The sequence below is a fragment of the Bacillus paranthracis genome (assembly GCF_024296885.1).
GTDB lineage: Bacteria > Bacillota > Bacilli > Bacillales > Bacillaceae_G > Bacillus_A > Bacillus_A paranthracis.
On record NZ_CP101135.1, the window covers coordinates 1873864 to 2335236 of the forward strand.

Sequence of the window (461373 nt, forward strand, 5' to 3'; positions counted from 1 at the left end):
ATACACTATTTTCATCATTTAAAATCGCTTTAGTAACACGTAGAAGTGACATACCAATACCATAATAAGTTGCACCTTTTCGCTCAATAATATGGTAAGCTGCATCACGAACGTTTATGAAAATTTTGTCTAAATCTTCTTGATTATACGTGTTGTCTTTTTCAAGCAGTGTTTGTAGTTTTTGAATACCTACTGATACGTGGCTCCAAACTGGAAGTTCAGTATCGCCATGTTCGCCGATAATATAAGCGTGAATGTTGTGTGGACCAATATTGAAGTACTCACCTAACATATAGCGGAAACGAGCAGAATCAAGTGTTGTACCAGAACCAATTACGCGCTCTTTCGGTAAACCAGATTCTTTCCAAGTTACGTAAGTTAAAATATCGACAGGGTTAGTTGCGATTAAGAAGATACCATCGAAGCCGCTATCCATAATACTACGAACAATTTGTTTAAAGATTTTTGCGTTTTTCTCAACTAAATCTAAACGTGTTTCGCCTGGCTTTTGTGGTAATCCAGCCGTAATGACTACAAGATCAGCATCTTTACAATCTTCATAGCTACCTTTCCATACTCTAGTTGGAGCTGGCGCGAATGGAACAGCATGACTTAAATCCATTGCTTCCCCTTCAGCTTTTGCTTCGTTTACATCAACTAAAACAAATTCTTCAGCCACAGCTTGATTAATCATACAGTAAGCATAACTACATCCAACCGCTCCTGTTCCTACTAGTACAACACGGTTAATCCCTTTTTTCATTTCAAAATTCCTCGCAATTTCATTAATTTTATTATGTAAGATAATACGTCTTACTTCTATAGAGTCATATCTAGTTTATTACATTTTATAAAAGATATTCAAGTATTTGAAAATGTATCCGTGCAAATCCGCGAACAAAACATAGGAATTCAGTGAACCGAATATAATTCAGTAAAATCCTTTGTAAAAGGGGAAATGGCATGGGGAATCCATTAGCAATGGAAGAAATGATTCATATTATTCATGCAGGGCTTGTTAAAAAGAATAACCCAAAACGGATTACGATTGCAGGTGCAGGGATTTCTGGATTAGTTGCAGGTTCTTTATTAAAAGAGGCTGGGCACGAAGTAACGATTATAGAAGCAAATAACAGAATAGGTGGCAGAGTGTATACGATTCGGGAACCATTTAGTGTGGGTTTATATTTTAATGCGGGCCCGATGAGAATCCCTGACACCCATAAGTTAACCTTAGCGTATATTCATAAATTTAAACTACCTTTAAACCTTTTTATAAATAAAACTTTTGCAGATATCATTTATACGAATAACATTCAAACGAGATTGAATGTGTTTGAAAATGATCCAAGTGTACTTGAATATCCGGTTTTGGATAAAGAAAGAGGAAAAACGGCAGAAGAGCTAATGATTGAAGTGTTAGAACCAATACTAAATTACATTAAGAAGGATCCTGATAAAAACTGGCTTATCGTTGAAAAAAAGTATAAAACGTATTCGCTTGGTTCATTTTTAATGGAGTATTATTCAGATGGTGCGATAGATATGATTGGGGTACTTCTTGATATGGAAGCTTATATGGGAATGTCCTTAATTGAAGTATTACGTGAAATGATTTTCTTTACTTCAACAACGAAATATTATGAAATAACTGGTGGAATGGATAAGTTATCGAATGCATTCTTACCACAATTAAGGGAACATATTTTAATGCCGTATAAGGTTGATAAAATTATACAAGAAGATAATAAAGTAATGTTACAAGGAAATCATGAACAAACGTTAGAGCAATTTACAATAACAAGTGATTTTGCTATTATTACAATTCCATTTTCAGCGTTAAGATTTGTAGAAGTTCAGCCATACTATTTATTCTCTTATTTTAAAAAAAGAGCAATTCGTGAATTAAATTATATTGCTGCAACTAAAATTGCAATAGAGTTTAAAAGTAGATTTTGGGAGAAAGCGGGACAGTGTGGCGGTAAATCTATTACTGATTTACCGATACGGTTTACATACTATCCGAGTTATGGCATTCATACTCCAGGACCAGCTATCGTTATAGCAAGTTATACGTGGGCAGATGAGGCGTTAACATGGGATAGTCTCCCGCAAAGAGATCGTATTCGTTACGCATTAAAAAATTTAGCGGAAATATACGGTGACATCGTCTATAGTGAGTTTGTCACTGGAACATCTTTTAGCTGGAGTAAAAATCCGTATTCTTGCGGTGCATTTACAGCTTTCGAACCAGGCCAAGAGCTCGAGTTATTTCCGTATATTACACCACCATCTGGAAAAGTACATTTTGCAGGAGAGCATACGACATTAACACATGGATGGATGCAAGGGGCAATTGAGTCTGGAGTTAGAGTTGCATATGAAGTAAATGAACAGTGAATCTCTTATATTTACAAATGGTCATTCTTTTAATAAAATGATAAATATAAATCGTAATTATTACGCTTTGAATACATTTGAAGTAAAGAAATGGATGGTCGGTTGAATGAATAAAGTGGAGATTCATATATTAGGTGGTTTTTTAGGTAGTGGAAAATCAACATTATTACAAAATTTATTGTTAGCAGAGAAAAAGAAGAATAGAAAAGTTGCAGTATTAATGAATGAAATTGGTGAATACTCAGTAGATACAGATATTATTGGAAAAGAGAATGTTTTAAGAGAACTTCTTAAAGGATGTATTTGTTGTACGTTAAAAGAAGAGCTTGAAATACAATTACATTCGTTATACCAGCAAGAAAGACCAGATGTCATTTATATAGAAACGACAGGTGTTGCGCATCCAATTGAAGTACTAGATGCATGTGTATCACCAATTTTAGCACCGTTCTTAGAAGTGAAATCAATAGTAGTCGTTTTAGATGCAGTAAGGTGGTTAAATCGAAGTATATTAAGTGCAAATGTGCAACAGCTACTGCATGAGCAAATGAAATTTGGTAGCCATATTTTAATTAATAAATCAGATTTACTAACAGATGCGGATAAGAAGAAAGTAATTGAAGACGTGAAAGCAATAAATAATCATGCAAAATTGTTTGAAACAAAATATTGTAATATATCTTTAGAAGATATAGAAGAAGCTGAATTTATGAATGATGGGGAACATGAGACACTACATGTCAAACAGCATTTACATATACAAACGATGACATATCAATTTACGAAATCGATTGATCAAGACAATTTATATGAATGGCTTTCAAATTTACCAGATAGTATTTATCGTGTAAAAGGTTTTGTGAAATTTCATGGGGACAAATATCCTCACTTATTCCAATACTCGTTCGGAGTACCGACTTTACTGGAACAAGACTTCGGTTTCCCAACGAACTTAGTAGTAATAGGGGAAGGGCTAGATAAGAAGCGATTGGCTGAAGGGTTAGAGGAAGTGGAAAATAATTAAGTGTTTTTTACATAGGCTGCAATAATTGACTTAAGAACTTAAGTTAATTATTGTAGCTTTTTTCATGATTAATACTGCAACGAAACAGTATTTTCAATTGGAAAGTAGAATATATATTGATTGTATGTCCGTTTCCATTAAATAGGAAGGTGATTATAGATTTGTGCCGAATGTAGAGGATACTACAAGAGTTTTCCATTACCTATCTTATAGTTAGTCATGATTACGGACAGGGAATTTTGGCGTGTTTGATTCTATCAGAAAGAAAAGTATGGGGAGGATCACAATGTCGATGAAAAAACGTAAATGGCTAAAAATGATGGCTACTGGTTGTGTTTTAGGATCGTTATTCATAACGGCAGCTTGTTCAGGAAAGAAGGCAAGTACAGAAGATGAAAAGACGATTAAAGTAGGGGTTCTTGCTTCATTAACAGGTCCATTAGAATCATATGGAAAACAAACAGTGAACGGATTTGAATTAGGATTAGACTATGCAACCGGTGGAACTGGGAAAGTGGAAGGGAAGAAGATTAAGTTTGTTGTAGAAGATACGGAAACAAAAGCAGAGGTAGCCGTTAAAAAAGCTACGAAGTTATTAGAAGAAGAGAAAGTCGATTTTTTAGTCGGATCGTCTAGCTCAAGTGATACATTAGCAGTTTTACCATTAGCTGAAGAATATGAAAAAATAATGGTCGTAGAACCGGCAGTTGCTGATAGTATTACCGGAAAGAATTGGAATAAGTATGTTTTTAGAACAGGAAGAAGCTCTTCGCAAGATGCAATTGCAGGAGCAGCTGCAATTGCAAAAAAAGATGTAAAGATTGCGACATTTGCCCCGGATAATGCATTTGGCCGTGAAGGGATTGCTGCATTTAAAGCTGGAGCGAAGAAATTAGGTGCAAATATTGTGAACGAGCAATATGCTGATACAAATTCGACTGACTTCACTGCAAATATTCAAAATATCATTAGTTCAAAACCAGATTATTTATTTATCGTTTGGGCAGGGGCGAATTCACCTTGGAAACAGTTGAAAGATATGAATGTAGAAGCGCAAGGTATTAAAATTTCTACTGGTGCACCAGATATTCCGGCATTAAAAACGATGGATGCATTAGTAGGAATGCAAGGGTTTTCGGTATATTATCATACACTCCCGAAAAATAAGGTGAATGATTGGTTAGTAGAAGAACATAAAAAACGATTTAATGGTGCGGTGCCAGATTTATTTACAGCAGGTGGAATGTCAGCGGCAATTTCTATTGTAGAAGCGTTAAAGAAAACAAAAGGTGATACAGATGTAGATACATTAATTAAGAAAATGGAAGGAATGGAATTTGATACACCGAAAGGAAAGATGAAGTTTAGAGAAAAGGATCACCAAGCGATGCAGACGCTTTATTCTATCACGTTGAAAAAGCAAGATGGTGTTGACTATCCAGTGCCAGTATTAGAGCGAGAATTAACGATGAAAGAGACAGAGCCACCAGTTCAAAATAAATAGACTGAATTTTCTGTTGTTTTTGTATAAAGAGGGGATCCCCTCTTTGTACGTATTTTTTTCATACTTAAAGCTTTAAAGGGGGGATTTCATGACACATTTGCTAGAAACGAAAAATCTTAGTGTATCTTTTGGCGAGCATCATGTTATTAAAGATGTAAATTTAACTGTACAAAAAGGAAAACTCATTTCTATTATCGGGCCAAATGGTGCGGGTAAGACAACATTATTTAATTTACTAAGTGGACAGATTTCACCCACAACAGGTGAAGTGTATTTTAAAGGGCAAGATATTACAAAACTATCGATTTCAGATCGAACACGCTTAGGAATCGGTCGCTCTTTTCAGCTTACAAACATATTCCCAGAATTAACGGTACTTGAAAATGTCCGTTTAAGTGTTCAATCATTCGTACAAGATTACTATAGTTTTTTCCCGAGTCCAGCAAAATTAAAGCAACAAGTTGGAGAGGCGAGACGTTTCTTAAAAACAGTATTACTTCAGGAGAAAGAGAATGTATTAGCAAAAGATTTGGCACATGGAGAGAAAAGAAAGCTAGAACTTGCGATGTTATTAGCTTTAAAAACGGATGTGTTATTACTTGATGAGCCGACGGCAGGTATTTCGGTTGAGGAAGTCCCAGCTATATTACAAGTGATTGAAAATATTAAGAAACATCCAGAGAGTACAATTGTACTTATTGAACACAAAATGGATATGGTATTAGGTTTGTCAGATCATCTAATCGTTTTATTTCATGGAGAGTTATTGGCTGAAGGTTTACCCGAAGAAATTATGAAAGATGAGCGTGTACAAAGTGCTTATTTAGGGGGATTATATAGTGGCACTATTACAAGTGAATAATATAGAGACGTATTTAGATCAGTTTCATATTTTACAAGGGGTATCTCTTACTGTTGAGAAAGGAACGATTACTGTACTGTTTGGAAGAAATGGGGCAGGGAAGACTACGACGTTACGTTCGGTTATGGGGTTTCACCATATCGCACATGGTGAAATTTATTATGATCGTACACAAGTAAATGGATTATCTACACATTTAATTTCAAGGAAAGGGATAGGGTATGTACCAGAAAATCAAGGTATTTTTCACGATCTGACAGTAGAAGAAACATTCGCTCTTGCTAGAGGTAAGGGCGAAGAAGCGGAAGAAAAGATAGAATGGATGCTTGAACTATTTCCAGATTTAAAGCAATTTTGGCACAAAAAAAGTGGACTCTTAAGCGGGGGACAAAAGCAAATGTTAGCAATTTCAAGAGCATTTATTAATAGTGATGGTTTACTACTTATTGATGAGCCGAGTAAAGGCTTGTCTCCTATTATGATAGAAAAATTAATGATAGCTATTTTGAAAATGAAGGAGAAAACAACAGTTTTACTCGTTGAACAAAATTTTATGATGGCTAGTCAAATTGGTGATTATTTTTATATTATGGATAACGGAAAAATTGTTCATAACGGTTTTATGCATGAATTAAAAGAGGATAAGGAAATGTGTCACAAATATTTAGGAATCTCTTAACATGAATCCGGGGTGAGAAGGATGGATGTGTTAATCAATTTATTTGTAAATGGGATTTCAACAGGGATGCTCATTTTTTTATTAGCATCAGGTCTTTCGCTTATTTTCGGTTTAATGAGTGTTCTAAACTTCGCACATGGTGGTTTATTTGCATGGGGAGCATTTACAGGTGTTTGGCTATTTAATATGACAGGGAGTTATGTGTTAGCTTTAATTGGAGCAATAGCTATGGGAATGTTCCTTGGATTTATTTTAGAAAGATTCCTTATTAGACCGGTATACGGAAATCATGTTCGACAGCTTCTTGTTACACTTGGAGGAATGCTTGTACTTAGTGAATGTATTAAAGTATTTTGGGGACCAAATCCAATTGGGGCAAAGTTACCGTTATGGCTACAAGGAAGTTTTACGTTCGGAGGCGTTATATTAATTAAATATCGTCTATTCGTTATCATAATTGGGGTTATCATATACATTGCCTTATTATTATTGCTCAAAAAAACAAAGATAGGTCTTATGATACGCGCAGGTGTAATGGATAAAGAGATGGTTCAAGCGCTCGGTATTAACGTAAAAGCTATATTTTCTTTCGTCTTTTTATTAGGAGCAGGGATGGCTGCCTTAGGTGGCTTCTTATTAGCACCATACTCAGGCGTTATTTTCGCTGAGATGGGTATGCAGTATGCGATTTTAGCTTTCATAGTAGTAATCATTGGAGGGCTAGGAAGCGTACAAGGTTCAGCCATCGCTTCTTTAATTGTCGGATTAGCTGGTGCTTTTACAGCGTATTTTATACCGGATTTATCACTTGCAATCAATATGTTAATGTTACTATTTTTCTTAATAGTGAAGCCAAATGGACTTGTTGGTGAAAAGGGGTGAAATGGTGAACAGCACATCAAATCGAATTAAAGTATACTTCGGAGTATGTATGCTCATTTGTTTAAGTGTATTTCCATTCGTAAATGATTCACGGAGCTTGTTAATTTTGTTCACTCAAATCTTCATCTTTGCTATTTTTGCAATGAGTTTTGATGTATTGCTTGGATATACAGGAATTGTATCATTCGGCCATTGTATGTTCTTTGGAATAGGAGCATATGGCGTAGCGCTTTTATTTGATCGGCAAGGAGTATCTATAACAAACTTTTTAATAGGACTAGTAGCTGCAATCTTCATTTCAGCAATTGTTAGTTATATAATTGGCTTGCTTTCTTTACGGCTGAAAAGTCATTTTTATGCAATGTTAACACTTGCTATTTCACAATTGTTTTTCGTACTTGCTGAAAAATGGCGCGGGCTTACTCATGGAGGGGATGGTTTTACATTTGGGGTACCAGACGTATTCCGTGATCGTTTTACCTTTTATTATGTAACACTTATATGTTTACTTATCATTTTTGTTCTGTTACGTCTTTTCACAAAATCTTCTATTGGAAAAGTATTAAAGGCAATTTCACAAAATGAGCAACGTGTTGAAGCACTAGGATATAAAGTTCTTCATTATAAAATTATTGCTAGTGTTGTTGCAGGAGTAGTAGCTGCGATAAGCGGTGGTTTATTTGTTATTACACTGCGCTTTGTTAATACAACTGTATTTTCAATTGAAATGACATTAAATGCATTATTGATGACTATGATTGGAGGCGTTGGAACGTTAATAGGAGCCATTGCAGGAGCTGGAATTATTGAATCCCTAAAATATTATTTATCAGAACTAGCTACAGAGTATCCGATCTTTGAACGATGGACGATTATTCTTGGTGTATTGTACATTATCGTATTGCTAGTTTTCCCGAAAGGATTAGTTGGCACGGTTAAGGGACTGAAGAATATGAAACGGAATAAGAAGGAGAAAAGTGCAGAAGTGGAGCAAAATGTGTGAAAAATCAATTGTATAGAATATGAAAATCCCTCTTTTAGATTCGGAAAGGAGGGATTTTTATTGCTGTATGTAAATTTAGTTCTTTTATAAATATTATATTAATTAAATAGTTCATCAGGGATTTGTTTGAAAGAATTTTGATTCGTAAAGAAATGAACATCTAATTTCTCAATTGGAACATCTTCAATTGGTACTAATTTATCATTTTTAATTGGTAAAAAGGCTATTCCTTTTCCGTCCTGAATAAACTCTTCTATAAGCGAATAAGAATCTAATTGTTGAAGTTGGCGCTGAGATAAATTATTTTCTTTTAGAAATTGTATCGTCTTATTCCTAAAAGGGCACTTTTTGTCATTACTAACGAAGAAGAGTTCCTTTGAAAATTCAATGGTACACTTTTCTTTCGGTTTTAATAAGCCGATAGAAATTGAAGTGGAAAATACTTTTTTAAACGATATGTCTGGGTAATCCTCATAAGTAATGACCATATCAACTTTTTGTTGCTGCAGTAATTTTTGCAAATGACTACTATTTTCTACATATATTTGATAACTCCTAAAATTTTCTTTAATGCGCTTGCTTACATAATTAGTCAAAATAGATTGTGACGTTGCGATTATATAAGAAGACCCACTCGTTTTAATTTTATCTTTTGCTTCTTCTACTAGCGTTAATATTTGATTTGTGTAGTCTAATAAAATGTCACCAGAAGGTAATAAAGAAACGCCTTTGTTATCTCTATGTAGTAAAGGTGTTTCTAACTCTTGTTCTAATTTTTTAATTCGCTCAGTTACGTTCGGTTGAACATACCCTAACTCTTTCGCAGCTTTACTAATAGAGCCTTCGCTAGCCACAGTTTTGAATATAATAAGATCATTTATTTCCATTTCTCACAGCCCCTTATACGATATCATTATAAATGATACCAAACATAATTTATACCTATTTTACGTTAGTCAATCATCGGTTTATCATTGTGTATATAAGATGGAAAGTGAGTGATAAACATGATTGGAATGCAATATAAGGTCATTTTGCCGAAAGATTATGATATGGAGATTATTAAGAAAAGGGTAAAGGATAATGGGTATAAAACGGATGGTTTTCAAGACCTGAATTTTAAAGCTTATTTAATTACTGAGGCAGATAAGGACGGAAATTTCTATAACTGTTATGCACCTTTATATATTTGGAATGGTCATGAAGGAATGAACAAATTTATCTTTGAAGGGTATTACGATAATATTTTACAATCTTTTGGATGGCAACAAATAAATATAGGTGTTCCATTAGTTGTTAATGTAAAAAATGACTTTAAGAAATGCAGATATGTTGTTGAATATGAAGGAAGTATTTCTCCAAGTGAATCATTGAGTGGGATTCAATCTATCATTGTGGATCAAAAGGTAGAAAATTGTTTAGGAAATGTAATAGTATATAATCCAGATAAATGGGGATATAGCCAGTTTAATTTTTATGAAGAGAAGCCTGATATTACAGCGAATAAAAGTGTTACAGTATATGAGATTTTGCACATTTCACGATGAAAACTTGTTGAAGTTAAATTAAGAAAAAGGAATGACAATGTATGCCCTTTGTGAACGTTTATTATCATGAAAATAAATTAAATAAAGAAGAAATTAAAAAGATAGGTGAATGTATTCATCTTTCATTAATTGAACATTTTAACATCCCTGAAAATGATTTCTTTCAAATGTTTTTACCCTATCAACAAAATCACTTTTTATATAATCCATATTATTTATTAGAAAGAGGAGAAAAGAGAACAGAGAATATGATGTATGTTTCTATCACATGTGGACCGGGAAGAACGATAAAACAGAAAAGTGATCTATATCAGTCGATATCCTCGAAGGTTTTTGAATGTTCTAGTATAAAAAGTGCAAATATTTTTATTACAGTAAATGAGACATCTGCAGAAAATTGGTCATTTGGTCAAGGAATGGCACAATTGGTAAAAGTGAAGGGGGAGTGAAATGATGAATGAATCCATTGAATATTGTATTCAAGAGAAAATGAGAGAAATGGCACCTGTATTTGCTCATTATAGTGAAAAAATATTGTTTGAGGAAGTGTGGCGGGATGACACTTTAACATTAAGAGAAAGGAGTTTATGTACAGTGTCGGTATTAATCAGTCTTGGTAATACAGAACAATTACCATTTCATTTGCGACTGGCCAAACAAAATGGAATTAAAGAAAATGAAATGATTGCATTAATAACACATATGGCTTTTTATGTTGGTTGGCCCAAAGCAGTAGGCGCTTTACATATAGCAATGAATGATATGGAAAGTTAAGAATAACGATAAGAAAGAATTCATTTAAACATGAATTCTTTCTTATCGTTATTTATGTAATACTTTAATGAGATATTTTTCACGTTTTCTCTTGCTTTTTTATCACTTGCGTAGTAAAGTGATAGTAAGATTCACGATAGGAAGTGATCAAACATGCGTGATAATACGATAGGATCATTAATATGGTTACGTTTAATACGATTTACGAACCAAAGTAATCAGATGTCAAATGAGTTTTTAAAACGTTTTGATTTAACGACTGCTCAATTTGATGTGCTTTTGCAAATACGTACGTATCAACCACTAACACAAATGGAGTTAGCTGAAAAGGTAACTGTTACACAAGGTGGCATCTCTCGAATGTTAACGCGTCTTGAAAAAGAAGGATATATTGTACGAAAACAAGATTGGAAAACGAAAACGATTAGTCTTACAGAGCAAGGAGAAGCAGCCTTAGAGAAAGCATTGCCAGAGCAACTTGCATTTCAATCATCATTTTTTGATGACGTATTAAATGAAGAGGAACAGAAAATGTTATATGAGCTAATGACGAAGGTTCATAAGCATAGTGAAAAAAAAGAATTACCGCAAGAGTAATTTTTTTTACATTATCAATTGACTAATCAAGTGATGTTGTAAACAATAGAGAAAAACATTGGACTTACAAACGTTTTTAAAAGAGAAACTAATAACACTTTATTAAAGGAGAGAGTAATGATGGAAAAATACCGCATGGATACAAGTAAAGGAATGGAGTTTGGATTATATTCGATTGGGGATCACGTTTTAAATCCGCATAATGGAGAGAAAATTAGTGCTGAACAAAGAATTCATGAATTAATTGAAACAGCTAAGTTAGCAGATGAAGCTGGACTTGATGTATTTGCTGTCGGTGAAAGTCATCAAACGCACTTTACAACGCAAGCTCATACAGTGATTTTAGGGGCTATTGCACAAGCTACGAAAAATATAAAAATTGCAAGTTCAGCATCGATAATAAGTACATCTGATCCGGTACGAGTATACGAGGACTTTGCTACACTTGATTTGATTTCTAGTGGACGTGCAGAAATTGTGGCTGGCCGTGGATCGCGTATTGGGGGATATAGCTTACTTGGTTATGATGTAAATGATTATGAAGAGTTATTTGAAGAGAAGATGGAACTTTTATTAAAAATTAATAAAGAGGAACATGTAACATGGAATGGACAGTTCAGAGCACCGCTTGCGCATGCAGCGGTTATTCCAAGAGCTAAAAATAATAACTTACCAATTTGGCGTGCAGTTGGTGGCCCACCAGCTAGTGCGATTAAAGCAGGACGTGCAGGTGTACCAATGATGATAACAACACTAGGTGGTCCAGCTATTAACTTTAAAGGGTCAGTAGATGCTTACCGTGAGGCGGCTGAGCAAAGTGGATTCAATCCAGCAAGTTTGCCAGTTGCAACAACGAGTTTATTTTATACAGCGAAAAATTCACAAGATGCACTTAGTGAATACTACCCTCACATTAATGCTGGTATGCTTACGCTACGCGGTGGCGGGTATCCGAAACAACAATTTACAAATGCAATAGATTACCGTGACGCGTTAATGGTTGGTAGCCCGCAACAAATTATCGAAAAAATGCTTTACCAATATGAATTGTTTGGGCAACAACGTTTTATGGCAGAAATTGATTTTGGTGGTGTACCGTTTGATAAAATTGAGAAAAACATCGAATTAATTGCTACTGAAATTTTACCGGCTATTAGAAAACATACAGCAAAATAATTTAAAAAATACCGAGAGTCTAATCGATTCTCGGTATTTTTTTATGTATGAATTTAGTTTGAAAAAATGACAATAAAATGAATTTTTAGTCTAGAAAGAGGGAGTACATTTTCTATTTTTGAATAACATTATTTCGTGTTTGAATTTTAGAAATACATTTTTCTCTTGACAAAAAAATAACGAAATTATCCATTGGTTAATAGGACATTTTTCCGTAGAAAAGTCAAGTGTATAAAGAGAGAAACGATTATTTTATTGATGCAAAGATAAGTCTCATATTAAAAAAACACATTTTATCGATGAGAAAAATCTAATTCAAAAAAATACCAAAAGACATATTTCAGACAAAATGATGTCAATAATACGTCAAAAATAACCTGAATTTACTATGCAGGTATATTATACAATTCGATTAACGAATAAAACACTACTGAAATAGTGAAAAGGTAAATTTTATGAGAAAGTTCTTTTGTAATTATCTTGAAAACTGAAAATTTATATTTTCTAAAAGTACATAAACAAATTTATCTTTCTACATTTCTAAGATTTGAGTTGTTTTATTCATACAACTCAATTGAAATTACGATATAAAAAATTATGAAGGAAGTGATTGTAGTATGGAAACGCTCGAATTGGCACGAATACAATTCGCATCAACAACGATTTTCCATTACTTTTTTGTTCCGCTGTCTATTGGTTTAGCTTTTATCATTGCGTTAATGCAAACGTTATATGTGGTAAAGGGACAAGAAATTTATAAGAAGATGACGAAGTTTTGGACACAAATATTCCTTGTTAACTTTGCGGTAGGTGTAGTAACTGGTATTCTACAAGAATTCCAGTTTGGTATGAACTGGTCAACCTATTCACGCTTCGTAGGTGATGTGTTTGGTCCATCACTTGCGATTGAAGGTTTATTAGCATTTTTCATTGAGTCTACATTTTTAGGTTTATGGGTATTCGGTGAGGATAAATTACCGAAGCGCATTCACCTTTTATGTATTTGGCTCCTTTCAATTGGAACAATGTTATCAGCATTTTGGATTTTAACTGCAAGTGCATTTATGCAATCACCGGTAGGATATGAAATGGCAGCCGATGGACGTGCACAAATGAATGATTTCTTAGCGATCATTCAAAATCCACAATTATGGGTGCAATTCCCGCATACAATTACAGCGGCAATTGCAACGGGTGCATTCTTTATTGCAGGTGTGAGTGCATGGAAAATAACGAAAGCTCAAGAAACGGAAGTGTTTAAAAAATCATTCCGCATTTCTATCATTGTTGGAACACTTACAACTGCGCTTGTATTATTCTTCGGTCATGCGCAAGCACAACAATTAATTAAGACACACCCAATGAAAATGGCAGCAGCTGAAGCGTTATGGAATACGAGTGAAGATCCAGCGCCATTTACAGTATTTGCGAAAATTGATGCAGAGAAGAAAGAAAATTCGTTTGAAATTCAAATCCCGTATATGCTAAGTCTATTATCATATGATAAATTTAGCGGTCAAGTAGAAGGGATGAATCAAATTCAAAAGCAATATGAAGAAAAATATGGGCCTGGAGATTATATTCCACCAGTACACACGATGTTCTGGAGCTTTAGAGCGATGGTAATGAGTGGAACATTTATGCTTCTTCTAGGAGCGTACGGATGGTTCTTATCAAGAAAAGATCGTTTAGCTGAAAAAACTTGGTATTTAAAATTAATGGTGTATGCAATTTCACTACCGTTTATCGGTAATACAGTAGGATGGATTATGACTGAAATGGGACGTCAACCTTGGGTAGTTTTCGGTGTTATGAAAACGGAAGATGCTGTATCTCCAAATGTTACGTTCGGAGAAGTGCTATTCTCTTTAGTTTCGTTCACATCATTATATTTAATTATAGGTGGAATTACAGTTTACTTATTCGTTCGTATTATTAAAGGACATGAGAATAAGAAAACGAAACAAGATTCTCAAAGCCATGATCCATTTGATAAGGAGGATGAGTATGTTATCTCTTAATGAGTTGTGGTTTATCATTATTGCAATTTTATTCGTAGGCTTCTTTGTACTTGAAGGTTTCGATTTCGGTGTAGGTATAGTTTCAAGGTTTTTAGGAGAAAACGATTTAGAGAAAAGGATTTACTTAAATACAATTGGTCCATTTTGGCACGCGAATGAAGTATGGCTTGTTTGTGCTGGTGGCGCTATGTTTGCGGCATTCCCGCACTGGTATGCAACTTTATTTAGTGGGTTTTACATTCCGTTTGTATTTATGCTTCTTGCTTTAATTATTAGAGGTGTTTCCTTTAAATTCCGTGCGAAAATAGATAATCATAAATGGAAAGGCTTTTGGGATTGGGGTATGTTTTTAGGAAGTTTACTACCGCCTATCCTTTGGGGAGTTGCCATTGCTAACTTTATGGTAGGTATTCCAATTGATGAGACGAAAAATGCTGTAGGTGGATTCTTACAATTACTTCATCCCTTTGCATTACTTGGAGGAGTTATGTTCCTTCTGCTATGTATTGTTCACGGCTTGCAATTCCTTACAATACGTACAACTGGTAAGTTAAGAGAACGTGCACGTATTGCTGCACTGAAAATTGCACCACTTGCAATTATAGCGCTTCTTATTTTTGCTGGTGTAGGGTTATGGAAAACAGATATTTTCACTGGTCATGGTACAGAATGGATTATGGTTCCGATTGGAGCTTTTGTAGCATTATGTGTGTCAACATTATTAAATAAAAGAAGAAGAGATGGTTGGGCTTTCTTTATGACAAGTTTAACAATCATTTTACTAAGTGCGAGTGTGTTTGCCGGCATGTTCCCACGTGTCTTAATTAGTTCGTTAGGGTCAATATACGATTTAACAATTTATAATGCAGCATCAGGAGATTATGCACTAAAACTGATGACGTATTTTTCAATTGCTATATTGCCATTTGTATTGGGAAGTCAAATATGGAGTTTCTATGTGTTTAGACAACCTGTTAAGTCAGATAAAGATTTGGAGTACTAATGAAAAGAAAAAGAGGACTTCCGTCGTATCCTGGTAGCCGAGTTTTATATGTAGTGTTAACAATCATTAGCATTTTAGAAGCTTTTAGTATTATTGCACAAACAGTGTTTTTAGCGCGAGCTATTACGTTTTTATTTCAGGGAGAAGCGGTGCAATCTGTGTTAAATGAAACGGTTTATTTCGGAATCACGTTTGCAGTACGTCATTTGCTAGTTCGAATGTCACAAATATTAGTAGAACGTTTCGCTGAAAAAACAGGATCGCTATTGAGAAAACAATTAATAGAGGCGTATTTCACATTAGGTCCACGGTATGTTCAAACCGCTGGAACAGGTCATCTGGTTACCTTATCGATAGAGGGTATTGAGAAATTTAAAACATATATTGAACTAACAATTCCTAAAATGATTAGAAGTAGTATCGTACCGGGACTAATTGTACTATATGTTTTTACACTAGATATTGAGTCGGGAATCATTTTAGTTGTAACGATTCCTATCGTAATTATTTTTATGATCCTACTAGGATTAGCAGCGCAGAAAATGGCGGATAGCCAATATGAAACATATCGTGTTCTTTCTAATCATTTTGTAGATACGTTAAAAGGATTAGAAACATTAAAGTATTTAGGTCAAAGTAAACAACACGAAGGAAAGATTGAAAAAGTAAGTAAAAGATATAGAAAAGCAACGATGCGTACTTTGCGAGTTGCTTTTCTTTCTTCTTTTGCATTAGATTTCTTTACGAGTTTATCAATTGCATTTGTGGCGGTCGGATTAGGGATACGTTTAATAGATGGGACAATTGTACTATTACCAGCCCTTACGATTTTAATTTTAGCTCCGGAATATTTCTTGCCGATTAAACAAGTTGGAGCAAATTATCATGCTACGTTAGATGGACAACTTGCAATGGAGCAAATAGAAGAGATTTTACAGCAACAAAAAGAAATAGGGAAGAAAGAATCTAATGTAGACTTAATATGGAATTCAACTAGTAACTTGAAATTACAAGATGTAAAAGTAAAGAATGATGAATCTGAAAAAGCTATATTAGAGGAAATTGATTTTACTTGGAAAGGAACTGGCGCTATAGGTGTAATTGGTGAAAGTGGAGCAGGGAAATCAACGTTAATCGACGTATTAGCAGGGTTTTTAACTCCTTCAGCTGGAAATATGATTGTAAATGGTGTGGAAATTGACGGGGCTACTCGTGAAGAGTGGCAAAAGAATATTGCTTATATTCCGCAGCAACCTTATATTTTCCCGCTTTCATTAAAAGATAACATTTGTTTCTATGAAACAAATACAACGGATGAAGAAGTGGAAAGAGTTATGAATGAAGTCGGTCTTCGTTCACTCGTTACATCGCTTCCAAATGGAATGTATGAAAGAATTGGAGAAGGTGGGCGTATGCTTAGTGGCGGACAAGAACAACGTGTCGCAATGGCGCGAGCCCTTTTAAGCAAAAAGCCAATTATTTTATTAGACGAGCCTACAGCACATCTTGATATTGAAACTGAATTTGAAATAAAGCAAGCGATGTTACGTCTGTTTGAAGGTAAGTTAGTATTTCTTGCAACACATCGTCTTCACTGGATGAAACAGATGGATCATATTCTTATTTTAAATAAAGGGAAAATGATAGAAAGCGGAACGTATGAAGAACTTGTAAAGAATGAAGCATTACATTTTCGCAGGAAAGAGAGGGGATAGAGATGAGTAACTGGATTAAACCGTATATACAGCAAAATAAAGGTAGAATGACTGTAACTATTTTCCTTGGTCTTCTTGGAGTTAGTTCAGGTGCGATGCTACTTTTCATTTCAGGTTATTTAATCTCTAAATCTGCTCTTAGACCAGAAAATGTAATGGCTGTATATGTTCCTATCGTTGCAACACGTGCGTTTAGTATAGGACAAGCGGTATTTCATTATGTAGAGCGTTTAGTTGGACACGATGTTGTATTACGCATATTAGAAAAGATGAGAACGAAACTATATGGGATAGTAGAACCACAGGCGTTATTTTTCCGTTCACGATTTCAAACGGGCGATATGTTAGGCGTATTATCCGAAGATATAGAGCATTTACAAAACCTATATTTACGTACAATATTTCCTAGCATATTAGCATTAGTTGTATATAGCATATTCGTACTTGTTATCGGTACATTTGACGTAGTGTTTGCACTTATTGCAGCATGTATGTTGGCTATTATCGTTTTTCTTCTTCCATTTATATCATTACTTTTAATGAAGAAACATCATGTTACTTTAAAGCAAGGAAGAAACCGTTTGTACCAACAACTAACAGATGCTGTTTTTGGATTATCTGATTGGCAAGCAAGTGGTAGAAAAGATGAATTCATTGATAAGTATGTAGATCAAAATGCTCAGTTGTTAAAAACGGAAAAAAGAATGAAGCGCTGGAATCATATTCGGGACAGTATTATTCAATTAGTAGTGGGTATTGTAGTTATTTCAATGATTATATGGACTGGAAATGAGGCGGCGAGTGAACAGATTGCTCCTACCGTTATTGCGGCTTTCGTCTTAATGACGTTATCTGTCACAAACGCGTTAATTCCTCTGTCAGATGCTATCGATCGAATTCCATCATATGTAGAATCCGCTCATCGTCTCAATCAAGTAGAAGGTAATGGTGTTTTACAGGATGAAAAGGAATTACCTAGAGATAAAGATTATGTTGCACCAAAACATATAGACATTGAATTAAATCATGTATCGTATAGTTACCCAGATAGCAATGAATTTGTATTGAAAGACGTATCATTACAAATAAAAGCAGGAAAAAAAATCGCCATTTTAGGAAGAAGCGGAACTGGAAAATCTACTTTGTTAAAATTGTTAACAGGTGCACTAAGCCCATTACAGGGTGAAGTTTTATTGAATAGTGAACATGCTCACACGAATCTTTTATCAAAATATATTTCTGTATTGAATCAAAAGCCGCATTTATTCGATACGACAATTGGGAATAATGTGCGAATCGGCAAACCAGAGGCAACAGATGAAGAGATATGGAATGCTTTAGAGAAAGCACAATTAGCTTCGCATGTTGCTTCTCTTCCAGATAGATTACAAACAAAAATGCATGAGATGGGGAAAAGGTTTTCTGGCGGGGAAAGACAACGGGTTGCTTTTGCTAGAACGCTAATGCAAGAAGCACCAATCATTGTACTAGATGAACCTACAATCGGCTTAGATCCAAAGACAGAATTATCTTTAATAGAAACAATGTTTTCTGCAACGGAAGAAAAGACAGTAATTTGGATTACGCACCATCTTGTAGGAATGGAGCATGTTGATGAAGTAATATTCCTTGATCGTGGTCAAATTGTGATGCAAGGTAGTCATGAACAACTTCTGAAAGAAAATGAAAAGTATCGTATGCTTTATGAGTTAGACAAAGGAATATAATTTTATCCGACTTTAATGGGTAGTAAGACCCCCACCTTAAAATGCAGTGAAAGCAAAGACGTTAGGTGGGGGTCGGGCTGCCCATTAAAGTCCGATTGGTTCAACTAATAATCAGTGGGCGATGAAGAAACCCCCCCACTGATTAAAGCTTCACTTTATTAAGTATGTAATGGAAAAATAGCTACGCCTAATGGTGGAGCTATTTTTTTGTTTTGAAATGAATATTCTATTCTTTTTTATGATGGCTGGCAAATGTATATGATCGTTACGAATGAAAAATGAATTTCATATTATACATATAATGGAGGGGATATATATGAAGGAGCAGTATAAAATTATTGTTTTAAGTGATGAATTATCAAGGGGGAAGATTCAAAATGCATTAGACAAAAATAAATGTAAAACAATCGTTCATGTTGTAGACGTTTCAGCCATTGTTCAAATAGAAAATTCTTTTCAATATATAATCATTTGGAGAGTGGACGCAGAAAAACTTACAATTGAATTGATAAACAGGGGCGTGCAAAGTACAAAAATTATTAATTTAACAAAATACATGTATGAATGGAAGAATAAATTAATTTCTATCTATCAAATAAATCCGGATCTTATGTCTTTATACATTTCTATGAAAAAAGCAAAGAGTGATCCGACGTATGAATTGTTTGCAACGGGCTTGTCTTATCCGCATTGTGGTATAAGTACGGAGTTCCTCTCAAAAAAGTCAATAAAATTAACACTTCCATCGCAAGATCTATACTATGATTATTTAATAGCATCACAACTACTATCAAACGATCATTCCTTTCAATATTGTTTGATAGGAATAGCTTATTTCTCGTTTTACTTTGACATGTCGTTATCATCTGAATCATATAGAATTCACAAAGTATATTATCCATTGTTTCAAGACGGCCATCATACTGTAGTTCATTCTCCTCTATCCACTGATGGATTCTCACATCTAGATACCCCGAAACCACTTTTTTCTATTTTTAATTTTCATTTTGAATATATTTTATTAGACGAACTAACAGATGAATCATTGATATTGCCTTGGATAAATGCTGAATGGAATATCACTCCTCTTCACATTCCTTTTGAAGAACACGGAAAAATAAGAGCAGCTTCACATGCTAAATTGTCATATCCTCATACTTTAGTTGAAAATAAAACAATTTTTAAAACATATTTAGAATTACTTTTAAAACATGATATAAAACCACTAATTGTTGTATTCCCTGTTACTTCACATTATTTCAATTGTAGTAGTAAGAAATTAAAAGAAGATTTTTATAAAGTTATAAACGACTTTCATGCTCAATATTCTTTTGAAATTATAGATTTATTTGATTCACCATTATTTTGTGATGAAGATTTTTATGATAGTGATCATTTGAATAAAAAAGGTGCAAATAAAATGTCCATGTTATTAAATATGTTTATTCAGGAACGAAAAGTATGATATTTCGTTTCATATCTGCATAAAAGTATATAGGCTCTATTCGGTTAAAGTGATGTGATTTTTGTGTCGCGTATATAAATAATATGCGAAGAGGTGAGAGAGTAAAATGAAAACTCGTATTGAAAGAACTGAAGAGGTGGTAGATCAACTTCCGTTGGTAAGTGTATTAATTCCTACATATAATCGTCCTCGCTTTTTTGAAGAGGCGTTATGTAGTGTGCTGGAACAAACGTACCCTAATATAGAAATTATAGTTGGAGATGATAGTACGAATGACGAAACAGAAAAGGTGTTACAAAAATACTTATGTGATCATTCAAATATTATTTATATAAAAAACAGTTCAACTCTCGGACAATTTGAAAATGCACTCATGTTATTTCATGAAGCGAACGGTGAGTATATAAATTTTTTAATGGATGATGATATCTTTCATGTGGATAAAATTGAAAAAATGATAAAGTGTTTTTTCAATGATTTAGATAATGAAATTAAGCTTGTAACATCTCATCGTCAAGTAATTGATGAAAAAGGGAAAGAACTACGACATATTTATTCAACTGTCCGTTTATTTGAAGAGGATACGATTATAGAGGGGACAGAATTAGCAAATAGGGTAATTGTGGATCAAAAAAATTATATTGGAGAACCGACAACAGTTTTATTTCGTAAAAATGATTTACAAGAACCGTATGGGATTTTTGATAAGAGGAGGTATCTTTGTAACGTAGATATAGCTTCATGGTTATCTTTATTAAGTAAAGGAAAAGCAGTATATATAGCAGAGACACTGAGTTACTTTCGATTACATCCAGATCAACAGTTAAATGAATCTAATAAAATGATGGATGGATTAGAAGATTTTTCACATAGTATTATAGCTGGAGAAAAATATGGTTTCTTATCTAACGAAAAAGAGTTAGATGAAGCGATAACTAATTTTCTAGAATATGCAAGAAGGATAGTTCCGTCATCAATATTATATACATTAGACTATTATCAAAAAATTAAAGAAAAGAAAATAAACATAGAAAAGAAAAAACAATATATAAATAATAATTCTCCTTTACCGAAAGTAAGTATACTTATTCCTGCGTACAATAGACCGTATTACTTGGAATTGGCGCTTAATAGTGCTCTGAATCAAACATATGAAAATATTGAAATTATTATTTCTGACGACAGTACAAATAATGAAGTCAATGCGATGATTCAACCGTATTTACGTGAATATGAGTGTATTACATATGTTAAAAATGAAACGCCGTTAGTTGCTGAAAACTTTAATAAGTGTATAGAACTTGCGAACGGGGATTATATAAACTTTTTATTAGATGATGACTTATTTCATCATGAAAAGATTGAGAGAATGATGAAATACTTTTTGACGTTAGAAAATATTTCATTTGTGACGTCTTATCGTGAACTAATTGATGAGAATGGAGAGATATTACCACCTTCAACATTAAATATGAAAATCGCGAAAGAAACTACGCTTTTTGAAGGAAAAGAATTAGGGAATTATATGTTAAAAAATTTGAAAAATGTAGTTGGTGAGCCGACAACTGTTTTGTTTAATCGGGAATTGTTTGAAGGGAAGTTTGGGTATTTTAAAGGGAAGGCTTATTCTGCTATTAATGACATTGCAACTTGGCTAGACATGATGAGGAAAGGAAAAGTAGTTTATATACAAGAACCTCTTAGTTATTTTAGACAACATAGTGGACAAAATCAAAAACAAATGCATTTTATTTTAATGACAATTGAAGAATGGATTGAATTAATTATTGATGCATATAATAGTGGGTTTTTAAGTTCTGAAAGAGATTATAAAGAGAGCTTATCCTATTGTTTAGAGAATGCGGGATTTATAGTTAAGGATGCAGTAAGAAATGGAGAACTAGATCAAATTTATAATGAAAAGATTAAAAAGGGGTTAAACAAACTAGTTGCCCATATGTTTGAGAAAGAATGTTGTTATTGTCAATATTGCAATCAACAATTTGAAAAATTTTCACCTTGGCCGGCAGATTATGATTTTCCAAAATATAAATTTGAGATGTGGAATAAAGATACAGGGATATGTCCAGTTTGTAGTTCGATGGATCGTGAAAGGTTGTATCGTGTGTACATTGAAACGGAAACGGACTTGTTAAGTAGAAAATATACTATGCTTCATATTGCACCTGAAGCGAATGTAAGAGATTGGTTTAACGAGTATAAAAATATTACGTATGTATGTGGGGATTTAGAGCCAAAGGATCCATTAATGAAGGAAATTGATGTTACAAGCATTACATATGATAGTAATACTTTTGATGTAATTTTATGCAGCCACGTATTAGAACATGTTCTTGATGATGGCAAAGCAATGCGAGAGTTATATAGGGTTTTAAAACCAAATGGATGGGGAATTATTCAAGTACCCATCGTAATGAATGTGGATTCTATTATAGAGAATGAATTAATTGTAACTCCACAATTGAGGAAATTAGCTTTTGGTCAAGAAGATCATGTGAGAATTTATAATCAATCAGGGTTCATTCAACGATTAATGAATGCGGGATTTAAGGTGGAATTATATAACATAGCTGAAAAACAAGGGATGAAAAGTGCTAGGAAATTTGGCTTATCTGAAACAGATATGCTCTATATTGTCCGAAAATGATAGGAAGGAATAGATAGATATGGAGAATATTCCTTTTTTACGTGCTTCAACTGTACCTGTAATTGAGTATTTGGATGAATTGAAGGAAATTGATACATCTCACATATATACGAATTACGGACCTATAAATCAACGTTTTGAACAAACAATTATGTCGGGATTTTTTCAGAACAGGGGAGCTGTTACAACAGTAGCAAACGCAACGTTAGGGTTAATGGCGGCCATTCAACTTAAGAAAAGAAAAAAAGGAAAGTATGCCCTCATGCCTAGTTTTACATTCCCTGCGACTCCATTAGCAGCTATTTGGTGTGGATTGGAACCTTATTTTATTGATATTTCAATAGATGATTGGTATATGGATAAAACAGTACTTTTGGATAAGATTGAAGAATTAAAAGAAGAGGTTGCGATTGTTGTCCCGTACGCAACGTTTGGATCATGGATGAACTTAGAAGAATATGAAGAATTAGAAAAGAGGGGTGTTCCGGTTGTCGTAGATGCGGCACCGGGATTCGGATTAATGAATGGAATTGTGCATTATGGACAGGGGTTTAGTGGAATGATCGTATATAGTTTTCATGCAACAAAGCCTTTTGGGATTGGTGAAGGAGGGCTTATATATAGTAAAAACGAAGAAGATATACAATGTATTAAAAGGATGGGTAATTTCGGATTTGATAAAAATCGTGAATGTACGATGATGGGGTTTAATTGTAAAATGTCTGAATATGCAGCCGCTATTGGGATTGCAACTATGAAAAAATGGGATGACAAATTAAAAGAACGCACCCGTATTTCTGAATGGTATAAACAATTGTTACAAAGTAATGGATTCATAAAAAAAGGGTGGCAACTCCAAAAGACAGAAGCAGTTATTCAGCAATTTATGCCTATTCTTTGTCCAGAAGAAGTTCGCAACAAACAAGTAATAGAAGACCTGAAAAAACAGAAAATAGAAGCTAGATTATACTTTTCGCCCTCTTGCCATCAACAAGTTCTTTTTAAAAATTATAAGTCTACAGATTTAACAACAACGAATAAAATAGCAAAACGAATAGTAAGTTTACCTTTATGGGAAGGAATGACGAAAGAAATAGTAGAACAAATTGTAAGATGTTTAGGTCAGAGGGCGGTGTTGGCAGATGAATAGTTTTTATAGTCAAGAAGAGCTAAAGAAAATTGGATTTTTATCAATTGGGAAGAATGTATTGATTAGTAAAAAAGCAAGTATATATAATCCAGGTGTTATATCAGTAGGTAATCATGTAAGGATTGATGATTTTTGCATTTTAAGTGGCAAAATTACAATTGGAAGTTATTCGCATATATCAGCGTATACAGCGTTATATGGAGGGGAAGTTGGGATTGAAATGCATGACTTTGCAAATATCTCAGCTAAAACCTTAGTATATGCGGTACTTGATGATTTCAGTGGAAATACTTTAATGGGGCCAACTGTCCCGAATCAATATAGGAATGTGGAAACAGAAAAAGTTATTTTTAAAAAACATGCGATTATTGGTGCTGATTCTATTATTTTTCCAAATGTAACTATAGGAGAAGGTACGGCAGTCGGTGCGATGAGTATGGTGAAAGAGAGTTTAGAAGATTGGTATATTTATGCTGGAGTTCCCGTAAGAAAAATAAAACCTCGTCAAAGAAAGATGCTAGAGTTAGAAATTGATTTTTTAAAAAACATTCATTCTTAACAAAAAGAATGAATGTTTTTTATTTTTATGGTGCAGCAGAGTGTGTATCTTAACTTATTATGTTTTAAATTTTGCTGACCAAGGCAATACTGAGCCATAGTGAATGTAAAGTTGGAGGGCGAGCGTATATGTTTGATGAGGATGGGATTGTTTTAATTATGGAACCGGCTGATGAAAGAAATTTGAGGAGATTTATTTTTTCAGTACCAAAGTCAGTGTATGAAAAGAAGGGGCTTACATTACACTATGGAACAGCTATAGGACAAGGATATACGGATATAATTGAAGATATTATTAGCATACATATAGAAGTAGATGTTGTAACAGTAATCGGGCATGTAAGAGGGTAAATAGCTATTTGAAAAAAGGTTATAAGTAATGTAGCTAGAAGTTAGGATAGAGAAACTTACAGACAATTATAAAGACGAAGGGAGCCTAAAATGAAAATAAAATCAACTTTAGTAGTATTTATAGTTACAATTGGTTTAATGGGATGTTCACTAGTAGAACAAGGAAAGAACTCCATAGATTATGCTCAAAAAGCGACAGACTATATAAATGAAATAAGTGCGTTTGCAAATGATGCACCAGCATTAGCTGAAAAGGCTGTTAATGATAGTGAAGCTCGAAAAGAATTAGAAGCGAAGCTTAGTGAAATTAAACAAGATATACCCGCTTTCAATGAATTAACACCGCCTGATGTAGCAAAGGATCTTCATCAGCAAATCGTCGGATATAACGAAAAGTTAAATACGTTAATTGATACGGCGATGACAAAGATAGAAGAAGGGAAAGTGAATGTAGAAGAGTTTAAAAACTCGGAGCTTATGCAGACGGTAGATCAAGTTCGAGATTTGAAAGAGAAGGTGCAAAATTTAGGTCAATAGTAAAAGGCTCCGTTTGTGATAAACGGAGCCTTTTACTATTGGATACAATAAACGATTACACCAACGATAATAATCATGTTGCCGATGAGTTTACGTTTCGTTATTTTTTCTCCTAGGAAATACCAACCGAAAATTAATATGATGATATAACTTAAGGATTCTAATGCTGATGCTTGTTTTAATGCCATGCCCTTCATGGCGATAACATTTAATCCAGCGTTAATTACAAATAAAGAGTAGCCGATAATAACATAAGGATTCACATATTCTTTTATTCTAGAATCGTATTGTTGCAAAGTAGCTTTTTTTAATAATATTTGTGAGTAATTAGCTAAAATTATCCCGAAAATAAATAATAACATATAACTATTCATCTTTTGTCACCACCACAATTCCGACGATAATAATAGCTGCACCAAGTAAATGATTCCACTGAATCGTATCTCCAAATAGAAATACTGACCAAAGCATTGACCATAGTATAATAATCCCGCGATGTGAATATGCTTTTGATATTTCGAAATGTTTAATTACTTGTTGCCATAAAATTGCATATCCAAATAAAAGTATAACTAGTCCGAAATAAGCAATAAAAAATGAGATGGAAGCAATGGGAAATTTAGCTGCCCATTTCATGTAAACCATAATGATAGAATATATCAAAAAAGCTACATGTAAAAATAAGTAATTTTTAATAGTTGGTTTCATTTATTCACTCTCTTTTGCATATAAATATAATATTTATACCTAATTTTTCTAATGATAGATATTGGAACGTATTTAGTTTAATCTTTCACATTCCAAATTATATAGTATCATGGCTTTTATTGTAAAACAATAAAAGCCATGTATTCATTTTTTCCAAGGTTCTATAATATGTATCGTTTTATTTGTTGCATCTGAATACCCAATCATTATTTTAGGGTTATTTAGAAAAGCATCATAATCAATATAAGGCAATAAGGAATTTGAATTCATGCCACCAATTGTTGACATGATACAAGAAACATTAGGGTTTCTTATTAAAGTATTTAGTTCCTCAGCACGCTCTTGTATACTACCCGAACGATAATAATCATATCGACCTGTTAGTGAACCTTCTAATATATGAAATCCTTTCTGTTGTAAGTAAGATTTCGCTCGTTCAAATCTTTTAGGAGAAGTGTAGGTTACTGGAGAAGAAGGTGAGTAAATCCCAATTGTGTCTCCGTATTTTAATGATTTTGGAAGTGGCATTTGTATGAATCCCTTCTATTAATAGTTTTATTCATAAGGTTTATCGTTTAATATTCTTATATTTCGGTATTGTTATTGTAACATACATGCATTGAAATAATAATTGCTGTAGATGAATAAATATGCTTTTTACCTTGACGATATAAAGGGAAAGTTGTTATGGTTAAATGTGAGTGTATAAAAGGTTTGTTAAAGGAGTTTTGAAATGAAGCGGTTAAAATGGGGAAGGCTGACAGTCCTATTAGTCATTGTTTTAGGGATATGTTGGTTCTTATTCCAAGGAACTCAAAAGAGTGCAACAAGTATAGATGGACAACCTTTACAAGTGGCAGAACTACCTAAAACAGGATTAGTTGAAAAAGTAGTCCCACCAAAGTACATACCACCGGAAATTGATGCAAAAGCAGCTATGATTATTGATGCGAGTAATGGAGATATTATTTATCAACATAATGAAAATGAGGCTTTTGCGCCAGCAAGTATGTCTAAGATGATGACAGCATATCTTCTATTAGAAAATGTACATAATGGGAAAGTTCGCTGGGAAGATCCGGTGAAAATGAGTGCGAAAGCGGCACAAACAGAGGGAGCGAGAATCCCAGTACAAGTTAATGACACATTAACTGTTAAAGATTTATATCATGCATTAATGATTGAGTCAGCTAATAATTCAGCTGTGGCTTTAGCAGAACATATGGCAAAATCGGAGAAAGATTTCGTTCAGCTTATGAATGCAAAAGCGAAACAGTTAAAAATGTCGGAACATGCTAAATTTGCAAATGCTTCTGGATTACAAGAGCCCGATGGAAGTGAAACAAAAATGACGGCTGGTGATGTAGCAAACTTGGCGTATCATCTTATAAAAGATTACCCAGAAATATTAGAAGTGACTCACTTACGTCAAAGTCAGTTAGCATTTAATAATATTAATGTTATAAGTACAAATGATATGTTAAACAAAAATAATAAAGCTTTATATATAGAAGGAATAGACGGATTAAAAACAGGATTTACAGATAGCGCAGGGTATTGTTTTACGGGTACAGCAAAACAAGGTGATACTCGTATTATTACAGTTGTTATGGGGACAAAAGGTAAAACAAAGCGTTTTACAGAGACGAATAAGCTAATGTCTTATGCATTTGGCTTAGTTAATTAAGTGAAATACTGAGTTGGATCATCATATAAGAAAGGCAATTTGTTGTTACGTACTATCGGTAACAACAAATTGCCTTTTATTTTTTAGCACTAATAAAGTAAAAAGGTAAAAAATGTGAGTGTTATTATTTGAGTTTATTATTGTTTGTTTATATTATAAAGTTAGAAACTTATTAATGATAAGTTTTGAGGGGCATATGATGTGTACATAGGAAAAAGCCTCAAATGAAAATTGGAGGGAATTATGATGGCAAAAGATTTTTACTCAGCAATTGAAGACAGAAGATCTATTTACGCAATTAGTAAAGAACAAGTAGTTTCTGATGAAAAAATTCAAGAAGTGATTTATCATGCTGTAAAACATACACCTTCAGCTTTTAACTCTCAGAGTGCTCGCGTTGTCGTCTTGCTTGGAGAACAACACGATAAGTTATGGGATATTACGAAAGAAACGTTACGAAAAATTGTACCTGAAAATAACTTCGCTTCTACGGAAGAAAAAATGAATGCATTTAAAAGTGGTTATGGAACAGTTCTATACTTCGAAGATAGTGAAGTGGTGGAAGAACTGCAAGAAAAATTTGCATTATACAAAGAGAACTTTCCAATTTGGTCTCAGCAATCCTCTGGAATGTTACAATTTGCAATTTGGACAGCTTTGGAAATTGAAGGGTTTGGTGCTACATTGCAACATTACAATCCATTAATTGATGAAGAAGTGAGAAAAGAATGGGGAGTTCCAGAAAATTGGAAGCTTATTGCGCAAATGCCGTTTGGTAAACCGGTTGTACCTGCAGGTGAAAAAGAATACCAGCCTTTAGAAAACCGTGTAAAAATTTATAAATAATGTAGGAACGAGTGGGGGAATTGTTTATCCCCCACTAATTATTATTTGAACCAATCGGGGTTTTGCTACTTATAAAAAGGTGAACAGGGATACAACCTGTTCACCTTTTTATAAGTAGTAAGGATTTTTTTGATAGGAATTTTTCATCTGATTTTTTAATTCGTTTTTACGTGTTTCAATAGTTGATATTTTTTGTAAGGTAATAATTGAAACGAATTGAAAAAAAGCATAGTACAGTTCTATATTTTTATTTATAGGATCATCTATTATGTTATTCATAAATATACCTCCCTTTTGATTCCACTATTTGCAAGCAATAAAACGCTCATCTTAAAATTCAATTGCTTTCCGTGTAGGGTAAATAAAATGTGTATAGATTAAGACGCTACTATATATATGATAATATAAATACCCTATAAATTCCATAGACAGTTAAAAATGGGTAGCGGAATGTGTACTTTCGTCAAATTAGAACAGAATTTTTGAAGTTAAATCTTACAAATCGTCAAATCTTTTAAAAGTGATAGATAGTATCAAAAATAGTTTTCTAAAAATATTATACTATTGATAAAAAAAGTGTTTTTTGTCATGATAAGAGTATACTTCATAGGAGGAGCTATACTAGGAAATACATTCTTTGCATTGTGTTAGATGAATAGAATTTTTTTAAGTGGATAGAAAATATATACTAAGATAATGAATGGTATGTCGAATTTTCAATAAAATACATAAGAAATATAAAAAAAGCATTGCAAAAAGAGTAAGTTTAATGGTAAAGTTCACATGAAGTTCACACGGATTTCACTTCGCTTGTTTAAAATGAACTCTGTGTGAAAAATAAAACTCTTGTTAAAAAATGGAACTTAATGAATATTTTACTTTGATAATATTGTAAAGTATTAAGTTTATAAGTTTTTTTTAAGAGGATAGTAGGGAAAGGAAGTAAAGACAACTTATGAAAAAAGTAATTGCAGGTTTAGCAGTAGCTTCAGTAGCAGGTGTTGCAGTTCCAGGTATGGATTCTGCTCATGCACAAGTTTCAAACGAAGCGCTAAAAGAAATTAATGGACAAACTCAAACACAAACGACTGTAACTGAAACAAAAACTGTAGAAACAAAATCCGACTTAAAATACACAGTAACTGCTGATGTATTAAATGTTCGTTCAGGTGCTGGTACAGGACATAGCGTTATTTCTAAAGTAAAACAAGGTCAAGTACTACAAGTAATTGGACAAGAAAACGGTTGGTTCAAAGTAACTGTAAACGGTCAAACTGGTTATGTAAGTGGTGACTTCGTAACGACTGGTGGTAAAACAGGAACTACTGTTCAACAAGGAACTGGTACTTACACAGTAAACGTTTCTTCACTTAACGTACGTACAGGCCCAAGTACATCTCATACAGTATTAGGCTCTGTAAATAAAGGTAAAACAGTACAAGTTGTTGGTGAAGTACAAGATTGGTTTAAAATCAACTTCAATGGTGGAACTGGATACGTAAGCAAAGACTTCGTAACAAAAGGTGGTTCTGCTGTATCTAACCAAACACAACAACCAACTACAAACAACAATACTACTACAGTTCAAACTGGTGGTTCTTATGTTGTTAACACTGGTGCTTTAAAAGTACGTACAGGCCCAGCTACATACAACGCTGTAATCGGTGGTGTAACAAACGGTACAGTATTAAACGTTACTGGCGCTGAAAATGGTTGGTACAAAATTAACCATAACGGCCGCACAGGTTACGTAAGTGCAGACTTCGTTAAGTTTGTAAAAGGCGGAGTAAACAACGTTACAAATAACAATAACGTTACAAATAACGTTCAACAACCAGGTAAAGACGTACAAAAACCAACAACTGGTGGAGATACATCTTCAATCGCTGGATTCGCTAGATCATTAAATGGTTCACCATACAGAACAGCTGGTACAACACCTGCTGGTTTTGATTGCAGTGGATTCATTCACTACGTATTAAATCAAACTGGTCATAAAGGCGCTCGTCAAACAGTTGCTGGATACTGGAGTTCTAAAACAAAAACTAGCAATCCACAACCAGGTGATTTAGTATACTTCCAAAACACTTATAAATCAGGTCCTTCTCACATGGGTGTTTACTTAGGAAACGGTCAGTTCATTAGTGCAGAAACTGATGCAACTGGTGTACGTATTAGTTCTGTAAGTAACTCTTACTGGAGCAAGCACCTATTAGGTTACACAAAAGCATACTAAGAAAAAGTAAATTATATACTTTTCGTATAGAGAAAAGGCTTTCCAGGGAAACTTGGGAAGCCTTTTTATAGTTTAATAAATTGGGATGTAATAGTTTTTACTGTAACTTCCCGTTTAAAAATCGAGCGTATAGATCATGAAAGTAGTTGGGGCGGAATAAGTTTGCTGCATGTCCTGCTAACGGTATTTCTTTATATAAAACGTTAGGAAGAATGGACTTTAAATCAAAAAGACAAGATTTATAGAGATGATCATGTTCGCCCATTACCCATAGAATAGGGTGGGGAAGTGATTTTAATTTAGATTTTAAATCGAATTCTAACCGATGACGTAATGATTGAGCAATAATTGATGAATGTAATTGCAATCCGAACCGATAATAAATATTTCTTGAAATGACTGCGAACGGACTTGCCTTTAGTATGCCACTTGGAAAAATGGTATTTGCGTATTGAGAGAGCCATTTAGAGTAATCGTCTCCTCGCTTCTCCCAAAACTTTTGAAATACGTTATATAAAAGGGAAGGGTTATTATAATGTCCACCAATATGACAAATGCTCAAAACTTTTTCTGGATGCATTTGTGCAAAAATGGTAGAGATATAGCAGCCGTAGCTTAAAGCGCAAATATGAGCTTTTTGAATGCCTTCTTTTTCGTATAAATTCAATAATTGATCAACGAGACGCTGTAATGAAAATTCGATAGCTTCTCCTTTATCATCGCCGTGACCTAATAAGTCATAAGTGATAATGTTGTAAGAGGCGGAAAATCGTTTATGTTCTTTTTTGAAAGCACGACGATTGCCGACTAAACCATGAATAAAAATAATTGTTTCCTTTTTAGAATGTATATTTGTTTGCAAAAAGGATACTCCTTTCAATAACTGGAGATTTATATAGTATTGTAAATTAGTTATTTATCATTCACATAGAATAATATTAAGTACCAGGTAATAATATCAGATGTTTATATCTGTTGTAAAGATGAGTTTTTATGTATATTTTGTAAAAACAGAAAAAGTGTGTTTACATTCAGTTTACATTCGTATTGTATTCTATTTTTAGAAAGAACAGTTTTGTTTAACACGAGGAGATGACAGAAATGGAAGTTAGAAATGAAATAAAGAAAAAAGGGAGTTGGAGGCAGTTTTTACGCCTTATTCAAGATACAAATCCTCCGAAAGGGATTCTTGTTTTTGCGTTATTCATGAGTTTGCTTTCTACGGGAGCGAGTTTATTTATTCCGATGTTAACAAAAGGATTAGTAGATAATTTTTCACTTTCGTCAATTAGTACAGGACAAATTGTTGGGCTAGTCGCATTCTTTATTATGCAAACTATAGCTGCAGGATTATCTATATATTTACTAAATTATATCGGGCAGAAGATTGTAGCCGGACTGAGAGAACGTTTGTGGAAAAAGGTACTTATATTGCCAGTATCTTATTATGATCAAAATAGAACAGGCGATACAATTAGCCGAATGACAAATGATACAGGTGTTGTGAAGACATTAATTTCTGAGCATTTGTCAAATTTATTAACAGGCGGTATTTCAATTGTCGGATCATTAATCGTATTATTTGTTTTAGATTGGAAAATGACACTTTTACTTTTAACGGTTATTCCATTATCAGTACTGATCTTAGTTCCACTAGGACGAAAAATGTATAAGATTTCAAAAGCACTTCAAGATGAAACAGCTTCTTTTACAAGTGTGCTAACGCAAGTATTATCAGAAATTCGTTTAGTGAAATCTTCGAACACAGAAAAAAGAGAATATGAAACTGGAAATAAAGGTATCGAGAAGTTATTGCAATTTGGTTTGAAAGAGGGAAAAGTGCAAGCGTTAATTTCACCAGTTATGTCGTTTGTTTTAATGGCATTGCTTGTTATTATCGTAGGATATGGTGGGATGCGAGTTTCTAGCGGTGCATTAACAACTGGGGAACTAGTAGCGTTTATTTTATATTTAGTTCAAATTATAATGCCGATGAGTCAATTATCTATGTTCTTTACACAATTCCAAAAGGCAATTGGTGCAACGGAAAGAATTAATACAATTTTAGAATATGAAGTAGAAGACCATGAAACTGGTGTGAAAGTCACAAATGCTAAGCAACCAATTGTTCTTGAAAATGTACATTTCGAGTATAACGAAGAAGAGCAAGTGTTAAAGAATATTGATTTCACAATTGAATCAGGAAAAGTAACAGCGATCGTAGGGCCAAGTGGTAGCGGGAAAACGACATTATTTTCACTATTAGAACGTTTTTATGAGCCAACTAGCGGTGCTATTAAATTAGGGAAAGATACAATTACGAACTATTCATTACAGTCATGGCGACGTCAAATTGGTTACGTTTCACAAGATAGTCCGTTAATTGATGGAACGATTCGGGATAACATTTGTTACGGCGTTGAGGGAGAAGTGACAGATGAAGAAATTGAAAAAGTAGCGGCGATGGCATATGTGGATGCATTTATTCATGATTTGCCAAATGGATATGCAACAGAAGTTGGAGAACGTGGTGTGAAACTTTCTGGAGGACAAAGACAGCGAATTGCCATTGCCCGAGCGTTACTTCGAAATCCACAAATTCTTATGTTAGATGAAGCAACTTCTAGTTTAGATAGTAAATCAGAGTCTGTCGTTCAAAAGGCATTAAATAACTTAATGAAAGGCAGAACAACGTTAGTTATTGCACATAGACTTTCTACTGTAGTAGATGCAGATAAAATTATCTTTATAGAAAAAGGGAATCTTACAGGTAGTGGTACACATGATGAATTGTTACGCACACATGACATGTATCGTGAATTTGCAACGCAACAATTGAAAATTAAAGAGGGCGTATTATAAAATGAATCATCAGTGGGGCTTATACTCCGCTGGTGATTCATTTTTAAAAGTTATATAAAAGATGCTACGTAGAAAGGAGAGGTTTTCTTTGCTACCAAAAATTTTAATAGTAGATGACGATCCACATATTAGAGAACTTGTTTCTGTATTTTTAGAGCGGGAAGGATTTCAAACATATGAAGCAATTGATGGTCTAGATGCACTTCAAAAAATAGATGAAGTGAAAGTTGATATGGTTATTCTTGATATCATGATGCCGAATATGGATGGATTTGATGTATGTTTTGAATTAAGGAAATACTATGATATTCCGATTTTGATGTTAACTGCTAAAGGAGAAACGTCTCAAAAAGTAAAAGGATTTCATCTTGGAACGGATGATTATCTTGTAAAACCATTTGATCCGATAGAACTAGTAGTGAGAGTTAAGGCGTTATTGAAACGTTACCAAATTACAGTATCGCAATCAATTCAAGTTGGAAATGTACTGTTAAATCGTAAAACATTTGAAGTTACAATTGGAGAACAAACAGTTACGTTACCACTAAAAGAATTCGAATTGCTCTTTACTTTAGGCTCTAAAACGGGGAGAACTTGTTCGAGAGAGCAATTAATTGAAGATGTATGGGGATATGATTTTGAAGGGAATGAGCGTACACTAGACGTTCATATAAATCGGTTACGTGAGAAGTTCCAAGAAGAGAAGTCGAAATTTAGTATTAAAACGATAAGAGGCTTAGGATATCGCTTAGAGGTAAGTAAATGAGAAGAAGAGAGCGAATGAATAAGGTGAAGATACTGAAAGTGATTGGAGCGGTACTAGCTCTCTTTTCTTTTCTCACAATAATTTGGTCTATAGCCTTTTATGTATCATCAAGTGTAATAAATGCTCTTGAAATACGAGTATCACCTTTTGTTACTTTTTTAATTAGTGATATGGTCGGCTTTGTATTTATTGTTCTTATTTGGGTGTTGATTGGAGTATTAATGAGACCGAAGCGAGAGGCGATGATTTGGACTATTATTGAACCGATAAAAAAAATTGCAAAAGGGGACTTCTCCGTAAAAATACGAAATGAAGAGAAATATAATGGAGAAATTGGTGTGCTCGTAAAAAGTATAAATGATATGACAGATGAACTAAATGCGATGGAGAAAATGCGCCAGGAATTTGTATCGAATGTTTCTCATGAAATACAGTCACCATTAACTTCTATAAAAGGATTTGCTAGAGCGCTACAAGATAACAATCTTTCCGAGGAAAAGAGAGAGCATTACCTGACCATTATTGAAACGGAAACGACGAGATTATCTAAACTAAGTCAAAATTTACTGAAGCTTACCCTTTTAGAGTCGGAAGAATATACACCAGAAAGAGTAACTTATCGATTAGATCAACAGTTAAAACAAATTGTATTAAATAGTGAACCGCTTTGGGCTGAGAAAGAAATTGAATTAGACCTTGATTTAGAAAAAGTGCATATAACTGCTGACCAAGAAAGTATGAGTCAAGTTTGGATTAATTTAATTCATAATAGTATTAAATTTACTCCAAGTAGCGGTACGATTTCAATCAAGCTAAAAGAATATGAGACATTAGTAGAAGTACGTATACGTGATACGGGAATTGGTATATCCGAAGAACAGAAGCAACATATTTTTGAGCGTTTTTATAAAGCAGACTCTTCACGAAATCGTGCTTATGGAGGGAGTGGCTTAGGTTTGGCTATCGTAAAAAAAGTACTCGACCTTCATCAAGGAGAAATAAAAGTCGAGAGTGAGGAAGGCAGTGGTACGGAATTTATTGTACGTATTCCGAATCATGAAGAGAAATAGTGTTAGAAGGGGGAACCTTCTAACACTATTTTTCTTTAAAAATACATTTCCCATTACTGCAACTATATTGATAAGCTTTTCCTTCATTATTCATACCGTATGAATAATCTGATTTTTTATCTTTCTTAAAGTCAACGCATGCTTCTGCACCGTTTTTATCATCATCTATATCAATGAAATGAACGTGTCGTATAGAATAATCCTTTTTTCACTTAAACCTCTTTCTTGTAAGTTCGTATGAATCCCTTGTATTAGTTGATCGAACAGTGACCAATTTAAATTAAGATGCTCAAATGATTCAGTATGTCTTCCTAAAATGCCATTGTCTCGTATTATTTTTTTATTATTATCGTATGTATAAGGGTATGTAAAATAAGGTTCGTCTTTATATACTACCTCTGCATAATAGTCGATATTATAAAGGTAAGTATATTTTCCGGTTATGCTTTGTATTTCTTTTTGCTTATATCCTTTTATAGTATGGAGATATTCGTTAGTTTCTTTTTCTATTACTTTATAATATAGTGGATTACCAAATATAAAGTACATAGCCAAAAATATGATACATAGTCCGACTGCAGTTAGTAGCAAGTATCATTTTTTTCTTTTCATACATAAACACTCTCCTGTGTGGAATTTATTTCTATTTTACATTAATTACGGAAAAAGTATGAGGATTATAAATAAAAACTTTTATAGTTACCTAGAAGTAACCTACGCACATGAAAGTGCATCATTGCCTTTTTACATAAACATAGATACAATTTTAATATAATACATAACAGAGATGATTAAGGAGTGTTATACTTGGCAGAATTATTACAAGGCAAAAATGCTTTAATTACAGGAGCAGGTAGAGGGATTGGTCGCGCTGTAGCGATCGCATTAGCGAAAGAGGGCGTAAATGTAGGTCTTTTAGCTCGCTCAGAAGAAAACTTAAAAGCTGTAGCGAAAGAAGTAGAAGCAGAAGGCGTAAAAGCAGTTATTGCGACTGCTGATGTTTCTTCATATGAAGAAGTGACTACTGCAATTGAGACGTTAAAAAACGGTTTAGGATCTATCGATATTTTAATTAATAACGCTGGTATTTCTAAGTTCGGTAAGTTTTTAGAACTAGACGTTGCTGATTGGGAAAAAATCATTCAAGTAAACTTAATGGGTGTATACTATGCAACTCGTGCAGCTTTACCAAGCATGATTGAACAACAATCTGGTGATATCATTAACATTTCATCTACAGCGGGACAAAAAGGTGCACCTGTAACAAGTGCATATAGTGCTTCTAAATTTGGTGTTCTTGGCTTAACAGAATCGTTAGCGATGGAAGTTCGTAAACATAATATTCGCGTAACAGCTTTAACACCAAGTACAGTAGCAACAGATATGGCTGTAGATTTAGGATTAACTGACGGAAATCCTGATAAAGTAATGCAAGCAGAAGATATTGCAGAGTTTATCGTAGCGCAGCTGAAATTAAATAAACGTACATTTATTAAATCAGCTGGACTTTGGTCTACTAATCCATAGGAATTAAATTTATATTTAAAAGAAGGGATATCTATTCTGTAAGGAGTAGATATCCCTTCTTTATATTTGTGTATAAAACAGAATTTTCGGTATAATCAAAAGTGAATGGTAGAAAAGCATTGAGAAATTGAAGGGGATGGTATTTCCATGAGTATGATTGAGAAGTGGACGGCTGTTGATCAATATATGAGTGATGTATTAATACCGAAAGATTCTACATTAGAAGAAGTTCTTCAAGAAAATGCTACAGCTAATTTACCGGCACATGACGTATCACCGACGCAAGATAAGTTTTTACAATTATTAGTACAAATTCAAGGAGCTCGAAATATTTTAGAGATTGGTACTCTAGGTGGATATAGCACCATATGGCTTGCAAGGGCATTGCCATATGGTGGTCGGATTGTTACATTGGAAGCGAGTGAAAAACATGCTGAAATTGCACGTAGCAATATTGAACGTGCCAATTTGACTGATAAAATTGAAATACGAGTAGGATTAGCTTTAGATTCTTTACAGCAAATAGAAAATGAGAAGTATGAACCATTTGACTTTATCTTTATAGACGCTGATAAACAAAATAATCCTGCTTATTTTGAATGGGCGCTGAAACTATCACGTCCAGGGACTGTAATTATTGGGGATAACGTAGTACGTGAAGGAGAAGTTATTGACAATACGAGTAATGACCCTCGCGTACAAGGAATACGTCGTTTCTATGAGCTAATAGCTGCTGAGCCGCGTGTAAGTGCTACAGCGCTTCAAACAGTCGGAAGTAAAGGGTACGATGGATTTGTAATGGCAGTCGTAAAAGAATAACGAAAGGAGATAAATAGAATGAAAAAGATGTTTGAAAAATTATAACATGTATCGTATACAACACAGTTAGCCCGTGGACCTCCAACATACTTAAAAATATAAGTTTATATAAAAATTGGAGGTTAGGAATAGATGAGAACTGAAAAAGAAATGTTAGACTTAATTATAAATACAGCAAAAGAGGATGAAAGAATTCGAGCTGTCATTATGAATGGATCGCGTGTAAATCCACATGTGAAAAGAGATTGTTTTCAAGACTTTGATATTATGTATGTTGTAAAAGATATACAATCCTTTACGTCTAATCATAATTGGATTCATAGGTTTGGAGAAATAATGATTGTACAAATGCCAGAAGAAATGTCATTAGTTCCACCAGATGGAGACGGGAAGTTTCCGTATTTAATGCAGTTCATGGATGGAAATCGGATTGATTTAACATTAGTTCCGGTTGATTTAATAAAAAAGTTCGTTGGACAAGATAGTTTAAGTAAATTACTTCTCGATAAAGAGAATTGTATGGAAGAATTCCCGCCAGCAAGCGATAAAGATTACTTAATAAAAAAGCCTACAGAAAAAGAGTTTTTAGGTTGCTGTAATGAATTTTGGTGGTGTAGTACGAATGTGGCAAAAGGGTTATGGCGAGAGGAACTTTCTTATGTGAAATGGATGCTTGATGGCCCAGTGCGAGATATGTTCATCATAATGCTAGAATGGCATATTGGTATGAAAACAGACTTTACAGTTAATGCAGGTAAATTTGGAAAGCATTTTGAGCAATATTTTGAAGGGGAAATGTGGGAGCAATTTAAACAGACATTTTCTAATGCAGAATATGAAAACATATGGGAATCATTCTTTGTCATGGGTGATTTATTTAGGGAAGTGGCGAATGAAATTGCTAACACATATGGGTATCGATATCCGCAAGATGATGATGATAAAGTGACGAACTATTTAAAACACGTGAAAGCTTTGCCGAAAGGTAGTACATCAATTTATTAATAATAGTAAGCAGTAAGACTGTCCAAATTACGGACAGTCTTATTTTTGTTTATGAATAACAATTTCTCTAACAAAGTGTAGAGGAATCACATATGAAATTTTAGGGAGGTTTTTATCATGTATTATTTTTATTCGCCACAAATGTTTGCTCCATATCAATGGGGACTAGAACGAGATGTTTCGTATGCTTATATGCCATATAACTCATTTTACTATGGAGACTATATAAACTCATTGCCATACGCATATATCCCTCAAAATTATGAAGTACAAATGAAAGCAGATGATCGTGGATCGTGGACGCCATTTTCTTGGGTTGAAAAATATGCGTACGCATTTTCAGGACCGTACAATAAAGCGGAAGTTGCTCTTACATTTGATGATGGACCGGATTTAGAATTCACGCCAAAAATATTAGATAAGTTAAAACAACATAATGTAAAAGCGACTTTTTTCCTGCTTGGTGAAAATGCTGAAAAGTTTCCAAATGTAGTAAAGCGTATTGCGAATGAAGGGCATGTAATTGGTAATCATACGTATAGCCATCCTAATTTAGCGAAAGTAAATGAGGGTGAGTACCGTAATCAAATTATAAAAACGGAAGAAATATTAAAACGTATAGCCGGCTATGCTCCTAAATTTATACGCCCGCCGTATGGTGAAATACTTGAAAATCAATTGAAGTGGGCAACTGAGCAAAATTTTATGATTGTACAGTGGAGTGTTGATACGGTTGATTGGAAAGGGGTAAGTGCTGATACGATTACAAATAATGTGTTAGGGAACTCATTCCCTGGTAGTATCATACTTCAACATTCAACTCCAGGTGGACATTTGCAAGGATCTGTAGAGGCGCTAGACAAAATGATTCCGCAGTTAAAAACGAAAGGAGCACGTTTTGTAACACTTCCAAGCATGTTTCAGACATCGAAAGAGCGAAAGTGAATGCGTTGTAGAATTGGAAAAAACAGGATTGCATCGTATAATGAAGCTGTTAGGAGGGGATATAATTGATGTATACACTAATAAACATAGGAATGAGTATTTTAATAGGTATTATATTTATACTAGCGGCAATTGTCCTTCAAAAAAATCCACCGACAGATATTAATGCGGCATATGGTTATCGTACGAAACGATCTATGAAAAATAAAGAATTATGGGATGCAGGTAATAGGTATAGCGCAGAAGTGATGAAACAAAATGGATTCATTATGATGTTGATAGGAAGTTTTATTAGTATACTGTTTAAATATCCCCATACAACGTTAGCGATAATGATCTTTATGCTAGTACTAATCATTCGCTTATTCATACGAGTAGAGAAAACGTTGAAGACACTTGAGCAATAATGAAAAATAGGACTCCCGACCGATATTAGTAGGGAGTCCCATTCTATTTACAAATCATTATTTTTTAGTAATTCTTTTCCTTGCTCTATAACAAATTCATAGTATGCAATATCATATGGATAAATATCTTCAAATGTTATCGTTATCGGCTTATTGTTTAAAACAGAAATAGCTGTAAAAGATGAAATCTCTCTTTTTAATAGCTGTAGAAAAGAAGTTGCATGTATTTTCATCACATCGTCTACTTCTTCACCCGGTGCGAATGGAAGTGGATCGATGACATTGTGAAAATACATATGGCAAAACTCGCGATCCGTAAGATTTGAAATTTCATAATCTATTTTAAAGATTCCTTTGTATGCTAAATCAGTAGTTTGAAAGGAAAGCCCCAATTCTTCTTCGATTTCACGAAGGCCACCAATTTGTACATCTTCATCATGCATAATATGTCCAGCGGAAGTAATATCCCATATAAGTGGAGCTTCTTTTTTATTTTTAGAGCGTAATTGGAAATATAAAAACATATCTGTATCATCTTTTTCTACAAACCAACAATGAAATGTTTCGTGCCAATCACCGTCACGGTGCACTTCATCACGTAATTTCTTCCCAAGTGTATTTCTTTCAGAATCAAATATCGTTAACCATTCTGTCATTTTAATTCCCCTTTCTGCAAATTTTATTATACAATAATCGTATTGAATTTTGGGAAAATAAAGAAAAAGGGGTCGTTATTAGTGGGAATAGAGAGTAAGGAAATAAAATCGATTATTTCAACTGAGGTAGAATTACGGGGAATATTAGGGAAACCCAGTGAGCGAGCTTTGAAAAAGGTTATTTCATCATTAGACCACCATTGCGTAGATTTTCTGTCTAAATCTCCTTTTCTAGTATTATCTACTGCAAATAAATTAGGAGAGTGTGACGCATCGCCGAGAGGAGATGCACCTGGATTTGTATACGTATTAAATCATAATAAAATTATCATTCCAGAAAGACCAGGCAATCGTCGTATAGACTCCATTTTGAATATTATTTCCAATCCACGTGTAGGACTAATCTTTTTCATCCCAGGCCTTGGGGAGACACTCAGAATAAATGGCCGAGCGTATATAACAAACGACGAAGAAATTTTGCAAAAAATGCAGGCAAATGGACGTAATCCGTTACTTGGAATTGTGGTTGAGGTAGAGGAATGCTATATCCATTGTGCAAAAGCTTTTATTCGTTCAAAAATGTGGGATCCAGAATCTTGGTTAAATAAAAAAGAGTTACCTTCAGCAGCAAAAATATTGCTGGAGCATGCGAAAGTGAATACTTCAGAAGAAGATGTTGCACGTTCTTTAGAAGAAAGTTATAGGGAAAGATTGTATTAAAAAATTATTTTTTAAATATAGTGTTGAGGTGTGAAACTTTAAACGTTTTAGAATGAGAATTTAATATCAATCTTGTTAGTTTGTAAGTGATGGATACATGTGCAAGAGTAGAAATCTATATTAGATGATTTGTTATTTTAAAATAAAATGATTCGTATTTTTAAAAATAATGAACAAAAATAGGCTTGCTTTTTAAAAAATTGATAACTATAATAAGTTAACAAATAGACATGAACGAAAAAGTAATGATAAGGACACGAAATCATTTTTACGGTTTACAGAGAGGGAAGTCAAGGGTGTGAGCTTCCTAACACGAGAAATGATTTTACCACCTTTGAACTTCAATAGTGAACGAGTAATCTAGTAATTATTGACGGTATCAGCCGTTATCTGAACTTGAGCAATCTAGGAGGAAATATGCCTGGATTGGAACAAGGGTGGAACCACGAAAACACATTCGTCCCTTTCCTAGGGATGAGTGTGTTTTTTTATGGATTACAGATTGAAAATTTAAAATAATTAAAAAATAGTATTGATTTTGTTTTTTATGCGAGTATAATGAGTTAACAAATAAACATGAACGAAAAAGTAACGATAAGGACACGAAATCATTTTTACGGTTTACAGAGAGGGAAGTCAAGGGTGTGAGCTTCCTAACACGAGAAATGGTTTTACCACCTTTGAACTTCAATAGTGAACGAGTAATCTAGTAATTATTGACGGTATCAGCCGTTATCTGAACTTGAGCAATCTAGGAGGAAATGCGTCTGGATTGGAACAAGGGTGGAACCACGAAGACACATTCGTCCCTTTCCTAGGGATGAGTGTGTTTTTTTATTACTTTGGAAGGAGGTGCTGTAACATGAAACGATTTGTACGTACGGAAATAACCACCACCTGCATGGTTAAAAAGCAGAGCAAGGTGATTGATAGGGATAAATAATAAAATTGTGGAGGAGATTAGAAGATGAATAACGTCATTAATGTTGGGGTATTAGGATTAGGTACGGTCGGAAGTGGTGTTGTCCATATTTTGAAAGAACATTATAAAAAAATTACACTTGATACAGGGTATGAAGTGAAGGTGAAGACAGTCGTCGTACGTGATGTAGAAAAAGAACGTGATGTTTGCATTGATGGAATTGTAGTAACAAGTCATGTCGATGAAGTTCTAAATGATTCAAATATTGATATTGTAGTAGAGGTAATGGGCGGAATTGAAGAAGCGAAGCAGCATATTGTTAAAGCTTTACGAAATAAGAAACATGTCGTAACAGCAAATAAAGATTTAATGGCTGTATACGGTGCAGAGCTTCTCCAACTGGCGAACGATAATGATTGTGAGCTATGTTATGAAGCAAGTGTAGCGGGTGGTATTCCAGTGTTAAGAGGATTAACAGACGGATTAGCTTCAGATCAAATTGAAAAAATAATGGGAATTGTAAATGGAACAACAAATTATATGTTAACAAAGATGAGTCAAAATGGATGGTCGTATGAAGAGGCTTTACAGGAAGCACAAAAATTAGGGTTCGCAGAATCAGATCCAACAGCGGATGTAGATGGGCTAGATGCGGCGAGAAAGGTAGCTATTCTTGCAAACTTAGGTTTTTCGATGAATGTTTCTTTAGATGATGTGCAAGTAAGAGGGATTCGAAAGGTAGAAAAAGAAGATTTACAAATGGCTGAAAAGTTAGGATTTACTATGAAATTAATTGGGAAAGCAGAGAAACAAGGATCAGCCATTCATTTAAGTGTAGAACCTACTCTATTACCAAATCATCATCCATTGTCGAATGTAAATAATGAATTTAATGCGGTATATGTTCACGGTCAAGCAGTAGGAGAAGTAATGTTTTACGGACCTGGAGCTGGGAAGTTACCGACTGGTTCTGCTGTAGTAAGTGATATTATTTCAATCGTTAAAAATATGAATCAAGTTCAGAAAAATAAAAGTGTGTTAAAAGAACCGGAACCGTATGAATTACAAGGAGATGAAGAAGTCGTTTCGAAATATTTCTTACGTATCTCATTACGAGATGAACCTGGGATGTTGCAAAAAATAACAGAATGTTTCGTTAATTATTCCGTAAGTTTAAAAGAAGTGATTCAATTACCTTTAAATCGTGAACTTGCAGAAGTCGTTGTTGTGACACATCAAACTTCAAAGTATCAATTCGAACGAGTTTTAGGAGCGATAGAAGATGTCGCAAGTGAAATAAACAGTTACTACATTATTGAGGAGGAAAAACAATATGTATAAAGGACTATTAAACGAATATGCTTCTTATTTACCGGTAAATGAAAACACACCTGATGTGAGCTTAATGGAAGGAAATACACCCCTTATTCCGTTATTAAATATATCAAAACAATTAGGGATTCAGTTATATGGTAAGTACGAAGGAGCGAATCCGACAGGTTCCTTTAAAGATCGTGGTATGGTAATGGCAGTCGCAAAGGCGAAAGAAGACGGTTCGGAGGCCATTATTTGCGCATCGACAGGCAATACATCAGCATCGGCTGCCGCATACGCGGCACGCCTTGGAATGAAATGTATTATCGTAATACCGGAAGGAAAGATTGCACATGGAAAATTAGCGCAAGCAGTTGCCTATGGTGCTGAAATCATTTCAATAGAAGGAAATTTTGATGATGCACTAAAGGCTGTAAGAAATATTGCTGCAGAAGAGCCAATCACATTAGTTAACTCGGTAAATCCTTATCGAATTGAAGGGCAAAAAACAGCAGCATTTGAAATTTGTGACCAATTGCAAAGTGCACCAGATGTTTTAGCGATTCCTGTTGGGAATGCTGGGAATATTACAGCGTACTGGAAGGGTTTCTGTGAATATGAGAAAGAAAAAGGATATAAGAAGCCAAGAATTCATGGATTTGAAGCGGAAGGAGCAGCTGCTATTGTAAAAGGGCATGTAATTGACGAGCCAGAAACAATTGCAACAGCGATTCGCATCGGTAACCCAGCAAGTTGGTCATATGCAGTAGAGGCTGCTGAGCAATCTCACGGTGAAATAGATATGGTATCAGATGAAGAAATTTTACATGCGTATAGATTATTAGCAAAATCGGAAGGGGTTTTCGCTGAGCCAGGATCAAATGCTTCATTAGCTGGCGTAATGAAACATGTTCAATCTGGAAAAATCAAAAAAGGAGAAACAGTTGTTGCAGTTTTAACTGGAAACGGCTTGAAAGATCCTGATATCGCAATCTCTGCTAATACATTAGATATTGCAAGTGTTTCAAATAATATAGAACAAATTAAAGAGCATATTAAAGGGGTGATTATGTCGTGATACCATTAAGTATTCGTGTTCCTGCTAGTACAGCGAATGTTGGACCTGGATTCGATTCAGTAGGAATAGCTTTGTCATTATATTTACATGTAGTAGTTAAAGAAAAAGCTGATAAATGGCAAGTAATCCATTCCTTTGAAGATTCAATTCCGACAGACGATAAAAATTTAATTGTTAGCACGGCATGTAAAGTATGTCCTTCTTTATCACCCTATATAATAGAAGTTACTAGTAACATTCCGCTAACAAGAGGTCTAGGAAGTAGTGCATCAGCAATTGTAGCTGGGATAGAGCTTGCGAATCAACTCGGAAAATTGAACTTAACGACTGATCAAAGAGTTCAAATTGCTACAAATTTTGAAGGTCATCCTGATAATGTTGCTGCTTCTATATTAGGAGGAACTGTAATCGGAGCACTTGATGGGAAGAATGTTTCGGTTGTAAGAATTGAAAGTAAGGAATTAGGTGTTATTTCTCTTATTCCAAATGAAGAGCTAAATACAGATGAAAGTCGATCTGTATTACCAGATGTATTCCCGTTTCATGAAGCTGTTAAGGCTAGTGCAATAAGTAATGTATTAGTAGCTGCTTTATGTCAAAAGAAATGGAAAGTTGTAGGCGAAATGATGGAAAGGGATCATTTTCACGAGCCGTATCGTTTAGAGCTTGTACCGTTATTACCATCTATTCGTAAATGTGCAAAAGAATTCGGTGCATACGGTACAGCGCTTAGCGGTGCAGGACCATCTATTTTTATATTAACGCCGTATGAGAAACGTCAAGAAATTGCTGAGCAATTAGCGAGAGTATTTACGTCTATGAAAGTGTGTGAGCTAGAAATTGATCATAGAGGGATTACTGTAAATAAAGAAGAACATATTGGATTATAAAGAAAGCTAGTATCGCTAGCTTTCTTTATGTTGTAAATATGTTTGCATATAAAAGAAAAATATGAATGTATAATTTAGTAAAGAGTATATTAACTTGGAGGTGAACGGATCATATGAAGAAAGAGTTACCGGAAGAAAAAAGAGAACGTATAAGGCAAAGTGAATTGAAAAACAATTCTACCGGTTCTTTACATGATGGGCTCAACAGAGCTGAAACGGGTAGTCCAGTTGATATGGCGGGTGGTATGAATTGGAAAGGTACAGCGATAGTAATTTTAGTGCTAGTTTTAGCGTATGTTATATACACTTATTTTTTTAGTTAAGAAATGCATGTTAAAGCTTTGAATGATTTGCTTTTATAATTAGTGAGGATGAAAAAACACGGTTATTGTACTATATATATTAAGCAGATTATAGTTGCCCATATATATTTATTTTTAATCCCAAAAATAGAGCTAGCATTATGCTGGTTCTATTTTTTTGCCACATTCCTGTAACAAAGCCTCTGTATATTCAGTGGTGGAGGTGCAGAAGATGAAAAAAATGATAGCAATATGTCTTCTTACAACGATGTCATTTTCGACTTTAGTCGGGTGTGATGTAAAAGGTAGCAATACTGTTCAAGAGTCTAAAATAAAGAAAGCAACGTATAAAGAATTTACTTATGATGTCAATCCAGAGACTTTCACGTTAATTGTAGAACATGATGGCGTAAAGGAACTGGCATCACAGCCCTTGCCGAAAATGAAGGTGTTGAATGTAAAAAAAGAAAAGGATCGTACATCTTGGGAATATCCAGATCAAAAAGTAAAAGTGAGTCTAGAGAAGAAAAAAGATCACTTAAATATTGAAGTAGAATCGACTGGTGCAGAAAGCTTTACTTGGCCGAAAGTACAAGCTGAAAATTATACACTTCCGTTATGGGAAGGGAAGCAAATTTCGAGTAATGATGAAAATTGGAAGAAGTTTTTAAAGGATGATGCATATTCATTTGCTGAATCATTTTCTATGAAGTTTTTCGCATTAAATGGTTTGAAATATTCAATTGTATATATCGCGAACAATATGTTTAATAATGAGGTGAAATTTCATTCGGATCCGAAAATCGGGTTTGATTTTATACATGAATTTCCGCGTATAAATAAAAATAAAACATATGGATTTCAAGTATATGTGACAAATAATGATGTAGTAAGTATTGCTAAACTGTATAAAGACAATATCGCTCGAAAAGGTGAATTTAAAACATTAAAAGAAAAGGCTAGAAAAAATAAAGAGATAGAAAAGCTTTACGGTGCAGCTCATTTTTATTTTTGGAATCAAAATGGCTTATCAGAAAGTAATGTAAATTGGCCAAGGCTAAGAGAGAAAATAAATAGCCCTTTGTTTAGCCATATAAAAGAGCTTATTCAAAAATATAGTTCAGAGCCTGGGGAATTGAATGTATTAGATCAAGTAAGTAAACAAGATTTCATTGATAAGTATCAAAAAAATGTTATTTTACGTTATATAAACGAAGTGTTATCAATGAAAGAATTTTATAAAGATGATATTTTTCAAAACGTTAATCAGGAAGCTAGTGTGCTATTAAAGAAAGGTGTAGGTCACTTAACGAATACAGAATTGTATAGCTTAAATAAGCATTTATTAAAGTCGCTACTTGGTGATGCGGTTGAAGAGGTAAGTAAATGGGGTAATGCAGATGGAACGGACATACTAAAGGAAATGAAAGAGGCAGGAATAGAAAAAGCGTGGATTGGTCTGCCAAACTGGGAACAAGGATTTATGCAACCTAATTTCGTGACAGAAGCTAAGGAAATGGGGTATTTAGTTGGTCCGTATGACTCATATCATTCCATTCACGAAAAAAGTGATAAAAATTGGAACACAGCATCCTTTAATGACCCATCATTATACGAAGAGGCTACTGTAACGAAGAAAAATGGAGAAAAGGTGCAAGGGTTTTTAGGTAGAGGGCGAAAATTAAATCCAACTTTATCTCTTCCTAGTGTAAAAGAACGAATGAACGATATATTACAAAATGGACCTAAATATAATTCATGGTTTATTGATTGTGATGCGACAGGTGAAATTTACGATGACTATTCAGCGAAACATATAACGACACAAGAGCAAGATTTAAAAGCACGTTTAAAACGAATGGACTACATTGCGCAAGAAAAGGGTATGGTCGTTGGTTCTGAAGGCGGAAATGATTTTGCTAGTAGTACGATTGCATTTGCTCATGGTATTGAAACGCCTGTAATTAAATGGGACGATGAAGATATGAGGAAAAATAAAACAAGTCCGTATTATGTAGGTGGATATTGGTCACCGAATCAAAATGTTCCAGAAAAATATGCGAAACAAGTACCGTTAAAAGAAGAGTATAAACAAGTATATTTAAATCCTGCATATTCAGTACCATTATATAAATTAGTATACAATGATTCTGTAATTACAACGCACCACTGGGAATGGGGAAGCTTGAAAGTAAAAGATGAGGTTAGAAACCGTATGTTATACGAATTATTGTATAACGTTCCTCCGTTGTACCATTTAGATAAAGTAGAGTGGAATAAGCATAAACAAGAAATTACGCAGTACCTGAAAGTTTGGAATGAAGTTCATGAAAAGGCAGTAAAAGAAGAAATGACGAACTTTGCATATTTGTCAGAAGATAAGTTAGTACAATCAGCTTCGTATGGAAAAAATATTGAAATTATTGTGAATTTCTCAAATGAAGAGATAGAAATACAAAAGACGAAAATAAAAGCAAAATCAGCTTTCATTATTAATAATGGAAAGCAAACTATGTATACACCAAACTAATAAAATTATAATATATGAATTTAAAAAATAATTTTATATAAATAGTGACTTGCCAAAAATAAGCACGAGAGTATAATGTGAAATGGAGTACATATTGGATTTGCGCAGTAACCTTACAAAATTGTAAGGTAATTGAAAGGAAATTCAATATGAAGGTTAATAGACTTGCATTATAATTGGGAAAGAGAAAGAGAGGCGAATGGATATGAGCTCTGAATTAGAACAGAATACGAGAAGCAGTAAAAAACGTTCTAAAAGAAAATCAATAAAATGGTTCATTATAATTCCATTGTTCTTACTTATTTTTGGTGGAGTAGGATATGGATCGTTAATATATAATAAAGCAAAAGCAGTAGTAAGTGATGCATATGCACAAATTGATAAATCATCGAAGCGTGATAAAGAAGTTGAACCTTTAAAGGATAACATTTCAATTCTAATTATGGGTGTTGATGGTAGTGAAATGAGAAAAAGCCAATACGGAGAAGCTGTTCGAACAGATGCACTTTTATTAGCAACAATTAATAAAGATGATAAATCAGTTAAATTAGTAAGTATTCCGCGTGATTCACGTGTATATATTCCATCTAGAAAGAAATTAGATAAAATTACACATGCACACGTATTTGGTGGTGTTGAAAGTACACGCGATACAGTGGAAAGATTTTTAAATGTTCCTGTTGATTATTATGTGAAGTTTAACTTTGAATCATTCGTACAAATTGTCGATTCACTTGGTGGTATTGATATTGATGTACCAGTTACTTTCACTGAACAAGATAGTAAAGACCAAGCAGGTATGATTCATTTAGAGAAAGGCTACCAACATTTAAATGGAGAACAAGCACTTGCGCTTGCAAGAACGCGTAAAATTGACAGTGATGCAATGCGTGGTCAAAGACAACAACTTGTAATTGAAGCAATTGCTAAAAAAGCGATGTCTGTTCAATCTATTAGCAAAATGGGCTCTTTACTTGATGCGGTTGATAAAAATATGAAAACGAACTTAACTTTCGATGATATGCTTGCTATTACGAAAAATATGGCAGGTTCTAATTTGGAAATGGAAAAAATGCAAGTGGAAGGTACGGATAAACGTATCGGAGGCATTTATTATTACATTCCAAATGAAAAAAATGTGAAAGATATTTCGAAAAAATTAAATGAACATTTAGGTGTAACACCAAAGCCAGTTCGAAATGAATAATAAAAAAAGATTGGCCTTTGCCAATCTTTTTTTATCGAGATGGATTTGTAACTTTTCTGTAACGATTTTTTATACTTAAATCATTTCAATTTATATAAACAAAAGGTGCAATTATACGATATACTAGAGGAGAAGATTTGGCAATTAACTCCTAATGCTGAAGAGAAGCAAATGCAATTCATCAAAACTATAGAAAGAATCGAATTGATAGGAGATCGAAATAGACTAAAGCAAATTTTCTTGAATATTGTTTAAAATGCCATTAAATATTCACATAAAAATGGTAAAGTATATATTGAAGTGACTAAAAATAAAGGACAAGCAGTGATAAAGGTGAAAGACGAAGGGATTGGAATTGCTAAAGAGCATTTACTGTATATAGAACAGTCATTTTACCAGATTAATAATTATGCTACAGGTGCGGGTCTTGGTTTAGCCATCGTTAAAAAAATGGTGGAGCTTCATGGAGGTACAATAAATATTATAAGTAAAGAAGGAATAGGAACGACCATTTTGATAAAACTCCCATTATAATACATATATAGGTCTGTTTATATAGTGTAATAAAATAAATAGATGTATAATTATATTGGGTGATTTATATATAAGATTAATAGGGAGAGGAATTCGATAGAATGGAAAAAGCTTTTAAAATTAAACGAGTAGTATTCGTTTTAATAGCGATTGCAGCAGTAGCTATTGGGTATTTCATGTTTCAATCCATTACTTCACCAGCAAAGGCTGTTGCAAAACAAGAAAATGTAGTACAACTCGCAAGTGAACAACCGAAAGTAGAAATGAATAAAACGGCACCAAGTCGTTTTAATGGCAAGGAAAGAAAAGTTGCTTATCTTACATTTGATGATGGCCCGGGGAAATATACGGCTGAATTATTAAATACGTTAAAACAACATGATGCGAAGGCGACATTCTTTTTAATTGGAGCGAATGTAAAAGAGTTTCCAGATTTAGTGAAACGAGAAAATGCAGAAGGTCATTATGTAGGAATGCATAGTATGACGCATAATTTTGCAAAGTTATATAAAAATGGCGAGTATGTAAATGAGATGAAAGAAGATCAAAGCTTAATCGCCAATATTATTGGGAAATCACCTAAATTAACACGTCCACCATACGGTTCAATGCCTGGATTAAATGAAAGTCTTCGAAATAAAGTGGTAGAGGGCGGCTTTAAAGTGTGGGATTGGACAATTGATTCATTAGATTGGAAATATAATAAAATGCAAGTTGATGCAGCTGCAGCACAAATTGCTCAAAATGTATTAACAAATGCAACAAAACCACAAGAAGTCATTTTAATGCATGATATTCATCCGCAATCAGTTGCTGCTGTGCCAGCAATTTTAAAAGGGTTAAAAGAAAAGGGTTATGAGTTTGAAGCTTATCATGAAGAGAGTCACTTCCCAGTGAATTTCTGGCATGATAACCGTATGTAATGGAGGAATGAACGTTGAAGTATGGAAAAGTAGCAGTAGTTGGAGCACTATCAGTAGGACTATTAACAGGTTGTTTCGGTGAAAAACCAGAAGAAAACCTATATACAGCTTTTGAAACAGCGGCGACACAAGAGAAATCATTAGTTGATGAAGCGAAAAAATTAGAGAAGTTAGAGAAGGAAGGCCAAGAACTATATTCTCAAATTTTACAAGAAGGTAAAGATCATAATGACGCTGTTATGAAGAAAATAGAGCAGGCTACTGCCAATGTAGATAATCGTGAAAAAGCTTTGAAAAATGAGAAAGAAATGCTAGAAAAAGCTCAGAAAGAAACGAAATCTGTTCAAGGAAATATAGAGAAGCTTGAAGATAAAAAGTTACAAAAACAAGCGAAAGCAGTAGAAGAGTCGTATAAAAATCGTTATGATGCATTCCAAAAGATGAATGAAAATTATACGAAGGCGTTAGCGACCGAAAAAGAATTGTATGAAAAATTAAAAGTAAAAGAAACGAAATTAAAAGAGATTGGTGAAAAAGTTAAGGCTGTTAATGAATTAACTATGGAAGCACAAAAATCAAAAGAGCAATTTAACAATTTTACAAAAGAGTATAATGACAGTAAATTAGCATTCTACAAAGATGCAGAGATTAAGATTAAAGATAAGAAATAAAGAAGAGTTTTAAGCGTAATAAAAAGCCGGAGAAACATCGTCACAAATGTTTTTTCGGTTTTTTACGTTAAATGAATAGAAAAGACTGGAATTGATATCATAAAAGAGTTATAGTGAATTATTCCAAGGGAAACATTGTAAAGTAAGGAGACTGGAAATATGTCATATGAATTTTTACTCAAATTAGGTTTAGCACTCTTTTTAGGATTATTCATCGGGATAGATAGGCAGCTAAAGAATAAACCACTTGGTGTGAAAACAAGTATGGTTATTTCTGTAGCAAGTTGTTTAATTACGATGGTTTCAATTGAATCTGTACATGTATATTCTGTTCCAGGGCATACAAATATGGATCCCATGCGTTTAGCTGCTCAAATTGTGAGTGGAATTGGTTTTCTTGGAGCAGGTGTTATTTTACGAAGAAGTAATGACGTTATTTCTGGATTAACGACCGCCTCTATGGTGTGGGCTGCTTCAGCTTTAGGTATTGCGATTGGAGCAGGATTTTATTTACAAGCGACGGTTGCTATGATTTTAATTATTTTAGCAATTAATGTACTTCCGCAACTTGTGAAAATTGCAGGACCGTATTCATTAAGACAAAAGGACTTGTCTATTAAAATTACTGTAAAAGAGCATCATGAGTTAGATGGTATATTTAAGCAGATTAAAAATTTAGGAATGCATGTAAAACGCGTGAAGATTAAAGATATAGATAGTGGAGCATTTCAGCAATTAGAGATGGTTATTTTAGCTCCAGAAGATTTATATACAACTGAGTTATATAGCTCACTAAAAGAGATAGATCGTGTTGTTTCAGTTGAAGTGGAAAGTAGATAATTGTAACAAAAAAGAGTGAAGTGAATTCACTCTTTTTTGTTTGGATTTTTAAGGAAGTAAATTGATATAATGATGAGTAAACGAGGGGGAGAAATGATGGAAATACATATTAGAAGAGCGATAAAAGATGATATACCAGGTATAGCAAAGGTCCACGCTGATAGTTGGAAAACGACATATCAAGGCATATTCCCTAACGAGATTTTAGAAAATATAACATATGAGAAACGGGAAAAACAATGGGAAAACATTTTTCAAAAAGAAAGTAACCATCAATTTAGATTTGTAGCAGAGACGTTAAATGGAGAAATAGTTGGATTCATCGATGGAGGAGCAGAAAGAACTGGTACATATAATTGTGATGGAGAATTATATGCGATTTACCTTTTACAAGAGTATCAAGGCATGAAAATAGGACAAAAGTTATTTCAAGCTTTACTATCTGAATGTACAAACAATAATATGCAATCACTTTTAGTATGGGTTGTTACGAATAACCCTTCTAAAACGTTTTATGAAAAGTTTAATCCAGAAAAAATTGATACAAAATTTTTAGAAAGATTACAGGTGGAAGAGACAGCGTATTGTTGGAAAGATATTAATAATATTATTATGTAAAGTGTATGTTTGAAAGAGGTATACCAATTAAAGTATACCTTTTTTGTTTCACTCGAATGGTTTGGACATAATGCGAAAGATATATGAAAAGAAGAAATGAAAGTACTAACAAATAGAAATTTAGAAGTAGTAACTTCTTAGTATAAAATGATGTAAGAGTCTCTCATTGTAGAGACTCTTTTTTAAAAATAAAAATAACCAAAAATTACCATGTATTTAAATTAATATTTAACACAATTTATATATAAATAAGGAGGTGATTGGTAATGGCTAGAAATCGTAATTCTAATCAATTAGCATCACATGGAGCACAAGCGGCTTTAGATCAAATGAAATATGAAATTGCACAAGAGTTTGGTGTACAACTTGGCGCTGATACTTCTTCACGTGCAAACGGTTCTGTAGGCGGTGAAATTACAAAACGCCTTGTAGCGATGGCAGAACAACAACTTGGTGGCGGATATACTCGCTAATTGTAGAAGGTTATAGGAGAAAGGAAGGATTCTTCCTTTCTTTTTTTTTCAATTAATTGGTATGGATATATTGTGAACTGGATTCAAAGAATAGGAATAATACTATATTTTCCCCAATTTCTTTTGTTGTGAATGGGAAGTAGTAAAAATGTAATAGCCCTGGTGGAATGAAAAGTTACGTTCCAGCAGGGCTATTATATGGTAAGAAATATATGATGAAAGGTTTCGAAGCCAACATGTTAAAAAAAGAAAACTTTTGTTTGATTGCGCTTGCATCAGTTCCACTTGTTATGACATTAGGGAATTCAATGCTCATTCCAATTCTGCCGACTATTGAAAAGAAATTACATATTTCATCGTTTCAAGTATCCATGATTATTACCATTTATTCTATCGTAGCCATTCTACTTATACCGATTGCTGGTTATTTATCAGATAGATGGGGACGAAAGATGGTAATGGTTCCGAGTTTGCTGATTGCGGCTATAGGAGGAGCGATAACTGGTTGGGTATCTTGGAAAGTTGATAATCCCTACACTTGGATATTGATCGGTAGAGCGATTCAAGGTATTGGTGCTGCTGGTGCAATGCCAGTTGTTATACCGTGTGTTGGTGATTTATACAAAGATGAAAAACAAGTTAGTACAGGTTTAGGAATCATCGAAACATCCAATACATTTGGGAAAGTGTTGAGCCCTATTTTAGGGTCTGCTCTGGCTGCCATTGTATGGTTCTTGCCGTTTTGGGCGATTCCAGTTTTATGCGTAGTATCAATTGTTTTATTACTTGTTCTAGTAAAGGCAAAGAAACAAGAAGGAGAAGTACCACCGCTTAAAGAGTTTATAAAATCAATTCTTGCTACGTTTCGAGAAAAAGGAAGATGGTTAATTGCCATTTTTGCATTAGGTGCAATTATTATGCTTATTTTATTCGGAATTCTCTTTTATTTGTCAACTATATTGGAATCAAAGTATGACATTCATGGTATTTGGAAAGGGTGTGTACTTGCAATCCCGTTACTTGTACTGTCACTTAGTTCATATATGGCTGGCAAAAAAATTGGAGATAACCAAAATGTGATGAAGAAGTGTATTTACATTGGTTTTTTAATGGCTGCTGCATCAGTCATCATTCCTTTATTTATAAAAGGAATTTATTTACTACTTCTTTGTCTCGTTATTATGGGGGTAGGAATTGGTATGGCACTCCCATGTTTAGATGCTCTCATTACACAAGGAATTGAAAAGGAGCAAAGGGGGACGGTTACGTCATTTTATAGTTCTATGCGATTTATCGGTGTAGCAGCTGGACCACCTCTATACTCTTTTTTCATGAAAGGTGCTGACCATGAAGTGTTTTATGTAACAAGTATTCTCGCTGGGATTGGTGCTGCTATAGCAATCATTTGGATTAAACCAGCAAAAGATGCAAAGAACGTAAAAAAGAAACCAGAACCTACTTCATAATTTGTAAGAGAATTGCATGATGTTTTCAGTAACATGCAATTCTCTTTCGTTCATTAGGAATAAATAACTTGTTTTAACATATAAAGTGCGACACTCCATATGATGAGACCAGAAAATTTATTTAATAATACGATTGTCTTTCCGGTTGAGTCTAGCCTTTTTAGAAATTTCCCCGCTAAAGCTAAGCTTATAAACCAAATCCAAGAAACGATAATAGTTGCAAGTGTGAAAGCCCATTTTTCATTTCCTATGTATTGAATCGAATTTGTTCCAATTACACCGATTGTATCTAAAATTGCATGTGGATTTAATAATGAAACCGATGCAGCGAAAAGTATTTGTTTTTTTACTGGCATACTTTTTTCTTGTTTTACATCGTTGGAAGGGGTACTTCTCCAAATAACAAAGCCCATGTATAGGAGAAAGAAAAATCCAATTATATATAACGAGTTAGTTAGCCAAGAAAAAGTAAGGAGTACAAGGGAAACACCTTGTACCGCTATCAATATGAGTAACGTATCACATATAGAGGCAGTTAATACGACAGGGGCTGCCCTCCAAATGTTTGGTTGGCTCGCACCTTGGTTAAAGACGAAAACATTTTGGACGCCTAATGGAATGATAAGACCAAATGCAAGAATGATACCATGAATAATTGCTTCACTCATCATATTTCCTCCTATTTAAATTTATTATGATAGTGTATATTGTATAGAAGAAATGAAAATTTGTATCCATCCATATGGTTGGGGAGGTTACCAACCAAAAAGAATATAAGGTGATATGATGGAAAGATTCGTTTGGAAACCGAATATGTCTCTAGCGACTCCTCTATATAAACAAATAGAAACGTATATTAAGGAAAGAATCGTTAATGGTGAATGGACTGTTGGAACGAAATTACCTTCGCAAAGAGATTTGGCACATATATTTGGTGTGAACCGGAGTACAATTGTAATGGCTTTCGATGAACTAGCCGCAAAGGGGTATATTGAAGGGAATGGCAGAAAAGGAACAATTGTTGTAAATAATAATGAGAATGCTTCAATATACGCACCCCCGCCTAATTGGCAGTCTTATGTAGAAAAAGGACTTCATTATCCAAATCTGCCTGCTATTCAAGAAATTAATCAAGCTGAATTTTATCCGCATGTAATTCGTTTAGGAACAGGTGAACTCGCGCCAAGTCTTTTACCTGAAAAAAAGATGAAAGATATTATGAATAAGCTTTTAAAGTCGAACATGATACTTGGATATGAAGAACCGAAAGGGAATTTTTATTTAAGGAAGAAAATTGCGGACTATTTAAAAGGACATGGTGTATATGTAACTCCTGATTCTATATTAATTGTTTCAGGGGCAATTCAAGCGTTGCAACTTATTTCTATGGGGCTTCTACCAAAAGGGGCATCTATCTTATTAGAAAAACCATCTTATTTATATTCTCTTAATGTTTTTCAATCAGCAGGAATGCGATTAATTGGTATGCCGATGGATGAAAACGGTTTACATGCATCATATATTCCAAAATATAAGAAGCAATTTAATGCATCTATTTTATATACAATCCCGTCTTTTCATAATCCGACGAACTTTAGTATGAATGCGAAGAAACGGATAGAAGTAATGGAAATATGTAATGAAATTGGATTGCCTATTATAGAGGACGCGGTATATCAAGACTTATGGTTTGATAAGCCTATTTCAAAGCCTTTAAAGGCATATGATAAAAACGGAATTGTACTACATATTGGGAGTATGTCTAAAGTCATTAGTCCAGGATTAAGAATCGGATGGATTGTTGGATCAGAGCCAGTCATTCAAAGATTGGCGGATATAAAAATGCAAACGGATTATGGCTCGAGTTCAATCTCCCAGCAAATTGCAGCGGAATGGTTTACAAATGGATTGTATGATGAACATTTACTGTTTGTAAGAACTCAGTTGAAAAAACGTAGAGATTTTATGTTAAAAATGTTAGAGGAATATTTTTGTGATATAGCAACTTGGTATGAACCAGTAGGTGGTTTTTATATTTGGTTACATATGAATGTACCCGTTTCAAACCGTAGCTTATTTGACAAAGCTTTGAAAGAAAAGATTTTATTAAATCTAGGTACTTTGTATGATAGAAGTGCAAATCAATTTTTGCGCTTATCATATTCATATGCAACATTAGAAGAAATTGAAATAGGTATAAAAAAACTTGCACAACTAATGAAAAAGTAAGAGGAGAAAGTAATGAAACAATATGTAATTTGCCAAATTATCAATGGAGAAAAATATTTAGCTGCTTATGCGGAGACGAAGCAGGAAGCAATTGAAAAAGCAGAATTGTTAGGATTACGAACGGGAAATCGATACACCGTTATTGCTGCAGAGGATGCAGAAGGGTTAACTTATCCTTAAACAACGTATAATAATGATGCAGAAAGTAAATAAGCTTAGTAATATATTATATTACTAAGCTTATTTTTTGAAAGCGTTACGTGTTCTCGTATAAAAGATAATAATATTATGAGTCAAGTTGACGGAAATAACGATTTGATTTTCGATCCTGATTTCCGTTTCTATAGTTATCAATATATTGTCTGAAATTCCACGATTGTAAAAACTTATTTGCGGCATTATAACCAGAATTGTACAGCCAATCTTTCTCTTCCTTTGTTAACTCAAAGTTTGTACTAGTAATAGACCCTGTTGGAATTGTAATTGTTCTTGCTTTAGATTCTTTGTCTAAATGACGTAAATCATGGGCTTGCATCATTGTTTTAAATAGTCCTTTGAACATGGAGATAGGCTCATTATAGTGGGCAGGGTCAGCTTGGATCTCATCTTTTACGAAGTGAAATCCAAAAGTCGGCCAGCGAGGAGAGGTAGGTGAGTCGAAAATCCAAATCGGATAATTGCTTAAAATCCCTCCATCAACCATATAACAAGGTTGCTTCCATTTAGGTGTTCTCCATTTTACTGGTTCAAAAAAGAAGGGGATTGTACTACTCATTCTTACAGCTTTAGCGATAGAGAAGCGATAATTTAAAAATCCGTAGTTCGGTAAGTCATCAGGAAAGATAACCATTTTACCATTACTTATATCAGAAGCGATAATTTTAAGCTTATTTAAATCAGGTAAATCTGTAAATAAGTGAATTCCTTTTTTTCGAAGCAATTCTTCAATCCATTCTTCTATAAAAATATTAGAGTAAATACCAAGAGTAGTCCATGCGCTTAAACCTTTTCCGATAAACGGGATTCTGTCAATAAAGGTTCTCTTCGTAAATTTATTATAATCAATATCAGTTATAATCGTTTTTAGCTCTGAACCAGAATATCCTGCTGCTAGGAGCGCAGCAATAATGGAACCAGCTGATGTTCCAGCTACACGCTCCCATGTATAGCCTTTTTCAGCTAACGCGCAAATTGCTCCTACATGCGCAATTCCGCGTACACCGCCTCCTTCAAAAACACCATCAATTTTCATTCATTCTACTTCCTTTCACATAAAAAATTTGAAAATGGCAAAAAAGCACGTATTGTACGTGCTTTTTTACAATAGTTTTTAAATTTACTAGCAGCCTACAAAGCCGCCCCAACAGCTAGCTCCGATGATGATTAGAAGGATAAATAAAACGATTAATAAAGCGAAACCTCCATAACCACAACCGCCGCCACCGTATCCGTAACCATAGCAACTATATCCGTAACCCATGTGGAATTCCTCCTTAAATTAAAAATAAAAATGAACGAGGGGAAAATGTACTGGAAGAAATAATGAACTATCGTGTTTGTAGGAACAATGTATACTATGCTTTTTTTAACTTGTTCGCGTATGGAGGATGAGCCCGTTTTTTTGAAGGCTTGTTGTTTTTGCAAAGAATGGAGTATAATTTTTGTGCGATGATACAAATAAGTATGTAAATATAAGGAGAATGTATGAATAAACAAATTGAAGTTTTAATTGATAAATATGGGCTGACGCATTTAAAAGAGGAACTTATTAACACTGTATTTCCTTGTGTGAAAGTTGTGCCAAAGCAGGAGGAAACAGTAGCGATAGGTAGTTCGAAAATGGGAGGGGTTCCTGACTTGCCATTTACATTTGAATATCCAACGCATAAAGGAAATCCGCTACAGTTTATCGCTCAATTTAATTTAAATGATTTACAAAATATTGGTATGAATCACGATCTTCCTAAGACGGGGATGTTATATTTCTTTACCGTGGAAAATTACTTTGAAGAAGATGTGAATCCAACTGGAGCGGGGCGTGTGCTTTATTATGATGTTCCTGTAGAGCAATTACGAAGAGGAGATGAATTGCAAACGAATTATAACCAGTGTGCAATTACTTTTGAATTAACGTATAAATTGCCAGAGCTTTTCATTGAAGATGAGGCTGATTCGGACCGTTTCTTGCAATTACTTGAAGAGCTAATCCCAGACAACTATGATAACCATCAAATATTTGGTGAGCCATTTTCTGTACAAGATGAGGTATTATACGAGACTGGACAATATATGGACATAGATCCGCAGCAAATGACGCTTTTATTCCAAATTGATTCAGATACTAAAAATTGTAATATGATGTGGGGAGATTTAGGGATGCTTTATTTCTGTATAGGAAATGAAGACTTGAAAAATCGACGTTTTGAAAATGCATGTTGTGTATTACAAACTTGTTAATGAAAAGGGTTGTTCTTGTAAAAAGAACACCCCTTTTACAATGTTAAATATGCATAATCTCATATGACCTATACGAAAAAGTATTGTATACTCTGAAACTATACGATACTTTTTCGTATAGTTATAGAATGTAAGGAGTGACATGATGGGAAAGACAAGTAAGTATGTGACAGCTGCCGCACTTTGTTCAACTATAGTAATGGGGGGCTTACACGCGTCATCTGTATCTTATGCAGCTACAAATCAAACTGTAGCGACATCGCAATCAGATACAAAGTTGTTAAATGATTTCAAAAAAGAATTAAAAAAACAGGTTGATAATCGAGAAGAAAATATTACAATCACATATAAAACAAAAGATAGAAATGCTAGAAATGTGATGGACCAATTGTACGGCGAGTTTAATAAAGTTGTAGATGCGGATGAGTATATAAAATATAATGTAGCGTCTACTAGATATTCTATTAAAGGGTTACCAGGAAACTATACGTTTACACTGCAAGTGAAGTACCGTGAATCGAAAGAGCAAACACAATATGTAAAATCTCAGGCAAAAGCGATTATCGGCTCGATTGTAAAACCAGGGATGGATGATCATGAGAAAGTAAAAGCTATTCATGATTACGTTGTAAAACATGTATCATATGATACGTCTTATCAAGCATATACAGCATATGAAGCATTAGCGAATCGCTCTGCTGTTTGCCAAGGATATACGTTATTAACATATGAATTGCTAAAAGGAGCAGGTATCCAAAACCATATTGTAACAGGTACAGGGAATGGACAAGCTCACGCATGGAATTTAGTGAACATTGAAAACAAATGGTATCATCTTGATACAACATTCGATGATCCAGTACCAGATAAAGCTGGGCGCGTAACATATTCATATTTTAATATGTCTGATGAACAATTAAGTAAAGACCACGATTGGGATCGTAGCAAATATCCAGCAGCAACTACAAGCTACTTTAATGAATTAACAAACAAAATAAAAGCGGGTAGTTCAAAGACTGTGGCGTATGAACAAATGTTAAAAGAAACAAATTTAAAATATATGTCTACACAATACGGAGCAGAGAATTATAGTGATTTTAAGAAGAAATTACAGCAACAATTTGCTTCTAAGCCAGAAAAGGTAGAAGTACGATATAAGCAGTCTATGGATGGGACGATGCAAGATATAAAGAAAGTATTAAATGAAATAAATTGGCCAAAGGGTGCAAAGCGTGTATCTTATCAAGTAGCACCTTATAGTGCGATGGCAGATTATTCATTAGCGACAATTACATTTACGTATTAATCGGTGAAAGAGAGCATCTGTAAAGGATGCTCTTTTCCTTATGTATTACTACAAAAATCAGAATTATATGATAAAATGAAGGGAGGAAGGATGTGGAATCTAAATGAATTTGTTCGAGAGTGATATTTTTACATTGATATATACTTGTTTAGTAATCGGACTTATCGTTTTGTTTTTCCTATCATTTACTTTGTTTATTAGAAGAGTATTTCTAAACAGCGCTGCAAAAAAACAACAAGTGATGCATATGAATCAGAAGCTAGATCGAATTATTGAATTGCTTGAAAAAGATAAGGAATAGCGATAAAAGAAGTATGAAAAGGGGAAAGAGAATGGCCAATTATATAAAAGAATTACGCGAAAAAGTAGGGCATGATTATGTTTTCTTAAACTTTGCCGGTGGTTTTGTATTTAATAAAGAAGGAGAAGTATTACTGCAAAAAAGAGGTGACTTTAACGCTTGGGGCTTTCCAGGGGGGGCAATGGAGATCGGAGAATCGGCTGCGGAAACTGCAATTCGAGAAATAAAAGAAGAAACCGGGTATGATGTAGAAATAAATGAACTTATTGGAGTGTATACAAAATATTTTCAATCATATCCAAATGGAGACAAGGCGCAGTCAATTGTGATGTGTTTTTCATGCTCAATAGTTGGAGGCGACAAAAAAGTAGATGGTGATGAAACGTTGGATTTGAAGTTTTTCCCGTTAGACGACATGCCACCGTTATTTTGTAAACAGCATGAAGATTGCCTGCAAGATTTATTGGAGAAAAGGGTAGGGGTATATCGTTAACATATAAAAAAGAAGCTAAATGAGATTAGCTTCTTTTTTATGTTTTATTTATTTCCACCAATCATCAAACATTGATGCTGGTACTTGTCTTTTATGCTCACTCACTGTGTAACGTTTTTCAATCTTTTCTGCAACGTCAGCTGGAACTGTTTTACCTTCTAAATAGTCATCAAGTTGATCATACGTAATACCTAACTCTGTTTCATCAGCTTGACCTGGCTTTTCATCTAATAAATCAGCTGTTGGCATTTTTAAGTAAAGTCGCTCGTCCGCACCTAATTCTTGTAATAGAGCGCGTCCTTGGCGTTTCGTTAATCCCGTTAATGGTAATAGGTCTGCACCACCATCTCCGAATTTTGTAAAGAATCCTGTTACAGCTTCTGCAGCGTGATCTGTTCCGATAACAAGGAGCCCTTTTTGTCCACCGATTGCATATTGTGTAACCATGCGGATACGTGCTTTTACGTTACCTTTATTGAAATCTGTTAACGATTCATCTAATAAGTTTTCGTATTGATTTGAGAAAGCATCAACAGTTGAAGCGATATCAAATGCAACAGATTGATCAGCTTGAATAAATTGTAATGCTAATTGCGCATCATCTTCATCTTTTTGCACTTTATAAGGAAGGCGCACGGCGATAAACGTTGCATTACCACCTTCATTACGAATTTCCTCCACTGCAAGCTGAGCTAAACGTCCAGCTAATGTAGAGTCTTGTCCGCCACTAATTCCAAGTACAAATCCTTTCGCACCTGTTTTTTTTACATAATCTTTTAAGAAATCAACACGTTTACGGATTTCTGCTTTCGGATCAATTACAGGTTGAACGTGTAATGCTTTCATAATCTGTTCTTGCAATGTCATTATGTTTTCCTCCTATTCATATTAAAGCGGTAAATAAGTTTATATGTATTGGTACATACTTCTATCCTTTATTATTTCGCAAAATTAACGAATATACAATAGGATGTGTGTATGAATATGAATGTAGTCATTATAATGAAACTGCATCGTTTAAGCAATTTTTTTGAAACCTTTCAATAATGTAAGGTTTTTGTCATTTGAATCGATGGAAGGGATTTCCGTACTTTACTAATATAAGAACATAGTTAGTAGAAGGGCGGAGAAGTAATATGAATATTAGAGAACTCGCATATCGGAATGTGACGCGAAATAGACGAACATATTCAGCATATTTTTTTAAGTAGTGCATTTGCTATTATGGCCTTTTTTGTTTATTCGTTTTTTGCGTTTCATCCGGCATTAAGTGCTGGAGAATTGGGACGATATGTGTTCGTAAGTATGTCTTTTGCACAGTCCATTATTTACTTATTTACATTTTTCTTTATTTTATATTCGATGGGAATGTTTTTAAAAACGAGAAAGCGTGAACTAGGAATTTTAATGATGTTAGGTATGACGAAATATCAATTAAAGCGTCTTATCTTTTTTGAAAATATTATGATTGGGATAGGAGCAATTATTTTTGGAATTCTAGCAGGAATGTTATTTTCTGGAGTATTACTATTTGTAGCTCCCATGATATTAAAGTTAGATATTTCCTTACCTTATTACATTCCAATGAAAGCCATTGTTGTAACGAGTATTATGTTTTTTGTATTATTTATGATCATTTCATTGTTTAGTGCAGGAATGATTCGAAAAAATAAAATTATGAAATTGTTTAGAGGATCGGCAGAAGCGAAGCCGGAACCGAAAGCATCCATTATTTCTTCTATATTAGCAGTTATATTGCTTAGTGCGGGATATGCAGGAGCACTTATGTCACACGGTGCAATGGTATTTATCATGATGATTCCTGTTACAACGGTAGTCATTATTGGTACGTATTTGCTGTATAAGCAGTTGAGTGTCTTTATTATTAGACTATGTAAAAAAAGTAAACGTTTCTATTGGACACAGACAAATATTATTACGTTGTCAGATTTAGCTTACCGTATGAGAGATAACGCAAGAATGTTCTTTATTGTAACCATCATTTCAACTGTAGCATTTTCAGCAATAGGTACATTAGTTGGCTTTACATCAATGACAAAGGCGATTATGGAGAGACCAATTGCGTTTCACTATCATTCTAAGCAAGGAAATAGTAATGAATCACAGCATTTGAAGATGATTGACGAAGGGTTAAAGAAACATAGTATAGCAGCTTCAAAAACTAATATTTCAACGAAGAAAACGGAGGAGCAGTCGTTAAGAAGCGCCGCGTTTATAAAGGAATCAGACTATAAGGAATATGCGAAGTTAACAGGAGAACCCTTTCATGCGGTATCAAAAAAAGAAGTTTTATTTTTGGCAGTTGATATACCAGGACCACCGATGAAAGAAAGAAAAGAAATTACGTTGCCACATTTGAATGAACCTTTAAAAGTGAAAAAAATTAATACGTCTTCATTAAGTAAAATAATAAGAGGTAACGTTTATGTAATCTCTAACAAGCAGTATGATGCATTACAAGATGGATTTAAAGAGGAAAAAAATTATGTATACAAAACAGAGGGAACGAAAGATGAAATTGAGGTTGGTAAAGAACTAACGCATCAGATGAAGCCTTATGAAGAACATGCAACGTTTAGTGCAGAAGAGTACGAACAAAACCAAAGTTTACAAATTGCAGGACCAATTCTATTTGTAGGTTTCTTTATCGGTATTGTATTTTTCGTATGTGCAGGAAGCTTCCTTTATTTCCGTTTGTTTTCTGACTTGGAGGATGATACTCGTTTGTTTGAAATGATTCGAAAAGTAGGCTTAACGAGCGGAGAATTATCGAAAGTAGTTACAATCCGATTGGGACTTTTATTCTTTGTTCCAATATGTGTTGCAACATTACACGGAGCAGTAGCGTTAACTGCACTCGGACAGATGTTTGAGTACTCACTATTTAAAGAAAATGCGATTGTATTAAGTATTTTCATAGGAATTCAAGTTGTATACTTCTTACTGATTCGATCTCGTTATTTAAAACAATTGAAAGAGAGATTACGTATTCGTTAAATGTGTTTTTTTAACTTGAGTACAAAATTTTCTAAAAAGAGGCAGGTATTACCAAAAAGTGATAAAATGGAAAAAGCGAGGTGAAAAAATTAATAAATAGTAAGGGAGGAAGTAATATGAAAGCAACAGGAGTTATTCGAAAAGTAGACGAATTAGGACGAATTGTAATTCCTAAAGAATTACGTGATGTATTGGGAATACAAATTAAATCACCGCTTGAAATTTTCGTAGAAGAAGACAAAGTCATTTTACAAAAATATCAACCTTACAATGCTTGTCAAATAACAGGTGATGTTTCAAATCAAAACATATCATTAGCAAATGGAAACATTACTGTTAGTATAGATGGAGCGAAATATTTAATAAAAGAAATAGAGAAGTTTTTAAACAAGAGTGAGGCTTAGTCTTAATTTATATTATTTTAAAAATTTCATATCATTCTTGAAAGACAGTAAAAGGACCAATTTAGTGGTCCTTTTATTTTGGTTATTGGTTGTACCAATCGGATTTTTGATGTCTACAAATTACGAGATAAATAAAAGAGTAGTATAAATTTCGTAAGCCTTATTGAGAAACATTTTTAAGGAAGGAAAACGAAACACATAAAACGAATGTTAAATGTAAGTGTTTTCAAAAGTGGTCTGAAATGAAAATAATATATTTTCAGGAGGGATTACAATGAATAGTAGTACAGCGAATAAACAAAAAGGTATACAATTGATTCCTTTTACAGTAGATAAGGTGGTTGAACAAGTAAATGAAATTCCGCCAGGTGTACAACTCATTCATGCTCCACAAGTATGGGAGAAGAGTGCAAAAGGAAAAGATATTGTTGTTGCCGTATTAGATACAGGGTGTGATATGAATCATATAGATTTAAAGGATCGTATTATCGGTGGAAGAAATTTCACGAAAGATTACGAAGGAGATCCAAATATATATCTTGATAATAACGGACACGGTACTCATGTAGCTGGGACAATTGCAGCGACTGAAAATGGTGTCGGTGTTTTAGGAGTCGCACCACTTGCTAAAATGTTAGTGTTAAAGGTTTTAGCAGGAGATGGTTCTGGAAGTTATGAGCAAATTATTGAGGCGATACATTATGCTGTAAATTGGAGAGGGCCTAATAAAGAAAGAGTTAGAGTCATTTCCATGTCACTTGGTGGCCCACAAGATGTTCCAGAATTACATGAAGCAATTCAAAATGCAGTAAAGCAGGATGTTCTCGTCGTATGTGCTGCTGGAAATAATGGAGATTGTAATGATAATACGGAGGAACTAGATTTCCCAGGTGCATACTCAGAAGTAATTGAAGTGGGTGCCGTCAATTTAGAGCGGAAAATCGCATGTTTTAGTAATTCAAATCAAGAAATTGATTTAGTGGCGCCAGGCGATGAAATATTATCTACGTATCCTGAAGGGAAATATGCGGTATTAAGTGGAACTTCTATGGCCACACCGCATGTCGCTGGAGCACTGGCATTGCTCATAAAGCAGTGTGAAAGGGAATATGGTAGAAAGTTATCAGAACCAGAAATATATGCACAACTTATTAAAAGAACTGTACCTTTAGGATATGAACGTACATCTGAAGGGAATGGTTTATTAGATTTATTAAAAGAATAGAAAATACTAAAAAACATTTCATATTCATATGAGATGTTTTTTAGTATGGTTCTGTCGCATATATAGTGGAATCTAGTCTTGAATTCTTTTTCAAGAAATGTTTGTCGTAGCTACATCTATTTTTTCGAAGTAGAAGTTATGCATACAATAAAATGGAAAGATTGAGTTACTTACGGGACAATTCTATCGGGATTTTTTTAGACATTCGTTAATTATTTCGTATTCTTTGCTCGGTAGTGATATCAAAAAAGTGTGCTTTCGCTAAACTAAAAGCTAATGGAAGTGTATCGTTAGTTTTAATCTCGGAACGAGCGTTAATTCGCGCAATAAAGTTTTGGTTTGAAAGTTTTCCATGAATCATCGTTTCAGCACCTAATAATTCAGCAACTTCTACTGTAATCTCGACTGTGGATTCAGGAGTAGATTGCAGAACGATAGGTTCATCATGAATGTCTTCGGGACGAATACCGAGTATGATTTTTTTTCCATTATACCCTTTTTGCTTTAATGTTTTTAGTTGACCATCTGGTACTTTGAAGCGTATATTTTCCATGTGAAAATAGCTATCTTGTAATGTCCCGGTAAAGAAATTCATAGCTGGAGAACCAATGAATCCGCCAACAAATATGTTCTCAGGAGTATCATATACTTCTTTTGGAGTTCCAACTTGCTGGATGAGCCCATCCTTCATAACAACAAGGCGTGATGCCATTGTCATTGCCTCTGTTTGATCATGTGTCACATATATAGTGGTCGTATTTAAACGGCGGTGAAGTTTAGAAATTTCTGAACGCATACTTACGCGTAATTTTGCGTCTAAATTCGATAGAGGCTCGTCCATTAAAAATACTTTTGCATCCCGGACTATAGCTCTTCCTAGTGCAACCCGTTGGCGTTGTCCACCTGATAATGCCTTTGGTTTTCGTTGTAAGTAATCTTCTAGCCCTAAGATTTTTGCCGCCTCCGTTACCCGGCGATTAATTTCATCTTTTGGAAGTTTGCGTAGCTTTAAGCCAAACGCCATATTATCATACACAGTCATATGCGGATAGAGTGCGTAATTTTGAAATACCATCGCAATGTTGCGATCTTTTGGAGCGACATCATTCATACGATCCCCATCAATATAAAACGAACCATCAGAAATGTCTTCTAGCCCTGCAATCATACGTAGAGTTGTTGATTTTCCGCACCCAGAAGGACCGACAAATACAATAAACTCTTTATCTTTAATATGTAAATTAAAGTCAGAAACGGCAGTGATTTTATTATCATAAACTTTAAAAATATGATCTAATACAAGTTCGGCCATAAATATCCACTCCTTTTTGTAATTGATAGAATTATAAGATTATTAAAGGCGTAAGTAAATTGGCATTGTGCACAAAAGAATGAGGAGCTTTTATGCAAGTTTACACATTTAAGATACGAGAAAGCTCCTGTAGAACTTAAGTTCATCTATAGATATAGGAAGAAAGTATTCTTTTCTCGTAGAAAAATAAGTTTATAGAGTTTCCCAGTCACACAAGAGACTATAAAACGATGATGATATAAGAGAAATGAATATTGTATCGTCTTTCACGAGATATCTAAAGAAAGAAACGCCATATAAACTGCTACTGCACCTTCAAAGGTTTTTATATTAATCCCTGTTTTTTCAATGAATTTATCAATTCGATACTGCAAAGTATTACGATGTAAATATAATTGTTTAGCTGCAAGAGAGACATTTAAGTTACACTGGAAGAATACTTTAACGCTATCTATTAGTTCTTTATCGTTTGAAATATTTTCTAATAATTGATTCGTGTATTTTTTTCTTTCTTCTTTTGGTAATGAAATCATTAATTGATAAGGGAGAAGTTGTTCAATGTATGTAATTTTTTTTGATAAATAGGGAGAAAGAACAGAAAATAATGTTCGTTCCCATTGATACAGGTAAGTAAATTCAGTTGTTTGCGAATAACGTCTTCCAACAAAGAAGGATAGGGATATAAAAAAATCTGTTTCTAGTGTATCTAAGGCTGTTTGCAATACAGATTCCGTTATGTTTTCTTCTAAGATGAGGACACCGGCTTGCGAAGTTTCCCATAACATTGTAGTAGTAAAAGAAAACATAGACTGTAAAGCATCTTGAAATTCTTCTCTTTCTACAATAGATTGTGTTGTGAAGAAGTGTAAAAAACGAACTGATCGTATAGGGATATTGTTATTTCTGTATAATGCTTCGTACCATGATTTTTCTTTTTCCGTTTTATAAAATGTATCAGCATGAATGGGTGTTAAGATGGATGAAAGCAATTGATGTTCCTTTTGATGTAATCGAATTTTTCGAATCCCGACTTTATTTCCTTCAACTAAAAACCAGCTATAATCTTCTGACAACACAGCTGCATTGATTTTTATATCCTCACCATAATATGTTTTTAATTGTTGAATCATAGGAACACTCTCTTTCCAAAATAGTAGTAACAATATATTAAAGAAGTATAGATTCATTGCATTTATCTTTAAATTTTTGCACTAGAATCTAGTTTGTTTTTGCTAGAATTTATAGCGTTTCTGTATTGTGAAGGAGATAGATTCGTTTCTCGTTTAAATGATTGTGCAAAGAATGATTGTGAAGAAAAACCGGTAATGGTTGAAATATTAGAAATCGAATAGTTAGTAGTTTCTAACAAAATTTTACTTTCTCTAATACGAGTTTGAATTAAATATTCAATAGGCGACACACCGACGAATTTTCTAAAGGAATGGGATAGATAATATTTATTAATATGACTAATGCTTGCTAATGTATCTAGGCTGATATTTTCGTGAAAATGCTGCTTAATATAGTTTTTAATAAATTCAATATCTTTATTAATTTTTTGAGTAGATGTTTTCTCTACATTAAAAGATTTTTTTCGCATCATCTTAAGTAATAAAATTTCCAGAATATTTTGTATAATCAAATCATAATCTTCTTGATGGTTTTCCACTTCTTCGACCAATTGCTGAAGGTAGAAGAGGAAGTTTTTTTGATCCTGTTTATAGTTATGAATAGTGACAGGACTGGGATTTTCTATGGATGAAAAGGACAGGCCTTGAATACCAAGTGCAATATATTCGAGTGGATGATTTGTATCAGACTTTTCCGTGTGCTCGATATTTGGATTGACGATAATCAAATTGTGTTCTTGAACAGGGATTTCTTCTTTGTAAAAGATAAAAGTGCCTTTGCCCTTAGTAATATACAATAGCTCTGTAAAGTGATGAGCATGAATGGTACTATGCCAATCTTTATCGTATTTTGATTTTGTAATATAAAGAAGTTTTACTGGAAGATGGTTTCGTTGAAATTGTGGAATCTCATATACTTCATTGGACAAATGAATCCCTCCTTCTTAGAATTTTTATCTATTTTATAAAGATTTTAGTGGGATATTCAGTAAAAAGCAAGATATCTAAAAAACAGAACAAGATGTTTATTGTGAAAGCGTTATCTATTTTGTATTCTTTAATTATGAAAGGAAGATTAGGAGATGGGGGTAAGATAAAGATGAAAAAAAAGTTATTGTTGTCTGGAATGACAGCTTTGTTATCTTTTAGTTTAATAGCTTGCCAAAGTAATACTACAAAAGTTGATAACGCTAAGGATGGTAAAGGCTCCAGTGAAAAACAAACCCTTCATGTGGCAACACTTGAATCAGCTTATGGTAAAGAGATGTGGAACAAAGTGATTGACGCATATGAAGCTGCTAATCCTAAAGTTGATGTTAAATTGACAGTGGACAAAAATCTTGAGGATGTCATAGGATCAAATATGAAAGCAGGAAAGTATCCGGATGTTGTGTTGTTGGCAACTGGGAGAAAACAGGCGCTAACAGAAACTTTGATTAAAGATAAAGCATTAGAAGACATTACTGATGTTTTTGATAAAAATGTTTATGGTGAAGATGTTAAAGTCAAAGATAAGTTAGTACCAGGGCTTACTGGTACACCTGCAACTAATCCTTATAATGACGGTAAAATTTATATGGCACCGATGTTCTATAGTCCAACTGGATTATTTTATAATGCTAGTTTATTAAAAGAAAAAGGTTGGGAAGTGCCGAAGACTTGGGACGAAATGTGGGCTTTAGGAGATAAAGCGAAAGCAGAAGGGATTTCATTATTTACTTATCCTACTACAGGCTACTTTGATACATTCTTCTATTCTTTACTACTAGGGGTGGGCGGGCCTGAGTTATTTAATAAAGCTATGAAATATACAGATGGTGTTTGGGAAACTTCTGAAGCAACAAAATCTTTTGAAATTATCGGAAAATTAGGAAAATATACAGAGCCAACTACTGTTGCGAATGCAAATGATAAAGACTACAAGAAAAATCAACAGTTGATTCTCGATAACAAAGCTTTGTTTATGCCAAATGGTACGTGGGTAGTTGGTGAAATGAAAGAAGCTCCTCGATCTAAAGGGTTTGAATGGGGCATGATGGCTTTACCAACACTTGATGCTAATAGCGACCGTTATGCATTTACTTTCTTTGAACAAATGTGGATTCCATCGGCAGCTAAAAATAAACAACTTGCTAAAGACTTCATGACGTTTGTTTATTCGGATAAGGCAGCTGAAATTTTTGCTGAGTCGAGTGCGATCCAGCCTATTAAAGGACTTTCTAATAAACTGACAGGTGAAAATAAATCATTCTATAGTATCTATGATAATGGAGTGAAAGTGGGAATAGGTGGATTTGCTGCAACGAAAGCTGTTGAAGGTGTAAGTATGCCAGATACATTATTTAGAACGATTGACAGTGTTGTTTCTGGTGATAAAAAGGTGAAAGATTGGCAAAGCTCTGTTGAAAAAGTGAGTGACCAATTACGGTCTGCATTAAAATAAATTCGTTTTCACTATGTACAATGGTGAGTCGCCTAGTCTCACCGTTGTACTTATTAATTGAGGTGATGGCATGAATAAGACGACAGAAAAAAGAATTTTTATTTTTGTTTGTACTGCACCAGCACTAATCCTGTTAGCCATTTTTATGATTGTTCCTACGATTGAGGTATTCAGGATGTCCTTATATAAGTGGGGAGGATTTTCTAATAATAAGGTATTTGTTGGGCTCGAAAACTTCAAGATTTTATGGAATGATATGAACTTCTTTCGGTCTCTCCAAAACAGTATAGTTTTGATTGTTATCGTCACACTCATCACGATGGTGATGGCGATCTTGTTTGCCACTTTGTTAACAAGAGAAAAAATAAAAGGAAAAAGCTTCTTTCGAATTATTTTTTATATCCCTAATATTTTATCGGTTGTAGTTATCGCGGGAATATTCTCTGCAGTTTATGACCCAACTACAGGGTTGTTAAATAATTTACTTGCTTTATTTAACCTGGAACACCTACAAAAGATGTGGCTCGGAAATCAGAAAATTGCCATTTACAGCATTGGCGGGGCGCTCATTTGGCAAGCAATTGGCTACTATATGGTCATGTATATGGCGGCAATGGCAAGTATCCCGGAAAGTTTTTATGAAGCATCTGCTTTGGAAGGTGCTGGACGGTTCAGACAATTTTTTAGTATTACTTTACCGTTAATTTGGAACAACATTCGGACGACGTTAACTTTCTTCGTTATTAGTACGATTAATTTAAGTTTTCTTCTCGTTCAAGCAATGACTGGCGGCGGACCTGATGGATCGACGGAAGTGTTTTTAAGCTACATGTATAAGCAGGCTTACACGAATTCTTCTTACGGTTACGGTATGGCTATTGGGGTGGTCATTTTCTTATTCTCATTCGCATTATCTGCAATTATCAGTGGTGTTACTAAAAGGGAAGTGTTGGAGTATTAAGGAGGTCCAAAAACGATGGAAACACAAAAAAGAATGACTACAGAAACAGCTTATCGAGATCCAAAAACGATAGAAACACAAAAAGAAGTGACTGTAGAATCAGCTTATCCAGCCCCAAAAACAATGAAAACACAAAAAGGAATGACTACAGAAGCAATGTATCGCTGCTTTATCTACGTAGCACTTATTACGTTAGCAATTTCAATTGTTATTCCTGTTGCATGGGTTTTCTTAGCCTCAGTGAAGCAAAATTCGGAGTTTTATGGAAGCCCTTGGGCCATGCCGAAAAGTTTCTATTTTCAAAACTTTATCGATGCTTTCCAAAAGGCAAACATGGGTACCTATATGTTGAATTCAGTCATGGTAACTGCGTTGGCCCTTCTTATTTTATTGATTGTGGCTTTACCAGCAGCTTATGTGTTGGCAAGATATACCTTTAGAGGAAGTAAATTGATAAATACTTTTTTTAAAGCTGGATTATTCATCAATGTGAACTACATTGTTGTGCCAATTTTCTTGATGTTATTGGACGGAGATAACTTTTTACGAGGCCAACTAGGTGATGGATTGCTATTAGACAATTTATTTATTTTAGCTGTGGTATATGCGGCGACGGCGTTACCATTCACGATTTACTTGCTGTCTAGTTTTTTTCAATCGCTTCCATCTACGTATGAGGAAGCGGCGTTGGTCGATGGTGCCGGATATTTCAAAACAATGATTTCAGTTATGATTCCGATAGCTCGTCCAAGTATTATTGCCGTCATTTTATTTAATTTTCTTGCCTTTTGGAACGAATACATTATAGCTTTAACATTAATTCCAGGGCCGAATAAGACGTTACCTGTTGGGTTAATGAACTTGATGGCAGCTCAAAAATCTGCTGCAAACTATGGTCAAATGTATGCAGGAATGGTTCTTGTCATGCTGCCAACTTTGATTTTATATATCATTGTTCAAAAAAAATTAACACAAGGAATGACCCTTGGTGGTTTAAAGGATTAGAGGAGGATTTACATGAAAAGGAAAACAGGCCGAGTTACTTTACCGAGTGAAGAAAATTTTCTTAAGGAAACGAAAGAATTAATGGAACGATGGGGTGCAGATGCGATTCGCGATAGTGATGGAACAAAACTAGATAATGATATTAAACAATTGGATGCGAAAATTTATACGACCTATTTTGTTGCTCGAGCTCACAATGAGTTCGCAGAGAAGCATATGGATGAATGCCAGCAACTTTATTTAATGAGCTTGTTCAATACTGCGATTACTGACACCCTCGAAATTGATTTTATGAAAGGCTACTTTGAGGAACAATTAAAACCGGATTACGTTCACAGTCCAAAAAAATACTGGGAGGTTATTGATCGGACAACAGGAGAAGTTGTTGACGTTAATGATTGGGAAGTAAACGAAGATCAAAATCGTGTTTTGATTACGAAGGCGATTCCTTGGCATGAATATACGGTTTCATTCCTAGTCTATGCGATTTGGGATCCAACCCAAATGTACAATCATATTACTAATAATTGGGGAGATAAGCCACATGATATTCCTTTTGATGTCAGGCAGCCACATTCTAATGAATTTATGAAAACCTATTTAAAACAATGGCTGACAGAAAATCCGGATACAGATGTGGTCAGGTTTACAACGTTTTTCTATCATTTTACCCTTGTATTCAATAATCTTGGCAAAGAGAAGTTTGTCGATTGGTTCGGATATGGTGCTAGTGTTTCAGTTGCTGCTTTGGATGCTTTTCAAAAAGAAAAAGGCTATCGCTTAAGACCAGAGGATATTGTTGATCAAGGTTATTATAATACTTCGTTTCGAATTCCAACCCCAGCTTTTTTAGATTATATAGATTTTGTTCATAAGTTCGTTGCTGAAGAAGCAAAGAAACTTGTGGATATTGTCCATGAAAGTGGAAAAGAAGCAATGATGTTCCTTGGTGATAACTGGATTGGTACAGAACCATATGGAAAATACTTTAAAAATATCGGATTGGATGCAGTTGTAGGCAGTGTGGGCGGTGGAGCCACATTGCGTATGATTGCAGATATACCACATGTTCGATATACGGAAGGGCGGTTCTTACCTTATTTCTTTCCAGATACTTTTTACGAAGGTAACAACCCGACGATTGAAGCGAATGAAAATTGGCTAACGGCGCGTAGAGCTATACTGCGTAATCCTGTTGATCGTATCGGATATGGGGGGTATTTAAGTCTAGCGTATCAATTTCCAGAATTCATCTCCTATATTGAAAAAGTTACTGAGGAATTTCGTGAAATTCATGACACAATCAAAGGTGTGAAACCATATAGCGGTCTTAAAGTTGCGATTTTGAATTCTTGGGGCAAGTTGAGAACTTGGCAAACACATATGGTTGCTCATGCACTATGGTATAAACAAATTTATTCTTATTTAGGCGTTTTAGAGTCCTTGAGTGGGGCTGCCGTGGAGGTTTCGTTCATTAGTTTTGATGATGTCATGAATGATGGGATACCAGAGGATATTGATGTAATCATTAATGCCGGAGATGTGGGCACAGCTTTTTCAGGGGGGGCTAATTGGATTAATGAAAAGTTAGTCACTACAATCAGAGCTTGGATGTATAATGGCGGAGGATTCATAGGTATTGGGGAACCTACAGCTTATCAGCATGAAGGACATTATTTTCAATTGGCAAATGTCTTAGGCGTTGACAAGGAACTCGGATTCAGCTTATCAACAGATAAATATTTTATTAATCCTGTTGAAAATCATTTTATTTCTGCTGACAGCACCCAATTTAATTTTGGTGAAGGAATGAAAAATATTTATGCGTTATCAGAAGAAACCGAAATAATCGAATATTCAAATGGAGAAGTTCATCTTTCTGCTCATCCGTTTGGAGAAGGCAGAGCTGTCTATATAGCAGGGCTTCCATACAGCGAAGAAAATACACGTCTGCTGATGCGTGCGTTATACTATGCTGCCCATAAAGAAGAAGAATTTCAAAAGTATCATGCGAGCAACATTTATTGTGAAGTTCATGCATATCCATCCATCCGAAAAATGGCGATTGTTAACAATTCGATGGTCGAACAAATGACGTTTGTCTACGATGGACAAGGAAACAGAATAGAAGTGACGTTGGCACCTAGTGAAATCAGGTGGGAGGATTTTTCAAATGAAGGCTAATATCGTATTCGTTATTAAAATTGTTGTGTTTCTCGTATGCCTATCTTTCATTATCGTCTACCAAAAGACAGCTGGTAAATTTGAACTGGGTATGATGTTAATTGGATTAGCTGGTCTCTTAGGGCTGCTTTATAATTACAATCGGAAATACGTATAAATCAATTAGGGTAAGTGGATTGATTACGAAATCGCAGGTCTATGTTCAACGATAATGAACATAGAAAACTACTCAGTGCATCAAATACAAACTTAGGGGTGCAGACAAATGAAAAAGGCAGTCGGTATTGATATTGGAGGAACGAAGATTGCAGCGGGAGTTGTTTCAGATACAGGCGAACTGCTCGAACGTACGGAAGTAAAAAGTGATCCTTTAGACCGGGAAAAAATGTTTGGTAGAGTTGTAGAAGCTGTGGAACAAGTTCTCAGAAAATTATCAGTTTCCATCTCTGATATTGAGGGTATTGGCGTTGGAGTACCGGGAAAAGTGGATTGTGAGAATGGAATTGCCGTTTTTCAAAACAATTTACCGTGGAGCCAGTTTCCTATTTCAGTCCGTTTGCAGGAGCAATTTGGAATCCAGCGGATTACGATTGACAATGATGTCTATATGGCGGCTTTTGCCGAATGGAAAGCAGCACATGTAAAAGGAAATGAAACCTTTGTCTACGTGACTATAAGTACGGGAATATCTTGTTCTATCATTCATAAAGGCTCATTTTTTAGGGGAGCAGGATTTGCTGGAGAACTAGGTTTGATCCCTGTTCTATCGAAGGGGATCAATGAACGATTAGAAAAAATCGCTGCTGGGCCAGGGATCCAGAGAATAGCCGAAAGAGATTTACAGGTAGGTACGATTTCAACAAAAGATGTTTTTGCTAGTTATATAAATGGGGTACCAGAATATCAGTCCATTATCAATGAGGTAACTGATTATTTAGCTCAAGGTCTTTATAAGATTTCCTGTTTATTAGATCCACATAGAATGGTTTTTGGTGGCAGTGTCATTGTGAAAAATCCATTTCTACTGGAGTTGATCAAAGTGAAGCTAAAGAGTTTTCAGCTTCCTGAGCAACAACATCTTTTGGAGCAGATGAGCATCAGTACATTGGCACAAAATAATGGAGTTGTTGGTGCGGGATTACGAGTATTTGAAGGTATGTAATGAGGCGGTGCTGGTCTTCTTTTCTTTTATGGAGAGAATGATGGCAAATAGGTAGAGGAGTGACGAATATGTTTACATTAAGTCAAGAAAAATTAGTTTCGTTAGGCGCATCGATAACAACGGCGGAAATAAGACGGCAGCCTGATTTATGGATTGAAACCTTTGCTTTGTATATGGAGAAGAGCGAGAGAATTGCTGCGTTTTTGCAAAAAATAGTAACGAAACATAATCGGGTTCGAGTTATTTTTACAGGCGCTGGAACGTCTGCTTATGTCGGTGATACAGTCACACCTTATGTAATAGAAAAAGTAGATGAACAACAGTGGGAAGTACTAAGTATCCCGACAACTACGTTAGTTTCAAATCCTTACCAATTTTTCAAAAAGGATTTTCCAACCTTACTCGTTTCATTTGCTAGAAGCGGGAACAGCCCAGAAAGTGTCGCTTCCGTACAATTAGCTGAGCAAATAGTAAGCGATTTGTATCAAATAACAATTACTTGTGCGAAAGATGGAAAATTAGCTAAACAGGCTGTGAATAATGACAAAAACTTATTGCTATTGATGCCCGAAAAATCAAATGACCATGGTTTTGCAATGACAGGGAGTTATACTTGCATGGCGTTAACGGCATTACTTGTTTTTGATTCTATATCGACTGAAGAAAAATCAAAGATAGTGAAAGAAATTTATCAAATGGGTGAAAGTGTCATTCAAAGAGAAGACGCTATCCAAAAGATAGTAGATTTGCATTTTGACCGAATTATTTACTTAGGTTCTGGTAGTTTAGAAGGTTTAGCGAAAGAATCACAATTAAAAATATTAGAACTGACAGCTGGAAAAATTGTCACCGCTTTTGATTCACCACTAGGATTCCGGCACGGTCCAAAATCATTTGTAAACGAAAAATCATTAGTTTTTGTGTTTGTTTCTAACAATCCGTATACACGTCAATATGATTTAGATATGTTAAACGAAATGCAACAAGACAACATTGCCAGCTATATATGTGCCATCGAGGTTAATGGAGAAACGAATTACGCTGGGAATAGGTTTGTATTTGGTAGCGAGGCACAGTCTGTACCAGATGCTTACTTAGCATTACCTTTTGTTATGATTGGGCAAACAATATCACTGTTAGCCTCCGTGAAAGTAGGTAATACACCAGATACACCTTCACCGACAGGAACGGTGAACCGTGTCGTTAAAGGTGTTACTATCTACGAATATGAGTAACTAGGGTAGGGGAAACATACATGTCTATTTTTATCTTTGCAGATAAGTTTTTTCTTGAGGGGAAGGTCGTAGGTCCTGGTTTTTTGGAGATAAAAGATGGAAAATTCGGTATCTTTTTAGAGAACAGGCCAGAAGAAGTGGAAGAAATCATTGATTATGCAGGATATTGGATTGCTCCTGGTCTAGTGGATACACATATTCATGGTTTTAGAAATCACGACGTTATGGACAATAATTTTGAAGGACTAAATCAAATATCGGTAGGACTCCTTTCTTGCGGCGTTACATCCTTTTTACCGACAACTTTAACATCCTCAATAGAATCGTTGAATAATGTCGTTGAAATGATTGGTGCCAATTACAAGAAAGTACAGGGCGCAAAAATTAAAGGGATCTTTTTAGAAGGGCCGTTTTTTACTGAAAAGCATAAAGGAGCACAAAACACGAAATATTTTTGTGACCCATCAGTTGATATGTTGAAAGGTTGGCAGAAATTATCAAATGATTCTATTAAAAAAATTGCGATTGCACCTGAAAGAAAAGGAGCAGCGGAATTCATTGAATATGCTGTAGGAGAAGAGATTATAGTAGCATTGGCCCATAGTGATGCAACTTATGAAGAAGCCAAGCAAGCTAGTGAAAAAGGCGCATCCGTTTTTGTTCATACTTTCAATGGTATGAGTCCGCTGCACCATCGTGAGCCAGGGATGGTTGGAGCAGCCATGAATTTAAAAGATGTTTTTACCGAAATCATATGTGATGGACATCATGTTCATCCTGTTGCTTTAAATATTTTAATGAATGTCCGTGGCAGAGAAGAGGTTGTAATGGTATCCGATTGTATGATGGCCGGAGGTATGACTGAAGGAACGTATCAACTTGGAGAATTTCCTGTGAAAGTAAAAGGTGGGATGGCTTGTTTGGAAAGCGGAAGTTTAGCAGGTAGCATTTTGCAATTAAAAGATGCTGTCAAAAATGTCGTCGATTGGGGAATTGCCGCGCCCGAGCAAGCAATTTACATGGCGAGTACTGCACCAGCTAAAAGTATTCAACTAGATGGCGAATGTGGGAAAATCGCTGAGGGGTATGCTGCTGACTTTATAGTACTGACGCCAGCGATGGATTTAGCAGCTACCTATCTTGATGGTGTGTGCCGTTTTCAAGCTTAAATATTTTTCTGAAAGAGGGATTTCAAATGATTTTATCTGTCACCATGAATCCATCTGTCGATATTTCCTATTCGACTCATGAATTAAAGTTAGATGTTGTTAACCGTGTGGAAACAGTTCACAAAACTGCTGGTGGAAAGGGATTGAATGTGGCGCGAGTGATTGCTCAAATGGAAGAAGCTGTTCTAGCGACAGGTGTGATTGGTGGTACGATTGGCGAATACATTATTCAAGAATTAAATAAAAACAATATTCCAAATGACTTTTTAAAAATTAAAAAAGAATCAAGAAATTGTATTGCCATTCTTCATGAAGGGATGCAAACAGAGATTTTAGAATCAGGGCCGACATTATCCAATGAAGAAGGGATAACTTTTTTAGAAAAATTTGAATGTTTGCTTACAACAGCTTCACTTGTGACAATTTCAGGTAGTTTGCCGAAAGGGTTACCGACTAACTTTTATTATCAAATGTTAGAAATCTGTAATAACAATGGAATTCCAGTGATTATAGATTCATCAGGGAAATCTTTGAAAAACGCCTTGGTGCATAAAGAAAAACCATTTGCCATCAAACCAAATAAAGCAGAATTATCTCAGTTGTTGGGCATTAACATGGAAATGGGAATCATAGATTTGAAGCAAGCATTAAACCATGAACTATTTACTGGAATTGAGTGGATTATCGTGTCATTGGGTAGTGAAGGTGCCTTTGTCAGGAATGGTGAGGACTATTACCAAGTTACGGTTCCAAAAATAGAAGTGGTCAATCCGGTTGGATCTGGTGATGCGACAGTTGCAGGGCTAGCTGTGGCATTATATCAAAATCAAACGGTTGAGACTGTTCTTAAAACGGCGATGACTACAGGAATATTAAATACGATGGAAGTTGGTACTGGTTATATTAATATAAATAAGTTTAAACAATACTTTGATCTCATTAAAATTGAAAAAATAGATTAGTAGAGGAGAATGTTGATGTTAGAACTAACCAAGAATAAATTGGAAGCTCTAAAACGTTTATCTGCTGAAAATGGCATAATTGGAGCATTGGCTATTGATCAACGCGGTTCATTGAAAAAAATGATTGCGTCTGGCGGTGCAAGTCATGTTGGAGATGAGGGCATTATCCGTTTCAAAGAATTGGTTTCTGAGGAATTAACACCATTTGCAACAGCAATTCTTTTGGACCCGGAATACGGACTGCCAGCGGCAAAGGTCCGACATAAAGAATCAGGCTTAATAGTAGCGTATGAAAAAACCGGATACGATGCGTCAGAAGTAGGACGGTTACCAGATTTATTATCGGAATGGTCAGTGAAACGATTAAAGGCAGCAGGTGCCGATGCTATTAAATTCTTACTCTACTATGATTTCGATGAAGATGAAAAAATTAATAACTATAAACATGTCTATATGGAACGTATCGGATCTGAGTGTGCTGCTGAAGATATTCCATTTTTCTTGGAGATTGTTACTTATGATGCTGAAAATGATGATGCGAAAAGTAAAGAGTACGCAAAAATAAAACCACATAAAGTGATTGAGGCTATGAAGGAGTTCTCGAAATCTCAATACCAAGTAGATGTTTTAAAAGTAGAGGTTCCGGTGGATATGAATTTTGTGGAAGGGTATACGACAGGTGAATTCGTTTACAGAAAAGAAGAAGCTGCTTCTTTTTTCAAAGAACAAAGTGAAGTAACTGAGCTGCCGTTTATCTTCTTAAGTGCAGGTGTAAGTGCTAAATTATTCCAAGAAACATTGAAATTTGCTAAAGAATCCGGTTCTACCTTTAACGGAGTGTTATGTGGTCGGGCAACCTGGAAGGACGGTGTGGCACCTTTTGCTATAAGCGGTGAACAAGCAGGTCGTGATTGGTTAAAAGATACTGGTAAAAGGAACGCTGAAGAACTAAATCTCGTGTTGAAAGAGACAGCCAACTCATGGTTTGCTAAAGTAAAACAAACAGCGGATCTTCAAAGTTAGTACGATATCTTTCCTTCTATATGTCCTTTATTTCTTTCTAGCTTTAAGTGATAATTGCATCAGAATCAATTTTTAAACGGAATGACAAATTAAGAGCAGACATTCGTCTGCTCTTTTTTTAGTGTGTCCAACATGGTGAAAACCCTAGAATGAAAATCGAGAACAGCAAGGGCAGTAGTAACTATAGCTTCGGGTAAAGGTATATGGGGACCCTTTATATATAAAGAAAATGGTAAGTACTAATAGCCATGTACAATCAAACTAATTGAATTTTAGTGGGGTTTTGCCAAAAAATACACTTGAAAAAGCTAACAATATCTTTGTATTGTAAGCGTTTTTAAAAAGACAATATACCTAAAAAAAGAAACAATATCTTTATTGTGTAGGCACTTTAAAAAAACTATTCTAAACATAAGTGAAAGCGGTGCCTTTCAGGTTTTTGTTTATTTAAAAATTAATGTGCAGGTATCGTCTTTAACCAAAATTTTAAATTCAAGGGAGGAAAAGAATTGGAAAATAAGCATTTCAAGAGAGTTTTTAATACCCTTCTTGCATGTATGTTGATTGTGCCAACACTTTTAGCAAGCATGATTGTGCCGCGGCATGTAGGGGCAAATACGTCTAATCCATGGGTTACAATTTCATCTGTTGGAAACGAAATCAATGCATTAATAGAACAAAATGGTAAGTCATATGCAAGGCTTGGAGCAGGTGCTGGCAACGATAATGGGGCTAAAGCTGCAGTTTTTCAAGAGCAGAATAAAGTCGCTAAAGAATCAGGAACGATGGAATATAGTTTTATTCCAGAAACAAAGGGACAAGATACTAGATTCGGTTTCTATCCTCATTATATTGACAATAATAATTTCGTTTTTGTAGGCTACGACTCACTTGGATGGTTCTACGAATACAAATATCAAGGGAAAGGTGAATGGCTAAAAACTAGACCTAATGTTCCACTTCCAGAGGCTGGAACTTCGCACTCTATTAAAATTGATTATAATAAAACCACTTTGAATATTACGTTAGATGGAAAAGATTTATTTGGACCGGTTACCTTATCTAATGATGTAAATAACCTTCTTACAGGTAAGGAAGCGATTAAACTTGGGGCTTATGGAGATAAAAATAGTCAAGTACTCATTGAATTAGGAAAGGCGCCTGGGGATGGAGGCACAGATCCAGGAAATGAAAAACTTGTCGACATTACGGATAATAAATTGGAAGAAGGTGATTTGAAAATTATCTCAGGTGACGGAAAAGTTACCTATAATGAAGATGGTTCAGCCACTTTCGGTGTTACATCTACCCAAAAGAATCGAATTGTCTACAACCAAATGAAGGCGATTAAAAATGGTGTTTTTGAAGCGGATGTTACTACTAATACTGATAAGATGAATCGTTTTGGATTTATCTATCGTGTTCAAAATTCATCTACATACACATATGTAGGAACAGGGGATACGAACGATCAGTATTTTGGAGAAACTTTTGGCCCTATAAACAATTGGACGTCGATGACTTCAAACGTGCCGTTAAAAGCAAAACAAACATACCATTTACGTTTAGTATTCATGGACGATGTTGCGACGTTATACATTGATGATAAAAAGGTAGATTCTTGGACTTTAACAGGTGGTGTAGATCAAGCTGGCTTACTAGGATTTGAAAAAAGCCGAGGTGCTGCCGATATTACGATTTCAAATGTCAAAATAAAGGAATATAGTGCACCAAAGCCTCCAGATACTCAACCAGTAGAAAATATAATAAAGTCAAAGTATATGGACGTCACAATTGACCAAGTATTCCCGCGGATTGTGAAATACAAAGTGGGCGATAAAGTAATGAGCGGACAGGAAGCTCCTGTTTACGGATTGAAAGTAAATGGTGGACTATACTATCCTAAAGTAAAATTTGAAAAGTTAAACGATAGTGAAGCACTATATACATTAAAAGTTGTAGATGAAATGAAAAACCTTGATGCGGTATTTAAGGTATCTGTAAAGGTGAATGATAATAAGGTTGTTTATAGCTTCGATGAAATTAAGAATAATGGTAGTGCCAAAATCGAGACGGTTGAGTTTGCTGATATGAACTTTATATCGGTAAATTCGGAACAAAAAGGTGCAAAAGCTAAATTAACGAATATTAGTACAGATGTTAGGAAAACAGGTGATGTAGATGTAAGCGTAGATTCTTCTATGGGAGAAATAGGTACATCTACTAAAAATTATACAGCATTCTTGTCAGCTGACGAATTGAGCGCAGGTGTATGGTCTAGTTCAGAAGTGGACGGCTATAAAAATTTAGTTGCAAATCGATATGTAAATAAAAATGGTGCTAAAGCAATGGGAATCGGTTCTAGTGCACTTTATTATCAAAGAGATTTTATGCCAGAACCACAAAAAGATAAACCAACTATTAAAATAGCTATTGCTAAAGATTTGAATAATGATAATAAGGCAGACTGGCAAGATGCGGCGATTGCATACCGTGATATTATGCAAGACATTAAAGGATACCAAGATGTAAACAATAATGTTGGAATGCGTATTGCAATGAATTTCGGCTCACAAGCGCAACAACCATTCTTAAAAACATCCGATAATGTGAAAAAGGTTGCTCTTGCTACAGATGAATTGGGGCAAGCGGTCATATTAAAAGGATATGCAAACGAAGGGCATGATAGTGGTCATCCAGATTATGGTGATGTGGGCGAACGTATGGGAGGCGTTAAAGATTTAAATACGCTTATTAAAGAGGGACATAAGTATAATACCCAATTCGGTGTCCATATAAATGCTCAAGAAACTTATCCAGAAGCGAAAGCTTTCAATAATGATTTTATTGATCGTCCAAGTTCATTAGGATGGGGATGGTTAGATCAATCTTATACAATTAATAAATTAAAAGATTTGTATTCTGGATCGCGTGCGAAGAGACTAGATGAATTGAAAACGACTGTTCCTGATCTTGACTTTATTTATTTAGATGTATGGTATCAAAATCAATGGGAATCAAATAGAATAGCAGATCAATTTAAAGATAGAGGTTGGAGATTAACAACGGAATTTGGTGGTTCTATGGCCAATTACTCAACGTGGCAACATTGGGCTACTGATAAAAACTACGGTGGACCGGAAAGTAAAGGGATTAACTCAGAAGTACTGCGTTTTATTAGTAATCACCAAAGAGATTCTTGGGTGTTGAATTGGCCTGAAGTAGGTGGAACTGCTGACCATCCATTACTTGGTGGATTTGAATTAGCTGGTTTCGAAGGATGGCAATCTGATAAGAATTTCGATAACTTTATTCGTATGACATTTGATACGAATTTACCTACTAAATTCCTACAAAAATATTATATAACGAACTGGACAAATGTAGAAGGGGATAAGAGCAAGACGAACTTAGAAAAGGAAATAAAATTGAAGGACCCAAGCAATGGGGATGTTGTCGATGTAACTAGAAAAGACAATGCTAGAGAACGTGTTATTAAGCTAAATGGAAATGTTATACTTGATGGCCATGCGTATTTAATTCCTTGGGTGAAACAAGACTTTAAAAATCCAACTGCTGATTCAGAAAAATTATATCACTGGAATTTGGAAGGTGGTACAACGACTTGGACACTTCCAGATGAATATAAAAATGCCACTACTGTTTATGTATACAAATTGACAGATCAAGGTAGAACAGATGTGAAAGAAGTAAAGGTCGTAAATAATAAGATAACTTTGACAGCAAGTGCCGCAACTCCTTATGTTGTCGTACCAAAAAGAGATAAGGGTTTGGAAATCTTTGACTACAATTGGGGCAAGGATGCTCATATATATGATGGGGGATTCAATACAGGAAAAGTAAGCGCATATACAACTATTGAGGGTGATAATAAAGCAGTAAGCGTCATCAGAACGAATCAAACTGGAAACAACCGTAATGTAAGTAGTGGAGATTACTACTTAAACATTGATAGTCCATCAAAAGATACAACTGTTTCCCGTGTCCTTACTGGTTTGGAATCAGGTAAAAATTACGTAGCAGAGGTATATGTTGAAAACAATAGTGATGTAAAGGCCGGAATTACAGTAACAGGTGGGAAAGAAGATGCTAGCAATTACACACTTCGCAGCCTGCAAAAGAACTATGTTAAGGCAGATTCACATGCCACAAATGATGGATACAACAGCAAAATGCAAATCATGCAAGTGAGCTTTACAGCTGTATCTAATAGGGCTAAATTAACTCTAAGCCGTGATTCTGGGAAAGGGAACACAAAATTTGATGACATTCGAATCGTTCAAAAGTCTTTAAAAAATAATGTCTCACCGACGGAATTTAAACAAGATTTTGAATCGGTAGTACAAGGTATTTATCCGTTTGTTATTGGTAATACAGAAGGTGTAGAAGACAACAGAATTCATTTGTCTGAATTGCATGCTCCATATACGCAAAAAGGATGGGCAGGTAAAAAATTAGTCGATGATGTATTAGGTGGGAATTGGTCCGTTAAAGTGAACACCGGAAATAAAGGTTTGCTGTACCGTACTATTCCTCAAAATTATCGTTTCGAACCAGGCGTAACTTATAAAGTATCATTTGACTACCAAACAACAGCAAATGCATTCCGCTTTATTTCAGGGGATCAAGAAATTGATGTTCGAGACATTGCGAGTGCAAAGGGATTGAGTGTGAATAACACTCTTACTGCATCTACTGACACAAAAACAGCAGAGTTTACTGTGACAGGTTCTGAGAACGGTCAAACTTACGTTGGAATTTTCAGTTATGGAACGAATTTAAATGGAGATACCGGAGCAGGTACGTTTATTTTAGATAATTTACGTATTGAAAAGGTGACTTCAGGTGGAGCGTCACAGAGATAAAGAATCTGAATTTTAAGGAAAATGTAGTTTTATAGCTAGTGTAATATCGTAAATTAGAGGCCTATCTCGAAGGAGATAGGTCTCATTGTATTCATTAAATCATCGGAAACTGCTTTTGAAAAATGTTCTTTTGTATGTTTTTAGTGAGATAGTAAAAATGAAAAGCAACATGTCTAAAAAATACGACAAGATGTTGATTGTAGAAGTGTTTTTACGTACGTATAATGTAACAAAATAGCTTGCTAAACGGGCGATTCTAGTATGCTAATAGCTTCTTCGGAGAAAGCAAAACGTATATTCGAATGGTGGTTATCCCATACGTCCGTTCATAAAATGATAAAAGGTACATAGAACTTGCATCGTAACAACCTAAAACGCTATGAGACTAGAGGAGGTAAATGATGATGATATATCAAGCTATCCAGCAGTTAATTGATCGTGCTATCAAAATTCAATTAATTGAACAAGAAGATGCAATATATACAAGGAATAAAATCCTTGCCTTACTTCGTTTAGATGACTTTGTAGTGGAAGCACCAGCTCCTGGGCCTGCAAAGAAAGCAATTTCGGAGCTGTTGGAAGAGTTAATAGAATATGCTTGTATGCATAAAGTCATTGAGGAAGTACTGGATGAGAAGGAGATTTTAGCAAGTGTAATTATGGATGTTTTTATGTCCAAACCGTCCGTTATCAATACTCTATTTTATGAAAAATACGAACAAAATCCGAAGGCTGCGACAGATTACTTCTATGAATTAAGTAAAAACAGCAACTATATCCAAATGAAGCAAATTGCCAAAAATATAAATTATAAAGTAAATACGGAATACGGTGCCATTGATATAACAATTAATTTATCAAAACCAGAAAAAGACCCTAAACAAATTGCTAAAGAAAGAGTATTGGAAAATACAAATTATCCAAAATGTTTACTCTGTATAGAGAATGAAGGATATAGGGGCAGAATTGGACATCCTGCACGCTCGAATCATCGTATGATTCGAATGAACATTACAGATGAAAGCTGGTTTCTACAGTATTCTCCGTATATATACTTCAATGAACACTGTATTGTATTGTCCTCAGACCACCGGGAAATGAAAATTGATCGTCAAACATTTTTACGTTTATTAAAATTTGTAGAAAAATTCCCGCATTATTTCCTTGGTTCCAATGCAGATTTGCCAATTGTAGGAGGGTCTATTTTAACACATGACCACTATCAAGGTGGAAACTATGAATTTGCTATGGCAAATGCATCGAACGACCTAATTTTTGAACTAACTAACTTTCCAAAAATGCAATGTTCGATTATTAAATGGCCTATGTCAGTTATTCGCTTAAGAAGTAACGACATAGAACAAATAGTAAATGCAGGGGAGTACATATTAGAGAGTTGGAAGGGATATAGTGATCCTTCTGTTAATATATTTGCATTTACGAATGATGTTCCGCATAATACGATTACTCCTATTGCTCGTTACCGGAATAATATGTACGAATTGGATCTAGTTTTACGGAACAATTATACAAGTGAGGAACATCCACTGGGTATTTTCCACCCGCATGCGGAAATACAACATATTAAAAAGGAAAATATCGGTCTGATTGAAGTAATGGGGCTAGCTGTACTTCCTGCTCGTTTAAAAACAGAACTTCAGGAAGTGGGGAAATTCTTACTTAATATTCCAAATAATATTCCAGCACCTCATATACAATGGGCAGAACAATTAAAAACCAAATATGAAAATAGGATGAATGAACAAAATATACAGGAGATTATCAGAGAAGAATTGGGACAGAAATTTATTCAGGCGCTTGAAGATGCTGGTGTTTTTAAACGAGATGAAGAAGGGATATCAGCGTTCAAACGTTTTATTCAAACTTTAATTTAGGAAGGGATTTGGTAGTTATAGTGAAGAACAAAAGCCTCAATGAATAAAGCTTCACAGTATTAAAAAAATAGAAAAAACTAAACAACATCTCATATTCCTATGAGATGTTGTTTTAGTATGGTTCTGTTGCATGTATTATGACATCTAATAAACCGGGGAATCTAGCATTTAAGTCATCTTCACGAATTGAAATGAAACGTTGTGTGCCTTCAAGGCGTGTATACATAACACCAGATTCACGTAAAACTTTGAAATGGTGAGATAAAGTTGATTTCGCAATTGGAATATTTAACGCACCACAAGATTGTTCCTTTTTCTCTAGTAGCATAGTTACAATTTGTAAACGAATTTGATCACTAAGTGCATATAAAATAGAAGAAAATTGAATTTCTTCTCGATTTGGATGATAGAGAGTACGCATTTTTTCACCTGCTCGTATAAGTTAATATATTTGCACTATAACATATAAAGTGATATATTTCTATTGTTCGAATATATTCGAACAATAGAAATATAGGGGGAGAAAAAAATGAAGTATACAAAATTGCAAAAGGCAGGACTACATATTTCAAAGTTGGGGTTAGGAACAAACGCTGTAGGGGGACATAATTTATATGCTGATGTGAATGAGGAAGAAGGAAAACAATTAATAGAAGAAGCTATGGGGCAAGGGATTACCTTTATTGATACAGCAGATTCATACGGTTTCGGCAGATCAGAAGAATTGGTAGGGGAAGTATTGAAGGGAAAACGCCACGAAGTTGTACTTGCTACAAAAGGTGGAATACAACCGTTATTAAATGGAGAGGTTTATATGAATAATGAACCGAGCTATTTAAGAAATGCTGTAGAAAATAGCTTAAGAAGATTACAAACTGATTATATTGATTTATATTATTTACATTTTACAAACCCAGAAACAAGTTACATAGATTCAATTGGAGAACTTACTCGCCTAAAAGAAGAAGGGAAAATTCGTTCAATTGGAATATCTAACGTAAACGTAGAGCAATTAAAAGAAGCGAATCAGCATGGGCACATAGATGTTGTACAATCACCGTATAATATGTTAGATCGTACTGCTGGGCAAGAACTTTTGCCATATTGTATAGAATCAGGTATTTCATTTATTCCTTACGGGCCTCTTGCTTTTGGGATACTAGGTGGTAAATATACAGAAGATTTCAAATTGAATAAAGGAGATTGGCGTCAAAGTGTAAATCTATTTGAAGAGAATACATATAAGAGCAACTTTAAGAAAGTTGAAAAGTTAAAAGACATAGCTAAAGAAAAGGATCTCGAATTATCACATTTAGCTTTAGCATGGTTATTAAACCAAAAAGGAATTGATACTGTTATTCCTGGTGGGAAACGAGCGGAGCAAATAAGAGAAAGTGTAAGAGCGGTGGAAGTTTCATTGAATGAAGATGTCATGAAAGAGATTGAATCTATTTTAGAAGATTAGTTGAAAGGAGGGATAATTCCCTCCTTTTATATAAAAGGAGAAGATTTAAATGAAAAGAGTACTAGCTGTATTCTTTACAATCATGTTTATGATCGGTACAGATACTTTCTTAATTTCACCACTGTTACCCACATTACAACAGGTGTATCATATTTCAACTGAGTTGTCAGGGTGGATGGTGAGTTCATATGCTTTAGGATACGCTGCATTTGCACTTATCGCTGGTCCTATATCAGATAGTTTAAACAGAAAAAAAGTGATGGTAATAGGAATGAGTTTTTTTGCGTTAAGTACGTTTTTATGTGGAATTGCACCGAGTTTTCTATGGATGTTAACATTTAGATTTTTAGCAGGTGTAAGTGCAGCCTTTGTATCTCCACAAGTGTGGGCATCTATTCCACTGCTTATAGAGAAGGAACAAATTGTAAAGGCAATTGGGATTGCAACAGCAGGATTGTCACTCTCTCAAATTTTAGGACTGCCAGTTGGATCATATTTAGCAATGATACACTATACAACACCATTCTTCGTCATTGGTATATTATCAGCATTACTTGTCATTCTTATTTATGTAGTATTACCAGAAATACAACCGGTTCATATAAGGGAAAATAAAATAAATATCTTAAAGCACTATAAACAATTACTTTCAGATTCTAAGGTTTCACTTTCTTATTTTGCATATTTTGTTTTTCAAACTGGTAATTTTGCTGCATTTTCATTCTTTGGTGTGTGGCTGTCTATTCAATTTGGCTTGCAAATTCATGAAATAGGCACAGCTATGCTCGTATTAGGATTAGGAAATTTAACTGGTAATATTTTTGGACCTAGAATCGTAAATAAAATTGGTTATAACCTTTCATTCTATGGTGGAATTATATTTACAGCAGTGCTATATGTATTACTTCCCCATGTAAATAACATTATATTGGTGGAGTTATTGTTCTTTGTTTTATTTTTTGTAACAGGAATTTTGTTTGTATTAATGATGAGGCACTTACAAAATATGTCTAGTGTAGCAAGAGGAACAGGAGCCGCGCTTGCAAATGCTTCTATGTATATTGGTCAAATGATTGGAGCGGCAATAGCAGGAATGTTATTTGCAGCATCTCACAATTTTATATTTGTAGGTAGTTTTACTGCAATATTATATATTATAGCTGTATTTCTGTTTAGAAAAAGTGAAAAGCTTACTGAAAATAGTGAAACAGGAATTGCGTCATAAAGTCTTTACAAATAAAAAAGAGCCCAAAAATAAAAATCCCTATAGAGATAGGGATTCATATATCGGCATATAGCTCCTTGGAAAAGGATATACTGAGTATAACATATAGGACTACTTATAATTGTGAAATAGTTGTGAAAGTAATGTGAAAAATAACATAATAAAAAGCACTGTTTTAGCTAATGAACTAAAACAGTGCTTTTCTCTTTGATTGAACAGTTGCTGCATTTTCATCATGTATGCCTGCATCTTTAATAATTCGTTGTTTAGCTTTATTTAATAGATGGTTTACTGCTTCTCCAAAATAGTTAGCTTCGCTTTTTGTGCGGGCTTCTCGTAAACATTTATAGTTTTCTAGCAGTTCCTCTTTTTCAGTGTCTGTTAAGAAATCTTCTATTTTCTTTTTTGTCATACGAAACACCCTTTCTTCTGACAAACGACGCAATAGAAAATATTTATTGTTTATTATAGCAATAATTTTCAAAAAAAGTATAGACTAACGTCGCAATAATTTGTCAATTTCTTGAATCTTCTCATCAGCTTTCCCGATTTGCGTATTTTTAGCCTGTTCGCCACCAAGAGCTTGATGTAGTAAAAAAGTCTGACCGGAAATAGCAGTCACAATGGATACTTTAATAATTTCTTTTATTAAGGTGACATCAAATAAAACGAGTCCAAGAAGTGCAGCTAGACTACCAGTGAAAATATCAGTCAAAAACCCAAAGTGAAAAAAAGTCTTCAAACGGCGTGGAAGCAATAACTTACCTTGGTTATTGATTAGATGGGAAACGAAACCGGTAATGCCACCAACGAGTATAGCAGTTAGCCATTGATACATTTCCATCGAATCCACTCCTTTTAGTGAATAAGATTCGATTATTTTATATTGATTCCTTTTAATATTTCATAGAAGCATATTGAGAAAGTTTGTTTGGGGGTATTACGTATTCAATTTAATTATAATAGAAAAATCTGATATATTTCAGTCTATTATATGAAGCTGTTATTCCTTAATATGAATACAGAAAAGGGTGCGTGATATGAATATAGATTACCGAATAAGAAGTGTGGATGGTTATACAAAAAATATAGGGGAATTAGTAAGCATGCTGGAGCATACGAGGGCTGTAACATTACAGGAAATAAACGATCTATCAGTTGAGCAATTAGATTCAATTATGTCAAGTGGTGGGAATTCTATCGGAGCTTTATTAAAGCATATAGCAGCTATAGAAAAAGCTCACCAACTTATTTCATTTCAAGAACGTGACTTTACAAAAGAAGAATTAGAAATATGGGAAGACGCACTCTATTTAGGGGAATCGGGGAGAACGATTCGTGGACATGAAATACAGTATTATGTACAACTTTTGCAAAAAGTTCGAGAAGAATCTCTGAAGTATTTGAGTGAACAAGATGATGCATGGCTAATGTCAGAAAGAAAGTGGCCTAACGGTGTAGCGCATAACCAGTACTATCTATGGTTTCATGTGCTAGAAGATGAGATTAATCACCGTGGACAAATTAGAATGATGAAAAATAAAATGTTTGAAAATTACGTTAAATAAGGTAGCTTTTTAAATAAATATTCCATATAATGAGAGTAATTAAAAAGAGAACGGGGTGATGTATTATGGCGAAAATAACTTATAGGAATAATAAACCAAATACAAAGGTGGATGGAAAGGGCGAGACTATATAAGGGAGCGCACGATCCTTCCGCTTAGCTTACACTAGGGAGGATATCAATTTGAATCAAAATATTTTAGAATCGTTCGGCTGGGATTCTTTTTTTGAGGAACAAGCTGTTGAGAACTTTGAAGTAGGACGAATTTTACTTGAGCATAAGCATATATATCGAATTATTTGTAATGATGGTGAATATATGGCAGAGCTGTCTGGAAAGTTTCGACATGAAGCAGTAACGAAGGGAGATTATCCAGCAGTTGGTGATTGGGTGTATATAAAGAAAATAGAGAATGAAAAGAAAGCAATTATTCATCGTATTTTTCCAAGAAGAAGCTCTTTTTCTAGACAAGAGGCTGGTACTCGAACGGAAGAACAAGTAATAGCAGCAAATGTAGATTATCTATTTTTAGTGAATGCACTTAATCATGATTTTAATGTAAGAAGAATGGAACGTTATTTACTATTAGCGTATGAAAGCGGTGCAATGCCTGTTATTGTTTTAACAAAGAGTAGTTTATGTGAAGATGTGGAACAGAAAATTATAGAAACGGAAGCTGTGGCAATTGGTGTTCCAATCTTCGTCGTTGATAGTGTAGAGCATACCGGTATTGAATCGTTGCAGCAATTCGTTACTTCAGGAAAAACAATTGCTTTAGTCGGGTCATCAGGGGTTGGAAAATCCACTTTGTTAAATGCACTTATAGGAATTGAAGTAGCAAAAACGAGAGATATTCGTGAGGAAGATAGTAAAGGAAGGCATACGACAACTCATCGTGAATTGTTTCGATTACCGAGTGGTAGTTTAGTTATTGATACTCCTGGTATGAGGGAGTTGCAGCTTTGGGAAGGAAGCGATGCAATTCAAACAACATTTTCTGATATTGAAGAACTAGGAAAAACGTGCCGTTTTAGGGACTGCAAGCATGAAAATGAGCCAGGGTGTGCAGTGCATAAGGCAATTGATAACGGAATGATTACGATAAATCGTTTGCAAAGTTATAAAAAATTACAAAGAGAACTAGCATATTTTATGAGAAAACAAGATGCTATTCTTGCAAGAGCAGAGCGTGAGAAGTGGAAGAAGATTTCCAAACAACATAAAAAAATGTAAGAAACCAAAGGAATATTCCTTTGGTTTTTTACATTTGTAAATTTTATAATAATATTATTCAAATATATAGACAAATAGAATTTATTTGTTTAAACTTTACAAAGTATTCATCATAATAGGTTATGAAAATAATAATTCGGGAATGGAAAATATTTACGATTAACGAGATTTACCTTATAAAATTGAAAAGCAGGAGGTTTGTAATGGGTAGACTATTAAATTGGTTTCGTGATATGAAAGTAGCAAAAAAACTATTAATTTCATTTTTTGTCATTTTAATTGCAGCTGTCTCTATTATTGGAGGCATGTCTTATCAAACAGCTAAAAAGAATTTTGAATCACAAATTACGAGTAGTGCTCACGACAATATAAAAATATTAGATAATTTAATCAATCAAATGATTGAGGCAAAATTTAATGATATAAATAATTTTGCGCGAGTGATTCAAGGGAATATGTATCAAGGGGAAAATCAAGATGAATTAAGAAAGATGTTATCTCAATATATTAATTTAAATAAAGATGTTGAACAAGTATACGTTGCTGGAAATGATAAGAAATTTGTGCAAGAACCAAATATACAAATGGCAGCGGACTATGATCCAACAGAACGTTCTTGGTATAAAGATGCAGTGGCAAAACAAGGTGGTATTGTAATTACTGAGCCGTATAAGGCAAAAGGAAATGGACATATTGTCGTAACGATTGCAAAACAAGCAGAAGATAAAAACGGTGTTGTAGCGATAGATTTAAGTTTAGATAATTTATTAAAAACAACGAAGTTAATTAATATTGGTAAAAAGGGATATGCTTTCATTTTAGATGGGAAACAAAAAATAATTGCACATCCTCAAGAGAAGTCAGGAGAAAAAGCATCTGATTCTTGGGCGAAGAAAATTTATGAAGATAATCATGGTGCTTTTTCATATATGTATGACGGTAGCGAAAAACAAATGGTATTTGCTACAAATGTAAAAACAGGTTGGAAAATCAGTGGGACGATGTACTCAAATGAAGTAATTGAAGCTGCGCAGCCTGTATTTTATAATATGTTAATTGTTATGTTCATTTCATTAGTTATAGGCGGGGCACTTATTTATTTTGTGACACTTTCTATAACGAAGCCATTAAAAAGATTAGTTGTCACTTCTAAAGAAATAAGTGAGGGAGATCTAACGCAAACCATCGAAATTCATTCTAATGATGAAATTGGTCAACTTGCAAAAGGATTTAATGAGATGACTGATGCATTGCGAACATTAATCGGAAGAATTAATACTTCGGCTGGACATGTTGCAGCAGCATCAGAAGAGCTAACGGCAAGTGTAAGACAAGCGAGTGAAGCGACTGAGCAAATTACAATGGCAATGGATGAAATATCGAGTGGGGCAACAACACAAACAACAAGTGTAGAAAATGGTGCAATGTTACTATTTAATGTAACAGAAGGAATTCAACATGTAGCAAATAGCTCATCATCAATTAGTACGGCTTCTGCGCATACTCGTGAAAAAGCAGAAGATGGTGGAAAACTAGTAGGAAAAACAGTAAATCAAATGCAGTCTATTGCAGAATCTGTTTCACAGTCAGATGAAGTTATACAGTTATTAAATAATAAATCAAAACAAATTGGTGACATACTAGAAGTCATTCAAAATATTGCAGATCAAACAAATCTTCTAGCTTTGAATGCGGCAATTGAAGCTGCAAGAGCAGGAGAGCACGGAAGAGGATTTGCAATCGTTGCAGATGAAGTACGTAAATTGGCGGAGAAGTCTAGCGTATCTTCTAGTGAAATTAGTAAATTAATAAGTGAAATACAAGATGACATGAGTAAGACGGTAAAATCAATGGGGCATGTAAATGAAGAAGTTCAATCTGGACTTGTAATTGCGAATGAAACGAAGCAAAACTTTACTGAGATTTTACAATCTACAAACGAAATTGCCGATCAAATTAAAACGATGGTTGAAACGGCTAACGGGATGTCAAAAGGTGCAAATGAAGTGTCTATTTCGGTAGGACAAATTGCAATGACAGCGCAGAATAATGCGACGAGTACTCAAAACGTTGCAGCATCAGCGGAAGAACAATTAGCTTCGATGGAGGAAATTGGTTCTGCAGCTGGTACGCTTTCTCAAATGGCTGAAGAGTTACAAGTATTAATTGAAAGATTTAAAGTTTAATAGAGAACAGACTACTCCAAGATAGCAGTATGCTATTGGAGTAGTCTATTTTTTTTGTAAAATTAAATAGAAATACACAATACTTTTATGAGGTTTAAATATATATTTTGTATAATATTTGTCGAAAAATAAAGGTATTTGTTAACTTTGTGTATAATTATAATCATATAGAATACAAATAAAAGGAGATTCGTATGGGAGTGTATTGGGGGACAAAAAGACATTCTTGGCTTAGTTATGTCTCATTTTGGTTAAGTATTTCATTTTTTATTGTTTTTCTCATTGAAGTGTTTATTTTTAAAACACTTTCAAATAGTTCAGTGCAAATTGTTAAATATTTTTATTTTATATTTGTACCAGTAAACATCTTTCTTAGTTTAAAGTTACTCTTTAAGAAGAATGAAAAGAAAGCATTACCTATTTTTAGTTTTATAGTATCATTATTATTTACAATTCTAATACTAGTATTAGCGTTAGCAGCTACTGGGAAATTCTTTTAAGGAGAGTGATGTAAATCACTCTCCTTTTTTGATGTGAGCAAATAATGATTGGGAATAGGTTTAAAATTTAAGGAGGATTAAGTAATAAAGTAAGCCACATAATAATGAAGACTGAATAAAGTGTTTTTATATACTTATGAAGCAAATGAATACGGTTAGAACGTTGATATATGGTACAATACATATGGATAGTGATAGAGATAAAGAGTATATAAAATACTCATCGTTTTTTAGTAAGAGAGGGGTTATCTTATGCTATACGAGGATTTGATGACATTATTTCAAGCAGCTCCGAAAGAAGAAGGTAGAGGCGCTTGGAAATATATAATCCAGGAACGAAATGATAAATATGAAATTGTTAATGAAATGTTGAAAAATCAAATGAGTGTTGAATTGTATTTTAATGAATATGATGAGGTGAAAATCACTTTATATAAAGATGGAATGCCTATTTCGACGATGCAAAGAATTGCGATTTCAAAAGTTGAATTAGATGAAGAAGAAGAAGGGATTCAATTCGTTTTAGAACGTATGCCTAGTCGAATGATTCGGTTGCAATTAAAGCCATATTTGGCACTCGAAATGGGGCCGTACTGGGAAGTATGTGATGATTGTGAGTAAATATATATAAAAAGCATCCAATAACATGGATGCTTTTTATGTTTTTTGAAGTTGTTTAAAAGCAATAATCGGAAGTAAAATGATGCTAACCCACCCGATTACTGGATATAGAATATGGAGTAATTCACTGTAACCAACGTAACTAAAGCAATAACTTATTAGTAAAATGAAGAAAATAATATTGTTATTTTTCCAGCCAGTGATGGATTGCATTTGTTTTGTCATTCCGAACACATTGCCAACTAAAGTTGTGAATACTTCACCGAAAATGATAAGAACAAAGAAAAAGTGAAAAGTGGCATTGAATTTTCTTATGACTTCAGCCATTGGAATGTTATATTGATAAAATTGGTCGACTGATAAGATAGCTAAATGGCTACATAATAATATTAAAGAAAGTCCTGCCCCACCTAAAATACCGCCCCATAAAATGGCCTTTCGATCTTTTACTTCGCTGGCTAACGGAACGAGGACGCTTTGGGCGAGAGAAAGATTTAAGGCGACATATGTAATAGGACTAGTTATCCACTTCATATTCCAGCTTTCTGCAGGAATAGTGTTACTAATAGGAGTTGTACCGTGAAAAAACGTTGTAATAGCAAGTCCGATAATGAAAATCATCATAATAGGTACGACAAGTGTATTAACTTCAAAAACCCCTTGTAATCCGCGACTACCTATAATGAGACAGGCGATTACTGTAATGAAAATACCGAGTTGTCTTGGTAAACGAAGTTGCTCTTCGAATACCGCCCCAGCTCCTGATAACATAACGCTCGTTACACCAAATAATACGAGCAATAATAATGTGTTTACGACATTTCCAAATACATCCCCAAATAAATATTTGTTAAATTCTTGCGCTGAAAATGCACCGATTTGTGAGGAGAGTAACATCATTTTTGTACCGAGCCAAATAAAAAAAAATCCACTTATACATATGCCAATTGTTCCATAAAAGCCATTCACTGTAAAAAATTCAACAATTTCTCGTCCAGTAGCAAATCCAGCTCCAACGACTGTTCCAATATAAGTAGCAGCGACTTTCTTTGCTACTTGCCATTGTTGATTGTCCATGTTATCCCTCTTTCTACTACGATGAGCTTGATTTACTATTATGCATATGTATGAGCTTGGACAATTAGACGTATGAAGTGTTTGAAAACATACATGAATTAATACATATTAGGGAAATATTAAAGGTGTTAAAACTTTGTTACATATAAGCTAATCGTTCGAAAGGATAGGAAATGTATGGTAACATGTAACTAGGTTATGAAAAGATAATCATTACAAAATGATAAGAGGAGTGGATTGTATGAGTACGAAAACAAATGTTGTTGAAGTATTAAACAAGCAGGTAGCAAACTGGAATGTGTTATATGTGAAACTACATAATTATCACTGGTATGTGACAGGACCACACTTCTTTACATTACATGAGAAATTTGAAGAGTTTTACAATGAAGCTGGAACGTATATTGATGAATTAGCAGAACGTATTTTAGCATTGGAAGGTAAGCCGTTAGCGACAATGAAAGAATATCTTGCAACATCTAGTGTGAATGAAGGGACAAGCAAGGAATCTGCAGAAGAAATGGTGCAAACATTAGTAAATGATTACTCAGCACTTATTCAAGAACTAAAAGAAGGCATGGAAGTTGCTGGTGAAGCTGGAGATGAAACATCAGCGGACATGTTGTTAGCAATTCATACAACATTAGAACAACATGTATGGATGCTAAGTGCGTTCTTAAAATAAAGTGAAACTTTAATCAGTGGGGGGCTTACTGCCCATTAAAGCGGGATAAATATAAGAATATAAAGAAAAAAGTCATTGAAAAATTCTTTCAATGACTTTTTTGTGATTTTTCAGTTTTCTTTTATGCTATAATATAGTAAAAAGGAGGCGATGCGATGTTTCGCTTTTTCAAAACTGGAAAAGAAGAGCGTGAAATTACGAAAGATGAATTGGAACAAGCGATGGCCAAGTTTCTAGAAAAGAATGCTAATATCGTTTATACAGTATTAGTAAATGATGATTATACAGTGAATTATGATTTGTTAAAGCCGTATTTACCTGCATTTCCAACAAACCATTTTCTTATTACGAAGGAAACGCTTGAGGTATTTGAACATACAGAAGAAAACTTAAACCTAGTGAAAGAAATTGATATTGTACAAAAGGCAGTAGATCAGTATGTAACAGAAAAAGAAATGTTTCCAATTGTAGAAGGTAGTGAAGATCGCCTCATATGCGGAATGAAACTAGGACCTTACTTAGATCGTATATTAAAAAGAGACTTATATATTTCAGAAAAACATTATTTAGTTTCAAGTAAACCAGATAGAAAAAAACAAAAGAGTGGGTAGATGTATTGAGAACAACAATAAATATATTGTTGTCTTTTTTTGGTCGTAAAAATATTCATTTTTCAGTCTATTTAACTTTATACTAAATTTATTGGGTAAAGAGGAGTAATAATTGAGTATCATTTTAAGAATAAAGTTATTGTTAGCTTGAGTTATATAACGATTACAGAATGATATAAAGGTTTGAGACATAAATATTATAACAGGTTACGGGGGAGTAGATGTATGAAAAATGGTATGACTTACATTCAATTATTAAATGAAACGTTACATTGCTATGCAAGTAAAGGAAGTTTAGAAGCGTACACTTATATAATGGAGCATGCTAAAGGTATAGTAGGGAATGAGGCTCAAATATATAATTTTAAATATGCATTAGCGAGTGCAGCAGGACTTGAAGAAGAAGCGTTGCATTTAATGAAGGAAGCTATTATAGAAAAAGGTTTTTGGTATGGATATGAGTATTTAATTTCGGACGATGATTTAAAACCACTACATAAATTTGAAGGGTTTCATCAAATGGTTCAATTATGTAAAGAAAGAGAAGAGTTAGCAAAGAAAACAGAACGAGCAGATGTGAAATATATAGAAAGTAAGAAAAAAGAAAAACTATTTATTGCAATGCACGGTGATCAAGAAAATATAGGAATAATAGAACCATATTGGAAATCTGTTTTGGTACAAAATTATACGTTAGCTTTACCACAGTCTTCGAAAATCCAGTTTTCAGATGGGTTTGTATGGGATGATTTACATAGAGGGAAAGAAGAATTAAAAGAGCATTACGATAAGCTTATAGAGAACCGTACAGTAGAACATGAATAATTGGCGGTTTTTCTGCTGGAGCAAGAGTAGCTCTATATACAATTTTACAAAAAGATATAGCTGTGGATGGGTTTATTTTTATGGCACCGTGGCTTCCAGAGGTTGAAGAATGGAATGAGTTGCTGGGAGTACTACAGGATAAACATATAAAGGGATATATAGTCTGCGGTGATCAAGATGAAGATTGTTTCGAATGCACACAGCAATTTGTACAATTATTAAGAGATAAGAATATAGAACATAAGTATAAAATTATACCTAACTTAAATCATGATTATCCTATTCACTTTGAAGAGGTATTGAAAGAAGCTATTGAATATATAGGGAATGAAAACAATAAGTAGTAAGAAAAGGAGATGCATCATATGTGATGTATCTCCTTTTTAAAATTATAAATTAAAAGCATTTGCCAATAAGCGATAAGAATTCAATTTATCTTCAAATCGATGAGTAATAGTGACAATCATAAATTCTTCAGTATTGTACGCTTTGCTTAAGTTTATGATTTTTTCTTTTACAGAAGACGGATCGCCTACTATCATACGTTGACGATTTTCTTTTATACGGAATAAATCATACGTGCTATATGAATAATTTTGAGCAGTTTCGATAGAAGGAGTACCAGTTGTACGCTTTCCTTGTTCTAGTAATAAGATTGATAAATCTAAACTAGAAGCAATTTTTTCCGCCTCTTCATTTGTTTCTCCGCAAATAACAAAAATAGCTACGATTGATTTTGGTTTATCTCCTAAATAGGAAGGTTGGAATTGTTTTTTATAGGCCTCCATTACCTCGGGTCCACCGTATCCGTTTATGAACTGTGCGAATGCAAAGGAAGCACCTTGTTGTGCGGCAATCTTTGCACTCTCTCCGCTAGAGCCAAGCAACCACATGTCAGGAGATGTGGGAATTACAGGAGTAGCCTTTAAATTTGCATAATGATGGTTTTCTGGTACTTGATCATGTAAGTACATTGCAACATCTGCAATTTGCTCTGGATATTGATCAAGTGAGACCATTTTTCCTTCTTGAAGTGCGCGAGTTGCAATGGGCATACCACCAGGTGCCCTGCCGACACCAAGGTCAATACGATTTGGATAAAGCGCTTCTAAAACGCGGAAATTCTCAGCAACTTTATAAGGGCTATAGTGAGGTAACATAACACCACCTGAACCAACTCTCATACGCTCCGTTTTTGCTGCAATATGAGAAATAAGTATTTCTGGACTTGAACCAGCAAGGCTTACAGAATTGTGATGCTCTGATACCCAAAAGCGTGTATATCCGAGTTTTTCAACTTCTTGCGCAAGCGTAACTGTATGTGAAAAAGCTTGGGCTGCCGTACTACCATCTGAAATAGGGGATTGGTCTAATACACTTAATTTGATCATAGAATATACCTCTCAATCTTAATGTACATCCTATTATATATTTACTTACAAAAAATGCGTAATGAAATGCTCAAAATAAAAAGTGGATAAATTATATATCCACTTTTAATGTGAAAATCCTCGTTCATAATGATTCATTTCGACTACATTTAAAATATATTCGTAGTTATCAATCTCAAGTTTTATTTGTTCACGCTCTTTTTTAGATAGATGCATATTACTAAGTTTGTTGCATAGCTGTTGTTTCTTTTCTTCTAAATACTTTTTTGTAGCATTGTAGTCGTAAGTTGGTTTCATTTTTAACCACTCCTTATTTGCTGTTGCTATATTATACGAAGCGTGAAGAGATGTGAGAGCGATCTCTTATGTATTTTCAGTGAATATTCAACTTGCTCTGTTGTTATGTTTATGGAAATTTATGAATAAAATGCACTAAACGACTAATGCCCATTTGATGAAGTAAGGGGTGGAATTGTGCAGAAAGATATAATGTATAACACGGAGATGGATGAAACGTTAAAAATTATAAATAAAGGATTAAAGAAGACGACGAGTCCGAAGCAAATTATTGTAGTAGGGGCTGGCATGGCTGGATTAGTTTCGGCATCTTTATTAAAAGCTGCGGGACATGAAGTGAAGATTTTTGAGGCAAACAACCGGGTAGGTGGCCGCATAGAGACAGTTAGAATGGAAGATACCGGTTTATATTTGGATGTAGGGGCGATGAGAATTCCGTATTCGCATACATTAACGATGGCATATATAAGAAAATTTGGGCTACAGGTAAGCCCTTTTATTAATAGGAATGAGACTGATATTATTTACGTAAACGGCCGAAAAACGACATTAAAACAATATGAAAAAGAGCCAAGTATATTAAAGTATCCTGTGGAAATGAATGAAGTTGGGAAAACGTCTGAGGAGCTATTATTGTTAGCGGTACAGCCTATTATAAATTTTATTAAAAAGAACCCAGAGAAAAATTGGGATGTTGTAGTAAATGATTTTGGCAGATACTCTACAGGACAATTTTTAAAGTATCACCCTTATCAATATAATACTTACTTTTCACCAGTAACAATTGAGATGATTGGCGTTTTGTTGGATTTAGAAGGTTTTTTAGAAAGGTCATTCGTTGAGACATTACGTTTTTTATACATTATGCAAGAGGAGAGCGGATTTTGTGAAATAATAGGCGGTAATGATAGATTGCCAAAATCTTTTTTACCACAATTAGAGGAAGATATTATATATAATCAAAAATTAATGAAGCTACATCAGCATGATAATGGTGTGACAGCTTTCTATCGAAACGAAGAAACGTTTGAATATAGTAGTATTACAGGGGACTTAGTTATTGTTACCATTCCGTTTTCGACAATGCGGTTTGTAGAAGTAGATCCATTTGATTCTATATCTCATGAGAAATGGAAAGCAATTCGTGAATTGCATTATATGCCAGCGACAAAAATAGGAATTCAATTTAAAAGTCGATTTTGGGAAGAACAAGGACAGTTAGGTGGCAGAATTATAACAGATTTGCCAATTCGTTACGCCTATTATCCAAGCTATGGAATTGGAGAGAAGGGACCAGCTATGATGCTAGGAAGCTATACATGGTCTTATGATGCGTTGTTATGGGATGGCTTATCAAAGGGTGACCGTATTTATTACACATTACAAAACTTAGCAACGATATTAGGTGGCCAAGTATATGATGAATTCTTATCTGGTATATCAAAAAGTTGGACGTTGGATCCATATGCACTTGGAGGGTTTGCTCTATTTCAGGCCGGTCAAGAATCAGAGTTGCAACCAGCGATTGTCAAACCAGAGGGAAGAATATTCTTTGCTGGAGACCATACAACGTTATATCACGGATGGATACAAGGGGCAATTGAATCTGGCGTTCGTGTTGCGGTAGATGTAAATGAATTAAATGTATAAAATTCAGAAATTTCTTTACTGTATAGTTTGAGATGGATATTATTATATATAAAAGAATTATAGGGAGTGTTTACAGTGAATCCGTTATTATTCGATTTTCCTTCTGAATTTTATACTGAAAGGTTATTGATTCGAATGCCGAAACCAGGTGATGGTAAAGTTGTATACGATGCCATTCAAGCTTCTATGAAAGAATTAAAACCATGGATGGTTTTTGCGCAAAAAGAGCAAACAGAGGAAGAAGTAGAAGTGAGCATTAGAAAATCGCATATTCAATTTTTACAGCGTGAGGATTTAAGGTTACTAGTATTTTCGAAAGAAACAGGCGAGTTTATCGCATCTAGCGGATTGCATCGCATTAATTGGGATATACCCCAATTTGAAATCGGGTATTGGATTGATTCGAGGTTTAGTGGAAAGGGCTATATGGTTGAGGCTGCAAAGGGGATAACAGATTATGCTTTTTCTGAACTGAAAGCAAACCGCGTAGAAATTCGTTGTGATTCTTTAAATAAGAAAAGTAGAGCGATCCCTGAGAAATTAGGTTTTAAATTAGAGGGTGTTTTAGAAAGTGCGAGTGTTGCAGTAGATGGAAATGGATTAAGGGATATGTGTGTATTTGCGATGACTAGAAATACATATGAAAAAGAAGAGCTGTAGAGAAACGGCTCTTCTTTTTGTGTATTATGGTACAGGATGTCCGTTAGAGCTTTCGAAAATTGTAAACCATTGTTGACGGTCTAAGTTAACTTTTGTAGCAAGAGCGGCTGTTTTAACACGATCTAATTTACCAGAGCCGATGATTGGCAACATTTTAGCTGGATGTGCAAGTAACCAAGCATACATAACCGTATCGATACTAGAAACACCTAGCTCAGTAGCAACTTTTTGCGCAGTTTCACGTACACGTACAGCACGTTCTGATTGACCAGTAAAGATTTCTCCGCCAGCAAGAGGTGACCAAATCATTGGATTGATTCGTTTTTCCTGACATAAATCAATTGTTCCCTTTTCAAAATGCTCAAGCTGCAGAGCTGATACTTCAATTTGGTTCGTAATAAGCGGGAAATCTAAGTATGAACTTAACATATTGAATTGGGAAGGTAAAAAGTTAGATACACCGAAATGACGAACTTTTCCTTCTTGTCTTAAGCGTGAGAACGCTTCTGCCACTTCATTTGGATCCATGAAAGGATCAGGACGATGGATAAGTAATACGTCAATATAATCTGTATGTAAATTTTTAAGTGAAGCTTCTGCACTTTGAATAATATGTTTTGCACTAGTGTTGTAGTGAGCAACATAACGCTCTGGAAATTTCGGTGATGGGGGAGCGATTCCACATTTTGTGATGATTTGCATGTTTTCACGTAAGGAAGGCTTTAGTTGTAATGCCTCTCCGAACAGTCCTTCACACGTATAACCGCCATAAATATCAGCATGATCAAAAGTAGTAATTCCCATATCCATACAATCTTCAATGAAAGAAAGTAATTCTTGTTTTGTCATATTCCATTCTGCTAAACGCCAAAAACCTTGAATCATACGAGAAAATTCGAGTGTTTCGGCCATTTGAACTCGTTCCATTATAAGTGCCCCCTTGATGAATGAATAATATTTTGAAAAGGCTTTCTTGCTACATATTATTATATAGTTACAGTGTCGTACATACAATAAATATGTTTTGCTACAAAAACGATTTTTTCTATATGCTATAATGTAGAAACATATAGCTATAAGGAGAGGTACAAAATGATTCCAGTAACAATATTAACTGGTTTTCTTGGATCAGGGAAAACGACATTATTAAATCGCATTTTATCAGAGAATCACGGTCAGAAATTGGCGGTGATCGTAAATGAAATCGGGCAAATTGGTATTGATAATCAGTTGATTATGAATGTTGAAGAAGAAATTATGGAAATGACAAACGGCTGTTTATGCTGTACTGTACGTGAGGATTTACTCGTTGCGTTAAAACAATTACTGGACGTAAAAGCAGAAGGGAAAATGGACTTTGATGGATTAGTAATTGAAACGACGGGTCTTGCAAATCCAGGTCCTATTATTCAAACATTCTTTTTAGATCCTGTTATTCAATCTGCATACCAAATTAATGGTGTTGTAACAGTAGTAGATAGTTATCATATACATAAACATTTTGAAAAAGGGCTAGAAGCAAAAGAACAAATTGCATTTGCTGATGTTGTATTAGTGAATAAGTTAGATTTAATTGAAGAGAGTGAAAAAGAAAATCTCTTACATGAATTGCAAGGAATAAACCCGACTGCAAAGTTAATTCAGTCGACTAATTGTGATGTGGATATTCCATCGTTACTACAAATTCAAACGTTTAAAACGAAAGATACGTTACAAATTTATCCTCATACAGAGCATAATCATTTAGAAGGTGTAAAATCGTTTGTACTACGCGAAGAGCGTCCGTTAGATTTACAAAAACTAAATGAGTGGATGTCAGCTGTCGTTCAAGAACTAGGAGAATATTTATATCGCTACAAAGGAATTTTATCGATTGATGGAGTGGATAAACGTATCGTTTTCCAAGGCGTACATACGTTATTTGCTGCTTCGTATGATAGAGAGTGGCAAGAGGGCGAAGATCGAGTAAGTGAAGTTGTTTTTATCGGAAAAGATATTAATAAAGAATGGTTCCAAGCACATTTCGAGGAGTGTGTGAAATAAGTCTGCGTTTATTGCAGGCTTATTTTTTGGACTTAACTAAGTGTTTTGTAGAAAAATACTAGATTGCCAAAAACGAAGGACTAAAAAAACCTGTTTTCACAGGTTTGTATGTTCATCTAAAAGTAACTCCATTACAACACCTACAACAGGACCTTCATCATCAATATCGCCATTTAAACGGAAGCCAAATGACTCATATAATCCCATTGCAAGTTTGTTGTCTGGGTGTAAACTTAAATAAATTGTTTTACATTCAAATTTATTTTGTAAGAATTGAATAAGCAAGCGAAGGAAACGTTTTGCGTATCCTTTTCCTTGATATTGTTGGTCAATCATAAAGCGGTCTAACCATATGCTTTTACGTTTTTCACAATACCATCCATACATTGCATATCCTACAAGTGTTTCTCCATCATATAAACCTACTGACGTTCCGTTCCCCTCATATAATGATTCTGCTAAAGAAAATGCATTGCTTTCAATAAATTGCTGCTGGTCTTTTGCGACGTTTAAAGCAGATACCGAACGCCAATTTTTTTCTGTTACTTCACAAATGTGAAGAGTCATAATTCCAACTCACCTTCTAAATTAATATAGCTTAAAAGCTAATATGGATAATTTTACTTGTTATTTTGGTCAAGTCAAGCAGAAACACATAAAAAAGAAGCTGAATGTCGTATTCAGCTTCTTATCAAAAGTTGGTTAGTTAGTAGCTTCTTTCAATGTGTTTACGTTTTCTTCCATTAAAGTGAAGTAATCTTTATTATTTTTCGCATCGTCTTCAGAAATAGTAGCTAAGTGATTTAAGCGTAAAATCTTTGTACCTGTTTCTTTTTGAATAACGGATGCTACTTTTGGAGTAGAAAATGTTTCAAATAAAATATATTTTAGATTATGTTCTTTTACTGTTTTTGTAATGTCAGCAAGTTGTTTTTGAGATGGTTCATCAGAAGCTGAAATACCGGCGATAGCAATTTGTTTCAGGCCATAGCGTTGTTCCCAGTACCCATAAGCCGCATGAGAAACTAAAATATCTTTCGTTTTTGCATTCGCAACTGCTGCTTTAAATTGATCATCTAAATCAGTAAATTTTGTTTGAAGTGCTGCAAAGTTTTTTTCGAACTCTTGTTTATGGTCAGGTTGTAGTGCTACAAGTGCATTTTTAATTTTTTCTGCTTGTTTCATTGCTAGAGTAGGGTCTAACCAAATGTGTGGGTCTTTATCGTGATGATGTTCATCCTCTTTATGGCCGTCTCCGTGATCATGATGCTCTTCTTCAGTAGAAGTACGCAGTTCAATACCTTTTGATGCATTTACAATTTTAACGTTTTCTTTTTGTAATGTTTCTTTCATTTTTTCAGCAAATGGTTCTAATTCAGCACCGTTATAAACGAATAAATCGGCTTTTGCAACTTGTACTGTTTGTTTCTGACTTGGCTCAAATGTATGAGAATCGGCACCAGGCGGATAAATTGCTTCAACAGTTACATAGTCGCCACCAATTTTTTTTGCGAAATCTGCAAGAGGAAAAATAGTTGTATAAACAGTTAGCTTTCCTTCTTTCTTGGCATTACCTTCTTTTGTATTTGAGCAGCCAGTAAAAATTAAAGTGAAAATAAGTAAGAATGAAAATATAGTCAATCTTTTAGGCATGAAGTTCTCCTCTTTTCTTTTTTTACGGATATATTTTCCCCAATTATAGAAGAAACATATCATTTTAATACAAAACGGAATAATTACGTTTTAGTTTGCGAACTTAGTATAATACATCTTTTATAAAGTTGCAATAAATAATAATCATTCCGATTTGATTTTGTTATAAAGTTGTCAAATATAGGTGTGTTATTTTTGCGAATACATGCATATGTGACAACGCTGTGTTCATATATATGAAAGGAGGGTGTAGAGGGGGCTGAGTGTTTGGGTTACTTAATGGAAGCTATTTTATTGATATTAGCGGTAGTATTACCATTAGCCGTAGTCTTAATTTTTTTAAGAAGATTAATAAGTAATTTAGGAGATGCATCAACCGTAACAAAATTACGAGAGAAAGATGAGAAAAAAGAGTGAGTAAAGCACTATGCGTACGCATAGTGCTTTACTTGTGGTAAAATGAGAGAAGGAAACTCCTAAAAGTTGTATGTTACTAAAGGAGAGAAAAGTAAAATAAGAGGTATATGCATATATGAATAAGCGAACAGCGTTAGTGCTTGGTGCAAGTGGTTTAGTTGGGCAAGAGATAACGCGTCTATTACTTGAATCAGATTACTACGATTCGGTTACTATTTTTGTAAGAGAACCAATGCAATGGCAACATGAAAAGTTACAGCAAAAGCAAGTAGATTATTTGGCATTAGAGGAATATAAAGAGTTCTTTGCTGTAGATGACGTATTTAGTTGTCTAGGAACAACAATCAAAAAAGCAAAAACGAAAGCTAATTTCAAAAAGGTAGATTATGAATATACGTTACGAGCGGCTTGTTTAGCTGAAAAACAAGGGGTGCAAAATTTCCTTGTTGTGTCCTCAATGGGAGCGAATCCTAAATCGTTTTTCTTTTATTCACAAGTGAAAGGAAGAATGGAAGAGGAATTGCAAAAGTTAGTAATTGGTGGTATTCACATTTTTAGGCCATCTTTATTAGTAGGAAATCGACAAGAATTTCGCTTTGGTGAAAGAATGGCGGAAAAATTATCTCGTATGATTCCTTTTATATTTAAAGGAGCCTTCAAAAAGTATAAACCAATTTCCGCTAAAGATGTGGCAAAAGGGATGTATATAACTGCATTGCGAGAAGAATCAGGTATCCACATTTATAATTCGAATGAAATTACAACGATAGAATAAATAAAACCGAGAAGAAGAGCTTCTCGGTTTTATTTATTTGTACTGATTTTCCCAGGCGCTCGCTCGTATTGATACGGTTCTTCTAATTCAAAGCCAAGTTCATTGGCGGCTATTCTTGGGAAGTAAGGATTGCGAAGTAACTCACGTCCGATAAAAATTAAATCTGCTTCGTTATTATTTAAAATTTGCTCTGCTTGTGCCCCGGTCGTAATCAATCCAACTGCACCAGTTGCAATGTTAGCATGCTCTTTAATATGTTTAGCATATTGTACTTGATACCCAGGGTAAACATCGATGCGCGCAGGTACAACAGCCCCAGAGCTACAATCGATTAAATCTACTCCTTGTTCTTTCATCCATTTTGTATATTGTACATAATCTTGAACTGTTAACCCGTCAGGATGATAATCATTTGCTGAAATACGAACAAATAGCGGTCCGTTCCAAACTTCATTTATCGATTCAATGATTTCGCGTAAGAAACGATATCGATTTTCAGGTGAACCACCATATTCATCAGTCCGCTTATTGGTAAGTGGAGAAAGAAATTCATTAATAAGATAACCGTGAGCACCGTGTATTTCAATAACGTCAAATCCAGCTTGTTTGGATCGTACTGCAGCTTGCTGAAAAGCTAATACAGTATCTTTAATTTGGTGTTTGCTCATTTCTATTGGCATTTTCATTGTTTCATTAAATGGAATGGCTGAAGGAGCTAACGCATCTGTTTCTAATTCTGCTTTTCTTCCAGCATGAGCGAGTTGAATGGCAGCTTTTGCACCATTATCGTGTATAAAAGTTGTCGCTTTATGTAAGCCTTCAATTAAACTGTCATCCCAAATGCCTAAGTCTTTATTTGAAATTCGACCTTCAGGTAACACGGCTGTTGCTTCAATCATAACTAAACCAACTTGACCAGCAGCTCTTGTTCCATAATGAATAAGATGGAAATTCGTTATTTGGCCATCCTCGTTTTTCGATGAATACATGCACATAGGTGACATAACAATCCGGTTTTTTAATGTAACGTCTTTAATTGTATAAGGTGAAAAAAGTTTGTAATTCATCCAATAGCCTCCTAGATTGAATTTTCTTACATTGTATCATTCTCGTTTTTGTTTCTCGAATAAAACGCTTATACGAAAAATTTTGTCTATTCGTGTTACAATAATGAATATGAATTGAATTGGAGGATGACATATGTACCAAGCTTATTATGAAAGTGAATTAGGCTTGCTAGAAATTACAGCGAACGATAAAGGAATTACGTCTGTTATATTTGTTGATGAGAGACAAGAAGAACATAAAAATGAAATGATAGATCAATGTATAAATGAGCTCGATGAATATTTTAAGGGGAATAGAAAAGAGTTCGCAGTCCCGTTGTCTCCTGAGGGAACAGCATTTCAAAAAAATGTATGGGATGCGCTCTATACGATTCCTTATGGCGTAAGTGCTTCATATTTAGATATTGCAGAGAAAGTCGGAAATACGAAAGCTGTACGAGCAATAGGAGGAGCAAATAGTCGCAATCCGATTTCAATAATCGTTCCGTGTCATCGTGTAATAGGAAAGAGCGGGAAACTTGTTGGGTATGCGGGCGGTTTATGGAGGAAAGAGTGGTTATTAAAACATGAAGGTATTTTGAAATGACGTATGGATGGGAAGAGGGATTGTTTTGAAATGTATAAATTGTGGGCAACTTTGCGAGGGAAATCAGCTGAATTGTGAAAGTTGCCAGCGGACTTTGCATACTGAACAGAGTGAAGGAAGTTCGCTAATAGACAAGGAATTAGAAGTATATGTAGGGAGACAATATCCGTATTACAAAAGGAAATGGGAGCTTGAAGAAAAGCGGATTGCTAGGTGGAGCTGGAATGGTTGGGCAGCTATTTTCAATGTAGGTTGGCTCGGATATCGTAAGTATTATTTACCTGCAGCTTTATTTGTAGTGTTATTATTAGCGTGTGATGCGTTTTCTTATTATATGGGCTTCAACGTAGCATTGCCGATCATTAATATGGTGCCTCTTACGTTTCTATTACTCGTTTTTATTTTATTTGGAATGGCGATTTTTGCGAATGGATTATATTATCAATTTGCAGAAAGGCGTATATATCGAATAAAAGCAAGAGAAATTCAAGATGAATCGGTTGAAAAGTACCTTATTCGTGATAGGGGGGGGACGAGTAAAATGGGAGCAACAATCGTTACGATTTTAGCGGTTGCTAGTATTTTTTTCAGCCATTTCTTTTTCCCGACTGATCGAGATATTATTCAAAAAGTTCGTACAAGCTCGCTATATGAATATCCGTTCTTTTCCATTGGTGAATCGTTTGAAAATTATTTTAGAAATCCGGGTTGGGCATATTATCGTGGCACGGAAGGATTAGAATTGGTAGAATTCCAAGGGGATAGTCCGGATATGTCGAAGAAAAAGGTTACGATCCAATTTATTGTTGATTATAAATTGGGTGAGGTTGAGCCGTACTCACTTATGATTAATGGCGAATCTAAAAATGAGGAAGAATTTTTAAAGATAATGGACGAAATATTTAAAGTTCAAAATCCATTTGACATAGAGGATGGATTACAAGTAAAAGAAGTGGATAGTAGAGCTCTCTATCCGCTTCTTTTTTTGTATATACGAAAATAATATTTGAAATAATCTGAATCTTTTGTATAATAATATGTATTATACTGGCTTTCATTTATACATATAGATTGGGGGAAGGAACAATGAAGAGAAAGGTAACAACGATTGCTGCAGTTGCATTATCGACTAGTGTATTAGTTGCAGGTTGCGGAAATGGGGAGAAGGCATCTACAACGAAGAAAGAAGCAGGTAAGGGAGCAGCGGATAAGCAAGTATTAAACTTACTAGAAACAGCAGAAATTCCTTCAATGGATACGTCAAAATCAACAGACTCTGTATCATTCCGTGCCTTTGTAAATGCAATGGAAGGATTATATCGTTTAGATAAGGATAATAAACCAACTCCAGGTATGGCAAAAGACGTGAAAATTAGTGAAGATAAAAAGACATATACATTTGAATTACGTGATGCAAAATGGTCAAATGGTGATCCAGTTCGAGCGCAAGATTTTGTATATGCATGGCAACGTACATTAGATAAAGCAACGGCAGCTGAGTATGCATTTATTTTATTTGATGTGAAAAATGCACAGAAAGTAAATAAAGGAGAGTTACCGTTAGATCAATTAGGAGTGAAAGCGAAGGATGATAAAACGTTAGTAGTAGAATTAGAACAACCAGCACCATATTTTCTTGAGCTTACTTCATTCCCAACATTCTTCCCTTTAAATGAAAAATATGTGAAAGAACAAGGAGATAAATACGGATTAGAAGCAGATAAATTATTATATAATGGACCGTTTACGATGAGTGAATGGAAACATGAAAGAAGTTATCAGTTAAAGAAAAATCCTAATTATTGGGATAAAGATACTGTGAAGTTAGAAGAAATTAATGTGAATATTGTGAAGGAAACAAGCACAGGAGTAAATTTATATGATAGTGATCAAGCGGACCGTGTTATTTTAACTTCTGAATTTGTTGATAAATATAAAAAGAATAAGCCAGATGAATTTAAAACGAAGTTAGATCCGCGTATGTATTTCTTACGATTTAACCAAAAAAATGCAACGTTTAAAAACCAAAAGGTTCGTGAAGCAATTGATCTAGCATATGATAAAAAAGGAATTGCAAATGTTATTTTAAATGACGGATCATTGCCAGCATATTTCTTAGTACCTGAAAAATTTACGACAGGACCTGATGGCAAAGATTTCCGTACTGTAAATAAAAATTTCCGTGACAGTAAAGATAATGCAGCAAAAGCGAAAAAATTATGGGAAGAAGCAAAGAAAGAACTTGGCCAAGATACAATTACAGTCGAATTACTAAATGATGATAACGGTAGTCGTAAAAAAGTAGGAGACTTTATTAAAGAAGAGTTAGAGAAAAATTTACCTGGTATTAAAGTGAATTTAAAACAACAGCCATATAAGCAGAAGTTGGATTTAGAAAAGAAATTTGAATATGAATTTTCGTTATCTGCATGGAGTCCAGATTATCCAGATCCAATGACTTATATTGATATGTTTGTTACTGGAAGCTCATTTAATGAAATGGACTATTCTAATCCGAAGTATGATGAGTTAGTAGCGAAATCAAAAGGAGAACTATTAAAAGATGATAAAGCACGCTGGAATGCACTTGCAGAAGCGGAAAAAATCTTAATTGGTCAAGATGCTGCCATTTCTCCTACGTACCAACAAAGTACCGCATACTTAGAGAAACCATACGTAAAAGGTATTGCAAATCATACGTTTGGTGGGGACTTCAGTTATAAATGGGCATATATTACAAAAAAATAGTATAATAAAAGATGAGTGAATTTTCGCTCATCTTTTATTTGTATAGGAGGAATTAGAGTTGTTAAAAGGAATCAATCATCTTTGTTTTTCAGTATCTAATTTAGAAGATTCTATTACATTTTACGAAAAAGTATTGGAAGGAGAATTATTAGTTAGAGGAAGAAAACTTGCATATTTTAATATATGTGGAGTATGGATAGCGCTTAATGAAGAAATACATATTCCAAGAAACGAGATTCATCAATCTTATACACATATTGCGTTTTCTGTTGAACAGAAAGACTTTGAACGTCTACTGCAGCGATTAGAAGAAAATGATGTTCATATTTTACAAGGAAGAGAACGTGATGTAAGGGATTGTGAATCTATCTATTTTGTTGATCCTGACGGCCACAAATTTGAGTTTCATTCAGGGACATTGCAAGACAGGCTTAATTATTATAGGGAAGGTAAACCTCATATGACGTTTTATTAAGGGGGCAAAGAAAGTTGCATGCGCTAGTAATTGGTGGAACAGGAATGCTAAAGAGGGTTTCTATATGGCTTTGTGAGCAAGGGTTTCATGTTTCTATTATTGGAAGAGATGAAGTGAAATTAGAAAATGTTAAACGGGAGAGTACTACACCTGAAAGTATCACATGCCTTCCGTTAGATTATCATAATGATGACGGTGTAAAGTTAGCTATTAAAAACACAATTGAGAGGAATGGCCCAATAACATCGGTTGTCGCATGGATACACTCAAGTGCAAAAGATGCGTTATCACTTATTTGTAGAGAATTAGACTTGTTGTCTGAAACATACGACGTTTTTCATATTTTAGGCAGTAAAGCGTCGAGAATAGCCTCACACAAAATAGGGGGTAAGCGATGTAGCTATCATAGAATAATTTTAGGTTTTATATTAGAAGATACATACGGAAGATGGCTTACTCATGAAGAAATATCGGATGGAGTAATAAAAGGAATTGAAAGTAAATGTGATGAATGGATTGTAGGACGAGTAGAACCGTGGGAATTACGGCCAACATGGTAAGGGGGAATTGAAGTGAAGACAACGGTATATGTAACAAGGCATGGTGAAACGGAATGGAATGTAGCGAAGCGAATGCAAGGACGAAAAAATTCTGCTTTAACTGAAAATGGTATACTGCAAGCTAAGCAATTAGGAGAGCGAATGAAAGATTTATCTATTCATGCGATCTATAGTAGTCCGAGTGAAAGAACCCTTCATACTGCAGAGTTAATAAAGGGAGAACGTGATATACCGATAATCGCGGATGAGCATTTCTATGAAATTAGCATGGGTATATGGGAAGGACAGACAATTGATGATATAGAAAGGCAATACCCAGACGACATACAGTTATTTTGGTATGAACCACATCTTTTTCAGTCAACATCAGGAGAAAATTTTGAGGCTGTTCATAAAAGGGTAATTGAGGGGATGCAGCTTCTTTTGGAAAAGCATAAAGGAGAAAGTATATTAATTGTCACCCATGCGGCAGCAGCAAAATTACTTGTAGGACATTTTGCGGGTATTGAAATAGAAAATGTGTGGAATGATCCATTTATGCATAGTGCTAGTCTCAGTATAATAGAATTTGAAGATGGTAAAGGTGAAGTGAAGCAATTTGCAGATATAAGTCATTTTCAATAAAGCGGGATAAACGTAAAAAAGGCCGCAAAACGGCCTTTTTTTGTAGGCATAAAAACTAACAATTACGTTTTTTATACCAGAAGTGATCAAATTTCTTGTGTTTGCAAGATGGGAATTTATGTCCGCCTTTGCAATCATTCCATTTGTGTCCATCATCGTGACAGTCTTTACCATGATCGCATGAATCATCGCAAGAGCCGCCGTGTCTATGCGGGAAGAATTCGCACTTTTTACAGAAACTTCGTTTAGTCCAGAAAAATTTCTTTTCAAAGCGTATGCATTTTGTAATGAATGTACAATGTTTTCTGCGAGTACGTTTTGTAACTAAAACGCATTCTTTTCTACGCGTCACTTTCGTAACGAACGTCCATTTTTGAACGCGAACACGCGTACATTTTGTAACAAATGTCCATTTTTTCACATGCGTACATTTTGTAACGAACGTACAATGTTTCACGCGAGTACATCTTGTTCTTGGACATTTACCCCCAGTTGTACATTTACATCCAGTTGTACAAGTATGATGAGTGAATTTATCATCATCGCATTCAAAAGTACTTGGATCTTGGTGTAAGAAATCCTCCATCCCAGCACTTTTGATTTCTTCAACCGCTTTTCTAATATCACGTTTCATAGAAATCCTCCTTATCATGTATTAAGTTGAAAAGGTATTCTTTTTCCTTAACAGGATATGTATGTAGGTATCTTTCTGAACAGGACAAGAGTGTAATTTTATATAAATAGATGATAGCGGATGTATGGACAAGGCGAGTTGCATACATTGAATGAAGAGAACTGAGAAGGGATGAGAAAACATGCTACCTTCATATGATTTTTTTATTCATCCAATGTACTTAGTGGAATTGAAAAAAGACATTTGGTCAGACAGTCCAGTACCAGCAAAATTAACTTATGGAAAAAAGAAGTATGATATTGATATCGTATACCGTGGTGCTCATATTCGTGAATTTGAGAAAAAATCTTATCATGTTATGTTTTATAAGCCTAAAAAATTTCAAGGTGCGAAAGAGATTCATTTAAATTCTGAGTTTATGGATCCGTCTCTCATACGAAATAAATTATCTTTAGACTTTTTTCATGATATTGGTGTACTTTCACCGAAATCACAACATGTGTTTATAAAAATTAATGGTCAAATTCAAGGTGTATATTTACAGTTAGAATCAGTTGATGAAAATTTTTTGAAAAATAGAGGATTACCGAGTGGTTCTATTTATTATGCGATAGATGATGATGCGAATTTTTCTCTAATGAGTGAGAGAGATAAAGATGTTAAGACCGAGCTCTTTGCGGGTTATGAATTTAAATACTCGAATGAAAATAGTGAAGAACAGCTGAGTGAATTTGTATTTCAAGCGAACGCTTTGTCGAGGGAATCTTATGAAAAAGAAATTGGGAAGTTTTTGCATGTTGATAAATATTTACGATGGTTAGCTGGCGTTATTTTTACACAAAACTTTGATGGTTTCGTTCATAACTATGCACTATATCATAATGATGAAACAAATTTATTTGAAGTAATACCGTGGGATTATGATGCGACTTGGGGGCGAGATGTACAAGGGAGACCACTTAATCATGAATATATTCGTATTCAAGGTTATAACACGTTAAGTGCAAGATTGTTAGATATACCTGTATTTAGAAAGCAATACCGAGGTATTTTGGAAGAAATATTAGAAGAACAATTTACCGTTTCATTTATGATGCCGAAAGTAAAAAGTTTGTGTGAGTCGATTCGTCCTTATTTACTACAAGATCCATATATGAAAGAAAAATTAGAAATATTTGATCAAGAAGCTGATATGATTGAGGAATATATAAATAAAAGAAGAAAGTATATACAAGATCATTTACATGAATTGGATTAATTTTGAAAGAGATTGGAACATTATCAATCTCTTTTTTTGTATAATAAAGATGTATTGGTAGAATTGGCGTAATATATACTTAATAAAGGATGGAGATGTGGAAACATGACGGTAAAATGGATTGATTGGGTAAAACAAATACAATCTATAGCTCAAGCGGGTTTAACGTATTCTAAGGATGTGTATGATATAGAACGTTTCCAACAATTACGGGATATTTCCATTTCGATGATGTCACATTATACAAAGACAGATTGGGAAGTTGTAGAGAAGTTATTTGCCAGTGAGACAGGCTATCAAACACCTAAAGTCGATATAAGAGCAGTCATTTTTCAAAATGAAAAGTTATTATTTGTGAAAGAAAAAAGTGATGGGAAATGGGCATTGCCAGGTGGATGGGCTGATATCGGTTATACGCCGACAGAAGTAGCAGCAAAAGAGGTTTTCGAAGAGACAGGTTATGAGGTAGATCATTTTAAGTTACTAGCTATATTTGATAAAGAAAAACATCAACCATCGCCTTCAGCAACGCATGTATATAAAATTTTTATTGGCTGTAAAATTATTGGTGGTGAAAAGAAAACTAGTATTGAAACAGATGATGTGGAGTTTTTTGGTGAAAATGAATTGCCTAATTTATCGATTGCTAGAAATACAGAAGAGCAAATTAAACAAATGTTTGCCTACATAAAAGAACCTCAGAAAGAAATATTAATAGATTAATAATGCGTATGCCTGTGATATTGTCGGCATGAAGATATTGGCAGAATGCAACCTTTATGTAATAATGGGATGGTATGTGAAGAAAAAAGGAGATAGGAAATAAAATGTTAGCAAGCATAATAGATCAGTTATTGCAATTTTTTGCAAGTTTAGGTTACTTTGGAGTAGCGCTAGCTTTAATGATTGAAATTATCCCAAGTGAAATTGTACTTTCGTATGCTGGCTTTTTAGTCGCAGATGGTAAAATTAGCTTTGTCGGTGCAGTTATTGCTGGAACAATCGGTGGTACTTTAGCCCAAATCTTTTTATATTGGCTTGGATACTATGGTGGACGTCCAGTTGTAGAGAAATATGGGAAGTATCTGCTTATTAATAAACACCATTTAGACATAGCAGAAAATTGGTTTAAGCGTTACGGAGCAGGAGTAATCTTTTCGGCACGTTTTATCCCAGTCGTACGTCATGCAATTTCTATTCCAGCAGGATTAGCAAAGATGCCATTAAAACTATTCACACTGTATACAGTAGTTGCGATTATTCCGTGGTCAATACTATTTATATATTTAGGTGAAAAGCTTGGTGGAAATTGGCGACATATTAAAGAGTATGCATCTGATTACACACATTACATAATTATAGGAGCGGTTCTCTTTGTTGCTCTATACTTCGGTTTAAAGTATTTCAAAAAGAAAAAAGCAGCGCGTTAAAGTCAATGATTTTTCATTGGCTTTTTTATTTGTTTTGGTTCTAAAAAAAAGGAGTTGTCCATAATGTGTAATAATAAAGCGTAGCGGAGGAATGTGATGAAAGGGTCACCGTTTATACGTGGAACGATATTTTTAACAATGGCAACGATGATATCTAAAATGTTAGGGTTTATATATGTTATACCATTTACAGCTATGGTCGGTACGAGTGGGTACGTTTTATACACGTATGCTTATCGTCCATATACAATTATGCTTAGCATTGCGACGATGGGACTACCACTTGCAGTTTCAAAGATGGTATCAAAATATGATCAATTAAATGATTATCATACGGTTAAGAGAGTGTTGAAAAGTGGAATTGTTTTTATGTTTATAATGGGAGTTATTTCGTGTTTTACGTTATATATGCTAGCTCCGCATTTGGCTAAACTTGTAATCGATGGAAATGATCAAACGGGGAATAGTGTAGCGGCGGTCACTACTAATATTCAAATTGTAAGTTTTGCGTTAATACTCGTACCAGTAATGAGTTTATTAAGGGGCTTTTTTCAAGGGTTTCAATCGATGGGGCCTTCTGCTCTAAGTGTAGTTGTAGAGCAATTTTTTCGGGTATTAACCATCTTGATAGGAAGCTTTGTCGTTTTATATGTTTTAAAAGCTTCTATCTCACTAGCTGTTGGTATTTCAACGTTCGGTGCTTTTATGGGAGCGATAGGTGGACTAACTGTTTTAAGTGCGTATTACATAAGGAGGAGAAAGCACTTAAAGAAAAAAGAAATGGCAAGTATACCGCAAACAACGAAATCTTTTTTTTCACTATATAAGGAGCTCTTTACATATTCAATACCATTTGTTGTGGTTGGTTTAGCAATTCCGTTGTATCAGACGATTGACACATTTACAATTAATAAATTACTTATACAAATAGGATATATGCAAGGAGAAGCGGAGAAGATTAATGCGATAATTGGACTTGTTCAGATGGTTGTACTTATCCCAGTTTCCGTTGCGACTGCTTTTAGTATGTCACTCGTACCTGAGATGACAAAAGCTTATACAGCAGGAAATGTGAAGTTACTGTACAAACATTTTACGAGGACGAATCTATTAGTAGTAGGTATTACGGTACCCGCGGCAATTGGAATGATGGTGTTAGCAAAACCAGTGTATACTCTTTTATTTGGTGCCGGAAATGATCCGGATATGGGAAGCGTTATTTTACAGTATTACGCTCCTGCTTGTATACTATTTTCGCTTTTTACAGTAACGGCTGCAATGTTGCAAGGAATTAATCAACAACAGAAAACAGTGCTAGGGTTAGTGATTGGCATTATTGTGAAGATAGTTTTAAATATTGTATTGCTTCCGTATTTTGATTATGTAAGTTTTATTATTTCAACATACGCTGGTTATACGATTTCAGTTGGCTTTAACTTGTGGATGCTTTCTAAATATGTTATAAAGGCAACATAAGCTTTTTAAGGCAGAGAGCACTCTGTCTTTTTCTTTGTTTATCCCGCTTTAATGGGCAGTAAGATCCTCACCTCAAAATTCAGCGAAAGAAAAGAAGTTTGGTTGGGGGCGGGCTGCCCGTAAAAGCCCGATTGGTGAGGGCTGAAAATCAGTGGGGGGATGAAGCCCCCCACTGATTAAAGTTTCACTTTATAATATTTTTCTTATAAAAACGTTTTCAAAATAATTTTTCTATTGAAATTTAAACGTATGTTTCATATGCTGAGAATGGCGGTTCAAAAACTGTTATGTAAGAGAGGTAGATTCCTACATGTAAAAAGAATCGGGGTGATAGTATGTTAAATATTTATTTAACAGACCGAAACGGAAAACTACAAGAGGTTGAGGAAATGCAAAAGGGTTGCTGGATTAATGTACTTCATCCAACGGAAGAAGAAATTCAATATCTAGTACAAACTTTAAATGTAGACTTAGATTTCATTAAAGACCCTTTAGATGATGAAGAACGCTCTCGTATTGAAAAGGAAGACAATAATACTTTAATAATCGTGGATATTCCAACAGTTAGACATGATGAAGAAGGAAATTCGATTTATGACACGATTCCAATAGGTATGATTGTAATGCCAGATTGTTTTGTGACAATTTGTTTAGAGGAAAATCCAATTTTTGAACGTTTTATTAATCAACGTATTAAAGAATTTTATACGTTTAAAAAGACACGCTTTGCACTTCAGCTCTTATATACGATTTCTACTTATTATTTAAGATATTTAAAGCAAATTAACAGAAAAACAATCGATTTAGAGCATCAATTAAATAAGTCGATGAAAAATAAAGAGATTTTCACATTGCTAGGTCTTGAAAAAAGTTTAGTATACTTTACAACATCATTGAAGGCGAATAAAATTGTAATTCAAAAATTAATGCGTAACAGTACATTTTTAAAAATGTATGAAGACGATCAAGATTTATTAGAAGATGTATTAATTGAAAATAAACAGGCTATTGAAATGGCGGAAATATATAGTCATATTCTAAGTGGAATGATGAATACTTTTAGCTCTGTTATATCGAATAATTTGAACAGTGTTATGAAACTGTTAACGTCTATTACAATCATTTTATCATTACCAACAATGGTCTCTAGTTTCTTCGGAATGAACGTAAAGGTTCCATTTGAAGGTGAGGCTCAAGGTTTTGTAATTGTACTCATAATATGTGCAACATTATCTTGCGCTTTAGCATTTGTATTTTGGAAGAAACGTTACTTTTAACGATAAGAAAGCTGCTCTAGCATAGTTGTGTAACTGCGCTAGAGCAGCTTTTTTGCTATGAAATCCCAAATTTTGAATAGAATATAACTTATAAAATGTAATGTATATGAAAGGGATGAATTCCGTATAAGTCTTGTCCAATCAATAAAATGGGGTTAAAATTACATATTGTTAATGAAAAGTTGGAGGAAATACATCATGGAATTGTTTCAATTACCGAAAGCATTCCTGCAAATGAATACAATCTTTATCTCCATATTGATCGAAGCACTTCCTTTTGTGCTCATTGGTGTATTTATTTCAGGATTCATTCAAATGTTTGTGACAGAAGATATGGTAGCAAAATGGATGCCGAAAAACCGATTTCTGTCTGTTTTAATGGCTACTTTTTTAGGGATGATGTTTCCAGGTTGTGAATGTGGAATCGTTCCGATTGTTAGGCGATTAATTGGAAAAGGGGTTCCGCCATATGCCGGGATTGCATTTATGTTAACTGGTCCAATTATTAATCCGGTCGTATTATTTGCAACATACGTTGCCTTTGGAAGTAGTATGCACATGGTATGGTATCGTTCTATTGTAGCGATTATCGTAGCAATCATTGTTGGAATTATATTATCATTTATGTTTAAAGAACATCAATTACGAGATGATCACTTCCCAGAAGTGAATCATAAGCGTCCATTACGTAAAAAAATGTGGGATGTATGTACGCATGCTGTTGAGGAATTTTTCTCGATGGGAAAATATTTAGTATTAGGTGCATTAATTGCAGCTGCAGTTCAAACGTTCGTACAAACTTCAACACTTCTTGCTATAGGACAAGGGCCGTTCTCTTCACCAGCTGTTATGATGGGACTTGCTTACATTTTATCACTTTGTTCAGAAGCAGATGCATTTATTGCTTCGTCATTCCAAAGTACATTTTCAACAGCATCACTTGTCGCGTTCCTCGTATATGGACCGATGGTGGATATTAAAAATATGTTTATGATGCTTGCGACATTTAAAACAAAATTTGTAATTGTCGTTACAGTTACAGTTACAGTTGTTGTTTATGCAAGCTCACTACTCATTTATGCGATGGGGTGGTAGGTTATGTTTCGAGCATATATATTATTAGGTTTTACAATCTTAATCGCGCAGCTTCATATTTCAGGTAATATTACGAAGTATATTAATATGAAGTATGCCTACTTATCAAAAACAGCAGCTATTATATTAGGTTTTTTAACTGTTGTTCAAATTATAATCGTTTTCCAAAAAGAACATCAAAAAGAAAGAGAACAGCATAATTGTGGTTGTAATCATAGCCATTGCGGGCATGATCATTCGAAAGATGAAAATACTTGGTGGAAAAAAGCATTTTCGTATACATTGTTTTGTTTTCCGATAGTCTCAGGTTTGTTTTTCCCGATTGCAACGTTAGATTCAGATATTGTTAAGGCAAAAGGGTTTCATTTTCCAGTAGCACAAGCAGAAAGTAAAGATCCATTTATGACAAGGCAATTTCTAAGACCTGATACGAGCATTTATTACGGGAAAGAAGGATATCGTGGTGTAATGGAAAAAGGGAAAAAAGAGTTTGTTACGAAAGATAGTATTGCTTTAAAAGATGAAGATTTCTTAAAAGGGATGGAAACAATTTATAATTATCCTGGCGAGTTTACTGGGAAGAAATTATCTTTTAAAGGGTTTGTTTTCAAAGATGATTCTTCTAAAAAAGAACAATATTTCTTATTCCGTTTCGGTATTATACATTGTGTAGCGGATTCTGGTGTATATGGTATGTTAGTGAAAAAGCCAGAAGGGGTAGAATGGACCAATGATGATTGGATTCAAGTTGAAGGAGAAATATCAACGGAGTTTTATCAGCCATTCCATGCGAACATTCCTGTTTTAGAAGTAACGAAATGGAATAAAGTTGAACAACCGAAAGAGCAATATGTATTTAGAGGAGCCGATTGATAACATCGGTTCTTTTTTATGGACTAAGAGTTCTGAATGTTGTTAATATTAAACGTGTAGTTCATTTAGTATAGTGATTATTGAGATATTAGGGATACATCATTAAAGGGGTGATAACAATGACAGAAGTAAAGGGGAAAACAGCCAATGAATCAAGGGTGTTCAAAACGAGCCGAGTATTTCCAACAGATTTAAATGATCATAACACGTTATTTGGTGGAAAGATATTAGCCGAGATGGATATGGTTGCTTCTATTTCAGCAACGAGGCATGCAAGAAAAGAATGTGTAACAGCCTCTATGGATTGGGTTGATTTTTTACATCCAGTTCGCTCTTCAGATTGTGTTAGTTATGAATCCTTCGTAATTTGGACGGGTAGAACTTCTATGGAAGTATTTGTGAAGGTAGTAGCGGAAGATTTAATTTCAGGTGAGAAGCGTATCGCAGCAACGTCTTTTGTTACTTTTGTTGCACTGAGTAAGGAAAATAATCCAGTTCCTGTGCCGCGAGTAATCCCTGAAACAGAAGAAGAGAAAGAATTACATCGCATTGCAGTGTTACGTGCAGAACAACGTCATATACGTAAGGCAGAGAGTAAGAAAGTAGCTACATTACTAACTTTTTGAATTGAATATTTAGTTGTTAAAGGTATTATAACAGAGCGAAATGTTCTTCATATGAAAAGCGGACACCTAAAAATAGGTGTCCGCTTTTATAGTTTTTCTATCCGCATATCATGTGACAATAACTACTTAGCAGAAGCAAGCAGCACCGACGATGATTAAGAGGATAAATAATACGACTAATAGCGCGAATCCATTACCATGTGCGAAGCCCATTGTTATTTCCTCCTTTTATTTTAAGATACAACATACAATATGCAAATGAGCTATCGTTTGATATGGACATATATCATGCAATGACATATTTTCTTGAATGATATTGTATTAAAAAAGGGAAGATATAGAAATAACAGTAAGTGGAGAAAGGAAAATATCCATGAAACACTTTTTCGTTGTAATCCTTTGTGTAATAGGTGTATTCATTTGGATGAACATCGATGTGGAAATGGGGAAAAAAATGGCTAGTGAATATGAAGTAGGACAAGTTAGATTAGGTGAATTTCAACTGTATACGAACGGTGAAGAGTTATATACGAATTTATTTGAGGATATACGTAATGCGGAGAAGTACATATATATCCATTTTTATATTGTAGGTAAAGATGAAATAAGCAAAGAGTTTTTGCAGTTGCTCGAGAAAAAGGCATCTAGCGGAGTAGAAGTGAAATTGTCAGTCGATCGAATAGGTGGATATAAGCTGAAGAAAAAGGTAATTCGTCAACTACAAAGCAATGGTGTCCAGTTTACGTTTAGTAAAAAACCTAAATTGAAACATTTATTCTATTCGTTGCATCAGCGAAATCATAGACGAATTGTTACGATAGACGGAAAAGTATCATATATCGGCGGCTTTAACATCGGAAAGGAATACCTTGGACAAGATCCGAAATTTGGCCAGTGGCGTGATTATCATGTGCGAGTTAAGGGGAATGGTGCCACGGATATGGAAAGAAAATTTGCTGCTGACTGGAAAGAAGATACGGGAAAAAAAATGCCTGTACATGAAAGTCTACCTGCAATTGGGAATGTAAAATATCAATATTTATTTTCAGATGGAAAAGGGTTATGGGAAAAATATGGAGCGTTTTTAAAGCAGGCTAAAAAGTCTTTAATTATTGCTACACCATATTTTGTACCAAGTAAAGAAATGATGAAAGAGTTAAAAGGTGCATTAAACCGCGGTGTCAATGTGAAAATTCTCGTACCATTTAAAAGTGATGCAGTATTGTTAAAACAAGCTGCCTATCCGTATTTGAGAGAGATGAACCATGCTGGAGCGGAGATCTATCAATATCGGAATGGTTTTTTTCACGGGAAAGTAACAATCATTGATGGAGAAATTGTTGATATAGGTACAGCGAATTTTGATAATAGAAGTTTTTATTTAAATTGTGAATCTAATTGTGTCGTATATGATAAAACAGTTGTTGCTGACGTATGGGATCGACTAAAAGAAGACTTCCATAAATCAAAAAGATTTTCGGAAGAAGATTTTGAGAAAATTAGTAAATGGGATTGGTTTTTAGCAAGAATAGCAAATGTTATAGCATCATATTTATAGCATATAGACAAAAAGTAGGGAGGCACTTTCATGGATTGTATGAAAGAATTGATGAGGTATAGTTATATGCTTATATATAAGGTTGGGGAGTATACAGGACAGGTAAGAGACGAAGAATTAAAGGAGCTATTACAGCATCATTTACCATATATGTTGCAAGCATATAATGAACAAGTGAATTTTCAAGAAGGAGAGAATGTACAGCATATAACTTGTGAACCAATTTCATTTCATTTTCATGAAATGGAAAAGGAAACTGATAGTAAATATACAGGTGATATTTATATTGCAACTTGTTATATTTCGCATTTGAAACGGTTAGCGTTAAAGTTTGCTCAAGTGGCAGTTGAAGTTGCAAATCCAGAATTTCGCTCGTTTTTAGAAAACTGCTTCCTGAAAATGAATCGTTATGCTTATAGTGTATGGCAATATGTCGTGAAGAAAGAGTATAAGATTAAACATGTATATGAAAATGAGAAATTTGCATAAGAGACTAAGGCGGAAAGATAGGCGCCTTAGTTTTTTACTTTTCGTGGAGAAAAATGAATATATGTACATATTTATTATCGGAAAATTTACAAATATTTACCGTTTATTTACTATTTTTCAATCTTTCCTTTAAAAATAGAGAGTAATATGGGATTGTACATATTCTATCAAAAGGAGGAAACGCAAATGAACAAATGGGTTAAATCATTAACTGCTATGGCACTTGCAAGTTCTTTATTAATGGTAGGTTGTAGTAAAGGTGAGGACAAGAAGAAAGAGGACGATACAACAACACAACAAGAGGATAAAAAGGATAAAGAAACAAGTGGAACTGAGAAGTCTACGGATTCTAAAGAAAAGAAATAATGTAATAATAGAGCTTCCTCTTTTATGTGAGGAAGCTTTTTTGTTGTAAATTGATTGAGATTATTGAAAAATAGAGAAAGAATGAAAGAGGGGGAAAACAAATGAAAGCATGTATATTGGGAGCAACAGGGCGAGTAGGTTCAAACATAATTAAATTAGCATTAAAAGATTCAGCAGAAGTGACTGCATTAGCGCGTGATTCAAGTAGAGTAGAAATACATCATGAAAGATTACGAGTTATAGAAGGTAATGTATTAAATGAAAATGATATAAAGAAAGCGATAAAAGGAAGCGATATAGTAATTAGTGCACTTGGAACGGATCAAAATGGGACGTTAGCGAAGAGTATGCCACAAATTATAAAGAAAATGGAAGAAGAAGGAGTTCGTAAAATCATTACAATAGGAACAGCCGGTATTTTACAAGCAAGAACAAATCTAAATTTATATCGTTTTCAATCAACGGAATCAAAGAGAAAGTCGACAACAGCAGCAGAAGATCATTTAGCTGCATATAAGATACTTAGTAGTAGTAATTTATGCTGGACGGTCGTTTGTCCGACGCATTTAATTGACGGTGATGTGACAGGTATATATCGAACTGAAAAAGATGTATTACCAGAAGGAGGAGCAAAAATAACAGTTGGTGATACAGCGCAATTTACATGGAATCTGTGTAGTGAAAACAAATATGAGAATAGCCGGGTAGGTATTTCATATTAAAAAACCATCCCGAAATTGGGATGGTTAAAAGACGATATAACATACAAATATGATAATCATAATGATTTGGAGAATGGCTTTGGCTACTGTACTGCTTAAAAAACCAACTACAGTAGCAACTCCTACTAGAAAAGCGTCTTTTGGCGCTTTTTTATGCATTAATTCGGTTATAAATACCGCTAAGAACGGTATGATAATAAGTCCGAATGGTGGGAAGAAGAAAGATCCGGCAATGATCGAAATCATTCCGACACGTTCGCCCCATTTAGAACTACCGTATTTCTTTAAGAAATATCCATTTGCAATAAAATCAGCAACGAAAATGAATAGTGTGAAAATAGCTTGAATAATCCAAAAAGAAATCGTTAGTTCTCCGCCATTTATACCAAAATGGTAAATGAAATATCCAGCCCAGACAGCTAGGATGCCCGGGATAATAGGATAAATAAAAGCTAGAAATGAAATAATGAAACAGGCAATGATACAGATTGTTAAGAAAACAGTCACTTTATAACTCCTTTTGTATATCTAATTTATGTACAGCAATTTTTTTGACTTGATGTCCATCAAGTTCTAATGCCTTAAATTGAAAACCGGCATATTCGATGGAGTAGCCAGCTTCAATATTTACGTCAACTGCTTGCGATAATAGCCAGCCTCCAATTGTATCTAAGTCGCTCTCATCAATATGTAGGCCAAACATATCATTTACTTCAGAAATAAGTACTTTTCCATCTAGAACAGTAAGTTTAGGTGTACGTTTTTCAATCATAGGTGATTCATCTGCATCAAACTCATCTTGAATTTCTCCAATGATTTCTTCAAGAATATCTTCCATTGTTAAAAGTCCAGCAGTACCACCATATTCATCCATAACGATTGCCATCTGAACGCGATTCTTTTGTAGATGTACCAGTGTTTTACGAATTGGAACAGTTTCAAATACAGTTAGTACTGGATGTATGTAAGATTCAAGTGGCTTATGAATGCCTTTCGTTTGATCGTGAAATACTTCTTTCGTATTGATCATACCGATAATATCATCTTTATCTTTTTCGATGATAGGGTAGCGTGTATACTTTTCAGTTGCGACGATATCCATATTTTCTTCTAACGTATTTTCAGTAGATAAGCAAATCATTTCTGTACGAGGGACCATAATTTCTTTCGCAACTCGGTCGTCAAATTCAAAAATATTATTTACATATTTATATTCGGTTTGATTTATTTCGCCGCTTTTGAAACTTTCACCTAAAATGAGTCGTAGTTCCTCTTCAGAATGGGCAAGTTCATTTTCTTTCGCAGGTTCTAAACCGAGTAGTTTTGTGAAAAAGATAGCAGTACTATTAAGTAACCAAATGAACGGGTACATAATTTTATCAAATAAAATAAGTGGTCGTGCAAACTTAAGCGTAATCGCCTCTGCTTTTTGAATTGCGAATGACTTTGGAACTAATTCACCTAATACAACATGGAAAAATGTAATCACACTAAAAGCAATAATAAATGATAAAGTATTTGCCATTGTTCCAGTAATATTAATCTTTTCAAAGAGCGGTCGTAGTAAATGTTCCACAGTCGGTTCACCAAGCCAACCAAGCCCTAAAGAAGTAATTGTAATCCCGAGCTGACAAGCTGATAAATAAACATCTAAATTAGAAATGACACTTCTTGCAGCTAAAGCTTGTTTATTGCCTTCGTTTGCAAGCTGGTCAATTCGACTTTTTCGTACTTTTACAACAGCAAATTCTGATGCAACGAAAAAGCCGGAAATAAGGATAAGAACAAAGATGAGAAAAATATTTAATATGTCCAAGTGTATTCTCTATTCCGTCGTTTGGAATAAAGATGTCACCTCCTGCAATTATGTTATACTTTTATAATAAATCCAAATGAAAAGAATAGTCAAAGAAAAAGGGTAAATATTGGTATGTTTCTGCAATGGTTTTTGAATTTGCTGTTATTTTGTCCGCTATACAAAAGGAATAATCCTCTACTTTCAGATTCTAGAGGGCTATTTCAAATTAAGGTTTTGGAATACTTCTCGTTAAAGCGTATGATTGTTGTTTAAAGTAGTTTGTCGTCCATAGTGTTTGAAGGAATGAGAGTATACAATACGGGATATACAAAAGTAATAAGCTAATTGTAACAATAATCGGTGCATTTCCGCCGAATTGAACGATAAATTGCAATAGTCCACTTGCGTGAAAAACGCATTCCATAAAAACGAATGAAAGAATAATGGAACCTAAAATAGATTTATGATTCGAAGTAAGCGCTAAAAACAATGTATCTACAAGGAAAGAAGCTTGTTTTATTTCATATTCATTTGTATTACTTAAGAAAGGAATCCATTTTTTTATTGCTTGCATAACGATAATCATGGAAGTACTACAAACGATGATAAAAGATGAGTAGTAAGGAATCTTTATAAATTTTGTGATGTATAGGAGTAGTAATAAGACTGCGCATTGTAATAATACAGTACATAAAGAATAAGGAATCCATCTTAATAAAGAAGCGAACTTTTTAACCGATTGAGGTGCTTTAAAAAATAAATGGCCAATCCCTAAGCTGATGAAGAATCCGATTGCAAGAGTAAAGGTAAAACGAACAATCGATAAAAAATATATTTCCCACATGTAAGGGAATAACGGTGTTGATTGATTAGCAGTATGTACCATCTGATTTGCTGAGAAAAAGATAGATTCGTGCATCCAATCAATCTTTGGAATTGTCATCGAAGAAAGTTGTGCGAAGTTATGGAAAATGCTTATAAAGCCGGTGATGTATGAGTATTTATGTGTAATGAATAAAGTTGGAATAGGACTAATGATAAATATAATGAGAACACCAACGATAAATTTATATATATGTGAGCGCAATAAAGACATGTAATCACCTACTCTTTGAATATTCAGAAAATTCTTATTCTTATTTTAGCTTTTTTCGGAGTAAGTTACAATATATTTTTCTTAAAGAAGTTTAGTATTGTAGTGGATAGAATTGAATGAAACGTGAATAAATTATGACAAGAAAATGAATAATTTTCAGAAAAATAAAATAAATTATTTATTTTTTTCTGAAAATATAATATAGTTATGGCACAGAAAGTATTTTAACATAAGGAGGCTGTTTATGAGGATTAAAGGGAATTATGTGCCGAAAAGGGAAGTTTTATTTTGCTCAAGTTCAATTACAGTAGGGGAAGCGCTAGAGCATTTAAATAAAACTGGTTATCGTTGTGTACCAGTTTTAGATGAAAAAAAAGAGAAATATTTAGGGAATATATATAAAGTAGATATTTTAGAATATAAAGGTTCAATGGAAGAGAGTGTATTACAACTATTAAACGATAAAGAAGGATATGTCAGAGAAGATTCTTCGTTCTTTAAAGTATTTTTTACAATAAAAAAATTACCTTATTTATCAGTAGTTGATGAAAAAGGAGTCTTTCTTGGGATTTTAACGCATAAAAAAGTTTTTGAGCTATTAGAAGATGCTTGGGGCGTTCATTCTAGTAAATATTCTGTCATGATTGGGACACAAGATTATAATGGGGCTATTCAAAAATTATCGACAGTATTAAAAAAATATACAGGTATCCAAAGTTTAATGACTTTTGATAATGATGCCTTATTAGTTCGTAGAATTATGTTTACATTAGGAGAAGAGTTTAACGATGGTGAATTAGAGACGTTATTGAAAGATTTAGAAGATCACGGATTTAGAGTGGTGTATGTGGAAGAGATGAAAAATCCACGTGAAGTTGAAGCGATAGAATAATATGCAAAAGCCGTCTAATTATGTTGGATGGCTTTTGTTATGTTATGTTATGTTATGTTATGTTATGTTACGTGTATAAAATTATTTGAAAATAACGATAGGATAATAAGTGAGTTTGAAACAATATTTGTGCAAAAGAATAAAAAATGTAGATAATTTTGATTTTCAAAAAAGTCAATTTGAAAATATGTTTTTATTTTTCAACTAAATATGTTACTATATGTGTGATAAAAACAAAGAGGTCTGACAACTATACTCCGCGCAATACCACTCTAATGATTTAAAAATTCAAAAAAATCAAAAATTAATAATTAGAGTAAAAATAAGGGGACTGGAGAAATTATGGAGAAAGACACTGCTTTGTAAGGGGCATATTTTATCAGCTTGAACAGAGAGGAGGATGCATAGCATATTGTGAAAATAGAGATAAACAATGAAAAAGTGCTATGCAAATGAAAAGCATGAAGGGACGTTTAAGGCCAGGTGATACGGTAGCAATTGGTTTAATGTTATTTGCACTATTTTTAGGAGCAGGAAATTTAATTTTTCCACCAGTTTTAGGGCAACAAGCTGGAGAGAATGTTTGGGTTGCTACAATTGGATTCCTTGTAACGGGAGTCGGATTACCCCTATTAGCTGTAACAGCTGTCGCGTTTGTAGAGGGGGACTTGAAAGCGCTATCTTCTAGAGTTCACCCTATATTTGCGTTTGTTTTCCCATTAATTAGTTATTTAGCGATTGGACCTTTTTTCGCGATTCCGCGTACGGGAGCCGTTTCATTTGAAATGGGTATGAAGCCATTTTTATCAGAGGCATTAGTTTCCGAATGGTACATGCTATTTCTTTTCACTATAATTTTCTTCGGAATAACTTGGTATTTATCTTTAAATCCATCAAAATTAGTGGATTGGTTCGGGAAATTTCTTACACCATTGTTAGTATTAATTGTTGCTGTAATTGTCGGAAAGGCAATTGTTGATCCGATTGGAGAACCAGCTGCACCGCTAGAGGCATACAAGGAAAATGCTTTCTTTGGTGGATTTATTCAAGGATATTTAACGATGGATGCAATTAGTGCGCTTGTATTTGGAATTGTAGTTGTACAAGTTATCCGCTCTAAAGGAATAAAAGAGAGTAATCAAATTGCAAAAATAACAGTAGTATCAGGTATTATCGCTGTACTTGGTTTAACGTTAATCTATTTATCACTTGCTTATCTTGGTTCAACAAGTACATCACTTGGGGTATCAGAGAATGGTGGACTTATTTTAACGAATGTTGTAAATGAGTTATATGGAACAAGTGGTAAAATTTTATTAGGACTTGTTATTGTACTCGCTTGTTTAACAACTTCTGTTGGATTAACATCAGCCTGTGCTGGCTTCTTTACAAACTTATTCCCAAAACTTTCGCATAAAACGATTGTAACAATGGTATGTGTATTTAGTTTAATTGTATCTAACCTAGGTTTAACACAATTAATCGCAGTTACTTTACCAGTGTTAATGATTATTTATCCAGTTGCAATTGTATTAATTGTACTTTCTTACTTCCATAAATGGATTGGGAAGCGTAATACCATTTATATTGGAGCTATTTTAGGTGCGTTGTTAATTAGTTTCTTTAACGGTTTAGAAAGTGCGAATATTAAAATTGACGCGATTTCTAATGTACTACAAATGTTACCATTATATAAAGAAGGAATAGGATGGTTAATCCCATCATGTATTGGCGGGATCCTCGGTTTCTTCTTCTATAAATCAAATGAATCAAGTGAATTACAAAAGAAAGGTGCTTAGGCGCCTTTCTTTTTTTAAAGGGGATTTTTTTGTTTTGTCTAAGTAATAAATGAAAGGAGTGATAAAATGGCTAATTTTGAAGATTTTTTAACTTTGGATTTACGGATTGGGACTGTAACACATGCAGAGGAATTTAAAGAAGCGAGAGTTCCAGCGATTAAACTAGAAATTGATTTTGGAGAGCTTGGAATGAAGCAGTCAAGTGCTCAAATTACGAAGAGATATAACCCAGAAGGTTTAATCGGTCAGCAAATCGTTGCTGTTGTAAATTTTCCGCCAAAGCGTGTAGCGGGATTTAAATCAGAAGTACTTGTTTTAGGAGGAGTACCTGAAGAGGGTGATGTCGTATTACTGCAGCCTAATATGGAATTACCAAATGGAACAAAAATTAGTTAATGTAAAGGCGGGGGAACATGGATATTGGACGCGAATACGTACAGTGTGCCATTTCGAATTTTGAAGCAACAAAGAAACAAGGGGAACGGGTGCTTTCACAATTATCATATGAACAGATTGAATGGTCTTCTCATGAAGTAACAAATAGCATAGCAATTATAATTAAGCATCTGCACGGTAATATGCGTTCTAGATGGACGGATTTTTTAACATCTGACGGTGAAAAAATAGATCGTAACCGAGATGCTGAATTTGAAGTTGGTTATTCTTCTAAGAAAGAGGTACTCGCAGCATGGAATGAAGGTTGGGAATATGTTTTTAAAACGATGAATGCACTAACGTCAGAACATTTATTGCAGACGGTATATATTCGCGGTGAAGCACATACTGTCATGCAAGCAATTGAAAGACAAATTTCTCATTATGCTTTGCATATTGGACAAATGATTTACATTGGTAAAATGTTAAAAGAAAATGAGTGGGAATGTTTAAGTATTCCTAGAGGAAAGTCTAACTTTCATTTAGAGAAAAAACGTTCAACATAATAATAGGAAAGAAACCGATATAAAATTGGAAGTAAGAAAACAAGCCAAATGATAGATGGCTCTACAGTCATAAGAATGCTACCAACAATCAGCCCATATATAATAAGAAAGAAATTAATAAGTGTATTCACAGGGATAAATCGTGAGATAAAAACTTGCTGTCGTTTAAAACAATCACTATGAAATACATAAAAGCGGAAGTACCATGTGGTAGTAATAAGATCTTTCTTTCGCGTAATTCTTTTTTTGCATGTATGACAGATGAACGGTGGTTGCATTTCATTGCGCTCCATTTTCTATATTTGTAATCATGTAGGACAAAAGTAGGTACAAAGTGTATATCCCTATATACGCTCCTGATATAAGAAAAAATGGATTTAGTAAAATCCCATGAATACTTGTCATAAAAACTAAGTCTTGTATTAAAACATCATATATATGAATAGAAATGATTGTACCGAGTACATAAAGTGCTAGATATGCTGAAATATGTAACACAACACGGATGGTAGGATGCTTAGCAAGCCAATAAAAAATAAATGATAGTACAACGGGGAGTGTTCCTATTAGTAGTTTCAATTCATTTCACCTCATTAACAATATAGCCTGAATTTAGACGGTCTATTCTCTAGAGCTTGTACATAACTTGAAATAGAGAGGTGATAGTATGAATCGAGACTTTTTTTATGTGAAATTCACGAGTGTACGTAAGTTAGTATTATTTATTATTGCTACAGTACTAGCGACTTTTTTTCTTATTAGTATGATGGTAACTTCTATGAAAGAGACAAAGTCAACGTATTTATATAATTGGTTAAATGAGTTATCAATGAATGGTTACATGTACGTTCTTGGGAAAGAGAATCATTATTTTACACAGGAATATAGAAATTTAAATCAAGATTTTTCAATATCTTCGTTTCTCTTTTCTATGGCTACGAATATTCGTTTTAACGATGTACGCAGTTTTGTCGGTAAAGAGCTACCTGGTTTCGGTAAGTACGATACAGAAATTGTTATTGCGGGTGAAGGAACAAATTATTCTAACTTGCCTATAGAGTCGAGCGTTCCACTTGAAGAAGTAGTAAAAGAACGGACTGGAGAAGGTGGACAGGCTCAAAAGCCGGATACGAATAAAGAGAAAAAGCAACCAGCTCAAACGACAGGAAAACGACAAGTTGCATTTATTTATCATTCGCATAGCTGGGAATCTTATTTGCCATTATTGAATTTAACAAATGATCCAAATCCGAATAAAGCCACAAGTTCCGTAACGAATATTTCAATAGTCGGCGACCGATTTCGTGAACAATTAGCAAATGAAGGAATCGGAGCAACTAACGACAAGACTGATGTTGGTCAAAAGTTGATTAGTAAAGGGTTAAATAGTAATAGTTCTTATAAAATGTCACGGGAAATTGTACAAGAAGCAATGGCCGGCAATAAAGAATTACAATACTTCTTTGATTTACATCGTGATAGTGCTCGGAAAAATGTCACGACAAAAATAATCGGTGATAAATCATATGCGAAGCTTGCGTTTGTAGTAGGGAAAGGTAACAAAAACTATGAAAAAAACTTGCAATTAGCAACGGCTTTACATGAGACGATTAGTAAGAAATATCCAGGTGTTAGTCGTGGTGTCATTCAAAAAGGATTCCAAACAGGAAATGGTGTCTACAATCAAGATTTGTCAGGACAAGCGATATTAATTGAAGTTGGTGGCGTAGATAATACAGAGGAAGAACTAAATCGATCGATTGATGCGTTAGCTAAAGCGTTTGGTGAATATTTCTGGCAGGCAGAAAAAGTGAATGGATAAAGTGAAACAGAAATGAATGCGAGAGTCTGAAAAAACGTGAGTGTAAAGCTTGCGTTTTTTTGTAATTAATGATGCGTCACAGAATAGACATAATTTGTCGATGTTATAGTAAGATCGAAATTTGTCAAATTATACTGGGAGATTTACAAAGGGATTTTCGGGAAAGTAGAGAAAATCTTTTTACAAGGAAAGCTTTTTATTATGAAATTGGTAGGGTGATTGAAGTGATTAGGGAAATCAAAGTAGAAGATGCAGCATCATTTTTGCAATTAAGTAAGCAATTAGATGAAGAAACAAAATTTATGTTGTATGAACCAGGAGAAAGGAAATTCACAGCCGAGCAACAAGAGCAAATGATTCAGCGCTTTGTAGAAAATAAATATGCAACAATATTGGTAGCAGTTGAAGAAGAGAGAATAGTAGGGTTTATTTTAGTGAATGGAAATCATATTCAAAGAAAGAGACATGTAGCAAGTATTGTAATTGGGATTTTGCAAGAGTATAGTGGGCGAGGTATTGGGACTAGATTGTTTAAAGAGGTCGAGAAGTGGGCAAGATTACATGATGTATGGCGTTTAGAATTAACGGTAATGGCCCACAATACAAGAGCTCAGGCACTATATAAAAAAGCTGGATTTGAGAAAGAAGGTGTCAAAAGAGCTGCTCTTATTATCGATGGAGAGAACATCGATGAGTATGAAATGGCCAAATTATTAAAATAAGAGGTCGTTATATGAAAAAAAGATGGATACTACTTGGTATCGTAGCGGCGATACTCATTGTTGGAGTAGCGGGAATCAATTATAAAATGTATAAGGATAAGCAAGCGCGCGAGGTGAATGTAAATAACATATTTCCGAAAGCGAAAGAAACGATTGCGAATATGGATGGAGATATTGCGGTAATTAGTAATCCGAATTCACTGCTTGTGCTTGTGAATAAAAGTAGGCGTTTACCAGACGGGTATAGACCGCCAGATTTAGTTATTCCGAAAGTGCGCTATTCTAGTGAAGGTGATCAAGAAAAGAAAAAAATGAGGAAAGAGGCGGCCGGTGCGCTTGAGGAAATGTTTCAGCAAGCGGATAAGGAGCGTGTTTTCTTATTTGCAGTCTCTGGATTTAGATCTTTTGATCGGCAAAAAGCGTTAAATACAATGTATAAAAAACAAGATGGAGAAGCCAAAACGGCAATGTCGAGTGCAGTTCCTGGAACGAGTGAACATCAAACAGGACTAGCTATGGATATCACATCACAATCTGCTAAGTTTCAGTTAGAGACAATTTTTGGTGAAACGAAAGAAGGGCAGTGGCTTTCTGAAAATGCCCATAAATTTGGTTTTGTCATTCGATATACAAAAGAGAAAGAATCGATTACGGGCTATCGATTTGAACCATGGCACGTGAGGTATGTGGGAAATCCACAAGCTACATATTTATATGAAAATCAACTAACACTTGAAGAAGTAGCGCAGTGAACAATTGAGGGGAGAGAAGGATTATGACGGTGTTATATAAGAAGAAAGTACACGCATATGTGACAAGAGAAAAAGAAGGAGCTATGCAACTGCTTGTTTTTAAACATCGTGATACACCTGAAGCTGGTATACAAGTGCCAGGGGGAACAGTTGACGAAGGGGAAACGCTAGAAGCAGCGATTTTACGTGAAGTACAAGAAGAGTCTGGGTTACGTCATTTATGCATAGAACGATTCCTAGCTGATTACATCATACATGTGAAAGAAAAAAAGGAATATCAAAAACGTCATTTCTTCCACGTAACATTACTAACAGATGTAAAGGATAGTTGGGAACATATTGTAAGTGCCGGTGAGGAAGATGAAGGCTTAGTATTTTGCTATGAATGGATTGATATTGCAAAATGCCCTGAATTAGCGGGGAAACAAGGTGAGTTTTTACATTTGTTAGATGAGGTATACGTGCAGTAATAATAGGGTCTGAGGCGAAGGTGAAATCGTTTCAGACTTTTTTTATTTTTCAGGAAATAAAAGGTTTTTACATCGGTAAGTTGAATTCTTATAGAGGGATTGTAGTTGTATATGTGAGGAGCGGAGAAAATGAAAAAGTAATTGAGATATGCTATTAATAAAGGTTTATAGAAGGAGAATAAAAATGGAGATTCAGTTCAATACACTACTACAAAAAGAATTAACAATTCATGATATACAAAGAGCGATGGAAGATGGAAAGTTAACTTCAAAAGAACTAGTTATGTATTACCTTCATAGAATCGCAAAGTATGATCAAGATGGACCGGAAATTAATTCTATTTTAGAAATCAATCCAGACGCCATCTTTATTGCTGAAGCGTTAGATTATGAAAGAAAGATTAAAGGTAAAAGAGGTCCATTACATGGTATACCGGTTTTACTTAAGGATAATATTGAAACGAATGACTCTATGCATACAAGTGCAGGTACAATTGCGCTAGAACAACATATAAGTAGTGAAGATGCATTTCTCGTTACGAAGCTGCGAGAAGCAGGAGCAGTGATAATAGGGAAAACAAATATGACAGAATTAGCAAATGCAATGTCATTTGAAATGTGGGCTGGATATAGTGCAAGAGGTGGGCAAACAATAAACCCTTACGGTACGGGTGAGGATGATATGTTTGTTGGTGGCTCAAGTACAGGATCTGCCATAGCAGTTGCTGCTAACTTTACAGTAGTATCGGTTGGAACAGAAACAGATGGTTCTATTTTGAGTCCAGCTGTTCAAAACTCTGTAGTCGGTATTAAACCGACTGTTGGTTTAATTAGTCGTAGAGGTATTATTCCGTTCACATATTCGCAAGATACAGCCGGCCCATTTGCTAGAACAGTAACAGATGCTGCTATTTTACTAGGGGGGTTAACTGGGGTGGATGAGAGAGATGTAGCTACTCGTAAAAGTGAAGGGATAGCAGAACATGATTATACAAAGTATTTGGATGTTAACGGTTTAAATGGAACAAAGATTGGTGTATATAACAACGCACCAAAAGATTATTATAAATCTGGTGAGTATGATGAGAATTTGTTTAAGGAAACCATTGAAGTATTACGTAGTAAGGGTGCGACAGTAGTAGAGGATATTAATATTCCGTCTTTTCATAGAGAATGGAGCTGGGGTGTATCGCTTTATGAATTAAAGCATAGTTTAGATAACTATCTTTCGAAATTGCCTTCTACTATACCAGTCCATTCTATTTCAGAGTTAATGGAGTTTAATGAAAACATAGCAGAAAGAGCTCTGAGATATGGACAAACTAAGTTAGAAAGAAGAAAAGATTTTCCTAATACGTTAAGAAATCCACAATATTTAAATGCAAGATTAGAAGATATATATTTTTCACAAGAACAAGGCATTGATTTTGCACTGGAAAAATATAATCTTGATGCGATTCTATTCCCTTCGTATATAGGTTCCACTATATGTGCGAAAGCAGGTTATCCGTCTATAGCAATACCTGCGGGATATATGGATAACGGGAGACCATTTGGAATTACGCTTGCAAGCACTGCTTTTCATGAGGGGACTTTAATTAAACTCGCATACGCTTTTGAACAAGCGACAAAGCATCGGAAATCTCCTAACTTATCATAAATAAATAGGGCAGGAAATCCTGTCCTATTTATTTTGTTCATTAAAGTGACATGTTTTTTTGCTTTGTCTTATCATATTTTAATAAGTTAAATGATAAACAAGCAGAGCACAATATAAGGATTGAAGCGAGAATATAGATCGTACGAACACCGAACAAATCGGTAATAATGCCAACACTCAGCATAGAAAGGCCAGAAGCTGTTGAGAGAAGAGCGCCGTGAGCTGTATACATCTTTGATAATAAAGATGGAGCGACGCTGGATTGTAAAACAGTTGTTTGAGAAATATCTCTAATTTGGTAACATGGGCCCATTAGAATGCATAGGAACAGCGCAATATATCCGCTACTTGTTATACCATATAAAAATGTAAGAATACTAAACAGAAGAGAGCCTATCGCCATAGAGCGTATTAAATTGTTTTGAATGTATGTACTCATTTTCCACGCTAATAGACCGCCAATTAACGTCCCAACATAATAACTTGTATTAATAAATCCCCACCATTCTTCTCCTTTATGAAGGACAGTTGTTACATAAGCCATCGTAATAGCACCGATCCATATCGTCCCTGCAAAAGTTTCAATTAAGTCCATACATGTAACAGTACGGAGAGAAGGGTTTTGAAATAAGAGCTTCCAACCTTCCAATAAAGTATCATCTTTTGAAGAAGAAGGCTCTATTACTCGTTCAGTATGTATGGATCGTAATGAAAAGTGTAGTGCAACACATCCGAAAATCATCAAAATATTATTCATCATGAGTGTAGAAGAAGCACCGATAAGAAGCACAATAACACTTGTAAATGAATAAGCAGCGGCTTGTGCAATTTGTGTGGAAAAGGAAAAAATACTATTTACTTTTACTAATTTTTCTTTCGGTGTAAGGCGCGGAAGAATACCGTATAGTAATGGAGCGCTCCAGCCACTACATAATGAAATGAAAAAAATGAAAATGAATAGTACTACAATGTTTGTGGAAAGGACCGGGAATAATATCATGAATAAAAATAATAGAGCAGTTTTTATCCATTGTAGTGTAAACAGTAATGAATAAGATGGAAAACGATTCATTATAAGTGGTGCAGATGTATTTGCTATAAGATTAGTTATGACTTGTAATAATGGAAAAAGAGCAGTTAATGTAGCTGATTTCGTTGTAATATACATATCAGTTGTAATAATCATTACGTATACGATGTCAGCGAGAGTAATGCATATTTTCGATCCTAAATAGTAAGTCAATGAACGTTTTTGCAATAAGTACACACCCTTTCTGGGGAAATATGACAGTAGTTATAATAATTATAATTTGAAAAATAAATTTTGAAAGAATTAAATTTTTTGTCACTTTTTGAAAGGGATTTTCATGTATAATGAAGAATATATTAATATAGTATTTTAATAATACTCATTGTAACAGTGAAAATGTACAATAGCTTGTAGTAAGCGCCCATGTATGAGAAAGGGCGGATAAACCATTCTTTTCTTCATATACATATAGAAAATGAGAAAGAAAGTGAGGGTTGCAAATGGCTGCTTGGGTAATTTGGTTTATAATAGCTGGTATTTTATTTATTGCGGAAATGCTGTCGATTACATTTTACATGCTTTGGCTTGGAATTGGAGCTGTTGTCGGAGGTCTTATTGCTTTGTTTGTTCCTGAAGCACTACTGTTACAAGTTGTTGCTGGTGCGATTGTAAGTTTAACATTGACTTTCTTTACGAAAAGAATATCAAAAAACTTTCGGGAAGCAAAAGGTTTTACTGATACAGTAGATATGCTTGCAGGTAAAAAAGGGATTGTTATGCAAGCGATTACAAACGAGGCGAATGGCATTGTGAAAGTGGATGGAGATACTTGGACAGCTATTGCAGATGATCCAATTGATGCCGGAGAAAAAGTTATTGTTATAAAGAGGCATAGTACTATATTACAAGTAAAAAAGGAGAGTGAATAAATATGGTAGCATTAACGTTAACGATTATTTTTGCACTAATTGTTGTTACATTTATCGCATTAACAATTAAAATTATTCCACAGCAAAAAGTTGGAGTCGTTGAAAGATTTGGTAAGTTTCAGCGGGTTATGCAGCCGGGATTAAATTTATTAATTCCGATTGTGGATCGCGTTCGCGTATATCACGACTTGCGTATTCAACAAACGAATGTACCACCGCAGAAGGTAATTACGAAAGATAATGTACAAGTGGAAATTGATACAATTATTTTCTATCAAGTCGTTGAACCGGAACTTGCGACATATGGTATTTCGAACTATGAATACGGTGTACGTAACATTACTTCAGCAACGATGCGTCAAATCATTGGTAAAATGGAACTGGATGAAACGTTATCTGGTCGTGAAAAAATTTCAACAGAAATTCGCTTAGCACTTGATGAAGCTACAGAAAAATGGGGCGTTCGCATTGAACGTGTTGAAGTTGTCGATATTAATCCGCCGAAAGATGTGCAAGCATCAATGGAAAAACAAATGAAAGCAGAGCGTAATAAACGTGCGATCATATTAGAAGCTGAAGCTGCAAAACAAGATAAAGTCCTTCGTGCTGAAGGGGAAAAGCAAAGTAAAATCTTAATGGCTGAAGGGGATAAAGAAGCACGTATTCGAGAAGCAGAAGGTATTAAAGAAGCAAAAGAATTAGAAGCGCAAGGGGAAGCAAGAGCGATTGAGGAAATTGCAAAAGCAGAACAAAATCGAATTGAATTACTTCGCGAGGCGAATTTAGATGAACGTATACTTGCTTACAAATCATTCGAATCATTAGCTGAAGTTGCGAAAGGGCCAGCAAATAAAGTCTTTATTCCATCTAATGCAATTGAAACACTTGGTGCTCTCGGGGCAATTGGTGAAATTTTTAAAGAAAAACAAGCGAAGAAACTGCCTTTAAATAATACAGAAAAAGAACAATAAGAGTGAAAAAGAGAAATGGGATACCATTTCTCTTTTTTATTATAGAAAATTCAGAGTATGATATAATGGAATTTTTCGGATATTAAAAAGGGGAGTGAAGAAACATGCAAATACTACTAATACGCCACGGAGAATCAGAAGCTGATATCTTAAACGTACATGAAGGACGAGCTGATTTTGAATTGACAGAAAAGGGAAGACAGCAAGTGCAAAGGCTTGTACAGAAAGTGAAAGCAGATTTCCCGCCAGATTTCATTTGGGCAAGTACATTAAAACGGGCTCGCGAAACAGGTGAAATGTTAGCAGAAGGGATTGGATGCCCAATTCAATTAGAAGAGGAATTAATGGAGTTTAATAATGGAGTGCAAGCAGGTCTTTCCTTTGAAGAAGCAAAGAAATACCCAGAGCCAAAGTTCCTTCATGATCGTTTTGAAAACGGGGAATCATTTATTGAATTTAGAATGAGAATAGAAGGAATCTTTTCTAAAATCGTGACAGAGAATACATATGACCGAATTGCAATTGTTGCACACGGTGGTGTAATAAATAGTCTATTACGTGCTTTTTTCAAAATGCCCATTTCAATGGACTATTATTTTAAAATGGGAGATACGGGAATAAGCTTAATTGAAATGGATGGCGAACAAAAAACAGTACATTTCATTAATGATACGAATCATTTGGACGGGATGTAAAGATCTATGTACAAAGTAGTATTTTTTGATGTTGACGGTACGCTTTTAAGCGAAATTGATAGAAGTATGCATGAGAGCACAAAAGAAGCAATACAAAGATTAATAGAAAAAGGGATTCACGTAGTTGTTACAACAGGGAGACCATATAGCTTATGTTCGCAATTTAAGAAACTAAGCATAAATACGTTTATTTCTGCAAATGGTGCACATATCAAGTGTGGGGAATCAGTTATACATAAATCAGTACTTTCAAGTGAAATTGTACATGATATCTCAGAGTTTGCAGAATTACATGGTCACGGTATTTCTTATTTTACCGAGGATTTTGCAATGAACGGAATAGCCTCGGATAATGAGCGTGTAATGCAAGCGCTTAGCGAGACGTTGAATTTAGAGAAGTATCCAGAAAAAAGCAGAGATTTGTCAGAAGAAATCTATTGTTTATGTCTGTATGCAGATGAAATAGAAGCTCAAAAATTTCTTGAAAGATATCCAGCACTTACGTTTGAACGTTTTCACGGTTACGTTATGAATGTGTTGGAAGATAATAAAGTATCAAAGGTAACTGCAATTCAAAAGGTATTAGAACACCTAAACATTTGCAAATCAGAAGCCATTGCTTTCGGCGATGGTAGAAATGATATTGAGATGTTAGAGTATGTAGAATTAGGTATTGCGATGGGGAATGCTGGAGAAGAGTTAAAAACAAGAGCTGATTTCGTTACAAAGAAGGCGAGTGAAGGTGGTATTTTATTTGCCTTAGAGAAGTTTCATATCGTCTAACATACCTTTATTGAAATAAAGGTATGTTAGGATCTTTTATATGCTCACATAGTAAAATATGAACTTGTCCACGATGATGATAAAAGTGTGTAACAATTTCTAGCAACCATTCAAAGCGTGAATAAGAAATACCCCAATAAGCAGTCTTAATTTCTGCTAATTGTTCATTGGAATAAGATAAAAAAGTTTTAGAAAGTAAATCGTAGCCCTGTATCATCGTTTGTTGTATTTGCATAATTGTTTCGGGTGTTTGTTCTTTATAGAAAGTATGTAACTCTTTTTCTGTAATACCATTTAAAATGAGTAAATCAGCATGGCAAATAAGAGAAAGATGTGCACATATTTCAAATAATGATCGCTTCGAGTGAATTGGTTGTATTTTTAATTCGTCTTCTTTATATCGGTTAAGCATTTGAATAGAAGTATCAATAGCAACTTTAAGTTGATGCAATGCAGATTGTACAAACATTGTAATTCTCCTCTTCTACGTATATAATAGTTTCTTGAGGGTATTATATCATACTCAAAATTCCGAAAATTCTAGTAGTTTGACTAGCATATTGAAAAGTATTATATTGTAAAAGGTCATATGAAACGTGAAATAGAATGGAATGCAATTATTGAGTTAGGAGTTAGACCAATGAGTTTGAAATATGGAAGAGATACAATTGTTGAAGTTGACTTAAATGCAGTAAAACATAATGTAAAAGAATTTAAAAAACGTGTGAATGATGAAAATATTGCAATGATGGCTGCTGTAAAAGCGAATGGATATGGTCATGGGGCAGTTGAAGTTGCAAAAGCTGCTATTGAAGCAGGAATAAATCAGCTTGCAGTTGCATTTGTAGATGAAGCGATAGAGTTAAGAGAAGCAGGAATTAACGTGCCGATTTTAATTTTAGGCTATACGTCAGTAGCATCTGCGGAAGAAGCAATTCAATATGATGTAATGATGACTGTTTATAGAAGTGAAGATTTACAAGGTATAAATGAAATCGCAAACCGTCTACAAAAGAAGGCGCAAATTCAGGTGAAAATTGATACAGGAATGAGTCGCATTGGTTTACAGGAAGAAGAGGTTAAACCATTTTTAGAGGAATTAAAACGTATGGAGTATGTAGAGGTAGTAGGAATGTTTACACATTACTCTACGGCAGATGAAATCGATAAATCATATACGAATATGCAAACAAGTTTATTTGAAAAAGCTGTCAATACAGCAAAAGAATTAGGAATTCATATTCCATATATTCATAGTTCAAATAGTGCAGGTTCAATGGAACTTAGCAATACATTTCAAAATATGGTTCGTGTAGGTATTGGAATTTATGGAATGTATCCTTCAAAAGAGGTAGATCATTCAGTTGTTTCTCTGCAGCCTGCGTTGTCGTTAAAATCAAAAGTAGCTCATATTAAGCATGCAAAGAAAAATCGCGGTGTAAGTTATGGGAATACGTATGTAACGACTGGTGAAGAATGGATTGCCACTATACCGATTGGTTATGCGGATGGCTATAACCGTCAGTTATCTAATAAAGGGCATGCATTAATAAATGGGGTTCGAGTACCTGTTATTGGTCGTGTTTGTATGGATCAGCTCATGTTAGACGTTTCAAAAGCAATGCCAGTACAAGTGGGAGACGAAGTAGTATTCTACGGTAAACAAGGCGAAGAAAATATTGCAGTAGAAGAAATAGCGGATATGTTAGGTACAATTAACTATGAAGTTACATGTATGTTAGACAGAAGAATTCCACGTGTATATAAAGAAAATAATGAAACGACTGCTATTGTAAATATACTAAGAAAAAACTGAATCGTTATGATTCAGTTTTTTTATTTTTGACAAATGAAAAATGTTCTATTTGTACCGTGTGATTGAATGTCCTTAAAACCTACGGATTCTAGCAAAGAAATTATTTCTTCATTGGAATAACAAGCTTCTTCAAATGAAAAGTCACTTCTTGTCCAATTATTATCTATATCATGTTGAAATAGTATAAAGTTCATGACTGCTTTTTTATTTTCATTATCATATGTAGAATCAATCATACAAACATATTCATCCGCTGAAATATGAAATGAAGCACTCCAATTTTCAAGAAATCCTTTTTCCATATTCATATCAAATACGAATGTACCTTCGCTATGCAATACGGAGTAGATATTATGAAAAACACTTTTTAATTCATCTAATTTCAAAATATGGTTTAAGCTATCGCCAGTAGAGATAACATATTGAAATTGCTCATTTATATTGAAATAGCGAGCATCATCGACGATAAAGGCTGCGTCTGGAGCGTTTTGACGTGCGTATTCAATCATTTGAGCAGAACCATCTATACCAGTTACTACAAAATGATTATCAATTAATTTCTTAGTAAGGTGACCAGTCCCGCAGCAAAGATCTAAAATATGAGAATGTGGTGGTGCATATTGTAAAATGAGTTTTTCCAAAAGTAGATAGGAGTGTTCAGCATAATGCCCCCAATGTTTATTATAAATGGATGCGAAAATATCATAATCAGAATATATTAGTTTTTTAGACATATGTATTTACCCCGAAATTCTTTACATTATAATAGTCATGCTTCGCTTTCATTTCAAAACCACATTGTGTATATAGTTTTAAAGCATTGTTATTTTTCGTTTCGACATCTAATTTAATTGTTGAAGCTCCTTTTGTAATAAGGGTATGTATCATGGACGTAAGAATATCTTTACCGTATCCTTTCCCTTGATAAGAAGGGTGAACGGCGAATCCTGATAGTGTAGTAGATTGGTCTTCTTTAGAAACTGTAATTGTTCCTATCACTTTTTCATCGATAAGAGCACTGTAAACTTGATGGGAAGATGAATCCATCATCTTTTGTAACCATGTAGCGGTGTTTTCTACTGAATCTCCAAACGCTTTACTAGAAATTTCAATCAGATCAAGCAGTGATTTTGAAGATGCAAGAGTAAGTTGTATAGCATTCTTCGTTCTTTTTTGCGCTTCATTTGCTTTGAACTCCATACTATATTCACTATATAAATAAGGCAGCTTCATATGTATTGCAAATGCTTTCCCAGAAGCAGACTCCCCATTCATAATAAGAAGAGCTTCGTCTGCCTCTCTTAATCGTATTTCTTTCATTGCGGTTTGTAAAAGAGTAGTACCTATATATTGTTTCCTATAGTTCGGATGAACAAAGCCTATTAACTCAAGTTTGGTAGGTCTTTCAAAGTCATACATACTTAATGCACCGACTAATTGAGTATCGTCATAGAGTAAAAAGTCATGTATCTCTTCTTTATTACGAGCAGTTAAAAAGTTTACATGTAAATCTGACGAGTAATCAATTTGATCGTGTTGCCCGCAAATATGAGCTAAATCTTTCATTTGTTGTATTTCACATTCTGTTAAAGAACACTTTTTCTGAATTTCCATTTCATAACCCCTCACCTTCGAATTTAAAAATAGGATGGATGACTTAGCCACTTTTCTAATTCCACACTGCCCTGAACAGATAATAAACGGTACAAATATCGATAAGGACGTCTACATGCTACAAGATTAGGAATAGGCATGATGGTTTCATAACCTTGTTTAAAAGCATGAGCTTCCTTTTCTGTAAATACATATTCTAAGCCGATAAAATCAAATTCTCGGGGAGCAACTGCATAAGCTTCTGTATCTACTAAACCTGTAATAGTTGTACCATCTGATAAAAACTGAGTAGGGTCCATATCAATTAAAACGAGCGTTTCTTCCTTTGGTACCGGTAAGGAAGAAAGTTGTTGTTCAAAAGTAGGAAATGCGTTACGAATGCTCGCATTATCGGAATAAAACCTATTTACAAGTTCTTTACTGACTTTTAATATGTGAGACTTACATTCTTCTAGTGGAATTTGGAAAGTACCTGATGGATTTCCTATAAACTTTGCTTGAAACGAATGAATTTCTGCTAGTCCTTTTCCAAGACTGAATAAAATTGAATTAGATTGTCCGACAAAGGATTGCAGCGTACTTCCTGTTAGTTTTTCGACACTAACATACTTCCGGCCATTTAAAACATGTTTTTGCAAAATAGTGGGGATGGGCAAGTTAGTATGCTTTTTCAATAATTCGTGTATATGCTCTAAATGATGTACGTTCCTTGGATCGATTCCAAAAAGGTTTTTACATCCCCACCAAAAATCATTGTTTGGTTCTTCAGTCATTTTTGAGGAACGAACAATAACTTCTTCAAATGCTGTTTTAACAAGAAACACATCGCTTGCATGTTCTTCATAACCTGGGTGTAAAGTTTGAATAGATAAAATAGGTGAAGCGAATAGTTGTTGTAGCATGAAATCGCTCCTTTTTCTGTAAATTCGATAAATTTATTATATAACAGAATAGGTTGCAAGTGGATAATGATAGGGACAACATAGAATTTAAATAAATTTACGGTGAGAAATCAGTTTGGAAATTATATTTTTCTACTTTTGTATGAATTATCAAAATAATGTTTTTGATGATAAATCTGTAAAAATACCCAAATATAAATCTCATATTTTTCAGTAAATGAAGAGTTAAGCGCACTTTCAATAGGGGGATAACGTAGGTTATGAAAAATATTTCTCAATAATAAAATGAAGAGAAAAATGTGAAGAAATAGAATAGATTCCTTTATAATAGTTTTAAATTAATTAATATAATTAATTATTAATAATATTAGATAGGAGAGAATATGATGGCAAACGTACTCGTAATAAATTTCCCTGGAGAAGGTCATATAAATCCGACTTTAGCTATTGTAAGTGAGTTAATTCGGCGAGGGGAGACAGTTGTTTCGTATTGTATTGAAGATTTTAGAAAGAAGATTGAAGCAACAGGTGCAGAATTCCGAGAGTTTGAGAATTTTCTCTCTCAAATTAATATTATGGAGCGAGTAAATGAAGGTGGGAGTCCTTTGACGATGCTATCTCATATGATTGGAGCATCAGAGCGTATTGTTACCCAAATTGTAGAAGAAACAAAAGGAGAACAGTACGATTACTTACTATACGATAATCATTTTCCAGTAGGACGTATTATAGCGAATGTTTTACAATTACCTAGCGTTTCGTCTTGTACAACGTTTGCTTTTAATCAGTACATTACTTTTAACGATGAACAAGAATCGAGAGAAGTAGATGAAACGAATCCATTATATCAATCTTGTTTAGCGGGAATAGAAAAGTGGAATAGGAAGTATGGAATGAAGTGTAATAGTATGTATGATATTATGAATCATCCTGGTGATATTACGATTGTGTATACTTCAAAGGAATATCAGCCGCGTTCAGATGTATTCGATGAATCGTATAAGTTTGTCGGTTCATCAATTGCTACTCGAAAAGAAGTAGATAGCTTTCCTATGGAAGATTTAAAAGGTGAAAAATTGATTTTCATTTCTATGGGAACCGTTTTTAATGAACAACCTGAGCTATATGAAAAATGTTTTGAAGCTTTTAAAGATGTAGAAGCGACAGTTGTATTAGTTGTTGGTAAGAAGATAAATATAAGTCAATTTGAAAACATTCCGGATAACTTTAAGTTGTATAATTATGTGCCACAATTAGAAGTATTACAGCATGCTGATGTATTCGTGACACACGGTGGTATGAATAGTTCGAGTGAAGCACTCTATTACGGTGTCCCGTTAGTTGTAATTCCGGTAACAGGAGATCAGCCTTTAGTTGCGAAACGAGTGAATGAAGTAGGGGCAGGAATAAGACTTAACCGTAAAGAATTAACTTCTGAATTGTTACGTGAGACTGTAAAGAAAGTAATGTATGATGTAACATTTAAGGAAAATAGTCGTAAAGTTGGAGCATCACTTCGAAATGCTGGTGGATATAAAAGGGCAGTTGATGAAATATTTAAAATGAAAATGAATTCGTACTTGAAACTTAAATAAATGTTTGAGGCACACTTACTACAATGGGTAAGTGTGCTTCAATAAAAAATTACATAAAAATCACTATAAAGGTGAAACTTTTGTGTATATAAACTGATATCTTTGTATTAGTAGAGAAATTACGTTAAAATAATACTAAGAAAATATATAAGTTTTGGGGGTAATGAATGAAGAAAGTATTTGAATACATATTATTAACAATTGGATCGATTATTGTAGCGGGTTCATTAGAGCTTATTTTAGCACCTAACGGATTAGTAGATGGCGGGGTAACGGCCATTGCTATTATGGCGAATAAAGTTGCTGGATTACCGCTTTATGGAGTGTTCTTAGGAATTAATATCCCAATTTTATTATTTACTGCAAAAGTAATGGGAAAGAAGTTCTTTATTCGTACATCCTATGCTAATGTTGTGACAACACTCGGATTGATTTATTTGAAACCATTTCCAGCAATTACAACTTCTGAATTGTTAATTGTTCTTTATGGAGGAGTTCTATTTGGTGTTGGTGTAGGAATTGTAGTAAAAATGGGCGGAGCAATTGATGGATCAGAAATGTTAGCTGTTTGGATGAATAAACATTTTAAAGTGCCGATTAGTACATTTTTACTTGCTGTAAATGCGGTTATTTTCATCTTTGTTGCCATTTTGTTTTCAATTGAACAAGCGATGTTCTCATTAGCAATTTTCTATATTGTTACGAAGATGATTGATTTCATATTAGATGGTATTAATCAAGGTAAGAGCGTCATGATAATTTCTGCTAAAAATAAAGAAATAGGCGATCTACTTATGAAAGAATTGCAATTATCTGTTACGTATCTACATGGAGAAGGTGGTTTTTTAGGAGAACATAAGAGAATCATTTATTGTATTACAAACCGTTTCATTTATCCGAAAATGAAAGATCTCGTTCTCTCTGTAGATCCAACTGCTATTATTGAAGCTTCCTATTCAACAGAAACAACTGGTGTCAAACGTCCGGGAAGGGCAATGAGATCAGAAAAATAGTGCATAAAAATAGCTCCACGTAAGTATAACTTGCGTGGAGCTATTTTTATTTAGGGAACCACGCTTTTTTCAGTAATTTGACAACAGTTTCAATACATTCCTCTCGAATACTGCCAAAACCGAGCAATACATATGACTCCTCCCTCACATTATAAACAGAATCATATGTGGAGAGAGGGTATAACTTAATACGTTCTTTTGCAGCTGCATGAATAAGTTCTTGTTCATTCATCCCGTTATGAACGTGAAGTACAATATGAAGCCCGGATTGTTCACCGAGTATATGCACGTTATTTCCCATTTCGCTTTTAATAGATTTAATTAAAGAAATATGTTTTCTTTTATATAACGTACGACTTCGGTTAATATGACGTTCCCAATCCCCATTTTGAATAAAGGTGGCGAAGGTAAGTTGTTGCATTGTAGAGACAGTTTGTTTAAACATACCACCAAGTTCTTTATAGACTTTTAAAAGATGAGGTGGTAAAACGATATATCCCATTCGTAAAGAAGGTAAAAAAGATTTCGAGAAAGTTCCCATATAAATAACACGTTCATTTGAATCTAGCCCTTGTAAAGAAGGAATAGGTTTTCCTATATAGCGAAATTCCCCGTCGTAATCATCTTCAATAATATAACCATTACAATCATTCGCCCATTTTAATAACTCGAGTCTTCTAGATAATGGCATAATGATTCCGAGTGGAAATTGGTGAGATGGAGTGACATATGCCACATTGGAACCGGATTCACGTAAAGCGGAAATATGAATCCCTTTATCGTCTAAAGGGATCGGGTGAACAGGAAGGCCACAACTTTGAATCATAGCAGGTATACGGTGAAATCCAGGATTTTCGATTCCGTATTCTTTTTTTGAACCAAGTAGTTGAAGGAGTAGCCAAAGAAGAGGCTGCGTACCTGCTCCAATAATAATTTGATCAGGTGAAGAATGTACCCCGCGAGCATGATATAAATACTTTGAAATATGTTCTCGTAGAACGAGCTCACCTTGTGGATCTTCTTTAGCAAATAATTCATTTTCATACTGAAATAAAGTTTCGTGTAACGCTCTTTTCCAGTTTGTTATCGGAAAAGCTTTTTGATCAATAAGTCCTTGACTACAATCATAATCATATTGTTCTTTTTCTTTATTGTTAGTACTGCTTGACGCAATTTGTTGTTTCTTTTGAATGACATCAATATCTACTTCCGCAACAAAAATCCCGCGTTTCGGTTTGCTTTCTACGTAACCTTCAGCTAGTAATTGTTGATAAGCGGATTCAACTGTAATACGGCTTACATTAAGTTGCATAGCTAAATTTCTGTGAGAAGGAAGACGTGTACCGGCACGTAGTGATCCATGAGAGATTTCTCGTTTCATATATTCGTAAATTTGTAAGTAAATAGGTGTTTTATTTTGTAACACTAATGGGATAGTCAGATCCATTTGTAGACGCTCCTTTTTATACTGGCCTTATAAAAAAGAATAGAACTGTCACTTAAACTAAGGGCAGTCGCTTTCTATAATGATGATATAACATTTAGAAAATTTTATAAATAGTAAGGAGAGAATCATAATGAATATTAAAGAAGTAGTAACAGAGGCAGATTTACATGAAGTATTTCCCGTATTACAGCAGCTGCGAACAAAACTTTCAAGAGAAGAAGCAAGTTCTTTATTTCAAAAAATGAAAGAAGAAAATTATAAACTATTTTCGCTGCGTAACGAAGAGAATGAAGTTGTTAGTCTAGCTGGTGTAGCGATTTGTACGAATTTTTATAATGAGAAACATGTTTTTGTGTATGACCTTGTAACCGCGGAAGCTCACAGATCAAAAGGGTATGGTAATGTTCTGCTGTCATATGTAGAAAAATGGGGGAAAGAAGAAGGGTGCAGTTCTATCGTACTTACATCTGCATTTCCAAGAATTGATGCACATCGTTTTTATGAAAGAGAGGGCTTTAATAAGGTAAGCTATTCTTTTTATAAAGAGTTATAATACTAAGTAGGTTCCGTGTGTAAAAATATATGGAACCTATTTTCTTTTTCAGATTTGAGCTAGGGACAGGTCTAGCGATATGATTTGTCGAATATTAGAAATTTAAAATGGAATCTTGAATTTAGAGAATGTTAGGGGCGTTTATACTTGGAGAAAATAAAGAAATTATCTATACCAAATGATGTAAGAGTCATCATTATTTCTGATATTCATGGAGAATTAGATCTTTTTAAGGAACTACTACATAAAGTTAATTTTCAAGATGAAGATTATTTAATTATTAATGGCGATCTTTGTGAGAAAGGAAGAAATAGTATTGGCGTCGTAAACTATGTGATGGATCTAGTAGTTAGTAAGCCAAATGTGTATGTAATAGAAGGGAATTGTGAAGTTGTAGTTGAAGCACTTGTAAATGAAAATCCTGCTTTAATAAATTATTTGTGTACGCGAAAAAATACAATTTTTAATGAATGGCTAGCGCAATTGAATATTAACGTTCATAAAGAAAGTGATATCCGTGAATTGAAAACAAAATTAATGAGCCATTTCTCAAAAGAAATAAAGTGGCTAACAGAATTACCAACAGCGATTGAAACGGAGGATTATATCTTTGTACATGCTGGCCTTGAAGATAGAGAAGATTGGAAAGAGACAGAACGAAAAAATGCGATAGCAATGCCGGAGTTTTTCAATCAATCACATAAAGCAAATAAGTATGTAGTTGTCGGTCATTGGCCTGTTGTAAACTATTCAAAGAAGGCACCATCTAACAATCCTGTTATTGATAAGGAAAAAAAGATTATTGCAATTGACGGCGGAAATACGATTAAAGAGGCAGGGCAATTAAATGCATTTATCATTCAGAGGAAACCAACAGGTGATAAGTTTTCTTATATATATGTAGACTGTTTTCCAGAATATGAAGTAATAGCAGATTTTCATGCCGATGCAACAATGCAGGGCGGGGTTACCTATCCACATTATTACATAGAGCCTATTGAGAAGAAGCAAGATTACACAATATGCAGGCAAAGGGAAACGAATACATTACTTTATGTGAAAGATGAATATATTAGGCAACTTGATTCAGGTGAATACACAGTGAAAACGGATATATCTTGTGCGCAAATAAGCGTAAAAAAAGGGGATATTGTTTCTCTCATTGATGGTAGCTGCTCAGGATATGATTTAATTAAAAAAGATGGAGTAGAAGGCTGGATAGAGAAAGGGATTTTAGTTGAGATAGAAAAGACGAAAAAGAAAATATTTAGCTGAAATAGGAGGGATGTAACCTCCTATTTTTTTTAAGAAGTAGATTGCTTGCTATCTTTAATAAGTAAATAAATCGTACTCGGTAAAATGACAAGCGTCATTCCTAAAATAATTGTTAGTATAGCATAACCTCTATATGGAGGAGAAACGATAAATGGAAGCCCCACTAGAAAAATACCTGCTATCATCATTGAAATACTACAAATATTTGAAGCTCTTTTTTCAAGGTGCTTATCATTCCATTCCAATGAAACGGTTGATTTACTCGTATCAATTTTGGAGCTGAAATAACCTAGTAATATAAATAAAAGCCCTAATGCTATAAATATGAAATAATCAAGAGGAAGTGAAAAGCCAAGAGCGATAAGGGCAATGACAATATCGACAAAAAATAAGAATAGTAACATTGCGTTGCTGATCAAATGGAGAAATTTCTGGTTACTCGCTGCTTTAGATAAAGCTAAAAATAAAAAAAATACGAAGGAACATATAATTATATTTACGATAACAAAAGTAGCTTTATCCATTGTTGATGTAGGCGTTCCATTGAAGTCCCATTTCGTAACAATATTTGATGGTAAGAAGAAATAGAGAATAATATTTGTCGTAACAATAGTGAGAAATAAAGTAATACTAAATCGATTATTCATTGAATCACCAGCTTTCTACATGAATAATTGGTATCTTATAACAAAATTATACAATATAATAAACGATATCTGTTTTGATTTTTCAGAAAAAACATTATAATTATATATGAAATAAAGAGGAGTGTAGGAGGAAATTATGAAAAGCGTAATCATAAAAGGGGATAGAGTAACAATTCGTACAATTGAAGAATCAGATATAAAAACATTATGGAATCTCATATTTAAAGAAGAAAATCCAGAATGGAAAAAATGGGACGCACCGTATTTTCCGTTTTCGATGCAAGAATACTCAGCCTATAAGGAAAAGATGCAAACTTGTTTAAAAGAAGAACCGCTATCCAATTTAATTATAGAACATAACGGTCAAGTTATAGGGACGGTCGGATTTTATTGGGAGTATAAACCGACGCGTTGGTTGGAGATGGGAATTGTCATTTATAATCCGGCTTACTGGAATGGCGGCTACGGTACAGAAGCGTTAACGTTATATCGGGATTTACTATTTAAAAAGATGGAGATTGGTAGAGTAGGGCTCACGACTTGGTCTGGTAATGAACGAATGATGAAAGTAGCGGAGAAAATAGGAATGACTTTAGAAGGTAGAATGCGCAAATGCCGTTATTATAACGGAACGTACTATGATTCTATTCGAATGGGGATGATTCGTGAAGAATGGGAAGCGCTATGTGTAACAAAGGGGTGAAGGGATATGTACGCTATTATTGCTACATTTGATCGTGTATTTACTAATAAAATTACAGAATTGCAAAATGAATTAACAAATATCATTGGCACAAATCAATTAGCCGGAGCATAACCTCATATTACGTTAGCTGATTATAATGAGTTAAATGTTCATTTGTATAAGGAGAAATTAGGGGAGTTTGTAGTTATGCAAGAAAATATGGACCCAATAACTTTTCCTTCTGTTGGAGTTTTTCCTACTAACGGAACAGTCTTTCTAGCACCGACTGTTACTGATGCATTGTTAAAATTTCATCATTCTTATCATGATTATTTTAACAATTTTCATGACAACCCAAATTCATATTACGTACCGGGAAAGTGGGTTCCGCATTGTACGATTGCAAATAGATTACATACAAATCAGTTTTTACGTGTAATGGAATATATTTATGAAAAATTTGATCATGCAACAGCTTCAATTGAGAAATTAAAATTAATAAAGGTGAATTATGAAAATGGTTCTGCCATTTCTTCTCGTATATTAGCAGAATATAATTTAAAGAGAATGGAGACATCGAGATGACATATGTAATTAGAGAAATGAAGCAGGAAGATATTCATGCTGTACAATCAGTAGCGAAAATAGCTTGGCATGATACATACGAAGGCATTATTCCGAGAGAGATTCAAGACAGTTTTTTAGACGAGGCTTATTCTGATGAAAAAATGAAATATCGTCTTGAGAATACACATTTATTCGTTGCAGAAGAAGAGGGAGAAGTCATTGGCTTTGCAAATTTTTCACCTGTTAGACTGCAAAACGAAGCAGAATTAGGAGCAATTTATTTGTTACCAGATCAACAAGGGAAAGGGATAGGAAGTGCTTTATTACAAAAAGGGTTAACAGTATTAAAAGGAATTCGGAAACTATACATTCATGTAGAAGCAGCGAATGAAAAAGGAAAACGGTTTTATGAAGCGAAAGGTTTTGCACAATTAGAGGAATTTGAAGAAGATTTTGAAGGACATATGATGCAGACAGTAAGGATGGTTTTATACATATAAGGAGGACTAGAAGTGAAAATCTTTGATTTTAGTGAAAAAGTAGGAAAGCAAATTACAGCATTTCAATCTAATTTCATAATGTCGAAAATAGTGAATCATCAAGGGAATATACATATCGGTGCTATGCATTTAAAAGAGAATGGAATAATTGGATATCATGAAGCAGTTGTATCGCAACTGCTTCTTATTGTGGACGGAGAAGGATATGTATGCGGGGCAAATAAAGAAAAAGTGAAGGTGGAAGCGGGACAAGCTGTGTTTTGGGAGAAGGGTGAATTTCATGAAACGAGTACAGAAAAGGGATTGATGGCAATTGTTATGGAAGCGGAGGATCTTGAACGAGCGATATTAATGCCTATTAAAGAGGAGAGTTGTAAAAAATGATAGAAAAGGCAAATCGGGAAGAAACGGACGAAATAATACAATATGCAGCTCAATCGCTTTTTGAAGGTACGAGGGGAAATTGTCGTTTAAATACAGAGAAAGCGATTGAAATTACAAGGCCGATTGTAGAAAAGGGAGCGTATTATTTAGTCGTTAAAGAAGAAAACGTTGTAATGGGTTGGATATTAATAGGGGAAAATACGGACTATTTTTCTCATGAAAAACTAGGGTTTATATACGAATTGTATGTTTTTCCAGAGTACCGCGGGAAAGGATTGTCAAGAAAGTTAATAGAGGCTGGTATTAAGGAATTACAAAAGAATTATTCAGAAATTCGTTTGAATGTATTTGCTGGAAATTTTGCAAAAGAGATGTACGAAGAGTTTGGTTTTGTTGAAAGACAGGTCATTATGACTTTGAAGTGAGAATAATAGTTTGAACGGGAGAAGAGAAAGAATGAGAAAAGAAAATGAGTATGTTGCGTATTTACAAAGGTTGTATCCTGAATTGCAAATAAATTCTGTTTATATAAATGAAATAGGTCAAAATAATGATAAGAAAGCTTTTGAAGCTGGAATAGCACAATATGTATAAAAGCCGATTTTAAATCGGCTTTTTATTATTATCGATACATCGTCCACATCCCGATGTCTTTAAACCCTAGACGTTTATAAATTCGTCCAGCAGCTGGATTGTTATAAAACAGGCAAAGTGTTCGGCCTTCTTTCGTAAAGTCTTGAATCATTTTTTGTAATATGAGTGAAGCAAATCCATTTCCGCGGTAATTCGGGTGTGTACATACGCCAACAACCATTGCAGATAATGAATTTTCAGCGGAAGTAGAGGCGGATGCGATGATTGCACCGTCTTTTTCAATATAATATGTACGTCCTGTATTTGTTTCGAGAGCTTGCCTTAAAATTTTTTCTGATTCATGAGCAGTCGGGAATTCATCGATGCTACTTCTTAATTGCATAATTCGCTCTACATCATCTAGTGTGGCAAGTTTAATTGTTTCTTGGGCAGGCGTACTAGGCAAGTTGTCGGCATCTATACATTCGCAAAAATACATTTCATTTTTGGAGCCTAATTGTAGACTGGGAGCAGTTTCAAACCTTTCTACAATAGTTGACTTACCAGAGAGTTTAAGCGGCTTATATGGGGAAAGAAGTGTCTCATAATCAGTGGTAACAAGTTCTTCTTTACTATAGGGTATAAATGAATCGTGGAATCGGAGTAGAATTGATTTTAATGTCCCATTCTCTTTAAATACGCCCCATAATTCTTGAAAATCTGTGTCATAACCGAAAGCTTCAATATCTCCAATAATAAACAAGTTAAGGGCTGCTTCTTCTTTTAGATAAGCGAATACTTGTTCATGATCTTTCTTTGTTAATTTTCGCATCATAACGAATCGACCTCTTTTTTTATTTTTCTAAATATTACAACTTAAGTTTTTTGAAATCAATATAAAATTTTATGTTTAGTTCACAAACTTTCGGAAAAACTAGGAAAGATATGACAAAGGAGGTTATGAACGGTGGATCATCCAATTCAAGGGTTAATGAAAGCGGCAATGGAAAATTTAAAAGAAATGGTTGATGTAAATACGATTGTTGGAGAGCCTGTTCAAACGGCTGACGGTGGTGTAGTGTTAACGGTTTCTAAAGTAGCGTTCGGTTTTGGAGCAGGAGGTTCTGACTTCCAAACGAATGATGGACAAAGAGCGAACGGTAACCCTGCATTTGGTGGCGGTAGCGCAGGGGGTGTTTCTATTACGCCAGTAGCATTTCTTGTGGTGAATAAAGATGGAGTAAATATTCTTCATTTACAAAATGCGACACATTTAGCAGAAAAAATGATTGAATTAGCTCCACAAACAATTGATAAAATTCAATCGATGTTCCAAAAAGATGAAAAGAAAGAGGGAAATCATCATCCTCAAAACCCAGATGAAATCCTTTAAAAACGCCTGCTTACGAGCAGGTGTTTTTTCTTGTAATCACTGTGTAATAAAACACATGAAATTGTAAATAGTTTTTGAAGTTTTTTCTATGTTTCTAAAATTTTTCATGTTAAAATATGCTATAGAATTGAAACATATAAAACGAAGGTGGCTAGGTGCTTTGTCTGGAGGATCTGACCAAGTAAAGAATATGATATATATTAATGGTAATCGTCGAGGTCATTGTTTTATTACATCAGGAATTACGTTTAAAGAGTTTGCAAGTAACATCCCTTCACCGCTTCATCAAGTGTTGCTTTTAAAGCATAATTTTGAATGGACAGATTTTCATTATCATACTTTATTTGAATATGTTGAGGAAGAAAATATACATAAGTTAATTCAAGCAGAGATTGATGAATTTGATGAATTTTGTTGGGTAGATTTTGATGATGCAAGCGATTTAGATGAACTAGAGCCAAAAGAAATTGCAGAGCTTTTATATTTGGCTCACAAAAAAGAACCACTTGCAAGAACGTTCTTTCCGTTATTGAAAAATAGATTTGTTTATTTTTCACATGATGACGGATGGTACAACAAAGTGTATTATCGTAGAATTGCCGATTTTGTAGGAATGTTAAGTAAAGTTATTCCTTATAAACTCGGTGCTTTCGGTAAGAAACGTTTTTCTTTCTTCCAAAAATCAAAAATTTTCCCAGCAATTTCAAAAGAAGTGATTATGGGGCTTCTTCCATTAATGGAAGATGGTCTTTATATTGATCTGGCAGGGAAAATTGAGTCAAGAAGGGGTCTTGAAATTCCGGTATATGTAGTTGGTTCGTATGAAAGTACGGATGAGGTACTAGATAATATCGATGAATTGAAAGAAGAAGCAACAGAGACTGGTTGGCTTATTTTTGATAAGAAAGAACAAGAGTGGCAATGGGTTGTGGACTAAGAAAACTTGGCGCATGCAGTCAAGTTTTCTTGTCTTTTGAAAGGAGTACAAATGAAGAAATATTATACAATTGTGGGTATTGTAAGTATTATTCTTGTGGCAATTTTACTTATCACTTGTCCGAAAGAATCAGATTTTAAATTGTATCTAGAAGATAAGTATGCATTGAAATGTGACGAGGGTAGTTTTGAATGCACACAAAATGTAGATGGTAAAAAAGAAAAACTAAAATTTGAAAGTACAGATGCACGAAATGGTGTATTCTTTATGACTGTAAAGCAAACATTTAAAACAGAAGCTGATGTTACAAAAGAATATAGCGGGGTAGGAATGTTTGGTACATTTCTTTTTGTTTCAGAGAAGACTTTCTAGTAATAGAAGGTCTTTTTTTTATGCTTATGTTCATATAGATGAAGTAAGACAAGCATAGGAGGGATATTGATGAAGAAGGAATGTATTGTTTGTGGCGGTGAGGAGTTTTTCTCTTCTACATTATACGCACGTACGAAACAAGATTGGGCATATGCGCCAAATATGTATCGATTTGAAAAGGTATTTATTGAGCATCGGGATGAAGAAAATTATCCAGTGTTTCAAGAAATTACAGCGAAGCATTGTTGTGGATGCGGTCATATTATGTTGTATCACGAATGAACACACCAAGTATAACTTGGTGTGTTTTTTTAAAACGCTGACAAAGCAAGCGGATAAAGTAAAGTAAATAAAACAGAAAAACTACCAAAACCAATTGCTGTATATCCAAGTGTTCTTGCTCCAAAATTGACAGCTAATAAGCCAACTAAAATCGCAAGAGAACCGAGTGTAACCGGATAAAATGCAATGGAGAAAAGCGAAAGAAATAAAGCGACATAGCCTATCATTGCACCGGTATTTGTACCTTCTATTTCATTTGCAATTTCTTTACGTTTATGTCTAATTGGAATGCCAGCTGGTGATATTTCAGCTGCATACTCTTCGTTTTTTTCACCACTTTTAAAATGATGATTTCTCTTTCTTCGCATGTACATCCCTCTCTTTCAATTGGGTGTACTTATAGTATCTTTCATAAAGAGAAGAACATGAGTATGAGTTAAACCCAAGTAAAGCAAAAATTGGAGAATAAAGATTCCTTTATTAGCATGTACATTTCCTAATGAAGATAAAACAGGAATTTTGGAAAATGATGTAGAATGAAATGAGTGATAAAGCGTGAAGGTAGGGGAATGTATGACGAAATTTAATTGGCATGAATCAGCAGAGAAGAAATGGGATAGTAGTGCAGAGTTTTGGAATCAAAATAGTCAGGAGATGTGGGATAGTGGGAGTAGGAGTACGATTATTCCATTTTTTGAACAATATGTGAAGAAAGAAGCCAAGGTGCTTGACGTTGGTTGTGGAGATGGATACGGTACATATAAATTAAGTCGCGCGGGCTATAAAGCAGTTGGAGTAGATTTATCAGAAGTGATGATTCAAAAAGGGAAGGAGCGCGGAGAGGGACCGGATTTATCCTTTATAAAAGGAGATCTTTCTTCCTTACCGTTCGAAAATGAACAATTTGAAGCAATTATGGCAATTAATTCTTTAGAATGGACCGAGGAGCCATTACGAGCATTAAATGAGATAAAGCGTGTTCTAAAAAGTGATGGGTATGCATGTATTGCAATTTTAGGGCCGACAGCAAAGCCAAGAGAGAACAGTTATCCTCGTTTATACGGCAAAGACGTTGTATGTAATACGATGATGCCTTGGGAATTTGAACAGTTAGCAAAAGAACAAGGTTTTAAAGTTGTAGATGGTATCGGTGTATATAAGCGCGGAGTAAATGAGAAGATGTTAGGTCAACTATCTACAGAGTTACAACAATCGTTAACGTTCTTATGGGTATTTATGTTAAAAAAGCATAAAGAAATGAAAGAATTTTTAGGAGGTAAATAAGTGCAGAAAATACAAAAAACTGATACAATATCATCAGAACCAATTAAAGGGGGACTAGGGTATATGACAACTACTACAACAGTTAAATCCGACATTGAAATCGCACAAGAAGCAAGTATGAAGAAGATTCAAGAAATTGCAGCTGAATTAAATATTTTAGAAGATGAATTAGAGCCATACGGTCATTATAAAGGTAAGTTATCTCTTGATATTTTTAAGCGCTTACAGAATGAGAAAGACGGTAAAGTTGTTTTAGTAACAGCGATTAACCCAACTCCAGCTGGAGAAGGTAAATCAACAGTAACAGTTGGTTTAGGTCAAGCTTTTAATAAAATTGGTAAGAAAACAGTAATTGCACTTCGCGAACCATCTCTTGGACCAACGATGGGGCTAAAAGGCGGAGCAGCAGGTGGTGGATTTTCACAGGTTGTACCAATGGAAGACATTAACCTTCACTTTACTGGAGATATCCATGCGATCACAACTGCTAATAACGCGTTAGCGGCGTTTATTGATAATCATATCCAACAAGGAAATACACTTGGAATTGATACGCGTAAAATCGTTTGGAAACGATGTGTTGACTTAAATGATCGTGCCCTACGTAACGTAGTAATTGGTCTTGGTGGACCGGTTCAAGGTGTACCACGTGAAGATGGTTTTGATATTACAGTAGCATCTGAAATTATGGCCGTATTCTGCCTTGCAACAGATATTCAAGATTTAAAAGCACGTCTATCGCGCATCGTAGTTGCTTATAACTTTGCAAATCAACCTGTAACGGTTAAAGATTTAGGTGTAGAAGGTGCGTTAACATTATTATTAAAAGATGCATTAAAGCCAAACTTAGTGCAAACGTTAGAAAATACACCAGCTATCATTCATGGCGGACCATTTGCGAATATCGCTCACGGTTGTAACAGTGTTATCGCTACAACAATGGCAGCAAAATTAGGTGATTATGTTATTACAGAAGCTGGATTTGGTGCAGATTTAGGTGCTGAGAAGTTTTTAGATATTAAAGCTCGTGCAGCTGGCATTAAACCAGAAGCAGTTGTTATTGTTGCGACGATTCGTGCGCTTAAAATGCATGGTGGCGTAGCAAAAGATCAATTAAAAGAAGAAAATGTAGATGCATTAGCAAAAGGTATGGAGAACTTACAGAAGCACGTTGAAACAATTCAAAGCTTCGGTGTGCCTTTCGTAATTGCAATTAATAAATTCATTACAGATACAGATGCAGAAGTTGCATACTTACAAGAATGGTGTAATGAGCGTGGCTATGCGGTATCCTTAACAGAAGTTTGGGAGAAAGGTGGCCAAGGCGGAGTTGACCTTGCTGAAAAAGTGTTAAAAGAAATTGAAAAAGGTGAAAACAACTACGCACCACTTTATGAATTAGAATTACCATTAGAAGAGAAAATTCGTACAATTGCTCAAAAAGTGTACGGCGCAAAAGATATTGAATTTGCTCCGAAAGCACGTAAGCAATTAGCTCAATATGAAGGCGAAGGTTGGAGTAACCTACCAATTTGTATGGCGAAAACACAATACTCTCTTTCTGACGATGCAACGAAATTAGGTCGTCCATCTGACTTTATCGTTACAATTCGTGAGCTAAAACCATCTATTGGTGCAGGCTTTATCGTTGCGTTAACAGGGACAATGTTAACAATGCCAGGCCTTCCAAAACAACCAGCAGCACTACAAATGGATGTAAATGAAGATGGAAAAGCAGTAGGTTTATTCTAAAAGGTTGTAATTCATCTCGTTTATCTGTAAACTATATATACATCAAGTGGCGCCTTTCCATCGAAAGGCGCCTGTTTTTTGGAGGAAATTATGTTTGATCCAACTGCTTTTGATAATTTAAAAGTAATCGTAGAAGGCGCTGTTTATGATTTTGATTTACATGGAGATATTCTTGTAACTGATCGAAAAGATATGATGGACCTTGCTTCATTAAGTCGTATATATCATATTTCATTTCAATTAACAGAACCATTCGAACCGTTAGTAGAAGCAACATTTTCACTATCTGTAGATGCAAAGAACTTGTCTGGTGAAATATTAGAAGTACCACAATTTACACCAGGTTGTGAAATGAAATTAGCATTTTCATTCCCGATAGAAAAACCAGAAGTAATGTGCGAAGAAATTGAAACTTTCATGCATTCTATATGGGGAAAAGAAAGAATGATTACGCAAAAACTTTCATACGAATATAATAAGCAAGCGATTTCATATCATAATAAGGTAGAGGTTCTATTTCAAAAAGCGATTACAGAAGACCATGTTGATGATTTAATAGCTGTTATTTCACACATGATAGAAACGGTGCGAACAATACAACATTTTCTTCAAAAATAGAGATAAAGGAGAAAAACAAATGATAAAAGATATGCAACCATTTTTACAACAAGCTTGGGAGAAGGCTGGTTTTAAAGAGTTAACTGAAATTCAAAAACAAGCGATTCCAACTATTTTAGAAGGACAAGACGTTATAGCTGAATCTCCAACTGGAACAGGAAAAACATTAGCGTACTTATTACCCCTTTTACATAAAATTAATCCTGAAGTAAAACAGCCACAAGTTGTTGTTTTAGCACCAACACGTGAACTTGTCATGCAAATTCATGAAGAGGTTCAAAAGTTTACAGCAGGAACTGAGATCTCAGGTGCATCTTTAATTGGTGGTGCAGATATTAAGCGCCAAGTTGAAAAATTAAAGAAACACCCGAGAGTGATTGTCGGTTCACCGGGACGTATTTTAGAATTAATTCGTATGAAAAAGCTAAAAATGCATGAAGTGAAAACAATTGTATTTGATGAGTTTGATCAAATTGTAAAACAAAAGATGATGGGCGCTGTACAAGATGTAATTAAATCTACGATGCGCGATCGTCAATTAGTATTCTTCTCGGCTACAATGACAAAAGCAGCAGAAGATGCGGCGCGTGATTTAGCAGTTGAACCACAATTAGTACGTGTAACACGTGCAGAATCAAAAAGCTTAGTTGAGCATACGTATATCATTTGTGAGCGACGCGAGAAAAATGATTACGTAAGAAGAATTATGCATATGGGTGATGTAAAAGCAGTTGCTTTCTTAAACGACCCATTCCGTTTAGACGAAATTACTGAGAAATTGAAATTCCGTAAAATGAAAGCAGCGGCTCTTCATGCAGAAGCAAGTAAACAAGAGCGTGAAGCGACGATGCGTGCTTTCCGCGGAGGAAAATTAGAAATTTTACTTGCTACTGATATTGCAGCACGCGGTATCGATATTGACGATTTAACACATGTAATTCACTTGGAATTACCAGACACAGTAGACCAATATATTCACCGCTCAGGACGTACTGGACGTATGGGTAAAGAAGGAACTGTTGTATCTCTTGTAACACCGCAAGAAGAGCGTAAATTACTACAATTTGCGAAAAAACTAGGTATCGTATTTACGAAGCAAGAAATGTTCAAAGGATCATTTGTAGAAACAAAACCGAAAGCACCAAAGAAAAAGAAACCAGCATTTACTGGGAAGAAAAAGCCTAGATAAAGAATGGGGAAGGCGTAACTATTTGTAGTTACGTCTTTTTTGTTTGTCATTAAATGAAAAAGGAATAATAACAGTATCTGTAGAAAGCTACATAGAATATAAAAATCATTAGGGGGAAATGCAGTGATCCATAAAGTAGGACAAATTATGTTATATGTAAATAATCAAGATGAGGCAGTCAATTTTTGGACGGAAAAGATAGGGTTTCATGTAGTAGCAGAGGAAGATAACAAACAAGGAATGAGATGGATTGAAATCGCTCCGACTAACGGTGCTGAAACGAGCATTATACTACATAATAAAGAAGTGATTTCTAAAATGAGCCCAGAATTGAATCTTGGTATACCATCTTTAATGTTCTTCTCAGAAAATCTTGATCAATTATATACAGATTTAACAAATAAAAATGTTACTGTTGGAGAAATGGTAACTATGCCTTCTGGTAAAGTATTTAACTTTGCTGATAGTGAAGGGAATTATTTTGCGGTTATGGAAAAGAACCAATAATAATATTGTTATGTGAAAATCCCCCTCAAACATATTGAGGGGGATTAAATCTTTGAAATGAATTTATCATGAGAGAGTTGTTTAATAAAAAATGTTCCTTTTTCAATAGCGGTTTCCATATAACCGACAATTTGATTAAACGTAAACACCTGTAAGTCTTCATGCAAATGTTGCTCTGGATACAACATATCTTCAAAAAGATATTTTCGAAATTCTGAAACATTTTCTTTAGAAACCTCTTCAATATCGACAATGTGAGCATCTTGATTGAGAAGCGAGAAGAGCTGTTGTTCTTTATCGTAATGATGAAGCAACTTTGCATTTAACAATTTAAAATCGTTATAGTACATAGGTGCGATCGTTTCATCATTTTCTATTCTATTTTTTAACCAAGGAAGAAAAAAGCCGCTTAGCCAATTATCATCAGCAATGAGGTGAGTGTAATAGCCTAAGAGAAAAGGGGAATCCATTTGAGCTTTATATTTTTGAAAAAAAGAATTAAAAGCTATCCTTCTCGTATAATTTTTCGTTGTGCCAGCGTAAAAGTGTGAAGTTCCTTTTTCTTCTGCTGAATGGACCGCATCAGGTGCTACACCTCCGAGTATGAAAGAAGTTCTATCTTGAATACATAGTTTTTCGGCAATACCGTTAGCGATAATAGCATGCATAATTCGTGATCCCATGAATGACACCTCGGTTTCAAGTATTCATTTCAGGAGGAGGACTGAACAGTTAGTATTACTTTCCCTGTACTTTTTCTACTTTCGACCCATTCATGTGCTTTCCCTGCATCTTGAAGTGGAAAAGATTTCGTAGCCTTGATTTGCAAACGTCCGTCACGCAAATAACGGAAAACTTCATTTGCAGTTTCTTGGAGTAGTTCAGGCCGTTTTTTTCGTGTAGTTCCAAAGCTAAAACCGAGTATAGAGCGGCAACTGGCATGTAAATCTTTCGTTTGGAAATTGCCAATTTCACCACTTGCATTACCGAAATGAATGAGGCGGCCGTAATAAGCAAGACATTTTAAACTTCTTTCCGAAACAGATCCAGAAATAGAGTCCAAAATGATATTCACTCCTTCTCCATATGTTAGCTCATTGACTTTCTCTACAAAATCTTCATCTTGATGACAAAATACATAATCAGCCCCAGCATCTAAAGCAATTTCTTTTTTTGCTTCACTTCCGACAGTACCGATAACTTTTCCAGCCCCTAATAGTTTTGCAAGTTGAATAGCAGTAGTGCCAATTCCGCCAGCAGCCGCATGAATGAGTACTGATTCGCCTTGTTGAAGCCTTGCAACATTTGCGAGTAAATTATAGCTTGTAAAAGATACAATCGGACAAGCAGCTGCAGTTTGAAAATCGACTTCATCAGGTAAAACAAAAGTAAGGTTTTCATTTGCAACAACGTATTCTGCGTAAGATCCATTTTGAGGAAAAGCAATGACACGTTGGCCAGGGTGAATATTTTTCACATGAGAGCCGACACGTTCTACAATACCAGCGGCATCTATCCCTGGAATAAAAGGTAGTGATTTATTTCCTTTTTTGCCATAACGTGATTTAATGTCAGCAAAATTAACACTTGTAGCAACAACACGAATTAAAACTTGATCTTTTGAAATAGCTGGAATATCCACATCTGTATATTTCATCACTTCAGGACCACCGAACGACGTTAAAATGATAGCTTTCATTATATATCCTCCTAAATTTGACTATATAAATCATTTTAAGTCTTCATTAGAAATTGGAAAATTATATAATAGTTATGCGTGATTATAAGTGGAGCTTATGAACATATTGAATCATTATATTAATCTATATAAAAAATTTTTTTGAAAAAATCGAACGAAATATGGATTACTTGCCAATATATAGTGTAAGACAAAGGAGGGATGGTATATGAAGGATGAAACAGTGTATACAGATTTAATCCAATTAACTTTATCGGGAAATAAAGAAGCGTATAGCGAATTGTATGATGTAACGATTCAAGAAGTATATAAAACAGCACATTTTTTAATAGATGATAAAACGGATGTAGATGATGTCGTTCAAGAAATATACATACAGCTATATGAATCGCTTCGTAAGTATGATAGCGAGAAGCCATTTCGTCCTTGGCTAATTGGACTTGTAATTAAACAAATTCACTCTTATAGAAGAAAGAGGTGGATGCGACTACGAATTATAAAAAAAGCAGAAGAGCAGAGAAAACCGGTACAAATTGATTTTTCTAACGATGTTGTAAGTAAAATATCAAATCAAAAGCTAATCGAACTTATTCATAAATTACCGTATAAATTGAAACAAGTTATTATTTTAAGATACTTGCACGACTACTCACAAGAAGAAGTAGCAGAAATATTACATATTCCAATTGGTACTGTGAAATCTAGAATTCATTCAGCCTTAAAGAAACTACGTCAAAAAGAGCAAGTAGAAGAAATCTTTTTAGGAGAGGTAGGGAATGTGAAATGAGTTTAGATTGTAGAGTTCGAGAATCTATACAAGAAGAAGCGAAGGGGATTGTTGCGCCGCCGGAGTTGAAAGAAAAAGTAATCGTTCAAATAAAAATGAAGCGTGGGGGAAGTAAGAAGAAGAAACGCCTTATCGCAGGAGTACTTGCAGCAGCGTTTTTAATCCCGACAACTGGTTTTGCATATCAATCTATTATGGCAGATGGTATATACGGGTCTTTTGAAAACCTAAAAAAACACGCTGGAACAATGACATTAGAGGCGTATATGCGTTTTAGTGCAAAGTTATCAGAAGCGAAAGATGAAATGGGTACAAAAGAATATGAAGTGTTTACAAAAGAACTAAAGAAATTAACAAATGCAAAGCTTGCGTACGGAGATTCGAACGGCAATATTGATTATGATGCATTATCGCCAGCAAAAAGAGAAGAAATGAAAAAGGTAAGTATGGGCCTTCAACCATACTTTGATAAATTAAATGGTCATAAATCAAGTAGAGAAGTATTAACGCAAGAAGAGTTTGATCGCTATATGGAAGCTTTAATGACACATGAAATCGTACGAGTGAAGACAAAATCAACTGGTGCAATAAAACTAGAAGAAGTACCTGAGGCGTACAAAGAAAGGTTTATGAAAGCGGAGCAGTTTATGGAGTATGTAGACGAAAAGGTGAGATAATTAAAAAAAGCTCAAAGCTTTCGCTTAGAGCCTTTTTATTGAAATAAAATAGAGTATTCAATTATATTTTTTCATATTTGCAGTATCTTTTTGTATAAAACAATCTAAAAGGGAATAACCAGCTATTAAACTAATTATCGTAACAAAAGTTGTATTGATAAGAATAATATTAGTTATATAAGGTAGGTACGCACCAACTGGTGAAAAGAGTAGAGCTGGAGAAAAGGAAATGAATAGTGTAGGCACAGTAATGGCGATAAATTTATCCGGTTGAAAGCGCCAGTTTTGTTTACTTGTTTCACGATTAATAGATTGAAGGAATCGTAATAAAATGCCGACTATAAGAGGGAAGAGTGTAAAGTAGAATAATCTTGGATAAACGTTAAAGTTCACTTGCGCGTCTGTATCTAAATAAAATTGAATTTTCACTCCGACAAATAATAATAAGACGATAAATAATGTAAAGCAGAGGTATAGCATCACTTTTTGCATTATATTCCACCATCCTTTACTCAAAATATATTCAAAAAAAGAAGAGATATACAATAACTACTGTTGTATATCTCTTCTTTTACGGTTATTTAATAGTGGTGTTTGCTTTTTCTTGCTTCGTGAAATAATCTATAATGCCCATCGCACTAATTTCTATATCTAGATGTAAAATGTTATAAACGGAATGATCTGATGGAACGTTTAACTTTGTAAGGTGAGAAGAGACCTTATCTATTAATACAGTTTGCAAAGCTTTAGTAGCCTCATCGAAATCATTATATTTTTCAAAGACCTCTTTACCAGTATGAACGAAAATAGGTAACCAATGTTCTAGTTGCTTATATACTTCTGTAACATTGGATGATGCGCCGTAATGGCCGAAATAAATAGTATCTACATTCATACTTTGAATATGATTTTTAGAAGCAATCATCGCATCTGGTTGGAATTGTGAAGGGGACGTTGATGGTAGATACAGTTCTACACCAAGGTCTGCGAGTTCTCTATAATAAATTCCAATTGTATCGCCAGTAAAAATGCCGTTTGTTAATGAATCGTGAATGCTAATATGGTGCTTTGCATGTCCCGGTGTATCATAAAATGTAAGGATGCGGTCTTCTGCAATTTGTAACGTATCACCATGTTGTACAATATGAACACGTTCTTCTTCAATTGGAAGAATTGGATCAAAAAGTTTATCGAAATCTTCTTTGTACACAGCTTTTGCACCTAAAATGAGTTTTGTTGGGTCAATCATATGACGAGCACCGCGAGAATGCACATATAAAGTAGCATTTGGGCATTTTTCCATCATTAAACCAGCAGCACCGGCGTGATCTAAATGAACATGTGTAACGATAATGTTTTTAACTTCGTTTAAATCAATATGTAATTGTTGTAAGCCGTCTAAAATATACGGAAGAGAAGGGGCTGCACAAGTTTCAATTAAAGTAATATCATCACCTAATAAAACGTACGTACCAGTTCGTTCATTATGTTGTAAATCAAAATCATCAATCAGATATAGGTGAGAAGATAATTGTTCTACTTTTTTCATCTTTACCACTCCTTATATACGGTATGTAACTATTATAAGCTAAAAATACAAAAAGGCAGAAAACGAAAGTTTCGTCTTCTGCCTTTTTGTAATGTTCTTATTGTCTTTGTTGTTTATTAATAGACATAACGAATAGTCCAACAATGCCGCCAACTAATGGAAGCATAATCTCTCCCGCTAAATTAAAGTAGGAGCTTAAAAATAAACCATTTACATCGATTACCCAGCCAATCACATACAATAACATCATATATAGTACGAAATAAAACTCGCGATTTGAAATCGTTTCATGTTGTGCAGTTTTCATATTGAACACCATCCTTTTCTATAATAATAGAATATAAACTGTCACATTTTGTTCACAATTTAATTGTAAAACTTTCCATCATAAAAGTCTAGTAGATTGTGTCGAATTTTTAAATATAAATAAAGCGCTATCATTTTAGCGTGTAAATACGTAATAAGAGCCGTATATTCACGAATGTAGTATAGTATAAACATAGAATGATAGTGTAGAGAGGGGCAGGAACAATGACAATTTATGATTTTTCAGCTAAAACAATTACAGGTGAAGAAAAATCGTTAAAAGATTACGAAGGAAAAGCACTTCTTATTGTAAATGTAGCTAGTAAATGCGGGTTTACACCGCAATATAAAGGATTACAAGAAGTATATGATAAATATAAAGAACAAGGGCTAGAAATACTCGGTTTCCCATGTAACCAATTCGGAGGACAAGAACCAGGTACAGAAGCAGATATTACAAGTTTTTGTGAATTAAACTACGGCGTAAACTTCCCAATGTTTGCAAAGATTGATGTAAAAGGTGATAAGGCTCATCCTCTGTATACATACATGACAGAACAAGCACCAGGTTTACTCGGTATGAAAGCAGTGAAATGGAACTTTACTAAGTTTTTAATTGGAAAAGACGGGAAAGTAGTAGGGCGTTTTGCTCCGCAGACGAAGCCGGTGGATTTAGAGGTTGAGATTGAGAAGGTACTTGGCGAATAACTAGGAGTTTCACTTTATTAAAAAATGCCTTAAAGAACTATTTTGTTCTTTGAGGCATTTTATTTACATTCACATTGTCAATATTAAATCGCTGAATGGAAGTCATTTGATTTAGGTGGAGAAGCAGCTTTTTTCATAAGCACTTCCCATAAGTGTACGGATTTTTTCCATTCTGCTGCGGCTTGTCCTTTTTGATACATAGCATTCTCATAACTGAAAGTAAGTTGTTGCATATCGGCCGAGTTGTAAAGTGTATCAACATGGAGAGCATATTCTCGGAATGTTTGACTCTCATCTCGTCGTATACCAATTCGCGCAAATTGTTTTAGGAGAGAATCGTAAGCTTTTGTATAAACGGCATCATCTTTTCGATATTTATAGAAATGAATGATAAAAAGCGTAATCCATTTCATTCTAGTGATGAATAGAATGTATCCTATAATACTAATCGGTATTGTAGAGAGGAATACGTACCACCAAGAAAATCCATTTTTAGAATTTGGAATCTTTTTAGTAGAAGCTTCTTCTGTATCTTCTATTAAACTTTTGAGCTTTGCTTCATTGTTTCGTTGTTGTATTGGTTCATTATTAGAATTATATACTTCGTTATTTTGTAAAGTAGGAGCAGGAGTGTTATTTGTGAAATTATAGGGATTCGTAAATCCTTTTGTCGGTTCAAATGGAATCCATCCGTATCCAGGGAAGTATACTTCGACCCAAGAATGTGCGTTATCGTTCGCGATTTTATAAACATCCTCACCTTCAGCACCCACAAGCGTATTATCAAGAGTTCCTTCTGTATAACCTTTTACCCAGCGAGCGGGAATTCCAGCAGAACGAAGTAACACGATCATAGATGTCGAGAAATTATTACAGTAGCCACTTTTTGTATCGAAAAGAAATTGATCTACATAATCTTGGTTTTGGGCAGGGAATGAGACATTCGTTGTTTCATATATAAAAGAATAGTCGGTGAAATAGTTTTCAATAGCTAATACTTTATCGTATCGGGTGTCTTTATCCTTTGTTAGACTTACAGCTAAGTCTCTTACTCGCTGCGGTAATGATTTGGGAAGTTGCGTGTACTTTGTCATGAAATAAGGATTTGTTTCTTGACCTTCATTCGTTTTTACAGCTTTCAAGTTTTCTATGGAAAACTCCGGGACCTCATATGTTACTTTATATGAATGTAAAGTAGTGGAAGAGTCTCCGTCCATCGTATAGATTTTTTCTGAAAATGGGTCAACGCTGTATGATATATCAGAAGAAGCCTCAACTGATATTAATCCTGCTGGATAGGTAAGGTGAGGATACCTTTTTTGCATGGTGATTGTTGCCTTAGTTGTCTCTGTTTTTGTATTTTGTTCGTACCAACTTACGACGTCGTTATTATTTTTAAAAGTAACCTTTTTTTGCTTTTCAGAAACTTCCCAGCCTTTTCCTGTATAAAAATCTTTCGTTTCTACTCTCCAATATTGTTTGTTTTGCGTTTGTGCTGTGAAAACAATTGTAGGATCTGCCGTAAAAGGACCGCCTAATTTTGAGTCATCTAAACCATAGCCAATTTTAGAAACTTCTTGTTTTTTACTTACTTCGGATGTGTTGAATTTTAAAAAATCCATTGGGTTTGGCCATTGAGGGCCAAATTTTGGAGCAAAGTATGCGATGGTTGCTGACAATACAATAAATACTGAAAGAGGTTTAAGTAATTTTGAGATTTCTCTAGCATAATTTTGTAAGTGTTCACTCTCTTTTATTCGTTCTATGCGAAGAAGACTAAGCATAAAAAAGCCGATGACAACAGTACGAATAATAGCGTAGTTTGCATTGTATAAATGTAAGTTATGAAAAATTGTGATATAAATAATAGTCAATATAAGAAATAACAATCCACGCTTTTTATGAATCAACCAAAAAGAGATGAAAGCACTCAAAAACCAAAATGATAGAAAAAATAAAACGGTTGGAAAAACTGGAGAAATATCTAGCAAATTCCCCTGGAATAACAAGGAGGAATTTCGAGAAATATCAGTAAAAAATTTCGTTAGCCAAGATGGATTTATAAAAATATTTTTATAATATAGGAGATGAATGATGAATAAAATTGTCACGATCTTTATCGGAATCTGCCACTTTGTTTGAAAAAAAGAGAGTGTGAAGCAAATTCCTATAAATATTACAAAAATATCTAATCTACCTACGTTTGTAATACCTAAAAGGGGTCGTATCCATTCTAGTAAAAGCAGAAATGCACATGCATGCATGAAGAATCTGCTCATATCCCATTTGTATTTTGTTTGTAATGTTGTCATTTGCTCACCTCAAAAAACACGTTTGTATACTGGTTTCCATAAACTACATTTACAAATATTTTTCGTTTTTGTAGAGTTTCTAATATATTTAGTTCTCGATGTGAGAGCTGATTCGGTTTTTCTTTCACGACAAAAACTAGTAATTTTCTATTTTGTATAGCGGCATAGTCAGCTGCCTTTTGAATATCGGGAGAAAGATCGCTTGTCACGAGTATAATTGTTACGGGCTCATAAACTTTTCTTAATTCCATTTCTACACTCCGGGAGAGCGGGAATACACTGTCCGCTTGTACTTTCGCTAAATGACAAAAGAGTTGCTGCAACTGACTATCCCCATTGTCTAAAGGGAAAAAAGTTCGTTCTTTTCCGACAGACACAAATGACGCTGGTGAATTTTGCTTCAATACAGCCCTGACAATAGAGGCAGTAAATGTGACGACTGATTCGAATAGAGGAGACTCAGTTCTGTCTATGAATATCATAATATTATGGCTGCGCTGTTGTTCAAACTCTTTCGTCATAATGTTGTTTGTTCTTGCAGTTGCTTTCCAATCAATCCATGAAAAGCGGTCACCAGGTTTATAGTCTCTCACACCGACAGAAATGGTAGAGTCTTTTGTGAAATTTATATTTGCTGAGAGCGCTCCTTGCTCGAAATGGTTTTCCAATTGCTGATACGTTATATCTACATACTGAGGATAGACTAAAAATGTATCCGGAACTGAAAAAGTTACTTCTTTCTCCATCATACCGAATAGATCACCAGTTTTGACGCGTACGCTTGAAAAAGTGTGCTCTCCTCTAGGGATTGTGTCAATTGCATATTGAAACGAAAAATTTCGTTTTAATCCTGGAAAGAGTATTGTTTTATTCATCTTTGTTTGTCTACAACTTGTAAGGTGTGGTGGCAGTTCATCTTCTATAACTAAATAAAGTAAGGGGAAAGGAAATTTTCTTTTTATTGTAATCGTGCTTACAAATCGTTCTCCTGCTACATAATCGTTTTGATTTGTTATTCTTTTTACTTCAGCACCCCGTAAAGCGTAGAAGGGGAATAATAGTGAATAAAGGCCAATAGGAACCATACTGTAAAATAAAAACCAACTTACAAATCCTCCTTGAAGCATAGCGTACACAAATGTTAACACTAGGCATAAAGGGATTAGTAATAACTTCAAAACGTGATATAGTGCTCGTAGCATGCGTTTCATCAAAGGTTCATCTTCCTTTGAGTCGGCACGGTAGTTCGCGCAACGATTTTTGAAATAACTTGTTCCCCTGTTATTCCTTCAAATTTTGCTTCCATTTTTAGAATGAGTCTGTGAGCTAACACGTAAGGAGCTAAAAATTTAACATCGTCTGGAATAACATAATTTCTGCCATGGATGAATGCATAAGCTTGTGAAGCTTTCATTAAAGCAATCGAGCCACGTGGACTTGCACCTAGTTGTATAGAACTATAAGAGCGAGTTTGACTAACAAGCTTTACAATGTAATGCTTGATTGCTTTGTCCATGCTTATTTCCCGTGCGCTTTGTTGCAAATAAAGTAATTCTTCTATTGTAGTAATAGCTTGTAAAAGGGAGAGGGGATTTGTTTTTTCCATCCGGTTTAAAACTTCAAATTCTTCTTCTGGTGAAGGATATCCCATTTTTAGCTTCAATAAGAAACGATCGAGCTGGGCTTCTGGTAAAGGATATGTTCCCTCATATTCGACTGGATTTTGTGTAGCCATTACAAAGAATGGTTTTGGTAACGGTCTTGTCATACCATCTATTGTAATATTGCCTTCTTCCATACTTTCAAGTAAGGCAGATTGTGTTTTGGGAGATGTACGATTAATTTCATCAGCAAGTATAAAATTCCCCATGATTGGTCCAGGCTTGAACTCGAATTGGAGCTCTTTCGGATTGTAAATAGAAACACCTGTTACATCTGACGGTAGTAAATCAGGTGTGAATTGAATTCGCTTGTAATCAGCATCAATAGATTTAGAAAGAGCGCGTACTAACATTGTTTTCCCAACGCCAGGAACATCTTCTAATAGTACATGACCTTCAGCTAAGAGAGCTGTCAAAGCTAAAATCGTTTCTTTTCTTTTTCCGACCATTATTTTTTCAATATTGTTCATTATTTTTTCTATAATGGGATGTAATGAATCAAGTTGGTGCATCGTAATCCTCCTAATGTTATTATCGTTTTCTAATCTATTTAGTGGAAAATAGAACGTACCTCTCTATGTGCGAGTATAAAACTATTACCTTTAATTCTAAGAATATTCAGATTATTTATTCTGATTACATCTAGTATAATTGTTTCAGTAACTAAGGGCAATATGGTAAATAATGATTTCTCTTTTTATGTGAAATATATCTTGATATAGAATAGTATCGTCGGTAAAAGTAGAAGAGGGGAAGGAAAGATTGACCTCAATGAGCAAAATAAATAGCGTAGGAAACCCTACGCGTATAGTTTGGAACATATATTAATACCCCTTTGTGAATAAAAAATAAAGTCGACTTCTCATGAAGAGGCCAGTTATTTAAATTATTACACTCCTTTATTTTTTATCTTTCTTATATTCTTTTCGTTTATTTAACCAAATATGAATTAATTCTACCAATTCCATTGTTTCAATCTCACAATATTCTCCTTTACCATCTTCGGCTAAATTGTCTAACACAGTAGTTGTGTCGTTCCGAATTTCTAAACTGCAAATGTTGCCATTTACTACTACATAATTTTTTTCTCCGTTTAAAACATTATGTATTTCTTCTAAAATCCAATCTCCAAAAGATGTAACTTCAATTCCTAAAAAAGTTTCAACAAGTTTAATTTCTTGAGGAAGTCTCATAACTAAATCACTACTGTTAAGCACTTCAAAACTATATGGATATTTCATGACTATTTTACTCCTTTATTTCTGGCTTTAGTGACTCTATTTACTTCTCTATTAATCTCATAAGCTCTATTAAGGTAATAAATTCTTATACTATCATCTCTATTTTCCTACTTAAATTATAGTAAAAGTAAATTATTATTAAACTTATCTATCCAATATTTCTCTGATGTAGGTATGAATTCAGTGAAATCTTCATATGTACCACTCCAATCTTTTGGTACATAGTTTTCATATGATGCCGGTTCTGGAAACATTGAATATAGTATTTTATTATCAAAGTTAATTAATAAGATTGGACTAAAATCTAATAGATCTTCTCCTGCATTTTTCCTTTTAATATTTTCAAGTAGTAAATAATTTAATTCTTCTTTAGTTGTTTTATATTTATTAATCCTTACTAAAAATACTTCTACATTTTCATGATCTAATACTTTTATTCCATTTCTTTCTTCTGTTTCGTCATTATCTTCAATGCTTATACCTAAATTTTTATATGCATTATCTAATTTATTATAATCTAAAAACCATAGTTCTTTATCTGTTACATACCATCTAAACTCATTTTTATATATGACGGCTACGATAATGTTTTCTGCATAAAGCGGTTCTAATTTCATAATATACTCCTTTTATTATTATCTTAAAATCCTGACATTCTTGGTGTATTCTTCTATTGATTCAATCCAAGTTGCTGACAATTCATATGGATTTCCTGGCGTTTTTTGTTCAACTATTTTCAGGATAGTTGCCCTTGATATGGTGAATTTAAAGTATTGTATTTTCATTTATTAACTCATCTAACGATTTAGGTATATCAAATTTAACTACTCCCAAATTACTTCCTCTATTATATAAGAAATTTTTTTACAAGCTCATTATTATCTGTACTTCATCTTAAACTTTGCTAGAAGCAAGGAAGTAACTTAACAGTCAGTGAAGGATGTGAGCCCTCCACAATGATTAGATTTTCACCTTTTTATATTTTTTTCGGAATTTTTGACAATCTCTTGAACTGTGCGAAATGTCACATCTGTATTTTACAACCTCTCTTATAGTAAGGGTATGTAAGAGAGACGTATTAAAGGAGTGAACAGTATGAAGAAGAAACCTTCAGCACTAATGAGACGTTTAAAATATTTTTCACCAATAGATCGTTATAACGATAATCATACACAAGAAACATATGAAGATCGTGAATGGGAAAATGTGTACAGAAAGCGTTGGCAGCATGATAAAGTAATTCGTTCTACACATGGTGTGAACTGTACTGGTTCATGTAGTTGGAACATTTATGTGAAAGATGGAATTGTAACTTGGGAAGGACAGGAGCTTAACTATCCAACAACAGGTCCAGATATGCCTGACTTTGAACCACGAGGATGTCCACGTGGAGCGAGTTTTTCTTGGTACATTTATAGTCCACTTCGTGTGAAATATCCGTATGTACGTGGTGTTCTTTGGAGTATGTGGCAAGAGGAATTACAAAATAATGAGTCACCATTAGATGCTTGGAAAAGTATTGTGGAAAACCCTGAAAAAGCACGCAAGTATAAGCAGGCACGTGGTAAAGGGGGATTCGTTCGTGCGAATTGGGATGAAGTGTTACAACTCGTTTCAGCTTCATTATTATATACAGTAATGAAATACGGTCCAGACCGAAATGTTGGCTTTTCACCAATTCCAGCTATGTCGATGTTAAGTCATGCTGCAGGTAGCCGTTTTATGCAACTTATGGGTGGACCGATGCTTAGTTTCTATGATTGGTACGCAGATTTACCACCAGCTTCTCCGCAAATTTGGGGTGATCAAACAGATGTACCAGAAAGTAGTGACTGGTATAACTCTGGTTACATTATGACATGGGGTTCAAATGTACCGATGACAAGAACACCAGACGCACACTTTTTAGCGGAGGTTCGATATAAAGGAACGAAAGTCGTTTCTGTCAGTCCTGATTTTGCTGAGTCAACAAAGTTTGCGGATGATTGGATTAGTGTGAAACAAGGTACAGACGGTGCACTTGCGATGGCAATGGGGCACGTGATCTTACAAGAATTTTACGTAGATAATCAAGTGGAATACTTCACAAAGTATGCGAAGCAATATACTGATTTTCCTTTCTTCGTTACATTGAAACAAAAAGGAGACCAATTCGTTGCGGATCGATTCTTAAATGCTTCTGATATTGGACGCGAAACAAAGTTAGGAGAATGGAAACCTGTACTTTGGAACGAGAACACGAATGATTTTGCAACACCTCATGGCACAATGGGGTCACGTTGGGATAACGAAAAGAAATGGAATTTACGTTTAGAAGATGAAGAAACAGGCGAAAAGATTGATCCACGTCTTTCTGTACTTGGAATGGAAGATCATGTTGGAACTGTACAAATCCCGTACTTCTCTGATAATGGAAACAAAGTATTAGAACGTACAATTCCAGTGAAAAAGGTTATGACAGAAGAGGGCGAAGTGTTCGTTACTACTGTATATGACTTAACGTTAGCAAATTACGGTGTGAACCGAGGGCTTGGTGGACAAGAGCCGAAAGACTTCAATGATGACGTGCCGTTTACACCTGCATGGCAAGAGAAAATGACGGGAGTGAAACGAGATCTAATCATTCAAATCGCTCGTGAGTTCGCGCAAAATGCTGTTGATACGAACGGTCGCTCAATGATTATTGTTGGAGCTGGTATTAACCATTGGTTTAACTCTGATACAATTTATCGCGCAGTTTTAAATCTTGTTCTTCTTGTCGGAGCGCAAGGTGTAAACGGCGGTGGCTGGGCGCATTACGTTGGGCAAGAAAAATTGCGACCAGCAGAAGGATGGCAAACAATTGCGATGGCAAAAGATTGGCAAGGGCCACCGAAATTACAAAATGGTACATCTTTCTTCTATTTCGTAACAGATCAATGGCGTTATGAAGATACACCAGTTGGACATTTAGCATCACCAGTCGAAGGCAACTCTCGTTATCAACATCACGGTGATTACAACGTATTAGCGGCACGACTTGGCTGGTTACCTTCGTATCCGACATTCGAGAAAAATGGAATTGAACTATATAAAGAAGCTGTTGCTGCTGGTGCAACAACACAAGAAGAAATCGGAAAATATGTTGCACAAAAATTAAAAGAAAAAGAACTAAAATTTGCGATTGAAGATCCAGATAACAAAAATAACTTCCCGCGCAACTTATTCGTATGGCGTGCGAACTTAATTTCAAGTTCCGGTAAAGGGCACGAATATTTCTTAAAACATTTATTAGGTACAACAAATGGATTAATGAATGACGATAGTGATTCGTTACGACCAGAAGAAATTAAGTGGCATGAGGATGCACCAGAAGGGAAGCTTGATCTACTTATTAATTTAGATTTCCGTATGGCTGGAACAGCACTTTATTCTGATATCGTCTTACCAGCTTCAACTTGGTACGAAAAACACGATTTAAGCAGTACAGATATGCATCCATTTGTTCATCCGTTTAATCCAGCAATCGGTTCACCATGGGAAGCACGTTCTGACTGGGATATTTTCACTTCACTTTCTAAAGCTGTGTCAGATTTAGCAGAGAAAATTGATCTTGACCCAATGAAAGAAGTTGTGGCAACACCACTTCTTCACGATACACCGCAAGAATTAGCACAACCACTTGGTAAGATTAAAGATTGGAGCAAAGGAGAGTGTGAACCAATACCAGGTAAAACGATGCCGCAAATTCATGTTGTCGAAAGGAATTATAAAACGATTTATGACAAAATGACGGCACTTGGACCAAATGCCGGGAAACAACCGATTGGTACGAAAGGAATTTCTTGGTCGGCAGAAAAAGAGTATGAGCAATTAAAAAGCCGATTAGGAGTTGTTCGAACAGATTCTATTGCGAAAGGTTGTCCAGACATAAAAGAAGCAATCAATGCTGCTGAAGCGGTATTAACGCTTTCTTCTACAACAAATGGTCATATGGCTGTAAAAGCATGGGAAGCACTTGAAAAACAAACAGATTTAAAATTACGTGATTTAGCAGAAGAACGTGAAGAAGAATGCTTCACATTTGAACAAATTACAGCGCAGCCAAAAACAGTAATTACTTCTCCAGCCTTTACAGGTTCTGAAAAAGGTGGGCGCCGTTACTCACCATTTACAACAAATGTAGAACGTCTCATCCCTTGGAGAACAATCACTGGACGACAATCTTTCTATTTAGATCATGACATGATGAAAGAATTTGGTGAAACGATGGCAACATTTAAACCAATTCTGCAACATAAACCGTTCCGTAAATCACGACCTGAAGTAGAAGGGAAAGAGATTACACTAAACTATTTAACACCGCATAATAAGTGGTCCATTCATAGTATGTACTTTGATTCATTACCGATGTTAACGCTATTTAGAGGTGGTCCAACTGTTTGGATGAATAAAGAAGATGCTGAAGAAGCTGGTGTTGCAGATAATGATTGGATTGAGTGCTTTAACCGTAACGGTGTTGTTGTAGCACGTGCAGTTGTAACGCACCGTATACCGAGAGGAATGGCGTTTATGCACCATGCGCAAGATCGCCACATTAACGTACCTGGAACGAAATTAACAAGTAATCGCGGGGGAACGCATAATAGTCCAACTCGAATTCACGTAAAACCGACACATATGATTGGTGGATACGGTCAATTAAGTTATGGATTTAACTATTATGGTCCAACTGGGAACCAGCGCGATTTAAACGTTGTAATTCGCAAACTGAAGGAGGTAGATTGGCTTGAAGATTAAAGCACAAGTCGGAATGGTAATGAACCTAGATAAATGCATCGGCTGCCATACTTGTAGCGTAACGTGCAAAAACACCTGGACAAATCGTCCAGGTGCTGAATATATGTATTTCAATAACGTAGAAACGAAACCTGGCATTGGTTATCCGAAGCAATGGGAAGATCAGGAGAAATATAAAGGTGGCTGGGAATTGAAAAATGGTGAAATTCAGCTGAAATCCGGTTCGAAAATGAAGCGCCTTATGAATATTTTCCACAATCCAGATCAACCAACAATTGATGATTACTTTGAACCGTGGAACTATGATTATGAAACGTTAACAAATAGTCCGCAGCGTAAGCATCAGCCAGTTGCTCGTCCGAAATCAGCAATTACAGGCGAATTTATCGACAAAATTGAATGGGGTCCAAACTGGGAAGATGATTTAGCTGGTGGACATATAACAGGATTACAAGATCCGAACGTAAAGAAAATGGAAGAAGAAATTAAAACCGATTTTGAAAATGTCTTTATGATGTATTTACCACGCATATGCGAACATTGTATGAATCCATCTTGCGTATCGTCTTGTCCATCTGGTGCGATGTATAAACGGGAAGAAGATGGGATTGTTCTTGTGGATCAAAACGCATGTCGTGCATGGAGATTCTGCGTATCGTCTTGCCCATATAAAAAAGTGTACTTTAATTGGCAAACGAATAAAGCGGAAAAATGTACAATGTGTTTCCCACGTATTGAAGCTGGTATGCCAACAATTTGTTCGGAAACATGTGTAGGACGTATCAGATATATTGGGGTAATGCTATATGACGCTGACAAAGTAAAAGAAGCGGCTTCTGTTGAGAATGAAAAAGATTTATATGAATCTCAGCTTACTGTTTTCCTAGATCCAAATGATCCTGAAGTAGCAGCTGAAGCGAAAAAACAAGGCATTCCTGAAGAGTGGATTAAAGTGGCACAACAGTCACCAATCTATAAAATGATTATCGATTGGAAAATTGCTCTACCACTTCACCCAGAGTATCGTACAATGCCAATGGTTTGGTATATCCCACCGCTTAGCCCAATTATGAATATGGTGGAAGGGAAAGGTAGTAACTGGCAAGCAGAAGAGATTTTCCCTGCTATCGATAATATGCGTATTCCAATTCAATATTTAGCGAATCTACTCACTGCAGGAGATGAATCACACATTCGACTTACATTGAAAAAAATGGCTGTTATGCGAACGCATATGAGAGCACTGCAAATTAATAAAGAACCAAATGAAGCTGTATTAAAAGAACTTGGTTTAACGAAACAGGATGTAGAAGATATGTATCGTCTTCTTGCCATTGCAAAATATAAAGATCGCTTCGTCATCCCGACATCTCACCGTGAACAAGTGGCAGATTTATATAGCGAACAAGGAAGCTGTGGTTTATCATTCACAGGTGGTCCAGGCTCTTGTATGACAATTTCTTAAATAAAGGGGCAGAAAATTATGAGACAAAGTTTACAAACTGCTTTTTCTTGTTCTTCATTCCTTCTCTCTTACCCGGAACTTGGGTGGAGAGAAGCTTTAACTGAATTACTAGAAGAGATTGAAGCGATTGAACAAGAAGACGTTAAAGCATCACTTACAACATTTATAAAACAAGCACTACATAAAACGAACGATCAACTTATTGATAGTTACGTATATACATTTGATTTTGGTAAGAAGACAAATATGTATTTAACGTATATGAACACCGGTGAACAAAGAGAAAGAGGTATTGAATTACTAGAGTTAAAACAGCACTATAAAAAATCTGGTTTTGAAGTAACAGATAAAGAACTACCTGATTACTTACCGCTATTACTCGAGTTTTTTGCAAATGCAAATGAGCAAGACAGTGAACCAATTATGAGTAAATACAAGGAGAATATACAAGCATTACACGTTCAGTTAAAAGAAGCAGATAGTATGTATGAACCAATTCTTTCGGCTGTTTTACTTGCTATCGATACATGGGGTGTACAGACAAATTAGAAAGGAGAGTTGTCAAAATGATGGATCAATTTCTATGGGTATTGTTTCCCTATATCATTTTTGCAATCTTTATCGGTGGACATATTTTCAGATACAACTATGATCAATTTGGTTGGACATCAAAATCTAGTGAACTATTAGAAAAGAAAATGCTCCGAATCGGAAGTATATTATTCCACTTTGGGATTATGTTCGTAATTGGCGGGCATGTTATGGGGATTTTAATTCCAGAAGCTGTATACCGTTCCATAGGTATTTCTGAGCATATGTATCATGTAGTAGCAATTAGTTTTGGGCTTCCAGCAGGGGTTGCTTCAATCATCGGTTTAATTATATTAACGTACCGCCGCGTAACGGTAAAACGTATCATTGCAACGAGTACAAAGGGAGATTATATTGCGCTTATTCTATTACTTATCGTAATGCTAGCAGGACTTTCTTCAACGTTTTTAAATATCGACTCAAAAGGATTTGATTATCGTACAACGATCGGTCCATGGTTCCGAAGCCTCTTCGTTTTTCAACCGAAAGTTGATTATATGAAGGAAGTACCTGTATGGTTTAAAATTCATATTCTTGCGGGAATGGGGCTTTTCGCAGTATGGCCATTTACTAGACTGGTACACGTATTTAGTGCCCCAATTAAATATGTAAGCCGTAGCTATGTAATTTACAGAAGACGTATTCCAAATGAATTGAAAAAATAAATTAGTTTTATATGTTTCGTAATTTATAAGGAAAGCCGAGATCTAATTGGAGACCTCGGCTTTCCTTATAGGTATAAGTACCTAAATAAGACGCTAATCAATACTACAAACAGAAGCAGAACAATCTTCACAAGCAATTTCACATTTTAAAAATTGTAAATCGTGTATTGTAATCTTTCCTTTATGAATAGAAATTGTACCTTGCTTTTTTAATTCATTTAACATTCGATTTACACTTTCACGTGAAGTTGCACAGAAATTAGCAAGTTCTTGATTCGTTAACGGTAAATCGATGAGAATACCATTTTCCTTTAAAACACCATAACTATTTGTCATTCGTATGAGAGTAGAATATAAGGCACCTTTTTTGCCGTGTAATACTAAATCTCGGAACTTCGTTTGCATTCTTCTTAAATGTTCACTAATCCATTTCATAAATTCAAATACAAGAGCGGGTTTTTGAAGTAATGCTTTTTCTAACGCTTCACGCTTTATTACACCTACTTCAACATCTTCAAGACATTTTGAGTTTAATAAATATTTTGCATTATCCGTGAACAATGTTAATTCTCCAATAATGTCATATTCCGAACAAATTCGAAGTGTTAATTCTTGTCCGTCAGCACTAAGTTTACTAATTTGTACTTTTCCTGAGTGGATGATATAGAGTTCGGTTGCCTCCATACCTTCTTGAAAAATAAAACTACCTTTTTTTATCTGCATTTTATATTCAACAGATGCAAGTAATTCTTTTAAATCTTGAGATAATGTCATACTGTTTGCCACAGCAATCACCTTTCTTCTTATAAGCAATACATTTCCTATTTTGAGTGTAAATATGATGAAAATGCAAGAGCTATTTTAAAAATAATGTAAAATTTCAATGACCGTAAGGAGTATGGCCTGAAGATGTGAACAAAATGCGAACGGATTTGTGAAAAGTTTTTGAATGGGGAAAGTGATGTGAGAAAAGTCACATTGAATATGTAGCTTCTTTTTTATAATAAAGGCAAATAAAAAAATGAAAGCTTACTAAGGATTGCAGCAGAAAAGAAGGGATATAGATGCACGAGAACATGAAAGATTCTTTAAAGCGACCACTTCAAGATTTACGCATTTCAGTTATTGATCGTTGTAATTTTAGGTGCACATATTGTATGCCTGCTGAAGTGTTCGGACCTGATTATGCTTTTTTACAGGAAGAGTGTTTATTAACGTTTGATGAAATAGAAAGGTTAGCGAGATTATTTATAAGTATGGGAGTTAATAAAATTAGGCTTACTGGCGGTGAACCTTTATTGCGTAAAGACTTACCGAAGTTAATTGGAAGACTTGCAAAGCTAGAAGGCTTAAAAGATATTGGGCTCACAACAAACGGAATTCATTTAGCAAAACAAGCTAAGGCGCTAAAAGAAGCAGGATTAAAGCGTGTAAATATTAGTTTAGATGCAATAGAGGATTGTGTCTTCCAAAAAATTAATGGAAGACATGTAAGTACGAAACCTGTACTGAAAGGAATTGAAGCAGCGAAGGAAGCTGGATTAGAAGTAAAGGTAAATATGGTCGTAAAAAAAGGGATGAATGATAGTCAAATTCTTCCTATGGCTCAGTATTTTAAAGAACAAGAAATACAGTTACGTTTCATTGAGTTTATGGATGTAGGCAGTACGAACGGATGGAACTTTGAACAAGTCGTTACGAAGGAACAATTAATAGAGAAAATTAATCGTGTATATCCAATTGAACCTGTTAAACCTCGTTACTTTGGAGAAGTTGCGAAATTGTATCGATATGTAGGAAGCGATGCCGAAGTTGGATTTATTACTTCAGTATCTGAGTCATTTTGTTCTTCTTGTACGAGAGCCCGTATTTCGGCAGACGGCAAGTTTTATACGTGCTTATTTGGAGAAAAAGGAACGGATTTACGATCGCTTCTTCGAGAAAATATTTCTGATGCATCACTATTAAAAATTTTACAACATACATGGCGATATAGAACAGATCGATATTCAGATGAAAGAACGGCGGAAAGTACAAATAAACGTCAAAAAGTTGAGATGTCTTACATTGGTGGATAGCGAAAGGAGGATTCCTTATGCAAGAGCGATATTCAAGACAAGTATTGTTTTCTGGAATAGGTGAAATGGGACAAAGGAAAATAAGGGAAAAGCATGTGCTCTTAATTGGTGCGGGGGCGCTAGGAGCTGCAAATGCAGAAGCGCTCGTTCGGATGGGAATTGGGAAATTGACAATTGCCGATCGTGACTATGTCGAATGGAGTAATTTACAACGGCAACAGTTATATACAGAAGAAGATGCAAAACAATGCAAACCAAAAGCAATTGCAGCGGCAGAACATGTAAGAAGGATTAATTCTGAGGTGGAAATTGTACCAGTTGTAACGGATGTCACAATGAAAGAAATGGAAGAGTTAACGAAAGAAGTGGATCTCATATTAGATGCGACTGACAACTTTGATACGCGTCTACTTATAAATGATATTTCACAAAAAGAAAATATACCTTGGATATACGGTGGATGCATTGGAAGTTACGGTGTAACGTACACAATTCTTCCAGGAAAAACACCATGTTTTCGCTGCTTAATGGATCATCCGATGGGCGGTGCAACATGTGATACAGCGGGAATTATTCAGCCAGCTGTACAGATGGTTGTTGCTCACCAAGTGACAGAAGCAATGAAAATATTGGTGGATGATTTCGAGACGCTACGAGGAACAATGTTATCATTTGATATTTGGAACAATCAATTTCTCTCATTAAAAGTAAATAAACAGAAAAAAAGTACATGTCCATCTTGCGGAAATACACGTACGTACCCAAGTTTAACATTTGAATCACAGGTGAAAACGGAGGTGCTATGCGGACGGAATACAGTTCAAATCCGTCCAGGAATAAAGAGAGCTCTAAATTTAAACGAAATTAAAAAAAGATTACAAAAAATTGTACATGTCCAAAAAACGCCGTACTTACTATCATTTCTAATTGATGAATATCGTTTCGTTTTATTTACAGACGGTAGGGCATTTGTTCATGGGACAAATGATGTGAAAATGGCAAAACGACTATATGCAAAATATATAGGATGAACAGAGAGAGTTTCTCCTTATTAAAACGAGGTGAAAAAGAATGTTAGAAAAACGTATACCGATTCCAGTGGCAGAAGCAGTTGCACGAGTAATGAAATATGCTCATCAAGGTGAAACAGAAGAGGTTTCTCTTATAGAAAGTTACGGTAGAACGCTTGGAGAAGATGTTATTGCAGATCATGATGTCCCACATTTTGATCGCTCTCCGTACGACGGATTTGCGATTCGAGCGGAAGACACAAAAGAAGCAAGTAGCAGTAATCCCATTCAGTTTGAAGTGATTGGTGAAATTGGAGCAGGGGTTGTTTTTACAGAAGAAGTGAAAGCATTTCAAGCTGTCCGTATTATGACAGGGGCCGCAATTCCGAGAGGGTGTAATGCGGTTGTGATGTTGGAGATAACGGAAGGGTTTGAAGAAAACGAAAAGACTTATATGACATTAAAACGCTGTTTCGCAGCCGGTGATAACATTTCTTTTAAAGGAGAAGATGTAAAACAAAATAGCACCCTTGTGAAAAAAGGGACTGTTATTAATCCTGGAGTTGCAGCACTTCTTGCTACGTTTGGTTATAGTTCCGTACATGTTGTAAAACAGCCGATTATTGGAATTGTAACGACGGGTAGTGAACTGCTTGAAGTACATGAACAATTAAAGCCAGGGAAGATTCGAAATAGTAACTCCTATATGATAGCTGCGCAAATTGAACGAGCGGGCGGAGTTGTACGGTATTATGGACAATTCGTTGACGATTTTGAGACGTGTTATAACAATGTAAAAAAGGCGATAAAAGAAGTTGATATTTTAATTACGACTGGTGGCGTTTCAGTAGGAGACTATGACTATTTGCCTGCTATTTATGAGAGATTACAAGCTAATGTACTTTTTAACAAAATAGCGATGCGACCAGGAAGTGTGACAACTGTAGCTGAGGTAGAAGGAAAACTACTATTTGGTTTATCTGGTAATCCTTCAGCTTGTTATGTCGGTTGTGAATTATATGTTAGACCAGTCATTGGAACATACTTGCATAGAAAAGATTCGCACGTATTTCGTGCAGAGGCAATTTTACAAAAAGACTTTCCGAAAGCAAATCCGTTTACTCGATTTGTAAGAGGGAGAGTAGAAATTGTAGATGGTCAATTGCAAGTTACACCAGTTGGTTTAGATAAATCTAGCGCAATTTCTTCACTTGCAGAAGCGAATGCATTTATTGTTTTGCCAGGGGGAACGAGAGGATTTAAAGCTGGAATTACTGTTTCGGTACTGTTATTAGAATTAACCAGCGGAAGTGAATGGCCATGGAAAGAATCGCTTCGTTCATACAAATAATAGAAAAATAGGTTGCTAATTTATACAAAGATAAGAGGTGCGAAATGACACATACGTATTATGAAGTAATTGATACACCTATATCAATTGAAGAAGTGACAAACAAAGTAATTCGGCGTGAGTGTGGTGCGATTACTACTTTTATTGGCACTGTTAGAGAATTTACGAAAGGCCGACGTACGCTTTATTTAGAGTATGTAGCTTATAAGACGATGGCGGAGAAACAGCTTGAGAGAATTGGTACCGAAGTAGGGGAGAAATGGCCTGGAACATATGTGGCAATTACACATCGCATTGGTACATTACAAATTTCTGATTTGGCTGTTGTCGTTGCTGTTGCTACACCGCATCGGAAAGCTGCTTATGAGGCGAATGAATATATTATGGAACGTATAAAACAAATTATTCCGATATGGAAAAAAGAGTTTTGGGAAGATAGTGAGTCGTGGATAGGCGATCAGTTAGAGAAAACAGCATATGGTAATGGCGAGCCTGGAAAGGAGATGAGAATTTGATTGAAGTACTATTATTTGCACATTTACAAGAAGAAGTAAGTAAGCCAGCATTACACATAGATTGTGAAAATATTACAGTCGCGAAGCTGAAGGAAGTTCTGATTAAGGAATATAATGTAGCAATTTCAAACGAGATTATGGTCGCGATAAATGAAGAATACGCAAATGAGGATGACATTATTCAAACTGGTGATGTCGTAGCAATGATTCCGCCAGTAAGTGGTGGTTGATTCTTTTCAGCCTAATCATGTAAGAACGTGATTAGGCTGGAGGGAATGAATATAACTACATATACATAGGAGGGAACAGGATGAAAAGTCCTAATTTTCAATTAAGTTTACAAACTTCTAATCTAATTATCGGTTTTATGGTGTGGGTTATTTTATCATCATTGATGCCCTATATTAAAGTGGATATTCCATTAACTGCGGGACAAATTTCTATGGTAACAGCAGTACCCGTTATTTTAGGTTCTGTTCTTCGCATTCCAATTGGTTATTGGACCAATCGTTTCGGAGCAAGAAAATTATTCTTTATTAGTTTTATTCTATTATTATTTCCTGTTTTTTATATTAGTGTTGCCAATTCTATGATGGATTTAATTATTGGTGGATTATTTGTAGGAATCGGTGGTGCTGTATTCTCTGTAGGAGTAACTTCTTTACCAAAATACTTTCCAAAAGAGAGTCACGGTTTTGTAAATGGTATTTACGGTGTCGGTAACGCTGGAACAGCAATTACTTCATTTTTAGCGCCTGTTATCGCAACTTCAGTTGGCTGGAGAACGACAGTACAATGTTATTTAATTTTACTTGCAGCGTTTGCACTTATGAACTTTTTATTAGGTGATCGTAAAGAGAAAAAAGTGAATACACCACTAATGGAACAAATAAAAGGTGTATATAAAAATGAGAAACTTTGGTTTTTATGTATCTTTTACTTTTTAACTTTCGGATCATTTGTTGCATTTACAGTATATTTACCAAACTTTTTAGTATCTCATTTCGGATTAGAGAAAGTAGATGCAGGTATACGTACAGCCGGATTCATCGTACTCGCAACAATTATGCGTCCGATTGGTGGTTGGCTCGGTGATAAGTTTAATCCATTTAAAATATTAATCTTCGTATTTATCGGTTTAACACTTTCAGGTATTATTTTATCATTTATGCCTAGCATGAACGTATATACATTTGGTTGCCTACTTGTCGCATTTTGCGCAGGTATCGGTAATGGTACAATCTTCAAACTCGTTCCAATGTATTTCTCTGAACAAGCTGGTATTGTAAACGGACTCGTTTCAGCTTTAGGCGGACTAGGAGGATTCTTCCCGCCTCTAATTTTAACATTACTATTCCAACTAACAGGTCATTATGCAATAGGATTTATGGCGTTATCAGAAGTCGCACTTGCTTGTTTAATTATTACAGTCTGGATGTATAGTCAGGAGAAACTCTTAGTGATGTTAAAGAATCATTAATAAGGAAAAAGAACCGTCCCAAAGTATTTTGGGATGGTTCTTTTAGTAATAGGCTTCAACATGTTTTCTATTGATATCTTAACGAACGTTTGTTTCCTGAAATAATGTGGTTTTAAAATGAAAAACAGAAGAGTAATGGGATTTTATGTTAAAATATAAATATCAGATGTTATTCAATTAAAGGGCAGGTTAGTTCAAGCATAAAGATTAAACTAATTTTTAGAAAGCAAATATTTAATTGGATTGGGGTGTTTAGATGAAAAAGTTATATAAGTCCACTCAAGATAAACAAGTATCAGGTGTGTTAGGTGGCTTAAGTGACAAGTATGGAATTGATGTTAGTATCCTTCGCATAGTAACTGCATTATCAGCCTTTTTTACTAGCGGATTTACAGTGTTAATTTATATAATAGCTGCAATTGTTTTGCCTACAGATAAAGAAATTAAGGGATAAATGTATGACCTTAAATCTAATTCTACAATCGAGAACTCAGTTTTTTGTCTATTGAAAGTTTACAAAGTAAAAGAAACAGTACGATTGTTATAAGACTGAAATGAATAAACGAAACATCCTCATAAAACATTCGGAATATATCGAGAATGAAAACAATAACTTTTGAATTAAACGATATGACTATTGATCGCTAATGAATCGATTAATAGTCACTCCTTTCTAAAAAATATCTATCAATCTATATCAAGAAATATAAAAATTGAAATTCCTCGGAATTTTAAAAAACATATGACGGTATCTATAACAAGAAAAAACTTCATATTTTATTAGAACCAGCTTTTTGATAAGGCTAATGAGTATTGTGAAAAAGTATACTTAAACTAAAGAATACAGTTCAGTTCGATAAGATAAAATTATAAATTTCTATAAATAATCCATAATTTTCTTTATGGCTCATATTTGTTATGTTAAAGAAAAGAGAGGGGAGGGGAATGAAGTAAGTGTTTTTTCTGATTATTGAGAACTAATGGTGTTTTCCGATGAATTAAATGTGATCCATAGGTAGTAAAGCGTTTAATCCAACTAAAATATATTTAGAATGAGGTTTTACATGTTTGTATTTATTATATTAGACGTAATATTACCGATATTAATATTGATGCTAATTGGTGCAATCTTACAAAGAAAGTTTCAATTTGACTTAAAGCAACTATCTACACTTATTACGTATTGCTTGATGCCTGCGGCTGTATTTGTGAATATATATGATATTCGTATAGAAATAGATTTGTTGCTCCAGATAATATACTATTTAATGCTTTACAGTCTAAGTCTGATCATAGTAAGTCATTTTATTTCAAAAATATTAAAGTTAGAAAAAGGAGAAAGTGCAGCTCTAAAAAATAGCATTTCGTTAATGAATTCCGGTAATTATGGATTACCAGTAAGTCAATTGATTTTTAGTCACAATCCAGTGGGGGTTTCCATTCAGATTTTCATTGTTATTTTCCAGAATCTTTTAACCTATTCATATGGAATATATAACTTACTATCAGCAACAAAAACAATCGGAGGTATTATTCAATCATTTCTAAGACTGCCTGTATTTCATGCGCTCGTATTAGGGATTCTCTTTCAATCTTTTACAATTCAATTACCTAATTCTATCTTGCTACCTCTTAATCAGCTTGCGAATGGTTTTGTTGCAATAGCACTCATATTGCTAGGGGCGCAATTATCCAACATTAAGCTTAAATTTTTCCATCGAGTCATAACATGGGCTTTAATTGGAAGGTTACTGATGGGACCATTAGTAGCACTTACCATGATCTACCTACTAAACATTGATGGTATTGTTGCACAATCATTATTTATTGCAAGTTCTTTTTCTACTTCAAGAAATACAGCAACCATTGCTATGGAGTATCAAATAGAGCCTGAACTACATGCGCAAATCGTTTTATTTTCAACACTTTTTAGTATTGTTACAGTAACTGTCGTTATTTATTTGTCATATATTTTGTTTTGAATTTACATGCAAAAACGAATAGATTTGAGGTGGCGAGTGATGGAAGGGAATCGATATGAGAAAAAGCAGTCTTTCATATATTAGGTGTCGTTTACAATTGTATCGTGTCTGAGAATTAAGCGGCTTAATTCAAAAAAGGAAACTCATTAAGGTTTATTTCGTATACAAATCTTTAAAGCATTTACATATAGACTTGCGAAAAAAGACGCAATCTCGCTTATAATTAAGATTACATGAGCTTAGGATGATAGCGATGGGGCGGGAGTGTCAAGTAAGAATTTTATCTTTATTGATTTTATGAGGTTTTTCCTCATAATTGTATTTAAGGGAGATGATTCTAAAATGAGTAAACAGAATATTAGTACAACTATTTCAGGAGATTTGATTGTTACCCATCTAATTGGCCAGATTAAAACAGAGGATGTGTATGAATGGTTTAATGGCTTTGAGCAGGTTTGTCAGCAATTTATTTCTGAGGGGCGGAAATACAAATTGTTGGTGGATAGAAAAGGATACACGCCAAATCATTTTTCTGTTCAAAAAGTATGGAAAGAGAAGTTCTTCAATGAAACTATTTTGAATCATAGCAAGGCAATTGCATTTCTTCTTGAAGAAGGAGAGATACTGAAGTATTTGCAACAATCCAATACAAAAGAATCCGTAGAGTTTTTTGACGATTATGAACAAGCGCTAAATTGGTTGAATGAATATCCAATATAAAAACTGAATAGAAAGAGTTGCTCGTAATGTTGCACTTGTCATGAAATTTACTTGCTTACAAGTTGCAAACACCATTCATTTTCTTCGTAGATTGCTTATGGAATAAAAGAACGGAACTACAACAAAAAGAACAAACGTCCCCTAACAAACGTTTGTCCAAAGGTAATTACGATTTTAACTAAGAAATAGACTACAATTTATGTGTACGAGAAATCTTTTTTATAAGTTTAGGCAATATAGATGTTAGTTCTTGCTTCAAACGCTTCGTAAACGATGGATCTTTACCTGAAGTTGAAATAGTGACAACATATTCATCATGTCGAATGACGCCAGGTGTGTGAAAAGATGATTCTGTACCATCACTTACAACGTTAACCCACTGAAAATCGTGGGCGGCCTGCTTGACCATCATATTTACAGCATGTTGATTTGTAGCTGCATAAATAAGGTGAGCATCTTTAATATCATCATTACTAAAAGTTTTTTGCTTCCAAGTAATAAAAGGAAGTTCCTTCATCTCCTCGCAAATTTCTGGGCTGATAACGGTGACGAAAGCGCCTGTATTTTTTAATCCAGACGCTTTTCGATATGCAATTTTACCTCCACCAATGATAACGACCACTTTATTTTGCAGATTAAACATAAGGGGGTACATGTTATACATATATGCATTCCTCCATTCGTTCTAACAATGTTAATTTCATATATGTATCAAACTGTAGGCAATTACAAGTCGTCACGTGATCGTATTTTTTTGTATACAACTTAATTTTTTGAAGCAATAATCCGGTAAAGAGAAGGTAGGGCATGACATATACATGGGATGCAGTTGATGTTATTGTCTTTAGCTCAGCAGTAAAAGAGGGCGTTCCTTTCGTTAAAAAGGAGCACGATACTGGTATACTGAGTTTTTGTTCGACAGCTACTCCAATTTGCTGTAACTCATGTATGGGCTGGGGGTCACTACTACCTCTTCCTACGAGTAAAATACTACTATTTTGCATTGGCATAGCTTCACGTATTCTTTTCACTACAAGTTCAACCATATGCGGATGCGTACTAAAAGGTGGTACAACTGAAAATGTTATATGTGGATATTGCTTTTGCATTTGTTCTATCTCAAAAGGAATATCACATTTATAGTGAGCTGCTGCAAATAATAAAACAGGTACAATCATTATTTCAGTTGCTCCCTCTAGTATCGTTTCTGTAACTGCATCCGAAATGGTAGGTGTCGTTAGTTCTAGAAAAGCTATTTTTTGAATGCTTTCGTTACGTTCTTTCATAACAGATTGAATAAAGTGAATGAATTGTTCGTTCCCTTCTTGTAACCGGCTCCCGTGTCCAACATATACAATTCCTTTCATTGTCTTACCATATCTTTCTTCATAAGAGTTTCTTGTAATTGATGATCTACGTTATGAAACCCGACTTTATTTGCATAGTGTAAAGTTGGAACGTCGGTATACGAGAATGGGAGAGTAACAATATCAATAAAGCCAAGACGTTTTACTTCTGCTAGAAACGTATCAATAGAAGCGCGTCCTTCAAATACAATGCTATCCCATAAGAATTCTGAAAGCATACGAGAATGGACTTCATCGAAACGATGATCAATTGTATACTTATGAGTCATCATATAGGAGCCGGCACCAATTTTCTCTTGAATAAATGCAATCCGATTAATATTTCTGCCTAAATAAACAGTTGTATCGGAAGAGAACTTTGCTTCTTTACTTAGTAGGCCATATTGCATAAGTTTTTCTTGAGTGGCAACGTTCATGTGTTGCAGCTCTGCCTGTAAGGAACGAATATCTTTCTGGTACTTACTACATGATTGCATCAAAATTTCTACACTTTCAGCTGAACAAAAAACAAGGCGATCAACGTTAAAAATTTCATTGATTTGTTCAAGGGTTAATGTATATTCTTCCTTTTTGAAAGTTGGAATTTGATATATTTCTGCACCAGCTTCTTGTAACCTTTGCTTCATTACACTTGTTTTATTTGTTGCGGATGTAAATAAAACTTTTTTACCATGTAATGGTTTACGTTCTTTCCAAGCGATTTGATTACGTAAGGAAACGACATCACCAACAATTGTCATAGAAGGGTTAGAAATATTTTCATTTTTGACGATAGAAACAATGGTAGATAGTGTCCCTGTGACAACGCGCTGTTTACCAGTTGTACCCCATTCAATGACTGCTACTGGCGTATCTTCTTTCTTTCCTGCTTGTCGTAAGTTTTCGCAAATTGTAGGTAAGTTTTTTATACCCATGTAGTAGGCAATCGTATCGCTATTGTGAGATGAATTATATTTTCCATGATCGGTTAAAGGACCTTTTGCATGTCCGGTTAGTAAAGTAACGCTATTACTGTAGTTACGGTGGGTAAGGGGGATACCTGCATAGCTACTAGCGGCGATGCTAGATGTAATGCCTGGTACAATTTCATATGGAATATTTGCTGCTGCTAAAGTTTCTGCTTCTTCACCAACACGGCCAAAAATAGATGGATCTCCGCCTTTTAATCGGACAACAATTTTTCCCTCTTTTGCAAATTGAAGAAGGTGTGCGTTAATCATTTCTTGTCGCATAATATGATTCTTTGGCATTTTTCCGCAATACATAAGTTCACATGTTTGTTTTGTATAGCTAAGAAAGAAAGGGTTTAGTAAACGGTCATATAAAACAATATCTGCACGTTTTAAACACTCTATCGCTTTCTTTGTAATAAGCCCTTCATCACCTGGTCCTGCACCAACTAAATATACATATCCGTTCATATAATTGCACCTCATCTAGTTTTATTTAAAAGGAAGCCAGGGGGGGAGGCTTCCTTTTGTAAATTACATATATATATAAATGTCACCATCAATGACTTCTACTTCGTACGTTTGAATACAACCGTCATCAGGTTTTTGAACTTCACCTGTTAGTAATGAAATCTTCCAATCATGCAGTGGACAAAAGACGAATTCACCAGATACAATTCCTTCGGCTAATGGTCCGTTTTTATGAGGACAACGATTTTCTACAGCTCGAATATCGCCATTTGAAAGGCGGAATAGGGCGATAGACATACCTTTCATTTGGACCTCTTTACCGATTTGAATAGGAAGATCTTCTGCACGCATAACTTTTAATTTATCTTTCGTTTGTATCATATAGATCACAGCTCCTTATTTCACAGTTTCTACTTCATACATCGCTTTTAATGATTTCGTTTCTAGTGCTTGTCCCCAAGCTTCTTTATATGTGCCACGGGCCGTTTGGAAACGTTCATTTAACTTAGTGACCATATTTGCATCTTGCAGTATTTCTTTTATGTGATCGAAGCCTAATCGTTCTGTCCAGTAGGCAGTACGCTCTCCGTAAATACCAGTTTCACGATAATATTGCATGTAAGCTGTAGCGATGTGAAGAACATCATCTTCAGTAGGGACAATCATTACAAAATCAGCTTCACGTACTTCTGTACCACCATTTCCACCAATATAAAGTTGGTATCCATTTTCGACACAAACAACGCCAAAATCTTTCGTAAGTACTTCCGCACAGTTACGCGGACAGCCCGTTACACCCATCTTCATTTTATGAGGTGTATCTACCATTTCTAATGATTGTTCAAGGAGCATACCAAGTCCTAATGAATCTTTCGTACCGAAACGGCAGAAACGAGAGCCAACACATGATTTTACATTACGAAGAGATTTTGAATACGCATATCCAGAAGTCATATTTAAGTCAGCCCATACGTTAGGTAAATCTTGTTTCTTAACACCGTATAAGCCAATTCGACTTGCACCGGTAATTTTCACAAGTGGAACATCATACTTTTTCGCAACTTCAGCAATTTTCATTAAATCATCTGCTGTTGTAACGCCTCCGTACATACGTGGAATAACAGAGAATGTACCATCGTGCTGGATGTTACCATTCATTCTTTCATTAACGAAACGGGAGGCTTTATCATCTTCATATTCTTCTGGAATCGCCATACGTAAATAGTAGTTCAAAGCAGGACGACATTTTGAACAGCCATCTTCATGTACAAAACCAAGAACATTTCGTACTTCTTTTGGTGATTTTAAGCCTTTTTCATGAATTGCCGCTACGACTTCATCACGTGATAAAGGTGTACATCCGCACATACCAGCAGACTGGGCTGAGGCATCAAAAGCATCTCCGAGTGTATGAGATAAAACTTGTTCTACAAGCGGACGACATTTACCACAAGACCCTGCGGCTTTCGTACAGCCTTTAACTTCTTCAAAAGTCGTTAACTCTTGTTCTAAAATGGCATGAACGATTGTTCCTTTCGTAACACCATTACATCCACAAATCGTGTCATCCGCACTCATTGTAGCAACATCAAGTTCACTTTCTTCACCAGCTTTGTGAAGAATGGACGCTGGTGTATATTCTTGTATATCTTCTTCTTTCTTTAACATGCTAAAGAGGCGTGTACCATCAGCTGTGTCACCATATAAAACGATACCAACGACTTTATTGTCACGAATTAATACTTTTTTATAGGAACGTTTGCATTCATTAAAGATGGATATTGCTTTCGTTTGATCATCTTCATAAATTTGGCCTGCAGAGAATAAATCACAACCAGCAACTTTTAATTGCGTACCGACGATACTGCCCGAATATCCATCAGTTTGTAAATTTGTTATATGTTTTGCTAATATTGCACCTTGTTCATAAAGAGGGGCAACAAGTCCATATGCGATACCGTCATGTTCTGCACATTCGCCAACTGCATAAATGGACTCATCATTTGTTAGCATATAGTCATTGACTACAATGCCGCGATTGACAATTAAACCAGCATCTCTTGCTATTTGCGTATTTGGTCGGATACCGACAGCCATTACGATTAAATCACAATCTACAACTTCACCATCTTCAAATTGAATGCCCTCAACATGGTTTGTACCAAGAATTTTTACAGTTTTCTTTTCCATTAAAAACTTCATGCCTTGTGCTTCTAAATCTTCACGCAGTAGAGAAGCTGCTTTCGTATCTAGTTGTTGCTCCATTAAGCTAGGCATTAAATGAACAACATGTACGTCCATTCCTAAGTCAATAAGACCTCTTGCTGCTTCTAAACCAAGTAATCCACCACCAATGACAACGGCCTTTTTCTTTTCTTTAGCAGTATCCATCATAAACTGTGTATCTTCAATAGTTCGAAAACCTGTTACACCAGGAAGAGTGGAACCTTCAACCGGTAAAATAAAAGCACTAGAACCTGTTGCAATAATAAGCTTGTCATATGTAAGAGTACGATTCTTTTCTGTAATAATAACTTTTTCTTCTCGGTCAATACTTTGAACTCTTTCATTTGTATACAAAGTTATTTCGTTTTCTTCATACCAACTGTATTCATTCATAATGATATCTTGTATATTTGTTTTACCTTGTAAAACATGAGAGAGCATAATGCGATTATAGTTTGGGTGTGGTTCATCTCCAAAAATAGTAATCTCATATGAATCACAATCATGTTTTAATATTTCTTCCATACAACGTATGCCAGCCATACCATTTCCGATCATAACTAAACGTTTTTTCATTTTCGTTTCCCCTTTTTATGTGAAATGTTGAACAAAGGATTATATTTTTATTATAGAAAATCAAGAAAGGGGGAGATGTGATATTTATCACATTTTTATAATGATTCACAAATTGTTAAAATTCTGATTTATGTGAGGGTGATGTGGATAGGTTTCGCAAAATGAAAAAGCAGGACATCAGTATGTATACTCATGTCCTGCACTTTATTTACGCTCTCGTAATGGCACGTGGAAATAAAATATTATTTTCTACATGAATGTGCTCAAATAAATCAGACTCTAACGCTTCAAGGCGATTGTAAACAAGTCGATAAGTGCCGCAAGCTCCTTCTGGAGGAGTAAAGTCATGTGTAACTTTACGAAGCTCTTTAATAATGTTGCCAGCGTGGTTATGTTCATTTTCTAGTTCATCTACTACTTTACGTAACTTTGCATAGTTTTCATCAGTTGGATTTTTTTCAAATTCTAAAATTAATGGGAAATCTTCTGTTTCTTCTTTAATTAAATGCTGTTCTAATTCCATTTTAAGTTCATGAAATAGCTTATGAATTTTAGCTAAATGCGGCTGATTTGCTCCATGAACACGTAATACTTTCGTCACATAAGGACTTAACTGTGGTAACTCTTCATTTAAATAACGATGATGCTTATGAATTACATAATCAATCAATTCACGATAAGAAGCATTTTTCCAATCAATTTCAGATTCATTTAATCGTTTCGTATTATGATAAAGCGTATTTAACTCTGTAATTACTTCAGTAGCTGATAAATTTCTTTCATGAATTGCATCAATAAGTGGCTTATTACCGCCACAACAAAAATCTATTCTATAGGATTTAAAAAGATCACTAGCTTTCGGAAACTGTGTAACAATCTCACCGACAATAGAAGTTTCAGTAAATGTATGTTCCATATGAATGCCTCCATAAAGTTTAAATGTAATATCTAAATTAAGAATAGCGATAAATGAAAAACAACGTGGTGATTGAAATCACTTATTATGTGTCTGATTTGAGAATAATAGGATTATTCTTCAACAGAGGACATTATAGAAAAGATGGCGAAGAATTTTGGGATAGGAAGTATATCTTTTATAGGAGGTTTTTATGGAATATGTTTATCATATGGTACCAGAAGAACTAAAAGGAGAATATTTAATCCCATTAAATGAATTGAAAAGGGTATATCCAAATTTATATCGTGAGTATATACAAAAATATAAAGATCATACTCAAAGAGAGAACTTATTAACACGTAAAATACCAAAACTAGAATGTTTATGGAATGATGTCGTGCATTTTTTACCACTGCATCCTTATGAGATTTATAAAGTATTATTGGAAATAGGAGTAAACATTCATACAAATAAATTGTTTTATAAAATTCCTATTAGCGCACTGAAGGGTCAGTGTATGGCAATATACAAGTACACAAAGCACAATTGGGGTGGACCAAATAGAGAATTAAAAGAATGCGAAATAGAAATCATCAACTTTAATGAATATAGAGAATTAAAGCAATTAAATACCTGCACCAAAGAATATTACAGGGAGAAATATGAAAAGGGTAGAAGATTTGGGATGTTTCACTTAATTCCACATGTTCTTGTCAAAGGGAAAGTGGAGGTGAAAAATATTGAAATCATTAATTGGAGTATTGCTCCAGTTAATGGTTAATAGTACAAGTATTTAAAAAATAAGATGCCATTTTGAATTGATATAGGGCTTAAAAGAATGGAAGAGTAATTAGATCTTATACGTAATAATAAAAAAGAAGCTTACTAGAAGCTTCTTTTTTATTGCTATTTTTCACATGCGACTCCATCGCCATCACGATCAAGATGTGAGGCATAACCTGGTTGTCCTTTATATAGGGGAGCTTTCCCAGCAGCTCTAACTGCGGCACAATTTTTGTAATATGCACTACTAGTATTTCCTGAAGCAGGTTGTGTTTGAGTTTGCTGTGTTTTTTGCTCTTCTTGTTGTTTACGAGCTTGTTCATCAGCCTGGCGTTTTTGTTCTTCTTGTTGTTTACGAGCCTGTTCATCAGCCTGGCGTTTTTGTTCTTCTTGTTGTTTACGAGCCTGTTCATCAGCCTGGCGTTTTTGTTCCTCTTGTTGTTTACGAGCTTGTTCATCAGCCTGGCGTTTTTGTTCTTCTTGTTGTTTACGAGCTTGTTCATCAGCCTGGCGTTTTTGTTCCTCTTGTTGTTTGCGAGTTTGTTCATCAGCAAGACGTTTTTGTTCTTCTTGTTGTTTACGAGCTTGTTCATCAGCCTGGCGTTTTTCATCCTCTTGCTTACGAGCTTGTTCCTCGGCTTGACGCTTCTCATCTTCTTGCTTTTGAGCTTTTTCGTCTGCTTCTTTTTTTTCTAGTTCTTTTTTGTCGCTATCTTTTTGTTCTGTAGTGTTAGAAGCAACTTTTTTACTAGTTGCTGTCGTTTTTTCAGAAGTAGGATTTGAAATACTTGATAACGCACCAAAAATAACAAATAAAATAGCAGTGATAATAAATTGTTTTTTTGCTACACCTGTCTTTTTAATTACAGATAAGATTGCTAGTACAAGGAAGAAAATAAATAAAATGAAACTTAAAATAGTAAAAAATTCGATGACTGGATGTTCTGAATTTGTTGAGCCAGTTACCATCAATATAATCGAAATCATAAAAAGAATAACAGTAGGACGACCATACTGTGTTGCTTTTCCATTTTTCTTGAAAAATGAAATAATACATAAGATTAAAAGAATAAAAGCAATAAAAAATAAAGCTGCACCAATATTACTCAAAATTGCCATTTTTATACCTCCATTTGTAAGATTTTCATTATTGATTATATAGGAACTTACTGGATATTACACAATTTATATAAATTTAGAAAATTAATATTTTTAATAGACTTATAAACATTTATTTTGTATATAAGGAAAAATAGATATATTTCCTATTACGTTTTTAAAGAGAATTCATAAAGTATAGTATATCGATTGAAAGGAGGAGATTTGAATGGAATTTCAATTGTTAGTGAATTGTGTGTTACAAGAAGGTAATGCTTACTTTCTAGTAACGAAGGTAGACGATGTAATTACTTTGAAAGTACCGATTACAGCGGGAGTAGCAGGTTTATTCTTAGCTTTCGGTGTACCAAGATGTTCTTAATTTAAATCTCTGCAGTAGAAAGAGGAGGACAAGCCTCTTTCTACTATTACATAATAATTTTATGTAAACTAAAATTATATTTTATTAATAGCACATTTAAAATGGACATGCATATACTATAATGTTTTTTAAGTTATGAAAATTAAAGAGGTGCTATTATATATGAAAAGAAGGACATTTGATATTCCAGTTACATTGCGAAGAGAGTGGTTTTTAATAGAATTAGCCCATTTAACGAAGAAATATGGAATTGAAATTGCAACTAGCAAGATGGAAGCTGCACCGTTTTTAAGAGATCAAGTTACGGAATCAAAAATAGGGTCAGGGCTCCAATACGATAAATATGATGATGAGTATATCATTGAAAATTAAAGGATAAGAGCAAAACAAATTTCTTTATAACAAAATATAAAATAAAGCAGATTCTAAATATGGAATCTGCTTTATTATGAAATACTTTTAGTCAACTAACCTCTTTCTAGTGTTTTTCCTACATATTTCACTTGCGTTATTCCAAAAGATTCACGAAGAATGCGAGCATAATCTTTTAATTCTATTGGACGTTTATTTTTGGTGCCTTTAAAGGTTTCTGTATAATTTTTATTTGTTAATGATATGTGACCATAATTAGTTAATTTACAAGTGATAGCTCCTTTATTAAAAGGAGATTCTTTATGTTCTACAATGATTTTCTGGATATTATTAACCTTTTTCTCATCTATTGGATTTAAAGTGAAGGCATAGCCTATTTTCCATTCATCTGAAGGTTCAGATTGCAAGAAATTTGTAGATTCCCCGTTAGCTCCTTTTCTCATTTCTAAAATGTGTGTACCTTTTCGGGTAATTCGTTTGCGAATTCGATATTCACCCGTTTGAGAAGAGATGACTTTTCCGTTAAAAGGGACTGGATGTAAAGGTAGATGAGAGGCAAAACCGGCGTCTATAACATAATCTTTATTATTATGATGTAATATGATAATGACATGACCATCATCGGGTTTCCATTTATTATCATAAAGGTCATAAACAGTACCAGCTACTTTATATACTTGAAATCCACAATCCATTAAAAAGTAATACAATAAGGAGTTTAATTCATAACAAAGACCGCCTCGTTTTTGAATAAGTAACTTTTCTATTAAGTTATTTTTTGAGATGTTTTTAATAGTACCAGCCATAATATCGAGATTTTCATAGGGGAGAATCAATCCCATTTTTAAGAGAATTGCATCTAAATCATCAAATGTTATTTCTTTTGCAGGAATTTTTAATCGTTTAAAAAACTCCTTTTGTAAATCGGTCATCATAAAGCATTCTCCTTTCTTTTTACAGAATTTTCTTCTGCTCACCAATAGGTTAGTACTTCTAAAAGTTTAATTCAAGTCTGCGAAAATTATCATAATATATGTTTCTGGAAATATTAGTATCTATTCATAAAATTCAGTTTAATATTTAATGATAGGAAAGTCTTACAATATTAGCCTCTATTTTGTTTAGTTTGTATTTAATTAAATAAAAGCACATATATTCATTAACTTTTTTTATAACTAGCTGGTAATAAAGTGTTTTTTTACTAAAGTTTTTTCAAGATTTGTATGCTTTATATAAACAATAATAATTGGGGGATATTAGATTCAGTAAAGTTAACAATTGTTGAGAAACTTTTTTGTAGCATTCACTCAAAAGGAAGAGATAGAAACAAAGAGAATAACGTGTGTTAAGGAAGAAGGGGGACTAGTAATCTCTTAAGAATAGGGACAGGGTCTTGTTTAAGTACAAAGATTATCTAGTATTAAGAGAGAAGATAAAAAATATTACAACGAGCGCCTTCTTTCAAAAAATGTGGGGGGAGTAACATGCGATTGATGAGAAGATGTGTTGCCTTACTAATTGTATTTTTTATCATGGTTCCAATGATTAGCACAAATGTGCGAGCAGAAGTTGTAAAAGAGCTTAAAACAGGCTTTCCAGATCAAGAAGTCTTTACACCTGGAGAATGGTTTTTAGGTCAAAAACCTGCTAATTATGATGAAAGTAAGCCTCCAATTCTCTTTGTGCAAGGAAGGAATGGGAATGCTGATAGTTGGTATGGAAAGACAGTATATCACGATATGAATGATATGTATGACTATGCTTTGAAAGCAGGCTATCAAACAGTATTTATACAATTATATGATGCTGCTGGGAAAGGGTCAGCTAGTCAGTGGGATAACGGAGAATTGTTAGCACAAAAATTAGAAGAAATATATAATCATTTCGGTAAAAAAGTTAATATTGTAGCACATAGTAAAGGTGGTATCGATACACAAGCTGCATTAGTAGAATATGGGGCAAATCGATTTGTCGGAAATGTTATTACACTTGCGACGCCACATCATGGATCAAACTTAGCGGATTTATCATATAGTTGGTGGGCAGGATGGCTTGCTTCTATATTAGGTCAAAAAGATGATGGTACGTATTCATTACAAATGGGCGAAATGGCAAAATTTCGTTCAACGATTGATAATAATCCAGCAGCTAAATTAAACCGTTATTATACAGTTACTGGGACTAGCTGGGGCCCTGTATTTTCGGCGTTATCAATGGGTGGATTATATTTGTCATCATACGGTTCAAATGATGGACTAGTAAATGAGTGGAGTGCTAAGCTGCCGTATGGAACGCATTTATTTACAGATTCTAGATTTGATCATGATAATATACGAAAAGGATCTGCTGTGTTCTCACGAATTGAACCGTATTTACGTACAGCAAATGTACCGGTTCCAGCTTTAGTAGCATCCAGCACTAGTTCAAATGAAAATATAGAACAATTAAATACAACTTCAAATCAAAGCATTTTAGGAGGGGAATTGCCACAAAATCAGTGGATAGAGCAAACTGTTGCGGTTGATAAAAAGGCAGAAGGAATTGTTTCTATATTAACTGCTTCGTCGGATGTAGAAGTACAAATGATATCACCAAAAGGAAAAGTGTATACAAATAAGGATAGTGTTATAACTACTGGTGAAGATGAATCTTTCTTTGGTGGCGCGACAATTAAAACATTTAAATTTGATAAAATGGATGTAGGAGAATGGAAAGTTAAAATGATGGCGAAGCAGTCGAAAGATGCATATTTAGTTGTAAGCGATTACAAGAATAGCGCACCATTTGTTCTTCAAATGCCTACAAAAGTAAAAGCAAATAAATCTGAGTATAAACTGAAAAAATCACCTGTGGCACCTGAAATGAAAGGAAATCTTTCCATAACAGTAAGAGTCGTGAATAAAGAAGGGAAACTAGTCTCTGAATATAATGAATTACAAAATGTGAATAACAATACATTTACTGGTGCTTTGAAGGACATAAAGCAACCAGGAGTATATAACGTTACGATGGATATAAAAGGGATGAATAAAGAAGGACAACCATATAATCGTACAATCGTTAAGTCGGTTTATGTGGAGAAATAAGAAAGAATGAGAAAAAAGCACCGAACTTTTGTAGTAGTAAAGTTCGGTGCTTTTTCATGTTTATTAGATTAACAAAAAGGTACAAAGGGAATTTTTGAAGGCACAAAGGTTAAGTATTTGGTAGCGAATTCTTGAAATGTAGCAGGAATGCTTTTTAAATTGTAATTGCACCTGCAAAAGTAAAACGAGTATCTTCAGTTACAATGATGTGATTGTTTAAGTGAATTTATATCTTTTAAATATTTGTATATATAAGGTTTGGAGTCGTTGACCTTTATTTACGTAGCACGGCAGGAAGAAGAGAAAAAGTATCGAATGAATGTACATATGTAGTATTGTTTGCTTTTGGTGTGAATAGTAGTTAAAGATACGTTGAAATATTTTATACGGTAACAAAAGAGTAATTAAATAATAGAGGGAGCAACTTACATGGAAAATATATTAAAAGTATCTTCAAAATCAAGCCCCAATTCAGTCGCAGGCGCAATTGCAGGTGTACTAAGAACAAGTGGAAATGTAGAAATTCAAGCGATTGGAGCGGGTTCATTAAACCAAGCGATTAAAGCAATTGCAATCGCAAGAGGATTTGTTGCTCCAGGTGGTATTGACTTAGCCTTTGTTCCAGCATTTCAAGAGGTTACTATTAATGATCAAGAAAGAACGGCGATTAAATTGATTATAGGTCCTAGGAAGAAAAGGTCTTAAAAGAAAGTGTTGATATGAATCATTTGAAAAGGTTGATAGATAAAGTAATAAAAAGACCACTCTCATTTTGAAGTGGTCTTTTGTATTTTCGTATTTCATATTGTGGATACGCCCCACATACTGAATTCGTAGTGATATTCAGTGCGCTCAATAACGATCCCGAATTCTAAATCATCCCCAACTAATACAAAATCTGCATATCCAGTTAGAAATTTTGATATGGTTGATAACTCTTCTAAATTCTCAAATACTTCACCAATGTTCAGTTTAACTGCTTCAATTTTACCACCCTTAGAGAAAAAGAGCCTCCCTTGATCAACTGGAAATTTAATGGTTTTAGCTGTTTCTTTTAACAGTACTATTGATAGTCTTCTGTTTTCTTCATAATTAGTGCTACCAAAGTTTTTTATGTTTGAAGTTTGTGTTAGCGTGTTAAATAAGTCTTTACAAAATAAATCATTAGATTTTGGATCCATAAATGAGTCCATAGAAACTGTAACAATATTAGAAAGTTCGTCTACGAGTTCTTTTCTACTACCAGTTCTTTTTGCTTTCATTTTTAGAATTTCAATTCGGCTTTTATTCATATTACTCAAAAATTTTCACACCTTTACTCACGTAGTGGATGAATAAAACCACTTACTTCGACAAAGTAATAATAACATATGGGAGTAATCTTGGTGGGAATTAGAAAAGAAAATCTTGTTGAAATGACAGCTGAAATTGATTTAGAAATAAACGGAATATATATTGTTGAAAATGGTCAGGTTCAGCTAATAGAACCACCCAAAAGTGGATTTGGTGAACAATCATTTGTATATCAAAGTGGAAAAGTAATTCGGATAGAAGAGCGGAAGACAAGATTAATTTAATACTATTTTAGAAAAGATATAACGTGAAAAATAAAAAGTGCCACAAATGTTTGTACAGCAGACATTTGTGGCACTTTTATCTTTTTATATAGCATAAAATGAATGAAACTAAAACTGCTCATTCTTCTCCCAAGATTCTACAATATAATGCGCAATTGTCGGATTAAATCCTTTCCCAACTAAAAACATAATCGCAGCAACTTCTGTTAAAGCGTGTTTGTGTGATGTATGTTTCGCTTCATTTAAACCATAATCTACCCAAGGTTTTACGAAATCTAGTACAGGTTTCTTTAAAGGTAAGAACTGTGTACCGACAACTTGTTGAATCTGTTGTTGCGTTGGTTCTGTAATTGGTCCAGGTGGTAAAATTTGAGGCTGTGTAATATCCAGTGTTGGTCCAGGCGGTAAAATTTGTGGTTGTGTAATATCTAATGTTGGCGGTTTAGGTGGTGAGACACGTGCGTCGTAGTTTGGTGGATACATTTGTTGTTGTACTTGAGTTTGTTGTGGCTGAGTTTGGTATGGGTTTTGTTGAAACTGTTGTTCTTGAGTTTGTGCTGCTACATATGGATTTTGTTGAAATTGTTGTTCTTGAGTTTGCGGTGCTACATATGGATTTTGTTGAAATTGTTGTTCTTGAGTTTGCGGTGCTACATATGGATTTTGTTGAAATTGTTGCTCTTGAGTTTGTGGTACTGCATATGGATTTTGAGGATATTCGTAACTTGGACGTGTGTCATATGCATTTTGTTGAAATTGTTGTTCTTGAGTTTGTGGCGCTGCATATGGATTTTGTTCATATTGTTGCTCTTGTTCTTCATATTGTTCTGTATATCTTTGTTCTTGTTGCTGGGGGTAAAATGGTTGTTGTGGGTAAGGCGGTTGATTATTATAGAACATATTTATTCCTCCTTCATGATGATGCCTACCACCTAGTGTATGGGCGGACAAGAAAATATGTGATGAAAAAATGCGGGCGTGTTACAATAAGTAACTGGGTGAAGATAAAATGACAAAACAAGAAAAGATAGAAAAAACAATTACTTTTGTAAAACATATTTTAGAAAAAGATTCCAGTGGGCATGATTGGTATCATATTGAGCGTGTACATAAACTGGCGATTTCTTTATCCGAGCAAGAAGGAGGAAATCGTTTTATAATTGAAATGGCAGCATTACTTCACGATGTGGCAGATGAGAAGTTAAATGAAAGTGAAGAAGCAGGAATGAAAAAAGTTTCTGATTGGTTAGAAGAGTTACATGTTGAAGAAGAGGAAAGTAAGCATGTTCTTCATATTATCGCCAATATGTCTTATAAAGGTGGTCATGGCGGTAAAGTGGAGTCAATTGAAGGGAAGATTGTTCAAGATGCAGATCGCTTAGACGCTCTTGGTGCAATTGGAATAGCTCGCACATTTGCGTATGGCGGGGCGAAAGGGAGACTAATGTATGATCCAACTATTCCTCCTCGTGAAGTGATGACGAAAGATGAATATAGAAAAAATAATGACCCATCTTTAAATCATTTTTATGAAAAACTTTTAAAACTAAAAGACTTAATGAATACGAATGCAGCAAAAAAAGAGGCTGAAGTTCGTCATCGTTATATGGAACAGTTTATTGAACAATTTATGAAAGAGTGGAATGCACAAATATGAAAATGTTAACTGTGGAAAACTTATCAAAATCATATGGAGAGAAACCGTTATTTGATGGATTATCATTTAGTATTGCAGAAGGACAACGTGCCGGAATTATCGGTGTAAATGGTACTGGTAAATCAACGTTGTTAAAAATTATTGCAGGGGCAGAAATTCCTGACACAGGTGATATGACTCATTCACGTGGGTATACAATTAGTTATTTATCACAGCAACCAGAGTTTGATGAACAATTAACAGTATTAGAACAAGTCTTCCATGGTGATACACCTTTAATTCGTCTTCTTCGTGATTATGAAAAGGCGCTATTACATATCGAAAAAGATCCAAGTAATGAAAAGGTACAGGAACAATTATTTGCAGTGCAACAACGTATGGACGCAATGAGTGCGTGGGAAGCAAATGCGAATGCAAAATCGTTATTAACGAAACTAGGAATTACGGATTTCACAGCAACTGTTGGAAATTTATCTGGTGGGCAGAAAAAACGTATTGCGATGGCGCAGTGTTTTATTGAAACACCGGATCTATTAATTTTAGATGAGCCTACGAACCATCTTGACCATGAGACAGTTGAGTGGTTAGAGGAATATTTAGCAAGGTACACAGGTGCGGTATTACTTGTAACCCATGATCGTTATTTCTTAGATCGTGTGACGAATCGTATTTTCGAATTAGATAATGGAAAATTGTATAGTTATGAAGGGAATTACAGTACGTTTTTAGAAGCGAAAGCACTTCGTGAAGAACAAGAACTTGCACAAGAATCAAAACGTCAAAACTTATATCGCCGTGAACTAGCTTGGATTCGCCGTGGTGCAAAAGCTCGTTCGACAAAGCAAAAGGCACGTATTCAACGATTTGAAGAGTTAAAAGGTCAAGAAGGTCCAGCTGCAAAACAGTCAGTTGATATTGCGCTTAGCGGTAGTCGCCTTGGAAAAAAAGTACTTGAGTTAAAAGATGTAACGAAAAAATTTGGCGATAAAACAGTATTAAACAACTTCAATCATATCGTGAAACCAGGCGATCGTATCGGAATTATTGGAGCGAATGGAAGCGGGAAATCTTCGCTATTAAATATGCTTGCAGGTAAAATATCTCCTGATAGTGGTGAAATTGAAGTTGGGCAAACAGTAAAAATCGCTTACTATACGCAAGAAAATGAAGAGATGAATTTAAATCAACGTATGATTGAATACATTAAAGAAATCGCGGAAGTCATTCATACGACAGACGGAAAAGTAATTGGTGCGTCTCAAATGTTAGAACGTTTCTTATTCCCACCACATTCACATGGTACACCGCTTGGCAAATTATCTGGCGGTGAAAGAAGACGTTTATACTTATTACGTATATTAATGGGAGAACCGAACGTACTATTACTGGATGAGCCTACGAATGATTTAGATACACAAACATTAACGGTGTTAGAAGATTATTTAGAAGATTTCCCAGGTGTCGTTTTAACTGTATCGCATGACCGTTACTTCTTAGATAAAGTAGTAGATGAATTGTTCATCTTTACGGGAGAAGGAGAAGTGCGCGAATTTCTAGGTAGTTATACTGATTACTTAGAAATGGAAAAAACGAGAGAACTTATTGAGAAAGCGGAAGTGCAGAAAGAGAAAAAAGTGGTAGAAGAAGCACCGAAACAACAACGTAAGCGTAAACTTTCATATAACGAGCAGCGCGAATGGGAAACTATTGAAGATACAATTGCGGAACTTGAAGAAAAGCTAGAATCAATTGGAGAAGAGCTTGCGAATGTTGGTTCTGATTTTACGAAAGCGCAAGAATTGTCTGAAGCACAGCAGAAAACAGAAGAAGAGCTAGAAAAAACGATGGAAAGATGGAGTGAACTATCGGACATTGTTGAAGGATTAAAATAAAAACAAGCTGCATATATTGAAAAGTAAAGAGAAAAACTTTACACTATTGGTAGAACCTATTTTAGGAGGGAAAAAATGAGAACATCTAATCCAATGTTGAAAAAAGAGGCATTCCGTAAAGAAGGAGCAAGTGCTTCTGCGATGACTATTGGCGGAACAGTAGGCAAAACGTTTATTATGCTTATCTTGCTACTTGCAACGTCTGTCTATTCATACATACAGATGATAGAGGGTACGATGAAGATGCCAGTATTAATTGGCGCTTTAATCGTTGCGGCAATCATCGCATTTGCGTCTATGTTCTTCCCGCGTATTTCACCTTTTGGTGCACCAATCTATGCGGCGGTAGAAGGGGTTGTATTAGGTAGTATTTCAGCTGTTTATACAATGAAGTTTGGCGATTCTATCGTTTTAAATGCTGTATTACTAACAATCTCAATTCTATTTGCAATGTTAGTGTTATATGCAACACGTGTAGTAAAAGTAACGGATAAATTCCGTACAGGCGTGATGGCAGCAACACTTGGAATTATGGTTATGTACTTAGTCGTATTTCTACTAAACATGTTTGGTGTAACTGTTCCGTACATTCACCAAGGTGGTACGATCGGTATTATTATTAGTGCAGTTGTTATCGTAGTTGCTGCATTAAACTTATTACTAGATTTCGATTTAATCGAAAATGGTGTACGTAGTCAAGCTCCGAAATATATGGAGTGGTATACTGCAATGGGACTAATGCTTACATTAGTTTGGTTATACTTAGAAATTCTTCGTTTCGTTTCTTACTTTACGAAAAATGACTAATAAAAAATCCTGCATGAAAAATGCAGGATTTTTTTATTTTCAAAGATAAATTGATGATGTGGTATAATATGGATGTTGGTAACTTTAAATTGAAGGGGATGGAATATGATGAAAGAGAAGAAAGGGATTATGAAAAAACTATTTTCTAAAAGTTTTTTCATAGAACTAGATGATGCTTTAACGTATCCATCGGGAGAAGTTATTACTTCAGCTATTGAAAGTTATGCAGCTGAATGTAATGAACAACTTAAATTTGAGAGTAAAGTAAAACCGATAACTTTTTATTTAGAAGAAGTATTGTATCGTGCAGAAATAAAGATGGCCCGTGGAGGATACTACATTTCATGCAGTGAAGTATAATTTTTGAAACCTTACATGTTTAAAATATGTAAGGTTTCTTTTTTTCTTTTATAGCATAAAAAATAATCTTTTTTACTTTAAAATATATTATTTTACGCTTTTTACCCTTCATACATTTTTATTTACAATGAAGAAAAATATGTGAGGTGGTATAACTTATGATGAATCGAGTTGTATTAATCGGTAGATTGACAAAGGAGCCAGAATTATACTACACAAAGCAAGGCGTCGCGTATGCACGAGCATGTGTTGCGGTGAATAGAGGATTTCGAAATAGTTTAGGTGAACAACAAGTAGATTTTATTAATTGTGTCGTATGGCGAAAATCGGCTGAGAATGTAACTGAATATTGTAAGAAGGGCTCACTTGTTGGGATTACAGGGCGTATTCAGACGAGTAATTACGATGATGAACAAGGCAAGAGAATATATAGAACTGAAGTTGTGATTGAGAGTATAACCTTTTTGGAGAGAAGGCGGGAGGGGGCATCGTAATAAGAGGGTCTAGTAACATAGCCCTCTATCACTTTTGATTAATACCTTCCCAAACAACATCTAATTGTTGATTGAGAATATTTTTCGCAATGATTTCATTTCCATGTAGTAGCGAATGCGACATTAGTGTATAAAAATAAGTGCTCATAACAGTAGAAGCGATAATATTTATATCCCATTGACTGTTTAATTTTCCTGCCTCTTTCGCTTCTGTAATAATTGAAGACAAACCTTCTTGTAGCTGTTGTATACTTTTTAATTCATTTTCTACTAAGTAGTTTGACTTTATAATCTCAAAGACGGCATGCTTCATTAAATCACCATGTCCAGTAAATCGATCCAGTAAATCGCCTAAAACAAGTTTGATTCTTTCTTTTGGATGTTCCACATTTTCGTAAGTTTTTAAACTTTCATTCCATAGCTCAATTTGAGAATCACCTAAAAATAATAATATGTTTTCCTTTTTCGGAAAGTAGTTGAAGAAAGTGCCCTTCGCTATCCCACATGCAGTAGTAATATCTTGAACCGTTACATTTTCGTACCCGCGTTCTTGAAAGAGCTGTACTGCTTTTAGGAATATAAGTTCCTTTAACTCTTTTTTTCTCGTTTCTCTAAGCATTTTATCTACTCCTAACAAAAACAATTATATCTGTTTAAGAGATAATCTCAAATAGAATCTTACGTCATAATTCTGTTTATAGTTTTCATTATAGTTACATGTTATAAATGAAAACTATATAGTTCATGTGTTTGCTTTTCAGAAACCCATTTTGGCATACGTTTCATTACTTCGTTTCTTACTATAGTTAAAGGTTTACTTTCTATTTGTGCCATTTTTCCAACTTTCCATGCAGTATTTGAGATTTTTTCAATTCTATCTCGTCGTTTTTGTTCGTATTCTAAAAATGCTTGACGATAATGAGCATTATTTTTAATGCATTCAGCCAGAATAATCGCATCTTCAATTGCTTGGCAAGCACCTTGGCCTAAATTCGGAGTAAGTGCATGGGCAGCATCCCCAATGAATACGATGCGTTTGTCAAAAAACTGTTTCATTGGAGTGATGTCTATAATATCACGATGAATCATATCAATGTCCGATGCGTTCTTTAAAATAGATGGGATTGGATTATGGTAAGTTTTGAAATGATTATATAAATCTGTTGTTGTGTAAGCTTTGTATTTTTGATCTCTAGCTTTCGCGTTTATGAGCGCATACCAGTATACTTCGTTGTTAGGAAGAGGGACGATACCAAATCTACCGTTTGTTCCCCAAGTTTCAATAAAATCATTTGTTAAAGAAAGATTATTAGCAGGAGTTACGCCGCGCCAACACGTATATCCTGCATAACGATAATTATCGCCTTGTGTTACTTGCTTTCGAATGACAGAATGAATACCATCAGCCGCAATGAGTATATTACCGAGTGCTTCACTACCATCTTGAAATACTATCTTTAAGGCGCTTGCTTCATTCTGTTCTATTTTTACGCATTCTTTTCCCCACTTGACAGTATCTTCTTTTAGTTCAGAAAGTAGTAATTGGTGTAAATCTTTTCTATGAATGGAGTACATTTTTGGATAGCAAGTTGGAATAATTAACTTATTGAAAGTAGTACCTTTTTCGGATACAAGGTTAAAACCGTCACTTTCGTTGCCGAATTTTTTGATTTTCTTAGAAATGCCGTATAGTTCAAGTGCTTGCATTGCGTTTGGGGCAATGATAATACCTGCACCAGCAACAGTAGGCTCATTGTTTTTATCATATACTTTTACTTCTATTCCTATTTTTTGTAAGGAAATTGCTGCGCAAAGTCCAGCAATACCGCCACCAATAATTATGACATTGTTCATTTGTTATCACTCCACCTTTGAATGACTTTGTTCATAAAATGACCACGGTCATTTTATGAGTTAAGGTTAATCCCTTTTTATGTAATTGTCAATTATACTTTTAACTATAGTTATGGAATGATTAGGTGAAAATAGAATGAATGAAACTTTCCGGCGATGTAGAAAGGTAAATAGTAAAATTAAGCATCCGAGTAGGAGTATAGCGTGATAACATGTTACAATACAGCTAAGAACATGCAATAAAGGAGAGTTATTTACGTGAAGATTAAAGCAATTGAACCGACGCCAAGTCCAAATACAATGAAAGTTATTTTGAATGAAGTATTACCATCAGGAGCACGTAATAATTATACAAATGAAAATAAAGAACAAGCGCCAATGCAAGTGCAAGAAATTTTGAAAATTGAAGGCATTAAAGGTGTATATCATGTAGCTGACTTTTTAGCAGTGGAGCGAAATGCAAAGTATGACTGGAAAGTGTTATTACAACAAGTTCGTGCTGTTTTTGGCGAAGAAGTAGTGGAAGAAAGTGAAGAACAACAACTTGCTCATTTTGGGGAAGTGAAAGTGTTTGTTCAAATGTTCTTTACAATTCCAATGCAAGTAAAGTTAACAGATGGAACGACGGAAGAACGTGTTGGTTTACCTGACCGTTTTAAAGAATCAATTATGAAAGTGCAAATGTCTGCACCAAACGTTGTAAAAGAACGTAAATGGGTGGAACAAAGTACACGTTACGGTAATTTTGAAGAAATCGGGAAAGAAGTAGTAGAAGAGATTGTTGCTGCTTATCCGGAAGAACGTGTAAATGAAACGGTTAAAGAATTATTAAATCAGGCAGGTGCTGTTGAAGTAACGATTCAAAAGCGTGAGCCATATAAAGTAACAGAAGAGATGATGAAAGGTGCTGACTGGAAAAAACGTTTTGCAGCTTTAGAACAAATGGATCCTACTGAAGAAGATATTCCAGTGTTGAAGATGGCGTTAGATGATGAAAAAGTTTCGATTCGCCGTTTAGCAACAGCATATTTAGGTATGGTAAAAGGTGATGAAGTATTACCGTTATTATATAAAGCCTTATTAGATCGCTCTGTAAGTGTTCGTCGTACTGCAGGAGATTGTTTATCAGATGTAGGTGATCCGGCGGCGATGTTCGTTATGATTAAATCTCTGAAAGATTCAAGTAAATTAGTACGCTGGCGTGCAGCGATGTTCTTATTTGAACTTGGAGATGAAAGTGCAATTCCAGCATTAAAAGCAGCGCAAGATGATCCAGAGTTTGAAGTAGCAATGCAAGCACGTCTAGCGTTAGAGCGTATTGAAGGCGGAGAAGAAGCAAAAGGTTCTGTATGGAAACAAATGACGGAGTCTCGTAAAGGGGAATAATGTATGATTGTTTTCTATGATAGTTGGTGTCCGATGTGTACGGCGGTTGCAGAACGTACGAAGAAATTAGATAAAAAGGGTAAGGTGAAATTTGTTTCATTTCGAGATGAAGATGTAGTTGAGAAGTATGAACTTTCTCAAGAACTACAAAGTAAGATGGAACAAAGATTGTATATTTTTAAAAATAATAAATGGTATGACGGCATTCATAGTATATATGTATTAGCAAAGGCCGTTCCATCTTATTGGTTTGCCGTGCCTTTTATAAAGTTATCTATCGTACTTGGATTTGGAAGTAAAGTATACGATTATATCGCTAACAATAGAAAACTTGTTCCAGTGGGACATTGCCGCGGTGGGGTTTGTGAAATCCCTACAAAAAAATAAAATCATCGTTATCTTTCTTTTGCACCTATTAATAGAGCGTGATATGATGAATTTGGAATGAAAGTTGAAGGAGAGATTACAAGATGTCAAATGCTTATGAAGAATACATGCGCCAAATGGTAATCCCAATGCGCCAAGAGTTAGTGCGTTCTGGGTTTGAAGAGTTAACTACAGAAGAAGCTGTAACAGAATTTATGGAAAACGTAACAGGTACAACTTTAGTAGTTGTAAACTCTGTTTGTGGTTGTGCAGCTGGTTTAGCACGTCCATCAGCAGGTCAAGCGGTTGTTCGTGCTGAAAAACAACCTGATCATCTTGTAACTGTATTCGCAGGTCAAGATAAAGATGCTACTGCAAAAATGCGTGAATACTTCGGAGAAATTCCTCCGTCTTCACCATCTATGGCATTGTTAAAAGGAAAAGAAGTTGTTCACTTCATTCACCGTCATGAAATTGAAGGTGCAACTATGGACGAAATTATTACGAATTTAGAACAAGCTTTCGAAAAGAATTGCTAAAGAAGGGGGAGAGTAAATCTCCCTCTTTTCTTTATATAGAGGTGAAAAAATGATAGTAACAACAGCAGGAAGAACGAACAAAGAAATGACAGCTTATGCAAACAGGGTAGCAGCAGAATTAAATGCTTCTTTCGTTAAACGTAATGACATACCAGTACATAAGCTGCATGAACAGTATGAACAAGATGTACTTGTCGTAGGGAAGAACCGATTAGCTATTTATCCAAAAGGTACGGAAGAATCGTTTTTCTTTCATCCGAACTCAGCGATGTTTCGTGTGAAAAGGTTAATGCGCGGAGAACATGATCCGTTTGTACAAGCCACGCAATTAGAGAGAGGAATGACAGTGTTAGATTGTACGCTCGGGATGGCATCAGATAGTATTGTAGCTAGTTATATTGTTGGTGAAAGCGGAAAAGTAACAGGACTTGAAGGCAATGAGTATATGGCTTATATTATGGAAAATGGTTTGAAAACATGGTCTTCATCTGTTTCTGAAATTGATGAAGCAATGCAACGAATTGATGTAAAGCAAACGGAGCACTTCGCATTTTTAAAACAATGTGAAGATAATAGCTATGACATCGTTTATCTCGATCCGATGTTTGAAGAAACTGTCATAGAATCTGACGGAATTAAAGGATTAAAACATTTCGCTTTGTATCATGATATTACTGATGAAACAATTGCGGAGGCGAAGCGAGTGGCGAGAAAGCGTGTCGTATTAAAAGATCATTTCCGTAGTTCTAGATTTGAAAAACACAATTTTCACGTATACAAAAGAAAAAGTGCTAAGTTTCACTTTGGTGTAATTGACCCTTGCTAATTGTTTGAAAAGATGTATAATAAGCAATAATTAATTAAATATACTGTCTGTGATGAAGAGAGTAGTCTTTTTTAGAAGGAAAGCGAGCTAGGGATGGTGTGAGCCTAGTGCGGAAGAAAAGATGAAGCGCACTTCGGAGATGCTTCTTGAACGAATAGTAGAGTAAGCCGAGGCCCCCTGTCCTCGTTATAAACGGGAAAGTGGTTCGTAATGAACAACAAGGGTGGTACCACGGGTTCAAACTCGTCTCTTTTTTAGAGACGAGTTTTTTGTATTTTAAAAATGAAGGAGGTTGTAGCATGGATTATAAAAAGCAGTTTGCAGAAAGTTTATCTAATATTTTTACGAATGAATTAACGCAACAGCAAATTTTAGATTTAATTGAAACACCGAAACAAGATGAATTCGGAGATGCAGCGTTCCCATGCTTTTCATTAGCGAAGCAATATAAAAAAGCACCGGCTATTATTGCAAAGGAAGTTGCACAGAAATTAAGTGATCCGTTTTTTGCGAAAGTAGAGGCTGTTGGTCCTTACGTAAATGTCTTTTTTAATCGTGAAACGGTAAGTGATACAGTATTAAAAACGATTTTAGCGGAGAAAGAAGAGTACGGTCACAATCATTTTGGATATGAAAAAACGGTCGTTATCGATTATTCCTCTCCTAATATCGCAAAGCCATTTTCAATGGGGCATTTACGCTCTACAATGATAGGAAATTCATTGAAACATATCGCTGAAAAATGTGGCTATGAAGTTGTAGGAATTAATTATATTGGAGACTGGGGAACACAGTTTGGAAAGTTAATTACAGCTTATAAAAAATGGGGAAATGAAGCAGTAGTGAAAGAGGATCCAATACGTGAATTATTTAAGTTATATGTTCAATTTCATGAAGAGGTAAAAGACGACGAAGAATTAGAAGAAGAAGGACGCGCTTGGTTTAAGAAATTAGAAGAAGGTGATGAAGAAGCTGTTGAGCTTTGGAATTGGTTCCGCCACGAATCCTTAAAAGAATTTTCTCGTATTTATGAACTTCTCGGTGTGGAATTTACTAATTTTCAAGGAGAAGCTTTTTATAATAATTTAATGGAAGACTTTATTGGGATTTTAGAGGAACATGATTTACTTGAAGAGTCAGAAGGCGCATTAGTCGTTAATTTAGAAGAAGAGGGAATGCCACCTTGCTTAATTAGAAAATCAGATGGTGCGACGATTTATGCAACGCGTGACTTAACAGCAGCGCTATATCGTCAAAACACATTTGGTTTTGATAAAGCGTTATACGTAGTTGGCCCGGAACAAAGTTTACACTTCAATCAATTTTTCACTGTATTAAAAAAGTTGGGCTACACTTGGGTTGACGGCATGGAACATGTACCGTTTGGGTTCATTTTAAAAGATGGTAAGAAAATGTCGACACGTAAAGGAAGAGTTATTTTACTAGAAGAAGTACTTGAGGAAGCAATCGAACTTGCAAAACAAAATATTGAAGAGAAAAATCCGAATTTAAAACAGAAAGAAGAAGTAGCAAAGCAAGTCGGTGTAGGCGCAGTTATCTTCCACGATTTAAAAAATGAGCGTATGCATAATATTGAATTCTCATTAGAAAATATGCTGAAATTTGAAGGGGAAACAGGCCCATATGTACAATACACACATGCACGTGCTTGCTCTATTTTAAGAAAAGAAAGCGTAGAATTTGAAACGTGTACGTTTGCATTAAAAGATGATCATAGCTGGAGCGTTGTAAAATTACTTAATAAATTCCCACAAGTAATTGAAATAGCCTTCAACAAAAATGAACCATCGGTTATTTCGAAATACGTATTAGATGTGGCACAATCGTTTAATAAATATTATGGAAATGTGCGTATATTAAATGAAAACGCCGAAAAAGACAGTAGACTAGCATTAGTGTATGCTGTGACGGTTGTATTAAAAGAGGGATTACGTTTACTTGGGGTGGAGGCACCTGAGGAGATGTAACATAAAAAGGTGTATATATCATTACAGATATGTATGCCTTTTTTATTTTGTATAGGAACGGTGTAAGCAGTATTTTCACATTATCAAAACTATATTTGAAGGATTGTTTAAAGCATAGGAATGTTTTTATTAAATGGAGAATTGTAATAGGTGTATATAAAAGGAGGCGTTAAACTTGGAAACGTACGATTGGAACAGTAAACTAGCGTATTTAAAGAATACGAGAGATCTATATTACAATGACGATTATGTAAGTTTTTTAGTAAATACAGTTTGGAGAATCACTAAGCCAGTACATATCGTTGATTACGGTTGTGGAAATGGTTATTTAGGCTTAATATTAATGCCATTACTTCCAAAAGGATCAAAGTATACAGGCATTGATAGCGGGGGAACATTAATAGCGGAAGCGAGAGAGTTGTTTCGTTTACTTCCGTATGATTCAGAATTTCTTGAAGGAGATGCTACAGAAATTGAACTGAACGATAAATACGATATAGCAATCTGTCATGCTTTCTTATTACATATGACTACTCCAGAAACAATGCTACAAAAAATGATACATTCAGTTAAAAAGGGCGGAAAAATAATCTGTTTTGAACCACATTGGATATCAAATATGTCTTCATACTTTTTAGATGGGGAGAATCAATCGGAATTTATTAGGTTAGGCACTTTGCAGAAGTTATTTGAAAGTGACACACAGAGAAGCGGAAAAGATGGAAATATTGGTATGAAAATACCGATATATTTAAGTGAATTAGGCGTGGAAAATATTGAATGTAGAGTAAGTGATAAAGTGAACTTTTTAGATTCTAATATGCACCATCATGGTAAAGCGAAGTTGTATCATTCATTAAAGGAAGAGGGGATTGCGGGGAATCCAGGTGATAAACAGCAATTTATAGGACATTTAATAGACAGAGGATTAACATATGATGATGCGCTAGCTCAATATGAAGCTGAACTACGATTTTTTAAAGCATTTCATATACATTCTTCATTAGTGTACGCTCCGAATATGAAAATTACATTTGGTGAAATAGTATGTTAATAGGTAGTAATACGATGAAACATGTCGCTGAATGTCGATAAGTCGATATTCGACATATAATCGCTGATATATTTTAAGAATCGGTCGATATATTTTGAAAATCGCCGATAAAATGAAAGAATCGCTGATATATTTGAATTATCGCCGATATAATTTCATGTACTGATTTCAGCTATATAAAAATAAGATCCACATGTTACGTTATTCCATATAATCAAACAAAATACAGAGAAAAACAATCATTTTTACTATATTTTGTTATAAATTCGAATAATATTAAATAATACTATCCATTATAGGAGATTTTAGTTGAATACATACAATATGATGTGTAAAATCTAAGCAAGTAGCAGTATAAATAAATATTCGAGGTGAATACATGCTAGATTTTAAGCAGTTAGATGCTTGTTTGAAAGACAAGAGATTTATAGATGGATTACAGGAAATAAATAATGAAATTTCATATATAAAAGAAAAGAATACTTTATCTTATGTAAAGAATTGGCTTGCTAATATTCCTTCACATAAGGAGTTTGATATATTAATACGTCTTACTGATGAAGGGCTTATGCACCAATACAGTTCATTCCTCATTCGCTATGCCTATAAAAAATTCCCAAATATGAGAACGCTCTCTTTATATTGTGATGAGTTAATTGATGAGCGGAAAATTCTTGAAGCAGAACAGTTGTTAAAAGACTCATTAGAAGAGGTAAATAAAGAAGAAATTGAAGTTGATCTTTTAGCGAAAACATATTTTACTTTAGTACGATGTTTGTTGGAAATGAAACGAAATGAAGAAGCGCTAATCTATATGCAAAAAGCAGAGGAGTACAGTGAACGTGCCGTGTTTGATAAATGGGGATACGTCTATATGCATACAGGTGAATGGGAGAAAGCAGAAGAACAATTTATAGCTGGTATGCAGCATAAAGATTGTGAAGAGTTATCTACCTATTTATTATCACAGTTATATGCGAATAAAGGAGAACAAAAACGTGCATTGCAGCTAATTGATGATGCAATTGTAAAGTTCCCACAAGTACCATATTTTCATTTTGAAAAGATAAAATATGTATTAGATTTAGGGAAGTACGAAGATATGTTATCAGTAATAGATAACATAAATAAACAGCTTCCTTATCATGCGTATAAAGCTTATTTCGTACATTTACGAGCAGAAGCACTGTACAAAATGAATAAACTTGTAGATTTACAACAGTTATTAAAAGAAGAAAAAAGTTTAAAAGGGTCTTTATATCATAATTTAGAAAAAAATCCAGATGGAAAAAAGGTTCACCTGCCGATTGTTCCCATTGTACAAAAGGATAATTATTGTGTGCCGACAAGTTTAGAAATGATGTTGCAGTTATGGGGAGAAAAACGTACACAAGATGAAATAGCAGAGTTTATTTTTGATATGACAGGCTCGAAGTTTTCAGATACTGTTTCTTATTTAGACGAATTAGGTTATGAATATCGTTATTTTAAAGGGAATGTAGAAAATTATAAGAGACTGCTAGATCAGGGAATTCCCGTATTATTAAGTATAGATATTGAACATGCTTCACATGTACAAGTACTAGCTGGATATGATGATACATTGCAGGCCTTTTATGTTCAAGATCCGAACTTTATAGAGCCAGTTATTGTGGAATATAGTAAGTTACAAGAAAAATATCGTTATACAGGTTGTTTAGCAATTACGTTTGTTCCGCAAGAAAAGAAGGAACTACTATCATTTTTAAATGAAGAAGAACATCATTATTTTAAATCTATTTTTTCTTTAACAGATCATTTGGATGAACAAGATAAAGAGGGGATTCATGACTTAGTACAGTTTTTAAAAGGGACGAGTGATAATCCGAATACGTGGTTATATACGGTTAAGCATTTAGATGTTGAAGTAGATAAAGAATTTATTTTATATTGTATAGAAAAGTTAATGGAGAAATTTCCTAACTCAGATTTTGTTAAATTACATGGTGCACAGTGCTTTATTCGCCTGGAAGAGTTAGAAAAAGCCGGGCACATGCTTGCGAGTGTTGAGAAGAAAAATAATCGTGCTTTATATCATTTCATAAACGGAAGGTATGCTTTTGAGCAGGAGAGTTATATAGAAGCGATTTCAAGTTTTCGTTCCTCATTACAATTAGACGCAGATCAGCCGATTGCTTGGAGTTTCCTTGCGTTATCCTATATGTATATCGATCAATCTGATAAGGCATTGCAGTTTTCTCAAGTTGCTTTAGAACGTAGTCCAGAAAGATTTACTTTAACGAATCACGGGTTAATATTAATAGATTTAGAAAGATATGAAGAAGCGTATGAAATCTTTAACGACCTGTTAAGAGAGTATAAAAATGAGGCGCATGTATGGTATGAGCGAGCGAGATGTGCGCATCATTTAGGGAAATTACATTTAGCGATAAAAGGGCTTAAAGTAGCGATTCATTTGGATAGTAATGCACCTTACATTTATACGAAACTTTCGGAAATATACGAATCTGATTTGAAGGATGAGGAAAGTACGAAAGAAATTTTATTAAAAGGTATTGAGAATTGTGATGATAAGGCGCCTCTATATGTAAAACTGGGTGACTATCATTTTCAAAATGATAGCCTGGAAGAAGCAGAATCGTTGTATACTCGTGCTTTAGAAGAAAATCATGATGATGTTTATTCTCACTTCGGACTTACGCAAGTTTATATGGCAAGAGAACAATATAAGGAAGCAAAAGAATATATTCTCGGTATTGAAAAACAAATTGAAAAGAGCCAAGATTTTCTTATGAATGCAGGAATGGTTTTATGGGATGCTGAAGTTGAACTTGGTGGAAGTGAAGAAGGGTTTAAAGTAGCATTGTCTAAGTTAGAGAGTGGTATAAAGCAGAGCGAATATAATGTAGCAAGCGCGTTAGATGAATATGTGAACCGAATTAAAGGAACGGTATTTGTGCAGCGAGGTATAGCATTCTTAAGAACGTTACACAAAGAAAGAAATGAAGTAAGTGAATACGGTTGTTATACAGGTATTTTATATGAATCTATCGGACAGTATGGCCAAGCGATGAAAAGATATAATAAGGCGATAGAACAAAAGGAAACGGCATTACCGTATTACCGAATTGGTGAAACACTTATGGCATTAGGACAATTGACGGAAGCAAAACAGGCATATGAAACATGTTTAGAGCTTGATGGGAATTTCGTCGGTGTACATTTACAGCTTGCGGAAATATATGAAAAAGAAGAAAATCGTTCTAAAGAACAAAGTCATATGGTTCAGGCGATGAAAGAAGAGCCGCTGCATATTAATATGGAATATTTGGCGCAGCTTTCAGTAGAAATGAATCTTCAGGAAGAATTGCTGACTGAACTAGAACAATTAGTGGACGAAGTGCCTGAAACATGGCGATTAGATGCGATTGCATATGTGTATGGAGCGATGGATGAAATAGATAAAGAACAAGCACAGATTGAAGAGGCACTACGATTAGATAGTGAGCATACAGAAGTTTTATATCATTATGCAAAAGTATTATTGAAAAATAGAAATGCAAAAGCAATTGAAATTGCAATGAAGGTTATACAAAAAGATGTAAATAATGAACGTATATTTGATGTATATGTAAAAGCGATAGAACAACATAAGAAATGGTCTAACATACGAGATTTTCTTCACATATTAAAAGTAAAAAAGGCAGAAAGAAGTATGGCGTTTATGTATGCTGCATCTGCAGTTACAGAAAGATGGATTGAACGTCAACAAAATGAACAGCCGAAGAAATCCATATTTACGAGAGCTCTTTATCGTATGAAAAACCGTGCGAAAGAAATTTCGATTATTACTACAATCATTGATTTATATGAAATTTCGTTACAGTTAAATCCGAAAAATAGTATGGCAGCGCAGCGATTTGCACTATTTTATGAGAATGTAGAGATGAATAGAGAAGCAATAGAGATTCTGCACACGTCACTAGAAAATAAATGGGATTATGAAGTAGCGAAGCAACTTGTAAATCTTTTCGTTGAGTGCGAGGAAGAAGGTATGTTAAGAGATGCTATGGAATTAACGAAGCAAATGGTTCGAGAGTTACCAGATGATTACGATACTCTTCTTCTTCAGGCACAAGTATTCTTTAAAGCAGGAGAAGAAAGAAAAGCAGAAAAGATTACTTTACAATTAACGGAGCAAACACCATTTGTAAGTAGAGCATTTCTTGCTTTAGGAGAAATATATCAAAGTCAAGAGAGGTTTGAAGAGGCAATTCACGTATTAGAAAATGCTTCTATCTATCATCCGAATGAAACAGCAATTCTTCTTTCTTTAGCATCTTCATATCATGGTGCTGGCCAAACGATAAAGGCAGAAAAAATAACAAATGAAGTAGTAACAATGGATGCGAGTGATTTGTTAGCAAGATATGATCGTGCTTGTTATTTAGCACAGTTAAACAGGAATGAAGAGGCGAAGGAAGAGCTTGAAATTGTACTTCGTGAGGATGAGTCGGGATTTTTCGCTGAACTTATCGAGGATGATGAAAATTTAGCAGCACTGCGAGAATTTGAAAAGTAATTGTATAAGAATAGTGAAAAAAGGGCATAATTAAATATATATTTCGAATTAGTTGACAATTGATTACCAAATGGCATAAAATAGCTTTTAACAAAGTATACAAATCTGAAGACGAGAAAGAGTAAAATAGTGTACTGTTCCCCAGAGAGCCGGTATGTTGCTGAAAGCCGGTGTGCAGACGTTATTTGAAAATCATCTCCGAGGAGCCGAGGCTGAAAATGAGTAAGCTCGGACGGATGTCTACCGTTACAAAGAACACGTATGATAGTACGTTGCTAAGTGCTATTAGTGAAGAGCTAATAGAATTAGGGTGGTATCGCGGGTAAACCCGTCCCTATTTTATAGGGACGGTTTTTTTGTGTGCTTTAAAACATTCAAAAGGAGTGATTGTAGATGAAGAAAGTAGATGTAAAAGAGTCAGCTGTAGGGAGAGAAACACGTATTCGTAAACAGTGGAACGAGCAGAGCATTTTCGAACAATCAATTCAGAATCGAGAAGGCGCACAATCTTTTGTGTTTTATGAAGGACCACCAACGGCGAACGGACTACCGCATGTAGGTCATGCACTTGGACGAACAATTAAAGATGTAGTAGCAAGATATAAAACGATGTCTGGTTATAAAGTATTAAGAAAAGCGGGATGGGATACACACGGTTTACCTGTAGAATTAGGTGTTGAGAAACAACTTGGTATTTCTGGTAAACATGAAATCGAAGAGTATGGAATTGAACCATTTATTAAGAAGTGTAAAGAGAGTGTATTCACATATGAGAAGCAGTGGCGTGAATTCACTGAAAGTATCGGTTATTGGGTAGATATGGATGATCCATACGTTACGTTAGAGAATCCATATATCGAAAGTGTATGGCATATTTTAGGGACGATTCATGAAAAAGGATTATTGTATAAAGGGCATAGAGTTTCACCATATTGCCCAAGTTGTCAAACTTCACTAAGTTCACATGAGGTTGCCCAAGGGTATAAAACAGTAAAAGATTTAAGTGCAACAGTTAAGTTTAAAGTGAAAGATAGTGACAATGAATACTTCCTAGGTTGGACGACAACACCTTGGACACTTCCAGCAAATGTTGCACTCGCTGTACATCCAAATATGGAATACGTGAAAGCGAAACAAGAAGGTCATGTATACATTGTTGCGAAAGAACGTGTACGAGATGTATTAAAAGAAAACTATGAAGTATTATCTGTTCATAAAGGAGAAGAATTATTAAATACTTCTTATACAGCACCGTTTCCCATGAAAGAAGTTACAAATGGGTACCGCGTTATCGGAGCAGATTTTGTAACGGCAGATAGTGGTACAGGACTCGTTCATATTGCTCCAGCATATGGAGAGGACGATTATAGAGTCGTTCAAAGTGAAGGGTTGTCATTCTTACATGTTGTAGATGAGAAAGGTGAATATACAGAAGCAGTACCATTTTTGAAAGGTAAATTTGTAAAAGATTGTGACGTAGATATCGTTCGTTATTTAGCGAAGGAAGGTTTACTTTATCATAAAGAAAAGTATGAGCATAGTTACCCACATTGTTGGCGCTGTGATTCACCACTTCTTTATTATGCAGGTGAAAGTTGGTTAATCCGAACGACTGCAATTAAAGATACATTTTTACAAAACAACGATACTGTTACTTGGTATCCAGATCATATGAAACATGGACGATTTGGTAAGTTTTTAGAAAACATGGTGGACTGGAATATTAGCCGAAATAGATATTGGGGAACACCATTAAACGTATGGGAATGTGAAAGTTGCGATCATCAATTCGCACCGAAAAGCATTGCTGATTTAAGAAAGCATAGTATGAAAGAGACACCTGAAGACTTAGAATTGCATAAGCCATATGTAGATGAAGTGCAAGTTTGCTGCGAAAAATGCGGAAGTACAATGAATCGCACACCAGAAGTAATTGATGTTTGGTTTGATAGTGGTTCGATGCCATTTGCGCAATATCATTATCCGTTTGAAAATAAAGAGTTATTTGAAGAACAGTTTCCAGCAGATGTAATTGCAGAAGGAATTGATCAAACACGCGGCTGGTTTTATAGTTTATTAGCTGTATCAGCACTATATACTGGAAAAGTACCGTATAAACGAGTGCTATCACTAGGGCATGTTCTAGACGAGGAAGGACAGAAAATGTCTAAAAGTAAAGGGAATGCACTAGATCCAGTTGATTTAGTAGAGAAGTTTGGTGCTGATGCTTTAAGATGGGCTTTACTCGTTGACAGTGCTCCGTGGAATGCGAAGCGTTTTTCTGAAAGAACAGTATTAGAAGCAAAATCTAAATTTGTAGATACATTAGTCAATGTGTATAGCTTCTACGTTTTATATGCAAATTTAGATGAGTATAATCCGAACGAAACGTATGACGTAAAGCGGACGAAATTGGATGAATGGGTATTATCAAGATTGCATAGCACAACGAAAAAAGTGAGAACTGCACTTGATGATTATCAATTTACGAATGCAGCTCGTGAAATCGCGGCGCTTGTAGATGAAGTAAGTAATTGGTACGTAAGGCGATCACGTAATCGTTTCTGGGAATCTGGTATGAATGCTGAAAAAGCAGCTGCGTATGAGACACTTCACGAAGTGCTTGTAACAATTAGTAAATTAATCGCACCGTTTACACCGTTTGTCGCTGAAGATATTCATTTGAATTTAACTGGAAGTAGCGTTCATTTAGAGGATTATCCAGTTGTAAATGAATCACTACTTCAGCCGAAATTAGAAGCGGAAATGGATGCAGTTTTACAAGTTGTTGAACTTGGAAGAAGTAATCGTAATCAACATTCTTTAAAAGTAAAACAGCCGTTAGCGGAACTTGTATTACTTGAGCATAATGAAAATGATATGGATTGGGAATCTTATCGTGATATCGTTATGGATGAGTTAAATGTAAAAGCGTTCCATGTTGAACTCGATGAAACGAAATACACATCTTATCAATTAAAGCTGAATTTTAAAACGGCTGGGCCGAAGTTCGGTAAAAATGTGAATGCAGTAAATGGCTGGCTAAAACAATTATCACAAGACGAGGTACAAAACTTTGTCTCTACAGAAAGAGCAGTTTACGAAGTAGCATCAGGAGAAGAAATAGTTGTAACGACTGAAGATGTATTAGTAGAGAAAGTTGCGAAATCTGGATTCTCTAATACAACTAACGGACAATATACAGTAATGTTAGATACGAATGTAACGGAAGAATTGCTACAAGAAGGGGTAGCACGTGAATTCATTCGCGCCGTTCAAGAATATCGTAAGCAGTTGAATTTACCTGTTAATTTACGGGTAGATGTAATTCTTGATACAGAGGAAGAACTACAGCAAACGTTAACGAATCATAAAGAGTTGTTGGAAGAAAACTTACTCGTTAAACAATTTACATTTGGTCACTTAACGAATGAAGATGATGAACTATCTTTAGGTGAGACGAAAGTTCGTATTAAATTAAGCGCGACTAAGTAAAGAAAAGGAAGTTGGAATCATTCCAACTTCCTTTTTTGTATGATAGATATTTATCCGGCTAATTTTTTCATAATCGATTCGATAGGACCTCAAGAAAATTTCTTTCTAAAGTATTGTTTGCGCTTTACACATAAATATTGAGAAATTTTCACGCCTCTTTAATGGAAAGGTAATAGAACTGTTCATAGAGAATTACTCGTAGATTCAATTTTTATCCCCCCATTTTGTGGGGAATGATTGCCTAGTGGTAATGGGATAAGGTTGAGCTACTTTATTAGGGGGAGTGGTTCTATGTTTAATAAAAAAATGGTGGCAATGGCAATGACTGTGCCGTTAGTAATGGGGACAATTTCTACAGTTTCGGCATTGGAAAAACAACAGCAAGTAAAGCTAGAAGCTTATTCGCCGCAGAAAAAAGCAACAGAATATTTAAAAGAAAATGCTGCGCAGTATGGATTAAAAGCAGACCTTTCAGACTTACAATATATTTCTACAACAGAAACGTCAGTAGCTTCATATGTTAGGTTCCAACAAGTTGTGAATGGTGCGCCTGTATTTTCAAAACAAATTACAGTTACTCTTAACGGAGAGGGAAAGGGAGTACTTGCTGTTTCTGATTATCAATCTGTTAAAGGTGTGAAGGAAGCTACTACAAAAATTAGTGAAAAAGATGCAATACAAAAATCAATGGCGTATGTTGGAGAAGTAAGTGAACAAAACTTATGGGCTCCTACAGAGAAAGAATTTGGATATATTGTTGAAGAAGGAATTGCTCGTCCAGTATATAAAGTTGTAGTCCATTCTAATAATCCATTTGGTGCATGGGAAACATTTGTTGATGCAGAAAATGGAAAGTTAATTAAAAAGGTTGATATAAACCGTAAAGCAGAAGGATCAGGAAAAGTATTTTTACCTAACCCAGTCGTATCTAGCGGTAGTAAAGTAGGTTTAAAAGATAACAATGATGCAGATTCAACAGCATTAACGAACCAATTAAAGACTGTTACGTTAAAAGGTTTAGATGGGACAGGATTTTTAATTGGAGAGTATGTAACGATTTCCTCAAAAGCAAAAACGAAATCTACAAACTTACAATTTAACTATACACGTGCAAATGATAGCTTTGAAGATGTGATGTCGTATTATCATATCGATACTTTACAACGTTACATTCAAAGTCTAGGTTTTAAAAATATTAATAATCGCTCTATTAAAGTGAATGTAAATGGAACGACGGCGGACAACTCGTTTTATTCTCCGACAACGAAAGCTTTAACCTTTGGTACTGGTGGAGTAGATGATGCAGAAGATGCAGGTATTATCGCACATGAATATGGACATTCAATTCAAGATAACCAAGTTCCTGGCTTCGGTAGTTCTGCAGAAGGTGGAGCGATGGGAGAAGGGTTTGGTGATTTCTTAGGTGCTACGTATGAAGATGCAGTATCGACAACAGGCTACGGAAAAGCATGTGTTGGAGAATGGGATGCGACTGCTTATTCTAGTTCAGATCCGACGTGCTTACGCCGATTAGATAATAATAAAGTGTATCCGAAAGATATTACGAATGAAGTACATGATGATGGAGAAATTTGGGCTCAAGGACAATATGAGATGGCGCAAGCATTTGGTCGTGATGTAGCAACGAAAATTATTTTACAATCGCACTGGTCGTTAACACCAAACTCTAAATTCAGTGATGGAGCGAAAGCAATTAAGCAAGCAGATGCTCTTTTATATGGCGGACAACATGCCGCTGATATCGATCGTATATGGGCAGCGAGAGGAATTAGTACGAATTAATATAAAAAGTCGTGGCATGTATAAGCCACGACTTTTTAATTTGCCTTAGAACTGGTACTAGTAAAGTAAGCTATATGAATGATAATGTGAATTTATTCGCATTTCATTTATTTTTTTTCGTCTTTAAAAACAAAATGCTCTTTAAATTTTCTAGACTCCACTTTTTGACCATTTCGCATGGAGCGGAAAGGGTGTTCTTGCCATGTAATAATAACATCAACTTCATCTGCTTTTGTAGCAACAGGTAAATTAGCGTGTTCAAATCCAGTTTTTCCACTTGCTAAACGACTTTCCTTTAGGGAGAAGAGTTCATATTTCGTTTTTGTTTTTGGTTCGTTGCGGAATACTTCGACTTGTACGTTATATACTTCACTGTTTCCAACATTTTTTACTGAAAATTGATAAGTTTGGAATTCATCTTTTTTAGCTTGAAGCTTTTTTTTGTTTACTTTTTTCGGTTCAGCAATATTCACTTGCCATTGATCAGAGTTTTGAGAGATTGGTAAAGATTTTGGTGAATAGGCGTATGTTTCGTTTACTACAATTAGGCAAAACAATAGGAGAAAGAAACTAATCGCTTTTTGCATATACACACCTCGCTATAAAATTTTTATTAATATGTGTAAATAAAACAGTAAGTATGTAATTTAATGGAAAAAGGTGATACTTTGATTCAGATGAATTTGAAAAAACTTGAAGAAGTAATAGATGGAGAAGGGTTATACGAATCATTTCATCATTTAGAAATACATGGTGTCTGTATAGATTCCAAAAACATGAAAGAAGGAAATTTATTTGTTCCAATCATTAGGATGAAAGATGGGCATGAGTATGTGAAAGAAGCAATGGATAATGGAGCTGTCGCTTCCTTGTGGAAAAAGTCTTACGGTACTCCGCCAAAAGGGATTCCAATTATATTTGTGGATGACACTTTGTTTGCTTTGCAACAATTGGCACAATTTTATCGAAGAGAGATAAATGTAAAAGTAATAGGAATTACAGGTAGTAATGGCAAGACTACGGTAAAAGATATAATAGGAAGCATTTTAAGTTCAACTTATAGAGTGCATAAAACAAAAGGTAATTTTAATAGTCAAATCGGTTTGCCGTTAACAATTTTAGAAATGGAACGAAATACTGAGTTCTTAATACTTGAAATGGGAATGAGTGAAAAAGGACAAATTCGAAATTTATCACGAATCGCACAGCCAGATGTAGCGATTATTACAATGATCGGACAGTCACATCTAGAGACGCTTGGATCAAGAGAAGAGATTGCGAAGGCTAAATTTGAAATTGTAGACGGATTACATGACGATGGACTGTTCTTATATAATGGTGATGAGCCATTACTTTCTCAACATATTAATACGCTAGGTATAGAAAGTAAGTCGTTTGGTGGAAAGTATACAAATGATTTGTTTCCAACGAACGTACAATTAGATGAATATGGTGTTCATTTTAAATTAAATCATTCAAAAATACAGTACGATGTTCCCTTACATGGAAAACATAATATTTTTAATACGATTGTCGGAATCGCTGTAGGTCAATTTTACAAAGTCTCTACAGAAAAAATACAAGAAGCATTGCAGCAAATAAATATTACACAAATGCGCTTTCAGTTTTTAACCGCTAAAGCAGGTTTTACGATTATTAACGATGCATGGAATGCCAATCCTTCCTCCATGAAGGCTGCAATTGAAACGTTACAGAAGTTAAATGCCTATAAGAAAAAAATGATAGTGATTGGGGATATGTTGGAGTTAGGCAAGAAAGCTGAAACATATCATAGAGAAATTGGTAAAATGTTAAATGAGGATAGTATTCAATATGTATTTACGTATGGAGAGTTAGCCAAAATTGTAGCGGAAGAAGCAAGAAAGAACTATCATGCAGGAAAAGTACAATCATTTGATAATAAAGCCGAGATAGCAGAGGAAGTATTAAAAGTAGTAACGAAAAAAGATGTTGTATTATTAAAAGGCTCACGTGGAATGGCTTTAGAGGAGATTGTACAAAAGTGGATTTGAAAAATTAAAATATATTTAAAAGTGCTTGCATTTTATAGTGCGAAGAGATAGAATACTCTGTAAATATAAAAAGTGATGATCAGGAAAAGTACATGATGCAAAGGTCTACAGAGAGCAATTGGTTGCTGAGAAGATTGCGATACTGCATGATAGAAAGACACCTGTGAGTGTTGCTTTGAACGTGATAATTAGTAAAAGCAAACGGTACCTACCGTTATCAGGACTAAGATGGTCATTATGACAATTTGGGTGGTACCGCGGAAAAATCCGTCCCTATTTATAGGGGCGGATTTTTGTATTCTTTTAAGGGAGGTGAGTGACCGTGGATGATGACGATGACAACAATAACGTAAATAAATATAAAATTACCGGAGGGAAAAATAATGGAGTCAATAATGAAGCGTTCACTCACAAAAGAATGTACAAAGCAAGGCGGAAAAGTTGTATTACTTCAAGGATGGGTAAAAAAGATTCGTCATCTTGGAAATGTTAGTTTTTTATTAATAAGGGATCGATCAGGGGTTATGCAATGCGTATTAGAAAACGAGCTAGCTGGATTTAAAGTAGATGTGGAGAGTGTTGTTCAAGTCGTAGGCCAAATAGTAGAGACTTCGAAAACAGAATTAGGGATTGAAGTGCTTGCTCACGAAGTGAAAATATTAAATGGCGCAGAACCACTTCCATTTGAAATAAATAAAAAGAAGTTACAAGTTGGCTTAGATCAGCTACTTAATGAGCGGGTATTATCATTAAGACATGAGAGAATCGCGGCGATATTTAAAGTGAAATCTACGTTCGTTCATAGTTTTAGTGAATTCCTTGCAGAGAACGATTTCACACGTATATTTACTCCGAAAATTGTTTCGCAAGGGGCAGAAGGAGGAGCAAATGTTTTTAAGCTTCCATACTTCCAAAAAGAAGCTTATTTAGCACAATCACCACAGTTTTATAAGCAAATGATGGTAGCTGGGGGATTAGAACGTGTTTTTGAAATTGCACCTGTATATAGAGCGGAACATCACAATTCTTCCCGTCATTTAAATGAATATATATCGTTAGACGTAGAGATTGGCTTTATAAATGATTTTCATGAAGTGATGCAATTAGAAACGGATGTATTACAATATATGTTTCAACAAGTAGCAAAAAACTGTGAGAAAGAACTACAACTATTACAAATAGAAGTACCTGTTATTACAGAAATACCGAAAATTACATTGTTACAAGCACAAGAAATTTTGAAAAGTAAGTATCGGAAAGAATCGCCAATTGGGGATTTAGATACAGAAGGTGAGAAGTTACTAGGGAAATATGTGAAGGAAACATATAAGAGTGAATTTGTTTTCATTACACATTATCCGAAAGAAGCGAGACCGATGTATACGATGCCGAATAACGAGAATCCATCTATTACTGATTCGTTCGACTTACTATATAAAGGATTAGAAATAACATCAGGGGCACAGCGAATTCATAATTATGAAATGTTACTTGCTTCTTTTAAAGAAAAAGGATTACATCCAGATAAATTTCAATCTTATTTAAATACATTCCGATACGGTTGTCCTCCGCACGGTGGTTTTGGAATTGGCTTAGAGAGAGTTGTTTGCAAATTGTTAGAATTAACAAACGTACGAGAGGCGAGTGCTTTTCCAAGGGACTGTACAAGGCTTATCCCTTAATAATAGGGGAAGGAATTCCGCATTTTCTCATTAAAATTTAATATGTCCCTTGACAGTTACTAATATAACCGATATACTTCATATTAATTTCAAAAGAAAATATATTCTAAATATTTAAATGTGTTGAATAGGAGTAGTAAGGTCGTATATTTGTACAGAGAGCTATGGGTTGGTGTGACATAGTCAAATGACATCCTGAACTCGCCTAGGAGCAGTAAGGTGGAACGGAATCACATTCTTAGTAAATCTTAACGGTTAACCTTCGATATTAGGTTTGTAATCAAACGATTACTACTAAGGTGGATTCATAATGGAATCAATAAGGGTGGTACCGCGTTAAGTAAATGGCTTAGCGTCTCTTTATATAGAGACGTTGAGCCATTTTTTTATTTTATGGAAATAGAAATGGAGGGTTTATTCGGAGTGGTCTATAAAATTTAATTATTTATATAAAATGATTTTATTAGGAGGAAAATGAGATGAAACAGACGGAGCAATGGACTTCGAAATTAGGTTTTATAATGGCAGCAGCAGGATCGGCAATTGGACTTGGCGCAATATGGAAGTTTCCTTATATCGCCGGCAAGAGCGGGGGAGGAGCATTCTTTTTAATCTTTATATTATTTACTGTATTAATTGGATTACCACTACTTATAGCTGAATTTATGATTGGACGTAGTACGCAGAAACAAGCAGTTGGCGCATTTAAAAGTATTGCACCAAATACAGGGTGGCACTGGATTGGACGCCTTGGCGTCGGAACGTGTTTTATACTACTTTCGTTTTATAGTGTTGTAGGTGGATGGGTGTTAATTTATTTATTCAGAGGAGTAACGGGACAACTTATTACTCCAGGACAAAATTACGGTTCATTATTTACTGAAACAATTGGAAATCCGGCTTGGGCGATTATGGGACATTTCGCTTTTATGTTCATTACGATTTGGGTCGTATCAAAAGGTGTACAAAACGGAATTGAAAAAGCAAGTAAATATATGTTGCCAGCGTTGTTCGTTTTATTTGTCGCTCTTATTATTCGTTCATTAACACTTGATAATGCAATGGAAGGTGTGAAGTTTTTCTTACAACCAGACTTCTCAAAGATTACTTCAGAAAGTATTTTGTTCGCAATGGGGCAATCTTTCTTTGCGATTAGTATCGGGATCTCGATTATGGTCACGTATAGTTCCTATTTAAATAAAAAAGAAAGTTTACCAAAATCAGCAATAACAATTGTTGGATTGAATTTATTTGTTTCATTATTTGCAGGACTTGCAATTTTTCCGGCCGTATTTTCATTAGGAATGGAGCCAACAGAAGGGCCTGGATTACTATTTATCGTATTACCATCAGTATTTAGTCAAATTCCATTTGGTGGGTTTTTCTTAACAGTATTCCTTGCACTATTTACATTTGCGACATTAACATCGGCATTTTCACTATTAGAGACAGTTGTTTCAGCAGTAGCAAATGGCGAACAAGAAAAAAGAACAAAGTTATCATGGATGATCGGTTTCTGCATTTTCTTAGTAGGTATACCATCAGCGTTATCATTTGGAGTATGGAGTGATATTACGATTTTCGGAAAAAATATTTTTGATGCAGTAGACTTCTTATCTAGTAATATATTAATGCCACTTGGTGCACTATTCATTAGTATTTTCGTTTCATTTAAAATGGAAAAGAAGGTATTAGAAGCAGAGTTTTTTGTAGGTGGAAATTATGGAAAGAAAGTATTTACTTGTTGGGCGTTTTTACTTCGATTTGTAGCACCACTCGCAATCATTATCGTCTTTTTAAATGTAATAGGGATTATTTAACAGTAGTTGTTATAATATTCAGTAAAAAAAGAAGGTGATGATCATAAAGGCGAATTTGATAGAAGCAGGGAAATACATGCATATTAGAGGAAAAAAGCTATACGTTGAAACGCATGGAAACCCTAAAAATAAACCAGTTCTATACTTGCATGGTGGACCAGGAGAAAGTTGTTACGATTTTTCATTTCATCAAGCGGAACGTTTAAAAGATTCTTTATATGTAATTATGATAGATCAAAGAGGTGTCTGTCGCTCAGAAGAAATTACTGAAGACGAAGCTTTTGGATTAAATGATTTGATTGAAGACTGTGAGGAATTAAGAAAATCATTACAAATTGAAAAGTGGTCTATAATTGGACATTCCTTCGGTGGATATGTAGCGTTGTTATATGCGTCGATATATCCAAGTTCAATAGAGAAAATAATATTTGAAGGACCAACTTTCGATTTTGCATTAACAAGTAAAGCTTTGTTACAAAAGACAGCGGACTTATTAAAAAAGTATGGAAAAGAAGAAGTAGCAAAAGCATGTTTAGTTTATTTATCTAGCAATGCTAGTTCAGAAGAGTTGTTAGACGCTTATATAAGACTAAGTGACGAACTAGAAGAAAATAGAATGGAGATTTACAATTACAAGGAAGATGTGACAGACGAGAGTTTATATAGTGATGAAGAGTGGGAAGTATTTTCAAATCGCTCCAAGATCCACTTTGATAGATTAAAATTAGAAGGAGCATTTCATACTTCATTATTACGAAAAATAAAAGATGTACAAAATCCAATGTTATTAATAGTAGGAAAACATGATGTAGTAACGTGTGAAAAACAAATTGAAATATTTAATAAAGATGCCCGAAACGGCAAGTATATCGTATTTGAAGAAAGTGGTCATTCACCTCATTATGAGGAAGCAGATAGGTTTGCAGAAACAGTCATACATTTTTTGAAATGAAGAAAAGGGTGCTTCTATAAATGAGAAGCACCTTTTTAAATTTATGGATATGTGATTGTAATGTTGGGCCAATTACTTTGCCAGTTCTTTTTAATAACTCTGTTTTTGTACATATGTATACGCTCTTTCGATTCCAGAAAATGAGCTGTTGGTCTCACTTGTAAGGAAAGAACATCTTCAATGCCGCACGGAGCTGTTAATATAACATTGTTTTTTTCGTCTAATGTAACCCCTAAAGACGTTGCTGTTTCAGGGAATTTAGAAATAGCATCAACAGAAGAAGAATACGGTGGCATATTATTTACTACGTGCATACGAGCTTGATTCTTTACAGACCAAGCGATAGAGGCATCCAAATTTATCAGTTTCTTTTCTAATAATTGTTCGTATATCTCATCTTTACGAAAAGGATCAAAATAAATGACATCAACGTCTGGTATAGTTGTTCTTATTTCGTAGTTATGTAAAGTATCCCAAATTTTAGAACGAACAAACCCGGCACAAATCCACCAATCAGGTAGCTCTAGTGATTTTGCTAATTGTAATACGTTTATCATCCATTCGTCGTTTTCTATTAAGCGGACTATATCTTGCTCTGTTTGTATTTTCATTTGTTATCTCACCTTCTTTTTTAGAGAGTGCATTAATTCATAAGCTTTATAATCCATGTAATCCAGTAAGCACCTGGTATGAATAACAGTTGAGCTAGTAATGTACCAAAAAGTCTAGAAATCATTAGCCAAGCATACATTTTACTCATTGCTTCAGCACCTTCTTCTGATTGAAGAGCGCGCTCTGTTAAAAGAGCAATACGTGGATCTAATAGCACTGTTAATAAAATAGTAGCAAAACCATTAATAAGACCAGAAGCTGTAGTGGCTTTTGTTGCAAAAGCTGGAATTAAAAAAGAAGCATATAATGCGGAAAGAACCCCCGCTGTATAAATAGCAGTAGCAAACATATTAATAAGCATAATACGTTTTGGAATACCACCAATGCGTAGTCTATGAATCATTTCTAACTTTGGAAAGCGTACATATTTTTTTGTGTACTTTAACTTTTGAATATTATTCGTCTTCATCATTCGAATGAATGAACCATCTGTTTCAAAATTTTGAATGACGTATCCAAATAGTTTTGTCAAAGTTGGATACAGTATAATCGCAAGTAATGTACCGATAGAAGCAGATAATAGAACGAGACGTATAATATGCTCTAAATCAATAGAAGAATCTAGTTTTGCTTCATCGACAATACCACCGATTAAAAAGGCTTGTAGTAAGTTAGATGTTCTAGAAATAAGCAGTACCATTCCTACGACGGATAAGGCAACGGCAATCTTTTTTAAACGTACACCAGCTAATCGAATACTATAAGAGCTAGTTTCAACCGCATGGATAATAATTGTGAAAGCCATTATAAAAATTAACGTAATTGACATTTGTTTCACCAGTTTCTATTAAAATAATTGTAACTTTTTCACTTTACCATATGTATCTTTTTTTGTAACTGAAAGTATGTGACATAGGAAAAGTAATTTTTCAGAAAAAAAGATAATGATAGTATTATAATAGAAGGGAAAGAGGGGAGATCTGTTATAGGTTACTTATAAAGTAAAATGAGTGGGGGATTGAAACGTGTACACAACATATTTATTTGATTTAGATGGAACATTGACGGATCCGAAAGAAGGGATTGTCAATTCAGTATTGTATGCATTAAAAAAGGTTGGCATTGAAGAATTACATATAAGGGAGTTAGATTCATTTATTGGTCCACCCATACAGCAATCATTTGTAGAGAGATATAATATGAATGAAGGAGAAGTTGAACGAGCTGTTTTTTATTTCAGAGAATATGTAAAGCAACGTGGATTGTTGGAGAATAATGTTTACGAGGGTATCCCAAATCTTTTAAAACAATTAAAAGATACTGGAAATCGTTTATTTATAGCAACTTCAAAGCCTACTATATTTGCTGAACAAGTTGTAGAGCATTTTCAACTAACAAATTATTTCGAAGGTATCATTGGAAGTAATTTAGATGGTACAAGAATAAAAAAAGAAGAAATCATTGCTCATATTTTACAAACAAATGAAGAACTTAATAAAGAAGAAATTGTCATGATTGGAGATAGAAAGCACGATATAATCGGCGCGAATCATAATGAAATTGCATCGATCGGCGTTTTATATGGCTATGGTAGTGAAACGGAATTGACTGAAGTTGGTGCGACTCATATCGTAAATGATGTAAAAGAACTACATCATTTTTGTTTAGAAAATAGTTTGATAAAGAAGTAAATATAGAGACTAATAATCCCTTTATAACGTATGATGATGAAATCGTTTTTTGTTTAAAGGGATTTTTCATATGTAATCGAATACTTATAATTAGACATTTTTAGCATGAAAAATTTGTATGAATAAGAGGAGGGATGTCAGAATCAAAAGATTAGTAGTAGAAGTTTATTGATAAAAGTTTGAATTTTCTGTTAAAGGAGGGGTATAATTGGAGCTAGTTATTATATTATTAGCACTTAGTTTACTTATGTTTGTAGCTTATAGAGGCTTTTCTGTTATTTTATTTGCACCGATTTTTGCTTTATTTGCAGTGTTTTTGACAGAGCCTAGTTTTGTATTACCTTTCTTTTCGAATATTTTTATGGAGAAAATGGTAGGTTTTATTAAACTATATTTTCCTGTATTTTTACTTGGGGCAATATTTGGGAAAGTAGTAGAAATGTCAGGAATTGCGGACTCAATTGCAAAGACAATTATAGAGTTAGTTGGTGAAAAACGTACGATATTAGCAATTGTATTAATGGGGGCTATTTTAACATATAGCGGTGTTAGTGTGTATGTAGTAGTGTTTGCTGTATATCCATTCGCAGCAAAGCTGTTTCGACAAGCGAATATTCCAAAACGTTTAATCCCTGGAACGATTGTTCTTGGAGCAGTCACGTTTACGATGGATGCGCTACCTGGATCACCACAAATTCAAAACGTAATACCTACAACTTTTTTCAAAACGGACATTTATGCTGCACCGATACTTGGAATTGTAGGAGCAATTTTTGTTCTTACATTAGGTTTACTATATTTAGAGAGTAGACGTAAGAAGGCAAAGGCAGCAGGAGAAGGATATTTTGGTTTTAACGATGGTAATACTGAAATGGCAGCTTCTTTACAAGTAAAACAAAAAGATATGCCGTTACTGAAAAGCCTTGAAATTACAAGAGCACAGCAAGTAATTGCTTTTATACCACTTATTTTAGTAGGTGTAATGAATAAAGTTTTTACTATTATGATACCGAAGTGGTATCCGAATGGTTTTGATTTTTCTGCAATTGGTATGAAGGCATTTGGAAAAGTAGAGTTAAGTGCAGTAGTTGGAATTTGGTCAGTAGAATTGGCACTTATTATAGGTATAGTAACAACGTTATTATTATATTGGAAACGAGTCGTAACAGGATTTCAAGCGGGATTGAATACAAGTATTGGTGGAGCGCTACTTGCAACGATGAATACAGGAGCTGAGTTTGGTTTCGGTGGTGTCATCGCCGCACTTCCAGGTTTTGCGATTATGAGAGATGGCATCTCTGCCACATTCACAAATCCTCTCGTGAATGGAGCAGTCACGACGAATATTTTAGCCGGTATTACAGGCTCTGCATCAGGAGGAATGGGAATCGTTTTAAGTGCAATGGGAGATAAGTTTATTGCAGCGGCTCATCAATTTGATATTCCATTAGAAGTAATGCATCGTATCGTATCAATGGCATCAGGCGGAATGGATACACTACCACATAACGGGGCTATTATTACTATTCTTACAGTAACCGGATTAACTCATAAACAGTCATATAAAGATATTTTTGCAATTACAGTTTTGAAAACGCTTGCTGTATTTTTAGTTATCGCGTTCTATACTTTAACAGGGATTTATTAAATAGATATTTTATAGACGAAAACATGAATTAGGGAAAGAAGGGGTGGAGTACTTGCAAGAAGTTGCTGAGTTTCGTATGCCGAAGTCTGTATTATATGGAAGAAATTCGCTTGAAAAACTGGGGGAACAATCCAAGAAATTCGGGAAAAGAGCGTTTATAGTTACGGATACAATTATGGAGGATTTAGGATATGTTGAGAGGTGTATACAACAACTAAATACGAAAGGGATTACTGTTATTACATATAATAAAGTAAATGCTGAGCCTACAAATATACACGTGTTAGAGGCGCTAACTATTTGTAAAGAAGAAAAGTGTGATTTTATTATCGGTCTTGGTGGTGGAAGCTGTATTGATGCTGCGAAAGCAGTTGCGGTGTTATATACAAATGGTGGAGAAGTGGAAGATTATGTCCAAAAGGATATGGAAATAGACAATGATCCGCTACCACTTATTGCAATTCCAACAACTTCGGGCACTGGGTCGGAAGTAACAAGTGTAGCAGTAATTACGAATAAACGAACAGATGTAAAAATGATGATGAAGCATCCGAGTTTTACCCCGCAAGTAGCGATTATTGATCCGATTTTAACACGTTCCGTACCACCTCATATTACAGCAGCAACAGGGATAGATGCATTATGTCATGCAGTCGAAGCATATATTTCTAAAGTTTCACAATCACTTACAGATGTACTCGCTCTTTCCGCTATTGAAAGTATTATGAAATATTTACGTATTGCATATGAAGATGGAGAGAATATGGAGGCAAGAGAAGCGATGATGATTGCTTCCTTACAAGCTGGAATTGCATTTTCAAACGCATCTGTTACGTTAGTTCATGGAATGTCGAGGCCAGTTGGGGCATTATTTCATGTACCACACGGTATATCAAATGCAATACTATTACCTACAGTTTTAGAATATACAAAAGGTAGTGCGGTAAAAAGATTAGCGGAAATTGGCCGCTGTTTAAATAAAGATATGTATTCTTATTGTGATGAAGAAGTAGCCGATTACACGCTCAGGGAAATAAAAAAACTTTGTTTTGATCTTCGTATTCCAAATTTAAAAGAATACGGAATTGGTGAAGTTGAATTTGAAAAAGCTATTTCTAAAATGGCGTCAGATGCAATTGAAAGTGGAAGTCCAGCAAATAACCCACGTGTGCCATCATATGATGAAATTAAACAGTTGTATCGAGAATGTTTTCATTATCGATATGAAGATTCTATAAAAACATTAGGTTATTAATTTCAGAATATTCTTATAAAATTTCCTTGGAAATAGTTAAAGCAAGACTTTATGTTTCAAACGTAAAGTCTTGTTTTATTATGTATAATATACATAATAAAATGTCGCGATTATCTTGAATAAATAGTATAAGGTGGGTGTGGGGTTTAATGAAAACGATAGGTCTTATTGGTGGTATGAGTTGGGAATCAACTGCTGAATATTATCGAATCATAAATGAAGAAATAAAAAGTAGATTAGGTGGGTTACATTCAGCTAAATGTTTAATTAATAGTGTAGACTTTGAAGAGATTGAAGGATTCCAGTCTAGTGGTGATTGGGATAGTGCAGGAGAAATTCTAGGGAATGCAGCATATTCATTACAAATGGGAGGCGCAGACTTTATTATTATTTGCACAAATACAATGCATAAAGTAGTTGAGAAAATAAAGGAGAATATTCATATTCCAGTCTTACATATTGCTGATGCAACTGCGAAAGAAATGAAAAGAAAAGGTATTCAAACTGTTGGTTTACTTGGAACAAAATATACAATGGAGCAAGATTTCTATAAATCACGTATTAAAGAGAATGATATAAAAGTCATAGTGCCATTAGAAAAAAATAGAGAAAAAATAAACGAAGTCATATATACAGAATTATGTTTAGGAAAAATCGTATCTCAATCCAGAGAGTATTATAAAACAGTTATAGAAGATTTAGTGCAAAAAGGCGCACAGGGTATCATTTTAGGATGTACAGAAATAGGATTATTAATAAAGCAGGAAGACGTATCCATTCCAATATTCGATACGACTTATATACATGCAGTTGAAGCAGTTAATTTCGCCGTAGAAAATAGATTATAATTATATTATGTAACCTAATTTATATATGTGGAAAACATTCAGAAAATATTTTATAATGTAAGTGGTTACATGTAAGGGGGAATGCGTATGTTTTCAGTTCAACCAATCGCATTTGTACATAATGAAAGAAAGGAAATAAAAGACGACGAGTGGGGAGAAGTAAAATCCTATATTACTTTAACGGAAATGTATACAGAAAAAAGTATACAAGGGATTGAAGATTTTTCTCATATTGAAGTAGTTTTTTATTTTCACAAAGTAACTGATGAACAAATTCAATATGTTGCTAGACATCCTAGAAATAATCATGATTATCCTAAAGTAGGGATTTTTGCACAGCGCGGGAAAAATCGTCCGAATCGTATAGGAGCAACAATTGTAAAGGTAATGAAAAGAGAAGGTAAATCAATTATTGTTGAGGGGTTAGATGCTATTGATGGCACCCCTATATTGGATATAAAGCCAATAATGAAAGAGTTTATGCCGAGAGAAGAAATTGTACAGCCTAAATGGGCAACGGATATAATGAGACAGTATTGGAAGGGGAATGGAATAAAATGAGAATATATGAGGCAACAATTGCAGATTTAGATGGACTAGCATCAGTTTTTAATAACTATCGTATGTTTTATAGACAAGATTCCGATCTAGAAGGAGCAAAAGTATTTTTACGAAATCGAATGGAGAGAAAAGAATCCGTTATTTTCGTGGCAGTTGAAGACGGTGAATATATTGGATTCACGCAATTATATCCATCATTTTCTTCTATTTCGATGAAAGAATTATGGATATTAAATGATCTGTTTGTACAAGCCACTAAGCGCGGAGCAGGAACAGGAAAAAAATTATTAGAAGCTGCGAAAGAATTCGCCTTAGAAAATGGTGCAAAAGGTGTAAAATTACAAACAGAGATTGATAATTTATCAGCACAGCGATTATACGCTGAAAATGGATATTTGAGAGATAATCGTTATTTCCATTATGAATTAACGTTTTAAATAATATTAGATGAAAAGAGGCGCTTTCATTTTGAAGGCGTCTCTTTTCATTTGTATTATAGTTGATTTAAAACCCAATTTGTCGCATCTTCAAAGTTTTCTGCAATGTAGTTTGGTTCAATATGTGCCCACTTGTCTCGGTACGTATGTAAAGCGTCGTATCCAGCGCCTGTTCGTACTAAAATTGTTGTCGCATTCACTTTTGCTCCTGCAACGATATCAGTCCAGCGATCACCAATTACAGCACATTGTGTTAAATCAAGCCCGTGTTTTTCAGCTGCTTGTAGCAGCATGCCTGTATTTGGTTTACGACATTCGCAACCATCACCGTGTTTATGAGGACATACATAAATATCATCAAAACCGAAGCCTTCTAATTCTTGTACAAAATCGGCTACAGTTGCTATCCCATCCGCGATACCTGGCTGGTTTGTAAAAGAGAAAATTTTTATATGATTAGCTTTTAGTTTTTGTAGAGCTACTTTTGTAAAAGGGAATAATGTAAAGGATCCTGGGTAATGTATGGTAGTATCGCCACCAATTGTACCGTCACGATCAATGAAAATTGCTTGAATGTTTGTCATAGTTATAGTCCTTTCAATTAACAAGTAGTTTAAAAATGTTTTACAAATCGATATCCATTCACTTCATATCCTAATTTTTTGTAAAAAGGATGAGCTTCTACTCTTTTTATTCCACTAACTAGCCATGTGCCAATGCAATTATGCTTCTTTGCTAATTGCTCAGCATAATCCATTAATACTTGCCCAATGCCTTTCCGGCGTATTGTAGAATCAACGCTAATAATTGAAATTTCCCCATAACGAGTTACATCTTCTAAATTTTCACGTATACGAAACCCAAGTAATCCAAATATAGTTTCTTCTTCCTCATAAACATATAAAAAATCAAAAGGACTCATTTGTACGAATTGCAATCGGTTGTTCATATCTTCATAGGAAATAGAGGAACCTTTTAATTCTTTCGTCAAAGAGCAAAGCGCATCTATATCGTCTATCGTAGCTTCACGAATTTGAAAAGACATATTATCCACTCCAATTAAATGTAATCAAACATTAAGTATTCTGTTAAAAAATATTTATTCCTGCTATGAAAGTAAATATTTTATAATGATATATAGATAGTTATATGTTATTCTTTTCCTAGTTTGTATTGGAAATGGAAAGAAGGGGAATGTATGTTAGAAGTAAATATCCGTTCTGCTGGATATGAAATAGGTGAAAAAACAATTCATGATATTGCCTTTTCGATTGAGCAAGGCGAATTAGTTGCTCTTATTGGCGCAAATGGTGCCGGGAAAAGTACGACGATTAAAACGATGCTCGGGTTACTTATAAATGTGGATGGTGAAATATCATTTGGCGAGAAGAAAAATCCGTATGCATATGTGCCAGAACACCCGACATATTATGATTATTTGACGCTTTGGGAACATATTGAATTATTAATGGCAGCTCGCGAGAACGAAGCCGGAAGCTGGGAACGGAAAGCTGAAGAGTTATTACATCTGTTTCGAATGGATAAGCATAAACATGAGTATTTATCAAAGTTTTCTAAAGGTATGAAACAAAAATCGATGCTTATATTAGCGTTTTTAACAGAACCAGATTTTTATATCATTGACGAACCTTTTATCGGACTAGATCCAGTAGCTACGAAAGAGTTTTTAAGTTATTTATATAAAGAAAAAGAACGCGGGGCAGGAATTTTACTTTGTACGCACGTATTAGATACAGCTGAAAGAATTTGCGAAAGATTTTTACTCATCTCTCAAGGTACATTAGTCGCAGATGGCCATTTAGAGGCAATTCAAACGTTAGCAGAAATGCCAGGAAGTTCATTATTAGATTGTTTTGATGTAATCGTAAGGCGTGAACAGCATGATTAAAAAACAATTTTATAAAAGATTACGCCATGAACTGGGGCGCAAATGGAAGTCCATACGTTCTATAACTGATTGGACGGTTGCGCTATATATTATTATTCCGGCACTTATATTTATGGGAATTTATTATCGCTCACTATGGATGGAGGAACTATCGATAGGAGAGACGGTTTATTTTGGATTAGGCCTACTCGCATTTTATGTGATTACATATGCAAGAGGAGTTCGCTCATTTTTTGAGCAAGCGGATAGTTTATTTTTAATTTCGTATCCTGCTCACATGCAAAAGTTAATCCAGTATGGCATGACATATACGTTTATTCGAATAGCAATAACGAATGTAGTAGTTGTTGTTGCGATGTTACCAGTGTTGATGAAAAGTATTGGAGTGACGAAGATACAAGTCGTATTAATTTGGCTATTCTTTACTATATTTCGATTTATGTTGTCGTTATTAACGAGATTTATTCATGTACGTGTGGGGAAGCGATGGTTACTATGGATTATAAAAAATGTAATATTTTCTATAAGTCTATCCTTTTTTGGATTGAGTTTGTTTCTTATTTATAAAAATCCATTGTATTCTATACTAAGTATCGGTCTAGCAATGTTTCTAATTATCATATTGATAAAAGAAAAATTAAATTATAAAAATTGCTTTTTTAAAGAAGTTGAGAGAGAAAAAGAAGAAAGTATGCGCTGGACGAGTGGGATTATGCAAGTTGGTGGTCATGCAGCTAAACCGAGTAGTTCGAATAAAAAGCCGTGGATGTTTCCGCGTTCTAAAAAGTTTTTAGGAAAGAAAACGGATTATCGTATTGTTGAATCCTTTTTAAAAGAATTTTTCCGTACAAGTAGTGCACGAATATTTTATATTCAAATTGTATGTATAAGCACTGTCAGTATTATTATGAGTCCGAAATGGATCGCCGCTATTATTCTTGCATTTGCTTTATTTGCAATTTCCCGTTATGCGCGCGACTATTGGAATGAGTTTACGAACAAAATGTTTCTTCATTTATATTGTGATGAAGGCAAATTACTCTTGTTAAGATGGAAGACAGATCGCTATTTATTACTTCCAGTAATACTTTTGTATGGAATAGTTATACTTTCTCATTTTTATTTATTGCCAGCTGTAATTGCCGGGATTATTTTTATAGTATTAATTGGTTGGATAGTATTCTTACCATAGAAAAAAGAGCCGAAAAAGGGCTCTTTTTTCTAATCCGTAACACATTGATAAATAAAATATACTAAAACGAGTATGCTTGCGGCGGAATACATGGCATCTAAAGTCATCGGATCTCCTCCTCATTGTTGTTGTATTTTATTATATGAAATCTTACAATTTCATATTCAAGTGAAAAATATGTGAACGTTAACAAAATTGTAAAGTGCAAAAATTACAATCATTTTGTATAATAGAGGAAACAACCGTTATATAAAATATAATGAGTGAAAGGGGGGGAAACATACATGCCAAATTGGTTTAGAAAAACCTTAGTCGCATTAATTACCGTATTTACATTTGGTTTAGTGACGCCTCCTTCCATATTGCTTGATAATGCCAAAGCTGCGGACAAGCCTACGAGCACAGCTGGGCAACAAAATTTGGAGAGTACGTCCTATACATATGAAGAAACGAATGACAGGTTAACCACCGATACTTTTATTACGTATGCAATGCAAGAAGCAGAGAAGCAGTCGATGCAAAAATTTGGGACTAAAATTGGTCCGGTAATTGAAGATGAATTTAAAGATGTAATATTACCAAAAATTGAAGAGGCAATTGCTGAACTAGCAAATGATGTGCCAGAAGAATCGCTACAATCATTAGCGATTTCTCAAAAACCAGCGGGTGGAAATAATGAAAAGATTTTTCACGTTTACGATACGAAAACAGGAAATGACTTATTGCGTTTCCACGTAAGAAGAGATCATCCACCGCAAGATGGGTATTATTTTAATTTCCACTATCACCGTTTTGATGATGGGTACTCCGGACATCATGAGTTGGGAAATATTTATTGGAATACGAATGTGCCGCCAAAATGGCTTTCTTAAAAAGAACAAGAGAAATCTTGTTCTTTTTTTATGTTTATAGAAGGGTAAGACGACTATGTTGTTGAATAAAATAGGTTTAGAAAAAGAAGTAAAGGGAGTAGGACAATGCAAAAATATATTGTTTTTGACTTTGATGGCACATTAGTAGATTCACAAAATATATTTGTACCAATTTATAATCAACTTGCTGAAAAGCACGGATATAAAACGGTAAGGGAAGAAGAAATTGAGTATTTACGTAAATTAACGATGCCAGAAAGATGTAAACAACTTGATGTACCGCTGTATAAACTACCAATATTAGCGCTGGAGTTTTATAAATTGTATCAACCTGCCATAAAAGATCTTATTTTGTTCCATGGGATGAAGGAAGTATTAGATGAACTACATAAAAAAGGTTACGGAATTGCAGTCATATCATCGAACTCAGAAGAGCACATTCGGGCATTTTTACACAATAATGATATAGAAAATATACAAGAAGTGTATTGTTCTAAAAATTTGTTCGGTAAAGATAAAATGATTAAAAGGTTTTTAAAATCGAAAAAGATAACGGAGAAAGATATGTTATACGTCGGTGACGAACAGCGAGACGTAGCAGCGTGTAAAAAGGCTGGGGTGAACGTAATATGGGTATCTTGGGGATATGATGTCATTGAAACAGTGAAAAAAGATGCACCAGATTATATGGTTCATAAGCCGATAGAAATTGTGCAAGTAGTACAAGGAGCGTATTCTTAATATGAATACAATGCGAGCAGGTATTCATCATATTGAATTTTGGGTAAAGGATTTAGAGGAATCCATTTCTTTTTATGATATGTTATTTTCAATAATTGGGTGGAGAAAGTTAACTGAAGTATCATATAGTACGGGAGAAAGTGAAATATATTTTAAGGCAGTAGAGGAGGAAATCGTAAGGACTTTAGGACCAAGACATATTTGTTACCAAGCTATTAAAAGAGAAGTTGTTGATGAAATAACAAATTTTCTTTCTAGTACGCAAGTTAACGTAATACGTGGTCCGATTGAAATGAATCATTATTCGGAAGGGTACTATACGATTGATTTTTATGATCCGAATGGGTTTATTATAGAAGTAGCTTACACACCAAATGTAGAAATGTAAGGGGAATAAAAATGAAAACAATGACAGCATGGCAAAATAATATAAAAATAGTAAAAGATGCAGTGGGTATTGAGGAAATTTCCAAAGGTTTTTCACCTGATAAGAAATATATCATTACGAGTGCAAATAATGAAAAATATTTATTACGGACGGGAGATATAAAAGAGTATAAAAGAAAGAAAATAGAGTTTCAAATTTTAAATGAAATGCAAAACCGTAGTGTGCAAGCACAAAAACCAATTGTAATGGGTTTGTTGGCAGAAGAAGGTTTATGCTATGGCATTTTTTCGTATTTAGAAGGGGAGGATGCGAAGAAGCTATTGCCTACGTATTCACCAAAAGAACAATATGAAATTGGTATAGAGGCAGGAAAAGATTTAGCAAAAATGCATACATATGAAGCTCCTAATGATATACTTCCATGGTATGAAAGAGCAATGAAAAAACATAGTAAATATTTAGAGGCATATAAAACATGTGGAATAAACATAAAAAATGATGATAAAATCATAAAGTTTATTGAAGAAAATGAAATATCTTTAAAGAACCGCCCCAATCGATTTCAACACGATGATTTTCATTTAGAAAATATAATTGTACGGGATGGAAAATATGTAGGTGTTGTTGATTTTAATGGCTACGACTGGGGCGACCCACTTCATGATTTTGTGAAAATTGCACTGTTTGCAAGGGACATTAGTATTCCGTATTCAATCGGACAAATAGAAGGATACTTTAATAGAAAAATACCAGAGGAATTCTGGAAATTATACACGGTGTACGTTGGTATGACAGTTTTCTCCTCAGTTGTCTGGACATTACGAGCAGCGCCGCATATGTTAGATGATATATTAGAGCGCCTTACTATAGTTTTAGAGGATCATAATAACTTTGAGTTATCGAAGCCAATTTGGTTTCAACCAGATAAGATTGATATGAAATAGAAAAGGTAGGTGTGATTCGCACCTACCTTTATTTTTTACCATCAAAATACTTATTTAATTTTCTTAAATGTAAGCGGCTGAGTACTTAATGTAGCTGGTACATGTAACTGAAGGGAAGGGAATTCACCGTTCACACTCATTTCATATGCAAATAATAGATTCATCTTCATTTGGAATAAATCAACTTTTGCAGAGAAGATGTCGTAATGATGATGTGTTAATTGAATGTCCATTTCCATGAATTGCACAAATAATGAATCATCACGCTCGTATACTTGTAATGTTCCGTATGCCGGATGTTCGAAAGCACCAGTATAATCCTCTAATTTATGAGAAGGTGTAGTTTCTTTAATTTGTTCTGGAATGGATTCAGTTGCTTCTTTCATCATTTCCTTCATTTTTTCAGTATCTTCTACAGCGCGTTTATGCCAATCAATGGATTCTAATTCAAGTAGTTCGTCATAAATTTGATTAGCGAGATAAGTAGGCAGTAATGTGCCTCCAGCATTCGTTAAAATGACAAGGCCGATGTTTTCTGTTGGTATGAAAGAAACAAGCGCTGAAAATCCATCAATATTACCGCCGTGATGAATCACCTTATTCCCACGATAAGCGCTAATAAACCAACCAAGCCCATAACTATTTAATGGAGATTCAGGAAGTGATAAAACTGGTTGATCTGGAATGGAATTGTGCGGTATATACATTTGTTGTAATAATTCAGAGGAGATTAATTCATGATCTCCAAATTTACCTTTGTTTAAGTGAAGAAGGACCCAATTGGCCATATCTTCAATTGTAGAATTAATACATCCAGCAGCTCCGACTGTATCGATGTTATGGAATGGAACTTCTTTTATTTCACCTTCATTGTCAACGTAAGGTAAAGCATAATCATCTGTAGTTTGTGAATCTGTAACAGAGAAATTTGTATGTCTCATATTTAAAGGATCTAAAATATGTTCTGTAGCGTATTGCTCCCACGTTTGATTTGTAATGTTTTCAACAATGTAGCTAATTGTTGCATACATTAAGTTGTTATAAAGAAATGCTGTGCGGAACGGTGCATCAAGTGGTAAATGTTTTATTTTTTCAACGAGATCTTTTCGAGATAAGGAAGAGCTATACCAAAGAGCATCATGACGACTTACCCCAGTGCGATGAGAAGCTAAATCTCGTCCTGTAACTTGTGAGCTAGCAAGTAGTTCAGATAAAGAGAAGTTAGGTATATAAGACTGGACAGGAGTATCCCAATTAAACTTTTTTTGCTGTGCTAACAAACATAATGAAAGTGTGCCAAAAGCTTTCGTTGAGGAACCGATTGCGAACAAAGTACGCGGTGTAACAGGGTCTTTTGTGTCTAAATTACGATAGCCAAAGCCTTCTGAAATAATGACTTCACCGTCTTTTATAACAGCTACAGCAGCGCCAGGAACCTTTAAATCCTTTATCATTTTTTCAACAGTTGTTTGCAAAGAAGATATAACAGGAGTTTCAATTTTAGACATACTTCTAACCTCCAAATATAAATTTTGTTCTACCGCACAATACTTTCGGTAATAGAAAATAAAAACCTTTTTAATTATGGAAAGTTAATAATTTTGTAAGGATGAATAAAATTATTATTTATTTAGAATTTTATTTTTATTATAATTAATTTAAATTAAGATTTAGAAAAGATGGTGAAGAAGTGTGCTAACAATAAAAAAATTGCTCTGTGATAATAAAAATAATCCGATAGGTATAGATTCGAAAGTTGTTAAAATTAGTTGGCAACTCGAGTCGAGTAAACGAAATGTAAAACAACTTGCGTATCAATTGCAGGTTGCGAAGGATAAAGAGTTTCAAACTATAGTATTCGATTCACAGAAGGTAGAAACAGATCAAAGTTTATATATACCAATCAATTCGTTTTCATATAGTACGGAAACACGTTATTTTTACCGAGTGAAGGTATGGGATACTCATGAAGAAGAATCACCTTGGTCAGAAGTAGCATTTTGGGAGACCGGATTACAAGGGCAAGGTAACTGGAGCGGAAAATGGATTGCTGCGAAAAAAGAACGCACGCAAGTTATGTCCTTTCATAAAAGCTTTTCTATTAAAAAATTAGTTAAAAAAGCACGTTTATATATGACTAGTTTAGGATTATACGAGGCTTCTATAAATGGAGAGCGTATTGGAGATTGTTATTTTACCCCTGGATGGACAAGTTATGATAAAAGGATATTGTATCAAACATATGATATAACGCATGTATTAAAGATTGGGTATAATGATATTTCTACTCTGGTAGGTAACGGCTGGTATAAAGGGCCGATTACTATGCAGCATGTACGTAATTATTACGGGAAAAGACGTGCGATAATTGCTCAAATACATATAACATATGAAGATGGAACGAAAGAAAAAATTGTAACAGATGAAACATGGAAAGTAATGCCAAGCCCTATTTTGTATTCGGAAATATATGAAGGGGAGGTTTATGACGCTAGGCTAGAAGAAAGTGATCAAAAGCTAGAAGATGTTGAAGCAATTGTGCATTCTAAACAAATAATTGTTGCACAAGAAAATGAAGCAATTCGTAAAATGAAAATTATAAAACCAATCGCTATTTCAAAACTACCCAATCATGAATGGCTTATTGATATGGGGCAAAATATGGTAGGTTGGGTTCGGTTTAAAGTCCGTCATGTTTATACTGGACAAAAGATAGAATTGCATCATGCTGAAATATTAAATAAAGACGGTAGCTTTTATACTGGGAATCTCCGAAAGGCAAAACAAAAAATAGTGTATATAGCAAAAGGAGAGGAAGAGGAAACGTTTGAACCTCATTTTACCTATCAAGGCTTTAGGTATGTGAAAATAAGTGGATTAACCCAGCCCCCTCAAATAGCAGATTTTGAAGGGGTTGTATTACATACAGATATGGAAAAAGCGACTGAATTTGAAACGTCTAATCCATTAATCAATCAACTGCATCAAAATGTGGAATGGTCTCAAAGAGGGAACTTTTTTGATGTGCCAACAGATTGTCCGCAGCGAGATGATCGACTTGGATGGACAGGAGATGCACAAATGTTTATTGGGACAGCTACGCAAATTATGAATGTGCAATTGTTCTTTAAAAAATGGCTCCAAGACTTATCATTAGATCAAAATGTGAATGGAGCTGTGCCGTTAGTTATTCCAGATGCATTTGGGAAAAGAGCGGATTTTGATTTACATACTTCTGGCGGTTGGGGCGATGCAGCAATTATTTGTCCATGGGTTCACTATTTACATTACGGAGATGTATCCATTTTAAAAGAGCAATATGACAGTATGAAGAAGTATATAGATTACATACGTTCACAAGGTGAAAATGAGTATTTATGGGATACAGGCTATCATTTAGGGGATTGGCTCGCATTAGATACGAAACCTGATGTATATGAAGGCGGAACAGACAAGCATTTTATTGCGACAGCTTATTACGCGTATTCTACATCGCTTTTACGAAAGGTTGCTGAGATTTTAGGTAAAAATACAGATGCTAAGTTTTATGCTGAGCTACATGGAAATATTGTTCAAGCGTTTCAAAATGAATTTGTTACACCGAATGGTAGGTTAATTTCAAATACCCAAACAGCCCACATATTAGTACTTCTTTTTGAACTAGTGAAAGATAATGTGAAGGAGAAAGTATTTAATCGATTAATTGAGCTTTTAAAAGCAAATAAAAATCATTTAACAACAGGTTTTATAGGAACACCGTATTTAAATTTAATATTAAGCAAGTTTAACCGTCATGACCTTGCTTGTAAGCTTCTATTTCATGAAGATTATCCATCATGGTTATACCAAGTGAAACGAGGTGCCACAACGATTTGGGAACATTGGGATGGTGTGAAAGAGGATGGAACCCTTTGGAATGATAGTATGAATTCGTACAATCATTACGCATATGGTTCTATCGTTGAATGGATATACCGATATATTATTGGATTAGAAGTGGATGAAACAAAACCAGCATATAAACATTTTTATATTCAGCCTCATTTTAATTCTAATCTAGATTGGGTTTGTATTAAGCGTGAAACAGCATATGGGGAAATTAAAATTGATTGGCATGTAGAACATGGACAAGCAGTATTAAACGTTGATGTGCCAACAAATACATCTGCTACATTACGAATAGTGGAAGATGATTGGAGGTCAAGTGATATGCCTGAAATGAAATTAGGTTCAGGCGCATATGAATTTAGATTTTGTAAGAACATACAGAAGTAGAATTTTGTTAAGTATAGAAATGTTTTTTTATAAATTTAGTTTGTTCAATCTGTTAGCATTAAATTTATGATAAAATCCATATAGACTAGAGATTTGAAAGAAGGTTTTTCTACATATGAAACATGCTGAAAATGAATACTTAAATTTATGCCGCCATGTAATGGAGCATGGTACGAAGAAAGAAGATCGTACAGGGACAGGCACTGTATCTGTATTTGGTTATCAAATGCGTTTTGATCTAAGTAAAGGTTTTCCTTTATTAACGACAAAGAGGGTGCCATTTCGCCTTGTAGCAAGTGAATTGCTTTGGTTTATGAAAGGCGATACAAATATTCGTTATTTATTGCAGCATAATAACAACATTTGGAATGAATGGGCATTTAAGAGTTGGGTAGAAAGTGACGAGTATACGGGTCCTGACATGACTGATTTCGGTCTTCGCTCACAACAAGATGAGGAATTTAAAGTTCAGTACGATGAGCAAATGGAATTGTTTAAAAAGAACGTTTTAGAAGATGATGATTTCTCAAATAAATATGGTTATTTAGGAGACGTATACGGTAAGCAGTGGCGTGCTTGGAAAACGACAGCTGGTGAGACGCTTGATCAATTAAAAGATGTAATTGAAATGATAAAAAAAACGCCAGATTCACGTCGCCTAATTGTATCTGCTTGGAATCCTGAAGATGTACCAAGTATGGCATTACCACCTTGTCATACGTTATTCCAATTTTATGTAGCAGATGGCAAACTTTCTTGTCAGCTATATCAAAGAAGTGGTGATATATTCCTTGGAATTCCATTTAACATTGCAAGTTACTCGTTACTAACACATTTAATTGCACATGAATGCGGACTTGAAGTGGGAGAATTTGTTCATACAATTGGAGATGCCCACATTTATACGAATCATTTTGAGCAAGTAGAAAAGCAATTGGCGCGTGAACCACGTCCGTTCCCAAAACTTACATTAAATCCAGGTGTGAAATCTGTGTTTGATTTTGAAATGGAAGATTTAACGATTGAAGGATATGATCCACACCCAGCAATTAAAGCACCGGTTGCAGTGTAATTGTAGAGGAGATGAAAAAATGATAGTTTCATTTATGGTCGCAATGGACGAGAATAGAGTAATTGGTAAAGATAATAATTTACCTTGGCGTTTACCGAGTGAATTACAATATGTAAAGAAAACAACGATGGGTCATCCGCTTATTATGGGAAGAAAGAACTATGAAGCGATTGGTAGACCACTGCCTGGAAGACGTAATATTATTGTAACTCGCAATGAAGGGTATCATGTTGAAGGATGTGAAGTAGCACATTCTGTAGAAGAAGTGTTTGAGCTATGCAAAAATGAAGAAGAGATCTTTATTTTTGGCGGAGCACAAATTTATGATCTCTTTTTACCTTACGTAGACAAGTTATATATAACAAAAATCCATCATGCATTTGAAGGAGATACATTCTTCCCAGAAATGGATATGACAAATTGGAAAGAAGTTTTTGTTGAAAAAGGTTTAACGGATGAAAAAAATCCGTATACGTACTATTATCATGTATATGAGAAGCAACAATAGTAAAAAAGATTGATGTGAAAATTCGCATCAATCTTTTTATTTATATCCATCAATATAGGTTTATAGATGAGATTCGATAGTGCTATAATGAAAGGTAGCATGTGAAAATGCTAAAATTTTCAAGAGTATTAAGAGAGAAAGAGGAGGAGAATCGATTGAGAAAGATATGGGGGATTCTTTTTCTTTGCTTAACATTCATGTTAGTCGGATGCGGTAAAGAAGAAAAACCACAAGAAGCATTTGATACATATGCAAAAGCATGGAATAAACAAAAATTTGCAGAAATGTATGATCAACTATCAGAAAAGGCAAAAAAAGATATTTCAAAGAAAGAGTTCACTGAGAAATATGAAAAAATTTATTCTGGCATTGAAGTGAAAGACTTAAAAGTAGAAGCAGGAGAAGTAAAAGAAGATAAAAAAGATGAAGGTCCTGTTCCTTTTAAAGTAAGTATGGATACTGTTGGTGGTAAAATCAATTTTGCCCATGAAGCAAAAATGGTGAAAGAAAAGGATGGAGATAAAGAATCTTGGAAAATAGATTGGACTCCTGATTTTATATTCCCAGGTATGACGAAAGATAGTAAAGTGCGTATGCAAACGACAGAGCCGAAGCGCGGAGAAATATATGACCGTAACGGTAAATATCTTGCGGTAAATGGTAAAGCTTCTGAAATCGGATTGATTCCTGAAAAATTAGGGGATGCAGCTCCGCAAACGAAAGAAACGGTAGCGAAGTTACTAAATATGTCTATCGAAGAAATTGACCAAAAACTAGCAGCTAAATGGGTAAAACCAAATTACCTTGTACCAATTGGAATATTGCCTGAAGGAGCAACACAAAATACGTACATAGATTTACCTGGTGTTGCAACAAAGCCAGTAAATGTTCGCTCATATCCATTAGGAGAAGAAGCCGCACATCTTACTGGCTATATTGGAAAAGTGAATGCTGAAGATTTAAAAACGTTACAAAAGAAAGGTTATCAAGCAGATGATCCAGTAGGTAAAGCTGGTTTAGAGCAAGTACTGGAAGAAAAGCTACGCGGTAAAAAAGGTGGTCGTGTCTTCGTAGAAGATGCACAAGGGAAAGAAATTAAAAATTTAGCAAAAACAGATGCTGTTGATGGAGAAAATGTAACTTTAACGATTGACAGTGCAGTTCAAAGCGAAATTTATAATGAAATGAAAAATGAGGTAGGATCAAGTGCAGCAATTAATCCAAAGACTGGAGAAACACTTGCACTTGTGAGCACACCAGCTTATAACCCAAATACCCTTACAAGAGGGGCGTCAAAAGCGCAACGTGATGCGGTAAATAATGATCCGAAAAAACCGATGACGAATCGATTTACACAATTATCAGTTCCAGGTTCTGTATTTAAACCAATTACAGCAGCAATTGGTCTTGAAACGAAAACGATTGATCCAAAAGAAGAGTTAAAAATTGAAGGATTAAAATGGACAAAAGATTCTTCTTGGGGTAATTATTATGTAACGCGTGTAAAAGATGCAAATCCGATTGATTTTGATAAGGCGATGAAATACTCGGATAATATTTACTTCGCACAAGAAGCTTTAAAAATCGGAAAAGACAAGTTTATGAGTGAAGCGAAAAAATTCGGATTCGATGAGAAACTACCAATTGAATATGGATTCCCAGCTTCTAAAATCGCAAATGATAGTATTAAAAATGATATTCAAATGGCAGACACAGGTTATGGACAAGGGCAAGTATTAATGACGCCACTCCATCTAGCATTAACGTACGCACCAATTGTTAATGAAGGAAACATACCTTCCCCATATATTATTAGAACAGATAAGCAACCGAAAGTTTGGAAAGAGAATGTAATTTCAAAAGGCAATCAGGATATATTAAAAACTGCTATGACGAAAGTAATTAATGATCCAGATGGTACTGGGAAAATTGCTAAAATTGATGGCATGACTCTTGCTGGAAAAACAGGTACAGCGGAATTAAAAGTATCAAAAGAGGCTGAAGGAAAAGAACTAGGCTGGTTCGCTGCATTTGATTTAAATTCACCAGATATGGTTATTACTATGATGATTGAAGATGTAAAAGGTAGAGGCGGAAGTAATATTCCAGCTGAAAAAGTAAAACATGTATTTCAAAAATAATATGTAATAAAAGGTTAGCTCTATAATTTGTAGAGCTAGCCTTTTTCTATGAAAGAATTCTTAATATCTATATACTGAATTTTAAGGAAACAAAATAAATCATTAACTTACGAAAAAAAAGTAGCTATTTTTTATTGACATCGAATGAAACTTTTTGTATTATACTTACATAAGGTAAGTTATTTACTTTCAAATTATAAATCTCAAATTAAAGATAAAATGTAGAAAAGGGAGAGAATACAATGACAAAAGTACTATTTATTACAGCAAATCCAAATTCAGCAGAAGGTTCTTTCGGAATGGCAGTAGGGGAAGCATTCATCGAAGCTTATAAAAACGAACATCCACAAGATGAAGTTGTAACAATTGATTTATTCAATACTACAGTACCAGCAATCGATGCAGATGTATTCGCTGCTTGGGGTAAATTTGCAGCAGGTGAAGGATTTGAAGCTTTAACTGAAGCTCAACAACAAAAAGTTGCAGCAATGAACACAAACTTAGAAACATTTATGAATGCAGATCGTTATGTATTTGTAACTCCAATGTGGAACTTTAGCTACCCACCAGTAGTAAAAGCATACTTAGACAACGTAGCAATCGCAGGTAAAACATTCAAATATACTGAAAATGGTCCAGTTGGCTTATTAGAAGGTAAAAAAGCACTTCACATTCAAGCAACAGGTGGCGTATATTCTGAAGGAGCATACGCAGCTGTAGACTTCGGACGCAATCACTTAAAAACTGTATTAGGATTTGTCGGTGTAAATGATACTGAATATATTGCAGTTGAAGGTATGAATGCAAACCCTGAAAAAGCACAAGAAATTAAAGAAGCAGCAATTGCTAATGCTCGTGAATTAGCAAAACGTTTCTAATATATCATACTTAAAAATGTCCAAGCACTTGTTGTTTGGACATTTTTTCTTCTTTTTCCTTCGTTTGTCTAGTATAATGAAGGTCGGAATGATAATAGGTGGGGGTTCTGTATGATTCAAACGTTTTTTAAAATCTTTTATTTAATTTTAATCGTAATTGCGATTACACCGAGAATGTGGCGCCTTAAAAGACAAGTAAATACGATGTCGCCACAAGAAAAAGATAATGCTGTGTACAAAACGACAAATTGGTTTGGTAAGAAAATGGTACGTGTAGCTGGAGGAACAGTAGAAGTTAAAGGACTTGAAAATGTTCCGAAAGACAAGCCGGTACTAGTTGTAAGTAATCACCAGAGTAATATGGATATTCCTGTTTTACTAGGTTATTTAAATAAACCAATTGGCTTCGTTTCAAAGGCAGAGATTAAAAAGTTCCCAGTTGTACCAACTTGGATGGAACTTATGAATTGTGTATTTATGGATCGTAGCGATCGCCGCCAGTCACTTCAAGCGATTAAAGATGGGATTGAACTATTGAAGAATGGACATTCTATCGTAATTTTCCCTGAAGGAACGAGAAGTAAGGGTGGGGAAGTTGGAGAGTTTAAGGCTGGTAGTTTTCATCTTGCTGTAAAATCTGGTGTAGCAATCTTACCTGTAACATTAGATGGGACATATAAAATGTTTGAAGCGAATGGAAACCGTATGAAGCGAGCTCGTGCAACAGTAACAATTTCTAAGCCGATTACACCTGAAGAGTATGCGAATATGGATATTAAAGAGTTAACGAAGCATACACAGGATGTTATCGCATCACAATTACATAAGTAATAAAAAAGGTTTCAGCTTACATAAAGCTGAAACCTTTTTTATTATGCCGTAGGTAAGACGTAAAAGAGTACGCAGAAGAACATCATCGCGCTACCACCTAATACGAAAAGATGCCAAATGGCATGATTGAACGGTAACTTTTCCCAAAGGAAGAATATAGCTCCTACAGAATATAAAATACCACCTGCTAAAAGTAGTGAAAAACCATGTCCAGTTAGATTTTCATAAAGTGGTTTAATAGCAACGATTATGAGCCATCCCATTATGATATAACATAGCGTTGATGCCTTAATAAAGCGACGTACAAAGAAAATTTTGAAGATGATACCTCCGATTGCAAGGATCCATATAATAGCAAGTAATGTCCATCCTAATGGGCCGCGGAGTGTAATAAGTAGAAAAGGAGTATACGTGCCAGCAATCAATAAGTAAATGGCTGAATGATCTAAAATAGTAAATATTTTTTCTACTTTAGGATGATGAATGCTATGTAGCAACGTTGAAAATAAGTACAGTAAGAACATACTTACACCATAAACAGTAAATGCAACTACAGCTGATGCGGTACCATGCTTAGAAGCATGAATAATCAATATGATTAAGGCAGGGATGCTTAAAATGGCACCGATACCATGTGTTATTGCATTTGCAATTTCTTCTTTTACAAATTGGGTCATTCGTGTCATTTTTTCAGTCATAATGGTAATCCTTTCTACTATTATAAAGTGAAACTTTAATCAGTGGAGGGGCATCCCCCCCACTGATTATTAGTTGAATCAATCGGGCTTTTACGGGCAGCCCATCCCCCACGTAACTTCTTTGCTTGCACTGAATTTTAAGGTGGTGGTTCTTACTGCCCGTTAAAGCGGGATAAAATAATATGTCTTTTCCCTTACCATATCATACACAAGAGCAATAGAAAATGAAATTTGTATAATTGATTATATTTTTGAATTTTTTTGACAAAAGGTAATGGTTTTGTTGACGTTTTCAAACTTTTTTGACAAAATAAAATTATGCAATAGTAGGACAAGGAATCTACTAATAAAGGGGATGGAGAAATGTTTTCAAATATTGGCTTTCCAGGATTAATTTTAATTTTAGTAGCTGTACTTATTTTATTTGGGCCGAAAAAATTGCCGGAAATCGGAAAGGCTTTAGGGGAAACGTTAAAAGAATTTAAAAAATCAACGAAAGAATTGACTGATGATGCATTTCAAGAGAAGGAAAAGAAAGAAAAAATGTAATGAAATTTCTTCGAAATGGATAAATAAAGTGTGGTGAACGAGATGGAAGATCGGGAAATGAGTGTAGTAGAACATATAGTTGAGCTTCGCAAACGAGTAATATATACAGTGTTATCCTTTGTACTATTTTTAATTGTTGGGTTTACTTTTACGAAGGATATTTATTTTTGGCTTGTAAAAGACTTACCAATGAAATTAACTGTTCTCGGTCCAAGTGATGTATTGTGGATTTTTTTCTCGATTGCTACAGTATTTGCTATCGTTTGTACAATTCCTTTTGCTGCTATACAAATTTGGTTATTTGTAAAACCGGGTTTACATCCAAATGAACAAAAGATGACGTTAATGTATATACCGGTATTGTCTATATTATTTATTGCAGGTTTATGCTTTGGATATTTCGTTGTAATGCCGTTTTTATTTCATTTTTTAACTACGATAGGTAATGAAATGTTTAATACGATGTTTACGACAGAAAAGTATTTTCATTTTGTTCTTAATTTAACAGTTCCATTTGCTGTAATTTTTGAATTGCCAGTAGTAGTAATGTTTTTAACGAGTATTGGACTATTGACGGCGGAATTTCTAATAAAAATAAGAAGGTATGCTTACGTAGCATTGATTATCATTGCATCGTGTATATCACCGCCAGATTTTTTATCACATAGTTTAGTTGCGGTACCGCTTATTTGTATTTATGAAATTAGTATCGCTTTATCAAAGATTGTTAGTAAGCGAAAAAAGAAAAGAGAAGAAGAAATTCAGTCGAAAAGTGCCTCGTTATAAAGGCACTTTTTTTATCCCACTTTAATGGGCAGTAAGACCCCCACCTCAAAATTTAGCGAAAGCAAAGAAGTTAGGTGGGGGATCAACTGCCCATAAAAGTCCGATTGGTTCAACTAATAATCAGTGGGGCTGAAGAAAACCCCCACTGATTAAAGTTTCACTTTATTTATTTGTTATACTCTAGTTATAAACGTATACAATATAGAGAAGAAAAAAATTATAGAATCTCCAAAATTTAGACAAACTTTGCGCTTTTATAAGTTTATACTGAATATATTAAGCAATATACGGATAACGAGTCCTTATCTTATTAGGAATTTAGGGTGGGGGATGGATTAGGTGAAGATGAATAGAGTATAAATCTTCTAACCAAAAGGACTACAGAGATTGTCTAAGGATACTTTTGTATTCATGGGAGTCGCCACTTTAAACAACGTGTTACAGCGTAAAGTAGAAGAAGTTCAAAAATCCAATGAAAAAGAGGATTGATATTGTGATTACGAAAAGTTTTTATTTCACTCATTCAACAGGGGAGTGTATTAAAATATTTGAAATCCCTGTCCTACAAGCGCAGCATCCATTATCGTTTCTAATACAGTCTCGTCTTCAATTATTTATTGCAAAAATTCAAAAACAAAAACACCCAAGATTTTCGTATTCTTTCCGTGAATATTTACAAAATTGTTTGAAGTGGAATGATTATTTAAATGTATATAAAACAAATACTCTTGAAAAAAATGCATGATATAGAGTGGGGACAGGGTTAAGAGCTCTGTCTTTTTCATTTTAGATATAAAAATATAATTAATTTAATGAAATTTCGTTTCAAATTGTTGAAAGCAATGGGAATACTAGTATAATAACAAGGAGAGCGTATTGGAAAGGGAAGAATATAATATGCAAAAAATTAAAATTGTAACAGATTCAACGGCAGATTTATCACAAGAGGTAATTGAGAAGTATGACATCCATGTTCTACCATTATCAATCTCTGTAAATGGACAAACATATTTAGATCGCGTTGATCTACAACCAGATGAATTTATTGAAGAAATGATTAAATCAGAGGAACTACCAAAAACATCACAACCAGCAATGGGTACATTTGTAGAAATGTATGACAAGTTAGGGGAAGATGGAAGTGAAGTACTTTCCATTCATATGACAAGTGGAATGAGTGGTACTGTGGCAACTGCAAATAGTGCTGCATCAATGACCGACACAAAAGTAACAGTTGTTGATTCGCAATTTATTACACATGCTTTAGCATATCAAGTAGTTGAAGCTGCGAAAATGGCAAATGAAGGACGCTCACTAGAAGAAATTTTAAAACGTGTAGATGAAGTAAGGAAAAATACTCGATTATATGTAGTAGTAGATACATTAGAAAACTTAGTGAAGGGTGGGCGTATCGGTAAAGGAAAAGCGTTTATCGGTTCGCTACTTAATATAAAGCCAATTGCTAGCCTTGAAGATGGTGTTTATAACCCTGTAACGAAAGTGCGTAGCCAAGGTCAAATTGTAAAAACGTTAGCTAAGTTATTTGAGGAAGATACAGCTGGAAAAGTTGTAAAAGCTGTGGCAATTCCGCATGCGAAAGCAATTCCTTTAGCTGAAAATGTAAAAGCGGCTGTTGAAAAAGTAAGTGGATTTGCTCAATCAGAAATTTTCTTTACAACGCCTATTATTAGTACTCATACAGGTCCGGGTGCAATCGGATTTATGTATTTAGCAGAGTAATAAAAAAGCTACTTGAAATTTATTTCAAGTAGCTTTTTTATGTGAATAGAAAGTAAGAAATAAGAAGGGCTATACAGGCACTCCCGCTAATGATATAGCGAGTCTGTAAATATTCATTCATAAAAAACACCCTTTATGATTTTCTATATTATATGTTGAATATAGAAAATCAGTAGTTACGTTATACATGTAATGTTTCAATTTTTTCATTCACTTTCTTATAATGTGTTTCGCTATTATAAATGAAAGTTTGACCTAAAAAGAGTACATGCAGTTGTTCCCACGGTAACATACGTAAATTCCAATTATTTCGAAGCCTTGTTATTGCCTCGCGAGGTGTTTCATCAGCGAGTGCAAAAGCTCCGTAATGCATTGGTATAAAGTGTGTAGCATTTAAATCTAAATAAGCTTGCACTGCTTCTTCAGGTGAAACGTGAGATATTTTCATAAACCATTCTGGTTCATAAGCTCCAATTGGCATAAGGGCAACATCAATTGAAAAGCGTTTGCCAATTTCTTTGAAACCTTGGAAATAGCCACTGTCTCCACAAAAATAAATGGTTTCTTCCATATTGTCATTTTTAATAATCCATCCACCCCAGTGAGATGTGTTCATATCAAATAATGATCTTCTCGTCCAGTGCTGAGCAGGTACGAAGTGAAAGGAAACATCATGAATAGTCGTACTTTCCCACCATTTATACTCTTCTACATTATTGAATTTTTTACGAGTAAATAATTTTTTTAGCCCAATGGGTACTAGGTATAATACGTCATCATTAAGTTGGCGAAGTGTTGAAAAATCTAAATGATCATAATGACCATGTGAAATGAGGACAATATCAATTTTAGGTAGTTCTTGTATAGAAAGACCAGGTTCAGTAAGTCTTGAGACTAGCTTCAATTTATTGGCCCATACTGGATCCGTTAGTATATTAAGTCCATTCGTTTGGATAAGAAAAGTAGAATGCCCAATCCATGTGACAGTCGTTTTTTCAATATTACTTTGCAAAAATGCACTTTGTTTAACGGGTGATTGTTCTACTAAGAAAGAAAAATCTTTTTTGTTTTGCTTTCGTTCTTTACGCCAGCGTATAAAAGAGCGAATTGATTTTTTTGTACTCACATTATCCATATTTTCATAGCGCTTTGCCATGAACATCACCTCATTTAAAATCGTTGTAATTGTATTGTACCGAAATGTTGTTAAGGAATACAGTGTATAACATGGATGAATGTTTAAGGAATTGTTAAAAAATAGGGGGATCTATTTACAAAAGTAACAACAAAATTAGTTTTGCAACTTCTATTTAGAGAAATAATAGTAAAAAAATATCTTTTGTCTAGTAATTCGCTTGAAATAAAGAAGTAACATACGTAAATTCGTACGATTTCGTGAACAAATGTAGTAAACAATTTTCTCGTAGTGTTAACTTTTGTTATGATAAACATAACCTATTTAAATTTAGGATAGAGAAAAGAGGTTTATAAATGAAGCGTTATCAAAAAATAATTGGTCTTATGGTTGTATTTTGTCTCTTTGTACTTGCTGGATGTAGTGGATCAGGTTCAAAGCTTCGTAAACCATTGAATTGGGATTTAGAAACTTTCCAATTTACAAATCAAGATGGAAAGCCATTTGGTACAAAAGATTTAAAAGGGAAAGTTTGGGTTGCAGATTTTATGTTCACAAACTGTCAAACAGTTTGTCCGCCAATGACTGCTAATATGGCAAAACTGCAAAAGATGGCAAAAGAGGAGAAATTAGACGTTCAGTTTGTTTCGTTTAGTGTAGATCCAGACCTTGATAAGCCGGAGAATTTGAAGGCTTTCATTCAAAAGTTTACAGAGGATACTAGTAACTGGAATTTATTAACGGGTTATTCGTTAGAAGATATTACAAAGTTTGCAAAAGATAATTTCCAATCACTTGTAGATAAACCTGAGAATGGTCAAGTTATGCATGGTACATCATTTTATTTAATTGATCAAAACGGAAAAGTAATGAAAAAGTACAGTGGTATTAGTAATACGCCGTATGAGGACATTATACGTGATATGAAGCGATTAGTAGAATAAAAAGAAGGGTGCAGATTAAAGCACCCTTCTTTTTTTACATTAGTCTATGGATAAAATGTCATGTTGTTGAGGAAGTTTGGGTGCCCGAATTTCTAACACGCCATTTTGATACGAAGCTTTCGCTGCTTTTTTATTAATGGAGTACGGTAATTTAATCAATCTAGATGCTTCTGAAATGGAACGTTCTCGGCGATAATAGTTATGAGATGTTTCTTCTTCAGCCTCTTCAAGTATTTCTTCTTTTACAGAGACTTTTAAGTATTCACTTTGTATTTCAATTTGAATTTGTTCTTTTTGTATACCTGGTAGTTCAGCTGTAACAACGAGTTCTTCACCAACTTCATATAAATCTACAGGGAATGTTAATAAACGGTTTCCTTTTTGGAAAAAATGATTTAAATCAGCGATTACATTACGAAGTGGTGTTTGCTCGAAGAAATCATCAATTTGCTTTAAATAATTACGAACCGGTGGGCGAGAAGAGTCTTTTTTTTCTTCACTCATGATATTCCCTCCTAAAAATCAATTTGCAATATCATATGACAAAAGCGGAGAAAGGTGAGTGCCTAGTTTTCATGTTTTCATAAAAAAATGTTAAAAATGTGAAATGGAGTGATTTTTTTATAGTTTTTGGTCGCCATATTCAGTTGATTATGCTAGTATAAATAGGGTTGATATAGTAGTATAGAGACAGAATGAAAACTGAAAGAGGGTAAGAAGTATGTGTGGTTTTGTAGGATGTTTATGTGAAAACCCTAGAGAGTTTTCAGAAACAGAAAAACATCAATTTGAAAATATGAACACGATGATTTTCCACCGTGGTCCAGATGACGAAGGATATTTTCGTGATGAACATGTACAATTTGGCTTCCGCCGTTTAAGTATCATTGACTTAGAGGCAGGACATCAGCCGCTAACTTATGAAAATGATCGATATGTAATTATTTTTAATGGTGAAATTTACAACTATGTAGAATTACGTGAAATGTTACTTGAAAAAGGTGCAACGTTTGCAACGCAATCTGATACAGAAGTTATCATTGCATTGTATGCACATATGAAAGAAAAATGTGTAGACTACCTTCGTGGTATGTTTGCATTTATGATTTGGGATCGTGAAGAGAAGAAACTTTTCGGTGCACGTGATCACTTCGGTATTAAACCTTTATACATCGCACAACAAGGTGATACTACATTCTTCGCATCTGAGAAGAAAAGTATTATGCATGTGATGGAAGATAAAGGTGTTAATCCAACGTCTCTACAACATTACTTTACGTATCAATATGGTCCAGAGCCAGAAACATTAACAATTGATGTTAATAAAATCGAGCCTGGTCATTATTTCGTGAAAGAAATTGGTAAAGAGATGGAAATCCATCGCTACTGGAAGCCTTATTTCAATGCTTCAAGTGCAACGAAAGAGGAACATATCCAAGCAATTCGTGATGTGTTATATGATTCAGTAAAAGTGCATATGCGCAGTGATGTACCAGTAGGTTCATTCTTATCTGGTGGTATCGATTCATCTATCATCGCTTCTATCGCAAGAGAAATGAATCCAAATCTTTTAACATTCTCTGTTGGTTTTGAGCAACGTGGTTTCAGTGAAGTTGATGTTGCGAAAGAAACTGCTGAGAAATTGGGCGTTAAAAACCATAATGTATTCATTTCTGCAAAAGAGTTTATGGATGAGTTTCCAAAAATCATTTGGCATATGGATGATCCTTTAGCTGATCCAGCAGCTGTACCGTTGTACTTCGTTGCTAAAGAAGCACGTAAACATGTAACAGTTGTTCTTTCAGGTGAAGGGGCAGACGAGCTATTTGGTGGTTATAACATTTACCGTGAGCCAAACTCACTGAAAATGTTCTCTTACATTCCTAGCCCAGGTAAGAGCGTTCTAAAAGCATTAAGTGGTGCTCTTAAAGAAGGCTTTAAAGGAAAGAGCTTCCTAGAGCGTGGATGTACGCCAATTGAAGAGCGTTACTATGGAAACGCGAAAATCTTCCGTGAAGAAGAGAAAGCTGAATTAATGAAGTATTACAATGAAAGTGTTAACTATATGGATATCACGAAACCATTGTATAACGAGATTAAAGATTATGATGATGTAAGTAAAATGCAATACATTGACATGTTCACTTGGTTACGCGGTGACATTTTATTAAAAGCTGATAAAATGACAATGGCGAACTCATTAGAACTTCGTGTACCGTTCTTAGATAAAGAAGTATTCGATGTTGCATCTAAAATTCCAACTGAATTTAAGATTGCTAACGGAACTACGAAAGCTATTTTACGTGAAGCAGCACGCGGAATCGTTCCAGATCACGTATTAGATCGTAAAAAACTTGGATTCCCAGTACCAATTCGTCACTGGTTAAAAGACGAAATGCATGATTGGGCTATCAATATTATAAACGAGAGTAAGACAGAGCATTTAATCGACAAACAGTATGTATTAAACTTACTGGAAGCACATTGTGCAGATAAAGGCGATTATAGCCGTAAAATTTGGACTGTACTTGCGTTTATGGTATGGCATCAAATTTATGTTGAGCATAAATACGATACGAATAAGTTCCACGAAGAAACGAAACGTGCGTATAGCTTAGTTTAATTAGAAAAACCTTAAGATCGCATACGGTCTTAAGGTTTTTTTCATAAATAGGACGTATGATTGATACAATAATAGTAAAAGGATGGACAACATATGATTACGTTTGAAAAAGTAACTGTAGAAAATGAAAGCGTTGTTAAAGAAATGTTTCACTCACATAGTTTAAGTGAGAAACAGGTACAGTATTGTGTGAAAGTCGATGATACATATATTGGTGTAATAGATTATCGTGTTCAAGGGGAGACTGCGGTTTTATCTCAGTTAATTATTCACTTTGATTATCAAAGTTACGGTTATGGAACAAATGCGTATTTTACATTTGAAACAATGATGAAAGAAAGAAATGTGAAAGAGATAAAGGTAGTACAAACGGAATTAACAGAACAAGCAAAATCATTTATAGAGAGCTTTGGGTTTAATGAGGGAGATGGAATATATGTGAAGAAAATATAGTGATGAGTAGTTATGCGGGATAAATATAAGGCAGGTGGATGTATGACGATGACTTCAGGTCTTGTATTAATTGGAGGGTGTTTTTTAGTAGCGGAGCTAAGCCATATGCTTATTCAAAAAAGAATGAATAAGAAGAGAAAGCCGTATGAATTACAATATGCTCCAGTGTTTTTCCTTTTGTTTTGTATGCTACTTACATTACAAAACATAACGAACTTTCCACCGCTGTTAAATATTTTTTTGAAGTTTGGTTTGCTGTATAGTACCACTGGAATAGCCCTTTTATTTCTTTTATTTTGCATACGTTATATTCACTATCAATCGTATATATTTATTTTAAATTGGTTAAAACAAAATGATAGAAACCGCCTTACATAAGGCGGTTTTTTGTATTAACTGGATTTACAATTACTTTCTTATGTCCATTTATGTTTCACATGTTACGAATAAAAAATGTAAGTAGCAAATAAATATAAAAATAGTTTGAATAAAAATGAGGTCTAAATTATATATATTGAAAAAGTTTTCTGATATATCTATTGACAATGTATGATATATACATTAATCTTTAAAAAGTAAATGATAATCAATTTCAACTAGGAGGACTTATGGCACGCACTAAAAATATACTTATATTTTGCGTTATGCTACTAATGATCATAATCGCAGGGTGTAGTAAAGAAGAGAAGAAAGAAAATGAGACATCAGCTAAAGCAAAAGATTCGTATACGATAAAACATGCAATGGGCGAAACGACAGTGAATGGTACGCCAAAAAGAGTTGTTGTTTTAACAAATGAGGGGGCTGAGGCACTTTTATCTGTTGGAGTAACGCCGGTTGGAACGACGAAACCACGAGCTGGTGATGAATGGTATCCTCATTTAGCGAAAGAGTTAAAAAATACGAAAGTAGTAGGAACTGAGCGTGACATTAATTTAGAAGCAGTAATGAAGCTTCAGCCGGATTTAATCATCGGAAACAAAATGCGTCACGAAAAAATATATGGGCAGTTAAAAGAAATCGCGCCAACAGTATATGCTGAAACATTACGTGGTGATTGGAAAGAAAACTTTACACTTTATACAAAAGCTGTAAATAAAGAAAAAGAAGGGCAAAATGCTCTTAATGATTATAAAAAGCGTATTGCAGCAATAAAAGGACAATTAGGTGATAAAATTAATTCTAAAGTTTCCATTATTCGCTTCGTCCCTGGTGATGTTCGTATTTATCAAAAAAATTCATTCTCAGGTGTTGTATTAAATGATATTGGATTTAAACGACCACCATTACAAGATAAAGATGAATTTGCAATTAAAGGAATTACAAAAGAGCAAATTCCGAATATGGATGGGGACTACTTATTCTATTTCACATCTGATAAAGACGCGGATAAGAATAATGAAGGAAACACATTAGCAAAAGAATGGACAGAAGATCCACTATTTAAACAACTGCAGGCTTCTAAAGATAATAAAGTATTCCAAGTAGATGAAGTAATATGGAATACAGCAGGTGGTATTGTAGCTGCAAACCTTATGTTAGATGATATTGAAAAATATTTTCTGAAGTAAGTAAATTAACGAATGCATCACTTAAAATAGGTGATGCACTTTTTTGTTTGGGAAAATACAGAAAATCCCTTCTTTTGGGCGTGCATAAGTTGTACAATTAAAACAATCATGAAATAAAGGAGTGGGAATAAATGAAAGCTACTCATAAAGATTGGATTGTATTTAACGGAAGAATTGTAAATACGAAGGAAGAACAGCCAATGATTCCATTAGAGGAGAGAGGCTTTCAATTTGGTGATGGTATATATGAGGTATTCAGACTATATGATGGGAAACCACATTTATTAGATTTACATTTAGAACGATTCTTTCGTTCCATGGAAGAAATAAAACTAATTCCACCGTTTACTAAGGAAGAGTTAGTAGAAGAGTTATATCAAATGATTGAAGAAAATCAATTTCAAGAAGATGGTAATGTATATTTGCAAATATCAAGAGGTGCTCAAGCACGTAATCATGTATATGAGTCAAATATGCAACCAACATATTTTGCAAACATTGTTTCTTTTCCACGACCAATTGCTGCTATGGAACGAGGAATAAAAGTTACTGTAGAAGAGGATATACGCTGGAAGTTCTGTCATATAAAATCCTTAAACCTGCTACCTAATATTATGATTAAAAATAAAATAAACGAACAAGGCTATCAAGAAGCGATATTAGTACGAGATGGAATTGTAACGGAAGGGTGTCATTCAAATTTCTTTATGGTGAAAAATAATAAATTGATTACACATCCGGCTGACAATTTCATTCTGCACGGCATTACACGTCACTATGTTATTACATTAGCGAAAGAGTTACATATTGAAGTGGAAGAAAGGGAATTTTCACTTCAAGAAGTGTATGAGGCCGATGAGTGCTTCTTCACAGCGACACCACTTGAAATATTCCCAGTCGTTCAAATTGGTGACGAGCAGTTCGGAAACGGCGAAAGAGGACCGATTACAAAGAAACTCCAAGTTGCATATGGAGAAAGTATTCGTTTGTTTAAAGTTACGAACTAATATTAAAGAAAAAAGCTGGTATTCTTCCAGCTTTTTTTCATGATATAATTTAAGCATAGGACAAGATTTGAAAACGCTGTAAAAAGGGGATTTAATGTATGAATTATGAAGATTTTAAAGAAGTAATTCACGGTAGACGAAGTGTTAGAAAGTTCACAGAACAAGAAGTAGCCACTAGTGATATAAAAGAAATTATTGATTGTGCTCGTTATGCACCGAGTGATACGAACTCACAAACTTGGGAGTTCTTGGTCATTATGAACCGAGAAAAAATTAAAGAAATTGAACAAATGACATGGGATGCATTACATAAACTTGCGGCAAAAGCGGCAGAAAGCGGAGAAGAGAAAGCAGGAAAATTACTTACACGTTCTTTCGGACCATATGCAACAGCTTTCTCGGAGGCACCAGTATTAATCGTATGTTTGGCAACGCCATATGAATCAAAGTTTCGTGAAAAAATATTTGATCCAATTGCTTTTGTTCCAGATTCAGTTTGGGAAGAAGAAGGAATTAAGAGTAGCTGTTTAGCGGCACAAAACTTAATGTTGGCTGCACATGCGAAGGGGCTTGGTACATGCCCAATGACAGGACCGGTATTATTAGCTCAAGATGAACTACGACGATATTTACAAATTGAGCCTGAAAAACAAATAAATATGGTTATTTCACTCGGTTTTCCGAAGGATAAGCCGAAGAAACTTCCAAGAAAAGAAGTGGATGAGATTACAACATTTGTTTTTTAAAGCTGAAAATAAAAAGACATTGAATGAAACAATGTCTTTTTATTTTGGATAGGTATGTAATTAATCTGTTAGGCTAAAATGATAGATAAGAGGGAATTACTATTTATTTCATAAAAAAAATTAATGTTCTATTAAGGAAAGTATGATACATTAATCGTGAGCAAGGTTCTAGTTGTTCATGAAAGTGTTGAAAGTAGTCTTAAAATTTAAAAGTTATTTTTGTATAATAAATTATAATGAAATGACAGGGGGGATGAATTTTGAAAAAATTCATAATCACTGGATTGTCTGTATTGTTATTAGTTGGTTGCGGTGCTCCAAAGGAAAAAGAGGGTGCACAATCAAAGCCTGAAGAACAAGTCGTAAACGCAAGTAATGAGAATATAGTTGTATTTCCTGAAGGCGTAATGCCAATTGGAGAAGGAAAAGTGAAAGTTATTACTCCAGATGGTACTTCTGACAATGGCAATATACCAACCGTATTCATCAAAAAGGATACTTTAATTCAACACGTTGAATTAGAGCTTTCTAATTTTCAAAATGATAAAGAAACATTCGTATTTGTAGATCAAGTATTTGCAGATAAACATCAAGTAACTAGTACAACACAGACAACAGTACAATTAAAAGAAAAGGCGCTTGAAACAGGTAGTCATACGATTACTGCAGTTCAGTATGAAAACAATGACCCAAAAGGAAAGGTTATTAGTTTTAATCAAGCGACATTTGAGACAAAACCTGCGTCTTAATAAGGATAAAAAGTACATTACTCAAAAAAGTAGTGTGCTTTTTTGTTTGGACTAGAATGTACAATAGTGAATCACTTGTTTCGTTTTCTAATACAATTAAATAGAAAGAAATCACTTGTTACTACTATGATAGAAAAAAGGTTGAAGATGTGAATCGGTGTATTCATATCGTCTTGATTAGTATGAGGATGGCAGTAATTTGGTTTATGATACAAGAGGTTATGCAAGTTACGCTCAAGGATCAAATTCATGACTTATTAAAAGGAGCTATTTGTTTTACCATTGTTTCTCTATTATATGATAAACTCGGACTAAGGTAAGTTTCAGAAGAAAAATGTAGGTATTTTATTTGAAATGTCGAATAGTACATACGATGTCGTAATAACAAATTTTCTATTGTTTACTGTGAAACAGGAGAAGGAGAGATAGTAATGAAACGAGCTCTTATAAATATTGATTATACATATGATTTTGTAGCTGAGAAAGGTGCTTTAACATGCGGAAAACCAGGACAAGAAATTGAGAAGGAAATTGTCCATTTAACGAAGCAATATATTGAAAATGGAGATTACGTAGTCTTTGCCATCGATATACATGAAGAAAATGATGTATATCATCCTGAATCAAAGTTATTCCCGCCTCATAACATAGCCGGTACAAATGGAAGAGAGTTATTTGGTGAATTACAAGATGTGTATGAAACATATAAAAATGCAGAGAATGTATATTATATGGATAAAACACGATATAGTGCATTTGCAGGAACAGACCTAGAGATGAAGTTACGAGAAAGAGGAATAGAAGAAGTTCATCTTGTAGGTGTTTGCACTGATATTTGTGTTCTTCACACAGCAGTAGATGCTTATAATAAAGGATTTAAAATTGTAGTTTTTGAAAAGGCGGTTGCATCTTTCAATGCGCAAGGGCATGAATATGCACTTGGACATTTTAAATCTTGTTTAAACGCAGAAGTGAAGTGAAAAAAGAGACCTTTAAAAAAGGTCTCTTTTTTACGTTTAAATAGAAACGACATTTTGCTCGATTAGTTTTTTTATGAACGGGCTTATTTTTTCTGGTAACGCATTTATATCAAAAAATTGTACATGTAATGATTCAATTCCATCAGCTTTTAACGTACCGCCTGTAATGTTTTTGCAAAGGTAGGCAATAGTTATAGGGTAAAATTCATCACCGTTCGGTAATTTTACAAAAAATTCTTTTCCAGAAAATACGCTTATTAATTGTAAGGTTCCTATTTCAATCCCTGTTTCTTCGAGCACTTCTCGTCTCCCAGCTTCTTCTGTGGATTCACCAAGTTCAACGAATCCACCAGGAACACCCCAAATACCATTTTGCCTTTGCTGAAGTAATATTTGTCCTTGTTCATTGAAAACAGCTACAGCAACTCCTGCTAGATTGAGTGGTCTTGATCCGACAACTTCTCTAAGTTCTTCAATATATCCCATTGTATGTAACCTCCGTAAGAAAAAATAAAAGCAAATAAACTATTCGTTATTATGTAAATATATTCCTCTTTATAAGGGGAGAGATGACATATAACTTATTTGTGTTATTTGGTAAAATATACATCAAAAAAGGTCAAATAAAATCTTTGACCTTTTTTGACCAAATGTTATAATAAAGACAGAAAGAGATAATCTTTCATTCATAAACAATAAGGAGGAAAAAATATGCGTAATTTATTTCCAGAAATAACAAAACGTCAAAATGGTATTTTTGATTTTGGGCCTTCTTTATTAGAGGGGATGACAGATGCTTTCTTTAAACCGATGAACATGGATACTTTTAAAGTAGATGTTCATGAACAATCTGATAAATATACAGTGAAAGCAGATTTACCAGGTTTTCAAAAAGAAAACATTCAAGTTGAATTTGAACAAGATGTATTAACGATTCAAGCAACTAATCATAATGAAGTAGAAGAAAAAAATGAGAATGGCATATATATTCGTAAAGAACGTTCTATAGGTTCTGTAACTCGACGCTTTAATTTTAAACAAGTTGAGGAAGAAAATGTTAAAGCAAATTATAAAGATGGCGTACTGACAATTGAATTGCCAAAATTGAAAGAAGAAAAAAGTAGTAAGACAACAATTAATATCGAATAAAAGAGCTGATAAATTCAGCTCTTTTTTTACGTAGTTAATGAATAAATGAGTTGAAATCATAATGAGATGAATAAAGTTTTAACGTATAAAAAAATTTCAAGATTTGCTCCCCCTTAGGTTATTAAAAAGGGTATATTTAAAGGGAAAGGAAAAGGAAAAGGAAAAGGAAAAGGAAAAGAACATCTAGACATACTATATAAACTGAATTAGTAATAAAGTCAAAATACATAGTAAGGGTAGTGGCATTTTAGATTAGGATAATAGATTTTCCTAGAATAAACTGAGACGATTATGAATTTTTTAATTAGTAAGGAAGTGGTTAGATGAGTTTATTAACGTATACTGAAGAATTTTTTAATTATGTAAGGGAGTTTTTGCTTTTAAGATTTTTACTATTTGCTTTCGTTCTAATCATTATTTCTTTTGTAATAAACCGCATTATTGATTGGTTTTTTAGGAAATCAAGCTTTTTTGATGAAGAGGTAGAGCAAACGATTCAAAGTGTGATTCGATCTATTTTTAGATATATCATTATCATCAGTCTAATTATATATTTAATTAGTCAATTTGTAGATATAAAAGGTATCATTGCAGGTGCAGGGATAGCAGGGGTTGTTATCGGTTTTGCTGCACAACAGATGCTGAAAGATGTTATATTAGGCTTTGCGAGATTAGCGGACAAAGAGTTTCGTGTTGGCGATTTTGTTACGTTTAACGGAACAAACTCAGGAACGATTGAGGAAATTAGTATTCGTTTTATGCAAATTCGTGAATGGTCTGGAAAACTTCTTACGATACCACATGGAGAGATTCGAACGATACAAAATTTTAATAAAGGATGGATGCGCGTAATTGAACGGATTACGGTAAGTTATCAGGAAGATCCTACAAGAGTTAAGGAATTGTTAGAAGAAGTTTGTGTGAATTGTAATGAAAAGTTGACCACAAGTCTTTATAAAGTAGAGGATGAAGCTGTTGAACCTTTTAAATATGTAGGTGTTACAGATTTAAACCCGAATCTGAAATACGTTGGATATGAATTTTGTATTACAGGTTTAATAAAGCCAGAAGATTATTTTGAAACTTCTAGACAAGTAAGATTTGAATTAATGTCTATGTTCCATAAGAATCAAGTGCAAATGCCAGCAGCAAATATGCTTGTTACTACTGAAAGTTTACAGCATAGCCAAGGTGGACAATCTTTATCGGATAGCTAAAGTAGAATAGTTTGGTAACGGAAGTGCTGCTTTCAACATTGGATAGAAAAATAATAATAAAATGATTGATATAAAAAAGAGCTGAAGGAATTCAGTTCTTTTTAATTTGTAGAATTTAGAAATTTCTTAATGTTATAATGGTAGATGGTGATGAAAATGAACTTTGAAGAAAAAGAGATGCATCGTTTAGAGGCATTAAAAGCAATTGCTGAATTATTAAATGAAGCAACAAATTTACAAGACATGTTAGAAAAAGTGTTACATACTTTGTTACAAGTTATGAATTTACAAACAGGCTGGATCTTTTTTATTGATGAAAGTGGAAAACACCGTATGCTTGTAGATCAAAACTTACCGCCAGCTCTTACGTGGCAAGAGAAGAAGCCGATGTGTGAAGGAGATTGCTGGTGTGTAGAGCGTTTTGTAAATGGCAGATTGGAAAAAGCGACAAATATTATTGAATGTAAGCGAATAGAGGATGCGATTGAGTGTAATTGGGGAGATACCGAAGATGTTACGCACCATGCGACAATTCCATTAAGGTCCGGGTCGGAGAAGTTTGGTCTCTTAAATGTGGCCGCGCCTCAAAAAACACATTTTTCAGAGGAAGAATTAGCATTATTAGAATCAATTGCATTTCAAATAGGGACGACAATCCAACGTATTCAGCTAGTGGAAAAAAAACGTAAATATGTAGTAGTAGCTGAACGAAATCGACTTGCACGTGATTTACATGATTCAGTAAAACAATTGTTATTTTCTATCATGTTAACCGCAAAAGGTACGCTAAATATGACGCAAGATAGAGACTTGCAAGAGATGTTGAGCTATATTGGAGAATTATCACAAGAAGCATTACAAGAGATGACACTTTTGATTTGGCAATTAAGACCGGAAGGATTAGAGAAAGGGTTAGCTGAAGCAATTAAAAATTACGGAAAGTTGTTAGGGATTCACGTGGAAGTTCGAATTGATGGAATGGTTTCAATTGGTGATGAAATAGAAGAAGTTTTATGGCGTATTAGTCAAGAAGCGATACATAATTGTAAGAAACATGCTTCATGTGAAAAGGTACATGTTCTTTTAAAAATAGAAGATAACCAGTTGTATTTTTACATAGAGGATAACGGAATAGGATTTATACAAGAGCAAGTAAGAGAGTCAGCACTCGGTTTAAAAAGTATGAAGGAACGTATTCAGTTAATGAGGGGATCATTTCAAATAAAAACGGAGCTGAAAAAGGGTACGAAAATTGAAATTCAATTGCCAGTTTGAAGGGGAGAAGAAGGTTGAAAATTAAATTACTACTAGTTGAGGATCATCATATCGTTCGAAGAGGACTTGTATTCTTTTTGAAAACGAGAGAAGAATTTGAAATTGTTGGGGAAGCAGAAAATGGAGAAGATGCGTTAACATTCGTCCAAACAAAAAGGCCAGATGTAGTATTAATGGATCTATCAATGCCGAAGATGGATGGCATCGAAGCAACAAAACAAATAAAACAATATGATGAAACGATAAAGATACTCATATTAAGCAGTTTTTCAGAGCAAGATTATGTTTTACCAGCACTTGAAGCCGGAGCAGATGGTTATCAATTAAAAGAAGTACAACCTGAGCAACTTGTAGCTTCTATTATTGCAGTACATGAAGGAAATACGAATTTTCATCCGAAAGTAACACCAGCACTATTAGGACGATCAGTAGTCAAGAAAGAAAACCCTTTTTCTATGTTAACGAAAAGAGAACAAGAAGTACTTCGTGAAATTGCGAAAGGGCGAAGTAATAAAGAAATTGCAGCAGTGCTTCATATTACAGAACAAACTGTAAAAACACATGTTTCAAATGTTTTAGCTAAATTAGAAGTAGATGATCGTACGCAAGCTGCATTGTATGCAGTGAAACATGGGGAAAATAATAAGTATGAATAAATGTTTCGCATAGTATGACAGAATACATAGGAGCAATTAAAATGTTATAGTTAAGTCTAATAAAGGTTTTTCTTCTTTCAATAATTAGGTACAATAAAATGAAATTTTAATCCGTGGAGGGTCTATACCCACTGATTATTAACCCACACCAATTGTTTTTTTACGGGATAAAGCTACGATTGAAGGTGAAGATATGCTATGCCTGGTACAAGAAGTGGGATTGGAAAGATTCAAGCTTCGTTAAACGGTTTATCACCGGAATTGCGAAGTATTGCTGAACATATTTTAAAACATCCACAAGATGTTGTACATAAATCTATTACTGAGTTAGCAGAAGTTACGAATAGTTCTGAGGCTACGATATTTCGCTTATGTAAACACCTCGGTTTGCAAGGATTCCAAGATTTAAAGATTTAAAGATTACATTAGCTCGTGAAATTGTCCATACACCGATGCAAAATATTCATGAAGAAGTATCAGCAGAAGATAGTATGGTAACTGTTGCTAAAAAAGTTTTTCATTCACATATTACAGGACTACAAGATACATTGCATTTGTTAAATGATACGGCATTAGAGCAAGCTGTAAAAGCTTTGCAAGAAGCAAATCGAATCGAGTTTTACAGAAATGGTGGTTCTGGTATTATTGCGATGGATGCATATCATAAATTTATGAGAACGGGTATTTCATGTATCGCTCATACTGATTCGCATTTTCAAATTATGGGAGAGGGTTTGCTCTCGAAAAATTCAGTTGTTATCGGCATTTCTCATTCTGGTAGCAATAAAGGGTTACTGGAAGCGTTAGAAGTAGCAAAAGCAAGAGGAGCTAAAATTATTGCGATTAGGAGTTATCAGAAATCGGCATTAATTCAACTGGCTGAGATTACATTATAGACTTCAACACGTGAAACGGAATTCCGCACAGAAGCAAGTTCATCAAGATTAGCGCAGTTAAGTTTATTAGATACTTTGTACGTTGGGTTATCGTTACAACGCCAAGAAGAAACGTTGCAAAATCTACAAAGTATTCGTGAAACAATTTCGATGAAACGAATATAAAAAAGAGGCTGTCTCAAAAGGTGCTTTTTAGCCAGAATCGTATAAAAAGTGAAAGGCAGAAATGTTGATTTTATAACGTTTCTGCCTTTTCAATTTCATGTGATCTTACTTCGAAAGAGATTTATGAGACAGCCCCTTTTTTATTAGTGAATAGTTTGTTTATTTATTTTCTTGTAGAAATACGTGACTTACTTATAGCCAATGATGACTCTCATTTAAAAAATATAAAACGATTTATACAACAATTCAAACATTGTTCATAATTTCACAATTTGTTTTTGAAGTGTCATGTTATGATGAACATGTAATGATGATTGAACACTTAAACTTGGCACAATGATTAGCCAAACTAGTGAAGACAGAAGTTGTGAGATGAACTCATGAAAAATTCTAAAACACTAAAGGGGAGATCACATATGAAAGCAGTAGTAGTTAATAAAAATAGTAAAGCAAATATTGAAATTATTGAAAAGGAATTACGTCCGTTACACTCAGGTGAAGCGCTAGTAGATGTAGAGTATTGTGGAGTTTGTCATACTGATTTACACGTTGCAAATCATGATTTTGGAAACACAGATGGCCGTATTCTTGGTCATGAGGGTATAGGTATTGTGACGAAAATCGCTGATGATGTTACTTCACTAAAGGTGGGGGACCGTGTAAGTATTGCATGGATGTTCCAATCTTGTGGACGTTGTGAATATTGCGTGACTGGTAGAGAAACATTTTGCCGTGAAGTTAAGAATGCTGGTTATTCAGTAGATGGTGGTATGGCTGAACAATGTATTGTGACAGCTGATTATGCGGTGAAAGTACCAGAAGGATTAGATCCAGCTCAAGCATCATCAATCACATGTGCGGGTGTAACTACATATAAAGCTATAAAAGTATCCAATATTAAACCTGGCCAACCTATCGTCATCTATGGTTGTGGTGGATTAGGTAACCTAGCTATTCAATATGCTAAAAACGTATTTGGTGCAAAGGTAATTGCAGTAGATATTAATGACGATAAATTAGCCTTAGCAAAAGAGGTTGGAGCTGATATGACAATCAATCCAATTTCTCAAGGTCCTGCTGATAAGATTGTTCAAGATGAGTTTGGTGGTGCTTATGCTGCTGTAGTAACAGCTGTTTCAAAAGTAGCATTCAACTCTGCAGTTGATGCAGTACGTGCTTGTGGTAAAGTCGTTGCAGTAGGTTTACCAGTAGAAACGATGGATTTAAACATTCCGCGACTTGTACTAGATGGAATTGAAGTGGTTGGCTCTCTAGTCGGTACTCGTAAGGATCTAGAAGAGGCATTTATATTCGGTGCAGAAGGAAAAGTAGTGCCTGTTGTTCAAACTTGTTCTCTAGATAAAGTACAAAGTGTATTCGAAGAAATGGAACAAGGTCGAATTCAAGGACGTATGGTAATCGATTTTAAACAGCATAATTGTGATTGCAAATAATTCACATTAAATATAAAAAATATGAGTCTAACAAAGTACATGTAAAAAAGTTAGACTGCATAAAAAGATGATCCCTGTATGCAATAGGGATCATCTTTTTTATATTCTACTAATATCAATGCCAATCCATACTTGATTAATGAGACAGGATTAAAGGTTCACTTTATTTGCAAAAGAAAAAGAATCTTTATGTTTAACAAATTTTTTATGATCAGGAACGGTTTGAATTGCTACAGTTTGCGAATCTCTTGCTTTCAGTGCATCTTGAATCCCGAGTGTCATAAGCTTAATAAATAGAATCGTAATAAAGAATGAAGCGAGAGTATAAAAAATGATCCACCATGAAAGATTCATTTCATTACGATTTAAGCCAATAAGGCCTGCCCAATCATTAGATAGAGAAACAGGTTTGAGCACTCCGTCATACAGTTCACGCATTTGTATCCCACCAATTACAATGTTAAGCAACGCTAAATGGATAACGAGTATGAGTGTTTGGACGATATGTTCCATAAATAATACAAATAAGCGGTCAAGTAATAAGACTCGTAAGTGTTTTTTCATAATATGAAAACGGCTAGCACCTAATAATTGTGCACTTAAAATGTAATCTCGTTTCATAAATTCATCAACCTCTGAGGATATATATAAAGAAAGTGTAGGCAGAGCAACGAAAATAAGTACGAGTACTTGATAAAACGTAAATGAAATATTTGGATCTAACCCATCAGCATTTGATGTGATTACAATATTAACGGGCGTGATGAGTATGAATGCGATAAATAGAGTTGGAATATAATAAAAAACTTCTGAGCATGCTTGGAAAAATCTCTTGAATTTTGGAGCATATAAACTTAAGAGAATTCCTATACATGTTCCGCATAAAATTCGAAAGAAGCTAATTGCCACGGCTAATAAAATAGTAAATTTTGCTCCTTCTATAATTTGTAAGAAAACAGACTCTCCAAAACGATCAGATCCAAAAGGCGGAATTAACGATGGCGGAAAGGGGGCCTTTCCAAGTAATTCGTTATTGTCATTGTAAAGTAACTGAGGAGGTTTTGGGATGTTATCTTTAAAGAACCAACTATAAATAAAACTGGCTGAAATAAGTATAAATAAATAAGTAAAGCCGATTAAAAAGCGTTTTGATTTCCAAATAGATTTCATAATGCTACTCCTTTCAAGTGCTTTTGCCATCTATTCATCATGAATGAGATTATTTGAAAAATAGTATAAAACGGTAAGATAATCATAACCAGTATGATAAATGCAGCTGGAGGTGAAATAAACGCCTTATTAAATAAGAATTGAATAATGCCTTCCATATTAAAAACAAATTCTAAAATGAATAAATTAGAAAGTAAGAAAACAAAAATCGTTTTTAAATGGTGGAAGAAGTGGATAGATATATTTTTGAATAAATGAATGCATAGTATATAACTTGATGAAAGGCCTTTTCCATAGGCAACCTCTACATAATCTTTTCCATGTTCTTCTTTTATGTATAACACCATCATTCGAAACATTTGTAATGTAGGTAAGACTGCTAAAGATACAATTGGGAGTAAATAAGCTCGATTTTCATTAAAAGAAATAATGGTGAAAGGAGCTTCCCCGAATTTTCTAAGTACCCATATGAAAAATATTTGCAAACAAATCATCATCATCATATCAGGGACAGCTTCTAATATGAACACAATTCGGTTTATCCATTTTTTTATATAATCTTTTGCTAAAAAATAAAAAAATGCCATGCTGGATGATAGAAAGAGCGCAAGTAAAAAGGCTAAAAATAATACAGTAAATGAATATAGGTAAGGTTCTAAAACAGTTGGGAATAAGGGTATTTTTTTGAAACTACCAAATTTCGGATCTGATCCTATCACTACTAATGATTCAGGGGAGAAAACATCTTTTAACATAGTAACAATCTGGTTAAAAAAAAGAATTGGTTGAAAGGTAAATCCATTTTGAGTGATAAATAAATAAGGTAAATTTAATAATAATAAGAGTGATAAAAGAATTGATGAAAGCTTAATTGTGAATTGAGATATTTTATGTAACATTAAATCCCTCCGACATCTTTTTACAACATTATACAATAAATTCCGGCATATTTTTATATTTTTCTGAAAAATAAGAAATTAATCGAGTTTTATAATTATAATACGGAATATACTTACATAAGGAAATCTCTATATTGAGGACCGGATTTCTATGTCCATCAAGAGAAATTCCTAATATTCCCATTTTAGAAGCATTTACTTTACTTCAATTGATTGGCATTTGGTGTTATTCCAATGTTACCAAGTTAATAGAACTAAGTTTTCTTAAAACAAAAACCACTGAAATATAGAAGTGGTTTGGAACGTAAGGAATTTGTAAGGAAGGAGTAAGAAAAAAGAGATTTTCAATGTGTATGATCAAAATATAGAGAAGAACGGGAGGGGGAGTAGTTACTATCTATTTATATAAAAACAAATTAATTAATAAAACGCTATGGAAGAAAAGAAGAAATTATAGAAGTTAACAGATATCTGAAGAAGAGGGATTGATCATTTATTAGGTCAGAGAGTTGTTTGAAGAAATAATTGGTCTATAGATGATTGCAAATTCAGTATTGACTTTTATCATTGGGAGGGTTGATAGCTGTGTGATTAGCATATGACATAACTATCAACCAGCAATACAATTTAAATAGAGGAGAGGAATGCTTTATGAAAACACGCAGTAAAATTATATGTGCAAGTCTAGCACTTTTAATAGCTGGAAGTTCCCTTTTATACATAACACCAGCCTCAATTGTAAAAGCAGAATCGTCGCAAAATATATCAAGTTCGTTACAAACAAGTACGCAAAGCGATCGTGCTCCCGTTAAGAAAGCAATACGGGATGCACTGCAACTTGGATACCCGGGAATACTCGCTAACATTTCTAAGAGTGGTAAAACTTGGAGTTATACCGCTGGGGTAGCAGATGTGAGAACTAAGAAACCAATGAAAGCAGATTTTCACTTTCGTATTGGCAGTGTAACGAAAACGTTCATTGCAACAGTTCTACTTCAATTATGTGGAGAGAACCGTTTGAATCTAGACGACTCCATTGAAAAATGGTTGCCTGGTGTCATTCAAGGAAACGGATATGATGGTAACCAGATTACTATTCGGCAAATATTGAATCATACAAGTGGTATTGCTGAATATATGAATTCAAAAGACTTCGATATTATGGATACAAAAAAATCGTATACGGCTGAAGAATTTGTAAAGATGGGGATTTCCCTTCCCCCAGACTTTGCCCCGGGAAAGGGTTGGTCTTATTCAAACACAGGATACGTATTACTGGGGATCCTTATTGAAAAAGTAACTGGCAACAGCTATGCGGAAGAGGTTGAAAATCGGATTATTGAACCTCTTGATTTGTCAAATACATTCCTACCTGGTAATTCAAGTGTGATTCCAGGCACTAAGCATGCCCGTGGTTATATCCAACTAGATGGAGCAAGTGAGCTAAAAGACGTTACGTACATTAACCCAGGTAGCTCGGATGGAGATATGATTTCTAATGCTGACGATTTAAATAAATTCTTCTCATACTTACTTAGTGGTAAATTGCTGAAGGAACAGCAACTAAAACAAATGCTTACTACAGTTCCTACAGATAGAGAAGGAGCGGGATATGGTCTTGGAATCGTTGAATTTAAGCTTCCGAACGGTGTCTCGGTATGGGGACACAGAGGTAGCGTTCTAGGGTTTTCCACTTTTGTTGGTGGAACACTTGGAGGCAAGCATACATTGGCCGTCAATTTGAACAGCTTTAACTTTAGTAATCCTGATCCTTTTAAAAGTATTTTACTTGCTGAATTTAGGAAGTAGGCAAAAAGGCGAAATGGATAAGTTTTGTCATAGGTTTATAGTTTAAAATATATCATTTTGGTGCAAAAAACAACTTGCTCTAAAAAAATTTAATACTCGTAATTAAGTATAAAAGAACGCTATCGTTTTAAGTAAATATTTCAGGAGGGTTTTATGAAAAAGAAAATGATTACTGCACTTGGTGTTTCTGCTATAATACTGACTAATTTTGTAGGAAGTACTTATGCAGACACTAAAACAGGAGTTTCTGTTACAGCTCCCTACAATAAAAATCAAATAGCGGAATGGTTAGAAATGCACGCGAAGCCTTTAAAAACAACAAATCCAAATACACCTTTTAATGATTTAAAACCATTTAAGAATATGGTGGGTTCAGCTTCAATTGTAGGTTTAGGTGAAGCTACGCATGGGGCTCATGAAGTTTTTACGATGAAAAACCGTATTGTAAATTATTTAGTATCTGAAAAGGGTTTTACCAACCTAGTTTTAGAAGAGGGGTGGGACAGAGCTTTAGAACTTGATCGATATGTTCTTACTGGTAAGGGAAATCCAAGCCAGCATCTATCACCTGTATTTAAGACGAAAGAAATGTTAGATTTACTTGATTGGATTCGGCAATATAATGCTAATCCAAAACATAAATCTAAAGTGCGTATCATCGGGATGGACATTCAATCAGTAAACGAGAATGTTTATAATAATATAATAGAATATGTTAAAAGAACCAATTCAAAACTTGTGCCGAGGATAGAAGAGAAGATAAAAGGTCTTATTCCTGTAACAAAGGATATGAATACTTTTGAAAGCCTTACGAAAGAAGAAAAAGAAAAGTATATTTCAGATGCTAAACAAATTAGTGCTTTATTAGAGGAAAATAAAAGTTATTTAAATGGGAAATCTAAAGAGTTCGCATGGATAAAACAAAATGCTCGTATTATTGAACAGTTTACTACAATGTTAACGTCACCTCCTGATAAACCATCTGATTTATATTTGAAACATGATATCGCAATGTATGAAAATGCAAAGTGGACTGAAGAACATTTAGGAAAAACTATTGTATGGGGGCATAATGGCCACGTTTCGAAAACAAATATGCTTCCTTTTGTATACCCTAAAGTAGCTGGGCAGTATTTAGCAGAGTATTACGGAAAACGGTACGTATCTATTGGAACATCAGTTTATGAAGGACAATACAATGTCAAGAATAGCAATGGTGAATTTGGCCCAAATGGAATATTAAAATCGGATGATCCAAACAGTTATAACTACATCTTTGGACAAGTTAAAAAAGATCAATTTTTTATTGATTTACGTAAGGCAAACGGCGTGACAAAAACTTGGTTGAACGAACAACATCCAATTTTCGCTGGAGTAACTACCGAAGGGCCTGATATACCAAAAACAGTTGATATATCATTAGGTAAAGCGTTTGATATACTTGTTCAAATTCAAAAAGTGAGTCCATCTCAACTACATCAATAAATTTAGAATAATGTACCTTAATGAAGTGTAGTGTTAAGTGTCAATAGAGTTGTTTGAATATGTCAGTTAGGTTATTTTCATTAAAGGATTATTAAATGGAATAAATGTTTTCAAATTAGAGACGATGTGGGATAGAAGCACAGTATCATCAAGTTAACAAAATAAAATTCTACCTAAAATGAAAAAAACGCTATTCTTTCTATAGAATCATAGGAAAGGATGGCGTTTTTTGATCTAATCTATTACTACAATTTGCTCATGAAATTTAAAACTTTTTGTTCCCTAACACCTTAAGAAATCTTACTAAAAATGTTGAGTTTGTACAACAAACCACATACCTATTAAGCTAAAGAACAAGTTACTCAAAAACTAGAAAAAGAGTTTGTTTCGAAACGGATATTATGTAACTTTACCGGACGGATCAGTTACCTGTGGTTGGTTAATAGACTTAACTGAAAAAGCATTTGCAGAAGATCCTAAACTTGATGGTATTAAAGGTGTAATGAACTCTTCAGGAGAAGGAAAATGGACTGTTGAAACGGCACTTGAACTGCAAGCTGCAGCACCAGTTATCGCTATGTCATTATTTATGCGCTATCGTTCTCAGGAAGATGATACATTCCATGGAAAAGTAGTTTCAGCATTACGTAATCAGTTCAGTGGACATGAAGTTGTGAAAAAGTAAGGATGTTTTTGAAAAGAAACTTGTGCATAAGCGCAAGTTTCTTTTTTATAGTTTAAGAAATTACTAATTTAAAAATACCAATCAATCATCGTTTTTTTGTCACAAATGACAGCTTCAACTTTCATTGATTGAACAATATATTCTATATTTTCTTCTTTAGCTAATAATAAGGTTGTAAAGGAATCAAATATACTCATAAACGCATACTCATTGTCTTCGCCAGTAATAATTAACTCATTATTGCTAATGTCTCAAATATCTAATGGAGTAGTATTATCTACTTCTAATAATCCGTTTGTATCAAAAATTGGTGATTTGTCATCTAGCCAAATGTAATCCAACAAAATATAACCTCCTCTTAGACTTTGAAATATACGGATTCCCGTATTATGTTTTTTGTATTGGTTGTATTAAGTATAAAGCGCTGCATGAAATATGTCCCAACATAAAAATAAGAATAAATAAAATGAAGTTTTCATAAATAGTAAAAGGATGATTATGTCATCAGTGTAGCTAAGAAATGATGTTACATATGGAGAGAGCGTGTTAAAAAAATATGAGGTGGTTAAATGAGAAATGAGCAAGTGAAGAATGCAGGGAAAGAAAAAAAGTTATGTCTTTGTATGATTGTTAAAAACGAGTCTAGAATTATGGAAAGATGTTTAAATGCTACGAAATCAATTGTAGATTTTGTCTCTATTTGTGATACTGGATCAACTGATCATACACCTGAAATTATTGAAAATTGGTGTAAAGAAAATGAAATCCCTGGAACAGTTCATCATGAACCATTTAAAAACTTTGGTTATAACAGAAGTTTAGCTGTTTCATTGGCACAAAAAACATATCCAGAAGCAGATTATTTATTAATATTAGATGCAGATATGATATTAGAAGTTGATCCCGAATTTGATAAGACGAGTTTAACGGAAGATCATTATCTTACATTGCAATATGATATTCATATTAAGTATTGGCTTACACGCCTTTTAAAAGCTTCTTTACCATGGAAATCTGTCGGTGTTACTCATGAGTATTGGGATATAGATCGTTCAAAAGTTGGAGCGAATTACAGTACGAGAGTAGCTAGGCTAGAGACGCTTGTCGTTAACGATCCTGGGGATGGTGGTAGTAAAGCCGATAAATTTGAAAGAGATGAGAGGTTGTTGTTACAAGGAATAAACGACCCAGAAACAACGCCAGACTTGCATATAAGATATTTATTTTATTTAGCCCAAACTTATTTTCATTTAAGTCAATTTGAAGATTCGATTAAATGGTATAAAAAACGAGTGGAAGCAGGCGGATGGGTTGAAGAGGTATTCTATTCGTTATTGCGAATAGGATTTTGTTATGAACAACTAGCAACTCGTTCAGCAAATAAACAACTTGAAGTAACAGAAGCGGATGAAAAAGAAAATGCTAAGAAACAAGAAGAGCAATATACAGCATTAGCTGTTCTTTATTTTCAAAAAGCGTGGGAATATAGACCAACTAGGGCTGAGCCATTATATCAACTTGCAAGAATGTATCGATTAAAATCTCAAAATAATATTGCTTTGATGTATGCCCTGCAAGGGAAGGAAATTCCTTTTCCGAAAAATGATCTTCTATTTGTAGATTATCATGTGTATGATTACTTATTTGACTATGAGATTTCTATAAATGCTTTTTATATACCACATAAAAAGCATTTAGGTGCAGTGTCACAAAAATTTTTGGAATCGAAAAAAGATGAGTTACCGTTGCATATAGCAAATATGGTAGAAAGTAATGCGAAATTTTATTAAATACAATTTCGGTTAAAGGAGTAGTGGAGTAATAATGGAATTAATACGATGGGCGCTAGAACTAGGGGAATCTGTGCATGGAAATACGTATGAAGAATTGATGCCACTACTAGACTATTATTATGATCGTGATCATTTAAAAGCGTATTGTATCGCAAATCTTCTTTTAAACATGGATGTATCAGATGAACATCGGGAAAGAATCGAATTAAGAAGATGCATCGCTGCTTATTATGCTGGATTATATAAAGTAGCAAGAAAACATGCAAATGATCTTTTACTGAAATATCCGGATGTGGATTTATATAAAAATAATTTAAGACTAATGGAAGCTTATTTGAATAAAGAATATGATTATTCTCTGTTTATATGCCCAAAGACGTATGGTAGTTTTATAGATGTTGCGCGAGCTTTAAAGTGGCGGTTGGAGCAGGAGGGAAATACAGCAATTATATCAGAAACAATACTGGAAAATGTAAAGAATACAGTTGTTTTTGGAGCACATACATACGCATATAACCCAAACCTTCTTCCGAAAGATGCAATTATTTATAATTTAGAACAGCTATACGAAGGAAGTCCATATGCGCACCCCCTTTATTTAATATTATTAAAAGATAGAGTGATTTGGGATTATAGTAAACAAAATATAGAATGGCTTAAACAAAAAGGGGTAGGAAAAGAAATAAAACATGTAGAAATGAACTATGCTCCAACTTTGGAAATAAAAAAAGATGCATTTGAAGATGAGATTACGGAAGACATTGATATACTGTTTATAGGTGCTCTTAACCCAAGGCGGCAAGCTATATTCGATCAATTAAAAGCAGTTGCCCCGAATTTAAATATAGTTTTTAAAAATAATGCGTGGGGAATTGTTAGAAATGAATTGATTGCTAGAGCTAAAATTATATTAAATATTCATTTTTACTTATCGGGCATCCTTGAAACTCCTCGCGTTTCTTATGCAGTGGCAAATAAGAAATTTATTATTTCGGAAAATAGTAACCCAGAGGACGAAATAGAGTGGCCGGGAATTGTATTTACTCCGTATGAAAAAATAATTGAAAACGTAATGAAATATATAGAATTACCAGAAGAACGGAAAAGATTAGCGGAAAAAGCATATAACCATTTTAAAGCAAATGAAAGTTTAGGTACATTGAGCATGAGAGATGAAACAAAGTAATTGTACGAAACTCATACGAAAGTATGAGTTCTTTTTTGTTTATCATACTATTTTATGAAACAAGTTAACTCTTTATATTGTGTTTTGTATAGAAATTTCTGATAATATATAAGTAGAAATTGAAAACAAAGGGGAGAAATAATCATGAAACTAGTTGTTATTAACGGTACACCAAGAAAATTTGGTAGAACTCGCGTGGTGGCAAAATATATTGCGGATCAATTTGAAGGGGAATTATATGATTTAGCAATTGAGGAGTTACCTTTATACAATGGAGAAGAGTCACAACGTGATTTAGAGGCAGTGAAAAAATTAAAAACGTTAGTGAAAGCTGCGGATGGGGTTGTATTATGTACACCAGAATATCATAATGCGATGAGCGGTGCGCTGAAAAACTCTTTAGATTACTTAAGTAGTAATGAATTTATTCATAAACCAGTTGCTTTGTTAGCGGTTGCTGGTGGCGGTAAAGGTGGAATAAATGCATTAAACAGCATGCGAACGGTCGCTAGAGGTGTTTATGCAAATGCAATTCCAAAACAAGTTGTTCTTGATGGATTACATGTGCAAGATGGTGAACTTGGGGAAGATGCAAAACCATTAATTCATGATGTAGTTAAAGAATTGAAAGCATATATGAGCGTATATAAAGAGGTGAAAAAGCAACTAGGAGTTGAGTGATATGTCATCTATTTATAAAGATTCACGCTTGTATTTCATTCTAGGGGCCAATAGTCTATCAGCTATTGGTTCCGGTATTGTAATGATAACGATTCCATGGTTGTTAATTAAAGAGAGTGGAGGAGAGACAACGTTTGGTTATGTTTCCATCATCTCAACACTGATTATGTTTTTGTTAACTCCGTTTATCGGGCAAAGTATTGATCGTTTTTCAAGAAAATCTTTATTATTATGTAATGAAGGTATTGGGATAGCCGTAATCGGAATAATGGTTATATGGGGATTTGCTGGGCAATCCTATCATTCTATTCATTATATTCTTATTTATATAGCGGGCTCTTTTTACTATCTATTATTTTATCCTACAATTTTTGCGTTCAACCAAGAAATTTTTCAAGCAGAACATTATAAAAGTTTAAGTGGAACGATGGAAATACAAGGACAGTTAACACAAGTTATTTCAGGAGCAGCCGCGAGCTTTCTAATTGAAGTTGTGTCTTTGAAGTGGATATTGTTAGTAGATATGTTAACTTTTGCAGGAGCATTTTTGCTGTTTTTATGTATACCGTATGTCAAGAAAAAAGAGATTAAAAAGAAAATAACATTTAAGAAGCAATTGTTCGAAGGAATTCACTTTATGAAAAACCGTCCTAAGCTCTTTTGGTTCTTACTTGCCACTTATATGCCGTTTATAGGTGTCATGATGGCAAATTATTTAATACCAGTTTATATTTCGGATATACTTAAAGCTAATGCCTCTGTATACGCGATAGAGGGAATGATGTACGGTGTTGGAGCTGTTGTTGCAGGAATCTGTATTCCACTCATAATGAAATATGTCAAAACAGAAGTTTCAATCGTTATGACGATGTGCATTTATGTAATTTCAATTACCGCAATGATTATTGAACCTTCCGTAATGTTGTTATATGGACTAGCGATTTTTCATGCGATTGGAAATGCGGGGACAAGAGTGGCGAGAAATGTATTGATGATGGAGGAAATTCCAAACGAAGTAATGGGACGTGTAGACAGCTTATTTCGATTAATTGGTACAGGGATACGAATCGTATTATTAATGCTGTTTACAGCTGGTGTATCTAAAGCTGGGGTAATGCTCCCGTTTTACGTATTAAGCTGTATATTGATCTTCTCATTAGGAATCGCTATTTATTATGTACTATCACAACGTAAAGTAGCGGCGAATGTTTCTAATAAATCAATCGTTTGAAAAAACACTTCTGCCTCCCTTTCTTTTTTTATATAATAAAAAGAAAGGGAGCGAAAACTTATTTATGAACAAATGGATATTACTTATCATCTTATTATTACCACCACTATACATTCTTTATATGACCTTTCGAATGAAGAAAGTTGCTCGTGAAAAGTTGAGCCATCACTCTCCGTACCTTCTTATACTGGGTGCAAAGTTATTTGGTGATAGACCGTCTTTATCTCTTCAAAATCGTTTAGATGTAGCGCTGGAATATTTATATTCTCATCCTGAGGTAAAAGTAATTGTTTCAGGCGGCCAAGGGGAAGATGAAGATATACCGGAAGCTCATAGTATGAGGAACTATTTAATGGTACATGGTATAGATGAGAGTCGTATTTTAATAGAAGATCAATCTACAAATACGTATGAGAATGTAAAGTTTAGTATAGATTTATATGATGTGAAACATGCGGTAGTTGTAAGCAATACGTATCATTTATATCGAACGAAAATAATTGCAAAACGTTTAGGAATGAAGATGGAGGCATTAGCTGCTGAAACACCAATACGTTCTAAGAGAAAAATGTATGTACGTGAATATGTAGCAATAATGAAAACAATATTGTTCGACCGTTAGGGCTCAAATTTGAGCTCTTTTTTTGTAGAATAATGCGTATCATTTGAAATGAATTCCATATTCCATCAAAATAAAGGAAACAACGATAAAGGAGTTGTATTTGTGATTCAGTTTAATCAAGTGTCAAAATCATATGAAGATGGCACAAAAGCAGTGGATTCATTGCATTTAGAAATTAAAAAGGGAGAATTTTTTGTTCTCATTGGTCCGAGTGGTTGCGGGAAAACAACGACAATGAAAATGATTAATCGTTTAATTGAAACGACAGAAGGCTCAATTTTAATCGATGGAAAAGATATTCAAGAATACAATATTAATGAATTACGATGGGATATAGGGTACGTGTTGCAGCAAATCGCTTTGTTCCCTCATATGACAATTGCTGAAAATGTTGCAGTTGTTCCTGAAATGAGAAAGTGGAGCAAAGAAAAAATAAAAGCTCGTGTCGATGAGTTGCTCCAGATGGTCGGGCTAGATCCAGACGTATATCGCGATCGCATGCCTGATGAATTATCAGGAGGACAAAAACAACGTGTAGGTGTCGTGCGGGCATTAGCCGCAAACCCGAAAATCGTTCTTATGGATGAACCATTTAGTGCGCTAGATCCATTAAGTAGAGAACAGCTTCAGAAGGATATCGTACAATTGCAAAAGAAGATTCAAAAAACAATTGTATTTGTAACACATGATATGCAAGAAGCATTATCACTTGGAGATCGCATTTGTGTTATGAAAGAAGGAAAAGTTGTTCAATTAGATACGCCAGAAGGAATTATACATAACCCAAAAAATGAATTTGTAGAAGAGTTCATTGGAAATCGTGGGCGACCTTGGTATGAGGGGAAAAGTATAGAAGATGTATTGCCACTTGATGAAAGTATGCGGATAGAAGGAGAGGCACTATCATTACATTCTTCTTTACAAGAAGCATTAGTTCGTCTGCGAGCTGATGAAGTCGTTCCAGTTGAAGAAAATGGTCGATATGTTGGAGCTTTAACGAGTCGTCATATTGTCAATTATATTGTTGAACAAATGAAGGAAAGAGGCTAAACAGTGACTGATTTTATACAAACGTTTCAAGAACGAAAAATAGAATTACTAACTGCATTAAGTGAGCATTTACAAATATCGCTTATTTCATTATTTTTTGCAGTAATTATTGCGGTACCGCTTGGCATTTTATTAACGAGAAAAGAGCGAATGGCTGAATTTATAATAGGAACTTCTGCAGTAATGCAGACGGTGCCATCACTTGCATTACTCGGACTATTAATTCCGTTAGTAGGAATCGGAAAAATCCCGGCCGTTATTGCATTAGTTGTGTATGCACTATTACCTATTTTACGCAATACATATACAGGAATACGGGAGTTAGATGAATCTTTAATCGAAGCAGCGAAAGCTATGGGGATGAATAGTTGGAGAAGACTGTGGAAGGTAGAGCTTCCTCTTGCATTACCAATTATTATGGCCGGTATTCGTACGGCAATGGTATTAATTGTTGGAACGGCTACATTAGCAGCTCTTATAGGTGCTGGTGGGCTTGGTAAACTCATATTGCTTGGTATCGATCGGAATGATCATGCGCTTATCATTTTAGGGGCCGTACCAGCCGCGTTACTTGCTTTATTCTTTGATATAGTACTTCGGGTGCTTGAGAGTCCAAAACGTTCGTCTAAGCGTGTTATATTGACGATATGTATTGTTTGTATAATGGTTGCTTCTCCATTTCTTTGGAATACAGAAAAGAAAGATATTGTTATTGCGGGCAAACTTGGATCAGAACCTGAAATTTTAATTCAAATGTATAAGCAGCTTATTGAACAAGATACCGATTTACATGTACAATTAAAACCAGGTCTTGGAAAAACATCATTTGTATTCGAAGCATTGAAATCAGGGGAAGTAGATATATACCCTGAGTTTTCGGGAACAGCTTTATCTACATTCGTGAAAGAAGAGCCAAAAAGTACAAATCGGAATGAAGTATATGAGCAGGCTCGCGTTGGAATGGAAAAGAAATATAGTATGGTTATGTTGAAACCAATGGAGTATAACAATACATATGCACTAGCTATGCCGAAAAAAATAGCAGATCAAAAGAATATAAGTACAATTTCTGATTTAGGAAATATTGCACAGGATGCTAAAGTAGGGTTCACATTAGAATTTGCTGATCGTGAAGACGGTTATAAAGGAATGCAAAAAATATATAACTATAAGTTCTCGAATGTTAAAACGATGGAACCGAAATTACGTTACAGTGCAATTCAATCAGGGGATGTTAATGTAATCGATGCATATTCAACAGATAGTGAATTGGAACAGTACGGACTTAAAGTGTTAAAAGATGATAAAGGGTTATTCCCACCATATCAAGGTGCACCGTTATTAAGAAAAGAGACATTACAAAAATATCCTGAACTTGAAAAAGTATTAAATAAATTATCTGGAAAAATTACAGATGAAGAAATGCGAAAAATGAATTATGAAGTAAATGTGAATGGTAAAAGTAGTGAAGAAGTCGCAAAACAATTTTTACAAAAAGAGAATTTACTTCGTTAAATTTACAAAAAATATACAAATTCATATGTATGAAATGACCGTTCATTATAAAATGAACGGTTTTTTTGTGCATACTTATACATTTTTTCAAAAAAGTATTCCATTTTTCTTCATTTTCTTTTAGAATAAGTAATGTTTTCCTGAAAAAATATAAGAGAAGCGTCTATTAGAGAAAAAGGTGACTTTAATAGTTGAACGAACATAACACCTAGAATGACAGATGGGGTGGTACAAATAGAAAAGAAGTTAGGATTTTTTCCATTAATTGCATTAGTAGTCGGAACAATGGTTGGTGGCGGTGTTTTTAGTTTACCGCATGATTTAGCAGTAGGAGCAAATAGCGGCTCTATCATAATTGGCTGGTGTATTACAGCGATGGGAATGATTCCACTCGCGCTCGTATATCAAACGTTAGCAAGAAAGAAACCAGAGCTTGAGGGCGGGATTTATAGTTATGCACGTGCTGGTTTCGGTGAATATATCGGATTTAACAGTGCTTGGGGATACTGGTTAGCAGGAATTTTAGGAAACGTTGCAACAATCATGTTACTGTTTAGTACATTAGGTTATTTCTTCCCCATTTTTAAAGGTGGAAATAGTGTTGCGTCTATCGTAGGAGCATCACTTTTATTATGGACACTTCATTTTCTAATTTTATTTGGCATTCGTGAAGCATCTATTATGAATGTGATTGCAACAATAGGGAAATTGGTACCAATCGTATTATTTATTGTTGTAATGGTAACAGCGTTTCGCTGGGATACATTTACACATGATTTTTGGGGAGAAGGAACTATTTCAGTTTCCTCTATACTTGGTCAAGTGAAGAATACAATGCTTGTAACTCTTTGGGTTTTCATCGGGGTTGAAGGAGCGGTAGTATTATCTGGAAGAGCGAAAAATAGTCGAGACGTCGGTAAAGCGACAGTATTAGGACTTATTTTAGTAATGTCTATTTATATTTTAATTTCTGTCTTGTCAATGGGAGCGATGACAAGAGGAGAACTTTCTGTTTTAGAAACGCCGTCAATGGGACATGTATTAGAACATGTTGTTGGGACGTGGGGCGCAGTAGCGATTAACATCGGGTTAGTTGCTTCACTTGTAGGTACATTAATAGGTTGGTTTTTACTTGTTTCTGAAATTTCCCATGTAGCAGGAAAAGATGGCGTGTTTCCGAAAGTCTTTACGAAAACAAATAAAAAACAAACACCGCATATGGCATTATGGATCTCAAATGGCGTTGCCCAAGTTATATTTATAATCGTTCTGTTTTCAGAGTCAACATATCAAATTATGTATTTCATAGCGTCAACATCAATTTTAGTACCATATTTATTATCAGCGTTATTCCAATTCAAATTAGTGATTACAAATGAACTAAAAGATGCAAAAGTGAAAAATGGTTCGCTAGCTTTAATTGCTTCACTTTACTCTATATGGCTTATTTATGCAGCTGGTTTGAAGAATTTATTGCTCGTTTCAATCGTATACGGAATTGGGATCATTGTTTATGTGTACGCAAGAAAAGAAAAAGGAAATCGTTGTTTTACTCGTATAGAGAGATATGTAATGTGGGCAATTGTCGTAGCAGCTGTTACATCTCTTTATATGTTATTGACTGGAAATATAAAAATGTAAAAGTCCTTTTCATTTAAAGGGCTTTTTTCTTTGTCTATAGAATATTTAATACATAAGATATTCAGGAGGGATGAAAATGGAAGGAAAAGAACAGTTGAACAGAATTATTGATTTAGCGAGTGAAGTAAGGAAAGTGTTAGTGCAAGAATCTTTTTTTAATCATCATCCTGAACTGCGAGGAGTGATTGAAAATTTAGCGAGTGCGGTAGAGAATTTGGCGGAATTACAGCAACATAAAGATGAAAACGCTGAAGATCGTTTACGATATGTACTTGCTAAAATGAAAATTGCTCATAATGCCATCTTACAAGAGAAAAACGCATTTCCATCTCATTAATATACGATTTCATTTTGAACCTGGCGGATAACGTCAGGTTTTTTGTTTCTAGTTTTGCGTTTCTTTCATACACTAAGAATAGTATGAAAAAAAGAAGGTGACGAAGGTGAAATTACATAAAGCTCTTCAGCCAAGTTTTATAAAACGAATGTACTATATGAGGTTTATTGGGAAGTTTACAAAAGCAGAGAGTGAGAAGAGTGGAGAGAATTTCTTTGTACAATGCCTATCGCCAATACCATTCACATTGCAAGAGCAATTGAAAAATGAACCATATGTATTTGAAGGTTTATGTAGCAATAAAAAGAATGAAAAAGTCTTTTCGGAATTAAAGAAAAGAAAACTAGAAAAGCAATTGATTATGTTTCGTCTCTATTATGAAAGAGGACATATATACGTGGAGTTAATTTGTACAGAAGAAGCGCGAGAAATAGCAAACGGTTATAAAATGATTCCAGTACCTAAAGTTTCCGATTATAAAAAGGGAGAGTCTTTAGAAAGAAAACTTAGTAATGGTTATTTGTCATTTCTAATGCCAAAATATCCGAAAGACTTTGAGCCCCCTGAGTTATTGTGGCATGAGGGAAGGTTATATGGAAATATATCTTTAAAGTCATCGTCAATTAGTTCAATCGCATATTTTGAACAGCAGCGGGAATGTAAGTATATAGAACTTAATGACTGGATGAAGTATGTAGAAATAGCGGTAGAAGATCAATTATATTTTGTAAGCAATCATGTGTATGAGCAATTAAAAAAACGAATAACTGAAGAAGGTAAGCTTGTAGAGGTAGAGGAAATAAAAGTGCAAAAGGATGAATGGGAATGGGATGAGCGTGAATCCGTCTTTTTACAGTATGTGAAAAGTTTTGTACGTAATAAAGGGCTATATCTGGATGAAACAGATATTTATAACTTTCATATAAGTACAAAAACAAATATGTTGACGATTCTGGGGGGGATACCAGGTGCTGGAAAATCACGTTTTGTGCAAGCTTATGCAGAAGCACTTGGATTACAATACGGGGAAGAATTGGTTTGGATCCCGATTTCATCATCATATCAAGAACCACATGATTTACTTGGTTACCTTCATCCAAATGGTACTTTTATTGAAAGTGAAACAAAATTAGTTAGGGCGTTAATGAAGGCAAAAGAAAATCAAAATCAGCTGTATATAATCGTTTTTGATGAAATGAATATGTCACATATTGAGCATTGGTTTACTCCATTTCTATCTGTTCTTCAACTTGAAAAACAAAATCGTATTTTAAATATATATGAAGGTGTGCAAGAAAAAGAAAATTCAATTCCGCCAACAATTGAAATTGGAGAAAATATTATATTTGTTGGTACTGTGAATTTTGATGAAACAACGAAGGAGCTCTCAGATCGATTATTAGATCGGACGAATGTAATAACTTTACGAAAGATTCCGTTTTGTGAGATGTGTATGGAGCAAGAGAAAGTTGTATTACAACCACCTCTGAAAGTAACTGCAGGAGAATTTCGCATAAATTGGGTCAGGAATAAAACGATGATTGAGGTGTTTTCTGAAGAAGAGTTAGAGCTATTAGATAAGTTACATGGTGTATTGTCATCACACGATACGTCAAAGGGAATTTCTTTTCGATGTGCAAATGCAATTGCTACTTATTTGCAAAATATACCGTTCCAAAATAATCATTCTTATATGATTAGTAGAGAGGAAGGATTTGATTTACAAATAAAGCAACGTGTATTGACGAAAATAAGAGGGACTGAAATGATGGTTGGGTCTTTACTTTCAGAGGAAGTAAAAAGGGGGGCAACATTAGTACCTCTTTTGCAATCTCCACTTGCAAACAGAGTATCTACATTTGAACACTCTTTAGCATATATAAGAGAAAAGCGTAGAGAACTGGAGTTGTATGGTTATGCAAAATGATGGGCGATACGAAACAGAAATCGTTGATACGAAAGAAATGCTTCCTTTTGTATTAAAGTTAATTATTGGAACGGAGTCAAAAGGAGAATATATTTTATTAAATCGTCTTTGTACCTCTGCAACAGCATTAGCTCAATGTATTTATAAAGTGCAAGAATTAAAACCAATTAGATTGCAATACCATTATGAAAATCCAATGAATATTACTTTTATATGGAATAAAGTATATGAGGGACAGAAAAATATAAAAGAGACAAAATATGAAATAAATGAAAAAAAACAAAAGGTATTAATATATGAACATGGAAAAACGGAATTCTTTTATCCATGGCGTTGTGGTTTATATCATTTTGAAGTGAATATAGAAGATCGAACGTATTATGGCGCTTTTCAAGTCGTCCCCAAAAATTTTTTTGATGATCAATTTGAAATGATTCAAAACTATGTGAAGTCAATTTTAAATGAGTTGATTTTAGATAGAGGTTATTATAAAAAGACTTTCTCTGCACTTAGCGATATTGAAGATTCTTCTTATCTAGTGTTACTTAGAAAGTTGCCGCAAAAAATGAAAAAGATAAAGCAAATTTTTAAGAAAATAGAATCGAGTTCAAAATTTATACATGAATATAAATGGGAAGAAAAGGAGCGGAAAGTAACGAGGAAAGGAGCGGTAGTGGCGGAAAGAAAACCGTACGCAAAATATTATAATCGTAAGTTTATCGAACAAAAAAATAGTATAGAAAATGCATTTCTTAAATTTAAAGCGATGCAATTTTATCTTTATTTACTTGAAGCCGAAAGTTTTTTGCGTCAAACAATTGAAATATTAGAAAGAGAAAAAAAGAAGAAATCAGAAGAATTTCAAGCTGTAAAAACGATTATACAAACAATTGAGCGTAATGGATCAGTGACCGATAGAGAGAAACAAAAATATAAAAATATACATTTACTAAAAGAGGCGGATTTACGAAAAAGTTCTATGAAGATACAAGAATATAAAATTTTAGCGCATTTCGTACATGATAGTGTACAATACTTTCAAACTTTAATGCATTCTCCATTTTGGAGAGAAGTTTCTGAAACGGGTAGAATGAACGCACATAATTTACCGATACCACATCAACAATTACTACAGCATTTAGATTTACTCCCACAATATACAGATCAATCTCCATCTTTATTATTTGTTTATAAACCAACTTTTTTAGTGTATGAATATTACGCTTTTTTTATCGTTATTTCCATGTTAGAGCAAATTGGTTTTGAAGCTAGAAATTCCATTCGTGAACAAATACAAGAACATTTTTATGTAGATGGATTACAAGATGGAACGACAGTAGTTTTACATCGAGATGATATGAAAGTCCATGTCGCATTTAATGATTTAATTGAGACAAATCCTCTTATTGCATTAAGTAAAGGGAGTAATTTTTATAATGGAGAAGATACGAAGAAGCCAGATATTCGATTAGACTGTTATGTAAAGGGGGAAGAGAAATACGTCTATCAATCTTCTATTATTATTGAAGTGAAGTATAGCCCAATGTACAATATTTTTCAGCACGTTGGGAATACGAAAGCAACTGAGCAAATGTATAAGTACTGGTCTATAAAATTTGTAGAAGAACAGGATGGAAAGCGAGTCTATCATCGAAGGGCCATTTATGAAGTCATTTGTGTATATCCAGGAAGTCATATGCATAGTAAAAAAATTGAGTCTGGTTGTGGTATCTTCTTACAATTATATCCATATAAAACAAAGCAAGGGGAAGAGAAATTAGCTGGAAAACATGGAATGGTACAAATTTTTGAGAAGTGGTTAAAAAGCATGAAGAAGTAAAAGAAATCCTTTTTTATAAAGGATTTCTTTAGATTAAGAAGAATTATATGCAGTAGGGGAGACGGCTTCATACGATATGAATTTGCAAGTAATATAAATATATTGTGAGAAGGATGGTACATGAGGGATAAGAGATGATTATGATGGAATTTAATTCGTTTTGCAGAATATAATAAGTCATAAATATTTTTAGTTGCATACGAAGATTTGTTCTTATATGATAGATAGTGAAAGCGTTATCAAAAACAGAGCGGCGATGGGAAAGGCGGGGAAATATGTTCCAGCGTGTTCAAACAAAGGAAGAACATTTTTGGTTCGAGCAACTATGGGGAGATTTTTGTGAAGAAAGAAACTTAATGTTCGTAGAACGTAATTTAAATCCATCACGATTTTTATTAATAGAAGATGAACATCATATCGGTACAGTAGAATGTATGAAGTATACGGTACCAGAACAATCAAATTCTGAGTTTTTCTATCCGTTTTCTAAAAATGATTTAGTGAAAGATTTGCAAAATGTATATGAAATAGGCAAGTTAAGTATTGCGAAAACGTCTCGTGGGAGAGGACACTTCAAAAGACTAACAGCTATTTTATTTATGCATGCATTAGAAACAAAAGCAGAATGGTATATCGCAGCGGTTACAAAAAGAATGTATATGTATTTATTAACACTCGGTTTCCCAATTGAACCGATAGATAAGCCATTTCAATTTCATGATACTTTACAAGGTGTACCAGTACGAATTCATGCCCGAAAAGGGGCTACGCATTTGTATTCTTTAAAAGAATTTCGAGATGTAATTCAAGGAAATGCCCATGCACAGGCATTAATCGCAGAATACAGTAAGAATATTATGTTAACCAAATAAAACGAAATGAATATGTATAATAAAGAGAATGCGATTTTAAAATGAAATTATTCTTCATGAAAAAGACCCTTATTATTTTAATAAGGGTCTAAAAATTATAATCCAAATATACTAAAAATCATTTTACGGCGCTTCGGTTTCTTTTCACGTTCATATATTGGCTTTGTATCGGGAGTAATATAGATTGGTTCTTCTTTCTTGAGGGTAGCTTCTAGTTTTTGAATTCGCTCTAACATTTCCTCCATTTCACGGCGATGTTGTAAAAGTTGGTACGTAACAACATCATTTGCCTTATCTTGCATTTGTTCTTCCATTCGATCTAGTCTTCTCGTAATTGTGTTTAATTGAGCGGTTAATTGCTCAAAATCATGTGATGATATGTTTTGAACAATTGTATTTACTTGAGTTTTCAATTCTTCAACATCATTTGATGATGTTTTTTGAGTAGGGTGAGTGTTTTGGGACTTCTCTATTTGTGAAAGATGGTATTCTAACATTTGGTCTAAATCATCTTGTGTAAAAATAAAGTGACCATATTTATTTTTTTCTATAGTAAGATTTAATTGTTGTGCAATCCGGACAACAGCCTTTGGGCTAACACCTAATTTTTTTGCGATAAATGGTGTTTTATATTCCAAAATAATCCCTCCTATATATATCCTGTTGAATGATTTCGATCTATGAAGTAAGTTCCCTTCCAGTGTGACAAAAGAAGTGTGGAATCGGCAAAGAAAGTGTTTTTTCACGAAATGAAGCTAGGAAGAATATATCGTGAATATAAAAGTTTTTATCTTGAAATTTAGAATCATTTGACTGAGGGAAATGAATTAGATTATCATAATGATAAATATCTTTTTTATGTATGCATATAATATATAAAAAGGTGGTTGCTAATGTAGAATTTTGTTAGAGTATTAGAATGCTTACTTCACTTGAATAAAATTAAGTAGGAGGTGGCTTCCTTGCTTACAATGTAAGTAAGGAAAAGTATTTGGACATATATAGTATAAGTATAGTGATTGTTTTAATTGCCTTAACGGCATTTTTCGTTGCAGCAGAATTTGCAATTGTTAAAGTGCGAAGTTCAAGAATTGACTATTTAATTGCAGAAGGAAATAATCGCGCAACATCTGTCAAAACAGTCATTACAAACTTAGACGAATATTTATCTGCTTGTCAGCTAGGAATAACAGTTACAGCACTGGGAATTGGGTGGTTCGGTAAACCTGCGTTAAAGCAAATGTTTGACACATTTTTTGTGAATTTGAACATTTCTACTCAACTAGCAGATATTTTTGCTGTAATTTTAGTGTTTTTGTTTATTACATTTTTGCATGTTGTAATAGGGGAATTGGCTCCAAAAACATTTGCGATTCAAAAAGCTGAACAGGTGAGTTTATTTGTTGCTAAACCGTTAACTTTCTTTTATCGTATGGCGTTTCCATTTATTTGGCTATTAAATGGATCAGCCCGAATAATTACGAAGTTGCTAGGGCTGAAACCACCGAAAGGGCACGATGAAGTTCATTCAGAAGAAGAATTACGGTTATTAGTTTCAGAAAGTTACAAAAATGGAGAGATTAATCAGTCTGAATATAAATATGTAAATAAAATCTTTGAATTTGATGATCGTATAGCAAAAGAGATAATGGTACCCCGAACTGAGATGCATATTATAAGTAAAGAAATGCTTGCTGAAGAAGCGTTGCAAAAAATGTCTCGGGAAAAATATACGAGATATCCAGTTGTTGATGGCGACAAAGATCACGTAATAGGCTTTGTGAATTTTAAAGATATTTTCACAGATTTTGTGCAGCATAATGCGGTTAGTAATAAGAAAGTAGAGCAATATATTAGGCCGATTATTTTAGTTATCGACTCTATCCCAATACACGACTTATTTTTAAAAATGCAAAAAGAAAGAACACATATTGCTATATTGATAGATGAATATGGTGGTACGTCTGGACTTGTTACTGTTGAAGACATTTTAGAAGAAATAGTTGGAGATATTCAAGATGAGTTTGATACAGATGAACAGCCAGAAATTCAACAAGTTAGTGAAACGAAAACAATACTAGAGGGAAAAGTACTTGTTAGTGAAGTAAATACGTTATTAGGTTTAACGATTGATGATAATGGTGTTGACACAATAGGTGGATGGATTTTAACGAAGAATATAGAAATTGCCGAAGAGGATTTCATTGAAATCGAAAATTATAAGTTTTGCGTAAAAGAATTAGATGGACACTATATAAAGAGACTAGAAGTTACAAAAACTGTAGAATCAATTGTTATTTTAGAAGATGAAAAACAAATTTCATTACAAGAACAAATTAGTTCGTAGACTCTGCTAGATGGCAGAGTTTTTTTTGAGCATAATGTTTTTGGCAGAATAAGGGCTATGTTACAATGAAATAAGTCAGACCTTTCACTAGGTGAAGTATTGTTGTATACATATATTTGAAAGGGGAAGAATTATGAAAAAGCATTTATATATAAATGGAGATTGGAAGTCTGTAAACACGTATAAACCATTATACGCACCATACTCTGAAGAAACATTAGCGGAAATTGCGCAAGGAACGGAAGAAGATGTAAAAGAGGCTGTTACTGCCGCAAAAAATGCAATGAAAGAAATGAATACATTATCTGCATATGATCGAGCGACTATTTTAGAGAAAGTCGCACAAAAAATGGATGAAAGAAGAGAAGAATTTGCAGAAATTATTGCAAAAGAGGCTGCAAAACCAATACGTGCTGCAAGGGGGGAAGTAGATCGTACCGTTCAGACATACAAATTTGCAGCTGAAGAAGCGAAGCGTATATACGGTGAGACACTGCCACTTGATGCGGCACCTGGTGCAGATGGGCGTATTGCATACACAATACGAAAACCGATTGGGGTTATAGGAGCTATTACACCATTTAATTTTCCATTAAATTTAGTGGCACATAAAGTGGGCCCCGCAATTGCTGCTGGAAATACAGTTGTATTAAAACCAGCTGATCAAACGCCTCTATCATCTTATGCATTAGTTGAACTATTTGAAGAAGCAGGATTGCCAAAAGGGGCTTTAAATATTGTTTCTGGTCCTGGTTCAACTGTAGGCGAAGCAATAGTTACAAATGATGATGTTGCTTCCATTACTTTTACGGGAAGTCCGAAAGTTGGACTTGGAATTAAGGCAAAGGCTGGGTTAAAGCGAGTTACGTTAGAACTAGGATCGAATGCCGCTGTTATTATTGATGAAGATGTTGAATTAACAGATGAATTAATTGAACGAGTAAAATGGGGAGCATTTGTTAATAATGGACAAGTTTGTATTTCGGTACAACGCGTTTTTGTACATGAAGAGAGAATGGATGAATTTTTATCTAAGTTACAGAAAGCGATGGAAACAGTTGTTGTTGGTGATCCGTTGCTTGAGGAAACGGATGTATCAGCTTTAATTTCGAAAAAAGATGTCGAGCGTATCGATAACTGGGTGCAAGAAGCAGTTAAAGAAGGAGCGAACGTTTTGTATGGTGGTAACAAACGTGATGAAAGGATTTTTGAACCAACTGTATTAACGAATGTTCCAGAGCATGTATCTGTACAGTGCCAAGAAGTGTTCGGTCCACTTATGACAGTAAATACATTTAAAGAATTTGATGAGGCTATAGAGCAAGTAAATCATTCACGTTACGGTCTACAGGCAGGTGTATTTACAAATAATTTGTTTAAAGCTATGCGTGCAATTGATGAGCTTGAAGTTGGTGGTGTCATGATAAATGATATTCCAACGTTCAGAGTAGACCATATGCCTTACGGGGGTGTGAAAGAAAGTGGTACGGGGCGTGAAGGAATTAAATATGCAATCGAAGAAATGACAGAAATGAAATTAGTGTGTATTAAAAAATAAAGGAACTAGAACTTAAACATCGAAAAAAACGAGTAGGAAATGTTTACGATTCCATACTCGTTTTTTTTTGTTTATTTGACGTTTCTTAGAATGATTTCATTTAATCAAGTGTACCTTTTACTTCATTTCTTGTTTGAAAATAGCATCTTCTACATAAATTTGTTCTTTGTCGACAGCAGTGCTATGAGATAATACTAAACCGATTGGTGTTTCTGTACCTTTATTTTGAACAATTGTAAAAGGAACATTTTTTTCGTTCGCTAATTTAATGTATTTTGATAAATGTGGGTAAGCAATGCCACCATTTAGGAATATTTGTAATGATTGAGAAGAGCGCATGCTACTAGCTACTTCAGAATATACATTACTTTGCATTACTTGACCGATAGTTAAAGCGATTTCTACACGCTCACGTAATGTAGTTAAATACATATTACGTTCTTCTGGTTTGTTTTGCTTTTGGCCGTAAATGCCTTCTTGGAGATAATCTTCCACATTTTTATTTACCATATTTTTCACACCTTTCCTTTTCTATTGTACGAAAGAATGAAGCAGGATGCAAAAAAAGTCGCATCGAATATAAAAAATTTGAATGAAAGGAAGGAAAATGGAATGTAACAATCTAAACAATTAATAAAGTTATAAAAATTTTATCAACACATATTAACAAAATGTGACAATAATCTATTAACGAATCATGTTTTTTGTGTTAATATTCAAAATATAAAGGGTGTTCGTCGCATGGAAATGGAGGAATGGAGGTTTTTCCAATCGATAAGGATATTAAAGAAGTATTTTGTTCGCACTTGAAAAACAACAGGCACCAATTCGTTGAGAACTGGAAAAACAAAATGATAATTTCCGATAAAGATCCATTTAGACTAGAAGCAGTTCAAAATGGAGAGGATTTATTAGAGTTTATTATTGAACTTACTATGGAAGAAAAAGATATAAATTATCTTCAGCCATTATGCGAGAAAATTGCTATTGAACGTGCAGGAGCAGATGCGAATATAGGTGATTTTGTTTATAATGCAAATGTAGGAAGAAATGAGCTTTTCGAAGCGATGTGTGAATTAGATGTTAGTGCACGTGAATTGAAACCAATTATGGCCCAAATACATACTTGTTTTGACAAATTAATTTATTACACTGTTTTAAAATACTCGGAAATTATATCAAGAAATTTAGAGGAAAAACAGCAATATATTAACGAAACACATAAAGAAAGGCTGACGATTTTAGGGCAAATGTCAGCTAGTTTTGTACATGAATTTCGTAATCGGCTTACTTCCATTATGGGGTTTGTCAAATTATTAAAGGCAGACCATCCTAGTTTATCGTATTTAGATATTATTTCTCATGAATTAGACCAATTGAATTTTCGTATTTCGCAATTTTTGCTCGTATCGAAAAAAGAAATGTGGACTGAATCTGAACGATTTTGGCTAAATGACTTGTTTCAAGACATAATACAGTTCTTATATCCAAGTTTGGTTAATGCAAATGTTTCGATTGAAAAGAATTTGCCATATCCAATTCCGCTTACTGGTTATCGGAGTGAAGTGAGACAAGTATTTTTAAATATATTAATGAACTCAATTGACGCTCTTGAATCCATGAAGGAAGAACGAAAAATTATCATTGATGTATTTGAAGAAGATCAATCGATTCGAATCGTAATAAAAAATAACGGGCCAATGATTCCAGCTGAAAATGTAGAAACGATTTTTGAACCATTTGTAACTACTAAAAAGTTAGGAACTGGTATTGGGTTATTTGTATGTAAACAAATTGTAGAAAAACATAATGGGTCCATCATGTGTCGTTCAGATAACGATTGGACAGAATTTCAAATTGCATTTCAAAAATAAACAGTCTACACCAAATAAATGGTGTAGACTGTTTTAATTCGTAAGTATAACGGCTTCTAATTTAGGGTCTTTCGATGAATAACCTAAAATTGAAATTGTATAAATAATGTTTGGTTCGACTTTGAAATCCGGTATAGTTAGCAAGACATTTTGATTATCTGCGAGTGAAACTTCAATATCCGCTGTACCAGGGCTAACTTCTAAAAAATCTGTTATTTGTTTAAAGAGTACATTTTCAAATAAATGATCGCCACCTTTTAAACTTACATTTACAACAGGGGTATCGGGAGAAAAGTGCGCAAAGCGTATTTTTGCCTGGCCTGCTGGTAAATGAGTATTATCAAGCATAGGTTGTAATTGTAGATGATTATCACTATTTATTGCGGCAAAAGTATAAGTGTGATTTCCCATTATTGGTACTAAAGCTGAAAAGATGGGCGTTTCATTTCCAACAGGAACGATATCTATTCGGTACTTACCTTGTACTAATGTTAAATAAGGACTAAATTGTTTAAATGAAATATTTTTAATAACCTTTTGCCCGTTTACTAAAATGTCAACGGCAGGTGTATTTGAAGCAGAGTGAAAAAATCTTATGTGCGATGGTAAAGCAGCTTCTTGTGAATTTCTTTTTTCGTATGCCTGTACAAGATTCGTAAGCGCATCATAATATTTCATATATAGTTCTACATATTTTTTTGGATTATGAAATTGATAGTAACGAGCGAGCTGTTCGTAACGTGCAGCTTCTTGTCCATATTTTTCGATTTCAGATTGAGACATGAACATTCCTCCTTTGTCATCATTAAAACTATATGCTTAGCAAGAATGAGGTTATGCGAAAAAATTGTTTTTTAAAGGAGAAAGGTTGAAAATTAATAATAAGTATTTTTTAAGGATAAGTTAAGTTTAGGTGAACGAGAGTTATAATTTTCTAGAGGATACAAAAATATATCATCCATATTGGCTGAGGAAGTGTGTATTTCGAAATGAAAAATTTGAGAGCATAACACGTGACATGTCGAAACCATGTCCTAAAACGCTTAGGAAACTAGGGATTTTTTTAATTATGGGCAAATACACATACAAAGTAATAATTGTCCTACATAAATTATAAAGGAAAGGTAGTTTGAAATTAAGGAAAGGAATGAAACGTTGGGATGGGGATATCCCGCAAGGAATTGCGAATGGAGTTATGGACGGTTTTGTGCTTTATACTGTAGGATGAATTGTGATTTTGTAATACTATTGTTTCTATTTATGTTAGCAAGTGACGGTATTAACTGATAAAAGAGCGTCGTGCCGAACTGATTAATGTGGTTAATCGGTTCTTTTTTTATTGTATAAAACGGATGGAGTTGTATGTGAAATATTGATTTCTTTAAAATAATTGCTATGCATTTAGTAGGATTAATTGTCGAGTTTTGTTTAAAAATATGCAATATAAAGTAGGAGAACAGGAAGGAGTTTAAAGGGAGTTTCGTCGAAGTTTACACAATGTCGGCATTTGAGGGAAGCTGACATTATGTTAGAAAAACATTTAGTGAAGCATTAATTTTATATAAGGGAGGGTTATTTGAGCGTATAGATAAGGGTTGGTCTTCGAATTAAGTTCTGAATTTTCTGTTTTTAAAATTGGTATTTAGCACTCATTTGTATATTTTATAATAGTTTTTTGATAAATTCACTGCTTTCGCAGAGGGTTCTTTTTTATGAAAGAAACGTCAATTTTCTTCATATATATATACAAATTGGAGAAATGGGGGAGCGCTATGCGCGATTACTTAATTAAACCACTTGTTGGTCAGCCGTATCCAATGATTTCACATGGAAAAGGTGTCTATTTGTATGATCAAAACGGAAATAAATATTTTGATGGCTCGTCAGGAGCAATTACGGCAGGTATTGGGCATGGCGTAAAGGAGATTGCGGACGTTATCAAAAAGCAAGCTGAGGAGATTGCTTTCGTTTATAGATCACAGTTTACGAGTGAACCAGCTGAAAAATTAGCTAAGAAACTAAGCGATTTAAGTGTAGGAGATTTGAACTGGAGCTTTTTTGTAAATAGTGGTACGGAAGCAAATGAAACAGCTATGAAAATTGCAATTCAGCATTTTCAAGAGCGAGGTATTCAAGGGAAACATAAAATATTGTCACGATGGATGAGTTATCACGGTATTACGATGGGAGCCTTATCAATGTCTGGGCATCCACTGCGTAGACAACGTTTCGTGTCAATTTTAGAAGATTATCCAACTATTCCAGCTCCATATTGTTTTAGATGTCCGGTACAAAAGGTATATCCAACTTGTCAGCTTGCTTGTGCGACTGAACTAGAAAGATCAATTGAAAGGATTGGAGCAGAACATATTGCGGCTTTTATTGCTGAACCGATTATTGGAGCAGCTGGAGGTGCAGTCGTTCCGCCGAAAGAATATTATAAAGTTATTAAAGACATTTGTAGTCATTACGATATTTTATTTATTGCTGATGAAGTGATGACTGGGCTTGGGCGTACTGGTGCATGGTTTGCGATGGAGCATTGGGGTGTAGAACCGGATATTATGACCCTTGGTAAAGGTTTAGGAGCTGGATACACACCGATGGCAGCGACGGTTGTAAGCGACCGTGTTATGGAGCCGATTTTACGAGGATCGCGTTCTGTTATGAGTGGGCATACGTTAAGTGCAAATCCATTATCTGCAGCAACAGCTCTAGCTGTTATTGAATATATGGAGAAACATAATCTACCTGAAAAAACAGCGGAAAAGGGAGAGTATTTAATAAAAGGATTACAGAAAGTTCAGCAACAATCGACAATCATTGCTGATGTGCGTGGAAAAGGATTGCTGATTGGAGTAGAATTGCAACCGTTTACAAAAGCGTCGGAACTTATTTCGGTTGCAGCTAAAAATGGTCTTCTTTTATACCAAGCTGTTTCAGGGCAAGCAGGAAAAGAAGATAGCGCACTGCTTGTAGCACCGCCAATGACAACTACATATTCCGAGTTAGATGAATTACTTTCAATTTTTGCAAAAAGTGTGGAGGAAATGATGCAAAAAGGAGGGCATAGTATCGCATGACAACTATTACGAATACATTCAGTAAATTAAAAGAGATAGAGGAAGTAATTTCTTTGTTTCACGATGATATGACATTAATGTTTGGGGGATTTGGGGGGATTGGATCCCCTCCATCTTTAATACAGGCCATTTTAGAAAAAGGAGTTACAAATTTAAATTTAATTGGAAATGATACGGGATTTCCTGATGTAGGAATCGGTCGTCTCGTTACGAATGAAAGAGTAAAATCATTAATTACTTCTCATATTGGTTCAAATCCAAATGCAGGAAGACAGCTAAACGAAGGAAGGTTACAAATTGAGTTTTCTCCTCAAGGAACATTAGCAGAGCGTATTCGCGCTGGTGGTGTAGGACTTGGTGGCGTATTAGTTGATGTAGGTGTTGATACGATTGTAGAAGAGGGAAAACGTACTGTTGAAATGAATGGTAAAACATATTTAGTTGAAACAGCATTAACTGCTGAGGTTGCGATTGTATACGCGAAAAAGGCAGATCCGTTCGGTAACCTTGTGTTTGATAAGAGTGCTCGTAACATGAACCCGCACGTTGCTATGGCCGGGGATATAACGATTGTAGAAGCAGAAGAAATCGTTCCACTGGGAAGTTTAGATCCAGAAGAAATTGTTGTCCCAGGAGTATTTGTAAATTATATCGTACCGTCGGAAGGAGTGAATTGGAAATGGGTATGGGCGTAGAAGTGAGAGATAAGATTGCTAGACGTGCAGCGAAAGAAATACAAAATGGTATGATTGTAAATTTAGGAATTGGTATACCATCGCTTGTACCGAATCATTTGCCTGACGATATAAACGTTATGTTTCATGCGGAAAATGGAATTGTAGGTATGGGACCTACGCCAAGCAAAGGAAATGAAGACGAAAATTTATGTAACGCAGCAGGTTTGCCAACTTCTCTTATTACAGGAGCAAGTTATTTTGATAGTTGCACAGCGTTTGGGATGATTCGAAAAGGTTTACTAGATATAACGATTCTTGGTTCATTACAAGTAAGCGAGAATGGTGATTTAGCAAACTGGATTGTTCCAGGAAAACGTGTTCCAGGTATTGGAGGAGCAATGGATTTAGCTCAAAAAGCGAAGCAGGTCGTTGTTGTGATGAATCATGTCGATAAATACGGAAATGCAAAAATTGTTTCGGAGTGTACATTACCATTAACTTCAAAAAAATGCGTAGATTTAATTATTACGGATATGGCAGTAATGGAAGTAACGCAGGATGGACTTATTTTACAAGAATTGATGAGCCCATACACAGTGGAAGATATAAAAAAACATACAGAAGCGGATTTTAAAATTGGCTCTAACTTACTAGTAATTGAATGAGGGGAGATATAATATATGGAGCAATTAAAAAAACAAGTTTGTGATTATATTGAGAGTCATGAAGAAGAAAGCGTAAAATTTTTAAAACGATTAATTCAAGAAAAGAGCGTATCTGGTGATGAAAGTGGTGCGCAGGCAATTGTAATTGAAAAATTACGTGAGCTAGGTTTAGATCTTGATATATGGGAGCCTTCATTTTCAAAAATGAAAGATCATCCTTATTTTGTATCACCGCGTACAAGTTTTGCAGATAGCCCGAACATTGTGGCAACTCTTAAAGGAAGCGGCGACGGGAAATCTATGATATTAAATGGGCATATTGATGTCGTACCAGAAGGAGATGTGAATCAGTGGGACTATCATCCTTATAGTGGTGAGAAAATAGGAAATCGTATATATGGTCGTGGAACGACAGATATGAAGGGCGGAAATGTCGCATTAATGCTTGCGATGGAAGCAATTATTGAATCTCGTATTGAATTAAAAGGAGATATTTATTTTCAAAGTGTAATAGAAGAAGAAAGCGGCGGAGCAGGAACATTAGCAACTATATTACGAGGATATAAAGCAGATGGTGTTATTATTCCGGAGCCAACAAATATGAAGTTTTTCCCGAAACAACAAGGATCCATGTGGTTTCGTCTACATGTGAAAGGGAAAGCAGCACACGGTGGGACGCGTTATGAAGGAGTAAGTGCAATTGAAAAAAGTATGTTTGTTATAGATCATTTGAGAAAGTTGGAAGAGAAGAGAAATGACCGAATTACAGATCCATTATTTAAAGGAATCCCGATCCCAATTCCAATTAATATTGGGAAAATTGAAGGCGGTAGTTGGCCAAGTTCTGTTCCTGATTCGTTAATTTTAGAAGGAAGATGCGGTATTGCGCCGAATGAGACTATAGAGGCAGCAAAAGAAGAGTTCGAGAATTGGATCGCTGAATTAAATGATGTGGACAATTGGTTTGTTGAAAATCCTGTAGAAGTGGAATGGTTTGGAGCAAGATGGGTTCCAGGTGAACTAGAAGAAAATCATGAGTTAATTACAACGCTTGAACATAACTTTGTTGAAATCGAAGGGAACAAACCGATTATTGAAGCATCACCGTGGGGGACTGATGGAGGTTTATTTACACAAATCGCAGGTGTACCAACGATAGTATTTGGCCCAGGAGAAACGAAAGTAGCGCATTATCCAAACGAATATATAGAAGTTGATAAAATGATAGCTGCCGCAAAAATTATTGCATGTACATTACTAGATTGGTGTGAGGTGAAAAAATGAAATACTATGAATCTTTTAGAGAACAGACGAATGGCTATACAGTAGAAGGCGTTTTGGACTATTTTAATAAACGTATTCGAGTAGACCACTACACAGGAAATATTGAGAGAATCATCCAAACAATTGACGAATTAGCAGAGAAACATTCTTTCACTAAATGTATTGTTAAAGGAAAGGGAGAGCATGTTTCAACATGGCTCTCTTTCGGTTTTTTATTAGAAGCAACAATACCACATTATTTTCAAGGTCACGATGCATACTTCTTCGTGAAATTTAATAATGATGAAAGACGAAATAGTATTCATTGGGCTGAGGAAGATACCATTTTAAGCGGTGTAAAAGCAAAAGAAGTAAAGGAAAAAATAGTTCCGGAAAAATTCCTATTAAGAAAAGCGACAGAAGAGGACGCAGAAGAATTAGCAGCTGTCTTTGGAGAAGTATTTGAAGTGTATCCGACTCCTTTAAACGAAGCGAGTTATGTAAAACAAACGATGAAAGAAGACGATACAATTTACTATGTGTATGAATTCGAGGGGAAAATAATTAGTACAGCGTCTGCAGAAATGAATATAAAAGAAGGAAATGCAGAATTAACGAATTGTGCGACCTTACCCGAATATCGTAAACATGGGTTTATGAAAAGTTTATTAATTAAGTTAGAAGAAGAACTTCAAGAAAAATCGATTTTCTGTTCTTATACAATTGCTCGATCGCTTTCTTTCGGAATGAATGCAGCCTTTCATCAGTTAGGCTATACGTATACAGGAAGATTGGCGAACAATTGCTACATTTTTGATAAGCTAGAAGATATGAATATATGGGTAAAAGATTTGTCTAAATAGTACGTTATAAAAATAGAACGGAATCGTCATGCTTATAATCGCACATAGGTATGCCGGAAATTCGGCATAGTATTTGCTGGATTTTCGGCAAGAGGGGGGATGACATTGCTAGCAGTTTCGACACAAGAAGTCATTGAGGCGATTTTGGGCAGTATTGATGAGGCTATACACGCAGTAGATGAAAATGGTATTACAATTTTCTATAATACTGTAGCTGCAAAACACGATGGATCAAAAATTGAAAAAGTGTTAGGTAAACATTTGTTAGAAGCGTTTCCTTCTTTATCTAGGGAAACAAGTACGTTGATGAAAGTATTAGATACAAAAAAGCCAATCGTTCATCAAGTGCAGCACTATCAAAACTTAAATGGGGAAGACATTTGTACAGTAAATACGACGTTACCTATTTTCATAGATGGAAATATTGCTGGAGCTGTTGAAATTGCAAAAGATTATTCCACAGTACAAAAACTTACCGATACAATAGTCGATTTGCAGTCGAAAATAAAGCGGTCATCTAGAAAAAAAGCGGTCAAAAAGGATGTTGCATTTGAGACGATCGTGACGAATGATGCTCGGTTTAAACAGACGAAAGAATTAGCACAAAAAGTAGCCCCAACTGATGCGAATGTTTTAATATATGGGGAAACAGGAACAGGGAAAGAATTATTTGTACAAGCGATTCATGAAGCCTCTAAGCGGAAGAACAAGCCGTTTATTGCACAAAACTGTGCAGCTTTGCCAGAGTCTCTATTAGAAAGTTTATTGTTTGGAACGACGAAAGGTAGTTATACGGGGGCAATTGAACGAGCGGGATTATTTGAACTTGTAGATGGAGGGACATTGTTTTTAGATGAACTGAATTCAATGCCACTCGATTTACAAGCGAAAATGCTACGTGTATTAGAAGATGGTGTTATTCGTCGTATTGGTGATAATAAGACGAGAAAAGTAGATGTTCGCGTTATTACCGCAATGAATCAGCCACCAGAAATATGTTTAAAAGAGAATAAAATTCGCACTGATTTATACTATCGATTAAATGTCTTTTCATTATATATTCCGCCGCTCCGTGAAAGAACGGAGGATGTATTATTGTTAGCGTCTTATTTTTTGAAAGAATATAATAAAAGTTATAAAAAAGGTGTACTTCAAATGGATAAGGAAGCGAAAGAAAGATTACAAGCTTACCAATGGCCTGGAAATGTTCGAGAGTTAAAACATACGATTGAACATGCTGTCATTATTGCAGAAGGGAATACATTAACAGCCAATTGTTTACCGCGTACATTTCGGAAAGAGAGTTTTCCAAAGAAGAAGGGCATATTGCCTCTTAGAGAAGCACTTCATCAAACGGAAAAAAAATTAATAGATCAAGCGTTAATTGAAACAGAAGGGAATATATTACAGGCTGCAAAAATGTTAGGTATCCCTCGTCAGACGCTTCAATATAAACTGAGTAAGTACGACAAAACCGCCGAATAATTGGCGGTTTTTGTGTGTTTGCACCAATAAAAGAGCGTTTACATATATAAAAAGTAATGAATATGATAGTATGTATGGATTTCATACAGTGCTTAAAAATATTTTTTTCGCTTATATAATAGGGTTATCCGTACGTTTACTTATCAATAAAGTAAAGTTGGCATAACTATTGCTTATATAAAGGATGAGCGTATAAAAAGGGGGAATAGCAATGTTACATGATGTATACAAACCAAATCGTCACTGGAAGGATATCGAATTATGGAAAGATGTTACTGAAGAGCAATGGAATGATTGGGTTTGGCAATTAACGAATACGATCAAAACGTTAGATGACTTAAAGAAAGTGATTAACTTAACACCTGATGAAGAAGAGGGCGTTAAAATTTCAACGAAAACGATCCCGTTAAATATTACACCGTACTATGCTTGGTTAATGAATCCTGATGACCCACGCTGTCCGATTCGGATGCAATCTGTACCGATCTCGGAAGAGTTATATAAAACAAAATATGATTTAGAAGATCCGCTTCATGAAGATGAAGATTCACCAGTTCCAGGGTTAACACATCGTTATCCTGACCGCGTACTATTCTTAGTAACGAATCAATGTTCTATGTATTGTCGTTACTGTACACGCCGTCGTTTTAGTGGACAAATTGGAATGGGTGTGCCGAAGAAACAATTAGATGATGCAATTGCTTACATTCGTGAAACACCACAAGTACGAGATGTATTAATCTCTGGTGGTGATGGTCTTCTTATTAACGATAAAATTTTAGAATATGTATTAAAAAATTTACGAGAGATTCCGCATGTTGAGATTATTCGTATCGGAACGAGAGCGCCGGTAGTATTCCCGCAGCGTATTACAGAAAACTTATGTAACATTATTAAAAAATATCATCCAGTATGGTTAAATACACATTTCAATACATCTATTGAAATTACTGAAGAATCGAAAAAAGCATGTGAAATGTTAGCGAATGCTGGTGTTCCAGTCGGAAACCAAGCAGTAATTTTAGCTGGTATTAATGACAGTGTTCCAATTATGAAAAAACTAATGCATGACTTAGTAAAAATCCGTGTACGTCCATATTATATTTATCAATGTGACTTATCTGAAGGTATTGGTCATTTCCGTGCACCAGTTTCTAAAGGTCTTGAAATTATTGAAGGTTTACGCGGACATACGTCTGGTTATGCAGTACCAACATTCGTTGTTGATGCACCAGGAGGAGGCGGTAAAATTGCGCTTCAACCAAACTATTTAATCTCGCAAAGTGCAGATAAAGTTGTACTTCGTAACTTTGAAGGTGTTATTACAACGTATCCAGAGCCAGAAAGCTACATTCCAGGAAGAGCAGAAGGGTACTTTAAAGAAATTTATCCAAACTACGAAGAAAAACGTTCAGATGTTGGTATCGCAGGCCTTATGAGTGATAAGAAATTTAATCTTGTTCCAGACGATTTACAGCGTATGAACCGTCGTAAAGACTATGAGGATAATGAAACGCATGCAACATTAAAAGATAAACGTGATAAGCGCGACCAATTGAAAGATAAAAAATATCAAGCACAAATGGCTAAATTAGAAGAAAACGACAAAAAAACTGAGGGTGATGCAGTATGAATTGTATGTGGTGTGACAGTACAGAAGCAAAAGAAAGCTTAAATACTGTATATTGGGAATTACCAGATGGTACGAAAGCCATTGAAATTCAAGAGACACCATGCATTTCTTGTTCCTCATGTGGTATGGACTATCAATCAGATCAAACAGTGAAAGAAATAGAAGATCAATTGTTTCTAATTTATACGAAAGACTTACCAAAACAACTAACATATGAAGAATTAATGGGAAGACCACGTCTATTAAAAAGAAATTATTTCGACTTTTAACCAGCTTTTATGCTGGTTTTTTTCTTTTTTGCCTTGTATAATGTACCCAAGCTAGAAAGGTAGGGAATATTTTTGAAAAAGACATTTTACCACTATATGATGAAGCATCGTGCAGCTTTATTTAGTAATGAAATATCGAATTTAGCAGAGGCAATGTATGATGATTTAAGTTTTCCGAAGCAATCTGAAGATTACGATGAAATTAGTTCATACTTAGAGCTAAGTGGAATGCTAGAAAGTATGTCTATATTTGATGAAGCGTGGGATTTATACATACAAGATAGATAAAAACTATATGAACTTTTTTCGACATGAAGCTAGTCTATTTGCTAGCTTTTTTTACGTTGTAAATAAATTTTCATATGATGATATTTTTTATTGAAAAAATTTATGAATATACGCTTCTGTGATAAGCGTTTTTAAGTAGGTTGCATATACTGTTATCAAAATCACGACGTCAAAAAAAGGAGAGATATAGATGGCAAGGAAAAAGCAACCTAAATATAACGTAGGGGACATAGTCGTGATTACGCTATATGGAACCGTTGGTAAAATCACAAATATGAAGGTTTTAGATGGAGTTTACGTATACGAAGTCAATAATCACGATGGATTTTACGTAGAGCAAACATTGCAGCACGTTACAGAGCAAGATATGAAAAAAGGTGAAACTGAGTGGATTGAATTAAACTATAATTTCACATTTGGTGATCTCGTGCAAGTAACAGGATACGATAAAGATGTGTTTCGAATTGTTGGTTTTCGTACAGAAGTATGGAGATATAAAAATGACGCATGGGAAGATACAATATATGAACTGTCACGAATTACGGATGGTGAATGGTTAGAAGCGGATGAGTCAGATTTAACGTTACTTGCCAATGCTCAAACGGCAAATGCAATTTTGAAGAAAATGAAACAAGATAAAGCAGGTATGAATAAATTAGATTTAGGAAAATTAAAGTCAATTAACAACTCGAAAAAAGTGAGTGTTAAGACAAATCGTCAAGAAATCATTGATGGATTACTTGATATTTATAACGATTATCAATTGTTATTTGATACATTTAAAGATGAAGAATACAAAATTGTTATGGATGTTGTTCATAATTATTTAGTTAAATTGACAGAGAAAAAATAGTTAACTAGAAAGAGAGAATGAATTGAACAACAACATATGCAGTATAAGGTATGCCTACAATTATTAAAAAAATAAAAAGCCATTTAATAAGAGAGTCTGCCCATTGATCTTCATGCATGAACTCTTCTTTTGTTTGTCCTACTTCTTGCTTTACCTCGTATTGATATTCCATAATTATATCCCCCTTTTTGATAGCTTGTACTACCATCGTATGCACCTTGTCCAAAGGATATGACCTATAAAAAAGAAAAACTATTTTTCTAATCTCATATACATATTTTTGAGATTTTTTCATAAAACAGAAATAAAGGAGTGATGCTCATGAAGGAAATTGAAGTCGTAATTGATACGGAAGAGATTGCGGAGTTTTTTTATGAGCAACTAATTGAAAGAGGATACGTCCCAAAACGAGAAGAAATTGAAGATCTCGCAGATATTACATTCGAGTATTTATTAGAGAAATGTATGATTGATGAAGTGTTTGATGAAGAGGATGAGTGAAAGTAACGACGGGCTTAACTCGTCGTTTTTTACTCTTTACAAACTTGTCACAAATGTAGCCAGCAATACTTGGTATAATTAAAAGAAAATTTTACTCAAGAGGTGAAGGGATGTTCAAAAAAATTATTGATTCTTTATTAGGAAAGAAAAAATATCGTTCGTATTCTAGTAGTGATTATCGCCATAGAGGTCGCTCTTATTCAAGTAGCGATTATAAACGACGTTCATCTGGTTATGGGCATCATCATTATAAAAGAAAACGTAAAAGCCGTAGCTTCTTTTCAAGTAGTTGATGAAATGGCGTCGTATACTAGCTTTATTTGATAGACCACTGCGAAAAAATACAATTGTTGTAGAACGTTATAAAATTGAATCAGTAATTGGAATGGGTAGTTATGGGGTTACATATGTCGTTAATGATTTACAAATAAATAGATATAAAGTCTTAAAACAATTAAGACAAAGTAAACAAAGATATGAGTCTGGTAGAAAATCATTTGAACAAGAGAAAATGATTTTACAAACATTAAATCATCATGCAATTCCTAGTTTATATGATCATTTCGTATGGGAGAAAAAAAGCTTTTTTGTGATGGAATATATGCCTGGTAAAAATTTTGAAGATTATATTTTCTTAGATGGACATGTATATACAGAACGTGAAGTTTTAAAAATTTTATATAAAATATTAGAAATTGTATCAGTGTTTCATAGTAAAGGTATTATTCACCGAGATTTACGCATTCCAAACATATTAATGAAAGAAAACCAAATTAGTATTATTGATTTTGGGTTGGCGAAATTGAAAGGTGAGGGTGATGAACGAGCTACAACGTATGAAGGTGAACAAGCTTTGATGCGAGAAGTTCACTTTCGTAGCGATTTTTATGCGCTTGGTCATTTCTCATTATTTTTATTATATGCAGGCTATGAATCTAATGAAAAATATGAAAAACCATGGTATGACGAATTAACTTTGGAAAATTACAACCGTGAAATGCTGATGCGTATGTTACAAATAAAAACGCCGTACTATGAGAATGTACGAGATTTAAAAAAAGATGTAGCTTTTGCTTTAGAAAGGATGGAGGATCCATGTTTCAAAAGTTTTTAGCAAGCGTTGGTATCGGTAATGCAAAAGTAGATACAGTTCTTGAAAAAGATGAGTATATTGTTGGTGAAGAGATATACGGAAAGGTTCATATAACTGGAGGTTCCGTTAGCCAACAAATTGAAAGCATTTACTTAACGCTATCAACATCGTATGTACGAGAAGTAGATGATAAAAAAGTAACAACAACATATGATTTAGAGCGAGTTCGTTTAACAGAACCTTTTTCTGTTGAGCCGAATGAAAAAAGAGAAATTCCATTTTCATTTAAAATGCCGCTTGAAACACCGCTTACTCTTGGAATGAAAACAGTTTGGGTTCACACAGGCCTTGATATTAAACGTAGTATAGATCCAAGTGATCGTGATTACATTCAAGTGTTGCCAAATGCACTATTAAATAGTGTGTTAGAAAGTGTGAATCAATTAGGTTTTAAAGCGCGTCATATAGAATGTGAAGAATTACCGTATCGATTACGTAAGCAAGTTCCATTTGCACAAGAATTTGAGTTTGTTCCTGTTTCCGGACAGTATTATGGGAAATTAGATGAACTAGAATTATTAATTTTACCAAGTGCTTACGATCGCCTAGAGATTATTATGGAAGTAGACAGAAAATCTCGTGGATTAGCAGGTTTATTTGCAGAAGCACTTGATCTTGATGAGAAAGTGATGCGCTTTACAGTAACGAATGAAGATATTCCAATGATGAAAGAAACAATTAACAATTATATTTTTTAATAAACTATGCATAAAAAAGAAATGGAGAGGAAAACTAAAACAACCGCTCCATTTTTTTGCATAGTGAGGTTATGTATGTGAAACGATATCGACATTTATACTTGTTAAGTTTTACGCTACTCATTTGTTTTGTCGTATTATCACTTTCGTATCATACCGCTTGTATTGAGAAATTTGACAATATAGTCGCGCATTTTATTCGAAGTTTTCGAAACGATTATTTGACAGCCTACTTTACTTGGGTGTCTTTTATCGGTTCCAAAAGAATATATTTTCCGTTACTCATTATTCTTGTAATGTATTTTCTCGTTAGAAAAAAGTTGCTTAGTGCATTACTTCTAACAATTAATTATTATGGATCTCGTTATTTAAACAGTATGCTTAAACTATGGTACGAGCGAGCAAGACCTGATGTGTCGCAGCTTGTTACTGCAACTGGATATAGTTTCCCGAGCGGTCATACGATGAATGCTACTGCTTTTTTAGGATTTATTGCATACGTCACGATTACAGAAGAACGTATTACATTGCATAAAAAATTGTTGATTATTTTTATAGCGAGCTTTGTTGTATTATCTATTTCAGTTAGCCGAATATATCTTGGCGTTCACTATCCATCTGACATATTAGCAGGATGGGCAGCTGGCGGTAGCTGGCTCGTTTTATGCGTAATATTTCATAAAACGTTCATTAAAAAAGAACCTATGTCATAATAGGTTCTTTTTCCATTGGCTCAACATGAATGTGCGCATGATAAATGCCAAACTTTTTCCGAAGCATAGCCTCGATGTTGTCAGTGATACAATGACTTTCTCCAACATCCATACGAGCATCTACCTCGATTGTAATATCAACGTACGTTTGATTCCCGTACATACGCGCTCTAATATCTACGATGTTTTCCACGCCACCAATATGTTCAATCGCATCAGCATACTCTTCCATCTTATCTGGATCGATTCCATCCGTTAACATATGAGAAGCTTCTACGAAAATTTCCCATGCAGTTTTACAAATAATAAGACCGACAATTAAAGCGGCAATAGGATCTAAAATAGGCATTTGGAACTGTGAACCGACAATGCCTACTACTGTACCGATACTTACGAGGGCATCTGATAAATTATCCTTTGCAGCTGCTTCTAATGATTTACTTCTTGTTCGTGCTGCAATCTTTTTCGTATACAAATACACACAGTACATAACGACAGCAGAAAATAAAGCTACCCATGCAGCAAGTACATTAGGTGCTGCTTGTTTCGGATTTAAAAAAGATTGAATGGCACTAATAACAACTTCTAATCCGACCGTTGCCATAATAAAAGAAGCAACAAGTGATGCAATTTGTTCTGCACGCGAATGCCCATATGGATGATCTGGATCACGAGGTTTCCGAGAGATTTTTAGACCAATTAATATCGCTAAAGAAGCACCGATATCGGTTAAGTTATTTAAACCGTCAGCACGTAATGCGCTGGAGAGGGTAATATAACTGATGATGATTTTCATAGAGGATAAAAATATGTAGGCCAAAATGCTGACAATCGCACCTTTATCAGCTTCTTTATGAGAAAGAGTATCCATTTTAATCACTCACCTTTCTACAAGGAATTTCTTTCTATAAATAGAGTATCAAACGAAAGTCGTGTGGGTCTATACAAACATTGTTGACGTTTTATAGCTTTTTAAGAAGTGGATAACAAAGTTTCGTGAAGGAAAAATATGTTGTAAAGTGCAAAGTTAGGATATGAACGCGATTTGGATCTATGTATAAGGGGTAGGAGAAGGGAGTTTAAATATGTACACTTCTGACAGCTGATTTGGAAAAAATAAAAAACCCTCTAGAAAATATTTTTCAGAGGGTTTTCATCTTAGTATGCTTCTAAAAACTCAGTAACTTGCTCTTCAGTTTTTGCATTAGCACTATGTAAGTGGCCTAGCTTCTCGCCATTTTGATATACAAGTAAACTTGGAATACCCATTACTTGATACTCTTCAGCGATACTTGGGAACTCATCTTTATTAATAGAATACCATTCAAACTTATTGAACTCTTCCATCACATCGCCGATAAAGTTGTCCATACGCACGCAATCTGGGCACCATGTAGTAAAGAACTTAACAACTACTGGCTCCTCGCTTGCGATGATGTCTTTGAATTCCTGTTCAGATTTGATTTCTTTCATGTTAGTTTCTCCTTTTTCACTATCAATATTTTTGGTTATTTAGTTGGTGTATTTGCTGTGAAAGGAAAGCTTATAACGAGAGCCTTTCTTTTCGAATAATTCGTTAGCAAATTGATCCACCGCAGTTTCTTGAAGTCCTGGCATAACATGTGAGTAGATATCCAGTGTGATTCTACTTTTTATGTCCTAGTCTTATATGCATCTTAAATCTAGAAATGAATATTAGGAACCTCACTTTTCTTTATAAGCTTTTTCGTGAGCTGTGTCAAACTTCTGAAATTGTAAGGCTACTATTTATTAGTAAGGTAAATTGTATTCATGATAGCCATTGCTATAAAGTTCTTTTCCCCATATATTTTTATGAGGTGTTGTGAGAGAAGAGATTAAGTGGCGTTAGCGGAGTTCCAGCAACAATTACACCTAAATAAAGTAATGCAGGTAAAAGAAGCAAGGCTAACAAGAAGGGAAATTGCGGCACTGTATAGAGTGAAAGAAAAACATGATATGGAGCGAGAAAGGAATGGTAAGAACATGTTAGGAAGTATTTAGCGGTAGAAGTCAGGGGGAATGTAGATGTGATAGAAAGACAGTATTATATTATTCTTTCAAAGGGGGTAACTAGGATGTTGAAATGGGTAAAGAAATTAATTTTTTAAAATGCCCACCCTGCATTGTTTGTGAGAAACAAGAAGGTGAGCTTCCATTAAACGAAATGAATGTAGTTTGTGAAAAATGTGATCAAATTACGTATGAATAAGACATAGAAAGAGATTCCTAAACCCTTTATATCTTATTCCATAAATAACAAAGCTGGTGAGCTTCTGATTCAAGAGCTATTACATGATCATTATTAATAGAGTTATTCGTATACATTTTGTTCTTTTGGATATTAAGGACCGTATAATTCACATTGTTATGTTCATTCGAAAATGTTGATTCGTTTAATAATGTTAATGTTGAGTTGATGTTATATTTATCAATTCGCTCTTTTTTTCCTTTGAAAAACAGTTTAATAAGATGTGGCTCATCATTAATGAGCAAACCAAGTTCAGGTGATGAGCGGACGATTAAATTATGTGATAACCAATGTGATTTACCTGGATCAAACCAAGAGACGTCTTTGTTTTTAATAAATTTTTTATACTGCTTTATAACATCAATGTAGTTTTGCTTTTTCTTCTGGTCAACAGTTTGTACTAATGTTTCAAAACAGTCAAAAGCTAGTTTGTTTTTATGAAATTTAATAACAGTTTCTCGTAATTGTTTCCAGTAATCAAAAACTGGGTGATATTCAGGTTGGGATTTAAGATTCTTTACGAAATTTGTTTTAGCTGCACTACTTTTCAGTGTAAAGTCTAAAAATTGTGTAAGTCCTACCTTAATTTCCGCCATGTTACACCCCCTTTCCGAACATTACTAATTCGATAGTGGAAAGGGAAATCCTGCATTTTGAAGGCGGTGAACGAGATGCTAGATGATGAAGAGTTGACGGAACAAGAACGGCTCTTTTGTTTGTATTATGTGAAATACTTTAAAGGGAAACAAGCTGTACGGAAAGTTAGGTATGTAAAGAGAAGCACGCATAGTACGAGTAGTCAATTACTTAAAAGAGAACGTATAGAATTTCAGGTCCGAGAGTTTAAAGCAGAAATAGTTGAAAATATATTTGGGGAATTGATGAATGTATTGAATGAGTAAATCAAGATTGCTTTTACTAATACGAAAAAAGGTCCTGTTGTTTCCAACAGGACCTTTCCTAAAATGGCAAAGAGTAACTCTTACCTTACTCTTCTCGTATATAATACATGAAAAAGATAGACGTGTATACAACAAGAAATTCCAATATAATTATTTGAATATAGTGTTGAGGATAATTATATTGGAATTCAACATAAGGAATTAAATTATAAACGCTGATTTATCAATTGTTTTGAATGTTTTTTTATTAATTCGTAGTAAATAAAGTGATATTGAGATAATCAAATATGCAATTTTGCATATCTGATTGTGAAGCTGAATAAGGTTGTAAATAATTTAAATGATATGGAAATTGAGGGAGAGTAATACTAAATTTTTATTTACCTATTTATTGTGTGAAATAAATTCGGTTGAATAGACGCAAAAATAGAGGTTTGCCTTAGACATTTATGAAGGTCAAGAATATTTATAACAAAAGGAGTAAATGCACAGGTCCGATTTTTGTAATGATGGAGGGAATTGTTGTGGACATAACTCAAAGTATGGCACGAATAGTAGTTAATGGGAAAGATCTTCCGTTTCGTTCAGTTAGTACTTCTGTATGGAATCAAGGGCCTGTAAATGATTTAATTGTTTCAACAAACCAGAGAGTTGAGGAGTTTTTTCAATTTATGTGGTCGCAAGTACCAGTAATGCTTGCGATGTATTTTCTTCAAGGGGCAGACTTAATGAGGTTTGCTAGAATTACTGGGATTAATCAAAATGTAACGGGAGAATATATTTATCATTTCTCTTGGGGGTAAAATGAATGTAAAGTAGCGTAACAGCTGCTTTTTTATTGTGGAAAGGAATTTTAGAAGGTGATGGTATAGGAGGTTAGGAAAATAAGGTTAGAGTGTGATATAGATAATTTGTGACTGTTTTTAAACTCATAAATATAATTAGTTGCTTCTTTTAACACAAGGGAGCGATTGATAGACTAGCTTAAAAAATAAGATTGTAACTATCTTTTAAAATAATAAATGGTAATTTTTACTTTTTGGGATGAACTATTTTTATATAAAAATCATATAATATGTTGTGGGACAAGCAAACAGCTTATAAACTATTGAATACTCAATGAGATTACCTTTTGTATATCTTCGTATTTACTGATCCAGATGTTCTTTTTTATCGAACAAAACGCCCATTATGATAGGGGGTTAATAATGGGGATGACATTAGAGGAATTAGAAAAGTGTTATATTAAAGCCTTAATTGAGGGAGCAGAGTACGTAGCTGTTCAGATTGAAATAGATGGATTTCATAGTGAGGAAGTAATTATTAACGACAAATATAATATAGATTCTGAATTAAAGTATTATAAGAAAACATACAATGAAAATTTAGAACATAGATGGACCCCAGGGATTCGTATTATAGGTTTTGCATATGGCTATTCGTTCTCAGAAATTCTACATGAATTAGGGTTGCTAGTGAAGTAATGATAAAACAAATCGCAATTATTGTACGTGATGCCGTGATTTTAATGGCGTCTTTTTTTGTTGTGAAGGAAAGGTAAAAATAAAAAGAGGGCTTAAGCCCTCTTTTTATAAATGCCTAACTTTTATGCACAGATTGGAATTCCTAATGCTATTAAAGTCAATGCTACTTGAAGAGAAAGTTCTAATCTAGCAATTTCGATTCCAGCAACTGATACCACTAAAAGAGGTTGTCCATTAACGAACAAAACACAACTTTCCATATTTACACCTCCCTTCTACTAATCTACTACAATATATGAATTAAATTTAAATAACGTTATAGTTAAATTAATGAATTTTATAAAATTGATAAATTAATCTATCATATAAAACGAATTTTTATTGGTCTAACAACTGCTTCTTTATCACCTTATATAAAGGGTATGAATATATTAGTAGTATATAAAAGCATAGGAGTGATAGATATGTTTTTTGCAAAGCTACGTGGTAGAAATGAAGTTCCACCAGTAGAAACAGACGCTCGAGGGGAGGCTTTCTTTAAATTAAGCCAGGACGAGCTTAGCCTAAAATTTAAGTTGGATTTATTTGATATAGAGGATGTAGTAGTTGCCCATCTGCATATTGGAGCAAAAGGAACTAATGGTCCTGTTGTAGCTTTTTTATTTGGACCTATAACAAATCCGGTTTCAATAGAGTGTGCAACGCTTACGGGAATAATTACTCAAGAAGATTTGGTTGGGCCGTTAGCGGGTCAAACATTAGCTACTCTTGTAAATGAAATCATATCTGGAAACATTTATATTAATGTTCATACAGTACAACATCCTAATGGTGAAATTCGTGGACAATTGAATTATTGCTAAGAAATTATAGTAGTGAAAAATAAAGCATCCGTTTAGGGTGCTTTTATTTTGTGGAGGATGTATAGATAGATAATTTACCTTTAATAATCTTAAAAATTCATTTGTATAGTTTTGAAAGTAATCGAATGGAATTAGAAATAGTGAATTTTTTACCTTTTTAGTTTGTAAAATAATTATCGAAAACTTGTAAATGAAATGCCCCTACGAAAATTAAATTAGTATTAGGAGATAAACTTTGTAAATGAAATATGAAAGTGTAAGAGAGAATAGAAATTTTTAAACCTAATCAAAGCTAATAGACTAACTTTCAGCACCCACTGAAATAAAGAATCATAACATAATTTGTAATAACTTATATGAAAGTGAGCTGACAAAAATGTTTTATTCGTATTTTTATTCTCAAGCGGGTATGCGACCAGCATATGGTACATCAATAACGTTTAGCGGAGCACAAAGTACAGTTCAAGCTGTTCAACAAGCGTTACAAATGCAACAACAAGGTATCCAGCCGTATTATTCATCTATGGAGTATTTTTATCCAGTGCATCAAATCACACCGTATGGAAGTTCTTTTCTTACGATTCCATATGGAACTGTCTTCAATCTATAAGCTGAAAATTTTATGAATAGGAGCAGGTATCCCAAACCGATTATTAACCTAACCATTACCAATTGGATATATACGGGAAACCCAGCTCCCACCTACCTTTATCACAGATGCCGAATTTTGAGGTATCCGCAAATAGCGGAAATAATTGAGGGGGGTGAGTGTATATGTAAGCGTCAAATAGTTCCATCTTCAATTTGTAAATAGCTGATGAGATAATCTTTGTACATACTCTACAAGTTGTTTTTTGGTAAGAAAATATCGTCGATCGAAGAAAGAATGAGAATTATCTTATCATGACAAATGATGGATAGTGGCACTATATGAAAAGATACATGAACATTTACTAACGCGAACCAGGACGAGAGGTAGCAACGAAATCCTATCTGTGGTTATATCGTACAGGAAGATTGTCCTATGACTATCAATTTACAAGAGCAGGAGAACATCCGGACCGTTTTTCCCCATTTTGAAGTATATTTATAGCCATAACATCTTATGTTTTGTTTATAATTGTAAATAGTTATTGAAATGTATAAATATTTTTTATGAATAAAAAGGAAAAATAATGCAACTTTTTAATTTGTTTATTCGTGTTATATATGAAAGGAGGAGGGGGATGGAGATTGAAGAAATATATAAAGTTTATATAAACGGTGTGTACCGGTATTTATTTTCCCTTTCTCGTAGCCATCATGTAGCGGAGGACTTGATGCAGGAGACTTTTTATCGGGCGTTTCTTTATCTAGAAGACTATGAAAACCAAAAGGTGAAATCATGGCTTTTTAAAGTGGCATATCATACCTTTATTGATTTTGTTAGGAAAGAGAGAAAAGTAGCTTTTGTAGGAACGGAGGAATTAGAAACAATTCAAGCAGGTGAATCTACAGAAGAGTATATAGTCGCAAAAAATAGTTATGAAAAATTAATTCAGATTATTCATACTTTATCAGTGGTAGAGGCGCAAGCTATTTTATTATGTGACGTACATCAATTAACGTACGAAGAGGGTGCTTCTGTATTAGATTTAAAGTTAAACACGTATAAAAGTCACATATTTCGCGGGAGAAAGAGATTAAAAGAATTGTTAAAGGAGGAAAAGAGTCAAAATGACAAATGATAAACCTCATTCTGAACAAGATGATTATAAAGAATTGTTACAAGAAGCTCTTCATCAAAGGCCAGATGCACTTTCTAATGGAAAACAGGAGCAAGTGATGAAAATAGGGAAAAAAAGAGCGCGTATTACGAATGTTTTAATTGTATTTACTTTTTTATTACTTATTCAACCTATATTATATATATCTACTCTCGCATACTATGTATTTGCACCTACAAACGCAATGGAGATACGGAATGTAGTAAATCAAACATTAAGTGTAACAGAACCAAATGTATTTTTGAAAGATAGGGACATGGAGCAAACATTGTTACCGCTTAGTTTACAATTGCATTTTGATTTGTATAAAAGGGTAGGGAAGAAAGATATTCGAATAGGGGAAGAGAAAACAGATTATATATTTAGTAGAGCAACGAAAGTTAGCCGTAAATATACAACAGATGAAAAAATTCCGGAAGTCCCATATATAGATAACGAGGTATTGTCTCATCCTAATAATTATAATTCATCCTATAATAGTAGTGAAGAAGCGCAAGTATTAAAGGGTCTTCCGCAAGAATCTGTTGTAGAAGCATTTATATCTTTTAGAGAATTGTTGAGTGTACAAGAGGTAACGAATATGTTTCCCACTATTGATATCGTCTGGTATGCCGTTAATACAGGGTTAGAGGAGAAGCAAACGAATGACGAGGGTATGTATGTTGCTCCGATTGGTTTTCCAGCAGATATGATTTCAAGACCAAGTGGTGCTTTTGTGAGTGATTCACCTCATGAGGAACAATTTATTGATGTGTTAAAGTCATTACAAAAGCATGAAGATTTAGCGATGAAGCTATCTAGAGCGAAAACATTAGAGTTGTCAAAGCGTATTTCTTTCCTTGAAAAAAATGGGGTAAAAACATACGGGGCAGTTGTAACTGGACCTAAAGGGGAAGTTGAAAAATTGATGAGCCATGAAAAAGTTAGAAACTTGAAAGTAGGTGAAGCGAGATTATGGAATTGGCATTCTTAAAAAAAAGAAAGAGTCATAGTTATAAAAAAGAAACATGGATGGGGACTATTTCATTAATTATTGCCTTTCTAGCGTTATTGTATTTGAACATTACATTGCTTAGTCAAGAAACATTTATAGGCGAAGGTTTTCGGGAAATAGTTGGCGTTGGATTGTTATGTTCAGTCGTAGGCATGATCACAAAAAGAAAAAGTCGAAAATATGCATTGTGGGCATGTAGTTTATTTGTTTTTATGCTACTGTTTTCTATATTTGGATTTATGTTAGGTTGGATGATAAGCTTTGGACCATAAAAATGTGTGAAAGGACGAATGTAAGTTCGTTCTTTTTTATGCATAAAAAGTAAAACAGAAAGGAAAGGGATTTATCAAATTTGAATAGAGATTACTATACTACTAGGTTGTTGTGTTATTGAAATGTCTTCCGCTTACGTGTATATAAATAGGCGACAAGTATAGGGGGGAAACAATAGTTCGTCCAAACATTGTGAATCTCTTTTACATAATATGGAGTAATAAGCATGAAAGGGGAACGAGTATGTCTTGCTATTACTACTGTAAGTATTGTAAAGAATATAAAAAGAAACAGCATAACGGTTGTAAGAACGATAGTAAGTGTAATGATAACAAGGATAGTCTTGTTAGGGCATCAGCATTTAGAGCTAGAAATACGGTGAATCAACCTGTTCCTGCTAATACTTTTGTAAAAGTATTGTTCCAAAATGAACAATTTGATTTAGCAAATGAGTATAATCCAGCAACGTCTATTTTTATTCCGAAGACTAAAGGAGTATACTCTGTTATTGGAACGATTGGTTTTTTTCCAAACGATCCTAGCTTAAATTATAGAGCTCGTGTAGAAATTCGTGTGAATGGAAACGCGGCAATAGCTATAGATAATGACTTTTTTGGTCCAATCGGTTTTGGAAATGTAGTAAGTGTTTCGACGATTATTCAATTGCATGCAGGAGATCAAGTTGAGGTTTATGCACAAAGTAGCATAGATGGAGTTTTAAGTACTTCGGAAGACGGCTCACATTTTGAAGCTGCAAGATTCCCTTCTCCAATTAAATAACGAAGAGAATAAAATATTTTTCAGTAGGTCTAGTTAATCCCCTGTACCGAATGGTGGGGGATTATTATTGTTTATTTAAAATATACAAGTGAATCGATTAAATATAGTTTGTTTCATGAAAATTTCACATGCTAAAGATGTAATGATGAAAGGTAAATTTAAAAAATTATTTTTTACAGTTTTGATGTTGAAAGGGCTATCTTATTTTAAGTATTAGATCTTCTGCAGGTAATAAAAAGAGTAAGTAACTAGGTTGTAAAAGTTCTTTGGCGTTACATTTGCTAGTTGCCTAATGGTATAAAAAGACATCTTAATTTATGTCCGTATAATTAAAGGCTTTTTCATTACTATATAGAAATTACATATTTAACATCGGTTTGTGCAGGTATTACTATTGTATGGAAAGGAATAACATGAAGGCAAGTACACTATATAAAAATAAAATAAATCCTAAGATGAGTAGTATGGGATACAACTTGAACATATTTGACCTCCTTGAGTATATAAAGAATTTTAATACATCTTTGGTGAATTTAGAAGGAAAATATATTAGATAAATGGTGCTCGAATGGATACACGAATTTAATAGAGTAGTGAATGTCTAATAAATAAAGAAGTATTATGGGGGACACCTTGACTAGATTATTTATAAAGGGCAGGTCGATTTACCCGACGTGAAATATAAAAGTGATCAGATTTATATGTACAGAATAAGGGATAAATAAAAAAAGAGCATACATAAAAAGTACGCTCTAAAGAAAGATAGGTTTTATGAGTGGATAATCTCCATACGATAATATATGTTCGGTCGATGTAAATGTGTGAAAAATCAATAAATTATCAATGAAATATCATGAAATGAGTAATCTTAGTCTATTAATAAGGTTTTGTAGTTAACCAAATTGTAAGGATTTTGTATAGAATGGATTAACAACTCGATAATGATCGTACTTCAGTTTCATATTTCGTATAGTTTGGATATTGTGTAATAGTTTGACATTTAGGTGTGGAAAGTTGATTAATTATAGAAACATTTGTAATTACTTCGTTACAAGGACCGAAAAATGTAACTTTTAATTTTGAATTTGGTGGGACTTTGAAAACAATAGGTTTTTTCTCCATGAAATCAGCTCCTATGATGCAGAATTGTATACTGCGTTTTTTCGTTCATATTATAAAGACGTACTAATATAATATGAAATTTTAGTTGAGTTGATAATGATATGGAGTTCTATGGCATGGTGAAAATGTGGAAAATACAGTAAAAACTGAGAATGTTCTATACAATGTATAATCAATATAATAGGTAAAATTAAAAAATAAGTAATTTATCTAATACGCTTTTTTTCTTGCTACATATTATAGTAGTAAGAATTGTATTAGGAGGTAATGAAAGATTGCAAGAAAATGTACAAGCTCAACCTCAGCTTTCACCACCATGGATCACATATTTCAATGAGTTAAAAAATTCAATTGGTGCTGATCCAACAGTTACAGTTGGTCCGCTAATTCCAGTTGGAGGGAATTATATTATTTTAGTGCACGCGTTAAGTGATGAAAAAGCGAGAGCGTTAGCAACGCTCCTAAAATCTTTTGTAGAATTTGGGAATGTAAGTGTAACAGTTATTGTAACTAATAATGAAAATGACATTGTAAATCCACTGCCATGTCCACTAGATGCATTTGAAATTGCCCATTTATTTCAAGTGGCGCTAGAAAATAATCCTTATTTCGAACAAGTTGTTGTACAGCCTCAACTCCCTGGTGGGGCAAATGTTGTCTTTCCTGTTTTTGCTGCACAAGTAATTCAATTTTTTAATGATGATATTTCAAATTTATGTCAAACATTTACTGGTGTTGCTGCAGATGTATTTCATGATGTAATGAACGATGATGTTTGTGGTATCCCAATATTATTCTCCACAAGCTGTGTTCCGAGCAGTGAAAGTGCACAATTACAAAATACAGATTTAACACCAAAACTGTTTTATTAAATTGTGAGAAGACATTTTCATTAATAGAAAATGTCTTTTTCGTATGCATTAACGTTATTTTGTAGAGTTATTGCGGACGATAAACGAGGCTTCCACTGATAAAATTGTTACTGAATCTTATATAGAGTGTAAAGATAGTATATTTGAATTGAAATATAAAAGAAATGAGAGATAAATTGTTTTCGTTAATATAGAATAATCACAAAAAATACAGTAAATTAACTTTCATACATATGTTTCATAGTATAAAGAAGATTAATTACAAAAAACGAAGATTAGTAATAGAGAAAATGGTTCTAATATTAGCGCAAAAGATAGATTGATTAACTAATGTTATCTACTGATACATAGTTTTTTTACATGAAATGAATTACATGTAGAAAACACATTGTTTACACAAGGTTATTGTATAGTTATTCTTATATAATAATAAAAGTGAGGTATTTTGAATTGAAAAAGAAAAAGTTATTTTTAGGAACAATTATTTCATGTGTAGTACTGGCATTATCTGCATGTGGTTCCTCAGACAACGTAGTAACATCAAAAGTAGGAAATGTTACAGAGAAAGAGTTAAGTAAAGAATTAAGACAAAAATATGGGGAAAGTACTTTATACCAAATGGTGTTAAGTAAGGCGTTGCTAGATAAATATAAAGTTTCAGATGAGGAAGCGAAAAAACAAGTTGAAGAAGCAAAAGATAAAATGGGCGACAATTTCAAATCGACTCTAGAGCAACTTGGATTGAAAAATGAAGATGAATTAAAAGAAAAAATGAAGCCAGAAATTGCATTTGAGAAAGCGATTAAAGCGACTGTTACAGAAAAAGATGTAAAAGATAACTATAAACCAGAAATGAAGGTAAGTCACATTTTAGTAAAAGATGAAAAGACTGCTAAAGAAGTGAAAGAGAAAGTAAATAACGGAGAAGATTTTGCGGCTTTAGCGAAGCAATACTCAGAGGATACTGGTTCAAAAGAACAGGGCGGGGAAATCGCTGGTTTTGCTCCAGGGCAAACGGTAAAAGAATTTGAGGAAGCTGCATATAAATTAGATGCAGGACAAGTAAGTGAACCAGTAAAAACAACTTACGGTTACCATATTATTAAAGTGACAGATAAAAAAGAATTAAAGCCATTTGATGAAGTAAAAGATTCAATTCGTAAAGATATAGAACAGCAAAGACTACAAGACACGACAGGTAAATGGAAACAACAAGTAGTCAATGGATTATTGAAAGATGCTGATATTAAGGTGAATGATAAAGAGTTTAAAAATACATTTGAATTTCTAGAAAAGAAATAATGACTGTAATTAGAAAAGGGAACCTTTAAAGGTTCCCTTTTCTAGTTAGTGTGTGAGTTATAAATAGATAGTAAGACAATACAATATTACATATAAATATTAAGAATTACAATGGAAATTTATGTAATTATTTTGAAGTAGATTAATCATCACTTCATAGAATGTTGATATTATAATGTTTTGTTTCATCTCATTAAATATAAAACGAATTAATTAATTTTAGCCCATTATTTGTAGGCAGTAAGATTTACGTAGGCTGATTATTAGTCAGGAATGAACAAAGCTTGAGTGGATTAAAGTTTCACTTTATAGAAGTGGATAAACATAATTTGCAGAATGAAACATACAATAAGATTGAAATATATTGACGTTAAATGAAGTGAAAAGCAGAGCATTCTATTAAGATGGATGTTCTTTTTCGTATGAAATTTTAAGGTAAAGAATGAATTATTGGATAGATAAATAAATGATGTAGGGGGAGAAAATGTGAAAGTAATTTTTCAAAGAGAAGACGGAGGGAAAATTTTTGAATCGTATGATGAAGATATAAATAACCTATTAGCTATTTTAAAAGAAACGAAAGGAATTAAGATTGGGATGGTTGGCTATGAAGTAGTAAAATACGAATTAGAGTATTTTCGAAACCCTAAAAAAGCAGTAACAGAGAGGGAATTACATATAATAGTGCAACCAAAATATAGTTAATAATTTTACGCAGTATGTACGAAAAGAGAGCGTTTAAATTGCTCTCTTTTCATAGGAATTCATAAGAAACGAATTGAGGTCCATTATAAATCCCTTAAATTTTGTGAGTTTGTTCTTTATAATATATGCTTTCAGTTTTAGATGGTTAATAAACTCGAAAAAAATAAAACTTTTTAGTGTAGGAAGGGATTTTATAGTTGAGTAGATACATGTTCATATAAAGTATTTTTTATACGAATATTGGAGGAGTAAAAATGAGTTTAGCAAGTTATATAGGCTGAAATGTAGAAATTCCATTAACGGATCCAGATTTTAATGATGTAATTGTTTTTGGCCCATGTTTTTCAGATGAAAGTATGCTTGAAATTGAAACAATGTGGGGCATTGAACTTGATGAGTGGCAAACTGAAAGGGAGAAGAAAGAAGCTAAAAAAGCTATTAGCTTTATGCGCGATTATGGAAAGGTATTTAAATAATGGGGACTATTTTGAATTATTCAGTGGTTGGGTTGGTAATGAAGATAAGGAACGATTGGGAGAATTAAAATTAAAAATAAATCATTTTAATATAGATGAGATTCGTATTCCAGAAAGAACACTTGTCAGGATAGAAAAATAAATATAGAAATATAGGTGATTAGAAAAAACGACTTCTCTTTAAGTGAAGTCGTTTTTTAGTTGATACGTGAACTTCCTATTAAATGGGAAAAAGGCTCATTTGATGAAGAAAAAATAAATTCCTTCTCAAAAGAACGTAGGTTCGTGTATAATTAGAACGAATGTTCTTGTATGTGTAGGTAGTATACGATTTAGAAATAAAGTGAAAATGTAATTAGTGGGTGTTCATCATCCACTAATTACATTTTCACCAATCGGCTGTTTACGGGGAGTTGATTTTCGACTTACTTTCCTTGTATGTTGTGAATTTTGAGGTGGGAGATTTCCTATCTGTTCGTGCGGGAGCAATATGAGCCGAGCAATGATTAAAGAATAATCGAAGCGCAATATGTTTGAAATAGAATGGATAAATAATCGAGGAGATAGAGAAATGAATGATGTAAAGATGCAAAGAGCAAAAAGAGAATGGGTTCCATTTACAGTAATGTCGGAACAGTTATTAAGTATGCGAAAGGTTATTGGGGAGAAATTTAAAGTACAAAAACCATTTTTAACAAAAGAAGCAAAAGAGGGAATTTCTGATAAATTATTAATGTCATTATTGTCTGAGAAAGAAATATTGGTGACATATTTTGAAGATGGATACATACTTACAAGCTACATGACAGTTGTACATATAAATCCGCTAAAGCGCATTGTAATGTGTACTGACGCGTTTTATAAAACTTACGTATTTAATACCACGGATATTATTGAAATAGCGTAAAGTAAGCTATGTTAGATGTGAAACAGAAAAAATGAAACGGAAAAGCAGCTAGCTTCATACTAGCTGCTAAGCCCCAGGGAAAGGGAGAAAAAGATAGGGTACTCCAAAAATCAACAATAGCTGTATAACAGCCTGATTATAGTATGGACAAATTAAAAATTCTTAAACAGAACGATGAAAAAATAGGGTTAAGCTGTACCGACTTGGTTTTGATCCGCAAGGTCAGAATCAAACGTATTAGTCGCACTCACACCATTAAAAGTATTAACAACAAAACCAACGTTGGAAGCACCAGATCCATTATAAGCCTTCGTGTTTTCTTTTGGAGAAACGTTATAGAAATCACCTAAATTAAATGAACCGTTACTATTTTGTACAACTAAATTCCCTACAACTGAGGGCATAGTTCTCACCCACTTTACAATCATTTGTTAACACTACTATATGGTCTTATAGTCCAAAGGGTTCATCTAACGAAAATTGCGGAATAATAAAACGTTTGAAGTGTAGCTTAATCCTATAATAAAAGTGTGTTAAACTGAATGTAAGGTTACGTAATTAAAAATGGAAATTGTATAATTGTCATATATGAAAACAAAGGAGGCAAAATGTAATGAATAAAGTTATAAAAAAAGTAGATTTAACAGATGCAAAGTCAAGTAATCTTGTTGCACTTATTTATAGCAATGAAGTTATATTGGTGGAAGAAGCATTTTGTCCAAAGGAAATAAAATTAAAGTTTAATGAAATTGCAATTTTATCGGCTATTAAAACAGCGCATATAATGAAAGTATCCATTAGAAAAGAGCTTGACGCGTTTTTTCATGACACGGGTGTTTTATTGGTGAAGCATAGTGCTGAGTATGGAAACAGTCAATCTATCACTATGCATTTTGAACAATTTAAAAAGTTACAACATGAGGTTGAGTATTTAAGTAAAAGTATGTAATAAGGCAAGATGAAGATTCTTTCATAGAGGTGAACAGTTCTATGTTGAAAAAATGGTTTGAAAAATTTTTAGACGAATCTCACTGTAAACATAAATATAGTTTTATTAAGATGCAGGATAATGAAGATTTCAAAAGTGGTAAGCTAGGTGTAGCTTATGTGTATAGGTGTGAGAAGTGCGGGAAAGAGAAGTTGAAATTTAAAAGCAATAACGAAATAAATAATGATTTTTTTGATATATAGGAAAGAGTAACTGTTATGGGTTACTCTTTTTTGTATTTTTAACACATTATAGAATGCACAAAATTACATATAGAAAATAAATATGAGTTAAAGGATGCCATTTATGTATTTCGAAAGCACTAGAAAATTTCTAAATAGGTGATAAAAATGAATCCAAACGGTTTAAAAGTGACAGGAGCATGGTTTCAAGTAGGAGGGAATCTTACAGCGGCAATTGGGACGACAAGAGGATTTATAGGGGAAGAGAAAGTTGAATCGGAGATTGTAATTGTAGGAAGTTCATTACAAGCCCTCGGGTATATATTGCAAATTATAGGGAGTAATGAAACCGAAGATAAAGTTGAAAAAGAAAATCAAAATATGTGTTTGGAAAAAAAAGTGAAATGCTCGATAAAATGGGCATTGAGTTATTAGCGTTAGGGAATATATCAAATGTAATAGGAACATATTTTAATATAAATGAACAATTGAAAGAAAATGATTATCTTATAATTGTAGGGAATAGCTTACAATCAATTGGAGCTTTTTTAGGAGTAGAAGCGGCTTTACTTCAGATGAAAATGTTGCAGAAAATTATAGTGATAGGAAATTCTCTGCAAAGTTTAGGCGCTGGACTTCAAGCGTATCAAGGTATTGTTAATGTAATGCAGAATAGAATACAAAATGAAGACAGTAAGGTTGATAAGAAAGATGAGAGAATAATAGCACTTATTGGTGTTTGGATACAAGCGATAGGAACTGCTATTTCGGCAATTGGATTAACTATAATAGAGAAAGAAAAAAGATTAGAAAAAATAATCATATGAAATTGTTCATGGAAAGATGGTATGTAAAATTTCAATTTTACATAAGTAGAAAAGTTGAAGTGGTAGGTTTTTTTGCATTGAAATAGAATATATAATGGTAGAACAGTTATTAGTGGGTAATAAAAATATCGGAAATGTAAAAGTTACTGGTTTTTATAGTGTATGGAGAGAGAAAAATACAAAACAAGGAGTTTTCAAGAGATGATGTATTTGTTGGCAATTCTTCTTCCACCTGTAGCCGTATTATTTTGCGGAAAACCATTTCAAGCAGTAATTAATTTCATATTAACATTAATATTTTGGGTTCCAGGTGTTATTCATGCGATATTAGTTGTACATGATAAAAAAGCAGATCGGCGTTTAAAAAAACAAATTCAAGCATATGATGAAATAAATAAAAAGAACAGAAGATAGCTGAGTTGTGAAATGATTTAAAAAAGAAAGGGGGACTACCTCCTTTCTTTTTTCATTCTAGTTAAGTTTAAATTTTAGTGTAGCGGTAAGAATTTTTAATATAAGTATTGTGATAATTCGTTTTGGAGTGTGCGTTTAATAAACCGGTGTAAATGTTTTCAGGAACGTTAAAGAAATCATACAGTCCATGCTTTAATTGAATGCGTAAAATCATAGAAAAAGGATTATAGCCAACAGCAACTATAGTTTTGGAAATCACGGGAGATAGTTCCATTATTACGCAACTCCTCACTTTTCATTTTTAATAAATTCTTATAGATGTTGAGGTTGTGGTGTTGAAGTCTTTATAATTAAAGAGGTATTATACTTATATGCAATATATTAAATGTTCGTTATACGTAATTATAAGGAAGTTCACACGAAGTACATATCGTTGTGCTATTTTTATTTCACCTTTGATTTATAAATAAGAAAATATTGACCATTTGAAAAAAAGGTATATTATTTATACGAGGTATTAAAATTTCACTTTTTACATTCTATGCTTAAAGGGGCAGCATTATTAGAAAAATAGAAGTGAAAATACTTAGTATAAGAAGTATTCTAAAATTTATAATCTGTGAATTAGGAAAATATTGAATGCTCCAGGTCAATATACTTTCTTAATTAAATTCATTTTAGAAAGTGACCTCAATATTTTTTAGTAAATCAACGGGAGAATTGAAAGGCAGGAGAAAGTAACATGTCAGAAAATTATCGTTCTCGAGAGGAGCGACGACAAGTTAAAAAGAAAAAACAGCCAGCTTCTAAAACACAAAAACCAAAAGGTAAAACATCATTCTTTCGCAAGTTTTTAATTACTTGTTTATTACTTGGTATTGTTGGTTTAGTGGCGGGGGTTGCTACCTTCTTCGTAATGATTAAGGACGCACCGAAACTTGAGAAAGCAAAACTTGTTAATCCGTTATCCTCAAAAATTTATGATAAAAATGGCGAGTTGGTATATGAATATGGGAAAGAGAAACGGACGAATGTTACGTATGATCAAATTCCTAAATTAGTAGAAAATGCATTTTTAGCAACAGAAGATGCACGATTTTACGAGCATAGCGGAGTAGACTTTAAAGGTACTGCACGTGCTGTTTTGGTGAGTCTTAAAGGAGATTACGGTTCACAAGGTGGAAGTACGATCACGCAGCAAGTTATTAAAAACTACTTCTTATCGATGGAAAAAACATCAAAACGTAAGGTTCAGGAAATTTATTTAGCGTATAAGCTAGAACAACAGTATTCAAAACATGAGATTTTAGAAATGTATTTAAATAAAATTAATTTAGGTAATCGTTCATATGGTATCGCAACAGCAGCACAGAACTACTACGGTAAAGAATTAAAAGAGTTAACCTTACCAGAAGTTGCGATGCTTGCAGGTTTACCAAAAGCACCGAATAACTATGATCCAACGAAGACAGAAAATATTCAAAGAGCAACAGAAAGAAGAAATGTTGTCCTAAAATTGATGAATCGACATGGTTATATTACGAAGGCAGAAATGGAAGAAGCTTCGAAAGTTGAAGTGACAAAGGGACTTAAGACAGCAACGGAACTTCAAACAATGCCGCATACTGCATTTATGGATGCCGTAGTGAAAGAAGTAGAAAAAGAAATACCAGATGTTAATATTGGATCTGATGGCTTAGAAATTTATACAACATTAGACCCGAAAGCACAGGAATTTGCTGATAAGATTTTAAATGAAAATATTATTAATTATCCAAATGATAAATTCCAAGGTGCTTTCACATTTATGGATACGAAAACAGGTGAGATTCGTGCTATAGGTAGTGGGCGCGGTGAAAATAAAGCCGTATTTAAAGGGCATAATATGGCCATTGAATTAGATCGTGCAGCTGGTTCAACTATGAAGCCAATCTTTGATTACGGTCCTGCAATTGAATACTTAAAATGGGCTACGTATCATCAAATTGATGATTCTCCATTTAAATATTCAACTGGACAAGAACTTCGAAATGCAGACAGAAGTCATTTAGGTCCAATTACTATGCGTGAGGCGTTAAAAATGTCACGTAACGTTCCAGCAGTTAAAACTGCAAAAGAAGTAGGACTTAATAAATCAAAGGAATTCTCTGAGAAATTAGGTATTACATTTAAAAAAGCGCCAACAGAATCTACAGCTATTGGTACAAACGAAGTATCACCAACTGAAATAGCGGGTGCTTATGCGACATTTGGTAATGGTGGAAAGTATGCAAAACCGCATTTTGTTAAGAAAGTAGTTTATCCAGACGGTAAGTCACAAAGTTTCGGGCAAAAACCAAAACAAGTTATAGCTGACTCTACAGCATATATGATTACTGATATGCTTCGTTCAGTAGTGACATCAGGTACTGGTACAGCAGCAAATATAAGTTCTTTAGATGTAGCTGGAAAAACAGGTACAACAAACTATGATTCAAAACAATTAGCAAAATTTAATATTCCGGAAAGTGCAACTCGTGATAGTTGGTTTGCAGGTTATACGCCGCAATATACGATGGCAGTATGGACTGGGTATATGAAAGATGGTAAAGACGAGTATATTAGTAGTAAAAATACGAAAATTGCACAGTTGATCTTTAAAGCAATGATGAGCCAGATGGCTACAGATAAATCAAGATTTAAAATGCCAAGTAGTGTAATTCAAGAAGGTAGTGAGCTGCGTATAAAAGGTGAAAAACGTGATTCTTCTCCAAATACGAGCGTACCGGATACAACGGAAAAACCAAAACAAGATCAACAGCAAAAAACTGAAGAAGAGAAAAAGCAAGAAGAATTAAAGAAACAGGAAGAACTGAAAAAACAAGAAGAACAAAAGCAACAAGAGGAACTTAAGAAGCAAGAAGAACAAAAGAAACTAGAAGAGCAAAAGAAACAAGAAGAAGAAAAGAAACAAAATGAACAAAATAATGGAGGAGGCCAAGGGAATACGACACCTCCAGCAAATAATGGGGGAGACCAAGGGAATACGACACCTCCAGCAAATAACGGTGGAGGCCAAGGGAATACGACACCTCCAGCAAATAACGGAGGAGGCCAAGGAAATACGACACCTCCAGCAAATAACGGTGGAGGTCAAGGAAATACGACACCTCCAGCAAATAATGGAGGAGGCCAAGGAAATACAACTCCACCAGCGACCACACAACCAGAAACTGGCGGTAATGCAGGAGAGGCCCCTGCTAATAATGGACAATAAGAAAATTTTATAAAAAATATTAAAAAGCACTTAAGATTTGTAAAATTACAATCTTAAGTGCTTTTTTCTTTTAAATGCAGTAGCTATGAGACAATGTATTTTAAATATTAAAAGTACCATAGAAGTTTTGAAAATAAATTGAAGGAAAATGATAAAAAATTTGAGATTGAGGTAACGGAGGATAAGCGTGGCTTTGAAAGGGGGTACTACTTGGATGTGCGCCATGATGCCAAAATGAGGGAGTAATTTGACCGGGAATTTGATAGTGTTGCCAAGTTGCGGGAAGTTCAATACCGACATCAGAACTAGCTGTATGAACAGCGGGAACGTGTATTTCGGGGGTCGAAGGAACTACGGCAGTTACTCTTGATGATACCCACATAAAAATATTCACTCCTAAGTTGCGATAATAAAGTAGTATATTCTTTTCACACATATAAAGGTACAAATAAATGGGACTTTAGGCTAAAACATACGTATAAAGTTGTAAGACCAATTTAAATTGATTTTGGACCATTTATTATAAAAAGATACGTCTATTTACGGAGGGAAAAGGAACGAAGAAACTGTAAAATGGAGGTGTTAATTGCAATAACTTACGTGTTTATGGAGGAATATGAATGGAACGATTATGGACGAAATCATTTATTCAAATGACTTTCGCAATGTTATTTTTATTTACAGGATTTTATTTACTAGTTCCAACGCTCCCACTCTTTATTAAAGAGATAGGTGGTAATGAATCACAAGTAGGACTTATGATGGGAATGTTTACAATAGCGGCAGTTGTAATACGACCGATTATTGGAGGAATGTTGGATCAATATGGTAGAAGATCCTTTATTATTTTCGGGCTCATCTTTTTTGGGTTAACGATGTATTCTTATAATTTAGCGTCGACTATTGTCCTTTTAGCTGTTTTGAGGGTTATTCATGGAGTAACATGGGCTGTTTCTACAACAGCTGTTGGAACAGCGATAACTGATATTATTCCAGATTCACGCCGTGGTGAAGGGATGGGTTGGTACGGAATGGCTATGACGATTGCAATGGCCATCGGGCCAATGATTGGATTAGCGGTTGTACAAAATTATTCATTTCACGGCCTATTCTTGTTAGCAACTCTTTTATCCTTTATGGCAGTCTTATTATCGTTAATGACGAAAATGCCATTCACACCACAAAAAGAAAAAGGGAAAATACAACTGTTTGAAAAATCCGTTCTATCCATTACGATAGTTGTATTTTTTTTATCATTTGCATATGGAGGCATTACGACGTTTTTACCGCTATTTGCATCGTCAATTGATGTGAATCCTGGGACATTCTTTCTTGTATATGCAATTGCTTTAACAATCGTAAGACCAATTTCAGGAAAACTATTAGATAAGTATGGAGAAGTATTTATCATACTTCCGGCACTATGCATTACTATTATTGCAATAGTTGTATTAACGATTTCAAATAATTTAATAGGTGTAGTTATCGCAGCTACATTATATGGTGTTGGATTCGGTTCAGCACAGCCAGCTTTGCAAGCGGCAATGCTTACAATTGTCGATCCGAGTAAAAGAGGAGTTGCGAACGCTTCATTTTTTACAGCGTTTGATTTAGGAATTGGATTAGGTGCTATTTTACTTGGGGTTGTTTCACAAATGTTTGGTTATCGTATTTTATTTTCAGGGAGTGCAATTTCAGCATTAACAGCCTTAATTATTTTCGTCTTCTTTGTAAAACAACGATTAGGAAAAAAAGAGTTTGCATAAACTGGGGGGAATAAAGATGAAAATTTCAATTGATCGTAAAGCTCTACAATGGTTCCAGGAAGAATTACGTATAAAGCACGGTGAATCTGTACGTTTTACTGTAAGGTACGGAGGGAATAGTTCAATTCAGCCTGGATATTCTTTAGGGATTGTTGCAGAGAAACCAGATGGGGAAATCGTGTCAGTTGAGAAGGAAGGTATTATATTTTTTGTAGATGTTGATGATCTTTGGTATTTTTAAAACTATGATTTATTTGTAAGTTATCATGAGGAAATGGAAGAAATTCAATTTAATTATGTAAAATAATAACTTTATTAAAAATGAATAAGTTTTATATAAAAATTATATTTAAGGCATAGTGAAATAAATATCATATAGTAACGAGCTGTATTTATGTACAGCTCGTTTTTTCTATTTCGTAAATAAAATTAGAATAATTGTATATTTGGCGGTGTTATATGGAAAATCTTTATATCTTGTTTTTTTAAAATATGCAAAGAAGTTTATTCTTTCTTTATAAAACATAAGAATTATTTTCAAAAAATTGTATTGTTACAGTAAGAAAAGTATAGGAAACTTATCATTATAAAATAAATTGAAATCTTCTAAAAACTCTGATACATTGAAATAGAAATGTAGTTTCGCAATATTGTAAAGGCTTACAGTTATGTGCACGAAGATCTATTAGGATTGGAGGAAATAATGATGAAAGCTGAAGAAAAATTTTCCCCGGGATTAGATGGTATAGTGGCAGCGGAGACGAAGATTTCGTTTCTTGACACAGTGAAAGGTGAAATTGTAATTCAAGGGTATGATTTAATCGAACTCTCAAAAACAAAAGAGTATTTAGACATTGTGCACCTTTTATTGGAAGAACATCTACCGAATGAAGATGAAAAAGCAACACTTGAAAAGAAATTAAAAGAAGAATACGCAGTACCAGAAGGTGTATTTAACGTACTGAAGGCGTTACCGAAAGAAACACACCCGATGGATGGATTGCGTACAGGTGTGTCCGCATTAGCTGGTTACGATAATGATATTGAAAATCGCTCGTTAGAAGTAAACAAAAGCCGCGGGTACAAATTATTGAGTAAAGTACCAAACATTGTAGCGAATAGCTATCATATTTTAAATAATGAAGAGCCAATCGAACCACTTAAGGAATTATCATATAGCGCGAATTTCTTCTATATGTTAACAGGTAAAAAACCAACTGAACTTGAGGAGAAGATCTTTGATCGTTCCCTTGTTTTATATAGTGAACATGAAATGCCAAACTCTACATTTACAGCGCGCGTTATTGCGTCTACGCAATCCGACTTATATGGTGCTTTAACAGGTGCGGTTGCATCTTTAAAAGGTAGCTTACATGGCGGTGCGAACGAAGCGGTTATGTACATGCTTTTAGAAGCTGGTAATGTTGAAAAGTTTGAAGAGTTATTACAGAAGAAACTATATAACAAAGAAAAAATTATGGGCTTTGGACATCGTGTATACATGAAGAAGATGGATCCAAGAGCATTGATGATGAAGGAAGCTTTAAAGCAGTTATGTGATGTAAAAGGTGATTATACACTATATGAAATGTGTGAAGCGGGAGAAAAGATTATGGAGAAGGAAAAAGGAATTTATCCAAACCTTGATTATTACGCAGCTCCAGTATATTGGATGCTTGGTATTCCAATTCAACTGTACACACCAATCTTCTTTAGCTCTAGAACAGTAGGACTATGTGCGCACGTTATTGAGCAACATACGAACAATCGTTTGTTCCGTCCACGTGTAAATTATATTGGCGAGCGACATGTGCTTAGTAAATAAGAACAACTGGGGAGTTGTTAGCACCGCCCGCCAGATGGGTGTTTGACCGACACCCATCATTAATAATAACGAATTTTCGACAGAAAGGGAAGAATTGCATGATTAAAACAAATGAAATTAAACAAAAAGATGCGTTATTAGAAGAAATTACGGATTATGTATTAAATAAAGAGGTAACTAGCGCAGAAGCATTCAGTACTGCTCGTTACGTCTTACTTGATACGCTTGGATGCGGAATTTTAGCACTACAATATCCAGAATGTACGAAATTATTAGGACCAGTTGTTCCAGGAACAATCGTGCCAAATGGTACACGTGTACCAGGTACGTCATATGTACTTGATCCAGTGAAAGGTGCATTTAATATCGGATGTATGATCCGTTGGTTAGACTATAACGATACTTGGCTTGCAGCAGAGTGGGGACATCCATCTGATAACTTAGGCGGAATTTTAGCAGTTGCAGATTATATTAGCCGTGTTCGTATTTCAGAAGGAAAAGAACCATTAAAAGTACGTGAAGTACTAGAAATGATGATTAAAGCACATGAAATTCAAGGTGTACTTGCTTTAGAAAACAGCTTAAACAGAGTTGGTCTTGACCACGTATTATATGTAAAAGTAGCAACAACTGCAGTAGTTGCAAAAATGCTTGGCGGAACACGTGAAGAAATCTTTAATGCATTATCACATGCATGGATTGATAATTCTAGTCTTCGTACATATCGTCATGCTCCAAATACGGGATCACGTAAATCATGGGCAGCAGGTGATGCAACGAGCCGCGGTGTTCATCTTGCAATGACTGCTCTAAAAGGTGAAATGGGTTATCCAACAGCTTTATCTGCACCAGGCTGGGGATTCCAAGATGTATTATTTAATAAACAAGAATTAAAGTTAGCGAGACCATTAGATTCATATGTAATGGAAAATGTATTATTTAAAGTTTCATATCCAGCAGAATTCCATGCACAAACAGCTGCAGAATGTGCTGTGAAATTACATCCGGAAATTAAAGAAAGATTAGATGAAATTGATCGTATTACAATTACAACTCATGAATCAGCAATCCGTATTATTGATAAAGAAGGTCCATTAAATAACCCAGCGGATCGTGATCATTGCTTACAATACATTACGGCAATTGGTTTATTAAAAGGAGATATCGTTGCGGACGATTATGAGGATGCAGTAGCAAATGATCCACGTGTAGATGAATTACGTAATAAGATGGTTGTTGTTGAAAACAAACAGTACAGTTTAGATTACCTTGACCCGAACAAGCGCTCAATCGCCAACGCTGTTCAAGTCCATTTCAAAGATGGCACTGAAACAGAAAACGTGGAATGTGAATATCCACTTGGTCACCGTTTCCGTAGAGACGAAGCAATTCCAAAAGTTGTTCAAAAATTCACTGCAAATATGGCAGGTCATTATTCTAGTAAGCAACAAGAACAAATTCATGAAGCTTGTTTAAATGAAGAGAAACTAGAAAATATGAACGTAAACGAATTTGTAGATCTATTCTTAATTTAATAATAGGGGGAATTTAGAATGGCTTGGGTTGTGAATAAACAGTCAACACAAGAGGAGCTTGCGAATCGCTTCCGAGCTTTAGTAGAAGCAAATGAAATCTTACAGATTCCAGGTGCTCATGACGCAATGGCAGCTTTAGTTGCGAGAAATACAGGATTTTCAGCTCTTTATTTATCAGGAGCTGCTTATACTGCAAGTAAAGGGCTACCTGATTTAGGAATCGTGACGTCTACTGAAGTAGCAGAGAGAGCAAGAGATCTAGTAAGAGCTACAGACTTACCAGTTCTTGTTGATATTGATACAGGATTTGGTGGTGTACTAAATGTGGCGAGAACAGCTGTAGAAATGGTGGAAGCGAAAGTAGCAGCTGTCCAAATTGAAGATCAGCAATTACCAAAGAAATGTGGACATTTAAATGGTAAGAAACTTGTTACGACAGAAGAATTAGTTCAAAAAATTAAAGCGATTAAAGAAGTTGCACCGAGCTTATATATTGTAGCGCGCACAGACGCTCGCGGCGTAGAGGGCTTGGATGAAGCAATTGAAAGAGCAAATGCATATGTAAAAGCAGGTGCAGATGCAATTTTCCCTGAAGCACTTCAATCAGAGGAAGAATTCCGTCTATTTAATAGTAAGGTAAATGCACCTTTACTTGCGAATATGACTGAATTTGGAAAAACTCCATATTATAGTGCAGAGGAATTTGCAAATATGGGTTTCCAAATGGTTATTTATCCTGTAACTTCACTTCGCGTTGCGGCGAAAGCGTATGAAAACGTGTTTACTTTAATTAAAGAAACAGGTTCTCAAAAAGATGCAATTTCAAATATGCAAACGAGAAGTGAGTTATATGAAACAATTTCATATCATGACTTTGAAGAACTAGATACTGGTATTGCAAAAACAGTATTATCAGAGGATCAATAGATAAAACAACTAAGGCGATGAGAATACATCTTTGGCAAAACGAACTGCTTGATGTGAAAATTCATCGCCTTCTGTTTTCAAAAATAAGATATTCCACTCATCGTAGACGAGCATATGTAGTAGTAATTAAGGCCGAAATGATAGGGGGATTCAGATGGAGAAAACGAAGTTACCGTGGGATGAATTTTTTTCACCTAATAAAGATGTGAATCATGCTTTTTTTACGCCAGAAGATTTTTCAGGAGATGAAGATTTAATCGCAAAAACGACAGAACAATTCGTTAAACAAGAAATTGTTCCACAAATGGAGAATATTGAACAACATAACTATAAAGTTTCTCGTCAATTATTTGAGAAAGCTGGAGAACTTGGATTATTAAGTATCGAGGTCCCAGAAGAATATGGCGGATTCGAATTAGGAAAGGTAGTTTCAGGGCTTGTAGCAGAAAAAATGGGATACGCTGGTGCATTTAGCGTTTCATTTAATATACACGCCGGTGTAGGTACATTGCCTTACATATATTACGGAACGAAAGAACAAAAAGAAAAATATTTGCCGAAAATTGCGTCTGGAGAATGGATTGGGGCTTATGCTTTAACGGAGCCAAATGCTGGTTCTGATGCATTAAGTGCAAAAACGAGTGCAGTATTAAATGAAGATGGTACTGCTTGGAAGTTAAATGGCGAGAAGCAGTGGATTACAAATGCTCATATGGCAGATGTATACGTTGTTTTTGCGAAGACAAATAAAGGAATGACAGCGTTTATTGTCGAAAGAACATGTGAAGGTGTATCCATTGGACTAGAAGAAAAGAAAATGGGGATTAAAGGTTCTTCAACGGCTACCCTTATTTTAGAAGATGTCGTAATACCTGCAGAAAATGTTTTAGGGGAAGTTGGAAAAGGGCATCACGTAGCTCTTAATATTCTAAACTTTGCTAGACTAAAGCTTGCTTTTGGAAATATTGGAACAGCAAAGCAAGCAATTGGATTGTCCGTTCAATACGGAAAAGAACGTAAACAGTTCCAAACGGAATTAGTAGACTTTACGATGATACAAGAGAAAATTGCAAATATGATCATTGCTACATATGGAGCAGAAAGCGCAGCGTATCGTACAGCAGGTGTAATTGATGAAGCAATTCATGAGAGTGATGAAGATCTTATGAAGAAAATGTCTCAATTTGCAATTGAATGTGCACTAAATAAAGTAAATGCTTCTGAAACACTTGGTTACATCGTAGATGAAGCTGTACAAATTCATGGTGGTTACGGTTATATGCAAGAATACGAAGTAGAACGTTTATATCGTGATGCTAGAATTAGTCGTATTTTTGAAGGGACGAATGAAATTAATAGATTAACAGTTGCTAAAATGTTAATGAAGCAAGTGGAACAAATTGAAAATACTGAAGTAGAGATTGATGTAGAAAATGTCGAAAGAAACTATCGTTACATTTTATTAGCAAAAAAATTGTTGAAACAATCTTTGAAAACGCTCTCTAAAACTCCGGGTTTGAAAATTGATCAAGAGCAAGAATATTCACGTGTATTATCAAATATGTTAACGGATGTGTACGTCATGGAATCAGCATTTTTACGTACGAGTAAAGCAATTAGTAAAAATGGTGAAGAGAAAGAACGTACGAAACAAATGATAACTGACGTTATTTGTGAAGAAGGATATCGTAAAGTAGAAGAAGCGGCAATTTCTATACTTTCAGCGGCTGTTACAGAAGAACAAGATAGACACGTAATTTTAGCTGGAATTCGTCAATTATCAGTACCTTTATACACGAACGTATTTACAAAAAAGAGAGAAATTGCGAAAGCTATTATAAATCGCGGAAAGTATATTGTGTAAATAGGAGGAAAGCGATATGAAAAAGATTGGTTTTATCGGTTTAGGTAACATGGGTCTTCCGATGTCTAAAAATTTAGTTAAATCAAATTACACAGTATATGGTGTGGATTTAAATAAAGATGCTGAAGCTTCCTTTGAAAAAGAAGGAGGAATTATTGGCTTATCAATCTCAAAATTAGCAGAGACATGCGATGTAATTTTTACAAGTTTACCTTCACCTCGTGCTGTTGAAGCAGTATATTTTGGAGAAGAAGGATTATTTGAAAATAGTCACTCGAATGTAGTTTTAATAGATACAAGTACTGTATCTCCACAATTAAACAAACAGTTAGAGGAAGCGGCAAAAGAAAAGAAAGTAGACTTTTTAGCAGCCCCTGTAAGTGGTGGGGTAATTGGAGCCGAAAACCGTACATTAACGTTTATGGTCGGTGGATCAAAAGAGGTATATGAAAAAACGGAATCTATCATGGGTGTATTAGGTGCAAACATCTTCCATGTTAGTGAGCAAATTGATAGTGGTACAACTGTTAAATTAATTAATAACCTATTAATAGGTTTTTATACAGCTGGTGTAAGTGAAGCATTAACATTAGCGAAAAAGAACAATATGGATTTGGATAAAATGTTTGATATTTTAAATGTAAGTTACGGCCAAAGTAGAATTTATGAGCGCAATTATAAAAGTTTTATTGCATCAGAAAACTACGAGCCAGGTTTTACTGTAAATTTATTAAAGAAAGATTTAGGGTTTGCAGTAGATTTAGCGAAAGAAAGTGAACTTCACTTACCAGTAAGCGAAATGCTATTAAATGTATATGAAGAAGCAAGTGAAGCTGGGTATGGTGAAAACGATATGGCTGCTTTATATAAGAAAGTTAGTGAACAATTAATTTCTAATCAAAAATAATAGATTTATAAACATCATAAAAAAGGAGAGAATATAATGATTACAACTGAAATTAAACGAGTAAAAAATCATATTAATGGTGAGTGGGTAGAATCTACTGGTACAGAAGTAGAAGCAGTTCCAAATCCGGCGACTGGAAAAATTATCGCTTACGTTCCGCTATCTCCGAAAGAAGATGTTGAAAAAGCTGTTGAAGCCGCAAAAGCAGCATACGAAACATGGTCTAAAGTACCAGTTCCGAATCGTTCAAGACAATTGTATAAATATTTACAGCTTTTACAAGAAAACAAAGAAGAACTTGCAAAAATCATTACGCTAGAAAATGGTAAAACATTAACGGATGCAACTGGTGAAGTACAACGTGGTATTGAAGCAGTAGAACTTGCAACATCTACTCCAAGTTTAATGATGGGACAAGCACTTCCGAATATTGCAAGCGGCATCGATGGATCAATTTGGCGCTACCCAATTGGAGTTGTTGCTGGAATTACGCCGTTTAACTTCCCGATGATGATTCCATTATGGATGTTCCCGCTTGCAATTGCTTGTGGTAATACATTCGTATTAAAAACATCTGAAAGAACGCCACTTTTAGCAGAGCGACTTGTAGAGTTATTCTATGAAGCTGGCTTCCCGAAAGGCGTATTAAATTTAGTGCAAGGCGGAAAAGATGTTGTAAATAGCATTTTAGAAAATAAAGATATTCAAGCTGTTTCGTTCGTTGGATCTGAGCCGGTAGCTCGTTACGTATATGAAACAGGTACGAAACATGGGAAACGTGTACAAGCGTTAGCTGGTGCGAAAAACCATGCGATTGTTATGCCAGATTGCAATCTTGAGAAAACGGTACAAGGTGTAATTGGATCTGCATTTGCAAGTAGTGGAGAGCGCTGCATGGCATGTTCAGTAGTAGCAGTAGTTGATGAAATTGCAGATGAGTTCATCGACGTACTAGTAGCAGAGACGAAGAAGTTAAAAGTAGGTGACGGTTTCCACGAAGATAATTATGTTGGACCATTAATTCGCGAGTCTCATAAAGAACGCGTATTGGGCTATATTAACAGCGGTGTAGCAGATGGAGCTACTTTATTAGTAGATGGCCGTAAAATTAAGGAAGAAGTTGGAGAAGGTTACTTTGTAGGTGCGACAATCTTTGACGGTGTAAATCAAGAAATGAAAATTTGGCAAGATGAGATTTTTGCTCCAGTATTAAGCATTGTACGTGTTAAAGATTTAGAAGAAGGTATTAAACTAACAAATCAATCTAAATTTGCAAATGGTGCGGTTATTTATACATCAAGCGGTAAACATGCACAAACGTTCCGTGATAACATCGATGCGGGTATGATCGGTGTAAACGTAAACGTTCCAGCACCAATGGCATTCTTCGCATTCGCTGGAAATAAAGCTTCATTCTTTGGTGATTTAGGTACAAATGGTACAGATGGCGTTCAATTTTATACACGTAAAAAAGTTGTAACTGAGCGCTGGTTTTAATATAATGTAGACAACCAAATCAGTTATTAAAAGAAAACCACCACTATTCATAGTGGTGGTTTTCTTCTTGTTAATTGCTTTTTTCAAAAGCGAGTTTAATACCAAAACCAATTAAGACAATTCCTGTTAACCCTTGAATATAACGTTGCGTCTTCGGTTTTTTCATAAAAGCACTAATTTTATCAATTAAAAATATATAAAAAGCGAACCAAATAACTGTTAAAACTAGGTAAGTAAGGCCCATTATAAGAAGTTGGATAAACGTATTATGATTTGGATTTAAAAATTGCGGTAAAAATGTTAAAAAGAAGACTGCGATTTTAGGGTTTAATAAATTTGTAAGAAACCCTTGGCGAAAGCAAGAAGTATTCTCGTTTGCGTTATTCAAAGATATATCGTTCGTATTGACGCCTTCTTTATTTCTTACTGCTAAAAGGGCTTTAATACCAATATAAATTAAATATAGAGCTCCAACGTACTTGAAAATAGAAAATAAAAGAGCTGACTTTACAATAAGTGCGGAAAGTCCGATTACTGCTGCTAAAGTATGAATTAATAGTGCAACACATGTACCGAACACTGTTTTCACCCCACCTACCTTACCAGCAACTAATGTGTTTTTCGTAGCCATTGCAGTATCAGGACCAGGTAAAATAATAAGACAAATAGACATAATGATGAAAAGAAAATAATTTTCAATCATAGTCGCTCCTCCTTCTTTTATTTTTAGAATATTTAATTAAAAATAGTGTAGCACATAATTCGATTTAATAAAATTAAATTTTATTAAAATTTATTAAATAGGAAAAAGGCTATATAGGCGTGTAATTATACGACTATATAGCCTCAATTTAATCCCGTATGAAAGGGCGATTGCTTCTACTAATAATAAGAGGGAGATAAACCCTACTTATTAAATTCTCACTTTACGCATTAAGTAAGTTAAAGAACCGGTTTACATCTTCTTCTGAAACATCACTTAACTGCTTATATTTATAATTTGGATTTTGGTCTTTATCAACGACAACAGATCGTACTCCTTCAAAGAAATCTTCATGTCTCATGAAGTTTTTAGCAAGTACAAGGTCAGTAGCGAAACATTCTTCAACGGACTTATTTTGTCCATCAATAAACTGTTTTAATGTTACTTTTAGTGAAATAGGAGATTTTGATAATAACGTTTCTTTCGCTTTTAAAGAAAAGGAACTTTGATCTTTCTCTAATGAATGAATAATTTCTTCAATTGTATCGAATGCAAAATGTGAATTAATTTCTTCTAATGAAGGAGCAAGCTCGCTTTCTAATGTTGGAGCAGTTGCAAATGTACGAATGACTTCTTTTAAATGAGTATGTACATCATCTTCTTTAGACCAATTTACACTTTCCAGTTCAGTAAGGAAATTTGGTAATGAATCAGATGCAATAAAATAATCAGCAGCGTTTATAAATAATACGTCAGAAGCTTTTAAAATAGATGCTGTTAAAGCGACATAGCGGCCGGCATACCCTGGAGCTTTATTTAAGAAATAAGCAGCACCGACGTCTGGGAAGAAGCCAATATTCATCTCTGGCATTGCCCATTTCGTACGCTCAGTTACAATTCGGTATTTCGCACCATTTGTAAGACCGACACCACCACCCATTACAATTCCATCTAAACAAGCGATAATCGGTTTTTTATATTGATAAATATATGTATCAATTTCATACTCTTCTTCAAAGAAACGTTCCGCATGCTGCAATGCAGCTTCATTTGAACGTGCTTCATAAAGAGTTTTAATATCGCCACCTGCACAAAAACCTTTTGTGCCAGCTCCTTTTAATACGATAAGCGCAATTCGCTCATCATTTTCCCACTCTTTCAGTTTTTGCCCAATTGGTTGCAACATGTCATAAGATAAAGAATTAAGTGCTTTTGGGCGGTTTAAAGTAATTGATGCAACGCCGTTTTCGCTAACAGAAAATAAAACGTGTTCAGTCATAATTCATCCTCCCTTACATATCTTCTTATTCTTAATTCTTTATACGTACTGAAATGTCCTTTATAAATTTTGTCTAAAGTTGGCGGTATATGTTAATTTATCCACTGCATATTTTGACGAGTTATATTTGCAGGATTTTGGAGGTTGAAAATGAATATTACAACATTACTGTAATTGTAATTATTTGAAGTTACCATGATAAACACGCTATTATATATGTGTAAATTGTACATAATCACTTCGAAAAGAGTATTTGAAGTGATTATAATGAAAGAAAAATTGCTTTTCATTAGAAATAGAGAAAGGAGAAATCGGAATGCCAGTACCTTTACTATTGTCGGTGATTATTTTGTCTTCTTTAATGATAGGGATAACGCAGTATTTTCATCATACAGATACGACAGAGGAAGTGAAGGATAAAGTACGACTTGTATTTCCGATTTTTATCGTATCTATTTCTTTTTGTATTTTATTAAATAAAGATGGGTACATTGTTGCAGTATTTTCATTTTTTGTAGCGATTGTTTTCATTACAGTTTTATATTATGTAATGAAAGAATTTATCCAAAAATAAAGATGTCATATGAGACATTTTTATTTTTGGAAAGAATAAAATTTCACATACCGTATTATATGTGAAATTAAAAAAACATATCGCAATAGAAAAGTATGTACTTTACCGTGTATTTACTTGTCAATCTTGCATAGCCAATATACTATTAATAGTGTAGAGATTAGAAAAAGGGGTTGTATCTATCATGAAATTTGAGATGCACACAAAAATTATTTCAAATGAAAAAGAAGTAAGATTACATATAGAAGAAAACATATTTCAATTAAAATTGGATGGTTATCACTTATTTACAGTTCAAGAAATATTACCTTTATATAAATCAAATGAAGAAAGAATCGGTAGTGCAATGATACAAAAGTTAGAATGGGAGAACGGAAAAACTACAATAAACTATCAACTTGTATCACTAAATTCAGTAAATTAAAAGGAGCAGGAAACCATGAAGTTATTTCATACAGCCGATTGGCATTTAGGAAAGCTTGTTCATGGCGTGTATATGACTGAAGATCAAAAGATTGTATTAGATCAGTTTGTACAAGACGTTGAAGAAGAAAAACCAGATGCCGTAATTATTGCAGGGGATTTATATGACCGAGCAATTCCACCTACGGAAGCAGTAGACTTATTAAATGATGTGCTACAAAAAATAGTGATTGATTTACAAACACCAGTTATTGCAGTCGCAGGAAACCATGATAGTCCAGATCGTATTCATTTTGGAAGTAGTTTAATGAAGAAACAAGGATTATTTATTGTGGGGCAATTTCAATTTCCATATGAGCCAATTATATTAAATGATGAATATGGGGAGGTTCACTTCCATCTCATTCCTTATGCGGATCCAAGCATAGTGAGACATGTATTGAAAAACGAAGACGTACGTTCTCATGATGATGCGATGCGTATTTTTATGAATGAGCTTTCTGAAACGATGGATAAAGAAGCTAGACATGTATTTGTTGGTCATGCATTTGTAACTTCTGCGGGCGAAGCGGAAGAGAATACAAGTGATGCTGAACGACCGCTTTCAATTGGTGGTGCTGAATACGTGAATAGTCATTATTTTGATAGGTTTCATTACACAGCGCTTGGACATTTACATCAAGCGCATTTTGTACGTAATGAGACAATTCGATATTCAGGTTCTCCACTTGCATATTCTATTTCTGAAGAAAAACATAAAAAAGGATATTATATTGTGGAATTGGACGAGCAAGGTGAAGTAACAATTGAAAAAAGGTTACTTACACCACGCCGTAAAATGCGAACAGTAGAAGCGAAAATAGATGAATTGTTACAACATCCAGTAAGTGAAGATTACGTGTTTGTAAAATTATTAGATGAAAATCCTGTCTTGCAGCCAATGGAAAAAATACGCTCTGTTTATCCAAATGCAATGCATGTTGAAAGAGCCATTCAAAGACGAGAGTTCACTGAGTCAAATGAAGTAACTGTTTCAAGACATAAAATGGATGATTTATCATTATTAAAGGCTTTTTATAAAGAAATGAAAGGTTTAGATTTATCAGAAGAGAAAGAACGTCTATTTGTAGAAGTATTACAAACAGTGCAAGAACGGGAAGGTGAACGAGGATGAGACCGATTCAGCTTATTATGACGGCATTTGGCCCATATAAACAGAAAGAAGTAATTGATTTTGACGATTTGGGAGAGCATCGTATTTTTGCCATTTCTGGAAACACGGGCGCCGGAAAGACAACGATTTTTGATGCGATTTGTTATGTTTTATATGGTGAGGCAAGCGGAGAAGAACGAAGTGATACGAGCATGCTCCGCAGTCAATTTGCTGATGATAATGTGTATACAAGCGTAGAATTAACCTTTCAGTTAAAAGGGAAACGTTATGAAATAAAACGACAACTGGGACACAAAAAACAAGGGAACAAGACGATTACGGGACATGCAGTAGAATTATATGAAGTAATTGATGAAGAGAAGATTCCGGCTGTTGATCGTTTCCATGTAACGGATGTAAATAAAAAAGTAGAAGATTTAATTGGTTTAAGTAAACATCAATTTAGCCAAATTGTTATGTTACCGCAAGGGGAATTCCGAAAACTATTAACATCTGAGACAGAAAACAAAGAAGAGATTTTGCGTCGTATTTTTAAAACAGATCGTTATAAGTTAATGCGTGAGTTACTTGACCAAAAACGAAAACAATGGAAAGACGTCTTACAAGAAAAACAGAAAGAGCGAGAGTTATATTTCCGTAATGTTTTTAAATTACCAATTCGTGATGGATCATTATTAGAGACATTAGTGGAACAAGAACATGTAAATACGCATCAAGTAGTAGAGGCATTAGAACAAGAGACAGCTGCGTATAAGGCAGAGGTGGAGCAATTACAAGTAGAACAAGATGTTCAAACGAAGCAATTAAAAGATGCTGAAACACGTTTTCACGCAGCGAAGTCTGTAAATGAGAAATTTATAGATTTACAACAAAAGAATGAGAAATATAATACTTTACAAGAAAATCGTACAGTTATTGAAATGAAAGAAACATCTTTTAAGCGTGCGGAACAAGCGAAGCGCTTATTACCACTTGAACAATGGCACGAAGAAGCGATGCAAAATGAGCAGAAAGCTGAAAGTTTGTTAAAACAAATTATCGCCAAAAAAGAAAATATAATGAGTAATTTTGAACTTGCTCAGGAGAAATATGAAGCAGTAAAGAATATAGAACCTGAGAGAGAAAAGGCCAAAAAATTTGTTCAAAGATTAGAAGAGTTACAACCGATTATTGCATCATTAGCTGAGAAACAGTTGAATTTACAAAATGCAGAAATTCAAATAGGAAAATTAAAAGAAGGTATGCAAAACTTAGATCGACAATTAGAAGAGCATACAAATCAAAAACAGCTAATGTCTGGTGAATTACAGCAATTAGAGCGGGCACTTGAACAATATGTAGATAAAGTAGAAGAACTAACGAATATGCGAGAAGATGCAAAAGTTTTAAAACAAGCATATGATGTATGGCAAGAAAAACAAAAATTCGAGCAAGAAAAAGAAACCGCATTTACTAAGATGCAAGAGGCAGTTCGTGTATATGAGAATATGGAACGTCGCTGGTTAAGTGAACAAGCTGGTATATTGGCTCTTCATCTACATGATGGCGAATCTTGTCCAGTATGTGGTAGCACGAACCATCCGAAAAAAGCTACAGAGCAAAGTGATGCAATCGATGAAAAAGAGTTAAACGATTTAAGAGATAAGAAGAATATTGCTGAAAAATTACATGTGCAAGTAGAGGAGAAATGGAATTTCTATCATCATCAATATGAACAAGTAATAGAAGAGGTTAAGAAGCGAGGCTACCAATCGGAAGAATTAGCTGAAACATATAGTGCGCTTGTTCAAAAAGGAAAACAATTAGCAACTGAAGTGAATACGTTAAAAGCTAGTGAAGAAACGCGTAAGCAAATAGCTGTGAAAATAAAAAGCGTAGAAGAAAAAGTAGATGCACTTCAGAAACAAAAACGTGATGTAGAAACAGAGCAGCACCGTATCGAAATGGATTGTATGCAGCTGCGTACGTCATATGAACATGATAAGAAAAACATTCCTGAAAACTTACAAACAGTACAAGCTTGGAAAGTTCAATTTGATCAAGCTATGCATGAGCTCAAATTAATGGAGGACGAATGGAAGAAAGTGCAGGAGGCGTATCAACATTGGCAAAATGAAAATATACGTATTCAAGCAGAACAGGAAGGTGCTTCTAATCAATTTGAAAGTGCAAAATCGAAGAAAGAAGAGACTTTCACGCGCTTTATGAAAGAGCTTGAACAGAGTGGATTTACAGATCAAATTACGTATAAAGAAGCGAAATTAAGTGATGCCGAGATGGATATGTTACAAAAAGAAATTCAAAGCTATTATTCATCTCTTGAAGTACTTGCAAAACAAATTGAAGAGTTACAGGGTGAATTAAAAGATAAAGAGTATATGGATATTACAGCGTTAGGTGAACATATAAAAGATCTAGAAATTAACCTTGATATCATAAAAGAAAAACGTCAACGTGCGCAAAATGCGGTAACATATATTTCTGATTTACATGAAAATATTAGGCGTATTGATGAGCAAATTCATGAGGAAGAAAAAGCTTTCCAAGAACTTGTTGACTTATATGAAGTAATGAAAGGTGATAACGAAAGCCGTATATCATTTGAACGTTACATCTTAATTGAGTATTTAGAACAAATTGTTCAAATTGCAAACGAACGATTACGTAAATTATCAAATGGACAATTTTATTTAAAACGAAGTGAACGAGTTGAAAAGAGAAATCGTCAAAGTGGATTAGGTCTAGATGTATACGACGCGTACACAGGCCAAACACGCGATGTAAAAACTCTATCTGGCGGCGAGAAATTTAATGCATCGCTTTGCTTAGCGCTCGGAATGGCAGACGTCATTCAAGCATATGAAGGTGGTATATCCATCGAAACGATGTTTATCGACGAAGGGTTCGGTTCATTAGATGAGGAGTCATTAACAAAAGCAGTTGACGCCTTAATTGACTTACAAAAATCAGGCCGATTTATTGGTGTAATCTCACACGTTCAAGAGCTAAAAAACGCAATGCCAGCTGTATTAGAAGTAACGAAGCAGAAGGATGGGTGTAGTCAGACGCGGTTTGTGGTGAAGTAAGTTCAATTGTAATTCATATTATTTGCGATTCTTTAGTATAGAACTTTTAATAAAATAAAGGGGCTGTCTCATAAGTCTCTTTCGAAGTAAGATCACATGAAATCGAAAAGGCAGAAATGTTATAAAATCAACATTTCTGCCTTTCACTTTTTATACGATTTTGGCTAAAAAGCATCTTTTGGGACAGCCTCTTTATTTGTTATTCAAAATTAGATAATTCACCTATGAGTTATCTGTAGAAGACGGCGTATTTTCCAAACGATTATAAGCTTTAAAAGCCGAAATTGCCGAGATAACACCGCCTACTAAAAATAAAGCCGATCCACCGACCAAAATGATACGACTGACATATGTTTCGCGCGCTTCTTCAACTTCTTCTTGTAACATTGTAGGCATTTGAATTCCCCCTAAATAACATTTATTTTGTAGATAGTATATACAAACGCCTAAAATATGTTAAAATCACTGGATAGTGTTAGGAGGAAATATGTAGTTAGATGTGAATTATTTGAAAAATCTTCATTACAAATTTATGCGAACTTCACATAGAGCACATATTAACATTGTATTATGTATATGTACCAAATAAATAAAGTGAATGTAAGTTCTGTTTTCAAAAATTTAAAATCCTTTTATTTCTATATGAAAGTTTTAATCGAGGGTTTTAAAAATTTTGGAAATAGATCTTATAAAAATGGAATTCATATAAAAGGGGAATGTCTTATGACAACATATACGAGTGAAATGAAAAAAACTTTAGTTTCAGAAGAAGATGTAGATATTTTAAAAATTATGGCGCATCCAATCCGACTGCAAATTGTAAATGAATTAAGTACAAGAAAAACTTGTAATGTAACACAATTAACAGAGTTACTGAACATCCCGCAATCTACTGTTTCACAACATTTATCAAAAATGAAGGGTAAAGTGTTACGAGCAGAGAGAAGAGGTTTAGAAATTTATTATCATATTAACAATTTAAAAGCGAGTAAGATTGTTAATGTTTTAGGATATATAAACTAATGAAGTATTTTTATATAAAATAGCCGCTGCTGGTGAGCAGGGGCTATTTTGTGTTGTTTTATCCCGCGTTAACCGACAGTAAAACTCCCACCTCAAAATTCAGTTGGAGCAGAGAAGTTAGGTGGGAGTCGGGCTGTCCGTAAACGTCCGATTGGTTCAACTAATAATCAGTGGGGGATGAACAAAACCCCCACTGATTAAAGTTTCACTTTATGTATTCGTATTTAATATTTTATAGTTTTTATGATTTACAATTGTTCGTTCAAATTCAAAAGTACCACCGCTTACATTTGTAATTTCAACTAAGACCGATTCAGTATAAAGTTTTAGTACAGATCCTGTAATCTTTAAATTGTTTCGTTGAAAAAGTATAGTATCCCCTACGTTTGCTTTCATAGTACCTCCTCATTAAAGACAGAAATATTTTTTATTATATATATTAAACCACGTATAAGTATATTAGTGAATATTTAGTTTTATTTATCAAAAAAATATTTGTAGTCTAATAGAAGAGTGTAAAGTACTCCTATGCTAAAAGTTATATTTTATTATAAGCAAAGTAAATTGTTTTCAGCATCAGCGAAACAATATTTCTATGTAAATACTGCAGCTAAACAAATTATTTAAAAGACAAATACTATGTAGCCCAAAACGTAAAGTAAATAAGTAAGGGTTTTTTAGGAGTACAAAAAAATATACGTTTAGGAATAAGATCTCTTTTTGGTGAAATTCCAATTAAAAACATAGAAAAACTTCAATATAAAAAGGTAATCAATTACAAATGGAGAAGTAATATATACGAAAGGAGAGATTTATATGAATAAAGGGAAAAAACAAGTTAGTCAACTTAGTTTTCTGGTGAATTTTTTGAACGACAAGGGGAGTTGTGTAAAGATTTAATAGCATCCCCTTGTGAAAAATTGGTTGGGGGAATATATAAATGATAACAGAAATGAATATTAAAGTAGTTTGTGAAGAATCATTTTCAAAAAGAGAAATAAAAATTTTAGAGACATTTCTTTCAACTTTAGCGGGGCATTCTAACGCTCTCGTTACAAAAGAGGGGATGTTTTTAAACCCTTTAAGTAAAGAGAAAAGTGTGATTTATTATCACAACTTTGTATTTGTAAAATCACTTACAGAAGAAATGTGTGCAGAATTAAAAGAAGTTTTAAGAAGACGTATTAAAAATGCTTTCATTATGATGGAATTTGTAGAGCCAATTATTACATTTGAAGAAACAATTATAAATGTATAAAGAAAGTCAGGCTTATGAATTAATTTAATAAAACCGTCTCTTTAATATTTATTAAAGAGACGGTTTTATTGTTTTACTATTGAAAAAAGGATTCAAAAACATATGTAAATTTAACTTATACAAAACAATATGAACAACTATTACGTATTTAAAAAACATTTTTTTGTATTTCATCCTTCGTTTTCTGTAACTGATTCCATGTTTTTGACGCCCTGTCTTGTAAGTGCTTACATAACTGAAAACATCTTATACAATGAAGGTGTTAAATCAAAAGAGATGACCAAAATGAACATAAAAAACAAGACTTAGCGAAAAGCATTGAAATAGAAAGAGGAGGCGGAAAGGTATGAAAAAATCAAAAGTTAATCCATGGCTTGTTGTCCTTGGTACAGTCATAGTTCAAATGGGACTTGGAACGATATATACATGGAGTTTATTCAATCAGCCTTTAGTTAGTAAATACGGTTGGAGTCTTAACGCGGTTGCGATAACTTTCTCAATTACTAGTCTTTCCTTAGCATTTTCAACTTTATTTGCAAGTAAATTGCAAGAAAAATGGGGACTTCGTAAACTTATTATGATAGCTGGACTAGCATTAGGACTAGGATTAGTACTTAGTTCACAAGCTTCTTCGTTAATATTGCTTTATGTACTAGCAGGAGTTGTTGTAGGTTACGCAGATGGTACAGCTTATATTACTTCACTATCTAATTTAATTAAGTGGTTCCCTGAACGTAAAGGTTTAATCTCTGGTATATCTGTAGCTGCATATGGTACAGGTAGCTTAATTTTCAAATATATAAATGCAAAGTTAATCGATTCCGTTGGTGTATCGCAAGCGTTTATATATTGGGGTTTAATTGTTACAGCTATGATTGTCCTTGGAGCTTGTTTAATCCATCAAGCTGCTGATCAAGGTGCAGTTCAGGAAACAAACACTCATGAATATACAATGAAAGAAATGTTAGGCACAAAACAAGTATACTTATTATTCATCATGTTATTTACATCATGTATGAGTGGCTTATACTTAATTGGTATGGTAAAAGACATTGGTGTTCAACTTGTAGGGCTTAGTGCAGCGACAGCAGCTAATGCGGTGGCTATGGTTGCAATATTTAACACATTAGGTCGTATTATTCTAGGACCGTTATCAGATAAAATTGGTCGTTTAAAAATCGTTACGGGTACTTTTGTGGTTATGGCGAGTTCGGTATTAGTTCTAAGTTTCGTAGATTTGAATTACGGTATCTACTTCGTATGTGTAGCAAGTGTAGCGTTTTGCTTTGGTGGAAATATTACTATTTTCCCAGCTATTGTTGGTGATTTCTTCGGTATGAAAAACCATAGTAAGAATTACGGAATTGTGTATCAAGGATTTGGATTTGGAGCGCTTGCAGGTTCCTTTATCGGTGCACTTCTAGGTGGATTCAAACCAACCTTTATGGTGATTGGCGTACTATGTGTCGTGTCATTCATTATCGCAATTTTAATTCGAGCACCTAAACAGAAAAAAGAACAAGAAGAAGAGTATCGCAGCGTAGCATAAGTATATAAATCTTCTATAACACTATAGTTACGAAAAAGCATCCTGTTAAATAGGGTGCTTTTTTGAGTTATTTTAACAAGGTTAAATTACTTTTTATTTTTTTTGATATAAAAGTGAGTGAAATATCCGTTTGGATTATATTGGAATATAATAAATCGATACATCGTATTCGAAATATGTATTAAATCTTAAATAATAAAGAAAATATGAATTGATGTTTGCAAGATATATTTTCAGACAAATATTGAGAAAATATATGCTCGATTTTTTGTTAAGGCTTTGTAACTGAAGAGACCTTCAGTTTATCATCTTCAATTTTTACAAAGAGGAGTAAGAATTAAAGTATTAATGTAAGTGTTTATTAATACTTTTAGATGTAATTGTATTGAAAAGCACTAAAGTTTTTATCTGAAAAATAAAAATAGGTTGACAAGTTTATTGAGAAAGATTATCATTTCGGTGTAAGAACGTTAAATGAAAAACATTATCAATGAATAATATTTTAATGAAAAGTACACTTGACCAATTAGTTTAGTAAGTGTATTATTTTTTACATCGATAATGATAATCATTATCATTATTTGTTTAATTAGATTGATTTTTAAATGAAAGGATAGAGGAAATGAACTTAGGGGAATTTGATGGGAAAACTGTTTTAGTAACAGGTGCAGCTCAAGGTATAGGTAGTGTTGTTGCTAAAATGTTTTTAGAAAGAGGAGCTACAGTTATTGCGGTTGATCAAAATGAAGAGGGATTAAACGAACTCTTAAATGAAATACATTTGAAAACGTTTTGCTTAGATGTGAGTGATAGTACCGCAGTTGAACAGATGGTAAATGATATTGAAAATGAAATAGCGCCAATAGATATATTAGTAAATGTTGCAGGGGTTTTACGTATGGGAGCGATTCACTCGTTAAGTGATGAAGATTGGAATAAAACGTTTTCTGTAAATTCTACAGGAGTTTTCTATATGTCCCGAGCAGTAAGTAAACATATGATGCAAAGAAAGTCAGGGGCAATTGTTACAGTTGGTTCAAATGCAGCAAATACGCCGAGAATGGAGATGGCTGCATATGCTGCATCAAAAGCTGCTACGACGATGTTTATGAAATGTTTAGGATTAGAACTTGCAGCGTATAACATTCGCTGTAACGTAGTTTCTCCAGGTTCTACTGAAACTGAAATGCAAAGGTTACTATGGGCTGATGAGAATGGAGAAAAAAATATAATTGCTGGTTCTCAAAGTACATATAGACTCGGTATACCGTTACAAAAAATTGCACAGCCTTCAGAAATTGCTGAAGCAGTATTGTTTTTAGCTTCAGATAAAGCTAGTCATATTACAATGCATAATTTATGTGTTGATGGCGGAGCTACATTAGGCGTTTAATAAAAAATTCAGGGGGTTACTATACAATGAAGGAATTTACGGCTGTAAAGGAACTGTCAGAAAAATTACTAGAAGATTATAAGACTGAATCTTCATTCTTTTTCGCTTCACCAACTCGAACGATATTAGCAGAAGGAGAGTTTACTACAGTAAAGCATCATGAAATTGAAAGTTTCCCAGAACTTGTACAAGCAGTATTATGTAATGCAAAACAAGCCGGAAATCTGAATCCTATCGTTGTCGGTGCTTTGCCATTTGATCGTAGAAAAGAAGTCCAACTTATCGTACCAGAATATAGTAGGACTTCTGAACGATTACAATTGGATACAACAAATCAGCTTGAAACAAATGAGAACTTAACATTCGAAATGACGCCTGTACCAGCGCCTGAAGTGTATATGAATGGTGTGAAGCAAGGAATTGCAAAAATAAAGGGTGGGGAGTTAAAGAAAATCGTTCTATCCAGATCGTTAGATGTTAATTCTTCCGAAAAGATTGATAAGCAAAAACTTCTTCGAGAATTAGCAGCACATAATAAGCATGGATATACATTTGCTGTGAATGTATCGAAAGATGAAAATGAGAATAGTAAGACGTTAATTGGAGCGAGCCCTGAATTACTCGTCTCACGTAATGGTATGCAAGTTATTTCTAATCCGTTAGCTGGTTCAAGGCCACGTAGTGAGGATTCAGTTGAAGATAAGAGAAGAGCAGAGGAATTACTTTCTTCTCCAAAAGATTTACATGAACATGCGGTAGTAGTAGAAGCAGTTGCTGCAGCGCTTCGTCCGTACTGTCATACATTACATGTTCCGGAAAAGCCATCCGTTATTCATAGTGAAGCGATGTGGCATTTATCTACTGAAGTGAAAGGTGAACTAAAGGATCCGAATACTACTTCTTTGGAATTAGCAATTGCTCTTCATCCGACGCCAGCAGTTTGCGGCACACCGATGGAAGAAGCGAGAGAGGCGATTCAAAAAATTGAGCCATTTGACCGTGAATTCTTTACAGGAATGCTAGGGTGGAGTGATTTAAATGGAGACGGTGAATGGATTGTTACAATTCGTTGTGCTGAAGTACAAGAAAATACACTCCGTTTATATGCAGGAGCGGGCGTTGTTGCTGAGTCAAAACCAGAAGATGAATTAGCAGAAACATCAGCTAAGTTCCAAACAATGTTGAAAGCATTAGGATTAAATGATAGTTCACTTAATGAAAAGTAGGGGGCAGAAAGAATGCTAACAGGTTATACAAAATGGCCAAAAGAATTTGCTGATCGTTATCGAGAGGAAGGGTGTTGGCTTGGGGAAACATTTGGCGGGATGTTAAGAGAGCGAGCTGAAAAATATGGCGATCAAATTGCAGTTGTAAGTGGTAATACGCATATTACGTATAGTGAGTTTGATAAAAAAGTAGATCGATTAGCTTCAGGGCTACTGAATTTAGGAATAAAGCAAGAGGATCGAGTTGTAATCCAGCTACCTAACGTTATTGAGTTTTTCGAAGTATGTTTTGCGCTATTTCGAATTGGGGCACTTCCTGTTTTTGCATTACCTTCACATCGAAGCAGTGAAATTAGTTATTTTTGTGAGTTTGGTGAGGCGAGTGCTTACGTTATTTCAGATAAAGCTCTCGGTTTTGATTATCGAAAACTAGCAAGAGAAGTGAAAGAGAAAGTGCCAACTTTACAACATGTAATTGTAGTGGGAGAAGAAGAAGAATTTGTGAACATAAGTGATTTATATATAGATCCCGTTCCATTACCAGAAGTTCAGCCAAGTGATGTTGCGTTTCTCCAATTATCAGGGGGGACAACAGGACTTTCTAAATTAATTCCTCGAACGCATGATGATTATATTTATAGTTTACGTGTTAGCGCTGAAATTTGTAATTTAAGTGCAAAGAGTGTCTATATGGCCGTTCTTCCAGTAGCACATAATTACCCGATGAGCTCTCCTGGAACATTTGGAACTTTCTATGCGGGTGGAAAAGTAGTGCTGGCAACTGGAGGTAGTCCAGATGAGGCATTTGCACTTATTGAAAAAGAAAAAGTTACGATTACTGCTCTCGTACCGCCATTAGCAATGATATGGCTTGATGCTGCATCTTCACGTAATAACGATTTATCGAGTCTAGAAGTGATTCAAGTAGGTGGCGCGAAATTTAGTGCTGAAGTTGCAAAACGTATACGCCCTACATTTGGATGTACATTACAGCAAGTATTCGGTATGGCGGAAGGATTAGTGAACTATACAAGATTAGATGATCCTGAAGAAATTATTATTCATACACAAGGTAGACCAATGTCTGCACTCGATGAAGTACGAGTTGTTGATGAAAATGACAACGATGTAAAACCTGGCGAAGTAGGTAGTTTATTAACAAGAGGGCCATATACAATTCGTGGTTATTATAAAGCAGAAGAGCATAATGCACAATCGTTTACAAAGGATGGATTTTATCGCACAGGAGATCTTGTGAAAGTAAATGAACAAGGTTACATCATTGTAGAAGGAAGAGATAAAGATCAAATTAATCGTGGTGGTGAGAAAGTTGCCGCGGAAGAAGTTGAAAATCATCTATTAGCACATGATGCAGTACATGATGTAGCGATTGTATCTATGCCTGACGATTATTTAGGAGAACGTACTTGTGCATTTGTTATAGCTCGCGGACAAGCTCCGGCAGTAAGTGAATTAAAAAAATTTTTAAGAGAGCGTGGTATAGCAGCTTATAAGATTCCAGATCGAATTGAATTTATTGAATCATTCCCGCAAACAGGCGTTGGAAAGGTAAGCAAAAAAGAACTACGTAAAGTCATTGCTGAAAAACTTATTACAGTAAAACAATAATAAAAACCGGAAGGAAGTGATTAGATGGCTATCCCATCTATTTCAGTATATAAAATGCCAATTGAATCAGAACTACCAAAAAATAAAGTGGATTGGAAACTAGATCCGAAACGTGCGGTTCTTCTAATCCATGACATGCAAGAATATTTTCTTGATGCATATAGCGATAAAGAGTCACCGAAAGTAGAACTCATTTCAAATATTAAGGTGATAAGAGAAAAATGTAAGGAACTTGGTATACCAGTTGTTTATACAGCGCAACCGGGTGGACAAACACTAGAACAACGAGGGTTATTACAAGATTTTTGGGGGGACGGTATTCCTGCTGGACCAGATAAAAAGAAAATTGTCGATGAACTTACTCCTGATGAGGATGATATATTTTTAACAAAATGGAGATATAGTGCATTTAAAAAGACAAATCTATTAGAAATTTTAAACGAACAAGGAAGAGATCAACTCATTATTTGCGGTATTTATGCGCATATTGGCTGCCTTTTAACAGCTTGTGAAGCATTTATGGATGGAATTCAGCCGTTCTTTGTAGCGGATGCAGTTGCTGATTTTTCACTAGAACATCATAAACAAGCGTTGGAGTATGCGTCAAATAGATGTGCAGTAACGACATCAACTAACAGTTTGTTAACAGAGTTACAAGGTTTAAAAGATGATGATGAAATCACTTTACAAAAAGTACATGAACTAGTTGCACAATTACTTCGTGAACCAGTAGAGAGTGTTGGGACTGATGAAGATTTATTAAATAGAGGACTTGATTCGGTCAGAATTATGAGTTTAGTAGAGAAGTGGCGTCGCGAAGGAAAGGAGATTACTTTTGCGGATTTAGCAGAGAACCCAACGGTTGTTGATTGGCATCGCTTATTATCTCTGCAAACAGAACGTGTACTTTAATATAGACTACATAATAAAGGGGTAGTGAAGAATGCCTAATAGTCAAAAGGTTCGTCATTCGTTATCATCTGCGCAGTCTGGTATGTGGTTTGCGCAAAAATTAGATTCACTTAATCCAATTTATAATACTGGGCAATATGTAGAAATAAACGGAAATATTCATCAAGACATTTTTGAATTAGCTGTACGTAAAGTTGTAATGGAAGCAGAAGCACTTCATGTTCGCTTCGAAGAGGATGAAATTGGTCCATGGCAAGTTATTGAAGAATCACAGTTTCATATGCATTTTATTGACGTACGTAAAGAAGAAAACCCTGAAGAAGCTGCTAAAGCATGGATGAAAAATGATTTATCTATGCCAGTCGATTTGAAAAAAGATACTTTATTTACTGAAGCACTTATTCAAGTTGAAAATAATCGTTTCTTTTGGTATCAGCGCATCCATCACATTGTGATGGATGGCTATGGATTTTCACTTCTTAGCCAAAAGGTAGCGAATGAGTATACATCACTTATAGAAGAAACAAACAAGAATGAAAAGCCATTTGGTTCTCTTGCAAAAGTTGTGCAAGAAGATATGGAGTATCGTGAGTCTAAACAATTTCAGGAAGATCGTACTTTTTGGTTAGAAAAATTTGTGGATGAACCAGAAGTTGTAAGTTTGACAGAACGAGCACCGAGAACATCAAATGGATTTTTACGCGAAACAGCTTATTTATGTAGTTCTAGTACGAAAACTTTACTAGAAGATATCAATATTTCGTTAATAAGTTGGCCGGAATTCATTGTCGCTGTAACAAGTATTTATATGCATAAATTAACAGGTGAAAATGATATTGTTTTAGGTTTACCGATGATGGGGCGTCTAGGTTCTGCATCTATTCATACACCGAGTATGGTAATGAATTTAGTACCACTTCGTCTTACTGTAACTCCAAATATAACTCTCGTAGAATTATTACAGCAAGTTTCTAAAGAAATCCGAGACGTACGTCGCCATCATAAATACCGTCATGAGGAATTAAGAAGAGACTTAAAGTTATTAGGTGAAAATCAAAGATTATTTGGACCGTTAGTGAATGTTATGCCTTTTGATTACGGGCTTAACTTTGGTGGGAATCGTGGTATTACACATAATTTATCAGCAGGACCTGTCGATGATTTATCAATAAATGTATATAAACGTTTTGATCAAAATGAGCTAATGATTCATTTTGATGCGAATCCGGAAGTATATAATGGTGCGGAGCTAGCATTGCATAAAGAAAGATTTATGCAATTATTAGAATTAATGATAAATGCTTATCAAAAAGACGAGTCGATTGGAAAAATAAATATTACTCTTCCTGAAGAAAATCATAAAGTTTTATTGGAATGGAATAAAACGAAGGAAGACGATGAGTTAATCAGTCTACCTATATCATTTGAAAAACAAGTGCAAAAAACTCCAAATAAACTAGCGATTACTTGTGACGGTGTAAACTTTACGTATAAAGAGCTAAATGAACGAGCGAATGAACTAGCACATTATTTAGTAGAAGAAGGAATACGACCAAATCAGTTTGTAGCTTTAGTATTTCCAAGATCAATAGAAATGGTAACTAGTATGCTAGCAGTTTTAAAGGCTGGTGCAGCGTATTTACCAATAGATCCAGAATACCCAGCTGAGCGAATAAATTATATAGTAAATGATGCAAAACCAGTTTGTATCATAACGCATTCATCTGTTTCATCTAAGTTAGTTATAGAAAATGATATGAAAAAAATTGTATTAGATGACGAAGAAACGAAACTAGCATTACATACATATTCTCGTATGAATATAGAATGTAAGAATGATGTATCACTTTTAAACCCAGCCTATACAATATATACTTCAGGCTCAACGGGTAACCCAAAAGGTGTAATTGTTCCTATGAAAGCTTTAAGTAACTTTTTATTGGCCATGGACGATATGTTGTCATTACATGAAAATGATCATTTATTAGCAGTTACAACATTTGCGTTTGATATTTCTGCTCTAGAAATTTATTTACCTCTTATTAGCGGTGCAGGTATAACAATTGCTCCAAAAGAGGTAATTCAAGAACCTTCGGCGTTAACGGCGCTGTTACAAGAAGAAAGAGTGACAATTATGCAAGCTACACCGACGCTCTGGCAGGCGTTAGTAACTGAATCTCCAGAGAGGATACAAGGGCTAAATGTGCTCGTTGGTGGTGAAGCTCTTCCAGGGCATTTAGCAAATAAATTAAGAGAATTAGGCTGCTCAATAACTAATTTATATGGACCAACTGAAACGACGATTTGGTCTACCTTCATGAACATTGATGAAAGTGAAAAGGGGATACCTCCTATCGGAAAGCCAATTTGCAATACAGAAGTGTATGTATTGGATGCAGGGTTACAACCAGTTCCACCTGGAGTTATTGGTGAATTATATATTGCAGGGGAAGGACTTGCAAGCGGATATTTAGGAAAACCAGAGTTAACAGCTGAACGGTTTGTTGCAAATCCTTATGGAAAACCAGGGCAGCGCATGTACCGTACAGGTGATCTAGTAAAATGGCGCAGTGATGGTGTTTTAGAGTACATGAACCGCGCAGATCATCAAATTAAAATTCGTGGTTTCCGAATTGAATTAGCTGAAATTGAAATGGTAATACAACGATATGAAAATGTTAAGCAAGCAGTGGTTATGGTACGAGAAGATCGTCCAAATGATAAACGAATCATTGCGTATATTGTTGCCGGAGAGAAGGAAACGATTCATCTTTCAGAAATTCGTTCTTATGTTTCAGAAAGTTTAGCGAATTATATGGTGCCATCAGCATTTGTATTGCTAGAAGAATTACCATTAACGCCAAATGGTAAGGTTAACAGAAAGAAATTACCTGCTCCTGATTTTAATGGCATGAACAATGAGAGAGTTGCTAGAAATCCGAAAGAAGAAATATTATGTCATTTATTTGCAGAAGTACTTGGTGTTTCTCGCATTAGCATTGATGATAATTTCTTTGAAATGGGTGGACATTCGCTTCTTGCATCGCGTTTAATGGCAAGAATTCGTGAAACGTTAAGTGTCGAATTAGGAATTGGAAAACTATTTGAATCGCCAACTGTTGCTGAATTAGCGAAACAATTGGATCGAGCAAAAACTGCAAGACCAGCGATTAAGAAAGTAAGTAGGCCAAATGAAGTTCCACTTTCATTTGCACAGCGTAGATTATGGTTCTTACATTGTTTAGAAGGTCCAAGTCCTACTTATAATATTCCGTTAGTCATTCGTTTGTCTGGAAAGTTGAACGAGGGAGCATTACAAGGTGCCTTTTATGATGTAGTCGAGAAACATGAAACACTTAGAACAATTTTCCCTAACGTATTAGGTAGTTCCTACCAGAAAATTTTACATATGGAAAACTTAAATCTTGAAATGATTATAACAAATACATGTAAAAATGAATTAGAAAGTGTACTTGCGGAGGCGGTAAGATATAGCTTTAACCTCGATGTTGAACCAGCAGTTCGTTTGCAACTATTTACAGTGAATGAAAACGAACATGTATTACTAATTCTATTGCATCATATTGTAGGGGATGGCTGGTCGTTACAACCGTTAACGAGAGATTTTACAGCGGCGTATAAAGCGCGATGTCAAGGGAACAAAGTACAGCTGGAGACACTTCCGGTTCAATACGCAGATTATGCACTTTGGCAACAGCAATTGTTAGGGGATGAAACTACACCAGAAAGTCTCATTTCAACACAATTAGATTTTTGGAAGAAAGAGTTAAAGGGATTACCAGATCAATTGGAGTTACCTACAGATTATCAGCGTCCAATGGAAACGAGTTACAGAGGAGAAACAATTCATTTTCATATAGATGCAGGTATGCATAGTAGGTTAGTAGAGCTCGCACGGAAAAACGGAGTTAGTTTGTTTATGGTATTGCAAGCAGGACTAAGTGCGCTATTTACAAGATTAGGTGCAGGCACTGATATACCAATTGGAAGTCCGATTGCTGGAAGAAATGATGATGTACTTTCAGATATTGTTGGTTTATTTGTAAATACATTAGTGTTACGTACAAATACTTCAGGAGATCCAAGTTTTAAAGAATTATTAAATAGAGTGAAGCAGGCAAATCTTGCAGCTTATGAAAATCAAGATGTTCCATTTGAACGACTCGTTGAAGTGTTAAACCCGGTGCGTACTCGAAATAGTCATCCGCTATTTCAAGTTATGTTAGCTTTCCAAAATACGCCAGAAGCAATCTTTGATGTCCCGGATATAGAAGCGAGCCTTGAAATTCAAAGTGTTGGGTCTGCGAAGTTTGATTTAACATTTGAAATTAGTGAGAGTAACGGGGTTGATGGTACTCCGAACGGTTTACATGGATTACTAGAGTTTAGTACCGATTTATATAAACATGAAACGGTTCAAAAACTAATAGAACGATTCATTTTGTTATTAGATGATGCGGCGACAAATCCAGATCAATCCATTGGCAGATTAGAAATATTAACTTTAGCAGAGAAAAATACAGTGTTAGAAAAGTGGAATGGTGGTTTTCAAATTGCACCAGAAATGACATTGCCACAATTATTTGAAAAGCAGGTTCATATTAATCCAAATGCTATTGCTGTCGTCTTTGAAAATAAGAAATTAACTTATGAAGAGTTAAATAGAAAAGCAAATAAAATAGCTCGATTCCTAATAGCAAAAGGAATTGGTCCTGATCAACTCGTTGCTTTAGCAATGCCAAGATCATTAAACATGGTTGTAAGCTTATTAGCTGTTCTTAAATCTGGTGCTGGATACCTACCGTTAGATCCAGATTACCCGTCAGATCGTATTTCATTTATGCTCCATGATGCGAAACCATCATGTGTTTTAACAAATTCAGAAGTGGAAATTGAATGTGATGAGGCACTAAAAGTTTTAGTTGATGATGTGAAAGTAATAGCAGAAGTTGACAAATATAGTGAAGACAATATTGATGAAGTGGAACGAATTAACCCGTTATCTCCATCACATATTGCTTATGTTATTTATACGTCAGGCTCAACGGGTAGACCGAAAGGCGTTATGATACCTCATCAAAATGTAGTAAGACTTTTAGGCGCAACTGATCATTGGTTCCAGTTTGACGGAAACGATGTTTGGACGATGTTCCATTCTTACGCTTTTGACTTCTCGGTTTGGGAAATTTGGGGACCTTTATTATATGGAGGGCGTCTAGTCATAGTACCGCATACTGTAAGTCGCTCGCCGAAAGAATTTTTACAACTTCTTGTTAAAGAAAAGATAACTGTTTTAAACCAAACTCCATCAGCATTCTATCAATTGATGCAAGCAGATCGTGAAAATGAAGAGATTGGCCAAAATTTATCTTTACGATATATTGTTTTTGGAGGCGAAGCACTTGAGCTAAGTCGATTAGAAGATTGGTATAGTCGACATCCTCATAACGCACCGAAGCTTATTAATATGTACGGTATTACTGAGACGACAGTACATGTTAGTTATATTGAGCTAGATGAGAGTACCGTTTCTTTACGAGCAAATAGTTTAATTGGGTGCAGTATACCTGATCTTAAAGTATACGTATTAGATCATTATTTACAACCAGTGCCACCTGGAGTAGTTGGAGAAATGTATGTTGCAGGTGCAGGGCTTGCTCGTGGATATTTAGGAAGGGCAGGTTTAACTGCAGAACGTTTTATTGCAGATCCATTTGGCAAGCCAGGTACAAGAATGTATCGTACTGGAGACTTAGCACGCTGGCGTCAAGATGGGACGCTAGATTATATAGGACGTGCAGATCATCAAATAAAAATTCGTGGATTCCGAATTGAATTAGGAGAAATAGAAGCGGTCATAATGAAACACCCTACAGTTGAGCAAGTAGCAGTTATTGTACGGGAAGATCAACCAGGGGATAAACGATTAGTTTCTTATATCGTCGCATCAAATAATGAAGCGATTGATACGAATGAAATGCGTCAGTTTGCTAGTGGTAGTTTACCAGATTATATGGTTCCATACGCTTTTGTAGTAGTAAATGAGTTCCCTTTAACTCCGAACGGTAAGTTAGATAGAAAGGCATTGCCAGCTCCAGAATTTATCGTATCATCTTCTAGTCGTGGACCAAGAACACCGCAAGAAGAAATGTTATGTGACTTGTTTACAGAAGTGCTAAGTGTACCTCAAATTGGAATTGATGACGGATTCTTTGATTTTGGTGGCCATTCACTCCTTGCAGTGCAGCTTATGAGCCGCATGAAAGAGGCGCTTGGAGTGGAACTAAACATTGGTACTTTATTTGCAGCACCGACTGTTGCAGGGTTAGCTGAAAGACTTGAGATGGGGAATGGTCAAAGTGCACTTGATGTGTTGCTGCCATTACGAGCAAGCGGGGATCAATTACCACTATTTTGTGTACATCCAGCAGGTGGATTAAGTTGGTGCTATGCGGGACTTATGAAATCTTTAGGAACAGATTATCCAATCTATGGTGTACAAGCACGTGGTATCGCTAAAAATGAAGAACTTCCAAAAAGTTTAGAGGAAATGGCAGCGGATTATTTAAAACACGTTCGTGAAGTACAGCCTCACGGACCATATCGTTTACTCGGTTGGTCGCTCGGAGGAAATGTTGTGCATGCAATGGCAGCGCAACTACAAAATGAAGGGGAAGAAGTAGAATTACTCGTTATGCTAGATTCTTATCCTGGTCACTTCCTACCGAATACGGAAGCGCCTACTGAAGAGGAAGCGTTAATCGCATTACTTGCTTTAGGCGGATATGACCCAGATAACATGGATGGTAAACCACTTACGATGGAAAGTGCAGTTGAAATCCTTCGTACAGATGGAAGTGCATTAGCAAGTCTTGAAGAAGAGACTATATTGAACTTGAAAGAAACATATGTAAATTCGGTAGGATTATTAGGGAGATACGTACCGAAAGTTTATAATGGAGATATTTTATTCTTTAGATCTACTGTTATACCAGACTGGTTTGATCCTATTTCTCCAAATACATGGCTAAATTATTTAGATGGGAAAATTGTGCAGCATGATATTGACTGTAGACATAAAGATCTATGTCAGCCAGGTCCACTTACGGAAATTGGACAAGTATTAGCGAAATATTTGCAGAATAAGAAAGGGGTAAGGAGAGTATGACGAATCCATTTGAAAATGATAATTACACATATAAAGTATTAATAAATGAAGAGGGCCAGTATTCTCTCTGGCCTGTCTTTCTTGATGTACCTATTGGGTGGAATGTCGTACATGAAGAAGCTAGCAGGCACGATTGCTTACAATATGTTGAAAATACCTGGACGGATTTGAATCCAAAAAGTAATCAAGCTGGTGAAAAAATAGTAGTAGGAAAACGATAATGAAAGCAAAAATAAATCCAAAAGTAGTTGTAAGCATCGTATATATAACAGCGATGTTTATGGCTGCCATGGACGCAACGATTGTAAATGTAGCACTGCAAACGATAAGTAAGGAACTGCAAGTGCCACCATCTGCTATGGGGACAGTTAATGTTGGATATTTAGTTAGCTTAGCTGTTTTCCTTCCGATTTCTGGTTGGTTAGGAGATCGATTCGGTACGAAAAGAGTATTTCTAGCTGCTCTTTTCGTATTTACAACCGCATCTGCGTTATGTGGGATAGCGAACGATATTACATCCTTGAATATTTTTCGTATTATTCAAGGTGCTGGTGGGGGGCTTTTAACACCAGTTGGGATGGCGATGTTATTCCGAACATTTTCACCAGAGGAAAGGCCGAAAATTTCTCGGTTTATTGTGTTGCCAATTGCTGTCGCACCGGCAGTAGGACCAATTATTGGTGGCTTTTTTGTAGATCAAATGTCTTGGCGCTGGGCATTTTATATTAATCTACCATTTGGAATCGTTGCATTGCTATTTGGACTTCTATTTTTAGCAGAGCATGTTGAAAAATCAGCTGGTCGCTTTGATTCTCTCGGCTTTATTTTATCAGCACCAGGATTTGCGATGCTCATATATGCACTCAGCCAGGGACCGTCAAAAGGGTGGATTTCTCCAGAAATTATGAGTACTGGGATAGCTGGGGTTGTATTCATTACATTGTTTATAATCGTAGAACTGAAAGTAAAGCAACCGATGTTAGATTTACGCTTATTAAAAGAACCAGTCTTTAGAAAGATGAGCCTTATTTCATTATTTTCATCAGCTGGTTTACTAGGAATGTTATTTGTTTTTCCGCTTATGTATCAAAATGTAATAGGAGCATCCGCACTGGAATCAGGTCTTACTACATTCCCAGAGGCCATTGGATTAATGATATCGTCACAGATCGTACCATGGTCATATAAGAAATTAGGAGCTCGTAAGGTAATTTCTATCGGGTTAATTTGTACGGCGATTATCTTTATTTTATTAAGTTTTGTAAATCACGATACGAACCCTTGGCAAATACGGGTATTATTGTTTGGCATAGGTATTTTCTTAGGTCAATCAGTTGGAGCAGTTCAATTTTCTGCATTTAACAATATAACGCCGCCTTCTATGGGGAGAGCAACTACTATATTTAATGTGCAAAATCGATTAGGTTCAGCGATAGGGGTTGCTGTTTTAGCTAGTATACTAGCTGGTTTTGGAAATAACAGTGCACAACATAATGCTCATTCAGATTTCTTACCATATCAAGCGGCATTAATTGGATCAGCAATATTTTTACTCGTAGCATTACTATTTTCTTTACGTATTTCTGATAAAGAGGTAATGTCAAAAAAGAAGAAAAAACCGTTACCTGTATTACAAAAAGAGAAAGAAATTGTCAATGAATAAGTTTGGTAATGGTATTTTGGAATTAATCTACATTGGGTATTTAGAAGGAGAGAGTTTACATGATAGAAAGTAAAGTTGTAGATTCTATACCGATTTTGAATGAGAATGATTGTCAAATATGGTGGGGAAGGATTTCGGATTTACAATCATGGCATTACAATTTACTAAATGATGTTGAACGAGAAAAAGCAAATTCATATCATCATTCGGCAGATCGTGCCCGTTTTATAATAGGCTGTGTAATTAGTAGATTAGTTCTAGGTAAAATGCTTTCTATGTCGCCAGTTCAAGTTCCAATTAATCGAATGTGCCCAGTATGTAAGCTACAACATGGTAGACCACAATTACCAGAGGGGATGCCGCAGTTATCGGTTTCACATTCGGGTGAGTGGGTTGTTGTTGCATTTACAAAGTCTGTACCTGTAGGCGTTGATGTTGAACAAATGAATCCAAATGTTGATGTTATGAAAATGGCAGAAGGCGTATTAACCGACATTGAAATAGCGCAAGTTATGAAATTACCTAATGAACAAAAAATAGAAGGTTTTTTAACATATTGGACTAGAAAGGAAGCTGTGCTCAAAGCGACAGGTGAAGGTCTAATGATTCCACCAGTGGATATTACTATATCAGCTCCAAATGATTCTCCAAACTTGTTAGTTTTTAAGGATAGACAAGAGTTAGTAGAAAATACAGTGATGAGAGATTTAAGGCCAAGTGTAGATTATATTGCTTCAATTGCAATATTTAGTAAAGAAGTCACAGAAATCATACAGCTGGATGCAGTAGCGCTTTTAAATGATAAATAAGTTTAATAAAATATTTTATAGAAGAGGTGTTCCTCATGCTAGTAGCGGAAAATAGAACAAATGAATCCACTTATAATGTACAAGCAATTAAAAATATTTTATTTTCTGGAGATACATCATCTATTCATGCTTTAGAAAAGTTATTGAATGATACAGTTCAGTTTGATGTTCTAGAACAAGAGGTGCTGGATAGACAGTATATCCCGAAAGAAGCAAAGAGTTTCTTTGATAAAAACGGAACATTTCTTTACCGTGTATCCAATATTAGTTATAAAGGAAAAGTATTATCTGAAAATCTCATTTTTGCGGATACCTCGTTTTTACCAAATACAATAAAGAGGGAGCTAGAGAGTGGAAACATTCCAGTTGAAAAACTTATAGAAAAGATGGAAGTAAGAAGGAACGTATTATATGAAGGATATCAGCCTTCTGGGAATATTATTGAATTGTTCGATGGATGCTCTGTTTCGGCGCATGTGTATCCAACAAGAAAATATCAAATTGTAAGTAACTGCAGATGCATATTTTATATTTGCGAGGTGTATCATGCAGAAAATATAAAGCAATTACTAAATTAAAACAAGAAACCAGCCTATAAAATGGCTGGTTTCTTGTTTATTTCACAGCTTCTTTTAACTCTTTACCTGCTTTAAATGCAGGAACTTTACCAGCAGCGATTTGAATTTCTTCGCCGGTTTGTGGATTACGTCCTGTACGAGCAGATCTTTCACGCACTTCAAAAGTTCCAAAGCCGATTAATTGAACTTTATCGCCAGACTGTAATGCAGTAGCAATTGTGTCAAATACAGATTGTACAGCTGCAGAAGCATCCTTTTGAGAAATATCAGCTGATTGTGCGACATTTTTAATTAATTCTGTTTTGTTCATGTTTTCACCTCATAAAAAAATTTTTTGGAATGAATGATTTAGTATAATAGATAGTAAAGATAAAGCTATTTATATTGTTAGAAAGAATGCTATATAGTTATGTTAATTTCGTTGCAGGAAACTGAATCCCTGCTAATAATTAGGGATTAATTAAGAAATGATGCATACAAAACGCTATAATATGAGGATGAGGGGGAGTATACGGATGATTTTTCGTGAAAAGGATGAGAAAGAAAGTACATTAATTCGTCAACATGATCATGGTTTTTTAGCTGGAGAGATTGCAAAGCATATAAAAGAAGATTTTTTTGAAGATGACACATATTTAAAAGAGACAATCGATGCAATATATGAGCATGATAGAGGATGGATAGAACTTGATAAAGTACCAATTTTAAATGATGCTAAAAATATCCCATATACATTTATGGATTGTCCAAGTTCATTACGTTTTGTCTTTTATACGATTGGTTTGAATGAAATTGAAGATTCCAATCCATACGGAGCATTACTTTGTAGTAAGCATTTTTTATCATTTCCATTAAATGAGGAAGATGAAGAGATGATGTCATTTTATACAGGGGAATTGGAACGACAAAAAAGAATATTGACGACGCTAACAAAAGAACAATTTGCGATGTTCGATAAACATTATAGATTATTAAAGTTTTGCGATGAACTTTCTTTATATGTCTGTATGAATAAACCAGGTGTAGAAAAGGAAGAGGAAATTGATTTGTTTAAAGATGGTTTTGAAGGAACAGAAATGTTTAATAGTAAGGAGGAGAAACCTATACAAGCTGAATGGGTGGACAAGGAAACAATTCGGATTACACCGTTTCCATTTCAAACGGAATTTCATACGTATGTAAAATATAAAACTATAAATAAACAAGAAATTGAAGAAAAAGGAATTGCAAAAGCTGATAGAGAATCAGAAATAAAGAAACAAACTATTCGTTTCATACAATAAGGAGGCGATTTCGATTGAAAGAGTACATGTTAAAACAAGTGGATTACCATGCTTGGGCTAATATACGATTATTCGAGCGACTAAAAGAATTACCAAACTATGAAACGATTTTTACTGAACAGATACAGAGCGTATTCCCATCAATCAAGGATACTTTTGTGCATATTTATATTACAGATCAAGTGTGGTTGCACATATTGCATGGTAAAAGTATGAATGAAGCAATACAAGACCGAGAAAATTTACGAAAACAAATGGAAAACAAATCGTTACATGAATTAGAAAAAATGTTTGAAAACATGGCAGATCAATATAAAGACTTTTTAAGTACAATACAAGATGTGAATGCTGTATTTGTTATCGAGAATCCATATGTAGGAAAATTAGAAACTTCAATTTTAGAGTTAGTACAACATGTCGTAAATCATGGTACATATCATAGAGGAAATATAACAGCGATGATTCGTCAACTTGGTCATTCGTCGACAATGATGGATTTTGTTCTGTATTTACATATGGTTAAAAAGCAGGGAGAGTAATATAGTTTATAAGAAGGAGAGGCTTTAGTTGTAGAAGTCTCTCCTTCTATTTTATTCCGCATGAATGGTAGATCAACTGATTAAAGTTTTACTTTATTTCTTAAGAAGCTTTATTTTCTTGTAATTGCTTCGCATATTGTACAGCTTTATATGCATTGACTCTACCGTTTTTCCAGTACGTACCTGTACCAGTAATTTTATCAGAAGTTGACTCAATAATTTGGCGAATTTGTGTATTGCTATATCCTTGATTTGCTAAAAGAGCAGCAACTCCTGCGACATGAGGTGTTGCCATAGATGTACCACTTAATGATTGATACGTGCTTCCTTTATATGTGGAATATATATTTGAACCTGGTGCTGCAACATCAACCCAGCTACCATAAGTAGAAAATGAAGATTTCTTATCTAATTGATCTGTAGAAGCAACTGCAATCACTTCGCTGTAATAAGCAGGGTAATTAGCTTTTGTATTTCCAGCATTTCCAGCAGCTGCAACTATAACAGAGCCTTTATTCCATGCATATTGAACGGCTTGTTGTAATGCAGTACCACCATTTGGAGCTCCTAAACTTAAACTAATTACTTTTGCACCCGAATCAGCAGCTTCTCGAATACCTTGCGCTACAGCATCGAGAGTACCACTTCCTTGATTATCTAATACGCGAACAGCATAAATGGAAGTTTGTGGGGCAACACCAGCAATTCCGACGCTGTTATTCGTAAGTGCTCCAGTAATTCCAGCGCAATGTGTACCATGACCATTACCATCATCAGATGTATTGTCGTTATCAACATAATCATGCCCGTAAATTACTTTCGAAGCCAAATCAGGGTGTGAGCCTTGAACTCCTGTATCAATAATGGCTACTTTTACACCAGGATCACTTCGTTGGCTATCCCAAGCTTGTGGAGCTTGAATTTTTTGTAATCCATATTGATTTTTAAAATATGGATCGTTCGGAGTCCAAAAGGCGTGAACGTAATAATTCGGTTCTGCATATTCCACATCTGGATTATTTTTATAACTCTTTATTTTTTCTTTTACAGTACCTTTTGAAAATTGAACGACTTCAAAACCTAACTTATCATCTTTAGATAAGACATTAGCTCCGACAGATTTATGAAAAGATTGCACATTACTTAAAGATGCATTTTGCTTGAACTTAACGATTAATTGGTTAGGAACGTAATCAGTAGATGATGTTTCAGCGCTTGAAGTATTCGTGTTAAAGAAGAAACCACCAATAATAAATGACAAAACAGATAGGAAAACAATGATTTTGTTTTTCAAAAGATTTTTCCTCCCTTTTCTTGGATGAGTTTTTCAGCGACACTTTAATGTCGCATTCCTTTTCAACTATATAGTTAGACCATACGATTTATGACATTTATGTGAAAACTTTTGGAGGAATAAAAAGGAGTAAACATTGATATAAATATATTTTTAATGATAGTAATAAAGTAAAAGAGGGGATGAAAAAAGGAATGCTCATCATGTATGAGTCATTCCTTTTTTCATAGATTAACTTGCCTGTTTTTTATTATTTTCTTTCAATTTCTCTGCTTGTAAAAAGCGATTCGTTTCAGCAACAACAATACCACTTAACCCAATAAGACCAATTAAGTTTGGAATCGCCATAAGTCCATTTGCAATATCCGCAAATGTCCATACGATGCCTAATTTTAAATTCGCACCAATAGCAATCATGACAATAAAGATTGCTTTATAATATTTAACAGCACTTTCTCCAAATAAATAAGCCACGCATTTCTCACCGTAATACGACCAGCCTAAAATAGTAGAGTAGGCGAATAAAATAATTGCGATACCAAGAATCATACTACCAGCAGTACCGAATACAGATTGGAACGCAAGTGTTGTAGCTTCAACCCCAGTTTTACCAGACTTCCATGCGCCTGTAGTAATTAATACTAGCCCTGTAATTGTACATACAATAAACGTATCTAGAAAAGTACCAGTCATTGAAACTAAAGCTTGTTTTGCAGGGGAATCTGTTTTTGCCGCCGCCGCGGCAATAGGGGCGCTCCCTAAACCAGCTTCGTTCGCAAATACGCCGCGCGCCATTCCAATTTGAATAGCTGATGCAACTGTTGCACCGATAAAACCACCAGCAGCTGCAGTACCATTAAACGCACCAGAAAAAATAAGTGAAAATGCTTCAGGAATTTGATCGTAGTGATAGAAAATAATAATAAGACCAGCAATGATATAAAAGAAAGCTTTAATAGGAACAACATATCCTGTTACTTTCCCGATTTTTTTTACACCGCCTAAAATAACGATAGCGATTAAAAATGACATTACTATACCAGTTAAAGCAGGGGGGAAAGAGAAATTAATTCGCATTGCCTCTGCCACTGAATTAGATTGCACCATATTCCCGATACCGAAAGAAGCAGTTGTACCGAATATAGCGAATAAAACTGCAAGCCATTTCTTACCTAAACCACGTTCTAAATAGTACATAGGTCCACCTGAATATTCGCCATTTTCATTACTAACACGGTATTTCACCGCAAGAATTGCTTCGGCATATTTTGTTGCCATACCGAATAAAGCAGTAATCCACATCCAAAAGATTGCACCAGGCCCACCAATCGTCACAGCGGTTGCAACACCAGCTATATTTCCCATACCAATCGTTGCCGCCATAGCTGTCATAAGTGCTTGGAAGTGGCTAATATCTCCAGAGGAAGATGTATCTTCTGATTTTTTAAAAGCTAGTTTGTGAGCGTATAATAGTTTACTAAACTGTAAACCTTTTAAACGCACTGTGAGAATAATACCAGTACCAACGAGTAACAACAACGTTGGTAATCCCCACACATAGTGATTGATTTGTTCTAATACTTTACTTACTGTCTCCATCTTTATTCTCCTTTTTTAGAAAAAATAAAAACCACTTCAAGTAAATGAAATGGTCTCTGGAGAAACAAGGGATAGAAAAATAAACCGATACAAATCGGCATTTTCTTTCGCTTGTCTCTGTCCTTTTACCTGAGAGATTATCCGCTATAGTAGCGGATTTGCTCCTTCGGTGCTCGTTTTCCTCTACGCTATATAAAGCGAGAGGGAGTCTCTCCAGAGATTCGTCCCCATGCAGTTCTACTTGTAAACAAGACCTGAGAGTTTCAAAGTCGGTTAACAACTTTTTGCCCCGTCGGTAGATCAATAGACCTTCTCCTGAATGGTTCATCCGAATTATAAAATTAATAACCTATACGCATTGAATGTGTATAAGATCAATAAAAACATTATAGATATACAATTAGTGAAATGCAATCATTTTTTATTTTAAAATAGTAAAGAATTCTATTTTTTCGAAAGTCCTAATTTCTCTTCAATTTCAGTTAAAGTAGATAAAGCGATGACAATATGTTGATCTGCAAGCCCTAAAGCATGTTTCGTATTTTCAATTGTTGCACTGTTTGGAGTAGAGTTACTATCTCCGTCTATAATTAAATCTGCCGCGTTTTTCATAAATTTAGAAGCAGCTTTAAACTCAGTTGTGAAATAAACTAGTTGTTCTTGTATTTGTACTTCCGATATATTTTCTTTAATTTTCAAAGTGTCTATTTCGTTCAAAATATTTTCATATTGTTTGGAAACAGCATTCATTGTAACTAATAGTTTATCTCTATTTACTGAATCTCCGTTCGTGTTAATTTCTTCCCAAGCAGGCAACCAATCTTTTTCGATGATGTCATTATAATTAGTAGTCAATTCATTAATTTTAGGTTGCAATTTAGTTTTGAAAGTTGTTGTATCCGCTGTTTCTACAGTTGCTTTTTCGTTGTTATTTTTACCATTAGTAACGTAGAAAATTGTACCGAAAATGATGAAAATAGAAATAACAACTGTCCATTTAGTAAAAAGTAATTTCTGCAATATGTAACGCCTCCAAAATTTAAAAACTTATAATTATAATATATAACAATAATGTTGTTTGAAGTAGAGAAAATAAGAGTTTTAGTGAAAATGAATAGAAGAAAACTAGGTTCAAATATTTCAATGACTGTATTATTAGTTGGTTTAATTGCATTCATATTTATGAATAAAGAATCTAACATTAAAGATTTTCCAGTGCTAATGTCAGTAATTCATATTAATGATGATAAGGAAGAGGAGTATAAATATATGAGTGTAATGCTTATTACACTGGTAAGTGGAGCGGAGGGGAAAGCGGGTATACTGTTAGTTTTAAAAAGTGGAAAGAAAGGTAAAGATATTACATTACCCAGGAGAAATTACGTATTATATATTTGAAAAATAATTGATAATAAAAGAGAGAGGAAGTGAATGATATTGTAGGATTGTTTACTTTCTATCTCTTTTGATTTTTAATTCCGAATTATTTAAATTATAATTACTATGTGTATAGAATAAAATAATATTTAGTATGGAGATGAGATAATAAATTGCCAAATATAAAAAAGATAGGTCGTTTTTGTCCTACTGATGATGAAGGATATATTATAAATGATGCACATATTGAAAAAGTTCAACCTATATTTATGGAGGTAATACAAGAAATAAAAAATACTTGTTGTGAATTGCTACAGGATGATTTACACAGTGTTTATATAAGAGGCTCAATTCCAAGAGGGATTGGAATTGAAGGAATTGCAGATATAGATGTAATTATAGTAGTACGAAAGAATCCTAAATTAATAGACTTAAGCTGGCGAAAGAAACTAGAAGTTCAAAGTTTGCAAAAGTTTAGTTGTATAACAGGAGTGGAATTGAGTTTTTACAGTGAAAAAGAAGTGATAAATTCCAAGAGTTTTTCTTTTATAAGCTTTATGATACAGACACATGGAGTATGTATATTTGGTCAAGATGTAACATTGTCTTTACCTAAATATAAAGTAAGTGAGGAGTTAGCCTATGAACACCTTATTCAATTGCGGAAACAAATTGGACAAGCACGCGAAGAATTAATTCATAATAAAGGCGTGGATGATATTGTGGATTGTTGCCGTTGGATTATGAAAATAATAATCAGGTCAGGTCTAGCATTGACAATTGAGAGAGAAGGACTTTACTCCAGAGACTTATATCCTGCCTATGAATTATTTAGTAAGCATTTTCCCGAACAAGAAAAAAATATGAGAAAGGCATTACAATATATAATTGAACCGATAAATGATATAAATGAAATTTTATTATTTTTAAGTACGTTTGGTGAATGGCTGATAGAAAGAGCGGATGCTTTTTTGAATACTATAGATAACTAGAAGGATATAATTATGTTATGTAAACAAATAGGTGATCTAAGTGTTCGTGATTTTGCAGACTATTATGGGATTCCGAAAGACGTGGCAACAGGAAGTTCAAATGGATGTTTAACAGCGTATCTTTTAAAGTATCGTTGTTTGGAACAGAAAAGATAAATATGCGTGTTGAACAAGGATACGAGATGAAATGGTCCTCTTTAATACATATAAGAGCTGAAGAAATAGAGAGTAAAAATAATGTTCGTTTAGGGGAAAAGTAGAAAGTATTGCAGATGAGAAATGGAATGTAAGATAAGGGGGAATTAGATATGCTACTAAAAACAATCTATTGTAAGGTAGAAGAAGAGAAAAAGGAATTGTTTTCAAAAGCACAAGAAAAATGGCGTGATATACAGCATCTAGATGGATTTCATGGACAATTTGGTGGGTGGCATGAAAATGAGGCATGTGTATTTACTTTATGGGAAGATAGAAATGCATATCAATCATTTATGAATGGTGCTCACGATACAATTTATTTAAATAGTAATCAAGAGGATACGTTTCTTTCATGTGAAATCGAATTATTTCAAACATTGTATGATATAGCAGAAGTGCCTTTGAAAGACGTTGTTACAGAAGAATCCTTCGTAAGGGCGGCTGTATGTGATGTAAAGGAAGAAAAAGAAAAGCAATTTTTACATAAACAAGAAACAATTTGGAATAAAGGAATGAAAAATATAAAAGGGATGCTAGGTGGGGTAGTTGGGAAGTCTTTACAAAATGAAAATCGTTACATCGTGTTAACTTATTGGAAAGATGGAATGGCACATCAAAATTATGTAGAAGAGATTTTCCCTGAGTTGTATAAACTAGCTAATATTCATGAAGATATAGAAGATATGAGAGGTAAACAAGTTGTATGTAAGGAAGAATGGTTTGTATATTAAGCACGGAAAAAGTGCATAAATGAATGTATAATAAAGATATTTTCTTATAAATAAGTAATTAATAGAAGACGTTATATGCCCTTTCATGTTAATATATTTAAGTTATAATAGGAGGCTTACCCTTTTGTATTGTACGGTAGAAGCAGTGTGAGCTTGAAATTTTTTTAGAAAAGGATGTGCCTAATTTGCGTATCAATAAATTTATTAGTGAAGCTGGAAAAGCGTCTCGACGCGGAGCAGATAAATTAATTAATGAGAGAAGAGTAATTATTAACGGTAAGGTTGCAAAAATTGGTGACCAAGTGAATCCAGGTGATGATGTACGCGTAAATGGAGAGCAACTTCGTATTGCTCGAGATCACGTATATATCGCTTTAAATAAACCAGTAGGTATTACATGTACGAGTGAAAAATCAGTAAAAGGTAATATTATCGATCTAGTGAATCATCCATTACGAATTAGTCACATTGGACGTCTTGATAAAGATTCAGATGGTTTAATTTTGTTAACGAATGATGGTGATATTGTTAATGAAATTTTACGTGCTGAAAACAAACATGAGAAAGAATATATCGTTTCAGTAGATAAGCCAATTACACCTGATTTCTTAGAAAAAATGGCAGCGGGTGTTAAAATTCTAGGTACAAAAACACTTCCTTGTGAGATCACACAGTTATCAAAATATGAGTTCAAAATTATTTTAACACAAGGATTGAATCGTCAAATTCGCCGTATGTGTGAAGCTTTAGGGTATCAAGTATATACGTTAAAACGTACGAGAATTATGAATATTGAATTAAATAATTTACCAGTTGGACAGTGGAGAGATTTAACGAAGAAAGAGAAACGCCGTCTATTTGCAGACTTAAATTACGAACCACAAGAGTGGTAAAATTGAGAAGGAGAAACCAAAAACATTTTTTGGTTTCTTTTTTTATTAAATAAAAAATCTTTTCCAAACACTTGCAAAAATAAAATGAATAAGATATAGTAAATAACAATTAATGGATGTATTTAAAAAAGCAAAGAAAAGGACACGAGTTATTTTCCCCGGTTATACAGAGAAGGAAGGAAAGCTGAGAACTTCCTAACGCAGAAAAATAACTTACCACCTTAGAGCTGCACTAGGGAAACGAAGTATCTAGTGCCGTGTAAGCGACGTTATCGCAAAAGAAGCCATTATGTTTTTTGTGATGGGAATCTGGGTGGAACCACGGATATAAGCATATTCGTCCCTATTTTAGGGATGAATATGCTTTTTTGCATTCAATTTCATAATAAGCGAAGAAAAGGACACGAGTTATTTTCCCCGGTTATACAGAGAAGGAAGGAAAGCTGAGAACTTCCTAACGCAGAAAAATAACTTACCACCTTAGAGCTGCACTGGGGAAATGAAGTATCTAGTGCCGTGTAAACGACGTTACCGTAAATGAAGCCATTATGTTTTTTATGATGGGAATCTGGGTGGAACCACGGGTATAAGCACGCTCGTCCCTATTTTAGGGATGAGTGTGCTTTTTATTATGAAATGGAGAGATGAAAAATGAAAGAACAAATGATTGAAATTAAATTTCCAGATGGTAGTGTGAAAGAATTTGTAAAAGGAATTACTTTAGAAGAAATTGCGGGATCCATTAGCAATAGTTTAAAAAAGAAAGCAGTCGCGGGGAAAGTAAATGATGGGTTATATGATTTGCGCCGTAATATTGAGGGAAATGCGGAAGTAGAAATCATTACTATAGATTCAAATGAAGGTGTAGAAATTGCAAGGCACTCTGCGGCACATATTTTAGCACAAGCTATAAAAAGAATTTATGGTAATGTAAACCTTGGTGTAGGACCGGTTATTGAAAATGGATTTTATTATGATATGGACCTTCCAAGTAGTGTAAACGTAGAAGACTTACGAAAAATCGAAATAGAAATGAAAAATATTATAAAAGAAAATCTAAAAATAGAACGAGTTGAGGTTTCTCGAGAAGAAGCAGCAAAACTATTTCAAGAAATGAACGATCGCTTGAAATTAGAACTTTTAGAAGCAATTCCTAGTGAGGAAAGTGTAACACTATATAAGCAAGGTGAATTTGTAGATTTATGTAGAGGACCACATTTACCATCTACAGGTTATTTGAAAGCCTTTCAATTAACTCACGTTTCCGGTGCATATTGGCGAGGAGATAGTAACAATCAAGTGCTTCAGCGCATATATGGTGTTGCATTCTCTTCCCAGAAAGAATTAGAAGAGTATTTACATTTCGTTGAAGAAGCAGCAAAAAGAAATCATCGTAAATTAGGGAGTGAGCTTGAGTTATTTATGTTTTCTGAAGAGGCTCCGGGAATGCCGTTTTATTTACCGAAAGGTCAAATTATTCGTAATGAATTAGAAGCTTTTTTAAGAGAAATTCAAAAAGAATATAATTATCAAGAAGTACGCACTCCATTCATGATGAACCAAGAAGTATGGGAAAGATCAGGGCACTGGGGACATTATAAAGATAATATGTATTTCTCAGAAGTGGATAATAAAAGTTTTGCATTAAAACCAATGAACTGCCCAGGTCATATGTTAATGTTCAAAAATAAATTGCATTCTTATCGCGAATTACCGATTCGTATGTGTGAGTTTGGTCAAGTACATCGCCATGAATTTAGTGGGGCGTTAAACGGATTATTAAGAGTACGTACTTTCTGCCAAGATGATGCACATTTATTTGTAACTCCAGAACAAATTGAAGATGAAATCAAATCTGTAATGGCGCAAATCGATTATGTATATAAAACTTTTGGATTTGAATATGAAGTAGAACTTTCTACTCGTCCAGAAGATTCAATGGGTGATGATAAGTTGTGGGAACAAGCAGAAGCGGCGTTAGCAAATGTATTACATTCATTGAATTATAAATATAGACTAAATGAAGGTGACGGTGCATTTTACGGACCGAAAATTGACTTCCATATTAAAGATGCTTTAAATAGAAGTCATCAGTGCGGAACAATCCAGCTAGATTTCCAAATGCCCGAAAAGTTTGACTTAAATTATATAGATGAGAAGAATGAAAAGAGAAGACCAGTTGTCATTCATAGGGCAGTATTAGGATCTTTAGACCGATTTTTAGCAATATTAATTGAGCACTTTGGTGGTGCATTCCCGGCATGGGTGGCACCAGTTCAAGTGAAAATTATTCCAGTTTCGAATGCAGTCCATGTACAATACGCAGATGAGATTGCGGATAAATTAGCACAAGCTGGTGTTCGTGTCGAACGAGATGTACGAGATGAAAAATTAGGATATAAAATTAGAGAAGCACAAATGCAAAAAGTTCCTTATGTTCTTGTTATTGGGGATAAGGAAATGGAAAACGGAGCTGTAAATGTACGTAAATATGGGGAAGAAAAGTCAGAAGTTGTTGAACTAAATGGATTTGTGGAAAGTATGAAAGAGGAAATAAATAATCGGAAATAGAGTTTAAAGAGAAAACACACCAATTCATAATGGTGTGTTTTCTTTTTTACCTTACAAAAATGTAAGGTAAATGTAAGCGAAATCGAAGGAACGAGTTGTAGAAAGATGAGAATATGAAGTAGGAAATAGGTTCATGTTATCTGTATAACCTTTTTAGTTTGAAGAATTAAAAAATTCTTAAGAATTTACATGAGAAAAAGATAAGAAATGTGTGAGAAATTAAATTTATACAAAAGGGATGGAGTGAAAGAGATGTCAACAAATGTAGTTACTGTAGAAAGTGTAGAAAAAACGTATGGGAAAAGAAATGAGAATCAGTCAAAAGCATTAAGGGGTGTGTCATTAAGTATTAAAGAAGGGGAATTTGTAGGGATTATGGGTCCTTCTGGATCTGGAAAGACGACTTTACTGAATGTGATTAGTACATTGGATCAAGCGACAGGTGGCAGTGTGACAATAGCTGGTACAAATATTACTTCTATGAAGGGGAATGCATTATCAGATTTTCGATCTCAAAAATTAGGATTCATCTTTCAAGATTTTAACTTACTTGAAAACTTATCAATTTATGAAAATATCGCTTTACCACTTTCTCTGCAAGGCGTACCTTCAAGTGAAATTACTGGAAAGGTGGACGAAGTTGCGAAGAAATTAGGAATTACTGAAATTTTAACAAAATATCCAACTGCTGTTTCTGGTGGACAAAAGCAAAGAACAGCGGCAGCACGAGCTTTAGTACATAATCCAGCAATCGTATTAGCAGATGAACCGACAGGAGCACTTGATAGTAAAAACGCAAAAAGCTTATTAGAAGCGATGCAAGATTTACATGAAAATCATAATGTAAGTATTTTGATGGTTACACACGATGCATTTAGTGCGAGTTATTGTGAGCGTATATTATTTATTCAAGATGGTCTTCTATATAAAGAATTAAAGCGTCAAGGAACGCGAGAAAGTTTCTATCAAGACATTTTAGGTGTGCTCGCTCATATGGGCTCAGCTGCTGAGTCTAAGTAGGGGGGAGAGACTATGTTATTCAAATTATCACGTCATAGTATGAAAAAAATGTTAAAAGATTATATGGTTTTACTTATCGGTCTCGTTATTAGTATTAGTATTTTTTACATGTTCCAAACGATGGCGATGAATAGTGAATTTACGAAAGATAATAGTCTTATTAGTAGTATAAGACTCGTATTCTGGGTAGGTGCAATACTATTATCTTTCATTACAGTATTTTATATTATATATGCCAATTCTTTCTTACTCACGTTAAGAAGAAAAGAACTCGGTATGTACATGATGCTTGGTGCGAAAAAGAAAAAAGTAGCACAATTATTATTTATTGAAACATTCGGTATGGGTATTGTTAGTATTATTATCGGGATTTTAGTAGGGATGTTACTTGCAAGTGTAGCAGGAAACTTTTTAATGAATGGTATGGAAATTTCAGCAAAGGGTAGTTATTCATCTGTATATACACCAGCAATTATAGTTACAGCTATATTCTTCTTAATATTATTTTTTATTACTGGTTTAATGAATAGCATCCGTTTATTACGTAAAACAGAATTAGAATTAATACGTGAAGATGAAACACTAGATGAAGTGAAGAAAAGTAAAACTCGCATCATTATAATGACTGTACTTGGTGTATTACTAGTAAGTACAGGGTACTATTTTATGATTAACGTAAAAATATATGCTGAATTGGGTTTTATAATAGCGACAATCGTTACAACGCTTGGAACATATTTTATCTTTAGTTCATTGCTCCCATTTTTTGTGATGAAAATTAAAGGGAATAAAAAACGAAATGAAACGGGCTTAAATAGTTTTACATATGCACAGCTACGCTTTCGAGTAAATAGCTTATCGAGAGTATTAGGTACTGTAGCAATGTTAATTGCATTAGGCGCAGGTGCTATGACTGCAGGTATGGCATTCCAAAAAAATGTAGGTATTATGACAGACTTCTCACGTGTATATGATGTCGTAATTCATGATCCAAATGAACAAGATACAGCTGCATTAAAAGAAATGGAAATTGTGGAAGAAAGCCAGTACAAGTATAAAGTAGATGGAGAAGCGGTTTATTACTTACGTAACGATTTAACTGCGAAACCGCCACTTGTTTCAGACCACTTTGATACAAAAACTTTAAAAGAGCCTGTTCGTAAACGTGTGACTGAACCTTTAACTGAACCTGTATATTCTGCTTTAGAGGCTCCTGAATCAGCAAAATTCCCTCGTATGCCGAGAGATTGGGAAGATGCAATTGTAAGAGAAATACAAATTACACATAATCAATTTAACGGAAAACCTGTAAGAATTGCAGATGAAGCACATTATAAAGGAATTCAAGGAACAGAACACACTGTAACATTAGCAAAAGTAGATGATATGAAAAAGTATAAACCGTTGTTGATCGAAATAGATAAGAGACAAAAAGAACAAATTGAAAAAACAACAGGTACAAAAGTAGACTTATTTACGAAAATGACAATTTATCAATTTATGAACAGCTTCATGAGTGGAACAATGTTTATGGGATTTTTCCTCGGAATTGCATTTTTAGCAATGATGGCAAGTTCCCTTATGTTCAAAATATTAACAGGTGCTTCTCGTGATGTACGCCGTTATGAAATGTTACGAAAAATCGGTGTGAGACGTAGTATGTTAACGAAAAGTATATATAAAGAAATTTCATATTTATTTATCTTCCCAGCAATCATTGGTATTTCTCACGTGTTAGTAGGGCTTAACTTATTTAGTTTTATATTAGTTGACCCGTTTGTAAAAGTGTGGGTGCCAATTGGGATTTTCTTAGTCATTTATTTCATCTATTACTGGATAACTGTTCAATTGTATAAAGGAATGGTAATGCCGAAAGAAGAAGTAGCTAAATAGTTTATGAAAAGAGTCCTTGTTTGAAAACAAGGGCTTTTTTCATAATGTTCTCTATACAGGGGGAAAATATTGGATAATGGTCGAAAAATATAATATAACTTCCGAGAAATGACTAAAATAATACTATTTTGTCGAGAGAAAGGATACGAAGGATGAAAGAAATGCTACAGTTATTTCGCAACAAAGTGTATGCACGCTTTTTTCTAGCAAATATTTTAGAGCGACTCGGTTCTATGATTGCTGGAATTTCTTTAATGTTTTACTTGTTAGATCAATACGGAAAACAACCAGTTTACGCAACAATGACGCAAATTATGATTGCGTTACCTGCATTAATCTTTTTTCTATTGGTAGGAACAGTAGTGGATCGATTTGATAGACAACGTATATGTACAGTAAGTAACATATGTTGCTCGCTCTGTAATATTGGAATCCTAATTTCGCTTTATTACGGGATGATTATACTTGTCTTTATATTTTTATTTTTGGAAAATGCGTGTATACAATTTTTCTCTCCAGCAGAACAATCGATGATACAGGGAGTAGTTGAATCAGACCAATACGGTGCAGCAGCAGGTGTGAATCAAATGGTGAATAGTTTGTATGCTTTGTTTGGTGTAGGAATTGCAACGATGGTGTACTGGACTTTTGGAATATACGGGAGTATTTTAGTAAATACGCTCACTTTTATTATGAGTGGTATTTTAATTCAAACAATCTCCATTCCAGAAAAAGTGCGTTTGCCAAACGGTATAACAAAATGGAAAGAAGTTAATTTGAAAATGTTAATAACAGAGTTTCAAGAAGGGATCAAGTATATATATATCAAAATGACACTTTAAAAAAATTACAGCCCTTTCCGAACGGGAAAGCCCATCGCCTTTAGGCATGGGATGAAAGTGAGGTTGGATACGGAGTACCACTAAAAATCGCTAAGTTTGTGGTACTTTAAGTATCCAAAATATTGGTATCTTTTGTGGTGTAGTTTAAAAGTAAAACTGATACAATGTGAATATGATACATGATTATAGAAGAACCAAAACAACTGTGTCATTAATTAACTACCATTTTGTGTTTTGCCCGCGATACAGAAGAAAGATTTTTCTTAACACAAAAGTAGAAGAACGTTTCAAAGAGTTGGTTCAAGAAATATGCGGAGAAATGGATGTTGCTATTGTCGCAATGGAATGCGACAAAGACCACGTTCACTTGTTCTTACATACACTACCAACGCTTAGTCCTGCTGACACAATGGCGAAAATTAAAGGAGTGACATCGAAGCCGAAGCGTTTGAGAGGAGAGTTTCCTCATCTTCAACACTTGTCAAGTCTATGGACACGTTCCTATTTTGTTTCTACTGCTGGAAATGTATCGACTGAGACAATTAAACAGTATGTTGAAAATCAAAAGACGAGGGGGTGAAAATTGTGTCACAAACAATCACAGTCAAAGTTAAATTGCTTCCAACAAAAGAACAAATTCAGTTATTGGAACAAAGTAGCTCTGAGTATATCAAAGTCATTAATACACTTGTATCTGAAATGGCTGAAGCGAAGAAGAGCACTAAGAAAAGTACAAAAGATGTTGAAGCTAATCTTCCAAGCGCAGTGAAGAACCAAGCAATTAGAGACGCTAAAAGTGTGTTTTCTACAAAGGTGAAAAAAAGTAAATACAAAGTTATTCCGATTCTAAAGAGACCTGTTTGTGTATGGAACAATCAAAACTATTCGTTTGACTTCACGCACATTTCAGTTCCACTCATGGTAAATGGAAAATCAACTCGCTTAAAGGTTCGTGCTTTATTAACGGATAAATATAATCGCAATTTTAATTTGTTAACACACAAGTTAGGTACACTTCGTATCACGAAGAAATCTAATAAGTGGATTGCTCAAATATCTGTCACGATTCCTACAAATGAAAAAACAGGAACGAAGATTTTAGGGGTAGATTTAGGTCTTAAAGTCCCTGCGGTAGCCATCACAGACGATGATAAAGTTCGTTTCTTCGGCAATGGTAGACAAAACAAATATATGAAACGTAAGTTTCGTAGTGTTCGTAAGAAGTTAGGTGAAAATAAGAAATTAAATGCCATTCGACAACTTGATGATAAAGAACAAAGATGGATGCAAGACCAAGACCACAAAGTAAGTCGTGAAATCATTGACTTTGCAACCGATAATAACATTTCTGTTATTCGTTTAGAACAACTAACGAATATTAGACAGACGGCAAGAACAAGCCGTAAAAACGAGAAAAATCTACACACTTGGTCATTTTATCGTTTAGCACAATTCATTGAATACAAAGCGAATTTAGTTGGTATTAAGGTAGAATATGTGAACCCTGCTTATACAAGTCAAACATGTCCGAAATGTTCTGAAAAGAACAAAGTACCAGACAGAAAATACAAGTGCCGATGTGGATTTGAGAAACATCGTGATATTGTTGGGGCGATGAATATTCGCTACGCAACTGTGATTGATGGTAACAGTCAATCAGCCTAAGATGCTATACGCACTGTCTTAGGAGGGGCAATGAGATGCCCTCATCTTGAAGTCTGTTCAAAACAGAAATGGACTGCGAACGTTTAGTCATTCAAGAATCCCACCCGTCAATCCGTAAGGAATTAGGGCTTGCGACTTTAGTCGTGGGAGTCTCAAAATACCAACAACATTATTGTTTATTAAACTGTTGTTATTACGGTTTAAAGAAGAATTAGAGAAAGATTATAGCTTGTTTGCTAAAAGTAAAGGGCTTAGTTTAAGACATATTTTAACACATCATATTTCAAGAAATGTTTTGTTAACAACGATCTATTATGCAAAAACAAATATTTTATTTATGTTATCAAATCTATATATTATTGAATGGATATTTAATACGTACGGCATGTTTGTTTTTGTAAAAGAAAATTCGAAATTAGAAATATTTACAGTGAGCTTAATTATATTATACGTACCGCTTTTTATACTATTTCGTTTATTACATACGTTCTTACAAAATGTTATAAAGGAGCGTGTGTAACATGTGGCAAGTTGTAAAAAGAGATGTGAGATTTTGGATAGGTATTACTTTTTTGAGTGCACTAATGATTGTTAGTATTGGATATACGTTGTTTTTTGATGGGAATATTCGTGAACTTACGATGATGTATAACGAAAAAGGGGAACTAGAGGCAGCTCCATTTGCACCATCAAGTAAATTTTGGTTTGGAAGTGATGTGAAAGGTCGTGACCTTGTTCAATTAATAATAGAAGGTGCAAAATGGACAGTTGGTGCAAGTATAATTATAGCGATTTTACGAGTTATAGTTGGAGGGGGAATTGGTTTACTTCTTGGTATGTATGGTAAACGCTCTTTTCCAGTTATTTCATCCTTTTTTGATCCTTTTAGTATTGTACCGATGGTTATGATTTCTTATTTTATGTTAAATGAAGTATTAACGTTTGATAGTGGAGCAGAAGTTGTGCCGTTATATTTGCGTGTGGCATTTCAAATTATAGTTCTTGTATGTCTCGCTGTACCAACAGTGATGTTGTATGTAGCGCAAGAAGTAAAACGTATTAAGAAAGAAGAATTTATGTTGGCAGCCACTGTGCTCGGCGGTAGTAAGTGGCAGAGGTTGAAGCGCCATATATGGCCTCATATGTTACCACCATTTCTTTTATTAGTAGCACAACAATTTGTAAGTACGTTATTACTTCTTTTACATCTTGGTTTGTTACAATTATTTTTTGGCGGAACAATAACCTTCAGTGGAATGGATCCAGATAGTGTAACAAAAGAATGGACTGGCCTAATTGGTCAAAACTTCCGCCATTTAACTACACATACATGGATTGTACTTATACCGATTGCTTTTTATAGTATGACAATTCTCGCAGGAAATCTAGTTAGTAATAGTATGCAAGATGCGATTAAGTTAGGAAATACGAGAAGGCCAGAGCGGAAAGGTAGAGAAGTGCAAGCAGAGAAACAAGTACAACCAACTACGAATGACTTTTCTTTTTATAGAGAGATACAAAAATAAAAAGATAGCTGAAAGCAACTTGTTTTCAGCTATCTTTTTCTGTTTATAGTGGTGGTAAATCAATCTTACCTTCTTCAAATAATTCTTTTATCATATGCTTCGTATAACCAGCAGCTTGACCAAATGTGATTTTTGCTGGCATTGGTGCTTCGTTAGCATCTACAACTACATCGATAATACATGGTTTGTTTTGTTTTACTGCGTTTTCAAAAGCTGGGAGTAATTCATCTATATGTTCAACGCGGTATCCGATACCTCCACACGCCTCTGCATATTTTGCAAAATCAGGGTTCGTTAAGTCTGTTTCGAATTCGATATTACCCATGACTTCTTGCTCGAATTTAATCATCGCAATTTTATTATTGTTTAATACGACGACAACAATTGGTAGTTTATATTTAACAGCTGTTACGAAGTCGTTCATTGTCATTCCAAAACCACCGTCACCACAAACTGCAAATACTTGTTTATCCGGGAATGCAATTTTTCCAGCAAGAGCACCAGGTAAACCGCAACCAAGTGTTGCGAGCCAGCTAGAAATGATAAATTGTTGATTTGTCATACGGAAGTGCCTTGCTGTCCATACTGTTACATTTCCGACATCGACTGATAGAATTGCGTCATCATGTGCTACTTGCTGCAGAGCATGCATAACGCGTTGTGGTTTAATTGGAATGGAAGAGTCTTCTTCTTGATCGTGTAATTTTTCTTCCCACTTTTTCATCATGTCTTGGTAATGTTCTAAGAAGGAATGGTCTGTGTGTTCTTCAACATTTTCAATTAACCATCGTAAAGTTTTTTCAGCATCACCAGCTAAACCAATATCTGTCGCATAACGTTTCCCAATTTGGGCAGGATCTGTATCGATATGAATTGTCTTAGCTTTTTCAGGTAAGAAACCGGTGAACGGATAAGAAGTACCAACCATAATTAAAGTATCTGCATGCTTCATTGCTTCATAAGAAGGTTTCGTTCCGATTAATCCTAATCCACCAATACAAAGAGGGTGTTCATCTGGAATAACGCCTTTAGCTGGTAATGTAAGTACGATTGGAGCACCAATATGTTCTGCAAATGCAAGTAAAGATTCTCTCGCATGTTTTGCTCCTTTACCAGCTAAAATAACAGGTTTTGTCGCTGCATTTATTGCGAGTTTTGCTGCATCTAAATCTTCTTTTTGTGGAAACAACTCAGGCAAAGTAAAAGAAGTATTTGTAATACGAGCACCATTTTTTACTTCGAATTTCGGGACATCATCTGGAATTGTAAGAACGGATACACCTTTTTTCGTATAAGCCATTCGAATTGCTTGATTCACTACGGCAGGTAGTTGCTCTGCTGACATAATACGCTGGTTATAAACCGCGACATCATCAAACATTCTTTCTAAATTTACTTCTTGGAAAAAATCCGTTCCGAGTAAATCGGTTTCTACTTGACCTGAAATTGCTAGAACAGGGGCTTTATCGAGTTTCGCATCATATAAACCATTTAATAAATGAATAGCACCAGGTCCTGCAATTGCCATACAAACGCCAAGTTTTCCTGTTAATTTCGCATAGGCAGCCGCTGCTAATGCACCAGCTTCTTCGTGGCGAACTTGAATGAATTTAATTTTATCTTGTTTTTTTCTTAAAGCTTCAATGATAGAATTGATGGAATCTCCAGGCATACCGTATATGTGTTCTACGCCCCAGTCAATTAATAAATCAACTAATGCTTCACCGGCTGTTTTTCCAAACATAATTGTTCCTCCTTATAATTAGGTAGATACTATTATGTTTTGGAGAAAAAGGAAAAATATACAAATGATAATATTATTATCTTTAATGATGACCAGCGAATAGTGTAAATACTGTTATTAGTAAAAATCCACTAGATGCCCATGTTAAAAATGAAAGGAAAGAGAGCTGCTTCTTTGCTTTCCAAAGCATTTCATGAATTGTGACATAGCCAAGTGAACCGATAGCACTTCCCATAATGAGTCCTTGTAAATGAAGCGCTTTTCCTTCCATTAAAATGCCAAAAACTGTACCGGTACCGAGAATAAGAGATAGTAATAAAGTTGTTAATAAAAAGGAAATATATTTATGTTTTGTAAATAGAAAGGGGATAATTAATGCTAAGCCTTCAGGAATATGGTGAACGACGATTGCTATTAAAAAAGGTATGGCAGAGTCAGCATGATTAATAAAAGCAGTACCTAAAGCAAATCCACTCGGCAAATTATGAATAAATATAGCGAAAGAGAGAAAAAGGAAAGTTTGCCATGCTTGTTGATCTTTTGTATGTATCATTGGATGGTGACAATAGTTATCTAATAAGCTCATAATTAAAATACCGATAGCCATACCAAGTATAGGTCCAATCATTTCATAACTTGAAAATGTTTCAGGAATAATTTCAAGTAGTAAGAGTCCAAGTAAAATTCCGCCACATAATGCATATAAACGATGCATTTTTTCTTCAATTAGCTGGCGCGTAGCAATGCCAACAGCACCGCCTAATAATAAGCCACCAAATGAAAAAAATGTAACTATCATAGGAATCCATAATCGTTCCATCGTATCACACTCCGATTCTTCCACCTTATTTTTAGCTTACGAAAAGGAAAGTTAGATTAGTCCAAGTAATTGTGTTTGATTATAGAGAAAAAAGTAGTGATTCGTTATAATTTATATATTAAATTTAAGTGAGAAAATGAAAAGGGGAATTGGTTATGCAACAAATTAAAAAAATAGGAAACTCATTTTGGTATATGACACCAGTTTCTGAAACAGATAGACCTATATTAGGAATGGTCATTGGAAAAGAAAAAACATTAATGATCGATGCAGGGAATTCAGAGGAACATGCACAATTATTTTTAGAAATGTTAAAAGAAAAAAATGTATCGAATCCTGATTTTGTAGCACTAACGCATTGGCATTGGGATCATATTTTTGGATTATCTGTATTACAGAATGCATTAACTATTTCACACGCTGAAACGAAAAAAGAAATGCAGGCAATAGTATCTTATGAATGGACAGATGAAGCGTTGGACGCACGCGTAAAAGAGGGTACGGAAATTGCATTTTGTGCGGATTGCATCAAAAAAGAGTTTGAAGAAAAAGCGAGAAATATTAAAATTATTCTTCCAACCTTAACGTTCCAGGATCAAATTGAATTAGACCTTGGTGAGGTGACCTGCGTGTTAAAACATGTGGGCGGAGATCATGCACATGATTCAGTTGTTATGTACATAAAAGAAGAAAAGATATTGTTTTTAGGAGACTGTATATATGCAGATATTTTTTCTTCGAAGTGGAACTATACGACGAAAAGAACGTTTGCATTAATAGATGAATTAGAAAAATTTGATGCTGAGACATATATTCTCTCTCATGGGGAAGCGATAAATCGAGAGGAGTTTTTACAAGAGATTCGTATGTTAAAAACAGTAGGAACTTATACTGAAATACATAAAGGCGATGAAGGGAAGATAAAGGAAGCGTATAAACGAGACATAGATAGAGAATTAAATGAAGATGAATTAGAAACAATAACGTTTTTTGTAAATGGTTATGAAATGAATAATCAATAAGACACGACATGAATCCAATATAATTAAATTGCACAAAAAGAGTATTGAAATTTAATTCAATACTCTTTTCAATACTTAAATATGTAGTTTCAACCAAATTCTAAATGGGGAATCATTGTCTGGAGGGGTGTCATTCTATGTGTTTTTCGTATAGATAGTGGTTCAAGTAGAAGCCTTCTTTGCTAATTCAGTTATATAGTTGAAAAATCCATTGTGGTTTACATCATATACTACATTTACAGGTCGCCCACCATCAAATTCCACTGTACGCCCCTGGCTTGGTCCGTATGTATGAACGATACTATTAATCGTTTGAGTTTTTGCGAGGTTAGTGTTTCCGACAAGCGCAGTTGTTAGTACATCCCACAAGTAGTAAGTAGAGTTCGTTGAAAAGTGAACGAGGGGAGGAACCATCGCATAGCATTGGCCAAGGAAATCTATACCAATATAATTTCGTTCTTTTGCCCAACGTTCACGTATGTCTATAGTTAATGGAACTTGGTTTGTACTTTCTAGTGTCACTAAGTCGATTTCAATTTTTGATTCCCATACACGAGCCACTGCTTCAGGGTCCCAAAATGAATTCCACTCAGCTGTTCCGTCATGCTCTGGTTCATGTACATTGCCTGCGGTAAGAAATGTACCACCCATCCAAACGAGACGTTCAATTTTATCTTCGACTATGGGAGCTTCATATAATGCACGAGCAAGGTCAGTTAGGGGTCCCGTAAATAATAAAGTTGTTTTTCCTTCCGTTTGTAGAAGCGTTTCTATTAAGTGATGATGTGCAGACTTTGCTGCTACAGGTGTTATAACTTTTCCAGCCTCATTTAAAATTGGTAAAGCATCTACATAAAATGCATGCATCCGCCAGTCTTTTGGAAATGGATTTTTCGCACGGGAATTTGATGCGGCTACTTCAATATATTCTTTGCTGAAGCGATCAATAATTTTGCGACTTGCAGATATTGCTGGTTCCAAATAGCAATCAGCAGGGATAACTGAAACACCTGTAAGTTTGACATTATCCATCTGAAGTAATAAAAATAGTGAAATTAAATCATCTACACCACCATCATGATTGAAGTACACTTTTTTCATCATTGTAATCTCCATCCTATTTGATTTAGTTAGAAATTAAACATGCATTGAGGAAAAGTCATCAATAATTTCGACTACTTCAATTTCGCCATTAATGAGTAGCTCAGGGAGTTCGTTATTCACATTTCCTTTCCAATATTCTCTAGCTTGTTCCATTTTTTGAGAAAAAGGAATAGCATCTTCTTTCGGTAAAAGATTCCCGTCACCTTCAAAAGAACTTCCGATTACTCGTAGTTTAACAATCTGCAAAACTTCTCGATTGTAAGAATCAAATAATGCTTTCCATTTTAAAGCATCTTCATAGCTTTTAGCAGCATATAAACAAGACAATCTTGATGGATAATCAGGATATTCTTGCAGCCTAACCATTTCCACAATCGTTTCTCTAATGGCTCTAATTGTTTGATCCATGTAATTCATAACGACTGTAGCATTTTCATTCTTTATATGTAATTCTTCATTTGTATAATGTTCTTTTAAAATTTGTATAGAATCTTTACCATTAGAATTTAAATGTTTTCTTTCAAAAAAGAAGTGGAATAGCGTATTAGTTTGATTTTTATTAAATTGAATGCTTTGTCCAATCTTCATTTTTTTCCTTGTTACGATATGATATACGAAAAATTCTTGTTCATTCATGGTTCTCCTCCTAGTAGTAATGTTTCAATTTAGTAATTCAACATTGAAATATATAAAACCTTTATAAGTAAAAGTGAGAATTTGAGTTGAAAGCAAAGAAAATATATGAAAACGTTTTAAATTTGTTCACAAAATGTTCACTTACGAAGAGGTTTCCAATATCGATATAATGACAAAGACTCAAAGAGAAAGGATGATGAATTTTGCCAACAACAAGAAAGGAAAACCTCCAATTTGGTATGATGATGTGCCTTGGGATGGTTATCGTAATGACGTTTTACAATTTACTAACGAATGGATCAGGAGGGCCAATTCATATTAAGGAGATTGCATTAGAACTACTAATTGGATTTATTATTGCGCTATTAATTGAAATATGTATCGTTGGACCTTGTGCGAAAAAAATTGTATTCATGCTACCGTTTGATAAATCGAAGAAAATAAATATTATAGTTGCGATGGCGACAGCAATGGTAATCGGAATGGTGTTCTTTATGTCATTTTTCGGAATGACTATGATGCATTTACATGGTGGGCTACAAGGGGATTCATTTGTTTCAATATATTTTACAATTTTTATTAAAAATTTCATTATGGCTTATCCATTACAATTAATTATTATGGGGCCACTTGTGCGTTTCTTATTTGCAAAGTTTATTTTGAAGAATAAAGCTGTAAAAGTAGCGTAAATAAATTTGTATTATCTAATTATAAAAATTATATAATGTTAAATGTGGTCTATTGAAAGATTGTAGCATGCATAATGAAGATAATCTAAATCATACGTTTAGTTAGGTGAAAACATTATGAAAATTAAGAAGGTATTATGAGTCAAAAAAATATAAGTAGAGCTATGTGTGAAAAAGAGATTTTAAAGTAAAACAGTGACATATAAAAAGAGGGGTGCAAATGCAACCCTCTTTTTACATTCTATAAGCTTTACCGTGTCAAAGAATATGGTATATGTAAGAGTCTTGATAGGTTTATTGCTTGGATTGAACCAACTTAAAAAAGGATTGTACGTTTTGTGGGCTTGAAAAATTATCAAAGACAATAAAATCGTCTCCATGGTTCATGGTTATTTTTTTGATAAAGGGAATTGCAGACATCTCTAATACAACCCCATCCGTATGACTGAAATCTTCTATTTCAGTATATTTGAATTCCCATTTTAGTCCTTTTCCAAACATAGCATCAGAACAGAACAATAATCTTTTATTTGTAGCAGCTAAAATGCCAGATCTACTGATATAACCAAAATTTATTACGCAGTAGAGTGTAGAAAGAATATCTTCTTCACTGTTTAAGTGTTCTTTTATTGTTCCTAGATTCGCCTTCATGAGCAGGCCCCCTTATTATTGTAAGTAAAGTGTTGTTAAATTTATTTTATCATATATTAACATTTCGAAATTTGTATTATTGAATTTTAGTTGAGGGATGAAAAGGGAAAGAGAATTCTTTTTAGTTTCTAGTACAATAAAGTAAGGAGAATATGACTAGAAATTAAAATATTACTAAATATACGTAACTAATGAATACAATGTCTTTTTCAGTTATTAAGTTGTAAATCATTTTATGATAAAATCTTTTACATAATTTAATAAAGGGGTAGTATTCAATGGGTTATTTCTCAAATGGTTTATTAGTTTTGTTTGTGCTTATCGTATGTAGTTGTATAATTTTTGGTTAATAATATAATGAGAGTCTTATATAAAAGAAGTTATCTCAAGTGAGATAACTTCTTTTTATTTTATGTTGAGAAGGAATTCTATTTTTCTTATTGAAGTTTGTTCTAGTTATTTTCACGTCAATCGCAATTTTCATAAGGGGCATTTTATGGAACATTAACAAACTATAGAATAAGGAGTATTTACATGAAAAATAGTATACACTACACAAGTGAACATCCTACAAAATTTAATGAATTATTAGCTTTATATGAATCTTTAGGATGGAATTCTCTTAAATTAACAGTGAATGAATTAGAACAAATGTGTAAACAAAGTTGGTATGCAATATATGCATTTAAAGAGGAACAATTAATTGGGATGGGGCGTGTTATATCCGATGGAGTAATAACAGGCGTTATTTGTGGTGTATGTGTAATGCCGGAGTATCAGTATATTGGTATTGGAAAAGACATAGTGAAACGATTAATCCATCACTGCGAACAAAACAAGGTTATTCCGCAACTTATGTGTGTGGAAAAATTGCAATCTTATTATGAATCTATAGGGTTTGAAGCATTCTCTATTGGGATGACAAAACATATTATGAGATAGCGGTGCTTTATATTTTCAGTTTACTCGTACATATTTTCAAACTTCATTATAAAGGAGAATTGCTGTATGGAGATTGCAAAAGGGGTAGAAATGTTACAACTCGAATTTCAAGAATTTATCATTCACCCAATTCTTTTATGGAATGATGAAATGGCAGTTTTAATAGATACTGGTTTCCCTGGACAATTCGAAGATATACAAGTAGAGATGGAGAGAGTTGGGGTATCTGTTGATAAGGTAAAAGTTGTGATTTTGACACACCAGGATATAGATCATATAGGTAGCCTTCCTAATGTATTGGAGAATGGTGTAAGCGATATTAAAGTATATGCGCACGAGTTAGATAAGCCATATATTGAGGGAGATTTACCTTTATTGAAAGATGTACATGTAGAGAATCCACCAAAAGGAAAAGTGAGTGACACAGTGATTGACGGGCAAGAACTTCCGTATTGCGGTGGGATACTAATTCTCCATACTCCAGGGCATACTCCAGGGCATATTAGTTTATATTTGAAACCAAGCAAAATTCTTGTCGCTGGAGACTCGATGTATAGTGTGAATGGAGTGTTAGGAGGAGTTCATGCTCCAACAACTTTAAATATTATGGAAGCACGGCAGTCTTTGAAGAAGTATTTAAATCTAGATATTGAATCTGTAGTTTGTTACCACGGGGGATTAAGTAAGGGGAATATAAAGATTCAACTTCAAAATTTGTAAAAGGTAAAGATAATAATTTTTTAATAATGGATGCTAAAGTGTAGTCTAATTGTTGGTATATACATAAAACACTTAAATGATAAAAAAGCATGTTTGAAGAAATACAAACATGCTTTTTTATTAAAGGAAACCCATGTAATTTTAACGTCCTAATCCGTTCCAATAAAAAGAAACGATTTCTTGTGCTAATTCATCTATATTTGTAAGAATAGGATTGTCATTTTCATCTTTAAAATTCCCAATTGATAATAAAGATACGAATGCATGAGCGGCAAATTTAGGGTTTCCTTTTTGGATTTCTCCAAATTGCATCGCTTTAGCGAGTGCTTTTTCTAACACTTCATACATGCTATCTTCAGCTTTTTTTAATTCCTTCAATTGTTCTTCAGATAACGACAATTTTGCATCTTTCATAAAATTTTTCATATCGATATCCATTGTGGCATGTAAGTAAACTTTAGCAAAGTTTAATAATCTCTCTTCTAAAGTATTGTTTGTAGAGAGTATTTGAGACATATTCTCACGTATACGTACCATCATTTGAATCATAGTAGCGGTAAATAAATCTGCTTTTGTTGAATAGTAATAGTAGACGGTTGCTTTCGTAACACCACAAACTTTTGCTACTTCCTCCATAGAAACGACTTGATAATTTTGAGTAAGAAATAACCGAGTTGCAACTTCTAAAATGGTTTCTTTTGTAGATTTTGTATTTTTATTTTGACGAGGCCTTCCAAGAGGGCGTTGTTTTTGTTCCAAATCCATTCGCTCCTGACATGTATTGTTTAGATAATTATAACATAATTTTTATTCATTCTTGATTAATTAACCGACCAGTATATATAATTAATAGTGGAGGAAAAAAGGAAGGTGGGTTTTTTATGAAAAAGCATCCGTTACATATGTTAGGGAGGCTTGTAGCAGGGAAAAATACGCAATGGATCACTTTATCGGTATGGATTCTTATTACGTTATTACTTTCATTTACGTTACCACAAGTAAATAGTACGAAAGAACCGAACCCGAAAAATTTACCTGAAACAGCTATGTCGCAGCAAGCGGAAGCACTTATGAAAAAAGAGTTTCCGAATAATGCGGGGAATCCGTTGTTAGTAGTATGGTATAGGGATGGTGGATTACAGTCACAAGATTATAAACTTATACAAGATGTGTATAAAGAGTTAAAAGCTAGTCCTTTAAAGGAACAATCAACGTTACCACCATTTGATACGATCCCGGAACAAGTATTATCAAAAAGTGCATCAAAAGATGGTACATCATTTGTTACACCGGTATTTTTTAACAAGTCAGCTGGAACAGATATATTAAAAGGAAATCTTGATGATTTAAGAAAGATAGTGAATAGTAAGGTGGATGTAGATCCATTTAAACAAAAAATAAGTGATTCTGGATTACATGTTCGATTATCTGGACCAGTAGGCATTCAAACAGATGCAGTTAGTTTATTTAGTCAAGCAGATGTGAAATTGTTAGTTGCTACTGTACTTCTCGTATTGGTTCTATTAATTTTACTGTACCGTTCACCAATTTTAGCAATTTTACCTTTACTTGTTGTTGGCTTTGCATACGGTGTTATTAGTCCTACACTCGGTTTTTTAGCTGATCACGGATGGATTAAAGTAGATGCCCAAGCGATATCAATTATGACAGTACTATTGTTTGGTGCTGGAACGGATTATTGTCTATTTTTAATTTCGAGATATCGGGAGTACTTGTTAGAAGAAGAAAGCAAATATAAGGCGCTGCAACTTGCAATTAAAGCTTCTGGTGGGGCTATAATAATGAGTGCATTAACTGTTGTACTTGGATTAGGCACATTATTGCTTGCTCATTATGGTGCCTTTCATCGATTTGCAGTACCATTTAGTGTTGCTGTATTCATTATGGGAATCGCTGCTTTAACAATTTTACCAGCTTTATTATTAATTTTCGGTAGAGCCGCATTCTTCCCATTTATACCGAGAACAACTTCGATGAATGAGGAATTTACTAGAAAGAAAAAGAGAGTCGTAAAAGTTAAAAAATCAAAAGGCGCCTTTAGTAACAAACTTGGAGATGTTGTAGTACGAAGACCGTGGACAATCATTATGCTTACTGTATTTGTATTAGGTGGATTGGCTTCATTTGTACCACGTATTCAATACACATATGACCTATTAGAATCGTTTCCAAAGGATATGCCTTCACGCGAAGGGTTTACGTTAATTAGTGATCATTTTTCAGCTGGTGAATTAGCGCCAGTAAAAGTTGTCGTTGATACGAAAGGAAAAGAGCTTCCTATTAAACAAGAACTAGAGAAATTCTCTTTCGTAAAAACAGTGAAAGAGCCAAAAGAGGGGAAAGAAAATAAGCAAATTAAAATGTATGAGGTTTCTTTAGCTGAAAATCCATACTCAATTGAAGCATTAGATCAAATCCCTAAATTGAAAACTCGTGTAGAAAAAGTATTAAAAGATGCTGGGGTTAGTAATGCAGAAGATCGACTATGGATTGGCGGAGAAACGGCTTCATTATATGATACAAAGCAAATTACAGAACGTGATGAAGCGGTTATTATTCCAGTAATGATTAGTATTATAGCTTTATTATTACTTGTTTACTTACGATCAATTGTCGCGATGATTTATTTAATTGTAACTGTTGTTTTATCATTTTTCTCTGCATTAGGAGCCGGATGGATATTACTTCACTTCGGTATGGGAGCACCGGCCATTCAAGGTGCAATACCGTTATACGCATTTGTATTTCTAGTTGCTTTAGGTGAAGATTATAATATCTTTATGGTTTCAGAAATATGGAAAAACAAAAAGACACAAAATCATTTGGATGCAGTAAAAAATGGCGTTATACAAACAGGTAGTGTCATTACATCCGCAGGTTTAATTTTAGCTGGAACTTTTGCTGTATTAGGAACACTTCCAATTCAAGTGCTCGTTCAATTTGGTATTGTAACAGCAATTGGTGTATTACTAGATACGTTTATTGTAAGACCACTACTTGTACCGGCAATCACAGTCGTTTTAGGCCGTTTTGCTTTTTGGCCAGGAAAACTTTCAAGGAAGAGTGAAGAGATACAAAAAGTGGATGCGTAGTTGAAAAAGCCAAGGATACTTTCCTTGGCTCTTTCAATGTAATTAATTTTTTGAAGTCAAATCATCAGATGCAGCATGATCAGCATCTTCAATAGCGGTTTCTGGCATTCCATATAAGCCGTTCATTGCTTGCTCTTCGATAGTAAGATTGGCAGTAGTATTATTTTGAATAGGTGTAGCGTTTTCGATAACATTTTCTTTTTTATTTACATTTTTGTTATTCATGTATGAATCCTCCAAATTTCATTTGATTTATTTATAGTATGTGGATGGATTTCCAGAAATATGTGAATGGATTCTTATAGATGTTATATAATTAAATAAACAATTAGAGTGAAATGTAAACTGTTAGGAGTGAACAATTATGGTGAAAGCAAGGAAATTAGCCTCCTAAAATAAAAACTAATTTTTAATTATATACAAGTGAAAATAAATAATAGAAGAGATCATGTTTATATTGCATGGTCTCTTTTTTATTCATTAATAATAAGTAAAAGTGGAAAATATAGGTTTATTTGTAGTTTAATAGTAAGAGAGGTATTGTTTTAATTTTTTTTATTTTCAATCAGCTAAAATTTTAAATGATTTAATAGGGGATAGTAAAGTGAAGTTCGTAAGTATTGAAAAAGAAGAGATTCTAATTGAGAATATGGCAAAAGTGTATTGTAAAGCATTTGAGAAAACAAATTTCAATGAGATGATTGAGCGAATGAAAAGACATGTAGAATATGCAGATTTTAAAGGTATAGTAGCAATAAATGATGAAAATGAAGTGGTTGGTTTTACTTATGGTTATCGTTCATTAGAAGGACAGTACTATAATCAATTAATGAGAGAAGCGTTAAATCTAGAGCAAGTAGAAGAGTGGTTACAAGATTGTTTTGAATTTGTAGAGTTAGCAGTTCATCCACAACATCAAAATGAAGGTCTTGGAACGAAATTACATAATGAACTACTAAAAGGGATTTTAAATAGAACGAGTGTTTTAACAACACAAATAAACAATGAAAAAGCGCGTTCGTTATATGAAAGATTAGAGTGGGTAAATATATTGGAGCCATTTCACCCAAGTACAAATGATGTTCCATATATAATAATGGGAAAAACTTTAAAAACAAAAGTGAATTGATAATTATTTCGTTCGCAAAGGTTATTAGCTTGTAACAATAAAGGGGAAAACAAAAATGACAATAATATCTATAGAAAAAGCTACAATTTTAGATGCAGAAAAGTTAACAGAAATAATGACAAGAACATTTGATGAAGAAGCAAAACGATGGCTATACGGTCAAGGTGATGTTATTGACTATAACATCCAACCACCAGGGTATTCTTCAGTAGAAATGATGAGATATTCAATCGAAGAATTGAATTGTTACAAAGTGATAATGGATGGAAAAATAATCGGGGGAATTATAGTTACGATCTCAGGTAAATCATATGGCCGAATTGATCGTATTTTTGTAGAGCCTGTTTATCAAGGGAAAGGAATTGGATCAAATGTTATTAAATTAATAGAAGCGGAATATCCAAGCATAAGGATTTGGGATCTCGAAACATCGAGTAGACAAATTAATAATCACCATTTTTATAAAAAGATGGGTTACCAAACAATTTTTGAATCAGAAGATGAGTATTGTTACGTGAAAAGAATAGGAACGAGCTCAAACAAAGAAAGTGTATTTAAAAATGAAGACATGAAAAATAGCCAATATGAAAACTGTAACTTGGAAAATACCGAGTATTATCAAGTAAATTTAAAAAATAGTTCATTTGTTGGCAGCAATATAAGGAATATGAATATGAGCAATTGTAATGTAAGTCAATCCAAGTTTAGAAATATTAATTTTAGAAGTTCTTCATATGCAGATTTAAATCTTTCTGGCAGTAAATTTAGTTTGGTGACTTTAGGTGGAGTTCAATTTAAAGATACAAGTCTTGGAGATGAGAAGGAACCTATTTTATTTGATAATTGTGATTTACAAGGTAGTGTAATACATAATAGTAACTTGAAGAATATTGAAATAGAAAATTGTGATATAGCCGGTATGAAAGTAAATGGTATTCCAATGGAAAAGCTGCTTGCATTATATAATAAAGTAAAAAGTTAACCGGTTAATGTAGATAAGTTTGTTCGTAAAGCTAATATTATGCCGAAATAATTATATAAAAATAACATAAAGAAATAAAGGAGAGAAGGGGTTTCATGCAGGAGGCTAGAATGAATATGAATATATGTATGGTTAAGAATATGGAGGGAAGAAAATATGACGATCAAAGTAAGAGCAGTAGAAATACAAGATGCCAGAGCGATTCACCGTATATGCATACAAGATGACGTTTTACCTTATATGATTTTCTTACCTAGCATGCGTGTAGATGCGATGGAAAATAGAATTCGAAATTTAGCACCAAATCAATTTGAATTTGTCGCAGAGTATGATGGGGAAGTTGTAGGATTTGTTGGGTTAACCCAAAGTCCTGGACGTAGATCTCATTCGGGTGATTTGTTTATCGGGGTAGATAGTGAATATCATAATAAAGGCATTGGAAAAGCTCTTCTTACAAAAATGCTTGATTTGGCTGATAATTGGTTAATGTTAGAGAGAGTAGAACTAGGTGTTTTAGAAACGAATCCTAAAGCGAAAACTCTATATGAAAAATTCGGATTTGTAGAAGAGGGAGTAAAGATAGGAAATTTGAAAGCTCACGGAAAGTTTATTAATGAAATTATGATGAGTCGTTTTAGACCTGATGGTTTAATTGTACATAATGGATAGTGAAAGCATGACAGTATAATGTCATGCTTTTTTATTAGAATTTGGTTGTAATAAAAATAATGCAAGACCAATAAAAATAACTGTAATGCCTAGTCCTTGTTGTAAAGAAATAGTCTCATTTAATATAAAGTACGCTAGTATACAAGTCCCAATTGTTTCTCCTAAAATGCTCATGGAGATTACAGTAGCACTCATCCATTTTAATAACCAATTAAAAATCGTTTGCCCTAAAATCGTAGCAATAAACGCCAAACCAATAAAGCATAGCCAAGTTTGTGTAGAGTAATGGATAAAAGATTCGTGTTTCATATAAGCAAATATACCAAGAAAACAGGCGCTACTTCCATAACTAATGAGCGAATACGGTATAAGTGACAAATCTTTACGAACATATTGGCTAATGAAAAAATAAGCAGTAATAATTCCGGCCGCAATAAACGCTAAAATATCTCCGTATAAGGCTTCCCCGCTAATTTGGAAGTCTTGCCATCCGATAACGATACTTCCTGAAATAGCGATGAGGCAACCGATAATCGCGCCTCTCGTAAACCTTTCCTTGAATAAAAAATAACCACCAATCATTGAGAATAAAGGTTGTAACGTTACGATAACTGTAGAACTTGCTACAGAAGTATATTGTAACGATTCAAACCATAGTACATAATGTGCAGCTAAAAATAGCCCAGAAATGAATCCGAATCCCCATTGTCTTCTTGTTATTGTTTTTAGTTCGTTTCGATTGTTTCGATTAAAAAGTAATAATGGCAACAGAATTAATGCAGCGAAAAATAATCGATAAAAAGCAATGATAGTTGCAGGAGCATCTGCCAATTTTACAAAAATCGCTGAAGTTGATAAGGCGAATACACCGAAAAATAAGATGCAATATGAAAGAATAGGTGATTTCAAAGTTTGTCCCTCCGATAGATTGTCTATTATAATGAACTAAATACGATAAAATGTACAAAGGTAAGTATATAAGTCTAGGAGACGATAGAAAAGGATTATTTGCCTTTGTTTAGTAAGTCAGCACAAAAGCGATGAAATATATATTATGATGGACGAAGGAAGGATTTACTATGATACATGATAGGCTTGGACAAACTGTATTAAGTTATCGTAAGAAAAATAAGATGACAATTCGCGAATTTGCGGATTATGCAGGAATTAGTACTTCATTAATTAGTCAAATTGAACGAGGACATGCGAATCCCTCGTTAAGTGTATTGGAATTAATAGCGAAAGCGTTAAATGTACCGTTATTTACACTATTTATTAATGAGATTGATACAGATTCACTCATTTCTAAGAAGAAAGATAGAAAGAAAGTATATCGAGAAAATAACGATCACATCGTATACGATGTATTAACACCTGATTTTATGAAAGCGCGTATTGAAATGTTAATGATGGACCTAAATAAACAAGCAAATACAACGGAAAATCACTATTCACATGAAGATAAAGAAGAAATTGCTGTTGTTATGAAAGGAGAAGTTTATGTGGAGTTAGAAGGCAAAGAGTACTTCTTAGAAGAAGGAGATGTTGTACGTATCCCGCCAAATGTGAAACATCGTTTTTTGAATAAAAGTGACGAATCCAATCATATTTTATTTGTATTGACGCCATCTTTAGGATGAGTATAAAGTGATTTTTTTATGGGGGATAGAAAGATGGAAAATAAAACTGTTTTAAAAGGTGGCTTGTCAATTGATTGGGATTTTGGACATGTCTTTAAATTCTCATATAGTTACTTTGATCATATTAAGAGGGCTCCAAAATATAAAGATATAACTTTAGAGAAATTCCGATTTGTTATGAATACGTAATGAAGCCTAATGGTCTGTATTAAGGTACAAAAATATAAATTTATTTGTTGTTAGTATATTATTTTAAAATATGTAAGATTTTACATGAGTATTTTACTTTTACTAATTATGTAAATAGGCTATACTAAAATACATACATTTTAGTATTGGAGAGAGAAGTAAAACGACATGGAATTAGTGAAATTGGAAAAAGTAATTGAAATAAAGAAAGAAGAACTTTTATATTTAGTATCAGATTACGGAATTCAACATGAAAAAGTATTGGCATTAAGTCAAGAAATAGACAAATTAATTAATTACTTTATGTTTTTAAAATAGGAAGAACTATGACATGATGTGAAAATGTTATAGTTCTTTTTTATTTGGAAATTCAGATGTATATTCTATATACTAATAATAGATGGAATATTCTGTTTTAGAGGAGGCGGATGCATGATATTACATACGTACATTTCAGGAGAAGGAGAACCAATCGTACTTTTACATTCTGGTGGTATGACAGGTTTAGTAGAATATGAAGAGCAGGTAGCATTTTTTCGAGAACAAAATTATCAAGTCATTCGCCCTGATTTAAGAGGGCATGGAAAATCAGGGGGGACATTGGAGAATTATTTCCTACGTTCTGCAAAGGATTTATATGATACGTTAGAGCATCTACAAATTGATAGATGTCATATAGCTGGTGTTTCACTAGGAGGATTAGTCGCTTTATTATTTGCAAAAAAGTATCCAGAGAAAGTGAGAACATTAACTTTTTCAGGTATATTTCCAGTTAAGAGGGATAATTGGGAAGAGTCTCTGGAGTATGAAGCGAAGTGTCATCAGCAATTGATGAAAAATGAAGAAGTTATAACGTATATGAATCAAATTCATGAAAAAAGTGATTGGAAAGCATTGCTTGAATCGTGGCAAGTTAAAGATTGGTATCCTTTCGATGAAACTGGTGATGTAGCGAATCTTCAAATACCTACACTCTGTATTGCTGGGGGAGATTCAGAAGATGAAGTTACAGCTGCTACAACGTTCAAACAATTAAACGGAAATATTCATATTGCCGTTATTCCGTTTGCCGGTCATTTAGTACATAATGATCAACCGAAAATTTATTCGGATATATTGTCTAATTTCTTACAGAATGCGCAAGTTGCTAGTCGAATATAAGGACTTTTGGGTATAATAATAAAGGAATTATTAATTGTATCGGTTAGGAGCGCAATACATATGAAAACAGTTGTTGTCATCGGTGGAGGTATAACGGGACTTTCTACTATGTTTTATTTAGAAAAATTAAAAAAGGATTATAATATAGATTTAAATTTAATCCTTGTAGAAAAAGAAGAGTACTTAGGTGGGAAAATCCATAGTGTAGAAGAAAAGGATTTTATTATGGAATCCGGAGCAGATTCTATCGTTGCTCGTAATGAACATGTCATGCCGCTTATAAAAGATTTAAATTTAGAAGAAGAAATGGTATATAATGAAACGGGTATTTCTTACATATATTCTGATAATATTTTACATCCAATTCCTTCTGATACTATATTTGGGATACCGATGAGTGCCCGATCGTTGTTTAGCAGTACGCTAGTATCAACGAAGGGGAAAATTGTTGCTTTAAAAGATTTCATAACGAAAAATAAAGAGTTTACGAAGGATACTTCTCTTGCTGTATTTTTAGAAAGCTTTTTAGGGAAAGAGTTAGTAGAAAGACAAATTGCTCCGGTGCTTTCAGGTGTATATTCTGGTAAATTGAATGAGCTTACTATGGCGTCTACACTACCGTATTTACTGGATTATAAAAATAAATATGGAAGTATTATTAAAGGTTTTGAAGAGAATAAAAAGCAGTTTCAATCAGCAGGAAATAAAAAGTTCGTATCATTTAAAGGTGGATTATCTACGATTATTGATCGTTTAGAAGAAGTGCTGACTGAGACGGTTGTTAAGAAGGGTGTTGTAACGACAGCTGTAAGTAAACAAGGTAATCGCTATGAAGTCTCCTTTGCAAATCACGAATCAATCCAAGCTGATTATGTTGTTTTAGCAACTCCGCATGATATCGCAGAAACTTTATTACAGTCTAATGAGTTAAACGAGCAGTTTCATACATTTAAAAATTCATCACTTATAAGTATTTACTTAGGGTTTGACATACTAGATGAACAATTACCAGCGGACGGCACAGGATTTATCGTAACAGAAAACAGTGATTTACATTGTGATGCTTGTACATGGACAAGTCGGAAGTGGAAACATACATCTGGAAACCAAAAGCTATTAGTGAGAATGTTTTATAAGAGTACGAATCCGGTATATGAAACGATTAAAAATTATAATGAAGAAGAATTAGTACGAGTCGCTTTATATGATATTGAAAAGAGTCTCGGAATTAAAGGTGAACCAGAAGTAGTTGAAGTGACAAAATGGAAAGATTTAATGCCGAAATATCATTTAGAACATAATCAAGCAGTTCAAACATTACAAGAAAAAATGACGGATCTATATCCTAATGTATACTTAGCGGGTGCCTCATATTACGGTGTCGGAATTGGTGCGTGTATTGGAAATGGAAAGAACACTGCAGATGAAATCATTGCAACATTAAATGAACCGACAAATTAATATAGCATAAATAAATAAATAAATAAATAAATAAATAAATAAATAAATAAAATGTCCCTCCGTTATATTGGAGGGACATTTTATTTATTTTACTTGAATTGAGATCTTTTTATTCGTTGTATGATTCTCAGTAATCGTTAATGTTATATTACCGGATTCTTTAAATGAATATGATGAGAGTTGATAAAGCTCTTTTATACCATGTTTCTCTTTTAATTTATTGGCAGGAAGTAATGTTATGTTCGGTTTCCATGTTTCCTGTTTACCTGAAGGATAGTTTACTATTATTTCTGGATTATTTAATTGCATTGGTTTCCAAGAGGCAAAATGTAGCTTAACTTCTGTATCTTTTTTTAGTAATTCTTCTGAGAAATATCCAAGCTCTCCAACGTTACCGAAAACAGTAAAGTTTTGATTTTGTAATGTGATATCTAGATGTTTAGGTTGATATGTTGCTGCGTGATAGATTCCATATGAAAGAGAAAGAGTAGCGGCGATTAAAATGCTGATTAAAAATGTTTTAAAGCTATTGCCTTTAAAACTAGTCATCATGAATGAGTTTGGAGTGAACTTTTTTGCGAATAAAAATATGAGTAATATGAGTAAGAGGGATAAGCTGATGAATATATACAAAGGAAATTTACACCTCCACAATAAAATAATGTATTGACTATATTTTACCATAAATGTATGGGGTAGGGGGGTGTTTTAGAAGGGAAAAGTGAGTATGGAATCGAAATGGTAAGGTATATCAATTCGAACGGAGTGATGGCAATGAGAATAATACAATTACTTTTTAAAAATGAAGATAAGAACAGGATAATAGGAGGGAATGTGATTGTTACGTACTGTTGAAGCAACGCAAAAATTATTTGACGAATGGGCAAAAACTTACGATGAAAATTTACAAGAAGCAACAGGTCCATTATATGGATATAACAATAGTTTGATTGAAGCGGAAGAAATAATTCAACTATATAAGAAAGAAAAAATTATTGATATTGGAATTGGAACAGGTGCATTTGCTTCATTAGTGAGTGAAAATAATGAGAGTGTAGTAGGGGTGGATGTATCAGAAAAGATGTTAGAAACATGTAAAGAGAAATATCCAATGTATCATTTAGAGGTAGGATCATTTACAAATACGAATCAAGCAGATGAAGCTTTTGATATAGTTATTTCCAGTTTTTGTTTTCATGAGGTGTTACCTTCAGAGAGGAAAAAAGCTTGTGAAGAGGTTTATAGAATAGTGAAGAAAGAAGGGAAATTTCTTCTTTTAGATATTATGTTCATATCTGATTTTGCATTAAATGAAGCGCGAGAACGAATTGGGAGGAAGTGGGATAGTACAGAAGTATATCCATTTGTGAATGAGTTAGATACACTTCTTAGAGAAACTGGTTTTTCAAGTATAAATTGGAGACAAACAGCTCCATGTCATTGGGCATTAGTTGCAAATAAATAGGGAATAAAGAGATGATCAATGTACTATGATCATCTCTTTATTTTTCGCATCATGTAAATGCAAGAAGGGTTACTCTTAGTTCGTATTGAATTAAGAGGGTAGGCTACTCTTGAAATATTTGATTAATGGGACATTGAGGACTTTCCTAATTATAAATATGTTTTCTGCTATAATGAATAAGTAGAAAGAAAGGAGTGATCCTATGGCATTTCCTATATTAGAAACAGAACGTTTGCGTTTAGTTGAAATAGAACAATCTTATTGTCAAAAAATATATGAAATCTTTTCATTGGATGAGGTAACGTGTTATTACGGTATGAATTCTTTTACAGAGTTTGGACAAGCTTCACGTATGATTGAATCTTTTTCAAAAAATTACTTTGAGAAAAAGGCAATACGATGGGGGATTGTATTAAAAGAAACAAATACTTTAATAGGTACAATTGGATTAAATAATTTACAATTATGGAGTAAACGATCTGAAATTGGATATGACTTACATCCTCGTTATTGGGGGAATGGTTATGCGTCAGAAGCAGCCAGGGAAATTATTCGTTATGGATTTCAAGATTTAGGCTTATTTAGAATTGGTGCTATTACATACCCTGAAAATGTTACTTCTTGTAAAATGTTATGTAAAATAGGTTTTCATAAAGAAGGATTATTACGTGGATATATTCATCAAGGAAATAAGCAACATGATGCATTATTGTATTCTATAGTTCGAACGGATGTTGAAGATTTAAATTTATAATAAAAAACCCCTCTTAAATAAGAGGGGGTAAGTAAAAAATTAACCTAACTTAGGTAATAAACGTTCTCCGCTTTTCATGCTACTTTTACATAAAGGGCATTTAGGCTCTTCTTCAAATGAAAAGTTCTTTCTCATCCATCCTAAACAATCCTCTGCTTCACATTCCCAGACAGGGGTTTGTTCTGGTGGTACTTCTGCTACATCGTTCTTTCGATTGCGATACATGTAACCACTCCTTTTATGTAAAAAATTTTAGTTATATATTAAAAAGGTTGTTAACCGTGCTGGTAACAACCTTTTTATTGTTTGAATTATAGCTTTACAACGTTTTTAGCTTGAGGTCCACGGTTACCGTCTTCAACTTCGAAGCTAACTTCTTGACCTTCGTCAAGAGATTTGAAGCCGTCGCCAGTGATAGCTGAGAAGTGAACGAATACGTCGTTGCCACCTTCAACTTCGATGAAACCGAAACCTTTTTCGCTGTTAAACCATTTTACTTTACCTGTTAATGTCATGGTAATGCCTCCTAAAAATTAAAAAGATTACAATATGTTCGGCCTTATTTGAATGAAAAATAAAATTTCACATATTATCAAAAACCCATAAGGAATATAAAATGTTCCTGATTGATACTTGATAATATGCAAAGAAAATATACTGTTAAATTGACCTTAATTACTATCTTACAACAAATGGTGGGAAATAGCAAGTGCTGGTAATACCAGTGTGAAATAGGATGGTAAAAGACACAAAAACATCTCTTTTATTTATATATTATTCCTAATTTTGGTTTATGCTAAACTAAGAACATTTTTATTGAAAATTTGTATTAGTGAATCGATATATAGTATAAGAATAGTGTTGATGTATTTGTTAAGGAGGCGAGAATATTGCAGTCCAATAAATTTAAAATAATTGAAGCAGCCAAAGAAGGAAGAAGAAAAGTTCATCCAGTATTCGCTGTTATACTTGCAATTGTATTTTTAACTTTAGGTGAATTGTTCATGTTATTTATGTTGTTTTTACCGAAAGCAGAAACGCTTTTAATGAAAGCAATTTATAGTGATATTGAAATGATATTGACGTTTGGCGGAGCTATATTTTTTGTTTTTTTATGGATTAGATTTGTAGAGAAAAGATCAATTTCATCCATTGGGTTTTGGAGAAATCAGTGGATAAGAAAATATTTAAGAGGTGCATTAATAGGTTTTGTTTTTATTTCAATACCAGTCATGCTACTTTTATTAACTGGAAATGTACAACTACAAATGCAACACATTACACCAACCGCTATACTTGGAATTGTGGGATCTTTAGTTGCTTTTTTGGTACAAGGTGCAACAGAAGAAATTGTTGTTCGGGGTTGGTTATTTCCAGTTCTTTCTGTTAGAAGCCGTATATGGATCGGTATTGTTGTAACTTCATTTTTATTTGGTTTTCTTCATTTACTAAATCCAGGTATTACAATTCTTTCAATATCGAATATAATATTAGTTGGTGTGTTTGCAGCTTTTTACGTTTTGAAAGACAGTAGTCTTTGGGGGATATGCGCATGGCATTCCATTTGGAATTGGGCACAATATAACGTATTTGGTTTTGCAGTTAGTGGAATGACAATGTATTCTACACCACTTTTTAAACCTGTAACAAGTGGATCGGAATTCCTTCATGGAGGCTCGTTCGGAATTGAAGGGAGTATCATTACAACTATAATGCTCTCCATCGCTTCAATTGTTTTATGGAAACAGTTATGGGGGAGAAAAGCGAAACAAAGAGATTTTAGTTAATGAAAGAGGGAGAAACTATGGGGATTATAGCGTTTGAGGGAGCGAGTGCGGTTGGTAAGAGCACAACGTGTCGTGAGTTAGAAAAGAATTATGGTGCTTATATTATACCTGAAGTGAATTTATTATTTGAAAGACCAAAAAATGAACATAGAACATGGTATTTTGAAAAACAAGTAGAGCGCTGGAAAATAGCAATGCAGAAGTCAGAGCAATATAAATTAATAATACTTGATGGAGACATTTATCAGCCGCTTAGTTATAATTGGTGTTTCCATTTTGAAATATTTGATCAGCCATTATCTTTAATAGAAAACTTTTATAAAGAAAAGCTGATTAATAGGGAAATTGGTTTTCCTGATCAATATTTTTATTTATATACGAATGATGAAGAACTTAGAAAACGGAAAGAATCTGATGAGACAAAAAGAAGAAGAAATTTTGAAAAACATTTACATATATCAAAATCGTTTCAACGTTATTATGAAAATTTAAATACTGTTACAGACGGTTACTGCAAAATAATTGAAGCGAAAAGTGTAAAAACGAATGAACTAGAAATTGTAAATAACTTAAACAGTTTACATGTGTGTGAAGAGAATCGTTTTGATGTTTCGAGGTTAGATGCGATTACGAAGTGGTTAAAAGAAAAGCGTGCATAAAAAGAACGAGTACCTTATAAGGTACTCGTTCTTTTTACGCATATTGAATATGTAAGTTCGTTTCATAAATTGTTTTTAAAATTTGTAAGTTTGCTTGTTCATTTTTCTGAATAGCATTTTTATATTTAGGTAAGAAAAGTTGAGAAGGATAAACTGGGAGTTCACCGCAAATATCAATACCATAAATAGATTTATTCATAATTAGAGAATGAATAAATTGTAAAAGTCTAGATAATTTCATGTGCCCTTGATCCCAATTGGTAATAGTAACTTTTGGATCTAAAACATCTTTATCAATGCTTACATATATTGTTTCTGTATGAATATGTGAAAGTATTGTATGTATGGATACTTCATGTGATATATCAATTGGAAAAATTTCTACGTATGGACAATCATTAGAATGAATTGTAAGAGAAGAAGGCCCAATAATGATTACTTTCTTTAAATTATCATTATTTCGAAGAGAAAATGATACCCAAGATCCACAGGAAATAAGAGTTTGTTCATTTGCTCCCTGTAAGTTCATATCAGTATGATGATCAAATAGTATAAGGGTAAAAGGCTTGTTTATTTCTTCTAATAATAAATAAGATACATAATGATAATTTCCAGAACCTATAAAAGTAATTCCTTTATTCTTTCTACGATTTAATGCTCTTTTTATATGCATTAAAGAAGTGTTTTCGCAATATAGATTTGCGTGTTCTAAATGAGTAAAATCAATATCTTCATGTGAATAAGAATGTAGTTTATTTTGTAATAAATACGTATCATCAAAGTTTAAAAAAGTTAAACCGTTATGCAATAAACTCATATTTATTCATCTCCTTTAAATATAAGGCTATCATTTATTTTTATAAAATTAAAATGAAATGCTTTGAGTGGAATTAGTATTTAGAAAAGATAGTGTTTTTTTGACAGAATAATCTTTCAATTTTAAAAGAAAAGAAATACAATATAAGGAAATATGTATGTACTTCATGAAATAAAAAATATATAACAAATGGAAATGATATTTGGAATTAAATTGAGAAAAAAAGAAAGTTGAGATTAACTATCCGCAGCAGCGCTGGTGATCCAAAAAATAACCAATATTTCGAATTATTATTTGTGAAAGGAGAATAAAGATAAGTATGAAAAAGATTATTATTTCAGACCTTGATGGGACTTTATTAAGAAGTGATAAAACAATTTCAGAGAAATCTATTAATATTTTAAGGGAATGTAAAAATAATGGAGACGAATTGATTTTTGCTACAGCAAGGCCGCCAAGAGCTATAAAACAGTATATTCCCGACGTGTTAAAGAGTGAGATTATCATTTGTTATAACGGGGCTCTAGTACTAAAAGGGAATGATATTTTATATGAAATGAAGATTTCTAAAAATAACATTTTAGAAATCATAGAAATAGCAAACAAGTATAATCTTCATGAAATTTGCCTTGAAATCGGTGATAAGTTGTATTCCAATTTTGATGTAACTGATTATTTTGGTAATGTACCATGTGAAATTATGGATGTAAGAGATTTGAACTTTGAAAAAGCTTCTAAAGCAATTATTTGTACTAAAGGTTCAATAAACAAAGAATTCATTAAAGAATTGCCTGATGAATGCAGGGGAGTCATTACAGATGATGGGACATTGTGTCAAATTATGCATGCAGAAGTTTCAAAATGGAATAGTATTCAATATGTTCTACAGCACTTAAATCGAGACGTATCTGAAGTTATTGCTTTTGGAGATGACTACAATGATATGGAAATGATAGAGAAGTGTGGGATTGGTGTAGCGATGAGTAACGCTGTTGAGGAATTAAAGGCAGTCGCTAAAGTTATTGCTAAAAGTAACGATGAGGATGGAGTTGCTACATTTCTAGAAAGTAAAAGTTATGTTTATGTTGACTAGTATGAAAAAATTGTAGTAAGCAGCGAAAAAAGAGATGCTGCATCTGTTTTTGATAAATAGATATTATGAATGAGATATGCGGGAGGAAACAAGCAAGATGAAAACATTCTTTAAAATAATTGGAATTATAGCTGGCATGGCGGTAATCGGAGTAGGTTTAACATATGGTATGCTGTATTATTTGAATAATAGTAAACCAGCTGCGAAAAAGGCATCACCCGCTGCTCCGGCAGCAGAAGTGCTGGCTGATAGTAATGTAAAAGCTGAAGATGCAAAGGTTTTAGAAAATGGCAATCATTCATTACCAAATAGCGGCTTTAATAAAAATTTTAAATGGACAGATGAGAAAATACAGACAGCGTTACATGAAATGGCGCATCAAAAAACGAAGGCTGATCAAAAATGGGGTTATATTTTTATTACACAAGAACGAATTGAAAGTTTGCTTGATATTGTAAAAAGTAATGATCTAGTACAAGGAACTACATATGCAGACATTTTAGAGAGATGGAAACAAGGAAAATATGAAAAGATGGATGCGGATCATAATAAGATTTGGAAATTACAAAGCGGGAATTTAGGAGAAGGAAAAGGAGTAATGTCAGAAGCGGAACAAAAAGAGTTAATTAATCAAGTGTTTATGCAAAAAGGTACATATTCAGGTAGTAAATTAATTGCAGGTGGGGGACAGGCTAATAAATAAGAGATATGCTGATTTTGAAACACCTTTGTTGTTATAATTACAAAGGTGTTTTTGTTGACACAAGAAATAAATGGGAATATGATTCATATATGAAATAAATTAGAGGGGCTTACATATGAATAACAGAGAGCTTTACGGTAATATTCGTGATGTTTATCATTTACTCCAAAAAAATCTAGATAAAGCAATTGAACAGTATGATATAAGTTACGTACAATTTGGAGTGATTCAAGTACTCGCAAAATCTGGGAAAGTATCTATGTCAAAGTTAATTGAAAACATGGGATGTGTTCCAAGTAATATGACGACAATGATTCAACGGATGAAGCGTGATGGTTACGTAATGACAGAGAAGAACCCGAATGATCAACGTGAAACGCTCGTATATTTAACTAAAAAAGGTGAAGAGACGAAAAAGCAAGTAGATGTGCAATATAGTGATTTTTTAAAAGAGAATTGTGGTTGTTTTACGAAAGAAGAAGAGGGGCTTTTAGAGGCTCTATTATTAAAGTGGAAGAAGCACTTGAATTAAATATAGTAAAAATGTAACATTCTGTTACATTTTTATTTATATAAATACTTCATATGTGAAATAAAAACTAGTACAGTGAAAATTAAAGAAGGGATAATAATAAATAATTATTTCATATATGAAATAAAGGGGAGTTATATATGGAGTTAAAGTCAATGATACGTATTTTGGCAATTGTAGCTTTTTTTGTTGGATTAGATTCATTATTAGTGGCACCTTTATTACCAGTAATTACAGAAACAATTAGTATCCCTGATGGGAGTGGAGGGTTATTAATTACTATTTATGCACTTTGTTATGGAATAACTGCACCCGTATTTGGAATGATGTCTGATAGAGTTGGAAGGAAACGTATGATTATAATAGGGTTTATTATTTTTTCTATTTCTACATTTTGTACGGGATTAGCGAAGAATTTTGAAATTCTTTTATTATTTCGCGGTCTAACAGGTTTATCTGGTGCAATGATTATGCCAAGTATTTTTGCATTAGTGGGAGATAAAGTTACATATGAGTCAAGAGGAAAAGCGATGGGAACAATTATGGGAGCAATGATAGGTTCAACAGTCATTGGAGTACCTATAGGCGCATTTTTATCTGAAATAGGAAATTGGCAATGGACATTTTATAGTATAGGACTTTTAACTTTATTTCTGACATTACTAATTAATCACATATTAAGAAATGAAAAAGAGAGAGAGGATGTGCATGTTTCTTTAACGGAAACGGTGGATGCACCATTGAAAATGACTGTAGTAAATATATCAGTTTTATTTGCATTATTAGCAACTTTTCTATGGACAATTGGATTACACGGCATGTTTTCATACATAGGTGTTTATTATGGGGATAATTTTGGACTTTCCGTTGGTAAAATAGGTATTGTAATCTTTTTGGCGGGAGTTGGTAGTGTAGCTGGTAACATTTTGGGTGGGAAGTTAGCTGATAAAATAGGAAAGAAGAGTGTTATAGTCATTGCGAGCATTGTATCCTCAATTAGTGTAATGTTATTCTCGCTTTCCACAGAAAATCTAGTAATTGCAATTATTGTACATATTATTTGGAGTTTATTTATTGGATTTGGACAAGCATCATTAACGGCACTAATTTCAGAATTAAAACCAGCTGTGCGAGGGACTATAATGGCATTAAATAGCTCTGCCATGTATATTGGGATGACTATTGCTTCTGGCGTAGCGTCACTTGCCATAAGTAATGGATTTCCGTTTTTTTCTTTAGGAACAATCTGTGCAATTGCTAGTTTACTTGTCCTTCCAATCATATTTGTTCTAGTTAAAGAAAAAACATCACCTAATAAAAAGAAGATGACTATATAAGTGGTAGTAAAGAAAACGTGGGTTGATATTCTTTAAAGGATTTCAACTCATGTTTTCTTTCATATTATTTTATACTTTCATAACCTTTAATAGTGAAAGAAACGACTGTACTACAGGGGAAATCCATCTAGATTTATGATAGATTACATGGCTTTGAATAACTGTTGGAGTTTCAATAGGCTGAAAACAGAGTTGCTCTTTTTGACAACTTTCTTGTACAACGATGTAAGGAAGAATTGAAATTCCTAACTCACACATAACAGATTGTTTAATAACTTCAACGTTGGACGTTTCAAATGTTTTAGCTGGAATATTCCCGCTTTGACGTAAAAAACGATCTACCATTGGTCTATAACCGCAGCTTTGTTCGGTAAAAATAAACTGAGTATCCTTTAATAAATAAAATGGGTTAGAGTGTATACAGTAATGGGGAGGTAAAATCCATCCAAATGTTTCATTACTAAAAGTACGTGTAATAAAATCATTATGTTCTATACTTTCTCCAATTATGAAGACAACGTCTGTTTCTCCTTCACGTAATTTTTGTAATGCTTGTTCATTTGTGTTTGTTTCAAGTACGATATTTACTTTCGGATTTTTCTGTTTGTAAGTACGTAATAATTGTGGTAAACGATATACTGCTAATGATTCGTTTGATGTAATACTCAATGTACCTTCTAATTGATCGGTATTTTGAGGGATTTCTTGCGCCTTTTCATAAATTGCAAGTAACTCTAAAGCATAAGGATGAAATTGATGACCTGCTTTTGTAAGAAGTACTTTTTTTCCTAACCGATCGAAAAGAGGAATATGTAAATCGTTCTCTAATGCTTTCATATGCGCTGTAACTGTAGATTGCGCATAACCTAATGCATGAGCAGCTTTAGAAAAACTACCATACTTAACAATCGCACAAAATGTTTTAACATGTCTCATTTCCATAAGCAATCCCTCTTTTATTATCATGATTTGTGAATGATTATATCACGTATTTCAATTTTCCAAATGATTAAATTCCTTATAAAATGAAATTGTAGAAATATTTATTCATTTAATATTGGAGGAGAAAAGATGAGTGAAAAGGGCTATCATGTAGCTGTTGTTGGGGCTACGGGTGCAGTAGGTCAGAAAATTATTGAACTGTTAGAAAAAGAAACAAAGTTTAATATAACTGAAGTTACGTTACTTTCGTCAAAAAGATCGGCTGGTAAGACAGTACAATTTAAAGGGCGAGAGATCATTATACAAGAAGCAAAAATAAATAGCTTTGAAGGGGTAGATATTGCCTTTTTTAGCGCTGGAGGAGAAGTTTCTAGACAATTTGTAAATCAAGCTGTCTCTAGTGGTGCCATCGTCATTGACAACACAAGTAAATACCGAATGGCACATGATGTACCGCTCGTTGTTCCGGAAGTGAATGCGCACACTTTAAAGGAACATAAAGGGATAATAGCAGTTCCGAATTGTTCAGCATTACAGATGGTAACAGCTCTTCAGCCAATACGAAAAGTATTCGGATTAGAACGAATTATCGTTTCCACTTATCAGGCTGTATCGGGTTCTGGTATTCATGCAATTCAAGAATTAAAAGAACAGGCTAAGTCAATACTTGCAGGTGAAGAAGTGGAGAGTACTATATTACCAGCGAAAAAAGATAAAAAACATTATCCAATTGCATTTAATGTACTTCCTCAAGTAGATATATTCACGGATAATGATTTCACCTTTGAAGAAGTAAAGATGATACAAGAAACGAAGAAAATTTTAGAAGACCCAAACTTGAAAATGGCAGCTACTTGTGTGCGTGTTCCAGTTATATCAGGTCACTCAGAATCGGTTTATATAGAGCTTGAAAAAGAAGCAACTGTTGCAGAAATTAAAGAAGTATTGTTTGATGCACCAGGTGTTATTTTGCAGGATAACCCTAGTGAACAGCTGTATCCAATGCCATTATACGCAGAAGGGAAAATAGATACATTTGTCGGTAGAATTAGAAAAGATCCTGATACACCAAACGGATTCCATCTTTGGATCGTTTCCGATAATTTATTAAAAGGTGCGGCGTGGAACTCGGTGCAAATTGCAGAAACGATGGTGGAAGAGGGAATCATTTAGTATGAAGGAAACTAGGGAACTGTTAAAGATTACAGTTTCCTAGTTTTTATTTTATAACTGTTCGCTTTATTCCAGCCGTATTTGATTTGAAAGACAGTAAAAAACATCAAGAATGAATACAGTTTATTTGGTACAATATGGATAAATTCAATAAGGGGGAATTAGATGTATCAAGTAAAGGGGTATTTTTCATCGCTAAAAGGAAGTCATTATGAAATCGGTAAGCAACAAGGGGAATTTGTAAAACAACATCCTTACCTTATTCCGCAATTTATACAGAAAGAAAATTTAATATCGCATCAGCATTGGACAGAATCTAGAAACATATTACATAATTATTGTCCAGGAATTAATGAAGAGATTGAAGGGTTTTGTGAAGTATTAAAAATTCCATCTGAAAATATGATGTATTATTATCAAACACTATTAAAAGCAGGTTGTAGCCATTGTGCTGTTTTACCTAAAAAGACAGATTTAAAGCATACTTATGTATTAAGAAACTATGATTTGTCACCAGTAATAGATGATATGCGTTTTTGTTCGACTCATGTTGAAGGTGCATATGCACATAGTGGCTTTTCTACTCAATATTTTGGCCGAACGGAAGGAGTTAACGAGCATGGATTATCTGTTACATTTTCAGCATGTGGTCAACCGGTTGGAAATATTGCGGGTTTAAGAAAGCCAGCGGTAAGTGGTTTACAATGTTTTGCGGTCATTAGAGTATTATTGGAGAAATGCAAAAATGTGCAGGAGGCTAAGTCACTAATAGAAGAAATACCAATTGCTAGTAATATGAATCTAATAGTAGCCGATCCTGTAGATGCAGTATGTATTGAAATATTTGATGGATATAAATCAATAATCACAATTGTTGAGGAAAGCCAAGATTTTATCGTATCAACAAACCATGCAATTAGTTTACCTATTCAAAAACTGAATAGTAGAAGATTAGAACAATCTACAAACCGATATCACACATTGTATGAACATTTAAATCGAAATGAACAAGTGAGTATAGCGTCTTTAAAAGGATTAGTACAAAAAGAATATCCTGCCGGGCTGACGGTGCATAATTATGAAGAATGGTTTGGAACTTTACATTCCGTATTATTTGATTTGCATGAATGCACAATGAATATTTGTTTTGGGTCTCCACTTTTAAATGACTGGTACTCGTTGGAGGTTGGAGGGAGTCTTCCTTTTTCTGAGGTGAATGTGAACTTTGAAAATAAAACTTATACTGATTTTTGGAGAGAAGAGAATAATAAATTGATTCCAAAAGGGTAAATGGGGTAATATGGTAGCACCGAAGGAAGGTTATTTATACTGGAGGGATTACCGATGCTAAACATTTTATTAATGATTGTTTTTATCATTTTTTTAGCCGTTTCCATGTATATTGCGTATCAAAAAAGAAAAAAAGCAGAAATAAAAGGATTGAAGAGTGCATTAACTTCAATTTGTTTCTTTTCACTTGCAATTTTTAATTTGTTCGCATATTGGTTTCAGTTCGGCGGTATGTTGACAGTGCTATTTTCAATCGTATTATTGTTAGTTGGGGCTTATTTCACAAAATATATTCCAATTTCCAAAAAGGTACACTAAAATTTATAGTTAATACTTTATTTCATTATGAAAAGAGATTATTCTACTAGGTCGTTATGAAATGACTTCATAGGATAATCTCTTTTGTTCGTTTAATTTTGTAAAGAATGTACGGTTAGTTTCAATTGTTTAATAAATTCTCGAGTTGCAGCACACATATATTTATCTTTTCTATAAATAAGTCCTATTTCTATTGTTGGAGTAGGATTTTCTATTTTAATAGCTTGGATGTTTTTATTTTGTAAAAAGTCTATATACGGTTTTGGTAAAACTGTAATTCCCATGCCTTTTGAAACCATTTGGATTAAAGATTCCATTGTACTAATTTCTAAAATTGGTTTTGGTTTAAAGTTGAATTTTTGACAATGGGATGTAATTAATTCGGTTAAAAAGAAATTTTTAGGTAAAAGAATTAAAGGGTAATTCTGCAATTCAGCAATAGATACATGATTATGTTCAGCTAATTGATGACCAGTTGGTACGACTATTATAAGTTCACTTTTGTAGAGAGGGGTAGAAATAATTTCTTTATCTTGCACCGGTAGAAATGTAATGCCAATATTTAGTTCGTTTTGTAATAATTTTTCACGAATATCTCCTGTGCGAAGTCCTAATACAGAAAGTTCTATATTAGGATATAAATTATTAAAATTTAAAATAGCTGGTGGTAGTAAGTAATTTACGACGGTTAATAATGATCCAATTGTTAAGGAACCTTGTTGTAATCCGTTTAAATCTTGAATAGCAGAACGGGCTTGTTCAACTTCATGAAAAATTGTTTTACTATGTAATAATAAAATCCTCCCAGCTTCGGTTAAAGATATTTTTTTACCAATTCGATCGAAAAGGGGCATTCCAACTTCATGCTCTAATGCACGTATTTGTTGACTTAGTGAAGGCTGTGAAATATTTAATTTCTCAGCTGCTTTTGTGAAATGCAATTCTTTTGAAACAGCTAAAAAATATTCAAGTTGTCGTAATTCGATTTGGATCACCTCAAGTATAATAATAGGTTTTACCTATTATTATTATATAAATAATTGGATTGAACAATGATTTTTTAGGTTTTATAATCATCTAAAAGAGATAGTAGTGAAAATAAATCGAGTGAGAAAATACATGGAACAATCTTAAAGGAGGAAATAGAATGGCTAATGAATACCAATTATTATCTTTAAATATAGGGTTACCGAAAGAGGTTACATACGGAGGAAAGGTAATTCATACAGGAATAAATAAGAAACAAGTAAAAGAACCGGTGTTTTTATCCTTTGTAAAATTTAATGGAGATGGTCAAGCGGATTTAGTTCATCATGGTGGAGTAGATAAAGCGGTTTGTGTGTATTCGGGAGAACATTATGGATATTGGGAAAAAGAGTTGAATCAAGTACTTATATATGGAGCATTCGGAGAAAATATAACAATTAGTGGTATGTGTGAAGAGGATGTTTGTATTGGTGATACATTTCAAATTGGAGAAGCAATTGTACAAGTAACGCAGCCAAGGCAACCTTGTTTTAAATTAGCTAAGAAATACAATATCCCGAAGTTACCACTATATTTTCAAGAAACAGGATATACAGGGTTTTATTTTCGCGTATTAAAAGAAGGATGGGTATCACCTGCTGATACATTAAAGTTACTGAAGTCGGATCTAAAAGGTGTGACAGTAGCTTTTGCTAATCGTATTATGCATAAGGAAAAACAAAATTTGGAAGGGACAAAGAGGATCTTAGAAGTACATGCACTTTCTACAAGTTGGAGAAATACATTTGAAAAGCGAATGAGAGGAGAAGAAATGAATACGAAGGAAAGACTAGAAGGGAAAAAATAATAAAAAATATTTTTTTATAAATGGTGCATTTCTATTAGTAAAAACGAATTAGAAAGCGCTATTTTTATATTATAAACTTATTAATATTCAAAAATCTTAATATCTTTTTATTCGACTTATTTTCGAATAGTCGAAACATAAAATTAATTAGACTTTTTTTTTATATTTTATGATAGTATATTGATTGGTAAGACCTATTACTTTAAGAGCAGGTTCTACAACTATATCTAATTTGATGGAATTAACATATGGAGGGACAACATGGGGAATGTTGAAAGTTTTGAAAAACTTCTTTTAGAAGAACCGAAAAGAGAGCAGTTATTTCCTTTATTTGAAGAAGTGTTTGGGATTCCAAGTCAAACATTGCATGATTTTTCAGAGAGAGGTTATTGGGATGATACATATAAAGCTTTATCATTTTTACAAGAAGATAAAGCGATTGCAAACGTTGCGGTATTCTCGTTACCATTGCTAGTGAATGGTGAAAGAATAAATGCAGCAGGCATTCAATCGGTAATGACACACCCTAATTTTCGAAGACAAGGACTCATGACGCAATTAATGAGTAAAATGATAGAAGAAATCGATAAGAAATGTGAATGCACATTATTGTTTACGGAAAAACCTGAACTATATACATCATATGGTTTTAAAGTTGTGCAGGAGTATTTGATGACTATTCCATATGATAAAAAGAATAATAATGATTCCTTACTTAGAGAGCTAGATTATTATATGGAAGAGGATAGAAAATTAATACATGAAACTATAGATAGTAGCCAAAGACTTTCAAATAATTTTTCAACATTAAACTTCCATCCTTCGTTTTATTTGAATATGTACAATTCGGAATGGAATGAGAAATTGTATTATTCAGAGAAACTAGATGCTCTAATTGTGTATGAAGTAGATAATGAAAAGTTGAAATTATATGGAGTGTTTGCACCAGTAATTCCAGTTTTAGATGAAATATGTGGGGAGATCGCTGAAAGATTTACAGAAATCGAATTTTACTTCTCTCCAGATCAATTAGGGGTTGAGGATGTACAGTTTACAGAATTACAATCAAGTAAGTATTTAATGGTTCGAAGTAATAGAGAGTTGGATTTGAAAGGTTATAAATTCCCAGTATTAGTAGAATTTTAAATGTGTATATAGATGCTTTATTAGGGAGGAACTATGAAAATATCACATATACCAGAACATATTGAGCAACTTACTATAATGAATGTACCTGAATATTATAAGCTTAATAACAATCATGCGCTTATTGTCCGCTCGAAAGCCGAAACAGATTTTTGGCTTAAAACACATTATGGATTCGAAGTAATGAATGGTCATGTATTTTATACAGAGACGATGACAGACTTTCAAGCTGAAGTTCAATTGCGTATGAATCCAAATTCAAAATTCGATCAAGCTGGTCTTTTTGTTATGGTTTCGGAAAAGTGTTGGCTGAAAACTTCATTAGAATATATTCCAGATGGTCCATCTCATTTAGGAGCTGTCGTAACGAATAATGGATATTCCGATTGGTCCACGCAAGACTTTCCGACAGAATTAGCTAACGAGCAACTTCGTTTTCGAATTGTTCGTAAACGTGGTGATTATACAATATATGTGAAGAAGATCCACCAATGGGAACAAATAAGAATCGCTCATTTGATGGAGGATATAGGAAATAAGCCTATTAAAATAGGTTTTTACACGTGTAGTCCGTCTAAAAATAATGGATTTGAGACTGAGTTTTTAGAGTTTACAACTGAAAAAATATAGATGAAAAACCGTATTCTTTTCATTAGGAATGCGGTTTTTATATGTATATAATAAAAAGCACATTTATTGACCGTAAAGTCATTAATGCTTATCATTTAATAATGTTAAATATTAATTTACATAATATAATAGGAATAAGAAAGAAATTACAAACTACAGCGCTTAAATAAGGAGGGATATGAGTTATTCGGGAGTAATTTCATGGGAAAAGGAGATTATGTATGAAATCATTTCGTAAATTATTACAGTATTTAAAACCATACATGTTCTTCGCTATTATTGGACCACTATTTATGGTACTTGAGGTTGCGATGGACTTAATTCAACCGACTATTATGCAACATATTATTGATGTTGGGATAGCAAATCGGGATATGAATTATGTAATAAAAATGGGACTTCTTATGATAGGAGCTGCAGCACTCGGTTTAGTTGGAGGGCTTGGGTGTATGATGTATTCTACAAAAGCAGCTGTTAATTTCGCTACTGACATACGAAAAAATGTGTTTACGAAAATAGAAACATTTTCTAGTGAAAATCGTGATTCGTTTGGAACTGGAAAGTTATTAACGATAGTGACAAATGATATTACATCTATTCAATCGGCGATGACGATGACATTACGTGTTCTCGTTCGTGGTCCTTTGTTATTTATCGGAAGTATCATAATTGTTTTTGTGACAGCACGCGAGTTATTTCCTATATTACTCGTAGTCGTTCCAATTTTATTACTTGCGATTATATTCATTGCGAGTAAAGCGAGCGGGACGTTCAAAAAGGTGCAAGAAGCATTAGATAAAGTGAATACAAAGTTACAAGAAAATTTATCTGGGGTACGTGTTATTAAAGCGTATGTAAGACAAAAATATGAAATTAATCAGTTTGGAAATGTTAATACAAATTTAACGAAGATAAATATTCGAGCGGTGCAGCTTATTTCCTTAATGATGCCAATCATAATGTTAGTTGTAAGCGGAGGGATTGTCGCAACATTATGGATTGGTGGAGAAAAAGTATTTAACGGGACTCTTCAAGTAGGAGCTATATTAGCGTTTATAAATTATTTGAATATCATTTTAATGTCACTTATGTCTATCAGTATGGTATTTATGCAAATCGCGCGAGCATTTCCGTCTGCGGATCGAGTACAGCAAGTTTTAAATACTGAAGTTGATATTACGAGCGAAACAAATGCGCTTGTACCTAAGGAAATTGAGGGGAATATTGATTTTAAAAATGTTAGTTATAGTTATACGAAAAATAATGAATATGTTTTAAAAGATATTTCATTTCGCATATGTAAAGGTGAAAAAGTAGGGGTTATCGGTTCTACAGGAAGTGGTAAATCTACTTTAGCAAAATTGTTACCACGCTTATACGATGTTGATCAAGGTGAAATATGTATTGATGGAATAAATGTTAAGGCATACGATTTACAAAAACTTCGTGGTTCAATCGGGTTCGTACCTCAAAAGGCATTGTTGTTTTCAGGTAGTATAGAAGAGAACTTACGTTATGGAAAAGAAGATGCAACGAAGGAAGAGCTGGAAGTGGCGGCTTCATCAGCTTGTGCGACTGAGTTTATTAACAAACTGGAAGATTCTTATCAATATCATGTAACACAAGGTGCGACGAATTTATCAGGTGGACAAAAACAACGTGTATCCATTGCAAGGGCGCTTGTGAGAAAGCCATCTATTCTTGTATTAGATGATTCTACATCAGCAGTTGATGCTAAATCAGAATCTAACATTCAATCAGCATTAAGGAGAGAATATAAAGGAACAACAACATTATTAATTGCTTCTAAAATCTCATCAATAATAGATGCTGATAAAATTCTCGTGTTAGATAATGGTGAATTAGTTGGTGATGGTACACATAAAGAACTGTTAGAACAATGCGAGGTTTATCAAGAAATCTATCTTTCCCAAGGTGGCAATTTGTATAAGGAAGGTGGGAAAGAACATGCGTAATTTTCAAGGGCAATTTGCTAATAAAGGTGGACGTAACGCATCAAAGATGGGGAAGGCTAAAAATACGAAAGGAACTGTGATGAGAGTATGGAACTATATGGGCTACCAAAAGGCTGCCCTTACGTTCGTTATATTCTTAGTGTTTGTTACGACGTTACTTGGGTTATTAGGTCCGTATTTAATGGGAGTAATTATCGATCAATATATTGTACCGAAAGATTTAAGCGGTACGGCGAGAATGTGTTTGTTACTTATCGCGATTTACGGTGTAACAGTATTCTTAACTTGGTTACAAACATTTGTAATGGTTAATGTTGCATTAAAAACGATACAAAAAATACGACAAGATATTTTTGAGAAAATCCAAACACTTTCTTTACGGTTCTTTGATGTACGTTCTCAAGGGGATTTAATGAGTCGTGTAACAAATGATATAGATAATTTGAATCAAGCGTTGACACAAAGTGTTGTACAAATTATTTCATCAGCGCTAACTTTTATAGGTGTGGCGATTGCGATGTTCGCATTAGATTGGATCTTAGCAATTGTTACTTTAATTACAGTACCTATTATGTTTTTCGTTACAAAAAAACTAGTTGCTTATAGTGGCAAAAACTTTGCAAAGCGTCAAAAAGATTTAGGAGAATTAAATGGATTTATTGAGGAAGCTATAACAGGAGCGGATGTTACAACGTTATACGGGAAAGAAAAAAAAACCGTACAAAATTTCAATAAAATTAATGAACAACTAAGAGTTTCAGCAACGAAGGCGGATACATTTTCAGCTTTTATTTTTCCAAGTATGAACTTTATTAATAACTTAGGTATGGGACTTGTAATTGGAACTGGATCAGTAATGGTTTTAAATGGAATGACAACTGTAGGTGTCATTGCAGCTTTTATTAATTATTCTCGTCAATTCTCAAGACCACTCAGTCAATTCGCAACTTTAATGAATACGATTCAAGCGGCAGTGGCTGGTGGGGAACGTGTTTTTGAAATTATGGATGAAGTACCGGAAATCAAAAATAAAAAAGATGCATTCGTTGTACAAAATTTACAAGGACATGTTGCACTCGAGAATGTTTCATTTGGGTATGAGGAAAATAAAACGATTTTAAAAGAAGTGAGTCTTAAAGCGCGGCCAGGGGAGACAATTGCTTTAGTAGGTCCAACTGGATCAGGTAAAACAACAATCATTAATTTGCTAACGCGCTTTTACGATATACAGCAAGGGCAAATTCATATTGATGGAAAAAATATAAAAGAATATGATATGAATTCGTTGCGAGGTAAAATAGGAGTAGTTTTACAAGATACGTATTTATTTGCTGGGACGATTATGGATAATATACGTTATGGGCGATTAGATGCTAGTGATGAAGAAGTAATCAATGCAGCTAAGGCAGCATCTGCACATTCTTTTATAAAACATTTACCGAATCAATATGAAACAAAAATAGCTTCAGAAGGATCGAATTTAAGTCAAGGACAGAAACAACTTCTTGCGATTGCAAGGGCAATTTTAGCAGATGCAGATATATTAATTCTCGACGAAGCAACATCTAATATTGATACGAGAACGGAATTACAAATACAAGAAGGACTAAACAATTTAATGAGAGGTCGAACAAGTTTCGTAATCGCTCATCGACTGAAAACGATTGAAAAAGCAGATCAAATCCTTGTTATAAAAGATGGAAGTATTATAGAAAAAGGGAATCATGAATCTCTCATGGAAGATAGAGGGTTTTACTTTGATCTGTATACGAGTCAGTTTAAAATTTAATAAGAATTTTGATATGGTGCGGTTTCTCTAGAAAGGAGAAACCGCATTTTTATATTTATAAAGATAATTAGAAATATAGACTTGAATTTTTTTAGATACACGAATTGTTAGCAAATACTAGCAACTTCAGTGCCAGACGGGAACAATAATTTACGAGGTATTGTAATAATCTCAAGAGCCATCTGGGCTGAATGGAGAAGTATTGGAGTTAACTCTAAAGCGCGTGTTAATAATAATATAAAGCTTGTTAGAATTGCAAAGCTTCCCCAAAAGAAACTTTTTGAAGTGTTACGGAAATCTTTTATTAAGGAAAAGAAAGAAAAAAATGCTGTAACAACAAGAATTAAAAATTTATACTTATCAGCCATTAAACCCCTCCTAAAGAACAATAACTTATATTATAGCGTATTTTTCTGTATTATTATAAAGAGATTTTAAAATGAATGATAAAAAGTAGAGGCCGCAACTTAAAGGAATGACGGATTACCTTGAGCGTAGAGGCTGGTGGTATGAAAAGTTAAGTAAAGATTTTATTTTAGTGAAACAGAAAAATCACTCGGCCTCAAAAAGAGGATACTTTTATTGAGTAATCCTCTTTTTTTTAATAAAGGAAATTTAATTGGTTATAATGGAAAGCGCACTGAAAACTAATAAAACGGCCATAATGATGTTAAATGATTTAGTATGCTTCAACAAAAGTTTTTGAAACATGGAACCGAATAATGTCCAACTAAATGTGCTCATTAATCCAACTACACCTAGAAATAATGAAAAAAGTAGATAACTTGAATATGAATTGTAGTAAGGAAGAATAAAAGTTGATACTACAGTTAGTCCGAATAGTATTCCTTTAGGGTTAATAAACTGAAGGGAAATCCCAACTGTAAATAAATTTTTATTATATTTTTCATCGGAATTTATGCTAGTTTTACTTGTGAGTATTTTAAGAGCTAAATATAGCATATATGCTACACCTAAGATTTTTAAAGGGAATTCAATTATAGGTAGGATATTAATTAGTACAATATTAAAGAAGCTACATAATGAAGTGAGGATGAAAAAACCGAAAGCTACTCCGAAGCAAAATTGCATACTCCTTTTTAAACCATGTTGATTAGCGTATGTCATAGCTAAGAAATTGTTAGGTCCTGGTGTGAAGCTACTTATAAAAACAAATAATAAAAAAGAAAATATAGGCATTTCAAAACCCCCTATTTTTTGTATGTTATAATGACCGAAAAGAACAATATAACGTGTGCTTTTTATTGTACATTATGGTCGTTATGTTGTATATATTGTAGGAGTGTTTCTTATGGAAGAAATTCAACTTATTTTGGCGAAAAATTTAAAGACAATACGAGAGAAGGAAAAATTAAGTTTAGAAAAGGTTTCCCAATTAACAGGTGTGAGTAAAACGATGATTGGACAAATTGAACGAGGAGAGTCAAGTCCAACATTAACAACGATATGGAAAATTGCCAATGGTTTGAAAGTGTCTTTTACTTCTTTAATCAATAATCCGCAACCGGATACGAAAGTTGTTTTACGAAATGATGTTCAAGTATTATCAGAAGACAATGGAAGATATAAAGTGTATCCTTCTTTTCCTTTCCAAGATGATAGGAACTTTGAAGTCTATACGGTTGAAATTGAAACAGAAGGAAAGTTAAATTCGGAAGGTCATAAAGAAGGGACCGAAGAATTTATAACGGTATTTGAAGGGGAATTGACAATTGAAATAAAGGATTGTCAATATAAATTAAATAGTGGGGATTCAATTCGCTTTAAGGCGGATAGACCACACTCTTATCATAATTTCGGAAGAACGCTAACTAGGTTAAGTATGACCATACATTATCCGGTTATATAAATTTACTATTACACGAAGAATATAAAGAAAAGTGCGTTGATAAACCATCTATAAAAGATGGTTTTATTTTTGAAATTCATAAAAAAGGACACTCGTTTGAGTGTCAACATAGTATTGCTCTCGCGTATAGGATTGGAGTTTGTTTCTCATATACGTATTGAGATGGTTCGCATTTGAGAAACTACCTTCACCTTTAATGTAACATTGGCAGAGAGCAGTGTAAATTGATAATGTATATACGGAAAATTTAGTATAGATACTTTGTACTATGAATATAGTACAAAGTGTTTCTTATTGCAAAATCACTGTCGTGAAGTTATTAATATATAAGCTTAAGGAATGATGTAATAGTTACTATTTTAGCATTTAAGAATGGTTATTATAAAAAAGAACGAATCATTTTTTAATCGATTCGTATAATTGTTAAAGAGGCACCTGTTGAACCACCCCCAACTAAATTAACTATGGATAATACGCCGAATAGTTGAAGTGAAATTGTATTACCAGCAATTAAATTGATTATTAAATTATTATTATAATTTGAAGTTGATATTGCGAGTGAAAAGATAGATCCGGAAAGTGGAGTCGAAGAGTTTAATAGTAGCGATTTAGTATTTTGGAATGGAACTATCATTTTATTATATTAATACTACTAGTTATAGTAACGGTAAAAAGTTTACTTTATGTAAAATCATTTGAGTATGAAAAAGTAGTTATGGAATTTTTCTAAAATGATAGAGGTTTTATTTTGTTAATTAGTAAACAAAATGTGAAATGAGGTAGAAAATTGAACAGCGATGAAAAATTATCTTTGAATAAAGGTATGGTAAGACCAGAAAATATTGGACCTACTTTTCCGGTTCTTCCGCCAATTTATATTCCAACGGGAGCAACAGGAGTAACGGGAGCAACAGGAGCAACAGGAGTAACGGGAGCAACAGGAGCAACAGGAGTAATAGGAGTAACAGGGACAACAGGAGCAACAGGAGCAACAGGAGTAACGGGAGCAACAGGGGCAACAGGAGTAACAGGGACAACAGGAGCAACGGGAGCAACAGGGGCAACAGGAGCAACAGGAGCAACGGGAACAACGGGAGCAACAGGAGTAACGGGAGCAACAGGTCCAACAGGCGTTATTGGCCCCATAACAACAACTAATTTATTATTTTACACTTTTTCAGATGGAGAAAAACTTACATATACAGATTCAGATGGGCTAGCTCAATATGGTACAACTCACATATTATCTCCTGATGAGGTTTCTTACATTAATTTGTTTATTAATGGAATACTTCAACCACATCCATTATATCAGGTTAGTACTGGCCAGCTAACTTTATTAGATAATCAACCACCATCACAAGGTTCTTCAATTATTTTACAATTTATCATTATTAATTAAAAAAGACAGATTCTTAAATAAGAAGGATCTGTCTTTTTGCTCTACATTAAAATAGTTAAAACTAAGTGACGATAAATTCGATTGTAATTGGAATTCCACCGTCTAATGCATCTCCGCCAGGAATTGTAATAGCACCAGTAGGTCCAGTAGTAACACTGGAGTTCACACTAGGTTGAAGAATGCCGTTTACATATAAGTTGTAATACGTAAAAGTCGGAAAAGCAGTTGCAGTAGTGCCAGCATCGTTTAAACAAGCTGTAGCAGCAATTGCAAAAGCTGCACCTGTTCCTGTACCAGCTCCTAATGTAGATGTAAATCTTCTAGATGCCATAAATGGTTGAATAATTGGCAATTAATTCTCACTCCCTATATTGTTTTTTGGAACGAAGTATACAATAACTTGTCCACTATATTGTATGAGAGTTTTTGATAATAGAAACGGCTTTATGATAATAGAGGGAACACAATTTAAGTAAAGATATTATTGTTATTTATTTGAAAAGGTGGTGTTATTACTTATTATTTGTAAGTTATTGGTTATATGCTAATGCTTAGTTTTAATATTTAAATTAAAATGTGCTTTTAAACCTAAGAGATAAACGTGGAAAAATAAAATAAACTCTTAAGTTTAGGTGTTTAATCTAAGCAGTCAATTATTAAAAACATATAATTAATATGTGAGTCATGAACATAATTAAATTAAGCTTTCAAGTTTAATTATCATTCATGTTTCCTATCTTAAATGAAAAAAATAACTCAATTATTTTTTTCAATCGGATCTTTTATAGTTCTTAGAATAGGAAAACACTCAACTATAAGACAAGTCAGGAGGAAATAAATGTCACATAACAATTGTTTTGGTCATAACAACTGCAATAATCCGATTGTGTTCACTCCAGAATGTTGTAACAATCCACAAACAGTTCCAATTACTAGTGAGCAATTAGGTAGATTAATTACTTTACTAAACTCTTTAATTTCGGCTATTGCAGCGTTTTTTGCAAATCCAAGTGATGCAAACAGATTAGCTTTACTCAATTTGTTTACTCAGCTATTGAACTTACTAAATGAATTAGCACCTTCTCCAGAAGGAAATTTCTTGAAACAATTAATTCAAAGTATTATTAACTTACTACAATCTCCTAATCCCAATTTAGGTCAATTACTTTCTTTATTACAACAATTCTACAGTGCTCTTGCACCATTCTTCTTCTCATTAATTATTGACCCTGCAAGTTTACAACTTTTATTAAACTTATTAACTCAATTAATTGGTGCTACTCCAGGAGGCGGCCCAACAGGAGCAACAGGGGCAACAGGAGCAACAGGCCCAACAGGAGCAACAGGGGCAACAGGAGCGACAGGTCCAGCAGGTACTGGTGGCGGAGCAACAGGAGCAACAGGAGCAACAGGAGCAACAGGTCCAACAGGCCCAACAGGAGCGACAGGTCCAGCAGGTACTGGTGGTGCAACAGGTTTAACAGGAGCAACAGGCCCAACGGGAGCAACAGGTTTAACAGGAGCAACAGGCTTAACAGGAGCAACAGGCCCAACAGGAGCAACAGGCCCAACAGGAGCGACAGGTCCAACAGGAGCAACAGGCCCAACAGGAGCAACAGGTTTAACAGGAGCAACAGGAGCAACAGGAGCAACTGGTGGCGGAGCTATTATTCCATTTGCTTCAGGTACAACACCAGCTGCGTTAGTTAACGCGTTAATAGCTAATACAGGAACTCTCCTTGGATTTGGATTTAGTCAGCCTGGTGTAGGATTAGCCGGTGGAACGAGTATTACATTAGCGTTAGGTGTAGGTGATTATGCATTTGTAGCACCACGCGCAGGTGTTATTACGTCATTAGCAGGTTTCTTTAGTGCAACAGCTGCATTATCTCCATTATCACCTGTTCAAGTGCAGATACAAATATTAACTGCACCAGCTGCAAGTAATACGTTTACAGTACAGGGTGCACCTCTATTATTAACACCAGCATTTGCTGCAATCGCAATTGGTTCTACAGCATCAGGTATTATACCTGAAGCTATCCCAGTAGCTGCAGGAGATAAAATACTACTATACGTTTCATTAACAGCAGCAAGTCCAATAGCTGCAGTAGCTGGATTTGTAAGTGCAGGTATTAATATCGTCTAGTTTGCTGTAATGTCTGTTAGAAATTTGAACTGGCATTTGTATATAGCCCTTCCTAATTGTATTAGGAAGGGCTATATTTTATGGAAAGATAGGTGATAAATCAATTGAGAAAGTACTCTTTGTTAAAAAAATCAAAATTAATGATTTATAATCTATTGTTTATGGAATAAGTTATAGGATATGAAAAATTATCTATAAATAAAAAAGATGAATTCTATTAAAAACAGAATTCATCTTTTAAATAAAAGGGAAGTAATTTATTTATCGTGAGTGTTAAAATGTTATTGTACAAATTAGTAATCAACTATTTGTTTTTATTACAGTTACATCCTTTTTTCTTTACATAGCCTTGATTGGCTAAGTCTCTTTGTGATTGGGAATTGGAAGATTGAGAATTCGAAGACTGAGAGGATGTTGATGAACTACTATTTTTATTATGAGAGTAGTTTTTTCGATAGTTATAATTACTCATAGTACTATCACCTCCAATTAAATATATAACTATTATATGTAGCTATTCTATTAATTGTTACGATAATAAATAGGAATGGGTATATAATAAAAAAATCTCCTACGTATTTTCCGAGGAGATAAATAATTGTCCTTTCATAATATAAATTAATATCCCCAGTAAAGAGGAAAATAATATGAATCTTGGTAATATAAATTTTGTTGTGGATTAGGAGGATGAGTTGCAGGGGGTATCGTTCCGCGGTTCTGATTACAATTTGCTGGAGGACCGATTACTGTAGTGGATTGAATAGGGGATACCGCTTGTTTCCATTGTTGCTCATCGAGACAGTAAGTATGGGCCATTATATTAGCGGGAGTTAATCTTAAAATATCAGAACCAAAAATAACTTCTGGTGTTGGGGCATCGAAAATTGCTAATAAATGAGTGTTATCTGCTGTAGCAATTTCATAATGCCACCACGCTTGTGGAATGTTGGCAACTTGCCCCGGTTTTATTGGTAAGTTTAATATTTGATTTGTAAAAGGGTTAAGTAAAGAAACAACTGCAGAGCCTGAAATGCAGTAAACAAGTTCAGCTGCATTTTGATGTATGTGCGGCTCTACAACATTTCCTGTACTTAAATAGATATCTAATAAAGAAGTGTTTTCTAACGTATTTAATTGTTTCTCGCCAAGTACGTTTATATAGTTTTGAGCATCTTTCTGAAAAAAATTACTTTTATTTAAATCATAAGTGAAATTAGTTGAGGGGGAGGTGTAGTCGATATTAGAAGTCAATTGTATTACCTGCCTTTCTATTAGTAAGTAAGGTTATAAAATTAGGATATGTGTCTAGTGTTTGTTATGTGCGGTTGTTGGTATCATAATAAATTTGCCTATGCCATAAAGAATATGGGTTGTATTTCGTATTTTGAATAACAGACCAATCCTTTTTCATAGAGGTATTGGTCTGTTATTCAAGATAGTTTTTGCTGAATAATTAATTGTGCTTTAGCGGTATTGGCGTAATTTAGCCGCTCTAATGCCGAGTTTTGTTTTAAACCAAAATGGATTTCTATGATGTCAAAATGAGATACCTTTGTTTTAAGTGGAACAGGTATACCGTTTACTTTTGCATTTTTCATTTTATGTGCAATTTTTGGAAATGCAGAGAAAGTAAAATCAATAATTGTAGCACCATCTGGTAAATAAATAGGTTGTAAATCTGAAGTATAAGCCGTTATGGTATTTTCAAATAGTTCGTACGATACTAGATTGTGGAACGCAATTGGATCTGTAGTTAATAAATTGTTATGCACAATTGTATCATTCATTATTTTATAAGATATGGATTGGACATTTGCAGTTCTATTATTTAATAAAGAAAAAATGCCGTTATCTTTTAATGTTTTTGCTAATTGTGTTTGAATGATAATTGTTTGTTCAGTATTATTCATATTGACTTTAGTTTTTAAATTGTTATTAAAATAGCTATTTTCAAGAGTTTTAATTCGTTAGATTGTAGATAATTTGCCTTTTGTAATAATACCTCGCTCATATAAATCCGTCCCTTAAAATTATTTTTAATAGTAATTCTATATAATAGAATAAACCCCCTTTGAAATTATTTTAATTATGTAAAAAATAAAGGTGTTGAGATGAAACTATATTCGTATATCCATTCATACTTTGGATTGATGGAAAAAAGTAAAGAACGTGTTAATTTAATATTACATCAATCATTAATAAGGGGTGAAGGTTCATGTCATTTAGTGAAATGATTAGAAATGAAGTGCTTGGCTGGGCAGGTGTCTCTGAAAAACCGCATCGATTTGGCGGCATTGAAATAAATTATGGCAAGAAAGAACTTGGTCATCTGCATGGAGATAAGTTAGTTGATTTACCATTTCCAAAGTTAAAGCGGGATGAATTAGTAAAACAAGGATTGGTCAAACCACATCACGTATTACCTGAATCAGGATGGATCAGTTATTATATAAAGAGTGAAGAGGATATACCATTTGCAATTGAGTTATTTCGTATGCAATATGACCGAATAAAAAAATAATGAAATAAAATAGATGAGTAAAAATATATTTTCATGTCACATCCCTCCTTAATCGTTCGTCTTGTATGTAGAACGATAAGGAGGGATTTTATTATGAAGAAATTTGATGTAGCAATTGTTGGTGGTGGCCTTGCTGGATTAACAGCGTCTATATATTTAGCGAAAGCCGGAAGAAAAGTGATTGTATTAGAAAAGTCCAGTCGCTTTGGTGGTCGAGGGATGACTATTAATAAAAATGGGATCTGTATGAATCTTGGTGCACACGCCTTATATAGAGGAGGAGCCGCATTTTTAACTTTTAATGAGCTCGGTATGAATCTACCGGGTGGAATTCCATCTACAAAAGCACATGGAATATGGAAAGGGGATATTTTCACTATACCAACAGATTTCCGCTCAATTTTATCAACACCACTACTTTCGTGGTCTGCAAAAGTACAATTCTCACGTCTTATGATTCGTTTAGGGAATTTAGATGTAAGAAAAGTTCAAAAAGTGAGCCTAACTACATGGGCAGAAAATGAAATAAAAGATCCAATGGTTCGCAATATATTTTATGCGCTATGCCGAACAACAACATATACGTTTGCTCCTACAATACAATTAGCATCATCTGTACTAAAGCAAATACAGCTTTCGATAAAAGATGGGGTATTTTATGTAGATGGTGGCTGGGAGACGATAATAACAAAATTAAGAGACATTGCGAATCATGCCGGGGTGCAATTTTTGGATAAAAAGCATGTTTTGGAAATAGAGCATTACGAAGATAAACAAAGAATATATTGTTTTGATGATGAGGTATTTGAAGTAGGTACAGTCATTGTGACGACTCCACCGAAAGAAGCTTGTAACATAATTAAAGGTGTGGAAGGAACAAGTTTGCATAGATGGAGTAAACAATCGGTACCAGTTACTGTTGCTGCATTAGATATTGGTTTGAGACGATTACCTAATCCGACACATCAATTTGCATTAGGGTTAGATCAGCCTATATTTTTCACGAATCAATCAAGAGCAGCTAAATTAAGTGATGATGGATCAATTACAGTGAGTTTAATTAAGTACCATAATCCTGTACTAGAGATGAAACAAACTCATGAAGATAAAGAACAGTTAGAAAGTACAATGGATTTGCTACATCCAAATTGGAAAAGAGAAGCTGTTGCACAGCAATATTTACCGAAAATAACAGTAGTATATGATTTCCCTCATATAAACCGAGTTGAAAAACCAGGTCCTAATATCCCTGAAATGCCAGGTATTTACGTTGCAGGTGATTGGACTGGGCATGATGAAATATTAGCTGATGCTGCAGTAGCAAGTGGAAAACGTGCAGCGTTACACATTTTAAAGCAATTAGAAAGTGAGGGAGTTCATCATGGAAACGGAGCAATTATATGAAGCGTATCAACCATTATTATTTTCGTTAGCATATAGAATCCTTGGGAGTGTTATGGATGCTGAGGATATCGTTCAGGATGTATTTATCTCGTTAAATAATATAGAGGATCTTCAGTCTATAGAAAATATGAAAGCATATTTGTGTAAGGTGGCGACAAATCGTTCAATTGATAAATTACGTTCGGCAGCGCATAAACGTAACGTGTACGTAGGGATGTGGTTACCAGAGCCACTTGTAGAAGAAAGTAATGAGCCATCAGAGTCATTTGTTATGAAAGAATCCCTTTCCACAGCATATTTATTACTTTTACAACAACTGTCTGAGGTAGAAAGGATTGTTTTCATATTAAGAGAGGTTTTCAGTTATGAATACGAAGAAATAGCTTCAATTGTTGATAAGAGTAGTGTGAACTGTAGGAAGATCTTTCAACGCGCACGAAATAGTATATTGGATAAGCCGAAGCAATCAACATTAAGTACGAAGAAAATGGCTGATTATGTTGAAAAGTTTGTATCATCACTACAATGTGGTGATGCGCAAGGTATGTTAGAAGTATTAAAAACAGATGCGATATTGAAAGCAGATGGTGGTGGTAAAGTTACAACTGCGATTCATCCGATTTACTCTGCGGATCGAATTATACGTTTGTTCTTTGGGATTGCACAACGATTGACAGAAGAGTACACTGTTGATTTCAAAATGGTAAATGGTATGCCTGGGGTAATAGTTACAATAAATAATAAAATAACGTATGTTCTTTCGTTTGCATTTGAGGATGAGAAGATTTCAAACATTTATATGATGGTTAATCCTGAAAAACTTATGCATTTAAATGTAAAAATATAAAAAACGCATTTCTTCAGAAATGCGTTTTTTTATTATTTTTCTAACATTTCAAGAGGTACATCTTTTTCACCAGCTACCTCAAATTTAATTTCCCCGTCTTCTTCATAAATACGTGAAATAATCGGTATAGTAATCATTAATTTTTTATGTTGCTTGCGCTTTCGAGCAGCATCTAAGCTAATCACGTTCATTGTAAGCATCCTTTCTTCTAGAAATATATAAACAAAAGAAAATGCGTCCGGAAAGGGCGCTTAATTGAATTTGAAATACCGATTCATTTAAATGAGGTTTATATGATTTAACAACTGCAATTGAATTAAAAATAGTATGAATGGAATAATTGCACGTAGAAATTAACTTTACCAAAAAACGAAACAATATGCTATAAAAAATTATAAATCTTTGTCATATAACGGGAAAAAGGTTTTTGTTTCGCATATAATGAAAGTAGACGAGCAACAAGAGCTTTTTCATCATATTGCTTTAGAAAGGGATGAAAAGAATGGATACATTAGATTCATTATTAATTCAACTTGAACAATATGGAGAAGAGCATGATCGAAATAAAAAAACACGGGAAGAAAAATTACGGAATATTTCTCGTGAGATGGGGCAATTTTTATCAATTTTAGTAAAAGGGTGTAGTGTAAAAAACATTTTAGAAATTGGAACTTCTAATGGTTATTCTACATTGTGGTTAGCTAATGCGGTAGAAGAAACAAATGGAAATGTAACAACTGTAGAGCTTTCTTCAGAACGAGTTGGAGAGGCACTTGCCAATTTTGAAAAGGCAAACCTTTTACAAAGGATTGATGTTCACAATCAAGAAGCAGGGGCATTTTTAGATTCACAACTAGATCATTCATTTGATTTTATTTTCCTAGATTCAGAGCGTACGCAATACATGTGGTGGCTTGAGCATATAAAACGCATTTTACAACCAAAAGGTCTTCTTGTTGTCGATAATGCTACTTCTCATGCGAGTGAATTAGCTGAGTTTATAAAAATGATTGAAGAAGATAAAATGTTTGAAACAGTGTTATTGGCATTTCAAAATGGTGCATTTGTAGCGCGTAAGAAGCAATAGGATTGAACGCAATATAATTATCACATTGAAAAAGGGTGTATGTCAAAAGATTGAGTACAGTAGGATGGGAAGGACGTAATTTATATATGTGACATACGAAGAATCCGCCTTCAGCATGTCGGTCTCTAGGTCTTAAGTCTGAGGAAAATTATGTTGTTTACAGGTATACTTATAGTAAGAAACAGGGAATGAATGCATAAGCAGGTATTTCTTGAAAATTGATTTCATATAGGCTGTTTGCACATGAAATACAATATATTAGATGAAATATAGTGCACATAAATTCGCACATATAAATAAAGGAGCGATTTTGTTGACTGAACTCGAGAAAAAAGAACCCGTATCAATTGTGAAAGATAATAATGTAGAAGTAGTAGTTGATACAGTTATAAAAGATGAAGAACTTGATGAATTAAATAAAGAAGCCGATCTTTATGTACAAAAATTAAATAGCGAGCAAAATACAGATTTATCGAAAGTATTGTCTCAGCTAGGAGATTTAGGGGATAAAGAGCAACAAGCAGCAGGACAAACGTTATCAGCATTAAAACGTCCTGTCACAGCGATGATGAATGGAAAGAACGAAGAAATTCCAAATACATTGTTAGAGTTACGAAAAGTGGTATCAGAGCTTGATCCGAATTCATTAAAAGCAAGTGGTATGAAAAAAATTATGTTTAAAGTATTCAAGAAAAATCCACTTGAAACATACGTGCATAAATATCAATCTATAGATAAGCAAATTGAGGAGATTATAAGATCGCTTCTAATTGGTCGTGATAATTTACAAGAAGATACAGTCGGTCTTGAAATGCTTAAAGAGCAATCACACGATAAAATTCATGCGCTTGATAAGCAAGTATACTTAGGGAAAAAACTTGCTGGCATGCTGGAAGCTGAGAAACAAAATCCAGAACGTCAAAGGGATATTCCATTAATTAATGATGCATTAGAAAAGATTTTAGTGCGTACGCGCAATATGCAGCAAGCGAAAAGTGTGTTATTACAATCTATCGCATCAGTAGACATTATTAAGAAAAATAATGAAAAGTTAACAGAGGCAATTCGTAATGCAATTACGATGACGCAAAACGTTGTAACAGTTTCTGCTGCTATCCAGTTAGCATTAACAAATCAGCGTAAAACAATTGATGCAGTGAATGCAACAAATGAAGCAATTGAGTCTATGGTATTAAGTAATTCTCAGGCATTAAAACAAAATACAGAAGAAACAACGAAATTACTTGAAAATCCTGCAATTAGCATGGATAAATTACGTGAATCATTCCAAAACGTATTTGCTGCAATTGAAGCTTCTGAAAAATCGTCAGAACGTATTATCGAGTCAAGTAAAAAGTTTGTTATTGAACTGGACACATTTAATGATGAAATGAAACAAAAACTCATTCAGCGCCCAAGAAAATAGCAGACTTTTAGAGGAGGTGAAAAAATGAGTTTTATTCAAACTGTATTATTACTACTCGGTACATTGTTTTTAATCGCATTTACTGTCGTTGTTTTAGTTGTATATTTCGGACGTAAACTGTATTTTTCGTGGACGAAGCCATATAAAAGAGCACACGATTCTTTAGATAAGTTATCGAATAAATCATTACCGTTTCTACAAGAATTTACACAACATCCACTCTTTTATCGTTGGATTCGTACGGAAGGAAAAAAAGAACAACATATATTAAATACGCTTTTCTGTGCATCAGGTCAACGTACGAGAGAGCAAGTATTCTCAATGTTACCGAAAGAAAAACAGAAAAAAGTACATGTAATGGCAAAAACGACGAAAAAGCTTACTAATGAAGATATTGATGTAGCAGCGATGAAAGTAAAAGATTTTTTAAGACAAGAAACGCAGCAAACAGTAAAACCGACAGATTTATCGTTTTATAAATTGTATTTTTATGATCGATATCCAGATGCATTAAATACAATTCAAGCGTATAAACGCTCAATAAATCCTTCATTACAAAAAACAGTTGATGATATTACAATTTCAGTATTAAATGCACTGCCATACTATCAAGAGCAACGTATGTTTGAACAACAACATAAACTTGAAACGTTCTTAATGAAAGATTTAATAGCGATGTTATCTTTAGTGGTGCAACTACCACCATCACAACGTCCCGAAAAAGAAGAAGAATTGAAAATCTACTTACAAAATTTCCAAAAAGAAATGGAAGTAGTAGAGCGGGATATTCGTGACTCGATTGATCACGATTTGAATGTGAAGATGAGAGCAGCGACTGAGAAGTTTAAAAATAAGTAAGAGAGATTTCCTTAAAAAAGCTGATAAATATAGCTTTTTTGAGGGATCTCTTTTTATTTTGATAAAAATTATAGTTTAATCAGAAATTGCGGAATTAGTTGAAGTATTAATAAGTAAGTAAAAAGCTTTTATTATGATATTATTATTGCTATACTGACAAATGTTGAAAATGTAAGATTCCAAAAGCAAGTGTTTTTATATAAAAATATCCAAAAAACATGTATAGATAACTAGTTTGGATCTTATGAAATACATAGGTAGAGGAGTATATTTAAATAGTGGATACTTTGTTAATGTTTATTGGGATGATTGCTTTAATTGGAGCAATAGTGTTTTTTATTGGGATGATAGGGACGTTAGTTATAAAGAAATATCGTTCACGCTTGAAAAAAATTGCTATTATTTTTGGTTCATGTTTATCGGTATTTATAGTTTCATTAACCTTAAGTCATATCTTTTATCCAATAACTGCGGAACAACAAGCTGAAATGGATAAGAAAGCAGAAGAAAAGAAGCAATTAGCAGCTAAAAAAGAAGAGGAAAAGAAATCGGAAAAAGAAAAACTAGAAGAAGAAAAAAATGCTGAAAAGACGAAAAAAGAACAAGAGAAAAAATTAGCAGTTGAGGCAAAGGAAAAAGAAAAAGCTGAAAAAGAAGCAGCCGAAAAAGCAGAGGAAGAAAAGAAGATTAAACAAAAGGAAGAAACAGATAGGTTAAAAGCAGAGGAAGCAAAGAAAAAGGCAGAAGAAGAGCAACGTAAGCAAGAAGAGGAAGCAAAGAAAAAAGCAGAAGAAGAAGAGCAACGTAAGCAAGAAGAGGAAGTGAAAAAGAAAGCTGAAGCGGAGGCACGCAAGGCAGAAACACAACAAAAAGTGTTGGAATCAAATTATAGATCAGCATATGCTACTCATAGTAAAAAGCTTACAGATTCTTTAAATCAGACGGGGAATCTATTAATTAATAATAAGATCGGGAATGAAGAATGGACGATTAAATTAGCTGCTAGCTTAATCATGTTACAAGATGTAACTGAAAATCCACCGAATGTTCCGGTGCCTGATAAATTTAAAGAAGTTAATAGTTTATATATGCAGGCTTTAGAGAAATTTAATCAATCTGCGAAATTAACTCCAGAAGCTTTAGATGAAGGAAACACAAATAAAATGCAAAAAGCTACGAATTTAATGAATGATGGCGGAGAAATACTTAAAAGTGCTAACACTTTATTAAAAGAAATTATGTAGTTTAGTATTTAAATGATAGTATGAAAACTACCTATTCTTTTATGAATAGGTAGTTTTTTGTTGTATATTATTTTGCTTTTACAGTGGCCTTACTAGAAGCAACACTTTCATTATGCAATCGATCAACTGCAGTTACTACATACGTATACGTCTCACCAGAAATAACTGCTTTATCTACATAAATTTCTCCAAGTTTTGTTTTTCTTACAGTAGTAAGTAAATTTTTCGGATTTTGTATATCCACTTCATTTTTTCCATTCGCGCGATAAATGGCGTAATAAGCAGAGTCATTCTCTCTATTATCAACGATACCTACAGCAATACCTTCATCTCTTGGAATAGCACCTTTTAAAGTCGGTTGTTTTGGTGGATCATGATCAAGCCAAGGCATAGAGGGGATTAATGCAGAATATTTATATATGTCTTTTGAGAGTCTATCTTTAATTCCTAGTGGATTGTTATTAATATCTTTCAAGCTAAAATGCATACTACCTTTTATTTCAGGATATAACCGATTTAATTCAATTTGTCTTGGGTATTCTTCTGGATCAGACCAAGCTGGGACAGAATTATTATTAATTTTATAGGCCGCCTGACCGATGTATAGGTGGATCGGTTTATTATTTGTTTCTTTTACCCACCAATCTACTAATATGTCATACGCAGCAGGAGTGAAACCTATATTCCAATATATTTGCGGTGTGATGTAGTCAATGTAACCTTTTTGTATCCACTCACGTGTATCAGCATAAAGATCATCAAAGTTTCTTTGGCCGGCAGTTGTGTTTGAGCCAGTCGGATCATCAGCTATATTTCGCCATACGCCAAATGGGCTAATGCCAAACTTTACGTATGATTTTTCTTGTTTGATAGTAGCATTTAAATCTTTTACAAGCTCATTTACGTTGTCACGTCGCCAATCTTCTATATTTGTAAATCTACCGTTATTATATGTTTCATACGTTTTTTGATCGGGGAATTGTTCGCCCGCTACTTTATATGGATAAAAATAATCATCCATATGTAACGCATCAATATCGTAATTTTGTACGATTTCTAAAGCACCTTCAGTTATAAACTTTTTTACTTCTGGAATACCGGGGTTGTAATATAATTTTCCGCCATAAGGTACAACCCAATCCGGGTGCTGTCTTGCAGGGTGATTATTTGATAATCGATTTATATCAGTGTGATTCATCGTTATTCGGTATGGATTAATCCATGCGTGGAATTCTATATTTCTTTTATGTGCTTCTTCAATCATAAATGCTAGTGGGTCGTATCCGGGATCTTTTCCTTGTATACCCGTAATGTACTCAGACCAAGGACCATAATTTGAAGGGTAAAAGGCATCAGCGGTTGGTTTTATTTGTACAATGACTGCATTCATACCAGTGTTTTTTACATCGTCTAATAATTCAATAAATTCTTGTTTTTGATTTTCAATTGGTAAGCCAGTTTTTGAAGGCCAATCAATATTAAGAACAGATGCGATCCATACAGCACGTAATTCGTGTTTTTTGTACGTAGTATTTACTTCAGCATAAGTAGAGTGAGGGGAAATGAAAGAGAAAGGGATGAACAAGATGACGATGCAGCATATCATAAACAAACGTTTAACGATCATGTATACGCCTCCCTATCATATGATTATCTAAAATAATATTCGAGGTGAGGTTGGCCTTGCAATAGAGAAAATTGCATATTGAAACATTAATTTAATAGGAAAAATATTTTTGGTGAAATTTACTTTCATTATAACTAAATTCATTTACTACTTCATATGCTTGTTAGTAAAGTGAAACTTCCTTTCATTTGAAGGGTAGTAAATTATAAGTATAGGAGGATTCATAAATGAAGGTTTTGTTCGTTTGTTCTGGAGGAATGTCCAGTGCAATTGTTGTAAACGCTTTAAAAAAAGAGGCGGAGAAAAAGGGTATGAACATGGAAGTGCATGCGATTGGAACAAGTGAGGTGGAAGAAGAAGTAAAAAATGGTTGGGATGTTGTAATGGTTGCACCACAAGTAAGACATCGATTTGACTCTGTAAAAAAATTTGCAGAAGAGGAATCTATTCCATGCGGTATCATACCACCGCAAGCATATACGCCGCTTGGTGGACCAACTTTATTAAAAACTGTAAATGATTTAATTCGTTAGGGGGAAGTGTTATGAATAAGTTTGTCACGTTTCTTGATAAAAACTTATCTGGACCGATGGCAAGGCTTTCTGAACAAAGGCATTTACAAGCAATCCGTGATGGAGTTATTTCAGCATTACCATTTATTATCGTAGGAAGTTTCTTTTTAATCGTAGCATTTCCACCATTACCGAAAGATAGTTTCATATCAGTTTGGGCATTAAAAAATCAAACAAGTATATTAATACCATATCGGTTAACGATGTTTATTATGTCTTTATATATAGCATTTGGAATAGGATATAATCTAGCGAAGAGTTATAAGTTAGATGCTTTATCAGGAGCACAGCTTGCAGTATGTTCACTGCTATTAACATTAACCCCCGAATTAATTGATAAAAAAGGATTTATGCTTCCGATGACAAATCTTGGAGGTCATGGATTATTCGTGACGATGATTGTTTCTATTTTATCCGTAGAGATTTTAAGGTTTTGTAAGAAGAAAAATGTAATGATTAAAATGCCAGAACAAGTACCGCCATCTGTGTCGCGTTCGTTTGAAGCACTTATACCTGCTGCATTCGTTATTATTATTATGAGTCTAGTAACTGTCGTTTTTAGCATTGATTTACACCATGTTGTTGATAAACTAGCAGCACCATTAGTAAAAGCTGGCGATAGTTACTTCGGTGTAATGATTCCAGTGTTTTTAATTACGTTTTTTTGGTCATTCGGAATCCATGGTGTGTCGGTTGTTGGAACTGTTGCTCGGCCATTATGGGAAGTATATCTAGGGAAAAATGGGGAAGCAGTTGCTAGTGGAGCAGATCAGTTGCCATTTATTTCACCAGAGCCGTTATATCAATGGTTTATATGGATTGGCGGTTCTGGTGCGACATTAGGGCTTGTATTAGCTATGATTGTATTTGGTCGATCAAAATATTCGAAAGCATTATCAAGAACTTGTATTGTTCCGGGTATTTTTAATATAAATGAGCCAGTCATATTCGGCTTGCCGATTGTACTAAATCCAATTTTAATTATCCCATTTATCATTACACCACTTGTAACGGCAACTGTTGCATATTCTGCAACTGCAATGGGATTTGTAACACCAACGCATATTATGCCGCCATGGACATTACCTGCTCCAATTGGTGCTTATTTAGCAACAGGTGGGGATTGGCGTGCGATTGTATTAGTTTTTATAAATATAGCAATATCGTTCCTTATATATTTACCATTCTTTAAAATGTACGACAAAAATATGCTTGAAATTGAGAAGAATGGTGAAGGCGAATCTGTTAATCCATAATCTTTATGCTTTAATTTATGAGTGATAGGTATTTTGCCTATCACTTCTTTCACATGAAGTCCAGAGAGGATGAAATGGAATGAATATAAAATTTAGTTATAAAGGTGTATTTTTATTATTATTTGGAGTGATATGTGCGAATTTACTTTTTGTGCCTTTATTAAGAATGCTACATCTATCACAAATGCATAGTATATGGCTTGTTACAAGCATTGCGGCAAGCATTTTGCTTACAGTAGTTGTTTCTTTCATTGATGGATCGTTTGCATCGAAAGCTCAGTTGTTTTTTAGATTTATATTCTTTTCGATCGGTTGTACGTTTGTAACTTACATGATTGTTTTTTAATAAATAGGAGGTCACGCATGTTATGTATATTGCAGGTGTAATGTCCGGTACGTCATTAGATGGAATAGATGTAGCGCTCGTTCGTATAGAAGGGAGTGGTGTAGATTCTAAGGTTAAACTCATCCATTTTACTACAGTTCCATTTCGTAATGATATAAAAAGTGAAATACAACAAGCATTATCAATAGAAAATTCAAATGTCCAACTCATATGTAGTTTAAATTTTAAGTTAGGTTTATGTTTCGCCAACGCTGTAAAAGAAGTTTGTAAAGAGGCCAATTTTTCTTTGGAACAATTAGATTTGATAGGTTCTCACGGACAAACGATTTACCATCAGCCAAAGCCAGAAGGGAATATGATAGCTTCCACATTGCAAATTGGGGAGCCTGCAGTAATAGCGTATGACACGAACACGACGGTTATCTCAAATTTCCGAACGATGGACATGGCAGCAGGAGGACAAGGTGCACCACTTGTACCATATTCAGAAGTTATTTTGTATCGTGACCCAAGTAAAAATAGACTACTACAAAATATTGGTGGGATTGGTAATGTTACAGTAATACCAAGTCAAAAAAGTGATCAGAACGTTATAGCTTTTGATACTGGTCCGGGTAATATGATAATTGATGAAGTATGTCAAAGGTTATTTCAGTTGCCATATGATCAAAATGGTGAAATTGCAGAACAGGGTGAAGTTGTAGATGAAATTTTGACATATTGTATGAATCATCCATTTTTGAAAATGAATCCACCGAAATCAACTGGTAGAGAACAGTTTGGTGAAGAGTTTGTAAGTCAGTTATTGAAGCGGTATGAAAAGTATAGTAAAGAAAATATATTAACGACTGTCACGATGTTTACAGCAAGTTCAATTGTTCATCATTATAAGGGGTTTATTCTGCCGTATTATGAAATTGATGAGGTAATTTTAGGCGGTGGCGGCAGTTATAATGACACACTTGTTGAAATGATACGGTATGGATTGAAGGATGAAAAATGTACAATATTCATTCAAGAAGATATAGGCTATTCTTCAGAGGCGAAAGAAGCAATCGCCTTTGCCATTTTAGCAAACGAAACGTATCATCGTAATCCGAGTAATGTGCCGAGTGCAACAGGTGCAAAGAAATCTGTAGTTTTAGGGAATGTAACGTACCCTTCAATATGAAGAAAATGAGGAGAACGTATATGAAGTATATGATTGGAATAGATGGCGGGGGAACGAAGACAGAAGCAATTGCATTTGATAAAGACGGAAATGAACTTGTAAGAGCTACTAGTGGATTTGGAAACATATTAATAGATTTTGAAGAAGCTCTTGTGCATATTATGGAAGCGATTGATCATTGCCAGATAAGTGTAGTGAAAGAGCATTGTGTTTGTATTTGTTTAGGATTAGCAGGTATAAGCGGAGCAAATATAAATGAATTAACATTACGTCTAAAAAAGAAGTATGGAATACAAATTGAAGTTTTTAATGACGCAATGATAGCACATGCAGCCGCTTTAGAAGGAAAGGATGGAATTTTAACGATTGGTGGCACAGGTACGATTTGTCTAGGGAGAAAAGGAGAAGTACATGAGTATAGCGGTGGATGGGGACATATTTTAGGAGATGAAGGAAGCGGATATTGGATTGCATTACAAGCTTTAAAGAGAATGGTAAATCAATTGGATCAAGGAGTTAGACTTTGTCCATTAAGCTTAAGGATTCAAGATGAGTTTCAATTATTAACATCGTCTCATATAAAAAGGCTAGTTTATAGTTCTTCAAAAGATAAAGTTGCAGCAATCGCACCATTCGTTGTTCGGGAAGCTAGAAATGGGAATGATGCTGCACATGAAATTATGATGCAAGCTGGAAAGGAATTAGCAAGGATTACAATAGATGTTTATAACAAGATGCAGTTTGATTTATCAGCTTCCATTGCAGTAAGTGGTAGCATATTGCGTTTCGTTCCTGAAATATATGATGAATTTAAGAAATGCTGTGAGAAAAGCATAGGAAAAGTTACATTTATATCACAATCACAATCTGCAGTGAAAGGAACATATTATTTAATGAAAAATACATATTTTAAAAAATAGCTGTATGAGAATTTTTGTATGATTTGTAAATATATGATGTTAAAATGTATAAAGGGATGTGGATAGAAACGTACAATATACATAGTTCTTGAATATTGTATAAGTACTCCTACGTAGAAAGTGAATGATTACATGATTAATAGTATGCAATTTTTGTATTTGGTCGCTTCTTATTTATTTGGAAACATATTGACCGCTTATATAGTAACGAAATGGAGACATAGCGTTGATATTCGTGATGAAGGAAGTGGTAATCCTGGTGCAAGAAACATGGGCCGTGTGTATGGAAAAGGGTATTTCGTCGCTACATTTTTAGGCGATGCGATCAAAGGGGCAATCGTTGTTTCTATGGCAAAATACCTTTTTGAAGATTCTACATTTGTAATGCTAACATTATTGGCTGTAATAATTGGACATATTTATCCAGTTTTATTTAAAGGTAAGGGCGGTAAAGGTATTTCAACATTTATCGGAGGATTAATCGCATTTAATTATTTGATAGCGCTTACCCTTGTTGCAGTTTTCATTATATTTTATTTAATCTTTAAAGGATTTACTAAGCCAGGGTTAATTACAATCGCTTGTTTCCCAGTTTGCATGATTTTGTATTCTTACTCAATTGTTACGACTATTTTAAGTGCACTCATCATTGTACTTATTTTATATGTAAATCGCGAATGAAATAAACATTTAATAAGTGGGGTTAATCTCCACTTATCATTTTTTATTAAATAGATAAAGGAGATAGGGCATGGGGTTAATTTATAAAGTTGCTGATCAAGATTGGGAATTTGACAGTATACATAAACTGAATTATAAAACATTTGTAGAAGAAATTCCGCAACATGAAGAAACGAAAGAGCGTGTTCGTATAGATCGTTTTCATGAAGAAAATACATATTTAATTTGTTTAGATGACGATAAGTTAGTAGGTATGGTTGCATTGCGAGGAAAACGACCATTCTCATTAGATTATAAAATTTCAAACTTAGATTTTCATTTGGAAAAACATGGGGGTAATGTATATGAAATTCGTTTACTTTCAGTAGAACGTGAATATCGAAATGGAAGAGCATTGTTAGGTTTAATTCGCTTTCTACATCGTTATTTGCTTCTAAATGGATATGAATTGGCGCTCATTTCTGCGACAACACGTGAACTACCTTTATATGAACAAATGGGATTCAAACCATTCCATACGTTAGTTGGTACAGAAGAAGCAGCCTTCCAGCCCATGTATGTTACCCCTGCTATGTTTGAAGCGTCGAGTGTTGGGGGTATTATGACGAAAGAATATACATTTTTACCTGGCCCAGTAGATATTGAAGAGAATGTTCGAAAGGCATTTTCTACTAAGCCTATTTCACATCGTTCTAAGTCATTTCAAGTGACGATGGATAATGTAAAGAAACGATTACTTCAAATGACAAAAGCAAAACGTGTGCAAATCATGTTAGGAACAGGGACATTAGCGAATGATGCCATTGCTTTACAGTTACGTTCTTTAAAAGGAAAGGGGCTCGTATTAATAAATGGGGAATTTGGTAATAGATTAGTCGGGCATGCAACACGTGCAGAGTTACATTTTGATACGTATAAAAAAGAAATAGGAGAACCGTTTATCTATACAGAATTGGAAAAAATAATGGGAGCTGGACATTATGAATGGCTTTGGTTTGTTCACCATGAAACATCAACTGGAATGTTAAATGATTTAGATGAGCTGAACACCTTTTGTAACAAGTACGAAATGAAACTTTGTGTAGATTGTATCAGTTCGATTGGAGCAATACCGATAGATCTAAAGGATGTATATTTTGCAAGCGGTGTTAGCGGAAAAGCAATGAAATCGTTTACTGGATTATCTTTCGTTTTTTATAATCACAATGTAAAAGTAAACGAGACATTACCAGCCTATATGGACATTGGTATGTACGAAGAAAATGAAAGTATTCCGTATTCTCATTCATGGAATTTAATTTATGCACTGCAAGAAGCGTTGAAGAAATTTGAAGATGAAAAAGCATTTGTAAAAATTAAAGAGACATATGATTATATGGAAAAAGCTATTACTAGTATAGGGTTAAAACTTGTTTCACCTAAAGAATATGCCGCGCCAATTATACTTACGATTCAATTAAATGGAGGTCTTTCTTCTAAAGCGGTCGGTGATGCGTTAGCGTTACAAGGATATATTGTTCATTATGAATCAGCGTATTTACGAAAGAATAATTGGATCCAAATTGCATGCTTAAATCATTATAAAGAACGTGATATGAAGAGGATGTTAAATTGTTTGCAGATGTATGTATTACAGAGTGGGGTACATATATAAAGACTTTTTCATTTCGAATAAAGGAGCTGCGACTTACGAAAACTTAGGAAGAGAACATTGGAAGAGGTGTTAGTATGATAACTAAAAAACTACCATTGCATATAGACGATATTAAAAAAGCTCAAACTATTTTGGACAGAAATGTTCGTAAAACGCCATTAGTAAAATCATTTTATTTGACTAGTAAAACAGGTGGAGAAATTCACTTGAAATTAGAAAATATGCAATTAACAGGTTCGTTTAAATTCCGTGGTGCGTTTAACAAAATGTCACAGCTTACAGATCAAGAAAAAGAAAGAGGAGTAATTGCTTGTTCTGCTGGTAATCATGCGCAAGGAATTGCTTTATCTGCTCATTTACTTGGTATTAAGAGTAAAATCGTTATGCCGATTTCTGCACCGCAGGCGAAAGTTGATGCGACTAAAGGATATGGATCTGAAGTAGTTTTACATGGTGAAACCTTTGATGATGCGAAGGCAAAATGTGAGGAGATTATTAGGGAAACAGGTGAAACATACTTACATCCATATGACGATGTAGAAGTAATGGCAGGTCAAGGTACAATAGGATTAGATATTCTTGACGATATGTGGGATGTTGATACTATCATTGTACCAATTGGCGGGGGAGGAATTATTTCTGGTATTGCTGTTGCATTAAAATCTTTTAATCCGTCGATTCATATAATTGGTGTCCAAGCAGATAATGTTCATGGGATGAAGGCATCTTATGACAAAGGTACAATTATAGAACATTATAAGGCACCTACTATAGCAGATGGTTGCGCGGTAAAAGTACCAGGCAATTTAACTTTTGAAGTTGTAAAAGAATTAGTAGATGATATTGTAACAGTATCAGAAAAAGAGCTGGAAGTAGCGATGAAAGACTTATTACAACGCGGGAAAGCTGTTGTAGAAGGTGCAGGCGCATTAGCTACTGCTGCTCTACTTGCAGGGAAAGTGGATACATATATTAAAGAAAAAAAAGTAGTAGCAGTTATATCTGGTGGGAACGTAGACTTACAGCGTATATCGAGTGTTTGTGAACAATTTTTTGTGGCGAATGAAGTGAAATAGTTTCATGAAAAAGGAGCTAAGTAATATTATATTAGCTCCTTTTTCATTATGTTTGTGCGGGAGTAAATAATGACTCCATTTTTACTTTGCTCTTTTCTCGAATTTCAGCGTCTGCATGGCGCATCACGTATTTATGAGCTACAGCGATCGCCAAAACATCATCTAATAAGCCAATCCCAATAATAGCAGCTATATCTGGAATAAAGTCGATTGTTAATACGTAATAGGATAGAGCGGCTAATATGATGAACTTCGCTTTAGTAGGTAACCCTTTTTTTCTCATTGTGTAATATAAAATAATACTTTCATATACGCTAGATTTACCGAGATCTGCTGAGCTTTTCTTAAATTTTTTCCAAAGTGTCTGTTTCTCCATATAAAAACTCCTTTTACAAAAAAATAGATTTTTTAAAAGGATAGACAAAGAAGTGAGAGACTAATCAATTTTATAGTTTTTCTTAATGTATATTTCAATAAAAATAGGGAATTACCTGTTCAAAATAATAGAATGTTGTTTATGTAACGACTCACAGTGTATATGTTCGTTCCAAGTAAAGGTACTACGTAGATAACGTTTTGTGGTAATGCGTATTAAAGTTCATTTTTTACATTAATCTCTGCATTCGTACAATGTTGAATTACTTCTAAATAATCTATTGATGAGAAATTTAGTAATTCTTGAATAGCCCCTTTACTCGCTGGTGATTCATAAGCTTCTAATGTGATTCTGTTATTAATCGATTAGCTGCTTCATCTAGCATTTCAGGTGTTACTTTGTTTTGAATTATTTTTTCCTCTCTTTTCTCCCATCTTCTTGAAAGTAGTCACTTCGGTGATGGCTTTTTATTTTCTCAGATGAAGCCGATGAGTTTGAGTTTTAGAATTTTATCGTGGTATTATTTATGTAACAAGGGGATATTGTAAGAAAAAAATACAATTTGAGGGGAAGATGGGAATGGGAATTTATAACTATGAAGCGAAAGAGGATTTGCAAGTAGGGGAAGTTTGTTTAGAACGAGATATTTATGAAATTATTAATTTTTACAAGAAAGGTTCAATAGTTTTATGTGATTCAGTATCTCGTTTCAGTGCGAATTCAGACAGAATGTTTGAAGTGATAAATAGGGTAGAAACATATATGCATAAAAATGAAGACTATACATATCAGGTTTCGGATAGGCCTAAGTTAATTTATGTAGTTGAGCAGGTAAGATAAGGAAAGCATTCATAACGGATGCTTTTTTTGTTATATAGAATGTACACATTAAACGTGAATTTGAAAGAAATGTATGTAGATGATTTAATTTATTAAACATTTATTAAGCGGTATGGGGGAAGAAAAATGAAGATAATAGAACTACCAATTGAATTCGAATTTAACGGGAAAAAACAATGTATTTTTCCAAGTTTAATAATAGTAAACGATGAATTAACTTTAGTAGATACAGGGTATATGAATTTTTCACCTTTAATTGAAGAGGCAATTTTAAAACATGGATACAAGATGAAAAACTTAAAAAATATAATTATTACTCATTATGATGACGATCATATAGGGGCTTTATATGATTTCAAAGTGAAATATCCTCAAGTTAATATTATTGCGAGTGAAATTGAATCCAGCTACATTAATGGTGATAGAAAATCAGAGAGATTAGTTCAAGCAGAAGAAATGTTAGAACATATGCCAAATGAAGAAAAAGAATTTGGTAAATGGTTTATACAACAGTTAAAAAATATAAGACATATTTCCGTCGATGAAAAAGTACATAATGATCAAATGATTTTGAATGGTCAATGTCAAATAGTAGCGACCCCAGGACATACTTCGGGACATATTTCATTATATTTTCCGGACTTACACAGTGTAATTACAGGAGATGCAGCCGTTCAAGATAATGGTGAATTAGTAATAGCTAATCCGAATTTTTGTTTAGATATAGAAAAAGCGGAAGAGTCTTTAAAGAGGATTAAAGACCTTAAAGCTGTAAAGTATTATTGCTATCATGGAGGGAAAGTCAATATATAAAATAATAAAAAATCGATCTTTCTTATATAGAAA

461 protein-coding genes, 18 pseudogenes, 1 riboswitch and 8 other annotated features (1 of these 488 only partly in view) are annotated in these 461373 nt (G+C 34.2%); of the genes and pseudogenes, 356 read left to right on the top strand and 123 right to left on the bottom strand.

Annotation, left to right across the window (positions count from 1 at the left end; all coding sequences use genetic code 11):
• A protein-coding gene (locus tag NLJ82_RS09520) for an L-lactate dehydrogenase (RefSeq protein ID WP_000715326.1) crosses the window boundary here: on the bottom strand, positions 1 to 763 show its 5' portion. It extends 182 nt beyond the left edge of the window; 763 of the gene's 945 nt are visible here — the first part of the coding sequence; its start codon is at positions 761 to 763; its stop codon lies off the left edge, out of view.
• A 200-nt stretch (positions 764 to 963) separates the two neighbouring features.
• Here NLJ82_RS09520 and NLJ82_RS09525 point away from each other — a divergent pair, with 200 nt between their 5' ends.
• From NLJ82_RS09525 to NLJ82_RS09555, 7 genes are all read left to right on the top strand, one after another.
• A complete protein-coding gene (locus NLJ82_RS09525; protein WP_000527992.1) occupies positions 964 to 2400 on the top strand; it encodes a flavin monoamine oxidase family protein in 1437 nt (478 codons plus the stop codon).
• Positions 2401 to 2506: 106 nt separating this feature from the next.
• Positions 2507 to 3424, top strand: a complete 918-nt coding sequence (locus tag NLJ82_RS09530) for a CobW family GTP-binding protein (protein ID WP_001044947.1) — start codon at positions 2507 to 2509, stop codon at positions 3422 to 3424.
• Positions 3425 to 3710: 286 nt separating this feature from the next.
• Positions 3711 to 4928 carry a substrate-binding domain-containing protein gene (locus tag NLJ82_RS09535; protein WP_000061983.1) on the top strand — a complete coding sequence of 406 codons (1218 nt, stop codon included), beginning with the start codon at positions 3711 to 3713 and terminating at the stop codon, positions 4926 to 4928.
• A gap of 88 nt (positions 4929 to 5016) precedes the next feature.
• Positions 5017 to 5790 carry an ABC transporter ATP-binding protein gene (locus NLJ82_RS09540; protein WP_000149327.1) on the top strand — a complete coding sequence of 258 codons (774 nt, stop codon included), beginning with the start codon at positions 5017 to 5019 and terminating at the stop codon, positions 5788 to 5790.
• Positions 5768 to 6469 carry a branched-chain amino acid ABC transporter ATP-binding protein gene (locus tag NLJ82_RS09545; protein WP_001196704.1) on the top strand — a complete coding sequence of 234 codons (702 nt, stop codon included), beginning with the start codon at positions 5768 to 5770 and terminating at the stop codon, positions 6467 to 6469. The genes NLJ82_RS09540 and NLJ82_RS09545 overlap by 23 nt, the downstream gene beginning before the upstream one ends.
• 21 nt (positions 6470 to 6490) lie before the next feature.
• The gene (locus NLJ82_RS09550) at positions 6491 to 7351 is read left to right on the top strand and encodes a branched-chain amino acid ABC transporter permease (RefSeq protein WP_000382789.1); all 861 of its coding nucleotides are present in this window, start codon (positions 6491 to 6493) and stop codon (positions 7349 to 7351) included.
• A gap of 49 nt (positions 7352 to 7400) precedes the next feature.
• On the top strand, positions 7401 to 8354 hold the full coding sequence (locus tag NLJ82_RS09555) for a branched-chain amino acid ABC transporter permease (protein WP_002081376.1): 954 nt from the start codon (positions 7401 to 7403) through the stop codon (positions 8352 to 8354).
• Positions 8355 to 8452: 98 nt separating this feature from the next.
• Here NLJ82_RS09555 and NLJ82_RS09560 read toward each other — a convergent pair whose 3' ends face one another.
• Positions 8453 to 9241, bottom strand: coding sequence for a LysR family transcriptional regulator (locus tag NLJ82_RS09560; RefSeq protein WP_000405012.1), 789 nt, complete (start codon positions 9239 to 9241; stop codon positions 8453 to 8455).
• Positions 9242 to 9361: 120 nt separating this feature from the next.
• On the opposite strand from NLJ82_RS09560, the gene NLJ82_RS09565 reads away from it, so the two are divergent.
• From NLJ82_RS09565 to NLJ82_RS09635, 15 genes are all read left to right on the top strand, one after another.
• Positions 9362 to 9901: a DUF4865 family protein gene (locus NLJ82_RS09565; RefSeq protein WP_000579900.1), complete on the top strand. Its 540-nt coding sequence runs from the start codon at positions 9362 to 9364 to the stop codon at positions 9899 to 9901.
• Positions 9902 to 9942: 41 nt separating this feature from the next.
• A complete protein-coding gene (locus NLJ82_RS09570) occupies positions 9943 to 10350 on the top strand; it encodes a tautomerase family protein (protein ID WP_001117259.1) in 408 nt (135 codons plus the stop codon).
• Between the two features lies 1 nt (position 10351).
• On the top strand, positions 10352 to 10675 hold the full coding sequence (locus tag NLJ82_RS09575) for a carboxymuconolactone decarboxylase family protein (protein WP_000980851.1): 324 nt from the start codon (positions 10352 to 10354) through the stop codon (positions 10673 to 10675).
• Between the two features lie 153 nt (positions 10676 to 10828).
• Positions 10829 to 11272 (top strand): MarR family winged helix-turn-helix transcriptional regulator, encoded by a 444-nt coding sequence (locus tag NLJ82_RS09580; RefSeq protein ID WP_001205518.1) that lies wholly within the window; start codon positions 10829 to 10831, stop codon positions 11270 to 11272.
• A gap of 120 nt (positions 11273 to 11392) precedes the next feature.
• The gene (locus tag NLJ82_RS09585; RefSeq protein ID WP_000417576.1) at positions 11393 to 12448 is read left to right on the top strand and encodes an LLM class flavin-dependent oxidoreductase; all 1056 of its coding nucleotides are present in this window, start codon (positions 11393 to 11395) and stop codon (positions 12446 to 12448) included.
• 617 nt (positions 12449 to 13065) lie between these two features.
• On the top strand, positions 13066 to 14469 hold the full coding sequence (gene cydA, locus NLJ82_RS09590; protein ID WP_000448883.1) for a cytochrome ubiquinol oxidase subunit I: 1404 nt from the start codon (positions 13066 to 13068) through the stop codon (positions 14467 to 14469).
• Positions 14456 to 15472 (top strand): cytochrome d ubiquinol oxidase subunit II, encoded by a 1017-nt coding sequence (gene cydB, locus NLJ82_RS09595; RefSeq protein WP_000950062.1) that lies wholly within the window; start codon positions 14456 to 14458, stop codon positions 15470 to 15472. The genes cydA and cydB overlap by 14 nt, the downstream gene beginning before the upstream one ends.
• Positions 15472 to 17187: a thiol reductant ABC exporter subunit CydD gene (cydD, locus tag NLJ82_RS09600; protein WP_000824070.1), complete on the top strand. Its 1716-nt coding sequence runs from the start codon at positions 15472 to 15474 to the stop codon at positions 17185 to 17187. Before cydB ends, cydD begins: the two co-directional genes overlap by 1 nt.
• Before the next feature lie 2 nt (positions 17188 to 17189).
• Positions 17190 to 18914, top strand: coding sequence for a thiol reductant ABC exporter subunit CydC (gene cydC, locus NLJ82_RS09605; protein ID WP_000073481.1), 1725 nt, complete (start codon positions 17190 to 17192; stop codon positions 18912 to 18914).
• Between the two features lie 316 nt (positions 18915 to 19230).
• On the top strand, positions 19231 to 20379 hold the full coding sequence (locus NLJ82_RS09610) for a hypothetical protein (protein ID WP_000664273.1): 1149 nt from the start codon (positions 19231 to 19233) through the stop codon (positions 20377 to 20379).
• Between the two features lie 106 nt (positions 20380 to 20485).
• Complete coding sequence (locus NLJ82_RS09615; RefSeq protein ID WP_000857384.1) at positions 20486 to 23047, top strand: glycosyltransferase; 2562 nt, start codon at positions 20486 to 20488, stop codon at positions 23045 to 23047.
• A 19-nt stretch (positions 23048 to 23066) separates the two neighbouring features.
• A complete protein-coding gene (locus NLJ82_RS09620) occupies positions 23067 to 24197 on the top strand; it encodes a DegT/DnrJ/EryC1/StrS aminotransferase family protein (RefSeq protein ID WP_000427954.1) in 1131 nt (376 codons plus the stop codon).
• Positions 24190 to 24756: an acyltransferase gene (locus NLJ82_RS09625; RefSeq protein WP_001084170.1), complete on the top strand. Its 567-nt coding sequence runs from the start codon at positions 24190 to 24192 to the stop codon at positions 24754 to 24756. Before NLJ82_RS09620 ends, NLJ82_RS09625 begins: the two co-directional genes overlap by 8 nt.
• A 128-nt stretch (positions 24757 to 24884) precedes the next feature.
• The gene (locus NLJ82_RS09630; protein WP_000459103.1) at positions 24885 to 25106 is read left to right on the top strand and encodes a hypothetical protein; all 222 of its coding nucleotides are present in this window, start codon (positions 24885 to 24887) and stop codon (positions 25104 to 25106) included.
• Positions 25107 to 25196: 90 nt separating this feature from the next.
• The gene (locus NLJ82_RS09635; protein WP_000695301.1) at positions 25197 to 25643 is read left to right on the top strand and encodes a DUF6376 family protein; all 447 of its coding nucleotides are present in this window, start codon (positions 25197 to 25199) and stop codon (positions 25641 to 25643) included.
• A 35-nt stretch (positions 25644 to 25678) separates the two neighbouring features.
• Here the strand turns inward: NLJ82_RS09635 and NLJ82_RS09640 are convergent, their stop codons facing one another.
• The 3 genes from NLJ82_RS09640 to NLJ82_RS09650 all read right to left on the bottom strand — a co-directional run bounded on the left by NLJ82_RS09640 (position 25679) and on the right by NLJ82_RS09650 (position 26879).
• A complete protein-coding gene (locus NLJ82_RS09640; protein ID WP_001089868.1) occupies positions 25679 to 26017 on the bottom strand; it encodes an EamA family transporter in 339 nt (112 codons plus the stop codon).
• The gene (locus NLJ82_RS09645; protein ID WP_000805122.1) at positions 26010 to 26351 is read right to left on the bottom strand and encodes an EamA family transporter; all 342 of its coding nucleotides are present in this window, start codon (positions 26349 to 26351) and stop codon (positions 26010 to 26012) included. The genes NLJ82_RS09640 and NLJ82_RS09645 overlap by 8 nt, the downstream gene beginning before the upstream one ends.
• Positions 26352 to 26495: 144 nt before the next feature.
• On the bottom strand, positions 26496 to 26879 hold the full coding sequence (locus NLJ82_RS09650; protein ID WP_001130822.1) for an LD-carboxypeptidase: 384 nt from the start codon (positions 26877 to 26879) through the stop codon (positions 26496 to 26498).
• A 205-nt stretch (positions 26880 to 27084) separates the two neighbouring features.
• Between NLJ82_RS09650 and NLJ82_RS09655 the strand changes: the two genes are divergently transcribed.
• The gene (locus NLJ82_RS09655) at positions 27085 to 28038 is read left to right on the top strand and encodes a D-alanyl-D-alanine carboxypeptidase family protein (RefSeq protein ID WP_000825883.1); all 954 of its coding nucleotides are present in this window, start codon (positions 27085 to 27087) and stop codon (positions 28036 to 28038) included.
• Positions 28039 to 28281: 243 nt separating this feature from the next.
• A complete protein-coding gene (locus tag NLJ82_RS09660) occupies positions 28282 to 28884 on the top strand; it encodes a nitroreductase family protein (RefSeq protein WP_001993708.1) in 603 nt (200 codons plus the stop codon).
• A 108-nt stretch (positions 28885 to 28992) separates the two neighbouring features.
• Here the strand turns inward: NLJ82_RS09660 and NLJ82_RS09665 are convergent, their stop codons facing one another.
• Positions 28993 to 29163, bottom strand: coding sequence for a hypothetical protein (locus tag NLJ82_RS09665; protein WP_001059583.1), 171 nt, complete (start codon positions 29161 to 29163; stop codon positions 28993 to 28995).
• A 676-nt stretch (positions 29164 to 29839) separates the two neighbouring features.
• Here NLJ82_RS09665 and entFM point away from each other — a divergent pair.
• Positions 29840 to 31120, top strand: a complete 1281-nt coding sequence (entFM, locus tag NLJ82_RS09670; protein WP_000755553.1) for an enterotoxin EntFM — start codon at positions 29840 to 29842, stop codon at positions 31118 to 31120.
• 97 nt (positions 31121 to 31217) lie between these two features.
• Here entFM and NLJ82_RS09675 read toward each other — a convergent pair whose 3' ends face one another.
• On the bottom strand, positions 31218 to 31982 hold the full coding sequence (locus tag NLJ82_RS09675; protein WP_001194312.1) for an alpha/beta fold hydrolase: 765 nt from the start codon (positions 31980 to 31982) through the stop codon (positions 31218 to 31220).
• A gap of 239 nt (positions 31983 to 32221) precedes the next feature.
• Here NLJ82_RS09675 and NLJ82_RS09680 point away from each other — a divergent pair, with 239 nt between their 5' ends.
• From NLJ82_RS09680 to hitS, 3 genes are all read left to right on the top strand, one after another.
• Entirely contained in the window at positions 32222 to 33982 is a 1761-nt protein-coding gene (locus NLJ82_RS09680; protein ID WP_000453859.1) for an ABC transporter ATP-binding protein, read from the top strand.
• A gap of 88 nt (positions 33983 to 34070) precedes the next feature.
• Positions 34071 to 34748: an envelope stress response regulator transcription factor HitR gene (gene hitR, locus NLJ82_RS09685; RefSeq protein ID WP_000937026.1), complete on the top strand. Its 678-nt coding sequence runs from the start codon at positions 34071 to 34073 to the stop codon at positions 34746 to 34748.
• Entirely contained in the window at positions 34745 to 35818 is a 1074-nt protein-coding gene (hitS, locus tag NLJ82_RS09690) for an envelope stress sensor histidine kinase HitS (RefSeq protein ID WP_001254316.1), read from the top strand. The genes hitR and hitS overlap by 4 nt, the downstream gene beginning before the upstream one ends.
• Before the next feature lie 25 nt (positions 35819 to 35843).
• Here hitS and NLJ82_RS09695 read toward each other — a convergent pair.
• Positions 35844 to 36409, bottom strand: a pseudogene (locus NLJ82_RS09695) (DUF3139 domain-containing protein).
• Between the two features lie 216 nt (positions 36410 to 36625).
• Here NLJ82_RS09695 and NLJ82_RS09700 point away from each other — a divergent pair.
• From NLJ82_RS09700 to NLJ82_RS09720, 5 genes are all read left to right on the top strand, one after another.
• Positions 36626 to 37345, top strand: coding sequence for a 3-ketoacyl-ACP reductase (locus tag NLJ82_RS09700; protein WP_000818985.1), 720 nt, complete (start codon positions 36626 to 36628; stop codon positions 37343 to 37345).
• Between the two features lie 147 nt (positions 37346 to 37492).
• Positions 37493 to 38164: an O-methyltransferase gene (locus NLJ82_RS09705; RefSeq protein ID WP_000061721.1), complete on the top strand. Its 672-nt coding sequence runs from the start codon at positions 37493 to 37495 to the stop codon at positions 38162 to 38164.
• 132 nt (positions 38165 to 38296) lie between these two features.
• Complete coding sequence (locus tag NLJ82_RS09710) at positions 38297 to 39169, top strand: aminoglycoside 6-adenylyltransferase (RefSeq protein ID WP_001258508.1); 873 nt, start codon at positions 38297 to 38299, stop codon at positions 39167 to 39169.
• 117 nt (positions 39170 to 39286) lie between these two features.
• Positions 39287 to 40114, top strand: coding sequence for a peptidoglycan-N-acetylglucosamine deacetylase (locus NLJ82_RS09715; protein ID WP_000291220.1), 828 nt, complete (start codon positions 39287 to 39289; stop codon positions 40112 to 40114).
• A 68-nt stretch (positions 40115 to 40182) separates the two neighbouring features.
• On the top strand, positions 40183 to 40521 hold the full coding sequence (locus tag NLJ82_RS09720; protein ID WP_000288317.1) for an SdpI family protein: 339 nt from the start codon (positions 40183 to 40185) through the stop codon (positions 40519 to 40521).
• Positions 40522 to 40568: 47 nt separating this feature from the next.
• Here the strand turns inward: NLJ82_RS09720 and NLJ82_RS09725 are convergent, their stop codons facing one another.
• Positions 40569 to 41177: an NUDIX hydrolase gene (locus NLJ82_RS09725; protein WP_000141390.1), complete on the bottom strand. Its 609-nt coding sequence runs from the start codon at positions 41175 to 41177 to the stop codon at positions 40569 to 40571.
• Between the two features lie 81 nt (positions 41178 to 41258).
• Here NLJ82_RS09725 and NLJ82_RS09730 point away from each other — a divergent pair, with 81 nt between their 5' ends.
• The 14 genes and pseudogenes from NLJ82_RS09730 to bcbE all read left to right on the top strand — a co-directional run bounded on the left by NLJ82_RS09730 (position 41259) and on the right by bcbE (position 55665).
• Complete coding sequence (locus NLJ82_RS09730) at positions 41259 to 41897, top strand: pyridoxamine 5'-phosphate oxidase family protein (RefSeq protein ID WP_000510748.1); 639 nt, start codon at positions 41259 to 41261, stop codon at positions 41895 to 41897.
• A 236-nt stretch (positions 41898 to 42133) separates the two neighbouring features.
• Positions 42134 to 42365: a binding site (T-box leader), on the top strand.
• Positions 42366 to 42479: 114 nt separating this feature from the next.
• Positions 42480 to 42711: a binding site (T-box leader), on the top strand.
• 153 nt (positions 42712 to 42864) lie between these two features.
• Complete coding sequence (locus tag NLJ82_RS09735; RefSeq protein ID WP_001066918.1) at positions 42865 to 44160, top strand: homoserine dehydrogenase; 1296 nt, start codon at positions 42865 to 42867, stop codon at positions 44158 to 44160.
• Positions 44153 to 45211 (top strand): threonine synthase, encoded by a 1059-nt coding sequence (gene thrC / locus NLJ82_RS09740; RefSeq protein ID WP_000276447.1) that lies wholly within the window; start codon positions 44153 to 44155, stop codon positions 45209 to 45211. Before NLJ82_RS09735 ends, thrC begins: the two co-directional genes overlap by 8 nt.
• Positions 45208 to 46101 (top strand): homoserine kinase, encoded by an 894-nt coding sequence (gene thrB / locus NLJ82_RS09745; protein WP_000612668.1) that lies wholly within the window; start codon positions 45208 to 45210, stop codon positions 46099 to 46101. Before thrC ends, thrB begins: the two co-directional genes overlap by 4 nt.
• 113 nt (positions 46102 to 46214) lie before the next feature.
• On the top strand, positions 46215 to 46424 hold the full coding sequence (locus NLJ82_RS09750; RefSeq protein WP_000711908.1) for a DUF6366 family protein: 210 nt from the start codon (positions 46215 to 46217) through the stop codon (positions 46422 to 46424).
• 211 nt (positions 46425 to 46635) lie between these two features.
• Complete coding sequence (locus tag NLJ82_RS09755; RefSeq protein WP_000738161.1) at positions 46636 to 48933, top strand: glycoside hydrolase; 2298 nt, start codon at positions 46636 to 46638, stop codon at positions 48931 to 48933.
• A gap of 205 nt (positions 48934 to 49138) precedes the next feature.
• The gene (locus NLJ82_RS09760) at positions 49139 to 50140 is read left to right on the top strand and encodes an LCP family protein (RefSeq protein WP_002163688.1); all 1002 of its coding nucleotides are present in this window, start codon (positions 49139 to 49141) and stop codon (positions 50138 to 50140) included.
• 69 nt (positions 50141 to 50209) lie between these two features.
• A pseudogene (locus NLJ82_RS09765) lies at positions 50210 to 50674 on the top strand (sensor histidine kinase); the annotation flags it as partial.
• A gap of 101 nt (positions 50675 to 50775) precedes the next feature.
• On the top strand, positions 50776 to 51597 hold the full coding sequence (locus NLJ82_RS09770) for a peptidoglycan-N-acetylglucosamine deacetylase (protein WP_000409387.1): 822 nt from the start codon (positions 50776 to 50778) through the stop codon (positions 51595 to 51597).
• 14 nt (positions 51598 to 51611) lie between these two features.
• Positions 51612 to 52268 (top strand): YkyA family protein, encoded by a 657-nt coding sequence (locus NLJ82_RS09775; protein WP_000873557.1) that lies wholly within the window; start codon positions 51612 to 51614, stop codon positions 52266 to 52268.
• A 159-nt stretch (positions 52269 to 52427) separates the two neighbouring features.
• Positions 52428 to 53108, top strand: coding sequence for an MgtC/SapB family protein (locus NLJ82_RS09780; protein ID WP_000119508.1), 681 nt, complete (start codon positions 52428 to 52430; stop codon positions 53106 to 53108).
• 93 nt (positions 53109 to 53201) lie between these two features.
• Positions 53202 to 53726 carry a GNAT family N-acetyltransferase gene (locus NLJ82_RS09785; RefSeq protein WP_048556916.1) on the top strand — a complete coding sequence of 175 codons (525 nt, stop codon included), beginning with the start codon at positions 53202 to 53204 and terminating at the stop codon, positions 53724 to 53726.
• A 266-nt stretch (positions 53727 to 53992) separates the two neighbouring features.
• Positions 53993 to 54199: an alpha/beta-type small acid-soluble spore protein gene (locus NLJ82_RS09790; protein WP_000113545.1), complete on the top strand. Its 207-nt coding sequence runs from the start codon at positions 53993 to 53995 to the stop codon at positions 54197 to 54199.
• Between the two features lie 236 nt (positions 54200 to 54435).
• Entirely contained in the window at positions 54436 to 55665 is a 1230-nt protein-coding gene (bcbE, locus tag NLJ82_RS09795) for a bacillibactin exporter BcbE (protein ID WP_041185213.1), read from the top strand.
• A gap of 53 nt (positions 55666 to 55718) precedes the next feature.
• Here the strand turns inward: bcbE and NLJ82_RS09800 are convergent, their stop codons facing one another.
• Positions 55719 to 56333, bottom strand: a complete 615-nt coding sequence (locus NLJ82_RS09800) for a LysE/ArgO family amino acid transporter (RefSeq protein ID WP_001287306.1) — start codon at positions 56331 to 56333, stop codon at positions 55719 to 55721.
• A gap of 118 nt (positions 56334 to 56451) precedes the next feature.
• Between NLJ82_RS09800 and NLJ82_RS09805 the strand changes: the two genes are divergently transcribed.
• Positions 56452 to 57894, top strand: a complete 1443-nt coding sequence (locus NLJ82_RS09805) for an aminotransferase-like domain-containing protein (protein WP_000439404.1) — start codon at positions 56452 to 56454, stop codon at positions 57892 to 57894.
• A 12-nt stretch (positions 57895 to 57906) separates the two neighbouring features.
• On the top strand, positions 57907 to 58074 hold the full coding sequence (locus tag NLJ82_RS09810; RefSeq protein WP_000816378.1) for a DUF3933 family protein: 168 nt from the start codon (positions 57907 to 57909) through the stop codon (positions 58072 to 58074).
• A 106-nt stretch (positions 58075 to 58180) separates the two neighbouring features.
• Here NLJ82_RS09810 and NLJ82_RS09815 read toward each other — a convergent pair whose 3' ends face one another.
• Positions 58181 to 59146: a patatin-like phospholipase family protein gene (locus NLJ82_RS09815; protein ID WP_000686825.1), complete on the bottom strand. Its 966-nt coding sequence runs from the start codon at positions 59144 to 59146 to the stop codon at positions 58181 to 58183.
• Between the two features lie 87 nt (positions 59147 to 59233).
• Entirely contained in the window at positions 59234 to 59374 is a 141-nt protein-coding gene (locus tag NLJ82_RS09820) for a YjcZ family sporulation protein (RefSeq protein ID WP_000540428.1), read from the bottom strand.
• Between the two features lie 224 nt (positions 59375 to 59598).
• Here NLJ82_RS09820 and NLJ82_RS09825 point away from each other — a divergent pair, with 224 nt between their 5' ends.
• The 4 genes from NLJ82_RS09825 to NLJ82_RS09840 all read left to right on the top strand — a co-directional run bounded on the left by NLJ82_RS09825 (position 59599) and on the right by NLJ82_RS09840 (position 62451).
• Positions 59599 to 60351, top strand: coding sequence for a YwqG family protein (locus NLJ82_RS09825; RefSeq protein ID WP_001041256.1), 753 nt, complete (start codon positions 59599 to 59601; stop codon positions 60349 to 60351).
• Between the two features lie 145 nt (positions 60352 to 60496).
• A complete protein-coding gene (locus NLJ82_RS09830) occupies positions 60497 to 61657 on the top strand; it encodes a transglutaminase domain-containing protein (protein WP_000520840.1) in 1161 nt (386 codons plus the stop codon).
• Positions 61658 to 61760: 103 nt separating this feature from the next.
• Positions 61761 to 61958, top strand: coding sequence for a DUF4083 domain-containing protein (locus tag NLJ82_RS09835; protein WP_001048096.1), 198 nt, complete (start codon positions 61761 to 61763; stop codon positions 61956 to 61958).
• Positions 61959 to 61989: 31 nt separating this feature from the next.
• The gene (locus NLJ82_RS09840; RefSeq protein ID WP_000035005.1) at positions 61990 to 62451 is read left to right on the top strand and encodes an NUDIX hydrolase; all 462 of its coding nucleotides are present in this window, start codon (positions 61990 to 61992) and stop codon (positions 62449 to 62451) included.
• A 48-nt stretch (positions 62452 to 62499) separates the two neighbouring features.
• Here NLJ82_RS09840 and nadE read toward each other — a convergent pair whose 3' ends face one another.
• Positions 62500 to 63318, bottom strand: coding sequence for an NAD(+) synthase (gene nadE, locus NLJ82_RS09845; protein WP_000174879.1), 819 nt, complete (start codon positions 63316 to 63318; stop codon positions 62500 to 62502).
• Positions 63319 to 63587: 269 nt separating this feature from the next.
• Here nadE and NLJ82_RS09850 point away from each other — a divergent pair.
• The 3 genes and pseudogenes from NLJ82_RS09850 (at position 63588) to NLJ82_RS09860 (ending at position 67098) form a co-directional block, all read left to right on the top strand.
• Positions 63588 to 65469, top strand: a pseudogene (locus tag NLJ82_RS09850) (FtsX-like permease family protein).
• Positions 65470 to 65585: 116 nt separating this feature from the next.
• A complete protein-coding gene (locus NLJ82_RS09855) occupies positions 65586 to 65873 on the top strand; it encodes an AbrB/MazE/SpoVT family DNA-binding domain-containing protein (RefSeq protein WP_000648330.1) in 288 nt (95 codons plus the stop codon).
• A 274-nt stretch (positions 65874 to 66147) separates the two neighbouring features.
• On the top strand, positions 66148 to 67098 hold the full coding sequence (locus NLJ82_RS09860; protein ID WP_001089036.1) for a serine protease: 951 nt from the start codon (positions 66148 to 66150) through the stop codon (positions 67096 to 67098).
• A 208-nt stretch (positions 67099 to 67306) separates the two neighbouring features.
• Here NLJ82_RS09860 and NLJ82_RS09865 read toward each other — a convergent pair whose 3' ends face one another.
• From NLJ82_RS09865 to NLJ82_RS09875, 3 genes are all read right to left on the bottom strand, one after another.
• Complete coding sequence (locus tag NLJ82_RS09865; protein WP_000829434.1) at positions 67307 to 68410, bottom strand: ABC transporter ATP-binding protein; 1104 nt, start codon at positions 68408 to 68410, stop codon at positions 67307 to 67309.
• Positions 68411 to 68676: 266 nt separating this feature from the next.
• Positions 68677 to 69540 carry a PucR family transcriptional regulator gene (locus NLJ82_RS09870; protein ID WP_000615937.1) on the bottom strand — a complete coding sequence of 288 codons (864 nt, stop codon included), beginning with the start codon at positions 69538 to 69540 and terminating at the stop codon, positions 68677 to 68679.
• A gap of 68 nt (positions 69541 to 69608) precedes the next feature.
• On the bottom strand, positions 69609 to 70469 hold the full coding sequence (locus tag NLJ82_RS09875; RefSeq protein ID WP_000064378.1) for an AraC family transcriptional regulator: 861 nt from the start codon (positions 70467 to 70469) through the stop codon (positions 69609 to 69611).
• A gap of 170 nt (positions 70470 to 70639) precedes the next feature.
• Here NLJ82_RS09875 and NLJ82_RS09880 point away from each other — a divergent pair, with 170 nt between their 5' ends.
• From NLJ82_RS09880 to galT, 12 genes are all read left to right on the top strand, one after another.
• Complete coding sequence (locus NLJ82_RS09880) at positions 70640 to 71983, top strand: carbohydrate ABC transporter substrate-binding protein (protein WP_025991674.1); 1344 nt, start codon at positions 70640 to 70642, stop codon at positions 71981 to 71983.
• 70 nt (positions 71984 to 72053) lie between these two features.
• Complete coding sequence (locus tag NLJ82_RS09885; RefSeq protein ID WP_001044589.1) at positions 72054 to 72944, top strand: carbohydrate ABC transporter permease; 891 nt, start codon at positions 72054 to 72056, stop codon at positions 72942 to 72944.
• Positions 72945 to 72959: 15 nt separating this feature from the next.
• Positions 72960 to 73949, top strand: a complete 990-nt coding sequence (locus tag NLJ82_RS09890) for a carbohydrate ABC transporter permease (protein WP_000449885.1) — start codon at positions 72960 to 72962, stop codon at positions 73947 to 73949.
• 12 nt (positions 73950 to 73961) lie between these two features.
• Positions 73962 to 76133 carry a 1,3-beta-galactosyl-N-acetylhexosamine phosphorylase gene (gene gnpA / locus NLJ82_RS09895; RefSeq protein ID WP_000824199.1) on the top strand — a complete coding sequence of 724 codons (2172 nt, stop codon included), beginning with the start codon at positions 73962 to 73964 and terminating at the stop codon, positions 76131 to 76133.
• On the top strand, positions 76123 to 76290 hold the full coding sequence (locus tag NLJ82_RS09900) for a DUF6903 family protein (protein ID WP_000646587.1): 168 nt from the start codon (positions 76123 to 76125) through the stop codon (positions 76288 to 76290). The genes gnpA and NLJ82_RS09900 overlap by 11 nt, the downstream gene beginning before the upstream one ends.
• Positions 76291 to 76398: 108 nt before the next feature.
• A complete protein-coding gene (locus tag NLJ82_RS09905; RefSeq protein ID WP_000710427.1) occupies positions 76399 to 77295 on the top strand; it encodes an ROK family protein in 897 nt (298 codons plus the stop codon).
• 68 nt (positions 77296 to 77363) lie between these two features.
• Positions 77364 to 78530, top strand: a complete 1167-nt coding sequence (locus NLJ82_RS09910; RefSeq protein ID WP_000494693.1) for an SIS domain-containing protein — start codon at positions 77364 to 77366, stop codon at positions 78528 to 78530.
• Positions 78531 to 78550: 20 nt separating this feature from the next.
• Positions 78551 to 79699 carry an N-acetylglucosamine-6-phosphate deacetylase gene (gene nagA, locus NLJ82_RS09915; protein WP_000021538.1) on the top strand — a complete coding sequence of 383 codons (1149 nt, stop codon included), beginning with the start codon at positions 78551 to 78553 and terminating at the stop codon, positions 79697 to 79699.
• A gap of 26 nt (positions 79700 to 79725) precedes the next feature.
• Entirely contained in the window at positions 79726 to 80661 is a 936-nt protein-coding gene (locus NLJ82_RS09920) for a hexose kinase (RefSeq protein WP_000603957.1), read from the top strand.
• 15 nt (positions 80662 to 80676) lie between these two features.
• Positions 80677 to 81684 carry a tagatose-bisphosphate aldolase gene (gene lacD / locus NLJ82_RS09925; protein WP_000891851.1) on the top strand — a complete coding sequence of 336 codons (1008 nt, stop codon included), beginning with the start codon at positions 80677 to 80679 and terminating at the stop codon, positions 81682 to 81684.
• A 509-nt stretch (positions 81685 to 82193) separates the two neighbouring features.
• Complete coding sequence (locus NLJ82_RS09930; protein WP_000428204.1) at positions 82194 to 86570, top strand: endo-alpha-N-acetylgalactosaminidase family protein; 4377 nt, start codon at positions 82194 to 82196, stop codon at positions 86568 to 86570.
• Positions 86571 to 86974: 404 nt separating this feature from the next.
• Positions 86975 to 88465 (top strand): UDP-glucose--hexose-1-phosphate uridylyltransferase, encoded by a 1491-nt coding sequence (galT, locus tag NLJ82_RS09935; protein WP_002081352.1) that lies wholly within the window; start codon positions 86975 to 86977, stop codon positions 88463 to 88465.
• Between the two features lie 112 nt (positions 88466 to 88577).
• On the opposite strand, the gene NLJ82_RS09940 is transcribed toward galT, so the two are convergent.
• Positions 88578 to 88886, bottom strand: coding sequence for an ArsR/SmtB family transcription factor (locus tag NLJ82_RS09940; protein ID WP_001259892.1), 309 nt, complete (start codon positions 88884 to 88886; stop codon positions 88578 to 88580).
• Positions 88887 to 88994: 108 nt separating this feature from the next.
• Between NLJ82_RS09940 and NLJ82_RS09945 the strand changes: the two genes are divergently transcribed.
• Both NLJ82_RS09945 and NLJ82_RS09950 read left to right on the top strand, forming a co-directional pair.
• Positions 88995 to 89930: an aldo/keto reductase gene (locus NLJ82_RS09945; protein WP_000877937.1), complete on the top strand. Its 936-nt coding sequence runs from the start codon at positions 88995 to 88997 to the stop codon at positions 89928 to 89930.
• 49 nt (positions 89931 to 89979) lie between these two features.
• On the top strand, positions 89980 to 91155 hold the full coding sequence (locus NLJ82_RS09950; protein ID WP_000832293.1) for an MFS transporter: 1176 nt from the start codon (positions 89980 to 89982) through the stop codon (positions 91153 to 91155).
• 187 nt (positions 91156 to 91342) lie between these two features.
• Here NLJ82_RS09950 and NLJ82_RS09955 read toward each other — a convergent pair whose 3' ends face one another.
• Complete coding sequence (locus NLJ82_RS09955; RefSeq protein WP_000162601.1) at positions 91343 to 91567, bottom strand: hypothetical protein; 225 nt, start codon at positions 91565 to 91567, stop codon at positions 91343 to 91345.
• Positions 91568 to 91651: 84 nt separating this feature from the next.
• A complete protein-coding gene (locus tag NLJ82_RS09960; protein ID WP_000426313.1) occupies positions 91652 to 91999 on the bottom strand; it encodes a DUF4257 domain-containing protein in 348 nt (115 codons plus the stop codon).
• A 196-nt stretch (positions 92000 to 92195) separates the two neighbouring features.
• Between NLJ82_RS09960 and NLJ82_RS09965 the strand changes: the two genes are divergently transcribed.
• From NLJ82_RS09965 to NLJ82_RS09985, 6 genes and pseudogenes are all read left to right on the top strand, one after another.
• Positions 92196 to 92723, top strand: coding sequence for a DinB family protein (locus NLJ82_RS09965; RefSeq protein WP_001019113.1), 528 nt, complete (start codon positions 92196 to 92198; stop codon positions 92721 to 92723).
• A 182-nt stretch (positions 92724 to 92905) separates the two neighbouring features.
• The gene (gene rsgA, locus NLJ82_RS09970; protein ID WP_001073062.1) at positions 92906 to 93955 is read left to right on the top strand and encodes a ribosome small subunit-dependent GTPase A; all 1050 of its coding nucleotides are present in this window, start codon (positions 92906 to 92908) and stop codon (positions 93953 to 93955) included.
• A gap of 305 nt (positions 93956 to 94260) precedes the next feature.
• Positions 94261 to 95199: pseudogene (locus tag NLJ82_RS28885) on the top strand (HAMP domain-containing protein); the annotation flags it as partial.
• A 123-nt stretch (positions 95200 to 95322) separates the two neighbouring features.
• Complete coding sequence (locus tag NLJ82_RS28890; RefSeq protein WP_406566173.1) at positions 95323 to 96141, top strand: methyl-accepting chemotaxis protein; 819 nt, start codon at positions 95323 to 95325, stop codon at positions 96139 to 96141.
• Positions 96142 to 96335: 194 nt separating this feature from the next.
• Positions 96336 to 96641 carry a hypothetical protein gene (locus tag NLJ82_RS09980; protein WP_000539566.1) on the top strand — a complete coding sequence of 102 codons (306 nt, stop codon included), beginning with the start codon at positions 96336 to 96338 and terminating at the stop codon, positions 96639 to 96641.
• Positions 96642 to 96893: 252 nt separating this feature from the next.
• The gene (locus NLJ82_RS09985) at positions 96894 to 97262 is read left to right on the top strand and encodes a DUF3979 family protein (RefSeq protein WP_000965078.1); all 369 of its coding nucleotides are present in this window, start codon (positions 96894 to 96896) and stop codon (positions 97260 to 97262) included.
• Between the two features lie 36 nt (positions 97263 to 97298).
• On the opposite strand, the gene NLJ82_RS09990 is transcribed toward NLJ82_RS09985, so the two are convergent.
• Positions 97299 to 98339: a YkvI family membrane protein gene (locus NLJ82_RS09990; protein ID WP_001990330.1), complete on the bottom strand. Its 1041-nt coding sequence runs from the start codon at positions 98337 to 98339 to the stop codon at positions 97299 to 97301.
• Between the two features lie 241 nt (positions 98340 to 98580).
• On the opposite strand from NLJ82_RS09990, the gene NLJ82_RS09995 reads away from it, so the two are divergent.
• From NLJ82_RS09995 to NLJ82_RS10005, 3 genes and pseudogenes are all read left to right on the top strand, one after another.
• Positions 98581 to 99024, top strand: coding sequence for a Dps family protein (locus tag NLJ82_RS09995; protein WP_000105198.1), 444 nt, complete (start codon positions 98581 to 98583; stop codon positions 99022 to 99024).
• 155 nt (positions 99025 to 99179) lie between these two features.
• Positions 99180 to 99635: a DUF3939 domain-containing protein gene (locus NLJ82_RS10000; protein ID WP_000488187.1), complete on the top strand. Its 456-nt coding sequence runs from the start codon at positions 99180 to 99182 to the stop codon at positions 99633 to 99635.
• A 225-nt stretch (positions 99636 to 99860) separates the two neighbouring features.
• Positions 99861 to 100804, top strand: a pseudogene (locus NLJ82_RS10005) (alpha/beta hydrolase).
• Between the two features lie 45 nt (positions 100805 to 100849).
• On the opposite strand, the gene NLJ82_RS10010 reads toward NLJ82_RS10005, so the two are convergent.
• Both NLJ82_RS10010 and NLJ82_RS10015 read right to left on the bottom strand, forming a co-directional pair.
• On the bottom strand, positions 100850 to 101851 hold the full coding sequence (locus NLJ82_RS10010; RefSeq protein ID WP_000594051.1) for an LLM class flavin-dependent oxidoreductase: 1002 nt from the start codon (positions 101849 to 101851) through the stop codon (positions 100850 to 100852).
• A 105-nt stretch (positions 101852 to 101956) separates the two neighbouring features.
• Entirely contained in the window at positions 101957 to 102148 is a 192-nt protein-coding gene (locus tag NLJ82_RS10015; RefSeq protein ID WP_000805515.1) for a DUF3896 domain-containing protein, read from the bottom strand.
• A 177-nt stretch (positions 102149 to 102325) separates the two neighbouring features.
• Here NLJ82_RS10015 and NLJ82_RS10020 point away from each other — a divergent pair, with 177 nt between their 5' ends.
• Entirely contained in the window at positions 102326 to 103798 is a 1473-nt protein-coding gene (locus NLJ82_RS10020; protein WP_001168144.1) for a flavin monoamine oxidase family protein, read from the top strand.
• A gap of 75 nt (positions 103799 to 103873) precedes the next feature.
• Complete coding sequence (locus NLJ82_RS10025; RefSeq protein WP_001068767.1) at positions 103874 to 104458, top strand: GNAT family N-acetyltransferase; 585 nt, start codon at positions 103874 to 103876, stop codon at positions 104456 to 104458.
• A 24-nt stretch (positions 104459 to 104482) separates the two neighbouring features.
• Here the strand turns inward: NLJ82_RS10025 and NLJ82_RS10030 are convergent, their stop codons facing one another.
• Complete coding sequence (locus NLJ82_RS10030; protein ID WP_000442812.1) at positions 104483 to 105385, bottom strand: aldo/keto reductase; 903 nt, start codon at positions 105383 to 105385, stop codon at positions 104483 to 104485.
• A 165-nt stretch (positions 105386 to 105550) separates the two neighbouring features.
• On the opposite strand from NLJ82_RS10030, the gene NLJ82_RS10035 reads away from it, so the two are divergent.
• On the top strand, positions 105551 to 106501 hold the full coding sequence (locus NLJ82_RS10035) for a CobW family GTP-binding protein (protein ID WP_000613439.1): 951 nt from the start codon (positions 105551 to 105553) through the stop codon (positions 106499 to 106501).
• Positions 106502 to 106597: 96 nt separating this feature from the next.
• Here the strand turns inward: NLJ82_RS10035 and NLJ82_RS10040 are convergent, their stop codons facing one another.
• On the bottom strand, positions 106598 to 107068 hold the full coding sequence (locus NLJ82_RS10040; RefSeq protein WP_000172435.1) for a GNAT family N-acetyltransferase: 471 nt from the start codon (positions 107066 to 107068) through the stop codon (positions 106598 to 106600).
• Positions 107069 to 107203: 135 nt separating this feature from the next.
• Positions 107204 to 108154 (bottom strand): metal ABC transporter substrate-binding protein, encoded by a 951-nt coding sequence (locus NLJ82_RS10045; protein ID WP_001126177.1) that lies wholly within the window; start codon positions 108152 to 108154, stop codon positions 107204 to 107206.
• A 267-nt stretch (positions 108155 to 108421) separates the two neighbouring features.
• Between NLJ82_RS10045 and NLJ82_RS10050 the strand changes: the two genes are divergently transcribed.
• Positions 108422 to 108571 carry a hypothetical protein gene (locus tag NLJ82_RS10050; protein WP_000540927.1) on the top strand — a complete coding sequence of 50 codons (150 nt, stop codon included), beginning with the start codon at positions 108422 to 108424 and terminating at the stop codon, positions 108569 to 108571.
• 115 nt (positions 108572 to 108686) lie between these two features.
• Entirely contained in the window at positions 108687 to 109346 is a 660-nt protein-coding gene (locus NLJ82_RS10055) for an oxidoreductase (RefSeq protein ID WP_001042754.1), read from the top strand.
• Positions 109347 to 109375: 29 nt separating this feature from the next.
• On the opposite strand, the gene namA is transcribed toward NLJ82_RS10055, so the two are convergent.
• On the bottom strand, positions 109376 to 110413 hold the full coding sequence (namA, locus tag NLJ82_RS10060; RefSeq protein ID WP_001107021.1) for an NADPH dehydrogenase NamA: 1038 nt from the start codon (positions 110411 to 110413) through the stop codon (positions 109376 to 109378).
• 133 nt (positions 110414 to 110546) lie between these two features.
• On the opposite strand from namA, the gene NLJ82_RS10065 reads away from it, so the two are divergent.
• The 6 genes from NLJ82_RS10065 (at position 110547) to NLJ82_RS10090 (ending at position 115406) form a co-directional block, all read left to right on the top strand.
• On the top strand, positions 110547 to 110999 hold the full coding sequence (locus NLJ82_RS10065; RefSeq protein ID WP_000283890.1) for a methylated-DNA--[protein]-cysteine S-methyltransferase: 453 nt from the start codon (positions 110547 to 110549) through the stop codon (positions 110997 to 110999).
• Between the two features lie 25 nt (positions 111000 to 111024).
• On the top strand, positions 111025 to 112002 hold the full coding sequence (locus NLJ82_RS10070; protein WP_002081340.1) for a DUF2628 domain-containing protein: 978 nt from the start codon (positions 111025 to 111027) through the stop codon (positions 112000 to 112002).
• A gap of 83 nt (positions 112003 to 112085) precedes the next feature.
• Positions 112086 to 113747, top strand: coding sequence for a peptide ABC transporter substrate-binding protein (locus NLJ82_RS10075; RefSeq protein ID WP_000824546.1), 1662 nt, complete (start codon positions 112086 to 112088; stop codon positions 113745 to 113747).
• Positions 113748 to 113805: 58 nt separating this feature from the next.
• Positions 113806 to 114222, top strand: coding sequence for a FosBx1 family fosfomycin resistance bacillithiol transferase (gene fosB / locus NLJ82_RS10080; protein WP_000911693.1), 417 nt, complete (start codon positions 113806 to 113808; stop codon positions 114220 to 114222).
• Between the two features lie 14 nt (positions 114223 to 114236).
• Positions 114237 to 114782, top strand: coding sequence for a short-chain dehydrogenase (locus NLJ82_RS10085; protein ID WP_000543144.1), 546 nt, complete (start codon positions 114237 to 114239; stop codon positions 114780 to 114782).
• Between the two features lie 12 nt (positions 114783 to 114794).
• Positions 114795 to 115406: a phosphoserine phosphatase 1 gene (locus NLJ82_RS10090; protein WP_000859183.1), complete on the top strand. Its 612-nt coding sequence runs from the start codon at positions 114795 to 114797 to the stop codon at positions 115404 to 115406.
• Positions 115407 to 115461: 55 nt separating this feature from the next.
• On the opposite strand, the gene exsB is transcribed toward NLJ82_RS10090, so the two are convergent.
• On the bottom strand, positions 115462 to 116040 hold the full coding sequence (gene exsB, locus NLJ82_RS10095; RefSeq protein WP_000817501.1) for an exosporium protein ExsB: 579 nt from the start codon (positions 116038 to 116040) through the stop codon (positions 115462 to 115464).
• A gap of 181 nt (positions 116041 to 116221) precedes the next feature.
• On the opposite strand from exsB, the gene cotH reads away from it, so the two are divergent.
• From cotH to NLJ82_RS10135, 8 genes are all read left to right on the top strand, one after another.
• Complete coding sequence (gene cotH, locus NLJ82_RS10100) at positions 116222 to 117298, top strand: spore coat protein CotH (RefSeq protein ID WP_000937985.1); 1077 nt, start codon at positions 116222 to 116224, stop codon at positions 117296 to 117298.
• Positions 117299 to 117403: 105 nt separating this feature from the next.
• Complete coding sequence (locus NLJ82_RS10105; protein ID WP_000216911.1) at positions 117404 to 118021, top strand: NUDIX hydrolase N-terminal domain-containing protein; 618 nt, start codon at positions 117404 to 117406, stop codon at positions 118019 to 118021.
• Between the two features lie 104 nt (positions 118022 to 118125).
• Complete coding sequence (gene uptA, locus NLJ82_RS10110; RefSeq protein WP_000881208.1) at positions 118126 to 118728, top strand: undecaprenyl phosphate transporter UptA; 603 nt, start codon at positions 118126 to 118128, stop codon at positions 118726 to 118728.
• 96 nt (positions 118729 to 118824) lie between these two features.
• The gene (locus tag NLJ82_RS10115) at positions 118825 to 120204 is read left to right on the top strand and encodes a putative polysaccharide biosynthesis protein (RefSeq protein WP_000678836.1); all 1380 of its coding nucleotides are present in this window, start codon (positions 118825 to 118827) and stop codon (positions 120202 to 120204) included.
• Between the two features lie 335 nt (positions 120205 to 120539).
• The gene (locus NLJ82_RS10120) at positions 120540 to 121481 is read left to right on the top strand and encodes a magnesium transporter CorA family protein (protein ID WP_000932394.1); all 942 of its coding nucleotides are present in this window, start codon (positions 120540 to 120542) and stop codon (positions 121479 to 121481) included.
• Positions 121482 to 121679: 198 nt separating this feature from the next.
• A complete protein-coding gene (locus tag NLJ82_RS10125; protein ID WP_000418725.1) occupies positions 121680 to 122576 on the top strand; it encodes a permease in 897 nt (298 codons plus the stop codon).
• Positions 122577 to 122579: 3 nt separating this feature from the next.
• Positions 122580 to 123449 carry a TIGR03943 family putative permease subunit gene (locus tag NLJ82_RS10130; RefSeq protein WP_000488038.1) on the top strand — a complete coding sequence of 290 codons (870 nt, stop codon included), beginning with the start codon at positions 122580 to 122582 and terminating at the stop codon, positions 123447 to 123449.
• Between the two features lie 119 nt (positions 123450 to 123568).
• Positions 123569 to 124075, top strand: coding sequence for an acyl-CoA thioesterase (locus NLJ82_RS10135; protein WP_000141167.1), 507 nt, complete (start codon positions 123569 to 123571; stop codon positions 124073 to 124075).
• Between the two features lie 126 nt (positions 124076 to 124201).
• On the opposite strand, the gene NLJ82_RS10140 is transcribed toward NLJ82_RS10135, so the two are convergent.
• Positions 124202 to 124288 (bottom strand): YjcZ family sporulation protein, encoded by an 87-nt coding sequence (locus NLJ82_RS10140; protein WP_000505094.1) that lies wholly within the window; start codon positions 124286 to 124288, stop codon positions 124202 to 124204.
• Between the two features lie 160 nt (positions 124289 to 124448).
• On the opposite strand from NLJ82_RS10140, the gene cls reads away from it, so the two are divergent.
• The 4 genes from cls (at position 124449) to NLJ82_RS10160 (ending at position 127210) form a co-directional block, all read left to right on the top strand.
• Positions 124449 to 125633, top strand: a complete 1185-nt coding sequence (cls, locus tag NLJ82_RS10145) for a cardiolipin synthase (protein ID WP_000680144.1) — start codon at positions 124449 to 124451, stop codon at positions 125631 to 125633.
• Positions 125634 to 125663: 30 nt separating this feature from the next.
• The gene (locus NLJ82_RS10150) at positions 125664 to 126122 is read left to right on the top strand and encodes a spore coat protein (protein ID WP_000340559.1); all 459 of its coding nucleotides are present in this window, start codon (positions 125664 to 125666) and stop codon (positions 126120 to 126122) included.
• 186 nt (positions 126123 to 126308) lie between these two features.
• Positions 126309 to 126488, top strand: coding sequence for a hypothetical protein (locus tag NLJ82_RS10155; protein WP_001045960.1), 180 nt, complete (start codon positions 126309 to 126311; stop codon positions 126486 to 126488).
• A 101-nt stretch (positions 126489 to 126589) separates the two neighbouring features.
• The gene (locus tag NLJ82_RS10160; RefSeq protein WP_000642472.1) at positions 126590 to 127210 is read left to right on the top strand and encodes an NAD(P)-dependent oxidoreductase; all 621 of its coding nucleotides are present in this window, start codon (positions 126590 to 126592) and stop codon (positions 127208 to 127210) included.
• A 24-nt stretch (positions 127211 to 127234) separates the two neighbouring features.
• Here the strand turns inward: NLJ82_RS10160 and NLJ82_RS10165 are convergent, their stop codons facing one another.
• From NLJ82_RS10165 to NLJ82_RS10175, 3 genes are all read right to left on the bottom strand, one after another.
• Entirely contained in the window at positions 127235 to 127717 is a 483-nt protein-coding gene (locus NLJ82_RS10165) for a DUF456 domain-containing protein (RefSeq protein ID WP_000215659.1), read from the bottom strand.
• Position 127718: 1 nt separating this feature from the next.
• Positions 127719 to 129026 (bottom strand): hemolysin family protein, encoded by a 1308-nt coding sequence (locus tag NLJ82_RS10170; protein ID WP_000353728.1) that lies wholly within the window; start codon positions 129024 to 129026, stop codon positions 127719 to 127721.
• Between the two features lie 208 nt (positions 129027 to 129234).
• Positions 129235 to 130104, bottom strand: a complete 870-nt coding sequence (locus NLJ82_RS10175; protein WP_000055303.1) for a hypothetical protein — start codon at positions 130102 to 130104, stop codon at positions 129235 to 129237.
• A 244-nt stretch (positions 130105 to 130348) separates the two neighbouring features.
• On the opposite strand from NLJ82_RS10175, the gene cbpA reads away from it, so the two are divergent.
• The 4 genes from cbpA (at position 130349) to NLJ82_RS10195 (ending at position 133736) form a co-directional block, all read left to right on the top strand.
• The gene (cbpA, locus tag NLJ82_RS10180; protein ID WP_001220515.1) at positions 130349 to 130996 is read left to right on the top strand and encodes a cyclic di-AMP binding protein CbpA; all 648 of its coding nucleotides are present in this window, start codon (positions 130349 to 130351) and stop codon (positions 130994 to 130996) included.
• 461 nt (positions 130997 to 131457) lie between these two features.
• Positions 131458 to 132795, top strand: a complete 1338-nt coding sequence (gene brnQ4 / locus NLJ82_RS10185; protein WP_014297788.1) for a branched-chain amino acid transport system II carrier protein BrnQ4 — start codon at positions 131458 to 131460, stop codon at positions 132793 to 132795.
• Positions 132796 to 132861: 66 nt separating this feature from the next.
• On the top strand, positions 132862 to 133191 hold the full coding sequence (csaA, locus tag NLJ82_RS10190; RefSeq protein WP_001263034.1) for a chaperone CsaA: 330 nt from the start codon (positions 132862 to 132864) through the stop codon (positions 133189 to 133191).
• 17 nt (positions 133192 to 133208) lie between these two features.
• Positions 133209 to 133736: a DUF1572 domain-containing protein gene (locus tag NLJ82_RS10195; RefSeq protein WP_000351111.1), complete on the top strand. Its 528-nt coding sequence runs from the start codon at positions 133209 to 133211 to the stop codon at positions 133734 to 133736.
• On the opposite strand, the gene NLJ82_RS10200 is transcribed toward NLJ82_RS10195, so the two are convergent.
• A complete protein-coding gene (locus tag NLJ82_RS10200) occupies positions 133709 to 134014 on the bottom strand; it encodes a hypothetical protein (RefSeq protein WP_002091944.1) in 306 nt (101 codons plus the stop codon). The two genes, NLJ82_RS10195 and NLJ82_RS10200, sit on opposite strands and share 28 nt — an antisense overlap.
• Before the next feature lies 1 nt (position 134015).
• Positions 134016 to 134315 (bottom strand): hypothetical protein, encoded by a 300-nt coding sequence (locus NLJ82_RS10205; RefSeq protein WP_000770754.1) that lies wholly within the window; start codon positions 134313 to 134315, stop codon positions 134016 to 134018.
• 88 nt (positions 134316 to 134403) lie between these two features.
• Between NLJ82_RS10205 and spoIIP the strand changes: the two genes are divergently transcribed.
• The 5 genes from spoIIP to NLJ82_RS10230 all read left to right on the top strand — a co-directional run bounded on the left by spoIIP (position 134404) and on the right by NLJ82_RS10230 (position 139162).
• Complete coding sequence (spoIIP, locus tag NLJ82_RS10210; RefSeq protein WP_001078044.1) at positions 134404 to 135558, top strand: stage II sporulation protein SpoIIP; 1155 nt, start codon at positions 134404 to 134406, stop codon at positions 135556 to 135558.
• A 224-nt stretch (positions 135559 to 135782) separates the two neighbouring features.
• Positions 135783 to 136280 (top strand): GNAT family N-acetyltransferase, encoded by a 498-nt coding sequence (locus tag NLJ82_RS10215; RefSeq protein WP_000617586.1) that lies wholly within the window; start codon positions 135783 to 135785, stop codon positions 136278 to 136280.
• An 11-nt stretch (positions 136281 to 136291) separates the two neighbouring features.
• A complete protein-coding gene (locus NLJ82_RS10220) occupies positions 136292 to 137032 on the top strand; it encodes a M15 family metallopeptidase (protein WP_000747654.1) in 741 nt (246 codons plus the stop codon).
• Between the two features lie 23 nt (positions 137033 to 137055).
• On the top strand, positions 137056 to 137502 hold the full coding sequence (locus tag NLJ82_RS10225) for an NUDIX hydrolase (RefSeq protein ID WP_000217579.1): 447 nt from the start codon (positions 137056 to 137058) through the stop codon (positions 137500 to 137502).
• A 184-nt stretch (positions 137503 to 137686) separates the two neighbouring features.
• Positions 137687 to 139162: an amidase family protein gene (locus tag NLJ82_RS10230; RefSeq protein ID WP_000405429.1), complete on the top strand. Its 1476-nt coding sequence runs from the start codon at positions 137687 to 137689 to the stop codon at positions 139160 to 139162.
• 40 nt (positions 139163 to 139202) lie between these two features.
• Here NLJ82_RS10230 and NLJ82_RS10235 read toward each other — a convergent pair whose 3' ends face one another.
• Positions 139203 to 140420, bottom strand: a complete 1218-nt coding sequence (locus NLJ82_RS10235) for an MFS transporter (protein ID WP_001172133.1) — start codon at positions 140418 to 140420, stop codon at positions 139203 to 139205.
• Positions 140421 to 140692: 272 nt separating this feature from the next.
• Here NLJ82_RS10235 and NLJ82_RS10240 point away from each other — a divergent pair, with 272 nt between their 5' ends.
• The 4 genes from NLJ82_RS10240 (at position 140693) to NLJ82_RS10255 (ending at position 143570) form a co-directional block, all read left to right on the top strand.
• Positions 140693 to 141121, top strand: a complete 429-nt coding sequence (locus tag NLJ82_RS10240) for an NfeD family protein (RefSeq protein WP_000741991.1) — start codon at positions 140693 to 140695, stop codon at positions 141119 to 141121.
• Between the two features lie 2 nt (positions 141122 to 141123).
• Entirely contained in the window at positions 141124 to 142092 is a 969-nt protein-coding gene (locus tag NLJ82_RS10245; RefSeq protein WP_000226259.1) for an SPFH domain-containing protein, read from the top strand.
• A 104-nt stretch (positions 142093 to 142196) separates the two neighbouring features.
• A complete protein-coding gene (locus tag NLJ82_RS10250) occupies positions 142197 to 142787 on the top strand; it encodes a histidine phosphatase family protein (protein ID WP_001166461.1) in 591 nt (196 codons plus the stop codon).
• Between the two features lie 6 nt (positions 142788 to 142793).
• Positions 142794 to 143570 carry a Cof-type HAD-IIB family hydrolase gene (locus tag NLJ82_RS10255; protein WP_000278959.1) on the top strand — a complete coding sequence of 259 codons (777 nt, stop codon included), beginning with the start codon at positions 142794 to 142796 and terminating at the stop codon, positions 143568 to 143570.
• Between the two features lie 7 nt (positions 143571 to 143577).
• Here the strand turns inward: NLJ82_RS10255 and NLJ82_RS10260 are convergent, their stop codons facing one another.
• Positions 143578 to 144039: a DinB family protein gene (locus NLJ82_RS10260; protein ID WP_000497998.1), complete on the bottom strand. Its 462-nt coding sequence runs from the start codon at positions 144037 to 144039 to the stop codon at positions 143578 to 143580.
• Positions 144040 to 144210: 171 nt separating this feature from the next.
• On the opposite strand from NLJ82_RS10260, the gene alr reads away from it, so the two are divergent.
• Positions 144211 to 145386 carry an alanine racemase gene (gene alr, locus NLJ82_RS10265; RefSeq protein ID WP_000054188.1) on the top strand — a complete coding sequence of 392 codons (1176 nt, stop codon included), beginning with the start codon at positions 144211 to 144213 and terminating at the stop codon, positions 145384 to 145386.
• Positions 145387 to 145406: 20 nt separating this feature from the next.
• Here alr and NLJ82_RS10270 read toward each other — a convergent pair whose 3' ends face one another.
• Genes NLJ82_RS10270 through NLJ82_RS10280 form a run of 3 tightly spaced genes read right to left on the bottom strand, consistent with a single transcriptional unit; the run spans position 145407 to position 147902 of the window.
• The gene (locus NLJ82_RS10270; protein WP_000038488.1) at positions 145407 to 146120 is read right to left on the bottom strand and encodes a class I SAM-dependent DNA methyltransferase; all 714 of its coding nucleotides are present in this window, start codon (positions 146118 to 146120) and stop codon (positions 145407 to 145409) included.
• Positions 146113 to 147000 (bottom strand): GNAT family N-acetyltransferase, encoded by an 888-nt coding sequence (locus tag NLJ82_RS10275; RefSeq protein WP_000405444.1) that lies wholly within the window; start codon positions 146998 to 147000, stop codon positions 146113 to 146115. Before NLJ82_RS10275 ends, NLJ82_RS10270 begins: the two co-directional genes overlap by 8 nt.
• Before the next feature lie 23 nt (positions 147001 to 147023).
• Positions 147024 to 147902, bottom strand: a complete 879-nt coding sequence (locus NLJ82_RS10280; protein WP_000941351.1) for a hypothetical protein — start codon at positions 147900 to 147902, stop codon at positions 147024 to 147026.
• A 386-nt stretch (positions 147903 to 148288) separates the two neighbouring features.
• On the opposite strand from NLJ82_RS10280, the gene NLJ82_RS10285 reads away from it, so the two are divergent.
• Positions 148289 to 149497 carry a macrolide family glycosyltransferase gene (locus tag NLJ82_RS10285; protein WP_000024474.1) on the top strand — a complete coding sequence of 403 codons (1209 nt, stop codon included), beginning with the start codon at positions 148289 to 148291 and terminating at the stop codon, positions 149495 to 149497.
• Between the two features lie 167 nt (positions 149498 to 149664).
• A complete protein-coding gene (locus tag NLJ82_RS10290; protein ID WP_000755118.1) occupies positions 149665 to 150510 on the top strand; it encodes a YitT family protein in 846 nt (281 codons plus the stop codon).
• A 46-nt stretch (positions 150511 to 150556) separates the two neighbouring features.
• Here NLJ82_RS10290 and pdxR read toward each other — a convergent pair whose 3' ends face one another.
• A complete protein-coding gene (gene pdxR / locus NLJ82_RS10295) occupies positions 150557 to 151957 on the bottom strand; it encodes a MocR-like pyridoxine biosynthesis transcription factor PdxR (protein ID WP_000366294.1) in 1401 nt (466 codons plus the stop codon).
• Between the two features lie 130 nt (positions 151958 to 152087).
• Here pdxR and NLJ82_RS10300 point away from each other — a divergent pair, with 130 nt between their 5' ends.
• Complete coding sequence (locus NLJ82_RS10300) at positions 152088 to 152510, top strand: GNAT family N-acetyltransferase (RefSeq protein ID WP_001021918.1); 423 nt, start codon at positions 152088 to 152090, stop codon at positions 152508 to 152510.
• 147 nt (positions 152511 to 152657) lie between these two features.
• Entirely contained in the window at positions 152658 to 153785 is a 1128-nt protein-coding gene (locus NLJ82_RS10305) for a metallophosphoesterase (protein WP_000411329.1), read from the top strand.
• Positions 153786 to 153814: 29 nt separating this feature from the next.
• Here the strand turns inward: NLJ82_RS10305 and NLJ82_RS10310 are convergent, their stop codons facing one another.
• Positions 153815 to 154432, bottom strand: a complete 618-nt coding sequence (locus NLJ82_RS10310) for a DUF1648 domain-containing protein (protein ID WP_001065182.1) — start codon at positions 154430 to 154432, stop codon at positions 153815 to 153817.
• 136 nt (positions 154433 to 154568) lie between these two features.
• Here NLJ82_RS10310 and NLJ82_RS10315 point away from each other — a divergent pair, with 136 nt between their 5' ends.
• The 6 genes from NLJ82_RS10315 (at position 154569) to NLJ82_RS10340 (ending at position 157162) form a co-directional block, all read left to right on the top strand.
• On the top strand, positions 154569 to 155135 hold the full coding sequence (locus NLJ82_RS10315) for a GNAT family N-acetyltransferase (protein WP_000843677.1): 567 nt from the start codon (positions 154569 to 154571) through the stop codon (positions 155133 to 155135).
• Positions 155136 to 155255: 120 nt separating this feature from the next.
• Positions 155256 to 155702 carry a 2'-5' RNA ligase family protein gene (locus tag NLJ82_RS10320; RefSeq protein WP_238389568.1) on the top strand — a complete coding sequence of 149 codons (447 nt, stop codon included), beginning with the start codon at positions 155256 to 155258 and terminating at the stop codon, positions 155700 to 155702.
• On the top strand, positions 155699 to 156184 hold the full coding sequence (locus NLJ82_RS10325) for a GNAT family N-acetyltransferase (RefSeq protein WP_000222822.1): 486 nt from the start codon (positions 155699 to 155701) through the stop codon (positions 156182 to 156184). Before NLJ82_RS10320 ends, NLJ82_RS10325 begins: the two co-directional genes overlap by 4 nt.
• Before the next feature lie 12 nt (positions 156185 to 156196).
• Entirely contained in the window at positions 156197 to 156568 is a 372-nt protein-coding gene (locus tag NLJ82_RS10330) for a cupin domain-containing protein (RefSeq protein ID WP_000688091.1), read from the top strand.
• Positions 156565 to 156993: a GNAT family N-acetyltransferase gene (locus NLJ82_RS10335; protein ID WP_000570285.1), complete on the top strand. Its 429-nt coding sequence runs from the start codon at positions 156565 to 156567 to the stop codon at positions 156991 to 156993. The genes NLJ82_RS10330 and NLJ82_RS10335 overlap by 4 nt, the downstream gene beginning before the upstream one ends.
• A 31-nt stretch (positions 156994 to 157024) precedes the next feature.
• Complete coding sequence (locus NLJ82_RS10340) at positions 157025 to 157162, top strand: hypothetical protein (protein WP_001224478.1); 138 nt, start codon at positions 157025 to 157027, stop codon at positions 157160 to 157162.
• A 28-nt stretch (positions 157163 to 157190) separates the two neighbouring features.
• On the opposite strand, the gene NLJ82_RS10345 is transcribed toward NLJ82_RS10340, so the two are convergent.
• On the bottom strand, positions 157191 to 157976 hold the full coding sequence (locus NLJ82_RS10345; protein ID WP_000984767.1) for a GNAT family N-acetyltransferase: 786 nt from the start codon (positions 157974 to 157976) through the stop codon (positions 157191 to 157193).
• 132 nt (positions 157977 to 158108) lie between these two features.
• On the opposite strand from NLJ82_RS10345, the gene ytfJ reads away from it, so the two are divergent.
• From ytfJ to NLJ82_RS10365, 4 genes are all read left to right on the top strand, one after another.
• Positions 158109 to 158534 carry a GerW family sporulation protein gene (gene ytfJ, locus NLJ82_RS10350; protein ID WP_000349987.1) on the top strand — a complete coding sequence of 142 codons (426 nt, stop codon included), beginning with the start codon at positions 158109 to 158111 and terminating at the stop codon, positions 158532 to 158534.
• A gap of 160 nt (positions 158535 to 158694) precedes the next feature.
• Entirely contained in the window at positions 158695 to 159471 is a 777-nt protein-coding gene (locus tag NLJ82_RS10355) for an oxalate:formate antiporter (protein WP_000014091.1), read from the top strand.
• A gap of 51 nt (positions 159472 to 159522) precedes the next feature.
• Positions 159523 to 159843 (top strand): hypothetical protein, encoded by a 321-nt coding sequence (locus tag NLJ82_RS10360; RefSeq protein WP_000761177.1) that lies wholly within the window; start codon positions 159523 to 159525, stop codon positions 159841 to 159843.
• A 69-nt stretch (positions 159844 to 159912) separates the two neighbouring features.
• Positions 159913 to 160125, top strand: a complete 213-nt coding sequence (locus NLJ82_RS10365) for a hypothetical protein (protein ID WP_000711202.1) — start codon at positions 159913 to 159915, stop codon at positions 160123 to 160125.
• A 29-nt stretch (positions 160126 to 160154) separates the two neighbouring features.
• On the opposite strand, the gene NLJ82_RS10370 is transcribed toward NLJ82_RS10365, so the two are convergent.
• The gene (locus NLJ82_RS10370; protein WP_001253199.1) at positions 160155 to 160493 is read right to left on the bottom strand and encodes a hypothetical protein; all 339 of its coding nucleotides are present in this window, start codon (positions 160491 to 160493) and stop codon (positions 160155 to 160157) included.
• Positions 160494 to 160698: 205 nt separating this feature from the next.
• Between NLJ82_RS10370 and NLJ82_RS10375 the strand changes: the two genes are divergently transcribed.
• The 5 genes from NLJ82_RS10375 to NLJ82_RS10395 all read left to right on the top strand — a co-directional run bounded on the left by NLJ82_RS10375 (position 160699) and on the right by NLJ82_RS10395 (position 165475).
• Positions 160699 to 161409, top strand: coding sequence for a class I SAM-dependent methyltransferase (locus NLJ82_RS10375; RefSeq protein ID WP_000160038.1), 711 nt, complete (start codon positions 160699 to 160701; stop codon positions 161407 to 161409).
• Positions 161410 to 161472: 63 nt separating this feature from the next.
• A complete protein-coding gene (locus tag NLJ82_RS10380; RefSeq protein ID WP_012644371.1) occupies positions 161473 to 163161 on the top strand; it encodes a formate--tetrahydrofolate ligase in 1689 nt (562 codons plus the stop codon).
• A gap of 90 nt (positions 163162 to 163251) precedes the next feature.
• On the top strand, positions 163252 to 163779 hold the full coding sequence (locus NLJ82_RS10385; RefSeq protein WP_000460208.1) for a hypothetical protein: 528 nt from the start codon (positions 163252 to 163254) through the stop codon (positions 163777 to 163779).
• A gap of 19 nt (positions 163780 to 163798) precedes the next feature.
• Positions 163799 to 164968 (top strand): DEAD/DEAH box helicase, encoded by a 1170-nt coding sequence (locus NLJ82_RS10390; RefSeq protein ID WP_000588613.1) that lies wholly within the window; start codon positions 163799 to 163801, stop codon positions 164966 to 164968.
• Between the two features lie 123 nt (positions 164969 to 165091).
• On the top strand, positions 165092 to 165475 hold the full coding sequence (locus NLJ82_RS10395; protein WP_000581458.1) for a VOC family protein: 384 nt from the start codon (positions 165092 to 165094) through the stop codon (positions 165473 to 165475).
• 44 nt (positions 165476 to 165519) lie between these two features.
• On the opposite strand, the gene NLJ82_RS10400 is transcribed toward NLJ82_RS10395, so the two are convergent.
• A complete protein-coding gene (locus NLJ82_RS10400; protein ID WP_000535597.1) occupies positions 165520 to 166158 on the bottom strand; it encodes a zinc dependent phospholipase C family protein in 639 nt (212 codons plus the stop codon).
• Between the two features lie 29 nt (positions 166159 to 166187).
• Positions 166188 to 167174, bottom strand: coding sequence for a quinone oxidoreductase family protein (locus tag NLJ82_RS10405; protein WP_000644046.1), 987 nt, complete (start codon positions 167172 to 167174; stop codon positions 166188 to 166190).
• Positions 167175 to 167382: 208 nt separating this feature from the next.
• Between NLJ82_RS10405 and NLJ82_RS10410 the strand changes: the two genes are divergently transcribed.
• The gene (locus NLJ82_RS10410; RefSeq protein WP_000651122.1) at positions 167383 to 167961 is read left to right on the top strand and encodes a sigma-70 family RNA polymerase sigma factor; all 579 of its coding nucleotides are present in this window, start codon (positions 167383 to 167385) and stop codon (positions 167959 to 167961) included.
• Positions 167958 to 168638: a DUF3600 domain-containing protein gene (locus NLJ82_RS10415; protein ID WP_000050679.1), complete on the top strand. Its 681-nt coding sequence runs from the start codon at positions 167958 to 167960 to the stop codon at positions 168636 to 168638. The genes NLJ82_RS10410 and NLJ82_RS10415 overlap by 4 nt, the downstream gene beginning before the upstream one ends.
• A gap of 57 nt (positions 168639 to 168695) precedes the next feature.
• On the opposite strand, the gene NLJ82_RS10420 is transcribed toward NLJ82_RS10415, so the two are convergent.
• The 3 genes from NLJ82_RS10420 to NLJ82_RS10430 form a co-directional block, all read right to left on the bottom strand.
• Positions 168696 to 169130: a hypothetical protein gene (locus tag NLJ82_RS10420; protein ID WP_001174531.1), complete on the bottom strand. Its 435-nt coding sequence runs from the start codon at positions 169128 to 169130 to the stop codon at positions 168696 to 168698.
• A gap of 85 nt (positions 169131 to 169215) precedes the next feature.
• Positions 169216 to 170187 carry an MBL fold metallo-hydrolase gene (locus NLJ82_RS10425; RefSeq protein WP_000754986.1) on the bottom strand — a complete coding sequence of 324 codons (972 nt, stop codon included), beginning with the start codon at positions 170185 to 170187 and terminating at the stop codon, positions 169216 to 169218.
• Between the two features lie 97 nt (positions 170188 to 170284).
• On the bottom strand, positions 170285 to 170494 hold the full coding sequence (locus tag NLJ82_RS10430) for a DUF3925 family protein (protein WP_000844978.1): 210 nt from the start codon (positions 170492 to 170494) through the stop codon (positions 170285 to 170287).
• A gap of 224 nt (positions 170495 to 170718) precedes the next feature.
• Here NLJ82_RS10430 and bsaA point away from each other — a divergent pair, with 224 nt between their 5' ends.
• A complete protein-coding gene (gene bsaA / locus NLJ82_RS10435) occupies positions 170719 to 171201 on the top strand; it encodes a glutathione peroxidase (RefSeq protein ID WP_000158181.1) in 483 nt (160 codons plus the stop codon).
• Between the two features lie 83 nt (positions 171202 to 171284).
• On the opposite strand, the gene NLJ82_RS10440 is transcribed toward bsaA, so the two are convergent.
• From NLJ82_RS10440 to NLJ82_RS10460, 5 genes are all read right to left on the bottom strand, one after another.
• The gene (locus tag NLJ82_RS10440) at positions 171285 to 173513 is read right to left on the bottom strand and encodes a transglutaminase TgpA family protein (protein WP_000209738.1); all 2229 of its coding nucleotides are present in this window, start codon (positions 173511 to 173513) and stop codon (positions 171285 to 171287) included.
• Complete coding sequence (locus NLJ82_RS10445; RefSeq protein ID WP_254754680.1) at positions 173510 to 174724, bottom strand: DUF58 domain-containing protein; 1215 nt, start codon at positions 174722 to 174724, stop codon at positions 173510 to 173512. Before NLJ82_RS10445 ends, NLJ82_RS10440 begins: the two co-directional genes overlap by 4 nt.
• Complete coding sequence (locus tag NLJ82_RS10450) at positions 174724 to 175686, bottom strand: AAA family ATPase (protein ID WP_071742409.1); 963 nt, start codon at positions 175684 to 175686, stop codon at positions 174724 to 174726. Before NLJ82_RS10450 ends, NLJ82_RS10445 begins: the two co-directional genes overlap by 1 nt.
• A gap of 387 nt (positions 175687 to 176073) precedes the next feature.
• Positions 176074 to 176415 (bottom strand): hypothetical protein, encoded by a 342-nt coding sequence (locus NLJ82_RS10455; protein ID WP_000877041.1) that lies wholly within the window; start codon positions 176413 to 176415, stop codon positions 176074 to 176076.
• Positions 176416 to 176531: 116 nt separating this feature from the next.
• A complete protein-coding gene (locus NLJ82_RS10460; protein ID WP_000764323.1) occupies positions 176532 to 177032 on the bottom strand; it encodes a hypothetical protein in 501 nt (166 codons plus the stop codon).
• 478 nt (positions 177033 to 177510) lie between these two features.
• Between NLJ82_RS10460 and NLJ82_RS10465 the strand changes: the two genes are divergently transcribed.
• The 4 genes from NLJ82_RS10465 to narI are packed head-to-tail and all read left to right on the top strand — an operon-like array spanning position 177511 to position 183915.
• A complete protein-coding gene (locus NLJ82_RS10465; protein ID WP_000729095.1) occupies positions 177511 to 181194 on the top strand; it encodes a nitrate reductase subunit alpha in 3684 nt (1227 codons plus the stop codon).
• Positions 181184 to 182659, top strand: a complete 1476-nt coding sequence (gene narH / locus NLJ82_RS10470; protein WP_000692690.1) for a nitrate reductase subunit beta — start codon at positions 181184 to 181186, stop codon at positions 182657 to 182659. The genes NLJ82_RS10465 and narH overlap by 11 nt, the downstream gene beginning before the upstream one ends.
• 18 nt (positions 182660 to 182677) lie before the next feature.
• A complete protein-coding gene (gene narJ / locus NLJ82_RS10475; protein ID WP_001249920.1) occupies positions 182678 to 183208 on the top strand; it encodes a nitrate reductase molybdenum cofactor assembly chaperone in 531 nt (176 codons plus the stop codon).
• A gap of 17 nt (positions 183209 to 183225) precedes the next feature.
• Positions 183226 to 183915, top strand: a complete 690-nt coding sequence (narI, locus tag NLJ82_RS10480) for a respiratory nitrate reductase subunit gamma (protein ID WP_000969201.1) — start codon at positions 183226 to 183228, stop codon at positions 183913 to 183915.
• A 93-nt stretch (positions 183916 to 184008) separates the two neighbouring features.
• On the opposite strand, the gene NLJ82_RS10485 is transcribed toward narI, so the two are convergent.
• On the bottom strand, positions 184009 to 184701 hold the full coding sequence (locus NLJ82_RS10485) for a Crp/Fnr family transcriptional regulator (protein ID WP_000013866.1): 693 nt from the start codon (positions 184699 to 184701) through the stop codon (positions 184009 to 184011).
• Positions 184702 to 184979: 278 nt separating this feature from the next.
• Between NLJ82_RS10485 and moaA the strand changes: the two genes are divergently transcribed.
• The 9 genes from moaA to NLJ82_RS10530 all read left to right on the top strand — a co-directional run bounded on the left by moaA (position 184980) and on the right by NLJ82_RS10530 (position 193051).
• Positions 184980 to 185993, top strand: a complete 1014-nt coding sequence (gene moaA / locus NLJ82_RS10490; RefSeq protein WP_000545027.1) for a GTP 3',8-cyclase MoaA — start codon at positions 184980 to 184982, stop codon at positions 185991 to 185993.
• A gap of 17 nt (positions 185994 to 186010) precedes the next feature.
• On the top strand, positions 186011 to 187024 hold the full coding sequence (locus tag NLJ82_RS10495; protein ID WP_001158139.1) for a molybdopterin-synthase adenylyltransferase MoeB: 1014 nt from the start codon (positions 186011 to 186013) through the stop codon (positions 187022 to 187024).
• Positions 187025 to 187064: 40 nt separating this feature from the next.
• A complete protein-coding gene (moeA, locus tag NLJ82_RS10500) occupies positions 187065 to 188354 on the top strand; it encodes a molybdopterin molybdotransferase MoeA (RefSeq protein WP_000890801.1) in 1290 nt (429 codons plus the stop codon).
• A gap of 44 nt (positions 188355 to 188398) precedes the next feature.
• Positions 188399 to 188869 carry a molybdenum cofactor biosynthesis protein MoaE gene (locus tag NLJ82_RS10505; protein WP_000149956.1) on the top strand — a complete coding sequence of 157 codons (471 nt, stop codon included), beginning with the start codon at positions 188399 to 188401 and terminating at the stop codon, positions 188867 to 188869.
• Positions 188866 to 189099, top strand: a complete 234-nt coding sequence (moaD, locus tag NLJ82_RS10510; protein ID WP_000573674.1) for a molybdopterin converting factor subunit 1 — start codon at positions 188866 to 188868, stop codon at positions 189097 to 189099. Before NLJ82_RS10505 ends, moaD begins: the two co-directional genes overlap by 4 nt.
• Positions 189100 to 189179: 80 nt before the next feature.
• Entirely contained in the window at positions 189180 to 190349 is a 1170-nt protein-coding gene (gene narK / locus NLJ82_RS10515) for a nitrate transporter NarK (RefSeq protein WP_000841846.1), read from the top strand.
• A gap of 256 nt (positions 190350 to 190605) precedes the next feature.
• Positions 190606 to 190803 (top strand): PspC domain-containing protein, encoded by a 198-nt coding sequence (locus tag NLJ82_RS10520; protein ID WP_000737852.1) that lies wholly within the window; start codon positions 190606 to 190608, stop codon positions 190801 to 190803.
• 610 nt (positions 190804 to 191413) lie between these two features.
• Positions 191414 to 192331 carry an AEC family transporter gene (locus tag NLJ82_RS10525; RefSeq protein ID WP_000497479.1) on the top strand — a complete coding sequence of 306 codons (918 nt, stop codon included), beginning with the start codon at positions 191414 to 191416 and terminating at the stop codon, positions 192329 to 192331.
• 297 nt (positions 192332 to 192628) lie between these two features.
• The gene (locus NLJ82_RS10530; RefSeq protein WP_073535995.1) at positions 192629 to 193051 is read left to right on the top strand and encodes an STAS/SEC14 domain-containing protein; all 423 of its coding nucleotides are present in this window, start codon (positions 192629 to 192631) and stop codon (positions 193049 to 193051) included.
• Positions 193052 to 193241: 190 nt separating this feature from the next.
• Here NLJ82_RS10530 and NLJ82_RS10535 read toward each other — a convergent pair whose 3' ends face one another.
• The 6 genes from NLJ82_RS10535 to ric all read right to left on the bottom strand — a co-directional run bounded on the left by NLJ82_RS10535 (position 193242) and on the right by ric (position 199557).
• A complete protein-coding gene (locus NLJ82_RS10535; protein ID WP_000282597.1) occupies positions 193242 to 193715 on the bottom strand; it encodes a precorrin-2 dehydrogenase in 474 nt (157 codons plus the stop codon).
• The gene (locus NLJ82_RS10540) at positions 193708 to 194418 is read right to left on the bottom strand and encodes a sirohydrochlorin chelatase (RefSeq protein WP_000676466.1); all 711 of its coding nucleotides are present in this window, start codon (positions 194416 to 194418) and stop codon (positions 193708 to 193710) included. Before NLJ82_RS10540 ends, NLJ82_RS10535 begins: the two co-directional genes overlap by 8 nt.
• Positions 194415 to 195839 (bottom strand): uroporphyrin-III C-methyltransferase, encoded by a 1425-nt coding sequence (locus NLJ82_RS10545; protein WP_001014951.1) that lies wholly within the window; start codon positions 195837 to 195839, stop codon positions 194415 to 194417. The genes NLJ82_RS10540 and NLJ82_RS10545 overlap by 4 nt, the downstream gene beginning before the upstream one ends.
• A gap of 63 nt (positions 195840 to 195902) precedes the next feature.
• The gene (nirD, locus tag NLJ82_RS10550; protein ID WP_000616674.1) at positions 195903 to 196220 is read right to left on the bottom strand and encodes a nitrite reductase small subunit NirD; all 318 of its coding nucleotides are present in this window, start codon (positions 196218 to 196220) and stop codon (positions 195903 to 195905) included.
• Positions 196221 to 196235: 15 nt separating this feature from the next.
• A complete protein-coding gene (gene nirB / locus NLJ82_RS10555; RefSeq protein ID WP_000746898.1) occupies positions 196236 to 198641 on the bottom strand; it encodes an NADPH-nitrite reductase large subunit in 2406 nt (801 codons plus the stop codon).
• Between the two features lie 208 nt (positions 198642 to 198849).
• Entirely contained in the window at positions 198850 to 199557 is a 708-nt protein-coding gene (gene ric, locus NLJ82_RS10560) for an iron-sulfur cluster repair di-iron protein (protein ID WP_000401354.1), read from the bottom strand.
• Positions 199558 to 199750: 193 nt separating this feature from the next.
• Between ric and NLJ82_RS10565 the strand changes: the two genes are divergently transcribed.
• Entirely contained in the window at positions 199751 to 200320 is a 570-nt protein-coding gene (locus NLJ82_RS10565; protein ID WP_000456965.1) for a hypothetical protein, read from the top strand.
• A 125-nt stretch (positions 200321 to 200445) separates the two neighbouring features.
• On the opposite strand, the gene NLJ82_RS10570 is transcribed toward NLJ82_RS10565, so the two are convergent.
• The gene (locus tag NLJ82_RS10570) at positions 200446 to 201441 is read right to left on the bottom strand and encodes an excalibur calcium-binding domain-containing protein (RefSeq protein WP_000996473.1); all 996 of its coding nucleotides are present in this window, start codon (positions 201439 to 201441) and stop codon (positions 200446 to 200448) included.
• A 208-nt stretch (positions 201442 to 201649) separates the two neighbouring features.
• On the opposite strand from NLJ82_RS10570, the gene exsG reads away from it, so the two are divergent.
• Positions 201650 to 201802 carry an exosporium protein ExsG gene (exsG, locus tag NLJ82_RS10575; protein WP_000395675.1) on the top strand — a complete coding sequence of 51 codons (153 nt, stop codon included), beginning with the start codon at positions 201650 to 201652 and terminating at the stop codon, positions 201800 to 201802.
• Between the two features lie 162 nt (positions 201803 to 201964).
• Positions 201965 to 202174 carry a hypothetical protein gene (locus NLJ82_RS10580; protein ID WP_000830253.1) on the top strand — a complete coding sequence of 70 codons (210 nt, stop codon included), beginning with the start codon at positions 201965 to 201967 and terminating at the stop codon, positions 202172 to 202174.
• A 95-nt stretch (positions 202175 to 202269) separates the two neighbouring features.
• On the opposite strand, the gene NLJ82_RS10585 is transcribed toward NLJ82_RS10580, so the two are convergent.
• Positions 202270 to 203109 (bottom strand): arylamine N-acetyltransferase family protein, encoded by an 840-nt coding sequence (locus NLJ82_RS10585; protein ID WP_000988051.1) that lies wholly within the window; start codon positions 203107 to 203109, stop codon positions 202270 to 202272.
• A gap of 549 nt (positions 203110 to 203658) precedes the next feature.
• On the opposite strand from NLJ82_RS10585, the gene NLJ82_RS10590 reads away from it, so the two are divergent.
• Positions 203659 to 205260: a lipase family alpha/beta hydrolase gene (locus NLJ82_RS10590; protein WP_001238721.1), complete on the top strand. Its 1602-nt coding sequence runs from the start codon at positions 203659 to 203661 to the stop codon at positions 205258 to 205260.
• Positions 205261 to 205689: 429 nt separating this feature from the next.
• Positions 205690 to 205965 (top strand): stage V sporulation protein SpoVS, encoded by a 276-nt coding sequence (spoVS, locus tag NLJ82_RS10595; protein ID WP_000427804.1) that lies wholly within the window; start codon positions 205690 to 205692, stop codon positions 205963 to 205965.
• 95 nt (positions 205966 to 206060) lie between these two features.
• Here spoVS and NLJ82_RS10600 read toward each other — a convergent pair whose 3' ends face one another.
• Positions 206061 to 206561 carry a YxiF family protein gene (locus tag NLJ82_RS10600; RefSeq protein ID WP_000069081.1) on the bottom strand — a complete coding sequence of 167 codons (501 nt, stop codon included), beginning with the start codon at positions 206559 to 206561 and terminating at the stop codon, positions 206061 to 206063.
• A gap of 84 nt (positions 206562 to 206645) precedes the next feature.
• Between NLJ82_RS10600 and NLJ82_RS10605 the strand changes: the two genes are divergently transcribed.
• Positions 206646 to 206837: a DUF3954 domain-containing protein gene (locus tag NLJ82_RS10605; RefSeq protein WP_000512846.1), complete on the top strand. Its 192-nt coding sequence runs from the start codon at positions 206646 to 206648 to the stop codon at positions 206835 to 206837.
• A gap of 108 nt (positions 206838 to 206945) precedes the next feature.
• Here the strand turns inward: NLJ82_RS10605 and NLJ82_RS10610 are convergent, their stop codons facing one another.
• Complete coding sequence (locus NLJ82_RS10610) at positions 206946 to 207737, bottom strand: hypothetical protein (protein WP_000499680.1); 792 nt, start codon at positions 207735 to 207737, stop codon at positions 206946 to 206948.
• Positions 207738 to 207846: 109 nt separating this feature from the next.
• Here NLJ82_RS10610 and NLJ82_RS10615 point away from each other — a divergent pair, with 109 nt between their 5' ends.
• The 5 genes from NLJ82_RS10615 to NLJ82_RS10635 all read left to right on the top strand — a co-directional run bounded on the left by NLJ82_RS10615 (position 207847) and on the right by NLJ82_RS10635 (position 212047).
• Positions 207847 to 208494, top strand: coding sequence for an HD domain-containing protein (locus NLJ82_RS10615; protein ID WP_000165947.1), 648 nt, complete (start codon positions 207847 to 207849; stop codon positions 208492 to 208494).
• Positions 208491 to 210386, top strand: a complete 1896-nt coding sequence (locus tag NLJ82_RS10620) for an ABC-F family ATP-binding cassette domain-containing protein (RefSeq protein WP_000783207.1) — start codon at positions 208491 to 208493, stop codon at positions 210384 to 210386. The genes NLJ82_RS10615 and NLJ82_RS10620 overlap by 4 nt, the downstream gene beginning before the upstream one ends.
• Positions 210387 to 210461: 75 nt before the next feature.
• Positions 210462 to 211193 (top strand): Bax inhibitor-1/YccA family protein, encoded by a 732-nt coding sequence (locus tag NLJ82_RS10625; protein ID WP_001260642.1) that lies wholly within the window; start codon positions 210462 to 210464, stop codon positions 211191 to 211193.
• A 105-nt stretch (positions 211194 to 211298) separates the two neighbouring features.
• Complete coding sequence (locus tag NLJ82_RS10630; protein ID WP_000975123.1) at positions 211299 to 211553, top strand: DUF4318 domain-containing protein; 255 nt, start codon at positions 211299 to 211301, stop codon at positions 211551 to 211553.
• A 158-nt stretch (positions 211554 to 211711) separates the two neighbouring features.
• Complete coding sequence (locus NLJ82_RS10635) at positions 211712 to 212047, top strand: single-stranded DNA-binding protein (RefSeq protein ID WP_000982010.1); 336 nt, start codon at positions 211712 to 211714, stop codon at positions 212045 to 212047.
• Positions 212048 to 212075: 28 nt separating this feature from the next.
• Here NLJ82_RS10635 and NLJ82_RS10640 read toward each other — a convergent pair whose 3' ends face one another.
• Together NLJ82_RS10640 and NLJ82_RS10645 are read right to left on the bottom strand one after the other, a co-directional pair.
• Entirely contained in the window at positions 212076 to 212666 is a 591-nt protein-coding gene (locus NLJ82_RS10640) for a TetR/AcrR family transcriptional regulator (RefSeq protein ID WP_000943172.1), read from the bottom strand.
• Between the two features lie 101 nt (positions 212667 to 212767).
• Complete coding sequence (locus NLJ82_RS10645; protein WP_001066845.1) at positions 212768 to 213901, bottom strand: FAD-dependent monooxygenase; 1134 nt, start codon at positions 213899 to 213901, stop codon at positions 212768 to 212770.
• A gap of 258 nt (positions 213902 to 214159) precedes the next feature.
• Here NLJ82_RS10645 and NLJ82_RS10650 point away from each other — a divergent pair, with 258 nt between their 5' ends.
• The 9 genes from NLJ82_RS10650 to NLJ82_RS10690 all read left to right on the top strand — a co-directional run bounded on the left by NLJ82_RS10650 (position 214160) and on the right by NLJ82_RS10690 (position 229940).
• Positions 214160 to 215287, top strand: coding sequence for a conserved virulence factor C family protein (locus tag NLJ82_RS10650; protein WP_000692574.1), 1128 nt, complete (start codon positions 214160 to 214162; stop codon positions 215285 to 215287).
• A 3-nt stretch (positions 215288 to 215290) separates the two neighbouring features.
• Positions 215291 to 215674: a thiol-disulfide oxidoreductase DCC family protein gene (locus tag NLJ82_RS10655; protein ID WP_000634899.1), complete on the top strand. Its 384-nt coding sequence runs from the start codon at positions 215291 to 215293 to the stop codon at positions 215672 to 215674.
• An 83-nt stretch (positions 215675 to 215757) separates the two neighbouring features.
• A complete protein-coding gene (locus tag NLJ82_RS10660) occupies positions 215758 to 216192 on the top strand; it encodes a BrxA/BrxB family bacilliredoxin (protein WP_000063713.1) in 435 nt (144 codons plus the stop codon).
• Between the two features lie 49 nt (positions 216193 to 216241).
• Positions 216242 to 217018: a class I SAM-dependent methyltransferase gene (locus tag NLJ82_RS10665; protein WP_000637441.1), complete on the top strand. Its 777-nt coding sequence runs from the start codon at positions 216242 to 216244 to the stop codon at positions 217016 to 217018.
• A gap of 40 nt (positions 217019 to 217058) precedes the next feature.
• Positions 217059 to 217272, top strand: a binding site (T-box leader).
• Positions 217273 to 217317: 45 nt separating this feature from the next.
• Positions 217318 to 219006: an arginine--tRNA ligase gene (gene argS / locus NLJ82_RS10670; protein ID WP_000384854.1), complete on the top strand. Its 1689-nt coding sequence runs from the start codon at positions 217318 to 217320 to the stop codon at positions 219004 to 219006.
• A gap of 175 nt (positions 219007 to 219181) precedes the next feature.
• Positions 219182 to 220060, top strand: a complete 879-nt coding sequence (locus tag NLJ82_RS10675; protein ID WP_073535980.1) for a class I SAM-dependent methyltransferase — start codon at positions 219182 to 219184, stop codon at positions 220058 to 220060.
• Positions 220061 to 220439: 379 nt separating this feature from the next.
• Positions 220440 to 224642: a bacteriocin-processing peptidase family protein gene (locus NLJ82_RS10680; protein ID WP_000883797.1), complete on the top strand. Its 4203-nt coding sequence runs from the start codon at positions 220440 to 220442 to the stop codon at positions 224640 to 224642.
• A gap of 99 nt (positions 224643 to 224741) precedes the next feature.
• Positions 224742 to 224981, top strand: a binding site (T-box leader).
• Between the two features lie 54 nt (positions 224982 to 225035).
• The gene (gene ileS / locus NLJ82_RS10685; RefSeq protein WP_000754930.1) at positions 225036 to 228137 is read left to right on the top strand and encodes an isoleucine--tRNA ligase; all 3102 of its coding nucleotides are present in this window, start codon (positions 225036 to 225038) and stop codon (positions 228135 to 228137) included.
• A gap of 291 nt (positions 228138 to 228428) precedes the next feature.
• Positions 228429 to 229940: a M36 family metallopeptidase gene (locus NLJ82_RS10690; protein ID WP_000482267.1), complete on the top strand. Its 1512-nt coding sequence runs from the start codon at positions 228429 to 228431 to the stop codon at positions 229938 to 229940.
• A 107-nt stretch (positions 229941 to 230047) separates the two neighbouring features.
• On the opposite strand, the gene NLJ82_RS10695 is transcribed toward NLJ82_RS10690, so the two are convergent.
• Complete coding sequence (locus NLJ82_RS10695) at positions 230048 to 230527, bottom strand: YozF family protein (RefSeq protein ID WP_001167904.1); 480 nt, start codon at positions 230525 to 230527, stop codon at positions 230048 to 230050.
• A gap of 63 nt (positions 230528 to 230590) precedes the next feature.
• On the opposite strand from NLJ82_RS10695, the gene NLJ82_RS10700 reads away from it, so the two are divergent.
• The 4 genes from NLJ82_RS10700 to NLJ82_RS10715 all read left to right on the top strand — a co-directional run bounded on the left by NLJ82_RS10700 (position 230591) and on the right by NLJ82_RS10715 (position 236427).
• Entirely contained in the window at positions 230591 to 231973 is a 1383-nt protein-coding gene (locus NLJ82_RS10700) for a UDP-N-acetylmuramoyl-tripeptide--D-alanyl-D-alanine ligase (RefSeq protein WP_000410670.1), read from the top strand.
• Positions 231974 to 232039: 66 nt separating this feature from the next.
• Positions 232040 to 232251 (top strand) — a binding site (T-box leader).
• Positions 232252 to 232356: 105 nt separating this feature from the next.
• Positions 232357 to 233655, top strand: a complete 1299-nt coding sequence (aspS, locus tag NLJ82_RS10705) for an aspartate--tRNA(Asn) ligase (protein ID WP_000443904.1) — start codon at positions 232357 to 232359, stop codon at positions 233653 to 233655.
• 114 nt (positions 233656 to 233769) lie between these two features.
• Positions 233770 to 234018, top strand: a binding site (T-box leader).
• 116 nt (positions 234019 to 234134) lie between these two features.
• A complete protein-coding gene (locus NLJ82_RS10710) occupies positions 234135 to 235475 on the top strand; it encodes a sodium-dependent transporter (RefSeq protein WP_000814556.1) in 1341 nt (446 codons plus the stop codon).
• Positions 235476 to 235512: 37 nt separating this feature from the next.
• Positions 235513 to 236427, top strand: coding sequence for an alpha/beta fold hydrolase (locus NLJ82_RS10715; protein WP_000584219.1), 915 nt, complete (start codon positions 235513 to 235515; stop codon positions 236425 to 236427).
• Between the two features lie 41 nt (positions 236428 to 236468).
• On the opposite strand, the gene NLJ82_RS10720 is transcribed toward NLJ82_RS10715, so the two are convergent.
• Both NLJ82_RS10720 and NLJ82_RS10725 read right to left on the bottom strand, forming a co-directional pair.
• Positions 236469 to 237038: a nucleotidyltransferase family protein gene (locus tag NLJ82_RS10720; RefSeq protein ID WP_000701711.1), complete on the bottom strand. Its 570-nt coding sequence runs from the start codon at positions 237036 to 237038 to the stop codon at positions 236469 to 236471.
• Positions 237039 to 237070: 32 nt separating this feature from the next.
• Positions 237071 to 237868, bottom strand: a complete 798-nt coding sequence (locus NLJ82_RS10725) for a lipid II flippase Amj family protein (RefSeq protein WP_000028909.1) — start codon at positions 237866 to 237868, stop codon at positions 237071 to 237073.
• Positions 237869 to 238064: 196 nt separating this feature from the next.
• On the opposite strand from NLJ82_RS10725, the gene NLJ82_RS10730 reads away from it, so the two are divergent.
• The 6 genes from NLJ82_RS10730 to NLJ82_RS10755 all read left to right on the top strand — a co-directional run bounded on the left by NLJ82_RS10730 (position 238065) and on the right by NLJ82_RS10755 (position 243479).
• A complete protein-coding gene (locus NLJ82_RS10730) occupies positions 238065 to 238730 on the top strand; it encodes an HAD family hydrolase (RefSeq protein ID WP_000288824.1) in 666 nt (221 codons plus the stop codon).
• A gap of 208 nt (positions 238731 to 238938) precedes the next feature.
• Entirely contained in the window at positions 238939 to 240378 is a 1440-nt protein-coding gene (locus tag NLJ82_RS10735; RefSeq protein WP_000424307.1) for a GntP family permease, read from the top strand.
• Positions 240379 to 240430: 52 nt separating this feature from the next.
• Positions 240431 to 241633 carry an alcohol dehydrogenase EutG gene (gene eutG / locus NLJ82_RS10740; protein WP_001158493.1) on the top strand — a complete coding sequence of 401 codons (1203 nt, stop codon included), beginning with the start codon at positions 240431 to 240433 and terminating at the stop codon, positions 241631 to 241633.
• A 149-nt stretch (positions 241634 to 241782) separates the two neighbouring features.
• The gene (locus NLJ82_RS10745; protein WP_000848551.1) at positions 241783 to 242481 is read left to right on the top strand and encodes an aspartate/glutamate racemase family protein; all 699 of its coding nucleotides are present in this window, start codon (positions 241783 to 241785) and stop codon (positions 242479 to 242481) included.
• Positions 242482 to 242568: 87 nt separating this feature from the next.
• Positions 242569 to 243042: an SAM-dependent methyltransferase gene (locus tag NLJ82_RS10750; RefSeq protein ID WP_000493236.1), complete on the top strand. Its 474-nt coding sequence runs from the start codon at positions 242569 to 242571 to the stop codon at positions 243040 to 243042.
• On the top strand, positions 243039 to 243479 hold the full coding sequence (locus NLJ82_RS10755; RefSeq protein ID WP_001223875.1) for a GNAT family N-acetyltransferase: 441 nt from the start codon (positions 243039 to 243041) through the stop codon (positions 243477 to 243479). Before NLJ82_RS10750 ends, NLJ82_RS10755 begins: the two co-directional genes overlap by 4 nt.
• Positions 243480 to 243535: 56 nt before the next feature.
• On the opposite strand, the gene NLJ82_RS10760 is transcribed toward NLJ82_RS10755, so the two are convergent.
• Together NLJ82_RS10760 and NLJ82_RS10765 are read right to left on the bottom strand one after the other, a co-directional pair.
• The gene (locus NLJ82_RS10760) at positions 243536 to 244063 is read right to left on the bottom strand and encodes an HAD-IIIA family hydrolase (protein WP_000181893.1); all 528 of its coding nucleotides are present in this window, start codon (positions 244061 to 244063) and stop codon (positions 243536 to 243538) included.
• 29 nt (positions 244064 to 244092) lie between these two features.
• Positions 244093 to 244524 carry a GNAT family N-acetyltransferase gene (locus NLJ82_RS10765; protein ID WP_000009781.1) on the bottom strand — a complete coding sequence of 144 codons (432 nt, stop codon included), beginning with the start codon at positions 244522 to 244524 and terminating at the stop codon, positions 244093 to 244095.
• A gap of 153 nt (positions 244525 to 244677) precedes the next feature.
• Between NLJ82_RS10765 and NLJ82_RS10770 the strand changes: the two genes are divergently transcribed.
• The 6 genes from NLJ82_RS10770 to NLJ82_RS10795 all read left to right on the top strand — a co-directional run bounded on the left by NLJ82_RS10770 (position 244678) and on the right by NLJ82_RS10795 (position 249525).
• On the top strand, positions 244678 to 245388 hold the full coding sequence (locus NLJ82_RS10770; RefSeq protein WP_000895243.1) for an ABC transporter ATP-binding protein: 711 nt from the start codon (positions 244678 to 244680) through the stop codon (positions 245386 to 245388).
• On the top strand, positions 245381 to 246580 hold the full coding sequence (locus NLJ82_RS10775; RefSeq protein WP_000592561.1) for an ABC transporter permease: 1200 nt from the start codon (positions 245381 to 245383) through the stop codon (positions 246578 to 246580). Before NLJ82_RS10770 ends, NLJ82_RS10775 begins: the two co-directional genes overlap by 8 nt.
• A gap of 284 nt (positions 246581 to 246864) precedes the next feature.
• Entirely contained in the window at positions 246865 to 247452 is a 588-nt protein-coding gene (locus NLJ82_RS10780) for a YpjP family protein (RefSeq protein ID WP_001134414.1), read from the top strand.
• A gap of 105 nt (positions 247453 to 247557) precedes the next feature.
• On the top strand, positions 247558 to 248193 hold the full coding sequence (locus NLJ82_RS10785) for an HAD family hydrolase (RefSeq protein WP_001174999.1): 636 nt from the start codon (positions 247558 to 247560) through the stop codon (positions 248191 to 248193).
• 1 nt (position 248194) lies between these two features.
• The gene (locus tag NLJ82_RS10790; protein ID WP_001095150.1) at positions 248195 to 248581 is read left to right on the top strand and encodes a VOC family protein; all 387 of its coding nucleotides are present in this window, start codon (positions 248195 to 248197) and stop codon (positions 248579 to 248581) included.
• Between the two features lie 11 nt (positions 248582 to 248592).
• Positions 248593 to 249525 carry an aminoglycoside phosphotransferase family protein gene (locus NLJ82_RS10795; RefSeq protein ID WP_000855703.1) on the top strand — a complete coding sequence of 311 codons (933 nt, stop codon included), beginning with the start codon at positions 248593 to 248595 and terminating at the stop codon, positions 249523 to 249525.
• Between the two features lie 50 nt (positions 249526 to 249575).
• Here the strand turns inward: NLJ82_RS10795 and NLJ82_RS10800 are convergent, their stop codons facing one another.
• Positions 249576 to 251033, bottom strand: a complete 1458-nt coding sequence (locus tag NLJ82_RS10800) for a serine hydrolase (protein ID WP_000034302.1) — start codon at positions 251031 to 251033, stop codon at positions 249576 to 249578.
• A gap of 184 nt (positions 251034 to 251217) precedes the next feature.
• Between NLJ82_RS10800 and NLJ82_RS10805 the strand changes: the two genes are divergently transcribed.
• The 6 genes from NLJ82_RS10805 (at position 251218) to NLJ82_RS10830 (ending at position 259230) form a co-directional block, all read left to right on the top strand.
• The gene (locus NLJ82_RS10805; RefSeq protein ID WP_000955699.1) at positions 251218 to 253800 is read left to right on the top strand and encodes an alpha-L-rhamnosidase; all 2583 of its coding nucleotides are present in this window, start codon (positions 251218 to 251220) and stop codon (positions 253798 to 253800) included.
• A 115-nt stretch (positions 253801 to 253915) separates the two neighbouring features.
• Positions 253916 to 254872, top strand: coding sequence for a thymidylate synthase (locus NLJ82_RS10810; protein ID WP_000679601.1), 957 nt, complete (start codon positions 253916 to 253918; stop codon positions 254870 to 254872).
• A 19-nt stretch (positions 254873 to 254891) separates the two neighbouring features.
• Positions 254892 to 255380 carry a dihydrofolate reductase gene (locus tag NLJ82_RS10815; protein ID WP_000637198.1) on the top strand — a complete coding sequence of 163 codons (489 nt, stop codon included), beginning with the start codon at positions 254892 to 254894 and terminating at the stop codon, positions 255378 to 255380.
• Positions 255381 to 255535: 155 nt separating this feature from the next.
• The gene (gene pbpC / locus NLJ82_RS10820; RefSeq protein ID WP_001227207.1) at positions 255536 to 257521 is read left to right on the top strand and encodes a penicillin-binding protein 3; all 1986 of its coding nucleotides are present in this window, start codon (positions 255536 to 255538) and stop codon (positions 257519 to 257521) included.
• A 242-nt stretch (positions 257522 to 257763) separates the two neighbouring features.
• Positions 257764 to 258399: an FMN-dependent NADH-azoreductase gene (locus tag NLJ82_RS10825; protein WP_000170021.1), complete on the top strand. Its 636-nt coding sequence runs from the start codon at positions 257764 to 257766 to the stop codon at positions 258397 to 258399.
• Positions 258400 to 258510: 111 nt separating this feature from the next.
• Complete coding sequence (locus tag NLJ82_RS10830; RefSeq protein ID WP_000616589.1) at positions 258511 to 259230, top strand: lysophospholipid acyltransferase family protein; 720 nt, start codon at positions 258511 to 258513, stop codon at positions 259228 to 259230.
• Between the two features lie 41 nt (positions 259231 to 259271).
• Here the strand turns inward: NLJ82_RS10830 and trhA are convergent, their stop codons facing one another.
• On the bottom strand, positions 259272 to 259928 hold the full coding sequence (gene trhA, locus NLJ82_RS10835) for a PAQR family membrane homeostasis protein TrhA (RefSeq protein WP_000136884.1): 657 nt from the start codon (positions 259926 to 259928) through the stop codon (positions 259272 to 259274).
• A 363-nt stretch (positions 259929 to 260291) separates the two neighbouring features.
• Between trhA and NLJ82_RS10840 the strand changes: the two genes are divergently transcribed.
• The 4 genes from NLJ82_RS10840 to NLJ82_RS10855 all read left to right on the top strand — a co-directional run bounded on the left by NLJ82_RS10840 (position 260292) and on the right by NLJ82_RS10855 (position 263003).
• Positions 260292 to 260477 (top strand): twin-arginine translocase TatA/TatE family subunit, encoded by a 186-nt coding sequence (locus NLJ82_RS10840; protein ID WP_000492443.1) that lies wholly within the window; start codon positions 260292 to 260294, stop codon positions 260475 to 260477.
• A gap of 42 nt (positions 260478 to 260519) precedes the next feature.
• A complete protein-coding gene (gene tatC, locus NLJ82_RS10845; RefSeq protein ID WP_000390139.1) occupies positions 260520 to 261263 on the top strand; it encodes a twin-arginine translocase subunit TatC in 744 nt (247 codons plus the stop codon).
• Between the two features lie 493 nt (positions 261264 to 261756).
• Positions 261757 to 262008 carry a DUF2535 family protein gene (locus NLJ82_RS10850; RefSeq protein ID WP_000629015.1) on the top strand — a complete coding sequence of 84 codons (252 nt, stop codon included), beginning with the start codon at positions 261757 to 261759 and terminating at the stop codon, positions 262006 to 262008.
• 152 nt (positions 262009 to 262160) lie between these two features.
• Positions 262161 to 263003, top strand: coding sequence for a DegV family protein (locus NLJ82_RS10855; protein ID WP_003266758.1), 843 nt, complete (start codon positions 262161 to 262163; stop codon positions 263001 to 263003).
• A 181-nt stretch (positions 263004 to 263184) separates the two neighbouring features.
• On the opposite strand, the gene NLJ82_RS10860 is transcribed toward NLJ82_RS10855, so the two are convergent.
• On the bottom strand, positions 263185 to 264159 hold the full coding sequence (locus NLJ82_RS10860; RefSeq protein ID WP_001129619.1) for an MBL fold metallo-hydrolase: 975 nt from the start codon (positions 264157 to 264159) through the stop codon (positions 263185 to 263187).
• A 335-nt stretch (positions 264160 to 264494) separates the two neighbouring features.
• On the opposite strand from NLJ82_RS10860, the gene NLJ82_RS10865 reads away from it, so the two are divergent.
• The gene (locus NLJ82_RS10865) at positions 264495 to 265082 is read left to right on the top strand and encodes an SCO family protein (RefSeq protein WP_000833338.1); all 588 of its coding nucleotides are present in this window, start codon (positions 264495 to 264497) and stop codon (positions 265080 to 265082) included.
• Positions 265083 to 265121: 39 nt separating this feature from the next.
• Here NLJ82_RS10865 and NLJ82_RS10870 read toward each other — a convergent pair whose 3' ends face one another.
• Positions 265122 to 265586 carry an Hsp20/alpha crystallin family protein gene (locus NLJ82_RS10870; protein ID WP_001288083.1) on the bottom strand — a complete coding sequence of 155 codons (465 nt, stop codon included), beginning with the start codon at positions 265584 to 265586 and terminating at the stop codon, positions 265122 to 265124.
• Between the two features lie 217 nt (positions 265587 to 265803).
• On the opposite strand from NLJ82_RS10870, the gene asnB reads away from it, so the two are divergent.
• From asnB to NLJ82_RS10910, 8 genes are all read left to right on the top strand, one after another.
• Positions 265804 to 267705, top strand: a complete 1902-nt coding sequence (gene asnB / locus NLJ82_RS10875) for an asparagine synthase (glutamine-hydrolyzing) (protein ID WP_000333816.1) — start codon at positions 265804 to 265806, stop codon at positions 267703 to 267705.
• Positions 267706 to 267798: 93 nt separating this feature from the next.
• Positions 267799 to 268158, top strand: a complete 360-nt coding sequence (locus NLJ82_RS10880; RefSeq protein ID WP_000627508.1) for a GNAT family N-acetyltransferase — start codon at positions 267799 to 267801, stop codon at positions 268156 to 268158.
• A 48-nt stretch (positions 268159 to 268206) separates the two neighbouring features.
• Positions 268207 to 268536, top strand: coding sequence for a hypothetical protein (locus NLJ82_RS10885; RefSeq protein WP_000200473.1), 330 nt, complete (start codon positions 268207 to 268209; stop codon positions 268534 to 268536).
• A 230-nt stretch (positions 268537 to 268766) separates the two neighbouring features.
• A complete protein-coding gene (locus NLJ82_RS10890) occupies positions 268767 to 269729 on the top strand; it encodes an ABC transporter substrate-binding protein (protein ID WP_000124631.1) in 963 nt (320 codons plus the stop codon).
• A 131-nt stretch (positions 269730 to 269860) separates the two neighbouring features.
• Positions 269861 to 270736: a D-amino-acid transaminase gene (gene dat / locus NLJ82_RS10895; RefSeq protein ID WP_000648393.1), complete on the top strand. Its 876-nt coding sequence runs from the start codon at positions 269861 to 269863 to the stop codon at positions 270734 to 270736.
• A 98-nt stretch (positions 270737 to 270834) separates the two neighbouring features.
• Positions 270835 to 271482, top strand: coding sequence for a nitroreductase family protein (locus NLJ82_RS10900; protein WP_001105294.1), 648 nt, complete (start codon positions 270835 to 270837; stop codon positions 271480 to 271482).
• 260 nt (positions 271483 to 271742) lie between these two features.
• Positions 271743 to 272231 carry a hypothetical protein gene (locus tag NLJ82_RS10905; RefSeq protein WP_000713486.1) on the top strand — a complete coding sequence of 163 codons (489 nt, stop codon included), beginning with the start codon at positions 271743 to 271745 and terminating at the stop codon, positions 272229 to 272231.
• 431 nt (positions 272232 to 272662) lie between these two features.
• Entirely contained in the window at positions 272663 to 273211 is a 549-nt protein-coding gene (locus NLJ82_RS10910) for a cysteine hydrolase family protein (protein ID WP_000816773.1), read from the top strand.
• 36 nt (positions 273212 to 273247) lie between these two features.
• Here NLJ82_RS10910 and NLJ82_RS10915 read toward each other — a convergent pair whose 3' ends face one another.
• Entirely contained in the window at positions 273248 to 273697 is a 450-nt protein-coding gene (locus NLJ82_RS10915) for an NUDIX hydrolase (RefSeq protein ID WP_000540503.1), read from the bottom strand.
• Positions 273698 to 273922: 225 nt separating this feature from the next.
• On the opposite strand from NLJ82_RS10915, the gene NLJ82_RS10920 reads away from it, so the two are divergent.
• From NLJ82_RS10920 to adhP, 6 genes and pseudogenes are all read left to right on the top strand, one after another.
• Positions 273923 to 274360 (top strand): Hsp20/alpha crystallin family protein, encoded by a 438-nt coding sequence (locus tag NLJ82_RS10920; RefSeq protein WP_001245059.1) that lies wholly within the window; start codon positions 273923 to 273925, stop codon positions 274358 to 274360.
• Between the two features lie 323 nt (positions 274361 to 274683).
• Positions 274684 to 275577: a mechanosensitive ion channel family protein gene (locus NLJ82_RS10925; RefSeq protein WP_000055416.1), complete on the top strand. Its 894-nt coding sequence runs from the start codon at positions 274684 to 274686 to the stop codon at positions 275575 to 275577.
• A 156-nt stretch (positions 275578 to 275733) separates the two neighbouring features.
• Positions 275734 to 276852 carry a two-component system sensor histidine kinase CasK gene (gene casK / locus NLJ82_RS10930; RefSeq protein WP_001008447.1) on the top strand — a complete coding sequence of 373 codons (1119 nt, stop codon included), beginning with the start codon at positions 275734 to 275736 and terminating at the stop codon, positions 276850 to 276852.
• Between the two features lie 14 nt (positions 276853 to 276866).
• Positions 276867 to 277508 (top strand): response regulator, encoded by a 642-nt coding sequence (locus NLJ82_RS10935; RefSeq protein WP_000694639.1) that lies wholly within the window; start codon positions 276867 to 276869, stop codon positions 277506 to 277508.
• A 198-nt stretch (positions 277509 to 277706) separates the two neighbouring features.
• Positions 277707 to 278569 (top strand): annotated as a pseudogene (locus NLJ82_RS10940) (MurR/RpiR family transcriptional regulator).
• A gap of 416 nt (positions 278570 to 278985) precedes the next feature.
• The gene (gene adhP / locus NLJ82_RS10945) at positions 278986 to 280023 is read left to right on the top strand and encodes an alcohol dehydrogenase AdhP (protein ID WP_000649104.1); all 1038 of its coding nucleotides are present in this window, start codon (positions 278986 to 278988) and stop codon (positions 280021 to 280023) included.
• A 150-nt stretch (positions 280024 to 280173) separates the two neighbouring features.
• Here adhP and NLJ82_RS10950 read toward each other — a convergent pair whose 3' ends face one another.
• Positions 280174 to 281193 carry an ABC transporter permease gene (locus tag NLJ82_RS10950; protein WP_000836563.1) on the bottom strand — a complete coding sequence of 340 codons (1020 nt, stop codon included), beginning with the start codon at positions 281191 to 281193 and terminating at the stop codon, positions 280174 to 280176.
• The gene (locus NLJ82_RS10955; RefSeq protein WP_000902489.1) at positions 281190 to 282092 is read right to left on the bottom strand and encodes an ABC transporter permease subunit; all 903 of its coding nucleotides are present in this window, start codon (positions 282090 to 282092) and stop codon (positions 281190 to 281192) included. Before NLJ82_RS10955 ends, NLJ82_RS10950 begins: the two co-directional genes overlap by 4 nt.
• A 651-nt stretch (positions 282093 to 282743) precedes the next feature.
• Here NLJ82_RS10955 and NLJ82_RS10960 point away from each other — a divergent pair.
• The 3 genes and pseudogenes from NLJ82_RS10960 to NLJ82_RS10970 all read left to right on the top strand — a co-directional run.
• Positions 282744 to 283901 carry a serine hydrolase domain-containing protein gene (locus NLJ82_RS10960; protein ID WP_000857776.1) on the top strand — a complete coding sequence of 386 codons (1158 nt, stop codon included), beginning with the start codon at positions 282744 to 282746 and terminating at the stop codon, positions 283899 to 283901.
• Positions 283902 to 284054: 153 nt separating this feature from the next.
• Positions 284055 to 285386 (top strand): erythromycin esterase family protein, encoded by a 1332-nt coding sequence (locus NLJ82_RS10965; protein WP_000728414.1) that lies wholly within the window; start codon positions 284055 to 284057, stop codon positions 285384 to 285386.
• 415 nt (positions 285387 to 285801) lie between these two features.
• Positions 285802 to 286071 (top strand): annotated as a pseudogene (locus NLJ82_RS10970) (6-phosphogluconate dehydrogenase); the annotation flags it as partial.
• Positions 286072 to 286139: 68 nt separating this feature from the next.
• Here NLJ82_RS10970 and NLJ82_RS10975 read toward each other — a convergent pair.
• Positions 286140 to 286382: pseudogene (locus NLJ82_RS10975) on the bottom strand (DUF2711 family protein); the annotation flags it as partial.
• Between the two features lie 258 nt (positions 286383 to 286640).
• On the opposite strand from NLJ82_RS10975, the gene NLJ82_RS10980 reads away from it, so the two are divergent.
• From NLJ82_RS10980 to NLJ82_RS11035, 12 genes are all read left to right on the top strand, one after another.
• Complete coding sequence (locus NLJ82_RS10980; RefSeq protein WP_001243409.1) at positions 286641 to 287861, top strand: tetratricopeptide repeat-containing glycosyltransferase; 1221 nt, start codon at positions 286641 to 286643, stop codon at positions 287859 to 287861.
• A 34-nt stretch (positions 287862 to 287895) separates the two neighbouring features.
• Positions 287896 to 289050 carry a CgeB family protein gene (locus NLJ82_RS10985; RefSeq protein WP_000420441.1) on the top strand — a complete coding sequence of 385 codons (1155 nt, stop codon included), beginning with the start codon at positions 287896 to 287898 and terminating at the stop codon, positions 289048 to 289050.
• Between the two features lie 144 nt (positions 289051 to 289194).
• Positions 289195 to 289731 (top strand): NADPH-dependent FMN reductase, encoded by a 537-nt coding sequence (locus NLJ82_RS10990; RefSeq protein ID WP_000780354.1) that lies wholly within the window; start codon positions 289195 to 289197, stop codon positions 289729 to 289731.
• A 1-nt stretch (position 289732) separates the two neighbouring features.
• On the top strand, positions 289733 to 290962 hold the full coding sequence (locus tag NLJ82_RS10995; protein ID WP_000095357.1) for an MFS transporter: 1230 nt from the start codon (positions 289733 to 289735) through the stop codon (positions 290960 to 290962).
• Between the two features lie 64 nt (positions 290963 to 291026).
• Complete coding sequence (locus NLJ82_RS11000; protein ID WP_012644391.1) at positions 291027 to 291584, top strand: YdcF family protein; 558 nt, start codon at positions 291027 to 291029, stop codon at positions 291582 to 291584.
• A gap of 102 nt (positions 291585 to 291686) precedes the next feature.
• A complete protein-coding gene (locus NLJ82_RS11005) occupies positions 291687 to 292634 on the top strand; it encodes an ABC transporter ATP-binding protein (protein WP_000614094.1) in 948 nt (315 codons plus the stop codon).
• A 3-nt stretch (positions 292635 to 292637) separates the two neighbouring features.
• A complete protein-coding gene (locus NLJ82_RS11010; RefSeq protein ID WP_000129128.1) occupies positions 292638 to 294149 on the top strand; it encodes an ABC transporter permease/substrate-binding protein in 1512 nt (503 codons plus the stop codon).
• Between the two features lie 213 nt (positions 294150 to 294362).
• Complete coding sequence (arcD, locus tag NLJ82_RS11015; RefSeq protein ID WP_000129462.1) at positions 294363 to 295790, top strand: arginine-ornithine antiporter; 1428 nt, start codon at positions 294363 to 294365, stop codon at positions 295788 to 295790.
• 76 nt (positions 295791 to 295866) lie between these two features.
• The gene (locus NLJ82_RS11020) at positions 295867 to 296127 is read left to right on the top strand and encodes a hypothetical protein (protein ID WP_000398575.1); all 261 of its coding nucleotides are present in this window, start codon (positions 295867 to 295869) and stop codon (positions 296125 to 296127) included.
• A gap of 106 nt (positions 296128 to 296233) precedes the next feature.
• On the top strand, positions 296234 to 298054 hold the full coding sequence (locus NLJ82_RS11025) for a DUF8727 domain-containing protein (protein WP_000766184.1): 1821 nt from the start codon (positions 296234 to 296236) through the stop codon (positions 298052 to 298054).
• Positions 298044 to 299894: a hypothetical protein gene (locus tag NLJ82_RS11030; RefSeq protein ID WP_001178629.1), complete on the top strand. Its 1851-nt coding sequence runs from the start codon at positions 298044 to 298046 to the stop codon at positions 299892 to 299894. Before NLJ82_RS11025 ends, NLJ82_RS11030 begins: the two co-directional genes overlap by 11 nt.
• A gap of 275 nt (positions 299895 to 300169) precedes the next feature.
• A complete protein-coding gene (locus tag NLJ82_RS11035; RefSeq protein ID WP_000487805.1) occupies positions 300170 to 300766 on the top strand; it encodes a hypothetical protein in 597 nt (198 codons plus the stop codon).
• A 95-nt stretch (positions 300767 to 300861) separates the two neighbouring features.
• Here NLJ82_RS11035 and racA read toward each other — a convergent pair whose 3' ends face one another.
• A complete protein-coding gene (racA, locus tag NLJ82_RS11040) occupies positions 300862 to 301404 on the bottom strand; it encodes a chromosome-anchoring protein RacA (protein ID WP_000456007.1) in 543 nt (180 codons plus the stop codon).
• A gap of 353 nt (positions 301405 to 301757) precedes the next feature.
• On the opposite strand from racA, the gene NLJ82_RS11045 reads away from it, so the two are divergent.
• Positions 301758 to 303113, top strand: a complete 1356-nt coding sequence (locus tag NLJ82_RS11045; RefSeq protein WP_012644394.1) for a hemolysin family protein — start codon at positions 301758 to 301760, stop codon at positions 303111 to 303113.
• A 133-nt stretch (positions 303114 to 303246) separates the two neighbouring features.
• A complete protein-coding gene (locus NLJ82_RS11050; protein WP_088296477.1) occupies positions 303247 to 304671 on the top strand; it encodes an aldehyde dehydrogenase family protein in 1425 nt (474 codons plus the stop codon).
• 117 nt (positions 304672 to 304788) lie between these two features.
• On the opposite strand, the gene NLJ82_RS11055 is transcribed toward NLJ82_RS11050, so the two are convergent.
• On the bottom strand, positions 304789 to 305181 hold the full coding sequence (locus NLJ82_RS11055) for a YueI family protein (RefSeq protein WP_000247572.1): 393 nt from the start codon (positions 305179 to 305181) through the stop codon (positions 304789 to 304791).
• A gap of 245 nt (positions 305182 to 305426) precedes the next feature.
• Here NLJ82_RS11055 and NLJ82_RS11060 point away from each other — a divergent pair, with 245 nt between their 5' ends.
• Entirely contained in the window at positions 305427 to 306545 is a 1119-nt protein-coding gene (locus NLJ82_RS11060; protein WP_254754666.1) for a BA2291 family sporulation histidine kinase, read from the top strand.
• Between the two features lie 33 nt (positions 306546 to 306578).
• Here the strand turns inward: NLJ82_RS11060 and NLJ82_RS11065 are convergent, their stop codons facing one another.
• Positions 306579 to 307328, bottom strand: a complete 750-nt coding sequence (locus NLJ82_RS11065) for a DUF4397 domain-containing protein (protein WP_000083264.1) — start codon at positions 307326 to 307328, stop codon at positions 306579 to 306581.
• A gap of 989 nt (positions 307329 to 308317) precedes the next feature.
• On the opposite strand from NLJ82_RS11065, the gene NLJ82_RS11070 reads away from it, so the two are divergent.
• The 10 genes from NLJ82_RS11070 (at position 308318) to yodN (ending at position 317624) form a co-directional block, all read left to right on the top strand.
• Positions 308318 to 309628: an aspartate aminotransferase family protein gene (locus NLJ82_RS11070; RefSeq protein WP_001205894.1), complete on the top strand. Its 1311-nt coding sequence runs from the start codon at positions 308318 to 308320 to the stop codon at positions 309626 to 309628.
• Complete coding sequence (atoD, locus tag NLJ82_RS11075; protein ID WP_000208119.1) at positions 309625 to 310323, top strand: acetate CoA-transferase subunit alpha; 699 nt, start codon at positions 309625 to 309627, stop codon at positions 310321 to 310323. The genes NLJ82_RS11070 and atoD overlap by 4 nt, the downstream gene beginning before the upstream one ends.
• Complete coding sequence (locus NLJ82_RS11080) at positions 310308 to 310970, top strand: CoA transferase subunit B (RefSeq protein WP_000525268.1); 663 nt, start codon at positions 310308 to 310310, stop codon at positions 310968 to 310970. The genes atoD and NLJ82_RS11080 overlap by 16 nt, the downstream gene beginning before the upstream one ends.
• A gap of 15 nt (positions 310971 to 310985) precedes the next feature.
• Entirely contained in the window at positions 310986 to 312254 is a 1269-nt protein-coding gene (locus NLJ82_RS11085) for a peptidase (protein ID WP_000436684.1), read from the top strand.
• Positions 312251 to 313096: a putative beta-lysine N-acetyltransferase gene (gene ablB, locus NLJ82_RS11090; protein ID WP_000878613.1), complete on the top strand. Its 846-nt coding sequence runs from the start codon at positions 312251 to 312253 to the stop codon at positions 313094 to 313096. Before NLJ82_RS11085 ends, ablB begins: the two co-directional genes overlap by 4 nt.
• A 99-nt stretch (positions 313097 to 313195) precedes the next feature.
• Positions 313196 to 314581, top strand: a complete 1386-nt coding sequence (rocR, locus tag NLJ82_RS11095; protein ID WP_001997445.1) for an arginine utilization transcriptional regulator RocR — start codon at positions 313196 to 313198, stop codon at positions 314579 to 314581.
• Between the two features lie 211 nt (positions 314582 to 314792).
• A complete protein-coding gene (gene kamA, locus NLJ82_RS11100; RefSeq protein ID WP_000902136.1) occupies positions 314793 to 316214 on the top strand; it encodes a lysine 2,3-aminomutase in 1422 nt (473 codons plus the stop codon).
• Positions 316211 to 316483 carry a YokU family protein gene (locus tag NLJ82_RS11105; protein ID WP_000995764.1) on the top strand — a complete coding sequence of 91 codons (273 nt, stop codon included), beginning with the start codon at positions 316211 to 316213 and terminating at the stop codon, positions 316481 to 316483. The genes kamA and NLJ82_RS11105 overlap by 4 nt, the downstream gene beginning before the upstream one ends.
• A 72-nt stretch (positions 316484 to 316555) precedes the next feature.
• Positions 316556 to 316771 carry a YozE family protein gene (locus NLJ82_RS11110; RefSeq protein WP_000750724.1) on the top strand — a complete coding sequence of 72 codons (216 nt, stop codon included), beginning with the start codon at positions 316556 to 316558 and terminating at the stop codon, positions 316769 to 316771.
• Positions 316772 to 316961: 190 nt separating this feature from the next.
• Complete coding sequence (gene yodN / locus NLJ82_RS11115) at positions 316962 to 317624, top strand: germination protein YodN (protein WP_000101501.1); 663 nt, start codon at positions 316962 to 316964, stop codon at positions 317622 to 317624.
• A 4-nt stretch (positions 317625 to 317628) separates the two neighbouring features.
• Here yodN and NLJ82_RS11120 read toward each other — a convergent pair whose 3' ends face one another.
• Entirely contained in the window at positions 317629 to 317796 is a 168-nt protein-coding gene (locus NLJ82_RS11120; RefSeq protein ID WP_000456537.1) for a DUF3930 family protein, read from the bottom strand.
• A 149-nt stretch (positions 317797 to 317945) separates the two neighbouring features.
• On the opposite strand from NLJ82_RS11120, the gene NLJ82_RS11125 reads away from it, so the two are divergent.
• From NLJ82_RS11125 to NLJ82_RS11145, 5 genes are all read left to right on the top strand, one after another.
• On the top strand, positions 317946 to 318125 hold the full coding sequence (locus tag NLJ82_RS11125; protein ID WP_000658451.1) for a YozD family protein: 180 nt from the start codon (positions 317946 to 317948) through the stop codon (positions 318123 to 318125).
• 110 nt (positions 318126 to 318235) lie between these two features.
• Positions 318236 to 318418, top strand: a complete 183-nt coding sequence (locus tag NLJ82_RS11130) for a hypothetical protein (protein WP_000473370.1) — start codon at positions 318236 to 318238, stop codon at positions 318416 to 318418.
• Positions 318418 to 319239: a serine/threonine protein kinase gene (locus tag NLJ82_RS11135; protein ID WP_000872046.1), complete on the top strand. Its 822-nt coding sequence runs from the start codon at positions 318418 to 318420 to the stop codon at positions 319237 to 319239. Before NLJ82_RS11130 ends, NLJ82_RS11135 begins: the two co-directional genes overlap by 1 nt.
• On the top strand, positions 319221 to 319976 hold the full coding sequence (locus NLJ82_RS11140) for a sporulation protein (protein WP_000486605.1): 756 nt from the start codon (positions 319221 to 319223) through the stop codon (positions 319974 to 319976). The genes NLJ82_RS11135 and NLJ82_RS11140 overlap by 19 nt, the downstream gene beginning before the upstream one ends.
• A 77-nt stretch (positions 319977 to 320053) precedes the next feature.
• Complete coding sequence (locus tag NLJ82_RS11145) at positions 320054 to 320689, top strand: phosphatase PAP2 family protein (protein ID WP_000833368.1); 636 nt, start codon at positions 320054 to 320056, stop codon at positions 320687 to 320689.
• On the opposite strand, the gene NLJ82_RS11150 is transcribed toward NLJ82_RS11145, so the two are convergent.
• The 3 genes and pseudogenes from NLJ82_RS11150 to NLJ82_RS28740 all read right to left on the bottom strand — a co-directional run.
• The gene (locus NLJ82_RS11150) at positions 320679 to 321560 is read right to left on the bottom strand and encodes a cation diffusion facilitator family transporter (RefSeq protein WP_000380376.1); all 882 of its coding nucleotides are present in this window, start codon (positions 321558 to 321560) and stop codon (positions 320679 to 320681) included. The genes NLJ82_RS11145 and NLJ82_RS11150 overlap by 11 nt on opposite strands.
• A 287-nt stretch (positions 321561 to 321847) precedes the next feature.
• Positions 321848 to 322189, bottom strand: coding sequence for a thioredoxin family protein (locus NLJ82_RS11155; RefSeq protein ID WP_223290742.1), 342 nt, complete (start codon positions 322187 to 322189; stop codon positions 321848 to 321850).
• 12 nt (positions 322190 to 322201) lie between these two features.
• Positions 322202 to 322440, bottom strand: a pseudogene (locus NLJ82_RS28740) (hypothetical protein); the annotation flags it as partial.
• A gap of 109 nt (positions 322441 to 322549) precedes the next feature.
• Here NLJ82_RS28740 and NLJ82_RS11160 point away from each other — a divergent pair.
• Together NLJ82_RS11160 and NLJ82_RS28660 are read left to right on the top strand one after the other, a co-directional pair.
• Positions 322550 to 322711: a hypothetical protein gene (locus tag NLJ82_RS11160; protein WP_002027636.1), complete on the top strand. Its 162-nt coding sequence runs from the start codon at positions 322550 to 322552 to the stop codon at positions 322709 to 322711.
• An 82-nt stretch (positions 322712 to 322793) separates the two neighbouring features.
• Complete coding sequence (locus NLJ82_RS28660) at positions 322794 to 322919, top strand: hypothetical protein (protein WP_001992252.1); 126 nt, start codon at positions 322794 to 322796, stop codon at positions 322917 to 322919.
• A gap of 26 nt (positions 322920 to 322945) precedes the next feature.
• Here the strand turns inward: NLJ82_RS28660 and NLJ82_RS11165 are convergent, their stop codons facing one another.
• Positions 322946 to 323554 carry a hypothetical protein gene (locus NLJ82_RS11165; RefSeq protein ID WP_000807973.1) on the bottom strand — a complete coding sequence of 203 codons (609 nt, stop codon included), beginning with the start codon at positions 323552 to 323554 and terminating at the stop codon, positions 322946 to 322948.
• A gap of 75 nt (positions 323555 to 323629) precedes the next feature.
• Between NLJ82_RS11165 and NLJ82_RS11170 the strand changes: the two genes are divergently transcribed.
• The 3 genes from NLJ82_RS11170 (at position 323630) to NLJ82_RS11180 (ending at position 325344) form a co-directional block, all read left to right on the top strand.
• A complete protein-coding gene (locus tag NLJ82_RS11170; protein ID WP_000883186.1) occupies positions 323630 to 323860 on the top strand; it encodes a terminase small subunit in 231 nt (76 codons plus the stop codon).
• 449 nt (positions 323861 to 324309) lie between these two features.
• Positions 324310 to 324663 (top strand): hypothetical protein, encoded by a 354-nt coding sequence (locus NLJ82_RS11175; RefSeq protein WP_000865322.1) that lies wholly within the window; start codon positions 324310 to 324312, stop codon positions 324661 to 324663.
• A 405-nt stretch (positions 324664 to 325068) separates the two neighbouring features.
• Positions 325069 to 325344 carry a hypothetical protein gene (locus tag NLJ82_RS11180; RefSeq protein ID WP_000525900.1) on the top strand — a complete coding sequence of 92 codons (276 nt, stop codon included), beginning with the start codon at positions 325069 to 325071 and terminating at the stop codon, positions 325342 to 325344.
• Positions 325345 to 325466: 122 nt separating this feature from the next.
• Here NLJ82_RS11180 and NLJ82_RS11185 read toward each other — a convergent pair whose 3' ends face one another.
• On the bottom strand, positions 325467 to 325604 hold the full coding sequence (locus NLJ82_RS11185; RefSeq protein WP_000443219.1) for a DUF3956 family protein: 138 nt from the start codon (positions 325602 to 325604) through the stop codon (positions 325467 to 325469).
• A gap of 204 nt (positions 325605 to 325808) precedes the next feature.
• Here NLJ82_RS11185 and NLJ82_RS11190 point away from each other — a divergent pair, with 204 nt between their 5' ends.
• The 6 genes from NLJ82_RS11190 to NLJ82_RS11220 all read left to right on the top strand — a co-directional run bounded on the left by NLJ82_RS11190 (position 325809) and on the right by NLJ82_RS11220 (position 330020).
• Positions 325809 to 326207: a CHRD domain-containing protein gene (locus NLJ82_RS11190; protein WP_000464534.1), complete on the top strand. Its 399-nt coding sequence runs from the start codon at positions 325809 to 325811 to the stop codon at positions 326205 to 326207.
• A 376-nt stretch (positions 326208 to 326583) separates the two neighbouring features.
• Complete coding sequence (locus NLJ82_RS11195) at positions 326584 to 326817, top strand: DUF3947 family protein (RefSeq protein WP_000500109.1); 234 nt, start codon at positions 326584 to 326586, stop codon at positions 326815 to 326817.
• A gap of 616 nt (positions 326818 to 327433) precedes the next feature.
• Positions 327434 to 327934 carry a sigma-70 family RNA polymerase sigma factor gene (locus tag NLJ82_RS11205; protein WP_000401933.1) on the top strand — a complete coding sequence of 167 codons (501 nt, stop codon included), beginning with the start codon at positions 327434 to 327436 and terminating at the stop codon, positions 327932 to 327934.
• Positions 327924 to 328946, top strand: coding sequence for an anti-sigma factor (locus tag NLJ82_RS11210; protein WP_000180321.1), 1023 nt, complete (start codon positions 327924 to 327926; stop codon positions 328944 to 328946). The genes NLJ82_RS11205 and NLJ82_RS11210 overlap by 11 nt, the downstream gene beginning before the upstream one ends.
• Complete coding sequence (locus NLJ82_RS11215) at positions 328928 to 329239, top strand: hypothetical protein (RefSeq protein ID WP_000417681.1); 312 nt, start codon at positions 328928 to 328930, stop codon at positions 329237 to 329239. Before NLJ82_RS11210 ends, NLJ82_RS11215 begins: the two co-directional genes overlap by 19 nt.
• A gap of 244 nt (positions 329240 to 329483) precedes the next feature.
• A complete protein-coding gene (locus NLJ82_RS11220; protein WP_001278096.1) occupies positions 329484 to 330020 on the top strand; it encodes a C1q-like domain-containing protein in 537 nt (178 codons plus the stop codon).
• Positions 330021 to 330947: 927 nt separating this feature from the next.
• Here NLJ82_RS11220 and NLJ82_RS11225 read toward each other — a convergent pair.
• Positions 330948 to 331142 (bottom strand): hypothetical protein, encoded by a 195-nt coding sequence (locus NLJ82_RS11225; protein ID WP_000412568.1) that lies wholly within the window; start codon positions 331140 to 331142, stop codon positions 330948 to 330950.
• A 275-nt stretch (positions 331143 to 331417) separates the two neighbouring features.
• Here NLJ82_RS11225 and NLJ82_RS11230 point away from each other — a divergent pair, with 275 nt between their 5' ends.
• The 6 genes from NLJ82_RS11230 (at position 331418) to NLJ82_RS11250 (ending at position 335404) form a co-directional block, all read left to right on the top strand.
• Entirely contained in the window at positions 331418 to 332014 is a 597-nt protein-coding gene (locus tag NLJ82_RS11230; RefSeq protein ID WP_001157704.1) for a hypothetical protein, read from the top strand.
• Positions 332015 to 332464: 450 nt separating this feature from the next.
• A complete protein-coding gene (locus NLJ82_RS11235; RefSeq protein WP_000727487.1) occupies positions 332465 to 333316 on the top strand; it encodes a peptidylprolyl isomerase PrsA in 852 nt (283 codons plus the stop codon).
• Positions 333317 to 333802: 486 nt separating this feature from the next.
• Positions 333803 to 334021 carry a hypothetical protein gene (locus tag NLJ82_RS11240; protein ID WP_000864287.1) on the top strand — a complete coding sequence of 73 codons (219 nt, stop codon included), beginning with the start codon at positions 333803 to 333805 and terminating at the stop codon, positions 334019 to 334021.
• A 290-nt stretch (positions 334022 to 334311) separates the two neighbouring features.
• Positions 334312 to 334497, top strand: a complete 186-nt coding sequence (locus NLJ82_RS28745) for a hypothetical protein (RefSeq protein ID WP_307851375.1) — start codon at positions 334312 to 334314, stop codon at positions 334495 to 334497.
• Entirely contained in the window at positions 334415 to 334639 is a 225-nt protein-coding gene (locus NLJ82_RS11245) for a hypothetical protein (RefSeq protein WP_002080487.1), read from the top strand. The genes NLJ82_RS28745 and NLJ82_RS11245 overlap by 83 nt, the downstream gene beginning before the upstream one ends.
• 429 nt (positions 334640 to 335068) lie before the next feature.
• Complete coding sequence (locus tag NLJ82_RS11250) at positions 335069 to 335404, top strand: YolD-like family protein (protein WP_001000620.1); 336 nt, start codon at positions 335069 to 335071, stop codon at positions 335402 to 335404.
• Between the two features lie 188 nt (positions 335405 to 335592).
• Here NLJ82_RS11250 and gerPF read toward each other — a convergent pair whose 3' ends face one another.
• Positions 335593 to 335808, bottom strand: a complete 216-nt coding sequence (gerPF, locus tag NLJ82_RS11255; protein WP_001141565.1) for a spore germination protein GerPF — start codon at positions 335806 to 335808, stop codon at positions 335593 to 335595.
• A 209-nt stretch (positions 335809 to 336017) separates the two neighbouring features.
• Between gerPF and NLJ82_RS11260 the strand changes: the two genes are divergently transcribed.
• From NLJ82_RS11260 to NLJ82_RS11280, 4 genes and pseudogenes are all read left to right on the top strand, one after another.
• Positions 336018 to 336353, top strand: a complete 336-nt coding sequence (locus tag NLJ82_RS11260; protein WP_001045106.1) for a hypothetical protein — start codon at positions 336018 to 336020, stop codon at positions 336351 to 336353.
• A gap of 41 nt (positions 336354 to 336394) precedes the next feature.
• Positions 336395 to 336595 (top strand): hypothetical protein, encoded by a 201-nt coding sequence (locus NLJ82_RS11265; protein WP_000915128.1) that lies wholly within the window; start codon positions 336395 to 336397, stop codon positions 336593 to 336595.
• A gap of 147 nt (positions 336596 to 336742) precedes the next feature.
• Positions 336743 to 337401: pseudogene (locus tag NLJ82_RS28750) on the top strand (DUF6944 family repetitive protein).
• Between the two features lie 201 nt (positions 337402 to 337602).
• Positions 337603 to 337815, top strand: a complete 213-nt coding sequence (locus tag NLJ82_RS11280) for a YqaE/Pmp3 family membrane protein (protein WP_000990231.1) — start codon at positions 337603 to 337605, stop codon at positions 337813 to 337815.
• 67 nt (positions 337816 to 337882) lie between these two features.
• On the opposite strand, the gene NLJ82_RS11285 is transcribed toward NLJ82_RS11280, so the two are convergent.
• Positions 337883 to 338089 (bottom strand): KTSC domain-containing protein, encoded by a 207-nt coding sequence (locus NLJ82_RS11285; protein ID WP_000423629.1) that lies wholly within the window; start codon positions 338087 to 338089, stop codon positions 337883 to 337885.
• A 468-nt stretch (positions 338090 to 338557) separates the two neighbouring features.
• On the opposite strand from NLJ82_RS11285, the gene NLJ82_RS11290 reads away from it, so the two are divergent.
• Positions 338558 to 341071 carry a PBP1A family penicillin-binding protein gene (locus tag NLJ82_RS11290; RefSeq protein WP_001293971.1) on the top strand — a complete coding sequence of 838 codons (2514 nt, stop codon included), beginning with the start codon at positions 338558 to 338560 and terminating at the stop codon, positions 341069 to 341071.
• A 100-nt stretch (positions 341072 to 341171) separates the two neighbouring features.
• On the opposite strand, the gene NLJ82_RS11295 is transcribed toward NLJ82_RS11290, so the two are convergent.
• The gene (locus NLJ82_RS11295; protein ID WP_000270177.1) at positions 341172 to 341453 is read right to left on the bottom strand and encodes a hypothetical protein; all 282 of its coding nucleotides are present in this window, start codon (positions 341451 to 341453) and stop codon (positions 341172 to 341174) included.
• A gap of 238 nt (positions 341454 to 341691) precedes the next feature.
• Here NLJ82_RS11295 and NLJ82_RS11300 point away from each other — a divergent pair, with 238 nt between their 5' ends.
• The 8 genes and pseudogenes from NLJ82_RS11300 to NLJ82_RS11335 all read left to right on the top strand — a co-directional run bounded on the left by NLJ82_RS11300 (position 341692) and on the right by NLJ82_RS11335 (position 351392).
• Positions 341692 to 342837, top strand: coding sequence for an MFS transporter (locus tag NLJ82_RS11300; RefSeq protein ID WP_000440668.1), 1146 nt, complete (start codon positions 341692 to 341694; stop codon positions 342835 to 342837).
• Positions 342838 to 342853: 16 nt separating this feature from the next.
• A pseudogene (locus NLJ82_RS11305) lies at positions 342854 to 343144 on the top strand (HesB/YadR/YfhF family protein).
• 396 nt (positions 343145 to 343540) lie between these two features.
• Complete coding sequence (gene mmgD, locus NLJ82_RS11310; RefSeq protein ID WP_001983266.1) at positions 343541 to 344662, top strand: citrate synthase; 1122 nt, start codon at positions 343541 to 343543, stop codon at positions 344660 to 344662.
• Positions 344663 to 344760: 98 nt separating this feature from the next.
• A complete protein-coding gene (gene prpD / locus NLJ82_RS11315) occupies positions 344761 to 346197 on the top strand; it encodes a 2-methylcitrate dehydratase (protein ID WP_000598127.1) in 1437 nt (478 codons plus the stop codon).
• An 18-nt stretch (positions 346198 to 346215) separates the two neighbouring features.
• A complete protein-coding gene (gene prpB, locus NLJ82_RS11320; protein ID WP_000312653.1) occupies positions 346216 to 347124 on the top strand; it encodes a methylisocitrate lyase in 909 nt (302 codons plus the stop codon).
• Positions 347125 to 347278: 154 nt separating this feature from the next.
• Positions 347279 to 348988 (top strand): acyl-CoA dehydrogenase FadE, encoded by a 1710-nt coding sequence (locus NLJ82_RS11325; protein WP_000416037.1) that lies wholly within the window; start codon positions 347279 to 347281, stop codon positions 348986 to 348988.
• 16 nt (positions 348989 to 349004) lie between these two features.
• A complete protein-coding gene (locus NLJ82_RS11330) occupies positions 349005 to 349895 on the top strand; it encodes an NAD(P)-dependent oxidoreductase (protein WP_000719413.1) in 891 nt (296 codons plus the stop codon).
• 36 nt (positions 349896 to 349931) lie between these two features.
• Positions 349932 to 351392 (top strand): CoA-acylating methylmalonate-semialdehyde dehydrogenase, encoded by a 1461-nt coding sequence (locus NLJ82_RS11335; protein ID WP_254754670.1) that lies wholly within the window; start codon positions 349932 to 349934, stop codon positions 351390 to 351392.
• A gap of 70 nt (positions 351393 to 351462) precedes the next feature.
• Here the strand turns inward: NLJ82_RS11335 and NLJ82_RS11340 are convergent, their stop codons facing one another.
• Entirely contained in the window at positions 351463 to 352095 is a 633-nt protein-coding gene (locus NLJ82_RS11340; RefSeq protein WP_000572339.1) for a LysE family translocator, read from the bottom strand.
• A 223-nt stretch (positions 352096 to 352318) separates the two neighbouring features.
• Complete coding sequence (locus NLJ82_RS11345; RefSeq protein ID WP_000134912.1) at positions 352319 to 353374, bottom strand: enoyl-CoA hydratase/isomerase family protein; 1056 nt, start codon at positions 353372 to 353374, stop codon at positions 352319 to 352321.
• Positions 353375 to 353690: 316 nt separating this feature from the next.
• Here NLJ82_RS11345 and NLJ82_RS11350 point away from each other — a divergent pair, with 316 nt between their 5' ends.
• The 4 genes from NLJ82_RS11350 (at position 353691) to NLJ82_RS11365 (ending at position 358631) form a co-directional block, all read left to right on the top strand.
• A complete protein-coding gene (locus NLJ82_RS11350) occupies positions 353691 to 353948 on the top strand; it encodes a hypothetical protein (protein WP_001145042.1) in 258 nt (85 codons plus the stop codon).
• Positions 353949 to 354132: 184 nt separating this feature from the next.
• A complete protein-coding gene (locus NLJ82_RS11355) occupies positions 354133 to 354372 on the top strand; it encodes a DUF2584 domain-containing protein (RefSeq protein WP_000667348.1) in 240 nt (79 codons plus the stop codon).
• Positions 354373 to 354387: 15 nt separating this feature from the next.
• Positions 354388 to 355545 carry an exonuclease SbcCD subunit D gene (locus NLJ82_RS11360; RefSeq protein WP_000765160.1) on the top strand — a complete coding sequence of 386 codons (1158 nt, stop codon included), beginning with the start codon at positions 354388 to 354390 and terminating at the stop codon, positions 355543 to 355545.
• Positions 355542 to 358631 carry an SbcC/MukB-like Walker B domain-containing protein gene (locus tag NLJ82_RS11365; protein WP_001247434.1) on the top strand — a complete coding sequence of 1030 codons (3090 nt, stop codon included), beginning with the start codon at positions 355542 to 355544 and terminating at the stop codon, positions 358629 to 358631. Before NLJ82_RS11360 ends, NLJ82_RS11365 begins: the two co-directional genes overlap by 4 nt.
• 222 nt (positions 358632 to 358853) lie before the next feature.
• Here the strand turns inward: NLJ82_RS11365 and NLJ82_RS11370 are convergent, their stop codons facing one another.
• A complete protein-coding gene (locus NLJ82_RS11370) occupies positions 358854 to 359027 on the bottom strand; it encodes a hypothetical protein (RefSeq protein ID WP_001142747.1) in 174 nt (57 codons plus the stop codon).
• Between the two features lie 327 nt (positions 359028 to 359354).
• Between NLJ82_RS11370 and NLJ82_RS11375 the strand changes: the two genes are divergently transcribed.
• Positions 359355 to 359654 (top strand): ArsR/SmtB family transcription factor, encoded by a 300-nt coding sequence (locus NLJ82_RS11375; RefSeq protein WP_000214794.1) that lies wholly within the window; start codon positions 359355 to 359357, stop codon positions 359652 to 359654.
• Positions 359655 to 359864: 210 nt separating this feature from the next.
• On the opposite strand, the gene NLJ82_RS11380 is transcribed toward NLJ82_RS11375, so the two are convergent.
• Positions 359865 to 360050, bottom strand: a complete 186-nt coding sequence (locus NLJ82_RS11380; RefSeq protein WP_000646794.1) for a YkvS family protein — start codon at positions 360048 to 360050, stop codon at positions 359865 to 359867.
• 544 nt (positions 360051 to 360594) lie between these two features.
• On the opposite strand from NLJ82_RS11380, the gene NLJ82_RS11385 reads away from it, so the two are divergent.
• The 11 genes from NLJ82_RS11385 (at position 360595) to NLJ82_RS11435 (ending at position 377860) form a co-directional block, all read left to right on the top strand.
• Positions 360595 to 360912, top strand: coding sequence for a hypothetical protein (locus tag NLJ82_RS11385; protein WP_000627298.1), 318 nt, complete (start codon positions 360595 to 360597; stop codon positions 360910 to 360912).
• Between the two features lie 346 nt (positions 360913 to 361258).
• Positions 361259 to 362461, top strand: coding sequence for an L-lactate MFS transporter (locus NLJ82_RS11390; protein WP_000748920.1), 1203 nt, complete (start codon positions 361259 to 361261; stop codon positions 362459 to 362461).
• A 622-nt stretch (positions 362462 to 363083) separates the two neighbouring features.
• Positions 363084 to 363854, top strand: coding sequence for a 2,3-dihydro-2,3-dihydroxybenzoate dehydrogenase (gene dhbA, locus NLJ82_RS11395; protein ID WP_001048422.1), 771 nt, complete (start codon positions 363084 to 363086; stop codon positions 363852 to 363854).
• A gap of 26 nt (positions 363855 to 363880) precedes the next feature.
• Positions 363881 to 365080: an isochorismate synthase DhbC gene (dhbC, locus tag NLJ82_RS11400; protein ID WP_000657799.1), complete on the top strand. Its 1200-nt coding sequence runs from the start codon at positions 363881 to 363883 to the stop codon at positions 365078 to 365080.
• Between the two features lie 12 nt (positions 365081 to 365092).
• A complete protein-coding gene (locus tag NLJ82_RS11405) occupies positions 365093 to 366709 on the top strand; it encodes a (2,3-dihydroxybenzoyl)adenylate synthase (protein WP_000955342.1) in 1617 nt (538 codons plus the stop codon).
• A gap of 24 nt (positions 366710 to 366733) precedes the next feature.
• Entirely contained in the window at positions 366734 to 367621 is an 888-nt protein-coding gene (dhbB, locus tag NLJ82_RS11410; protein ID WP_001007242.1) for an isochorismatase, read from the top strand.
• A 31-nt stretch (positions 367622 to 367652) separates the two neighbouring features.
• Entirely contained in the window at positions 367653 to 374810 is a 7158-nt protein-coding gene (locus NLJ82_RS11415) for a non-ribosomal peptide synthetase (RefSeq protein ID WP_001133939.1), read from the top strand.
• Complete coding sequence (locus NLJ82_RS11420; RefSeq protein WP_000184064.1) at positions 374807 to 375031, top strand: MbtH family protein; 225 nt, start codon at positions 374807 to 374809, stop codon at positions 375029 to 375031. The genes NLJ82_RS11415 and NLJ82_RS11420 overlap by 4 nt, the downstream gene beginning before the upstream one ends.
• Positions 375031 to 376473 carry an MDR family MFS transporter gene (locus tag NLJ82_RS11425; protein WP_000644779.1) on the top strand — a complete coding sequence of 481 codons (1443 nt, stop codon included), beginning with the start codon at positions 375031 to 375033 and terminating at the stop codon, positions 376471 to 376473. The genes NLJ82_RS11420 and NLJ82_RS11425 overlap by 1 nt, the downstream gene beginning before the upstream one ends.
• A gap of 59 nt (positions 376474 to 376532) precedes the next feature.
• Positions 376533 to 377282 (top strand): 4'-phosphopantetheinyl transferase Sfp, encoded by a 750-nt coding sequence (gene sfp, locus NLJ82_RS11430; RefSeq protein WP_000572995.1) that lies wholly within the window; start codon positions 376533 to 376535, stop codon positions 377280 to 377282.
• A 35-nt stretch (positions 377283 to 377317) separates the two neighbouring features.
• Positions 377318 to 377860: a hypothetical protein gene (locus NLJ82_RS11435; protein ID WP_000959145.1), complete on the top strand. Its 543-nt coding sequence runs from the start codon at positions 377318 to 377320 to the stop codon at positions 377858 to 377860.
• Between the two features lie 37 nt (positions 377861 to 377897).
• Here the strand turns inward: NLJ82_RS11435 and NLJ82_RS11440 are convergent, their stop codons facing one another.
• Complete coding sequence (locus tag NLJ82_RS11440; protein WP_001043907.1) at positions 377898 to 378170, bottom strand: HU family DNA-binding protein; 273 nt, start codon at positions 378168 to 378170, stop codon at positions 377898 to 377900.
• A gap of 205 nt (positions 378171 to 378375) precedes the next feature.
• Between NLJ82_RS11440 and NLJ82_RS11445 the strand changes: the two genes are divergently transcribed.
• Together NLJ82_RS11445 and NLJ82_RS11450 are read left to right on the top strand one after the other, a co-directional pair.
• A complete protein-coding gene (locus NLJ82_RS11445) occupies positions 378376 to 379143 on the top strand; it encodes a DUF3891 family protein (RefSeq protein ID WP_000577275.1) in 768 nt (255 codons plus the stop codon).
• Between the two features lie 14 nt (positions 379144 to 379157).
• Positions 379158 to 379682, top strand: a complete 525-nt coding sequence (locus NLJ82_RS11450; RefSeq protein ID WP_000666439.1) for a DinB family protein — start codon at positions 379158 to 379160, stop codon at positions 379680 to 379682.
• Between the two features lie 100 nt (positions 379683 to 379782).
• On the opposite strand, the gene NLJ82_RS11455 is transcribed toward NLJ82_RS11450, so the two are convergent.
• The 3 genes from NLJ82_RS11455 to NLJ82_RS11465 all read right to left on the bottom strand — a co-directional run bounded on the left by NLJ82_RS11455 (position 379783) and on the right by NLJ82_RS11465 (position 383595).
• Positions 379783 to 380976, bottom strand: coding sequence for a S8 family peptidase (locus NLJ82_RS11455; protein WP_000790931.1), 1194 nt, complete (start codon positions 380974 to 380976; stop codon positions 379783 to 379785).
• A 231-nt stretch (positions 380977 to 381207) separates the two neighbouring features.
• Positions 381208 to 382575 (bottom strand): alanine/glycine:cation symporter family protein, encoded by a 1368-nt coding sequence (locus tag NLJ82_RS11460; protein WP_000451019.1) that lies wholly within the window; start codon positions 382573 to 382575, stop codon positions 381208 to 381210.
• A 107-nt stretch (positions 382576 to 382682) separates the two neighbouring features.
• Positions 382683 to 382802, bottom strand: a riboswitch (glycine riboswitch).
• Positions 382803 to 383019: 217 nt separating this feature from the next.
• Positions 383020 to 383595 (bottom strand): hypothetical protein, encoded by a 576-nt coding sequence (locus NLJ82_RS11465; RefSeq protein ID WP_001170877.1) that lies wholly within the window; start codon positions 383593 to 383595, stop codon positions 383020 to 383022.
• Between the two features lie 51 nt (positions 383596 to 383646).
• Here NLJ82_RS11465 and NLJ82_RS11470 point away from each other — a divergent pair.
• The 13 genes and pseudogenes from NLJ82_RS11470 (at position 383647) to NLJ82_RS11530 (ending at position 396283) form a co-directional block, all read left to right on the top strand.
• Positions 383647 to 383980, top strand: a pseudogene (locus tag NLJ82_RS11470) (hypothetical protein).
• A gap of 145 nt (positions 383981 to 384125) precedes the next feature.
• A complete protein-coding gene (locus tag NLJ82_RS11475) occupies positions 384126 to 384944 on the top strand; it encodes a nucleotidyltransferase family protein (RefSeq protein ID WP_001132914.1) in 819 nt (272 codons plus the stop codon).
• A gap of 12 nt (positions 384945 to 384956) precedes the next feature.
• Positions 384957 to 385100, top strand: coding sequence for a PhzF family phenazine biosynthesis protein (locus tag NLJ82_RS11480; protein WP_002080500.1), 144 nt, complete (start codon positions 384957 to 384959; stop codon positions 385098 to 385100).
• Between the two features lie 152 nt (positions 385101 to 385252).
• The gene (locus NLJ82_RS11485) at positions 385253 to 385873 is read left to right on the top strand and encodes a YdbC family protein (RefSeq protein ID WP_000925144.1); all 621 of its coding nucleotides are present in this window, start codon (positions 385253 to 385255) and stop codon (positions 385871 to 385873) included.
• A gap of 185 nt (positions 385874 to 386058) precedes the next feature.
• A complete protein-coding gene (gene rluF / locus NLJ82_RS11490; protein WP_001222168.1) occupies positions 386059 to 386766 on the top strand; it encodes a 23S rRNA pseudouridine(2604) synthase RluF in 708 nt (235 codons plus the stop codon).
• A gap of 124 nt (positions 386767 to 386890) precedes the next feature.
• Positions 386891 to 387114, top strand: a binding site (T-box leader).
• Between the two features lie 35 nt (positions 387115 to 387149).
• Positions 387150 to 387373 (top strand) — a binding site (T-box leader).
• Between the two features lie 44 nt (positions 387374 to 387417).
• Positions 387418 to 389337 (top strand): threonine--tRNA ligase, encoded by a 1920-nt coding sequence (thrS, locus tag NLJ82_RS11495; protein ID WP_000663050.1) that lies wholly within the window; start codon positions 387418 to 387420, stop codon positions 389335 to 389337.
• A gap of 252 nt (positions 389338 to 389589) precedes the next feature.
• Positions 389590 to 390357 (top strand): ABC transporter ATP-binding protein, encoded by a 768-nt coding sequence (locus tag NLJ82_RS11500; RefSeq protein ID WP_000106425.1) that lies wholly within the window; start codon positions 389590 to 389592, stop codon positions 390355 to 390357.
• Between the two features lie 12 nt (positions 390358 to 390369).
• Positions 390370 to 392250: an FtsX-like permease family protein gene (locus NLJ82_RS11505; RefSeq protein WP_000897877.1), complete on the top strand. Its 1881-nt coding sequence runs from the start codon at positions 390370 to 390372 to the stop codon at positions 392248 to 392250.
• 152 nt (positions 392251 to 392402) lie between these two features.
• Positions 392403 to 393100: pseudogene (locus NLJ82_RS11510) on the top strand (MFS transporter); the annotation flags it as partial.
• Positions 393101 to 393264: 164 nt separating this feature from the next.
• A complete protein-coding gene (gene tnpA / locus NLJ82_RS11515) occupies positions 393265 to 393672 on the top strand; it encodes an IS200/IS605 family transposase (RefSeq protein ID WP_041185174.1) in 408 nt (135 codons plus the stop codon).
• 5 nt (positions 393673 to 393677) lie between these two features.
• Positions 393678 to 394757: an RNA-guided endonuclease InsQ/TnpB family protein gene (locus NLJ82_RS11520; protein ID WP_254754673.1), complete on the top strand. Its 1080-nt coding sequence runs from the start codon at positions 393678 to 393680 to the stop codon at positions 394755 to 394757.
• A gap of 151 nt (positions 394758 to 394908) precedes the next feature.
• Positions 394909 to 395277: pseudogene (locus NLJ82_RS11525) on the top strand (ABC transporter permease subunit); the annotation flags it as partial.
• A gap of 1 nt (position 395278) precedes the next feature.
• A complete protein-coding gene (locus tag NLJ82_RS11530) occupies positions 395279 to 396283 on the top strand; it encodes an ABC transporter permease subunit (protein WP_000267881.1) in 1005 nt (334 codons plus the stop codon).
• A gap of 43 nt (positions 396284 to 396326) precedes the next feature.
• Here the strand turns inward: NLJ82_RS11530 and NLJ82_RS11535 are convergent, their stop codons facing one another.
• Positions 396327 to 398027, bottom strand: a complete 1701-nt coding sequence (locus NLJ82_RS11535; RefSeq protein WP_000467231.1) for a pyruvate oxidase — start codon at positions 398025 to 398027, stop codon at positions 396327 to 396329.
• 82 nt (positions 398028 to 398109) lie between these two features.
• Positions 398110 to 398847 carry a ZIP family metal transporter gene (locus tag NLJ82_RS11540; RefSeq protein WP_000440593.1) on the bottom strand — a complete coding sequence of 246 codons (738 nt, stop codon included), beginning with the start codon at positions 398845 to 398847 and terminating at the stop codon, positions 398110 to 398112.
• 155 nt (positions 398848 to 399002) lie between these two features.
• Here NLJ82_RS11540 and NLJ82_RS11545 point away from each other — a divergent pair, with 155 nt between their 5' ends.
• On the top strand, positions 399003 to 399869 hold the full coding sequence (locus tag NLJ82_RS11545) for an MBL fold metallo-hydrolase (RefSeq protein WP_001184077.1): 867 nt from the start codon (positions 399003 to 399005) through the stop codon (positions 399867 to 399869).
• A 162-nt stretch (positions 399870 to 400031) separates the two neighbouring features.
• On the opposite strand, the gene NLJ82_RS11550 is transcribed toward NLJ82_RS11545, so the two are convergent.
• Together NLJ82_RS11550 and NLJ82_RS11555 are read right to left on the bottom strand one after the other, a co-directional pair.
• Complete coding sequence (locus NLJ82_RS11550) at positions 400032 to 400973, bottom strand: nucleoside hydrolase (protein WP_041185175.1); 942 nt, start codon at positions 400971 to 400973, stop codon at positions 400032 to 400034.
• Positions 400974 to 401006: 33 nt separating this feature from the next.
• Positions 401007 to 401609: a DUF2441 domain-containing protein gene (locus NLJ82_RS11555; protein WP_001005208.1), complete on the bottom strand. Its 603-nt coding sequence runs from the start codon at positions 401607 to 401609 to the stop codon at positions 401007 to 401009.
• Between the two features lie 203 nt (positions 401610 to 401812).
• On the opposite strand from NLJ82_RS11555, the gene NLJ82_RS11560 reads away from it, so the two are divergent.
• The gene (locus NLJ82_RS11560) at positions 401813 to 402298 is read left to right on the top strand and encodes a DUF2798 domain-containing protein (protein WP_001143424.1); all 486 of its coding nucleotides are present in this window, start codon (positions 401813 to 401815) and stop codon (positions 402296 to 402298) included.
• Between the two features lie 294 nt (positions 402299 to 402592).
• Here the strand turns inward: NLJ82_RS11560 and NLJ82_RS11565 are convergent, their stop codons facing one another.
• Positions 402593 to 402949: a PH domain-containing protein gene (locus tag NLJ82_RS11565; RefSeq protein ID WP_000646618.1), complete on the bottom strand. Its 357-nt coding sequence runs from the start codon at positions 402947 to 402949 to the stop codon at positions 402593 to 402595.
• A gap of 534 nt (positions 402950 to 403483) precedes the next feature.
• Here NLJ82_RS11565 and NLJ82_RS11570 point away from each other — a divergent pair.
• Positions 403484 to 403891 carry a GNAT family N-acetyltransferase gene (locus NLJ82_RS11570; RefSeq protein WP_000797949.1) on the top strand — a complete coding sequence of 136 codons (408 nt, stop codon included), beginning with the start codon at positions 403484 to 403486 and terminating at the stop codon, positions 403889 to 403891.
• A gap of 66 nt (positions 403892 to 403957) precedes the next feature.
• Positions 403958 to 404611 carry an MBL fold metallo-hydrolase gene (locus NLJ82_RS11575; RefSeq protein WP_000401489.1) on the top strand — a complete coding sequence of 218 codons (654 nt, stop codon included), beginning with the start codon at positions 403958 to 403960 and terminating at the stop codon, positions 404609 to 404611.
• Positions 404612 to 404752: 141 nt separating this feature from the next.
• On the opposite strand, the gene NLJ82_RS11580 is transcribed toward NLJ82_RS11575, so the two are convergent.
• The gene (locus tag NLJ82_RS11580; protein ID WP_000436042.1) at positions 404753 to 405370 is read right to left on the bottom strand and encodes a TetR/AcrR family transcriptional regulator; all 618 of its coding nucleotides are present in this window, start codon (positions 405368 to 405370) and stop codon (positions 404753 to 404755) included.
• A 122-nt stretch (positions 405371 to 405492) separates the two neighbouring features.
• Between NLJ82_RS11580 and NLJ82_RS11585 the strand changes: the two genes are divergently transcribed.
• A complete protein-coding gene (locus tag NLJ82_RS11585) occupies positions 405493 to 407724 on the top strand; it encodes an MMPL family transporter (protein WP_000716557.1) in 2232 nt (743 codons plus the stop codon).
• Between the two features lie 42 nt (positions 407725 to 407766).
• On the opposite strand, the gene NLJ82_RS11590 is transcribed toward NLJ82_RS11585, so the two are convergent.
• Entirely contained in the window at positions 407767 to 407949 is a 183-nt protein-coding gene (locus NLJ82_RS11590; RefSeq protein ID WP_001060699.1) for a DUF4021 domain-containing protein, read from the bottom strand.
• 379 nt (positions 407950 to 408328) lie between these two features.
• On the opposite strand from NLJ82_RS11590, the gene NLJ82_RS11595 reads away from it, so the two are divergent.
• The 3 genes from NLJ82_RS11595 to NLJ82_RS11605 all read left to right on the top strand — a co-directional run bounded on the left by NLJ82_RS11595 (position 408329) and on the right by NLJ82_RS11605 (position 410504).
• Positions 408329 to 408853 carry a GNAT family N-acetyltransferase gene (locus NLJ82_RS11595; RefSeq protein WP_000673973.1) on the top strand — a complete coding sequence of 175 codons (525 nt, stop codon included), beginning with the start codon at positions 408329 to 408331 and terminating at the stop codon, positions 408851 to 408853.
• A 55-nt stretch (positions 408854 to 408908) separates the two neighbouring features.
• Complete coding sequence (locus NLJ82_RS11600) at positions 408909 to 409835, top strand: GNAT family N-acetyltransferase (protein ID WP_000152628.1); 927 nt, start codon at positions 408909 to 408911, stop codon at positions 409833 to 409835.
• A gap of 156 nt (positions 409836 to 409991) precedes the next feature.
• On the top strand, positions 409992 to 410504 hold the full coding sequence (locus NLJ82_RS11605) for a GNAT family N-acetyltransferase (RefSeq protein WP_000153560.1): 513 nt from the start codon (positions 409992 to 409994) through the stop codon (positions 410502 to 410504).
• A 21-nt stretch (positions 410505 to 410525) separates the two neighbouring features.
• On the opposite strand, the gene NLJ82_RS11610 is transcribed toward NLJ82_RS11605, so the two are convergent.
• Positions 410526 to 411413 carry a DMT family transporter gene (locus NLJ82_RS11610; protein WP_000841793.1) on the bottom strand — a complete coding sequence of 296 codons (888 nt, stop codon included), beginning with the start codon at positions 411411 to 411413 and terminating at the stop codon, positions 410526 to 410528.
• Between the two features lie 170 nt (positions 411414 to 411583).
• On the opposite strand from NLJ82_RS11610, the gene NLJ82_RS11615 reads away from it, so the two are divergent.
• The 5 genes from NLJ82_RS11615 to NLJ82_RS11635 all read left to right on the top strand — a co-directional run bounded on the left by NLJ82_RS11615 (position 411584) and on the right by NLJ82_RS11635 (position 414955).
• Positions 411584 to 412144, top strand: coding sequence for a helix-turn-helix domain-containing protein (locus NLJ82_RS11615; protein ID WP_000581022.1), 561 nt, complete (start codon positions 411584 to 411586; stop codon positions 412142 to 412144).
• A gap of 33 nt (positions 412145 to 412177) precedes the next feature.
• Positions 412178 to 412333: a hypothetical protein gene (locus NLJ82_RS11620; protein ID WP_000428943.1), complete on the top strand. Its 156-nt coding sequence runs from the start codon at positions 412178 to 412180 to the stop codon at positions 412331 to 412333.
• Positions 412334 to 412501: 168 nt separating this feature from the next.
• Entirely contained in the window at positions 412502 to 412651 is a 150-nt protein-coding gene (locus NLJ82_RS11625; protein ID WP_000424361.1) for an aspartyl-phosphate phosphatase Spo0E family protein, read from the top strand.
• Between the two features lie 114 nt (positions 412652 to 412765).
• A complete protein-coding gene (locus NLJ82_RS11630; RefSeq protein WP_000600659.1) occupies positions 412766 to 413494 on the top strand; it encodes an alpha/beta fold hydrolase in 729 nt (242 codons plus the stop codon).
• A 60-nt stretch (positions 413495 to 413554) separates the two neighbouring features.
• Positions 413555 to 414955, top strand: a complete 1401-nt coding sequence (locus tag NLJ82_RS11635) for a protoporphyrinogen oxidase (protein WP_000860370.1) — start codon at positions 413555 to 413557, stop codon at positions 414953 to 414955.
• A gap of 84 nt (positions 414956 to 415039) precedes the next feature.
• On the opposite strand, the gene NLJ82_RS11640 is transcribed toward NLJ82_RS11635, so the two are convergent.
• Positions 415040 to 415588, bottom strand: a complete 549-nt coding sequence (locus NLJ82_RS11640) for a hypothetical protein (RefSeq protein WP_000275267.1) — start codon at positions 415586 to 415588, stop codon at positions 415040 to 415042.
• A gap of 205 nt (positions 415589 to 415793) precedes the next feature.
• Between NLJ82_RS11640 and NLJ82_RS11645 the strand changes: the two genes are divergently transcribed.
• On the top strand, positions 415794 to 416420 hold the full coding sequence (locus tag NLJ82_RS11645; RefSeq protein ID WP_000946613.1) for a class I SAM-dependent methyltransferase: 627 nt from the start codon (positions 415794 to 415796) through the stop codon (positions 416418 to 416420).
• A gap of 202 nt (positions 416421 to 416622) precedes the next feature.
• A complete protein-coding gene (locus NLJ82_RS11650) occupies positions 416623 to 417174 on the top strand; it encodes a GNAT family N-acetyltransferase (RefSeq protein ID WP_000885380.1) in 552 nt (183 codons plus the stop codon).
• A 39-nt stretch (positions 417175 to 417213) separates the two neighbouring features.
• On the opposite strand, the gene NLJ82_RS11655 is transcribed toward NLJ82_RS11650, so the two are convergent.
• Both NLJ82_RS11655 and cspD read right to left on the bottom strand, forming a co-directional pair.
• Positions 417214 to 417399 (bottom strand): cold-shock protein, encoded by a 186-nt coding sequence (locus NLJ82_RS11655; protein WP_000286198.1) that lies wholly within the window; start codon positions 417397 to 417399, stop codon positions 417214 to 417216.
• A gap of 86 nt (positions 417400 to 417485) precedes the next feature.
• Positions 417486 to 417689 (bottom strand): cold-shock protein CspD, encoded by a 204-nt coding sequence (gene cspD / locus NLJ82_RS11660; RefSeq protein ID WP_000176368.1) that lies wholly within the window; start codon positions 417687 to 417689, stop codon positions 417486 to 417488.
• A 375-nt stretch (positions 417690 to 418064) separates the two neighbouring features.
• Between cspD and NLJ82_RS11665 the strand changes: the two genes are divergently transcribed.
• Entirely contained in the window at positions 418065 to 418961 is an 897-nt protein-coding gene (locus tag NLJ82_RS11665) for a CPBP family intramembrane glutamic endopeptidase (protein ID WP_001191544.1), read from the top strand.
• Positions 418961 to 419620 carry a nucleoside/nucleotide kinase family protein gene (locus tag NLJ82_RS11670; RefSeq protein WP_000657886.1) on the top strand — a complete coding sequence of 220 codons (660 nt, stop codon included), beginning with the start codon at positions 418961 to 418963 and terminating at the stop codon, positions 419618 to 419620. The genes NLJ82_RS11665 and NLJ82_RS11670 overlap by 1 nt, the downstream gene beginning before the upstream one ends.
• A gap of 34 nt (positions 419621 to 419654) precedes the next feature.
• Here NLJ82_RS11670 and NLJ82_RS11675 read toward each other — a convergent pair whose 3' ends face one another.
• On the bottom strand, positions 419655 to 420437 hold the full coding sequence (locus tag NLJ82_RS11675) for an arginase family protein (RefSeq protein ID WP_000054635.1): 783 nt from the start codon (positions 420435 to 420437) through the stop codon (positions 419655 to 419657).
• 319 nt (positions 420438 to 420756) lie between these two features.
• On the opposite strand from NLJ82_RS11675, the gene NLJ82_RS11680 reads away from it, so the two are divergent.
• The 4 genes from NLJ82_RS11680 (at position 420757) to NLJ82_RS11695 (ending at position 424102) form a co-directional block, all read left to right on the top strand.
• Entirely contained in the window at positions 420757 to 421530 is a 774-nt protein-coding gene (locus tag NLJ82_RS11680) for a Cof-type HAD-IIB family hydrolase (RefSeq protein WP_000720248.1), read from the top strand.
• 97 nt (positions 421531 to 421627) lie between these two features.
• On the top strand, positions 421628 to 422233 hold the full coding sequence (locus NLJ82_RS11685) for a PRK06770 family protein (protein WP_000846583.1): 606 nt from the start codon (positions 421628 to 421630) through the stop codon (positions 422231 to 422233).
• Positions 422234 to 422348: 115 nt separating this feature from the next.
• Entirely contained in the window at positions 422349 to 422765 is a 417-nt protein-coding gene (locus tag NLJ82_RS11690; protein WP_001065034.1) for a MarR family winged helix-turn-helix transcriptional regulator, read from the top strand.
• A gap of 140 nt (positions 422766 to 422905) precedes the next feature.
• Complete coding sequence (locus NLJ82_RS11695; RefSeq protein WP_000421210.1) at positions 422906 to 424102, top strand: MFS transporter; 1197 nt, start codon at positions 422906 to 422908, stop codon at positions 424100 to 424102.
• Between the two features lie 69 nt (positions 424103 to 424171).
• Here NLJ82_RS11695 and NLJ82_RS11700 read toward each other — a convergent pair whose 3' ends face one another.
• Complete coding sequence (locus tag NLJ82_RS11700; protein ID WP_000425918.1) at positions 424172 to 425044, bottom strand: LysR family transcriptional regulator; 873 nt, start codon at positions 425042 to 425044, stop codon at positions 424172 to 424174.
• Between the two features lie 129 nt (positions 425045 to 425173).
• Between NLJ82_RS11700 and NLJ82_RS11705 the strand changes: the two genes are divergently transcribed.
• The 3 genes from NLJ82_RS11705 (at position 425174) to NLJ82_RS11715 (ending at position 427825) form a co-directional block, all read left to right on the top strand.
• Positions 425174 to 426217 (top strand): aspartate-semialdehyde dehydrogenase, encoded by a 1044-nt coding sequence (locus NLJ82_RS11705; protein ID WP_001290627.1) that lies wholly within the window; start codon positions 425174 to 425176, stop codon positions 426215 to 426217.
• 165 nt (positions 426218 to 426382) lie between these two features.
• The gene (locus NLJ82_RS11710; RefSeq protein WP_000285210.1) at positions 426383 to 427507 is read left to right on the top strand and encodes a C45 family autoproteolytic acyltransferase/hydrolase; all 1125 of its coding nucleotides are present in this window, start codon (positions 426383 to 426385) and stop codon (positions 427505 to 427507) included.
• A gap of 54 nt (positions 427508 to 427561) precedes the next feature.
• Complete coding sequence (locus NLJ82_RS11715) at positions 427562 to 427825, top strand: hypothetical protein (protein WP_000932119.1); 264 nt, start codon at positions 427562 to 427564, stop codon at positions 427823 to 427825.
• A 92-nt stretch (positions 427826 to 427917) separates the two neighbouring features.
• On the opposite strand, the gene NLJ82_RS11720 is transcribed toward NLJ82_RS11715, so the two are convergent.
• Positions 427918 to 428820 (bottom strand): LysR family transcriptional regulator, encoded by a 903-nt coding sequence (locus NLJ82_RS11720; RefSeq protein WP_000614449.1) that lies wholly within the window; start codon positions 428818 to 428820, stop codon positions 427918 to 427920.
• A 152-nt stretch (positions 428821 to 428972) separates the two neighbouring features.
• On the opposite strand from NLJ82_RS11720, the gene NLJ82_RS11725 reads away from it, so the two are divergent.
• From NLJ82_RS11725 to NLJ82_RS11745, 5 genes are all read left to right on the top strand, one after another.
• The gene (locus tag NLJ82_RS11725; RefSeq protein ID WP_001262984.1) at positions 428973 to 429659 is read left to right on the top strand and encodes an MOSC domain-containing protein; all 687 of its coding nucleotides are present in this window, start codon (positions 428973 to 428975) and stop codon (positions 429657 to 429659) included.
• Positions 429660 to 429920: 261 nt separating this feature from the next.
• Positions 429921 to 430805 (top strand): GNAT family N-acetyltransferase, encoded by an 885-nt coding sequence (locus NLJ82_RS11730; RefSeq protein WP_000528697.1) that lies wholly within the window; start codon positions 429921 to 429923, stop codon positions 430803 to 430805.
• A 33-nt stretch (positions 430806 to 430838) separates the two neighbouring features.
• Positions 430839 to 431435 (top strand): DUF1349 domain-containing protein, encoded by a 597-nt coding sequence (locus tag NLJ82_RS11735; protein ID WP_000703153.1) that lies wholly within the window; start codon positions 430839 to 430841, stop codon positions 431433 to 431435.
• A 221-nt stretch (positions 431436 to 431656) separates the two neighbouring features.
• Complete coding sequence (locus tag NLJ82_RS11740; RefSeq protein WP_000834810.1) at positions 431657 to 433411, top strand: ABC transporter ATP-binding protein; 1755 nt, start codon at positions 431657 to 431659, stop codon at positions 433409 to 433411.
• Complete coding sequence (locus tag NLJ82_RS11745) at positions 433404 to 435200, top strand: ABC transporter ATP-binding protein (protein WP_001243536.1); 1797 nt, start codon at positions 433404 to 433406, stop codon at positions 435198 to 435200. Before NLJ82_RS11740 ends, NLJ82_RS11745 begins: the two co-directional genes overlap by 8 nt.
• Positions 435201 to 435307: 107 nt before the next feature.
• Here NLJ82_RS11745 and NLJ82_RS11750 read toward each other — a convergent pair whose 3' ends face one another.
• Positions 435308 to 435568 carry a hypothetical protein gene (locus NLJ82_RS11750; RefSeq protein ID WP_000774130.1) on the bottom strand — a complete coding sequence of 87 codons (261 nt, stop codon included), beginning with the start codon at positions 435566 to 435568 and terminating at the stop codon, positions 435308 to 435310.
• Positions 435569 to 435663: 95 nt separating this feature from the next.
• Between NLJ82_RS11750 and NLJ82_RS28755 the strand changes: the two are divergent.
• Positions 435664 to 435786, top strand: a pseudogene (locus NLJ82_RS28755) (N-acetylmuramoyl-L-alanine amidase C-terminal domain-containing protein); the annotation flags it as partial.
• A 29-nt stretch (positions 435787 to 435815) separates the two neighbouring features.
• Here NLJ82_RS28755 and NLJ82_RS11755 read toward each other — a convergent pair.
• Positions 435816 to 436400 carry a LysE family transporter gene (locus NLJ82_RS11755; RefSeq protein WP_001121298.1) on the bottom strand — a complete coding sequence of 195 codons (585 nt, stop codon included), beginning with the start codon at positions 436398 to 436400 and terminating at the stop codon, positions 435816 to 435818.
• Between the two features lie 112 nt (positions 436401 to 436512).
• Here NLJ82_RS11755 and NLJ82_RS11760 point away from each other — a divergent pair, with 112 nt between their 5' ends.
• Positions 436513 to 437070, top strand: a complete 558-nt coding sequence (locus NLJ82_RS11760; RefSeq protein ID WP_000391322.1) for a helix-turn-helix domain-containing protein — start codon at positions 436513 to 436515, stop codon at positions 437068 to 437070.
• Positions 437071 to 437473: 403 nt separating this feature from the next.
• Here NLJ82_RS11760 and NLJ82_RS11765 read toward each other — a convergent pair.
• A pseudogene (locus NLJ82_RS11765) lies at positions 437474 to 437674 on the bottom strand (BclA C-terminal domain-containing protein); the annotation flags it as partial.
• A 183-nt stretch (positions 437675 to 437857) separates the two neighbouring features.
• Here NLJ82_RS11765 and NLJ82_RS11770 point away from each other — a divergent pair.
• Positions 437858 to 438472: a DUF4183 domain-containing protein gene (locus NLJ82_RS11770; RefSeq protein WP_012644406.1), complete on the top strand. Its 615-nt coding sequence runs from the start codon at positions 437858 to 437860 to the stop codon at positions 438470 to 438472.
• 61 nt (positions 438473 to 438533) lie between these two features.
• Here NLJ82_RS11770 and NLJ82_RS11775 read toward each other — a convergent pair whose 3' ends face one another.
• The gene (locus NLJ82_RS11775) at positions 438534 to 438824 is read right to left on the bottom strand and encodes a DUF4183 domain-containing protein (protein WP_001121647.1); all 291 of its coding nucleotides are present in this window, start codon (positions 438822 to 438824) and stop codon (positions 438534 to 438536) included.
• 486 nt (positions 438825 to 439310) lie between these two features.
• Here NLJ82_RS11775 and NLJ82_RS11780 point away from each other — a divergent pair, with 486 nt between their 5' ends.
• Positions 439311 to 440621, top strand: coding sequence for an exosporium glycoprotein BclB-related protein (locus NLJ82_RS11780; RefSeq protein ID WP_000019170.1), 1311 nt, complete (start codon positions 439311 to 439313; stop codon positions 440619 to 440621).
• A 618-nt stretch (positions 440622 to 441239) separates the two neighbouring features.
• On the opposite strand, the gene NLJ82_RS11785 is transcribed toward NLJ82_RS11780, so the two are convergent.
• Both NLJ82_RS11785 and NLJ82_RS11790 read right to left on the bottom strand, forming a co-directional pair.
• Positions 441240 to 441872, bottom strand: a complete 633-nt coding sequence (locus NLJ82_RS11785) for a cupin domain-containing protein (protein ID WP_000203243.1) — start codon at positions 441870 to 441872, stop codon at positions 441240 to 441242.
• Positions 441873 to 442051: 179 nt separating this feature from the next.
• A pseudogene (locus NLJ82_RS11790) lies at positions 442052 to 442576 on the bottom strand (TGS domain-containing protein); the annotation flags it as partial.
• 260 nt (positions 442577 to 442836) lie between these two features.
• Between NLJ82_RS11790 and NLJ82_RS11795 the strand changes: the two are divergent.
• The 3 genes from NLJ82_RS11795 (at position 442837) to NLJ82_RS11805 (ending at position 445393) form a co-directional block, all read left to right on the top strand.
• Positions 442837 to 443142 carry a luciferase domain-containing protein gene (locus NLJ82_RS11795; RefSeq protein WP_000010316.1) on the top strand — a complete coding sequence of 102 codons (306 nt, stop codon included), beginning with the start codon at positions 442837 to 442839 and terminating at the stop codon, positions 443140 to 443142.
• A 93-nt stretch (positions 443143 to 443235) separates the two neighbouring features.
• Entirely contained in the window at positions 443236 to 444546 is a 1311-nt protein-coding gene (locus tag NLJ82_RS11800; protein WP_000713003.1) for a phytoene desaturase family protein, read from the top strand.
• A complete protein-coding gene (locus tag NLJ82_RS11805; RefSeq protein WP_000447140.1) occupies positions 444524 to 445393 on the top strand; it encodes an RNA polymerase sigma-70 factor in 870 nt (289 codons plus the stop codon). Before NLJ82_RS11800 ends, NLJ82_RS11805 begins: the two co-directional genes overlap by 23 nt.
• A gap of 32 nt (positions 445394 to 445425) precedes the next feature.
• Here NLJ82_RS11805 and NLJ82_RS11810 read toward each other — a convergent pair whose 3' ends face one another.
• Positions 445426 to 445584, bottom strand: coding sequence for a hypothetical protein (locus NLJ82_RS11810; RefSeq protein WP_001100983.1), 159 nt, complete (start codon positions 445582 to 445584; stop codon positions 445426 to 445428).
• Between the two features lie 302 nt (positions 445585 to 445886).
• Between NLJ82_RS11810 and NLJ82_RS11815 the strand changes: the two genes are divergently transcribed.
• The 4 genes from NLJ82_RS11815 (at position 445887) to NLJ82_RS11830 (ending at position 450008) form a co-directional block, all read left to right on the top strand.
• On the top strand, positions 445887 to 446480 hold the full coding sequence (locus NLJ82_RS11815) for an O-methyltransferase (protein WP_002027690.1): 594 nt from the start codon (positions 445887 to 445889) through the stop codon (positions 446478 to 446480).
• A 313-nt stretch (positions 446481 to 446793) separates the two neighbouring features.
• A complete protein-coding gene (locus NLJ82_RS11820) occupies positions 446794 to 447906 on the top strand; it encodes a toxic anion resistance protein (RefSeq protein ID WP_000137402.1) in 1113 nt (370 codons plus the stop codon).
• A gap of 24 nt (positions 447907 to 447930) precedes the next feature.
• The gene (locus NLJ82_RS11825; protein WP_000008358.1) at positions 447931 to 448764 is read left to right on the top strand and encodes a DUF3974 domain-containing protein; all 834 of its coding nucleotides are present in this window, start codon (positions 447931 to 447933) and stop codon (positions 448762 to 448764) included.
• Positions 448765 to 449042: 278 nt separating this feature from the next.
• Positions 449043 to 450008: a hypothetical protein gene (locus NLJ82_RS11830; protein WP_000380289.1), complete on the top strand. Its 966-nt coding sequence runs from the start codon at positions 449043 to 449045 to the stop codon at positions 450006 to 450008.
• A gap of 67 nt (positions 450009 to 450075) precedes the next feature.
• Here the strand turns inward: NLJ82_RS11830 and NLJ82_RS11835 are convergent, their stop codons facing one another.
• Entirely contained in the window at positions 450076 to 451635 is a 1560-nt protein-coding gene (locus tag NLJ82_RS11835) for a glycoside hydrolase family 10-like protein (RefSeq protein WP_000635976.1), read from the bottom strand.
• Between the two features lie 227 nt (positions 451636 to 451862).
• On the opposite strand from NLJ82_RS11835, the gene NLJ82_RS11840 reads away from it, so the two are divergent.
• The 8 genes from NLJ82_RS11840 to tdcB all read left to right on the top strand — a co-directional run bounded on the left by NLJ82_RS11840 (position 451863) and on the right by tdcB (position 459311).
• Entirely contained in the window at positions 451863 to 452168 is a 306-nt protein-coding gene (locus NLJ82_RS11840; RefSeq protein WP_000865889.1) for a PTS sugar transporter subunit IIB, read from the top strand.
• Positions 452169 to 452179: 11 nt separating this feature from the next.
• Positions 452180 to 453463: a PTS sugar transporter subunit IIC gene (locus tag NLJ82_RS11845; RefSeq protein WP_001032281.1), complete on the top strand. Its 1284-nt coding sequence runs from the start codon at positions 452180 to 452182 to the stop codon at positions 453461 to 453463.
• Between the two features lie 79 nt (positions 453464 to 453542).
• Complete coding sequence (locus NLJ82_RS11850) at positions 453543 to 453809, top strand: hypothetical protein (protein WP_001021970.1); 267 nt, start codon at positions 453543 to 453545, stop codon at positions 453807 to 453809.
• Between the two features lie 22 nt (positions 453810 to 453831).
• Positions 453832 to 454980, top strand: a complete 1149-nt coding sequence (gene anmK / locus NLJ82_RS11855; protein ID WP_000274987.1) for an anhydro-N-acetylmuramic acid kinase AnmK — start codon at positions 453832 to 453834, stop codon at positions 454978 to 454980.
• A gap of 20 nt (positions 454981 to 455000) precedes the next feature.
• A complete protein-coding gene (locus NLJ82_RS11860; RefSeq protein WP_000876572.1) occupies positions 455001 to 455900 on the top strand; it encodes a BadF/BadG/BcrA/BcrD ATPase family protein in 900 nt (299 codons plus the stop codon).
• A 132-nt stretch (positions 455901 to 456032) separates the two neighbouring features.
• Entirely contained in the window at positions 456033 to 456581 is a 549-nt protein-coding gene (plsY, locus tag NLJ82_RS11865; protein WP_000610864.1) for a glycerol-3-phosphate 1-O-acyltransferase PlsY, read from the top strand.
• Between the two features lie 70 nt (positions 456582 to 456651).
• Positions 456652 to 458235 carry an aminotransferase class V-fold PLP-dependent enzyme gene (locus NLJ82_RS11870; protein ID WP_000523031.1) on the top strand — a complete coding sequence of 528 codons (1584 nt, stop codon included), beginning with the start codon at positions 456652 to 456654 and terminating at the stop codon, positions 458233 to 458235.
• A 74-nt stretch (positions 458236 to 458309) separates the two neighbouring features.
• Positions 458310 to 459311: a bifunctional threonine ammonia-lyase/L-serine ammonia-lyase TdcB gene (tdcB, locus tag NLJ82_RS11875; protein WP_000628915.1), complete on the top strand. Its 1002-nt coding sequence runs from the start codon at positions 458310 to 458312 to the stop codon at positions 459309 to 459311.
• A 46-nt stretch (positions 459312 to 459357) separates the two neighbouring features.
• On the opposite strand, the gene NLJ82_RS11880 is transcribed toward tdcB, so the two are convergent.
• Both NLJ82_RS11880 and NLJ82_RS28760 read right to left on the bottom strand, forming a co-directional pair.
• Positions 459358 to 459687 carry a YkvA family protein gene (locus tag NLJ82_RS11880; protein WP_000415065.1) on the bottom strand — a complete coding sequence of 110 codons (330 nt, stop codon included), beginning with the start codon at positions 459685 to 459687 and terminating at the stop codon, positions 459358 to 459360.
• Positions 459688 to 459905: 218 nt separating this feature from the next.
• A pseudogene (locus NLJ82_RS28760) lies at positions 459906 to 460049 on the bottom strand (SMI1/KNR4 family protein); the annotation flags it as partial.
• A gap of 217 nt (positions 460050 to 460266) precedes the next feature.
• Here NLJ82_RS28760 and NLJ82_RS11885 point away from each other — a divergent pair.
• Together NLJ82_RS11885 and NLJ82_RS11890 are read left to right on the top strand one after the other, a co-directional pair.
• Positions 460267 to 460527 (top strand): hypothetical protein, encoded by a 261-nt coding sequence (locus tag NLJ82_RS11885; RefSeq protein WP_000513515.1) that lies wholly within the window; start codon positions 460267 to 460269, stop codon positions 460525 to 460527.
• Between the two features lie 126 nt (positions 460528 to 460653).
• On the top strand, positions 460654 to 461340 hold the full coding sequence (locus NLJ82_RS11890) for an MBL fold metallo-hydrolase (RefSeq protein WP_000691148.1): 687 nt from the start codon (positions 460654 to 460656) through the stop codon (positions 461338 to 461340).
• Positions 461341 to 461373: the final 33 nt, after the last annotated feature.

Coding starts and splice junctions, on each gene's coding strand:
- NLJ82_RS09525 (WP_000527992.1), top strand. CDS start 964: ATGGGGAATCCATTAGCAATGGAAGAAATGATTCATATTATTCATGCA.
- NLJ82_RS09530 (WP_001044947.1), top strand. CDS start 2,507: ATGAATAAAGTGGAGATTCATATATTAGGTGGTTTTTTAGGTAGTGGA.
- NLJ82_RS09535 (WP_000061983.1), top strand. CDS start 3,711: ATGTCGATGAAAAAACGTAAATGGCTAAAAATGATGGCTACTGGTTGT.
- NLJ82_RS09540 (WP_000149327.1), top strand. CDS start 5,017: ATGACACATTTGCTAGAAACGAAAAATCTTAGTGTATCTTTTGGCGAG.
- NLJ82_RS09550 (WP_000382789.1), top strand. CDS start 6,491: ATGGATGTGTTAATCAATTTATTTGTAAATGGGATTTCAACAGGGATG.
- NLJ82_RS09555 (WP_002081376.1), top strand. CDS start 7,401: ATGCTCATTTGTTTAAGTGTATTTCCATTCGTAAATGATTCACGGAGC.
- NLJ82_RS09560 (WP_000405012.1), bottom strand. CDS start 9,241: ATGGAAATAAATGATCTTATTATATTCAAAACTGTGGCTAGCGAAGGC.
- NLJ82_RS09565 (WP_000579900.1), top strand. CDS start 9,362: ATGATTGGAATGCAATATAAGGTCATTTTGCCGAAAGATTATGATATG.
- NLJ82_RS09570 (WP_001117259.1), top strand. CDS start 9,943: ATGCCCTTTGTGAACGTTTATTATCATGAAAATAAATTAAATAAAGAA.
- NLJ82_RS09575 (WP_000980851.1), top strand. CDS start 10,352: ATGATGAATGAATCCATTGAATATTGTATTCAAGAGAAAATGAGAGAA.
- NLJ82_RS09580 (WP_001205518.1), top strand. CDS start 10,829: ATGCGTGATAATACGATAGGATCATTAATATGGTTACGTTTAATACGA.
- NLJ82_RS09585 (WP_000417576.1), top strand. CDS start 11,393: ATGGAAAAATACCGCATGGATACAAGTAAAGGAATGGAGTTTGGATTA.
- cydA (WP_000448883.1), top strand. CDS start 13,066: ATGGAAACGCTCGAATTGGCACGAATACAATTCGCATCAACAACGATT.
- cydB (WP_000950062.1), top strand. CDS start 14,456: ATGTTATCTCTTAATGAGTTGTGGTTTATCATTATTGCAATTTTATTC.
- cydD (WP_000824070.1), top strand. CDS start 15,472: ATGAAAAGAAAAAGAGGACTTCCGTCGTATCCTGGTAGCCGAGTTTTA.
- cydC (WP_000073481.1), top strand. CDS start 17,190: ATGAGTAACTGGATTAAACCGTATATACAGCAAAATAAAGGTAGAATG.
- NLJ82_RS09610 (WP_000664273.1), top strand. CDS start 19,231: ATGAAGGAGCAGTATAAAATTATTGTTTTAAGTGATGAATTATCAAGG.
- NLJ82_RS09615 (WP_000857384.1), top strand. CDS start 20,486: ATGAAAACTCGTATTGAAAGAACTGAAGAGGTGGTAGATCAACTTCCG.
- NLJ82_RS09620 (WP_000427954.1), top strand. CDS start 23,067: ATGGAGAATATTCCTTTTTTACGTGCTTCAACTGTACCTGTAATTGAG.
- NLJ82_RS09625 (WP_001084170.1), top strand. CDS start 24,190: ATGAATAGTTTTTATAGTCAAGAAGAGCTAAAGAAAATTGGATTTTTA.
- NLJ82_RS09630 (WP_000459103.1), top strand. CDS start 24,885: ATGTTTGATGAGGATGGGATTGTTTTAATTATGGAACCGGCTGATGAA.
- NLJ82_RS09635 (WP_000695301.1), top strand. CDS start 25,197: ATGAAAATAAAATCAACTTTAGTAGTATTTATAGTTACAATTGGTTTA.
- NLJ82_RS09640 (WP_001089868.1), bottom strand. CDS start 26,017: ATGAATAGTTATATGTTATTATTTATTTTCGGGATAATTTTAGCTAAT.
- NLJ82_RS09645 (WP_000805122.1), bottom strand. CDS start 26,351: ATGAAACCAACTATTAAAAATTACTTATTTTTACATGTAGCTTTTTTG.
- NLJ82_RS09650 (WP_001130822.1), bottom strand. CDS start 26,879: ATGCCACTTCCAAAATCATTAAAATACGGAGACACAATTGGGATTTAC.
- NLJ82_RS09655 (WP_000825883.1), top strand. CDS start 27,085: ATGAAGCGGTTAAAATGGGGAAGGCTGACAGTCCTATTAGTCATTGTT.
- NLJ82_RS09660 (WP_001993708.1), top strand. CDS start 28,282: ATGATGGCAAAAGATTTTTACTCAGCAATTGAAGACAGAAGATCTATT.
- NLJ82_RS09665 (WP_001059583.1), bottom strand. CDS start 29,163: ATGAATAACATAATAGATGATCCTATAAATAAAAATATAGAACTGTAC.
- entFM (WP_000755553.1), top strand. CDS start 29,840: ATGAAAAAAGTAATTGCAGGTTTAGCAGTAGCTTCAGTAGCAGGTGTT.
- NLJ82_RS09680 (WP_000453859.1), top strand. CDS start 32,222: ATGGAAGTTAGAAATGAAATAAAGAAAAAAGGGAGTTGGAGGCAGTTT.
- hitS (WP_001254316.1), top strand. CDS start 34,745: ATGAGAAGAAGAGAGCGAATGAATAAGGTGAAGATACTGAAAGTGATT.
- NLJ82_RS09705 (WP_000061721.1), top strand. CDS start 37,493: ATGAGTATGATTGAGAAGTGGACGGCTGTTGATCAATATATGAGTGAT.
- NLJ82_RS09710 (WP_001258508.1), top strand. CDS start 38,297: ATGAGAACTGAAAAAGAAATGTTAGACTTAATTATAAATACAGCAAAA.
- NLJ82_RS09715 (WP_000291220.1), top strand. CDS start 39,287: ATGTATTATTTTTATTCGCCACAAATGTTTGCTCCATATCAATGGGGA.
- NLJ82_RS09720 (WP_000288317.1), top strand. CDS start 40,183: ATGTATACACTAATAAACATAGGAATGAGTATTTTAATAGGTATTATA.
- NLJ82_RS09725 (WP_000141390.1), bottom strand. CDS start 41,177: ATGACAGAATGGTTAACGATATTTGATTCTGAAAGAAATACACTTGGG.
- NLJ82_RS09735 (WP_001066918.1), top strand. CDS start 42,865: ATGAATAACGTCATTAATGTTGGGGTATTAGGATTAGGTACGGTCGGA.
- thrC (WP_000276447.1), top strand. CDS start 44,153: ATGTATAAAGGACTATTAAACGAATATGCTTCTTATTTACCGGTAAAT.
- NLJ82_RS09750 (WP_000711908.1), top strand. CDS start 46,215: ATGAAGAAAGAGTTACCGGAAGAAAAAAGAGAACGTATAAGGCAAAGT.
- NLJ82_RS09755 (WP_000738161.1), top strand. CDS start 46,636: ATGAAAAAAATGATAGCAATATGTCTTCTTACAACGATGTCATTTTCG.
- NLJ82_RS09760 (WP_002163688.1), top strand. CDS start 49,139: ATGAGCTCTGAATTAGAACAGAATACGAGAAGCAGTAAAAAACGTTCT.
- NLJ82_RS09770 (WP_000409387.1), top strand. CDS start 50,776: ATGGAAAAAGCTTTTAAAATTAAACGAGTAGTATTCGTTTTAATAGCG.
- NLJ82_RS09780 (WP_000119508.1), top strand. CDS start 52,428: ATGTCATATGAATTTTTACTCAAATTAGGTTTAGCACTCTTTTTAGGA.
- NLJ82_RS09785 (WP_048556916.1), top strand. CDS start 53,202: ATGATGGAAATACATATTAGAAGAGCGATAAAAGATGATATACCAGGT.
- NLJ82_RS09790 (WP_000113545.1), top strand. CDS start 53,993: ATGGCTAGAAATCGTAATTCTAATCAATTAGCATCACATGGAGCACAA.
- bcbE (WP_041185213.1), top strand. CDS start 54,436: ATGTTAAAAAAAGAAAACTTTTGTTTGATTGCGCTTGCATCAGTTCCA.
- NLJ82_RS09800 (WP_001287306.1), bottom strand. CDS start 56,333: ATGAGTGAAGCAATTATTCATGGTATCATTCTTGCATTTGGTCTTATC.
- NLJ82_RS09805 (WP_000439404.1), top strand. CDS start 56,452: ATGGAAAGATTCGTTTGGAAACCGAATATGTCTCTAGCGACTCCTCTA.
- NLJ82_RS09810 (WP_000816378.1), top strand. CDS start 57,907: ATGAAACAATATGTAATTTGCCAAATTATCAATGGAGAAAAATATTTA.
- NLJ82_RS09815 (WP_000686825.1), bottom strand. CDS start 59,146: ATGAAAATTGATGGTGTTTTTGAAGGAGGCGGTGTACGCGGAATTGCG.
- NLJ82_RS09820 (WP_000540428.1), bottom strand. CDS start 59,374: ATGGGTTACGGATATAGTTGCTATGGTTACGGATACGGTGGCGGCGGT.
- NLJ82_RS09825 (WP_001041256.1), top strand. CDS start 59,599: ATGAATAAACAAATTGAAGTTTTAATTGATAAATATGGGCTGACGCAT.
- NLJ82_RS09830 (WP_000520840.1), top strand. CDS start 60,497: ATGGGAAAGACAAGTAAGTATGTGACAGCTGCCGCACTTTGTTCAACT.
- NLJ82_RS09835 (WP_001048096.1), top strand. CDS start 61,761: ATGAATTTGTTCGAGAGTGATATTTTTACATTGATATATACTTGTTTA.
- NLJ82_RS09840 (WP_000035005.1), top strand. CDS start 61,990: ATGGCCAATTATATAAAAGAATTACGCGAAAAAGTAGGGCATGATTAT.
- nadE (WP_000174879.1), bottom strand. CDS start 63,318: ATGACATTGCAAGAACAGATTATGAAAGCATTACACGTTCAACCTGTA.
- NLJ82_RS09855 (WP_000648330.1), top strand. CDS start 65,586: ATGAAAGCAACAGGAGTTATTCGAAAAGTAGACGAATTAGGACGAATT.
- NLJ82_RS09860 (WP_001089036.1), top strand. CDS start 66,148: ATGAATAGTAGTACAGCGAATAAACAAAAAGGTATACAATTGATTCCT.
- NLJ82_RS09865 (WP_000829434.1), bottom strand. CDS start 68,410: ATGGCCGAACTTGTATTAGATCATATTTTTAAAGTTTATGATAATAAA.
- NLJ82_RS09870 (WP_000615937.1), bottom strand. CDS start 69,540: ATGATTCAACAATTAAAAACATATTATGGTGAGGATATAAAAATCAAT.
- NLJ82_RS09880 (WP_025991674.1), top strand. CDS start 70,640: ATGAAAAAAAAGTTATTGTTGTCTGGAATGACAGCTTTGTTATCTTTT.
- NLJ82_RS09885 (WP_001044589.1), top strand. CDS start 72,054: ATGAATAAGACGACAGAAAAAAGAATTTTTATTTTTGTTTGTACTGCA.
- NLJ82_RS09890 (WP_000449885.1), top strand. CDS start 72,960: ATGGAAACACAAAAAAGAATGACTACAGAAACAGCTTATCGAGATCCA.
- gnpA (WP_000824199.1), top strand. CDS start 73,962: ATGAAAAGGAAAACAGGCCGAGTTACTTTACCGAGTGAAGAAAATTTT.
- NLJ82_RS09900 (WP_000646587.1), top strand. CDS start 76,123: ATGAAGGCTAATATCGTATTCGTTATTAAAATTGTTGTGTTTCTCGTA.
- NLJ82_RS09905 (WP_000710427.1), top strand. CDS start 76,399: ATGAAAAAGGCAGTCGGTATTGATATTGGAGGAACGAAGATTGCAGCG.
- NLJ82_RS09910 (WP_000494693.1), top strand. CDS start 77,364: ATGTTTACATTAAGTCAAGAAAAATTAGTTTCGTTAGGCGCATCGATA.
- nagA (WP_000021538.1), top strand. CDS start 78,551: ATGTCTATTTTTATCTTTGCAGATAAGTTTTTTCTTGAGGGGAAGGTC.
- NLJ82_RS09920 (WP_000603957.1), top strand. CDS start 79,726: ATGATTTTATCTGTCACCATGAATCCATCTGTCGATATTTCCTATTCG.
- lacD (WP_000891851.1), top strand. CDS start 80,677: ATGTTAGAACTAACCAAGAATAAATTGGAAGCTCTAAAACGTTTATCT.
- galT (WP_002081352.1), top strand. CDS start 86,975: ATGATATATCAAGCTATCCAGCAGTTAATTGATCGTGCTATCAAAATT.
- NLJ82_RS09940 (WP_001259892.1), bottom strand. CDS start 88,886: ATGCGTACTCTCTATCATCCAAATCGAGAAGAAATTCAATTTTCTTCT.
- NLJ82_RS09945 (WP_000877937.1), top strand. CDS start 88,995: ATGAAGTATACAAAATTGCAAAAGGCAGGACTACATATTTCAAAGTTG.
- NLJ82_RS09950 (WP_000832293.1), top strand. CDS start 89,980: ATGAAAAGAGTACTAGCTGTATTCTTTACAATCATGTTTATGATCGGT.
- NLJ82_RS09955 (WP_000162601.1), bottom strand. CDS start 91,567: ATGACAAAAAAGAAAATAGAAGATTTCTTAACAGACACTGAAAAAGAG.
- NLJ82_RS09960 (WP_000426313.1), bottom strand. CDS start 91,999: ATGGAAATGTATCAATGGCTAACTGCTATACTCGTTGGTGGCATTACC.
- NLJ82_RS09965 (WP_001019113.1), top strand. CDS start 92,196: ATGAATATAGATTACCGAATAAGAAGTGTGGATGGTTATACAAAAAAT.
- NLJ82_RS28890 (WP_406566173.1), top strand. CDS start 95,323: ATGGATGAAATATCGAGTGGGGCAACAACACAAACAACAAGTGTAGAA.
- NLJ82_RS09980 (WP_000539566.1), top strand. CDS start 96,336: ATGGGAGTGTATTGGGGGACAAAAAGACATTCTTGGCTTAGTTATGTC.
- NLJ82_RS09985 (WP_000965078.1), top strand. CDS start 96,894: ATGCTATACGAGGATTTGATGACATTATTTCAAGCAGCTCCGAAAGAA.
- NLJ82_RS09990 (WP_001990330.1), bottom strand. CDS start 98,339: ATGGACAATCAACAATGGCAAGTAGCAAAGAAAGTCGCTGCTACTTAT.
- NLJ82_RS09995 (WP_000105198.1), top strand. CDS start 98,581: ATGAGTACGAAAACAAATGTTGTTGAAGTATTAAACAAGCAGGTAGCA.
- NLJ82_RS10000 (WP_000488187.1), top strand. CDS start 99,180: ATGTTTCGCTTTTTCAAAACTGGAAAAGAAGAGCGTGAAATTACGAAA.
- NLJ82_RS10010 (WP_000594051.1), bottom strand. CDS start 101,851: ATGATCAAATTAAGTGTATTAGACCAATCCCCTATTTCAGATGGTAGT.
- NLJ82_RS10015 (WP_000805515.1), bottom strand. CDS start 102,148: ATGAAACCAACTTACGACTACAATGCTACAAAAAAGTATTTAGAAGAA.
- NLJ82_RS10030 (WP_000442812.1), bottom strand. CDS start 105,385: ATGGAACGAGTTCAAATGGCCGAAACACTCGAATTTTCTCGTATGATT.
- NLJ82_RS10035 (WP_000613439.1), top strand. CDS start 105,551: ATGATTCCAGTAACAATATTAACTGGTTTTCTTGGATCAGGGAAAACG.
- NLJ82_RS10040 (WP_000172435.1), bottom strand. CDS start 107,068: ATGACTCTTCACATTTGTGAAGTAACAGAAAAAAATTGGCGTTCGGTA.
- NLJ82_RS10045 (WP_001126177.1), bottom strand. CDS start 108,154: ATGCCTAAAAGATTGACTATATTTTCATTCTTACTTATTTTCACTTTA.
- NLJ82_RS10055 (WP_001042754.1), top strand. CDS start 108,687: ATGAATAAGCGAACAGCGTTAGTGCTTGGTGCAAGTGGTTTAGTTGGG.
- namA (WP_001107021.1), bottom strand. CDS start 110,413: ATGAATTACAAACTTTTTTCACCTTATACAATTAAAGACGTTACATTA.
- NLJ82_RS10065 (WP_000283890.1), top strand. CDS start 110,547: ATGTACCAAGCTTATTATGAAAGTGAATTAGGCTTGCTAGAAATTACA.
- NLJ82_RS10075 (WP_000824546.1), top strand. CDS start 112,086: ATGAAGAGAAAGGTAACAACGATTGCTGCAGTTGCATTATCGACTAGT.
- exsB (WP_000817501.1), bottom strand. CDS start 116,040: ATGAAACGTGATATTAGAAAAGCGGTTGAAGAAATCAAAAGTGCTGGG.
- cotH (WP_000937985.1), top strand. CDS start 116,222: ATGCTACCTTCATATGATTTTTTTATTCATCCAATGTACTTAGTGGAA.
- NLJ82_RS10105 (WP_000216911.1), top strand. CDS start 117,404: ATGACGGTAAAATGGATTGATTGGGTAAAACAAATACAATCTATAGCT.
- uptA (WP_000881208.1), top strand. CDS start 118,126: ATGTTAGCAAGCATAATAGATCAGTTATTGCAATTTTTTGCAAGTTTA.
- NLJ82_RS10115 (WP_000678836.1), top strand. CDS start 118,825: ATGAAAGGGTCACCGTTTATACGTGGAACGATATTTTTAACAATGGCA.
- NLJ82_RS10120 (WP_000932394.1), top strand. CDS start 120,540: ATGTTAAATATTTATTTAACAGACCGAAACGGAAAACTACAAGAGGTT.
- NLJ82_RS10125 (WP_000418725.1), top strand. CDS start 121,680: ATGGAATTGTTTCAATTACCGAAAGCATTCCTGCAAATGAATACAATC.
- NLJ82_RS10130 (WP_000488038.1), top strand. CDS start 122,580: ATGTTTCGAGCATATATATTATTAGGTTTTACAATCTTAATCGCGCAG.
- NLJ82_RS10135 (WP_000141167.1), top strand. CDS start 123,569: ATGACAGAAGTAAAGGGGAAAACAGCCAATGAATCAAGGGTGTTCAAA.
- NLJ82_RS10140 (WP_000505094.1), bottom strand. CDS start 124,288: ATGGGCTTCGCACATGGTAATGGATTCGCGCTATTAGTCGTATTATTT.
- cls (WP_000680144.1), top strand. CDS start 124,449: ATGAAACACTTTTTCGTTGTAATCCTTTGTGTAATAGGTGTATTCATT.
- NLJ82_RS10150 (WP_000340559.1), top strand. CDS start 125,664: ATGGATTGTATGAAAGAATTGATGAGGTATAGTTATATGCTTATATAT.
- NLJ82_RS10155 (WP_001045960.1), top strand. CDS start 126,309: ATGAACAAATGGGTTAAATCATTAACTGCTATGGCACTTGCAAGTTCT.
- NLJ82_RS10160 (WP_000642472.1), top strand. CDS start 126,590: ATGAAAGCATGTATATTGGGAGCAACAGGGCGAGTAGGTTCAAACATA.
- NLJ82_RS10175 (WP_000055303.1), bottom strand. CDS start 130,104: ATGTCTTTATTGCGCTCACATATATATAAATTTATCGTTGGTGTTCTC.
- cbpA (WP_001220515.1), top strand. CDS start 130,349: ATGAGGATTAAAGGGAATTATGTGCCGAAAAGGGAAGTTTTATTTTGC.
- brnQ4 (WP_014297788.1), top strand. CDS start 131,458: ATGAAGGGACGTTTAAGGCCAGGTGATACGGTAGCAATTGGTTTAATG.
- csaA (WP_001263034.1), top strand. CDS start 132,862: ATGGCTAATTTTGAAGATTTTTTAACTTTGGATTTACGGATTGGGACT.
- NLJ82_RS10195 (WP_000351111.1), top strand. CDS start 133,209: ATGGATATTGGACGCGAATACGTACAGTGTGCCATTTCGAATTTTGAA.
- NLJ82_RS10200 (WP_002091944.1), bottom strand. CDS start 134,014: ATGCAACCACCGTTCATCTGTCATACATGCAAAAAAAGAATTACGCGA.
- spoIIP (WP_001078044.1), top strand. CDS start 134,404: ATGAATCGAGACTTTTTTTATGTGAAATTCACGAGTGTACGTAAGTTA.
- NLJ82_RS10220 (WP_000747654.1), top strand. CDS start 136,292: ATGAAAAAAAGATGGATACTACTTGGTATCGTAGCGGCGATACTCATT.
- NLJ82_RS10225 (WP_000217579.1), top strand. CDS start 137,056: ATGACGGTGTTATATAAGAAGAAAGTACACGCATATGTGACAAGAGAA.
- NLJ82_RS10230 (WP_000405429.1), top strand. CDS start 137,687: ATGGAGATTCAGTTCAATACACTACTACAAAAAGAATTAACAATTCAT.
- NLJ82_RS10240 (WP_000741991.1), top strand. CDS start 140,693: ATGGCTGCTTGGGTAATTTGGTTTATAATAGCTGGTATTTTATTTATT.
- NLJ82_RS10245 (WP_000226259.1), top strand. CDS start 141,124: ATGGTAGCATTAACGTTAACGATTATTTTTGCACTAATTGTTGTTACA.
- NLJ82_RS10250 (WP_001166461.1), top strand. CDS start 142,197: ATGCAAATACTACTAATACGCCACGGAGAATCAGAAGCTGATATCTTA.
- NLJ82_RS10255 (WP_000278959.1), top strand. CDS start 142,794: ATGTACAAAGTAGTATTTTTTGATGTTGACGGTACGCTTTTAAGCGAA.
- NLJ82_RS10260 (WP_000497998.1), bottom strand. CDS start 144,039: ATGTTTGTACAATCTGCATTGCATCAACTTAAAGTTGCTATTGATACT.
- alr (WP_000054188.1), top strand. CDS start 144,211: ATGAGTTTGAAATATGGAAGAGATACAATTGTTGAAGTTGACTTAAAT.
- NLJ82_RS10270 (WP_000038488.1), bottom strand. CDS start 146,120: ATGTCTAAAAAACTAATATATTCTGATTATGATATTTTCGCATCCATT.
- NLJ82_RS10275 (WP_000405444.1), bottom strand. CDS start 147,000: ATGGAAATTCAGAAAAAGTGTTCTTTAACAGAATGTGAAATACAACAA.
- NLJ82_RS10280 (WP_000941351.1), bottom strand. CDS start 147,902: ATGCTACAACAACTATTCGCTTCACCTATTTTATCTATTCAAACTTTA.
- NLJ82_RS10285 (WP_000024474.1), top strand. CDS start 148,289: ATGGCAAACGTACTCGTAATAAATTTCCCTGGAGAAGGTCATATAAAT.
- NLJ82_RS10290 (WP_000755118.1), top strand. CDS start 149,665: ATGAAGAAAGTATTTGAATACATATTATTAACAATTGGATCGATTATT.
- pdxR (WP_000366294.1), bottom strand. CDS start 151,957: ATGGATCTGACTATCCCATTAGTGTTACAAAATAAAACACCTATTTAC.
- NLJ82_RS10300 (WP_001021918.1), top strand. CDS start 152,088: ATGAATATTAAAGAAGTAGTAACAGAGGCAGATTTACATGAAGTATTT.
- NLJ82_RS10310 (WP_001065182.1), bottom strand. CDS start 154,432: ATGAATAATCGATTTAGTATTACTTTATTTCTCACTATTGTTACGACA.
- NLJ82_RS10315 (WP_000843677.1), top strand. CDS start 154,569: ATGAAAAGCGTAATCATAAAAGGGGATAGAGTAACAATTCGTACAATT.
- NLJ82_RS10325 (WP_000222822.1), top strand. CDS start 155,699: ATGACATATGTAATTAGAGAAATGAAGCAGGAAGATATTCATGCTGTA.
- NLJ82_RS10335 (WP_000570285.1), top strand. CDS start 156,565: ATGATAGAAAAGGCAAATCGGGAAGAAACGGACGAAATAATACAATAT.
- NLJ82_RS10340 (WP_001224478.1), top strand. CDS start 157,025: ATGAGAAAAGAAAATGAGTATGTTGCGTATTTACAAAGGTTGTATCCT.
- NLJ82_RS10345 (WP_000984767.1), bottom strand. CDS start 157,976: ATGATGCGAAAATTAACAAAGAAAGATCATGAACAAGTATTCGCTTAT.
- NLJ82_RS10360 (WP_000761177.1), top strand. CDS start 159,523: ATGAAGAAATATTATACAATTGTGGGTATTGTAAGTATTATTCTTGTG.
- NLJ82_RS10365 (WP_000711202.1), top strand. CDS start 159,913: ATGAAGAAGGAATGTATTGTTTGTGGCGGTGAGGAGTTTTTCTCTTCT.
- NLJ82_RS10370 (WP_001253199.1), bottom strand. CDS start 160,493: ATGCGAAGAAAGAGAAATCATCATTTTAAAAGTGGTGAAAAAAACGAA.
- NLJ82_RS10375 (WP_000160038.1), top strand. CDS start 160,699: ATGACGAAATTTAATTGGCATGAATCAGCAGAGAAGAAATGGGATAGT.
- NLJ82_RS10380 (WP_012644371.1), top strand. CDS start 161,473: ATGACAACTACTACAACAGTTAAATCCGACATTGAAATCGCACAAGAA.
- NLJ82_RS10385 (WP_000460208.1), top strand. CDS start 163,252: ATGTTTGATCCAACTGCTTTTGATAATTTAAAAGTAATCGTAGAAGGC.
- NLJ82_RS10390 (WP_000588613.1), top strand. CDS start 163,799: ATGATAAAAGATATGCAACCATTTTTACAACAAGCTTGGGAGAAGGCT.
- NLJ82_RS10400 (WP_000535597.1), bottom strand. CDS start 166,158: ATGGGATCACGAATTATGCATGCTATTATCGCTAACGGTATTGCCGAA.
- NLJ82_RS10405 (WP_000644046.1), bottom strand. CDS start 167,174: ATGAAAGCTATCATTTTAACGTCGTTCGGTGGTCCTGAAGTGATGAAA.
- NLJ82_RS10410 (WP_000651122.1), top strand. CDS start 167,383: ATGAAGGATGAAACAGTGTATACAGATTTAATCCAATTAACTTTATCG.
- NLJ82_RS10415 (WP_000050679.1), top strand. CDS start 167,958: ATGAGTTTAGATTGTAGAGTTCGAGAATCTATACAAGAAGAAGCGAAG.
- NLJ82_RS10420 (WP_001174531.1), bottom strand. CDS start 169,130: ATGCAAAAAGTGATGCTATACCTCTGCTTTACATTATTTATCGTCTTA.
- NLJ82_RS10425 (WP_000754986.1), bottom strand. CDS start 170,187: ATGAAAAAAGTAGAACAATTATCTTCTCACCTATATCTGATTGATGAT.
- NLJ82_RS10430 (WP_000844978.1), bottom strand. CDS start 170,494: ATGAAAACTGCACAACATGAAACGATTTCAAATCGCGAGTTTTATTTC.
- bsaA (WP_000158181.1), top strand. CDS start 170,719: ATGACAATTTATGATTTTTCAGCTAAAACAATTACAGGTGAAGAAAAA.
- NLJ82_RS10440 (WP_000209738.1), bottom strand. CDS start 173,513: ATGACAACATTACAAACAAAATACAAATGGGATATGAGCAGATTCTTC.
- NLJ82_RS10445 (WP_254754680.1), bottom strand. CDS start 174,724: ATGAAACGCATGCTACGAGCACTATATCACGTTTTGAAGTTATTACTA.
- NLJ82_RS10450 (WP_071742409.1), bottom strand. CDS start 175,686: ATGCACCAACTTGATTCATTACATCCCATTATAGAAAAAATAATGAAC.
- NLJ82_RS10455 (WP_000877041.1), bottom strand. CDS start 176,415: ATGAAATATCCATATAGTTTTGAAGTGCTTAACAGTAGTGATTTAGTT.
- NLJ82_RS10460 (WP_000764323.1), bottom strand. CDS start 177,032: ATGAAATTAGAACCGCTTTATGCAGAAAACATTATCGTAGCCGTCATA.
- NLJ82_RS10465 (WP_000729095.1), top strand. CDS start 177,511: ATGAAGAAGAAACCTTCAGCACTAATGAGACGTTTAAAATATTTTTCA.
- narJ (WP_001249920.1), top strand. CDS start 182,678: ATGAGACAAAGTTTACAAACTGCTTTTTCTTGTTCTTCATTCCTTCTC.
- narI (WP_000969201.1), top strand. CDS start 183,226: ATGATGGATCAATTTCTATGGGTATTGTTTCCCTATATCATTTTTGCA.
- moaA (WP_000545027.1), top strand. CDS start 184,980: ATGCACGAGAACATGAAAGATTCTTTAAAGCGACCACTTCAAGATTTA.
- NLJ82_RS10495 (WP_001158139.1), top strand. CDS start 186,011: ATGCAAGAGCGATATTCAAGACAAGTATTGTTTTCTGGAATAGGTGAA.
- moeA (WP_000890801.1), top strand. CDS start 187,065: ATGTTAGAAAAACGTATACCGATTCCAGTGGCAGAAGCAGTTGCACGA.
- NLJ82_RS10505 (WP_000149956.1), top strand. CDS start 188,399: ATGACACATACGTATTATGAAGTAATTGATACACCTATATCAATTGAA.
- narK (WP_000841846.1), top strand. CDS start 189,180: ATGAAAAGTCCTAATTTTCAATTAAGTTTACAAACTTCTAATCTAATT.
- NLJ82_RS10520 (WP_000737852.1), top strand. CDS start 190,606: ATGAAAAAGTTATATAAGTCCACTCAAGATAAACAAGTATCAGGTGTG.
- NLJ82_RS10525 (WP_000497479.1), top strand. CDS start 191,414: ATGTTTGTATTTATTATATTAGACGTAATATTACCGATATTAATATTG.
- NLJ82_RS10530 (WP_073535995.1), top strand. CDS start 192,629: ATGAGGTTTTTCCTCATAATTGTATTTAAGGGAGATGATTCTAAAATG.
- NLJ82_RS10535 (WP_000282597.1), bottom strand. CDS start 193,715: ATGTATAACATGTACCCCCTTATGTTTAATCTGCAAAATAAAGTGGTC.
- NLJ82_RS10540 (WP_000676466.1), bottom strand. CDS start 194,418: ATGAAAGGAATTGTATATGTTGGACACGGGAGCCGGTTACAAGAAGGG.
- NLJ82_RS10545 (WP_001014951.1), bottom strand. CDS start 195,839: ATGAACGGATATGTATATTTAGTTGGTGCAGGACCAGGTGATGAAGGG.
- nirD (WP_000616674.1), bottom strand. CDS start 196,220: ATGATACAAACGAAAGATAAATTAAAAGTTATGCGTGCAGAAGATCTT.
- nirB (WP_000746898.1), bottom strand. CDS start 198,641: ATGAAAAAACGTTTAGTTATGATCGGAAATGGTATGGCTGGCATACGT.
- ric (WP_000401354.1), bottom strand. CDS start 199,557: ATGGAACATACATTTACTGAAACTTCTATTGTCGGTGAGATTGTTACA.
- NLJ82_RS10565 (WP_000456965.1), top strand. CDS start 199,751: ATGGAATATGTTTATCATATGGTACCAGAAGAACTAAAAGGAGAATAT.
- NLJ82_RS10570 (WP_000996473.1), bottom strand. CDS start 201,441: ATGGCAATTTTGAGTAATATTGGTGCAGCTTTATTTTTTATTGCTTTT.
- exsG (WP_000395675.1), top strand. CDS start 201,650: ATGGAATTTCAATTGTTAGTGAATTGTGTGTTACAAGAAGGTAATGCT.
- NLJ82_RS10580 (WP_000830253.1), top strand. CDS start 201,965: ATGAAAAGAAGGACATTTGATATTCCAGTTACATTGCGAAGAGAGTGG.
- NLJ82_RS10585 (WP_000988051.1), bottom strand. CDS start 203,109: ATGATGACCGATTTACAAAAGGAGTTTTTTAAACGATTAAAAATTCCT.
- NLJ82_RS10590 (WP_001238721.1), top strand. CDS start 203,659: ATGCGATTGATGAGAAGATGTGTTGCCTTACTAATTGTATTTTTTATC.
- spoVS (WP_000427804.1), top strand. CDS start 205,690: ATGGAAAATATATTAAAAGTATCTTCAAAATCAAGCCCCAATTCAGTC.
- NLJ82_RS10610 (WP_000499680.1), bottom strand. CDS start 207,737: ATGTTCTATAATAATCAACCGCCTTACCCACAACAACCATTTTACCCC.
- NLJ82_RS10615 (WP_000165947.1), top strand. CDS start 207,847: ATGACAAAACAAGAAAAGATAGAAAAAACAATTACTTTTGTAAAACAT.
- NLJ82_RS10620 (WP_000783207.1), top strand. CDS start 208,491: ATGAAAATGTTAACTGTGGAAAACTTATCAAAATCATATGGAGAGAAA.
- NLJ82_RS10625 (WP_001260642.1), top strand. CDS start 210,462: ATGAGAACATCTAATCCAATGTTGAAAAAAGAGGCATTCCGTAAAGAA.
- NLJ82_RS10630 (WP_000975123.1), top strand. CDS start 211,299: ATGATGAAAGAGAAGAAAGGGATTATGAAAAAACTATTTTCTAAAAGT.
- NLJ82_RS10635 (WP_000982010.1), top strand. CDS start 211,712: ATGATGAATCGAGTTGTATTAATCGGTAGATTGACAAAGGAGCCAGAA.
- NLJ82_RS10640 (WP_000943172.1), bottom strand. CDS start 212,666: ATGCTTAGAGAAACGAGAAAAAAAGAGTTAAAGGAACTTATATTCCTA.
- NLJ82_RS10645 (WP_001066845.1), bottom strand. CDS start 213,901: ATGAACAATGTCATAATTATTGGTGGCGGTATTGCTGGACTTTGCGCA.
- NLJ82_RS10655 (WP_000634899.1), top strand. CDS start 215,291: ATGATTGTTTTCTATGATAGTTGGTGTCCGATGTGTACGGCGGTTGCA.
- NLJ82_RS10660 (WP_000063713.1), top strand. CDS start 215,758: ATGTCAAATGCTTATGAAGAATACATGCGCCAAATGGTAATCCCAATG.
- NLJ82_RS10665 (WP_000637441.1), top strand. CDS start 216,242: ATGATAGTAACAACAGCAGGAAGAACGAACAAAGAAATGACAGCTTAT.
- argS (WP_000384854.1), top strand. CDS start 217,318: ATGGATTATAAAAAGCAGTTTGCAGAAAGTTTATCTAATATTTTTACG.
- NLJ82_RS10680 (WP_000883797.1), top strand. CDS start 220,440: ATGCTAGATTTTAAGCAGTTAGATGCTTGTTTGAAAGACAAGAGATTT.
- ileS (WP_000754930.1), top strand. CDS start 225,036: ATGAAGAAAGTAGATGTAAAAGAGTCAGCTGTAGGGAGAGAAACACGT.
- NLJ82_RS10690 (WP_000482267.1), top strand. CDS start 228,429: ATGTTTAATAAAAAAATGGTGGCAATGGCAATGACTGTGCCGTTAGTA.
- NLJ82_RS10695 (WP_001167904.1), bottom strand. CDS start 230,527: ATGCAAAAAGCGATTAGTTTCTTTCTCCTATTGTTTTGCCTAATTGTA.
- NLJ82_RS10700 (WP_000410670.1), top strand. CDS start 230,591: ATGGAAAAAGGTGATACTTTGATTCAGATGAATTTGAAAAAACTTGAA.
- aspS (WP_000443904.1), top strand. CDS start 232,357: ATGGAGTCAATAATGAAGCGTTCACTCACAAAAGAATGTACAAAGCAA.
- NLJ82_RS10710 (WP_000814556.1), top strand. CDS start 234,135: ATGAAACAGACGGAGCAATGGACTTCGAAATTAGGTTTTATAATGGCA.
- NLJ82_RS10715 (WP_000584219.1), top strand. CDS start 235,513: ATGATCATAAAGGCGAATTTGATAGAAGCAGGGAAATACATGCATATT.
- NLJ82_RS10720 (WP_000701711.1), bottom strand. CDS start 237,038: ATGAAAATACAAACAGAGCAAGATATAGTCCGCTTAATAGAAAACGAC.
- NLJ82_RS10725 (WP_000028909.1), bottom strand. CDS start 237,868: ATGTCAATTACGTTAATTTTTATAATGGCTTTCACAATTATTATCCAT.
- NLJ82_RS10745 (WP_000848551.1), top strand. CDS start 241,783: ATGAAAACGATAGGTCTTATTGGTGGTATGAGTTGGGAATCAACTGCT.
- NLJ82_RS10750 (WP_000493236.1), top strand. CDS start 242,569: ATGTTTTCAGTTCAACCAATCGCATTTGTACATAATGAAAGAAAGGAA.
- NLJ82_RS10755 (WP_001223875.1), top strand. CDS start 243,039: ATGAGAATATATGAGGCAACAATTGCAGATTTAGATGGACTAGCATCA.
- NLJ82_RS10760 (WP_000181893.1), bottom strand. CDS start 244,063: ATGACAAACATTCAAGCAATTTTCATTGATCGTGACGGTACAATTGGT.
- NLJ82_RS10765 (WP_000009781.1), bottom strand. CDS start 244,524: ATGTCTTTTCAAATTCGTGAAGCTACGATAGACGATATAGATGCGCTT.
- NLJ82_RS10770 (WP_000895243.1), top strand. CDS start 244,678: ATGTTAGAAGTAAATATCCGTTCTGCTGGATATGAAATAGGTGAAAAA.
- NLJ82_RS10775 (WP_000592561.1), top strand. CDS start 245,381: ATGATTAAAAAACAATTTTATAAAAGATTACGCCATGAACTGGGGCGC.
- NLJ82_RS10780 (WP_001134414.1), top strand. CDS start 246,865: ATGCCAAATTGGTTTAGAAAAACCTTAGTCGCATTAATTACCGTATTT.
- NLJ82_RS10785 (WP_001174999.1), top strand. CDS start 247,558: ATGCAAAAATATATTGTTTTTGACTTTGATGGCACATTAGTAGATTCA.
- NLJ82_RS10790 (WP_001095150.1), top strand. CDS start 248,195: ATGAATACAATGCGAGCAGGTATTCATCATATTGAATTTTGGGTAAAG.
- NLJ82_RS10795 (WP_000855703.1), top strand. CDS start 248,593: ATGAAAACAATGACAGCATGGCAAAATAATATAAAAATAGTAAAAGAT.
- NLJ82_RS10800 (WP_000034302.1), bottom strand. CDS start 251,033: ATGTCTAAAATTGAAACTCCTGTTATATCTTCTTTGCAAACAACTGTT.
- NLJ82_RS10810 (WP_000679601.1), top strand. CDS start 253,916: ATGAAACATGCTGAAAATGAATACTTAAATTTATGCCGCCATGTAATG.
- NLJ82_RS10815 (WP_000637198.1), top strand. CDS start 254,892: ATGATAGTTTCATTTATGGTCGCAATGGACGAGAATAGAGTAATTGGT.
- NLJ82_RS10825 (WP_000170021.1), top strand. CDS start 257,764: ATGACAAAAGTACTATTTATTACAGCAAATCCAAATTCAGCAGAAGGT.
- NLJ82_RS10830 (WP_000616589.1), top strand. CDS start 258,511: ATGATTCAAACGTTTTTTAAAATCTTTTATTTAATTTTAATCGTAATT.
- trhA (WP_000136884.1), bottom strand. CDS start 259,928: ATGACTGAAAAAATGACACGAATGACCCAATTTGTAAAAGAAGAAATT.
- NLJ82_RS10840 (WP_000492443.1), top strand. CDS start 260,292: ATGTTTTCAAATATTGGCTTTCCAGGATTAATTTTAATTTTAGTAGCT.
- tatC (WP_000390139.1), top strand. CDS start 260,520: ATGGAAGATCGGGAAATGAGTGTAGTAGAACATATAGTTGAGCTTCGC.
- NLJ82_RS10855 (WP_003266758.1), top strand. CDS start 262,161: ATGCAAAAAATTAAAATTGTAACAGATTCAACGGCAGATTTATCACAA.
- NLJ82_RS10860 (WP_001129619.1), bottom strand. CDS start 264,159: ATGGCAAAGCGCTATGAAAATATGGATAATGTGAGTACAAAAAAATCA.
- NLJ82_RS10865 (WP_000833338.1), top strand. CDS start 264,495: ATGAAGCGTTATCAAAAAATAATTGGTCTTATGGTTGTATTTTGTCTC.
- NLJ82_RS10870 (WP_001288083.1), bottom strand. CDS start 265,586: ATGAGTGAAGAAAAAAAAGACTCTTCTCGCCCACCGGTTCGTAATTAT.
- asnB (WP_000333816.1), top strand. CDS start 265,804: ATGTGTGGTTTTGTAGGATGTTTATGTGAAAACCCTAGAGAGTTTTCA.
- NLJ82_RS10880 (WP_000627508.1), top strand. CDS start 267,799: ATGATTACGTTTGAAAAAGTAACTGTAGAAAATGAAAGCGTTGTTAAA.
- NLJ82_RS10885 (WP_000200473.1), top strand. CDS start 268,207: ATGACTTCAGGTCTTGTATTAATTGGAGGGTGTTTTTTAGTAGCGGAG.
- NLJ82_RS10890 (WP_000124631.1), top strand. CDS start 268,767: ATGGCACGCACTAAAAATATACTTATATTTTGCGTTATGCTACTAATG.
- dat (WP_000648393.1), top strand. CDS start 269,861: ATGAAAGCTACTCATAAAGATTGGATTGTATTTAACGGAAGAATTGTA.
- NLJ82_RS10900 (WP_001105294.1), top strand. CDS start 270,835: ATGAATTATGAAGATTTTAAAGAAGTAATTCACGGTAGACGAAGTGTT.
- NLJ82_RS10910 (WP_000816773.1), top strand. CDS start 272,663: ATGAAACGAGCTCTTATAAATATTGATTATACATATGATTTTGTAGCT.
- NLJ82_RS10915 (WP_000540503.1), bottom strand. CDS start 273,697: ATGGGATATATTGAAGAACTTAGAGAAGTTGTCGGATCAAGACCACTC.
- NLJ82_RS10920 (WP_001245059.1), top strand. CDS start 273,923: ATGCGTAATTTATTTCCAGAAATAACAAAACGTCAAAATGGTATTTTT.
- NLJ82_RS10925 (WP_000055416.1), top strand. CDS start 274,684: ATGAGTTTATTAACGTATACTGAAGAATTTTTTAATTATGTAAGGGAG.
- casK (WP_001008447.1), top strand. CDS start 275,734: ATGAACTTTGAAGAAAAAGAGATGCATCGTTTAGAGGCATTAAAAGCA.
- adhP (WP_000649104.1), top strand. CDS start 278,986: ATGAAAGCAGTAGTAGTTAATAAAAATAGTAAAGCAAATATTGAAATT.
- NLJ82_RS10950 (WP_000836563.1), bottom strand. CDS start 281,193: ATGAAATCTATTTGGAAATCAAAACGCTTTTTAATCGGCTTTACTTAT.
- NLJ82_RS10955 (WP_000902489.1), bottom strand. CDS start 282,092: ATGTTACATAAAATATCTCAATTCACAATTAAGCTTTCATCAATTCTT.
- NLJ82_RS10960 (WP_000857776.1), top strand. CDS start 282,744: ATGAAAACACGCAGTAAAATTATATGTGCAAGTCTAGCACTTTTAATA.
- NLJ82_RS10965 (WP_000728414.1), top strand. CDS start 284,055: ATGAAAAAGAAAATGATTACTGCACTTGGTGTTTCTGCTATAATACTG.
- NLJ82_RS10980 (WP_001243409.1), top strand. CDS start 286,641: ATGAGAAATGAGCAAGTGAAGAATGCAGGGAAAGAAAAAAAGTTATGT.
- NLJ82_RS10985 (WP_000420441.1), top strand. CDS start 287,896: ATGGAATTAATACGATGGGCGCTAGAACTAGGGGAATCTGTGCATGGA.
- NLJ82_RS10990 (WP_000780354.1), top strand. CDS start 289,195: ATGAAACTAGTTGTTATTAACGGTACACCAAGAAAATTTGGTAGAACT.
- NLJ82_RS10995 (WP_000095357.1), top strand. CDS start 289,733: ATGTCATCTATTTATAAAGATTCACGCTTGTATTTCATTCTAGGGGCC.
- NLJ82_RS11000 (WP_012644391.1), top strand. CDS start 291,027: ATGAACAAATGGATATTACTTATCATCTTATTATTACCACCACTATAC.
- arcD (WP_000129462.1), top strand. CDS start 294,363: ATGACAGATGGGGTGGTACAAATAGAAAAGAAGTTAGGATTTTTTCCA.
- NLJ82_RS11020 (WP_000398575.1), top strand. CDS start 295,867: ATGGAAGGAAAAGAACAGTTGAACAGAATTATTGATTTAGCGAGTGAA.
- NLJ82_RS11030 (WP_001178629.1), top strand. CDS start 298,044: ATGCAAAATGATGGGCGATACGAAACAGAAATCGTTGATACGAAAGAA.
- NLJ82_RS11035 (WP_000487805.1), top strand. CDS start 300,170: ATGTTCCAGCGTGTTCAAACAAAGGAAGAACATTTTTGGTTCGAGCAA.
- NLJ82_RS11050 (WP_088296477.1), top strand. CDS start 303,247: ATGAAAAAGCATTTATATATAAATGGAGATTGGAAGTCTGTAAACACG.
- NLJ82_RS11055 (WP_000247572.1), bottom strand. CDS start 305,181: ATGGTAAATAAAAATGTGGAAGATTATCTCCAAGAAGGCATTTACGGC.
- NLJ82_RS11060 (WP_254754666.1), top strand. CDS start 305,427: ATGGAGGTTTTTCCAATCGATAAGGATATTAAAGAAGTATTTTGTTCG.
- NLJ82_RS11065 (WP_000083264.1), bottom strand. CDS start 307,328: ATGTCTCAATCTGAAATCGAAAAATATGGACAAGAAGCTGCACGTTAC.
- NLJ82_RS11070 (WP_001205894.1), top strand. CDS start 308,318: ATGCGCGATTACTTAATTAAACCACTTGTTGGTCAGCCGTATCCAATG.
- atoD (WP_000208119.1), top strand. CDS start 309,625: ATGACAACTATTACGAATACATTCAGTAAATTAAAAGAGATAGAGGAA.
- NLJ82_RS11080 (WP_000525268.1), top strand. CDS start 310,308: ATGGGTATGGGCGTAGAAGTGAGAGATAAGATTGCTAGACGTGCAGCG.
- NLJ82_RS11085 (WP_000436684.1), top strand. CDS start 310,986: ATGGAGCAATTAAAAAAACAAGTTTGTGATTATATTGAGAGTCATGAA.
- ablB (WP_000878613.1), top strand. CDS start 312,251: ATGAAATACTATGAATCTTTTAGAGAACAGACGAATGGCTATACAGTA.
- rocR (WP_001997445.1), top strand. CDS start 313,196: ATGACATTGCTAGCAGTTTCGACACAAGAAGTCATTGAGGCGATTTTG.
- kamA (WP_000902136.1), top strand. CDS start 314,793: ATGTTACATGATGTATACAAACCAAATCGTCACTGGAAGGATATCGAA.
- NLJ82_RS11105 (WP_000995764.1), top strand. CDS start 316,211: ATGAATTGTATGTGGTGTGACAGTACAGAAGCAAAAGAAAGCTTAAAT.
- yodN (WP_000101501.1), top strand. CDS start 316,962: ATGGCAAGGAAAAAGCAACCTAAATATAACGTAGGGGACATAGTCGTG.
- NLJ82_RS11120 (WP_000456537.1), bottom strand. CDS start 317,796: ATGGAATATCAATACGAGGTAAAGCAAGAAGTAGGACAAACAAAAGAA.
- NLJ82_RS11125 (WP_000658451.1), top strand. CDS start 317,946: ATGAAGGAAATTGAAGTCGTAATTGATACGGAAGAGATTGCGGAGTTT.
- NLJ82_RS11130 (WP_000473370.1), top strand. CDS start 318,236: ATGTTCAAAAAAATTATTGATTCTTTATTAGGAAAGAAAAAATATCGT.
- NLJ82_RS11135 (WP_000872046.1), top strand. CDS start 318,418: ATGAAATGGCGTCGTATACTAGCTTTATTTGATAGACCACTGCGAAAA.
- NLJ82_RS11140 (WP_000486605.1), top strand. CDS start 319,221: ATGTTTCAAAAGTTTTTAGCAAGCGTTGGTATCGGTAATGCAAAAGTA.
- NLJ82_RS11150 (WP_000380376.1), bottom strand. CDS start 321,560: ATGGATACTCTTTCTCATAAAGAAGCTGATAAAGGTGCGATTGTCAGC.
- NLJ82_RS28660 (WP_001992252.1), top strand. CDS start 322,794: ATGGGTAAAGAAATTAATTTTTTAAAATGCCCACCCTGCATTGTTTGT.
- NLJ82_RS11165 (WP_000807973.1), bottom strand. CDS start 323,554: ATGGCGGAAATTAAGGTAGGACTTACACAATTTTTAGACTTTACACTG.
- NLJ82_RS11170 (WP_000883186.1), top strand. CDS start 323,630: ATGCTAGATGATGAAGAGTTGACGGAACAAGAACGGCTCTTTTGTTTG.
- NLJ82_RS11175 (WP_000865322.1), top strand. CDS start 324,310: ATGAAGGTCAAGAATATTTATAACAAAAGGAGTAAATGCACAGGTCCG.
- NLJ82_RS11180 (WP_000525900.1), top strand. CDS start 325,069: ATGGGGATGACATTAGAGGAATTAGAAAAGTGTTATATTAAAGCCTTA.
- NLJ82_RS11185 (WP_000443219.1), bottom strand. CDS start 325,604: ATGGAAAGTTGTGTTTTGTTCGTTAATGGACAACCTCTTTTAGTGGTA.
- NLJ82_RS11190 (WP_000464534.1), top strand. CDS start 325,809: ATGTTTTTTGCAAAGCTACGTGGTAGAAATGAAGTTCCACCAGTAGAA.
- NLJ82_RS11195 (WP_000500109.1), top strand. CDS start 326,584: ATGTTTTATTCGTATTTTTATTCTCAAGCGGGTATGCGACCAGCATAT.
- NLJ82_RS11205 (WP_000401933.1), top strand. CDS start 327,434: ATGGAGATTGAAGAAATATATAAAGTTTATATAAACGGTGTGTACCGG.
- NLJ82_RS11210 (WP_000180321.1), top strand. CDS start 327,924: ATGACAAATGATAAACCTCATTCTGAACAAGATGATTATAAAGAATTG.
- NLJ82_RS11215 (WP_000417681.1), top strand. CDS start 328,928: ATGGAATTGGCATTCTTAAAAAAAAGAAAGAGTCATAGTTATAAAAAA.
- NLJ82_RS11220 (WP_001278096.1), top strand. CDS start 329,484: ATGTCTTGCTATTACTACTGTAAGTATTGTAAAGAATATAAAAAGAAA.
- NLJ82_RS11225 (WP_000412568.1), bottom strand. CDS start 331,142: ATGGAGAAAAAACCTATTGTTTTCAAAGTCCCACCAAATTCAAAATTA.
- NLJ82_RS11245 (WP_002080487.1), top strand. CDS start 334,415: ATGAGTGGCAAACTGAAAGGGAGAAGAAAGAAGCTAAAAAAGCTATTA.
- NLJ82_RS11250 (WP_001000620.1), top strand. CDS start 335,069: ATGAATGATGTAAAGATGCAAAGAGCAAAAAGAGAATGGGTTCCATTT.
- gerPF (WP_001141565.1), bottom strand. CDS start 335,808: ATGCCCTCAGTTGTAGGGAATTTAGTTGTACAAAATAGTAACGGTTCA.
- NLJ82_RS11260 (WP_001045106.1), top strand. CDS start 336,018: ATGAATAAAGTTATAAAAAAAGTAGATTTAACAGATGCAAAGTCAAGT.
- NLJ82_RS11265 (WP_000915128.1), top strand. CDS start 336,395: ATGTTGAAAAAATGGTTTGAAAAATTTTTAGACGAATCTCACTGTAAA.
- NLJ82_RS11280 (WP_000990231.1), top strand. CDS start 337,603: ATGATGTATTTGTTGGCAATTCTTCTTCCACCTGTAGCCGTATTATTT.
- NLJ82_RS11285 (WP_000423629.1), bottom strand. CDS start 338,089: ATGGAACTATCTCCCGTGATTTCCAAAACTATAGTTGCTGTTGGCTAT.
- NLJ82_RS11290 (WP_001293971.1), top strand. CDS start 338,558: ATGTCAGAAAATTATCGTTCTCGAGAGGAGCGACGACAAGTTAAAAAG.
- NLJ82_RS11295 (WP_000270177.1), bottom strand. CDS start 341,453: ATGTGGGTATCATCAAGAGTAACTGCCGTAGTTCCTTCGACCCCCGAA.
- NLJ82_RS11300 (WP_000440668.1), top strand. CDS start 341,692: ATGGAACGATTATGGACGAAATCATTTATTCAAATGACTTTCGCAATG.
- mmgD (WP_001983266.1), top strand. CDS start 343,541: ATGATGAAAGCTGAAGAAAAATTTTCCCCGGGATTAGATGGTATAGTG.
- prpD (WP_000598127.1), top strand. CDS start 344,761: ATGATTAAAACAAATGAAATTAAACAAAAAGATGCGTTATTAGAAGAA.
- prpB (WP_000312653.1), top strand. CDS start 346,216: ATGGCTTGGGTTGTGAATAAACAGTCAACACAAGAGGAGCTTGCGAAT.
- NLJ82_RS11325 (WP_000416037.1), top strand. CDS start 347,279: ATGGAGAAAACGAAGTTACCGTGGGATGAATTTTTTTCACCTAATAAA.
- NLJ82_RS11330 (WP_000719413.1), top strand. CDS start 349,005: ATGAAAAAGATTGGTTTTATCGGTTTAGGTAACATGGGTCTTCCGATG.
- NLJ82_RS11335 (WP_254754670.1), top strand. CDS start 349,932: ATGATTACAACTGAAATTAAACGAGTAAAAAATCATATTAATGGTGAG.
- NLJ82_RS11340 (WP_000572339.1), bottom strand. CDS start 352,095: ATGATTGAAAATTATTTTCTTTTCATCATTATGTCTATTTGTCTTATT.
- NLJ82_RS11345 (WP_000134912.1), bottom strand. CDS start 353,374: ATGACTGAACACGTTTTATTTTCTGTTAGCGAAAACGGCGTTGCATCA.
- NLJ82_RS11350 (WP_001145042.1), top strand. CDS start 353,691: ATGCCAGTACCTTTACTATTGTCGGTGATTATTTTGTCTTCTTTAATG.
- NLJ82_RS11355 (WP_000667348.1), top strand. CDS start 354,133: ATGAAATTTGAGATGCACACAAAAATTATTTCAAATGAAAAAGAAGTA.
- NLJ82_RS11360 (WP_000765160.1), top strand. CDS start 354,388: ATGAAGTTATTTCATACAGCCGATTGGCATTTAGGAAAGCTTGTTCAT.
- NLJ82_RS11365 (WP_001247434.1), top strand. CDS start 355,542: ATGAGACCGATTCAGCTTATTATGACGGCATTTGGCCCATATAAACAG.
- NLJ82_RS11370 (WP_001142747.1), bottom strand. CDS start 359,027: ATGCCTACAATGTTACAAGAAGAAGTTGAAGAAGCGCGCGAAACATAT.
- NLJ82_RS11375 (WP_000214794.1), top strand. CDS start 359,355: ATGACAACATATACGAGTGAAATGAAAAAAACTTTAGTTTCAGAAGAA.
- NLJ82_RS11380 (WP_000646794.1), bottom strand. CDS start 360,050: ATGAAAGCAAACGTAGGGGATACTATACTTTTTCAACGAAACAATTTA.
- NLJ82_RS11385 (WP_000627298.1), top strand. CDS start 360,595: ATGATAACAGAAATGAATATTAAAGTAGTTTGTGAAGAATCATTTTCA.
- NLJ82_RS11390 (WP_000748920.1), top strand. CDS start 361,259: ATGAAAAAATCAAAAGTTAATCCATGGCTTGTTGTCCTTGGTACAGTC.
- dhbA (WP_001048422.1), top strand. CDS start 363,084: ATGAACTTAGGGGAATTTGATGGGAAAACTGTTTTAGTAACAGGTGCA.
- dhbC (WP_000657799.1), top strand. CDS start 363,881: ATGAAGGAATTTACGGCTGTAAAGGAACTGTCAGAAAAATTACTAGAA.
- NLJ82_RS11405 (WP_000955342.1), top strand. CDS start 365,093: ATGCTAACAGGTTATACAAAATGGCCAAAAGAATTTGCTGATCGTTAT.
- dhbB (WP_001007242.1), top strand. CDS start 366,734: ATGGCTATCCCATCTATTTCAGTATATAAAATGCCAATTGAATCAGAA.
- NLJ82_RS11415 (WP_001133939.1), top strand. CDS start 367,653: ATGCCTAATAGTCAAAAGGTTCGTCATTCGTTATCATCTGCGCAGTCT.
- NLJ82_RS11420 (WP_000184064.1), top strand. CDS start 374,807: ATGACGAATCCATTTGAAAATGATAATTACACATATAAAGTATTAATA.
- NLJ82_RS11425 (WP_000644779.1), top strand. CDS start 375,031: ATGAAAGCAAAAATAAATCCAAAAGTAGTTGTAAGCATCGTATATATA.
- sfp (WP_000572995.1), top strand. CDS start 376,533: ATGATAGAAAGTAAAGTTGTAGATTCTATACCGATTTTGAATGAGAAT.
- NLJ82_RS11435 (WP_000959145.1), top strand. CDS start 377,318: ATGCTAGTAGCGGAAAATAGAACAAATGAATCCACTTATAATGTACAA.
- NLJ82_RS11440 (WP_001043907.1), bottom strand. CDS start 378,170: ATGAACAAAACAGAATTAATTAAAAATGTCGCACAATCAGCTGATATT.
- NLJ82_RS11445 (WP_000577275.1), top strand. CDS start 378,376: ATGATTTTTCGTGAAAAGGATGAGAAAGAAAGTACATTAATTCGTCAA.
- NLJ82_RS11460 (WP_000451019.1), bottom strand. CDS start 382,575: ATGGAGACAGTAAGTAAAGTATTAGAACAAATCAATCACTATGTGTGG.
- NLJ82_RS11480 (WP_002080500.1), top strand. CDS start 384,957: ATGTTATGTAAACAAATAGGTGATCTAAGTGTTCGTGATTTTGCAGAC.
- NLJ82_RS11485 (WP_000925144.1), top strand. CDS start 385,253: ATGCTACTAAAAACAATCTATTGTAAGGTAGAAGAAGAGAAAAAGGAA.
- thrS (WP_000663050.1), top strand. CDS start 387,418: ATGAAAGAACAAATGATTGAAATTAAATTTCCAGATGGTAGTGTGAAA.
- NLJ82_RS11500 (WP_000106425.1), top strand. CDS start 389,590: ATGTCAACAAATGTAGTTACTGTAGAAAGTGTAGAAAAAACGTATGGG.
- NLJ82_RS11505 (WP_000897877.1), top strand. CDS start 390,370: ATGTTATTCAAATTATCACGTCATAGTATGAAAAAAATGTTAAAAGAT.
- tnpA (WP_041185174.1), top strand. CDS start 393,265: ATGATACATGATTATAGAAGAACCAAAACAACTGTGTCATTAATTAAC.
- NLJ82_RS11530 (WP_000267881.1), top strand. CDS start 395,279: ATGTGGCAAGTTGTAAAAAGAGATGTGAGATTTTGGATAGGTATTACT.
- NLJ82_RS11535 (WP_000467231.1), bottom strand. CDS start 398,027: ATGTTTGGAAAAACAGCCGGTGAAGCATTAGTTGATTTATTAATTGAC.
- NLJ82_RS11540 (WP_000440593.1), bottom strand. CDS start 398,847: ATGGAACGATTATGGATTCCTATGATAGTTACATTTTTTTCATTTGGT.
- NLJ82_RS11545 (WP_001184077.1), top strand. CDS start 399,003: ATGCAACAAATTAAAAAAATAGGAAACTCATTTTGGTATATGACACCA.
- NLJ82_RS11550 (WP_041185175.1), bottom strand. CDS start 400,973: ATGATGAAAAAAGTGTACTTCAATCATGATGGTGGTGTAGATGATTTA.
- NLJ82_RS11555 (WP_001005208.1), bottom strand. CDS start 401,609: ATGAATGAACAAGAATTTTTCGTATATCATATCGTAACAAGGAAAAAA.
- NLJ82_RS11565 (WP_000646618.1), bottom strand. CDS start 402,949: ATGAAGGCGAATCTAGGAACAATAAAAGAACACTTAAACAGTGAAGAA.
- NLJ82_RS11570 (WP_000797949.1), top strand. CDS start 403,484: ATGAAAAATAGTATACACTACACAAGTGAACATCCTACAAAATTTAAT.
- NLJ82_RS11575 (WP_000401489.1), top strand. CDS start 403,958: ATGGAGATTGCAAAAGGGGTAGAAATGTTACAACTCGAATTTCAAGAA.
- NLJ82_RS11585 (WP_000716557.1), top strand. CDS start 405,493: ATGAAAAAGCATCCGTTACATATGTTAGGGAGGCTTGTAGCAGGGAAA.
- NLJ82_RS11590 (WP_001060699.1), bottom strand. CDS start 407,949: ATGAATAACAAAAATGTAAATAAAAAAGAAAATGTTATCGAAAACGCT.
- NLJ82_RS11600 (WP_000152628.1), top strand. CDS start 408,909: ATGACAATAATATCTATAGAAAAAGCTACAATTTTAGATGCAGAAAAG.
- NLJ82_RS11605 (WP_000153560.1), top strand. CDS start 409,992: ATGACGATCAAAGTAAGAGCAGTAGAAATACAAGATGCCAGAGCGATT.
- NLJ82_RS11615 (WP_000581022.1), top strand. CDS start 411,584: ATGATACATGATAGGCTTGGACAAACTGTATTAAGTTATCGTAAGAAA.
- NLJ82_RS11620 (WP_000428943.1), top strand. CDS start 412,178: ATGGAAAATAAAACTGTTTTAAAAGGTGGCTTGTCAATTGATTGGGAT.
- NLJ82_RS11625 (WP_000424361.1), top strand. CDS start 412,502: ATGGAATTAGTGAAATTGGAAAAAGTAATTGAAATAAAGAAAGAAGAA.
- NLJ82_RS11630 (WP_000600659.1), top strand. CDS start 412,766: ATGATATTACATACGTACATTTCAGGAGAAGGAGAACCAATCGTACTT.
- NLJ82_RS11635 (WP_000860370.1), top strand. CDS start 413,555: ATGAAAACAGTTGTTGTCATCGGTGGAGGTATAACGGGACTTTCTACT.
- NLJ82_RS11650 (WP_000885380.1), top strand. CDS start 416,623: ATGGCATTTCCTATATTAGAAACAGAACGTTTGCGTTTAGTTGAAATA.
- NLJ82_RS11655 (WP_000286198.1), bottom strand. CDS start 417,399: ATGTATCGCAATCGAAAGAACGATGTAGCAGAAGTACCACCAGAACAA.
- cspD (WP_000176368.1), bottom strand. CDS start 417,689: ATGACATTAACAGGTAAAGTAAAATGGTTTAACAGCGAAAAAGGTTTC.
- NLJ82_RS11670 (WP_000657886.1), top strand. CDS start 418,961: ATGAAAGAGGGAGAAACTATGGGGATTATAGCGTTTGAGGGAGCGAGT.
- NLJ82_RS11675 (WP_000054635.1), bottom strand. CDS start 420,437: ATGAGTTTATTGCATAACGGTTTAACTTTTTTAAACTTTGATGATACG.
- NLJ82_RS11680 (WP_000720248.1), top strand. CDS start 420,757: ATGAAAAAGATTATTATTTCAGACCTTGATGGGACTTTATTAAGAAGT.
- NLJ82_RS11685 (WP_000846583.1), top strand. CDS start 421,628: ATGAAAACATTCTTTAAAATAATTGGAATTATAGCTGGCATGGCGGTA.
- NLJ82_RS11690 (WP_001065034.1), top strand. CDS start 422,349: ATGAATAACAGAGAGCTTTACGGTAATATTCGTGATGTTTATCATTTA.
- NLJ82_RS11695 (WP_000421210.1), top strand. CDS start 422,906: ATGGAGTTAAAGTCAATGATACGTATTTTGGCAATTGTAGCTTTTTTT.
- NLJ82_RS11700 (WP_000425918.1), bottom strand. CDS start 425,044: ATGGAAATGAGACATGTTAAAACATTTTGTGCGATTGTTAAGTATGGT.
- NLJ82_RS11705 (WP_001290627.1), top strand. CDS start 425,174: ATGAGTGAAAAGGGCTATCATGTAGCTGTTGTTGGGGCTACGGGTGCA.
- NLJ82_RS11710 (WP_000285210.1), top strand. CDS start 426,383: ATGTATCAAGTAAAGGGGTATTTTTCATCGCTAAAAGGAAGTCATTAT.
- NLJ82_RS11715 (WP_000932119.1), top strand. CDS start 427,562: ATGCTAAACATTTTATTAATGATTGTTTTTATCATTTTTTTAGCCGTT.
- NLJ82_RS11725 (WP_001262984.1), top strand. CDS start 428,973: ATGGCTAATGAATACCAATTATTATCTTTAAATATAGGGTTACCGAAA.
- NLJ82_RS11730 (WP_000528697.1), top strand. CDS start 429,921: ATGGGGAATGTTGAAAGTTTTGAAAAACTTCTTTTAGAAGAACCGAAA.
- NLJ82_RS11735 (WP_000703153.1), top strand. CDS start 430,839: ATGAAAATATCACATATACCAGAACATATTGAGCAACTTACTATAATG.
- NLJ82_RS11740 (WP_000834810.1), top strand. CDS start 431,657: ATGAAATCATTTCGTAAATTATTACAGTATTTAAAACCATACATGTTC.
- NLJ82_RS11745 (WP_001243536.1), top strand. CDS start 433,404: ATGCGTAATTTTCAAGGGCAATTTGCTAATAAAGGTGGACGTAACGCA.
- NLJ82_RS11750 (WP_000774130.1), bottom strand. CDS start 435,568: ATGGCTGATAAGTATAAATTTTTAATTCTTGTTGTTACAGCATTTTTT.
- NLJ82_RS11755 (WP_001121298.1), bottom strand. CDS start 436,400: ATGCCTATATTTTCTTTTTTATTATTTGTTTTTATAAGTAGCTTCACA.
- NLJ82_RS11760 (WP_000391322.1), top strand. CDS start 436,513: ATGGAAGAAATTCAACTTATTTTGGCGAAAAATTTAAAGACAATACGA.
- NLJ82_RS11780 (WP_000019170.1), top strand. CDS start 439,311: ATGTCACATAACAATTGTTTTGGTCATAACAACTGCAATAATCCGATT.
- NLJ82_RS11795 (WP_000010316.1), top strand. CDS start 442,837: ATGTCATTTAGTGAAATGATTAGAAATGAAGTGCTTGGCTGGGCAGGT.
- NLJ82_RS11800 (WP_000713003.1), top strand. CDS start 443,236: ATGAAGAAATTTGATGTAGCAATTGTTGGTGGTGGCCTTGCTGGATTA.
- NLJ82_RS11805 (WP_000447140.1), top strand. CDS start 444,524: ATGGAAACGGAGCAATTATATGAAGCGTATCAACCATTATTATTTTCG.
- NLJ82_RS11810 (WP_001100983.1), bottom strand. CDS start 445,584: ATGAACGTGATTAGCTTAGATGCTGCTCGAAAGCGCAAGCAACATAAA.
- NLJ82_RS11815 (WP_002027690.1), top strand. CDS start 445,887: ATGAAAAGAATGGATACATTAGATTCATTATTAATTCAACTTGAACAA.
- NLJ82_RS11825 (WP_000008358.1), top strand. CDS start 447,931: ATGAGTTTTATTCAAACTGTATTATTACTACTCGGTACATTGTTTTTA.
- NLJ82_RS11835 (WP_000635976.1), bottom strand. CDS start 451,635: ATGATCGTTAAACGTTTGTTTATGATATGCTGCATCGTCATCTTGTTC.
- NLJ82_RS11840 (WP_000865889.1), top strand. CDS start 451,863: ATGAAGGTTTTGTTCGTTTGTTCTGGAGGAATGTCCAGTGCAATTGTT.
- NLJ82_RS11845 (WP_001032281.1), top strand. CDS start 452,180: ATGAATAAGTTTGTCACGTTTCTTGATAAAAACTTATCTGGACCGATG.
- NLJ82_RS11850 (WP_001021970.1), top strand. CDS start 453,543: ATGAATATAAAATTTAGTTATAAAGGTGTATTTTTATTATTATTTGGA.
- anmK (WP_000274987.1), top strand. CDS start 453,832: ATGTATATTGCAGGTGTAATGTCCGGTACGTCATTAGATGGAATAGAT.
- NLJ82_RS11860 (WP_000876572.1), top strand. CDS start 455,001: ATGAAGTATATGATTGGAATAGATGGCGGGGGAACGAAGACAGAAGCA.
- plsY (WP_000610864.1), top strand. CDS start 456,033: ATGATTAATAGTATGCAATTTTTGTATTTGGTCGCTTCTTATTTATTT.
- NLJ82_RS11870 (WP_000523031.1), top strand. CDS start 456,652: ATGGGGTTAATTTATAAAGTTGCTGATCAAGATTGGGAATTTGACAGT.
- tdcB (WP_000628915.1), top strand. CDS start 458,310: ATGATAACTAAAAAACTACCATTGCATATAGACGATATTAAAAAAGCT.
- NLJ82_RS11880 (WP_000415065.1), bottom strand. CDS start 459,687: ATGGAGAAACAGACACTTTGGAAAAAATTTAAGAAAAGCTCAGCAGAT.
- NLJ82_RS11885 (WP_000513515.1), top strand. CDS start 460,267: ATGGGAATTTATAACTATGAAGCGAAAGAGGATTTGCAAGTAGGGGAA.
- NLJ82_RS11890 (WP_000691148.1), top strand. CDS start 460,654: ATGAAGATAATAGAACTACCAATTGAATTCGAATTTAACGGGAAAAAA.